Source organism: Streptomyces sp. MMBL 11-1, assembly GCF_028622875.1.
In the GTDB taxonomy this organism is placed as follows: domain Bacteria; phylum Actinomycetota; class Actinomycetes; order Streptomycetales; family Streptomycetaceae; genus Streptomyces.
Genome location: NZ_CP117709.1, coordinates 3,023,420 through 3,472,500 on the forward strand (window position 1 = coordinate 3,023,420; position 449,081 = coordinate 3,472,500).

At 71.6% G+C, this 449,081-nt stretch carries 401 protein-coding genes, 3 tRNA genes, 5 rRNA genes and 5 pseudogenes (2 of these 414 running past the window's edge); 185 read left to right on the forward strand and 229 right to left on the reverse strand.

What is annotated here, in order from left to right; genetic code table 11:
* Nucleotides 1-2: a 2-nt sliver of an SsgA family sporulation/cell division regulator gene (locus tag PSQ21_RS12970; protein ID WP_274030651.1), read on the forward strand. 463 nt of this gene lie to the left of the window's left edge; only 2 of the gene's 465 nt are visible here; its start codon lies beyond the left edge, outside the window; its stop codon straddles the left edge of the window (only 2 of its three bases are visible, at nucleotides 1-2).
* A gap of 262 nt (nucleotides 3-264) precedes the next feature.
* Here the strand turns inward: PSQ21_RS12970 and PSQ21_RS12975 are convergent, their stop codons facing one another.
* Both PSQ21_RS12975 and PSQ21_RS12980 read right to left on the reverse strand, forming a co-directional pair.
* On the reverse strand, nucleotides 265-2,484 hold the full coding sequence (locus PSQ21_RS12975) for an MMPL family transporter (RefSeq protein WP_274030652.1): 2,220 nt from the start codon (nucleotides 2,482-2,484) through the stop codon (nucleotides 265-267).
* Between the two features lie 121 nt (nucleotides 2,485-2,605).
* On the reverse strand, nucleotides 2,606-3,178 hold the full coding sequence (locus PSQ21_RS12980; RefSeq protein WP_274030653.1) for a TetR/AcrR family transcriptional regulator: 573 nt from the start codon (nucleotides 3,176-3,178) through the stop codon (nucleotides 2,606-2,608).
* 186 nt (nucleotides 3,179-3,364) lie between these two features.
* Between PSQ21_RS12980 and PSQ21_RS12985 the strand changes: the two genes are divergently transcribed.
* The gene (locus PSQ21_RS12985) at nucleotides 3,365-6,796 is read left to right on the forward strand and encodes a S41 family peptidase (RefSeq protein WP_274030654.1); all 3,432 of its coding nucleotides are present in this window, start codon (nucleotides 3,365-3,367) and stop codon (nucleotides 6,794-6,796) included.
* A gap of 221 nt (nucleotides 6,797-7,017) precedes the next feature.
* On the opposite strand, the gene PSQ21_RS12990 is transcribed toward PSQ21_RS12985, so the two are convergent.
* From PSQ21_RS12990 to PSQ21_RS13005, 4 genes are all read right to left on the reverse strand, one after another.
* A complete protein-coding gene (locus tag PSQ21_RS12990) occupies nucleotides 7,018-7,212 on the reverse strand; it encodes a hypothetical protein (protein WP_274030656.1) in 195 nt (64 codons plus the stop codon).
* A gap of 100 nt (nucleotides 7,213-7,312) precedes the next feature.
* Complete coding sequence (locus tag PSQ21_RS12995) at nucleotides 7,313-8,206, reverse strand: SDR family oxidoreductase (RefSeq protein WP_274030657.1); 894 nt, start codon at nucleotides 8,204-8,206, stop codon at nucleotides 7,313-7,315.
* Nucleotides 8,203-9,156 (reverse strand): alpha/beta fold hydrolase, encoded by a 954-nt coding sequence (locus tag PSQ21_RS13000; protein ID WP_274030659.1) that lies wholly within the window; start codon nucleotides 9,154-9,156, stop codon nucleotides 8,203-8,205. Before PSQ21_RS13000 ends, PSQ21_RS12995 begins: the two co-directional genes overlap by 4 nt.
* Nucleotides 9,153-10,754, reverse strand: a complete 1,602-nt coding sequence (locus PSQ21_RS13005) for a flavin-containing monooxygenase (protein WP_274030660.1) — start codon at nucleotides 10,752-10,754, stop codon at nucleotides 9,153-9,155. Before PSQ21_RS13005 ends, PSQ21_RS13000 begins: the two co-directional genes overlap by 4 nt.
* Before the next feature lie 168 nt (nucleotides 10,755-10,922).
* Here PSQ21_RS13005 and PSQ21_RS13010 point away from each other — a divergent pair, with 168 nt between their 5' ends.
* Entirely contained in the window at nucleotides 10,923-11,564 is a 642-nt protein-coding gene (locus PSQ21_RS13010; protein ID WP_274035736.1) for a MerR family transcriptional regulator, read from the forward strand.
* A 12-nt stretch (nucleotides 11,565-11,576) separates the two neighbouring features.
* On the opposite strand, the gene PSQ21_RS13015 is transcribed toward PSQ21_RS13010, so the two are convergent.
* A complete protein-coding gene (locus tag PSQ21_RS13015) occupies nucleotides 11,577-12,392 on the reverse strand; it encodes an exodeoxyribonuclease III (protein WP_274030661.1) in 816 nt (271 codons plus the stop codon).
* Between the two features lie 109 nt (nucleotides 12,393-12,501).
* Here PSQ21_RS13015 and PSQ21_RS13020 point away from each other — a divergent pair, with 109 nt between their 5' ends.
* Complete coding sequence (locus PSQ21_RS13020) at nucleotides 12,502-12,993, forward strand: GNAT family N-acetyltransferase (protein ID WP_274030662.1); 492 nt, start codon at nucleotides 12,502-12,504, stop codon at nucleotides 12,991-12,993.
* Nucleotides 12,994-13,045: 52 nt separating this feature from the next.
* Here the strand turns inward: PSQ21_RS13020 and PSQ21_RS13025 are convergent, their stop codons facing one another.
* On the reverse strand, nucleotides 13,046-13,507 hold the full coding sequence (locus PSQ21_RS13025) for a GNAT family N-acetyltransferase (RefSeq protein WP_274030664.1): 462 nt from the start codon (nucleotides 13,505-13,507) through the stop codon (nucleotides 13,046-13,048).
* 43 nt (nucleotides 13,508-13,550) lie between these two features.
* Nucleotides 13,551-15,095 (reverse strand): sigma-70 family RNA polymerase sigma factor, encoded by a 1,545-nt coding sequence (locus PSQ21_RS13030; protein WP_274035738.1) that lies wholly within the window; start codon nucleotides 15,093-15,095, stop codon nucleotides 13,551-13,553.
* 140 nt (nucleotides 15,096-15,235) lie between these two features.
* On the opposite strand from PSQ21_RS13030, the gene PSQ21_RS13035 reads away from it, so the two are divergent.
* The gene (locus tag PSQ21_RS13035) at nucleotides 15,236-16,309 is read left to right on the forward strand and encodes a helix-turn-helix domain-containing protein (protein ID WP_274030665.1); all 1,074 of its coding nucleotides are present in this window, start codon (nucleotides 15,236-15,238) and stop codon (nucleotides 16,307-16,309) included.
* Nucleotides 16,310-16,367: 58 nt separating this feature from the next.
* Here the strand turns inward: PSQ21_RS13035 and PSQ21_RS13040 are convergent, their stop codons facing one another.
* Nucleotides 16,368-17,588, reverse strand: coding sequence for a S1 family peptidase (locus tag PSQ21_RS13040; protein WP_274030666.1), 1,221 nt, complete (start codon nucleotides 17,586-17,588; stop codon nucleotides 16,368-16,370).
* 327 nt (nucleotides 17,589-17,915) lie between these two features.
* Between PSQ21_RS13040 and PSQ21_RS13045 the strand changes: the two genes are divergently transcribed.
* Both PSQ21_RS13045 and PSQ21_RS13050 read left to right on the forward strand, forming a co-directional pair.
* A complete protein-coding gene (locus tag PSQ21_RS13045; protein ID WP_274030667.1) occupies nucleotides 17,916-18,269 on the forward strand; it encodes a hypothetical protein in 354 nt (117 codons plus the stop codon).
* A gap of 101 nt (nucleotides 18,270-18,370) precedes the next feature.
* Nucleotides 18,371-21,682 carry a tetratricopeptide repeat protein gene (locus tag PSQ21_RS13050; RefSeq protein WP_274030668.1) on the forward strand — a complete coding sequence of 1,104 codons (3,312 nt, stop codon included), beginning with the start codon at nucleotides 18,371-18,373 and terminating at the stop codon, nucleotides 21,680-21,682.
* A 257-nt stretch (nucleotides 21,683-21,939) separates the two neighbouring features.
* Here PSQ21_RS13050 and PSQ21_RS13055 read toward each other — a convergent pair.
* The 7 genes from PSQ21_RS13055 to galU form a co-directional block, all read right to left on the reverse strand.
* A tRNA-Ala gene (locus tag PSQ21_RS13055) sits at nucleotides 21,940-22,013 on the reverse strand.
* 120 nt (nucleotides 22,014-22,133) lie between these two features.
* Complete coding sequence (gene sepX, locus PSQ21_RS13060; RefSeq protein WP_274030669.1) at nucleotides 22,134-23,345, reverse strand: divisome protein SepX/GlpR; 1,212 nt, start codon at nucleotides 23,343-23,345, stop codon at nucleotides 22,134-22,136.
* 157 nt (nucleotides 23,346-23,502) lie between these two features.
* Nucleotides 23,503-24,132: a GNAT family N-acetyltransferase gene (locus PSQ21_RS13065; RefSeq protein WP_274030670.1), complete on the reverse strand. Its 630-nt coding sequence runs from the start codon at nucleotides 24,130-24,132 to the stop codon at nucleotides 23,503-23,505.
* A gap of 17 nt (nucleotides 24,133-24,149) precedes the next feature.
* A complete protein-coding gene (locus PSQ21_RS13070) occupies nucleotides 24,150-24,719 on the reverse strand; it encodes a MogA/MoaB family molybdenum cofactor biosynthesis protein (protein ID WP_274030671.1) in 570 nt (189 codons plus the stop codon).
* Nucleotides 24,716-25,216 (reverse strand): cyclic pyranopterin monophosphate synthase MoaC, encoded by a 501-nt coding sequence (moaC, locus tag PSQ21_RS13075; RefSeq protein WP_274030672.1) that lies wholly within the window; start codon nucleotides 25,214-25,216, stop codon nucleotides 24,716-24,718. The genes PSQ21_RS13070 and moaC overlap by 4 nt, the downstream gene beginning before the upstream one ends.
* 103 nt (nucleotides 25,217-25,319) lie before the next feature.
* Complete coding sequence (gene glp, locus PSQ21_RS13080; RefSeq protein ID WP_274030674.1) at nucleotides 25,320-26,630, reverse strand: molybdotransferase-like divisome protein Glp; 1,311 nt, start codon at nucleotides 26,628-26,630, stop codon at nucleotides 25,320-25,322.
* Between the two features lie 4 nt (nucleotides 26,631-26,634).
* Entirely contained in the window at nucleotides 26,635-27,537 is a 903-nt protein-coding gene (gene galU / locus PSQ21_RS13085) for a UTP--glucose-1-phosphate uridylyltransferase GalU (protein ID WP_274030675.1), read from the reverse strand.
* A 63-nt stretch (nucleotides 27,538-27,600) separates the two neighbouring features.
* Here galU and PSQ21_RS13090 point away from each other — a divergent pair, with 63 nt between their 5' ends.
* Nucleotides 27,601-28,257, forward strand: a complete 657-nt coding sequence (locus PSQ21_RS13090; RefSeq protein ID WP_443334384.1) for a 5-formyltetrahydrofolate cyclo-ligase — start codon at nucleotides 27,601-27,603, stop codon at nucleotides 28,255-28,257.
* Between the two features lie 65 nt (nucleotides 28,258-28,322).
* Here the strand turns inward: PSQ21_RS13090 and PSQ21_RS13095 are convergent, their stop codons facing one another.
* Complete coding sequence (locus PSQ21_RS13095; protein ID WP_274030677.1) at nucleotides 28,323-31,067, reverse strand: penicillin acylase family protein; 2,745 nt, start codon at nucleotides 31,065-31,067, stop codon at nucleotides 28,323-28,325.
* A 277-nt stretch (nucleotides 31,068-31,344) separates the two neighbouring features.
* Here PSQ21_RS13095 and PSQ21_RS13100 point away from each other — a divergent pair, with 277 nt between their 5' ends.
* The 6 genes from PSQ21_RS13100 (at nucleotide 31,345) to PSQ21_RS13125 (ending at nucleotide 37,714) form a co-directional block, all read left to right on the forward strand.
* Nucleotides 31,345-32,964 carry a potassium/proton antiporter gene (locus tag PSQ21_RS13100; protein ID WP_443334385.1) on the forward strand — a complete coding sequence of 540 codons (1,620 nt, stop codon included), beginning with the start codon at nucleotides 31,345-31,347 and terminating at the stop codon, nucleotides 32,962-32,964.
* 416 nt (nucleotides 32,965-33,380) lie between these two features.
* The gene (locus PSQ21_RS13105; protein ID WP_274030678.1) at nucleotides 33,381-34,661 is read left to right on the forward strand and encodes an MFS transporter; all 1,281 of its coding nucleotides are present in this window, start codon (nucleotides 33,381-33,383) and stop codon (nucleotides 34,659-34,661) included.
* Between the two features lie 66 nt (nucleotides 34,662-34,727).
* Complete coding sequence (locus tag PSQ21_RS13110; RefSeq protein WP_274030680.1) at nucleotides 34,728-35,090, forward strand: FmdB family zinc ribbon protein; 363 nt, start codon at nucleotides 34,728-34,730, stop codon at nucleotides 35,088-35,090.
* Nucleotides 35,091-35,191: 101 nt separating this feature from the next.
* Nucleotides 35,192-36,076 carry an S-methyl-5'-thioadenosine phosphorylase gene (locus PSQ21_RS13115; RefSeq protein ID WP_274030682.1) on the forward strand — a complete coding sequence of 295 codons (885 nt, stop codon included), beginning with the start codon at nucleotides 35,192-35,194 and terminating at the stop codon, nucleotides 36,074-36,076.
* A 433-nt stretch (nucleotides 36,077-36,509) separates the two neighbouring features.
* Nucleotides 36,510-37,070, forward strand: a complete 561-nt coding sequence (locus PSQ21_RS13120) for a hypothetical protein (RefSeq protein WP_274030683.1) — start codon at nucleotides 36,510-36,512, stop codon at nucleotides 37,068-37,070.
* A 113-nt stretch (nucleotides 37,071-37,183) separates the two neighbouring features.
* A complete protein-coding gene (locus PSQ21_RS13125; protein WP_274030684.1) occupies nucleotides 37,184-37,714 on the forward strand; it encodes a large conductance mechanosensitive channel protein MscL in 531 nt (176 codons plus the stop codon).
* A gap of 16 nt (nucleotides 37,715-37,730) precedes the next feature.
* Here PSQ21_RS13125 and PSQ21_RS13130 read toward each other — a convergent pair whose 3' ends face one another.
* From PSQ21_RS13130 to PSQ21_RS13155, 6 genes are all read right to left on the reverse strand, one after another.
* Nucleotides 37,731-37,955, reverse strand: a complete 225-nt coding sequence (locus tag PSQ21_RS13130) for a hypothetical protein (protein ID WP_097865675.1) — start codon at nucleotides 37,953-37,955, stop codon at nucleotides 37,731-37,733.
* Between the two features lie 61 nt (nucleotides 37,956-38,016).
* Nucleotides 38,017-38,412, reverse strand: coding sequence for a hypothetical protein (locus PSQ21_RS13135; RefSeq protein ID WP_097865674.1), 396 nt, complete (start codon nucleotides 38,410-38,412; stop codon nucleotides 38,017-38,019).
* Nucleotides 38,409-39,224 carry a QcrA and Rieske domain-containing protein gene (locus PSQ21_RS13140; protein ID WP_274030686.1) on the reverse strand — a complete coding sequence of 272 codons (816 nt, stop codon included), beginning with the start codon at nucleotides 39,222-39,224 and terminating at the stop codon, nucleotides 38,409-38,411. Before PSQ21_RS13140 ends, PSQ21_RS13135 begins: the two co-directional genes overlap by 4 nt.
* Nucleotides 39,221-39,823 (reverse strand): 4Fe-4S dicluster domain-containing protein, encoded by a 603-nt coding sequence (locus PSQ21_RS13145; protein ID WP_007452552.1) that lies wholly within the window; start codon nucleotides 39,821-39,823, stop codon nucleotides 39,221-39,223. Before PSQ21_RS13145 ends, PSQ21_RS13140 begins: the two co-directional genes overlap by 4 nt.
* A gap of 6 nt (nucleotides 39,824-39,829) precedes the next feature.
* Complete coding sequence (locus PSQ21_RS13150) at nucleotides 39,830-42,157, reverse strand: molybdopterin oxidoreductase family protein (RefSeq protein WP_274030689.1); 2,328 nt, start codon at nucleotides 42,155-42,157, stop codon at nucleotides 39,830-39,832.
* Complete coding sequence (locus tag PSQ21_RS13155) at nucleotides 42,154-43,263, reverse strand: MFS transporter (protein ID WP_274030690.1); 1,110 nt, start codon at nucleotides 43,261-43,263, stop codon at nucleotides 42,154-42,156. Before PSQ21_RS13155 ends, PSQ21_RS13150 begins: the two co-directional genes overlap by 4 nt.
* 230 nt (nucleotides 43,264-43,493) lie before the next feature.
* Here PSQ21_RS13155 and PSQ21_RS13160 point away from each other — a divergent pair, with 230 nt between their 5' ends.
* Both PSQ21_RS13160 and PSQ21_RS13165 read left to right on the forward strand, forming a co-directional pair.
* Nucleotides 43,494-44,621 carry a P1 family peptidase gene (locus tag PSQ21_RS13160; RefSeq protein WP_443334420.1) on the forward strand — a complete coding sequence of 376 codons (1,128 nt, stop codon included), beginning with the start codon at nucleotides 43,494-43,496 and terminating at the stop codon, nucleotides 44,619-44,621.
* Between the two features lie 313 nt (nucleotides 44,622-44,934).
* The gene (locus tag PSQ21_RS13165) at nucleotides 44,935-45,690 is read left to right on the forward strand and encodes a DUF6227 family protein (protein WP_274030693.1); all 756 of its coding nucleotides are present in this window, start codon (nucleotides 44,935-44,937) and stop codon (nucleotides 45,688-45,690) included.
* 109 nt (nucleotides 45,691-45,799) lie between these two features.
* Here PSQ21_RS13165 and PSQ21_RS13170 read toward each other — a convergent pair whose 3' ends face one another.
* Nucleotides 45,800-47,362, reverse strand: a complete 1,563-nt coding sequence (locus PSQ21_RS13170) for an MFS transporter (protein WP_443334386.1) — start codon at nucleotides 47,360-47,362, stop codon at nucleotides 45,800-45,802.
* Nucleotides 47,363-47,423: 61 nt separating this feature from the next.
* On the opposite strand from PSQ21_RS13170, the gene PSQ21_RS13175 reads away from it, so the two are divergent.
* The gene (locus PSQ21_RS13175) at nucleotides 47,424-48,530 is read left to right on the forward strand and encodes a helix-turn-helix transcriptional regulator (RefSeq protein WP_274030696.1); all 1,107 of its coding nucleotides are present in this window, start codon (nucleotides 47,424-47,426) and stop codon (nucleotides 48,528-48,530) included.
* Nucleotides 48,531-48,660: 130 nt separating this feature from the next.
* Here the strand turns inward: PSQ21_RS13175 and PSQ21_RS13180 are convergent, their stop codons facing one another.
* Nucleotides 48,661-49,662: a sigma-70 family RNA polymerase sigma factor gene (locus tag PSQ21_RS13180; protein ID WP_274030698.1), complete on the reverse strand. Its 1,002-nt coding sequence runs from the start codon at nucleotides 49,660-49,662 to the stop codon at nucleotides 48,661-48,663.
* A 545-nt stretch (nucleotides 49,663-50,207) separates the two neighbouring features.
* Between PSQ21_RS13180 and PSQ21_RS13185 the strand changes: the two genes are divergently transcribed.
* Nucleotides 50,208-51,305 carry a questin oxidase family protein gene (locus tag PSQ21_RS13185; RefSeq protein WP_274030699.1) on the forward strand — a complete coding sequence of 366 codons (1,098 nt, stop codon included), beginning with the start codon at nucleotides 50,208-50,210 and terminating at the stop codon, nucleotides 51,303-51,305.
* A gap of 282 nt (nucleotides 51,306-51,587) precedes the next feature.
* Here PSQ21_RS13185 and PSQ21_RS13190 read toward each other — a convergent pair whose 3' ends face one another.
* Nucleotides 51,588-52,370, reverse strand: coding sequence for a dioxygenase family protein (locus tag PSQ21_RS13190; protein ID WP_274030700.1), 783 nt, complete (start codon nucleotides 52,368-52,370; stop codon nucleotides 51,588-51,590).
* Between the two features lie 286 nt (nucleotides 52,371-52,656).
* Here PSQ21_RS13190 and PSQ21_RS13195 point away from each other — a divergent pair, with 286 nt between their 5' ends.
* Nucleotides 52,657-53,169: a MarR family winged helix-turn-helix transcriptional regulator gene (locus PSQ21_RS13195; RefSeq protein WP_274030701.1), complete on the forward strand. Its 513-nt coding sequence runs from the start codon at nucleotides 52,657-52,659 to the stop codon at nucleotides 53,167-53,169.
* Between the two features lie 49 nt (nucleotides 53,170-53,218).
* Here the strand turns inward: PSQ21_RS13195 and PSQ21_RS13200 are convergent, their stop codons facing one another.
* Entirely contained in the window at nucleotides 53,219-54,742 is a 1,524-nt protein-coding gene (locus PSQ21_RS13200) for an MFS transporter (RefSeq protein WP_274030702.1), read from the reverse strand.
* A gap of 316 nt (nucleotides 54,743-55,058) precedes the next feature.
* Entirely contained in the window at nucleotides 55,059-55,790 is a 732-nt protein-coding gene (locus tag PSQ21_RS13205) for a TetR/AcrR family transcriptional regulator (RefSeq protein ID WP_274030703.1), read from the reverse strand.
* A 268-nt stretch (nucleotides 55,791-56,058) separates the two neighbouring features.
* Between PSQ21_RS13205 and PSQ21_RS13210 the strand changes: the two genes are divergently transcribed.
* Nucleotides 56,059-57,336 (forward strand): M6 family metalloprotease domain-containing protein, encoded by a 1,278-nt coding sequence (locus PSQ21_RS13210; protein ID WP_274030704.1) that lies wholly within the window; start codon nucleotides 56,059-56,061, stop codon nucleotides 57,334-57,336.
* Here PSQ21_RS13210 and PSQ21_RS13215 read toward each other — a convergent pair.
* Together PSQ21_RS13215 and PSQ21_RS13220 are read right to left on the reverse strand one after the other, a co-directional pair.
* Entirely contained in the window at nucleotides 57,323-59,182 is a 1,860-nt protein-coding gene (locus tag PSQ21_RS13215) for a class I adenylate-forming enzyme family protein (protein WP_274030705.1), read from the reverse strand. The genes PSQ21_RS13210 and PSQ21_RS13215 overlap by 14 nt on opposite strands.
* 368 nt (nucleotides 59,183-59,550) lie before the next feature.
* Nucleotides 59,551-59,778 (reverse strand): annotated as a pseudogene (locus PSQ21_RS13220) (RNA polymerase sigma factor); the annotation flags it as partial.
* 524 nt (nucleotides 59,779-60,302) lie between these two features.
* Between PSQ21_RS13220 and PSQ21_RS13225 the strand changes: the two are divergent.
* From PSQ21_RS13225 to PSQ21_RS13235, 3 genes are all read left to right on the forward strand, one after another.
* Nucleotides 60,303-61,751 carry an alanine/glycine:cation symporter family protein gene (locus PSQ21_RS13225; protein WP_274030706.1) on the forward strand — a complete coding sequence of 483 codons (1,449 nt, stop codon included), beginning with the start codon at nucleotides 60,303-60,305 and terminating at the stop codon, nucleotides 61,749-61,751.
* A gap of 331 nt (nucleotides 61,752-62,082) precedes the next feature.
* A tRNA-Arg gene (locus PSQ21_RS13230) sits at nucleotides 62,083-62,155 on the forward strand.
* 278 nt (nucleotides 62,156-62,433) lie between these two features.
* The gene (locus PSQ21_RS13235) at nucleotides 62,434-63,360 is read left to right on the forward strand and encodes an ATP-grasp domain-containing protein (RefSeq protein WP_274030707.1); all 927 of its coding nucleotides are present in this window, start codon (nucleotides 62,434-62,436) and stop codon (nucleotides 63,358-63,360) included.
* 19 nt (nucleotides 63,361-63,379) lie between these two features.
* On the opposite strand, the gene PSQ21_RS13240 is transcribed toward PSQ21_RS13235, so the two are convergent.
* Both PSQ21_RS13240 and PSQ21_RS13245 read right to left on the reverse strand, forming a co-directional pair.
* The gene (locus tag PSQ21_RS13240) at nucleotides 63,380-65,434 is read right to left on the reverse strand and encodes an MFS transporter (protein ID WP_274030708.1); all 2,055 of its coding nucleotides are present in this window, start codon (nucleotides 65,432-65,434) and stop codon (nucleotides 63,380-63,382) included.
* Between the two features lie 164 nt (nucleotides 65,435-65,598).
* A complete protein-coding gene (locus tag PSQ21_RS13245; protein ID WP_274030709.1) occupies nucleotides 65,599-68,226 on the reverse strand; it encodes a serine hydrolase in 2,628 nt (875 codons plus the stop codon).
* Between the two features lie 192 nt (nucleotides 68,227-68,418).
* Here PSQ21_RS13245 and PSQ21_RS13250 point away from each other — a divergent pair, with 192 nt between their 5' ends.
* The 5 genes and pseudogenes from PSQ21_RS13250 to PSQ21_RS13270 all read left to right on the forward strand — a co-directional run bounded on the left by PSQ21_RS13250 (nucleotide 68,419) and on the right by PSQ21_RS13270 (nucleotide 73,291).
* Nucleotides 68,419-69,138 (forward strand): GOLPH3/VPS74 family protein, encoded by a 720-nt coding sequence (locus PSQ21_RS13250; protein ID WP_274030710.1) that lies wholly within the window; start codon nucleotides 68,419-68,421, stop codon nucleotides 69,136-69,138.
* A gap of 256 nt (nucleotides 69,139-69,394) precedes the next feature.
* Nucleotides 69,395-70,252, forward strand: coding sequence for a helix-turn-helix domain-containing protein (locus PSQ21_RS13255; protein WP_097865652.1), 858 nt, complete (start codon nucleotides 69,395-69,397; stop codon nucleotides 70,250-70,252).
* A gap of 206 nt (nucleotides 70,253-70,458) precedes the next feature.
* A complete protein-coding gene (locus tag PSQ21_RS13260; protein WP_274030711.1) occupies nucleotides 70,459-70,665 on the forward strand; it encodes a DUF397 domain-containing protein in 207 nt (68 codons plus the stop codon).
* 308 nt (nucleotides 70,666-70,973) lie between these two features.
* Nucleotides 70,974-71,239 (forward strand): annotated as a pseudogene (locus PSQ21_RS13265) (SDR family oxidoreductase); the annotation flags it as partial.
* 474 nt (nucleotides 71,240-71,713) lie between these two features.
* The gene (locus PSQ21_RS13270) at nucleotides 71,714-73,291 is read left to right on the forward strand and encodes a sodium:solute symporter family protein (RefSeq protein ID WP_274030712.1); all 1,578 of its coding nucleotides are present in this window, start codon (nucleotides 71,714-71,716) and stop codon (nucleotides 73,289-73,291) included.
* A gap of 80 nt (nucleotides 73,292-73,371) precedes the next feature.
* On the opposite strand, the gene PSQ21_RS13275 is transcribed toward PSQ21_RS13270, so the two are convergent.
* The 8 genes from PSQ21_RS13275 to PSQ21_RS13310 form a co-directional block, all read right to left on the reverse strand.
* On the reverse strand, nucleotides 73,372-74,487 hold the full coding sequence (locus PSQ21_RS13275; protein ID WP_274030713.1) for an ADP-ribosylglycohydrolase family protein: 1,116 nt from the start codon (nucleotides 74,485-74,487) through the stop codon (nucleotides 73,372-73,374).
* A 201-nt stretch (nucleotides 74,488-74,688) separates the two neighbouring features.
* A complete protein-coding gene (locus PSQ21_RS13280) occupies nucleotides 74,689-75,477 on the reverse strand; it encodes an inositol monophosphatase family protein (RefSeq protein WP_274030714.1) in 789 nt (262 codons plus the stop codon).
* Nucleotides 75,474-76,100, reverse strand: coding sequence for a 2'-5' RNA ligase family protein (locus PSQ21_RS13285; protein ID WP_274030715.1), 627 nt, complete (start codon nucleotides 76,098-76,100; stop codon nucleotides 75,474-75,476). Before PSQ21_RS13285 ends, PSQ21_RS13280 begins: the two co-directional genes overlap by 4 nt.
* The gene (locus PSQ21_RS13290; protein WP_274030716.1) at nucleotides 76,097-76,954 is read right to left on the reverse strand and encodes a carbohydrate kinase family protein; all 858 of its coding nucleotides are present in this window, start codon (nucleotides 76,952-76,954) and stop codon (nucleotides 76,097-76,099) included. Before PSQ21_RS13290 ends, PSQ21_RS13285 begins: the two co-directional genes overlap by 4 nt.
* Nucleotides 76,955-76,956: 2 nt before the next feature.
* Entirely contained in the window at nucleotides 76,957-78,222 is a 1,266-nt protein-coding gene (locus PSQ21_RS13295; protein ID WP_274030717.1) for a DUF4145 domain-containing protein, read from the reverse strand.
* A 70-nt stretch (nucleotides 78,223-78,292) separates the two neighbouring features.
* Nucleotides 78,293-79,555, reverse strand: coding sequence for a hypothetical protein (locus PSQ21_RS13300; protein WP_274030718.1), 1,263 nt, complete (start codon nucleotides 79,553-79,555; stop codon nucleotides 78,293-78,295).
* A 293-nt stretch (nucleotides 79,556-79,848) separates the two neighbouring features.
* Nucleotides 79,849-80,466 carry an AAA family ATPase gene (locus PSQ21_RS13305; protein ID WP_274030719.1) on the reverse strand — a complete coding sequence of 206 codons (618 nt, stop codon included), beginning with the start codon at nucleotides 80,464-80,466 and terminating at the stop codon, nucleotides 79,849-79,851.
* Between the two features lie 178 nt (nucleotides 80,467-80,644).
* Nucleotides 80,645-83,056, reverse strand: coding sequence for a tetratricopeptide repeat protein (locus PSQ21_RS13310; protein ID WP_274030720.1), 2,412 nt, complete (start codon nucleotides 83,054-83,056; stop codon nucleotides 80,645-80,647).
* Between the two features lie 195 nt (nucleotides 83,057-83,251).
* Here PSQ21_RS13310 and PSQ21_RS13315 point away from each other — a divergent pair, with 195 nt between their 5' ends.
* Entirely contained in the window at nucleotides 83,252-83,851 is a 600-nt protein-coding gene (locus tag PSQ21_RS13315; protein WP_274030721.1) for a hypothetical protein, read from the forward strand.
* 56 nt (nucleotides 83,852-83,907) lie between these two features.
* Here PSQ21_RS13315 and PSQ21_RS13320 read toward each other — a convergent pair whose 3' ends face one another.
* A complete protein-coding gene (locus PSQ21_RS13320; RefSeq protein WP_274030722.1) occupies nucleotides 83,908-84,345 on the reverse strand; it encodes a hypothetical protein in 438 nt (145 codons plus the stop codon).
* A 72-nt stretch (nucleotides 84,346-84,417) separates the two neighbouring features.
* Between PSQ21_RS13320 and PSQ21_RS13325 the strand changes: the two genes are divergently transcribed.
* Complete coding sequence (locus PSQ21_RS13325; RefSeq protein ID WP_274030723.1) at nucleotides 84,418-84,981, forward strand: TetR/AcrR family transcriptional regulator; 564 nt, start codon at nucleotides 84,418-84,420, stop codon at nucleotides 84,979-84,981.
* A 15-nt stretch (nucleotides 84,982-84,996) separates the two neighbouring features.
* On the opposite strand, the gene PSQ21_RS13330 is transcribed toward PSQ21_RS13325, so the two are convergent.
* A complete protein-coding gene (locus PSQ21_RS13330) occupies nucleotides 84,997-85,890 on the reverse strand; it encodes an NPP1 family protein (protein ID WP_443334387.1) in 894 nt (297 codons plus the stop codon).
* A gap of 227 nt (nucleotides 85,891-86,117) precedes the next feature.
* On the opposite strand from PSQ21_RS13330, the gene PSQ21_RS13335 reads away from it, so the two are divergent.
* The 4 genes from PSQ21_RS13335 (at nucleotide 86,118) to PSQ21_RS13350 (ending at nucleotide 89,968) form a co-directional block, all read left to right on the forward strand.
* Complete coding sequence (locus PSQ21_RS13335; RefSeq protein WP_274030725.1) at nucleotides 86,118-86,564, forward strand: hypothetical protein; 447 nt, start codon at nucleotides 86,118-86,120, stop codon at nucleotides 86,562-86,564.
* A gap of 85 nt (nucleotides 86,565-86,649) precedes the next feature.
* The gene (locus PSQ21_RS13340) at nucleotides 86,650-88,836 is read left to right on the forward strand and encodes a DUF6571 family protein (protein WP_274030727.1); all 2,187 of its coding nucleotides are present in this window, start codon (nucleotides 86,650-86,652) and stop codon (nucleotides 88,834-88,836) included.
* On the forward strand, nucleotides 88,836-89,378 hold the full coding sequence (locus tag PSQ21_RS13345; RefSeq protein WP_274030728.1) for a hypothetical protein: 543 nt from the start codon (nucleotides 88,836-88,838) through the stop codon (nucleotides 89,376-89,378). The genes PSQ21_RS13340 and PSQ21_RS13345 overlap by 1 nt, the downstream gene beginning before the upstream one ends.
* 56 nt (nucleotides 89,379-89,434) lie before the next feature.
* Nucleotides 89,435-89,968 carry a hypothetical protein gene (locus tag PSQ21_RS13350; protein WP_274030729.1) on the forward strand — a complete coding sequence of 178 codons (534 nt, stop codon included), beginning with the start codon at nucleotides 89,435-89,437 and terminating at the stop codon, nucleotides 89,966-89,968.
* Nucleotides 89,969-90,097: 129 nt separating this feature from the next.
* Here PSQ21_RS13350 and PSQ21_RS13355 read toward each other — a convergent pair whose 3' ends face one another.
* The gene (locus PSQ21_RS13355) at nucleotides 90,098-90,763 is read right to left on the reverse strand and encodes a class I SAM-dependent methyltransferase (RefSeq protein ID WP_274030730.1); all 666 of its coding nucleotides are present in this window, start codon (nucleotides 90,761-90,763) and stop codon (nucleotides 90,098-90,100) included.
* 101 nt (nucleotides 90,764-90,864) lie between these two features.
* Nucleotides 90,865-93,447 (reverse strand): bifunctional FO biosynthesis protein CofGH, encoded by a 2,583-nt coding sequence (locus PSQ21_RS13360; RefSeq protein ID WP_274030731.1) that lies wholly within the window; start codon nucleotides 93,445-93,447, stop codon nucleotides 90,865-90,867.
* A 159-nt stretch (nucleotides 93,448-93,606) separates the two neighbouring features.
* Here PSQ21_RS13360 and PSQ21_RS13365 point away from each other — a divergent pair, with 159 nt between their 5' ends.
* Nucleotides 93,607-94,332, forward strand: a complete 726-nt coding sequence (locus PSQ21_RS13365) for an HAD family hydrolase (RefSeq protein ID WP_274035743.1) — start codon at nucleotides 93,607-93,609, stop codon at nucleotides 94,330-94,332.
* A gap of 158 nt (nucleotides 94,333-94,490) precedes the next feature.
* Here the strand turns inward: PSQ21_RS13365 and PSQ21_RS13370 are convergent, their stop codons facing one another.
* Nucleotides 94,491-95,975 carry a peptidoglycan D,D-transpeptidase FtsI family protein gene (locus tag PSQ21_RS13370; RefSeq protein WP_274030732.1) on the reverse strand — a complete coding sequence of 495 codons (1,485 nt, stop codon included), beginning with the start codon at nucleotides 95,973-95,975 and terminating at the stop codon, nucleotides 94,491-94,493.
* Between the two features lie 266 nt (nucleotides 95,976-96,241).
* Nucleotides 96,242-97,087: a TIGR03619 family F420-dependent LLM class oxidoreductase gene (locus PSQ21_RS13375; RefSeq protein ID WP_274030733.1), complete on the reverse strand. Its 846-nt coding sequence runs from the start codon at nucleotides 97,085-97,087 to the stop codon at nucleotides 96,242-96,244.
* Between the two features lie 120 nt (nucleotides 97,088-97,207).
* Between PSQ21_RS13375 and PSQ21_RS13380 the strand changes: the two genes are divergently transcribed.
* Nucleotides 97,208-97,702 carry a tetratricopeptide repeat protein gene (locus tag PSQ21_RS13380; RefSeq protein WP_274030734.1) on the forward strand — a complete coding sequence of 165 codons (495 nt, stop codon included), beginning with the start codon at nucleotides 97,208-97,210 and terminating at the stop codon, nucleotides 97,700-97,702.
* 170 nt (nucleotides 97,703-97,872) lie between these two features.
* Nucleotides 97,873-98,601 carry a siderophore-interacting protein gene (locus tag PSQ21_RS13385; RefSeq protein WP_274030735.1) on the forward strand — a complete coding sequence of 243 codons (729 nt, stop codon included), beginning with the start codon at nucleotides 97,873-97,875 and terminating at the stop codon, nucleotides 98,599-98,601.
* A 103-nt stretch (nucleotides 98,602-98,704) separates the two neighbouring features.
* Here the strand turns inward: PSQ21_RS13385 and PSQ21_RS13390 are convergent, their stop codons facing one another.
* On the reverse strand, nucleotides 98,705-99,073 hold the full coding sequence (locus PSQ21_RS13390; RefSeq protein WP_274030736.1) for a DUF6463 family protein: 369 nt from the start codon (nucleotides 99,071-99,073) through the stop codon (nucleotides 98,705-98,707).
* Nucleotides 99,074-99,108: 35 nt separating this feature from the next.
* Nucleotides 99,109-100,695, reverse strand: a complete 1,587-nt coding sequence (locus PSQ21_RS13395; RefSeq protein ID WP_274030737.1) for an APC family permease — start codon at nucleotides 100,693-100,695, stop codon at nucleotides 99,109-99,111.
* A 444-nt stretch (nucleotides 100,696-101,139) separates the two neighbouring features.
* On the opposite strand from PSQ21_RS13395, the gene PSQ21_RS13400 reads away from it, so the two are divergent.
* On the forward strand, nucleotides 101,140-101,544 hold the full coding sequence (locus tag PSQ21_RS13400) for a VOC family protein (RefSeq protein WP_274030738.1): 405 nt from the start codon (nucleotides 101,140-101,142) through the stop codon (nucleotides 101,542-101,544).
* A gap of 316 nt (nucleotides 101,545-101,860) precedes the next feature.
* Here PSQ21_RS13400 and PSQ21_RS13405 read toward each other — a convergent pair whose 3' ends face one another.
* Nucleotides 101,861-102,352: a DUF6924 domain-containing protein gene (locus PSQ21_RS13405; protein ID WP_274030739.1), complete on the reverse strand. Its 492-nt coding sequence runs from the start codon at nucleotides 102,350-102,352 to the stop codon at nucleotides 101,861-101,863.
* Between the two features lie 234 nt (nucleotides 102,353-102,586).
* Here PSQ21_RS13405 and PSQ21_RS13410 point away from each other — a divergent pair, with 234 nt between their 5' ends.
* The gene (locus PSQ21_RS13410) at nucleotides 102,587-103,147 is read left to right on the forward strand and encodes a DUF1203 domain-containing protein (protein ID WP_274030740.1); all 561 of its coding nucleotides are present in this window, start codon (nucleotides 102,587-102,589) and stop codon (nucleotides 103,145-103,147) included.
* 351 nt (nucleotides 103,148-103,498) lie between these two features.
* Nucleotides 103,499-104,538, forward strand: a pseudogene (locus tag PSQ21_RS13415) (glycoside hydrolase family 43 protein).
* Between the two features lie 238 nt (nucleotides 104,539-104,776).
* Here PSQ21_RS13415 and PSQ21_RS13420 read toward each other — a convergent pair.
* Both PSQ21_RS13420 and PSQ21_RS13425 read right to left on the reverse strand, forming a co-directional pair.
* A complete protein-coding gene (locus PSQ21_RS13420; RefSeq protein WP_274030741.1) occupies nucleotides 104,777-106,711 on the reverse strand; it encodes an AMP-dependent synthetase/ligase in 1,935 nt (644 codons plus the stop codon).
* Nucleotides 106,712-106,948: 237 nt separating this feature from the next.
* A complete protein-coding gene (locus PSQ21_RS13425) occupies nucleotides 106,949-108,244 on the reverse strand; it encodes an acetyl-CoA C-acetyltransferase (RefSeq protein WP_274030742.1) in 1,296 nt (431 codons plus the stop codon).
* A 100-nt stretch (nucleotides 108,245-108,344) separates the two neighbouring features.
* Here PSQ21_RS13425 and PSQ21_RS13430 point away from each other — a divergent pair, with 100 nt between their 5' ends.
* Together PSQ21_RS13430 and PSQ21_RS13435 are read left to right on the forward strand one after the other, a co-directional pair.
* Nucleotides 108,345-109,667: a 3-oxoacyl-ACP reductase gene (locus PSQ21_RS13430; protein ID WP_274030743.1), complete on the forward strand. Its 1,323-nt coding sequence runs from the start codon at nucleotides 108,345-108,347 to the stop codon at nucleotides 109,665-109,667.
* Between the two features lie 5 nt (nucleotides 109,668-109,672).
* The gene (locus PSQ21_RS13435; RefSeq protein ID WP_274035745.1) at nucleotides 109,673-110,581 is read left to right on the forward strand and encodes a MaoC/PaaZ C-terminal domain-containing protein; all 909 of its coding nucleotides are present in this window, start codon (nucleotides 109,673-109,675) and stop codon (nucleotides 110,579-110,581) included.
* Nucleotides 110,582-110,633: 52 nt separating this feature from the next.
* On the opposite strand, the gene PSQ21_RS13440 is transcribed toward PSQ21_RS13435, so the two are convergent.
* Complete coding sequence (locus tag PSQ21_RS13440) at nucleotides 110,634-111,275, reverse strand: TetR/AcrR family transcriptional regulator (protein ID WP_274030744.1); 642 nt, start codon at nucleotides 111,273-111,275, stop codon at nucleotides 110,634-110,636.
* A gap of 213 nt (nucleotides 111,276-111,488) precedes the next feature.
* Here PSQ21_RS13440 and PSQ21_RS13445 point away from each other — a divergent pair, with 213 nt between their 5' ends.
* Nucleotides 111,489-112,745, forward strand: coding sequence for an alpha/beta hydrolase family protein (locus PSQ21_RS13445; RefSeq protein WP_274030745.1), 1,257 nt, complete (start codon nucleotides 111,489-111,491; stop codon nucleotides 112,743-112,745).
* An 88-nt stretch (nucleotides 112,746-112,833) separates the two neighbouring features.
* Here the strand turns inward: PSQ21_RS13445 and PSQ21_RS13450 are convergent, their stop codons facing one another.
* From PSQ21_RS13450 to PSQ21_RS13470, 5 genes are all read right to left on the reverse strand, one after another.
* The gene (locus tag PSQ21_RS13450; protein ID WP_274030746.1) at nucleotides 112,834-114,204 is read right to left on the reverse strand and encodes a dicarboxylate/amino acid:cation symporter; all 1,371 of its coding nucleotides are present in this window, start codon (nucleotides 114,202-114,204) and stop codon (nucleotides 112,834-112,836) included.
* A 463-nt stretch (nucleotides 114,205-114,667) separates the two neighbouring features.
* On the reverse strand, nucleotides 114,668-114,961 hold the full coding sequence (locus tag PSQ21_RS13455) for a DUF4229 domain-containing protein (RefSeq protein ID WP_274030748.1): 294 nt from the start codon (nucleotides 114,959-114,961) through the stop codon (nucleotides 114,668-114,670).
* 75 nt (nucleotides 114,962-115,036) lie between these two features.
* Nucleotides 115,037-115,573, reverse strand: a complete 537-nt coding sequence (locus PSQ21_RS13460) for a GNAT family N-acetyltransferase (protein ID WP_274030749.1) — start codon at nucleotides 115,571-115,573, stop codon at nucleotides 115,037-115,039.
* Nucleotides 115,574-115,690: 117 nt separating this feature from the next.
* Nucleotides 115,691-116,854 (reverse strand): aminofutalosine synthase MqnE, encoded by a 1,164-nt coding sequence (gene mqnE, locus PSQ21_RS13465; protein ID WP_274035747.1) that lies wholly within the window; start codon nucleotides 116,852-116,854, stop codon nucleotides 115,691-115,693.
* A 49-nt stretch (nucleotides 116,855-116,903) separates the two neighbouring features.
* Entirely contained in the window at nucleotides 116,904-117,359 is a 456-nt protein-coding gene (locus PSQ21_RS13470; RefSeq protein ID WP_097866673.1) for an Lrp/AsnC family transcriptional regulator, read from the reverse strand.
* Nucleotides 117,360-117,480: 121 nt separating this feature from the next.
* Here PSQ21_RS13470 and PSQ21_RS13475 point away from each other — a divergent pair, with 121 nt between their 5' ends.
* Nucleotides 117,481-117,627 (forward strand): hypothetical protein, encoded by a 147-nt coding sequence (locus PSQ21_RS13475; protein WP_274036107.1) that lies wholly within the window; start codon nucleotides 117,481-117,483, stop codon nucleotides 117,625-117,627.
* Between the two features lie 22 nt (nucleotides 117,628-117,649).
* On the opposite strand, the gene PSQ21_RS13480 is transcribed toward PSQ21_RS13475, so the two are convergent.
* On the reverse strand, nucleotides 117,650-118,336 hold the full coding sequence (locus tag PSQ21_RS13480) for a UbiX family flavin prenyltransferase (RefSeq protein WP_274030750.1): 687 nt from the start codon (nucleotides 118,334-118,336) through the stop codon (nucleotides 117,650-117,652).
* A gap of 120 nt (nucleotides 118,337-118,456) precedes the next feature.
* On the opposite strand from PSQ21_RS13480, the gene PSQ21_RS13485 reads away from it, so the two are divergent.
* Nucleotides 118,457-119,083, forward strand: coding sequence for a rhomboid family intramembrane serine protease (locus PSQ21_RS13485; protein WP_274035749.1), 627 nt, complete (start codon nucleotides 118,457-118,459; stop codon nucleotides 119,081-119,083).
* 6 nt (nucleotides 119,084-119,089) lie between these two features.
* Here PSQ21_RS13485 and mqnP read toward each other — a convergent pair whose 3' ends face one another.
* Both mqnP and PSQ21_RS13495 read right to left on the reverse strand, forming a co-directional pair.
* Nucleotides 119,090-120,010, reverse strand: coding sequence for a menaquinone biosynthesis prenyltransferase MqnP (gene mqnP / locus PSQ21_RS13490; RefSeq protein WP_274030751.1), 921 nt, complete (start codon nucleotides 120,008-120,010; stop codon nucleotides 119,090-119,092).
* Nucleotides 120,007-121,464, reverse strand: coding sequence for a menaquinone biosynthesis decarboxylase (locus tag PSQ21_RS13495; RefSeq protein ID WP_274030752.1), 1,458 nt, complete (start codon nucleotides 121,462-121,464; stop codon nucleotides 120,007-120,009). The genes mqnP and PSQ21_RS13495 overlap by 4 nt, the downstream gene beginning before the upstream one ends.
* A 208-nt stretch (nucleotides 121,465-121,672) precedes the next feature.
* On the opposite strand from PSQ21_RS13495, the gene PSQ21_RS13500 reads away from it, so the two are divergent.
* On the forward strand, nucleotides 121,673-122,020 hold the full coding sequence (locus PSQ21_RS13500; RefSeq protein WP_274035750.1) for a PLD nuclease N-terminal domain-containing protein: 348 nt from the start codon (nucleotides 121,673-121,675) through the stop codon (nucleotides 122,018-122,020).
* 128 nt (nucleotides 122,021-122,148) lie between these two features.
* On the opposite strand, the gene ccsB is transcribed toward PSQ21_RS13500, so the two are convergent.
* From ccsB to hemL, 7 genes are all read right to left on the reverse strand, one after another.
* Nucleotides 122,149-123,243, reverse strand: coding sequence for a c-type cytochrome biogenesis protein CcsB (gene ccsB / locus PSQ21_RS13505; RefSeq protein ID WP_274030753.1), 1,095 nt, complete (start codon nucleotides 123,241-123,243; stop codon nucleotides 122,149-122,151).
* Nucleotides 123,240-125,087, reverse strand: coding sequence for a cytochrome c biogenesis protein ResB (gene resB, locus PSQ21_RS13510; protein ID WP_274030754.1), 1,848 nt, complete (start codon nucleotides 125,085-125,087; stop codon nucleotides 123,240-123,242). The genes ccsB and resB overlap by 4 nt, the downstream gene beginning before the upstream one ends.
* Nucleotides 125,088-125,091: 4 nt before the next feature.
* Entirely contained in the window at nucleotides 125,092-125,874 is a 783-nt protein-coding gene (locus PSQ21_RS13515; protein WP_397990302.1) for a cytochrome c biogenesis CcdA family protein, read from the reverse strand.
* 4 nt (nucleotides 125,875-125,878) lie between these two features.
* Nucleotides 125,879-126,481: a TlpA family protein disulfide reductase gene (locus PSQ21_RS13520; protein ID WP_274030755.1), complete on the reverse strand. Its 603-nt coding sequence runs from the start codon at nucleotides 126,479-126,481 to the stop codon at nucleotides 125,879-125,881.
* A gap of 67 nt (nucleotides 126,482-126,548) precedes the next feature.
* On the reverse strand, nucleotides 126,549-127,835 hold the full coding sequence (locus tag PSQ21_RS13525) for a hypothetical protein (protein WP_274030756.1): 1,287 nt from the start codon (nucleotides 127,833-127,835) through the stop codon (nucleotides 126,549-126,551).
* A 497-nt stretch (nucleotides 127,836-128,332) separates the two neighbouring features.
* A complete protein-coding gene (locus PSQ21_RS13530; RefSeq protein ID WP_274030757.1) occupies nucleotides 128,333-129,121 on the reverse strand; it encodes a histidine phosphatase family protein in 789 nt (262 codons plus the stop codon).
* Entirely contained in the window at nucleotides 129,118-130,341 is a 1,224-nt protein-coding gene (hemL, locus tag PSQ21_RS13535) for a glutamate-1-semialdehyde 2,1-aminomutase (RefSeq protein WP_399029137.1), read from the reverse strand. Before hemL ends, PSQ21_RS13530 begins: the two co-directional genes overlap by 4 nt.
* Nucleotides 130,342-130,721: 380 nt before the next feature.
* Here hemL and PSQ21_RS13540 point away from each other — a divergent pair, with 380 nt between their 5' ends.
* Complete coding sequence (locus PSQ21_RS13540; RefSeq protein ID WP_073746161.1) at nucleotides 130,722-131,306, forward strand: hypothetical protein; 585 nt, start codon at nucleotides 130,722-130,724, stop codon at nucleotides 131,304-131,306.
* 108 nt (nucleotides 131,307-131,414) lie between these two features.
* Here PSQ21_RS13540 and PSQ21_RS13545 read toward each other — a convergent pair whose 3' ends face one another.
* The 6 genes from PSQ21_RS13545 to PSQ21_RS13570 all read right to left on the reverse strand — a co-directional run bounded on the left by PSQ21_RS13545 (nucleotide 131,415) and on the right by PSQ21_RS13570 (nucleotide 140,301).
* A complete protein-coding gene (locus PSQ21_RS13545; RefSeq protein ID WP_274030758.1) occupies nucleotides 131,415-132,533 on the reverse strand; it encodes a hypothetical protein in 1,119 nt (372 codons plus the stop codon).
* An 88-nt stretch (nucleotides 132,534-132,621) separates the two neighbouring features.
* The gene (gene fxlM, locus PSQ21_RS13550; protein ID WP_274030759.1) at nucleotides 132,622-134,700 is read right to left on the reverse strand and encodes a methyltransferase, FxLD system; all 2,079 of its coding nucleotides are present in this window, start codon (nucleotides 134,698-134,700) and stop codon (nucleotides 132,622-132,624) included.
* Nucleotides 134,701-134,721: 21 nt separating this feature from the next.
* Nucleotides 134,722-136,017, reverse strand: a complete 1,296-nt coding sequence (locus PSQ21_RS13555) for a lanthionine synthetase C family protein (protein WP_443334388.1) — start codon at nucleotides 136,015-136,017, stop codon at nucleotides 134,722-134,724.
* Nucleotides 135,984-138,938, reverse strand: a complete 2,955-nt coding sequence (locus PSQ21_RS13560) for a lantibiotic dehydratase (RefSeq protein ID WP_274030761.1) — start codon at nucleotides 138,936-138,938, stop codon at nucleotides 135,984-135,986. Before PSQ21_RS13560 ends, PSQ21_RS13555 begins: the two co-directional genes overlap by 34 nt.
* A gap of 225 nt (nucleotides 138,939-139,163) precedes the next feature.
* Nucleotides 139,164-139,343, reverse strand: coding sequence for an FxLD family lanthipeptide (locus tag PSQ21_RS13565; protein WP_016825826.1), 180 nt, complete (start codon nucleotides 139,341-139,343; stop codon nucleotides 139,164-139,166).
* Nucleotides 139,344-139,854: 511 nt separating this feature from the next.
* Nucleotides 139,855-140,301, reverse strand: a complete 447-nt coding sequence (locus PSQ21_RS13570) for an ATP-binding protein (protein WP_274030762.1) — start codon at nucleotides 140,299-140,301, stop codon at nucleotides 139,855-139,857.
* Nucleotides 140,302-140,527: 226 nt separating this feature from the next.
* Between PSQ21_RS13570 and PSQ21_RS13575 the strand changes: the two genes are divergently transcribed.
* Together PSQ21_RS13575 and PSQ21_RS13580 are read left to right on the forward strand one after the other, a co-directional pair.
* Nucleotides 140,528-141,811 (forward strand): XRE family transcriptional regulator, encoded by a 1,284-nt coding sequence (locus PSQ21_RS13575; RefSeq protein ID WP_274030763.1) that lies wholly within the window; start codon nucleotides 140,528-140,530, stop codon nucleotides 141,809-141,811.
* On the forward strand, nucleotides 141,808-142,347 hold the full coding sequence (locus PSQ21_RS13580) for a GNAT family N-acetyltransferase (RefSeq protein ID WP_274030764.1): 540 nt from the start codon (nucleotides 141,808-141,810) through the stop codon (nucleotides 142,345-142,347). Before PSQ21_RS13575 ends, PSQ21_RS13580 begins: the two co-directional genes overlap by 4 nt.
* Here PSQ21_RS13580 and PSQ21_RS13585 read toward each other — a convergent pair.
* The 3 genes from PSQ21_RS13585 to PSQ21_RS13595 all read right to left on the reverse strand — a co-directional run bounded on the left by PSQ21_RS13585 (nucleotide 142,257) and on the right by PSQ21_RS13595 (nucleotide 144,248).
* Nucleotides 142,257-142,616, reverse strand: a complete 360-nt coding sequence (locus PSQ21_RS13585; RefSeq protein ID WP_337961671.1) for a helix-turn-helix domain-containing protein — start codon at nucleotides 142,614-142,616, stop codon at nucleotides 142,257-142,259. The two genes, PSQ21_RS13580 and PSQ21_RS13585, sit on opposite strands and share 91 nt — an antisense overlap.
* 88 nt (nucleotides 142,617-142,704) lie before the next feature.
* Nucleotides 142,705-143,367: an HAD-IA family hydrolase gene (locus PSQ21_RS13590; protein ID WP_274030765.1), complete on the reverse strand. Its 663-nt coding sequence runs from the start codon at nucleotides 143,365-143,367 to the stop codon at nucleotides 142,705-142,707.
* Between the two features lie 251 nt (nucleotides 143,368-143,618).
* Nucleotides 143,619-144,248 carry a TIGR03086 family metal-binding protein gene (locus tag PSQ21_RS13595; protein ID WP_274030766.1) on the reverse strand — a complete coding sequence of 210 codons (630 nt, stop codon included), beginning with the start codon at nucleotides 144,246-144,248 and terminating at the stop codon, nucleotides 143,619-143,621.
* A gap of 90 nt (nucleotides 144,249-144,338) precedes the next feature.
* Here PSQ21_RS13595 and PSQ21_RS13600 point away from each other — a divergent pair, with 90 nt between their 5' ends.
* The 4 genes from PSQ21_RS13600 (at nucleotide 144,339) to PSQ21_RS13615 (ending at nucleotide 148,034) form a co-directional block, all read left to right on the forward strand.
* Complete coding sequence (locus PSQ21_RS13600; protein ID WP_274030767.1) at nucleotides 144,339-145,160, forward strand: helix-turn-helix domain-containing protein; 822 nt, start codon at nucleotides 144,339-144,341, stop codon at nucleotides 145,158-145,160.
* 191 nt (nucleotides 145,161-145,351) lie between these two features.
* The gene (locus PSQ21_RS13605) at nucleotides 145,352-146,086 is read left to right on the forward strand and encodes a Mut7-C RNAse domain-containing protein (RefSeq protein WP_274030768.1); all 735 of its coding nucleotides are present in this window, start codon (nucleotides 145,352-145,354) and stop codon (nucleotides 146,084-146,086) included.
* Between the two features lie 211 nt (nucleotides 146,087-146,297).
* Nucleotides 146,298-147,056: an SDR family NAD(P)-dependent oxidoreductase gene (locus PSQ21_RS13610; protein WP_274030769.1), complete on the forward strand. Its 759-nt coding sequence runs from the start codon at nucleotides 146,298-146,300 to the stop codon at nucleotides 147,054-147,056.
* A 366-nt stretch (nucleotides 147,057-147,422) separates the two neighbouring features.
* Nucleotides 147,423-148,034, forward strand: coding sequence for a dihydrofolate reductase family protein (locus PSQ21_RS13615; protein WP_274030770.1), 612 nt, complete (start codon nucleotides 147,423-147,425; stop codon nucleotides 148,032-148,034).
* 6 nt (nucleotides 148,035-148,040) lie between these two features.
* Here the strand turns inward: PSQ21_RS13615 and PSQ21_RS13620 are convergent, their stop codons facing one another.
* On the reverse strand, nucleotides 148,041-149,234 hold the full coding sequence (locus tag PSQ21_RS13620; protein WP_274030771.1) for an RtcB family protein: 1,194 nt from the start codon (nucleotides 149,232-149,234) through the stop codon (nucleotides 148,041-148,043).
* A gap of 172 nt (nucleotides 149,235-149,406) precedes the next feature.
* Here PSQ21_RS13620 and PSQ21_RS13625 point away from each other — a divergent pair, with 172 nt between their 5' ends.
* The 4 genes from PSQ21_RS13625 to PSQ21_RS13640 all read left to right on the forward strand — a co-directional run bounded on the left by PSQ21_RS13625 (nucleotide 149,407) and on the right by PSQ21_RS13640 (nucleotide 154,094).
* Entirely contained in the window at nucleotides 149,407-150,276 is an 870-nt protein-coding gene (locus PSQ21_RS13625) for a DUF3558 domain-containing protein (RefSeq protein WP_274030772.1), read from the forward strand.
* 210 nt (nucleotides 150,277-150,486) lie between these two features.
* A complete protein-coding gene (locus PSQ21_RS13630) occupies nucleotides 150,487-151,350 on the forward strand; it encodes a DUF3558 domain-containing protein (RefSeq protein ID WP_274030773.1) in 864 nt (287 codons plus the stop codon).
* 240 nt (nucleotides 151,351-151,590) lie between these two features.
* Nucleotides 151,591-152,280, forward strand: a complete 690-nt coding sequence (locus PSQ21_RS13635) for a hypothetical protein (RefSeq protein ID WP_274030774.1) — start codon at nucleotides 151,591-151,593, stop codon at nucleotides 152,278-152,280.
* A gap of 374 nt (nucleotides 152,281-152,654) precedes the next feature.
* On the forward strand, nucleotides 152,655-154,094 hold the full coding sequence (locus tag PSQ21_RS13640; RefSeq protein ID WP_274030775.1) for a DUF2637 domain-containing protein: 1,440 nt from the start codon (nucleotides 152,655-152,657) through the stop codon (nucleotides 154,092-154,094).
* Nucleotides 154,095-154,175: 81 nt separating this feature from the next.
* On the opposite strand, the gene lysS is transcribed toward PSQ21_RS13640, so the two are convergent.
* Nucleotides 154,176-155,948, reverse strand: a complete 1,773-nt coding sequence (lysS, locus tag PSQ21_RS13645) for a lysine--tRNA ligase (protein ID WP_274030776.1) — start codon at nucleotides 155,946-155,948, stop codon at nucleotides 154,176-154,178.
* 157 nt (nucleotides 155,949-156,105) lie between these two features.
* Here lysS and argS point away from each other — a divergent pair, with 157 nt between their 5' ends.
* On the forward strand, nucleotides 156,106-157,878 hold the full coding sequence (gene argS / locus PSQ21_RS13650; RefSeq protein ID WP_274030777.1) for an arginine--tRNA ligase: 1,773 nt from the start codon (nucleotides 156,106-156,108) through the stop codon (nucleotides 157,876-157,878).
* 78 nt (nucleotides 157,879-157,956) lie between these two features.
* Here the strand turns inward: argS and PSQ21_RS13655 are convergent, their stop codons facing one another.
* The 4 genes from PSQ21_RS13655 to PSQ21_RS13670 form a co-directional block, all read right to left on the reverse strand.
* Nucleotides 157,957-158,313 carry an antibiotic biosynthesis monooxygenase family protein gene (locus PSQ21_RS13655; RefSeq protein WP_274030778.1) on the reverse strand — a complete coding sequence of 119 codons (357 nt, stop codon included), beginning with the start codon at nucleotides 158,311-158,313 and terminating at the stop codon, nucleotides 157,957-157,959.
* Nucleotides 158,314-158,469: 156 nt separating this feature from the next.
* Nucleotides 158,470-158,910, reverse strand: coding sequence for a hypothetical protein (locus PSQ21_RS13660; RefSeq protein ID WP_274030779.1), 441 nt, complete (start codon nucleotides 158,908-158,910; stop codon nucleotides 158,470-158,472).
* A gap of 90 nt (nucleotides 158,911-159,000) precedes the next feature.
* Nucleotides 159,001-160,209, reverse strand: a complete 1,209-nt coding sequence (locus tag PSQ21_RS13665) for a phospholipase D-like domain-containing protein (protein ID WP_274030780.1) — start codon at nucleotides 160,207-160,209, stop codon at nucleotides 159,001-159,003.
* Nucleotides 160,210-160,484: 275 nt separating this feature from the next.
* Nucleotides 160,485-161,300: a GntR family transcriptional regulator gene (locus PSQ21_RS13670; protein WP_274030781.1), complete on the reverse strand. Its 816-nt coding sequence runs from the start codon at nucleotides 161,298-161,300 to the stop codon at nucleotides 160,485-160,487.
* A 213-nt stretch (nucleotides 161,301-161,513) separates the two neighbouring features.
* Between PSQ21_RS13670 and PSQ21_RS13675 the strand changes: the two genes are divergently transcribed.
* Together PSQ21_RS13675 and PSQ21_RS13680 are read left to right on the forward strand one after the other, a co-directional pair.
* The gene (locus PSQ21_RS13675; RefSeq protein WP_274030782.1) at nucleotides 161,514-162,695 is read left to right on the forward strand and encodes an acyl-CoA dehydrogenase family protein; all 1,182 of its coding nucleotides are present in this window, start codon (nucleotides 161,514-161,516) and stop codon (nucleotides 162,693-162,695) included.
* The gene (locus tag PSQ21_RS13680; protein ID WP_274030783.1) at nucleotides 162,692-163,255 is read left to right on the forward strand and encodes a flavin reductase family protein; all 564 of its coding nucleotides are present in this window, start codon (nucleotides 162,692-162,694) and stop codon (nucleotides 163,253-163,255) included. The genes PSQ21_RS13675 and PSQ21_RS13680 overlap by 4 nt, the downstream gene beginning before the upstream one ends.
* A 20-nt stretch (nucleotides 163,256-163,275) precedes the next feature.
* Here the strand turns inward: PSQ21_RS13680 and PSQ21_RS13685 are convergent, their stop codons facing one another.
* Nucleotides 163,276-164,730 (reverse strand): helix-turn-helix domain-containing protein, encoded by a 1,455-nt coding sequence (locus tag PSQ21_RS13685; RefSeq protein ID WP_274030784.1) that lies wholly within the window; start codon nucleotides 164,728-164,730, stop codon nucleotides 163,276-163,278.
* Nucleotides 164,731-164,961: 231 nt separating this feature from the next.
* Between PSQ21_RS13685 and PSQ21_RS13690 the strand changes: the two genes are divergently transcribed.
* From PSQ21_RS13690 to PSQ21_RS13700, 3 genes are all read left to right on the forward strand, one after another.
* The gene (locus PSQ21_RS13690) at nucleotides 164,962-165,675 is read left to right on the forward strand and encodes a DUF4232 domain-containing protein (protein ID WP_274030785.1); all 714 of its coding nucleotides are present in this window, start codon (nucleotides 164,962-164,964) and stop codon (nucleotides 165,673-165,675) included.
* 157 nt (nucleotides 165,676-165,832) lie between these two features.
* Nucleotides 165,833-166,618, forward strand: coding sequence for a helix-turn-helix domain-containing protein (locus PSQ21_RS13695; protein WP_274035756.1), 786 nt, complete (start codon nucleotides 165,833-165,835; stop codon nucleotides 166,616-166,618).
* On the forward strand, nucleotides 166,615-166,917 hold the full coding sequence (locus PSQ21_RS13700; RefSeq protein WP_274030786.1) for a DUF397 domain-containing protein: 303 nt from the start codon (nucleotides 166,615-166,617) through the stop codon (nucleotides 166,915-166,917). Before PSQ21_RS13695 ends, PSQ21_RS13700 begins: the two co-directional genes overlap by 4 nt.
* 13 nt (nucleotides 166,918-166,930) lie before the next feature.
* On the opposite strand, the gene PSQ21_RS13705 is transcribed toward PSQ21_RS13700, so the two are convergent.
* Both PSQ21_RS13705 and PSQ21_RS13710 read right to left on the reverse strand, forming a co-directional pair.
* Complete coding sequence (locus tag PSQ21_RS13705) at nucleotides 166,931-167,500, reverse strand: dihydrofolate reductase family protein (protein WP_274030787.1); 570 nt, start codon at nucleotides 167,498-167,500, stop codon at nucleotides 166,931-166,933.
* Between the two features lie 351 nt (nucleotides 167,501-167,851).
* Nucleotides 167,852-168,799, reverse strand: a complete 948-nt coding sequence (locus tag PSQ21_RS13710; protein ID WP_274030788.1) for an alpha/beta fold hydrolase — start codon at nucleotides 168,797-168,799, stop codon at nucleotides 167,852-167,854.
* Between the two features lie 445 nt (nucleotides 168,800-169,244).
* Here PSQ21_RS13710 and PSQ21_RS13715 point away from each other — a divergent pair, with 445 nt between their 5' ends.
* The 8 genes from PSQ21_RS13715 to PSQ21_RS13750 all read left to right on the forward strand — a co-directional run bounded on the left by PSQ21_RS13715 (nucleotide 169,245) and on the right by PSQ21_RS13750 (nucleotide 176,869).
* Nucleotides 169,245-170,630: an MBL fold metallo-hydrolase gene (locus PSQ21_RS13715; protein WP_274030789.1), complete on the forward strand. Its 1,386-nt coding sequence runs from the start codon at nucleotides 169,245-169,247 to the stop codon at nucleotides 170,628-170,630.
* A 127-nt stretch (nucleotides 170,631-170,757) separates the two neighbouring features.
* Complete coding sequence (locus tag PSQ21_RS13720; protein WP_274030790.1) at nucleotides 170,758-171,342, forward strand: rhodanese-like domain-containing protein; 585 nt, start codon at nucleotides 170,758-170,760, stop codon at nucleotides 171,340-171,342.
* 279 nt (nucleotides 171,343-171,621) lie between these two features.
* Nucleotides 171,622-171,870, forward strand: a complete 249-nt coding sequence (locus PSQ21_RS13725; RefSeq protein WP_274030791.1) for a hypothetical protein — start codon at nucleotides 171,622-171,624, stop codon at nucleotides 171,868-171,870.
* A complete protein-coding gene (locus PSQ21_RS13730; protein ID WP_274030792.1) occupies nucleotides 171,867-172,610 on the forward strand; it encodes a sulfite exporter TauE/SafE family protein in 744 nt (247 codons plus the stop codon). Before PSQ21_RS13725 ends, PSQ21_RS13730 begins: the two co-directional genes overlap by 4 nt.
* Before the next feature lie 336 nt (nucleotides 172,611-172,946).
* A complete protein-coding gene (locus PSQ21_RS13735; RefSeq protein ID WP_274030793.1) occupies nucleotides 172,947-173,816 on the forward strand; it encodes a DUF4253 domain-containing protein in 870 nt (289 codons plus the stop codon).
* Between the two features lie 80 nt (nucleotides 173,817-173,896).
* On the forward strand, nucleotides 173,897-175,948 hold the full coding sequence (locus PSQ21_RS13740; protein WP_274030794.1) for a hypothetical protein: 2,052 nt from the start codon (nucleotides 173,897-173,899) through the stop codon (nucleotides 175,946-175,948).
* Nucleotides 175,949-175,996: 48 nt separating this feature from the next.
* On the forward strand, nucleotides 175,997-176,380 hold the full coding sequence (locus tag PSQ21_RS13745) for a hypothetical protein (protein ID WP_274030795.1): 384 nt from the start codon (nucleotides 175,997-175,999) through the stop codon (nucleotides 176,378-176,380).
* Between the two features lie 18 nt (nucleotides 176,381-176,398).
* Nucleotides 176,399-176,869: a hypothetical protein gene (locus tag PSQ21_RS13750; RefSeq protein ID WP_274030796.1), complete on the forward strand. Its 471-nt coding sequence runs from the start codon at nucleotides 176,399-176,401 to the stop codon at nucleotides 176,867-176,869.
* Between the two features lie 25 nt (nucleotides 176,870-176,894).
* Here the strand turns inward: PSQ21_RS13750 and hemB are convergent, their stop codons facing one another.
* The 6 genes from hemB to PSQ21_RS13780 form a co-directional block, all read right to left on the reverse strand.
* A complete protein-coding gene (gene hemB / locus PSQ21_RS13755) occupies nucleotides 176,895-177,902 on the reverse strand; it encodes a porphobilinogen synthase (RefSeq protein ID WP_274030797.1) in 1,008 nt (335 codons plus the stop codon).
* 207 nt (nucleotides 177,903-178,109) lie between these two features.
* Nucleotides 178,110-179,780 carry a bifunctional uroporphyrinogen-III C-methyltransferase/uroporphyrinogen-III synthase gene (locus tag PSQ21_RS13760; protein WP_274030798.1) on the reverse strand — a complete coding sequence of 557 codons (1,671 nt, stop codon included), beginning with the start codon at nucleotides 179,778-179,780 and terminating at the stop codon, nucleotides 178,110-178,112.
* Nucleotides 179,777-180,763 carry a hydroxymethylbilane synthase gene (gene hemC / locus PSQ21_RS13765; protein ID WP_274030799.1) on the reverse strand — a complete coding sequence of 329 codons (987 nt, stop codon included), beginning with the start codon at nucleotides 180,761-180,763 and terminating at the stop codon, nucleotides 179,777-179,779. The genes PSQ21_RS13760 and hemC overlap by 4 nt, the downstream gene beginning before the upstream one ends.
* Nucleotides 180,760-182,268, reverse strand: a complete 1,509-nt coding sequence (locus PSQ21_RS13770) for a glutamyl-tRNA reductase (protein WP_274030800.1) — start codon at nucleotides 182,266-182,268, stop codon at nucleotides 180,760-180,762. The genes hemC and PSQ21_RS13770 overlap by 4 nt, the downstream gene beginning before the upstream one ends.
* Nucleotides 182,265-183,026 carry a redox-sensing transcriptional repressor Rex gene (locus PSQ21_RS13775; protein WP_274030801.1) on the reverse strand — a complete coding sequence of 254 codons (762 nt, stop codon included), beginning with the start codon at nucleotides 183,024-183,026 and terminating at the stop codon, nucleotides 182,265-182,267. Before PSQ21_RS13775 ends, PSQ21_RS13770 begins: the two co-directional genes overlap by 4 nt.
* 257 nt (nucleotides 183,027-183,283) lie before the next feature.
* Nucleotides 183,284-183,574: a glutaredoxin family protein gene (locus PSQ21_RS13780; RefSeq protein WP_274030802.1), complete on the reverse strand. Its 291-nt coding sequence runs from the start codon at nucleotides 183,572-183,574 to the stop codon at nucleotides 183,284-183,286.
* Between the two features lie 223 nt (nucleotides 183,575-183,797).
* On the opposite strand from PSQ21_RS13780, the gene PSQ21_RS13785 reads away from it, so the two are divergent.
* From PSQ21_RS13785 to PSQ21_RS13795, 3 genes are all read left to right on the forward strand, one after another.
* On the forward strand, nucleotides 183,798-184,757 hold the full coding sequence (locus tag PSQ21_RS13785) for an HAD family hydrolase (RefSeq protein WP_274030803.1): 960 nt from the start codon (nucleotides 183,798-183,800) through the stop codon (nucleotides 184,755-184,757).
* A 412-nt stretch (nucleotides 184,758-185,169) separates the two neighbouring features.
* Nucleotides 185,170-185,946, forward strand: coding sequence for an ECF subfamily RNA polymerase sigma factor, BldN family (locus PSQ21_RS13790; RefSeq protein WP_097870937.1), 777 nt, complete (start codon nucleotides 185,170-185,172; stop codon nucleotides 185,944-185,946).
* A 210-nt stretch (nucleotides 185,947-186,156) separates the two neighbouring features.
* Nucleotides 186,157-187,368 carry a DUF5667 domain-containing protein gene (locus tag PSQ21_RS13795; RefSeq protein ID WP_274030804.1) on the forward strand — a complete coding sequence of 404 codons (1,212 nt, stop codon included), beginning with the start codon at nucleotides 186,157-186,159 and terminating at the stop codon, nucleotides 187,366-187,368.
* A gap of 85 nt (nucleotides 187,369-187,453) precedes the next feature.
* Here PSQ21_RS13795 and PSQ21_RS13800 read toward each other — a convergent pair whose 3' ends face one another.
* From PSQ21_RS13800 to PSQ21_RS13875, 16 genes are all read right to left on the reverse strand, one after another.
* On the reverse strand, nucleotides 187,454-188,533 hold the full coding sequence (locus tag PSQ21_RS13800; protein WP_274030805.1) for a lysophospholipid acyltransferase family protein: 1,080 nt from the start codon (nucleotides 188,531-188,533) through the stop codon (nucleotides 187,454-187,456).
* 15 nt (nucleotides 188,534-188,548) lie between these two features.
* Entirely contained in the window at nucleotides 188,549-189,637 is a 1,089-nt protein-coding gene (locus PSQ21_RS13805) for an NAD-dependent epimerase/dehydratase family protein (RefSeq protein WP_274030806.1), read from the reverse strand.
* Between the two features lie 180 nt (nucleotides 189,638-189,817).
* A complete protein-coding gene (locus PSQ21_RS13810) occupies nucleotides 189,818-189,916 on the reverse strand; it encodes a 30S ribosomal protein bS22 (protein ID WP_003948845.1) in 99 nt (32 codons plus the stop codon).
* A gap of 110 nt (nucleotides 189,917-190,026) precedes the next feature.
* Nucleotides 190,027-190,239, reverse strand: a complete 213-nt coding sequence (locus PSQ21_RS13815; protein ID WP_003968329.1) for a helix-turn-helix domain-containing protein — start codon at nucleotides 190,237-190,239, stop codon at nucleotides 190,027-190,029.
* 129 nt (nucleotides 190,240-190,368) lie between these two features.
* Nucleotides 190,369-191,184, reverse strand: a complete 816-nt coding sequence (locus PSQ21_RS13820) for a phosphatase (RefSeq protein WP_274030807.1) — start codon at nucleotides 191,182-191,184, stop codon at nucleotides 190,369-190,371.
* 101 nt (nucleotides 191,185-191,285) lie between these two features.
* Entirely contained in the window at nucleotides 191,286-192,458 is a 1,173-nt protein-coding gene (locus PSQ21_RS13825) for an acetoin utilization protein AcuC (protein WP_274030808.1), read from the reverse strand.
* Nucleotides 192,427-193,623 (reverse strand): MFS transporter, encoded by a 1,197-nt coding sequence (locus PSQ21_RS13830; RefSeq protein ID WP_274030809.1) that lies wholly within the window; start codon nucleotides 193,621-193,623, stop codon nucleotides 192,427-192,429. The genes PSQ21_RS13825 and PSQ21_RS13830 overlap by 32 nt, the downstream gene beginning before the upstream one ends.
* Before the next feature lie 50 nt (nucleotides 193,624-193,673).
* Complete coding sequence (locus tag PSQ21_RS13835) at nucleotides 193,674-194,318, reverse strand: HAD family hydrolase (protein WP_274030810.1); 645 nt, start codon at nucleotides 194,316-194,318, stop codon at nucleotides 193,674-193,676.
* 71 nt (nucleotides 194,319-194,389) lie between these two features.
* Nucleotides 194,390-194,506: ribosomal RNA gene (gene rrf / locus PSQ21_RS13840) — 5S ribosomal RNA — on the reverse strand.
* A 78-nt stretch (nucleotides 194,507-194,584) separates the two neighbouring features.
* Nucleotides 194,585-197,709, reverse strand: a 23S ribosomal RNA gene (locus tag PSQ21_RS13845).
* 304 nt (nucleotides 197,710-198,013) lie between these two features.
* A 16S ribosomal RNA gene (locus PSQ21_RS13850) occupies nucleotides 198,014-199,539 on the reverse strand.
* Together the 16S, 23S and 5S rRNA genes form the textbook arrangement of a ribosomal RNA operon.
* A 751-nt stretch (nucleotides 199,540-200,290) precedes the next feature.
* On the reverse strand, nucleotides 200,291-201,100 hold the full coding sequence (proC, locus tag PSQ21_RS13855) for a pyrroline-5-carboxylate reductase (RefSeq protein ID WP_274030811.1): 810 nt from the start codon (nucleotides 201,098-201,100) through the stop codon (nucleotides 200,291-200,293).
* Between the two features lie 108 nt (nucleotides 201,101-201,208).
* Nucleotides 201,209-201,994: an ABC transporter permease gene (locus PSQ21_RS13860; RefSeq protein ID WP_274030812.1), complete on the reverse strand. Its 786-nt coding sequence runs from the start codon at nucleotides 201,992-201,994 to the stop codon at nucleotides 201,209-201,211.
* Entirely contained in the window at nucleotides 201,991-202,845 is an 855-nt protein-coding gene (locus tag PSQ21_RS13865; protein ID WP_274030814.1) for an ABC transporter ATP-binding protein, read from the reverse strand. The genes PSQ21_RS13860 and PSQ21_RS13865 overlap by 4 nt, the downstream gene beginning before the upstream one ends.
* 127 nt (nucleotides 202,846-202,972) lie before the next feature.
* Complete coding sequence (locus PSQ21_RS13870; protein ID WP_274030815.1) at nucleotides 202,973-203,503, reverse strand: hypothetical protein; 531 nt, start codon at nucleotides 203,501-203,503, stop codon at nucleotides 202,973-202,975.
* A gap of 44 nt (nucleotides 203,504-203,547) precedes the next feature.
* Nucleotides 203,548-203,904 (reverse strand): SH3 domain-containing protein, encoded by a 357-nt coding sequence (locus tag PSQ21_RS13875; RefSeq protein WP_274030816.1) that lies wholly within the window; start codon nucleotides 203,902-203,904, stop codon nucleotides 203,548-203,550.
* Nucleotides 203,905-204,036: 132 nt separating this feature from the next.
* On the opposite strand from PSQ21_RS13875, the gene PSQ21_RS13880 reads away from it, so the two are divergent.
* Nucleotides 204,037-206,214: a protein kinase domain-containing protein gene (locus tag PSQ21_RS13880; protein ID WP_274035757.1), complete on the forward strand. Its 2,178-nt coding sequence runs from the start codon at nucleotides 204,037-204,039 to the stop codon at nucleotides 206,212-206,214.
* A 181-nt stretch (nucleotides 206,215-206,395) separates the two neighbouring features.
* On the opposite strand, the gene ilvD is transcribed toward PSQ21_RS13880, so the two are convergent.
* From ilvD to PSQ21_RS13900, 4 genes are all read right to left on the reverse strand, one after another.
* Nucleotides 206,396-208,246, reverse strand: a complete 1,851-nt coding sequence (gene ilvD / locus PSQ21_RS13885; RefSeq protein ID WP_274030817.1) for a dihydroxy-acid dehydratase — start codon at nucleotides 208,244-208,246, stop codon at nucleotides 206,396-206,398.
* Between the two features lie 148 nt (nucleotides 208,247-208,394).
* Entirely contained in the window at nucleotides 208,395-209,012 is a 618-nt protein-coding gene (locus PSQ21_RS13890; RefSeq protein ID WP_274030818.1) for a TetR/AcrR family transcriptional regulator, read from the reverse strand.
* Complete coding sequence (locus PSQ21_RS13895; protein WP_274035759.1) at nucleotides 209,009-209,842, reverse strand: sugar phosphate isomerase/epimerase family protein; 834 nt, start codon at nucleotides 209,840-209,842, stop codon at nucleotides 209,009-209,011. The genes PSQ21_RS13890 and PSQ21_RS13895 overlap by 4 nt, the downstream gene beginning before the upstream one ends.
* 213 nt (nucleotides 209,843-210,055) lie before the next feature.
* Nucleotides 210,056-211,006 carry a Ppx/GppA phosphatase family protein gene (locus tag PSQ21_RS13900; protein WP_274030819.1) on the reverse strand — a complete coding sequence of 317 codons (951 nt, stop codon included), beginning with the start codon at nucleotides 211,004-211,006 and terminating at the stop codon, nucleotides 210,056-210,058.
* 84 nt (nucleotides 211,007-211,090) lie between these two features.
* Here PSQ21_RS13900 and PSQ21_RS13905 point away from each other — a divergent pair, with 84 nt between their 5' ends.
* Nucleotides 211,091-211,948, forward strand: a complete 858-nt coding sequence (locus PSQ21_RS13905; protein ID WP_274030820.1) for a hypothetical protein — start codon at nucleotides 211,091-211,093, stop codon at nucleotides 211,946-211,948.
* Nucleotides 211,949-212,019: 71 nt separating this feature from the next.
* Here the strand turns inward: PSQ21_RS13905 and PSQ21_RS13910 are convergent, their stop codons facing one another.
* Nucleotides 212,020-213,894, reverse strand: coding sequence for a BACON domain-containing protein (locus PSQ21_RS13910; protein ID WP_274030821.1), 1,875 nt, complete (start codon nucleotides 213,892-213,894; stop codon nucleotides 212,020-212,022).
* A gap of 209 nt (nucleotides 213,895-214,103) precedes the next feature.
* Between PSQ21_RS13910 and radA the strand changes: the two genes are divergently transcribed.
* A complete protein-coding gene (gene radA / locus PSQ21_RS13915) occupies nucleotides 214,104-215,516 on the forward strand; it encodes a DNA repair protein RadA (RefSeq protein ID WP_274030822.1) in 1,413 nt (470 codons plus the stop codon).
* 79 nt (nucleotides 215,517-215,595) lie between these two features.
* The gene (disA, locus tag PSQ21_RS13920) at nucleotides 215,596-216,720 is read left to right on the forward strand and encodes a DNA integrity scanning diadenylate cyclase DisA (protein ID WP_007456913.1); all 1,125 of its coding nucleotides are present in this window, start codon (nucleotides 215,596-215,598) and stop codon (nucleotides 216,718-216,720) included.
* Between the two features lie 295 nt (nucleotides 216,721-217,015).
* Here disA and PSQ21_RS13925 read toward each other — a convergent pair whose 3' ends face one another.
* Nucleotides 217,016-217,756 carry a hypothetical protein gene (locus PSQ21_RS13925; protein ID WP_274035761.1) on the reverse strand — a complete coding sequence of 247 codons (741 nt, stop codon included), beginning with the start codon at nucleotides 217,754-217,756 and terminating at the stop codon, nucleotides 217,016-217,018.
* 312 nt (nucleotides 217,757-218,068) lie between these two features.
* Here PSQ21_RS13925 and PSQ21_RS13930 point away from each other — a divergent pair, with 312 nt between their 5' ends.
* The 5 genes from PSQ21_RS13930 to cseC all read left to right on the forward strand — a co-directional run bounded on the left by PSQ21_RS13930 (nucleotide 218,069) and on the right by cseC (nucleotide 222,959).
* Complete coding sequence (locus PSQ21_RS13930; protein ID WP_032793704.1) at nucleotides 218,069-218,974, forward strand: A/G-specific adenine glycosylase; 906 nt, start codon at nucleotides 218,069-218,071, stop codon at nucleotides 218,972-218,974.
* Nucleotides 218,975-219,220: 246 nt separating this feature from the next.
* Nucleotides 219,221-219,892: a SigE family RNA polymerase sigma factor gene (locus PSQ21_RS13935; RefSeq protein WP_274030823.1), complete on the forward strand. Its 672-nt coding sequence runs from the start codon at nucleotides 219,221-219,223 to the stop codon at nucleotides 219,890-219,892.
* A 176-nt stretch (nucleotides 219,893-220,068) separates the two neighbouring features.
* A complete protein-coding gene (locus PSQ21_RS13940) occupies nucleotides 220,069-220,746 on the forward strand; it encodes a hypothetical protein (RefSeq protein WP_274030824.1) in 678 nt (225 codons plus the stop codon).
* 124 nt (nucleotides 220,747-220,870) lie between these two features.
* Complete coding sequence (gene cseB, locus PSQ21_RS13945; RefSeq protein ID WP_274030825.1) at nucleotides 220,871-221,584, forward strand: two-component system response regulator CseB; 714 nt, start codon at nucleotides 220,871-220,873, stop codon at nucleotides 221,582-221,584.
* A 37-nt stretch (nucleotides 221,585-221,621) separates the two neighbouring features.
* Complete coding sequence (gene cseC, locus PSQ21_RS13950; RefSeq protein ID WP_274030826.1) at nucleotides 221,622-222,959, forward strand: two-component system sensor histidine kinase CseC; 1,338 nt, start codon at nucleotides 221,622-221,624, stop codon at nucleotides 222,957-222,959.
* Between the two features lie 237 nt (nucleotides 222,960-223,196).
* On the opposite strand, the gene PSQ21_RS13955 is transcribed toward cseC, so the two are convergent.
* On the reverse strand, nucleotides 223,197-223,913 hold the full coding sequence (locus tag PSQ21_RS13955) for a M23 family metallopeptidase (protein ID WP_274030827.1): 717 nt from the start codon (nucleotides 223,911-223,913) through the stop codon (nucleotides 223,197-223,199).
* 457 nt (nucleotides 223,914-224,370) lie between these two features.
* On the opposite strand from PSQ21_RS13955, the gene PSQ21_RS13960 reads away from it, so the two are divergent.
* Entirely contained in the window at nucleotides 224,371-224,727 is a 357-nt protein-coding gene (locus PSQ21_RS13960; RefSeq protein ID WP_274030828.1) for a trypco2 family protein, read from the forward strand.
* Between the two features lie 5 nt (nucleotides 224,728-224,732).
* Nucleotides 224,733-227,978 (forward strand): NACHT domain-containing protein, encoded by a 3,246-nt coding sequence (locus tag PSQ21_RS13965; protein WP_443334421.1) that lies wholly within the window; start codon nucleotides 224,733-224,735, stop codon nucleotides 227,976-227,978.
* 86 nt (nucleotides 227,979-228,064) lie between these two features.
* On the opposite strand, the gene PSQ21_RS13970 is transcribed toward PSQ21_RS13965, so the two are convergent.
* A complete protein-coding gene (locus tag PSQ21_RS13970) occupies nucleotides 228,065-230,593 on the reverse strand; it encodes an ATP-dependent Clp protease ATP-binding subunit (RefSeq protein WP_274030830.1) in 2,529 nt (842 codons plus the stop codon).
* 450 nt (nucleotides 230,594-231,043) lie between these two features.
* Here PSQ21_RS13970 and PSQ21_RS13975 point away from each other — a divergent pair, with 450 nt between their 5' ends.
* Nucleotides 231,044-231,646, forward strand: coding sequence for an SCO3374 family protein (locus PSQ21_RS13975; RefSeq protein ID WP_274030831.1), 603 nt, complete (start codon nucleotides 231,044-231,046; stop codon nucleotides 231,644-231,646).
* On the opposite strand, the gene PSQ21_RS13980 is transcribed toward PSQ21_RS13975, so the two are convergent.
* The 10 genes from PSQ21_RS13980 to PSQ21_RS14025 form a co-directional block, all read right to left on the reverse strand.
* Entirely contained in the window at nucleotides 231,625-231,960 is a 336-nt protein-coding gene (locus tag PSQ21_RS13980) for a histone-like nucleoid-structuring protein Lsr2 (RefSeq protein ID WP_097869371.1), read from the reverse strand. The genes PSQ21_RS13975 and PSQ21_RS13980 overlap by 22 nt on opposite strands.
* A 143-nt stretch (nucleotides 231,961-232,103) precedes the next feature.
* Nucleotides 232,104-232,673, reverse strand: a complete 570-nt coding sequence (locus PSQ21_RS13985; RefSeq protein WP_274030832.1) for an amino-acid N-acetyltransferase — start codon at nucleotides 232,671-232,673, stop codon at nucleotides 232,104-232,106.
* A gap of 9 nt (nucleotides 232,674-232,682) precedes the next feature.
* Nucleotides 232,683-233,102 carry a BlaI/MecI/CopY family transcriptional regulator gene (locus PSQ21_RS13990; protein ID WP_397992094.1) on the reverse strand — a complete coding sequence of 140 codons (420 nt, stop codon included), beginning with the start codon at nucleotides 233,100-233,102 and terminating at the stop codon, nucleotides 232,683-232,685.
* Between the two features lie 167 nt (nucleotides 233,103-233,269).
* Nucleotides 233,270-233,449, reverse strand: coding sequence for a hypothetical protein (locus PSQ21_RS13995; RefSeq protein ID WP_274030834.1), 180 nt, complete (start codon nucleotides 233,447-233,449; stop codon nucleotides 233,270-233,272).
* Nucleotides 233,450-233,534: 85 nt separating this feature from the next.
* The gene (locus tag PSQ21_RS14000; RefSeq protein WP_274035762.1) at nucleotides 233,535-234,122 is read right to left on the reverse strand and encodes a hypothetical protein; all 588 of its coding nucleotides are present in this window, start codon (nucleotides 234,120-234,122) and stop codon (nucleotides 233,535-233,537) included.
* Nucleotides 234,123-234,282: 160 nt separating this feature from the next.
* Nucleotides 234,283-235,080 (reverse strand): type III pantothenate kinase, encoded by a 798-nt coding sequence (locus tag PSQ21_RS14005; RefSeq protein ID WP_047177260.1) that lies wholly within the window; start codon nucleotides 235,078-235,080, stop codon nucleotides 234,283-234,285.
* Entirely contained in the window at nucleotides 235,080-236,141 is a 1,062-nt protein-coding gene (nadC, locus tag PSQ21_RS14010) for a carboxylating nicotinate-nucleotide diphosphorylase (RefSeq protein WP_274030835.1), read from the reverse strand. The genes PSQ21_RS14005 and nadC overlap by 1 nt, the downstream gene beginning before the upstream one ends.
* A gap of 134 nt (nucleotides 236,142-236,275) precedes the next feature.
* Nucleotides 236,276-237,970, reverse strand: a complete 1,695-nt coding sequence (locus tag PSQ21_RS14015; protein ID WP_274030836.1) for an L-aspartate oxidase — start codon at nucleotides 237,968-237,970, stop codon at nucleotides 236,276-236,278.
* Complete coding sequence (gene panC, locus PSQ21_RS14020; protein WP_274030837.1) at nucleotides 237,967-238,986, reverse strand: pantoate--beta-alanine ligase; 1,020 nt, start codon at nucleotides 238,984-238,986, stop codon at nucleotides 237,967-237,969. Before panC ends, PSQ21_RS14015 begins: the two co-directional genes overlap by 4 nt.
* On the reverse strand, nucleotides 238,983-239,933 hold the full coding sequence (locus PSQ21_RS14025; protein WP_274030838.1) for a Rossmann-like and DUF2520 domain-containing protein: 951 nt from the start codon (nucleotides 239,931-239,933) through the stop codon (nucleotides 238,983-238,985). The genes panC and PSQ21_RS14025 overlap by 4 nt, the downstream gene beginning before the upstream one ends.
* Before the next feature lie 190 nt (nucleotides 239,934-240,123).
* Here PSQ21_RS14025 and PSQ21_RS14030 point away from each other — a divergent pair, with 190 nt between their 5' ends.
* On the forward strand, nucleotides 240,124-241,278 hold the full coding sequence (locus tag PSQ21_RS14030) for a threonine aldolase family protein (RefSeq protein ID WP_274030839.1): 1,155 nt from the start codon (nucleotides 240,124-240,126) through the stop codon (nucleotides 241,276-241,278).
* Between the two features lie 188 nt (nucleotides 241,279-241,466).
* Here PSQ21_RS14030 and PSQ21_RS14035 read toward each other — a convergent pair whose 3' ends face one another.
* Nucleotides 241,467-241,727 carry a hypothetical protein gene (locus PSQ21_RS14035; protein ID WP_274030840.1) on the reverse strand — a complete coding sequence of 87 codons (261 nt, stop codon included), beginning with the start codon at nucleotides 241,725-241,727 and terminating at the stop codon, nucleotides 241,467-241,469.
* Between the two features lie 104 nt (nucleotides 241,728-241,831).
* Between PSQ21_RS14035 and PSQ21_RS14040 the strand changes: the two genes are divergently transcribed.
* Complete coding sequence (locus tag PSQ21_RS14040; protein ID WP_274035763.1) at nucleotides 241,832-242,944, forward strand: DUF5937 family protein; 1,113 nt, start codon at nucleotides 241,832-241,834, stop codon at nucleotides 242,942-242,944.
* Between the two features lie 43 nt (nucleotides 242,945-242,987).
* Here PSQ21_RS14040 and PSQ21_RS14045 read toward each other — a convergent pair whose 3' ends face one another.
* Both PSQ21_RS14045 and PSQ21_RS14050 read right to left on the reverse strand, forming a co-directional pair.
* On the reverse strand, nucleotides 242,988-243,668 hold the full coding sequence (locus tag PSQ21_RS14045) for a response regulator transcription factor (protein WP_274030841.1): 681 nt from the start codon (nucleotides 243,666-243,668) through the stop codon (nucleotides 242,988-242,990).
* Between the two features lie 103 nt (nucleotides 243,669-243,771).
* Nucleotides 243,772-244,974 (reverse strand): sensor histidine kinase, encoded by a 1,203-nt coding sequence (locus tag PSQ21_RS14050; RefSeq protein WP_274030842.1) that lies wholly within the window; start codon nucleotides 244,972-244,974, stop codon nucleotides 243,772-243,774.
* Between the two features lie 96 nt (nucleotides 244,975-245,070).
* Here PSQ21_RS14050 and PSQ21_RS14055 point away from each other — a divergent pair, with 96 nt between their 5' ends.
* Both PSQ21_RS14055 and PSQ21_RS14060 read left to right on the forward strand, forming a co-directional pair.
* Nucleotides 245,071-246,093, forward strand: coding sequence for an SAM-dependent methyltransferase (locus tag PSQ21_RS14055; RefSeq protein ID WP_274030843.1), 1,023 nt, complete (start codon nucleotides 245,071-245,073; stop codon nucleotides 246,091-246,093).
* Nucleotides 246,094-246,179: 86 nt separating this feature from the next.
* Complete coding sequence (locus PSQ21_RS14060; RefSeq protein ID WP_274030845.1) at nucleotides 246,180-247,322, forward strand: NADH-quinone oxidoreductase subunit D; 1,143 nt, start codon at nucleotides 246,180-246,182, stop codon at nucleotides 247,320-247,322.
* 76 nt (nucleotides 247,323-247,398) lie between these two features.
* On the opposite strand, the gene PSQ21_RS14065 is transcribed toward PSQ21_RS14060, so the two are convergent.
* The 4 genes from PSQ21_RS14065 to PSQ21_RS14080 form a co-directional block, all read right to left on the reverse strand.
* Complete coding sequence (locus tag PSQ21_RS14065; RefSeq protein WP_274030846.1) at nucleotides 247,399-248,478, reverse strand: hypothetical protein; 1,080 nt, start codon at nucleotides 248,476-248,478, stop codon at nucleotides 247,399-247,401.
* A gap of 141 nt (nucleotides 248,479-248,619) precedes the next feature.
* Complete coding sequence (locus PSQ21_RS14070; RefSeq protein WP_274030847.1) at nucleotides 248,620-249,591, reverse strand: ABC transporter substrate-binding protein; 972 nt, start codon at nucleotides 249,589-249,591, stop codon at nucleotides 248,620-248,622.
* 84 nt (nucleotides 249,592-249,675) lie between these two features.
* A complete protein-coding gene (locus PSQ21_RS14075; protein ID WP_097867746.1) occupies nucleotides 249,676-250,350 on the reverse strand; it encodes an ABC transporter permease in 675 nt (224 codons plus the stop codon).
* A 3-nt stretch (nucleotides 250,351-250,353) separates the two neighbouring features.
* Nucleotides 250,354-251,115, reverse strand: coding sequence for an ABC transporter permease (locus tag PSQ21_RS14080; RefSeq protein ID WP_274030848.1), 762 nt, complete (start codon nucleotides 251,113-251,115; stop codon nucleotides 250,354-250,356).
* Nucleotides 251,116-251,312: 197 nt separating this feature from the next.
* Here PSQ21_RS14080 and PSQ21_RS14085 point away from each other — a divergent pair, with 197 nt between their 5' ends.
* From PSQ21_RS14085 to PSQ21_RS14115, 7 genes are all read left to right on the forward strand, one after another.
* Nucleotides 251,313-252,506, forward strand: a complete 1,194-nt coding sequence (locus PSQ21_RS14085; RefSeq protein ID WP_274030849.1) for an ABC transporter ATP-binding protein — start codon at nucleotides 251,313-251,315, stop codon at nucleotides 252,504-252,506.
* Nucleotides 252,507-252,698: 192 nt separating this feature from the next.
* On the forward strand, nucleotides 252,699-254,528 hold the full coding sequence (locus PSQ21_RS14090; RefSeq protein ID WP_274030850.1) for a phosphatidylglycerol lysyltransferase domain-containing protein: 1,830 nt from the start codon (nucleotides 252,699-252,701) through the stop codon (nucleotides 254,526-254,528).
* Between the two features lie 23 nt (nucleotides 254,529-254,551).
* Nucleotides 254,552-255,412 carry a dihydropteroate synthase gene (gene folP, locus PSQ21_RS14095; RefSeq protein ID WP_443334389.1) on the forward strand — a complete coding sequence of 287 codons (861 nt, stop codon included), beginning with the start codon at nucleotides 254,552-254,554 and terminating at the stop codon, nucleotides 255,410-255,412.
* On the forward strand, nucleotides 255,409-255,882 hold the full coding sequence (locus tag PSQ21_RS14100) for a nuclear transport factor 2 family protein (protein WP_274030851.1): 474 nt from the start codon (nucleotides 255,409-255,411) through the stop codon (nucleotides 255,880-255,882). Before folP ends, PSQ21_RS14100 begins: the two co-directional genes overlap by 4 nt.
* A gap of 190 nt (nucleotides 255,883-256,072) precedes the next feature.
* Complete coding sequence (gene folB, locus PSQ21_RS14105) at nucleotides 256,073-256,432, forward strand: dihydroneopterin aldolase (RefSeq protein WP_274030852.1); 360 nt, start codon at nucleotides 256,073-256,075, stop codon at nucleotides 256,430-256,432.
* Nucleotides 256,429-257,040, forward strand: a complete 612-nt coding sequence (gene folK, locus PSQ21_RS14110) for a 2-amino-4-hydroxy-6-hydroxymethyldihydropteridine diphosphokinase (RefSeq protein ID WP_097867753.1) — start codon at nucleotides 256,429-256,431, stop codon at nucleotides 257,038-257,040. The genes folB and folK overlap by 4 nt, the downstream gene beginning before the upstream one ends.
* A gap of 73 nt (nucleotides 257,041-257,113) precedes the next feature.
* Nucleotides 257,114-257,602, forward strand: a complete 489-nt coding sequence (locus PSQ21_RS14115; protein ID WP_274030853.1) for a DUF3180 domain-containing protein — start codon at nucleotides 257,114-257,116, stop codon at nucleotides 257,600-257,602.
* 65 nt (nucleotides 257,603-257,667) lie between these two features.
* Here PSQ21_RS14115 and folE read toward each other — a convergent pair whose 3' ends face one another.
* The 6 genes from folE to dacB form a co-directional block, all read right to left on the reverse strand.
* Entirely contained in the window at nucleotides 257,668-258,273 is a 606-nt protein-coding gene (gene folE / locus PSQ21_RS14120; RefSeq protein WP_274030854.1) for a GTP cyclohydrolase I FolE, read from the reverse strand.
* Nucleotides 258,274-258,431: 158 nt separating this feature from the next.
* Nucleotides 258,432-260,489, reverse strand: a complete 2,058-nt coding sequence (ftsH, locus tag PSQ21_RS14125; RefSeq protein ID WP_274030855.1) for an ATP-dependent zinc metalloprotease FtsH — start codon at nucleotides 260,487-260,489, stop codon at nucleotides 258,432-258,434.
* A 182-nt stretch (nucleotides 260,490-260,671) separates the two neighbouring features.
* Nucleotides 260,672-261,211 carry a hypoxanthine phosphoribosyltransferase gene (gene hpt / locus PSQ21_RS14130; RefSeq protein ID WP_003968263.1) on the reverse strand — a complete coding sequence of 180 codons (540 nt, stop codon included), beginning with the start codon at nucleotides 261,209-261,211 and terminating at the stop codon, nucleotides 260,672-260,674.
* 99 nt (nucleotides 261,212-261,310) lie between these two features.
* Entirely contained in the window at nucleotides 261,311-262,435 is a 1,125-nt protein-coding gene (gene tilS, locus PSQ21_RS14135; protein ID WP_274030856.1) for a tRNA lysidine(34) synthetase TilS, read from the reverse strand.
* 186 nt (nucleotides 262,436-262,621) lie between these two features.
* Entirely contained in the window at nucleotides 262,622-263,758 is a 1,137-nt protein-coding gene (locus PSQ21_RS14140) for a zinc-dependent metalloprotease (protein ID WP_274030857.1), read from the reverse strand.
* A gap of 81 nt (nucleotides 263,759-263,839) precedes the next feature.
* Entirely contained in the window at nucleotides 263,840-265,297 is a 1,458-nt protein-coding gene (dacB, locus tag PSQ21_RS14145) for a D-alanyl-D-alanine carboxypeptidase/D-alanyl-D-alanine endopeptidase (RefSeq protein ID WP_274030858.1), read from the reverse strand.
* Nucleotides 265,298-265,410: 113 nt separating this feature from the next.
* On the opposite strand from dacB, the gene PSQ21_RS14150 reads away from it, so the two are divergent.
* The 5 genes from PSQ21_RS14150 (at nucleotide 265,411) to PSQ21_RS14170 (ending at nucleotide 271,250) form a co-directional block, all read left to right on the forward strand.
* Nucleotides 265,411-265,905: an inorganic diphosphatase gene (locus PSQ21_RS14150; protein WP_018959738.1), complete on the forward strand. Its 495-nt coding sequence runs from the start codon at nucleotides 265,411-265,413 to the stop codon at nucleotides 265,903-265,905.
* A gap of 189 nt (nucleotides 265,906-266,094) precedes the next feature.
* Complete coding sequence (locus PSQ21_RS14155; protein WP_274030860.1) at nucleotides 266,095-267,798, forward strand: threonine/serine ThrE exporter family protein; 1,704 nt, start codon at nucleotides 266,095-266,097, stop codon at nucleotides 267,796-267,798.
* A 141-nt stretch (nucleotides 267,799-267,939) separates the two neighbouring features.
* Nucleotides 267,940-268,905, forward strand: a complete 966-nt coding sequence (locus tag PSQ21_RS14160) for a DUF368 domain-containing protein (protein ID WP_274030861.1) — start codon at nucleotides 267,940-267,942, stop codon at nucleotides 268,903-268,905.
* A gap of 227 nt (nucleotides 268,906-269,132) precedes the next feature.
* Nucleotides 269,133-269,756, forward strand: coding sequence for an NAD(P)H:quinone oxidoreductase (gene wrbA / locus PSQ21_RS14165; protein WP_274030862.1), 624 nt, complete (start codon nucleotides 269,133-269,135; stop codon nucleotides 269,754-269,756).
* A gap of 66 nt (nucleotides 269,757-269,822) precedes the next feature.
* A complete protein-coding gene (locus PSQ21_RS14170) occupies nucleotides 269,823-271,250 on the forward strand; it encodes a glutamate decarboxylase (RefSeq protein ID WP_274030863.1) in 1,428 nt (475 codons plus the stop codon).
* A 30-nt stretch (nucleotides 271,251-271,280) separates the two neighbouring features.
* On the opposite strand, the gene PSQ21_RS14175 is transcribed toward PSQ21_RS14170, so the two are convergent.
* The 5 genes from PSQ21_RS14175 to PSQ21_RS14195 all read right to left on the reverse strand — a co-directional run bounded on the left by PSQ21_RS14175 (nucleotide 271,281) and on the right by PSQ21_RS14195 (nucleotide 276,308).
* A complete protein-coding gene (locus PSQ21_RS14175; RefSeq protein ID WP_274030864.1) occupies nucleotides 271,281-272,105 on the reverse strand; it encodes an ABC transporter permease in 825 nt (274 codons plus the stop codon).
* On the reverse strand, nucleotides 272,102-273,085 hold the full coding sequence (locus PSQ21_RS14180) for an ATP-binding cassette domain-containing protein (protein ID WP_274030865.1): 984 nt from the start codon (nucleotides 273,083-273,085) through the stop codon (nucleotides 272,102-272,104). Before PSQ21_RS14180 ends, PSQ21_RS14175 begins: the two co-directional genes overlap by 4 nt.
* Nucleotides 273,086-273,162: 77 nt before the next feature.
* Entirely contained in the window at nucleotides 273,163-273,804 is a 642-nt protein-coding gene (locus PSQ21_RS14185) for a PadR family transcriptional regulator (protein ID WP_274030866.1), read from the reverse strand.
* A 124-nt stretch (nucleotides 273,805-273,928) separates the two neighbouring features.
* Nucleotides 273,929-275,386, reverse strand: a complete 1,458-nt coding sequence (locus PSQ21_RS14190; protein ID WP_274030867.1) for an aldehyde dehydrogenase family protein — start codon at nucleotides 275,384-275,386, stop codon at nucleotides 273,929-273,931.
* A 58-nt stretch (nucleotides 275,387-275,444) separates the two neighbouring features.
* Nucleotides 275,445-276,308 (reverse strand): helix-turn-helix domain-containing protein, encoded by an 864-nt coding sequence (locus PSQ21_RS14195; protein WP_274030868.1) that lies wholly within the window; start codon nucleotides 276,306-276,308, stop codon nucleotides 275,445-275,447.
* 357 nt (nucleotides 276,309-276,665) lie between these two features.
* On the opposite strand from PSQ21_RS14195, the gene PSQ21_RS14200 reads away from it, so the two are divergent.
* Nucleotides 276,666-277,172 carry an ATP-binding protein gene (locus tag PSQ21_RS14200; protein WP_274030869.1) on the forward strand — a complete coding sequence of 169 codons (507 nt, stop codon included), beginning with the start codon at nucleotides 276,666-276,668 and terminating at the stop codon, nucleotides 277,170-277,172.
* A gap of 37 nt (nucleotides 277,173-277,209) precedes the next feature.
* On the opposite strand, the gene PSQ21_RS14205 is transcribed toward PSQ21_RS14200, so the two are convergent.
* Nucleotides 277,210-277,452: a DUF397 domain-containing protein gene (locus PSQ21_RS14205; RefSeq protein ID WP_003968242.1), complete on the reverse strand. Its 243-nt coding sequence runs from the start codon at nucleotides 277,450-277,452 to the stop codon at nucleotides 277,210-277,212.
* A gap of 254 nt (nucleotides 277,453-277,706) precedes the next feature.
* Here PSQ21_RS14205 and PSQ21_RS14210 point away from each other — a divergent pair, with 254 nt between their 5' ends.
* A complete protein-coding gene (locus tag PSQ21_RS14210; RefSeq protein WP_274030870.1) occupies nucleotides 277,707-278,240 on the forward strand; it encodes a hypothetical protein in 534 nt (177 codons plus the stop codon).
* A gap of 35 nt (nucleotides 278,241-278,275) precedes the next feature.
* Here PSQ21_RS14210 and PSQ21_RS14215 read toward each other — a convergent pair whose 3' ends face one another.
* Both PSQ21_RS14215 and PSQ21_RS14220 read right to left on the reverse strand, forming a co-directional pair.
* On the reverse strand, nucleotides 278,276-280,405 hold the full coding sequence (locus PSQ21_RS14215) for an FUSC family protein (RefSeq protein ID WP_274030871.1): 2,130 nt from the start codon (nucleotides 280,403-280,405) through the stop codon (nucleotides 278,276-278,278).
* Nucleotides 280,406-280,443: 38 nt separating this feature from the next.
* Nucleotides 280,444-281,625: a DUF2786 domain-containing protein gene (locus PSQ21_RS14220; RefSeq protein ID WP_274030872.1), complete on the reverse strand. Its 1,182-nt coding sequence runs from the start codon at nucleotides 281,623-281,625 to the stop codon at nucleotides 280,444-280,446.
* A 62-nt stretch (nucleotides 281,626-281,687) separates the two neighbouring features.
* Here PSQ21_RS14220 and PSQ21_RS14225 point away from each other — a divergent pair, with 62 nt between their 5' ends.
* Nucleotides 281,688-283,397, forward strand: a complete 1,710-nt coding sequence (locus tag PSQ21_RS14225) for a bifunctional 3'-5' exonuclease/DNA polymerase (RefSeq protein ID WP_274030873.1) — start codon at nucleotides 281,688-281,690, stop codon at nucleotides 283,395-283,397.
* Nucleotides 283,398-283,608: 211 nt separating this feature from the next.
* On the opposite strand, the gene PSQ21_RS14230 is transcribed toward PSQ21_RS14225, so the two are convergent.
* Nucleotides 283,609-284,469: a dioxygenase family protein gene (locus tag PSQ21_RS14230; RefSeq protein WP_274035767.1), complete on the reverse strand. Its 861-nt coding sequence runs from the start codon at nucleotides 284,467-284,469 to the stop codon at nucleotides 283,609-283,611.
* Nucleotides 284,470-284,629: 160 nt separating this feature from the next.
* On the reverse strand, nucleotides 284,630-286,006 hold the full coding sequence (locus tag PSQ21_RS14235; RefSeq protein ID WP_274030874.1) for a carbohydrate-binding protein: 1,377 nt from the start codon (nucleotides 286,004-286,006) through the stop codon (nucleotides 284,630-284,632).
* A gap of 252 nt (nucleotides 286,007-286,258) precedes the next feature.
* Here PSQ21_RS14235 and PSQ21_RS14240 point away from each other — a divergent pair, with 252 nt between their 5' ends.
* Nucleotides 286,259-286,939 (forward strand): phosphotransferase, encoded by a 681-nt coding sequence (locus tag PSQ21_RS14240; RefSeq protein ID WP_274030875.1) that lies wholly within the window; start codon nucleotides 286,259-286,261, stop codon nucleotides 286,937-286,939.
* Nucleotides 286,940-287,045: 106 nt separating this feature from the next.
* On the opposite strand, the gene PSQ21_RS14245 is transcribed toward PSQ21_RS14240, so the two are convergent.
* Both PSQ21_RS14245 and PSQ21_RS14250 read right to left on the reverse strand, forming a co-directional pair.
* Nucleotides 287,046-287,318 carry a DUF3263 domain-containing protein gene (locus tag PSQ21_RS14245; protein ID WP_274030877.1) on the reverse strand — a complete coding sequence of 91 codons (273 nt, stop codon included), beginning with the start codon at nucleotides 287,316-287,318 and terminating at the stop codon, nucleotides 287,046-287,048.
* Nucleotides 287,319-287,362: 44 nt separating this feature from the next.
* Entirely contained in the window at nucleotides 287,363-288,640 is a 1,278-nt protein-coding gene (locus tag PSQ21_RS14250) for an extracellular solute-binding protein (protein WP_274030878.1), read from the reverse strand.
* 435 nt (nucleotides 288,641-289,075) lie between these two features.
* Here PSQ21_RS14250 and PSQ21_RS14255 point away from each other — a divergent pair, with 435 nt between their 5' ends.
* The 3 genes from PSQ21_RS14255 (at nucleotide 289,076) to PSQ21_RS14265 (ending at nucleotide 292,202) form a co-directional block, all read left to right on the forward strand.
* Nucleotides 289,076-289,969 (forward strand): ROK family protein, encoded by an 894-nt coding sequence (locus PSQ21_RS14255; RefSeq protein ID WP_397992096.1) that lies wholly within the window; start codon nucleotides 289,076-289,078, stop codon nucleotides 289,967-289,969.
* Nucleotides 289,969-291,126: an N-acetylglucosamine-6-phosphate deacetylase gene (gene nagA, locus PSQ21_RS14260; RefSeq protein WP_274030880.1), complete on the forward strand. Its 1,158-nt coding sequence runs from the start codon at nucleotides 289,969-289,971 to the stop codon at nucleotides 291,124-291,126. Before PSQ21_RS14255 ends, nagA begins: the two co-directional genes overlap by 1 nt.
* Nucleotides 291,127-291,275: 149 nt before the next feature.
* Nucleotides 291,276-292,202 carry a 1-phosphofructokinase family hexose kinase gene (locus PSQ21_RS14265; protein WP_274030881.1) on the forward strand — a complete coding sequence of 309 codons (927 nt, stop codon included), beginning with the start codon at nucleotides 291,276-291,278 and terminating at the stop codon, nucleotides 292,200-292,202.
* Nucleotides 292,203-292,241: 39 nt separating this feature from the next.
* On the opposite strand, the gene PSQ21_RS14270 is transcribed toward PSQ21_RS14265, so the two are convergent.
* Nucleotides 292,242-293,246, reverse strand: coding sequence for a carbohydrate-binding protein (locus PSQ21_RS14270; RefSeq protein ID WP_274030882.1), 1,005 nt, complete (start codon nucleotides 293,244-293,246; stop codon nucleotides 292,242-292,244).
* A 144-nt stretch (nucleotides 293,247-293,390) separates the two neighbouring features.
* The gene (gene cdgB, locus PSQ21_RS14275; RefSeq protein ID WP_274030883.1) at nucleotides 293,391-295,046 is read right to left on the reverse strand and encodes a diguanylate cyclase CdgB; all 1,656 of its coding nucleotides are present in this window, start codon (nucleotides 295,044-295,046) and stop codon (nucleotides 293,391-293,393) included.
* Between the two features lie 419 nt (nucleotides 295,047-295,465).
* Between cdgB and PSQ21_RS14280 the strand changes: the two genes are divergently transcribed.
* Complete coding sequence (locus PSQ21_RS14280) at nucleotides 295,466-295,972, forward strand: flavin reductase family protein (RefSeq protein ID WP_274030884.1); 507 nt, start codon at nucleotides 295,466-295,468, stop codon at nucleotides 295,970-295,972.
* 76 nt (nucleotides 295,973-296,048) lie between these two features.
* On the opposite strand, the gene arfB is transcribed toward PSQ21_RS14280, so the two are convergent.
* Nucleotides 296,049-296,483 carry an alternative ribosome rescue aminoacyl-tRNA hydrolase ArfB gene (gene arfB, locus PSQ21_RS14285; RefSeq protein ID WP_097869985.1) on the reverse strand — a complete coding sequence of 145 codons (435 nt, stop codon included), beginning with the start codon at nucleotides 296,481-296,483 and terminating at the stop codon, nucleotides 296,049-296,051.
* 203 nt (nucleotides 296,484-296,686) lie between these two features.
* Here arfB and PSQ21_RS14290 point away from each other — a divergent pair, with 203 nt between their 5' ends.
* A complete protein-coding gene (locus PSQ21_RS14290; RefSeq protein ID WP_274030885.1) occupies nucleotides 296,687-297,262 on the forward strand; it encodes a TerD family protein in 576 nt (191 codons plus the stop codon).
* 210 nt (nucleotides 297,263-297,472) lie between these two features.
* On the opposite strand, the gene PSQ21_RS14295 is transcribed toward PSQ21_RS14290, so the two are convergent.
* The 3 genes from PSQ21_RS14295 to PSQ21_RS14305 form a co-directional block, all read right to left on the reverse strand.
* Nucleotides 297,473-298,888 carry a M1 family metallopeptidase gene (locus tag PSQ21_RS14295; RefSeq protein WP_274030886.1) on the reverse strand — a complete coding sequence of 472 codons (1,416 nt, stop codon included), beginning with the start codon at nucleotides 298,886-298,888 and terminating at the stop codon, nucleotides 297,473-297,475.
* 82 nt (nucleotides 298,889-298,970) lie between these two features.
* A complete protein-coding gene (locus PSQ21_RS14300) occupies nucleotides 298,971-300,233 on the reverse strand; it encodes a YncE family protein (protein WP_274035769.1) in 1,263 nt (420 codons plus the stop codon).
* Between the two features lie 109 nt (nucleotides 300,234-300,342).
* Nucleotides 300,343-300,900: a GlcG/HbpS family heme-binding protein gene (locus PSQ21_RS14305; RefSeq protein ID WP_274030887.1), complete on the reverse strand. Its 558-nt coding sequence runs from the start codon at nucleotides 300,898-300,900 to the stop codon at nucleotides 300,343-300,345.
* 260 nt (nucleotides 300,901-301,160) lie between these two features.
* On the opposite strand from PSQ21_RS14305, the gene PSQ21_RS14310 reads away from it, so the two are divergent.
* The 5 genes from PSQ21_RS14310 (at nucleotide 301,161) to PSQ21_RS14330 (ending at nucleotide 305,935) form a co-directional block, all read left to right on the forward strand.
* Nucleotides 301,161-302,612 carry a sensor histidine kinase gene (locus tag PSQ21_RS14310; RefSeq protein WP_274030888.1) on the forward strand — a complete coding sequence of 484 codons (1,452 nt, stop codon included), beginning with the start codon at nucleotides 301,161-301,163 and terminating at the stop codon, nucleotides 302,610-302,612.
* On the forward strand, nucleotides 302,609-303,253 hold the full coding sequence (locus PSQ21_RS14315) for a response regulator (RefSeq protein ID WP_274030889.1): 645 nt from the start codon (nucleotides 302,609-302,611) through the stop codon (nucleotides 303,251-303,253). The genes PSQ21_RS14310 and PSQ21_RS14315 overlap by 4 nt, the downstream gene beginning before the upstream one ends.
* A gap of 87 nt (nucleotides 303,254-303,340) precedes the next feature.
* A complete protein-coding gene (locus tag PSQ21_RS14320) occupies nucleotides 303,341-304,183 on the forward strand; it encodes a helix-turn-helix domain-containing protein (RefSeq protein WP_274030890.1) in 843 nt (280 codons plus the stop codon).
* A gap of 89 nt (nucleotides 304,184-304,272) precedes the next feature.
* Entirely contained in the window at nucleotides 304,273-305,331 is a 1,059-nt protein-coding gene (locus tag PSQ21_RS14325; RefSeq protein WP_274030891.1) for a methyltransferase, read from the forward strand.
* A gap of 106 nt (nucleotides 305,332-305,437) precedes the next feature.
* Nucleotides 305,438-305,935 (forward strand): hypothetical protein, encoded by a 498-nt coding sequence (locus PSQ21_RS14330; RefSeq protein WP_030590408.1) that lies wholly within the window; start codon nucleotides 305,438-305,440, stop codon nucleotides 305,933-305,935.
* Nucleotides 305,936-305,968: 33 nt separating this feature from the next.
* Here the strand turns inward: PSQ21_RS14330 and PSQ21_RS14335 are convergent, their stop codons facing one another.
* Complete coding sequence (locus PSQ21_RS14335; RefSeq protein ID WP_274030892.1) at nucleotides 305,969-306,697, reverse strand: pentapeptide repeat-containing protein; 729 nt, start codon at nucleotides 306,695-306,697, stop codon at nucleotides 305,969-305,971.
* 102 nt (nucleotides 306,698-306,799) lie between these two features.
* Between PSQ21_RS14335 and PSQ21_RS14340 the strand changes: the two genes are divergently transcribed.
* On the forward strand, nucleotides 306,800-308,008 hold the full coding sequence (locus PSQ21_RS14340; RefSeq protein ID WP_274030893.1) for an NAD(P)-binding protein: 1,209 nt from the start codon (nucleotides 306,800-306,802) through the stop codon (nucleotides 308,006-308,008).
* Between the two features lie 55 nt (nucleotides 308,009-308,063).
* Entirely contained in the window at nucleotides 308,064-309,065 is a 1,002-nt protein-coding gene (locus tag PSQ21_RS14345; RefSeq protein ID WP_274030894.1) for a zinc-binding dehydrogenase, read from the forward strand.
* A 290-nt stretch (nucleotides 309,066-309,355) separates the two neighbouring features.
* On the opposite strand, the gene PSQ21_RS14350 is transcribed toward PSQ21_RS14345, so the two are convergent.
* Both PSQ21_RS14350 and PSQ21_RS14355 read right to left on the reverse strand, forming a co-directional pair.
* On the reverse strand, nucleotides 309,356-309,838 hold the full coding sequence (locus PSQ21_RS14350; RefSeq protein ID WP_274030895.1) for a GNAT family N-acetyltransferase: 483 nt from the start codon (nucleotides 309,836-309,838) through the stop codon (nucleotides 309,356-309,358).
* A gap of 148 nt (nucleotides 309,839-309,986) precedes the next feature.
* Nucleotides 309,987-310,901 carry an aminoglycoside phosphotransferase family protein gene (locus PSQ21_RS14355; protein ID WP_274030896.1) on the reverse strand — a complete coding sequence of 305 codons (915 nt, stop codon included), beginning with the start codon at nucleotides 310,899-310,901 and terminating at the stop codon, nucleotides 309,987-309,989.
* Nucleotides 310,902-311,021: 120 nt separating this feature from the next.
* Between PSQ21_RS14355 and PSQ21_RS14360 the strand changes: the two genes are divergently transcribed.
* Complete coding sequence (locus tag PSQ21_RS14360) at nucleotides 311,022-312,422, forward strand: NAD(P)/FAD-dependent oxidoreductase (RefSeq protein ID WP_274030897.1); 1,401 nt, start codon at nucleotides 311,022-311,024, stop codon at nucleotides 312,420-312,422.
* A 64-nt stretch (nucleotides 312,423-312,486) separates the two neighbouring features.
* On the opposite strand, the gene PSQ21_RS14365 is transcribed toward PSQ21_RS14360, so the two are convergent.
* The gene (locus tag PSQ21_RS14365) at nucleotides 312,487-312,933 is read right to left on the reverse strand and encodes a MarR family winged helix-turn-helix transcriptional regulator (RefSeq protein ID WP_274030898.1); all 447 of its coding nucleotides are present in this window, start codon (nucleotides 312,931-312,933) and stop codon (nucleotides 312,487-312,489) included.
* 240 nt (nucleotides 312,934-313,173) lie between these two features.
* Here PSQ21_RS14365 and PSQ21_RS14370 point away from each other — a divergent pair, with 240 nt between their 5' ends.
* Nucleotides 313,174-314,643 carry an MFS transporter gene (locus tag PSQ21_RS14370; RefSeq protein ID WP_274030899.1) on the forward strand — a complete coding sequence of 490 codons (1,470 nt, stop codon included), beginning with the start codon at nucleotides 313,174-313,176 and terminating at the stop codon, nucleotides 314,641-314,643.
* Between the two features lie 112 nt (nucleotides 314,644-314,755).
* Here the strand turns inward: PSQ21_RS14370 and PSQ21_RS14375 are convergent, their stop codons facing one another.
* The 8 genes and pseudogenes from PSQ21_RS14375 to PSQ21_RS14410 form a co-directional block, all read right to left on the reverse strand.
* Nucleotides 314,756-316,435: an FAD-dependent oxidoreductase gene (locus tag PSQ21_RS14375; protein WP_274030900.1), complete on the reverse strand. Its 1,680-nt coding sequence runs from the start codon at nucleotides 316,433-316,435 to the stop codon at nucleotides 314,756-314,758.
* A gap of 9 nt (nucleotides 316,436-316,444) precedes the next feature.
* Nucleotides 316,445-317,359: an AurF N-oxygenase family protein gene (locus tag PSQ21_RS14380; protein ID WP_274030901.1), complete on the reverse strand. Its 915-nt coding sequence runs from the start codon at nucleotides 317,357-317,359 to the stop codon at nucleotides 316,445-316,447.
* A 337-nt stretch (nucleotides 317,360-317,696) separates the two neighbouring features.
* A pseudogene (locus PSQ21_RS14385) lies at nucleotides 317,697-317,855 on the reverse strand (cytochrome P450); the annotation flags it as partial.
* A gap of 34 nt (nucleotides 317,856-317,889) precedes the next feature.
* Nucleotides 317,890-318,681 (reverse strand): ABC transporter permease, encoded by a 792-nt coding sequence (locus PSQ21_RS14390; RefSeq protein WP_274030902.1) that lies wholly within the window; start codon nucleotides 318,679-318,681, stop codon nucleotides 317,890-317,892.
* Entirely contained in the window at nucleotides 318,678-319,679 is a 1,002-nt protein-coding gene (locus tag PSQ21_RS14395; RefSeq protein ID WP_274030903.1) for an ATP-binding cassette domain-containing protein, read from the reverse strand. Before PSQ21_RS14395 ends, PSQ21_RS14390 begins: the two co-directional genes overlap by 4 nt.
* Before the next feature lie 170 nt (nucleotides 319,680-319,849).
* The gene (locus PSQ21_RS14400) at nucleotides 319,850-320,740 is read right to left on the reverse strand and encodes a DUF4097 family beta strand repeat-containing protein (protein ID WP_274030904.1); all 891 of its coding nucleotides are present in this window, start codon (nucleotides 320,738-320,740) and stop codon (nucleotides 319,850-319,852) included.
* Between the two features lie 170 nt (nucleotides 320,741-320,910).
* Nucleotides 320,911-321,438: a toxin-antitoxin system HicB family antitoxin gene (locus PSQ21_RS14405; protein ID WP_274030905.1), complete on the reverse strand. Its 528-nt coding sequence runs from the start codon at nucleotides 321,436-321,438 to the stop codon at nucleotides 320,911-320,913.
* A gap of 288 nt (nucleotides 321,439-321,726) precedes the next feature.
* Nucleotides 321,727-321,800: transfer RNA gene (locus tag PSQ21_RS14410), tRNA-Thr, on the reverse strand.
* A 177-nt stretch (nucleotides 321,801-321,977) separates the two neighbouring features.
* Between PSQ21_RS14410 and PSQ21_RS14415 the strand changes: the two genes are divergently transcribed.
* From PSQ21_RS14415 to PSQ21_RS14425, 3 genes are all read left to right on the forward strand, one after another.
* On the forward strand, nucleotides 321,978-323,114 hold the full coding sequence (locus PSQ21_RS14415) for an ABC transporter ATP-binding protein (protein ID WP_274030906.1): 1,137 nt from the start codon (nucleotides 321,978-321,980) through the stop codon (nucleotides 323,112-323,114).
* A gap of 227 nt (nucleotides 323,115-323,341) precedes the next feature.
* The gene (locus PSQ21_RS14420; protein WP_274030907.1) at nucleotides 323,342-323,755 is read left to right on the forward strand and encodes a hypothetical protein; all 414 of its coding nucleotides are present in this window, start codon (nucleotides 323,342-323,344) and stop codon (nucleotides 323,753-323,755) included.
* A gap of 73 nt (nucleotides 323,756-323,828) precedes the next feature.
* Complete coding sequence (locus tag PSQ21_RS14425; RefSeq protein ID WP_274030908.1) at nucleotides 323,829-324,545, forward strand: nucleotidyltransferase family protein; 717 nt, start codon at nucleotides 323,829-323,831, stop codon at nucleotides 324,543-324,545.
* Between the two features lie 195 nt (nucleotides 324,546-324,740).
* Here PSQ21_RS14425 and PSQ21_RS14430 read toward each other — a convergent pair whose 3' ends face one another.
* The 11 genes from PSQ21_RS14430 to PSQ21_RS14480 form a co-directional block, all read right to left on the reverse strand.
* Nucleotides 324,741-326,396 (reverse strand): DoxX family membrane protein, encoded by a 1,656-nt coding sequence (locus PSQ21_RS14430; RefSeq protein ID WP_274030910.1) that lies wholly within the window; start codon nucleotides 326,394-326,396, stop codon nucleotides 324,741-324,743.
* Nucleotides 326,397-326,692: 296 nt separating this feature from the next.
* Nucleotides 326,693-327,649 carry a 23S rRNA (guanosine(2251)-2'-O)-methyltransferase RlmB gene (rlmB, locus tag PSQ21_RS14435; RefSeq protein WP_097867448.1) on the reverse strand — a complete coding sequence of 319 codons (957 nt, stop codon included), beginning with the start codon at nucleotides 327,647-327,649 and terminating at the stop codon, nucleotides 326,693-326,695.
* A 98-nt stretch (nucleotides 327,650-327,747) separates the two neighbouring features.
* Entirely contained in the window at nucleotides 327,748-329,148 is a 1,401-nt protein-coding gene (gene cysS, locus PSQ21_RS14440) for a cysteine--tRNA ligase (protein ID WP_274030911.1), read from the reverse strand.
* 177 nt (nucleotides 329,149-329,325) lie between these two features.
* A complete protein-coding gene (locus tag PSQ21_RS14445; RefSeq protein WP_274030912.1) occupies nucleotides 329,326-329,730 on the reverse strand; it encodes a PPOX class F420-dependent oxidoreductase in 405 nt (134 codons plus the stop codon).
* Between the two features lie 48 nt (nucleotides 329,731-329,778).
* Nucleotides 329,779-331,323, reverse strand: a complete 1,545-nt coding sequence (locus PSQ21_RS14450; RefSeq protein WP_274030913.1) for an MDR family MFS transporter — start codon at nucleotides 331,321-331,323, stop codon at nucleotides 329,779-329,781.
* Nucleotides 331,320-333,041: an ABC transporter permease subunit gene (locus PSQ21_RS14455; RefSeq protein ID WP_274030914.1), complete on the reverse strand. Its 1,722-nt coding sequence runs from the start codon at nucleotides 333,039-333,041 to the stop codon at nucleotides 331,320-331,322. Before PSQ21_RS14455 ends, PSQ21_RS14450 begins: the two co-directional genes overlap by 4 nt.
* Nucleotides 333,042-333,045: 4 nt before the next feature.
* The gene (locus PSQ21_RS14460; RefSeq protein WP_274030915.1) at nucleotides 333,046-334,578 is read right to left on the reverse strand and encodes an ABC transporter substrate-binding protein; all 1,533 of its coding nucleotides are present in this window, start codon (nucleotides 334,576-334,578) and stop codon (nucleotides 333,046-333,048) included.
* Between the two features lie 31 nt (nucleotides 334,579-334,609).
* On the reverse strand, nucleotides 334,610-335,320 hold the full coding sequence (locus tag PSQ21_RS14465) for a GNAT family N-acetyltransferase (RefSeq protein ID WP_443334390.1): 711 nt from the start codon (nucleotides 335,318-335,320) through the stop codon (nucleotides 334,610-334,612).
* An 86-nt stretch (nucleotides 335,321-335,406) separates the two neighbouring features.
* The gene (gene ispF / locus PSQ21_RS14470) at nucleotides 335,407-335,928 is read right to left on the reverse strand and encodes a 2-C-methyl-D-erythritol 2,4-cyclodiphosphate synthase (protein ID WP_274030916.1); all 522 of its coding nucleotides are present in this window, start codon (nucleotides 335,926-335,928) and stop codon (nucleotides 335,407-335,409) included.
* A complete protein-coding gene (ispD, locus tag PSQ21_RS14475) occupies nucleotides 335,918-336,685 on the reverse strand; it encodes a 2-C-methyl-D-erythritol 4-phosphate cytidylyltransferase (protein ID WP_274030917.1) in 768 nt (255 codons plus the stop codon). Before ispD ends, ispF begins: the two co-directional genes overlap by 11 nt.
* Nucleotides 336,686-337,058: 373 nt before the next feature.
* Nucleotides 337,059-337,541, reverse strand: a complete 483-nt coding sequence (locus tag PSQ21_RS14480) for a CarD family transcriptional regulator (RefSeq protein WP_003953493.1) — start codon at nucleotides 337,539-337,541, stop codon at nucleotides 337,059-337,061.
* A gap of 839 nt (nucleotides 337,542-338,380) precedes the next feature.
* On the opposite strand from PSQ21_RS14480, the gene PSQ21_RS14485 reads away from it, so the two are divergent.
* Nucleotides 338,381-339,085, forward strand: a complete 705-nt coding sequence (locus PSQ21_RS14485) for a DUF461 domain-containing protein (RefSeq protein ID WP_274030919.1) — start codon at nucleotides 338,381-338,383, stop codon at nucleotides 339,083-339,085.
* A gap of 92 nt (nucleotides 339,086-339,177) precedes the next feature.
* Here the strand turns inward: PSQ21_RS14485 and PSQ21_RS14490 are convergent, their stop codons facing one another.
* The gene (locus PSQ21_RS14490) at nucleotides 339,178-339,858 is read right to left on the reverse strand and encodes a response regulator transcription factor (RefSeq protein ID WP_189520573.1); all 681 of its coding nucleotides are present in this window, start codon (nucleotides 339,856-339,858) and stop codon (nucleotides 339,178-339,180) included.
* Complete coding sequence (locus PSQ21_RS14495) at nucleotides 339,855-341,117, reverse strand: sensor histidine kinase (RefSeq protein WP_097867538.1); 1,263 nt, start codon at nucleotides 341,115-341,117, stop codon at nucleotides 339,855-339,857. Before PSQ21_RS14495 ends, PSQ21_RS14490 begins: the two co-directional genes overlap by 4 nt.
* A 199-nt stretch (nucleotides 341,118-341,316) precedes the next feature.
* Here PSQ21_RS14495 and phoU point away from each other — a divergent pair, with 199 nt between their 5' ends.
* Together phoU and PSQ21_RS14505 are read left to right on the forward strand one after the other, a co-directional pair.
* Nucleotides 341,317-341,994, forward strand: coding sequence for a phosphate signaling complex protein PhoU (gene phoU / locus PSQ21_RS14500; RefSeq protein WP_018959812.1), 678 nt, complete (start codon nucleotides 341,317-341,319; stop codon nucleotides 341,992-341,994).
* A 242-nt stretch (nucleotides 341,995-342,236) separates the two neighbouring features.
* A complete protein-coding gene (locus tag PSQ21_RS14505; protein ID WP_274030921.1) occupies nucleotides 342,237-342,386 on the forward strand; it encodes a hypothetical protein in 150 nt (49 codons plus the stop codon).
* Between the two features lie 81 nt (nucleotides 342,387-342,467).
* Here PSQ21_RS14505 and PSQ21_RS14510 read toward each other — a convergent pair whose 3' ends face one another.
* A complete protein-coding gene (locus PSQ21_RS14510) occupies nucleotides 342,468-343,796 on the reverse strand; it encodes an MDR family MFS transporter (RefSeq protein ID WP_274035773.1) in 1,329 nt (442 codons plus the stop codon).
* Between the two features lie 275 nt (nucleotides 343,797-344,071).
* Between PSQ21_RS14510 and PSQ21_RS14515 the strand changes: the two genes are divergently transcribed.
* Entirely contained in the window at nucleotides 344,072-344,833 is a 762-nt protein-coding gene (locus PSQ21_RS14515; protein WP_018959814.1) for a phosphoglyceromutase, read from the forward strand.
* Between the two features lie 143 nt (nucleotides 344,834-344,976).
* Here PSQ21_RS14515 and PSQ21_RS14520 read toward each other — a convergent pair whose 3' ends face one another.
* Nucleotides 344,977-345,720: a class I SAM-dependent DNA methyltransferase gene (locus PSQ21_RS14520; RefSeq protein WP_274030922.1), complete on the reverse strand. Its 744-nt coding sequence runs from the start codon at nucleotides 345,718-345,720 to the stop codon at nucleotides 344,977-344,979.
* A gap of 174 nt (nucleotides 345,721-345,894) precedes the next feature.
* Here PSQ21_RS14520 and PSQ21_RS14525 point away from each other — a divergent pair, with 174 nt between their 5' ends.
* From PSQ21_RS14525 to PSQ21_RS14535, 3 genes are all read left to right on the forward strand, one after another.
* Nucleotides 345,895-346,284, forward strand: coding sequence for a YunG family protein (locus tag PSQ21_RS14525; RefSeq protein WP_274030923.1), 390 nt, complete (start codon nucleotides 345,895-345,897; stop codon nucleotides 346,282-346,284).
* Between the two features lie 310 nt (nucleotides 346,285-346,594).
* Entirely contained in the window at nucleotides 346,595-346,843 is a 249-nt protein-coding gene (locus tag PSQ21_RS14530) for a hypothetical protein (protein ID WP_097867524.1), read from the forward strand.
* Complete coding sequence (locus PSQ21_RS14535; RefSeq protein WP_274030924.1) at nucleotides 346,840-347,082, forward strand: hypothetical protein; 243 nt, start codon at nucleotides 346,840-346,842, stop codon at nucleotides 347,080-347,082. The genes PSQ21_RS14530 and PSQ21_RS14535 overlap by 4 nt, the downstream gene beginning before the upstream one ends.
* 48 nt (nucleotides 347,083-347,130) lie before the next feature.
* Here the strand turns inward: PSQ21_RS14535 and PSQ21_RS14540 are convergent, their stop codons facing one another.
* From PSQ21_RS14540 to mshA, 3 genes are all read right to left on the reverse strand, one after another.
* Entirely contained in the window at nucleotides 347,131-347,940 is an 810-nt protein-coding gene (locus PSQ21_RS14540) for a hypothetical protein (RefSeq protein ID WP_274030925.1), read from the reverse strand.
* 275 nt (nucleotides 347,941-348,215) lie between these two features.
* On the reverse strand, nucleotides 348,216-348,728 hold the full coding sequence (locus PSQ21_RS14545) for a YbjN domain-containing protein (protein WP_274030926.1): 513 nt from the start codon (nucleotides 348,726-348,728) through the stop codon (nucleotides 348,216-348,218).
* Nucleotides 348,729-348,968: 240 nt separating this feature from the next.
* Nucleotides 348,969-350,321 (reverse strand): D-inositol-3-phosphate glycosyltransferase, encoded by a 1,353-nt coding sequence (gene mshA, locus PSQ21_RS14550; RefSeq protein WP_274030927.1) that lies wholly within the window; start codon nucleotides 350,319-350,321, stop codon nucleotides 348,969-348,971.
* 212 nt (nucleotides 350,322-350,533) lie between these two features.
* On the opposite strand from mshA, the gene PSQ21_RS14555 reads away from it, so the two are divergent.
* The 3 genes from PSQ21_RS14555 to PSQ21_RS14565 all read left to right on the forward strand — a co-directional run bounded on the left by PSQ21_RS14555 (nucleotide 350,534) and on the right by PSQ21_RS14565 (nucleotide 354,827).
* On the forward strand, nucleotides 350,534-351,319 hold the full coding sequence (locus PSQ21_RS14555) for a class I SAM-dependent methyltransferase (protein WP_274030928.1): 786 nt from the start codon (nucleotides 350,534-350,536) through the stop codon (nucleotides 351,317-351,319).
* Nucleotides 351,320-351,784: 465 nt separating this feature from the next.
* The gene (locus PSQ21_RS14560; protein WP_274035775.1) at nucleotides 351,785-352,867 is read left to right on the forward strand and encodes a C40 family peptidase; all 1,083 of its coding nucleotides are present in this window, start codon (nucleotides 351,785-351,787) and stop codon (nucleotides 352,865-352,867) included.
* Nucleotides 352,868-353,375: 508 nt separating this feature from the next.
* Nucleotides 353,376-354,827 (forward strand): PP2C family protein-serine/threonine phosphatase, encoded by a 1,452-nt coding sequence (locus PSQ21_RS14565; RefSeq protein ID WP_274030929.1) that lies wholly within the window; start codon nucleotides 353,376-353,378, stop codon nucleotides 354,825-354,827.
* Here the strand turns inward: PSQ21_RS14565 and PSQ21_RS14570 are convergent.
* From PSQ21_RS14570 to PSQ21_RS14580, 3 genes are all read right to left on the reverse strand, one after another.
* Nucleotides 354,809-355,144: a DUF2516 family protein gene (locus PSQ21_RS14570; RefSeq protein WP_274030930.1), complete on the reverse strand. Its 336-nt coding sequence runs from the start codon at nucleotides 355,142-355,144 to the stop codon at nucleotides 354,809-354,811. The genes PSQ21_RS14565 and PSQ21_RS14570 overlap by 19 nt on opposite strands.
* Before the next feature lie 155 nt (nucleotides 355,145-355,299).
* Nucleotides 355,300-356,016: a hypothetical protein gene (locus PSQ21_RS14575; protein ID WP_274030931.1), complete on the reverse strand. Its 717-nt coding sequence runs from the start codon at nucleotides 356,014-356,016 to the stop codon at nucleotides 355,300-355,302.
* A gap of 35 nt (nucleotides 356,017-356,051) precedes the next feature.
* A complete protein-coding gene (locus PSQ21_RS14580; protein WP_274030932.1) occupies nucleotides 356,052-356,519 on the reverse strand; it encodes a helix-turn-helix domain-containing protein in 468 nt (155 codons plus the stop codon).
* Nucleotides 356,520-356,912: 393 nt separating this feature from the next.
* Here PSQ21_RS14580 and PSQ21_RS14585 point away from each other — a divergent pair, with 393 nt between their 5' ends.
* The 6 genes from PSQ21_RS14585 to PSQ21_RS14610 all read left to right on the forward strand — a co-directional run bounded on the left by PSQ21_RS14585 (nucleotide 356,913) and on the right by PSQ21_RS14610 (nucleotide 362,344).
* Nucleotides 356,913-357,542 (forward strand): RNA polymerase sigma factor, encoded by a 630-nt coding sequence (locus PSQ21_RS14585; RefSeq protein ID WP_274030933.1) that lies wholly within the window; start codon nucleotides 356,913-356,915, stop codon nucleotides 357,540-357,542.
* A gap of 488 nt (nucleotides 357,543-358,030) precedes the next feature.
* Entirely contained in the window at nucleotides 358,031-358,294 is a 264-nt protein-coding gene (locus tag PSQ21_RS14590; RefSeq protein ID WP_274030934.1) for a hypothetical protein, read from the forward strand.
* Nucleotides 358,295-358,507: 213 nt separating this feature from the next.
* Complete coding sequence (locus tag PSQ21_RS14595) at nucleotides 358,508-358,978, forward strand: DIP1984 family protein (RefSeq protein WP_274035776.1); 471 nt, start codon at nucleotides 358,508-358,510, stop codon at nucleotides 358,976-358,978.
* 637 nt (nucleotides 358,979-359,615) lie between these two features.
* The gene (locus PSQ21_RS14600; protein WP_443334391.1) at nucleotides 359,616-360,608 is read left to right on the forward strand and encodes a peptidoglycan-binding protein; all 993 of its coding nucleotides are present in this window, start codon (nucleotides 359,616-359,618) and stop codon (nucleotides 360,606-360,608) included.
* 195 nt (nucleotides 360,609-360,803) lie between these two features.
* Entirely contained in the window at nucleotides 360,804-361,547 is a 744-nt protein-coding gene (locus PSQ21_RS14605) for an HAD-IA family hydrolase (protein WP_274030935.1), read from the forward strand.
* The gene (locus PSQ21_RS14610) at nucleotides 361,544-362,344 is read left to right on the forward strand and encodes a phosphotransferase enzyme family protein (RefSeq protein WP_274030936.1); all 801 of its coding nucleotides are present in this window, start codon (nucleotides 361,544-361,546) and stop codon (nucleotides 362,342-362,344) included. Before PSQ21_RS14605 ends, PSQ21_RS14610 begins: the two co-directional genes overlap by 4 nt.
* Before the next feature lie 130 nt (nucleotides 362,345-362,474).
* On the opposite strand, the gene PSQ21_RS14615 is transcribed toward PSQ21_RS14610, so the two are convergent.
* Both PSQ21_RS14615 and PSQ21_RS14620 read right to left on the reverse strand, forming a co-directional pair.
* A complete protein-coding gene (locus tag PSQ21_RS14615) occupies nucleotides 362,475-363,206 on the reverse strand; it encodes a TetR family transcriptional regulator (RefSeq protein ID WP_274035779.1) in 732 nt (243 codons plus the stop codon).
* Between the two features lie 19 nt (nucleotides 363,207-363,225).
* Nucleotides 363,226-364,050: a TetR/AcrR family transcriptional regulator gene (locus PSQ21_RS14620; RefSeq protein WP_274030937.1), complete on the reverse strand. Its 825-nt coding sequence runs from the start codon at nucleotides 364,048-364,050 to the stop codon at nucleotides 363,226-363,228.
* Nucleotides 364,051-364,201: 151 nt separating this feature from the next.
* Here PSQ21_RS14620 and PSQ21_RS14625 point away from each other — a divergent pair, with 151 nt between their 5' ends.
* A complete protein-coding gene (locus PSQ21_RS14625) occupies nucleotides 364,202-365,299 on the forward strand; it encodes an ATP-binding cassette domain-containing protein (RefSeq protein ID WP_274030938.1) in 1,098 nt (365 codons plus the stop codon).
* Nucleotides 365,292-366,152, forward strand: a complete 861-nt coding sequence (locus PSQ21_RS14630) for an ABC transporter permease (RefSeq protein WP_274030939.1) — start codon at nucleotides 365,292-365,294, stop codon at nucleotides 366,150-366,152. Before PSQ21_RS14625 ends, PSQ21_RS14630 begins: the two co-directional genes overlap by 8 nt.
* 321 nt (nucleotides 366,153-366,473) lie before the next feature.
* Here the strand turns inward: PSQ21_RS14630 and PSQ21_RS14635 are convergent, their stop codons facing one another.
* From PSQ21_RS14635 to PSQ21_RS14645, 3 genes are read right to left on the reverse strand one after another with little or no spacing between them, the layout of a single operon-like run.
* Nucleotides 366,474-367,727, reverse strand: a complete 1,254-nt coding sequence (locus PSQ21_RS14635; RefSeq protein WP_274030940.1) for a GNAT family N-acetyltransferase — start codon at nucleotides 367,725-367,727, stop codon at nucleotides 366,474-366,476.
* Nucleotides 367,728-367,751: 24 nt separating this feature from the next.
* Nucleotides 367,752-368,738 carry an asparaginase gene (locus tag PSQ21_RS14640; RefSeq protein WP_274030941.1) on the reverse strand — a complete coding sequence of 329 codons (987 nt, stop codon included), beginning with the start codon at nucleotides 368,736-368,738 and terminating at the stop codon, nucleotides 367,752-367,754.
* A 50-nt stretch (nucleotides 368,739-368,788) separates the two neighbouring features.
* Nucleotides 368,789-369,445 (reverse strand): RsiG family protein, encoded by a 657-nt coding sequence (locus tag PSQ21_RS14645; protein WP_274030942.1) that lies wholly within the window; start codon nucleotides 369,443-369,445, stop codon nucleotides 368,789-368,791.
* Nucleotides 369,446-369,560: 115 nt separating this feature from the next.
* On the opposite strand from PSQ21_RS14645, the gene dtd reads away from it, so the two are divergent.
* Nucleotides 369,561-370,010: a D-aminoacyl-tRNA deacylase gene (dtd, locus tag PSQ21_RS14650; protein ID WP_274030943.1), complete on the forward strand. Its 450-nt coding sequence runs from the start codon at nucleotides 369,561-369,563 to the stop codon at nucleotides 370,008-370,010.
* A 15-nt stretch (nucleotides 370,011-370,025) separates the two neighbouring features.
* On the opposite strand, the gene ygfZ is transcribed toward dtd, so the two are convergent.
* The 6 genes from ygfZ to PSQ21_RS14680 all read right to left on the reverse strand — a co-directional run bounded on the left by ygfZ (nucleotide 370,026) and on the right by PSQ21_RS14680 (nucleotide 375,050).
* Nucleotides 370,026-370,991, reverse strand: coding sequence for a CAF17-like 4Fe-4S cluster assembly/insertion protein YgfZ (ygfZ, locus tag PSQ21_RS14655; protein WP_274030944.1), 966 nt, complete (start codon nucleotides 370,989-370,991; stop codon nucleotides 370,026-370,028).
* A gap of 9 nt (nucleotides 370,992-371,000) precedes the next feature.
* Nucleotides 371,001-371,537 carry a Fur family transcriptional regulator gene (locus tag PSQ21_RS14660; RefSeq protein ID WP_274030945.1) on the reverse strand — a complete coding sequence of 179 codons (537 nt, stop codon included), beginning with the start codon at nucleotides 371,535-371,537 and terminating at the stop codon, nucleotides 371,001-371,003.
* Between the two features lie 58 nt (nucleotides 371,538-371,595).
* On the reverse strand, nucleotides 371,596-372,168 hold the full coding sequence (locus tag PSQ21_RS14665; protein WP_047177390.1) for an FABP family protein: 573 nt from the start codon (nucleotides 372,166-372,168) through the stop codon (nucleotides 371,596-371,598).
* Between the two features lie 319 nt (nucleotides 372,169-372,487).
* Entirely contained in the window at nucleotides 372,488-373,369 is an 882-nt protein-coding gene (locus PSQ21_RS14670) for a hypothetical protein (RefSeq protein ID WP_274030946.1), read from the reverse strand.
* Complete coding sequence (locus PSQ21_RS14675) at nucleotides 373,366-374,217, reverse strand: hypothetical protein (RefSeq protein WP_274030947.1); 852 nt, start codon at nucleotides 374,215-374,217, stop codon at nucleotides 373,366-373,368. Before PSQ21_RS14675 ends, PSQ21_RS14670 begins: the two co-directional genes overlap by 4 nt.
* Nucleotides 374,214-375,050, reverse strand: coding sequence for a hypothetical protein (locus PSQ21_RS14680; protein ID WP_274030948.1), 837 nt, complete (start codon nucleotides 375,048-375,050; stop codon nucleotides 374,214-374,216). Before PSQ21_RS14680 ends, PSQ21_RS14675 begins: the two co-directional genes overlap by 4 nt.
* Before the next feature lie 105 nt (nucleotides 375,051-375,155).
* On the opposite strand from PSQ21_RS14680, the gene PSQ21_RS14685 reads away from it, so the two are divergent.
* Nucleotides 375,156-375,518 (forward strand): DsrE family protein, encoded by a 363-nt coding sequence (locus PSQ21_RS14685; protein ID WP_030590567.1) that lies wholly within the window; start codon nucleotides 375,156-375,158, stop codon nucleotides 375,516-375,518.
* Nucleotides 375,519-375,530: 12 nt separating this feature from the next.
* Here the strand turns inward: PSQ21_RS14685 and PSQ21_RS14690 are convergent, their stop codons facing one another.
* From PSQ21_RS14690 to PSQ21_RS14720, 8 genes are all read right to left on the reverse strand, one after another.
* Nucleotides 375,531-375,788, reverse strand: a complete 258-nt coding sequence (locus PSQ21_RS14690; protein ID WP_274030949.1) for a DUF3099 domain-containing protein — start codon at nucleotides 375,786-375,788, stop codon at nucleotides 375,531-375,533.
* 163 nt (nucleotides 375,789-375,951) lie between these two features.
* Nucleotides 375,952-376,239 (reverse strand): DUF1416 domain-containing protein, encoded by a 288-nt coding sequence (locus PSQ21_RS14695; protein ID WP_097868095.1) that lies wholly within the window; start codon nucleotides 376,237-376,239, stop codon nucleotides 375,952-375,954.
* Nucleotides 376,240-376,286: 47 nt separating this feature from the next.
* Complete coding sequence (locus PSQ21_RS14700; protein WP_274030950.1) at nucleotides 376,287-377,126, reverse strand: sulfurtransferase; 840 nt, start codon at nucleotides 377,124-377,126, stop codon at nucleotides 376,287-376,289.
* Nucleotides 377,127-377,291: 165 nt separating this feature from the next.
* Nucleotides 377,292-377,372, reverse strand: a complete 81-nt coding sequence (locus PSQ21_RS37870; protein WP_350310325.1) for a putative leader peptide — start codon at nucleotides 377,370-377,372, stop codon at nucleotides 377,292-377,294.
* Between the two features lie 210 nt (nucleotides 377,373-377,582).
* Nucleotides 377,583-378,272 carry an LmeA family phospholipid-binding protein gene (locus tag PSQ21_RS14705; protein ID WP_274030951.1) on the reverse strand — a complete coding sequence of 230 codons (690 nt, stop codon included), beginning with the start codon at nucleotides 378,270-378,272 and terminating at the stop codon, nucleotides 377,583-377,585.
* Between the two features lie 192 nt (nucleotides 378,273-378,464).
* Nucleotides 378,465-380,015, reverse strand: a complete 1,551-nt coding sequence (locus PSQ21_RS14710; RefSeq protein ID WP_274030952.1) for a hypothetical protein — start codon at nucleotides 380,013-380,015, stop codon at nucleotides 378,465-378,467.
* A 10-nt stretch (nucleotides 380,016-380,025) separates the two neighbouring features.
* Entirely contained in the window at nucleotides 380,026-380,280 is a 255-nt protein-coding gene (locus PSQ21_RS14715; RefSeq protein WP_274030953.1) for a MoaD/ThiS family protein, read from the reverse strand.
* A gap of 59 nt (nucleotides 380,281-380,339) precedes the next feature.
* The gene (locus tag PSQ21_RS14720; protein WP_274030954.1) at nucleotides 380,340-381,257 is read right to left on the reverse strand and encodes an alpha/beta hydrolase family protein; all 918 of its coding nucleotides are present in this window, start codon (nucleotides 381,255-381,257) and stop codon (nucleotides 380,340-380,342) included.
* A 284-nt stretch (nucleotides 381,258-381,541) separates the two neighbouring features.
* Between PSQ21_RS14720 and PSQ21_RS14725 the strand changes: the two genes are divergently transcribed.
* From PSQ21_RS14725 to PSQ21_RS14745, 5 genes are all read left to right on the forward strand, one after another.
* Complete coding sequence (locus PSQ21_RS14725) at nucleotides 381,542-382,369, forward strand: response regulator transcription factor (protein WP_274030955.1); 828 nt, start codon at nucleotides 381,542-381,544, stop codon at nucleotides 382,367-382,369.
* Between the two features lie 153 nt (nucleotides 382,370-382,522).
* Nucleotides 382,523-383,563, forward strand: coding sequence for a LacI family DNA-binding transcriptional regulator (locus PSQ21_RS14730; RefSeq protein WP_274030956.1), 1,041 nt, complete (start codon nucleotides 382,523-382,525; stop codon nucleotides 383,561-383,563).
* A 108-nt stretch (nucleotides 383,564-383,671) separates the two neighbouring features.
* Nucleotides 383,672-384,715, forward strand: a complete 1,044-nt coding sequence (locus PSQ21_RS14735) for a S1C family serine protease (RefSeq protein WP_274030957.1) — start codon at nucleotides 383,672-383,674, stop codon at nucleotides 384,713-384,715.
* Nucleotides 384,716-384,820: 105 nt separating this feature from the next.
* Nucleotides 384,821-385,555: a response regulator transcription factor gene (locus PSQ21_RS14740; RefSeq protein WP_274030958.1), complete on the forward strand. Its 735-nt coding sequence runs from the start codon at nucleotides 384,821-384,823 to the stop codon at nucleotides 385,553-385,555.
* Nucleotides 385,556-385,701: 146 nt separating this feature from the next.
* On the forward strand, nucleotides 385,702-387,057 hold the full coding sequence (locus PSQ21_RS14745) for a HAMP domain-containing sensor histidine kinase (RefSeq protein ID WP_274035781.1): 1,356 nt from the start codon (nucleotides 385,702-385,704) through the stop codon (nucleotides 387,055-387,057).
* 18 nt (nucleotides 387,058-387,075) lie between these two features.
* Here PSQ21_RS14745 and PSQ21_RS14750 read toward each other — a convergent pair whose 3' ends face one another.
* Both PSQ21_RS14750 and PSQ21_RS14755 read right to left on the reverse strand, forming a co-directional pair.
* Nucleotides 387,076-388,083: a phosphatidylinositol-specific phospholipase C gene (locus tag PSQ21_RS14750; RefSeq protein ID WP_274030959.1), complete on the reverse strand. Its 1,008-nt coding sequence runs from the start codon at nucleotides 388,081-388,083 to the stop codon at nucleotides 387,076-387,078.
* A 118-nt stretch (nucleotides 388,084-388,201) separates the two neighbouring features.
* Nucleotides 388,202-389,278 (reverse strand): alkene reductase, encoded by a 1,077-nt coding sequence (locus tag PSQ21_RS14755; protein ID WP_274030960.1) that lies wholly within the window; start codon nucleotides 389,276-389,278, stop codon nucleotides 388,202-388,204.
* 133 nt (nucleotides 389,279-389,411) lie between these two features.
* Here PSQ21_RS14755 and PSQ21_RS14760 point away from each other — a divergent pair, with 133 nt between their 5' ends.
* From PSQ21_RS14760 to PSQ21_RS14780, 5 genes are all read left to right on the forward strand, one after another.
* Nucleotides 389,412-389,822, forward strand: coding sequence for a MerR family transcriptional regulator (locus PSQ21_RS14760; RefSeq protein WP_274030961.1), 411 nt, complete (start codon nucleotides 389,412-389,414; stop codon nucleotides 389,820-389,822).
* A 228-nt stretch (nucleotides 389,823-390,050) separates the two neighbouring features.
* On the forward strand, nucleotides 390,051-390,761 hold the full coding sequence (locus tag PSQ21_RS14765) for a fascin domain-containing protein (RefSeq protein WP_274030963.1): 711 nt from the start codon (nucleotides 390,051-390,053) through the stop codon (nucleotides 390,759-390,761).
* A gap of 243 nt (nucleotides 390,762-391,004) precedes the next feature.
* Nucleotides 391,005-391,484 (forward strand): spore-associated protein A, encoded by a 480-nt coding sequence (locus tag PSQ21_RS14770; protein WP_274030964.1) that lies wholly within the window; start codon nucleotides 391,005-391,007, stop codon nucleotides 391,482-391,484.
* Between the two features lie 460 nt (nucleotides 391,485-391,944).
* Nucleotides 391,945-393,072 (forward strand): hypothetical protein, encoded by a 1,128-nt coding sequence (locus PSQ21_RS14775; protein ID WP_274030965.1) that lies wholly within the window; start codon nucleotides 391,945-391,947, stop codon nucleotides 393,070-393,072.
* A 258-nt stretch (nucleotides 393,073-393,330) separates the two neighbouring features.
* Nucleotides 393,331-394,650 (forward strand): LPXTG cell wall anchor domain-containing protein, encoded by a 1,320-nt coding sequence (locus tag PSQ21_RS14780; RefSeq protein WP_274030966.1) that lies wholly within the window; start codon nucleotides 393,331-393,333, stop codon nucleotides 394,648-394,650.
* A gap of 108 nt (nucleotides 394,651-394,758) precedes the next feature.
* Here the strand turns inward: PSQ21_RS14780 and PSQ21_RS14785 are convergent, their stop codons facing one another.
* Both PSQ21_RS14785 and PSQ21_RS14790 read right to left on the reverse strand, forming a co-directional pair.
* Complete coding sequence (locus PSQ21_RS14785) at nucleotides 394,759-395,502, reverse strand: ABC transporter ATP-binding protein (protein WP_274030967.1); 744 nt, start codon at nucleotides 395,500-395,502, stop codon at nucleotides 394,759-394,761.
* A 2-nt stretch (nucleotides 395,503-395,504) separates the two neighbouring features.
* Nucleotides 395,505-396,929: an ABC transporter permease gene (locus PSQ21_RS14790; RefSeq protein WP_274030968.1), complete on the reverse strand. Its 1,425-nt coding sequence runs from the start codon at nucleotides 396,927-396,929 to the stop codon at nucleotides 395,505-395,507.
* A gap of 278 nt (nucleotides 396,930-397,207) precedes the next feature.
* Between PSQ21_RS14790 and PSQ21_RS14795 the strand changes: the two genes are divergently transcribed.
* Together PSQ21_RS14795 and PSQ21_RS14800 are read left to right on the forward strand one after the other, a co-directional pair.
* Entirely contained in the window at nucleotides 397,208-397,873 is a 666-nt protein-coding gene (locus PSQ21_RS14795) for a response regulator transcription factor (protein WP_274030969.1), read from the forward strand.
* Nucleotides 397,870-399,237 (forward strand): sensor histidine kinase, encoded by a 1,368-nt coding sequence (locus PSQ21_RS14800; protein ID WP_274030970.1) that lies wholly within the window; start codon nucleotides 397,870-397,872, stop codon nucleotides 399,235-399,237. The genes PSQ21_RS14795 and PSQ21_RS14800 overlap by 4 nt, the downstream gene beginning before the upstream one ends.
* Nucleotides 399,238-399,266: 29 nt before the next feature.
* Here PSQ21_RS14800 and PSQ21_RS14805 read toward each other — a convergent pair whose 3' ends face one another.
* Nucleotides 399,267-400,262 (reverse strand): GlxA family transcriptional regulator, encoded by a 996-nt coding sequence (locus PSQ21_RS14805; protein WP_274030971.1) that lies wholly within the window; start codon nucleotides 400,260-400,262, stop codon nucleotides 399,267-399,269.
* Between the two features lie 173 nt (nucleotides 400,263-400,435).
* Between PSQ21_RS14805 and PSQ21_RS14810 the strand changes: the two genes are divergently transcribed.
* The 6 genes from PSQ21_RS14810 to PSQ21_RS14835 all read left to right on the forward strand — a co-directional run bounded on the left by PSQ21_RS14810 (nucleotide 400,436) and on the right by PSQ21_RS14835 (nucleotide 404,691).
* Nucleotides 400,436-401,023, forward strand: a complete 588-nt coding sequence (locus tag PSQ21_RS14810; protein ID WP_274030972.1) for an isochorismatase family protein — start codon at nucleotides 400,436-400,438, stop codon at nucleotides 401,021-401,023.
* Nucleotides 401,024-401,231: 208 nt separating this feature from the next.
* The gene (locus PSQ21_RS14815; RefSeq protein ID WP_274030974.1) at nucleotides 401,232-401,750 is read left to right on the forward strand and encodes a SigE family RNA polymerase sigma factor; all 519 of its coding nucleotides are present in this window, start codon (nucleotides 401,232-401,234) and stop codon (nucleotides 401,748-401,750) included.
* A gap of 10 nt (nucleotides 401,751-401,760) precedes the next feature.
* The gene (locus PSQ21_RS14820) at nucleotides 401,761-402,342 is read left to right on the forward strand and encodes a hypothetical protein (RefSeq protein WP_274030975.1); all 582 of its coding nucleotides are present in this window, start codon (nucleotides 401,761-401,763) and stop codon (nucleotides 402,340-402,342) included.
* A 187-nt stretch (nucleotides 402,343-402,529) separates the two neighbouring features.
* Nucleotides 402,530-403,072, forward strand: a complete 543-nt coding sequence (locus tag PSQ21_RS14825; protein WP_274030976.1) for a hypothetical protein — start codon at nucleotides 402,530-402,532, stop codon at nucleotides 403,070-403,072.
* Nucleotides 403,073-403,126: 54 nt separating this feature from the next.
* Complete coding sequence (locus PSQ21_RS14830) at nucleotides 403,127-403,723, forward strand: hypothetical protein (RefSeq protein WP_274030977.1); 597 nt, start codon at nucleotides 403,127-403,129, stop codon at nucleotides 403,721-403,723.
* A gap of 212 nt (nucleotides 403,724-403,935) precedes the next feature.
* A complete protein-coding gene (locus PSQ21_RS14835) occupies nucleotides 403,936-404,691 on the forward strand; it encodes a hypothetical protein (protein ID WP_274030978.1) in 756 nt (251 codons plus the stop codon).
* Between the two features lie 76 nt (nucleotides 404,692-404,767).
* Here the strand turns inward: PSQ21_RS14835 and PSQ21_RS14840 are convergent, their stop codons facing one another.
* On the reverse strand, nucleotides 404,768-406,597 hold the full coding sequence (locus tag PSQ21_RS14840; RefSeq protein WP_274030979.1) for a bifunctional metallophosphatase/5'-nucleotidase: 1,830 nt from the start codon (nucleotides 406,595-406,597) through the stop codon (nucleotides 404,768-404,770).
* Nucleotides 406,598-406,843: 246 nt separating this feature from the next.
* Here PSQ21_RS14840 and PSQ21_RS14845 point away from each other — a divergent pair, with 246 nt between their 5' ends.
* The 12 genes from PSQ21_RS14845 (at nucleotide 406,844) to pstB (ending at nucleotide 420,218) form a co-directional block, all read left to right on the forward strand.
* Nucleotides 406,844-407,956 carry a PDDEXK nuclease domain-containing protein gene (locus PSQ21_RS14845; RefSeq protein WP_274030980.1) on the forward strand — a complete coding sequence of 371 codons (1,113 nt, stop codon included), beginning with the start codon at nucleotides 406,844-406,846 and terminating at the stop codon, nucleotides 407,954-407,956.
* 200 nt (nucleotides 407,957-408,156) lie between these two features.
* Nucleotides 408,157-409,080: a mycothiol synthase gene (gene mshD, locus PSQ21_RS14850; protein WP_274030981.1), complete on the forward strand. Its 924-nt coding sequence runs from the start codon at nucleotides 408,157-408,159 to the stop codon at nucleotides 409,078-409,080.
* Between the two features lie 97 nt (nucleotides 409,081-409,177).
* Nucleotides 409,178-409,612 (forward strand): GntR family transcriptional regulator, encoded by a 435-nt coding sequence (locus PSQ21_RS14855; RefSeq protein WP_274030982.1) that lies wholly within the window; start codon nucleotides 409,178-409,180, stop codon nucleotides 409,610-409,612.
* Nucleotides 409,609-410,526 carry an ABC transporter ATP-binding protein gene (locus PSQ21_RS14860; RefSeq protein WP_274030984.1) on the forward strand — a complete coding sequence of 306 codons (918 nt, stop codon included), beginning with the start codon at nucleotides 409,609-409,611 and terminating at the stop codon, nucleotides 410,524-410,526. Before PSQ21_RS14855 ends, PSQ21_RS14860 begins: the two co-directional genes overlap by 4 nt.
* The gene (locus PSQ21_RS14865; RefSeq protein WP_274030985.1) at nucleotides 410,523-411,530 is read left to right on the forward strand and encodes an ABC transporter permease; all 1,008 of its coding nucleotides are present in this window, start codon (nucleotides 410,523-410,525) and stop codon (nucleotides 411,528-411,530) included. The genes PSQ21_RS14860 and PSQ21_RS14865 overlap by 4 nt, the downstream gene beginning before the upstream one ends.
* A 385-nt stretch (nucleotides 411,531-411,915) precedes the next feature.
* On the forward strand, nucleotides 411,916-414,165 hold the full coding sequence (locus PSQ21_RS14870) for an RNA degradosome polyphosphate kinase (protein WP_274030986.1): 2,250 nt from the start codon (nucleotides 411,916-411,918) through the stop codon (nucleotides 414,163-414,165).
* On the forward strand, nucleotides 414,152-415,324 hold the full coding sequence (locus PSQ21_RS14875; RefSeq protein ID WP_274030987.1) for a CHAD domain-containing protein: 1,173 nt from the start codon (nucleotides 414,152-414,154) through the stop codon (nucleotides 415,322-415,324). Before PSQ21_RS14870 ends, PSQ21_RS14875 begins: the two co-directional genes overlap by 14 nt.
* Nucleotides 415,321-415,776 (forward strand): NUDIX hydrolase, encoded by a 456-nt coding sequence (locus PSQ21_RS14880; protein WP_274030988.1) that lies wholly within the window; start codon nucleotides 415,321-415,323, stop codon nucleotides 415,774-415,776. The genes PSQ21_RS14875 and PSQ21_RS14880 overlap by 4 nt, the downstream gene beginning before the upstream one ends.
* Before the next feature lie 221 nt (nucleotides 415,777-415,997).
* On the forward strand, nucleotides 415,998-417,134 hold the full coding sequence (gene pstS, locus PSQ21_RS14885) for a phosphate ABC transporter substrate-binding protein PstS (protein WP_274030989.1): 1,137 nt from the start codon (nucleotides 415,998-416,000) through the stop codon (nucleotides 417,132-417,134).
* A gap of 196 nt (nucleotides 417,135-417,330) precedes the next feature.
* Nucleotides 417,331-418,323, forward strand: a complete 993-nt coding sequence (gene pstC / locus PSQ21_RS14890; RefSeq protein WP_274030990.1) for a phosphate ABC transporter permease subunit PstC — start codon at nucleotides 417,331-417,333, stop codon at nucleotides 418,321-418,323.
* On the forward strand, nucleotides 418,320-419,402 hold the full coding sequence (gene pstA, locus PSQ21_RS14895) for a phosphate ABC transporter permease PstA (RefSeq protein ID WP_274030991.1): 1,083 nt from the start codon (nucleotides 418,320-418,322) through the stop codon (nucleotides 419,400-419,402). The genes pstC and pstA overlap by 4 nt, the downstream gene beginning before the upstream one ends.
* Nucleotides 419,403-419,441: 39 nt before the next feature.
* Nucleotides 419,442-420,218, forward strand: a complete 777-nt coding sequence (gene pstB / locus PSQ21_RS14900; protein WP_274030992.1) for a phosphate ABC transporter ATP-binding protein PstB — start codon at nucleotides 419,442-419,444, stop codon at nucleotides 420,216-420,218.
* 179 nt (nucleotides 420,219-420,397) lie between these two features.
* Here pstB and PSQ21_RS14905 read toward each other — a convergent pair whose 3' ends face one another.
* Nucleotides 420,398-421,396 (reverse strand): inorganic phosphate transporter, encoded by a 999-nt coding sequence (locus PSQ21_RS14905; RefSeq protein WP_030582130.1) that lies wholly within the window; start codon nucleotides 421,394-421,396, stop codon nucleotides 420,398-420,400.
* Nucleotides 421,397-421,401: 5 nt separating this feature from the next.
* Entirely contained in the window at nucleotides 421,402-422,022 is a 621-nt protein-coding gene (locus tag PSQ21_RS14910) for a DUF47 domain-containing protein (protein WP_026290881.1), read from the reverse strand.
* Nucleotides 422,023-422,327: 305 nt separating this feature from the next.
* Between PSQ21_RS14910 and PSQ21_RS14915 the strand changes: the two genes are divergently transcribed.
* The gene (locus PSQ21_RS14915; protein ID WP_274030993.1) at nucleotides 422,328-422,711 is read left to right on the forward strand and encodes a metal-sensitive transcriptional regulator; all 384 of its coding nucleotides are present in this window, start codon (nucleotides 422,328-422,330) and stop codon (nucleotides 422,709-422,711) included.
* A gap of 43 nt (nucleotides 422,712-422,754) precedes the next feature.
* On the opposite strand, the gene PSQ21_RS14920 is transcribed toward PSQ21_RS14915, so the two are convergent.
* Together PSQ21_RS14920 and PSQ21_RS14925 are read right to left on the reverse strand one after the other, a co-directional pair.
* A complete protein-coding gene (locus PSQ21_RS14920) occupies nucleotides 422,755-422,961 on the reverse strand; it encodes a hypothetical protein (protein ID WP_097868867.1) in 207 nt (68 codons plus the stop codon).
* Between the two features lie 295 nt (nucleotides 422,962-423,256).
* Nucleotides 423,257-424,117, reverse strand: a complete 861-nt coding sequence (locus tag PSQ21_RS14925; protein WP_274030994.1) for a hypothetical protein — start codon at nucleotides 424,115-424,117, stop codon at nucleotides 423,257-423,259.
* Between the two features lie 218 nt (nucleotides 424,118-424,335).
* Here PSQ21_RS14925 and PSQ21_RS14930 point away from each other — a divergent pair, with 218 nt between their 5' ends.
* A complete protein-coding gene (locus tag PSQ21_RS14930) occupies nucleotides 424,336-424,539 on the forward strand; it encodes a hypothetical protein (protein ID WP_274035783.1) in 204 nt (67 codons plus the stop codon).
* A 142-nt stretch (nucleotides 424,540-424,681) separates the two neighbouring features.
* On the opposite strand, the gene PSQ21_RS14935 is transcribed toward PSQ21_RS14930, so the two are convergent.
* From PSQ21_RS14935 to PSQ21_RS14965, 7 genes and pseudogenes are all read right to left on the reverse strand, one after another.
* The gene (locus PSQ21_RS14935; protein WP_274030995.1) at nucleotides 424,682-425,413 is read right to left on the reverse strand and encodes a phosphatase PAP2 family protein; all 732 of its coding nucleotides are present in this window, start codon (nucleotides 425,411-425,413) and stop codon (nucleotides 424,682-424,684) included.
* Between the two features lie 401 nt (nucleotides 425,414-425,814).
* Complete coding sequence (locus PSQ21_RS14940) at nucleotides 425,815-426,810, reverse strand: C40 family peptidase (RefSeq protein WP_397992105.1); 996 nt, start codon at nucleotides 426,808-426,810, stop codon at nucleotides 425,815-425,817.
* Nucleotides 426,811-426,961: 151 nt separating this feature from the next.
* Nucleotides 426,962-427,546 carry a hypothetical protein gene (locus PSQ21_RS14945; RefSeq protein ID WP_274030997.1) on the reverse strand — a complete coding sequence of 195 codons (585 nt, stop codon included), beginning with the start codon at nucleotides 427,544-427,546 and terminating at the stop codon, nucleotides 426,962-426,964.
* Nucleotides 427,543-429,984: an alpha/beta hydrolase gene (locus tag PSQ21_RS14950; RefSeq protein WP_274030998.1), complete on the reverse strand. Its 2,442-nt coding sequence runs from the start codon at nucleotides 429,982-429,984 to the stop codon at nucleotides 427,543-427,545. Before PSQ21_RS14950 ends, PSQ21_RS14945 begins: the two co-directional genes overlap by 4 nt.
* Nucleotides 429,985-430,214: 230 nt before the next feature.
* Complete coding sequence (locus PSQ21_RS14955; RefSeq protein WP_274030999.1) at nucleotides 430,215-430,691, reverse strand: hypothetical protein; 477 nt, start codon at nucleotides 430,689-430,691, stop codon at nucleotides 430,215-430,217.
* Between the two features lie 80 nt (nucleotides 430,692-430,771).
* Nucleotides 430,772-432,593: pseudogene (locus tag PSQ21_RS14960) on the reverse strand (alpha/beta hydrolase).
* On the reverse strand, nucleotides 432,590-432,997 hold the full coding sequence (locus tag PSQ21_RS14965) for a hypothetical protein (protein WP_337961672.1): 408 nt from the start codon (nucleotides 432,995-432,997) through the stop codon (nucleotides 432,590-432,592). Before PSQ21_RS14965 ends, PSQ21_RS14960 begins: the two are co-directional and overlap by 4 nt.
* A gap of 582 nt (nucleotides 432,998-433,579) precedes the next feature.
* On the opposite strand from PSQ21_RS14965, the gene PSQ21_RS14970 reads away from it, so the two are divergent.
* The 6 genes from PSQ21_RS14970 to PSQ21_RS14995 all read left to right on the forward strand — a co-directional run bounded on the left by PSQ21_RS14970 (nucleotide 433,580) and on the right by PSQ21_RS14995 (nucleotide 441,129).
* Nucleotides 433,580-433,888 carry a hypothetical protein gene (locus PSQ21_RS14970; RefSeq protein WP_003968086.1) on the forward strand — a complete coding sequence of 103 codons (309 nt, stop codon included), beginning with the start codon at nucleotides 433,580-433,582 and terminating at the stop codon, nucleotides 433,886-433,888.
* A 180-nt stretch (nucleotides 433,889-434,068) separates the two neighbouring features.
* Nucleotides 434,069-434,935 (forward strand): hypothetical protein, encoded by an 867-nt coding sequence (locus tag PSQ21_RS14975; protein WP_274031002.1) that lies wholly within the window; start codon nucleotides 434,069-434,071, stop codon nucleotides 434,933-434,935.
* Nucleotides 434,925-436,280 (forward strand): hypothetical protein, encoded by a 1,356-nt coding sequence (locus tag PSQ21_RS14980; RefSeq protein ID WP_274031003.1) that lies wholly within the window; start codon nucleotides 434,925-434,927, stop codon nucleotides 436,278-436,280. The genes PSQ21_RS14975 and PSQ21_RS14980 overlap by 11 nt, the downstream gene beginning before the upstream one ends.
* Entirely contained in the window at nucleotides 436,277-437,827 is a 1,551-nt protein-coding gene (locus PSQ21_RS14985; RefSeq protein WP_274031004.1) for an SCO6880 family protein, read from the forward strand. Before PSQ21_RS14980 ends, PSQ21_RS14985 begins: the two co-directional genes overlap by 4 nt.
* 115 nt (nucleotides 437,828-437,942) lie before the next feature.
* On the forward strand, nucleotides 437,943-439,361 hold the full coding sequence (locus tag PSQ21_RS14990) for an ATP-binding protein (RefSeq protein WP_274031005.1): 1,419 nt from the start codon (nucleotides 437,943-437,945) through the stop codon (nucleotides 439,359-439,361).
* Nucleotide 439,362: 1 nt separating this feature from the next.
* A complete protein-coding gene (locus tag PSQ21_RS14995) occupies nucleotides 439,363-441,129 on the forward strand; it encodes a type IV secretory system conjugative DNA transfer family protein (protein ID WP_274031006.1) in 1,767 nt (588 codons plus the stop codon).
* A gap of 23 nt (nucleotides 441,130-441,152) precedes the next feature.
* Here the strand turns inward: PSQ21_RS14995 and PSQ21_RS15000 are convergent, their stop codons facing one another.
* Nucleotides 441,153-441,716, reverse strand: a complete 564-nt coding sequence (locus PSQ21_RS15000) for a GNAT family N-acetyltransferase (protein ID WP_274031007.1) — start codon at nucleotides 441,714-441,716, stop codon at nucleotides 441,153-441,155.
* A 180-nt stretch (nucleotides 441,717-441,896) separates the two neighbouring features.
* On the opposite strand from PSQ21_RS15000, the gene PSQ21_RS15005 reads away from it, so the two are divergent.
* The 4 genes from PSQ21_RS15005 to PSQ21_RS15020 are packed head-to-tail and all read left to right on the forward strand — an operon-like array spanning nucleotide 441,897 to nucleotide 445,799.
* Nucleotides 441,897-442,919 (forward strand): ABC transporter ATP-binding protein, encoded by a 1,023-nt coding sequence (locus PSQ21_RS15005; RefSeq protein ID WP_274031008.1) that lies wholly within the window; start codon nucleotides 441,897-441,899, stop codon nucleotides 442,917-442,919.
* Nucleotides 442,916-443,731, forward strand: coding sequence for an ABC transporter permease (locus PSQ21_RS15010; protein ID WP_274031009.1), 816 nt, complete (start codon nucleotides 442,916-442,918; stop codon nucleotides 443,729-443,731). The genes PSQ21_RS15005 and PSQ21_RS15010 overlap by 4 nt, the downstream gene beginning before the upstream one ends.
* A 20-nt stretch (nucleotides 443,732-443,751) precedes the next feature.
* On the forward strand, nucleotides 443,752-445,137 hold the full coding sequence (locus PSQ21_RS15015) for a sensor histidine kinase (RefSeq protein ID WP_274031010.1): 1,386 nt from the start codon (nucleotides 443,752-443,754) through the stop codon (nucleotides 445,135-445,137).
* The gene (locus PSQ21_RS15020) at nucleotides 445,134-445,799 is read left to right on the forward strand and encodes a response regulator (RefSeq protein WP_274031011.1); all 666 of its coding nucleotides are present in this window, start codon (nucleotides 445,134-445,136) and stop codon (nucleotides 445,797-445,799) included. Before PSQ21_RS15015 ends, PSQ21_RS15020 begins: the two co-directional genes overlap by 4 nt.
* 91 nt (nucleotides 445,800-445,890) lie before the next feature.
* On the opposite strand, the gene rrf (PSQ21_RS15025) is transcribed toward PSQ21_RS15020, so the two are convergent.
* A 5S ribosomal RNA gene (gene rrf, locus PSQ21_RS15025) occupies nucleotides 445,891-446,007 on the reverse strand.
* Between the two features lie 79 nt (nucleotides 446,008-446,086).
* A 23S ribosomal RNA gene (locus PSQ21_RS15030) occupies nucleotides 446,087-449,081 on the reverse strand (it continues 128 nt past the right edge of the window).

Consider the following 449,081-nt stretch of genomic DNA (forward strand, 5'->3'; position numbering starts at 1 on the left):
GAGGCGCCGGCCCTTCACCATCGGGACCGGGATCGCATCGGGACCGGGATCGGTCACAGCGGCTGCTCGCCGTCGGCCGGAGCGGGCCTGGTCCGGCTCCGGCCCGGACACGAGGAAAGCCCCCGTGCTGTTGAGTTCGCACGGGGGCTCTCGCTGTGCTCCGGTCCCCGTCCCCACGGGTGACCGGCGCTTCCGGGGCCACGCTCCGCCAGGACGCGGCCCCGGAGTCCGCAGGGCCTGGTCCGGCCGCACGGGTGGGTCGGTTCAGACGCGTACGAGCTCGCGCTCGTCGCTCTCCCCGCCCTCGGAGCCGGGCTCGTCCGTCAGCCGCTTCTGCAGCTTCTCGCCCTCCACGTCCACGTTGGGCAGCGCCCGGTCCAGCCAGCGCGGCAGCCACCACGCCTTCTTGCCGAGCAGGGCCAGGACGGCGGGCACGATCGCCATGCGCACCACGAAGGCGTCGAAGAAGACGGCGATGGCGAGCGAGAAGCCGATCATCTTGATCATCTGCTCGCTGGAGCCGATGAAGCCGGCGAAGACCGCCATCATGATCACCGCCGCGGCCGTGACCACGCGCGCGCCGTGCTTGAAACCGGTGACGACGGCCTGGCCCGGGCTCTCGCCGTGGACGTACGCCTCCCGCATCCGGGTGACGAGGAAGACCTCGTAGTCCATCGCGAGGCCGAAGACCACACCGACCATGAAGATCGGCATCATGCTCATGATCGGGCCGGTCTGCTCGACGCCGAAGAGCGAGCCGAGCCAGCCCCACTGGAACACCGCGACGACCGCGCCGAGGGCGGCGACCACCGAGAGCAGGAAGCCCAGGGCCGCCTTCAGCGGGACGAGGACCGAGCGGAAGACCAGCATCAGCAGCAGGAACGCGAGGCCGACGACGAGCGCCAGGTAGGGCAGCAGCGCGTCGTTCATCTTCTGCGAGAAGTCGATGTTCATCGCGGTCGCGCCGGTGACCAGGACCTCCGCGCCGGTGTCGGACGTGATGTCCGCACCCGCGTCGCGGATGGAGTGGACGACGTTCTCCGTGGCGGCCGAGGAGGGCCGGTCCTTCGGGATGACCACGATCGTCGCGGTGTCCCCGGCCTTGTTGAACTCGGCCGGAACGACGGCGCCGACGCCGATGGAGTCGATCTCCTCGGAGACCCGCGCGGCGGCGGCCTTGCCGTCGGAGCTGTTCTTCGTGTCGACGACGACCATCAGCGGGCCGTTGAACCCGGGGCCGAAGCCGTCCGAGAGCATGTCGTACGCCTGGCGCTGCGTGGTCGACTTCGGCTGGGCGCCGTCGTCGGGCAGACCCATCTCCAGCGAGGCGGCCGGTACGGCGATGACGCCGAGGCCGAGGACGCCGACGAGCATGACCCAGACCGGCTTGCGCAGCACGAACCGCGCCCAGCGGGTGCCCAGGTTCGGCTTGGCCTCGGGGCTCTGCTCCGCCTCGGCGGCCTTGCGCGCCTTGCGGCCCATGACCCGCTTGCCCGCGAAGCCCAGCAGGGCCGGGACGAGGGTGAGGGCGATGACGACGGCGATGGCGACCGTACCGGCGGCGGCGAAGCCCATCTTCGTCAGCATCGGGATGTTGACGACGGCGAGGCCCACCAGGGCGATGACCACGGTCAGGCCCGCGAAGACGACCGCGGATCCGGCCGTGCCGACCGCCCGCCCCGCGGCCTCCTCGCGCTCGCGGCCCTCGGCCAGCTCGGCGCGGTAGCGGGAGACGATGAACAGGGCGTAGTCGATGCCGACCGCGAGGCCGATCATCATGGCGAGGGTCGAGGTGGTCGAGCCGAGATCCAGGACGTTGGCCAGCGCGGTGATCGACGAGACCCCGATGCCGACCCCGATGAGGGCGGTCACCAGGGGCAGCCCGGCGGCGATGAGCGAGCCGAAGGTGATGACCAGGACGACGGCGGCGATGGCGACACCGATGATCTCGGCGGCCCCGGTGTGCGGCATGACCTGGAGCGCGTCACCACCGATCTCCACCTTCATGCCGCTGTCCTCGGCGTCCTTGCCCGCGTCCTTCAGGGCGTCGGTGGTCTTGTCGGTCAGCTCCATGGAGTTGACCTTGTAGGAGACCGAGATGTACGCCGTCGAACCGTCCTGGCTCACGGCCTGCCGCTCGAACGGGTCGGCGACCGAGGCGATCTGGTCCGAGCCGGACCGCAGCTCCTTGACGATGCCGGTGATCTCGCTCTTGTTGGCGGAGTCGGTCACCTTCTCGCCCTCGGGCGCCTTGAAGACGACGCGCGCGGTGGCGCCGTCGGCGCTGGAGCCGGGGTTGCGCTGTTCCAGCAGGTCGAAGGCGCGCTGCGCCTCCGTACCGGGTATCGAGAAGGAGCTGGAGGTGGCGGTGGACGCGGTGGCCGCACCGAATCCGGCGACCGCCAGCAACGCCACCCAGATCAGGGCGACGAAGCGGCGGCGGCGGAAGGTGAGCCGTCCGAGCTTGTAGAGGAAAGTGGCCACGGGGGCGTACTCCCGGTCAGGTCGTATGAGTGGAAATCGGGCGTGCGGAACCAGCCCGACGACGAGAGCGGCGTGTCAGGTGGAGCGTCGGGGAGAGGGCCGTACGGGTGGGACGGGGACGTCAGACACCGAGGGCGGGGAGAACCACGGAGTCCACGTAATCGACGAGGAACGCCTGGTCGACAGGGCGGTCCTCGATCAGCTGCCGGGCGGCGAGCGCGCCGACCAGCATGTGCGGGATGTACTTCAGCGCCGGATTGTCCGAACGCAGCTCACCCCGGTCCACCGCCCGTTGCAGCAGCTGGGCGAGACCGGTCATCTCCGGTTCGATCAGCAGCTCGCGCAGGGCCTGGTGCAGGTCGGGGTACTCATGGACGGCATGGCTCAGGCCCCGCATCAGCGCGGCGTCCTTCTCCATCTGGCAGTCGTCGGTCCGGCTCAGCGCGGCGTGGAAGTCCCCGCGCAGCGAGCCGGTGTCGATGTCCGCAAGGCTCCCCGGCTTGTTGTGCCGCAGCGCCTTCGCGACCAGCTCGGGCTTGGAGCCCCACTGGCGGTAGAGGGTGGCCTTGCTCGACCGGGTGCGGGAGGCGACGGCGTCCATGGTCAGGGCGTCGTAGCCGACCTCACGGAGCAGGTCGAGGACGGCGCCGTACAGCTCGCCCTCACGCTCGGGGGTCAGCCTGCTGCGTGCCATGTGCCGACCTCCTTCGCGTGCACCCTGTCCGGCGTCCCGCTCGTTCTCGCGCGGCCCCGCTCAGCATCGAACGAAACCGTTTCGTACACCTGAACCGTACTCGCACAGCTCAGCGAAACGAAATCGTTTCGCTTGTGTTCTGCACCACAAGTTGCCCCGGGCCCCGCGCACCGAAAACATTGGGGGGTGAGTGACGACGTCGCGTATCTCCGTTTCCCGCACCTCCACCAGGACTTGCTGTGCTTCGCGGCCGAGGACGACCTCTGGGTCGCCCCCCTCGCCGCCGCCGGGCACCGCCCCGGACGGGCCTGGCGGGTGACCGCCGACCGGACCCGGGTCAGCCATCCACGCTTCTCGCCCGACGGCTCCTCCATCGCCTACACGACCTGGCGCACCCTGGACCCCGAGATCCACCTGGCCCCGGTGGACGGCGGCCCGGCCCGCCGGCTCACCCACTGGGGCTCGACGGACGCCCGCGTCTGCGGCTGGAGTCCCGATCCGGGCGAGGCCTGCCAGATCCTCGCCGTGTCCTCGCACAACCAGCCGTTCTCGTACTTCTCCTGGGCCTACAGCGTCCCCACCGACGGGGGCCCCGGCGGCAGGCTCCCCTGGGGCCCGGTCTCCGACATCGCGGTCGCCGACATCGACGGCGAGCGCCGCACCCTGCTGCTCACCGGCACGCCCCCGCACGAACCGGCCGCCTGGAAGCGCTACCGGGGCGGGGCCACGGGCCGCCTGTGGCTGCACGGCGAACGGCTGCTCCCGGACATCGGCGGCCATCTCGCCAACCCCATGTTCGTCGGCCGCCGCATCGCGTTCCTCTCCGACCACGAAGGTGTCGGCAACCTCTACTCCTGCCTGATGGACGGCACCGACCTGCGCCGGCACACCGACCACGACGCCTTCTACGCCCGGAACGCCTCCAGCGACGGCCACCGGGTGATCTACCAGTGCGCGGGCGAGCTGTGGCTGGTCGAGGACCTCTCGTCGCCCGACGCCGGCCCGCGCAGGCTGGAGGTGCGCCTCGGCGGCCCGCGGACCGGCCGACGCGTCCACCAGGTGCCCGCCGCCAGCAACGTCGACTCGCTCTCCGTCGACGAGACGGGCCGGGCCAGCGCCGTCACCGTACGCGGCAGCCTCTACTGGCTCACCCACCGCGACGGCCCCGCCCGCACCATCGCCGACACCCCGGGCGTCCGGGTGCGGCTGCCGGAGATGCTCGGCAGCGGCGGCCGGGTCGCGTACGTCACCGACGCGGACGGCCCCGACGCGGTCGAGATCGCCTACCTGCCGCGCGCCAGCGGCGACCGCCCCCCGCGCAGGCTGGCCTCCGGGCAGCTCGGCCGGGTCCACGAGATGATCTCCGACCCGGAGGGCGAGCGCCTCGCCATCGCGTCGAACGACGGCCGCCTGCTGCTCCTGGACACGGGGGAGCCGGAGGCGGAAGCCCGGGAAACGGAAGGCGGGGAGACGGAAGGCGGCGATACGGAAGGCCGGGAAGCCGGGGGGAAGGCGCCCAGCGGCTCGACCCGCGCCGACCTGCACATGGCCACGGGCGCGGCGGCCCCGGACAGCGCGGCGCCGGTCGACGAGCACCCCGGGCTCACCGAGCTGATCCGCTCGGTCAACGGGCCCGTGCGCGACCTCGCCTTCTCCCCCGACGGCGACTGGCTGACCTGGTCGCACCCGGGCATCGGCCGCTCGCTGCGGCAGATCAAGCTGGCCCGGATCTCCGGCCCGGGCGCCCCCGTGATCGTCGACGTCACCAACGGCCGCTTCGAGGACGAGAACCCGGTCTTCACGGAGGACGGGCGCTATCTGGCGTTCCTGTCCTGGCGGGGCTTCGACCCCGTGTACGACGTCCACACCGGCGACCTGTCCTTCCCGCTCGGCTGCCGCCCGTACCTGGTCCCGCTCTCCTCGGCCACCCCGTCCCCCTTCGCCCTCTCGCCCGACGGCCGTCCGGCGGCGGGCGGGCTGGACCCGGTGGACGTACCGGACGGGGGTACGCCGGAGGGGTCGACCGTGATGGTGGAGTTCGAGGGCCTGGAGAGCCGGGTGACCCCGTTCCCGGTCTCCGCCTCCAAGTACTCGGCCCTCGCCCCCGTGAGCGGCGGCGGTCTCGTCTGGCTGCGCTGGCCGATCTCGGGAGCGCTGGGCGAGACGTTCGCGAACCCGGCCGACATGTCGGGGCGCCCGACCCTGGAGCACTTCAACATCGCGAAGGCCCGCAGGACCGAACTGGTCGACCACCTCGACTGGTTCGCGGTGAGCGGCGACGCGTCCCGCCTGGTCGTGATGGACGACGGCGAACTCCGCGCCGTACCCGCGGCCGAGCCGGGCGACACGGACTCCACGGTCTTCCTGGACCTGCGCCGCATCCTGCACGAGGTCGACCCGGGGGCGGAGTGGCGGCAGGCGTACGGCGAGGCGGGGAGGATCATCCGCTCCTACTTCTGGGAGCCGGACATGTGCGGCATCGACTGGGAGGGGGTGCTGGACCAGTACCGCCCCCTGGTCGAACGGGTCGCGTCGCCGGACGAGTTCGCGGATCTGCTGCGCGAGGTGCTGGGCGAGCTGGGCACCTCGCACGCGTACGTCTCCCCCGCCCGCCGCAACGAGGGCCCGCCGCACTACCAGCGGGCGATCGGCCTCCTCGGCGCCAACCTGGTCTGCCGGGACGGCGCCTGGACCGTCCAGCGCATCCTGCCCGGCGACTCCTCGGACTCCAAGGCGCGTTCGCCGCTGGCGGGCACGGGCATCCGGGAGGGCGCGGTGCTCACCCATGTCGACGGCCGCCCGGTGGACCCGGTCGCCGGCCCGTACCCCCTGCTGACGGCGGCGGGCGGCACGACGGTGGAACTGACCTTCGCCCCGGCGGGCGGCGGCCCCTCCCGCCGGGTGGCGATCATGCCCCTGGTCGACGAGCGCCCCCTGCGGTACCAGGACTGGGTGGCCAAACGCCGTGACGTCGTCCGGGAGTTGAGCGGCGGCAAGTGCGGCTACCTGCACATCCCGGACATGGGCGGCTCGGGCTGGGCCCAGTTCAACCGGGACCTGCGTCTCGAAGTCTCCCGCCCCGCCCTGATCGTGGACGTCCGGGGCAACGCGGGCGGTCACATCAGTGAGTTGGTCGTGGAGAACCTCACCCGCAAGATCCTCGGCTGGGACCTGACCCGCAACGCCCAGGCGGTGAGCTACGCCTCCAACGCGCCGCGCGGCCCGGTGGTCGCCCTGGCCGACGAGGCGACCTCCTCCGACGGCGACATGATCACCGCCGCGTTCCGGCTGCTGAAGCTGGGCCCGGTGGTGGGCCAGCGCACCTGGGGCGGCGTGGTCGGCATGACCGGCCGCCACCGCCTGGGCGACGGCACGGTGATCACCGTGCCGATGAACGCGGCCTGGTTCGACACGTACGGCTGGTCGGTGGAGAACCACGGAGTGGAACCGGACGTGGAGGCCCTGCGCACCCCGCTGGACTGGGCGGAGGGCCGGTACGCCGTGCTCGACGACGCGGTCCGGCTGGCCCTGGAACTGCTGGCCGCGCACCCGGCGGCGACGCCACCGTCGTACGAGACGGCTCCGGACCTGCGACGGCCGCCGCTGCCGCCGAGGTAGGCAAGCCCGTCCGGCGATTGAGGACATCCCCTCCGGACCGCCCGGCGATTGAGGACATCCCCTCCAGCCCGCCCGGCGTCTGAGGACATCTTTCGAGCCGGCACCCGGGGCGCGGCGACCCGCGCAAGAAGGAGGCGCACCCGGTCACCCGGATGCGCCTCCTGGAGCGACGCGTACGCACGCGCGAACCGCAGCACGCACGCGTCACACCTCAGTGACCGTCAACGGTCAAAACGCTCGCGCGCCTGGTCCGCCGCGTCCTGGGCACGGTCCTGCATGCCCGAGGAGGAGTCCGACTCCTGGTCACGGCCCTTGGAGGCCCGGTCCTTGGCCTCGTCCTTGCCCTGACCGCCCTTCTGCTTGGCCTGGTCGGCGAGCTCCTGCGCCTTGTCCTTGAACTGGTCTGCGATACCCATGCTGTTCACTCCTGTGGGATGCGTGGAGTACGTGGAAGGCGGCCCCCTGCGGGGCCTCGCCCAGCGTTACACGGCCCGACATCCCACGCATTTCGTACCGCTACGGTCGGTCAGCACGCTCCGCCCGCGCGTCCTGGTCCGCCGCTCCTCCGGCCCCCACCAGCCCCTTCGGCACGGTGTGGAGCCGCGGCTCGAAACGCCGCATCTCGCGCTGCCCGCCGATCGCGATGACGGCCGGCAGACAGCCGCGGACCGACTGCATCCCGCGCAGCCACCACTGGGCGTACACGTGCGGGGAGCGCCGCGCGATCCCGTCCACGATCCGGTCGACGGCCGGGCCGAGCGGATAGGTGCGGTTCATCGGCCACGGCAGCCGCCGGCGCAGCTCGCGCATCACGTCGTCCCGGTCCGCGCCGCGCACCATGTCGGTGTCGGTCCAGGAGAGGTAGCCGACGCCGACCTTGACGCCCTTGTAGCCGACCTCGGCGCGCAGACTGTGCGCGAAGGCCTCGACGCCCGACTTGGACGCGCAGTACGCGGTCATCATCGGGGCCGGGGTGATCGCGGCCAGCGACGCTATCTGGAGGAAGTAGCCGCGGCTCTCCATCAGCACCGGCAGGAAGGCCCGCCCGGTGACCGCACCGCCGATGAGATTCACCTCGATGACCCGCCGCCAGGCGTCCGGGTCGGAGTCGGCGAACGGGCCGCCCGCGGCGACGCCCGCGTTGGCGACCACGACGTCGACCTTGCCGAAGCGCTCCTTGACCTCGCGCGCCACCCGGGCCATCGCCTCGTGGTCGGTGACGTCGGCGAACCAGTGGTCGCTCTCGCCGTGCAGCCGCTCGGAGACGCACTTCAGCTCGTCCGGCTCCAGTCCGACCAGTGCGAGGGTCGCCCCGCGTGCCGACAGCTTGCGGGCCAGCAGCTCGCCCACGCCCCGGGCCGCGCCGGTGACGACGACGACCTGGCCCTCCAGACTCCGCTTGCCGCTCATGCGACATCCTCCTTCTCCGCCGTGGCGGCCTTCCCCGAGGCGGCCGCCCCGTCGGTGACGTACCGGGTGACCAGCTCCCTGATCTTCGCCGTGACGGCCTCCGGGGCCTCCACCGGTGTCATGTGCCCCATGCCCGCCAGCTCGGTCAGGCCGAGCCCGACCGGCAGCGCCGCCGCGATGGCCCGCGCGTGGACCGGCGGGGTCAGCCGGTCGTCCGTGCCGGCGATCACCGCGGTCGGCACCCGCAGCTCGCGCACGCCCGCCGCCAGGTCCAGCTCGCCGAGCACATGGCCCCACCCCACCCTCGCGCGGCGCGGACAGGCGTGCACGATGCGGGCGCAGGCGTCGACCCGGCCCGGAGCGGAACCCGCACCCATGGTCGCGTACTTGAGGACCTTCCTGGAAACCGGGTTGACCGGTCCGAGCGGCGCTTTCGCCCCCAGTACGGCGGTGGTGAGCCGGGTCCGCAGCGCACCCGCGCGCAGCGGCAGGACACGGGCCTCGGCGGCCAGCCGCGTGACTCCGGTGGAACAGAGCAGCACGGCGGCGGCGTGCTCGCGCAGTCCGGGGCGCGAGGCGGCGGCCATCACCGTCATCCCGCCCATGGAGTGCCCGGCGAGCACCGCCCTGCGGCCCGGGGCGAGCGTCGCACCGAGGACCGCTTCGAGGTCGTCGGCCAGCGCGTCCGTGCTGTAACCGCCGGGCCCCGGTTCGGGGGTGAGCCCGTGTCCGCGCTGGTCGTAGGCGATGACCCGGTGGTCGGCGGCCAGGTCGCGGATCTGGGCGTCCCAGAAACGGGTGTTGCAGGTCCAGCCGTGGGCCAGGACCACCGCCGGGGCGGCCTCGGGGCCGTGCAGTTCGACGTGGATCCGCGAGCCGTCGGCGGAGCGCGCGGTCAACTCGGCCACGGGCACGGGCGGTACGGTGCCTCGGTGCGGGAGGCGGCTCATCGCGCGGCCTCCTCGGCGACGGACGCTCCCGCGGGCCCCGCGGCGGTCACGGTCTCCCGATCGGTGCGGCCGGGCTGTTCCGGTACGCGTCCGGCCCCGGCGGCACGCCGCTCACCGCCCGCCGCGCCGACGCGGACGACGTCGTACTCCGCGAGGTCCACGGAACGCGTCTGCCGCCGGAACTCGCCCGTGGTGCCGGGCCAGACGGTGGTGTTGCGGCCCGCCTCGTCCAGGTACCAGCTGGTGCAGCCGCCGGTGTTCCACACCGTGCGCTTCATCCGCTGCTGGACCCGGTCGTTCCACGCGGTGACGGCGGCGGAGCGGGCGCCGAGGGCGACGCGTCCGCCGAGCACGTTCAACTGCCGCAGGTAGTCGGCCATGTAGTTCAGCTGGGACTCGATCATCAGGATCATGGAGGAGTTGCCGAGCCCGGTGTTGGGGCCGATGATCGTCATCCAGTTGGGGAACCCGGCGGCGGTCGCGCCGCGCAGCGAGTTCATCCCGTCCTTCCAGGACTCGGCGAGCGTGATGCCCTCCTCGCCGACGACCCGCTCGGCGATCGGCATGTCCGTCACATGGAAGCCCGTGCCGAAGATGATCGCGTCGACCTCCGCCTCGCTCCCGTCGGCGGCGACCACCGTGCTGCCGCGTACCTCGCTGAGCCCGGAGGCGACGACGTCCACATTGGGCTGGGCGAGGGCCGGATAGTAGGTGCTGGAGAGCAGGATCCGCTTGCAGCCGATGCGGTAGTCCGGGGTCAGTTTGGCCCGCAGGGCCGGGTCCTTGATCGCCCGCGCCATGTTGGCCTTGGCGATCTTCTCCACCAGGCCCAGCTGATCGGGGTGCTTGGTGAAGGCGCTGACCTGCAACTCCCTGATGCCCCAGAGCAGTCCGCGGCGCGCCGTGCCGGTGGCGGGGACGGCCCGGTGCAGTGCCCGCTCGGCCTTGCTGATCGTGCGGTCCACACGCGGCATGACCCACGGCGGGGTGCGCTGGAAGAGCGTGAGCTTCGCGGTTTTCGGCTGCACCGCCGGGACGATCTGGATCGCGGACGCGCCCGTTCCGACCATCGCGACGCGCTTGCCGGTCAGGTCGTAGTCGTGGTCCCAGCGCGCGGAGTGGAAGACCTTGCCGGGGAAGGAGTCGAGCCCGGGTATGTCGGGCGTCTTCGGGTCGGAGAGCGGCCCGGTGGCGGAGACGACGACATCCGCGTGGAGCACGGCCCCGTCGGCGGACTCGATCACCCAGTACAGCTTCTCCTTGTCCCAGGTCATCAGCTTCACCTCGTGGTTCAGCCTGATGTGCGGGCGGAGCCCGAAGCTGTCGGCGACACGCTCCAGGTAGGCCCGGATGTGCTTCTGACCGGAGAAGGTGCGCGGCCAGTCGGGGTTGGGGGCGAACGAGAACGAATAGAGGTGGGACGGTACGTCGCAGGCACAGCCGGGGTAGCTGTTGTCGCGCCAGGTGCCGCCCACCGAGCCGGCCCGCTCCAGGACGACGAAATCGGTGATGCCTTCGCGGCGCAGCCGTACGGCGGCCCCCAGGCCCCCGAATCCGGTTCCGATCACCGCCACACGTACGTGCTCCTGCTGGGCCATGCTGCCGCCTCCCGCGGTACGTCACACGACTCTGCCAGCAATCACTGGCATTGTTCGGAGAGTAGAGCAGGCGCGTACTGATGGGTAGGGGGCGGACCGAGGAAAGTTACCGGCGGTACAACATAGGGTGCCCCTGTGGCCGAAAGACGCGAGCACCGCGAATACCGCATGGAGGAGCTGGCCGAGGAGGCCGGGATCACCGTGCGGACCCTGCGCTTCTACCGGGAGCGCGGTCTGATCCCGCCGCCTCGCCGCGAGGGCCGCATCGCCTGGTACGACGACCACCATCTGGCCCGGCTGCGGACCATCACGGGCCTGCTGGAGCGCGGCCACACCCTCAACGGCATCGCCGACCTCGCGGCCACCTTCGACAGCGGCCGCGACGTCGCGGAGGTGCTGGGCCTGGGCGAGCCGACCGAGGAGACCCCGGTCCGGCTCACCCCGGAGCAGCTCGCGGACTACTTCGAGGGCGAGGTCACGCCCGAGAACCTCGCCACCGCACTGGACCTGGGCTACCTCGCCACCGACGGGGACGAGATCGTGCACATCAGCCGCCGCCTCCTGGAGGTCTCGGCCGAGCTGGTGCGAGAAGGGGTGCCGCTGTCCACGGTGCTCTCCTCGGGCCGCCGCGTCCGCGAGCACGCGGACGCGCTCGCCGAGATCTTCGTCCGCGTACTGCACGCCCACACCAAGGAGACCGAACCGGCCCAACTCCGCCCGCTGGCCCGCGCGGTGGTGGACGCCGAACTGTCGATGGCCCTCGACCGGAGGCTGCGCCGCGACGACGGCACGCAGCCCCCGAAGGCGTAACCCCCGCAGACGCTACCGCTCGTAGACGACCGTCACCGGCGCGTGGTCGCTCCAGCGCTCGCCGTGGGTGGCCGCCCGCTCCACCCAGGCCTTCACCGCGCGCCCGGCCAGACCCGGGGTCGCCATCTGGTAGTCGATGCGCCAGCCGCTGTCGTTGTCGAAGGCCCGCCCCCGGTACGACCACCAGCTGTACGGCCCCTCGACATCCGGGTGCAGCGCCCGCACGACGTCCACGTACGCGGCCTCCTCCAGGACCCGGGTCAGCCACGCGCGCTCCTCGGGGAGGAAGCCGGAGCTCTTGCGGTTGGCCTTCCAGTTCTTCAGGTCCGCCTCCTGGTGGGCGATGTTCCAGTCGCCGCACACCACGACCTCGCGGCCGTCCGCCGCCGCGCGCGCCTTCAGCCCCTGGAGGTAGGGCAGGAAGGCGGCCATGAAGCGCTCCTTCTCGTCCTGGCGCTCGGTGCCCACCTCGCCGGAGGGCAGGTACAGACTGGCGACGGTGACGCCGGGGAGGTCGGTCTCCACATACCGGCCGCTCGTGTCGAACTCCTCCGCCCCGGCGACCCCGAAGCCGCCGAAGCCGATCTGGGTCCGCTCGGGGGCCTGCCGCGAGTAGAGCGAGACACCGGCGCGACCCTTGGCGGCGGCGGGCGCGTGGACGGTGTGCCACCCTTCGGGGGTGCCCACCTCTGCGGGCAGCTGGGCGAGCTCGGCCCGCACTTCCTGGAGACAGACCACATCGGCGTCGGTCCCCGCGAGCCACTCGACGAAGCCCTTCTTGGCGGCGGCGCGGAGCCCATTAACATTCACGGAGGTCACTGTGAGCAAAACATGCTCCCCATCTTCACGAGCGTTCGTAGCCCACTGACCGAGGTCACTGTCAGCATCCAGAAACAGTACCTACTCCACCCCTACGCACAGATATACGATACTCAGCATGCTTATTCAGTCTCGGCCTTTCGACCACCCCGACGCCGTCAAACTCAATGACCAGGTGCAGCTCGAATACGCCGAGCGCTACGGCGACGAGGGCGATATCACACCGCTCGACCCCTCGATGTTCCTTCCGCCGCGCGGTCTGTACCTGCTCGCCTACGACGAGCAGGACCGCCCGGTGGCGACCGGCGGCTGGCGGACCCAGGACCGCAACGCCGAGGGCTACTGGGACGGCGACGCCGAGATCAAGCGGATGTTCGTGATACCCGAGGGGCGCGGCAGGGGCCTGGCCCGGCGGATGCTGGCCGCCCTGGAGGAGGACGCGCGCGCCGCCGGCCGGATCCGGATGGTTCTGGAGACCGGCGACCAGCAGCCCGAGGCCATCGCTCTGTACGCGTCGAGCGGCTACACGGTGTGCGAGAAGTTCGGCCACTACCGGGAGTACGAGAGCAGCATCTGCATGGCCAAGCCGCTCCAGCGGCCCGGAGCCTGATCCGGGCGCCCCGGGGCCCCGGCCCGACCGGCCCGCCCGGTGCGGCGGTCGCTCACGCGCCCCCGCCGAGCACCAGGACCACGTGCTCGTCCTCCCCGTGCCGCTCCGTACCGGTCGCCACGAACCCGCACTTCTCCAGCAGCCGTATCGAGGCGGTGTTCCCGGAGACGGGGTCCGCGTACAACGGGCGTACCGTCTCCCGCTCCAGGAACGCGGTCAACGCCCGGGTGCCGATGGACCGGCCCCAGTACGGACGGCCGAGCCAATAGCCGATGTAGCGCCGCTCCCCCTCCCACCAGGCCACGATGTTCCCCGCCGTCGCCCCGTCCACGACGACCGTCTGCACGAGGTTGGCGGGGTTCCCCAGCACCTTCGACGTCCAGTGCGCCAGGAACGCCTCCCGCTCCCGGGGGACGAAGCGGGATCTGCGGACCGCCTCGGGATCGTGCTCGTACGCGAGAAAGATCTCCAGGTCCGCTGGTTCGACATCCCTGAGCAGCACGTTGTTCTCCATGCCGGACGAGTCTGGCACCCGCCACTGACAACCGGCCCGCCGCTCAGCTCGGGGTGGCCAGCACCTGGGTCCAGTAGGGGCCGCGCGGGGAGTCGGCGATGCCCACGCCCACGTGGACGAACGCGCAATTGAAGATGTCGTCGTCGCGGCCCGGGCTGGTGCGCCACTCCTCGACGACCGCGGCCGGATCGCTCATGCCGGTCGCGATGGTCTCCCCGACGGCCGACCAGTCGTAGCCCGTGGCGTCGACCCGGTCGCCCGCGCCCCGGCCCGAGGAGTCGGTGTGGTCGAAGTAGTTCCGCGCGGCCATGTCCTCGGAGTGCCGCTGGGCCACCTCGGTCAGCCGGGGGTCGGTCTCCAGCTCCGGGCAGCCGTTCGCGGCGCGCAGCGTGTTGACCCGGGTGACCACACCGGCTTCCGGGCGGGGGCGCGGCTCGGCGGGCGCGGCCGGGGCGGTACGCGACGGGGCGGCGGTGGGCGGCCGGGAGGCGGCGGTACGACTCGGCGAGGGCGAGGGCGAGGGCGAGACCCTGGCGGGCGTGGAGGCGGTGGGGAGCGGCTCGGCGGCGGCGGGCGGCGGGGGCGAGGGGCTGTACGTGACCCCCCCGCCCCGGGATTCGGGCTGGGCGGGGGCGGAGGGCCAGATCAGGACGGCGAGGGCGGTCACGGCGGCCGCGCCGGCCATCAGCCCCGCCGCCTTCCCGGCCGAGAACGCGACGGAGGGCGCGCCGGCCGGGGCGGACGCGGCCGGGGCGGAGACGGAAGGGGCCGAGGCGGACGCGGCGGCCGGTGCGGCCGAGGAAGCGACGGCCACCGCCGCCTGCTGCCCGCTGTCGTAGAGCGGCACCACGAGCGCGAGCCCGGAGAGCAGGCCCTCCGGCGGAACCAGCCCCGCACTGCCGTCGGAGCAGGAGGCGCAGCCCCGTACATGGCGGGCGATCCGCTTGCGCCACAGGGGCGTCGGCGTACCGTCCCAGTCGCCCACCAGGTCCTCCAGCGCCGGGCAGCGGGGGTCGGACGCCAGGGCCCGGACGACCGCGCGGCCGACGTCGAGCTGGTTCTTCACGCGCTGGACGCGTACGGCGGCGTGCTGCGGGGAAAGGCCGAGCGCCTCGGCGAGTTCGGACCGGGTGAGGTCGCCGGTCGTCTCCAGCCACCACAGGGACAGCACGTCGCGCTCGGCGTCGTCCAGCCAGCGGGTGGCCTCGGCGGTCTCACGGCGCTGGCCGGAGAGTTCGAGGCGCAGGATCGTCAGATCGACGAAGTCGGCGGCGGGGTCGACGGGCTCCTCGGTCGCCTCCAGCGGAGCAGGGCGGTGGCCGAGACCGGACCAGCGGGTGCGGACCTGGTTCATGGCGATGGCGACGAGCCAGGACCGGAAACGGGACGGATCACGCAGCGAGGACAGACCGGACAGCGCCCGGAGCATGGTCTCCTGCACCACGTCGTCCACGTCCGGATGGCCGTTGAGGGCGCGCCCGACGACGTTGTAGACCAGCGGGAGGTACTGGGCGGCCAGCCGTTCCCCGGCGGCCCGGTCACCCTTCCTCGCCGCGATGACCAGAGCGGTGCTGTCCACGCCGTTCACGCCCTTCGTTCGGTTCGCCACCGGGATGTGGGACAGGTCACTCCTGCGGGATTTGTTATCCGTCCCCTGTCCGGTGGTCAACCAGTATGCGGGGGCCCGTAGGCCGTCCCGCGGAGAGAGTGCCGGGAAACGGGAGGGACATGTCGAGCAGAGCGGACACCGACGAGGCGCACGCCACCGGTCCGGACCCCACCGGTCCGGACCCCGCCGGATCGCGGGTCGCCGAGGCGCACGTCACCGCGGCGCGGACGGGCGAGGCCATCACCACCTCGGCCCTGCACGCGGCGGCGACCGGCGCCGACACCTTCCCCGGGGCGCTCCGCGAGGCGCTGAACCGCCGCGGGCTGTCCCTGGAACGGGTGAGCGAACGGCTCAGGGTGCGCGGCATCACCATCAGCCAGGCCACCCTCAGCAGCTGGCAGCGCGGCCGCAGCCAGCCCGAACGGGCACGCTCCCTGCGCGCGGTGGAGGTGCTGGAGGAAATCCTGGAACTGCCCGCGGGAGCCCTGCGCTCGCTGCTCGGACCGCGCCGCCCGCGCGGCCGGATCACCCCGCCCGACGCGGAGGGGGCGGCGCTCCAGATCCTCGGGGCGGACTCCGTGGTGGAGAAGGCGCTCGGCGCGCGTTTCCGCCACTTCAACCAGGAAACCAGTTCGCTGATGGTGCACGACATCGTGAAGGTCGGCGAGAGCGGCACCCTGAGCGCGATCTCCACCACGAACGTGCTGCGGGCCAGCCGGGCGGGGGCCGACCGCGCGATCTTCGTGCTCAGCTTCGACGACGAGGCGGCCGAGCCGGTCGACATCAGGGTCAGCTGCGGACGCCTCGCCGAGGCCACGTATCTGAAGGGGCTCAAATCCCTGGTACTGGAGATCCACTTCGGCCGGGAGCTGGCCAAACTGGACACCACGGTCGTGAGTTACGCGGTCGAGGTGAGCCCGTCCGAGACGCCTGCCACCCACTACGAGCGCTGGTCGCGGACGAACCTCCACGAATACCTCCAGCAGGTCTTCTTCCACCCCGGCGCGCTGCCGTCGGACTGCCACCGCTACGTCCGGGACAAGGTCGGCGCCCCGCCCCGCGCCCAACGGCGCATCCCGCTGAGCGCATCGCACGACGTCCATGTGCTCACCTCCCGGTGCAAGCCCGGCGTCCACGGGGTGGCGTGGGACTACGGGACGGGAACAGGTGGAACGGGAGACCGCCCAGGATGAGTGGACGGCCTCCCGCGTCTGGGGGGTGGCCTTCGGCCGGTCAGGAGCTGTGGTGCGGCTACTTGGTGTTGAGCGTCAGCCCGTAGTACGCGAGGGCGTCGTCGAGCGGCTGGAAGTAGGAGGAGCCGGGCGAGTTGACCTGGCCGTTGCAGCGCTGGTTGCTGGGTCCGCCGGACGTCATGCCCTGGGCCTGGTCACCGGAGATGTACGCGCCTCCGCTGTCCCCTCCCTGGGTGCAGACGCTGGAGCTCGCCAGGCCGGTCACGACGGTGTCCGGGCCGCCGTTCTGGTCGGTGTAGGTGACGCTGACGTTGTACGAGCGGACCTTGCCGCAGGTCCACTTGGTGGTCTGGCCGGACTTGCAGAGCGCCGCACCGGAGGGCGCCCGCTCGCTGCCCCTGACCGGGACGGTGCCGGCCCTGCCGTACGTGGTGACGTCGAGCCCGATCGAGTTGCCGGCGTCCACGGTCGCGATACCCATGTCGACGCTGCGGGTGCCCAGCGCGAACCGGGTGTGCGTGCCCTTGGCGAACCGGGTGCCGTTGTAGGCCAGTTCCGGCAGATCCTCGATGCAGTGCCCGGCGGTCACGAGCACCTGCTTCCCGCTGCGGTCCTTGGCGCCGTAACCGACCGAGCAGAGGTAGCCGTTGAAGGTCATCCGGCTGCCGGGCGGAACGACGGCCTGGGTCTCCAGCTTCTCCTGGCCCTTCACGACGCGTACGGCGTCGCCGTTGCTCCTCGCGGCCTTGAGGAAGCTGCGGGTCGCTGCGTCGGAGTCGCCGTTGACCTCGACGGTCACGGTGTCCGAGGCGAGGTCGACGGACCACGCGGACACCCCGGCCGGGGCGCTCTTGAGCGCCTTGGCGTCGAGCTGCGCCTTGATCCGGTCGAGCTCGCTCCCGCCGCGCTCGGGAACCCGGGCCTTGAGCCCAGCGGCCCGGACGTCCTTCGCCGCCCCGGCGTCGGCGGCGTTGACGACCAGCGAACCGTCCTCGGCGAAGAAGGCCCCGAGCGTGTCGACCCGGTCCTTCCGCAGCTCCGCGAACCGGTCCTGCTGGTCCGCCTCGCGGTCCAGCCGCTCCACGGCGGCCTTCTCGCTGACACCCAGGGTCGTGGCGAGCGCCTTCACCATCTCCGGCTGGTACGCCGGAGCCGAGGGAGCCGACGGCTCCGCCGGCGCCCCGGCGTAGGCCCCTGTGGCGACTCCGGCCGACAGGAGAGCGCCGACCGAGGCGGCGACGATGTATCTGCGCGCGTTCTTCTTCCGGCTGTGCTTCACGCGATTCCTTCCGCTACGCAGGCGAGCGTCCAGACAATGGGGGGGTGGCCACACCGCGCCTGGGGAAGCGCGATGTGTTCCATGGACACTGCCTGGCGGCGATGACATGTTCCTGTCGCCGCGCCTCGAACTCTGGCGCAGCCGGAACTGCCGCGACAAGGAGCGGAGATGGGGCTCTTTTCTACAGAACTGGCCGAGAACTGTAGAGAGATCGACGAATAGCGCTGGTGCGGACCTTTGCGTCGGGACGTGCCCCCGTTCCGGAGTCCACCCCGAGCACCATTTCCCAGCAGTAGAGTTGCCCTCCGAATGAGGGGGGACGCCGGCATGAACAGAGGCCGAAGAGCCGTACTGATGTGGACGGGCCTGGCGGTCGCCGTGCTCGCGGGAGTGCTGTCCTTCCTCAGCTGGGACCGGGCCGACCAGGTGGCCGGAGTGGTCTCCGCCGTGGTGGGCGTGGCCGCCCTGGGAGTCGGCGTGTACGGGGCGCTCGGCCCGGCCCGGGGACCCGACGTGCAGGTCTCGGGCACGGGAAGGGCGCTGTCCCGTGGCGGCGGTGAGGCCAACACCGGCTTCGTCGCTCCGTCCTCCCCCACCGCGCCCGGCTCGGTGTCCGTCAGCGACACCGGCGACGCGGAAGCCGACGGGGGCAGCGCGAACACCGGATTCCGGCAAGGGTAGGCGGAGCTGTGACCGGCGGCAGGATCGGGGCGAAGGGAACGGGCGACGCGTCGGCACAAGGGGGCGCCGCTCTCTCGAACACCGGGGTCATCATCGGCCCGGTGACCCTTTCCTCTCCCCCGCGACGGCCCGCGGTGTCGGGCTATCTGCTCCAGGTCGAGCGAGTGGCGGCGGCCGACTTCCGGGGACGTGAGGCCGAGCTTTCGGAACTGGCGTCCTTCAGTACGGAGGCGCTTACCGAGGCAGGCACGGAAGACGCCTCCGAAAGGAACTACTGGCGCTGGCTGGCCCCCGCCTGGGCCGGAAAGTCCGCTCTGCTGGCGGAGTTCGTCCTGAATCCGCCGCCCGGAATCGACGTCGTCGCGTTCTTCATCACCTCCCGTATGGCGGGCCAGAACGACGCCGCCGCCTTCTGCGAGGTCGTCCAGCGCCAGCTGTACGCCCTGTTGCGGGAGGAGGAGCCGCTGAGTACGCCGGCCACACGGGACGAACAGCTGCGGCTCGCCCTGGACCGTGCGGCGGAGCGCTGCGCGACGGAGGGCCGACGGCTCGTCCTGGTGGTGGACGGGCTGGACGAGGACCACGGCGTCACCGCCGGTCCTGGCTGCCACAGCATCGCCGCGCTGCTGCCCCGAACGCTCCCGCACGGCATGCGGATCATCGTGGCGGGACGCCCACACCCACCGGTTCCGGACGACGTGCCCGGCGACCATCCGCTGCGGACCACGGAGATCAACCACTGGCTGGCGCCCTCCCCGTACGCCCAGGCGGTCCGCTGGGACGCGGAGCAGAACCTGCTGCGACTGCTCGACGGCGGCGGACTCGGGCGTGAGCTGGTCGGTCTGACGGTGGCGGCGGGCGGTGGTCTCAGCGCGAGCGACATCGCCGAACTGACCGGAAGCCGCCCCCGCCTCGTGGAACGCGAACTGTCGGCGGTGACCGGTCGCAGCTTCCGTCGCCGCTCCGTACACTGGGCGTCCCACGGCCCCGAGGTCTACCTCCTGGCCCACGAGGAGATCCAGCGCAGCGCGGCGGAGCTGATCACGGACGCCGAACTGGCTGCCTACCGCACACGGCTGCACCGATGGGCCCAGACGTACCGGCGCGCGGGCTGGCCCGCCACGACGCCCGAGTACCTGCTGCGCGGTTACGCGCAGCTCCTGCGCGAACTGGGTGACACCGGGCGGCTGGTGGAGCTGGTGTGCGACCCCGCCCGGCACGAGCGGCTGTGGCAGGTCACCGGCGCCGACCTTGAGGCGCTCAGCGAACTGTCGACCTCGCTGGACCAGTTGCCGGCACACGGCAGGCGGACCAAGGACGTGGACGTCTCCGCCGCGCTGCGCCTGGCGGCGGCCCGCGACGGACTGCACAAGCGGGCGGCTGTCCTGCCCGCCGGTCTCATCGGCCTGTGGGCCCGGCTCGGGCACACCGGCCGGGCCATCAGCCTGGCGGAATCGCAGCAGCAGTCGTACAACCGGGTGAGCGCCCTGACCGCTGTCGCCACCTGTCTCGCCGCCACCGGTCATCAGGAGCAGGCGGACGCGCTGGCGGCGGATGCGGACAGCAGCGAGGACAAGGCCCGCTTCCTGGAGGCCATCGCGAAAGGGCTGGCCGAGGCGGGCCTCTACAGCGAGGCCTTCCGGGCGGTCGCGAGGATGGAGGGTACGGACCGGCCGGCGAAGGCTCTCGTCGCGACGGTCAGACGGGCGGCCGACGACCTCGCCGCAGGCGGGCGGGGCGGGGCGGGGACGCTCACGCCGCACCTCGCCGAGGCGGTGCGGGCCGTCGCGACGGTTCGCGGCGTCGAGCAGGGCGAGCTGTACGCCGATCTGGCCTGCGCGTTCTCCCTGTTCGGGGACGACGAACGGGCGCGGGAGACGGTGGACCTGGCCGTCCGGGACCGCTCGGACGACGAAGGGGCGTTCCGGCAGGCACAGAATCTCGGCCACATAGCCGTACGTCTCGCACCGGCACCAGGTCTGGCGCAGCGCGCCGCGAGCATCGCCCGTGACGCGGCCGAGTTGGCGCACGCGATCGACGACCCCCGCAGCGTCGAGTGGCTCTTCCCTCAAGTCGCCGAGGGCCTGGCGGCGACCGGGCAGTACGAGCGCGCGGAACAGGTCGTCCGCGTCCTGCCCGATCCGGCCGACCATGACGAAGGGCTGTGCGCCGCCGCCGAGGCGGCGGCCCACGCCGGTGCCACGGGCTGGGCGCTGGAGGTCGCGGACCGCCTCATCGATCCGATCGACCGGGCCAGTGTTCTGGTCGCCGTCGGCAGGAAACTGGCGCGGTCCGCCGACCCCGCGGAAACCGAGCAACTCGCCCGGCGGATTCTCACGGTGATCGACGACGTGTACGCCCAGGTGTGGCAGGTGGGACTCCTGACCAACACGTCGGAGTTCCTCCTCCAGGCCGGCGCGAGGGAACAGGCCGAGGCCGTGGCGGCCACGGCGACGGTTCTCGCCCGGAACCGTACGGCGCCCCGGGGCAGCGTGACCGCGCAGATCGCCGTCGCCAGGGCCCTGGTGGCGGCGGGCGCCGAGGCCGAGGCACACCGGCTCGTCGACTGGGCGACCGAGTCGGCCGAAGCGGAGGACGGGTATGCCCGGCTGCTGCGTCTGGTCGACGTGGCGGGCGGGCTGCACGCGATCGGCCAGGACGACCACATGGTGACCATGCTGTCCGCACTGCTCGAAGAAGCTCGGGAGGGAGCGCACCACTCGGAACACGCGGAATCCCAGCTGCACGTGGCCGAGGCTTTCAGCGCAACAGGCCACCCCGACCTGGCGAGGAAGGTGGCCCAGGAACTCCTGGACGGCGCGGCCGCCCTGGACAGCGCGTACCAGCAGGCGTGGAACAGGTACAGCGCGGCCGGCGCCTATCTGGCGGCCGGGGACTTCGACAAGGCCTTGGCTCTCACCGACTCCCTGCCGGACGACGTGGTGGCGGATTTCCGCTCCGGTGTCGTGGAAAAGCTGGTGGCGGCCGGCGAATACGCGTGGGCGGAGCGGCTCGCCGAGGAGTTGGCAGGCACCGTCGAAGGCGATCGCAGCCTCATGCACATCGCGGCGGGCATGGCGGGCAGAGGTGACGTCCCCGGCGCGGTCGCCCTGCTCGACGAGATCCCCGTACCCGGCCTGCGCGACAAGACCATGGAGAAGATCGTCGGCGCATCGGCCCGGACGGACGCGCCGAACGAAGCCCGCGCCCTGGCCGACGCCATCACCGACCCGGACCACCGGAGCAAGGCCCTCGCGGCCATCGCCCGCGCCCACGGCCCCACCCCGGAGGGCCGCGTCCTGCTCGTCGAAGCACTGGCGCTGGGCCCCTGGGACCAGTTGGTCGAGGCCATCGCCGGGGTGGCCCCGGAGTATCTGCTCCTGCTGGCGGACCTGTCCCGGAACAATCACTAGTCTCCTGAGTCAGGAATTCTGTTCAGATATGAGGCGAGGCGTGCCCCGGGCGCACGGGGGCTGCGCGGTGAGCCGGCGGCGGGCCCCGGCCCGTAGTCAGCCTTGAATCCGCTCGGACCGTCTGCGAGGTGGGCCGCCATGCACCCGGCGGCCCGACTCTCGCACGGGCAGGAGCCGAAACGACGAAATCCCGCCCGGTCTTTCGACCGGACGGGATCTCATGACGTTCTTGAGAGCTACTCAAGAACTGTCGTGTGTGGACCTGTGGGGATTTGAACCCCAGACCCCCTCGATGCGAACGAGGTGCGCTACCAGACTGCGCCACAGGCCCTTGCGACGTGTGAAACTCTAGCACCCTCATGGGGGTGCTTGGAAATCCGTTCCTCCGCTGGTCAGCGGTGTCGGGTTTCCCGGAGCACCGTGGGCCCCGGACCCCCGGGACCCGCCCGCCTCACTCGTTGGCCGCACGCGGCCGGTCCTCGTCGTCGTACTGGTCGAAGAGCGGGGTCCGGCCCCGGTCGCGGTTGCGGCGGGGCTGGTTCGTGCGCCGGCGTGGGGCCGGGTCGACCGCGGGGGCCGTGGGGTGCGAGGTGCCCGTCTGGGTGGGCTCGGCGGTGCTGGAGCGGGCCGCGCTCCAGGTCTCCGGGTCGCCGACCTCCACGCCGCCCGTGGCCCGGGGGGCGACGGGCGCCGTGACGTAAGTGGGCAGCGGCACGGGGACGGGCTCCCAGCTGTCGCCCTGGACGCGGTCGCGCTCGCGCTGCTGGTCCACCCACTCCGCGTGGTCCGTCTGCTCGACGAGTGCGCGGCGGCCGGCCTCCTGGGGGGAGACGGTGGGCGTCGGCTCCGGCGCCGGGTGGTGCGCTTCGGAGTCGTCGTCGGGCTCGGCGGGGGCGGGGGCCGCGGGCTGGTGCCTGCGGGGGCGGTTCTCGCGCAGTCGCTGGGCCGCGGCCTCGGCCCGGCGGCGGTCCATCGTGAAGGCGAACCGCCGGCGCTCCTGGGCGCGCAGATGCACGATGTACGTACTCAGCAGCACGGCAGGCGCGGCGGGGGCCCACAGGAAGCCGAGACCGCCGACCGCCGCGACGACCGCTCCGAGAGTGAAGGCCAGGAAGAGGACGACGGTGGTCCGCCTGCGCCGTGCCAGGACCTGGGAGCGCTGGGCGCGCCGGGCACGCTCGGCGTCGGCCGCGCCGGAGCCGGGGCGTCGCCGGGCGGGGGGCACCTGCTCCGCCGGGCGCTCACCGGACCGGCGTTCGTGCGACTGGCGGTCCGGCGGCTGGTGCCCCGCTCGCCGGTCGTGCGCCGGGCGGTCGGAGGCCTGGTGGTCCGGGGCACGCTCGGGCGCGTGCGCCGGATCGGTCAGCCGGGCTTCCGTGTGCGCCGGAGGCGCGGCAAAGGCCCGGACGTCCACGGATTCCATACGGTCCGTTTCCCGGTCCGGGTCGACGTCGGGCGCCGCCTCCTCAGCGGTGCGCTCCCGCAGCTCCTTGGCGTACCGGCGCTCCATCGCCGCCCGTCCGGACAGCAGCCGGATGGCGGTGCTGAAGCGTTCCGTCGGACGTGCTTCGTTGAGCTCGTCCTGCCTGCGGAGCCACATCGGCACCAAGTAGGCGGCCCAGGCCCCGACGATGACTGCGTAGATGAGGCCGCTGCTGCTCACGCTCACACCGTAGAGGGGTTTGCGCGGAAGGATCCGCCAATTGGCCCGGTGTGTCGCACGATCCGGCTGATATCACGGACTTTTTTTGTGATGGTTCGGCTCAACAGTCGCCGATAGCTCGACGCCATAGGGTCACCCGCCGATCAAATTCGAACACTTATTGCATTTCATCGGACACCCCGGGGCCACGCGGCGGCGCGGGGCGCGACCGGCGCCAGCGCCGGAGCATCCCCTCGGGCACTTCCTCGGCGGTGAGGGCGAAGATCAGATGATCGCGCCAGGCGCCGTCGATGTGGAGATAGCGCGGGCGTACGCCCTCGGAACGGAATCCGAGTTTCTCCACCACCCTGCGGCTGGGCCCGTTCTCCGGGCGAATGCAGACCTCGATGCGGTGCAGGCCCACGGCGCGGAAGCAGTGGTCCACCGCGAGTGCCACGGCCGTCGGCATGACCCCGCGCCCGGCGACGCCCCGGTCGACCCAGTACCCGATGTGACCGGAGCACATCGACCCCCAGGTGATCCCCGCGACCGTGAGCTGGCCGACCAGTCGGCCCTCGTACTCGATGGCGAACGGCAGCATCCGCCCCGCGTTCGCCTCGGCCCGCAGGTGGCGGACCATCTGCCGGTACGTGGGGCGCCGCGCCATCGGACCGCCGGGGGCGGGCGGCGGAACGGTCGCCTCCCAGGGGCGCAGCCAGTCGCGATTGCGCCGGTTGACCTCGCGCCACATCCGCTGGTCACGCATCTTCATCGGGCGCAGGACGATCTCGCCGTCAGTCAGCGTCACCGGCCAGGTCGCGTTGTTCAGCTCGGGCTCCCCGGTCGGGGGTGGTCGCCGCCGCGGAGCTGGTCGACGGCGTGCACCAGGAGCCGGCCGAGGACCGCGAGCCCGTCCTTCACCCCGCCGGTGGAGCCGGGGAGGTTGACGATCAGGGTGCGGGAGGCCACGCCCGCCAGGCCCCGGGAGAGGGCGGCGGTCGGGACCTTGGCCAGGCCCTCGGCCCGGATCGCCTCCGGGATGCCGGGGATCTCCCGGTCGAGGACGCGACGGGTGGCCTCGGGCGTGGCGTCGGTGGGCGAGATGCCCGTACCGCCGGTGGTGACGATCACGTCGTATCCCGCGGCGACGCCCGCGCGCAGGGCCGCCTCGACCGGGTCGCCGTCGGGGACGACCTGCGGGCCGTCGACCGTGAAGCCGAGGCCGGACAGCGCTTCGGCGATCAGCGGGCCGCCCCTGTCCGCGTACACCCCGGCGGAGGCCCGGTTGGAGGCGGTGACGACGAGAGCGGTGTACGGGGAGGGGAGGCCGGCGCCGGTGGGCTCGGCCGCCTCCTGCTCGTGGCCGCCGGGGGCGCCCGGCCCGGGGGGCGTCACGTGCCCGTTCCCTCCGGCGCGGTGCGCCGGTAGTCGCCGGACTTGCCGCCCGACTTCGTCTCGACCCGTACGTCGGTGATGACCGCGCTCTTGTCGACGGCCTTGATCATGTCGATCACCGTGAGCGCCGCGACGGAGACCGCGGTCAGGGCCTCCATCTCGACGCCGGTGCGGTCCGTCGTCTTCACGGTGGCCGTGATCTCCACCGCGTCGTCGGCCACGCTCAGGTCCACCTTCACGCCGGAGACGGCCAGCGGATGGCAGAGCGGGATCAGCTCCGGGGTGCGCTTGGCACCCATGATCCCGGCGATCCGGGCGGTGGCGAGGGCGTCGCCCTTGGGGACTCCCTCGCCGCGCAGCAGCTCGATCACGCGCGGCGAGACCAGCACCCGGCCGGAGGCGCGGGCGACGCGGGTGGTGACGTCCTTCTCCGACACGTCGACCATGCGGGCCGCGCCCGCCTCGTCGATGTGCGTCAGCCTGTTCTGCGTACTCAACTCACTCCGCCTAGCGGTAGGGGTGCCGGTCACGCCTCGGGGAACCGGAGGGGGGTCCCCCGGAAGGCACGGCGGCAGATACCGTACCGCCACCGGGCGGCGGTCAGCCGAGCAGGATCACGTCCGTCTCCGTGCCGGGCTCCACCGAGGTGACGTCCTCGCCCACCACGATCAGCGCGTCCGCCTGCGCGAGCGCGGCGATCAGATGCGAACCGGAACCGCCGACCGGGGTGACCGTGCCCGCCTCCGTGTCGTGACGGCCGCGCAGGAACTGGCGGCGTCCGCCCGGCGACGTGAGCGCCTTGTCGGCGCTCAGCCGGGCGCGGACGGTGGGGCGGTGCACGTCGGTGAGGCCCATCAGGGCACGGATGGCGGGGCGGACGAACAGCTCGAAGGAGACGTAGGCGGAGACCGGGTTGCCCGGCAGGGCCAGCAGCGGGGTGTGGTCCGGGCCGATCGAGCCGAAGCCCTGCGGCTTGCCGGGCTGCATGGCGAGCTTGCGGAACTCGACCCCGCCGCCCGCCTCGTCCTCGTCCCCGACGGAGGAGAGCGCCTCCTTGACCACGTCGTACGCGCCGACACTGACACCGCCCGTGGTGACGACCATGTCCGCGCGGATCAGCTGGTCCTCGATCGTGGCGCGCAGTGTCTCGGCGTCGTCGGCCACCGCGCCGACCCGGTAGGCGATGGCTCCGGCGTCCCGGGCGGCGGCCGTCAGCGCGAAGCTGTTGGAGTCGTAGATCTGGCCGCCGGTCAGCTGCTCGCCGGGCTGGACCAGTTCGCTGCCGGTGGACAGGACGACCACGCGGGGGCGGGGCCGTACGACCACGGTGGCGCAGCCGATCGCCGCGAGCAGCCCGATCTGCGGCGGGCCGACGACCGAGCCGGCGGCCAGGGCCAGATCGCCCGGCTTGACGTCGCTGCCGCGCTCGCGCACATGGGCGCCTGCCACAACGGGCCGGTGCACCCTGACCTCGCCGGTGGCGCCCTCGGGCGCGTCGCTGTGGGCGCGCATGGCGGCGGCCGGGCCCTCGCCCGTACCGCCGTCGGTCCACTCGACCGGGACCACGGCCTCCGCACCGGCGGGCAGCGGCGCGCCCGTCATGATGCGGGCGGCCTGTCCCGGTCCCACGACCTGGTCGTCGGCCAGCCCCGCACTGCCCGCGGCGACGTCGCCGATGACGGTGAGGACCGCGGGGAACTCCTCGCTGGCGCCCTCGACATCGGCGATCCGGACCGCGTAACCGTCCATGGAGCTGTTGTCGAACGGCGGCAGGGCCACCTCCACGACGACGTCCCTGACGAGGACGCAGCCCTGGGCGTCGGGCAGCTGCAGCTCGATGGGCTCCAGCGGCCTCACCGCGTCGAGGATGTCGTCCAGGTGCTCGTCCACCGACCAGATCGTGCTGCTCACGGCGTTACATCTCCTCAGCGACGTACTTGCGCAGCCAGGTCCGGAAGTCCGGCCCCAGGTCTTCACGTTCGCACGCCAGTCTGACAATGGTGCGCAGGTAGTCGCTGCGGTCGCCGGTGTCATAGCGGCGGCCCTTGAAGACGACGCCGTGCACGGGGCCGCCGATCTTCTCGTCCGCGGCGAGCACCTGGAGCGCGTCGGTGAGCTGGATCTCACCGCCGCGGCCCGGCTCGGTGTGCCTCAGCACGTCGAAAACGGCCGGGTCCAGGACGTACCTGCCGATGATGGCGAGGTTGCTGGGGGCGTCGGCCGGGTCCGGCTTCTCGACCAGGTCCGTGATGCGGACCACGTCGCTGTCGACCGTGGCGTCCGCGGCCGCGCAGCCGTAGAGGTGGACCTGCGAGGGGTCGACCTCCATCAGCGCGATGACGCTGCCGCCCTCACGCTCCTGGACCTCGACCATCCGGGCCAGCAGCGCGTCGCGCGGGTCGATCAGGTCGTCGCCGAGCAGCACCGCGAAGGGCTGGTCGCCCACGTGCGGGGCGGCGCACAGCACGGCATGCCCGAGGCCGCGGGGGTCGCCCTGTCGCACGTAGTGCATGGTGGCCAGGTCGCTGGACTGCTGGACCTTGGCGAGGCGGTCGGCGTCACCCTTGCGGGTGAGCGCGGACTCCAACTCGTAGTTGCGGTCGAAGTGGTCCTCAAGGGGACGCTTGTTACGGCCGGTGATCATCAGCACGTCCGAGAGACCCGCTGCCACGGCTTCTTCGACGACATACTGGATGGCCGGCTTGTCGACGACAGGCAGCATCTCTTTGGGAGTGGCCTTCGTGGCGGGCAGGAACCGGGTGCCGAGACCTGCTGCCGGGATGACAGCCTTGCTGATCCTGGGGGGCGACTGAGTCATGTGCAGACCTTAACGGCCACACACGTCCAGAAGCTGATATTCCGGTTAACTTCGTACTCAAATATGCCCATACGAGAATCGTGCGAGCCGCCATTGAATACCGACCAACCCGACAAGGCGTCCGACCAACCCGGAGAAGCGTCCGCGAAGAGCACCCTGCGGCGCGAACTGCTCGCCGCGCGCGCCCTCCTGACGGAGGAGGACGTCGCCCGGACCGCCACGGTTCTCGCCGAAGCGGCGCTGCGCCTGCCCGAACTGGCCGACGCCGGTACGGTCGCCGCGTACGTCTCCGTGGGGCGTGAACCGGGCACCCGCGCCCTCCTGGAGTCCCTGCGCGGGCGCGGCGTCCGAGTGCTGCTGCCGGTCCTCCTGGCCGACAACGACCTGGACTGGGCGGCCTACGAGGGCCCGGAGCACCTGCTCCCGGCCGGGCGGGGGCTCCTTGAGCCGGGCGGCCCGCGCCTGGGCCCCGCCGCCGTCCTGGAAGCCGACGCGGTGCTGCTGCCCGGCCTCGCGGCGGACGGGAGCGGGATGCGGCTGGGGCGGGGCGGCGGGAGCTACGACCGGGTGCTGTCCCGGCTGACGGCCGCCGGGGCGCACCCTTCGCTCGTCGTGCTGCTGTACGACGCCGAGGTGGTCGCGCGGGTCCCCTCGGAACCGCACGACCGGCCCGTGGACGCGGTGGTCACGCCGGCCGGAGTACGGCGCTTCGCTTCATGAATCGCCCTGCACACCGAAGCCCCCTTCCAGCTCACGCGTGAGCTGGAAGGGGGCTTCCGTAAGCCCTACGGTTTCAGCGTCAGCGTGTCGACGGTGGAGGCGTCGACCGCGTCCGTCCCGAAGGACCAGTCGAGCAGTTCGCCGTCGACCCACTTGTCGGTCTGGTCGGTGTAGTGCGCGTTGAACGCGTGCCCGGATGCTCCGCTGAGGTTGATCCAGCGGGACTTGTCCCAGTCCCCCACGTTGACGACCATCCGCATCGACGGCACCCAGACGACGTCGTATCCGCCCGCCGCGTTCCAGCCGGTGGCGTTGACCGCCGCCTCGCCGCCGCCGAGGTTCCAGGGGCCCCGGTTGAGCGCCCGCTGGAGCAGGCCGGGGCCTTCGACGCCGAGGGTCTGGTTCTTCAGCGTCAGCCGGTGCAGCCGGCCCCAACTCCAAGTGGAGATGTTCTTGCCGAGCTTGGCGGTCAGCTCCCAGCGGGCGTCCTCCATCGCACGGGCGAACAGGTCGTCCCGGCTCTCCAGGGCCTCCTCGCGACCCCGGGCAGGGGCCTTCCACCACGCGTTGTCCTGGTCGTCCACGATGTCGCGGACCACCTGGAACCAGCGGTCGCCGCCGTCCGGCTGCGCGGTGTCGCCGTCGCGCTGGCCGCATTCGCGGACGAGCTTCTTCTGCTGGTCGACCGGGCCGCTGTTCTTGGCCGGCGGCACGTTGAGGCAGTCGCCCTTGACCCGCATCTCCTTGGGCAGCTTGTTGCCGAAGGCGAGCTTCAGGATGTTGCGCCAGACGCCGTTGAAGTACGCGGCGGCGGCCGAGTCGGGTTCCTGGGTGTAGTCCCAGCCCTCCAGCAGCTTCTGGGCCTCGCGGACGCTCGGGTCGGAGATGTTGATCTCCTTCAGCTTGGGCACCAGCAGCGCGGCGATCTCGCTGAAGTTGTCCATCTGCATCTTCTGCATGTCATCGGTCGAGACCTTCTCGCCGCCCTTGATCTTCTGGGTGAGGAGGTCGTTGATCCGCTGGCTGCGGGCGCCGTAGCCCCAGTCCTTGGTCAGGAGGTGGGGGTACTTCTTCTCGTCGATGACAGCCTGGTTCGCGGTGACGATGAAGCCGCGGTCCGGGTTGTACTCGTACGGCAGCTCGTCGAAGGGGATGTACCCCTTCCACGCGTACTTCGGGTCCCAGCCCGGGGCCGGGGCCGTGCCGTCGTAGCCCTCGGAGCGGACCGGGATCTTGCCGGGGGCCTGGTAGCCGATGTTGCCCTCGGTGTCGGCGTAGATGAGGTTCTGCGAGGGGACCTCGAAGTTCTCGGCGGCCGCCCGGAAGGTGGTGAAGTCCTTGGCCCGGTTGAGCGCGAAGACGGCGTCCATGGACTTGCCGGGCTCCAGCGCGGTCCACTTCAGCGCCACCGCGTAGCCGTCGGCCCGGTCGGGCGCGGCGTTGCTGACGGGGGCCTTCTGCCCGACCTTGTCCAGCTCCTTGCTGCGGTCGGAGACCAGGGGCCCGTTGTTCGTCTCACGGACCGTGATCGTCCGGTCCCTGCCGCCGGCGACCTTGATGGTCTCCTCGCGGGTCTCGAACGCCTTGGTCTTGCCGTCGTACAGGTAGCCGTCGTCGGAGACCTTCTCCAGGAAGAGGTCGGTGACGTCGGCGCCCAGGTTGGTGAGACCCCAGGCGATGTCCTGGTTGTGACCGATGATCACACCGGGCATGCCGGAGAACGTGTAGCCGGCCGTGTCGTACTGGCAGGTCTTGGAGAGCTCCCGGCAGTGCAGGCCCATCTGGTACCAGAGGGAGGGCAGCATCGGCGCGAGGTGCGGGTCGTTCGCGAGCAGCGCCTTGCTGGACGTCGTGTGCTTGCCGGAGACGACCCAGGAGTTCGAGCCGATGCCGTTGCCGTTCGGGCCGAGCAGCGCCGGGATCTCGTCGAGGGTGTCGGAGAGAGCGGAGAGCTGGGTGTTCAGGCCCCCGGTGGCGCCCTCCGGGGTCGGAGAGCCGATGCTGTCCGACGGGGTGGCCTCGGGGTCGAACTTCCCGGTGACCGGGGAGATCGCTCCCTGTTCGACGATCGGCTTGTTCTTCTTGTACGGGTAGCCGGGGTACAGGTCCTCGATCTGGTCCTTGTCGAGGCGGCTGGTCAGCAGCGAACGGTCGATCTCGTCCTGCATGTTGCCGCGCAGGTCCCAGGCCATCGCCTTCAGCCAGGCCACCGAGTCGACCGGGGTCCACTCGCCGGGCTTGTAGTCGTTGGTCAGCCCCAGAGCCGCGTACTCGACCGAGATGTCCCGGCCTTCCTTGCCCTTCAGATACGCGTTGACGCCCTCCGCGTACGACTGGAGGTTCTTCTTGGTGCTCTCGTCCAGGACCTCGTCGTACTCCTTCTGCGCCACCTTCCGCCAGCCCAGCGTGCGCAGGAAGGAATCGGTCTCCACCTGTCCGGAACCGAACATCTCGGAGAGCCGGCCGGACGTCATGTGCCGCCGGACGTCCATCTCCCAGAAGCGGTCCTGGGCCTGGACGAAGCCCTGGGCGCGGAAGAGGTCGGCATCGGAGTCCGCGTAGATCTGCGGAATTCCGTAGGAGTCGCGTTTGACCTCGACGTCGCCGCCAAGACCGTCGAGCGTCATCGACCCGGTGGTCTGCGGGTACGAGGCCCGCACGGTGGACACGGACCAGTACGCCCCGTACCCGACACCCGCGACGAGCGCCAGCACCAGGACGAGCACGATCAGGCGGGCGCGTCGCCCCTTCTTCCTGCCGGGCTTCTTCGCGTCGGAAGGGCCGGAAGAGGCGGTTGTGTTGGCGGGCATCGCTGTCCTTCGAGGGGCAGGGTGGTCCTGGGAGTGCAGGAGCAACCATAGGCGCAGCGGAGAAGCCACTCGGACGCGGTATAGGGATGCATCCATTTGCGTCTTCCTCGCACGAACACTCGAACCCGTCAAGGAACCGTTAAAGATTAGGTAAGGTAACGAAGTAACTGGCTGCCGGAGGACGATCCGGCAGGCGCACGCAGGGAAGGAACGGACCCTGACTGTCCACGCTCTCAACGAACTCCTGCTCGTCTGCTCGCTCGTCCTGCTCGTCGCCGTGGTGGCGGTGCGGATCTCGTCGCGCAGCGGGCTCCCCAGCCTGCTTCTGTATCTCGGCATCGGGATCGCCCTGGGGCAGGACGGCATCTTCGACGTCAAGTTCGACAACGCCGAGCTGACGCAGGTGTTCGGCTACGCCGCACTGGTCGTCATCCTGGCCGAGGGCGGACTCGGGGCGAAGTGGAGAGAGGTCAGACCCGTCCTGCCCGCGGCCGCGGTGATCTCGACCGTCGGGGTCGGTATCAGCGTGGGCATCACCGCCGCCGCCGCGCACTACCTGGTCGGCCTGGAATGGCGCCAGGCCCTCATCATCGGCGCGGTCGTCTCCTCGACCGACGCGGCGGCCGTCTTCTCCGTGCTGCGCAAGGTGCCCCTGCCGCCCCGGATCAACGGGGTCCTGGAGGCCGAGTCAGGCTTCAACGACGCCCCCGTCGTCATCCTGGTCGTCGCGTTCTCCGCGGTCGGCCCGGTCGAGCACTGGTACATCCTGGTCGCGGAGATCGCCATGGAGCTGGCCATCGGCGCCGCGATCGGAATCGCGGTGGGCTGGCTGGGGTCCCTGGGGCTGCGGCACGTGGCGCTGCCCGCCTCCGGCCTCTACCCGATCGCCGTGATGGCCATCGCCGTCTCCGCTTACGCGGCGGGCGCCCTGGCCCACGGCAGCGGGTTCCTCGCCGTCTACCTGGCCGCGATGATCCTCGGCAACTCCAAGCTGCCGCACTGGCCCGCCACGCGCGGCTTCGCCGACGGGCTCGGCTGGCTGGCCCAGATCGGCATGTTCGTGCTGCTCGGCCTGCTGGTCACCCCGCACGACCTGGTCGACGACTTCTGGCCCGCCATCGTCGTGGGCCTGGTGCTGACCATGGTGGCGCGGCCGCTGTCGGTCTTCCTGAGCCTCGCGCCGTTCCGGCTGCCGGCCCGCGAGAAGATCCTGATGTCCTGGGCCGGGCTGCGCGGGGCGGTGCCCATCGTCCTGGCGACCATCCCGATGGTGTCCGGGGTGGAGGGCAGTACCAAAATCTTCAACATCGTCTTCGTCCTGGTCATCGTCTACACCCTGATCCAGGGCCCGACACTGCCCTGGGTCGCGAACAAGCTGAACATCGCCGACGATCCGTCCGAAGCCGACGACCTGGGCATCGAGTCGGCCCCGCTGGAACGGCTGCGGGGGCACCTGCTGTCTGTCGCCATCCCCACGAAGTCCAAGATGCACGGCGTCGAGATCGGCGAACTCCGGCTCCCGGCCGGCGCCGCGGTCACCCTGGTGGTCCGGGAGGGCAAGAGCTTCGTGCCGGCCCCGGCGACGGTGCTGCGACGCGGGGACGAGCTGCTGGTGGTGGCCACCGACCCGGTGCGCGACAGGGCGGAGGAGCGGCTGCGGGCGGTCGGCGAGGGCGGCAAGCTGGCCGGCTGGCTGGGCACGGGCAGATCCTCCGCTTCCGACGCTCCCGGCACGGCGGGACCCCATGGCGGTTCGGCCATCCCCCAGGGGATGAAGCTGGCCAAGAAGCTCGGCGGCGCCGGTGCCCGTACCAGCGCCCACGGAAGGGGAAACGGCAGCGGAAGCGGAAGCGCAAACGGCAGCGGCAGCGGCAGCGGCACGAAAGCCAGCCTCTAAGACTCCCGAGACTCCAGAGGCTTCTGCGGTCCCCGTGAGTCCCCCTGAGCGCTCTCAGATCTCACTCTGAGCGCTCTCTGAGCGCTCTCTGAGGCGACGACCCAGGCGTGGGTCAGCGGGGCGTCGTAAATCACAGGCTGCTACGGAAGCCCTGTGCGCAATCACAGGCATACAGGGCTTTCCTGCCTGTACCATGAAGACAAACCTGATCGACCAACTCTGTCTGAAGCAGAGCTGGCGCGACCGTATGGCGGTCGTGGTGTCTCTTCGCCCGGCGTTTCTTCGCCGATTGCAGCGAGTCGCCCGGCATCTACCGCAGTTCAGCGCGAAGAGGACAGCTCTCGGCCGCTTCCGTCCGGCCCGCCCCACAAGGGCGCCGGGAAGCAGGGCTACCAGGCGGCAGAAAGGCAAGGACCGTGGCGACCACGGTCTCCGACCGCCCCGGATACGGGCAACTGCTGCGCACCCCCGGTGCGTGGACCTTCCTCCTCCCGGGCTTCGCCGCACGGCAGCCGTTCGCGATGCTCACCATCGGCATCGTCCTCCTCGTGCAGCACACGACCGGTTCGTACGGCAGCGCGGGAGCCGTCGCGGCGGTCTCCGGCGTCTCCATGGCGCTGTTCGCGCCGCAGAGCGGCAAGCTCGCCGACCGCTTCGGTCAGCGCGCCGTCCTGCTGCCCGGGGTCCTCCTCCACACCGCCTCCGTGAGCGCCCTGACCGTGCTGGCGCTGGCGGACGCACCCCTGTGGGCGCTGTTCGCCGCCGCCGTGCCGACCGGCGCCTCGATCCCGCAGATCGGCCCCATGGTGCGGGCCCGCTGGGCGGCGATGCTGGGGGCGGGCCCCGACCGGCCCGCCTCTCCGCTGATGTCCACCGCGGCCGCGTTCGAGTCGGTGACGGACGAGTTCACGTTCGTCCTCGGCCCGGTGATCGCCACCGCGCTGTGCACCGGCGTGCACCCGGCGGCCGGACTCATCACGGAAGCCGCTCTGACCCTGGTCGGCGGCCTGCTCTTCGCCGCGCAGCGCGCCACCCAGCCCGCGCCTCGCAACGCGGCCACCACGGCCGAACCGCACACCTCGGCGCTCTCCGTACCGGGCGTGCGCGTCCTGGCCGTCGTCTTCCTGGGCATCGGCGCGGTCTTCGGTGGGATGCAGGTCTCGCTGACCGCGTTCTCCGAGGAGATCGGTCACCCCGGGGTGAACGGCGTCCTCTACGGGATCTTCGCAGCGGGCAACATGCTGGCCGGCATCGCCTGCGGCGCCATCGCCTGGAAGAGCAGCCCGCGCCGTCGGCTGATCGTCGGATACGTGGCGCTGACCCTGACCGCGTCCGGCCTGTGGGCCGTGCACTCGGTGCCGCTGCTGGCCGGGCTCGGCCTGCTGGTCGGCCTCTGCATCGCTCCGGCGCTGATCAGCGGCTACACCCTGGTCGAAGCGCTGGTGCCCGCCACCGCCCGCACCGAGGCCTTCACCTGGCTGACGGGCGCCGTGGCGCTCGGGCAGGCGGCGGCCGTGACCGTGGCGGGGCAACTCGCCGACGCCCATGGCGCGAGCACCGGTTTCCTGGTGCCTCTGGCCGGAACAGCGCTGGCCCTGTTGACCCTGCTGGCCCTGCGTTCGCGGCTGTCTCCGAAGCCCTCGGGACGCACCGTGGCACGTGGGATCGGTCACCGCGAGCCGGTCACGGTGGACTGATTCAACGGAATACGTCAGTATGGAGCGTCGTTAGCACTCATTGAGTGAGAGTGCCAGGAGGAGCAAGTGCCGACCTACCAGTACCAGTGCACCGAATGCGGCGAGGGCCTCGAGGCGGTGCAGAAGTTCACCGATGATGCCCTGACCGTGTGCCCGAGCTGCGACGGACGCCTCAAGAAGGTGTTCTCCGCGGTCGGCATCGTCTTCAAGGGTTCCGGTTTCTACCGGAACGACAGCCGCGGCTCCTCGTCGAGCAGCACAGCGGCGTCGACGCCCTCGAAGTCGTCCGACTCCACGTCGTCCTCGTCGTCGGGTTCGGACACGAAGACGAGCGCGACATCGTCGTCCTCTTCGTCTTCGTCTTCGTCCGGCTCCTCCTCGTCGTCGGCGTCCGCGCCGGCCACGTCGAGCAGTACGTCGGCCGCCTGAGCCCGCGTACGCCCCACCTGCTTTTCACGGACCCCGCCGAGGCCACTCGGCGGGGTCCGGGCGTTCGCCCCGGAAAACGCTCCTGCCGATACGGTGACCGCATGGCGAACGCACTTGACGAAACGGGCTCCGGTACGGGTACGGCGGGTACCGGGAGCTCCGCGGAGATCGGTGTCATCGGCGGCTCGGGCTTCTACTCCTTCCTGGAGGACGTCACCGAGGTCACCGTGGACACCCCTTACGGGAAACCGAGCGACTCGGTCTTCCTCGGCGAGCTCGGCGGCCGGCGGGTGGCCTTCCTGCCCCGTCACGGACGCGGCCACCACCTGCCGCCTCACCGCATCAACTACCGGGCCAACCTGTGGGCTCTGCGCTCCGTCGGGGTCCGGCAGGTCCTCGGCCCGTGCGCGGTGGGCGGGCTGCGGCCGGAGTACGGACCGGGCACCCTGCTCGTCCCCGACCAACTGGTGGACCGCACCAAGGCCCGCGTGCAGACTTTTTACGACGGTGAGACCCGGGCCGACGGGACCGTACCGAACGTCGTCCACCTGGGCTTCGCCGACCCGTACTGCCCCGAGGGGCGCAAGGCCGCGCTCGCCGCTGCTCGCGGACGCGACTGGGAGCCGGTGGACGGTGGCACCCTGGTGGTCGTCGAGGGTCCTCGCTTCTCGACCCGTGCGGAATCGCGCTGGCACGCGGCGATGGGCTGGTCGGTCGTGGGCATGACCGGACACCCCGAAGCGGTCCTCGCCCGGGAGCTGGGCCTCTGCTACACGACGATGACCCTGGTGACCGACCTGGACGCGGGGGCCGAGGCGGGCGAGGGCGTCTCGCACGAAGAGGTGCTCCAGGTGTTCGCGGCCAACGTGGACCGGCTGCGCTCGGTGCTGTTCGACGCGGTGGCCGGGCTGCCGAAGAGCGAGAACCGCAACTGCACGTGCGCCCATGCCCTGGACGGGATCGACACGGGGATCGCCCTGCCGTAGCGGGGATCGCCGGCGCTTCGGCAGGGCGGGCGTCGCCGGAACGGGTGACGGAGTTATCCCCAGTGCGGGGACTGTCCACAGGCCTCAGCGGGATCTGCGCGGACGGTGGAGAGTGAGGGGGGTTCGGCCGGAACAACCGGTCCGGACCCCCCTTCACCGTTCCCTCCCCTCTCTCTCCCTTGCCCTCCTCCGCCGGAATCCAGGTGATGCCATGTCCACGCCCATGCCCCCGCCCATGCCCCCGCCCATGTCCACGCCCCCTTTCCCGTCTCGACCCCCTTCCCTGCCCTCCTCCCTCCCCTCCTCGCCAACTCGTTCCCCGTCCCGGTCCCCGTCCCCGTGCCCGCCTCCGGCGCCGGTGCCCCCGCCATGCGGGGTGAGGCCGTTCGGACCCCTGCGTGTGCGGGGTGGTGGTGCGGACCGGCTGCGCCGGATGCTGCGTCGACAGCGGCGCGCGGCGGCTGCGGGGCTCGCGCTGGCGGGTGCCGCGCTGGCCACCACGGGCCTGAGCAGTACCGACGGGGAGTCCGGCCCACCGGGTGCTCCGCAGGGGGCCGGCCGGCCGGCCGTGCGGCTGGTCTCCGCGCCGGTCCGGATCGCGGACCCGGAGACAGTACGACTGCTGCGCCCGGGGGACCAGGTCGATGTGATCGCGGTCGGTGACGCCGACGACGAAGCACGCGTGGTGGCGCGAGGAGTGCGCGTGGCGAGGGTGCCGTACGCGGCCGCAGGGCCCGGCGGCCATGCGGCCGACATGTCCAGCGCCGGAGCGGACGGCGCGGGACGAAGGGACAGTCCGGGAGGGCTGGACGGTCCGGGACGAGCGCATGGTTCGGGAGGAGCGGGTGGCATCGGTGAAGCGGATGGCATCGGAGGCACGGGGGTGGAGGGCGGGGCGCTGGTGGTGCTGTCCGTGGAGCGGTCGACGGCCACGGCGCTGCTGGGCGCGAGCGCTTCGGGGCGGCTGGCCGTGGCGGTGTCCGATGCGAACTGACGCCCGTTCACCTCACCCATGGGGCGTAGCGGGTTGGACAGTGCCGCCTTCTCCCGCCTTAGGTGGCGGAGCAGTTCGCTCCCCTCACCACCCATGCGAAAGAAGGCTCACCTGTGAGCGAGAAGAAGGTCAGTCTGCTGGAGGGCTTCAAAGCCTTCCTGACACGCGGCAATGTGATCGACCTCGCGGTGGCTGTCGTCATCGGCGCCGCGTTCACCAACATCGTGAACGCTGTCGTCAAGGGCGTGATCAACCCCCTGGTCGGCGCGTTCGGCACCCAGGACCTGGACAACTACAGCTCCTGCCTCCGGGGCCCCTGCACCACGGACCCGAGGACCGGGGAGATGGACGGGATCGAGATCCTGTGGGGCTCGGTGCTCAGCGCCGCCCTCAGCTTCCTCATCACCGCTGCCGTCGTGTACTTCCTGATGGTGCTGCCGATGGCCAAGTACCTGGCCAGGCGGGCGGCGGCGCAGGCCGCCAAGGAAGGCGTGCGGGAGACGATGGAGGTGAGCGAGCTGGAGGTGCTGAAAGAGATCCGCGACGCCCTCGTGGCGCAGCGCACCGGTGGCGCGCCCGGCTCTCACGGGCCGGGCTCGGGCGGGACGGACGGGGCGGCGGCGGGCCCGCGCGAGGACGGGTAGCCTTCCGGGCCACCGCTCAGATGTGGTGGGGCGGCTTCTCGTCCAGGAAGCGCGCGAGGTCGGCGGCGCTGCCGCCGGAGAGAGGCCGCTCGCCCCACCCCTGGTCCGTATCGTCCGCGGACTGCCGGTCCAGCGGATCGTCGAAGTCCAGAACCGGCTTGGGCTTCGGTTCCTCGTGCGGCTGCTCCTGTGGCTGCTGCTGCTTCGCATCGCGCGGGCTGGGGGCGGGGGCGGCGCTCATGTCTCCAGGGTACGGCGGGGCACCACCGGATGTGAGCCGCCGTGGAGCCGGGCGGTGGGCGTCAGCGGTCCTTCGGGTCGATGAGCCACAGGCCGAGCACGACGAGGAACGACAGGCAGAGGAAGCCCGCACCCCACCAGGCGGTGCCGGTATTGCCCTCCATCCACTCGTCGATCAGGACCGTCAGCCCCCAGAGCTGACCGATGACGACGGTCATGGCCAGGGTGAGCCGGGCGGTCAGCTTCGAGGAGCGCTCGGGGTCCTGGTCGGTGCCCGCTCCGGGCCCGGGGCCGGTGTGCCGGACGCGAGGGTCCCCGTATCCGCTGGTGGGACGGATCTGCGGATACCGCTCGTGGACGGGCCGGTTCAGTTCGGGGTCGGCGCTGCCGGGGTGGTACGTGGGGAAGTGGCTGCCGGGGGGCGGCAGCGGCTGCTCGGGGTGCGGGGTGTCGCTCATGCCCGCCTGCCCGTGTTCCCGGCGGTGGCGGGGGTCTCGCCGGCTCCCGGCCCGGGGCCGGGTGCGGGGCCGGTGGCCCGGCGGGCGGTTTCCGTTCCGCCGTCGGCCCGGGTCGGGGGCCGCTCGCCGGTGTTCCGGCGGCCGGGTCGTGCGCCGGCTGCCCGGGGCGGGGATTCGGCTCCGCCGCCGATGTCGGGGCACCCGATGCGGGAGGCGAGGTCGGGGCGGTCGCCGCCGAGCTGGCGGCAGAGGCCTTCCTCGATGCTCTCGCCGGAGCGGGTGGTCCCCACGGCCCAGATACTGCCGTCGTCCTGCTCGATGACCACGACCTTGGGCAGCCCGCGCGGCGGCGGTCCCGCCGTGACCTCGCCGGACCTGGCGTCGAAGACTCCTTCGTGGCAGGGGCAGTACAGCTCGCCCTCGGTGCCCCGGTCCTTGCGCCAGAGCACGGCGCAGGCGAGGTGGGTGCAGACGGCGGAGTAGCCGACGAGCGTGCCGTCGTCGAGGCGGACGGCGACGGCCCGGTCCTCCTCGCCCGGGTAGCGGAAGGCGATCGACTCGCCGGGCTGGAGTCGCCCGGCGATGCGCTTCGCCTCGGGGGCCTTGCCCTCCTCGCCGTCGCCGTGGCGGTGGAGCATGCCCGCGGCCACCCCGATGCCGCCGACGGCGAGCCCTCCGGAGACGGTGGTGACGATCCGGAGGTAGTCCCGCCGAGTGGTGAGGGAGTCGGCGGCGATCCGGTCCTGGAGCGCCTCGCGCGGGTCTCCCCCGGCGGGGTGGTCGCCGCCCGGCTGGTGATCGGTGACGCTCATCGGCGGACGTCCTTCCCGTTGATCTCGACGACGGGGAGCCCGCCGGGGACCGGCCACTGGACCCGTTCGGCGGGGACGACCATGGCCACGCCGGTGCGGACCTCGGTCTCGCCGAAGACGAAGGTGTCGGCGACCTGTACGCCGGGGCGCTCCGCCTGGAGTTCCTCGACGGTTCCGTAGAAGAGCGCTCCGGTCGGGCAGACGGTGGCGCACATGGGGGCGAGGCCGTAGGCGGTGCGGTCGTAGCAGAGGTTGCACTTCATCTGCAGCTTCGCCTGCAGGTCGATCTTCGGTACGCCGAAGGGGCAGGCGTTGACGCAGTTGGAGCAGCCGATGCAGCGGGTGGTGTCGGCCTGCTGCACCACGCCGTCGGCGGTCACCAGGATCGCGTCGGCGGGGCAGACCTCGGCGCACGGGGCGACCGGGTCCTCGCAGTGCATGCAGACAGTGGGAAGGGAGGCGACCGAGTGGCCCTCGTCGGTGTAGTCGAGGTGGATCATCGACTTGCCGCGGTGCGAGTCGCATTCGCGGCAGGCGGAGACACAGGCCTGGCACCCGATGCAGCGCCCCGGGTCGATGAAGATCGTTCTGCCCATCATGGGGCCTCAGCTCCTCTCCGAGGTGCCACGGCCCTGGGGGGCCGTGGGAGGCAGCGGGTCGGTACGGGAGACCTGGGTCTCCGGGTAGGCGACATGACCGGGAGCGACCGGTGGGGCGGGGACCTCGTCGATCCGCTCGGCGTGCTCGACGCGGCAGGCGCACACCTTGTACTCGGGGATCTTGGACCGGGGGTCGAGGGCGTCGATGGTGAGGGCGTTGGCCGCGGTGGGGACGGGCCAGTGGTAGGGGACGAACACGGTGTCGGGGCGGATCGCCTCGGTGACCAGGGCGGGGAAGACCTCGCTGCCGCGCCGGGTGACGACGCGGACGGGCTCACCGTTGCGGAAGCCGTGGGAGGGGTGGATCTCGGCCCAGGGGCGCGGGGTCTGTTCGACGAGGGCGCCGAGCCTGCGGGTCTGGTTGCCGGAGAGGAAGTGGGCGACGGTGCGGCCGGTGGTGAGCGACATGGGGTAGGCGTCGTCGTACGGGTCCATCGGGGGGTGCCATTCGACGACCTGGAGGTGGATCTTGCCGTCGGGGTGGTAGGTCTTCCCGTCCTCGAAGAGCCGGGGGGTGCCGGGGTGGTCGGTGGTGGGGCAGGGCCAGGCGATGCCGCCGGTCTCCTCCAGACGTTCGTAGGTGATGCCGTAGTAGTCGTTGACGGTGCCGGCGGAGGCGACGCGCAGCTCGTCGAAGACCGACCGGGAGTCGGGGAAGTCGAATTTGTCGCCGGCGCCGAGCCGTCGGGCGAGTTCGCACATCGCCCAGGTGTCGGTGCGGACGCCGGGCGGCGGGTCCTGGGCCTTGTTGTGCTTGACCACGCGGGCTTCCGCGTTGGCCATCACCCCTTCGTCCTCGGCCCAGGTGGTGACAGGGAGGACGACATGGGCGTTGGCGGCGGTCTCGGAGAGGAAGAAGTCGAATTGCGCGTGGAACTCGGTGGCGTCGTACCCCTCCTTGACCACCCGGTAGTTGGGCAGGGAGACGAAGGGGTTGTTGCAGATGCCGATGAGGCCGCGGATCTCGCGGCGCTGCATCTGCCAGACCATTTCCATCATGGAGGTCCCGGCGGGCGGGAGTTCGGACTCCTCGATGCCCCAGATCTCGCAGATCTGGCGGCGGTGCTCCTCGTTCATGATGGAGCGTCCGCCGGGGAGGAGGTCGGCCTTCTGGCCGTGCTCGCGGCCGCCCTGTCCGTTGCCCTGGCCGGTGATCGTGCCGTAGCCGGCGCCGGGTTTGCCGATGTGGCCGGTGGCGGTGCAGAGGTTGATCACGGTGAGGCAGTTCTCGACGCCCTGCGAGTGGTGCTCGATGCCCCGGGCGTGCCAGGCCATGGCCTTGGGGGCGCGGGCGAAGGTCCGGGCGACCTGGACGATCTGCTCGGCGGGGATCCCGCAGATCGCGGCGGCACGGGAGGGCGGGTATTCGGCGGCCTTGGCCTTGACCTCCTCCCAGCCGGTGGCGTGGGCGGCGAGGTAGTCCTCGTCGGTGAGCCCTTCCTCGATGACGACGTGCAGGACGGAGGTGAAGAAAGCGGAGTCGGTGCCGGGCTTGAGGGCGACGTGGATGTCGGCGGTCCGGGCGATGGCGGTCTCGCGCGGGTCGATGACGATGAGGCTGGCTCCCCGGTCCCGGGCCCCCCAGACGTACTGGGTCATCACGGGGAAGCACTCGCCGACGTTGGAGCCCGCGATGAGCAGACAGTCGGTGAGCAGGATGTCGGAGAAGGGGTTGCCGGCCCGGTCGATGCCGAAGGCCAGCTTGTTGGCGCCCGCGGCGCTGACCATGCAGAGGCGCCCGTTGTAGTCCACGTGCCGGGTCTTGAGCGCGACCCGGGCGAACTTGCCCACCAGATAGGTCTTCTCGGAGAACAGACTGGCCCCGCCGAGGAGCCCGAAGGCGTCGTTGCCGTGGGTCTGCTGGATGCGCTTGATCTCGGAGACGGTGAAGTCGAGCGCCTCCTCCCAGGAGACCTCGCGGAACTCCTCGTCGCGGGAGCGGCGCATCAGCGGGGCGGTGAGCCGGTCGGGGTGGTTGACCTGCTGGTAGGCGTTGATGCCCTTGGGGCAGAGCCGCATCCGGTTGATGTCGTGGTTGCGGGGTTCGACGCCGAAGACCTTGCCGCGGCGGTCCACGCGCAGATACATCCCGCACTGGACACCGCAGAAGCAGCAGTGGGTCGGCACGAGCGTCTCGCCGTTCTGGTCGGCGTGCCACTGGTCGGCCGGGATGCCGCCCGCGTCCCGGAAGGCGCGGGTGCCGGGAGGGGCGAGGGAGGGGTCCAGGGGGATGAACGTCCGGCGGTCGGCTGCAGCTCGCGGATCCGCGGTCACTTGAAGCCCTTCTTCACATGGGAGAGGTAGGCGCTGCCGCGCAGCACCCGCTTGCAGCGCGGGCAGTATGCGGCCCAGGAGTCGAAGTCGAGCCGGAGGTCGCGCATGGTGCCGCGCAGGTTCTCGACATAGGGGCCGGTGTCGATGGGCTCCTCGCAGCGGCGGCAGGCGAACACCTCGTCGTCCTTGCGGCCGGTGTACTTGAACAGCTGCATGCCGACCGCGGCCGGGCGCTGGACGATGTGGAAGAACTTGCCGAACGGGATGTAGATGAGGGTGAAGACGACCGACACCATGTGCAGGATCGCGAGGAACTGGTAGCCGCCGCCGTGCAGGAAGATCGAGGAGAAGGTGAGCAGCAGCCCCGTCACGGAGATGACGATGAGCGCGATCAGCGGCACCAGGTCGTAGGCGAAGCGCTGACCGGTGGCGGCGCCGCGGTCCTTCATCCGGCGCCACAGGAAGTACGAGGCACCGGGGATGACGAGGACGGCGGCGATGTCCAGGCCGTGGAACATGAGCCAGCCGAGCACGTTGAGCGAATCGAACCCGAGGATCTTGAAGCCCCAGATCCTCATCTCGTAACCGGGTCCCGCACCGCTGCCGGAGGTGAAGGTGAACCAGCCCCAGGTAAGCGGGAAGGTGATCAGCGCGGCGAGGACGCAGCCCCAGAAGATCAGCTGATGGGCGGCCCAGCGGGCGTGGGAGCGGGCGCCGAGGAACTTCTGGAAGCCCAGATAGGTGGCGATCATCTTCGGCAGGGCGGTAGGGGCCCTGCGGAAGTTGTCCAGGGAGAAGAGGCTGCGCAGGCCCTGTTTGAAGAGGCGCCGGGCACCGGGGGCGGAGACCCAGACGGTGTACCGGTAGGCGACGCCGAAAGCGAGGAAGACCGTGGCCACGGCATAGGGGAGGAGAGCCGAGTCGAAGTTGCGGAGCATGCGGCTGCCGAGCACGATCGCGAGGATCAGCAGGGCGGAGACAGCCACGCCGGCGAGCGTCGCCCGGGTGGTGACGGACCGGGGGCCGGTAGCGGCGGAAGGCGTGCCCGCGGGGCCGCCGGGGGCCTGGGGCTCGGCGGCTGCGGTGGCTTCTGAGGGCTCGGTCACCCGGCCACCGTAGGACTGTTTGAGCCGATTGAACCCGTTTTGTGGCGTGAGAGGGTGACGGGGTCGCCCGGACAGTCGCACGGGCCCCTTGTCCGGGCGGGTGGCTTGCTCGTCGCGCCGCTCCCGCCGGTACGTTCGCAAGGCGTCGCCCGCACTCCCCTGCGGGCCCCGACCCCGACCGGAGGAGCCACGCGATGACCCCCAGGGACCGCAGGGACCCCAAGGACCCCATGGACCGCGTCGGACCCGAGGCCCGTGCGGCATCCGGGGACCGCGTGGAGCCGGAGGGCGGGGCTTCCGGGCGCTCGCCCCTGCTGGACGCGCTGACCGATGTGGCCGGAATCCGCGTCGGCCACGCCGAGGTCGCCGGGGCGGGTGCGTTGAGCGGCACGACCGTCGTCCTGGCCCCCGAGGGCGGGGCCGTGGCCGCCGTGGACGTGCGGGGCGGCGGGCCGGGCACGCGGGAGACGGACGCGCTGGACCCGCGCAATCTGGTGCAGCGGGTCGACGCCGTCGTCCTCACGGGAGGCAGTGCGTACGGGCTCGACGCCGCGTCCGGCGTGATGGCCTGGCTGGAGGAGCAGGGCCGGGGCGTCCGGGTCGGCGCCGGACCCACCCAGGTGGTGCCGGTCGTTCCGGCCGCCGCCCTCTTCGACCTCGGCCGGGGCGGCGACTGGCGGGCCCGCCCCGACGCGTCGACCGGCCGCACCGCGGTGGAGGCCGCGGCAGCCACGGGGGCCGGGGAGCCCGTCACCGAGGGCGGCGTGGGCGCGGGCGCCGGCGCGATGGCCGGGCAGCTCAAGGGCGGCATCGGCACGGCGAGCACCCGCCTCGCCTCCGGGGTCACGGTGGCCGCCCTCGTCGCGGTGAACGCGGCGGGTTCGGTGGTCGACCCCCGGACCGGGGTGCTGTTCGGGGAGTACGGGACGGGGGAGCCGCCGGTCCACCCTCCGGCCGAGGTCCACGCGGCGGCGGCGCGGCGTCTCGCGCGGGAGCGGGAGGCGACGGAGGCGGCCGGGGCCGGAGCCCCGCCGTTCAACACGACGATCGCGGTCGTCGCCACGGACGCGGACCTGACCCGGGCTCAGGCCCAGAAGCTGGCGGGCACCGCACACGACGGGCTGGCCCGCGCGGTGCGCCCTGTCCATCTCCTGACCGACGGGGACACCGTGTTCACGCTGGCCACCGGGCAGATACGGGTGCCGCCCGGGGACCCGGCCGCCGTCAACGAGATCCTGGCGGCGGGCGCGGACGTCCTGGCGCGGGCCATCGTGAAGGCCGCGCGCGCGGCCCGGAGCATCGAGGGACCGGGCGGCAGGCTCCTCTCGTACACGGAGCTGTACGGCGCCTGGTCCTAGCACCACGGAGCCGTACGGCGAACAGCACCACGAGGCCGTACGGCGGTCAGCGCCACGTGGTCGCGCGGCGCCTGGCGGCCGGTCCGGTCGGCGGCCCCCGGGGGGGCGCGCGGCGTGGGCGAGGGGCGCGCGGGCGCCCGACTCGTCGTCTGCGCAAGGGAGTTCGCCCCAACCGCCCGAAATGCACCGGGAACAGGCGGGGAACTTTCTGCGCGCGCCCCACGTTTTTACCAACCCCGGTCACGATGTCGGACCCAGGGACTACGTTAAGCACGCACCAAGTAACACGCGGCGACGGCCTGGAGACACCACCTTGAGCGATCCGTACGAGACAACCGAGCACCACCTCGACCGACTCCTGCGACGCGCCCTCAACTCCTTCGACCTTCCCGACAGCACGGTCGACCGCCTCGGCACCGCGCTCACCCACAGCAGTTCGCTGCACTCGTCGCACCACAGCTCCGTGCTGCACCGCGAGACCTACCGTCACACGTATCTCCTCGCCGACGGCTCCACCCTCACCCTGTGGGAGCTGGTGCACAGCGGAGGCCGGGACGTGCGGATACCGCGTCGGCACGAGCTGTACGACGACGAGGGCGACGCCCGCATCGCCGCTTCCCGCCTCGCCGGGAGCTTCTCCGACTCCCCGGCCTTCGGCGACGAGGGGGTGCGGGAGACCCCGGGCGATCTGGAGATGCTGACGCTGCTGATGTCGGCCCCGCCGGCCCCGCTCCCCCGGACGTACGCCCCCGACAATTCCGCGGACCACGCCCGCCGGGTGCTGCGCCGCGCGGAGAACGCCGACCGGCCGGGCGAGCGGAAGACACGGCTGCTCCGGTCCGCGTTCGCCCACCACATCACCCAGATCTTCGGACGTCAGTGCCGCGTCGACGGCCGCCCGGCCGGATTCACGCTCTACGAGCACGCGTTCCTGCTGCTGGACGGCAGCGAGACGAGCCTGTGGGAGGTCGAGCACACGGCGACGCCCGACGGCCGCCACATGTGCGAGGTGTACGAGGACGAGCACGCCGCCCGTGCGGCGATGGAGAACCGCATCCGGATCTGCTGACCGCTGACCCGGACCGCCGTGACCGGCCCGGCCAGCTCGCCGCACCAGCCGGCCGCGGCCGGGCCGGTCACGCCTCCCACACGGGGGGCGGCCCTGCCGCCCGCACGGATCAGCTCGCGCCGCCCTCCGCGTGGGCGTCGCCCTCGACGTGGGCGCGCGGCCGGGCGGGCAGCGCGAACATCACCAGGAAGATCACCGAGAACACCCCGGCCACCCACCACAGCGCCTGCTGGAACGCGTCGACGAACGCCGGGCCGACCGCCTCGGGGGCCAGCCGGTCGCCGATCGCCCCGTAGAAGACGACGGACACCAGGCCGAGGCCGAGCGCCGTCCCCATCTGCTGCACGGTGTTGATCAGCCCGGACGCCGATCCGGCGTGCTCCTTGGGCACTTCGGAGAGCACGGCGTTGGTCAGCGGAGCCACGACCAGCCCCATCCCCCCGCCCATGACCACCAGCGGGACGGCCATCTGCCAGGACGTGATGGCCATGCCGTACTGCTCGCTCTCCCAGAGGTAGACCAGCAGTCCGGCGATCATGAGGAGCGCACCGGCCTGGAGCACCTTGCGGCCGAAGCGGGGCACCAGCTTCTGCACGGAGATCCCGGCGGCCACCGAGACGGCGACGGAGAACGGGATGCCCGTCGTGCCGGCGCGCAGAACGCTCCAGCCGAGACCCATCTGCATGTACAGGGTCCAGACCAGGAAGAAGATGCCGAGGCCGACACCGAAGGTCAGCTGCACGGCGATGCCGGCGGCGAAGCTCTTGACCCGGAACAGGGAAAGTTCGATCAGCGGCGAGCCGTCCGTCCGCGCCCTGTGCCGCTGGTACAGGACCAGCGCCCCGAAGACGAACAGGCTGCCCACCATCGACAGATGACCCCAGAGCGGCCAGCCCAGCTCATGTCCCCGGGTGAGCGGGTAGATGAGCATCAGCATCGCCAGAGTGATCAGGGCGACGCCGAGCAGGTCGAGGCGGACCGCCCTGGGGGCCTTCGACTCGGTGATGAACTTCGCGCCGAGAAGCAGTCCGGCGATGCCCACGGGCAGGTTGATCAGGAAGATCGGCCGCCAGCCGAGCCCGAAGAGGTCCCATTCGGTGAGCAGCGCGCCCAGCAGCGGCCCGGAGACCGCGCCGAGCCCGACGATCGCGCCGAAGAGCCCGAAGACCTTGCCACGCTCGTGCGCGGGGAAGGTGGCGTGCACGATCGACAGCACCTGAGGCACCATCAGTGCGGCGGTGGCGCCCTGGAGGACCCGCGCGGCGACCAGTATCTCGGGGCTGCCCGCGAATCCGCACAGGGCGGAGGCGAGCGTGAATCCGCCGATGCCGATGAGGAAGAGCCGCTTGCGCCCGTAGATGTCGCCGAGCCGGCCGCCCGTGATCAGCCCGGCCGCGAACGCGAGCGCGTAACCGGCGGTGATCCACTGGATCGCGGAGACCGAGGCTCCGGTCTCGCGTTGGATGCTGGGGATCGCGATGTTGACGATCGTGACGTCGACCAGGTCCATGAAGGCGGCGGTCATCACGATGGCGAGCGCGAACCAGCGACGCCGGTCGGCCGGGGCGGGGGCCGCGGCTGCTTCCTCTGCGGTCCGTGGGGCGGGGGTGGCAGGTGTGGTGGGTGGTGCGAGGTGCGACGCCGTGGGCGGCGGAGGTGCGGAAGTAGGCATGGGAGGAACCTAGGCATCCATCAGGTCAGATGCTGACCTGATGGTCCGGCATCCTGGAGCCATGTCCGACACCCCCGCACGACTGCTGAAACTGCTGTCGCTCCTCCAGACCCCACGCGAGTGGCCGGGCGGCGAGTTGGCCGAGCGGCTCGATGTCAGTCCGCGCACGATCCGCCGGGACATCGACCGGCTGCGTGACCTGGGCTACCCGGTCGAGGCGTCACGCGGCTCGGTCGGCGGCTATCGCCTGGTGGCGGGCGCTGCCATGCCACCCCTCCTGCTGGACGACGAGGAGGCGGTGGCCATCGCGGTGGGGCTGCGGGCCGGGGCGGGGCATGCGATCGAGGGCGTCGACGAGGCCTCCGTACGGGCGCTGGCGAAGTTGGAACAGGTGCTCCCCTCCCGGTTGCGGCACCGGGTCTCCGCGCTCCAGAACGCCACGGTGCCGCTGACCCGGGGCGACGGCTCCACCATCGACCCGCGGACCCTGACGACGCTGGCCTCGGCGGCCACCGGGCGGGAGCGGCTGAGGTTCGCGTACCGCAGCGGCGACGGCACCCGGACGAAACGGCAGGTCGAGCCGTACCGGCTGGTGAGCACCGGGCAGCGCTGGTACCTGGTCGCGTACGACCTCGACCGGGAGGACTGGCGTACGTTCCGGGTGGACCGGGTCGGCGAGCCGCACGCGACGGGGGCCAGGTTCGCGCCGAGGCCGCTGCCCGTCGAGGGCGCGGGGGGTGACGCCGGGGGCGGGGACGCGGCGAAGTACCTGGCCCGGTCGATGAGGCGGATGAAGCCGGAGCTGTGCCTCGATGTGTGGTTCGGGGCGCCGGCGGAGTTCGTGGCGGCGCGGCTGCCCGCGCATCTCGGGACGCCGGAGCCCGACGGGGAGGGCGCTTGCCGGCTGCGGACCTCGTGCACCGATTCGCTGGAGTGGGTGGCGCTGCGGCTGGCTCTGGTGGACTGCGAGTTCTCCGCGCACGGGCCGCCGCAACTGGTGGCGTACCTGGAGAGCCTCGGCGCCCGGCTGACCCGCGCCGCCCTCGCCCCGGCCCCGGCCTCAGCCTCGGAGGGAGGGCGGCGCGGAACAGGGCGGGCCCCGGGCCAGGACCGGCCCCGCGCCACCCCGGAACGGGTGCGTCCGGTGGCGGACCCGGAACAGGGATGAGCCCCGACGCCGGGGGGGGTGGGCGCCGGGGCTCAGCTCAGGGACCGGTGAAAACCGGTCGGGTGACCGGAATGACCCGGTCGGTCGGCCGGTGCGAACCGGCTTGATGGGGAGATTACGGGTTATTGGCTCACGCCGCAGCGTCAAAGCCCGTGTCGTGAGCCATTCGCTTCAATTCGAGCAGTGCGTGCTTCTCTATCTGGCGGATCCGCTCCCGTGTGAGGCCGTGCTGCTTGCCCACTTCGGTCAGCGTCCGCTCCCGGCCGTCCTCGATGCCGTACCTCATCTTGATGATCGAGGCAGTCCTGTTGTCGAGCTTGCCGATCAGGTCCTCCAGCTCCTCACTGCGGAGCAGGGTCATCACGGACTGCTCGGGCGAGACGGCGGAGGTGTCCTCCAGCAGGTCGCCGAACTGGGTGTCGCCGTCGTCGTCCACGGACATGTTGAGACTGACCGGGTCGCGGGCCCAGTCCAGGACGTTGCCCACGCGCTCGGCGTTGGAGTCGAGCTCGGCGGCGATCTCCGCGTGCTCCGGGTCACGCCCGTGCTCTCGGTTGAACTCGCGCTGGACCCGGCGGATCCGGCCGAGCTCCTCCACCAGGTGGACGGGGAGCCGGATCGTGCGGGACTGGTCGGCGATGGACCGGGTGATGGCCTGCCGGATCCACCAGGTGGCGTACGTGGAGAACTTGAAGCCCTTGGCGTAGTCGAACTTCTCGACCGCGCGCACCAGGCCCGCGTTGCCCTCCTGGATGAGGTCGAGCAGAGGGAGCCCGGCGCGCGGGTAACGGCGGGCCACAGCCACGACGAGCCGGAGGTTGGAACGGATGAATATGTCCTTGGCGCGCTCGCCCTCGGCGACCAGCGCCTCCAGCTCCTCACGCTTCGCGTCACCGGCGGCGCTCTCCACCGCGCCGTCGAGGATCTGCTGGGCGAAGACGCCCGCCTCGATGGTCTGGGAGAGGTCGACTTCCTTGGCGGCGTCGAGCAGCGGTGTGCGGGCGATCTCGTCCAGGTACATGCCGACCAGGTCGCGATCGGCGATCTCTCCGCCCACGGCGCGAACACTGCCTGCCCGGCCGGACCCACCGGAAGTGGTGGACGTACGACGGGCGACGGCACGGGTTGCCATGCGTGCTCCCTTGCTGAGTAGGTCGCGACACCCTTTCGAGGTGCCCTGCATCCGTTGGAAACAACGACTGGAATCCGGACAGAATTCCCATGCCGCACATTCACTTTCGCGATCATGCAGTACCCTGTCCGGCTCCGACCGCTGCATTCCGCTTCCGGACTCCGCCGGACGCGCAGGTCAGAGCCGGTAGCGGGGGCGCTCGGCCCCTTCGCGGCTCTCCGACCGGGTACCCGGAATCGGCGCGGGCATGAGACCGCACTCACCCGCACGTCGCACTGCGCCCCACCCGGACCACCCGGCCCCGGCCCTCCCGGCGCCGGGAGGGCCGCGCTCGCATCCCGGAAGACGGCCGGGGCGGCGTTCGGGTTGCTCAGGGCGTCCACGACGCGCCGGAGCGCAGGACCCCGGCCCCTGGGCCCCGGGACGTACGACCGCCGACCGATCCGGCCGGTAACCGGGGCCCGGAGTACCTGGGACCCCGGTCCGAGAACGACCGGGACCGTGGCCCGATCCGTTCCGGCCCGCCCGCGCCTAGCGTGCTCGGCATGGACGACACCACAGGCACCCTCGACGAGGCGCTGGAGCGCATCCATGTCTCGGGACCGGAGCGCGACGGCTGGCTGAGCAATCACGCGCCGATGGCCGTGGAGGCCCTGGTGCGGCACGGCCAGGCGCCGGCGGTGCACCGCTGGCTGGACCGGTACGGCCCGAAGCTGGAGGAGATGCCGGACGGCACCGGCTCCCCCGTGACCGCGCGGAACTGGCACGAGGCGCTGGGCGACCCGCGCCGCATCGCCGACTGGACGGCGTTCTTCGAGCAGGAAACGGCCGAGAAACCCTGGCGCGACGTGCTCGCCGAGTGGTGGCCCCGGCTGCTGCCGGGCATCGCCGCGGGCGCCACGCATCCGGCGATCCGGGTGGGACATTCCGTACGGACCCTGCTGGCGGGCGAGGAGAGCGTCCCGCGCGTCCGGGAGCTGGCCCACGCCCTCGGCTACTGGGCCGCCCGGCACCAGCCGCTGCCCGCCCTGACGCCGCTCGGCCCGGCCCCGAGTGCGGCGGCGGCGCTGTACCGGGTCCCGCTGGTGCCCGACCCGAACGGCGGCATCCGGGAGCGGTTCGCGCAGCTGACCGGCTTCCCGACCTGGCCGGAGCCGGAGCGGGACTCCGCCGCGGAGCCGGAGCGAGACCCTGCCCCGGGGCGGGGAGGAGGCACCGGTCCGGGGCGGGGGCCCGGCGGCCCGGAGGCGGCCCGGTCCGCGCTCCGGGAGCTCGTACGGGCCTCGACGCACCGGTACGCGACCCACGCGCACGGCGATCCGATCATGCTGGTCCACGCGGCGACCGCACCCAACGCGGTCCTGCGTACCCTGCCGGCCCTGCCGGGCGAACTGTGGGTGCCGAGTCTGCGGGCCGCCTGGGCTGCGAGCGCTGCGGTCACCGCCGCCTACGCACCCCGTGAGGCGGCCCCCGTCCCGGCCCCGGAGTCCGGCGCCCCGGACGCTGGGGAGCTGTTCGCCCGGGCGGCGGCGCATGGCGACGACCACACCATCAAGTTCGCCGACACGGCACTGGACGTGGGCGACGCGCTCGCGTTCACCGCCGCCCGGCGCGCGATCGAGCTGAACCCGCCGGTCTTTTAGAACGTTCCGGGGCGGTCGGACCTGTTGGGGGGGCGGCTGGGTGGGGCGGTTAGGGGGCGGTTGGGGTCGACTGGGGCGGTCCGGAGCGGTCTCGGGGCGCGCCGGGACCGCTCCGTAGCGACCATGGAGCCCTTCGTAGCCGCCCTGGAAGCCCCCGTCGCGGCCCTGGGCCCATCCGCCGCGTTCCTGGGCCCTTCCGCAGGCGGACCTGGGACCTTCCGACGGCGGCCCTGGGGCCCCTCCGTAGCGGCCCTGGGGCCCTCCGACGCGACCAAAGCCCCCTCAGCCGAACTGCACCGAGCGCTTCGCCAGCCCCATCCAGAAGCCGTCGATGACGCTGCGCCCCCGGTCCAGCTCGCCCTCGGCCGCGCCCAGCGTCACGAACAGCGGCGCGAAGTGCTCGGTGCGCGGGTGGGCCAGCTTCCCGGCCGGGGACGCGTGCTCGAAGTCGATCAGCGCGTCGACGTCCTGGGCCCGCAGCGCCCGGTCGCCCCAGTCGTCGAACTCCGCCGACCAGCCGGGAACGCCGCCGCCCCGGTGCCGCAGAGCGGCCAGGTTGTGGGTGAAGAAGCCGCTGCCGACGATGAGAACGCCCTCGTCACGCAGGGGTGCGAGTTTGCGCCCGATGCCCATCAGCTTCTGGGGGTCGAGGGTCGGCAGCGAGATCTGGAGGACGGGGATGTCGGCGTCCGGGAACATCTCCACCAGCGGTACGTACGCGCCGTGGTCGAGGCCGCGGTCCGGAATGTCCTGGACCGGCGTACCGGCTCCGCGCAGCAGCTTGCGGACGCTGTCGGCGAGTTCGGGCGCGCCCGGGGCTCCGTAACGCACCCCGTAATAGTGCTCGGGAAAGCCCCAGAAGTCGTACACGAGCGGCACGGTCCCGGTGGCGCCGAGCGCGAGCGGGGCCTCCTCCCAGTGGGCGGAGACCATCAGGATCGCGCGGGGGCGGGGCAGCCCCGCGGACCAGGCGGCGAGTTCACCGGGCCAGACGGGATCGTCGGCCAGCGGCGGCGCGCCGTGCGAGAGGTAGAGGGCGGGCATCCGCTCCGCGGTGACTGTCATGGCACTCCCATCCACTGGACGCGGCGCCAGGGCGACGGGCGCCGCGCTGGGCGCACAGGGCACTGGTTCCGGTCACGCATTCGGCCGAGCAGAAGTTCCCCGAGGTCATATGAGGGATCGTTGTGCAGGGGCCCTGCACAACCCGGGGGCCCTGCGCCCCTTCTGGATCCTCTGCGGGGACCCGCCGGCGGGCAGGCTTCTTGAAACTTCAAGTTCCTAATTCCGGAGACCTTAGCTCCGGAGACCTTAACCCTATCTAGTTAAACTTTCAAGAAAAGGTCGTACAGTGGAGTACATGACCACGGCATCCACCAGCGCCCCGCGCTGGCTCACCGACGAGGAGCAGCACGCCTGGCGCGCCTATCTGCAGGCCACCACACTGCTGGAGGATCACCTCGACCGCCAGTTGCAGCGCGACGCGGGCATGCCGCACATCTATTACGGGCTGCTCGTCCAGCTCGCGCAGGCCCCCCGCCGCCGGATGCGGATGACGGAGCTGGCCCGGAACGCGAAGATCACCCGGTCCCGGCTCTCGCACGCCATCGCCCGGCTGGAGAAGAACGGGTGGGTACGCCGCGAGGAATGCCCCTCCGACAAGCGCGGCCAGAACGCGGTGCTCACCGACGACGGGTACGCGATGCTCCGCCGCTCGGCGCCGGGCCACGTCGAGGCCGTACGGCAGGCGATGTTCGACCGGCTCACGCCCGAGCAGGTGAGGAGCCTCGGGGAGATCATGCGGGCGATCGCCACCGGCCTGGAGCCGGAGGACACGGACGCGGATCTGCCCTGGCTCCGCTGAGCGGAACCAGGGCAGAAGAACGACCGGGCGGGGAAAGGTGCCGCCGTCGTCAGTGGGCGACCACCGGGATCCTGAACTCCTCCTCGGCACCCGCGCCGGCCGCGTCGTCCGCCCCGCCGGACCCCATTCCGGGGCGGCCGGTGTTGATGAGGGTGAGCGCGATGGCCGCGGCGGCGACGAGGATGCCGACAGCCCACCAGATCGCGGCGGCGAAACCGCTCACCATGGCCTGGAGCTCCAGGAGCTGCGGGTCCGTGGCGCGGGCCGCGTGATCGGCGACGTACGCGGTGGTGGCGCTCGCGGCGATGGTGTTCAGCAGTGCGGTGCCGATGGCGCCGCCGACCTGCTGCGAGGTGTTGACCATCGCGGAGGCCACACCCGCGTCACGCGGCTCGATGCCGTGCGTGGCCAGGGACATCGCCGGCATGAACGCCGTACCCATGCCGAGGCCGAGAAGCAGCATGCCGGGCAGGATGACGGCGGCGTAGCTGGTGTTCAGGTCCAGCTGGGTCAGGAGCAGCATGCCGACCGCGGCGACCAGGAAGCCGGGGCCCATCAGCAGGCGCGGCGGGACCCGGGTCATCAGCCGGGTGCCGATCTGGGTGGACCCGGTGATCATGCCGACGATCATGGGCATGAACGCGAAGCCGGTCTTCACCGGGGAGTAGCCCTTCACGACCTGGAGGTAGTAGGTCAGGAAGAGGAACAGCCCGAACATCGCGATGATGGCGAGCCCCAGCGAGAGGTAGACCCCGCCGCGGTTGCGCTCGGTGAGGACGCGCAGCGGCAGCAGCGGCGACTTCACGTGCGCCTCGGTCACGACGAAGGCGATCAGCAGCACGGCGGCGGCGACGAACATGGAGACGGTCACCGCGTCCGACCAGCCGGCGGACTCGGCGCGGGTGAAGCCGTACACCAGGGCGACCAGGCCGAGCGTGGAGAGCACGACGCCGGGGATGTCCAGCGGTGCACGGTTGCGGGCGCCGGACGGCTCGCGGATCACGAAGTACGCGCCCGCGGCGGCGACGATGGCGAACGGGATGTTGACGAAGAACGTCCAGCGCCAGTTCAGGTACTCGGTGAGGAAACCGCCGAGGATCAGCCCGACCGCGCCACCGCCACCGGCGATGGCCCCGTAGATGCCGAACGCCTTGGCGCGCTCCTTGGCGTCGGTGAACATCACGGCGAGCAGGGAGAGGGCGGCCGGGGCGAGCAGGGCGCCGAAGACACCCTGGAGGGCCCGGGAGCCGAACATCATCGCCTCGTTCTGGGCGGCGCCGCCGAGCGCGGAGGCCAGCGCGAAGCCGATCAGACCGACGACGAAGGTGCGCTTGCGTCCCCAGAGGTCGGCGATCCGGCCGCCGAAGAGGAGAAGCCCGCCGAAGGCGAGGGCGTAGGCGGTGATGACCCACTGCTTGTTGCCGTCGGATATACCGAGGTCGGTCTGGGCGGAGGGCAGCGCGATGTTCACGATGGTCGCGTCGAGGACGACCATCAGCTGGGCGAGCGCGATGAAGGCCAGGGCCTTCCAGCGACTTGGATCGGGAAGGGCGGTATCAGCCGTTTTTGACATGGGTGTAGTCACCTAAGTGCGTGCGAGGACGCCGGGGCGTCGCGAAGTGGGCGAAGTGGGTGAAGTGGGCGCGCGCCGGAGTACGTGCTGATGTACGCGCGACGGGATGACATGAGCTCGTGGGACGCCTACGTGGACACACAGCTGTCCTCGTAGGCGGAAAGGACGTACGCGGGAGGGCGCTCCCGGTGACAGTGACAGTGACAGTGACGGACTGGCGTCGGCGTCGGCGTCGGACGGCCGGGGACACGCACACGCCGACGGGCGTCACCGGTGAGGGCGGGACAGGTCCGGAAGGTTCAGGTCGTCGCGGGCGTCAGGGGCGCCGCAGATCCTCCAAGGTCGCCGCCGATCCGGGCAGTTCGGAGCGGGCCGGGGTCTCCAGTCCGTCCAGGAACAACTGCAGATGACGGTGGGTGAACCGGTCGATTCCCTGGCAGGCGATGCCGGGAAGCGGCCGGGTGAGCTGGGAGAGGGCGACGAGTACGTCACCGACGGCGATGTCGGTACGCAGCCGCCCCGCGGACATGGCGCGCGCCACAAGCCCTTCGACGGCCTCTTCGAGGCGCCGGCGCTCGGCGAGCAGTTCGGGGTGGTCCTTGTCGAAGACGCCGGAGAGCATCGGGCACAGGGCGCCGATCCGTTCGTCGGCGGCCGCGTGCACGAAGCGGCTGAGCGCGGCGAACGGGTCGGACTCCGTGGCGGCGGCCTCTTCGGCCCGGAGGGTGGTGCGGGAGGTGACCGCGAGGACGACCTCGTGGGTGAGGGCGGCGCGGTCGGGGAAGTTCCGGTAGAGCGTGGCGTTGCCGACGCCCGCTCGCCGTGCGACATCGTCCAGCGCCACGTCCGGCCCGAACTCGACGAACAGCTCGCGGGCCGCCGTGACGATCCGCTCACGGTTGCGGAGCGCGTCGGCGCGCGGGCGGGGCGTCCGGCAGGGCGCTGCCGGTGCGGTGCTCTCGGCGGCCGGCGGCGCGGTGTGCTTCGCGGCCCTCTCGGCGACGGTCTCCGTCTCCGTCTGGGTCTCCGTCTCCGTCTCCGTCTCCACGATGACGCTCCCCCCTTCCCTCTGTGTAGCCGGTCAGCCCCCTTGGGTAACCGGGGACCATCTCCCCGTTTAGCGGGGACACGTATGCAAACGGGGAGAGGGTCCCCGCTTATTTCCCGCCAGAACGTGACCTGAACCACACCGCTTTCTTGGCGGAAAACCCTCCGATCGGCGCACCCAGCGAGCGGCCCCGGACCACCCGGCACAGGCTGATCGCCAGAGCGCAGTCAGGGGTCGGCCGACTGCCGCGGACCCCGAAGGCGCCCCGATGCAGCAGCCCCGCCACCGGATACGCAGACACCGCCGCCCGGTCGCCCTGGCCGGAGCGACCGCGCTGGTCATAGCGGCCATGGCCTCGGCCAGCACCACAGTGCCGACCACCGGCCGCGCCTCGGCGGGCCCGGCGGCCACCAGCCAGGACTCCGCCCTCGCCCCGTGCCGGATCTCCGCCACCATGGGCGTGCAGATGTCCGAGGGCCTGCCGACCCCGCCCGGCTACGCCCGGTCGACCGGCGAGATCAAGGCGCTCAACCTGATGATCGACTTCCCCGACGCGGAGGGAACGGAACCCGCCACCGACCGGTACGCGGAGTTCTTCCCGCAGACCTCCGAGTGGTTCCGGGCCAGCTCCTACGGCCGCCTCGTCTACCGGCCCGAGGCCCCCGTCAAGGACTGGCTGCGGATGCCGATGCCGTTCACGGAGTACGGAATAGAGCGCGGCTCACCCTTCGAGCCGGGCTACCGCCAGCTGGTGAATGACATCGTCGCGGCTGCCGACCCCCGGGTCGACTTCTCCGCGTACGACCTGGTCAACGTCCTGGTCAGCCCGAACGCCGGCCCTTCCGCGCTGGACACCGTGCTCTCGGTGACCTTCTCCGGCAACGACGAGGCCCCGACGGCGGACGGTGTCCCGCTCTCCAACACGTCGTTCGTCTACAGCCGCCAGGACGACGGATCGGGGTCGTACGCCGAGACCGGCTACCGCGTCCTGCCGCACGAGAACGGCCATGTCTTCGGACTGCCCGATCTCTACACGATGGAGGGCGGCGGCTCGGTCGGGCACTGGGACATCATGTCCGAGGACTGGGGCGCCAACAACGACTTCCTGGCCTGGCACAAGTGGAAGCTCGGCTGGCTCGACAACGAGCAGATCAGCTGCGCCTCGCAGCCCGGCGTCAGCGAGCACACGCTCGGCCCGCTGGCCACCGAGGGCGGCACCAAGCTCGCCTTCGTCCCGCTGAGCGACCGGTCCGGCTACGCCGTGGAGGTCCGTACGGAGGCGGGCAACGACGAGGCGGTCTGCCGGCCAGGGGTGCTGATCTACAAGGTCAGCTCCGACGTGGACACCGGCCAGGGCCCGGTCTCCGTCGCCGACGCCACCGAGGACAGCGGCGGCTGCACCCGCCGCCCCAACGTGCACGCGGAACTGTCCGACGCCCCCTTCCGCCCCGGCCAGACCTTCACGGACCGGGCCAACGGCGTACGGATATCCGTGCTGGACGAGGACGAGGAGGGCGCCTACCGGGTGCGGGTCACCCGCCCGTGAGCGGCTCGGCGCCCGGAGCGCACGCCCCGTCGGACTCCACGAAGACCCGGAGCCGGTGCTTGAGGAGCTTCCCGGTGGCGTTGCGCGGGAGCGGCCCGTCGGTGAACAGCACCCGGGCGGGCACCTTGAAGGCGGCGAGCCTCCCGCCGACGTGCTCGCGCAGGGCCCCGGCGGTGACCCCGGCCCCGGGGCGCGGCCGGACGACGGCCGCCACTTCCTCCCCCAGCACCGGGTGCGGGACGCCGAGGACGGCGGCGTCGGCCACGTCGGGGTGGTCGTGCAGGACGCCCTCGACCTCGACGCAGTACACGTTCTCGCCGCCCCGGATCACGATGTCCTTGAGCCGGTCGACGATGGCGACCCGCCCCTCGCGGCGTACGGCGAGGTCCCCCGTACGGAACCAGCCGCCTTCGCCGAAGGCCTCCCCGGTCGCCGCCGCGTCGCGCCAGTAGCCGCGGAACAGCGACTGGCCGCGCAGCCACAGCTCCCCCGGCTCCCCGTCGGGCAGCTCCTCGCCCGCCGGCCCGGCGACCCTCACCTCCGTGACCGGGGTGGGCCGTCCCACGCCGCCCGGCTCCGCCCGGTACTCGTCCCCGAAGTGCGCGAGGACCCCGCCGCTGGTCTCGGTGAGCCCGTAGCCGTTGCGGGGCTCGACGCGTTCGCCGTACCGGGAGGTGAGGCGGGCGACCAGGGCGGGCGGGGCGGGGGCTCCCCCGGTGCTGAACAGCGTGAGGCTCTCCAGCCCGTCCCCGGCCCGCTCCGCGGCCTCCAGCAGCTGGAGGCCGGTGGCGGGGACCCCGGCGAAGTGCGTGACGCCATGCGCACGGATCAGCCGCAGCGCCTCGTCCGCGTCCCATTTGTGCATCAGGACGAGGGTTCCGCCGACCGCCATCGCCCCGTAGAAGCCGGTGAACGCGGCGACGTGGAAGAACGGGAACGTCATGAGGGAGACGGGGGCGGGCCCCTGCCCCGGAATGACACCGCGCGCCAGCGCGGAGGCCGCCGCGTGGTAGCGGGGGTTGAGCGCGGCCCCGGCCTGGGCGAGGTGGGTGGCCACCGCGCCCTTGGGACGGCCGGTGGTGCCGGAGGTGTAGAGGATCGTGGCGTCGTCCTCGGGCCGGGGTTCCACGTCGGGCGGCCCGGCCAGCGGATCGGGGGCGGGGAACTCCTCGTACCGCTCGACGCGCAGCCCGGTCGCGAGCCCGGTGCCGTCCGCCTTGCCGTGGCCCCCGTGGTCCCCGCGGCCCCCGTGGCTTTCGTGGCTTTCGTCGTCCCCGTGACTTCCGTGGTCCCCGTGGAAGAGGACGACGCGCGTCCCGGTCCGCCGGGCCCAGCCGGCGACCCGCCCCAGCCGCTCCCCGTCCACGAGGAGCACCCGGGGCTCGCAGTCCTCCAGTACGTGGGCGAACTCGCCCGCAGTCCACCAGGCGTTGAGCGGTACGGCGACGAGACCGGCCAACTGGACGGCCCAGAAGGAGATCTGCCACTCGGGGTGGTTGCGCATCGCGATCACGGCCCGGTCGCCGGATTCCAGCCCGTACCGCTCTCGCAGGCGTACGGCGAGGGCGGAGGCGGCGGCGAAGAACTCGGCGTAGGAGTACCGCTGTTCACCGGCGACGAGGAACGGCGCGTCCCGGTAGGCCCAGGTGGTCTCCACGAACTCCCGCAGCGTACGGGGCCCGTCGGCGTACTCCGGCGTCCCCTGCTCGCCGACGACCACGGCGAAGGGCGCGCCGGGCGCGGTGAGGGAGGCCTCGATGCGCGCGGCGCGCCGGGCGCGTTCCGCGGCGACCCCGGCGTCTTCGGGGGCCGGGGGCGGGGGCGGGGACGGATGGGTGTGCGGCACGGACGGCCTCTCTCGCGCTGACGCTGGCTGCTACGCGAGACGCTATGCGGACGGGGGCGCGGGGCCAAGGCCGGGCGGCGACGGGTCCAACGAGCCGACCGGGGGGCGCGGTCACCCTCGCGCGCACCGGCGGGCGGGACATCGGGCGCGGCACCGAGGACGGTGTGGGGTGAGGTGCCGGGCGAGATGCCGGATGAGGTGCCAGGCGCGGCACCGGGCGAGGTGTCGGGTGTCTGGTTGCGGATCTCGGTCGTCAGGTGCTCCTCAAGGCCGCTCAGGCGGTTGGGAGAGTTCCGGATCACGGCCAGTTCCGCATGGTCGAGCGGCTCTTCGCGCCGCCAGGGGGTGGGTCCGCGCGCGGTACAGCCGGGTAGGGCGTCCCATAACGGCATCCTGGCCGGCGCCCGTTCATGGCGGCGGGCCGAACGCCTCGTGTTGCGCAGCACGTTGACGGCGATGCCCATCAGCCACGGCCCCGGGCTCTCCCCCTCGTCCCGCAGCTTCCCGCGCAGCCGCCACGCCTCCAGACACGTCAGCGACACGACGTCCTCGGCCGCGCTCCGGTCTCCGGTGGCCCGGACGGCATGCCGGAAGACGAAGGACTGTCCCGCAATTCCCGGTGACGCACATCACAGCAGGCCCGCCCGGGCCGTCGCGGCGAACCCGCGAAGAGCACACAGCCAGCACAACCAGCACAGAGGCGGCACAGAGTCGACACAGAGCGACCGACGCGGGGGCACGCTCGCACGCTCAACCAACCCGAGGAGCGGCGCCCACTCCGCCCGCCGGCACTGCCGACGGCGACCCTGTCTTCACGACGTCTTCACGAAGGAACCTCGGGCTTCGTGGTATCGACGTGGCATCGATCGACGGAGCGGGCGCCAGGGACCCGCCCTGACGACGGCCGCAGCCGGGGATTTCCCACCGATATCGGGCTTATATGAGATAGACCACTTTCGGGGGCCATAGGCAGGGGCGGTCACCCCGGCCTACAGTCCTGTGGTTTGCGGAGTATTCGGCTCCGCGTCGTCCGGGCCAACCCTCCGCTCCGTACACGACCTGTACGCACACGCAGAGGCCGAGCCGATTCCCCGACTCACAAGGAACCGGGTACATCCACATGGGCACGTTGGAAACCTGGGTCGTCGAGTTCAACGACGTCTTCTGGACATACCTGCTGATTCCGCTGGTCGCTGTCGCCGGCGCCTGGTTCACGCTGCGCTCCAAGGGCGTGCAGATCCGCCTGATTCCGGAAATGCTGCGGGTCGTCAGGGACAAGCCGAAGTCCGGCGTCAGCCCCTTCGGTGCCTTCACCATCTCCGCCGCCGCGCGGATCGGCACCGGCAACATCGCCGGTGTGGCCACCGCGATCACCATGGGCGGCCCCGGAGCCGTCTTCTGGATGTGGATGATGGCCCTGGTGGGCGGAGCCTCGGCGTTCGTCGAGTCGGTCCTGGCCCAGCTGTACAAGGTGCGCGACACCGAGCCCGGTACGTACCGGGGCGGCCCGGCCTACTACATGCAGAAGGCTCTCGGAATGCGCTGGCTCGGCGTGGTCTTCGCCGTGCTGATCACGCTGACGTTCGGGTTCGTGCTGACCGCGGTGCAGTCCAACACGATCACGTTGGCCACGAAGGGCTCCTTCGGCTCGGACTCCTCCTGGTTCAATCCCGTCCTCGGCGTCGTGCTCGCCGTGCTGCTCGCACTCGCGGTGTTCTTCGGCGTGAAGCGCCTGACGGCCGTCACCAAGGTCATCATCCCGGTGATGGCCGCGCTCTACCTGCTGACCGGCCTGGTCATCGTGCTCCTCAACCTCGGCAACGTGCCGAGCATGCTCGGCGACATCATCGGCGGCGCCTTCGGCTTCCGCGAGGTCGCGGGCGGCGCCGTGGGCACGGCGATCCTGCAGGGTGTGCGGCGCGGCATGTTCTCCAACGAGGCGGGCATGGGTTCCGCCCCGAACGCCGCCGCGGCCGCGGAGACCACGCACCCGGTCAAGCAGGGCCTGGTCCAGGCCCTCGGCGTCTACTTCGACACCTTGGTCATCTGCACCATGACCGCCTTCGTGATCCTCTCCGCCAACCCGACCCTCGGTGAGCGCGGCGGCGCGGACGTCACGCAGGCCGCCTTCACCAGCGCGCTCGGCGACTGGGCCGGCCACCTGCTGACCCTGGTGGTCTTCATGGTCGCCTTCAGCTCCATGATCGGTAACTACTACTACGGCGAGTCCAACATCCAGTTCATCACCCGCAGCAAGGGCGTGATGAGCACGTACCGTGCGGTGGTCATCGCCTGCGCCGTCCTCGGCGCGATCGGCTCCGTCCCGCTGGTCTGGAGCCTCGCGGACGTCACGATGGGCGCGATGGCCCTGGTCAACCTGATCGCGATCATCCCCCTCAGCGCGGTCGCCTTCCGCCTCCTCGACGACTACCTGGCCCAGCGCCGCCAAGGGCTCGACCCGGTCTTCCGCAAGGACCAGGTCCAGGGCCTGCGCGGCGAGGTGGAATGCTGGGGCCCGTCGGACCAGGACGCCACACCGCAGGGGCGGATGCCGGTCGGCTCGCACTGACACGGACGCGCCCCGCGCGACCGTACGCATCGAAGGGCGGCATTCCGGGAGGGGTGCCGCCCTCTGGTGTTTCGAGGTCGGGCCCGCATCCCAGGTACCGCATCCAGCCGCGGCGCGAACGTCTCGCGGCGCACAGCGGGAACGGGGGCGACCTCCGCAATCCCTATCCGCTAGGCTGTCAGCGGTCAGTCGACCTCCAGCGCGCCTGCTCGGGAAAGTGTCCTTCCGGACCCCTACCGCGCACCGCCACAGGGTCGCATGACCAGGGCGCTTGCCTCACTCCGCCCGGCATTCCCCTCGGGGTTTCCGGCAAGGTTTTCGGCAAGCTCCGGCCTTCGTAGCTCAGGGGATAGAGCACCGCTCTCCTAAAGCGGGTGTCGCAGGTTCGAATCCTGCCGGGGGCACAACGCGCTACCGCTCCGACCTGGGGTTCCCCCAGGGAGGGCTTCTGCTCGGCCTCGGACTCCTCGTCCGGGGCCGTTTGCGTGAGGGGGGTGCGAGGGGGGATGTGAGGGGGCGTGTGAGCTACGCGGGAGACCGCAGGCGTCGGCTTCCGTCAGCCCCGGGCCTAACGTGGCTCCCCCGCCCCTCCGGCCCCGCGTTCCCGCCGGTCCCGTCCCAGCCCTGCCGTGGCGGAAAAACCGGTGCGGCGCGGCGCTCCCGTGCGGGAGGATCTGCGGCCATGACCTGCCCGCCGCGCATCCTCGTCCTCCCGCCCCGGCTCACCGCCTCCGCCCGCGCGTTGCGTGCAACCGCGCTGCGGCGCGGTCTGCGGATCGTGGAGGCAACGGCCTCCGCGGTACCGGAAGGGCTGGGAAGCCCGGGGTGGGCGAGGTGGGCGGAGGAAGCGGGGTGGCTGGAGGAGGCGGGGCTGACCGCAGGCACCGGGAGGACCGGCAGCACCGAGGACACCGGCAGCACCATGAGCACCGGAAGCACCGAGGGCACCAGGGGCACCGAAGGTGAAGGTGAAGGTGAAGGTCATGCCGTGCATCTGCACGCCGGTCCCTCCTTCGCCGACGTCGTGGCCCCCGCGCTCGGGATCGCGCTCCTGGAGGCCCCCGCCGACTGGCTCGCGCGGCTCCCACGGGCGCTCACCCGGCGGGAGATCCGGGCGATGCCCATCGGCGAGGCGTACCGGCTGCGACGCCCCGCCTTCGTCAAGTCACCCAACGACAAGAGCATTCCGGCGCTCGTGTACGCGGACGGGTCCCGGCTCCCCGGACCGGACGCCGTGGATCCGGCGACCCCGGTGCTGGTGAGCGACGTGATGACGTTCGCCGTCGAGTACCGGCTCCATCTGCTCGACGGGGCCGTCCACACGGCCGGGCAGTACGCCGAGGCCGGCCGGTTGCGGCTCGGGCCGCCGGACGGCGGCGCGCTGGCCTTCGGGCGGGACGTCCTCGCGGCCGCCGCGGAGACCCTGCCGTCCGCGATCGTCGTCGACGTCGGCCGGGACGACGAGGGCCGATGGGCCGTCATCGAAGCCAACGCCGCCTGGGCGAGCGGATGTTATTCGGCCGACCCGGGCCGGGCCCTCGACACGGTCCTCCGCGCCGCCGGACCCGCCACGGACCTGTCATCGCACGACCGCGGCTTCGTGCGGTAGAGCCGCGGCCGGAAGACCGTCAGCTCAGCTCTTCGGGGCAGGGCGTGCCCGGCTGGAGCTGGTACGGGGCCGCCAGCCGGTACACGCCCGGTCGCGGCGCGAGCAGTTCGGTCCACTCGTCGCCGTACGGGCCCTCCTCGACCTTGTTCAGGCAGCCGTGGGTGTTGAGATACGTCTTCGGCGCGGTGTCGTCCAGCTGCGACCGCTCCTTCGACTCCTCGGTCTCCACCGGGCGCTCCACGCTCTTGCCCTCTTCGTCGACGAGGGCAAGCCAGCGGGTGTACGGGATCCGGATCAGCACCCGGCCCGCCGACTTCACCGTGATCGTCAGCTCGTCCGCGCCCGCCCGCTCCACCGTCGCCGGCGGGTCGGCCAGCGGCACGGGGTCCAGCACGCGGAAAAGCTTCCAGTTCGCGTCGCCCCAGATCTCGCGCAGGTAGGGCTGCCCCTGCTCGACCAGCTCCGCCTCCTGGATCGCCCCGTTGTCCGGCCGGTCCTTGGGCAGCACCACGTAGTGCACGGCCCAGCGGTCCAGCCACTCCCGGTAGTTCACCGGGTCGAGCGTGTCGTCGTAGAAGAGCGGGTTGCGCTTCATGTCCGCCTGGCGGTTCCAGCCGCGCGCCAGGTTGACGTACGGGGCGAGCGCCGATGACTCGCGGTGACTGCTCGCGGGCACCACCTCGACCCGGCCGCGCTCCGCCTCCACCTGCTGGAGCTGGTTGATCAGCGGGGCCAGTTCGCGGTTCCAGGACGCGGCGGGCGCGGTACGGACGATGTCGTCGACGCCCTTGAAGCCGATCCAGAAGTTGAGCCCCACGAAGGCCAGGACCAGGGCGTACCAGCGGCGGCTGCGCGGCACCGCGTACGGCAGGGCGGCGAGCAGCACCACCCCGGCGAACAGCATCGCCATGCGCGTGATGTTCGACCCGATCTGCGAGTCGATGACGTACGTGAGCAGCGTGCCGAGCCCGTAGACGGCGGCGGCGGTGCGGACCGTGCTCCAGTCGCGCGGTACGAGGACGTACACGAGGACCGCGAAGATGAACGGCAGCGACAGCGTCCCGAGAGACATCGGCTGCGTACCCGAGAACGGGAACAGCCAGGCGGACAGCCCCACCACGGCCACCGGGGCGAGCCCGATCGCGTACGCGCCGGGGCGCCGTCTGTGGAGGAACAACGCTGCCGCGACGACGCCCAGGAAGAGTCCGGCGACGGGGCTGGACGCGGTGGCGAGCGCGGCGAGCGGGGCGGCGACGGCGGCCTTGGCCCACCGCTTGTACCGCCACCGGTAGGGCCAGCAGAACACCGCGGCCACCGCGCCGACGGCGAACATCATGCCCAGCCCGAAGGTCACCCGGCCCGACAGCGCGTTGCACAGGAACGCGAAGACCCCGGCGAGCGAGCAGGCCAGCGGATTGCGGACGGCCGGGACCCGCACAAGGATCAGCGCGGTCAGCGCGGAGGAGACCGTGCCGACGATCATCATCGTCGTACGGACGCCGAGCAGCGACATCAGGTAGGGCGAGACCACGCTGTACGAGACGGGGTGCATGCCCCCGTACCAGGCCAGGTTGTACGCCGTGCCGGGGTGCCGGCCCACGAACTCGGCCCACGCGTCCTGCGCGGCGATGTCGCCGCCCGTGTTGGCGAAGAAGAAGAACCAGAGCAGGTGGGCGACGGCGGCGGCGGCTGTCGCGATGGTGACGGGGTGCCGCAGCAGTCGGCGGGCCCTGGCGGAAGACGGCCCGGGAGCGGCGCTCGCGGCCCCGGAGGGCTCCGCGTCCACGGAGGAACAAGACCGATCAGGGGTCACGGTGGCATCAGGTTCGGGAGACCCGGGAGCCCCGGGGGAATCGGAAGGATCGGAGCAACCAGGAGAGTCGAGGGAGACCGGAGACCTCACGGGATCCGCGGCATCCGCAGAATCCGCAGAATCCGGGGAATCCAGGCAAACCGGGGAATCAGTGGACTCCGGGACACGGGGGGACGGCACGCGAGCGTGCACGGCGTCGCTCCCGGCCACCCCTGTGGTCTCGTCCGCCTCGCGGCCGGGCTTCGGCTCCGCGGTGGTCACTACGGCTCTCCCCGTCCTCCGCCGGCCCCGTACCTCGTCAAGGACGCGTCCCAGCATCCCTGAGTTGTCCGGGGACGCTAACACGTACCCCCTGCACGTATCTCTGTCATATACGGGGAGGGGCGGCCCACGGCGTCGCCCCTCCCCATCCCCGATCGGGTGTCTCAGCCGATCCGCGTCAGCTTGTCGCCGAAGGCCGGCTCGGTCAGATCGCTCTGCAGCGCCACCGGGGCCGTGACCTTTCCGGTGCCGGTCCCCACGGTCACCATGCCGACCTCGCTCCCGGCCTTCGCGGCCTGGTCGATGCCCTTGCCGTTCTCCGTGACCTCCAGCTCGACCTCCAGGCCGGACCAGCCGACCGCCTTGAGGTTCTTGGTGGCGATCACCGGGGTCTGTCCGCCGAACCCGTTGTCCACGTACCCGACGACATCGCCCTTCTTCACCACCGTCGCCGAGGTGGCGGCCTCCTGCGCGTCCTTGATCAGCTTCAGGCTGTTCTGGAGGGACAGCTCCAGGCTGTCGTAGACCCGGCCGGTACCGGCCTGCTGGCCCATGACCGCTCCGTAGATCCACAGCATCTTGCCGTCGACCTTGGTGTTCGCGGACCAGAGCAGGTTGCCGCCCGCAGGGGTGGAGGACCCGGTCTTGATGCCGCTCACGCCCGGCTGCAGCAAGAGGTTGTTGTTGTTGTAGATCTTGCCGTCTATGCCCTCGATCTCGATCTCGGGCATGTCCACGATCTTCCTGAAGACCTCGTTGCGCATGACCGCCTGCGCCAGCTTCAGCTGGTCGGTGGCGGTGGAGACCGTGGTCTTCTCCAGCCCGCTCGGGTCCGTGTACGTCGACCCGGTCATCCCGAGCTTCTTGGCCTCGGCGTTCATCTTGTCGATGAACGCTTCCTCGGACCCCGCGTCCCAGCGGGCGAGCAGCCGCGCCGCGTTGTTCCCCGAGGGGATCATCAGCAGCTGGAGCATCTGCCGCTGGGTGAGCTTCTGCCCCTTGGTCAGCGGGGCCGTCGACTCGTCGGGCCGCTTGGACTCGTCCTCGGCCTTCTGGTCAACGGTGATCGTCTCACCCTCCTCGTCACCCTTGAGGGGGTGCTCCTGAAGGATCACGTGAGCGGTCATGACCTTCGCGACGCTGGCGATCGGGGCCGGCTTCTGCGCGCCCTCGGAACCGAGCGACCCGACGCCGTCGATCATCACGGCCGACTGCCCCTGGCCCGGCCAGGACAGCTTCGTCTCCCCGCCCTCGAAGGTGTACGTCGGCTTCGCCGTGAGCTCGAGCGAGGGCTCCGGCAGCGGGCGCATCACCTGCACGATCGCAAAGACGATCAACAGGAGGAGTACCAGCGGGGTCCAGATCTTGACCCGTCGGACGGCGGTCCGGACCGGGGTCTCCGGGGGCGGCGGGGTGTTCGTCAGCTCGGCGAGCAGGTCGAGCGGCGGCCTCGGCGGCAGCGGCTGCTGCCGGGTCCGCTCGGCCGCCGCCCAGGACGGGGCGGCGGGCGGCGGGGAGGCCGGAGAGCCGGCATCCGGACGGGGCTCGGCCCCGGGCTCCGGCTTGCGGGGCGCGGGGGCCGGCCGTACGTCGTCGGAACGCAGTGGCACGAACGTGCTCGTGCGCTCGGCCTCGCTCTCGGGCTTGTCCCCGCTCCCGGGCTTGTCCCCGCTCCCGGGCTTGTCCCCGCTACGGGGCTCGCTCCCGGACTTGCTCTCGGACGGGCTCCCGGGCTTGCTCTCGGGCTTGTCCTCGCGCGGCGGGAGCTTCAGCGCGGTCGTCGCCTGATCGACCCGGTCGGCCGCCACAACCGGCTCAACCGGCTCGACCGGCTTGATCGCCTTGAAGATGGCGGTGGGCTGATCGACTCCACGCGGCTCGGAGGTGTCGTCGGCGTCCGGCTCAGGGGTGGAATCCGGTTCGGCCCCGGACCCGGACCCGGGCCCTCGGGCGGTGTCGGACGTCGCGCTGTCCGGGTCGGCGTCGGGCTTCGGCTTGTCGTCGGGCTCACCCTCCGGCTCCGGACCCACGTCCGCCCCGCGCTCCGCTTCCGGCTCCGCTGTCGCGGAAGGCTCGTCCTTGGCGTCGGTCCCGGACTCCGCACCGGACTCCGCACCGGACGTCGTACCGGAGTCCGCACCGGACGTCGTACCGGAGTCCGCACCGGACGTCGTACCGGAGTCCGCGTCGTCCTCGGTGGCCGCCGTCGGCTTGTCCTCGGCCGCGGCGTCGACCCACGCGGCCACCACGTCACGCAGCCGGCCGTCCCCGGCCTCGGGGCCGGGGCCGGAGTCGTCAGCCGTCTCCGCGCCAGGCGCCTCCGCGTCCGTCTCCGGGCTCGTACGGCCCTCGACGGCTCCCGCGCCCGCCGCGGGCGTGGCGGGCTCCCCGGAGGCCGTGGAGGCCTCCACGGGCGCGCTCTGCGGCTCGGACGCGGTCTCCGTCCCGGACTCTGCGCCGGAGCCGGGCTCCGGCTCGGAGGCAGCCGTCGGCCCGGCCTCCGGCTCACGCGCCGCGGAGGAGGATTCCGCCTCGGGCTCACGCGGGGCGGCATCCCCCGGAAGCCGGGGGCGGAACACAGCGGTCGCCGTGTCGGAGGCGGCTCCCGCGTCCACGTCCGTATCGGCGCCCGAGTCCGAGTCCGTGTGCGTGTCCGTCTCCGTGCGCCTGTTCTTGTCCGCGTCCCTGTCGGCGCCAGGGGCACGGAACACGGCGAAGCGCGGGTCGCGTTCCTCCGCAGCCGTCCCCGACGACTTCTGCTGCTCCGTTTTGTCGGGGGACTCGCCCGCCACCGATGCCTCCTCATGCGCTGCGGGGCCACCCCGCGCTGTCCGAACCATCTACCAGTGTCCTGTGTGAACCCCTGGCCGAGCTGCTAGACGAGAACGACATACCTACTGGTTCCCTTACAAAGCAGGCAGGCGCTCTCGACAGACCAATGTGAGAGGGGTCACCCTGTCAGACATCCACGCGGGGAGGCATGGATGGGCAGGAGCCGCAGAACAATCCCGGAGGAGCTTTTGCTGCTCGCTCTGGACCCGGCCACGGGTACCACAGCGCAGCCGCAGTCGCTCGACCTCGGCCTGGCCGGGGCACAGCTAGTGGAGCTGGCTCTGGCAGGACGGATAGCCCCTGACGGGGATCGTATCGCCGTGGTGATGCCACGGCCGACAGGAGATCCGACTCTGGACTCCGCACTGGAGCTGCTGCGCCGTCGTGGCAGCCCGGTTCGGGCGGTCCACTGGATCGGCGGGCCCCGGCTGGGGCTGCGCCAGATCTATCTCGCGCATCTGGAGCGGTGCGGCATGGTTCATGCCGTGGCGGGCCAGATGTGCGGAGTGCTGCCGACGACTCGCTACCAGGCGACGGAGACGGCGATCAGCCGGGACATCAGGACCCGGCTGGACAGTGCGATCCGCACCGGCGTACCGCCGGACCCGCGGACCGCGGCGCTCGCCGCACTGGCCCACGCGGTCGGACTCGGCAAGCACCTGTACCCCGGGAACGAGGGGCGCTCATCGCGCTCCCGGCTCCGGGACCTGATCAGGCACGACCCGATGGGCGGACTCGTGGCGCACGCCGTGATGGACGTCCAGAACGGCGTGGCCGTCCAGCCACGCCGTACGCAGCAGGCAGCGGGTGTTCCGTTGCAGCCGCAAGCACAGGCCCGTCGCGGCAGCATGGCGCACACCGCCGCGAGCTGACCGCACGGACCTGAGAACAGCACACCGCCGTACCGTCGTCAGTCGTCACAGGACACGGTCCGGGAGCCGCACCACGCACGGGGCAGCCGGTAGTCACCATCACCGGCTGCCCCGTGCGCTTGTGCGCCCTCCCGCGCACCGGTGCGTACGCCCCCCGCGCCCCGCGTGTGGCCGTTTCCCAGCGCGGCCGGGGCAAGGGGTGGCAATCTGCTGAGCAGTAGATACGCACAGCTACATAGCCGGAGGTGCCGTTTCCGTGCCGTCCAACGTCAATCCCACTGTCAGGCGACGCAGGTTGGGCCAGGAATTGCGCCGCCTGCGCGAACTCAAAGGTATGACAGCCGAGGAAGTGGCGGAGCGGCTGCTGGTATCGCAGTCGAAGATCAGCCGCCTGGAGAACGGCCGCCGCTCCATCAGCCAGCGCGATGTGCGCGACCTCTGCGGGGTGTACGAGGTCGAGGACCACCGCATCGTCGACTCGCTCATGCAGATGGCGAAGGACTCCCGCCAGCAGGGCTGGTGGCACGCCTTCGGCGACATCCCGTACAGCGTCTACATCGGTCTGGAGACCGACGCGGAGTCGCTGCGGGTGTACGAGCCCCAGATGGTCCCGGGCCTGCTCCAGACCCGCGCGTACGCCGAGGCGTTGATCAGCGGCGCGCTTCCCGAAGCCCCTCCGTCGGACATCGAGAAGCGGGTCAACGTACGGTCGCGGCGGCAGGACCGGGTCAACGCGGCGGAGAACCCGCTGCGGCTCTGGGCCGTGATCGACGAGTCGGCGCTGCGCCGGGTGGTCGGCGACAAGCAGGTGATGATCGACCAGCTGGAACACCTCGTCGAGCAGTCCCACCTGCCGCACGTGACCGTGCAGGTCCTGCCGTTCGACATGGGCGCGCACCCGGGCATCAACGGCCAGTACGCGATCCTGGAGTTCCCCGACGCCGCTGACTCCAGCGTCGTCTACATCGAGGGCGTCACGAGCGATCTCTATCTGGAGAAGGCGAACGACGTGCAGCGCTACAGCGTGATGTACGAGCACCTGCGGGCGCAGGCGCTGAACGTGGAGCAGACCCGGGAGTTCATCAGCAAGATCGCGAAGTCGTACACGAGCTGACGACCCCGCGACGGAACCCAGGGAGCGTTGAGTGGGCGGCGGCGGGATGGTACACCGCCACCCACTCACCACGGAAGGCTTACCAGGGAAAGACCACCTGGTCGAGTGAACGGCCATCTCATGGACGGGGCTTGGCGAGTAGCGTCGATCACGCCAATCGGAATCAGGTTGGTGCGACTCACCCAACTCTCTGAACCGGAGTGAACATGGCAATTCTTCAGGGTGCTACGGACAAGTGGACGAAGTCGTCGTACTCCGGGGGCAACGGCGCGTGCGTCGAGGTCAAGTCCCCGGTCGCTCTGTCCATCGCCGTCCGTGACTCGAAGGCGCCCCAGGGCCCCTCGCTCACCTTCGTCCCCGGTGCGTGGAACGCGTTCGTGCGCGACGTCGCCTCGGGCACGATCAACTCCTGATCACCACATAACCGCTGATCATGCATCATTTCTGATCACGCAGCGCTGATCGCGCATCAGCGACCATGCATGGCAGCACCACCGCACCACCGCACCACCTGATGGGGCCCTCTCGACCGGTTCGCCGTCCTGGCCGAGGGGGCTCGACACGATCCGGCACCACCTCCGGCGTCCCCGCAGCCGATCGACGTACCAGTCCATGCCCGGCACGGTCGGCACGAACGGCGCGACCAGTTCCACCCGCCCGACACCGGTCTCCGCGACCGCAGCGTCCAGGCCACCGAAGCGCTCCTCCCAACAGGCCCGCGGGTCCTCACCGGATCCGGGTGAACACGGCGCTGCCGGGCTGGATATGGGGGGCCGCCGGCGCAGGCGTAGGTACGCCCGGTTCGCCGCGCACTCCGAGGGCGTACCGGAGTCCGAGGTGCTCACCCGGCTCCCCGAGCGGATGGCGCTGCCGGAGCTGGCCACGGACGGGGATGTGACGGAGGCCGTCGCCCTCCTTGCCTCCGACCGGGCCCGGTCGATCACCGGCCCGCCGCTGCTGGTCAGCGCGGGCGAGCTGTTGCGCTGACGCAGAGCCCCGCATGATGCGCCGACACCCACGCCCTGCTCGCAACCGCTCGCACCACCCGCACGGCCAGCAACTCCTCGCGCTACCCGCACTGTTAGCACCGCTCGCCACCACTTGCCACTACTCGCGCACGAGGCGTCCTCCCTCCCGACTTCTCAGCCGCACGGGACCCGCATCCCGTGCGGCCTTCGCGTGTTGCCGCGTACTCCCTGACGTCTCTGCACAGCCTGACGAAGTGCTCGCCCATCGTGTGGTCGCGGTCACGTTCGCGACAACGCCCCACAAGGTCAAGAACAAGCAAAATCGTTCGCCGTGATGACCTCCGTTCACATGCATGACCGTCAGGCTGCCTTGACCGAGGACACGCGCAAGGGGTTCAATCCCCGAAGTCCCCGCTCCCGCACGGGGATGCCGCTGAACGGCCGTACCGGCGAAGTGCGATCCCGTTCACAAGGCGGACCCCTGGAGGGGGACATGAACAGTCTCGACTGGGCTGTACTCATCGGCTACTTCGGCGTGATGGTCGCGATCGGACTCTGGTCGCACAAGCGCGTGGACAACGTCAGCGACTTCTTCACGGCCGGCGGCAAGATGCCGTGGTGGCTGTCGGGCATCTCGCACCACATGTCCGGCTACAGCGCGGTGATGTTCACCGGCTACGCCGGCATCGCGTACCAGTACGGGGTCACGTCCTTCGTGACCTGGTCGCTGCCCATCGCCATCGGCATCTTCATCGGGGCGAAGCTCTTCGCACCCCGGCTGAACCGGCTGCGCTCACGGCTCCACGTCGCCTCGCCACTGGAGTACCTCAAGAACCGCTACAACCTCCAGACCCAGCAGGCGCTCGCCTGGTCGGGACTGCTGCTGAAGATCGTGGACGTCGGCGCCAAATGGGCGGCCATCGCCACCCTGCTGTCCGTGTTCACCGGCCTTTCCATCACCGAGGGCATCCTGATCACCGGCGTCGTCACCGGGATCTACTGCACGGTCGGCGGGTTGTGGGCGGACGCCCTCACCGAACTGGGCCAGTTCATCATCCAGTTGTTCGCCGGACTGGCGATGCTGCTCGCCGTGATGAGCAAGCTCGACGGCTTCTCCACCCTGTGGACGGTCTGGGACAAGCTCCCGGACGGGCACGCGGACCCGACCGCCGGCCCCTACACGGTGACGTTCCTGATGGCGTTCCTGTTCATCAAGACCTTCGAGTACAACGGCGGCATGTGGAACCAGGCCCAGCGGTACATGGCGACCGACTCGGCCGCCTCCGCGACCCGGTCCGCCCGGCTGTCGGCGGTCCTGTGGTTCGTCTGGCCCCTGGTGCTGTTCTTCCCGATGTGGTGCGCCCCGCTGCTGGTCGACGCGCAGAAGCCGGACGCCTCCGACAGCTACGCGCTGATGACCGAACAGCTGTTGCCGCACGGCCTGCTGGGCCTGGTCATCGTCGGTTTCTTCTCCCACACGATGGCCATGTGCTCCTCGGACGCCAACGCCATCGCGGCCGTCTTCACCCGGGACATCGCTCCGGCGCTCTCGAAGGCGGCGCGCGGCTGGAACGAACGCGCCGGACTGATCGCGGCCCGCTGGACCACCGTGGCCTTCCTCGCGCTGTCGATGGCGATCGCGACGCAGATCAACTCCCCCGCGTTCAAGGACATCATCACTGTCGTGATCAAGTGGGTCGCCGGGCTGATGGGCCCGATCGCGATCCCGTTCATGCTGGGTCTGCTGCGCCCGTTCCGGAAGTCCGGGCCGACGGCCGCGCTGGTCAGCTGGGCCTCGGGGCTGTTCGCCTTCTGGCTGGTCAACTACCCGGTCCACTGGGCCGTCGAGGGCGGGGTGCCGCTCCAGTACCAGGTGTCCGTGCCGCTCGCCGTCTCGCTCGTGCTCTACATCCTGATCGGCTTCGTCAAGCCGGAGGACACCCCGGAGCGCGACGCGCTGCTGACCCGGATCAACGAGGGCGACGGGGACGACGGGGACGGTACGGCGACGGCCGCCGTGATCCCCGCCCAGGACGGAGGCCCGGCCCCCGCCCCCCAGCCGCGCGGGTAACCGGCCTGCCCGCCCCCGGCCGCGCGGGTAACCGGCCTGCCCGCCCCCCGGCCGCGCGGCCGGCCGGCCGGCCCTGCCCCTCAGCCGCGCGGGTAGCGGGCCAGCCAGCCCGGGGCGACGGCCGTCGGGCTGTGCAGGGCGGGGCCCTGGGTCATCTCCATCGCGAAGTCGTCGGCCAGTTCGAGGAGCGTGCCCCGCCCCTCCAGCTCCGCGAGCCAGGCCGGCGGCAGCGCGGTCTCGCCGTGCAACACCCCGAGCAGCGCCCCGCAGACCGCCCCGGTGGCACGGGAGGGGCCGCTGTGGTTCACCGCGAGCCGCAGCCCGTGCCGGACGTCCTCGCTGACCAGCGCGCAGTACACGGCCACGGCGAGGACCTCCTCGGCAGCGTCGCTCGCACCCAGCGCCTCGATCAGGGCCGGCCCGGGAATGCCCTGCCGCACCGAGCCGAGGGCCTGCCGCAGGGCCTCGGTCACCGGCTCGTGGCCGGGGCGTTCGGCGAGCAGCGCCAGCACGTTCTGTACGGCCCCGTCCAGGCTCTCGCCCCGCGCCAGCCCGTGCACGAGTACGGCGAAGGCTCCGGCGGCCAGCTGAGCGGCGGGGTGGCCGTGGGACTGGGCCGCGCACTCGACGGCCAGCTGGAGCACGAGCCCCGGCTCCCAGCCCACGAGAAGCCCGAACGGCGCGGACCGGGTGAGCGCGCCCGCGTCCCGGGCGGTGGGGTTCTTCGGCCGGTCGAGGGTGCCCATGACGGGGTCGCCGAAACCGCCCAGGCATTCCCGGGCCGGGGCGCGGCGGGCGTAGAGCCACTCCTCGGCGGCCAGCCAGCCGTTGTCCTCGCGCCGTTCGTCCGGCCCCCAGTCGTGCTGGGTGGCGGCCCAGCGCAGATGGGCCCGGTGCACATCGGTGGGCGGGTGCCAGGCCCCGGTGTCACGGCGGACCTGGGCGCGGATCAGCCCGTCGACGGTGAACAGGGTGAGCTGGGTGAGGGCGGTGACGGCACCGCGCCTGCCGTGCGCGGGGACGTAGTCGGTGACTCCCTCGACCCCGTGGGCGGCGCGGATCTCCTCCAGCACGAGCCCGCTGACCCCGGCCCCGAGCGCGTCCCCGACAGCCCCGCCGAGCAGCGCCCCGCGGACCCGGCTGCGGAAGTCCTGCTGTTCGGCCCGGCCCCAGACCGCCGTGGTCCCTGTGCTCACCCCGCCCCTCCCCGTCACCGCTTGCTCGCCGCGCGGGGCCTCTGCGGGCGACCGCGCAAGCACTGTAATCGAACGGGAACGGGCGGTAGAGGGGGCCGACCCGGGTACGTACGGGTATGACGACGGACGTCCCGCAGGTCGTTTTTGGGCCGGACTGGTACGCCGCGCCTCACCTGTTCCGCAGCCCGTGGGGGGGCGTCGTCAGCTGTCGAGAGACTCCCAGAGCGCAATGAGCTCACGGGCGACCGGATCGGCGCCCGCAGCCAGGATCGGGGACTGCGTGGTGTAGGCGCCCCCGCCCGCTCCCAGCACCGCGCCGCCCCTCTCCCGCACCAGGGCGACGCCCGCCGCCACGTCCCAGGGGCCCGGGCCGAGGCAGACGCAGGCGTCCAGCCAGCCCTCCGCCACCCCCACCAGATCCAGGCTCATCGCACCTTGCAGTCTGATCCGGTGGGCCATGTCGTACAGCCGGCCGATGAGCCGGGCGGAGCGTGGACGGCCGGACCCCGTTCCCGACAGGCCGACCACCGCCGCGGAGAGACTGCGGCTGCCCCGCGTACCTTCGGCCTTCGCTCCACCGGCGCCCGTAGTCCAGCGTCGGCCGAGAGCGGGGGCGTGCACCACACCGAGCACCGGCGTCCCGTCCACCACACAGGCGAGCGACACGGCGTACCCGGGGGCTCCTCGGGTGAAGTTCATCGTGCCGTCGATGGGGTCCAGCAGCCAGCACGTACCGGGTACCGGGCCCGGGCTTGCCGATTCCTCCCCGACGACGGGGATATCCGGAGTGCGGTCCACGAGAACGCGGGTCATCCGCCGCTCCACCTCGATGTCGGCATCGGTGACCTCCTCCCCCGAAGACTTGAACCGCCTGTGCGTCCAGAGCCCGCCCGACCCCTCCCCGGCCAGCCACTCCACCCCGGCGTCCACGGCATCCTCGGCGAAGCGGTGGAGGGTGGCCGCGTCATACAGCGTGTGCCGGGGACTCACAGGGCGGCGACCGGTCGCTCTGCCAACTTCTCCGCATGGGCGCCGTGCTCTCCCATCGTGTAGAAGCTGAGCCGGTCGAAGGTCCACTCCTCGGGCACGCGGGTGCGCTCCGGTGCGGTCCGTACGAGTTCGAGCGCGGTGGCCTCGTCGGTCCGCCCGAGGGTGATGTGGGGTGCGTAGGCGTCGCCGGTGTAGCGGTAGCCGTACCGGGCGAAGCTGACACGTTCGGACTCCGTGAACCTGGAGGTGTCCTTCGAGGTGTCGAACGCCTGCCGGTCGAGGCGGGGGGCAAGTCCGTCGAGGACGACTTCCTGGACCTTCTCCAGCAGCGCGGGCCGTTCGACGGCCATGAACAGCCAGCCGGTCGGCTGGTACACGATGCCGACGGACGCGAGCGACAGCTGCCCGGGCAGGCTCACGGACGCTCCGATCCTCGCCAGTTCCCGCTCGGGGTCCAGATCGTCTTCGAAAGGTCCCTGGAAAACGGTCAGATGGGGCAGGTTGCCGTCCTCGCTCAGTGGCGGTTGCAGCGGGACGTCACCGCCCAGACTCTCTTGCAGCAGGATGGCAGCGCGTGTGTGGTCCGCGCGGGGAAGCAGGGCGACGCCGAGCCACCTGGTCATGGATGAGCTCCTATCTTTGTGATCACGTGCAACGCGGCATCAAGGCCTCTGCGCATGCATACGGACGGCGGCTCGCCGAACAGCCAGCCGGCGATGACCCCGGCGTTGAAGGCGTCACCGCCCCCGGTACGGTCCACGGGCTCCACGGCCGTCGTCGGTTCGCGCACCAGCGCACCGGATGGTGCGGCCCAGAGGGCGCCCTCGGCACCCTGCGTCAGAATCACCTCTCCCGACAGCCGCTCCGCGTAGCGCAGGGCGGTACCGGCGGCGTCCCCCGGCAGGGCACGGGGAAGCCGGCCCGCCTCGTCGGTGTTCATCAGGTTCAGCCCCGGCCCCTCCGCCAGTTCGCTCATGTCCCTGCCGTTCCATTCGACGGAGACGGTACGGCCGGTCCGGCGTGCGAGACCCACGACACGGCCGAGCTCGGGCGTGGGCACTCCAACGACGTGGACATGGTCCACGCCCACCACGTCCGCCTCCGTCACTGCTCGGAACGCCTGCTCGCGGTCGGCACCGGCAAACGTCATCATCCGTTTTCCGGTCCCGGACGAGATCACGATGGCCATACTTGTCCGCAAGGAGGTGTCCACGCGCATCAGCGCCGTGTCCACTCCTCCGTCCCGCAGATCGTCCAGGCACAGGCGGCCCAGCGCATCGTCCCCCACCGCTGACGCCAGCCTCACCTCGCAGCCCTGACGGGCCAGCCCCAGCGCCGTGTTCGCCGCCGACCCACCGGGACGCGCCGCGCAGGCCTCGCCCCGGACCTTCTCGTGCTCCTGAGGGAAGTCCTCCGCCTGCACGATGATGTCGAAATTGGTCCCGCCCAGTACCAGGACACGTTTCTCGCCGGTCACGGTCACGGGTCTCCCAGACGGTAGCTCTCGAACAGGACGTGGCGCACCAGCCGCTCCCGGCTGGCCCGGGTGCTCTGGAGAGGGAAGGAGGCGTGTGCGATCAACTCATCGACGGTGGCCTCCAAGCGGTCGGCGTCGGCACCCATGTCGTGGAAACGGCGCATCAGTTCACGGAAAAGGTCGTTCGGCCGGAAACCGATCGACGACAGCCAGGCGCGGTTCGCGATGAGTACATTGGCGGCGGCCGACCGTAACCGTGCCTGGACCGGGGCCGGAAGCATGTCGGAGTTCAGCAGCTCGAAGTAGTCGTCCTCGTCCCGGGCATGCATCCGGAGGTTCTGTCCGCCGACGGCCAGGACGTCCCGGTTCAGATGGAAGAGTTCAAGACCGAGGTGATGCGGCACGTCGAGGATCCGTACCCCTCTCTCCCGTAGCCCGGCCTCGTCCGTGGAGAAGGCGGTGAGGACGTTGGCGAACATGTCGCTGTACCTGGGTACGGCGATGACCGCGCCTGCCGGGTCGGCACGGAATTCCTCCGCTGTCACGCCGCCCCAGCGTCCACCTCGCGCAGCGAGAAGATAGAAGTTCCGGCCCCCCATCGAGTGGCCGAGGCGGCCCACGGAGGCCACCCGGTGCCCCAGCTCCCCATCCTCCTCGATCATGCTCAGGAGCCGTTGCTCGTTGTAGATCGCCAGGTCCAGTCGCCCCTCCGCGACCTCCCTGACCAACTGGTCCGACCACGGAAGCTGTACACACACCAGGCGGTGGTTGCGTCGGGCCAGCACCTCGTCGAAGCCACATCCCAGAATCAGCGCCTTCACCACGATCAGCGTGGAATCGGCCAGGCGGCTCGTCCCGGCCGTGTTCTGCACGGCGGCCAGCGCCTCATGCCCCTCGCTCTCGGCGAACGACGAACTGGTCCGCCCGTACCAGGCCGCCAGTTGCGTCAGGGCGTTGAGACAGGGCTGTACGTCCTCGGCGGAGATCTCGTCGCCCGAGCCGTCGAGGGCGTGGCTGGCGAAGTTGCCGTAATTCTGGATCGTGCGGATGGCGAGCACCATCTTGGCCGGTACGACCCCTTTGGCCGTGAGGACCGTGAGCAGGGATTCGAGCGTCGGCTTGGATCCGATGGCTTCCCTCATGGCCAGGTCCAGGAGGATCGCCTCCGCCGCACGCCGTGCCGTGCTGAGGAAAACCTCGGGATCCGATTCGGCATAGCGCAGGGCCTTCTTGTAGAGCCGGAGAGACTCGCCCTCGTTGACCGTCACGTCGACCGTGTCCTGTTCGGCAGTTTGTACCTGATGTTAACGACTGGGCTCGCGGGCACATCTGTTGATCTCAATCGCCGGAGGTGCGGCTCCCGCGCAGCGAGGCGAGGACGAGGCGGCCGTACCGAGTGGTGAAAGCGGCTGCCGTGGCGACGAAAGCAAGCGCCAGGGCGAGCAGGAGGTGGCGGGGGTCCTCGTCGCCGAGCACCTGCAGGATGCTCAGTGCGGTGCCGAGCGGCAGGCCGAGAATCGTCAGCACACCGAGGGCTCCGGCGATCTGCTGTCCGTCCTGCGTCTGGACGAGCCGGGAGTAGTCGGCGGCCTCGGCGAGGATCTCCTCGAACCGGGCGGGCAGCCGGTACTGCTCGTGATAGGCGAGCAACAGCTCGTTGGCCGGGCCGTGGGCGGTCAGGTGTTGACGCCAGTAGGTACTCCGGAACCCTGCGATGTCCCGTTCGAGTTCAGTGACGCGGCGGGCGAGCCCGGGGCCGTCGAAGACCCCGGAGAGCCCGTCGGTCAGCTCGTCGATGTGGTCGCGCTGCGCGATACCGAGAAGGAGGGCGTCCAGGTAGACGGAACGGACGTGCAGGGCGGCGAAATCGTAGAAGTCTCCGTCGCCCTCGTCGGGCCGGTGGCCGAGGAACGCGGCACCGTGGCGGAGCACGAGAGCACTCCAGTCGGCCGAGATCCGCACCGCACGCTCGGTCTGGCTGGGCAGCTGCTCCGGGGCGGTGGGAAAGTCCGCCTCGTTGGAGCGGGAGGCCAGCGCCCAGAGCCAGCGGTCGGCCGTCTCCGGAAGCTCACCGCCGGAGCGCAGCGCGGCGGTCGCGGTGGGGCCGGGGGTCAGGAACGCAACGGTGTACGGGTGCGTGGCGGCACCCGGAGCCATCGGCGAGGCGACGCCTGCGAGAAGGACGTCAGGAGCGAGCGGGCCATCCATCGGGTCGGGCCCGGCGCCCGCCCGGCCTCCCAGCGCCCGGAGGACATCCAGCAACCCCGCCGAGGGGACGCTGAGATGCAGGACGGCCTGTGCGTGGTGCGGATGCAGCTCCGTAGGGGTGCGCAGGATCTCCAGGCCGTGCAGATGGAGGGGGCCGTGGGCGACGTCGACGAACAGGTGCCAGCGGCGCGGCCGTTGCGGCGCCCCGTAGAGCGCGCGCCCCGCAGCCGGGGTGAAATACGTCTGGCGCGAGCCCACATCCGTCCGGTGGCCGCCGGCCTCGAAGGGAATGGGCCCCTCGGCCCACGCGCCCGGGTCGGCGTGGAGCCGGACCGGAATGATGAGGCTGACCGACTGCCGTAAGCCGACGCCGGAGCCCACATCGGCGGTCATCCGCGCCCCGCCCGGTACGTTCGGCCTCCGTGCCTACGGTGTTCGCGCACCGACACCCCCGTCTGGTGTTCGCGCACCGACACCCCCGTCTTCAGTGTTCGCTGTACGAAGCAGAGAAAGGTTACCGGTTTCCTCTCCACCCGTGCCAAGGATTCCGTGGCCGCTCGGACATCGCCACGCCCCCTCCGTCGCGGTTGCCACCATGCGCCCGGACCGGGCCGACCCGGGTACGTACGGGTATGACGACGGACGTCCCGCAGGTCGTTTTTGGGCCGGTGCGCAGGGTGCTCAGGTCAGCGGCCGGGGCGTGCCTGGGCCGCCGCGACGGTGAGCACGGCGTCCGCCAGCTCCGCGGCCGTGCGTCCGCCGCCCGTGTCGACCCTGGCCGGCCCAAGCGCGTCCACGGCGTTCAGCATCAGCGCCTGATAGCGGACGGTCCGGGCCAGGAACCGGTCCATGAGGTGCCGTTCCGCGTCCGTCGCCTGCTTGTAGCGCCCCGCCGCCCGCACCCGGTCGCGTACGACCGTGTCGTCGGCGGTGAGCCATACGGCGGCCGTACGGGGGACCGTCAGGCGGGCGACCCACGTGGGCCAGAGCGCCGAGCCCTCCAGGACCAGTCCGGGAGCCCCGGCCCCCGCACGGTCGGTGATCAGCTTTTCGATACGCGGCCGGAGCCGTTCGTAGTGGTCGAGGACGGAGGCGAGGAGTTCGTCGGTGGTCAACGTGCCGTAGTGCTCCGCGACATGCGGCGGCACCTCGTGCTCCGGGGTCCGCCAGGGCCGTCCCGGGTGCCGGGCCAGGCCGTCCGTGGAGCGGTGCTCGAAGCCGAGCCGCTCCGCCACCGCCTCGGCGACCGTCGACTTCCCGGTGTTCGAGGTCCCGCCGATCAGCACCACCCGCACATCCCGCATGTCCCCGACCCTAAAGCGTGCCGCGAAAGGAGCGCCGTCCGCGCGGAGGGCCACCCCGGTACTGGATGTACCGGGGTGATCCCGGTAACGCGGCGAGCGTGCGTGCCGGGCGTCGCCGAGCAGGCGGGACTCGCGAAACGCGCCCCGTACCCGGGCGGCACGCGGTTCGACGGCAGCCTCACGGTCCTCCCGCCGCCCCCAACCGCTCCCGCTGTGCCCGCGCCCACGCGTAGTCCGGGTCCAGGGCCAGCGCCCGGTCGAGGTCCGCCAGCGCCTCCGGGATGCGGCCGAGCGCCTCCAGCGCGAGGGCCCTGCTGCCGTGCGCCCAGGCGTAGTCGGGGTCCAGCGCCAGGGCACGGCCGTAGCAGGCGACGGCCTCCTCGGGCCGGCCCGTCGCCCGGTACACCTCGCCCCGCTCCCCCTCCGTTCCGGCCAGACCGGGGGACAGCTCCTCGGCCCGGTCCAGGTCGGCGAGGGCACCCACCGGGTCGCCCAGGGCGGTGCGGACCCGGGCCCGTCTCACCAGCGCCCAGGCGTACTCCGGCCACAGCGCGATGGCCCGGTCGAAGTCGTCGTGCGCCTCCTCGTGCCGGCCCAGCGCATGGCGGACCAGGCCCCGGCTGCCCAGGGGCACAGCGTCGGACGGGTCGAGGGCGTGTGCCCGGTCCAGGACGGTCAGGGCCTCCTCCAGGCGGCCCATCCGGCGGTAGGTCTCCCCGCGTTCACGCACCGCCCAGGCCCAGGCGGGCGCGATCTCCTCGGCCCGGTCCAGGTCGGCGAGGGCCTCCTCGTAGCGGCCGAGCGAGCGCAGGATGACCGCCCTGCCCTGGTGGGCGCGTTCGCTGCGCGGGTCCACGGCGATAGCCCGCCCGTGGTCGGACAGCGCGGCGTCGAGCTCCCCGGCGCGGAACCGGTGCCAGGCGCGCACCACGAGGGCGGCGGCCCGGTCGGTGTCGGTCAGCTCGGCCCGGGTCAGGAGGAGGCCGAGGGCGGCGGTGGGGCGGGGACCGTGGTCCGTTATGGCGGCCAGCAGGTCCCGGCCCCACTCGCGCAGTACGGCGCTGTCGGCGTCCTCGCCCGCCTCCGCGAGGGTCAGGGCCCAGTAGCGGGCGCGGGACGGGGCCTGCCCGCACAGCTCGATCCCGGCGCGCAGGGCCTCGGGCAGCGCGGTGCGGGGGCGGGCGCAGAGCCGGTGGTAGAGCACGTCCAGGGCGGCCCGGCGCCAGGGCTGCTCGGCCCAGAGGCGTTCCGGGTCGATGCCCTCCGCCGCCGCGTCCCGCCTGGCCGCGAAGGCGTCGGCCAGCCGGTCATGGGCCGCCTTCCACCGTCGCGGCGACCCGGTGCGCTGGAGCCGGAGCATCGGGGCCCGGACGACGGCGTGGTAGCGGGAGTGGCCGGAGTGCCGCTCGGCGACGAACGGCAGCTCGTGCAGCCAGTCGTAGAGATCAGGCACGGCGTGCTGCCCGTTCCTCGGTGCGGCCACGGCGACGGCGACCAGGTCCTCGTCGAACCGGCGCGGCAGCGCGCAGGCCAGCGCCGCCGCCCGGCGGGCCGGGTCGCTCTCCCCCGCCAGGAACCGTTCGACGGCGGTGGCGTTCGCCTCGCCGGCCGCCCCCGGGTTGGCGGCGAGCGTGGAGACCAGGACGGGCAGACCGCCGGAGAGCCGCAGCACCTCCCGTACGACGGACTCCGTCACCACCCCTCGACCGTGCAGGAGTTGGCGCGACTCCGCCTCCGTGAACGGCCCGAGCGGCACGTCGGCGACCAGCCGGCTCCGGTCGCCCCAGTGGACGGGGTCGAGGCGACGCTGACCGGCCAGGGTGAGGACGAGGTTGGCGGGCAGGTCGCCGTACCGACCACGGGTCAGCAAGTCCGCCAGCCATCGGTCCAGTTGGGGCGCGGTGCGCTCGTAGGTGTCCAGGAAGAGGGCGATCCAGGGCACGGTGTCCGCGACCCGGTCCAGCTCGGCGACGAAGACCGGGGTGAGGACCCGTACCGGTTCCGCCAGCAGCAGAGCCTCCTCCTGCTGCCGGGCCCGGCCCCCGAAGACCGCCCGCAGTCCGCCCGCGCCCCGCGCCACGACCGCCGGGTCGATGCCCCCGGCGAGCGCTCCGACGACGGGTATCGTCCCGGCCGCGATCAGCCCGGCCTGCGCGGCGGCGAGCGCCCCGGGGGAAGGGGCACCGCCCGGCGTCTCGCTGTCCGCCGCGAGCCGGCCGGCCGCGTCGTGGCGCGCGCGCCGGTAGGTGACGAGCAGCCGGTCCAGCGCCTTGAGCGGGTACCCCTGCTCGGCGAACTGTGCGGCGAAGTCCGCGAGTACGTCCGGGACGGAGTCCGTGCTCTCGTCGACCGAAGCGGTCAGCGCCCCGAACTCCCCCGCGACCTCGCGCCATTCCCGTACGAGCGAGGTCTTGCCGACCCCGGCGTTCCCCCGCACATGGAAGACGAACCGGTGCCGGGGGTCCTCGGGCGGCAGCGCGAAATTGCCCCGGTAGAGGCCTAGTTCGGCCTTCCGCCCGACGAAGGCGGCACGGCGCTGCCCTTCGACGATCTGCTGGAGGGAGAGACGGCGGGGGCTGGGCGGATGCATGGGGCCAGTCTGTCAGCGGGGCCGTCCGTCCGGGAGCCGCGCCTCCGCGAAGCCGCGCTTCCGCGAGCCGCGCGGACGGGAGCCAGCCGGTCGCCAGGGCGAGAAGCGAGCGGCGCGGGCCCTCGCGCCTACTCAACCGCCCCCTGAGTACCGGCGCCCATGTTCCCGCTCCGGCCGCTGCCTAGCGTGGCGCGCATGGACACGGAAGCGACCGCAGCAGACACGTCAGCCACGGACACACCACCCGCCGACAGCTCGCGGTGGTTCTACGGCTGCGCGATTGCCGTGATTGCCTTCTTCGTACTGATCATGCTGGGAGCTGCCGCGGTCACGGAGTTCGAGAAGAGCCTCGACGGCGACGGTCAGATGGAGCAGCCCGGCCTCTCGGGCAGCGTGTCCCAGCCGCTCGGCCCCGGCATGACGGCCCGGTACGAGGACGGCTTGTCGGTCACCGTCAGCCGTCCGCAGCCCCATGACGACGGCACTTACAGCCTCACCGTGACCTTCAAGAACGGCACCGACGAGCAACTGCGCCTCGACGGCGACTCGTTTCCCCCGGCCCTCGTCGTCCGGGCCGGCGAGTCCGGCGACGACTATGCCAGCGGCTACAGCGTGAGCTGGCTGAACTCGGAGAAGTCCCGCGCCGCCCTCGTACCGCCGCTCGCCGAGGGCAAGGAGCGCAGCGTCGCGGTCCGTATGAAGCCGACCCGCACGGGCGTTCCGGTCACGGTGGAGGTCACCCCTCCGGACGCCGGTTACCGGGAGACGGCCCACTTCCAGCTCACCCTGGGCTGAGCCTCCCGGTCATATCGGGCCGAGCCTCCACGCCCCCTTCGGCCGGGCCGGCCCCGTCAGCCCATGGCCCGCGCCTCGGCCCAGGTGCGGGCGGCCGTCACGTCCTGCGTGGCCATCGTCGGGCAGCCCCAGAGTTGCTCGCTGCTGTGGATCGCCTCGGCGCGCTCCGCCGGGAGGTCCGGCGGGGCCACGAAGGCGAGGCCCCGGCAGTGCGCCGTGAGGCCGGGCCGGATCAGCTTGAGGGTCCGGACGCGGTCGGCGGTGGAGGTGCCGGGCGCCGATGCCGACGCCGGTGCCTGCGCCTGTGCCGGTGCCGGTGCCGCCGGAGCGCGGCCCTGTGGCGGCGGTGCGGGCATCAGGAGGATCGCCGCGAAGGGCTCGGCGCGCTCCGTCAGAACGCGCAGCTCATCAAGGACGAGCGCCTGGGCCTGATCCATCGGCAGCCCCGAGGCGTCGATCTCGCGTGGTGTCCGTGCCATTTCCCGAAGGTCCATCAGCCGACCCTAACAGCATTAGCGACCACTGGTCACTAATAAGCGCAGCCCTCCCCGCATACGCTTGCCCCGATGAACAGCACCGGAAGGAACGGGCCCGGGCGGCCGCCGCGGCTGAGCCGGGAGCGGATCGCCGAGGCGGCCCTGCAAGGGGACGTGGCGACGCTCACCATGCGGGAGCTCGCGACGAGGCTCGGGGTCTCGCACTCGTCGCTGTACCGGTGGGTGCCCGACCGCGACGGCGTACTGGACCTCGTCAGCGAGGTCATGGTCGACCGGGTGCTCCCCGGGGACGAGCCCGACGCCGGGAACTGGCTCGACTGGCTGGAGCGGCTGGCGTGGGCGATGCACGACGAGTTCCTGGCGGTACCCGGATACGCCGCACATGTGGCCCGCCCGCACCGCCACCACCTCGCGTCCTTCGAGCGGCTGCACGACAGGGCCGTCGCCGCGTTCCGCGCGGGCGGAGCGGGCACACGACAAGCCGAGGAGAACTGGTCCGTCTTCGGCCTCGGCGTGGTCCGTTGGCTGGCGGCGACGGGCAGTGCCCCGGCGGAGCCGCCGTTCGCCCTCTACCTCGGCACGCTGCTGCGCGGCCTGCCCCGCCACGACGACGAGCACCGCCCGCACGCATGACCTTCTCCGTAGCCGTCAGGCCCAGGGGTCGAAGGGGATTCCGGCCGGCTTGGAGCTGTTGAGCAGGTTGCGGAAGCGGTCGTCCTTGTCGGTGACCTTGATGGTCGCGGCTCCGAAGTCGGCGTTCATGAGCCTGTCGCGCAACTCCGTGCTGGGGAAGCCGTTCCAGTCGACGACCGGCGGGTAGCGCCAGTTGCCGTAGTGGTTCTCGGGCGGCTCGTCGTTGCCGTTGGCGAGCCGGAAGAAGTGCGTGCTCGGCCCGTCCTTGTGGTAGACGGCCTTGGGGTGCGAACCGTCGAACCGCACCTGCGAGCGCGGGTAGGTCCTGACGGTGCTGTGCTGCGTCGTCGAGACGTGATCCACCTGGTTGGAGCTCTGGTTGACCCAGGAGATCACGTGCTCGAAGTCGTGCCGGTGCCCGCCGAGCCCACTGCCGTGAACGGCCTGGTCCTTCTCGAAGTAGCTCGCGTAGACGATGCCGCACCAGCCGTTGTTGCACTTCGAGCGGGCGTACGTCTGGGAGTTGTCCAGGTCCCACCGGTCCCGGCAACTGCCGTTGATCGCACCGGTCGTCCTCAGCCCGGGCGCGAGGGTGCCGTCCGGGCCGATGGCGGGGGTGGCGTAGCAGCCGTCGCCGTCGTAGTCGAAGGCGGGCGAGAACGCCTGCTCGTAACCGCCCGCGTTCTGGGGCAGGTTGCCGGGCGGGTCGGCGTGGGCGGCGGAGGCGGTGCCCAGCACGAGGAGACCGGCGGCGGCGAGTACGGCGGCGGTGCGGGTGGTGCGCCTGCGGGCGGCACCGTCGTGGGCACGGGCGACGAACCCGTTGCGGACGGAAAGCAGGGCTCCTACGGCGACGGATGCGGTACCGCGGGTTCCGGTCGGCATTGCCGGTTTCGGCAGAGTTCGCATGGTTTCTCGCTCCTGACTCATCGGGCACATCAGCACGTTGCGACGGGGATCGACCCCCGCAAGAGTTGCCCTGTTCATGACAGATAGAAACGGAAGGCCTCCTCCCACCTGCCCGCCGGCACTCGGCCGCCGCCCACCCAGCAAACGATCAAGAAGCGAAGATAACGTGGGGGAACAGGCAGCCTCGGGGCGGAAGAAGAATCGACGTACGGCTTCACGGAGGACCTATGACTTGGGACGAGTGGGAGCAGGCGAAGGCACGGGTCCAGCAGGACGCGGCCATGCGGCTGAATCAGGTTGCCCCCGAAAGCGGCGGTGGCGGCGGCGACGGAGACCTGGTCGTGCACGACAACGTCCTCGGCGCGCTCGGCAACGCGGCTCACAGCCTGCGGCAGCACTTCTCCACCGCGTCCGACCACGCACGGCAGAACACCTTCGACGCCTCCATCCAGCTGTTCAACGACGGGCTGGACATGGGCTCCGCCCTCACCGAACTCCACGACGCCTGGAACACGAAGGCGGGAACGCTCAAGGAGGCGTGCGCGCACATCTCCAACCACCTCGACTACACCCGCGCCGAGCACGCGAAGGACACGGTCAAGATCGCGACGGACATGCGCACGGTCGGCGGGGACGAGCTGTCCGTGTCGCGCATCAACGACTACTACAAGTAGCCGGCACGCAGGCACGCGGCACGCAGGCACGCAGGCACGCAGGCACGCAGGCACGCAGGCACGCAGAACTACGGGGGCACGCATCATGGTCACCTTCCAAGAACTCAACGATCTGCGTCTGGGAAAGCTCCAGGCGGCGGTCGCGGACTGGCAGGCGATGGTCGACAAGCTGGTCAAGGTCGCCGACGGCGGCAATGGCGAGGTCAGCGCGGCGGATCTGGGCAGCAAGGCCAGAGCGGCCGACTGGAAGGGCCAGAACGCGACCGTGACCAAGGACTTCGTCACGGTCACGGCGCGGGAGTTCGATGACGTCGTCACCGTCGCCCGGAGCGTGCACACGATCCTGAGCGGCGCGCACAGCAAGCTGACGAAGCACAAGAGCGACTTGGCCGACGCGGTGGGACGCGCGGCCAAGAAGAACATCTATGTGAACGACAAGGGCATGGTCAACGCCGCCGTCCCCTCACCGCAGGCGGCCGGCGACGCGAAGATCGAACCGCCGACCCAGGCGGAGATCGACGCGGTGGCCAAGGAGATCAGCACCATCCTGACCGCGGCGGGCGAGACGGACAGCACGGCCGCCACGGCGCTGCGTTTCCACGCGAAGGACAAGCACGGGTTCGAGTCGAGCGGATTCAACAGCTTCGACTCGGCGCAGAAGAGCATCGAGGACTCCGACGAGCTCATCGCCCTGGGCAAGAAGGACCCCAGCGAGCTCACCAACGACCAGCTGGCACGCTTCAACGCCCTGATGAAAGCCCACCCCAACGACCCCGTCTTCGCCGAGCGCGTGGCCCTGGGCCTCGGCCCGGAGGGGACGCTGAAGTTCTTCGCCGGGGCGGTGGACCTGGACAGCTGGGAGAACCGGGAAGGCGGCGGAACAGGCACCCGGGAGGCGCGCGAGGAGCGCATGCAGCTGCTCGGCACGCTGGAGAAGCAGCTGGGCACCACGCTGGCCACCGCATCGCACTCCAACAGCGAGGGCATGGAGGCCTGGAAGGACCGGGTGGTCGCGCTCGGCGGCGAGAACGTCGGCAGCGGCCAGGGCGGGAGTCAGACCCGCGTACACGGCTTCCAGGCCATGAGCAACCTCATGCGCCACGGGAAGTACGAGGGCGAGTTCCTCAACGACTACGGCAACGCGCTCGTCAAGTACGAGAAGGAGAACACCGGGGACGTCAAGGACCCGGGCCCCGGCGGCAAGAACCGGGAGGACGTACTGCCCTGGGACAGGCTCCCGTCGTACGCGAAGATCGACCAGCTCCACTACGGCGACGAGGCCGACGCGGGTACGGACCCGATGACCGGGTTCATGAAGGCCCTGTCCCACAACCCCGACGCGGCCACCGACTTCTTCAGCTCGACGGACCCCCAGGACAACGCGCAGTACGTTCTCAAGGACCGCGAGCCCTTCAACGACGTGGTGCCCGACTCGATGGGATACGGAAAGTCGGCCGGCGACTACGACGGCCCGAAGGCGAGTTACGAGGCGACCGGCGACGCCCTCGTCGCGGCGGCGACCGGGGTCGACCCGAACGACAGCTCCGCGCGGCCCCCCGAGCACACCGGACAGCACCGGGAGGTGCTCGACAGCTCGCTGAAGTACCTCGCCGCGCGTGGCGACGACTTCCCCGCCGAGATGCGGGACGACATGGCGATCGTGCTGACGAACCACGGCGACACGGTTCACCACTCCGCCAGCGCACTGGCCGACGACCCCAAGGACCCGAAGCTGCTGGACAGGGACCAACTGCTGGAAGTCTCCAAGCAGATCTCCCGCGACCAGAACGCGTACGGGATGCTCAACGAGGGCCTGAACCGGGAGATCGTCCGGGACATTCACGAGGACAACCCGAAGGACCCCAAGGAGACCCTGCAGCGGGCCGGCGCCACGGTCGGCTTCCTGGAACAGGCCCGCTACCAGGCCCTGGTGACCGACAAGGACGACCCCTCGTGGGACGCGAAGTGGCTGTACCACGGCTTCGGCAGCATCGCGAACTTCGTTCCCGGGGTGGGTGACATCGCCCAGCGCGGTATCGACGCTGCGGCGTACGAGTGGCAGACGCAGGAGCAGGAGCGGATCGACGCGATCCAAGTTCAGGACAACAGAGAAACGTTCAAGGGGAGGGAGCAGCAGTTGCAGGCACTGGCTGACGAGTGGGAGAAGGCGAACCCAGGCCATTCCAACACCCGATACACCATCACCAGGGAAATCGGCAGTGCTGCGTACGACGGCAACGACCGCGCCAGCGGGCTGGCGGGCGGAGGGTGATGAAGCCGGCGAAGAAGAGCATCCCCCGTCCGACAGGCCGTGCCGTACTTCTTGCCGCGCTACTCGTTGGGGCCGTCGGCTGCGGCGGACCCGACGCGTTCAAGGTCTCGGAGGCCTGTGGCACGAAGGTTGACCCCGACCTGATCGGCCAACTGCTGCCCAGAGGCGAGGAGCTGAAGACCAAGGACACCTTCTCGGAACCCAAACAGCCCCGCTGCGAGTTCGAGATCGATGGACAGGAACGGGTGGGACTGCGGGGCGACGTCGTCGAACCGTTCATCAAGCCACTGAAGGTCAACGAACGGACCATGCGGCGCTTGGGCAACCCGAAGCCCGCCGACGTCGGCGACGGCGCCACCATTTCGGACCACGCGGCCATGGCCGTACAGGCGTGCACGTACAAGGGAGAGAAGAGCCAGTACGTTCTGGTCATCGATGGCGTGGAGGACCCGGAGGACACCGCCGAGCGCCGTCGCATCCTGGAGCAGTTCCTGCGCTCCCAACTCCCCGTCGCGATGGAGGCGGAGGGCTGCCGACCGTAGGGCCGGGCCGGGGGCAGAAGATACGTGGGAGGGCCGGAGGACGTAGTGAGGGGCGCATGCGAAGAAACGTTCTGCGGCAAGGGGGCGGAATTGCGCTGCTCGCCGCCCTACTTCTGGGGGCTACCGGCTGCGGCAGCCCCGCAGCATTCAAGGTCTCGGAGGCCTGCGGCACGAAGGTTGACCCCGACCTGATCGGCCAACTTCTGCCCAGAGGCGAGGAGCTGAAGACCAAGGACACCTTCTCGGAACCCAAGCAGCCCCGCTGCGAGTTCGAGATCGATGGACAGGAACGGGTGGGACTGCGGGGCGACGTCGTCGAACCGTTCGTCAAGCCACTGGAGGTCAAGGAATCGGTCATGCTCCGCCTAGGCAACCCGGCGCCCGCCGACATCGGTGACGGTGCCACCATCGCGGACCACGGAGGGATGGCTCTCCGGGCCTGCACGTACCAGGGCGAGAGAATGCAGTTCGTGCTGGCCATCGATGGCGTGGAGGACCCCGAGGACACCGCCGAGCGCCGTCGCGTCCTGGAGCAGTTCCTGCGCTCCCAACTCCCCGTCGCGATGGAGGCGGAGGGCTGCCGACCGTAGGGGGCCGGGCCACCGGGCACACCCGCATCGCGGGCAGCGCAATGCTGCGAAGGCCCTGTCCCGGAACGCACTCGACGTCCTGCCGTGCGGCAGGTCCGGCCCCCGCTCACCCCACCCACCAGGGCAGTGCTACGCCTGCCTGGCTTCCGGCTTGTGGGCCATGAAACCGGCGACCGGCCGCTTCGCGCCTTCCTCGGGCGCCTGCAACGTCCGCCCCGTGACCACGAACCCCGCTCGTTCCAGCAGTTCGGCGATCCGGTCCGCGGGCAGCCGGTAACTGTCGAAGGGGACGGGAGGGCCGCCGTAGCCGTGCGTCAGACGCTGGTGCCCGTCGTCACCGACCCGGGTGACGAGCAGCAGGTGCCCGCCGGGAGCCAGAGTCCGGTGGAACTCGGCGAATACGCCGGGGAGCGACTCCGGTGGCAGGTGGTGCGTCGAGTAGTACGCCAGGATGCCACCGAGTTCGTCGTCACCCGCCTCCAACGCGGTCATCGAGCCGACCTCGAAGCGCAGTTCCGGATAGGCCGCACGCGCCAGCGCGACCATCCTCGGTGACAGGTCGATCCCGAAGGCGGAAACGCCCAGCGAGGTCAGGTACGCGGTCACCTTCCCCGGCCCGCAGCCGACATCGGCCGTCGGCCCGAGGTCCGCCGTCGTGACGAGCTCGGCGAATGCGGCCAGCACGGCACGCGACAGCGGGTCCAGCTCGCCGGGGTCCTTGACGGACCGGGCGTAGTCGGCGGCGGCGACGGCATCGTACGACTGCCGGATCGGTTCCAGGTGCGCGGGTTTCATCCCGACCACGCTATGTCCCCAGCAGCCTCGAAGGCCATGGGTCTGCTGAGCGACGCGAGGGGCGGGGATCGCTCCCCGCCCCGCCCCGGCCGCCCCCGCTCTCAGCTGGGCAGCACCGGAAGCAGCTCCGGCAGATGGCCGTCCGAGGCGGTGGCCGCCGCGACGCGTTCGGCCGGGACCTCGCCGTACAGGGTCGTACGGGGGCGGGACGGGCGGCCCGCGAGTTCGGCGATGGCCTCCAGGCCCTGGATCGAGCGGTACGAGCCGTAACCCGACCCCGCCATCCGGGAGATGGTCTCCTCCATCAGCGTGCCTCCCAGGTCGTTCGCGCCCGAGCGCAGCATCTCCGCCGCGCCCTCCGTGCCGAGCTTCACCCAGCTCGTCTGGATGTTGGTGATGTGCGGGTGGAGCAGGAGCCTCGCCATGGCGGTGACGGCCCTGTTGTCGCGGTCCGTCGGGCCCGGGCGGGCGATGCCGGCCAGGTAGACCGGGGCGTTGGTGTGGATGAAGGGGAGCGTCACGAACTCCGTCAGGCCGCCGGTCTCCTGCTGGAGTCGGGCAAGGGTGCGGAAGTGGCCGAGCCAGTGGCGGGGCTGGTCCACATGCCCGTACATCATCGTCGAGGACGAGCGCAGGCCCACCTCGTGCGCCGTCCTGATGACCTCCAGCCAGGTGGCCGTGGGCAGTTTGCCCTTGGTGAGGACCCAGCGGACCTCGTCGTCCAGGATCTCCGCCGCCGTACCGGGGATCGAGTCGAGCCCGGCCTCCTTGGCAGCCGTCAGCCAGTCGCGAATCGACAGGCCGGTGCGGGTCGCCCCGTTGACGACCTCCATGGGGGAGAACGCGTGGACGTGCATGCCGGGTACGCGTTCCTTCACCGCCCGCGCGATGTCGAAGTACGCCGTCCCGGGCAGGTCCGGGTGGATGCCGCCCTGCATGCAGACCTCGACCGCGCCGACGTCCCACGCCTGCGCCGCCCGGTCCGCGACCTGGTCGAGGGAGAGCGTGTACGCGTCGGCGTCCGTGCGGCGCTGGGCGAAGGCGCAGAAGCGGCAGCCGGTGTAGCAGACGTTGGTGAAGTTGATGTTCCGCGTGACGATGTACGTGACCTCGTCGCCGACCACGTCCCGGCGCAGCGCGTCCGCGATCCGGCACAGCTCGTCCAGCGCCGGGCCGTCCGCGTGGAGCAGGGCGAGCGCCTGGTCGTCGGTGAGCTTCGTCGGGTCGTCGGCGGCCTGGCTCAGCGCCTGGCGTACGTCGGTGTCGATGCGGGACGGGACCATGCCGGGGGCCGCCGCCTCGCGGAGCGCCTCCCAGTCCCCGTACACCTCGTCGAAGTCGTTACGGCGGTCGCCGGTGCGGCCTTCGGTGTCGATGGTGGCGTGCAGGTCGGTGCGGCCGGAGGAGGTGAAGCCCTCGTCCGGCTCCTGCCAGGGCAGACCGGCCGGGATCGCGCCCTCGCGGGCCAGGCCCGTCTCCGGGTCGGCGAGCGCGCGGACGTGCGGGAGGAGACGGGGGTCGAGCCAGGGCTCGCCGCGCTGGATGAACTCGGGGTAGATCGTGAGGCGTTCACGGAGCTGGAAGCCGGACTCCGCCGTCCTCCGCGCCAGTTCGTCGATGTGCGGCCAGGGGCGCTCGGGGTTCACGTGGTCGGGGGTGAGCGGCGAGACCCCGCCCCAGTCGTCGATGCCCGCGCCGATGAGGAGCGCGTACTCGGCGTCCACCAGGTTCGGCGGGGCCTGGATCCGGGCGGACGGGCCGAGGATGTGCCGGGCCACCGCGATGGCGGCGGCCAGCTCCTCCAGCTCCGCGTCGGGCATCTTGCGCATCGCCGTGTCCGGCTTGGCGCGGAAGTTCTGCACGATGACTTCCTGGATGCCGTGGTAGGCGCGGGCCGTCTTCCGCAGCTCGAAGAGGGAGTCGGCGCGCTCCTCGTAGGACTCGCCGATCCCGATCAGGATGCCGGTGGTGAAGGGGACGTTGGAGCGGCCCGCGTCTTCGAGGACGCGCAGCCGTACGGCCGGTTCCTTGTCCGGGGAGCCGTGGTGCGGGCCGCCCGGCTCGGACCACAGGCGGGTCGCCGTCGTCTCCAGCATCATCCCCATCGAGGGGGCCACGGGCTTGAGGCGCTGGAGGTCGGTCCAGGTCAGCACGCCCGGGTTGAGGTGGGGCAGCAGACCCGTCTCCTCCAGGACCCGGATCGCCATCGCCCGTACGTACGCGAGCGTGTCGTCGTACCCCTCAGCCTCCAGCCACTCCCGCGCCTCGGGCCACCGGTCCTCGGGCCGGTCCCCCAGCGTGAACAGCGCTTCCTTGCAGCCCATCGCCGCGCCCTCGCGGGCGATGGCCAGCACCTCGTCGGGCGACAGGAACATGCCGTGGCCGGCCCGGCGGAGCTTGCCGGGGACGGTGACGAAGGTGCAGTAGTGGCACTTGTCGCGGCAGAGGCGGGTGAGCGGGATGAAGACCTTGCGCGAGTACGTGATCACGCCCGGCCGGCCCACCGCCTCCAGACCCGCGTCCCGGACGCGGGCGGCGGACGCCGCGAGGTCCGTCAGATCGTCGCCGCGCGCCTGGAGCAGGACGGCGGCCTCGGTCACGTCGAGGGCGACACCGTCGCGGGCGCGTTTGAGCGCGCGCCGCATGGCGTTGGAGGTGGGGCGTCCGCTCTGAGCATCGGTCATGAAACGAGCATACGAGCGAGGTGTGTACGCCGGACCAGGGCATCGGGGCGGCTTGTCGAGGTCGCGCCGGCCGCGAGGCGCCCGTGGTCACTCGTGCGGGCCGACTCACCCGGATGAGACCCCCTCGGCGGCGCCCTCCCGCTTAGTGTCGGAACGGTGATGAAAACGATCGTCCTCGACATCGGCGAAACCCTCGTACGCGACGACCGGCACTGGGCGTCCTGGGCCAACTGGCTCGGCGTGCCGCCGCACACGCTCAGTGCGCTGGTGGGCGCGGCCGTCGCCCAGGGCCGCGAGGCCACGGACGCGCTGCGCGTCCTGCGGCCGGACATGGACGTCGAGGAGGCGTACCGCGCGCGGGCCGCCGCCGGGCGCGGAGAACACCTCGACGAGTCGGACCTCTACCAGGACGTCCGGCCCGCCCTGGGCGAGCTGCGGGCCGCGGGCATCCGGGTCGTGGTGGCGGGGAACGGCTCCGTCCGGGCCGCGGAGCTGCTGCGGGGCCTGGACCTGCCCGCCGACCTGGTGGTCACCTCGGACGAGTGGGGCGCCCGGAAGCCGGACCCGGCGTTCTTCGCGCGGGTGGCGGAGGTGGCGGGCGCGGCCCCGGAGGCGACGCTGTACGTGGGCGACCACCCGGCCGAGGACCTCTTCCCGGCCGCGGCGGCGGGGATGCGGACGGCGCATCTGCGGCGGGGGCCGTACGGGCACTGGTGGGCGGAGCATCCGGACGTGGTGGGGACGGCGGACTTCCGCATCGACGCGCTGACGGAGCTGGTGGGGTTGGTGGGGTTGGTGGGGTCCGCGGCCCGGGACGCGCCGGATACTCCGCCCGGCGAGGAGGACAAGGTGGTGCGGCGGGGCGGGTTGAGGTCGGTCCGGTGAGCGCGCCCAGCCCGTCCGGCGTGCGCCCTTCCAGCCCGTCCGGCGTGCGCCCTCCCAGCCCGTCCGGCGTTTGAGGACGGAACCGTCCGGGCGGCCCGGACGGGCTGGAGTAGGCGCCCCCCGGACGCCGGGCCCTGGGTCCTGTCGTCAAACTGGCCCTAGTCGCCCAGCACCGCCTGCATCACGCTCTTCGCGATCGGGGCGCCGAGCCGGCCGCCCGAGATGTCGGAGCGGGAGATGTCCATGTCGGTCGGGTCGATGAACACGGCGACCGCGACCGAACGGCCGTCGTCCTTCTTGCCGTAGCTGACGAACCAGCCGTACGGGACCTTGTCGCGGACGTCCACGCCGCGCTGGGCGGTGCCCGTCTTGCCGCCGACCGTCACACCGTCGATCAGGGCGCGCTGGGCGCTGCCCTCCTTCGCGGTGTGCTCCATCATCTCCTGGACCTTCTTCGCCGTCTCCGGCGAGACCGCCTGGCTCATCTCCATCGGCTCGTTCTTCTCCAGCGTGGAGAGGTCCGGGCCGCGCAGCTCGTCGACGATGTAGGGCTGCATCAGCTTGCCGTCGTTGGCGAGGGCGGCGGTGACCATCGCCATCTGCATCGGGGTGCTGGTGAGGCTGCCCTGGCCCATGCCGGTGAGGGCCGTGCCGGGCTTGTCGAGCTTCGGCGGGTAGAGGCTCTTCGTGGCGAGCATGTCGCCGAACTCCTCCGCGTACACGTCCTCGTTGAAGCCGAACTTCTCCGCCGTCTCCCGCATCCGGTCCTCGCCCAGTTCGGACGCCGCGTCGAGGAAGACGTTGTTGCAGGAGTACTGCATGGCGGTCTTCATCGACGCCTTGTTGCACACCGCGTCGCCCGCCTCGCTGCCGATCTTGTTGCTGGAGAGCGGCAGGGGGTACGGGGACACCGCGTCCGTCTTGGCGTCCACGTCCGTGACCACGCCGTGCTCCAGCGCCGCCGCGGCGGTGAGGATCTTGAAGGTGGAGCCGGGCGGGTAGGTCTCGCGCAGCGGGCGGTTGGCCAGCGGCTTGCCCTTCTTCTTCTCCAGCGCCGTGAAGCGGTCGCTCTCCTTGAACGAGATCCCGGCGAAGGTCTCGGGGTCGTACGAGGGCGTGGAGACCAAGGACAGCACCTTGCCGGTGCGCGGGTCCAGGGCGACCACCGCGCCCCGGGCGCCCAGGTCCGTCAGCCCCTTGTAGGCCGCCTTCTGCGCCTTGGCGTCGATCGTGGTGATCACGTCGCCGCCGCGCCGGGGCTGCCCCGTCAGGATGTCCTTGGCGTGCCGGAAGGCGAACCGGTCGTCCTGGCCGCTGAGGACACTGTCGTAGGTCCGCTCCAGCAGCGAGGTGCCCCGGGACTGGGAGGCGTACCCGGTGACGGGCGCGTACATCGGGCCGTCCTTGTTGGTCCGCAGGAACGCGTAGTCGCGGCTCTCGGTCTCCTTCGACCCGGTGATCGCCTTGCCGCCGACGATGATGTCGCCGCGCGGGGTGGAGAACCGTTCGAACCTCACCCGGGCGTTGTTCTCGTGCTGGGCCAGCTCCTGGCGGTCGACGTGCTGGAGCCAGTTGGCCCGCAGCAGCAGGGCCAGCACCAGCAGCCCGCAGAAGATGGCTATGTGCCGCAACGGCCTGTTCATTCCACTCCCCACCCGGGCGGGCTCCGGTCCGTACGACGGGGGGCCCGCCGACCGGGCCCGCGTATGCGTTCCCCGGTGAACAAGGATGCCTTGTGGGCGTGTGCGGTTGCACCGGCGGCCCCGGTCGCCCCTCATCAGGGGGACGGGGCGTAGGCGTCAGGGGTACGCGGCGTGAGCGCCGGAGATACGCGACGTAGTCGTCAGAGGTACGCGGCGTAGCCGTCAGAGGTACGCGGCGTAGGCGTCAGAGGTACGCGGCGTAGGCGTCAGAGGTACGCGGCGTAGTCGTCCAGCGTCCGCAGGACCTCCGGTTCGTCCGCCGGGGGCAGCTGGAGCACGACCTCCTCGATGCCCAGATCCGCGTAGTGGGCGAGCTTCCCGGGGCTGGGCAGGACCGCGTACGGCACCACCCGGAGGTCCTTCGGGTCGCGCCCGGCCTCCTCCCAGACCGTCCGGAGCTTCGGCAGGGACGCGGTGAGGCCCCCGCCGCCGATGGGCAGCCAGCCGTCCGCGTACTCCGCGATGTGCGCGAACAGCTTCGGGCCCGCCCCGCCGCCGATCAGGGTGCGCGGGCCGTTGACCGGGCCGCGCGGCCGCCGGGCCGGCTTGGGGTGCGCCTCGCTCGCCCGCACCGACCCGAAGGCGCCCTCGTACGCGGTCGGCTCGTCCGCCCACAGGGCCCGCATGAGCGCCATCCGGTCCCGGACCAGGTCCCGGCGCGTCGGCCACTCCACCCCGTGGTCGGCCGCCTCCTCGACGTTCCAGCCGTAGCCGATGCCGAGGGTGAACCGGCCGCCGGAGAGGTGGTCCAGGGTGGCCGCCTGTTTGGCGAGGCCGATCGGGTCGTGCTGGGCGACCAGGGTGATGCCGGTGCCCAGGGCGAGGCGCTCGGTGACGGCGGCGGCCTGGCCGAGGGCGACGAAGGGGTCCAGGGTGCGGCCGTACTCCCGGGGCAGCTCACCGCCCATCGGGGACGGCGTGCTGCGGATCACCGGAATGTGCGTGTGCTCGGGCAGATACAGTCCGCCGAACCCCCGCTGCTCCAGTTCGCGGGCGAGCCTGACCGGGGTCACCGTCTCGTCGGTGAGGAAGATCGTTGTGGAGATCCGCATCGAGAACACCTCCGTCGTCCGTCAGCGCGTCATGCGTGCGAAGGGCCAAGGTATGCCGTACGACAAGGAAATCCGAGACCGTCGCCCGTGTGCGACGGAAGCGGAGGGAGAGGAGCTGCGATGGGGCCGGGACTGGGACCGGGAAGGGGAACGGGGCCGGGGCTGGGGTACTTCCTGCTGCCGGCGGGCGGCGCGCTGAGCCTGACCGGGGTCGCCACCGGCAACGGCACGCTGATCAGCCTGAGCTGGATCATGTGGGTGCTCGGGATCCTGCTGCTGTTCCGGAACCGTTCCCGCCGCCCCGTCGATCCGCGGAAGCTCGCGGCGGCTGCCGCCGCCGGGGACGCCCGGGCCGTACGGGGGCTGCGGGCGCTCGGCCTGGCCGCGCGGGCCGAGGGGCGTCCCGACGCGGCCGAGCGGCTGCTGCGGCAGGCGGTGGAGGCCGGTGACGTGGAGTCGATGTGGGAGCTGGGCCGCCTGGTCGAGCAGCGCGAGGGCCTGGCGGCGGCGGAGCCGTGGTTCCGGATGGCGGCCCAGGGCGGGCACGCGGTGGCCAGGCGGCTGTTCCGGCCGGGCGGCGCGCTGCACCCGGACGGGTCGGACCCGGCCCCGTGACTCCCTCCGCGCCACGCGGGCCGCGGCGCGGCCACCCCGCGTCGTCGCCTCGCCCCTCGCCCGAGCCAGGTGGTTCCCGGCCACTCCCCACCCCTCGCGCTTTAGGTTAGCCTTACCTAAAGTGACCTTCCGGGTATGGGCCGGGGCACCGGGGCGAGGCAGGAGACACCGTGGGGCATGGCTGGGAAGGCGTCGTTCTCAAACTGTTCCGGGGGCGTGACTTCACCTTCACGGTGACCGGCTCGGAACGGGTCACCGACCGCTTCCACCGGGTGCGCGTGACCGATGGCGGGCTGCTCGCCGCGACCGGCGGGGCCCACCCGACGATGTGGGTGCGGCTGTGGTTCGAGAAGGACGGCAAGCCGCATCAGCGCGCCTACACCCTGGTGGACCCCGACCCGGAGACGGGGACGTTCGCCCTGGAATTCGCCCTGCACGCGGGACCCGCCTGCGACTGGGCGACGACCGTCGAGATCGGCGGGACGATCGACGCGACGCTCCAGGGCAGCGGCTTCACGCTGCCCGATCCGGCGCCCACGCGGCTCTTCGTGATCGGTGACGCGGCGGCGCTGCCCGCGATCAACTCCCTGCTGGACGCGGTCCCGTCGACCCCGGCGACGATCTGGTTCGAGACCGCGCACGAGGAGGACCGGAAGCTGCCGTTCCGCCTGGACGAGGCCCACCACACCCTGCACCACGTGGAGCGCGCCGAGGCGGGCGGGCGGCTCGTCTCCGAGGTGAGGGCGGCCCTGCCGGAGCTGCTGGGCGAGGACCACACGGACGCGTACGTCTGGGTCGCCTGCGACACGGCGACCACCCGGACCCTGTCGGCGTACCTCCGCAAGGAGCTGGGCCTGCCCAAGGACCGGGTGAACGCGCTGGGTTACTGGCGGCCGTAGGGTCCAGCAGCTGCGGCACCGGGGCGGTACCGGGGGTTCCGGCCGGCCCGACGCCGGGGCGGTACCGGGTTCCGGCCGGCCCCGGCGCTCGCCGTGCGCGAGCCTACGCACCGCCCCTGGACCGCAGTGCCCTGCGCAGCAGGACGCCGCCGATTCCCACCAGGCTCGGGAACCCGCTCTTCGGCATGGCCACCGTGCCCACCACGCCGACGGCGGCCAGGGCGATGCCCGCCGCGCGCTGGGCCGGGATGTCGTCGTGCTCCTCCGCCGAGCTCAGCAGGCGGCCGCCCAGCCACAGGGTGGGGGCGGCGGCCATGAACCAGAAGGCGGCGGCACGGTCGCCCCGGTCGGGCACGGAGTCGACCACGTCCCGCCCCAGTTCGGCGAGCACGTCGCGGTAGATCACCGCCCCGACCGCACCGTGGGCGATACCGACCACCTGGAGCCAGCGCCCCATCGAACGTCGCGTCATGGCCTCATCGTAGGAGGCGTCGCGCGGGCCAGGGGTCAGTCCTCGACCACGAGGGCCGGGGTCTCCTTCGTCAGGACCTCGCCCCGGAAGAACGCCGGACTGCGGCGTTCCATCGCGACCATGAGCACCACGCCGAGGAGCAGCAGCCCGACCCCGATGACGAACACCGACCCGACGCCGAGGACGGAGGATCCGGAGCCGTACGCCGGGTCCCACATGTCGTAGAGGGTCTTGGCGAAGACGGCGGCGAGCAGGACGCCGCCGAGCAGCGGGAAGAGGCCCTTGAAGACCAGGTCCCGGGCGGAGCGGGCCAGTTCGGCGCGGAAGTACCAGACGCAGGCGAAGGCGGTCAGCGCGTAGTAGAAGCAGATCATGAGGCCGAGCGCGTAGATGGTGTCGACCAGGACGTGCTCGCTGACCAGGGTCATCACGGTGTAGAAGACGCCGGTGCCGATGCCCGCCGTGATCGTCGCCCGGCCAGGGGTCCTGAAGCGGGGGTGGACCTTGGCGTACGAGGCCGGCATCGCCTCGTACGCGGACATCGCGAGCACCGTGCGGGCGACCGGGATGAACGTGGTCTGGAGGCTGGCGGCGGCCGAGGCGAGGACGGCGACGAAGAGCAGCACGCCGAGGCCGGGGCCCATCACCGGTCCGGCGAGGGCGGCGAAGACGTTGTCGGAGGTCTCCGGGTTGGCGAGGCCGAGCCCGGAGGTGCCGGAGCCGACGGCCATCTGCGCGGCGATGCCGGTGGCGAGGTAGGAGCCGACCAGGACGACCATCGCGATGAGGGCCGCGCGGCCGGGGGTCTTCTCGCTGCCGGTGGTCTCCTCGTTGGCGGTCAGACAGGCGTCCCAGCCCCAGAACATGAAGATCGAGAGGGAGAGCCCGGCGGTGAAGGCCGCGAAGGACTGGACGGCGAAGGGGTTCAGCCAGGACCAGGAGAAGTCGAGCGAGGAGGCGAACTCCGGCGCGCCGCTGCCCGCCCTGCTCAGGGCCATCACCACGAACACGGCGAGGACGGCCAACTGGAGCCCGACCAGGGCGTACTGGATGCCCTTGGTGGCGGTCATCCCCCGGTAGCTGATGGCGGTGGCGACGGCGATGAGGACGAGGCACGTGAGGATGTGGACCGGCTTGCTGTCGTCCAGGGCGGCGACCGACGCGCTGCCGGTGATCTCCCCCGCGAGCAGCCAGAAGTACGAGGTGGCGACGCCCGCCAGGTTGGACAACACGATGATCGTCGCGATGACCAGGCCCCAGCCGCACATCCAGCCGACGCGGGGGCCGAACGCCTTCACCGTCCAGGTGAAGGACGTACCGCAGTCCGGCATCGCCCGGTTCAGCTCGCGGTAGGCGAAGGCCACGAGCAGCATCGGCAGGAATCCGGCCAGGAAGACGGCGGGCATCTGCACGCCGACCTCTCCGGCGGTGGAGCCGAGGGTGGAGGTCAGGCAGTAGACGGGGGCGACGGTGGAGACGCCGATGACGGCGCTGCCCATGAGGCCGACGGAGTTCCCGCCGAGCCCCTTGCCGCGTACGCCGCCCCGGCCGTCACCGCCGTCGGCCGGGGCGCTTCCCCGTACCGTGTCTCCGGCCCGTGGCCGCGCGTCCAGCTGAGTCATGAGGAGGACGCTATGCGCTGCGATATCCACATCCGGAGCGCGAGACTCCAACGTCTCACCCTTGGATATATCAGCCAACTCCCCATGAACACTTCATCAATTCAAGGTCATATTCACATGGGACCTTGCATTGCATGCCGCTCGGCCGAGCCTGACGGCGTACGGTAATCGCAGCCCAGTCCGTTTTGTGGCGGTTCAAAATTTTCCCGTGCCCCGGGGAAACGACCTCGGCCGGGCCGGACGATCGCCCGACCGCGCTGACGCCTACCCCGCCGGGGCGGCGGGTGCCGATGAGTTTCACGGCCGCCGGAGGTCAGAAGTGGTAGCCAGGCCGGATCGACCGACGCGGGGGCGATCCGGCCGGCACACGGCACACGCCACCCGCACCCGGCACCCGGCACCCGGCACCCGGCACGAACGATCGACTGAGCGAGGAGAACGACCATGACGGCTTCCACCGACGACAGCACCGACACCACCAGCACCGGGGGCATCACAGGCCTCGGGATCATCATCGGCAGCACCGACTCCGCCGCCCTGATCGCCTGGTACCGGGCCGCCCTGGAGCCCCTGGGCGCCCGCTGGGCGGAGCACCTCCTGATCGTCGGCCCCGGGGCGATCATCGGATTCGACGAACGGGACGACGTGGCGGACAAGGCCGCCGAGCCGGGTCGGCAGCTGATCAACCTCACCGTGCGCGACATCCGGGCGGCCGAGAAGCATCTCAACACGCTCGGGGTGACCTGGGCGCGGCCCGTCGAGGACACCGGGGACGGCTGGTTCTTCTCCACGATCGTGGACCCGGTGGGCAATTACGTCCAGATCCTCCAGGGCCCGGGAACACCCTGAATCCCGTCCTCCGCACGGCACGGGCGGTTACGTTGTCGAGGCCATCCGACCAAGGGGATTCCAGCACACGCGCCGAACGCGCCGAACGCGCCGAACATCCGGAAAAGGTCGGCGTCGCCCGCTCCGCCGGGAACGGGCCTCGTCGCCCTCTGCGACCTCACCGAACGGGAAGTGCTCTGTTCCGGCACGCCCGGACCGTACAAGAACAACTCACCACCGAGGGAGAGCAACCGAAGCACCGGCCCCGTGGTCTGCTGCTGGCTGCCACAGCGGAACAGGCGGGCCTGCGGCAGCCGCCGCCCGGCCGGCCCACACCTCACAGGTCCCGTACGACCCCGTCCGGATCGGCGGCGGCCTCCTCGGCGAACTCCGGGAAGTCCACGTTCGCGAGCTGGAGATTCCCGTGGACCATGTGGGCGGCGGCAGGAACCACACGCGCCTCGCGGGGCGGCGGCGCGTCGATGAGCTCCTGGTAGTACATCGGATCCAGGTCCTCGTCGTCATCGGCGCCGAGGTCGAGCGCGAGCAGCGGACGCAGGGGCGAGCGCATGGTGACGCCGTCCGCGAGGAACACCACACTCAGCTCCTCGTCCCGCGCCGCCACGACCAGAGCATCCTCGCTGGTCGCCCCGTCCCACCGCCGGTCCTCGACCAGGTGTGCCGACGACTCCGATCGCCCCTCGTCCCCCGCGACACGGTCGAACTCGGCGACGACTTCCCGCCACGCGGCGTCATCGGTCCAGTCGGTCCGGATGACGAGAGGCGCCCACTCATCGGCCCTGACGATCTCCGACAACTCTTTCACCATCTGCTCCCCGGCCCGTACGGTCAACTCACGGAACCCTCCCACGCACTGCTGACAGCCACCCGCGCGCGTGGGTGATCGATACCCAAGAGGGGCGGCGGTGCCGCAGGCGGCCGGCGGTCAGCGGTCAACGTTCAGCGGGCGGGACGTTCTCGGCCCGCCTTCCGCATGGCTGCGCACCAACGTGGCGTCCGTTTCCTGCCAGCAACAGCCCGTGGGCCGATCCAGCATGGGCGCATGACCGCATACACCGTGCTCCCCATCGCCCCGGCCGCCCTGAAGGAACTGCGCGCCGTCGACGACGCGGGCCGTCCCTGCGCCTCGTACATCGCGACCGGCGACGACGCGGGCTCGCCGCTGCGCTGCTGCCTGCGCGCGATCACGCTCGGCGAGCGGATTGCCCTGGTCTCGTACGCCCCGCTGCGTCGCTGGGCCGCCACGAGCGGTGCGGATCCGGGCGCGTACGACGAACAGGGCCCCGTCTTCATCCACGCCGATGACTGCGGCGGGTTCGCCCCCGGCGAGAGCTACCCCTCCGCCCGGCCGGGCGCACTGCGTACCGTGCGCCGCTATGACGCCCGGGGCCATATCGCGGGTGGCCGGCTTCTGGAGATTCCGGCCGACGCCGCGACGGCCTTCGACGCGGCCTTCGACGAAGCGTTCAGCGATCCGAACGTGGTGCTCCTGCACGTCAGGGCACTGGAATACGGATGCTTCCACTTCGAGGTGCGACGGCCCCCGGCCCATGAGCATGCCGTTCCGTACGGCCGCGACGAAGACCGGCCACTGCTCGGCTGATCAGTTCAGGGCAGGCAGGTCTGCTGCCACGCGATCGAGGTCACGGTGAGAGCGGCACCGGCCAGGCTCTGCCCTGAGACCGTCCGGCTCCCGAGGCAGTACGCCTGGGAGTCGGCCGCACGGGACCACGGCCGGCCTCGCCGAGGCCCAGCGCCTCCTGTGCCCGCGATTCTGAACGCCCCCTCCACGCCTTGCCGTTGACAGGGACGAGCCCGGGCGGGATTCTGCGAGAGCGCGCTTCTATCGATGTAAATCGTCATGGCAGTCGGTCATCGCACTGCCACTGCCCCCGTCACCGACACCGCCGCCCCCGTTGCCGTCATCGCATCCCCCCACCCCAGGAGCGACCCGATGCGCAAGCTCAGGAATGCTTTCCGCCGCTCGTCCGGCCTCGGCGCGCTCGCGCTGGCCGGTGCCCTCGCCGCGACGCTCCTCCTCTCGCCTCCCGGCACCGCCCAGGGCGCGCAGCCCCCCACCGAGGCCGCACCGCAGGGGCAGACCAGCCTCCGTGCGGCCGACCCCAGCGTGTTGCGGGTGGGCAGTACGTACGTCGGCGTCCAGTCGACCGGCGGCGGCATCGTCGTACGGCAGGCGTCGTCCACGGACGGGCTGGCCACCGCGCCCGCCCGGCAGGTGTGGTCCGACACCCGGGGCCGCGGGGAGGTCTGGGCCCCGGCCATCAGCTCCGCCTCCCCGGACACCGGGTACGGGCCGGAGACCCAACTCGCCCTCCCCGACGACAAGTGGGCCATCGACGGCACCCTGTTCACGTTCGAGGGACAGCGCTGGTTCGTCTGGTCCGGGTGGGCCGGCGACACCAACGTCGAGCAGAACCTCTACATCGCCCGGATGAGCAGCCCGACCCGGCCCACCGGCGCGCGGTACGTCATCTCGCAGCCGCGCGAGAGCTGGGAGCGGGTGGTCGGCAACCCGTTCATCAACGAGAGCCCGGAGGCCATCAAGGACCCGAACGGGCAGCTGCACCTCACGTACTCCGCCAACGGCAGTTGGAGCGACCAGTACTGCCTGGCCGACCTGCGGCTGCGCAAGGGCGGCGACCCCACGTACGTATGGGACTGGTACAAGTCGAACGGTTGCCTCTTCGGCTCCAACCGGGCGACGATGATGGCCGGTTGGGACCCGACGCTGTATGTGAACGGCCCCGGTCACCACACCTTCGTCCGCTCCACGGGGACATCAACACCAGCCCGCCCGCAGGTCCGAGGTTCCCGTCGATGTACCACGCGGTCGCGAAGGGCACCCCCTACTCCTGGGCCAACCGCCACTGGTACACCGGCACCTTCGTCTGGTGGGGCGAGACCACCTACTCCCGCGCCAACGTCCCCGGCCCCACCTCCGACAAGGGATGGAGCCTGAAGTTCTTCGAGTGATGGGCCGGGGGCGGGGGCACGGGCGTCGCGGCCGGGGTGGCGGTCTGCGTCAGGGCGGCCTGACCACCCCGCCCGGCCCGGGCGGGGAGCCCGGCTCCCCGCCCGGGCCGGGCCAGGGCTCCCGCCCGGGCCGGGCTCGGGCTCCCCGCGCGGGCCCGGCCCGGCGTGGCGAACCTGTGCACGAAGAGTTGAGCACCGCTCTCCTAAAGCGGTGCTCACGGTCGGCCCGCCCCGCCCCTCACTTGCGGTACAGCGCCTCGATCTCCCCCGCGAAATCCCGCGCGATCGCGTCCCGCTTCAGCTTCAGCGACGGCGTCAGGTGGCCCGCCTCCTCCGTGAAGTCCACCGGCAGGACAGTGAACCTACGGATCGACTCCGCGCGGGAGACCAGGCGGTTGGCCTCGTCGACCGCCTTCTGGAGCGACGTGCGCAGGTCCTCGTCGTGGACCAGGTCCCGCGTCGGGATGTCCTGCTTCTTGGTCATCCGGCGCCAGTGCTGGAGGCCGTCCGGCTCCAGGGTGATCAGGGCGGTGATGAACGGGCGGTTGTCGCCGACGACCATGCACTGGCTGACCAGGGGGTGGGCGCGCAGCCAGTCCTCCAGCGGGGCCGGGGTGACGTTCTTGCCGCCCGACGTGATGATGATGTCCTTCTTGCGGCCCGTGATCGTCAGGTAGCCGTCCTCGTCCAGTGCGCCCAGGTCGCCCGTGGGGAACCAGTCGTCCGGCAGGAGCGCCGGGGTCGCCTCCGCCCGTCCGCCGTCCCAGTAGCCCCTGAAGACCTGGCCGCCCCGCAGAAGCACCTCGCCGTCGTCCGCGATGCGCACCGACGTACCGGGCAGTGGCCAGCCGACCGTGCCCAGCCGGGGTTTGAGGGGCGGGGTCACCGTGTGGGCGGCCGTGGTCTCCGTCAGGCCGTATCCCTCGAAGATGCCGATGCCCGCGCCCTCGTAGAACGCGGCGAGCCGGCGGCCCAGCGGGGAGCCGCCGCAGATCACGTACCGGACCCGGCCGCCGAGCGCCGCCCGGATACGGCGGTAGACCAGCGGGTCGTACAGGGCGCGGGCGGCGCGCAGGCCCAGGCCGGGGCCCGGTCCTGTGCCGTGTTCGGCGGCCTCGACCGCCTGGCCGTAGCGCTGGGCGATGCGTGCCGCGCGGTCGAACGAGGAGGCCCGGCCCATCTGTTCGGCCGTCGCCCGGCCCGTGTTGTAGACCTTCTCCAGGACGTACGGGATGGCGAGGAGGAAGGTGGGACGGAAGCCGGCCAGGTCGGCGAGAAGGTCCTCCGTCCGGATGGAGGGGGCGTGGCCCAGGCGCACCCTGGCCCGCATGCAGCCGATCGCCACCATGCGGCCGAACACATGGGAGAGGGGGAGGAAGAGGAGCGTGGAAGCCGGGTCCTTCGAGACCGACTTGAAGACCGGGTGGAGGAGTTCGATCGCGTTGTCGACCTCGGCGAAGAAGTTGCCGTGGGTCAGGACGCAGCCCTTCGGGCGGCCCGTGGTGCCCGAGGTGTAGATCAGGGTGGCGGGGGTGTCCGGTTCCAGGGAGGCCCGGCGGGCCGTGACCGCCGCGTCCGGGATGTCCGCGCCGAGAGCCTTCAGCCGGCCGATCGCCCCGGTGTCGAACTGCCACAGATGCGCCAGGCCGTCGAGCTGCTTGCGCTCCTGGCTGATCAAGCGGCCTTGTTCCCTCGTCTCCACCGCGCACGCCACCGCACCCGAGTTCTGGAGGATCCAGCGGACCTGGAACGCGGAGGAGGTCGGGTAGATGGGGACCGTCACCAGGCCGGCCGCCCACGACGCGAAGTCCAGCAGCGTCCACTCGTACGTCGTCCGGGCCATGATCGCGACCCGGTCTCCCGCCCGCAGCCCTTCCGCCATCAGGCCCTTGGCCACCGCCAGCACCTCTGCGGCGAACTCTGCGGCCGTCACGTCCTGCCACGTGCCCTCGGCGTCCTTGCGGCTGAGCACCGGGTCCGACGGTGCCTGGAGGGCGTTGTCGAACGGGATCTCGGCGAGCGAGCCGCGCTCCACGGCCGGTGCGAACTTCGGTACGGAGACCTCCTGGACCCTCCCGTCGGGGCCTCGCTTCTTCGTCGGCTCGACCAGAACGGGCGTGGCTGCGGGTGCGGTCGCGGGTGCGGTCGCGGCAGCGGAAGGTGGCGTTGACACGTGCGGCTCCTCGGTTCGGGGGTCGGGCGGGTCGGTTCGCCGGGTCGTCCGTCCGGCAGGGGAAATGCGGAGGTGGCGGGCGGGTCGGTTCGCCGTCCGTCCGTCCGGCGGAGGGGTACGGAGGTGGCGGGCAGGTCGGCTCGCCGGGTCTTCCCTCCGGCGGAGGGGCGCGGAGGTGGCGGGCAGATCGGGTCACCGGGCGTCCGTCCGGCAGGGATGCGGCGCGAGGCAAGCAGGTCAGGGGCGTTCCAGGATGGCGGTCACCCCCTGGCCGCCCGCCGCGCAGATCGAGATCAGGCCCCGGCCCGGCGCGTCCCGCTCCGCGAGCAGCTTGGCCAGGGTGGCGACGATCCGGGCGCCCGTCGCGGCGAACGGGTGGCCGGTGGCCAGGGAGGATCCGGCCACGTTCAGGCGGGTCCGGTCCACCGGGGCCAGGCCCTGCTTCTCCCAGGCGGCGAGGGTGGCCAGCACCTGGGAGGCGAAGGCCTCGTGGATCTCGTACAGGTCGAAGTCCTCGATGCCCAGCCCGGCCCGCTCCAGCAGGCGCGGCACCGCGTACGCCGGGGCCATGAGGAGGCCGTCGTCGCCGTCGACGTGGTCGACGGCCGCCGTCTCGTACAGGGAGAGGTAGGCGAGCGGTTCCAGGCCCCGCTCCCGCGCCCACTCCTCGCTCGCCAGCAGGACCGTCGCCGCCCCGTCCGTCAGCGGGGTCGAATTGCCCGCCGTCATAGTGGGGTTGGGGCCGTCCACTCCGAACACCGGCTTCAGGCCTGCCAGTTTCTCGGCCGTCGACCCCGGGCGGAGGTTCTGGTCGCGGCCCAGGCCCCGGTACGGAACCACCAGGTCGTCCAGGAAGCCTCGTTCGTACGCGGCTGCCAGGCGCTGGTGGCTCGTGGCGGCCAGCAGGTCCTGCTCCTCCCGGCTCACCTGCCAGCGGCGGGCGGTGACTGCGGCGTGCTCGCCCATCGACAGGCCGGTGCGGGGTTCGGCGTTGCGCGGGATGTCCGGCACGAGGTGGCGGGGGCGGACGGCGGCCAGCGCCTTGAGGCGGGCGCCCGTCGTCCTGGCGCGGCGGGCGGCGAGCAGGATGCGGCGCAGTTCGTCGTTGACGCCGAGCGGGGCGTCGCTGGTGGTGTCGGAGCCGCCCGCGATCGCCGAGTCGACGGACCCGAGCGCGATCGTGTTCGCGGCGGCGATCACCGCCTGGAGGCCCGTGCCGCAGGCCTGTTGGATGTCGTACGCCGGGGTGCGCGGGTCGAGCGCGGAGCCGAGGACCGTCTCCCTCGCCAGGTTGAAGTCACGGCTGTGCTTGAGGACCGCGCCCGCGACGAACACCCCGAGCCGGTCCCCGGCCAGGTTGTATCGGTCCACGAGGCCGTCGAGCGCGGCCGTGAGCAGGTCCTGGTTGGAGGCGGTGGCGTACGGGCCGTCGGATCGGGCGAAGGGGGTACGGCTCCCGCCGATGACCGCCACGCGGCGCGGCTGCGGCAGGGCGAGGGGAAGGGACGGTCGCGGGCTCGTCACCGTGACCATCTCGTCTCGGTCGGTCCGGGATTGTTCATCTCGACCAGCTCCTGACTCTTAAGTAACCTTACTCCAGAGTAAATCTACGACCGAGCAGGGAGTCAGGACAATGGCCGATCGCTATCTGCACCTCACCGGCACAGCACCCGGTCGCTTCCTCACCCGGCGGCTCGGCCTGCCGCAGCCCGCCCCCCTGCGCCGCTGGACCCTGGAGACACCGCGTCTGGACGGGCCCCTGCTGCATCTGACCGCCGGGACCTCGGCGATCCGGGACGGGCTGGCCAAGGTGCTGGCCACGACCGGGCTCGCCATCGAGGAGCGGCCGACGCGGCCGGCCGGGATCGTCCTGGACGCCACCGGGGTTGCCTCCGCCCGGGGCCTCGCCGAGGTGCACGCCGCCCTCCACCCCGTCGTACGGTCGCTGGCTCCCGGTGGCCGGATCGTCGTCGTCGGCACGCCGCCGACCGTGGAGGACCACCATCAGGCCGCTGCCCAGCAGGCGTTGGAGGGTTTCGTCCGGTCACTGGGCAAGGAGGTCCGGCGCGGTTCCACGGTCCAGCTCCTGCGGCTCTCGGCCGACGCGACGCCGGGAGCCGCCGAGTCCACCCTCCGTTTCCTCCTCTCCCCCCGGTCCGCGTACGTCAGCGGCCAGGTGATCGAGCTGACCGCCGCCGCCCCGGGCTCCATGCCCGACTGGGCCGCCCCGCTCGCCGGCCGTACCGCCCTGGTCACGGGCGCGGCCCGGGGCATCGGCGCGTCCGTCGCCTCGGTCCTCGCCCGCGACGGGGCCCAGGTGATCGTGCTGGACGTCCCCGGCGCCCAGGACGACCTGGTGCGCACCGCCGACCGGCTCGGGGCCACCGCGCTGCCGCTGGACATCACCGCGCCCGACGCCGCGGCCCGCATCGCCGCCGCCGCACCGGACGGGCTCGACGTCCTCGTCCACAACGCGGGCATCACCCGCGACCGCCGCCTCGCCAACATGCCCGCCGAGCGCTGGGCCCAGGTCATCGAGGTCAACCTCGACAGCGTGCTCCGCACCACCGACGAGCTCCTGGCCTCGGGCGCCCTGAACCGGGGCGGCCGGATCGTCGCCACCGCCTCCATCGCGGGCATCGCGGGCAACGACGGCCAGACCAACTACGCGGCCAGCAAGGCGGGCGTCATCGGCCTCGTCCGCTCGCTCGGGCCGCGCGCCGCCGCCGAGCACGGTGTCACCGTCAACGCGGTGGCCCCCGGCTTCATCGAGACGAGGATGACCGCCGCCGTGCCCTTCCTCATCCGTGAGGCGGGCCGCCGGATGAACTCCCTCTCCCAGGGCGGGCTTCCCGCCGATGTCGCCGAGGCCGTCGCCTGGTTCGCCCAGCCCGCCTCCGGGGCCGTCAACGGCCAGGTGCTGCGCGTCTGCGGCCAGAGCCTTCTGGGGGCGTGAGTCCGGTGACCTCGCTCAGCGCCTCGCTCGCGCGCGGGGCCCTCACCTCGCCGTTCAAGCGCGCCGGACGGCCGGGCGCCACCCTGCCGCCCGACCGCCTCACCCGCCCGGCCGCACCCGTCGCGCCCGGGCCCCTCGCCGCGTACCGGAGCATCTGCGGGTTCCCGGAATCCGGGCCGCTGCCGCTCACGTACCCGCATGTACTGGCCTTCCCGCTCACCATGCGGCTGATGACCGGCCGCGCCTTCCCGCTGCCGGTGCTCGGGCTCGTCCACACCTGGATCGAGATCACCCCGCACCGGGCCGTGGGGCCCGCTGAACCGCTTGAACTGGCCGTTTACGCAGCCGGGTTGAGCCCGCACCGGCGCGGCGCCGAGGTCACGATGGCGACCGAGGCGCGGGTGGGCGGGGAGCTGGTGTGGGAGTCCCGCAGCGGCTATCTGTCCCGGCACCGGCAGGCCACGCCGGACCGCACAACCCCGGACCGCACGACCCCGGGCCGGGCGACCCCGGGCCGGGCGGCAGCCGCGCAGGGGGCCGGCTCCGTCACCGCCGCCGCTCCGGCCGCCGGGAGCCTGCCCGCCCGGGCCGCGTGGCGGCTGCCCGGTGACCTCGGGCGGCGGTACGGAGCCGTCTCCGGGGACCGCAACCCGATCCACCTCCATCCGCTGACCGCCCGGCTGTTCGGCTTTCCCCGGGCCATCGCGCACGGCATGTGGACGGTCGCCCGCTGCCTGGCCGAGGCCGGCGATCCGGCCGCGATCCGTTCCGTACGGGCCGGCTTCAGGGCCCCCGTCCTGCTCCCCGCCACCGTGACGTACGCGGCCGACGCCGCCGGGAACGCCTTCGAACTGCGCGGCCCCGACGGGCGCGTGCACCTCGTGGGATCGGTGGGCCGGACACCCCCTGGCTAGGCCCTGTCGTCAAACTGCCGTCTGCCTCGCGAGGGCAGTTTGACGAAAGGACCTAGACCGGAGGCTGCCAGGGCCGGGCGTGCATCAGGTTCCCCAAGCCCGCCCAGGCGAAGTTCATGAGGGTCGCCGCGGCCTCCTTCGCCGAGACGTCCGGGGTGTCGTTGGCCCAGCCCGCCAGCGACTCCGCGGCCCCCACCAGCGCCTGCGCGAGCCCTGCCACGTCCCGGTCCGCGAGTGCGGGGTCGCTGTGGGCCTCGCGGGCGGCGGCCCCGATCAGGCCCGTCACGAACGCGACGATCTCGTTCCGCATGGAGCCGAGCTCGCTGACGAACGGCTCCCCGTGCGAACGCGCCTGGCGGTGCAGGACCGACCAGCCGTCCGGGTTCTCGGCGGTGTGGAGGAAGAACGCCCGCAGCCCCGCCCACAGTTGGCCGTCGGCGGGCAGCCCCGGCTCCACGCCCGCCCGCACCGCCTCCAGCAGGGCGTTCGCCTCGCGGCGGATGCAGGCGGAGAACAGCTCTTCCTTGGAGTTCAGGTACAGGTAGACCAACGGCTTGGACACGCCCGCCAGCTCCGCGATCTCGTCCATCGAGGCGGCCCGGTAGCCGCGCTGCCCGAAGGTCCGCACCGCGGCGTCCATCATCTGCTGCTCGCGCACGGCGCGCGGCATCCGTTTGCTCTTCACTGCACCCATGTCGGTCCTCCCCGCCCCCACTGCCCTGCTCCCGCCCCAGGGTACGGCGGCGCGCGGCCCGGCGTCGTGGAGGAGCGTCGTGGAGGAGCGATCACGTGCGGGGCGGGCGGCCTGTTCGTGACCTGCGAAGGAGCGTGGTCATCCCCCGGTCCCACACGGTCTCCACCCTGCGTCCGATGCGGGCCGTCCGGGCCGCCGCCTAGCTTTACGGCCATGACGATCTTTCTTCGCAACGGGCCGGCCGGGGTCGCCGCGACCGCCGCGGCGCTCGCCCTGACCGCTCTGGCCGCACTGGCCACGGCCGCGCCCGCCTCGGCGTCCGGCCCGGCGCCGGCCACCGCCTTACCTCCCGCCTCCGCCGCCTCCGCCGCCCCCGGCGGCGACCTCGCCGAGCCGGGCCTTCATCTCCCCCGGCCCACCGGCCGGTACGCCACCGGCCGCGACACCCTGTTCCTGACCGACCACGCGCGCACCGACCCCTGGGTGCCGGCCGCCGGGCCGCGCCAGTTGCTGGTGTCGCTGAACTATCCGGCCCGCCCCGGCACCGGCGGCGACCCCGCCCCGTACATGACGGAGGAAGAGGCGCGGCTGATGCTCGCGCAACGCGGTCTCGAGGACGTCGTGGAGCCCGGACTGGTCGGCGCCACCCGCACCCATGCCCGTACGGCGGCCCGCCCGGCCCCGGGCCGCTTCCCGCTGGTCCTGCTCTCCCCCGGCTTCGGCACGCCCCGGGCCACGCTGACCGGGCTCGCGGAGGAGCTGGCGAGCCGGGGTTACGTCGTGGCGACCGCGGACCATCCGTACGAGTCGACCGGTACGCAACTGCCCGACGGGCGGGTCCTCACCTGTGCGGCCTGCGACAAGGTGGACGCGCAGCCCGACCTGGCCGCGCGGCGGGCGGTCCTGGCCACCGTCTCCGCCGGGCGGGCCGACGACTTCTCGTTCCTGCTGGACCGGCTGACCGGCCCGGACCCGGCATGGCGGCACGCCCGGACGATCGACCCCCGGCGAGTGGGCATGGCCGGCCATTCCATCGGGGGCAACGCGGCCTCCTCCACGATGGCCGCGGACCGCCGGGTGGACGCGGGGGTCAACATGGACGGCACGTTCTTCGACCCGGCCCCCGTCCGGGGACTGGGCGGGCGGCCGTTCCTGATGCTGGGCACCGACCCCGGGCACGGTCCCGGCGGCGGCGACGCGTCCTGGGACGACGCCTGGGACCGGCTGGACGGCTGGAAGCGGTGGCTGACGGTGCGGGACGCCGGGCACTTCACCTTCACGGACACCCCGGAGATCGGTGAGCAGCTCGGCATCGAGGACCCGGACGCGCCGCTGTCCGCCGCCCGCTCGACCACGATCACCAGGAGCTATGTGACGGCCTTCTTCGACCGGAGCCTGCGCGGCCGGCCGGCCCGGCTGCTGGACGGCCCGACCCCGGCCAACCCCGAGGTCCTCTTCCAGCGCCCCTGACGTACGCGGAGACGACCGCGCCCCCGGCCCACGTACGGAACGTGGGCCGGGGGCGCGGTCGGGCGGGGGGCGGGTGCCGCCCGCGACGTCAGGCGGGGGCCGGCAGGGTCACCTTCCGCTCGGCCTCGCGGACCTCGTCCTGACCGAAGGCCTCCAGCGGGGAGGCCGAGGCCGAGTCGTACGCGTCGTGGTCGAGGATCTTCTCCCGGGCCGAGACGATCACCGGGACCAGCGCCTGGCCGGCCACGTTGGTGGCGGTGCGCATCATGTCGAGGATCGGGTCGATGGCCATCAGCAGGCCGACGCCCTCCAGCGGGAGGCCCAGCGTGGAGAGGGTGAGGGTCAGCATGACCGTCGCGCCGGTGAGTCCGGCGGTGGCCGCCGAGCCGATCACCGAGACGAAGGCAATCAGGAGGTAGTCGCCGATGCCCAGCTGCACGTCGAAGATCTGCGCGATGAAGATCGCGGCCAGCGCCGGGTAGATCGCGGCGCAGCCGTCCATCTTGGTGGTCGCGCCGAACGGTACGGCGAAGGAGGCGTACTCCTTCGGAACGCCGAGGCGCTCGGTGACCTTCTGGGTGACCGGCATGGTGCCGACCGAGGAGCGGGAGACGAAGGCGAGCTGGATCGCGGGCCAGGCGCCCTTGTAGAACTGGAGCGGGCTGACCTTGGCGGCGGTGGCCAGGAGCAGCGGGTAGATGCCGAACATCACCAGGGCGCAGCCGATGTAGACGTCGGCGGTGAACGTCGCGTACTTGCCGATGAGGTCCCAGCCGTAGTCGGCGATGGCGTAGCCGATGAGGCCGACGGTGCCGATCGGGGCGAGGCGGATGACCCACCACAGGGCCTTCTGGAGCAGCTCCAGGACCGACTGGCTGAGGGTGAGGATCGGCTTGGCCTTCTCGCCGAGCTTGAGGGCGGCGATGCCGGCGACGGCGGCCATGAACACGATCTGGAGCACGTTCAGCTCGGTGAACGGCGTGATCACGTTGTCCGGGACGATGCCGGTGAGGAAGTCGATCCAGCTGCCCTTGGTCTCGGAGAGCGCGCCGTCCTTCGGCGTGAGGCCGGTGCCGGAGCCCGGGTTGGTGATCAGGCCGATCGCGAGGCCGATGGCGACCGCGATCAGTGAGGTGATCATGAACCAGAGCAGGGTGCGGGTCGCGAGCCGGGCGGCGTTGTTGACCTGGCGCAGGTTGGTGATCGACACGAGGATCGCGAAAAAGACCAGCGGGGCGACGGCCAGCTTCAGCAGCTGGACGAAGAGCGAGCCGATCTCGTCGAGGGTGGTGACGAGCCAGCCGAGGTCCTGGCTGCGGGCCAGCCAGCCGAGCAGTACGCCGAGGACCAGACCGGCGACGATCTGGGCCCAGAACGGGACCCTGGGTATACGGAAGCCGGGGCCGGAGCCGGTGGGCTGATCGGCCTCGGGGGTGGTGGGCGCGGGGTTCGCGGACACGGACACACTCCAACGGGGGACGCATCGGGACGCACGGATCCATCCGTGCGGTCGTGCGGTGGAACGGGGACGGGGTCGCGGCGCCCGCGTCGAGGGGCGGTGCCGCTGCATGATGCCGTATCAGACCTCGCGGCAACAGACCGCGGACATACAGCGGCAGAGATCGACATGCAGGCGCGCCACGAGCGGGATACTCGCGGCATGGCGGAGGCGCACAGCTGTCTTCACGTCGAATACGTTAACACTTGAACTTTGAGAACCTCAAAGCCTTTCTTTGGCTTCCGAGTGCGGCCCCGTCGTACGGAGAAGGCCGGAAAGCGCCGGAACAGGGCGCGGAACGCCGCGGACCCCGGCGCTGGAGCCTGTCGGCTCCGGCCCGGGGTCCGGCGGAGAAGGGGGCGCACGGCGTGCGCGTGTGAGGAAGCTTACGTGGCGTCTACAGGTGTCGCGGGCGTCGCGGGCGCTACTGGACCGCGTCCTCGCGGGTGCGGTTGGCGTCGAGGCGCGCCTTGGTGCGGTCGACGGTGGAGACGATCTGCTCGGACATCTCGTCGCGCTGCCTGCGCAGCAGCACATAGCTGAGCGGGGCGGAGAGGAGGAGGCCGAGGAGCATCACCCAGATGACGTTGGAGCCCCCGAGCCCTGCGGGCACCAGCCCGAAGTGGACGGCGACACCGGCGGCGAGGAAGCAGCCGACGAAGATCAGCAGGCGCAACGCCGTGTAACGGATCAAGGCGCTCGGCTTGGCAGCGGACACGGCTGGCCCTCTCTTCCCATGGACTCTCGACACGCTTCTGCCCGTCCAGTGAAGCATGGCCCGAATTCTCTCGGTTCAGGGGGTTGCCGGGCCCAGCGGGAGGAGCATGACGATGTCGTCGCGGTCGTCGCCGGGGGCGACTCGGATCGCGTCCGGCACCCGGCCGACCTCCTTGTAGCCGCAGGCGGCGTAGAAGCGGTCGGCGCCGGTACCGCCCCGGCAGGTGAGGCGGATCGCCTCGATGCCCTCGACGGACCGGGCGGCCTCGGCGACGGCGGCCATGAGGTCGCGGCCGTACCCCTTGCCCTGGTGGCGGGGGTGGACCATGACGGTGTAGAGCCACAGCCAGTGCTTCATGAGCCGGTGGGTGTTCAGGGCGAGGAAGGCGGTGGCGGCGACGGCCCCGTCCTCGTCCCGGCCGACCACCAGCCGGGTGCGGCCCTCCTCGATGGCGACCAGGTGCTTCAGCAGTTCGGGCCGGATCTCCTCGGCCGTGACGGGCGGGACGAAGCCGACGGCGCCGCCCGCGTTGCTGACGTCGGCCCACAGGGCGGTGATGCCGTCGCGCAGGTCGGGGGTGAACGAGGGATCCAGCTCGAAAGTAAGTGCCATAAGTGCAGACTAACCATTACACCCTGTCCGGCTCAACTCTGTCCGGACCGCGAGAAAGCCCCGGCCGGGGACGGCGGCCGGGGCTTTCGTTCGGTGTGGGGTCGGGCAGCGCGGGCGTCAGACGCGCATCGGCTGCGGCGACTCGCGGCGGTCCGCCTCCGGACCCGGGTACTCGCGCAGGATCTCGTACCGGGTGTTCCGCTCGACCGGCCGGAAACCGGCGTCGCGGATCAGGTCCAGCAGATCCTCGCGGCCGAGCTTGTTCGGCGTGCCGAAGTCGTCGGCGTCGTGCGTGATCTTGTACTCGACGACCGAGCCGTCCATGTCGTCGGCTCCGTGCTGCAGCGCGAGCTGGGCGGTCTGCACACCGTGCATCACCCAGAACACCTTGACGTGCGGCACGTTGTCGAAGAGCAGCCGGGAGACCGCGAAGGTCTTCAGCGCCTCGGCGCCGGTCGCCATCGTGGTGCGCGCCTGGAGCTTGTTGCGGATCTTGCCGTCCTTCATGTCCACGAAGTCGTGCTGGTAGCGCAGCGGGATGAAGACCTGGAAGCCGCCGGTCTCGTCCTGCATCTCCCGCAGCCTCAGCACGTGGTCGACGCGGTGACGGGGCTCCTCGATGTGCCCGTACAGCATCGTCGCGGGGGTCTTGAGCCCCTTCTCGTGCGCGAGGCGGTGGATGCGCGACCAGTCCTCCCAGTGGGTGCGGTGGTCGACGATGTGCTGGCGGACCTCCCAGTCGAAGATCTCCGCGCCGCCGCCGGTCAGCGATTCGAGACCGGCCTCGATCAGCTCGTCGAGGATCTCGGAGGCCGAGAGGCCGGAGATCGTCTCGAAGTGGTGGATCTCCGTCGCCGTGAACGCCTTCAGCGCGACCTCGGGCAGGGCTTCCTTCAGCGCGCTGAGCGAGCGCGGGTAGTAGCGCCACGGCAGCGTCGGGTGGAGGCCGTTGACGATGTGCAGCTCGGTGAGGTTCTCGCCCTGCATCGCCTTGGCGAGGCGGACGGCCTCCTCGATGCGCATCGTGTACGCGTCCTTCTCGCCCGGCTTGCGCTGGAACGAGCAGTACGCGCACGAGGCGGTGCACACGTTGGTCATGTTGAGGTGACGGTTGACGTTGAAGTGCACCACGTCGCCGTTCTTGCGCGTGCGCACCTCGTGCGCCAGCCCGCCCAGCCACGCCAGGTCGTCGGACGCGTAGAGGGCGATCCCGTCCTCGCGGGTCAGCCGCTCGCCGGCCCGGACCTTCTCCTCCAGCTCGCGCTTGAGTCCCGCGTCCACCAGTCCGCCTCCCATATCTCCGTGTATCAGACTCCGACCAACCGTACGCCTACGCCTCTTCGGGGAGTTCTCCGACCCGGTTCTCCCACTTGGTGGAGAGCACGATCGTGGTGCGGGTCCGGGAGACGCCCTTCGTGCCGCTGAGGCGGCGGATCGTCTTCTCCAGTCCGTCCACGTCGCCGACCCGGACCTTGAGCATGTACGAGTCGTCGCCCGCGATGAACCAGGCGTCCTCGATCTCCGCGAGGTCCTTCAGCCGGTGCGCCACGTCCTCGTGGTCGGCCGCGTCCGAGAGCGAGATCCCGATCAGCGCGGTCACGCCGAGCCCCAGCGACGCGGAGTCGACGGTGGCGCGGTAGCCGGTGATGACCCCGGCGGTTTCCAGCCGGTTGATGCGGTCGGTGACGCTGGGCCCGGAGAGCCCCACGAGCCGTCCCAGCTCGGCGTACGAGGCCCTGCCGTTCTCCCTGAGGGCCTGGATGAGCTGCCTGTCCACCGCGTCCATATGACTGAAACCTTCCATTGTTCAGCAGTACCGCGAGTTTACGTGTAGAATCTAAGGCATGCAGGGCTGACGCCCTGTAAATCTTCTAGAACATCCAAGAAACGCTTTCGAATCTTCAGGAGTGAACCTCACCGTGTACACGATCGAGATGGCCTACGCCCGGATGCGCGAGCTGCAGGACCTGGCCAACCGCTCGCGTGCCCACCAGCCCGCCGCCGCGCACCGCGTCGACAAGACCCGCACCCCGCGCGCGCACAAGAAGCGCTGACCAGGGCGCGACCGACCAGGGCCTATCGGCCCCGGGTGCCTCGGGAACCGCCACCGAGCTCTCCTTCCCAACGGCGGTACAGCCGGTGCGGCACGCCTCCCGCGTCCAGCACCCGGCCCGCGACGAAATCCACCAGATCCTGGATGTGCGTCGCACCCGCGTAGAACGCCGGAGAGGCGGGCAGCACGACCGCGCCCGCCTCGTCCAGGGCCACCATCTGCTTCAGCGTCTGGCCGCTCAGCGGCGTCTCGCGCACCGCGACGACGAGCGGGCGGCGCTCCTTGAGCGTCACGCTCGCGGCCCGCTGGAGCAGATCCTTCGACAGACCGAGCGCCACTCCGGCCACACAGGCCGTCGAGGCCGGCACGATGAGCATCCCCTTCGCCGGGTACGACCCGGAGGACGGCCCGGCCGCCAGATCACCGGCCGACCAGTGGCGTACGCGCTCCAGCTCCGCGTCCCCGACCACGAACGCGTCCGGCTTCCCGTCGGCCCCCCGCTCCAGCCAGCTCCGCAGATCCTCGCGCCAGTGCCCGTCCCGGAACGCGATGCCGGTCTCGTCCAGCAGCGTGAGCCGCGAGGCCCGGCTCACCACCAGGTCCACGCTCTCGCCCGCCGTCAGCAGCCCGCGCAGCACGGAGGCCGCGAACGGGGTACCCGAAGCGCCCGACACCCCGACAATCCAAGGCCGCCGCTGCTGATGAGTCACTGAAGTCCTGGATTCCACACCCGCGAGCCTATCCGCCACGCCGTCCCGCCCGGCACCCGGAACCGGGCGGGCGCCGCAGACGTTCACCGGGTGACGGGCCATTCGGGGCAGGGGCAGACCATGGGCGACTACTGGACCACCGACCGCACCGCGGGCAACGGCACCACCGGCGGTGCGCGGGCCCTGACCGCCGGGATCCTGATGGCGGGCTGGGTGGCCCTGCTGTGGGTCCTCGAAGGGATCGACACGGCCACGGGCCACGCCCTCGACACCTACGGCATCAGCCCGCGCGAAACGGCGGAGCTGCGGGACGTGGTGCCCGCCGCGTTCCTGCACAGCGGCTGGGAGCACCTGGCCTCCAACAGCGTCCCGCTGCTGGTCCTCGGCTTCATCGCCGCCCTCGCGGGGCTGCGCCGGTTCGCCGCCGTCGTCGTGACGATCATCCTGGTCAGCGGCCTCGGCGTCTGGCTGACCGCCCCGCCGAACACGGTGACGCTCGGCGCGTCCGGCGTGGTCTTCGGGCTGTTCGGCTATCTGCTGGTCCGCGGCTTCGTGGACCGCCGCCCCTGGGACGTCCTCATAGGCATCGGCGTCGCCGTGGTCTACGGCTCGCTGCTGTGGGGCGTCCTGCCGACCGACTCGGGCGTCAGCTGGCAGGGCCACCTGTTCGGGCTGGCCGGCGGGGTGGCGGCGGCCTTCTTCTTCCGCCGCCCGCGCCGCGCGCCGGACAACCTGGTCACGGTCTGAGGGGCCTCACGGCGTGAGGCCGCGCATCAGCAGGTCGAGCAGCGCGCAGGCGAACAGCGCGATGCCGATGAAGCCGTTCACGGTGAAGAACGCCCGGTTCAGCCGGGACAGGTCGTGCGGCCGCACCACCCGGTGCTCGTAGACGAACGCCACCGCGACGACGGCCATGCCGATCCAGTAGAAGGCCTCGGCGCCCGTGGCCAGTCCGAACCACACCAGCAGCCCGGTGGTGACCGCGTGGCACACCCGCGCACCCCACAGCGCGGCCGGGATCCCGAAGCGCGCCGGGAAGGAGAGCACCCCCTGGGCCCGGTCGGCCCGGACGTCCTGGCAGGCGAAGATCAGGTCGAAGCCGCCGATCCAGATGCCGACGGCGAGCCCGAGGATCACCGCGTCCCACGACCAGCTGCCGGTCACCGCGAGCCAGGCGCCGACCGGCCCGATGGCCTGCGCGAGGCCCAGGATGGCGTGCGGGAAGTTCGTGAACCGCTTGCCGTACGGGTAGACCACCATCGGCACGACGGCCAGCGGCGCGAGCGCCAGGCACAACGGGTTGAGCAGGGCCGCCGCGCCCAGGAAGACGACCAGCGCGACGAGCGCGCCGGTCCACGCGGACTTCACGGACACCGCGCCGGTCACCAGCTCACGGCCGGCGGTCCGCGGATTCCGGGCGTCGATCTCCCGGTCGATGATCCGGTTGGCGGCCATCGCGAACGTCCGCAGTCCCACCATCGCCAGCGTGACGAGCAGCAGCGTGCCCCAGTGGACGGTGCCGTCCATCAGGAACATCGCGGTCAGCGCGGCGATGTACGCGAAGGGCAGCGCGAAGACGGAGTGCTCGATCATCACGAGCCGCAGGAAGGCCTTCACCTTGCTGTCCGAGGGCGCGGGCCCGGGAACGGACGCCGCTTCCGCCGTACTGCTCACAGCCCGTATTCCTTCCAGCGACGGTCGACCTTCGCCGCCGTCTCCGGGTCGGAGACGACCATCTCCGGCCATCCGCCGTCCCGGGTGTAGCCCTCGGTGGGCAGCTTCCGGGTGGCGTCGATGCCCGCCTTGCCGCCCCAGAACTGCTGGTACGAGGCGTGGTCCAGGTGGTCCACCGGCCCCTCGGTGACCGTGAGGTCGCGGGCGTAGTCGGTGTTGCCGAGCGCCCGCCAGGCGACCTCGTGCAGATCGTGGACGTCGCAGTCGGCGTCCACCACCACGATCAGCTTGGTCAGCGACATCATGTGCGCGCCCCAGATCGCGCTCATGACCTTCTGGGCGTGCTTCGGGTACTTCTTGTCGATCGAGACGATCGCGCAGTTGTGGAAACCGCCCGCCTCGGGGAGGTGGTAGTCCACGATGTCCGGCACGATGATCTTCAGCAGCGGCAGGAAGAAACGTTCCGTGGCCCGGCCCAGCGGCCCGTCCTCGGTCGGCGGGCGCCCCACCACGATGGACTGGAGCAGCGGCCGCTTCCGCATGGTGACGCAGTCGATGGTCAGTGCGGGGAACGGTTCCTGCGGGGTGTAGAAGCCGGTGTGGTCCCCGAACGGGCCCTCGGGGAGCATCTCGCCCGGCTCCAGCCAGCCCTCGATGACGACCTCCGCCTGCGCGGGGACCTGGAGCGGCACGGTCTTGCAGTCGACCATCTCGATCCGCTTGCCCTGGAGGAACCCGGCGAAGAGGTACTCGTCGATGTCCCCGGGCAGCGGCGCGGTGGAGGCGTACGTCACGGCCGGCGGGCAGCCGAAGGCGATGGCGACGGGCAGCCGCTCACCGCGCCTCGCGGCGACCTGGTAGTGGTTGGCGCTGTCCTTGTGGATCTGCCAGTGCATCCCGATGGTGCGCTTGTCGTGCCGCTGGAGCCGGTAGAGGCCCAGGTTCCGGACGCCGTTCTCGGGGTGCTTGGTGTGGGTGAGGCCGAGGTTGAAGAACGAGCCGCCGTCCTCGGGCCAGGTGAACAGCGCGGGCAGCTTGTCCAGGTCGACGTCGTCGCCGGTCAGCACCACGTCCTGGACGGGCGCGTCGCCGGACTTCACCTTCTTCGGCGGCACGTGCACCATCGAGCCGAGCTTCCCGAAGGCCTCCCGCACCCCGACGAAGCCCTGCGGCAGCTCCGGCTTCAGGAGGCCGCCGATCTTGTCGCTGATGTCGCTGTACGACGTGAGGCCCAGGGCCTTCAGGAGCCGCCGGTCGGTACCGAAGACGTTCATGGCCAGGGGCATCGAGGACCCCTTGACGTTTTCGAACAGCAGGGCCGGACCGCCCGCCTTGTTGACCCGGTCGACGATCTCGCCGACCTCCAGGTGGGGGTCGACCTCGACCTTGACGCGCTTGAGATCACCATCGCGCTCGAGAGCCCGGAGCAGGGAGCGAAGATCGTCGTAAGCCATGCGGTCCAGTTTGTCATCCCCGCCCCCGCGGCCCCGCCGGGGCTCCCCCGGCCACGCGCGCCGAAAGTCCGCCGACCGTCCGCGCACGCGCCCGGCGCGTACGGCTCCGGGCCCCGGCTCCTTCATCCCGAGCCGGTACCCTGGCCGCGATACCGGGCAATCATCCCGCCCGCCGCCGCTTCCTGGGGGACGCACCATGAGAGCCCTGATGATCATCGTCCCGCTGGCTCTGACGATCTACGCGTTCATCGACTGCCTGCACACCTCCGAGGAGGACACCAAGCATCTGCCGAAGATCGCCTGGGTCTTCATCATCCTGCTGTTCTGGGTCGTCGGGCCGGTCGTGTGGCTCGTCGCCGGCAAGAACCGCCACAACAGCGCCGGAGGCACGGGTCCCGCCTGGCAGCGGCGCGGGCGGCAGCAGTGGGTGGCCCCGGACGACAACCCGGACTTCCTCAAGTCGCTCAAGGACGAGAAGGACGCCGAGGCCGAGGAGGAGCGGGGCCGCCGCGACGGCGGTACGGGCCCCGACGACAGGACTCCGCCCACGTCCTGACGGGCCTCTCCCGCCGCCGGGGGTGACGCCTCGCCCCCCACCTGCGCTCGCACGAGGACGCCCCGGACGGAGAACCGTCCGGGGCGTTCTGTGTCCGTGCCGTGTGCGGTAGGCCGCGTGACGCGGTCTCACACCCCCGCGTAGGAGTGCAGGCCGGAGACGAAGATGTTCACGCCGTAGTAGTTGAACAGCCAGCAGGCGAAGGCGACGAGCGCCAGGTAGGCGGCCTTGCGGCCCTTCCAGCCGGCGGTGGCACGGGCGTGCAGATAGGCGGCGTAGGCGACCCAGGTGATGAAGGACCAGACCTCCTTGGGGTCCCAGCCCCAGTACCGGCCCCAGGCGTCGCCCGCCCAGATCGCGCCGGCGATGATCGTGAACGTCCACAGCGGGAAGACGGCCGCGTTGACCCGGTACGAGAACTTGTCCAGCGAGGACGCCGAGGGCAGCCGCTCCATGACCGAGGAGGCGAACTTCCCGGGCGTGCCGCCGGAGGCGAGCTTGGTCTCGTAGCTGTCGCGGAAGAGGTAGAGGACCGTGCCGACCGCGCCGAGGTAGAAGACGGCGCCGCAGATGATCGCGGTCGAGACGTGGATCCACAGCCAGTACGAGTGCAGGGCGGGCACCAGCTGGTCGCTGTCGGTGTAGAGCGTCGTGACCGCGATGCCGAGGTCCAGCAGGACGGTGGTGACCAGCGGAAGGCCGATCCAGCGGACGTTCTTCTTCAGGGCGAGCAGCACCAGGTAGGAGCCGACCGCCACCGTGGAGAAGGTGATGGAGAACTCGTACATGTTGGCCCAGGGGGCCCGCTGCACCGACAGGGCGCGGGTGGCGACGCCGCTCGCCTCGACGAGGAACGCCACCACGGTCAGCGAGACCGCGATCCGGCCCCACAGGTCGCCCTTGAACGTGCCGCCGGCCGCGCCCGGGCCGTCGGGCACGTCGCGCGTCCCGGTGGCGGAGCGGGTGATGACCTCGGGGCGGTCCAGCACGGCCGTGCCGCCGGCCCGTGCCTTCCCCGCGGTGGCGGCGGAGGCGGCGGAGACGGGAGCACCGGCTCCGGGGGCGGACAGCGCGGCGGCCGTGCGGCCGACCTTGCTGCGGCTGCCGAGGACCCACTCCGCGATATGCGCGAAGAAGGCCAGGGTGTAGACGGCCATCGACGAATAGATCAGCACATTGCTGGTGTTCGCCAGAGTCTCGTTGGTTGCGGCGGCGAGATTCACTTCTCAGCCCCTTCGACAGGTGCTTCGGCAGGATGTACGGGCCGGCTCCCGGCCTCGTTCGTGGCATCGGTCGTGGCGTCGGTCGTGCCGGGCCCGTCCGTCGTGTCCGGATCCTTCGGTGTGTCCGGAGCCTTCGGTGTCTCCGGCTCCTTCGGTGTGTCCGGGGCCTCCGCGGCGACGGGGGCGGTGGCGACCACGGCGGCCGACAGGTCGCCCAGCTCCTCGGGGAGCCTCGCGGACTCGCTACGGCCCAGGCCCGCCATCTCCACGACCGTGACGCCGTCGGCGCCCCGGACCGCCCGCACCCACACGCGGCGGCGCTGGATGAAGAGCGAGCCGGCGAGGCCGGCGATGGCGGCGACGGATCCGCCGAGCGCCCAGCCGTTGCCGGGCTGCTGCGAGATCTGGAAGCTGGCCCACTCCTCGACGCCGTCGAAGGTGATGGATCCGCCGCCGTCGGGCAGGTCCAGCTTCTCGCCCGGCATCATCATCTTCTTGAGGAGCTCGCCGTCCTCGCCCTTGAACTCCTTCATCTTGGACGTGTCGAGCTGGTAGACGTTCTGCGCCAGCCCGGAGTCGACGCCGAGGGAGCCGTGGTAGGCGCTGAGCGCCAGTACGGGGAAGTCCAGGGCGGGGAACTGCGAGAACATCTGGCCCTTGCCCTCGCCGGCGAAGGTCGGCACGAAGAAGGCCTTGAATCCCAGCTGGGTCTTCTTGCCGTTCTTGTCCTTGTAGCCGTCCATCACCTTGATGGCGCCGGACGAGGTGATGTTGTTGTCGATCGGCAGCAGCGGGACCGCGGACCGCGAGACGACCTTCCCCCTGCCGTCCCGGACGGTGACCACGGGGGCGTAGCCGTGGGCGATCAGATAGATCTTGGTGCCGTCCACGACGAGCGGCTCGTTGACCTTGATGACGTCCTTGCGCTCCGCGCCCTCGGCCCCCTCGGTGTACGTCACCCGGGCCTCGAAGGTCCGCGGGGTGCCGCGCTGGGGGCCGCTCTTCTCGTACGTACCGACGAACTCGTCGAGCACGAAGCTGAACGGGGCCAGCGAGTCGGAGTCGTAGAGCGAGCCGGACTTGAAGTCGTCGTACTGGGTGAGCGTGTTGGAGAAGCCGTCGCCCTCGACGATCAGCTTGCCGCCCTCGGACTTGAAGAGCTCCCCGGAGGCGAAGGCCACCAGCATCACGATCAGGGCGATGTGGAAGACCAGGTTCCCGGCCTCGCGGAGGTAGCCCTTCTCGGCGGCGACCGCGTCGCCCGTCTCGTGCGCCCGGAAGCGCCGCTTGCGCAGGACCGCGAGGGCCGCCTCGCGGACCTCCTCGGGCTCGGCCTCCGTGCGCCAGGTGGTGTACGCGGGCAGCCGGGTCAGCCGCTTCGGCGCGCCCGGCGGGCGGCTGCGCAGCTGGCCGACGAACTGGCCGGTGCGCGGCACGATGCAGCCGATGAGCGAGACGAACAGCAGGATGTAGATCGCGGAGAACCACACCGAGCTGTAGACGTCGAAGAGCTGGAGCTTCTCGTAGATCGGGGTCAGGGTGGTGTGCTGGTCCTTGAAGGCCTGCACCTTCATGTCGTCGACGCTGGTCTGCGGGATCAGCGACCCCGGGATCGCGCCGAGGGAGAGCAGGAAGAGCAGGATCAGGGCCACCCGCATCGAGGTGAGCTGACGCCAGAACCAGCGCGCCCAGCCGATCACGCTCATCGCGGGTACGCCCGCCCCGGTGTCGGCGCGCTCCTCGCGGGGCGCGGTGGAGAGCCGTTCGCCCGCCGCGCCGTGGGCGGAGCCCTGGGCGCGCTCGTCCTCGCGCTGCCGCGTCTCCGTGCCGTTCGACTTGCTCATGAACTCAGATCCCTACAACGAAGCCGCTGGACCAGCTCTGCATGTGCTGCATCAGCGTGGCCCACACACCGGTCAGCAGCAGGATTCCGGTCACGATCATCATGCCGCCGCCGATCCGCATCACCCATGCGTAGTGGCGTTTGACCCAGCCGAACGCGCCGAGCGCCTTGCGGAAGGCGACCGCGGCGAGGACGAACGGGACACCGAGACCGAGACAGTACGCGACGGTCAGTATCGCGCCGCGTCCGGCGGTGCCCTCGGTGAACGCGAGCGTGCTCACGGCGGCGAAGGTCGGACCGATACAGGGGGTCCAGCCGATCCCGAAGAGCGCGCCCAGCAGCGGTGCGCCGGCCAGACCGGTCACCGGCCGCTTGTGGAACCGGAACTCGCGCTGCGTCACCCCCGGCAGGAGCCCCATGAAGAAGACCCCCATGAGGATCATCAGGACGCCGAGGATTCTGTTGAACAGCTCGGCGTGTACCTGGAGCTCCCGGCCGAAGTAGCCGAAGAGGGCCCCGCCCGAGACGAAGACGGCGGTGAAGCCGAGCACGAAGAGGATGGCGCCCGCCACGACGCGGCCACGGCGCGCCTCGGCGAGGTCGGTGCCGCTGACCCCGGTGACGTAACTCAGATAGCCGGGCACGAGGGGCAGCACGCACGGGGAGAAGAACGAGATGAGGCCGGCCAGCAGGGCGATGGGCAGGGACAGCAGAAGGGTCCCGCTCATGACGGTCTCGTTGTACGCGGCCAGCGTGACGGCCCCGTGGTGGGCGGCGAGCGTGGTCACCGGATCACTTCTCCGCGATGATCGGGTCGATCATCTCGCGCAGCTCGTCCGCGTCGAGCGCCTGGAGCGTGCGGGCCGCGATCTTCCCGTCCCGGTCGATGACCACGGTGGACGGGATGGCCTGCGGGTTCAGGGTGCCCTTGGGGAAGCGGAGGATGAGCTTGCCGATCGGGTCGTAGAAGCTCGGGTACTCGACCCCGTAGTCCTTCTCGAAGTTGATCGCGGCGTCACGCTGGGCGTCACGGGTGTTTATCCCGAGGAACTGGACGCCCTGGTCCGCCGTCTCCTTCGAGACCTTCGCGAAGTACTTCGCCTCCAGGCGGCAGGGACCGCACCAGGAGCCCCAGACGTTGAGCACGACGACCTTGCCCCGGTAGTCCGCGAGGTCGAGCGGCTTGCCGTCCAGACCGTTGCCGTCGAGCTTCGGCGCCGCCACCCGGTCGCCCTTGGCGACGGTGGAGATACCGCCGCTGCCGGTGACGAAGTTGGTGTTGCCCCCGCCTCCGGTCGTGTTGCCGTCACCACACGCGGACAGCGTCAGGGCACCGGCCACTGCGGTGGCGGCGAGCAGGGTGAAGCGGCGTCGGGATGCGCGGCCAAAGCTCATGTGAAAAGTTTCGCATGGCAGTTTCCGGGTTCCCCCGCGCCCCCCTCGGTGCCCGTAAAGCCCCTTGTCAAGCCTGTTTAAAGAAGGAGTTCCAACCGCCGGCGGGCGCCTGTCCGACGTCCAGCGTCCGGAGCTTGGCAAGCACGGCGGGATCCTGGACGTCGAGCCAGTCGACGTACTGCCGGAACGAGACGAGACGCACGTCGTCCTTGTCCGCCACCTTCTTGATCACTTCTTCCACGGCGTCCATATAGATGCCGCCGTTCCACTCCTCGAAGTGGTTGCCGATGAAGAACGGCGCACGATTCGACTCGTACGCGCGCCGGAAACCGGCGAGATACGCCCCGGTGGCCTGCGTGCGCCAGCCCGGATAACGCGAGGGCATGCCCTTCGTCGAATTCTTCGACTGATTGGCGAGGATGTTGTAGTCCATCGAGAGCACCTCGAAGGAGTGCCCGGGGAACGGCATCGCCTGCAGCGGCAGATCCCAGACGCCGCCGCGCTTCACGGGCCAGATCTGACGGCCGCCGGGCGAGCTGGCGTCGTAGCGCCAGCCCAGCTTGCGGGCGGTCGGCAGGAGATTGTCCTGGCCGAGCAGGCAGGGGGTACGGCCGCCGATCAGTTCCTTGCGGTAGTCGAACGGCAGCGGGTCCTCGTTCTCCCAGCCGGTGTTCGTCCGCCATTCCGTGACGAACGACACAGCCTGATTGATCTCGCTGTGCCATTGGGCGGGCGTCCAGCGCTCCACGGATCCGGAACCGCCGCAGAAATGCCCGTTGAAGTGGGTGCCGATCTCGTGGCCGTCCAGCCACGCCTGACGCACGTACGTCAGCGTGTCCTTGACGTGATCGTCGGTGAGATAGCCGATGTCGGAGGCGCCGCGGCGGTTGTTCGGCGGGCGGTAGAGGGATTTCTTCGACTCGGGCAGCAGATAGATCCCGGAGAGGAAGAACGTCATGGCCGCGTCGTGTTCCTTGGCCAGTTCGAGAAAGCGCGGGAAGAGCCCGTTGCCGACCTCGCCCGCGCCGTCCCAGGAAAAGATCACGAACTGCGGCGGCTTCTGGCCGGGTTCCAGCGGGACGGGCGCCTGGGGCTGGTTGGGCTGTTTGCCGGTGTCGGCGGTCGAACCGTCACCGATCAGCCGGACCTTGCTCTTCGGCGCGCTGTTTCCGCTGCCGCTGCCGTTGCCGCTGCCGTTGCCGTTGCCGTTGCCGTTGCCGCCGGTGTCGCCCTTGCCGCCCGGGCCGGACCCTCCGTCGCCGGAGGAGCCCGAGGCGCCACAGCCGGCGAGTCCGATCGCGGCCGCGGCGCCGAGCCCCGCCCCGAGCAGGCCCCTTCGATTCATGTCGCGCATACCGTCCCCATCTGCGGTCGTTTTATCTCATGCCCATACAAACTGCTGAAGGGTTAGATGAGGCGCGTAACACGTCGGTTCCGTGCATTTGGGGACTTTCTTCACGCTTCACCTTGCCGACCGTCCAACCGTCCGGCCGATCATGACGCGACGCCCGTACGACACCCGTACACCCTTGCGGGCAGCTCTGATGGGGGGACGCAGGGGTGGCCGTCCGCAGTTCTCCCGTGGGCCGACAGGCGGCGGCTTCCCTGGAAAGTCGAACTCATGCGCGGACGCGGAGGCGCGCCCGGCTGCGCCTCACGGTGGACGGTGTGGGTGAAGCCGCGTACCGGGCGGGGGAAGGGGACGAAACGGGGACGGGACCGGCCGCCCGTTGCTCAGGCGACCGGTCCCGTCATGTCCCGGGGATCCGTATGTCCCGCAGATACCGCATATCCCGCATGTCCGCTTGCCCGCTCGCCTTACGGAGGCTGCGGCTGCGGCTTTGCCTTCGGCTACGCGCCGAACGCCTTGGACTGCCCCGGCTTCCCCTTCACCGGCTTGGCGCCGGCCAGCAGGTGCACGGGCACCAGATCCCGGGCCGGCTCCGAATAGCCGACCGAGACGATCCGGTCACCCCGGTAGGTGAAGCTCGTCAGTGAGGCCAGCGTGCACTGCCGCTTGCGCGGGTCGTGCCACAGCCTGCGGCGCTCGACGAAGGAGCGCAGGATCCAGATCGGCAGCTGGTGGCTGACGCAGACCGCCTCGTGCCCGCGCGCCGCGTCCCGGGCGGCGTCGAGCGCGCCCATCATCCGGACGACCTGCTCGATGTACGGCTCGCCCCAGGACGGCTTGAACGGATTGGTGAGGTGCTTCCAGTTGTCCGGCTTGCGCAGCGCGCCGTCGCCGACGCCGAAGGTCTTGCCCTCGAAGACGTTGGCCGCCTCGATCAGCCGGACGTCGGTGGCGAGGTCCAGGCCGTGCGCCTTGGCGACAGGCGCGGCCGTCTCCTGGGCACGCTCCAGGGGGGAGGCGACGACATGGGTGATGTCGCGCTTCTCCAGATGCCCGGCGACCCGGTCGGCCATCTGCCGGCCCAGGTCGGAGAGGTGGTAGCCGGGGCGGCGCCCGTAGAGCACGCCGTCCGGGTTGTGCACCTCGCCGTGCCGGACCACGTGCACCACGGTCAGCTGCTCGTCGCGGTTCACGTGGCCGCGGCTCGCGATGCCTCTCGCGTCCTCGCCGTTCTCGCCGTTCTCACCGTTCTCGCCGTTCGTGACGTCGCCGTTCGTGATGTCGCTCATGCGGTGGCCTCCGCCGCGGCGCGGGCGGCGGCGGGCAGGGCGGCGGCGATGCGCTCGACCGCCCGCTCGTCGTGGGCCGTGGAGACGAACCAGGACTCGAACGCCGAGGGCGGCAGGTAGACGCCCTGCTCCAGCATCGCGTGGAAGAACGCGGTGAAGCGGAAGACGTCCTGCTTCTTGGCGTCGTCGTAGTCGCGGACGGGCTCGTCGGTGAAGAAGACGGAGAACATGTTGCTCGCGGCGGACACGGTGTGCGCGACGCCCGCCTTGGTGAGCGCGTCGCCCACCAGGGAGCGCAGCTCGGCGGAGACCGCGTCGATCTTCGCGTACGCCGCGTCGTCCAGCAGCCGCAACTGGGCGAGCCCGGCGGCGGTGGCGACCGGGTTCCCGGAGAGGGTGCCCGCCTGGTAGACCGGGCCGGCCGGGGCCAGGTGCGCCATCACGTCGCCGCGACCGCCGAAGGCCGCGGCGGGGAAGCCGCCGCCCATCACCTTGCCGAAGGTCATCAGGTCGGGCCGGACGCCGTCGACGCCGTACCAGCCGGCCTTCGACGTACGGAAGCCCGTCATGACCTCGTCGGAGATGTACAGCGCGCCGTTCGCCGCGCACAGCTCCTTGAGCCCGGCGTTGAAGCCCTCCGCCGGCGGGACGACGCCCATGTTGCCGGGCGAGGCCTCGGTGATCACGCAGGCGATCTCACCCGGGTGCGCGGCGAATGCGGCGCGCACCGCGTCCAGGTCGTTGTACGGCAGCACGACGGTGTCCCCGGCCGTGGCGCCCGTGACCCCCGGCGTGTCGGGCAGCCCGAAGGTGGCCACGCCCGACCCGGCGGCGGCGAGCAGCGCGTCCACGTGCCCGTGGTAGCAGCCGGCGAACTTCACGACCTTGGCCCGGCCCGTGAAACCGCGGGCCAGCCGGATCGCCGACATGGTCGCCTCGGTGCCGGAGGAGACCAGGCGCACCTGCTCGACGGGGTCGATCCGCGCCACGATTTCCTCGGCGAGCGCGACCTCGCCCTCCCCCGGCGTACCGAAGGAGGTGCCCCGGGAGACCGCCTCCTGGACTGCGGCGATGACCTCGGGGTGAGAGTGGCCGAGAATCATCGGCCCCCACGAGCACACGAGGTCGACGTACTCGCGGCCGTCGGCGTCGGTGAGGTACGGACCGGTGCCGGACACCATGAACCGGGGCGTACCGCCCACGGCCCGGAAGGCACGCACGGGAGAGTTCACGCCGCCGGGCGTCACGAGGGACGCCCGGTCGAACAGCGACTGCGAAACTGGGGCTTCGTATGAATACGCCACTTTGGTCCTGATCTGCGATTCGGGTATCGGGAGGCCGGGCCGGGAAATGCCTATGAATCTCGGCCACCGGTGAGCAGGGAGCGCGCTCCCCTCGTATCACGAAAGAGCGTCAGTCCCCTCGCGTCTGCGAAACTGGGCCGACATAGGGAAAGCTCACACATGCCATGGTGTCAGAGGCACGCGCGGTCTTTGCGGACAGGTGTTTCACCGCACGCCCGCGGGGGAGGTCACTGACACGATGATCGGGTTGCGCGGCGGGGGCTGTGTCTCCTAAGAAGTAGTCGGGTGGATGAGATATGCATCGCGGTGGCGGAGTGGGCGAAGGGACCGACGACCTGGGGCCCGAGCCTGCCCGGCGAGGGCGGCACCGGCGCAGGGCCGAGCGCGCCCAGAGCAGGGGCGCGGACAGCACGCCGCCCCCCGGGACCAGGAGCGGGGGCGGGATGGGGGTGACGTACAAATACTTCGGCGCCCCGGACGGCGCCACCGCCGCACGCGTGCCCATCTCGATGCGCCCGGAGGAGCTCGGCGGTGACGAGCTGGGCATGGGCGGCATGTTCACCAAGATCAAGCCGGAGACCGTGGCCGCCATGGTCCTGACCGGAATCCAGGGCATACCCCTGCACAAGGTCCCCCCGCTCGAACTTGTCGTTCTCCACCCCGACTACGCGGTGGTCAAGCTCCCGATGACCGTCGTCGACCCGCTGCGCGGCGTCGGTGAGGAGTCCGTCGGCGCGGCGGCCTTCATCTGGTCCACGGTCCCCGACCGCGGCGGCCCGCGCGACGCCTTCAACGTCTACCAACTGCTCCACGAGTGGCAGGACTTCTCCCACCGCCTGCACGACGCGGGGCATCAGGCGTACTGCCTGGTGTGGCCGTGACCTGGGGTTTCCCCGGATTCGGGCGGGGCTTCCGGGCCCCGCTCCTGCAGCTCAGCACAGCGCTCCGTCCCCTCGCCCCACGTGGCAGCCACCGTCCAGGCTTCGCGCTCACCGCGGGGACAGAGTCGTTGATGGCACGAGACTCTTCCGGATGACGCTGTCGGCAGCACGCAGAGCTGCTGACAGCGCTCCTTGCATCTGGTCCGGGAGGGCCTCTGCCCCGAGGGCGCAAGCCCGCACCAGGGTGCGGCAGTCCTGCTCCTGCCGGTTCGTAGCAAGCTCGATGAACAGAGAGTTCGCCAAGTTCTCACGTGCCGCGTAGCCGTCCTCGGCCTCCGTCGCCCTCCGGTGCAAGTCCTCGGCGATGCGGTACGCGGTCGGAAGATCGGGGGACCCGACCATGTCGAGGACGGTCAGGCCCAGCCGGATATCGAAGACGGTCATCCCCGGCTCGGCCTTCCGCTCAAGGTAGGCGTCTGCCAAGTCCGCCAGGTGAACGCCGGCTGGTCGTCCCGCGTCGCGGCGCCACTGGGCGGTCAGGCATGCTGTGACCGTCTGCTCCCACGGCTCGCCGGGCACCGTAGCGGCGAGGAGCGTCGCGGCGTGTGCCGTGTCTTTCGCAGCGAGCGAGGCGAGTACCGCTACTTGACGCCCATCGAGCATTCGCCTGCCCACACCTCGATGGGTCTCCATGTGCGCCAGGGCCTCGGACCAGCGTCCCTCGGCAGTAAGAGCGCGCGTCCCATCGGCGAGCAGCACACGCCACAGCCACGCCACGACTTCATGGCGGTCCTTGTCTGTGGCGGTGAGGTCCGCCGGAATCGCAACGCCTCCAAATCTGGCTGGTGTGCCCGCCTCGACAGCCGCGTACAGGTCGAGCAGCCGCTGACGACCCGCATCGGCGTGACCGCCACGGATCTGGAGGCGGGCGAGATTGACGACGGGCTCCAAGCCGCGAATCGCGCTCATTGCAGGCAGGGGGCAGGCATGGAGATACGCGGCGGCGTGCTCGCGGCACATCTCGCGCGCGAGGTCGGGAAGGCCGAGATCGGAGGCAATGAGCGCGGTCTGGTTGTAGACGGAGGACGCCACCCCCTGATCGGTCTCCACCATCGCGGTGTCGGCCAGGTCGACGAGCGCGCGCACGCGCTTCGGCAGGGGAAGGCAGGCGGGCCGGAATCGGGCGACGAGCGGAAAGCGCTGAGCTGTGGATCCGTGCGGGTCCATGGACTCCCCCAGGTATGTGTGAAGACGGGTACGGCCACGGTGGCCGCCGGTCGCACGCCGGCGGCCACCGCCCACTACGCGTGGGGTGTCAACTCCAGTCGACGATGATGCGGTTCAGCGGGGTGTCAAGCGCGAAGAGGCCGGCTCGCTGCTCGATCGAGGGGGCGTCGAGAGGCTGGATCTCGAACGTGGCTTCACGGCCTCGGTACTCCAGGTCCCACGCGCGGATGGCCGCAGCGACCCTTGCGGCCAGTTCATCGCTGCCGGGGCCGTGGCCGATGACCCCGAACTCCCACAGCTTGCCGCCCTCGGAGGTCTTCTTCTCCGACAGACGCCGTGCGAGGTAGGTGACGGCGCCTTTGTCGACGGTTGCGGTCGAGGAGGGGTAGGGGTCCTCGGTGAGCAAAGTGCCCTTGGCGGCTTGCGGAAAGAGCATCCGGATCAGGCCGGAGGGAAGGGAGCAGGTGAGGAACAGTTCCATCCACTCCGGCGACTCCATGGCGCGGACGGTCATGCCCGTCCACTCCTCGGTGCGCGGCTCGTGCAGGACGCCGTCGAGGGCCTCGGCGTCGATTGTCTGCCCGGCGGGGGCCTGGAGCCGTACGGTTCCGTCCGTGCTGAGCGGGATGACCCGGCGGTCGTCGTCGGCGATGCCCCGCCTGAGCGGCATGAAGGTGTTCATCTCGCTACCGAGGGACATCCACCGGCCATCGCGCTGCTCATAGGCGATGGAGCGGGACACCGTGCCCTTGAGGCGCTGCGGGACGAGAAGTCGGCCCCCGGGAGCAAGCTGCTGCAACCAGGCGTGCGGCACGCCGTGCGCGCCCACGGTGGCAATGATTCGGTCGTACGGCGCGCCTTCCGCGTAGCCGAGGGCCCCGTCTCGGGTGACCGCCTCAACGTTGGTGGTTCCGGCGGCGGACAGATGCGCACGGGCGCCCTCTACGAGGTCGTCGTCGACATCGAGCGTGGTGACGTGCCCACTCTCACCGACCAGATGGGCGAGCAGACCGGCGTTGTAACCGGTGCCTGCGCCAAGTTCGAGGACGCGCTCGCCTTGCCGGGCGTCGAGCTGGTCCAGCATGAGGGCGACCACGCCTGGCTGGGAGGCGCAGGAGATCGAGCTGCCGTCGGTGTCGTACTTGATGTGCACCGGCGCGTTGGCGTATGCGTCTTCGAGCGGCACATCGGGCACGAAAACATGACGGGGCACGGTCCGCAACGCGCTCTCCACGGCGGGAGTCCGGGCGTTTCCGTCAGCGCGGAGCTGGTCCACCAGGACGTTACGGAGGCGCTCGGCATCGGACGTCGGGGTGGTGACCATGTCGGTGCCCACCCTCTTCACGCTATCGGCGTTGGTCGTCGGCCCGGTCGGCGACGCGGTGTGGTCACTCGTTCCCATGACTGCCTCTCGTGCGATGTTGTACAGAGTGCTCTGGTCGTCCCTGAGAAGACCGGCGCGGTTGGCGTGGAAGATGATGTGGTGGGTGATGACGGCTCGCAGGCCGCGTGTGAGAGCACCCCTTTTGTCGAGGCCAGCGAGGGTGTCCCCCGCCCTCTCGAAAGCGGACACCCATGCTCCGTACCCATGGAGTGGGCCGTCCCGGAGGGACAGGCCGTGGGCATCAGCGCTCATGAGCTTCCGTACGAACGGGATCAGTTCGGCGACTCGTGCATGTGACAGAGCGCTGGTGACCGGCCGGAGGGTAGCGGCCTTCGCCCATACGTCGCCCTGCTCGAACCAGTCGAGTCCGGCGCCGCGCATCATGGCGCTCGCCAGCAGGACCGTAGTCTCCCTGCGCCCCAGGTGGTCCGGGCTCGGCTGGTAGGTGAGCAGGTGGCGGGAGTCGCTGTGGAACAGTCCATGGGCGGTGTCCATGGCGTCCGGGCCGCCAAATGCCTCGGACTCGGGTTCGTAGACAGCGGGCAGCCATGACACGACCGCCCCGTCACCCACGAGATCGCTCAACAGCGACTCAATGATCGGGGAGGGCTCGTCGGCGAGGTACCGCAGCGGCCAGGGCTGCTTGTTCATGAACCACCAGCCGGTGAGCTGCCCCGCGGTCTCGGCTGTGATCAGGGCGGGCCCGAGGCGTTCGTCGATGGTGTGCCGGGCGCTCTCGCGGTCGATGAAGGTGATGTTGTGCTGCTGCCAGTCAGGGGGCATCGAGGTCCTTCGGTCGGTGAATCAAGCAATGAGCAGGCAGGAATCCCAGGCGGACTGGGGCGGTGCGGCGGTATCGGCAGCGAGAAGAGCCAGTGCTACTCCGGCGGCTCCATCGAGCAGGCCGGGCCCCGCTCCGGTGCCGCTGACAAGGGCCGTGGCCGCGCGTTCGAGGTCCCTGTCCACCGGACAGACAGCGGCCAGAAGTCCCGGGATCGCGGCTCGGAGTCGACCGGCGGTTGAAGGGTGGGCGTCTGCGGCCGTGCGGCCGGCGATGTGGGCAAGGCCGGCGAAGCCGTGGCACAGGCCGTGGTCCGTCGTGGCTCCGAGCTGGTCCGGGTCGGTGAGAGCGGCGGCAAGCACGCTTTCCGCCGTGATCTGGCGTTCGATGTCGCTGGTAGCGAGCGCAGCAAGTTGCTGGGCGCGGGCGAGGCCGGCGGTGCCGTAACACCATGACGGCCGCCGGAGCTTGGAAGCAGCGCGGCGACCGGTACGTAGCTCGCTCCGGGTAACCCAGTACGGCCAGGTTGATCCTCGGCCTGTCTCCTGCTGCCAGCAGTCGAGCCACGTCAGGATGGTGCGCAGCGCTCTGAGGTGCCCATCCGTGACGGTGCCCTTCCGGGCGGCGAGGGCCAGAAGGGCGAGCACTCCGGCGATGCCGTGGGCCGTGCCGGTGTTGGCATGCCCACCGGGGAATCGTTCGTCCGGGCTTCCCGAGGGCCCGGTCGCAGTCCACCAACCCGGGAGGTCCTCGCCGGCTTGCCTGATCGGTTCGGTGAGGCGTACGCAGTAGTCGAGGACAGCGCGCACCACAGGGCTGCCTGAGTTCCGGCGCAGAAGGTAGGCGCCGTATCCGGTCAGGCCGCGGATGGTGTCGTACTCGGCCAGCTGCGGTAGGCATCTGGAATCGATGCGGCGATGCGCTGCGTCGAGACGGCGCCTGACGTCGATCTCGATCTGCCGGTCCATCGCGCCCAAGGCGCGTTGGTAGGAGTCAGGAAGATGGTCGGCGGCGCAGGCAAGGGCGTGGGCGAAGGCGGGCACCCCGTAGAACGGGTGGCTGTCAGGTCCGCTCGTGAGGAACCCGTGAGACGCGGCAGCGAGCCAGCCGTGCGCATGCTGCCACGGTCCGAGGCCGTTCGCGGCCCGTTCGATGTGGAGAAGCGCGATTCCGGGCGGGCCGTAGGCGAGATGTTGCCGACGTGTCTGAAGAACGGAAGGCGCCGTGCCGGGGTTGGCGAGCCGCGCAGCAACGGCACCGACCAGGCCGAGCGTCGGGAGCACGGTCACGCCGACCTCCTGCTGGTGCGGGCAGTCCACGCCAGAGCAGCAGCGCGCGCCAGGTAGAGGCACACCTCCTCCTCGGGGAAGTTCACCGCGACGTGCCGCACGAAGTGGACGTGCAGAAGGGAGGCCAGGACGTCATCGACGGCGATGCCCTGGGCGTCCGGGCCGGGAAGGTGCAGCCGGTACGCGGCGAGTGCCGCATCGCGCTCTGCCCAACCCGACACGATGGCGTCTCCACCCTGCACCTCGCGCAGGGCGGCCCAGTCGTCGGCTGGGTTCGCGAGCCGTACGGCCTCGCTGAATTGCGGGCGGGGAACGGACGCAGGCGCCGTAGGCGAGACGTGGTCGGCCAGCCAGCGCATCGCGGCTTCGGCGCTGCCGAGGAACGCAGAGGCGATGGCGACGGAATGGGCCGCCACCAGTGCGCGTTGCGCCGGTCTCTGTGGCTCTGCGAGCTGGGCAAGGACGCTGCGCGAGTCTGCCCGGAACACCTGCTCGGCCGCCTCCCAAGCGGCGCCGGAGCCCCAACGGCCCATTTCCCGATAGGAGGTGGGGTAGCGCAGATCTGCCAGTAGGCCGGCACTGCGCAGGTCGTCGGCCCACGCGCTCACGGTGCGCGCCGTCTGAGCGAAGGTTCTGCGGTCGGGAAGGGCGATACGTACGCGGAGGTGCTGCTCCGGGTCGCGGAAGCGGATGAACCACCATGGCGGGTTGCCCAGTCGTTCGAGGAGGCCGGGGAGGTGCTGGGAGAGCAAGGTGTCCTGGCGGCGAGGGTCTCCGTACAAGGCTGCGAGCAGCACCGACGAAGCGGCGGGAGTCTGCAGCTGATCCGACGAGAGGACGCGAGCCTGAGTGGGAACGGGCAGGGGCGGCCAGGACGGCGATCGGGTCGCTCTGAGCGGCACCACGATCTCGTGGGCTCGCCCGCCGCACCAGCCGTACGTTTCTGGTTCCGGGGCCTCCATGAGCACGGCCTGGTGCGAGCGGTCGAGGTGTCGGAGCAGGAGCGTCCGGTGGCCGGCTTCGTCGAGGTCGAGGAAGAGACGTCGGTCGTCCTCCACGAGGAGCACGCGGCGAGGCGATCCCCGCTGCGCCCGCCATTCGGAGAGCGCGGTGTCCCACTCAGTACGAGGGCGAGCACGACCGGGTAATTCGGACGCCTCCAGACGCCAGCGCGCCGGGCTCAGCACCGTACGCCCGTACCGCAGGCGCGGCAGGAACGGCATCGCTGCTGCGACGCCCCAGTCGAAGGCGGTGACCTGCGCGCACTGGGCGCGGGACACTTCGGTGAGGAACCGTGCCAACGGCGGAGCGTGGGTGTGCAGGTTCAGCGCGTTCATGCCGACGGCCTCCACGCGGTGCCCCCGTTCCGGAGCGGCCAGGTACATGCGGCGGCCGTCGCACCCCACGGCCAGGTCCTTCGGGGTGAGAACGGTGTCTTTCGGCGCGCGGTGCTCCTGGAGACTGATCACGGTAGGCAGCATCTGCGGGGAGCGGGTGACGTGAGTGCTCTCCGGGAGCAGCGGCGGGAAGGAGAGCTGGGCGGGCACGGTATCGCTGTCCGCGGCCGGAAGATCGGCCAGCTCTGCGGCCAGGGCCTGACGCGCGGAGGGCGCCAGTACGTCGAGGAACCGGCCTGTCGAGACGCCGGCCCCGCGCGACACGCTCACGACCTCCAGTCGGAATCGTCCGCGCTGCAGGTCCTCCGGACTGGCGGCGTGCACGCGCACCCCCACCTCCAGATGCGGTGGCAGTCGTGGCTCGTCGGGGCCCGCCTCCAAGAGGTCGATCTGTTCGTCGGTGAGCACGACCTCGTCGCAGCCGTCGAGCGCGGCACCCTGGGCCAGGCGTACGAGGGCGTCGTCGCGAGCGGAGACGCGAGGCCGACCTGGACCGGCAGGACTGCCCGGGTAGCCGTCCGGGTAGCCGGTCCCGCTGTCCGCGACGACCTCCGCGAGAGGGACCATCGTGCCGATGCCGTACCGCTCGTAGAAGCGCTGGTGGTAGGCGTTCCACTCGGCCGCCCCGTACGGGCGGGTGCTCACCCGGGTCAGGACGAAGGCGACGCGTTCGACCTCCCGGGCCACTTCCTCGGGTAGGACGAGCCGCGCATCCAACCGCAGGTCAACCGCGGCAGGGTGCCGACGCAGGCCGGGCGCGAGGGCCCGCATGCGCGCTGCGGTGCTGTCCCGGCCGCAGCGCGTGGCGTACGCCTCCAAGCCCATTCGGACCGCGTGCATCTCACGTGCCGTATCCGCTACCGACGCAAGGTCGTCGACGCCGATCGCGTCGAGTTGGCCGAGCAGGTACCCGAGGGCGTCGGTCTCGGTGCTTGGCGCGTGCAGGCTCGTGATGAGCACTCGCCTCCGTACCAGCTCCACCAGTAGACAGTGCACCTTCTCCGTACCGGCCTCGGGGAACTCCGCCCGGAGCTTTTCCGTGAGATCTCCGCAGCGAATCGGCGTCCGGGCCTCGGCGAGGACCGCACGCACCGGCTCTGTCAGGGCCAGGGATGCCTCGACCGCGCGCATCCGGTCGTCATTGGCGTCGGGTTGGAACGGCACGATGAGCCGGTCTCCCCGGCTCGTCACGGTGTTGTTGACGACGACGGGAAGTCGGTCGAGGAGTTCCGGGCAGAACTCCAGCCGTTCGACCACAGCGGCGAGCCACTCGGCCCCCGCACGGCCGACGGCCACGTGCTCCTCGCCCCAGGCCACATGCACCCGAGGGCCGAACGCTGCAGTGGTCACTCCGGCGAACAGGCCGAAGGGTGTCGCCCGGTGCTGAGCCCGCAACAGATAGCGGGCTACCGACAGCGCCGCGCGCCGAGCGTCTCGATGGGGAGGATTCTCGGCCGTACATACGGCCCGCACCTGCATGGCCAAGGCTGGGCTGGAGTGCTCCACCGCGTCGGCGATGTGCTGGTCCGCCCAAACCGCGCGAAGCCACGTCACGCAAGCAGAGGAGCCGTCGGAAGAGTGGTCATCCGGGTCAGGGCACGGAGGAACCGACAGAGACCGTCGGGCCACGGCACGCACGAGAGCGGTGGAACCGGCGCGGAAAACTGCGGGCCGAGCAACCACCGATGACCTCCATGGGCGAGGGGATGGGCGGCTGGTGCCGCCGCGCGGAGACGCGACGGCACCAGACCGAAGGTGACCTGGGGTTCGAGTCAGGCGTCAGGCGACATTGGTGGTGCAGGCGCCGCAGGTGGAACCGCAGTTGTCGTCGGTCAGGTTGACCAGACCTGCCGGGTCAGCGATCTCCACGAGCGAGACATCCAGGTCGAAGCCGTCTGATGCACCCGGAATCTGCGGGCGTACTTCGGTACGGCTGGGCACTACGGTGCTGCGCGTCATGCTGCACTCCTCTTCATCGTTGGTTGTTGCTGAGCTGGGCTGGAATGCCCACCAGGAGCCGCCAGAGGAGCTATGCCGGACGGCTGGCCCTCGGACCATCTCCTGGCCGCCCGGCACGAGGGGGCGCGGCCCGCACAGAAAGCTCTGGCCGGACCGCCCGCTCACGCCGGGAAGTCGTGTACGAGGGGCTGATCGAGCGGAGGCCGATCAATGCCCCATGAGGTAGGTGAGGGCCTGTGCCTTGAGACGATCAAGGCACAGCTCACATGCGTAGAAGGGGGCGTACTGCCCGTCCCACTGAACCGGGCCGAGCCAGATCACCCGCACTCCGGTCCGTTCGCAGCCGAGCCAGCAGTCACCGGTGATCCATGATGAATTCATCGAGGAACGGCCCTTCCCCCAGCTGGCCGAGACGGCCGATCCGGCAGCCTGGTATCTGGCGGTGCCGGCCCAGAGCTGAAACGGCGGACGGGCAGGGCCCAGAAGAAGCGAGGGCATCGCATCCGAGCTCTCACTCGTCGCCCTCGGTATGGAGTTCGGCCCAGACCTCTTTGCCCCGCAGACGTCCGCCTGCACTCTGAAGGTCACAGCCCCAGCGGTCGGCCACAGCCTCTACGAGGAACAGCCCGCGACCCGATTCGTCCTCCTCGCCCGCGTGGCTCAGCTCCGGCAGACGCGACGGTTCCTCGTCCACGATCCCGACGCGTACCCGTGTCGCAGTTGGCCGCCCGACAACGAAACAGACCTCGGGGCAAGGGGTATGCCTGGCGGCATTCGCGATCAACTCAGTGACGATCAGCTCGGCGCGGTCAGCGAGGACATCGAGGTGCCACATCCCGAGAACCCCCCGGACGAGTCTGCGTCCGGTCTCGGCCGTGGACGGCACGCACGGGAAGACTTCGCTGTAGGTGGGGTGGCTGGTGAGGACCGTCTCAACTGTCTTCTTCGGAACCGGCATGGGATGGAGCCTTCGTGTCATCTCGGCGCTCGCTCCACCCCTTGTGGCTTTTCAGGGGCGGACCGAGCCGTCAACAGCCGCTCGCGGGAAGTGGCCGACACCCAGATAACTCCGTTGTCCGGGGGGCTGGTTAGGGCGTTCAGGTGCTCGACCGACGGGCTCACCTAGGACGTTTTGACCTGCTCTTTACCTGGTGGGCAGGGAGCGTGCGGGCTACCGTGCCCGCATGGACGCGATCCGCAACACCGTCCTTGAGGCGTGGATGATCGAGCACGGATACAGCTCAAACAGCCTGGCCGACGCCGTGAACAGGGCTGTTGAAAAGCTGACGGGACACGTAGGCGGGCTCGACGGGTCATCGGTCCGGGCGTGGAAAGCGGGCCGAGTCACCTGGCCAAAGTCAGCAACACGTACCGCACTTGAGGTCGTCACCGGATTACCCGCCGTCGCCTTAGGGTTCGTGCCACGGGGCCGGCCTTCGCCCACCCCAGCGCCATCGCAGCAGGAGGAGCCCGAAATGAAGCGCCGTGCCCTCGTCGGCGGCATCGCAGCTGCGGCTGCCGCAGCAGCGTCCCCAGGGACCGCGTCACCGCGCCGAATCGGTATGAGCGACGTCAGCCGGCTGAACAAGCGCTTCGCTGAGATCATCGCCAGCGACCACCGCCACGGCGGGCAACCTGGCATCGAGGAGCGGGCCGCCGCGCTCGCCGACGAGGCGCTCAACCTCCAGAACGCAGGCAGTGCCACGCAGCGGGTTCGCAGCAGTCTCTACGCCTCCGGAGCGGCATTCCGCTCGTCTGCGATGTGGGCCGCCATCGACGGCCGGCGCTACGACGTCGCGAAGGCGCACATGCGCGAGGCCCAAGCCCTCGCGGAGATGTCGGGGGACCAGGCAATCAAGTTCCGCATCTGGAGTCACGCGGGCACCATGTACCGCCACATGGGCCGCCCCGCCGACGCGTGCGCTGCCAACGATGTCGCCCGCAATCTGCACCTCACCCGCCGTGACCCGCTGTTCGCGTCTCTCGGCCTGGCCCGCCAAGGCGCCATCCACGGTACGGCCCAGAACCGGACCGATACACGTCGCGCGTTCGAGCAGGCGCAGGACGCCATGCTGCGCGCCGATCCAGCCGACCACCGGCCGGTCTGGTTGCTCGCCTTCTACGACCAGGCCGAACTGGACTCCTTGGCCCTCTCCGCGTACCTGGCGCTCGGCGACTATCCAACCGCCGAGTACCACGCCCACCGCTGCCTGTCCTCGCTCCGGCCACACATGGCCAGGTCCCGGGCCATCACCACGACCCGTCTCGCACACGCCCTACTCGCCCAAGGCGCCGCCGAGGCCGCAACAACCACCGCGATGAAAGTCCCCGTAGACGCCGCCACCCGCCACGCCCGCGTGTCGCGCATGCTCCAAGAGTTCGGGGCCGCGCTCCGCGCCACCACCCCGCGCAGCACCACCGTCCAGAATTGGACCGAGCACACCACCACCTGGAAGACGGCCGCATGACCACGGCACTCGCCCCCGAGCTGCGCACTTTCACCAACCTGGACACCGCTCGCGGCGACCTCCTCGACGTGTACGCCGAGGTACGCGCCCCGCTGCTGCACCTGCCGAACTACGCGGTGACCGCGTTCGGCGAACGCATCGACCGGCATTCCACAGAACCAGGCTTTACGGCTGTCCTCGCATACGCGGCCGGCCAACCGGTCGGCTACGCGTACAGCAACACCATCGAGCACGGGGACCGCTACTGGCAGCGCACCAGCCCGACGCCGGCGGAGAAGTACACGAAGCGCCCGGCCGCGGCTTTGAAGGAGATCGGCGTGCACCCGGCCTGGCGCAAGACCGGCACGGCCCGCCGCATCCACGACGCCCTCCTCGCCACACGTGACGAGCCGCACGTCACGCTCATGGTCAACTCGGCCGCTGGGGACGGAAAGGTCCACTCGCTCTACAAGTCGTGGGGGTACGAGGACATAGGGCAGAGCCAGCCGTCACCAGCCTCACCTGTGCTTACCGTCATGATCCACACCAACCGTTGACCACCACGGAGGTTGGGAATGGCGGAGCAGGTGCGTGTACGCGCGCAGCGTGAAGCCGGGGCCGGAGTGGCCCAGAGAGCGCCTTGCACCTCAGCAGCCCACGGCGCGTTGGCGATCGAAAGTAAAGAGGAGAGCGATGTCCTCCCTCCGCGTTCGAGCTTGCGGACCACACCGACGGACACAGCGGCGGCCTCGGCTAACTGCTCCTGGGTCATGGCGCCGCGGAGCGCCTTCATGCGCTCCGCGGTGGTGTACTCAGACCACTGCATGATCTAGAACCTCCGCGTAATGGGCTCCACACGGACAGTACTGGGTGAGCAGTGGTGCCGACAGGTTTTGGCTGGACTGCAGTTGGGCTTACGTGACGGACGCCGCCGTCAAGCCGAGAAGTGCCTCCAGCTCGGCCACCGCGGTGTCCTCGTCCGTCGCGTGGACGGTGGCGATGCCCAGCTCGGCGGCCGGCGGGAGGTTGATCGCGTGATCATCCACGAAAACGCACCGCTCGGCCGGGAGGCCGATGAGATCGAGGGCGAGCTGATAGATGGACGGGTCGGGCTTGGCCAGCCCTACCAGCTCGGACACGACGTGTACGTCGAACACGTCCCAGACGCCGACATGTTCGTACGGGTTGAATGGGTCGAGGCCGAAGCTGTTGGACAGCAATGCGAGCCGATGGCCGGCCGCACGCGCGGAGCGGGCGAGCGCGTCCATCCGGCGAGAGACGGGCACCTCCGCCCAGGCCCGCCCCATCAGGTTCACCGGATCCACGTGCTCCCCGAGAAGAGCGGCCGTGCCCTGGTTCCACTCGGTCTGCCCTATCTCGCCGATCTCCAACGCCGTGTAGAGGCGGCGCCCTTCGGGGTGATCGTTGAGGGTGCTGCGCCACGCCCCGGGCGCCAGCCCTTCGGATACGCACCAGGCGCGGTGGACGTCGACCGGGCTGGCGGTGAGCACTCCGGCGAAGTCGAGGATCAGGCCACGCTCCTCACGCCCGCTGGCGACCCCTCTGCTGTGCGACATCCGGCGATTCTCCCCTTCCGCAGGTGGTCTCCAAGGGACGCTACCGCGCGGCGTTGCGGCCGCGTGCAGAGCCCACCACTGTCACCGCTCCCGGGTAGTCAGCAGAGTGTGTTCACGCTCCAGTCCTTGCTCTCATTCGATGCGCTGCGTCCAGTGCACCGAGCCAGGATCGCTGGCGCTGTCGCACGCACGCCGCGTTCGGCCCCTCTACGAGGCCCGCGCCCCGCCGGGCCCCACCACCACCGGCAGCCTCAGCTCCGGACAGCCCCGGCCGCCCCGGCCGTCCCCGTCGCCCCAGTCACCCCGCCGGCCCCTCCCGGACGCCACCCCGGATCGCGCCCCGTCACCGCCAGCAGGCGCTCGAAAGCGGTAGCCCCCTCCTCCACCGGGAACGGCTCACCGAACACCTTCATCTCCCGGGCCTGCGGAGCCAGCGCCGCCAGCCCCGGCCCCAGTTCGTCGAGCACGCGCTCCTCCGGCACGAAGTCCGCGCCCGTCGCCCGCGCCAGGTCCCAGGCGTGCACGGTCAGGTCGCCGAGCACCATGAGCCCCACCGTCCGGGCCGGCAGCCCCATCTGCCCGGTCGTGCCCTCCTCGACGCCCGGCACGCTCCACGCCTCCACCAGCCGGGCCGTCTCGGCACCGAACCTGGCCCGCCAGTCACCCGCCACGAACTCCGGCACCTGGCCGAAATCCACCTTCTCGCGGGCCGCGAGGGCCTGGAAGTTCACCACCACCTGGAACAGGTGGTTCACCAGCGCCCGCACGTCGTACTCGGCGCAGGGCGTACCACCGCCCAGCTGCCCGTCGTCGATCCCCCGCACGACGGGCAGGGCCCGGTCCGCGGCGGCTTCCAGCAGTTCACCGATCGTCTGTGTCATGCCTCCACCCTGCGCCCGCGCACCGCCCGACGTCTTGAAGAAACACGACACACGACAGGCGTGTGGAGGACGCGGGACTAAAATCAGGCCATGGCCGCAGGACCCCGCCGCGACACCCGGGGCATCGTCGACGCCCCGGACCTGTTCGCGCACGTGCGCTTCCGCCGCCGCGAGCCCGCCGCCGGGCTGCGCCCGTATCTGGAGCACTACTGGCTGATCGACTGGGACCTCACCGAGCCGTACGCCGCCCATGTCGTCCCGCATCCGTCGGTGAACCTGGTCTTCCAGCGGTACGAGGCCGGGGACGGCGCCCGGGAGCGGTCCGGGTACGCCGAGGTCGCGGGCGTCGACCCCGGGCTGTTCGCCCGGAAGCTGGCCGGGCGCGGCCGGGTCTGCGGGGTGCAGTTCCGGCCCGGCGGGTTCCGCCCGTTCGCACCCGGGCACCCGGTGTCCGCGTGGACCGGGCTGCGGTCCGACGCCGCCGGGGCGCTACGGCTGCCGCCGCCTGTCCGGGCCGTCCTGGACCCGGACGACGAGGACGCGCGGGTCGCGGCGCTGGACGCCTTCCTGCTGGCCCTGGAGCCCCGCCCCGATCCTCGGGCGACGCTGGCCATGGCCGTCGTCGACCGGGTGCGCACGGACCGCACGGTGCTCCGGGCCGACCATCTCGCCCGGGACGCGGGGCTCTCCGCCCGCGCCCTGCAACGGCTCTTCGCCGCGTATGTCGGCGTCGGCCCCAAGTGGGTCATCCTCCGCTACCGCGTCCACGAGGCGCTGGAACGCGCCGGGTCCGACCCGGCCGTCGACTGGGCGCGGCTCGCGGCGGACCTCGGCTACAGCGACCAGGCCCATCTGGTGCGGGACTTCACCGCGACGGTGGGCGTGCCCCCGACCGCGTACGCTCCGCGCTGACGGCGCGCGGGCGTCCGCACGCCCCGCGCGAAGCCCGGAGCATCCCCCGTACACCTCGCACGCCCCGTATGCCCCGTGCACCTCGTGCCCGACAGCCCCCACAGCCCTCGCGGCCCCCGCCTGCCCCGCAGCCCCGCCGGACCCCGCCAAATCCCTGGCAGGCCGTCCCGCCCCGGTGGCATCCTGACCGGGTGAACGGACCCGAGATCACTCTCGAAGTAGCCCCTGAGCTGCGACTCTTCGCCCCGCACGACCGCCGCGGCGGGCCCACACCCCTCGTCACGGACGGCTCCTCGACCCTCGGCCATGTCATCGAGTCCCTCGGCGTCCCGCTCACCGAAGCCGGAACGCTCCTGGTGAACGGCGCCCCGGTGGCCCGCTCGCATGTGCCCGGCCCCGGCGAGCACGTCGACGTACGCGCAGTGGAACGCCCCCAGCAGGTCCCCGGCGCACCCCTGCGCTTCCTGCTCGACGTCCATCTCGGCACGCTGGCCCGCCGGTTGCGGCTCCTGGGCGTCGACGCGGCGTACGAGAGCGAGGACATCGGCGACCCCGCCCTGGCCGCCCTCTCCGCACGGGAGCGGCGGGTCCTGCTCTCCCGGGACCGCGGGCTGCTGCGCCGCCGCGAGATCTGGGCCGGGGCGTACGTCTACAGCGACCGCCCCCCGGAGCAGCTCCGCGACGTCCTCGGCCGCTTCGCTCCGGCCCTGGCCCCGTGGACCCGCTGCACCGCGTGCAACGGCACGCTGGCCGGGGCGGCGAAGGACTCCGTGAGCGGACTGCTCGAACACGGCACCCAGGAGGCGTACGACGTGTTCGCCCAGTGCACCGCGTGCTCCCGGGTGTACTGGCGCGGCGCCCATCACGGCCACCTGGAGACGATCGTTTCCGAGGCGATGGCCGAGTTCGGGGGCGCGCCGGCCTGAGAGCTTTCCCGCGCGGCCTTCCCGCACAGCTCTCCCGCAGGGGCTTCCCGCACGGCTTCCCGCAGCGGCTTCCGGACGGATCGTGCCGACCGGGCGCGTGAGCCGCGGGCCTCGCGCGCTCTGCCGGTCGTGCCCTCCCGCGCACGGGGTGCGCCGCGCCGCCTGCCTATCCTTCTCCCCGTACCCGATGAGCAGTCCGAGGGAGATCGTCATGGCCGCCACCCCCATCGCCGTCGTCACCGGCGCGAGCAGCGGCATCGGCGCCGCCACCGCCCGTACGCTGGCCGCCGCGGGCTTCCGGGTCGTGCTGACCGCCCGCCGCAAGGACCGCGTCGAGGCGCTGGCCGCCGAGATCACCGAGGCCGGTCACCAGGCGACGGCCTACCCCCTGGACGTCACCGACCGCGCGGCGGTCGACGAGTTCGCCACCGCGTTCCGCTCCCTCGCCGTCCTCGTCAACAACGCGGGCGGGGCGCTCGGGGCCGACCCCGTCGCGACCGGCGACCCCGCCGACTGGCGCCAGATGTACGAGACCAACGTGATCGGCACGCTCAACGTCACCCAGGCCCTGCTGCCCGCCCTCACCGCGAGCGGCGACGGCACGATCGTGATCCTCTCCTCCACCGCGGCGCTGTCCGCGTACGAGGGCGGCGGCGGTTACGTGGCGGCCAAGCACGGCGAGCACGTCCTGGCCGAGACCCTGCGGCTGGAGATCGTCGGCACCCCGGTCCGCGTCATCGAGGTGGCCCCCGGCATGGTCAGGACCGAGGAGTTCGCCACCACCCGCTTCCGCGGCGACACGGAGAAGGCCGCCAAGGTCTACGCGGGCGTCGACGCACCGCTCACCGCCGAGGACGTGGCCGACACGATCGGCTGGGCCGTCACCCGCCCCAGCCACGTCAACATCGACCTCCTGGTGGTCCGCCCCCGCGCCCAGGCCTCCAACACGAAGGTCCACCGCACCGGGTGAAGCCGAATCGCCCCTTCGGGGGCGGGGTGACGCCCCGCTCGGCGACGAGCACCGGGGGGGGGCGTGCGGGGTGGTCGTGCGGGGTGATCGCGCAGCGCGCTCCGGGCGTCAGCGCCGCCACCTCCCAGCTGGGCAGGTCGGCCTCGCGGGCGGTTCCGTAGTCCGTGGTGAGGCGCAGCCGGGTCGTGAGGCCGAGGAAGGTCGCCACCCGTACAGAGCCGGCGCGGGAGCCTCCCGCCGGCCGGCGCGCGCCGGGCGCCCCCGGCGCGCGGGCCCTCGTCCCGGGCGCCCCCGGCCGCGTCGTGTTAGGAAGGAAGCGCCCCCGGCCGCCGTACCGGCCGAAAGCCCACGAGGGAGCGGTGCGCGATGAAGCTGGTGGTGCAGGAGTTCCTGACGCTCGACGGCGTCTCCCAGGGCCCCGGGTCCCCCGACGAGGACACCAGCGACGGGTTCACCCGGGGCGGCTGGTTCGTGCCGCATTTGGACGAGGAGTTCGAGCGGCAGGCGGGCGAGTGGCTCGGCGAGGCGGACGCCTTCCTGTTCGGCCGGCGCACCTACGAGAACTTCGCCCGGGACTGGCCGCGCATGACCGACCACCCCTTCGCCGGCATCCTGAACGGCCTGCCGAAGTACGTGGCCTCGAACACGCTGACCGAGGCCACGTGGGACCCGACCACAATCCTCTCCGGCGACATCCCCGCCCAGGTGGCCGAGGTGAAGCGGCGCCCCGGCCGGGACCTCCAGATCCACGGCAGCGCCCGCCTGGCGCAGTCGCTGCTGGCCGCGGGCCTGGTCGACGAACTGCGCCTGGCCATCGCCCCGGTCGTGGTGGGCGAGGGCCGCAGACTGTTCCCGGACGGCGGCGCCCCGGCCGGCCTGCGGCTCCTCAGCCACCGGACGACCCCGGCCGGGGTCTCCGTACACGTCTTCACGGCCACGGGACCACCGGACTACGCGACGTACGGGGGCGGGGCGTAGCCGGACTCAGCCCTTCACGCACACCAGCTGCTTGAGCTTCGCGACGACCTGGACCAGGTCCCGCTGCTGATCGATGACCTGCTCGATCGGCTTGTACGCTCCGGGGATCTCGTCCACGACACCGGAGTCCTTACGGCACTCCACGCCCTGCGTCTGCTCCTCCAGGTCCTTGGTGGAGAAGCGCTTCTTCGCCGCGTTCCGGCTCATCCGGCGCCCCGCGCCGTGCGACGCCGAGTTGAAGGACTTCTCGTTGCCGAGGCCCTTCACGATGTACGAACCGGTGCCCATGGACCCCGGGATGATCCCGAAGTCGCCGGACCCCGCCCGGATCGCGCCCTTGCGGGTGACCAGCAGGTCCATGCCCTCGTACCGCTCCTCCGCCACGTAGTTGTGGTGGCAGGAGATGACCTGCTCGAAGGTGACCCGGGCCTTCTTGAACTCCTTGCGGACCACGTCCTGGAAGAGTCCCATCATGATCGCCCGGTTGAACTTCGCGTACTCCTGCGCCCAGAAGAGGTCGTTGCGGTACGCGGCCATCTGCGGGGTGTCCGCGATGAAGACCGCCAGGTCGCGGTCGATCAGGCCCTGGTTGTGCGGCAGCTTCTGTGCCTGGCCGATGTGGAAGTCGGCCAGCTCCTTGCCGATGTTCCGCGAGCCGGAGTGCAGCATCAACCAGACAAAACCGGTCTCATCGAGACAGAACTCGATGAAATGATTACCTGATCCGAGCGTTCCCATCTGCTTCGTGGCACGCTCCTGACGGAATTTGACCGCATCGGCGATCCCCCCGAACCGCCCCCAGAAGTCGTCCCATCCCGACGTCGGGAACCCGTGCAGCTTCCCCGGGTCCACCACGTCGTCGTGCATCCCCCGGCCGACCGGAATGGCCTGCTCGATCTTGGAACGCAGCCGCGACAGGTCGCCGGGAAGGTCGTTCGCGGTGAGGGACGTCCGGACGGCCGACATCCCGCAGCCGATGTCCACCCCGACCGCCGCCGGGCACACAGCGCCCTGCATCGCGATCACCGACCCGACCGTCGCCCCCTTGCCGAAGTGGACGTCCGGCATGACGGCGAGGCCCTTGATCCACGGCAGCGTGGAGACGTTGCGCAGCTGCTGCATCGCCACGTCCTCGACCGACGCGGGGTCCGCCCACATCCGGATGGGAACCTTCGCTCCGGGCACCTCTACGTACGACATAACTCCTCGATTCCCCCGAAAAGACTGAAAGCGCAAAACCGGTGCCAAGATCGGCAAACCTGTCGGCCGACCGGCATTCACAGCGGCGCGTGCGATACACATTGTGTCCATCGGCCGCCTTCGGGCGGCAACCCGTTTTCCGTACCGAAGGGAGCCTGAAACGGTGCGAGACATGGCGTACGTACCCGGCGTCGCGCTTCTGGCAGCGCTCGTCGTCGGCTGCAGCGCCGGCTCCGACAGCAACGCGAACGGCGCCGACAGCAAGGCGGGCAGCCCGACGGTCACCCCCGCACCCCCGGGCAAGTACGAGACCCTGCCCGCCCCCTGCCGCGCCGTGCCGCGCGGCACGCTGAAGGACCTGCTGCCGGGCGCCGCGGAACTGCCCGGGGACCAGCAGGAGAAGGTGTTCCGGGGATCGGCGTCCGTCACGTACGACACCGACCGCAAGGTCGGCTGCAGCTGGAAGTCCGACGCGCCGAACGCCACCCGGAGCCTCTCCATCGACTTCGAGCGCGTCGTCTCGTACGACCCCGCGGTCAGCGACGACGACCGCGCCGACACGGTCTACGCGAAGAAGGCGAAGGCCGCCGGCCTGTCGTCGTCGACGGCCCCCGGGCCGGACGCGGAGAAGAACACCGGGGCCACGGGCGAAAAGGAGAAGGGCAAGGGCGCCGACGCGGAGAAGACGGAGGGCGTCACGGCCTCGGCGGCCCCCTCCTCCTCGTCCTCACCCTCCGGAGACGGCGGCGGAGACGGCAGCGGGGGCGGCGACGGGGGTGGCGGCACCGGCCCGGAGGGCGCCCTTCCCTCCCGCGTCCTCGACAACCTCGGAGATGCCGCGTTTCTGCACAATCTGCCCACACGGGCAGGTTCCACCGCACAGCGCCGCACGGTGAGCGTGGTATTCCGCACATCGAACGTGGTCGTGACCGTCCGGTACGCCGAGCAGCCGGCCCTCGTCACCCAGGTGCCCGACACCAGGGAACTCCAGGAGAAGGCCCAGGCACTGGCCCGGAAGCTGGCCGAGACGCTCAGCGAATAGACCCCGCCCGACGGGCCCCCACCGGCCGGATGCCGGTCCCAGGGGGCCCTCGGCGGCGACACGGGACGGCCTCCGGCCGTCGTACGGTGGCTGTCCTAAAGACGCACCGACCCGCTGAAGACGCACCGACCCGCTACCGAGCCCACCCGTACACCGCACGAACCGAGACCTCCAGCACCGAGAGCTCCGTGCCATCCGAGTGAAGGAACCATGCACCGATCAGCCCCGCGCCTGTCCCGCATCCTCGCCTGCGCCGCCGTTCCGGTGATGCTCGTAGCCGTCGGCTGCTCGTCGGACTCCGGCTCCGACAGCAAGAAGAACGCGGGCTCCTCGTCGTCCGGCACCGCCAGCGCCAAGCCCACGGAGCCCACCGTCGAAGCGGCGAGGTTCGCCGATCTGCCCGACCCGTGCGCCTCGATCGACAAAAAGACGATCAAGGACCTGGTGCCCGGGGCGAAGAAGAAGAACGGGACGGCAGGCCGGTCCAACGACCTGGCGGCCCGCGGCAGTTGCTCCTGGAACGGCCTGGACGACAAGGGCGTCGACGGCTCGCAGTACCGCTGGCTGGACGTCGGCTTCACCCGCTTCGATTCGGACCAGTCGCTGGGCAGCGGCGCCAAGCGCGCCACCGCCGAGTACGCGAAGCAGGTCACCAAGGCGAAGGCCTCCGAGGGGGCCGAGAAGGTCGCCGCCGAGCCCACCGCCGGCATCGGCGAGGAGGCCACCACCGTGACCTACGGCCTCAGCAAGACGGACGAGGACTTCGCGTACGCCACCGTCGTGGCCCGCACGGGCAATGTCGTCGTCACTCTGACGTACAACGGCGCGGGTTACGCGGGCGCCAAGACGCCGTCGTCCGCGAGCATCGTCAAGGGCGCCCACAAGGCGGCGAAGGAAGCGGTCGCCGCTGTCGCCGAAACCGACGACGCCAAGGTCACGCCCCCGGCGAAGGGCGGCTCCGACGACAGCAAGAAGGACAGCACGAAGGACAGCACGAAGGACGCGGCCAAGGGCAGCGACAGCGACAGCGACGACCCCAAGTCGACGGCGAAGCCGAAGGCGAAGTCGAGCTGACGCCCCGCCCCGGCGTCCGGACGCACCACGTGACCTGAGCGGCCCACCCCGCCGGCCGGACGCACCCCCTCCCACCACCGCTTTTCCCGCGCCCGGCCCCCCTTGGGGCCGGGTTTCGCACGTTGGGGCACGCTCCGGAATATGCGGCTGTCACCTTCATGCCAACTCTCTCCCCGTTCCGTTCGGATCGCGGTGGGCGCGGTTACGCTCCACGGCGAACCTCGAGGAAAGGCAAGGGAATTGCGCCATCGAATCGCACTCGCCGCCGCACTCACGACCGGCCTTCTCGCGCTCACGGCCGCCTCCGCCACCGCGGCGCCGAGCGAGGTGGGGAAGACGGCGTCCGGCGACGCCCGAGCCTGCGCGGACGTGAAGCTGTCCGGCGCCCTGCCCGTACCGCCCGCGGGCATGTCCGTGCGGCAGGACGTCTCCATCGGCCCCGACTGCACTCCGGTGCTCGGCCCCGCACGGCTGGTGCCGAAGGCCGGCCCGGCGGTGAACGCGCAGGCGGCTCCGGCCGCCGCCGCCCTGGTCGACCGGCAGGTCCGGAGCTGGTCGGAGATGTACGACTGCTGCAACATCCGGATGACGGGCCTCTACACGACGTCCGACTGGAGCTCCGACGGCACCGTGGTCACCGCCTCCTCCACCGACGCGACCCAGCAGTGGAACCGTGAACCGTGGAACGCGGGCTGGTCGCTGAAGTCCTCGGGCAAGTCCGCCGACTGCGTCGCGAACTGCGCGGTCTCCACCAACGTGGCCAACGCCTCGTTCTCCTACCAGGGGATTTTCGACCCGACGGGCACCGTCTACGCCAACACACACCGTTCCACCGTGGCGCTCAAGGCCGACGGGACCGCGTCCTGCACCTTCGAGGTCGACCTGAAGAACACCTTCGTCGGCTGGAACTGGCAGCGCGGCTGCGAGTGACTCTTCGGCGGTGGCGACCCCCCATGCCGCCACCGCCGAAGCCCCCGCCCCCACGGAAGCCCGGCCCCGCCCAAGCCCGGCCCCACTGAAGCCCGGTCGCCGCCGGAACCACGGCCCCCGCCGAAGCCACGGCCCCCGCCGAAGCTCCCGCCGCCCCCCGAAGTCCCGGTCTTTCAGGCCGGTTTACTCCGCTCTCCGCCGGATCGCCCCGAGCCCGCCCGACCCCGAGAACAGCCTGACGGCTCCTCCCCGCGCAACGCGACTCGCACACATGTGCCAGGCTGTGCCATCGCCGGGCGTCCGATGTCCGGCCGAAAAACAACGCCGGCCGCCGAAGCCGGGTCCGGGTACAGAGGTCGGGGAGGGGATCGCGCGTGGCCGCGATGCAGCTGACACGCACGCACCGCATACTCATCGGGGTCGTCATCGCCGGTGCGGTGCTCATCGCCGCGATCGGTTTCGCGGGTTCCTACGCCGCCGTGCGCGAACTCGCGGAGGACAAGGGCTTCGGGTCGTTCTCCCTGGTCTTCCCCATCGGCATCGACGCGGGCATCTGCGTCCTGCTCGCCCTGGACCTCCTGCTCACCTGGATGCGGATCCCGTTCCCGCTGCTGCGCCAGACGGCGTGGCTGCTGACCGCCGCGACGATCGCGTTCAACGGCGCCGCCTCCTGGCCCGACCCGCTGGGCACCGCGATGCACGCGGTGATCCCGGTGCTGTTCGTCGTCTCCGTCGAGGCCGCCCGGCACGCGGTCGGCCGGATCGCGGACATCACGGCCGACAAGCACATGGAGGGCGTGCGCCTCACGCGCTGGCTGCTCTCCCCCGTCCCCACGTTCAAGCTGTGGCGGCGGATGAAGCTGTGGGAGCTGCGCAGTTACGAGCAGGTCATCAAGCTCGAACAGGACCGGCTGATCTACCAGGCCCGGCTCCAGGCCCGTTTCGGCCGCAGTTGGCGGCGCAAGGCCCCGGTCGAGGCGATGATGCCGCTGCGCCTGGCGAAGTACGGCGTCCCGCTCGCCGAGACCGCCCCGGCCGGGCTCGCCGCCGCCGGCATCGAACCGGCTCTGCTGCCGCCGGTGCCCGTCGAGGCCGACCGCCCGAAGGCCGAACTGCGCCCCGCCGGGCCGGACCGGGCCGCCGAGCCCGTTCACGCCGAGTTGCCGTACGGACCGCAGCCCGGCACCGAGCACGGGCAGCAGGACGGCCAGGAGCACGGCCAGCAGGACGGCCACGGGCACGGCCGGCACGACCAGGGCCGGCACCCGGAGGACGCCCAGCCCCAGCCCCAGCCCCAGCCCCAAGAGCCCCACCCCGCCTCGCTCCAGAAGCAGGACCCGCCCGTCCCGCCCACCCACGACAGCCCCTGGTTCGCCGCGCAGAAGCTGCCGGACAACGGCCACGAGAGCGCGTACGACCCGCAGCACGTCGAGGGCCCGGAGCCGGGCCCGGTCCAGATCCCCGCGGGCCCCGGCCGCACCCGGCCGCTCGGTGACGTCGGCACGATCGGCGCGCTCCCGCACCCCCGCCAGGAGGAGCAGGCCCCCGAGCCGCCGGAGGTCCCCGATCCGGAGGAGGCCCCGCAGGTGGAGCAGTGGCCCATGGAGGACACCGACTTCGCCCGGGAGGCGTACGAGGTGTTCAGCGAGTACACCGACGCGCAGGGGCAGTACCCGTCCGTGGAGGTCCTGGACATCCACCTCGCCGACACGCGCAACGTCCGCCACCCGCGCTCGACGGAGCTGCTCCAGCAGCTGATGCCGCAGTTCAGGGACGCCTACGCGCAGCGGCCGACCGCCGAGCAGCCCGCCTGAGGCACCGGCGTACGACAGACGGCGGAGGGCCGCCGCCCGGGAGTGGTTCCCGGGCGGCGGCCCTCCGCCGTTGTCAGGGTGTTACGCGCCCAGCAGCCTGCGCACCCGGTCCGCCCCCACCGCGAGCAGCAGCGTGGGCAGGCGGGGCCCCGTGTCGCGGCTGACGAGCAGCCGGTAGAGCAGCGCGAAGAAGGACCGCTGCGCGGCCTTCAGCTCGGGCGTCGGCCTGGCGTCCGGCTCCAGGCCCGCCAGCACCTTCGGCACCCCGTAGACGAGCGTGGTGAGCCCGTCCAGCGACCAGTGCGAGTCCAGCCCCTCCAGGAGGAGGCGCAGCGACTCCCGGCCCTGGTCGTCGAGCGAGCCGAGCAGCTCCTTGTCGGGCTCGTCCCGGACGATGGTGCGGGCCTCGGCCGGGACCTGGGTGGTGATCCAGTTCTCGGCGCGGTCGAGGCGGGGGCGGGCCTCGTCCAGCGAGGTCAGCGGGTTGTCCGGGTCCAGCTCGCCGAGGATGCGCAGCGTCTGGTCCTCGGCGCCGGCGGTGATGTCGGCGACCGAGGCGAGCGTCCGGTACGGCAGCGGGCGCGGGGTGCTCGGGAGCTCCCCGGCCGCCGTGCGGACGGCACGGGAGTACGCGGCGGCGTCGGCGGGCAGCACCGTGCCGTCGGCGACCTTGCGGCCCAGCGAGTCCCACTCGTCGTACAGCCGCTGGATCTCCTGGTCGAAGGCGATCTTGAACGACTGGTTGGGCTTGCGGCGGGCGTAGAGCCAGCGCAGCAGCGGCGCCTCCATGATCTTCAGCGCGTCGGCCGGGGTGGGCACCCCGCCCTTGCTGGAGGACATCTTGGCCATGCCGGAGATGCCGACGAAGGCGTACATGGGCCCGATGGGCTGGACGCCGTCGAAGACCTCGCGGACGATCTGGCCGCCGACGACGAAGGAGGAGCCGGGCGAGGAGTGGTCGACGCCGCTGGGCTCGAAGATCACGCCCTCGTAGGCCCAGCGCATCGGCCAGTCGACCTTCCACACGAGCTTGCCGCGGTTGAACTCGCTGAGGCGGACCGTCTCGGCGTAGCCGCAGGCCGAGCAGGTGTAGTTCAGCTCGGTCGTGTCGTCGTCGTAGGAGGTGACGACGGTGAGGTCCTTCTCGCAGTTGCCGCAGTAGGGCTTGTACGGGAAGTAGCCGGCGGTGTTGCCGCTGCCGTCGTCCTCGTCGGCGGCGCCGGAGCCCTCGGCGGCCTCCAGCTCGGCCTCGTCGACCTTCTTCTGCTGCTGCGGCTTCTTGCCGCCCTTGTTCTGCGGGCCGCCGGCCGGGTCCTTCTTGGTGCGGTAGCGGTCCAGGACGGCGTCGATGTCGGCGCGGTGCTTCATCGCGTGCAGGATCTGCTCGCGGTAGGTCCCGGCGGTGTACTGCTCCGTCTGGCTGATGCCGTCGTACTCGACGCCCAGCTCGTCCAGGGCCGCCGTCATGGCGGCCTTGAAGTGCTCGGCCCAGTTCGGGTGCGCGGAGCCGGGCGGGGCGGGCACCGAGGTCAGCGGCTTGCCGATGTGTTCGCCCCAGGTCGCCTGGTCGACCCCGGGGATGCCCTCCGGGACCTTGCGGTAGCGGTCGTAGTCGTCCCAGGAGATCAGGTGGCGCACGGTGTGCCCGCGGCGGCGGATCTCGTCGGCGACCAGGTGCGGGGTCATGACCTCGCGGAGGTTGCCGAGGTGGATCGGGCCCGACGGGGACAGGCCGGAGGCGACGACGACCGGTTTGCCAGGCGCACGACGCTCCGATTCGGCGATGACATCGTCCGCGAAGCGGGAGACCCAGTCGGTCTCGGTGCTGGTCTGACTCTCGGCCACGGTCGGCACGTCCTTCTCTCGTCTGTCGTTTCCCGATGGGGTACGGACCATTCTCCCAGCTACACCCAGCAGCGCGAAAACGGCTTTACGCCCCGTGGGATACTGGGGAGATCCCTTGGACACCCAAGAGAGCCCCTCGTACCCCCTACGGAAACGGCAGCCAGACATGGCCTCGGTCCCTTCCCTCGCTTCCACGCTCCAGCAGCAGCTGGCGGACGCCCTGACGGCAGCGCTGCCGGATGCCGGCGCCGCGGACCCGCTGCTGCGACGTAGCGACCGGGCCGACTTCCAGGCCAACGGCATCCTGGCGCTCGCCAAGAAGCTCAAGGGCAATCCGCGGGAGCTGGCCGCCCAGGTCACCGACGCCCTCCCGGCGGGCGGGCCGATCAAGGACATCGAGGTCTCCGGGCCCGGCTTCCTCAACATCACGCTCACCGACCGGGCGATCGTCGAGACGCTGGCCGCCCGGGCGGCGGACGGCGAGGGCCGGCTCGGCGTGCCGCTGAAGGACGACGCCGGGACGACCGTCATCGACTACGCCCAGCCGAACGTGGCCAAGGAGATGCACGTCGGCCACCTGCGGTCGGCGGTCATCGGCGACGCCGTGGTCAGGATCCTGGAGTTCACCGGCGAGAACGTGGTGCGGCGCCACCACATCGGCGACTGGGGCACCCAGTTCGGCATGCTCATCCAGTATCTGATCGAGCACCCCGGCGCGCTGAAGCACGAGGGCGGCGCGAGCGACGGTGAGGCGGCGATGTCGACGCTGAACCGGGTCTACAAGGAGTCGCGGGCCCTGTTCGACTCCGACGAGGAGTTCAAGGCCCGGTCCCGGGACCGGGTGGTGGCCCTCCAGGCCGGGGATCCCGAGACGCTGGAGCTGTGGCACCGCTTCGTCGACGAGTCGAAGATCTACTTCCACTCGGTGTTCGACAAGCTCGACATGGAGATCCACGACCCGGACATCGTCGGTGAGTCCGGCTACAACGACATGCTGGAGGAGACCTGCCGCATCCTGGAGGAGACGGGCGTCGCCGTCCGCTCCGAGGGTGCGCTGTGCGTGTTCTTCGACGATGTGCTGGGCCCGGACGGCAACAAGGTCCCGCTCATCGTGAAGAAGACGAACGGCGGCTACGGCTACGCGGCGACCGACCTCTCCGCGGTCCGGAACCGGGTGCGGGACCTCAAGGCGGACACCCTGCTGTACGTGGTGGACGCACGGCAGTCGCTGCACTTCCGGATGGTCTTCGAGACGGCCCGCCGGGCGGGCTGGCTGAACGACGACGTCAAGGCCGTGCAGCTCGCGTTCGGCACGGTCCTCGGCAAGGACGGCAAGCCGTTCAAGACCCGTGAGGGCGAGACCGTGCGGCTGGAGGACCTCCTCGACGAGGCGGTCACCCGGGCCACGGCGGTCGTCCGGGACAAGGCCGACAAGGTGGGCCTGTCCGAGGAGGAGATCGTCGAGAACGGCCGGTACGTCGGCATCGGCGCCGTGAAGTACGCGGACCTGTCGACCTCCGCCGTGCGGGACTACAAGTTCGACCTGGACCAGATGGTGGCGCTGCACGGCGACACGTCGGTGTACCTCCAGTACGCGTACGCCCGGATCCAGTCGATCCTGCGCAAGGCGGGGGACGCGGTCCCGGCCGCCCACCCGGAGCTGGAGCTGGCCCCGGCGGAGCGGGCGCTCGGTCTGCACCTGGACCAGTTCGGCGAGGTCCTCGCCGAGGTCGGGGCTGGCTACGAGCCGCACAAGCTGGCCGCGTATCTCTACCAGCTGGCGTCGCACCTGACCACGTTCTACGACCAGTGCCAGGTGCTCAGCCCGGACAACGCCCCGGAGGTCGTCGAGAACCGGCTCTTCCTCGTCGAGCTGACCGCCCGGACCCTGCACCAGGGGATGGCGCTGCTGGGCATCCGGACGCCCGAGCGGCTCTGATCCCGCACCCGGCTGTACGTACGTCGGCCCCGGTCACCGTCACAGGTGCCGGGGCCGACGCGCGCGGTCCGGCCCGGGTCAGGGGGCGGTGAGTTCCACGACGACGTCGTAGACCGCCGGGTTCGGGGTGACCGGCCGCACGGTCTGCTCGCGCGCGGCCTGGGTACGGGAGGCGAAGTCGGGGTCGGCGGTGGCGGCCTCCCACGCCTCCTGGCTCTCCCAGTGGGAGACGTTGACGAGCTGGAAGCGGGAGTCCGAGGAGCGGGCCCGGTGCATCCGCGAGTCGATGAAGCCCGGCTTCTCCCGCATGAGGCGGGCTCGCTCCTCCCACTTCCCGACGAACGCGTCGAGCTCGTCGGCGGAAATCTCGAAGACGTTGATGAAGGTGACGGCCGAGTCCGGCGTGCCGTCGGCCGGGAGGTTCTCTGTGGTCATACCCAAAGCCTAAGCAACGGGCCGGAGTTGAGCGTCGCCGCCCGCTGCGGGGCGGTCGCGTCACCGCCTGCTGCGGCGCGGTCGCGGCACCGCCCGCTGCGGCGCGGTCGCAGAACTTCCTGCCGCGGCGCTGCGGCGCTGCGGTTGCGGGGCCGCCTACTGCGGGCGGCCCAGCGCCCACCCCGACACGTCGGCGAGGCGTCCGCGCCACAGCGGCAGGGAGACCGGGCTCATCGCCCCGCCGGCGAGGGTGACGTCCCGCAGATGGATCCAACGGGGCAGCCGGGACGCCCCCGTCTCGTCCTCCTCGGCACGCAGTTCCCGTACGCCCTGGTCGACCGTCTCGGGGAACTCGGCGAGCAGATTGGCCCCCTCCCCCTCGACCTGGCGCAGGCTCCTCGCCCACTCGGCCTTCCACTGTTCGTGCCCGATGACGTCCCCGTGCAGCAGGCCGCCGGGGTGCGTGAGGGTGAGGGGCAGGCTGGAGCGGGGGTCCTGGTCGAGGAGCTGGATGAGCAGCTGGAGCTGGAGGTCGGGCAGGGGTTCGGTGATCACCGCGGCGGACGGGGCCGGTGAGGTGTCGGCGGTGGTGCTCATGGGGCCCTTCCCTTCACATGGCGGACGACGGTCGTCCTCCCCGCCTGCCCGGCGAGCGCGGGACCACGCCCCCGCCGGAGGGACCGGGCCTCAGAGGAAACGGCGGATGGGCAGGACGGCCGCTTCCCGGGCCCGCTGGAGGAGGTCGCGGCGCTTCCACCGGCCGCGCTCGATCAGCACGCTCTTCTCCCGGTCCTCGTCGAAGTGGCCGTCGAGGGTGGCGGTGAAGTCCCGGTCGAGGACGGCGAGCATGACTTCCTCGTCGTGGTCGAGCGAGCGCCGGTTGAAGTTGGTGGAGCCGATGAGGCTCGCGACCCGGTCCACGGTGAGGACCTTGGCGTGCAGCATCGTCGGCTGGTACTGGTAAATCTTCACGCCGCACGCGGTCAGCTCCTCGTAGAAGCGCTGGCCGGCGAGCTGGCAGACCCGCTTGTCGGTGTGCGGTCCTGGCAGCAGGATCTCGACCTCCACCCCGCGCCGGGCGGCGTCGCAGAGGAGCCCGGTGAAGTAGGCGTCGGGGGCGAAGTAGGCGGTGGTGAGGCGGACGCGTTCCTCGGCGGACTCCAGGACGACCCGGATCAGGGTCTGCATGTCCTGCCAGCCGAAGGACGCGGAGCCGCGTACGACCTGGACGACGGCGTCCCCGTGGTGCTCACCGACGACGAACCGGTCGCGCTCGTCGAAGAGCTCCTCGTGGCACTCGGCCCAGTTCTGCGCGAACGCGGCGGCCAGGCCGTCGACGGCGGGGCCGGTGACCTTGACGTGGGTGTCGCGCCACTCGTGCTCGTTGCGGGCGTCGCCGCACCATTCCTCGGCGATCCCGACGCCCCCGGTGAACGCGGTGCGCTCGTCGACGACGAGGACCTTGCGGTGGCAGCGGTGGTTCTGCTTCAGCGGCGAGAGGTGCAGCGGCTTGCGGAACCAGGTCACGGTGACCCCCGCCCGGTCCATCAGCTCCAGCTGGTCCTTCTCGATGAGCCGGCAGCCGAACCCGTCGAGCATGAGCCGTACCCGGACCCCGGCCCGGGCCCGCTCGGCCAGCGCCTCGGCGAACCGGAGGGCGATGTCACCGCGCCAGTAGACGAACGTCATCAGGTCCACGGTGTGCTCCGCGCCCCGGATGGCCTCCAGCATCGCGCCGAATATCTCGTCGCCGTTACGGAGCGGAAGGAGGGCGTTCCCCTCGGTGGCGGCGATGCCGATCAGCCGCTCCAGCCTGCGTCTGAGCCGCAGGGACCGCTCCTCGCAGGTACGGGCGTCCAGAGCCGTCGGGTCGGAGGCTTCGGCAGTCACGGACATGGGTCACCTGAAGGGGAGGCGGCTGGGGCGGCAGACCGGCCGGAACCGGACGGACCGCGAGGACCCGGCGACTGTACTCCTGTACGAATCCGGACGGATTCCGCCTCCACCCCTGACGCCTGTCCGCCGGCTGCCGCGTGCTTCCGGCCGGCGCGGGCCGTTTCCCCGGCCGGGCGCGGGTGGTGTTCCCGACCGGGCGCGGATCGTGGCCCCGACCGGGCGCGGATCGTGGCCCCGACCGGGCGCGGATCGTGGCCCCGACCGGGCGCAGGTGGTTATCGGCCAGATGCCGGCCGGGCCGGGGGCGGGGTGGTTCCGCCGTCGTCCGCGTCCCGTCCGCCGAGCTTGAGCGCCTTGATCCGGTGGCTCGCGGGGCGTCGGCCGCCTTTGCGTCCGGCGGCCCGGTCCATCGCGGAGGGCACCACGTTGCCGGGACGCCGCAACGCGTCCAGCACCTCGGCCAGGTGGCGGCCCATCTCGGCCGACGCGGCCGCCCCGTCCCGGGCCGCCACCGCATCGCGGACCACCCGGTGGGAGGCCCACCCCTCGGGCTCCGCTGTCATCACGATGGACACGAACGCCAGCATGGTCCGGTACTGGAGGGGCTCCAGCACCTCGATCAGCGTCGCGTGACCCGACATCAGGGTCAGCACCCGCAGGAACTCACTGTGCGCCCGGTTGGCGTCCGGCCGCGCCCCGCGCGCCAGCGCGTCGAAGCCCTGTTCCAGGGCCCGGTCCAGCGCCGCCAGTTGGTCGGCGTCGTGGCGGTCGGCGGCGCGCTCGGCAGCCCAGGGTTCCAGCCTGGCCCGTGCCTCCACGGTCTCCACGATCCGGTCCAGGTCTTCAGGCCCGAGACGGGGGATGAACGCCCCCCGGTGCGGCTGCATGTCGATCAGCCCCCGCCCCGCCAGGCTGCGCAAGGCCTCGCGCACCGGCAGCCGGGAGACCCCGAGCGCCTCCGCCACGGCCTCGGTGACGATGTGCTCGCCGGGGCCGAGGCGCAGGCCGAGGATCTCCGCGTTGAGCAGGTCGAAGACGCGTCTCTCCAGCGTGGCGGCCACGCGAGGGCGGGCGGGACGGCTAGGCGGCATGGTCCTCAGTATCCGGCACGGGCCCACTCTCGTCCCACCCCCGCCCCACCCCCCACCCCCTCCCAGCCCTCGCCCCGCCGCGTTCTCGCGGTGCGCGGCACCGCGGCACCGCGTACGGCCCTTGACGCGACGCTCCAAATCGGATCCAATTTAACTATGGGTACCCTAACTCAGAGGGATTCTCCTGACCGAAGCAACGGAAACAGGTGCCGCATGACCACCACCGCTCCGCTCCCTTCCGCGCCGGCCGACGGCCCCCGCCCACCGCGGACCCACGAAGAGGCCGTCGCCGCCGCCCACGCGCTGGCCCCCCGGCTGAGGGAGCACGCCCCCGAGGCCGACCGGCTGCGCACCCTTCCCGACGCGGCCGTCCGCCTCCTCGACGAGGCCCGCCTCTTCGACCTCCTGACCCCCCGCGCCTGGGGCGGCAGCGGACTCGGCTTCGACACCGCTCTCCTGGTCACCGAGGAGCTGTCCCGGGGCTGCGCGTCGGCGGGCTGGGTGCGCGCCGTGCTGGGCGGCAACACCTGGGTGGTCGCCCAGATGCCCGCCCCGGCGCGCCAGGAGGTCTTCTCCGCGCCCTCCACCCGCGTCGCCCTCCAGCTGCGACTCGACGGCCCACCCGCCGAACGGACCGCCGAGGGCTGTCTGTTGCCCGCCCAGCGCGGGCGCTTCTGCTCCGGCGTCGACCACGCCGAGTGGATCCTCGCCGGGGTGAGCGCCCCGGCCGTGCCAGGGGGCGAACCGGAACCGCACGTCGTGCTTCTCCCCCGGCGGCGCACCGAGGGCATCGACGACTGGCACACCGGGGGGCTGCGCGGAACGGGCAGCCGCTCCTTCACCACCCCCACGCTCCTCGTCCCGGAACACCGCGTCCTGCCCCTGAGCGCCCTCGACCCGGTCAACGTCTCCCCCCACGAACGTCCGGAGACCGCCCCGTACCGGATGGCGTTCGCCACCATCGGCACGACGGCCCTCGCGGGGGTCCTGCTGGGCACGGCACGTGCGGCCCTGGACGCCCACGCGGAGCTCGGCGGCCGTGGCTCCGCAGTGGACGCGCCGGCGCTCACCGCCACGGTCGACGCCGCCCGCGCCCTGCTCCTCGCCGACCTGGCGGCCCTCGCCGCCTCGGACACCCCCGGCGGAAGTCCGCAGGAGCGGGCCCGCACACGCCGGGACATCGCCTACGCCGGTACGCGCTGCCGCGAAGTCGTCAACGCCGTGTACGAGGCATCGGGCGCGGGCGCGATCTACGACACCGCACCCGTCCAGCGGATCTGGCGGGACGCCAACGCGGCCGCCCAGCACCCCGCGTTCGATCTCCGCCGCTGGGGCCCGGCCCACGGGGAAGCGCTGTCCACCGCCGTCACCACACCCCTGGAGGTATCCGCGTGAACACGGCAGACACCACCGAGACCGCCACGGCGAGCACCACCGCCCCGCAGGGTTCCGAGGCCGCCGCCCTGCTGCGTCGCACCCTGCGCGGACACGCGTCGGGCGTCACCGTCATCACCGTGCCCGGCCCCGCCGGCTTCACCGCGTCCTCGTTCACCTCGGTGTCCCTGGAACCGGCACTGGTCTCGTTCTACCTGGACGCCGAGACCTCAGCCGCCCCCTCGGTCCTGCGCGCCGAGCACTTCGCGGTGCATCTGCTGGGCGCCCGGCACACCGCCCTGGCGCGTACGTTCGCCCGCTGGAGCCCCGACCGCTTCGCCGCCCCCGGCTGGACGGCCCACCGCCTCGGACCCCCGCTGTTCCTCGCGGCGACGGGCTGGCTGGTGGCCCGGGTGACGCTGCGACAGCGCGTCGGGGACCACTGGCTGATCGTCGGCGAGCTGGCGGACGCGGCACCTCCGGCCGCCTCTTCCCCGGGCCACCACGCTCCCCCGGCCGCCACCCCCCTGATCCACCACAACGGTTCTTTCGCCTCAGCCGCCCCTCTGCCCCCGGAGTAAGGGGCCCGCCCGAGCACGCGTCAGGTCACGGGCTCCCACCCGGTCTCCTCGTTGCCGTACACGTACTCCGGCCGCCCCTTCATCCCGCTGGTGCGGAACGGCTTCCCGTGGTCGTCGATCCGCAGGGCCCCTTCCTTCCCGCCGCTGCTCCACTCCAGCTCCAGGTACCAGACGACGTCGTAACCGACGGCCTTCATGTCGAGGTTGAAGACCTCCACGTCCTCGGACGTCACCTTGTACGGGAAGTCCACGGCCGGAACCACCGTGTCCCCCTGCCTCCCCGGCACCGGCCGGAGGGTGGGATGCCCGGCGTCGAGGTGGGAGGCGAAGGTCTGGGGCATGATCCCGCTGCCGCAGCCGTTGCCCATCAGGTACGCCGACCAGGGCAACGGGGCCTTGCGGGAGACGACGCGGACGTTCATGCCCTTGAGGACGACCGCCTCGCGCGAGGTGCCCTGCACGGTGAGCTGGAGCAGCATGTTCCCGGCGTCGACCCCGCCGTACGACTCCGCCCAGCCGCGCCGGTCCCGCGGCGCGGGCGGCGGGTCGAGCTCGTCGGGCCCCCGGTTGACCAGATAGTGCTGGCCGCAGGGCTCGTCCCAGTTGTACGAGGAGATGCTGACGGTCGGCGGAGCCCCGAGGCCCGTACCGCTGCCACCACCGCTTCCACTGCCGCCACCGCTCTGCGGCCGCTCCGGGCCGGAGCCCGCCGAGGGCTTGGCGGACGACGGCCCCGAGGGGGACGCGGAGGCGCTCGCCGAAGGACCGGCCGAACTCGGGCTCGCGGAGGGGCGGGGCGTAACCGAAGGGGAGCCTTCCACCGCCGGCCCGCGGTCTCCGCCCGCGTCCTCCACCCGGTCCGCGGCGCTCCCGCCGTCCTCCTTGCCCGACCCGACGAGGTCGGCGGCGACGACGGTGGTGGGCACGAGGAGTGCGGCGACCCCGGCGGCGGCGATGAGCACCCGCGTACGCCGGGAGAGCCGGGACCACCGGGAGCCCGCCGCGGGCCGAGCGCCGCCGGACACAACAGACGGCTCGAACGACTCGGACGGCTCGGACAGCTCGGCGGCCTCAGCGACTTCGACGCCCTCGGGAACAACACCAGGCACAGGACCGGAAGCAGAAGCAGGAACGGGGCCAGAGGCAGGGACAGGAACGGGGCCAGGCGCAGGGGCAGGGGCAGCCGCGCCCGGTGCCGCCCCCTGGCCCGCACCCGCCGGAGGCCGCCGCCGGGCCGCGTCCGCCACGATCCACCGCCGGTGCACCTCCACCAGCTCGTCGCCGGACGCCCCGCACACCCGCGCGAACCGCTCCACCGGGGCGAACTCGTTCGGCACGGCGTCCCCGTTGCAGTACCGGTGCAGGGTCGACGTGCTGACGTGCAGCTTTCCCGCCAGCACACCGTAGCTGCGCCCCGAACGGTCCTTCAGATCCTTCAGCAGAGCCGCGAACTCCACGGCCTCCGGCGTCGCCACGACGGCGTTCCCCTTCCTCGTACGTCCCGGAACGGCGTTCCAGGGACGCGGAATTCCCGCAGGTCACCGTACGCGTAGACGTTCCAGCATCCCCAATGGTTCGGCAGGCGTTGCGGCCGGAATCCGCCGTCCCACAAGCTCGGACCAGACCACAGCAGCACCCAGCAGGACCACGGGCCGGCCGTTCGAACCGGACCACCACGTCCACCGATCACGGGGAGTACCACCGCCATGCGCACCAACCGCGTCCGCACCACCGCCCTCGCCGCCACCGCCCTCGTCGCCGCCCTCTCCCTCACCGCCTGTGGCGGCGAGGACAAGGCCATGGGGACGAAGGCAGCCGGCTCGGCGGCACCGACGGCGACGAGCACCGACACCACCGCCACCGCCACCGAAGGCACGGCCCAGCCGGACGCTCCGAAGGCCGGCACGCCCGACACCCAGACCGTCCCCGCCGAGGGGAAGCACGCGGGCGGCAACGGCGAGGGCAAGAAGCCGGAGACCGCGCCGAACGAGAAGGCCGCACCGTCGATCCCGGCCTGCACGCCCAAGAACTCCAAGGTCAAGGTCTCCTCGGTGAGCCGCCCGATCAACCACCTGCTGCTCACGGTGACCAACACCGGCTCCACCAACTGCGCCGCCTACTACGCCCCGTTCCTCCGCTTCGACGGCGCGCAGGCGGTGTACCCGATCCTCGACGACAGCAAGCCGCAGGCGGTCGTCACGCTCTCCCCCGGCGAGGAGGCGTACGCGGGCATCGCGCTGCTCGGAGAGCCCGGCCAGAACGAGCCGGTCCCGAGCGACAACGTCGGCGTGATCATGGTCGACAGGAACAACCAGTCGAAGGGCGAGGCCACGCTGAAGCTCCCGGCGGACACCGCCACGGACGGCCTGGGCTTCGTCACCTACTGGCAGTCGGACGTCGAGAACGCCCTGATGTTCTGAGCCTCGCGGGACACCGCAGGCCAGCGCCTGACGTGCGGTAACTGTGCGCGACCCGTACATATTTCTTGTACGGGTCGCGCATGCGTGAACCGGGTTCCGGGGTGGGAGTGGGAACCGTATGCACCCCAGAAAGCGACAGCGCAAGAACGCGTCGACGATGAAGCTCGTGGGCAAGCTCCTGGCCCGGTTCCGCACCGAGGCGGGCATGACCCAGGTCGAACTCGCCCAGGCCGCAGGCGTACAGGAGGACACGATCGCCTCCGTCGAGCAGGGCAGACGCTCACTCGTCCCGGATCTGGCGGAGACGATCGACGATCTGCTGGACACCAAGGGCGCGCTGGCGACGGCGGTCGACAACATGCCGGAAGTCGACCTGATCCCGTTGTGGGCCGAGGACTACATCGACATGGAGGGGGACGCGCTGGCGCTGTCCTGGTACGACAACCAGGTCATCCCGGGCCTCCTCCAGACGAAGGCGTACGCGGAGGCGCTGTTCCGCAACAGGATCCCGGTCTACAGCCCGGAGGAGATCGAGACGCAGACGGCGACGCGGCTGCAACGCCAGCAGATCCTGGACCGGAAGAAGCCGCCGACCACCAGCATCGTGATCTGGGAACCGGTCCTGATGATGAAGCTGACCTCGGACGAGGACCACCGGGAACAGCTCCGCCACCTCTACGCGACGGCCCAACTCCCCGGCGTCTGCCTCCAGGTGCTGCCGCTCGACAGCAGGGTCCACGCGGGCCTCGCCGGCCCCTTCATTCTCCTGGAAACACCGGATCATCAACACGCCGCGTACACCGAGACCCAGCGCGGCAGCCAGCTGATCTCCGACCGGAATGAGATCAGCATCCTCGCCCAGAAATATGCGATGCTGCGAGCCCAGGCGCTCAGCCCTGTGGAGACCCTGCGCCTGCTGGCACGCTTACTGGGAGAGACATGAGCACCGCACTGAACTGGTTCAAGTCGAGCTTCAGCAGCGACGAAGGCGGCGCGTGCCTCGAAGTCGCCTACGACTGGCGCAAGTCGAGCCACAGCGGCAGCGAGGGCGGGGCGTGCCTCGAAGTCGCTTACGACTGGCAGAAGTCGAGCCACAGCTCCGACGAAGGCGGCCAGTGCGTCGAGATCGCCGCCCACCCCGCCGCCGTCCACGTCCGTGACTCCAAGGACATCGAGGGCCCGACCTTCACCGTCGCGCCCACCGCCTGGACGGCGTTCGCCGCCTACGCGGCCACCGCCTGACTCCGCGCCGCCGCTACCCCTCCCGGACCGTCTCGTAACGGAGCATCGCGACCCCGTTCCCGAAGGTCCGGGTCTCCACCAGCCGGAGCAGCTGCCGCTCCTCCGTGTCCCGGAAGAAGCGGCGGCCCCGGCCGAGGATGACCGGGTGGACGTAGATCCGGTACTCGTCGATCAGATCGGCGCGCCGGAACGACTCCAGCAGATCCGCCCCGCCGACCGCCAGGTCCCCCGACGCGGCGTCCCGCAGACCGCGCACCTGCTCGGGGTCGACCTCGTGCAGCAGGGTCGCGTTCGGCCCCACGCTCTCCAGCGTGCGCGAGAAGACGAACTTCGGCATGGACCGCCAGATCCCCGCGAACTCGGCCATCGGGCCCTCGTTGGCCGGGTCCTGATCGGCCGTCGGCCAGAACTCCTCCATCAGCTCGTAGGTGACACGCCCCTCGACGAAGCCGCCCATCGTCCGGAAGTAGTCGTTGAAGTGCTGGTGCACCTCCTCGTCGACGGTGTGCCAGTCGATGTCGTGGTCGGGCCCCTCGAAGAATCCGTCGAGGGAGAGGGAGATGGACGTGACGATCCTGTTCACCGGGGCTCCTGTCGGATCGGCCCGGTCGACGGGAACGACGGCCGGGCGGCGCGCAACCGGCTTTCGACGATAGACCCGGGCACTGACAGCGGCGCCCGGCCGCGCCCGCGCCCCCGTGCGGCCACCGGCCGTCTCCCCCGTACGGCCCCCCGCCCGCGCCCGGCCGCGCCCGGCCGCGCCCGTTCCCCCCCGTACGGTCACCGGCCGTCTCCCCCGTACGGTCCCCCGCCCGCGCCCGGCCGCGCCCGCGCCCCCGTACGGTCACCGGCCGTCTCCCCCGTACGGTCCCCCGCCCGCGCCCGGCCGCCCGCCGTCCCGGGCCCGGCCGGCCGGGTCCGGGACACGCCCGCGCTATCCCCGCCCGCTCCCCCGTACCGCCCTCCGCCGCGCCTGCTCCTCGCGCCAGTCCCGCTCGGCCGGCTCGTCCGGCCGTACGGTCTCCGCCAGCGACGCGAGGATCGGCTCGGCCGTGGCCCAGAGCAGCGCGCCGCCGACCCCCGGCACGACCGTGCGCCGCGCCCCGGGGATACGGGAGACGAGCCGGCGGCCGAGGTCGGGCGAGTGGGAGACGTCCTCCTCGCCGTACCAGATCTCGACCGGGACGGTGATCGCCCCGAGGTCGATGGGCCAGCGCCCCATCGCGAGCACGGTGTCCCGGGCGTACCCGGCCGCTGCCCCCTGGGAGAACGCCTCGTCGAGCGCCCGGCCGTACGCGGCGGCGAAACCGGGGTCCCCGTACACGACGAGGTCGCACGCCGGGCTTCCGGCCAGGACCATCCGCCGCATCGTGTCCGCGTCGAACCCGGCGAACAGCTTCTCCGCCCCGACCGGATCCTCCGCCACCCGCGCGACCAGGCCCCGCAGATCGTCCGGCAGCGCGGCGGCGACCTCCGGGGCGGCGACCTCGTCGGCGGGCGAGACGAGCGCGAGCGCGGAGACGACGCCCGCCGCCGCGCAGGCGAGGGCGAAGGGCGCGCCCTGGGAGTTCCCGAGCATGGCCGGAAGCGGGCCCAGTCCGAGCAGCCCGGTCAGCTCCGAGACATCGTCGACGAAGTCGCCGAAGGTCCGGTCGGGCGCGGGCGTGGAGACCCCGAGCCCGGGCCGGTCCACCGAGACCAGCCGGACGCCCTCGTTCTCGACGGCCCCGGCCCCGATCCCGAGCCAGCGGCTGGTCGCGGCCCCGGGCGAGAGCAGGACGGGCAGCCCGTCCCGCGGCCCCCACTCCGCCCAGCCGAGCACCCTCCCGTCGGAGAGGCGGGTGGTTCCGAGGCGGGCGGGATCATCGACGTACAAACTCATGCCCGACATCATTATCCAGCCACCCCCGCACCGCACCGGCTTTCAGCCTCCGGGCCCGTCGCGGCGCTCAAGATGACTGCCGCGTACCGCCCGTCCGCGGGTACGTCGAGCACGCGGGCGAGCGCCTCGATGACGGGTTCGGCGCGGTCGGGCAGGTGCGGGCGGGCTCCCTCACCTGGCGGGCCCGGGCGCGCCCACCGGCGGCCCCCTCGCGAGCTCGATACCCCCCCGGGTATTTGACAGGACGATCGAGGATCCGTACGGTCGAAAATGTCATACCCCATGGGGTATTTCCGTGGGCCGGGATCCACCGTCGTCGCCGAACAGGCCGGACCGGATCCCGCGAGCCCCCACCCCGCCCTGCGCACCCCCTCGCGCCGGGCCGCCGTCTGGCCCGATTAATACCCCCCTGGGTATTGGGGCCCTGTCCGCTCCGGAGGTTTCCGTGTTCTTCTCGCAGTACTACCTGGAGTGCCTGTCCCAGGCGTCGTACATGATCGCCGACGAGGGCACGGGCCAGGCCGTGGTCGTGGACCCGCGCCGGGACGTGTCGGAGTACCTGAGCGATGCCGAGTCCCGCGGGTTCACCGTCGTGGGTGTCATCAACACGCACTTCCACGCGGACTTCGTCGCCGGTCACCTGGAGATGGCCTCCCGCACCGGCGCGTGGATCGGCTACGGGCAGCGGGCCGAGACCGAGTACGAGATCCGCAAGCTGGCCGAGGGCGACACCATCAGCCTCGGCGAGGTGACGCTGAAGATCATGGAGACCCCGGGGCACACCCCCGAGTCGATCAGCGTGCTGGTCCACGAGCGCGCCGAGGACACGGTCCCGTACGGGGTGCTGACCGGTGACGCGCTGTTCATCGGCGACGTCGGCCGCCCCGACCTCCTGGCCTCCGTGGGCGTGACCGCCGAAGAGCTGGGCGCGATGCTGCACGACAGCGTGCAGCACAAGCTGATGGGCCTGCCCGACGGGGTGCGCGTGTTCCCCGCGCACGGCGCCGGCTCCTCCTGCGGCAAGAACCTGTCCACCGAGCGGCAGTCGACGATCGGCGAGCAGCGGGCGACGAACTACGCCTGTGCGCCGATGAGCGAGGAGGACTTCGTCGCGATCGTCACCGCTGGACAGTCGGCGGCTCCCGGGTACTTCGCCTACGACGCGGACCTCAACCGCCGGGAGCGCGCGCTGTTCGACCCGGCGAGCGCGCCGAAGGCGCTGGACGCGCGGGACTTCCTGGCCCGCCGTGCCGCGGGCGCCGTGGTCGTCGACGCGCGTGACCCGCAGGAGTTCGCCGCCGGTCATGTGCGCGGAGCGGTCAACGTCCCGGCCGACGGCCGGTTCGCCGAGCAAGCGGGCACCGTCCTGCCGGTCGACGCCGATCTGCTGGTCGTGGCGCCCGAGGAGCGCGAGGAGGAGATCGTCACCCGGCTCGCCCGGATCGGCTTCGACCGTGCGGCCGGATACCTGGCTTCTCCCGACACGGCCATGGCCGCCATGGCCGAGGAGGTCGCCCCGGCCAGCCGCCTGACCGCCGCACAGCTGCGCGCCGCGCTGGACGGAGAGAACCCGCCCGTCGTCGTCGACGTCCGTAACTGCGGCGAGCGTGGTGACGCCGGCTTCATCGAGGGCGCCCTGCACATCTCCCTCGGAGAACTGCCCGGCCGACTGGACGAGATCCCGCGCGGCGAACCGCTGGTCCTGCACTGCGCGGGCGGTCACCGCTCCTCCATCGCCGCAAGCCTGCTGCGCCACCAGGGCTTCGAGGACGTCTCCGACATCCTGGGCGGCTACACCGCCTGGGCCCTGCTGAACGCCCCCGCCGTCTGACGCGGCACCGCCGGCTTCCTTCAGCTGCCGAGGCCCCGTACGGGGCCCGCGCCCCGGCCCCCTCGCTCATGGACGCCGCCCCTCCCCTTCCCACCCCTGACCGTCCTCTCTTCATGGAGCAGTCCTCATGACCACCGACGCTTCCCGCCCCTCCGCCTTCACACCCGCCACCCTCCAGCACCTGCTCACGACCGGCGACGGCCCCCGTCTGCTCGATGTGCGCACACCCAGTGAGTTCGAGACCGGTCACATCCCCGGCGCCTACAACGTGCCCCTGGACACCCTGCGCGAGCACCGCATGGAGCTGGGCCGGCACCTGGACGAGGACGTGGTGCTGGTCTGCCGGTCCGGCGCCCGCGCCACACGGGCCGAGGAGGCGCTCGCCGAAGCGGGCCTGCCCAATTTGCGCGTCCTCGACGGCGGCATGATGGCCTGGGAGGCGTCCGGCGCACCGGTCAACCGCGGCGAGCAGCGCTGGGAGATGGAACGCCAGGTCCGTCTCATCGCCGGCTCGATCGTGCTCGTCAGCGGCGTCGTGGGCTTCTTCGTCCCCGGCGTGCACCTGATCGGCACCGCGGTCGGCGCCGGACTGACCTTCGCCGCGCTCAGCAATACCTGTGCCATGGGCATGATGCTGGCCAAGCTGCCCTACAACCGCGGCCCGCGCACCGACATCCGCTCCGTCATCGCCTCCCTCCGGAACCGGTCGTGAGCGTCGTGCACTCGGCCCGGCCGGCGATCCTCCGATGAGAGCCGCCGCGGCACCCCGCTCCCGGCGACCGCGATGAACCCCTCCCCCGGCCCCACCGGCCTCCCGCCCGGCGAGGCCCGGGCCCGGCGACCGTACGGCGAGGTCCGGGCCCGGCGACCGTACGGCGAGGTCCGGGCCCGGCGACGTCGCGTCGGGGAACGCCCGGGAACGCCCGGGATCCGGTGGCCGCCCCGGTACCTGCGACAACTTCCTGCACGACTGCGTTCGAAAGGTCCTGTGATGTCCCTGTTCTCCCGAGACAAGAAACGGGTCACCGTCGAGGAGACCCATCGGCACACCCAGGGTGCCCCCGCCCCGGCCGTCCCGCTGGACGTACGGGAGCGCAGCGGGAACCGCTCGCAGCAGGCCGTCGGGCCGCTCCGTGCGCGTGGCATGGACGCGGTGGACGTCGAGGGCGGCACGCGGCAGTGGGCCGCAGCCGCGTACTCGGTGGTCGGCTCGGGTGGCGACGAGAGCTCGAAGACATGACTGCCCTGATCCTCGCGGTCATCGCCGGAGCCGTGGTCGGCCTGGCGCTCGGCGGCCTCGGCGGTGGCGGCAGCGTCCTGGCCGTCCCCGCCCTGACCTACCTGATCGGCATGGAACCGGCAGCCGCGATCACCGCCAGTCTGATCATCGTCGCCCTCACGTCGATCACCGCGCTCACCGGACACGCGCGGGACGGCAACGTGGCCTGGCGGACCGGGCTGCTCTTCGCGGCGGCGGGAATCATCCCCGCCATGCTCGTCGGCACGGCCGCCGGCCATCTCCCCCAGGCCGGCCTCACCCTCGCCTTCGCCGCCGTCGCGGGACTCGCCGCACTGCGCATGCTGCGACCCGCACCCGCCCCGGCCACGGGCGAGGTACGCCCCGTCAAGGCCGGTGCGGCCGGAGCCGGCCTCGGCGCCATGACCGGACTGCTGGGCGTGGGCGGCGGCTTCCTCGCCGTACCGGCCCTGACACGCGTGCTGAACCTCCCCGTGCGCCGGGCCATCGGCACCAGCCTGCTGGTCATCACCATCAACTCGCTCGCCGCGCTCGGTGCCCGGGCCGGTGTCGGAACACCTCTGGACTGGTCCGTCATCGCGCCCTTCACCGCCGCCGCCATCCTCGGCGCCTGGGACGGCAAACGCTACGCACAACGGCTCAGCGGCAACACGCTGCAGCGCCTCTTCGCCTACGCCCTGCTCGCGGTGGCGGCCTTCATGCTCGCCGACGCCTTCGTCTGACCTCTCCGAGCCGTTCCCTTCCCGCCTCCCCCGGCCGGTTTCCGGCCGAGCCCGCCACCCGCTGGGAGTGGAACGCCACGGATGACGAAGACCGCCACGCCCCAGGGGCCCGGCAGGCCCGCCGTGACCTCGCCACCGGAGCGCTCACCGCACGCTTCCGCCGACGCCGACTCCTGCTCATCGGCAGGCTGTTCGGCGTCCCCCGGCCCCTGGGCCGCAACGGCACCCGTGACGCCCGTGACGCCCGTGACGCCCGTGACGCCCGTGACAAGGGTGCTGCCCGTGGCAAGGGTGCTGCCGGGGACGTTGTCAGTGGCCCCGCTTAGGCTCCCCGTCATGGCGACGCTCCCCAATCCCCTGCCCTCACTGGCCTCCTCCGGCCTGGACCTCCCGCCCGGCTCCCTGGTGGACGCCACACTGGACGGCCCCTGGCACGAGCCGCTGCTCTGGTACGCGGACGGCCCGGCCGAACTGCGCGACTGGCCGAGGCTGCGGGCGGCCGGGCGACCGCTCGGGCTGCTGCCGGTCCTGGTCACCGGCGGCCGACGCGACCAGTGGCCCGAGGAGTGGGACCTCTGCCCGGACGACACGTCGTACCCCGGCGACCACGACGCCGAGGAGGTGCTCGCGGGCTACTGGACGGACCACGCGGCCGACGAAGTGGCCCCGGAGAACGCCGGATCGGACACGGACGGGACCGGACCGGACGCGGACGGGACCGGGCCGCACACGGACGGCTCCGCGGGCCCCGGCTCCTGGCCCGGCCTCGCGCCCGTCCCCGCCCGTGAGGCGGCCGAGGACGCCGACGTCGCGGCGGCGGGACTCGCGGGCGTGATCGCCGCCGACCCGGACGCATGGCTCGGCGGGGCCCGGATGGCTCTCGTCCCGGCCCGCCGCAGCGCCGACATACCGGCGGCGATCGGCTGGTCGGGCCCGATGAACCACGAGAACGACGTGGCCCGGCTCTGCGCGGTCCTCCGCTCCTGGGAGGACCGCTACGACGCCCGGGTCGTGGTGCTCGGCTTCGACACGATGATCGTCTCCGTGGGCCGCCCGCCCGCCACCGCCGAGGAGGCCCGCGCCCTGGCCGCCGAGCACTACGCGTTCTGTCCGGACAACATCGACCAGTCCCCGCCGTACGACCTCGACGCCTACGCCGAGAAGGCCGTGCTCAACCAGGAAGCGTGGTCGTTCTGGTGGGACTGACCCAGCCGGGGCCGGAGGCAGCGGGACCAGCGGCAGCGGGACCGGGGACAGCAGGACCAGGCACGACGGGACGGGACACGATGGCACCGGACAAGGGCCGCCCGGCCGGGCGGCGCTCCGACCTCAGCAGCGTCAAGAAGTGGTGGCGCACGCTCGGCGGCGACGGCTTCGCCGTCCTCCCGCCGCCGACCCGGAGCCGCTACACCCAGTCCGACGGCCACGAGGACGCGGCCGAGATGTTCGCGGCCCGATCCCTCCCCACCAGCACCTCCTTCTCCTACTGGCACTGGCAGTCCCACTCCGCCTTCGACCGCTCCGGCGGCCTGGAGCGCGAGCTGTACATCCACTGGGGCGGCGACCACGCCACCGTCGCCGCCGGCCTCGGCGACGGCCCGGCCGGCTACCGGGTCATCGACAACGGCCCGCAGGGCGCGTTCGGGCTCGACAAGGTCACGGAGAAGGACGACGACGGACTGCCCGACCCCGAAGACACCGCGGGGGTGCGCCAGTTCCTCGCCCGCCTCGGCACACCCCGCGCCCGGACCGCCCGTGCCGTGGAGCACGCCCCGCTGACCGCCGCCGAGGAGAGCTGGCTGCACGACCGGCTGCGCGATCCGGTGGAGCTGTCCGGGGCGGCGGGGTTCGTCACCGCGCTGGAGGCCCGGCAGGCGCTGACCGCCGAGGAGACGTCACGGCTGCTGCCGGCCTGGCGGGAGGAGTACGCCGGGCGGCTCACCGCATGGCCCGCCTGGGCGGCCCTGCTGGACGCGCTGCTCCGCCACGACCACGAGGCGGTCTGGGACACGGTGGCGAGCCTCGGCCCCCTGGCGTCCGACACCCTCGGCGCGGCCCCCTCCCCCCGGGCCCTGGACATCCTGCGCGGGTGGTCGCTCACCGGCCGGCCCGACGCGATCCGCGCCTGGCTCGCCGTGCACGGGGCGGTCCACGGAACCGATCCGGTACGGACCGCCGGCGTGCTCGCCGGGGAGCTGACCGCACACGAGGCCCCCGAGACATCCCTGAGCAGACTGTTCGGCGCGCTCAGCGCCACCGTCACCGACGACTGGCGTGCGGCCCGGCCCACGGAGGACCACACGGCCGCCAAGGCGTTCGCGGCCCTCACCGCCGTCCGCCTCGCCACCGACGAGAACCTGCCGCGCCCCCTGCGCGAGGCCGCCGCGCTCAGTGCGTACGACCAGGTCGCCCACGTACGGGAGCGGGCGGCCCTGTATGCCGGCGTCACCGAGGCCGAGGTGCTCGCCGCCGCCGACCGCTACGAGGCCGCCCGCGACGGCCTCCTCGCGGGCACCGGCCCCGAACTCACCGGCTACGAGGGCCGCCTGGGCGACATCTACCACCGCTACCGCGTCCTCACCCCCGCCGACGTCCAGTGGCTGCGCGCCCGGGTGGCCGACCCGTCCACCGGCGTCCAGGGCATCGCGTTCTGCCTCGAACTGCTCCACGCCCACGGCGAGGCGGGCGAAGCCGAGCTGACAGCGCTCCTGCCGCGCTGGAAGAAGGAGCTGACCAAGCAGTACCGCACCACCTACACCGAGTGGCGACACCCGCTGGTCACCCTGACCTGCCTCGCCCAGGATCTGGGCCACCCGGCCGCCGAAGCGCTGCTGGCCTGGTGGGCGAAGCCCAAGCCGCTCTGGAAGAACCCGGTCCGGCTGCTGACCCACCTCGGCGCACCGGACGAGGCGAAAGCCGCCGAGCTCTGGGACTTCGTGGTCTCCGGCGCCCACGACACCGGGCACCTGATGACCTGGGTGCTGCTCCGTGCCCGGCTCGACGGCACCCACCCCCTGCTCGTCGCCGAGCGGCTGATCGGACAGCGCGGCGTCCGCGCGTACGTCCTGCACCGGGTCCTGATCGGAGTGGCCGATCCCGCCCAGCCGCTCTGGCACTACGACATCGACCCGCGCAGTCACAGCTGGCTGCTGCGCGCCCAGGAGGTCGCCGACGACCCCCGCCTCACCGACGCGGCCCGTGCCATCGGCCTGAAGACCGCCCGCGAGCACTACGTGTTCCGCTACCCGGACCAGGTCAGCCCGCCCCTCACGGACGGGCAGCTGGCGGCGGCACACGCCTGGGCGGAGGCCCGCGCCGACAGGACCGCCGCGGACTGAGCCCTCGTACTCATGCGGGCGGCAGGCCCCGGGGGTTGACTCGGCCCCATGAGCGAGAACCACCACGACGGCGACAGCACACCGGTGACCGGCCCCGCGCACGCCCCCGACCCCCGCGCGTGGGTCGCCCCGCTGATCTCCACGATCGTGACACTGCCGATGGGGCTCGTCGCGCTGTTCATCGGCGGTCTCACCCCGATGGCGTGCGACTCCTGCAACGGGGCGGCGGCCGACCGCTTCGACGCGAGCTTCACCACCGCGTGGACCGTCCTGTGCACCGGCCTGGTCCTCGCCCTGATCGTGCTGATCGCCGCCTGGGCCACCCCCCACCAGCTCCGCCACGCCGCCCGCCGCGTGGGCCTGGCCCTCACCGCCCCCACCGTCGTCGGGGTCACTTTCGTAGCATTCATGGCACTGGTCGACTGGCCCTGACAGAAAGTGTCCACCCCCATGAACGACACGAACCTCACGACCACGACGGAAACGGCCGAAGCCGCAGAACGTCTGATAGCCGAGTTCCGCGCCCTGCCCGCCACCAGCGACCGCAAGCCCGAGATCATCACCGAGCTGGACGCCAACGCCCACGCGCTGCCGTTCCTCGTCTCGGTCGTCGCCGACGCCGGCGAATACGGCCTCGCACGCGTCGAGAGCGCCACCGTCCTGCGCCTGTGGCCCCCGGCCGATCCCGCTCTCCGCCACGAAGCGGGCCGCGCCCTGCTCACGGCCCTGCGGGACCCGCGGGAGGACCTGGTCCGCCAGTACGCGGCGATGTCGCTGGCGCCCTACACCGGCGACCCGGTCGTCGCCACGGTCCTGGACACCACCGCACGGGCCGACGAGGACCCGCTCGTACGGGACAGCGCCCGCTTCTCCATCGAGGAGGCCCACCGGCTCCAGGAGACCGGAGCGGGTGGGCCGTGAAACACGCCGGGTGGAGCGGACCGGCTCAGCGCCGCCCGTCCCGCCCGAGCCACTGGGCCGCCTCGGTCGCCCAGTAGGTGAGGATCATCTGCCCCCCGGCCCGCCGGATCCCGGTCAGACTCTCCAGGATCGCCTTGTCGCGGTCGATCCAGCCCCGCTCGGCGGCGGCCTCGATCATCGCGTACTCGCCGCTGATCTGGTACGCCGCGACCGGCACGTCCACGGACTGGGCGACCTTGGCGAGGATGTCCAGATACGGTCCGGCGGGCTTCACCATGACCATGTCCGCGCCCTCCTCCAGGTCCAGCGCCAGCTCCCGCAGCGACTCACGCGCGTTGGCCGGGTCCTGCTGGTAGGTCTTGCGGTCACCGGTGAGCGAGGAGCCGACGGCCTCACGGAAGGGGCCGTAGAACGCCGAGCTGTACTTCGCGGTGTAGGCGAGGACCGACACGTCCTCGTACCCGGTCTGGTCCAGGGCGTCGCGGACCACGCCGACCTGGCCGTCCATCATCCCGCTGGGGCCCACCACATGGGCCCCGGCGTCCGCCTGGACCTGGGCCATCTCCGCGTACCGCTCCAGCGTCGCGTCGTTGTCCACCCGTCCGGCGTCGTCGAGGACCCCGCAGTGGCCGTGGTCGGTGTACTCGTCCAGGCACAGGTCCGACATCACGACCAGGTCGTCACCGACCTCCTCGCGGACCGCGCGCAGGCCGGCCTGGAGGATGCCGTCCGGGTCCGTGCCCGCCGTGCCCCGGGCGTCCTTCTTCGCGTCCTCCGGCACACCGAAGAGCATGATCCCCGAGACCCCGGCCGAGACCGCCTCGACGGCCGCCTTCCGCAGGGTGTCCAGGGTGTGCTGGTACACACCGGGCATCGACGAGATGGCGACCGGGGCGTCGATGCCCTCCCGCACGAACGCGGGAAGGATCAGGTTCGCGGGGTCGAGCCGTGTCTCGGCGACCATCCGCCGCATCGCCGGGGTCGTCCGCAGCCGCCGGGGGCGGGAGCCGGGGAAGTTTCCGTACGCAGTCATCCTTCGACGATAGACCCGTACACCGTCAGGTCTTACCGACACCCGCGCCGGGAAAGACCCACGGACAGACCCACGGACAGGGCCGCGAACAGGGCCGCGAACGGGCCCACGTATCGGCCCGCGTATCGGCCCGCGTATCGGCCCGGAGAACGGCAGCGGGCCCGGCCGCCGAAGCGACCGGGCCCGCTCACCCCCGTACCCCTGTCACTACGTCGTCGTCCGGCGCCTGCGCGCACCCGGGCGCCGCTCGCTCGGCCGGGTCACCGGGTCACCGGCCTCCTTCGCCGCGTCCCGGCGCTGCGCGCCGAAGGCGGCGAGCGCCTCGGCGAGCTTGTGCACGGACGGCTCCGGCGACAGCACGTCGACCCGCAGGCCGTGCTCCTCGGCGGTCTTCGCGGTGGCGGGGCCGATACACGCGATCACGGTCACGTTGTGCGGCTTGCCCGCGATGCCGACCAGGTTGCGCACCGTCGAGGACGAGGTGAACAGGACCGCGTCGAAGCCGCCGCCCTTGATCGCCTCGCGGGTGTCGGCCGGCGGCGGCGAGGCGCGGACCGTGCGGTACGCGGTGACGTCGTCGACCTCCCAGCCCAGCTCGATGAGCCCGGCCACCAGGGTCTCGGTGGCGATGTCCGCACGCGGCAGGAACACCCGGTCGATCGGGTCGAAGACCGGGTCGTAGGGCGGCCAGTCCTCCAGCAGCCCGGCGGCGGACTGCTCGCCGGACGGCACCAGGTCCGGCTTCACGCCGAAGTCGATCAGCGCGGCGGCGGTCTGCTCGCCGACGGCGGCGACCTTGATGCCGGCGAAGGCGCGGGCGTCGAGCCCGTACTCCTCGAACTTCTCCCGGACCGCCTTGACGGCGTTCACGCTGGTGAAGGCGATCCACTCGTAGCGCCCGGTGACCAGGCCCTTGACCGCGCGCTCCATCTGCTGGGGCGTACGCGGCGGCTCGACGGCGATCGTCGGGACCTCGTGCGGCACCGCACCGTAGGAACGCAGCTGGTCGGAGAGTGACGCGGCCTGCTCCTTCGTACGCGGGACGAGCACCTTCCAGCCGAACATCGGCTTCGACTCGAACCACGAGAGCTGGTCGCGCTGGGCGGCGGAGCTGCGCTCTCCGACCACGGCTATGACCGGCCGGTGGCCCTCGGGCGAGGGCAGCACCTTGGCCTGCTTGAGGACCTGGGCGATCGTCCCGAGGGTCGCCGTCCAGGTGCGCTGGCGGGTGGTGGTGCCCGCGATCGTCACGGTGAGCGGGGTGTCGGGCTTGCGGCCGGCGGAGACCAGCTCACCGGCGGCGGCGGCCACCGAGTCCAGCGTGGTGGAGACGACGGCGGTCGCGTCGCTCGCGCCGACCTCGCTCCAGCACCGGTCGGAGGCGGTACGGGCGTCGACGAAGCGGACGTCCGCGCCCTGCGCGTCCCGCAGCGGCACCCCGGCGTACGCGGAGACGCCGACGGCGTTCGCGACGCCCGGGACGACCTCGAAGGGCACCCCGGCGGCGGCGCAGGCGAGCATCTCCGCCCCCGCGTTCCCGTCCAGGCCCGGGTCGCCCGCGACAGCACGGACCACCCGCCTGCCGCCCTTCGCGGCCTCCATGACAAGATTGGCCGCATCCCTGAGAACGGGTACACCGACGGTTGTTGACGGGGTGTCAACGACGGTCAGCTCAGGCGTGCTCACGCCTGCCCGCGCATGGCTGCGGACCACGTCCAGCACATCGGGCTCGGCGACAAGGACGTCCGCGCTCGCGAGCGCCTCGACGGCGCGCAGGGTCAGCAGTCCCGGGTCGCCGGGACCGGCGCCGAGGAAGGTGACCTGACCCTGTGCGGACAGGACCGGAAAGTCGGATGCGGCGGGGCCGGTGGGGCTCAAAGTGCTCGCTCCCCCATAAGACCGGCCGCACCCTTGGCGAGCATCTCGGCCGCGAGTTCGCGACCGAGGGCCGCCGCGTCGTCGTGCGACGTGGGGACGGGACCGGTGGTGGACAGCTGTACGAGCGAGGAACCGTCGGTGGTACCGACGACTCCGCGCAGGCGCAGTTCGTTGACAACCTGTCCGTCGACCAGGAGGTCGGCCAGCGCACCCACAGGTGCGGAGCAGCCGGCCTCCAGGGCGGCGAGCAGGGCACGCTCGGCGGTCACGGCGGCCCGGGTGTACGGGTCGTCGAGCTCGGCGAGCGCGGCGGCGAGGTCGGCGCTGGACGCGGCGCACTCGATCGCCAGTGCTCCCTGGCCGGGAGCGGGCAGGACGGTGTCGACCGACAGGAACTCGGTCACCTCACCGCTCCGGCCGAGACGGCTGAGCCCGGCGGCGGCGAGAACCACCGCGTCGAGCTCCCCGTCGCGCACGAACCCGATCCGCGTGTCGACGTTGCCCCGGATGGGGACGGTCTCGATCCGCAGTCCGTGGGACCGGGCGTACGCGTTGAGCTGCGCCATGCGGCGCGGCGAACCGGTGCCGATGCGGGCGCCGTCGGGCAGCTGCGCGAAGGTCAGCCCGTCCCGGGCGACCATCGCGTCGCGCGGGTCCTCGCGCTGCGGCACGGCCGCCAGCACGAGGTCGTCGGGCTGGCTGGTCGGCAGGTCCTTGAGCGAGTGGACGGCGAAGTCCACCTCGCCCCGCAGCAGCGCCTCGCGCAGGGCCGCGACGAACACGCCGGTCCCGCCGATCTGTGCCAGGTGCTCGCGGGAGGTGTCCCCGTACGTGGTGATCTCGACGAGCTCGACGGCGCGCCCGGTCACCTCGCGAACCGCCTCGGCGACGAGTCCGGACTGGGCCATGGCGAGCTTGCTGCGCCGGGTTCCCAGCCGGAGCGGCGCGGAGTTCCGCGCGCCCGGGGATGAGTTGTGGGTCATGACCGCCCTCTATTCGGGTCGTTCAGGTCTGCCCGGGAGACGGCGGCCACCGTCTGCGGGTCGAGGTCGAAGAGTTCTCGCAGCGCGTCCGCGTACCCGGCTCCGCCGGGCTCGCTGGCGAGCTGCTTGACCCGCACGGTGGGCGCGTGCAGGAGTTTGTCGACGACGCGGCGCACGGTCTGGGTGATCTCGGCGCGCTGCTTCTCGTCCAGGTCGGGAAGGCGGCCGTCCAGCCGGGCGATCTCGCCGGCGACCACGCCGGCGGCCATGGTGCGCAGGGCGACCACGGTCGGGGCGACGTGCGCGGCGCGCTGGGCGGCGCCGAAGGCGGCCACCTCGTCGGAGACGATGGTGCGGACCCGGTCCACATCGGCGGCCATCGGGGCGTCGGCGGACGCCTCGGCGAGCGACTCGATGTCGACGAGGCGCACACCGTCGATGCGGTGGGCGGCGCCGTCGATGTCCCGCGGCATGGCGAGGTCGAGCAGGGCCAGCCGGACCGGGCCGGTCGACTGGGCGGGCACGGTGACCCGGCGCGGCGCGCTCGCCGGGCCGGCCTGTGCGGCGGAGACCGCGGAACCGTTCTCCACCCAGGCGGCGTGCTGGTCGACGTCGGCCGGGGCCGGGGTGACGGTGACCGCCGGCCGCTCGGGCGCGGCGCCCAGGGTCACGCCCAGGGCGTCGGCGAGTGCGTCGGCGGTGAGCACGAGGCCCGTGGAACCGGTGCAGGAGACGACGATGTCGGCACGTGTCAGTTCGTCACCGACCGCGGACATCTCGACGGCCCGGGCGCGCACCGCGGTGTCGTCGCCCTGCTGGAGGATCTCCACCAGGCGGTCCGCGCGGGAGCGGGTCCGGTTGGCGACGACGATGTCGGCGACACCGGTGCGCGCGAGGGTCGCGGCGGCCAGCGAGGACATGGACCCGGCGCCGATGACCAGGGCCCGCTTGCCGGCGGCCCAGCGCCCGGGGTCGGCCCCGGCGGCGAGCTGCTGGAGTCCGAACGTGACGAGCGACTGCCCGGCCCGGTCGATCCCGGTCTCGCTGTGGGCGCGCTTGCCGACCCGCAGGGCCTGCTGGAAGAGGTCGTTCAGCAGCCGTCCGGCGGTGTGCAGCTCCTGGCCGCGCGCGAGCGCGTCCTTGATCTGGCCGAGGATCTGTCCCTCGCCGACGACCATCGAGTCGAGGCCGCAGGCCACCGAGAAGAGGTGGTGGACGGCCCGGTCCTCGTAGTGCACATAGAGATACGGAGTGAGCTCTTCCAGACCGACGCCGCTGTGCTGGGCGAGCAGGGTGGACAGCTCGGCGACGCCCGCGTGGAACTTGTCCACGTCGGCGTACAGCTCGATGCGGTTGCAGGTGGCCAGCACGGCGGCCTCGGTCGCGGGTTCCGCGGCGAGGGTGTCCTGGAGCAGCTTGGCCTGGGTCTCGGCAGCGAGGGAGGCCCGCTCCAGGACGGAGACGGGGGCGCTGCGGTGGCTCAGCCCGACGACGAGGAGACTCATGCCGGCATCACGGCGGGCATGTCCCCGTCAGGTCCCTTCCGGCTGGCGGGCGTGGAGCGCATCGGGGGCGCGCCCTCGTCCTCGGCGGCGGCGTCCTCGCCGGCCTTGCGCTGCTCGTGGAACGCGAGGATCTGGAGCTCGATGGAGAGGTCGACCTTGCGCACGTCGACGCCCTCGGGCACCGACAGCACGGTCGGCGCGAAGTTCAGGATGGAGGTCACACCGGCGGCGACGAGCCGGTCACAGACCTGCTGGGCCGCGCCGGGCGGGGTGGTGATCACACCGATGGACACACCGTTGTCGCTGATGATCCGGTCCAGGTCGTCCGTGTGCTGGACGGCGATCCCGGCCACCGGCGTACCGGCCATGGCGGGGTCCGCGTCGATCAGCGCCGCCACGCGGAAGCCGCGGGAGGCGAACCCGCCGTAGTTGGCGAGGGCCGCGCCGAGGTTTCCGATGCCGACGATGGCGACCGGCCAGTCCTGGGTGAGCCCGAGCTCGCGCGAGATCTGGTAGACGAGATACTCGACGTCGTACCCGACACCGCGGGTGCCGTAGGAACCCAGATAGCTGAAGTCCTTGCGCAGCTTCGCCGAGTTGACGCCGGCCGCCGTGGCCAGCTCCTCGGAGGAGACCGTGGGCACCGATCGCTCGGAGAGCGCGGTCAGGGCGCGCAGGTACAACGGAAGTCGGGCGACGGTGGCCTCGGGAATTCCTCGGCTACGGGTCGCCGGTCGGTGAGTTCGGCCAGTTGCCACGGTGCTCCTGCGGGATGAGCGGGGCTGCAGGCGGCCGTATGTCCCAGGACCGCCCCGTCGAATGCAGGCTATGTCTTTGTGAACGCGTGCACAAAGATAGTGTCCGTTTTGTCTGGTCAAAGTGACCGGGGTCACGCACATTCCCCGCGCGATCCCGGAACCGGGGACCGCATCAACCCGTTGCAGCCTCGAAGGGGGCAAAGCAGTACACACTCCTCACAGCCAAGCCCCCGAGGCCACCCAAAACGCCCACAATGTTAACCGGGTTTCGCGTCCGCACCCAGCGCCTTGCGCAGTCTCGCCGGGTCCACGCGCCAGAACGTGTGCTGTTCGTCATCGATCAGCACCACCGGAATCTGCTCCCAGTACTTCTGGTACAGCTCCTCGTCCTCGGTGATGTCCTTCTCCACCCACGACGCACCGGTCTCCTCGCACACCGCGCCCACCACCGCCCGCGCGTCCTCGCACAGATGACATCCGGGCTTCCCCACCAGCGTGACCACCCGCTCGGCGGGCTTCTTCCTCTTACGTCGCAACAGAGCACTCATGCCTTCATTCTGCGCCCGTCACGCCCGCCCCCCGGGCCCGCGACGCCTTCCTCCCGAGCCCGTGGTGCCCTCTTCCCGAGCGCGCGACGCCCGTGTTCCGCGCCTGTCGGCCACCACCCCGGGCCGCCCGGAATCAACCGATTCACCATTCCGACCCGCAGCGTTCACGCTCACGCATCGCGGCAGGTCGGGCAGGTGCGGACGGACTGGCTATGCTCACCGCATGGCCGCTCTTGGATGGCTCACACCCCGTAGGCGTTCCGCTACCGCACGGAGCGTCCTGGCAGGCGAGGCCGCCGCCGAGGCCGCGCGCAGGACCTCGGCCGCCGAGGACGAATCCGCCCTCCTGGTCAAGGCCCCGGAAGAAGCGGACGCGACGCCTCCCGAGGAGCCCGCGTTCCCGGTCGCCGGGGACGACCGCGCCGCCGCCTTCTTCGACCTCGACAACACCGTCATGCAGGGCGCCGCGATCTTCCACTTCGGCCGCGGCCTCTACAAGCGGAAGTTCTTCGAGCGCCGCGAACTCACCCGGTTCGCCTGGCAGCAGGCCTGGTTCCGGCTGGCCGGCGTCGAGGACCCCGAACACATGCAGGACGCCCGCGACAGCGCCCTGTCCATCGTCAAGGGCCACCGCGTCTCCGAGCTGATGTCCATCGGCGAGGAGATCTACGACGAGTACATGGCCGACCGCATCTGGCCCGGCACCCGGGCCCTGGCCCAGGCCCACCTGGACGCCGGACAGAAGGTGTGGCTGGTCACCGCCGCCCCCGTGGAGACCGCCACCATCATCGCCCGCCGCCTCGGCCTGACCGGCGCGCTCGGCACCGTCGCCGAATCGGTCGACGGCGTCTACACCGGCCGCCTGGTCGGCGAACCCCTCCACGGCCCCGCCAAGGCCGAGGCCGTCCGCGCCCTCGCCATCGCGGAGGGCCTGGACCTGGAGCGCTGCGCCGCCTACAGCGACTCGCACAACGACATCCCGATGCTCTCCCTGGTCGGCCACCCCTACGCGATCAACCCGGACACCAAGCTCCGCAAGTACGCGCGCGCCCGCGACTGGCGGCTGCGCGACTACCGCACCGGCCGCAAGGCGGCCAAGGTCGGCATCCCGGCCGCCGCCGGGGTCGGCGCGCTCGCGGGCGGCACCGCCGCGGCCGTCGCCCTGCACCGCCGCCGCCGCTGACCCACGCCCGCACCCCCTCCGTAACCCCTCCCGCACCCTCCCCGCCCCGTGCCGCCCACCGCGAACGGCCACGGGGCGCAGCCACGCCCGGGGCCGGACGGCCGATCGCGAGCCGGTCCGCCGGAGCGGGCGACGCCCCCTCCGGCCTGCCGGATCGCCCGGGCCCTGCCACAACCCGTCGCCCCCGTAGACAGATCACGAAGTAATCCGATCAATAAACGGTCACCATGTGCTACTTGATACGTCACTTGGCGATAAGAGAAGCGACGGAACCGGTGATTTAGACAACTGGGTGTAGCGCTGCCTGCACGAAGCGTTATTCTCCTCAGACGCATCACGGAGACCGCCACTCGCCACCACGGGTGACGTTTTTCGAACTGCTCGTGATGGAAGCTCTGCCTCTGGGAGTCCCGTGTACCCACACGTCGGGGTTGACGCCTCGGGCCTGGCTACGCTGCGTGCATCGGTCATTGACCGCTTGCGCGGCTTCGTCCCCACCGCGTACGCCGTCCCCGCATTTGCCACCCCTGCACCTGCCGGCCCTTGCTACGCCCTGGCCGAACGCGGTGCGGCGGTCGGAAGACGCAGCACCCGCGCGGCCTCGACCACGTCGACCGTCCGCCGTCCCACCGCCGACAGCGACAGCGCGCGCATGATGGATCTCGTCGAGCGCGCGCAGGCCGGTGAGGCGGACGCCTTCGGCCGCCTGTACGACCAGTACAGCGACACCGTGTACCGGTACATCTACTACCGCGTGGGCGGCAAGGCGACCGCGGAGGACCTCACCAGCGAGACCTTCCTCCGCGCGCTGCGCCGCATCTCCACGTTCACCTGGCAGGGCCGCGATTTCGGCGCCTGGCTGGTCACGATCGCTCGCAACCTGGTCGCCGACCACTTCAAATCCAGTCGTTTCCGACTGGAAGTGACCACCGGCGAAATGCTCGACGCCAACGAGGTGGCGCGCAGCCCCGAGGACTCCGTCCTGGAGTCCCTCTCCAACGCCGCACTGCTCCAGGCCGTGCGGCGACTCAACCCCCAGCAGCAGGAGTGCGTGACCCTGCGGTTCCTCCAAGGCCTCTCGGTCGCCGAGACCGCGCGGGTGATGGGCAAGAACGAGGGCGCGATCAAGACCCTCCAGTACCGGGCCGTACGGACGCTCGCCCGGCTCCTGCCGGACGACGCCCGCTGATCGACCTCTGCGTGACCGTCCCGTCACGCACTGGTCCGATCATCTTTCGTGCGTAACCCAAGTGCCGAGCGCCTCGTTGTGCCGGTTGCAGGCCCCCTGTCGTCGCCCCCTGTCCGTCTCCACTCACTCCATCGAGTGGAAACGCTCAAGGTGTGCAACCTTCCGGACCGCCAGGGGAGTCGACCGTCATGACGAGAGGAGGTGCCGCCAGTGATCGCAAACGTTTCGGCACACCGGCGGGCGAACGCCTTCGCCCAGGCCCTGGAAGAGCAGACCCTCCAGGGTGCGGCGGCCGTACAGCCCGCGGAACCGGCCGACCAGGCCGACCGCGGACCGCTGTTGGCCCTGGCGAACGGCCTCGGTGAGCTACCGAAGCCGCAGTTGGACCCCGAGGTCAAAGTGGCGCAGCGAGCCCAGCTCGTCGCGGCCATGGAAACCATGTTCGCCGAGGGCGGCGCGTCCACGGGCCCTACGGTGCCCGTGCAACGGGGCAAGGGGGCCCACCGGGCCTCACCACTGCGGAGACTGCGACCCCGCTCACGCTGGGCGAAGGGGCTCACTGCCGGCGGGCTCACCGTCGGCGTGGCCGCGGGAGCGTTCGGCGGCGTGGCCGCCGCCAGCTCCGACGCCCTCCCCGGTGATTCGCTCTACGGACTGAAGCGCGGGATGGAGGACATCAGCCTCGGCATGGCCAAGGGCGACGCCGACCGCGGCGAGGTCTATCTCGACCAGGCCTCCACCCGGCTCAGCGAGGCCCGCAGACTGATGGAGCGCGGCCGGTCCGGCGCACTCGACCACGAATCCCTCGGCGCCGTCAGACGCGCGCTCAACGGCATGTCCCACGACGCCTCCGAGGGCCACCGCCTGCTCCACTCCGCCTACCGGCGCGACGGAGCGATCGGCCCCATCCAGGCCCTCGACACCTTCTCCCGCTCGCACCGCGACGCCTGGAGCAGCCTCCGCGACCGGCTGCCCGTCCAGCTCACCGACGTCCGCGACGAGGTCAGCTCCGTCTTCGAGGCCATAGAGGACGAAGTCGCACCGCTCCAGTCCCTCCTCCCCCGCCCCCCGGGCACGAGTAAGGGCACCGGACGCTCCGACGCCACCACACCGGACACCGGCTCGCCCCGGACCGACGCCCCCGCACCCTCCACCGCACCCGGGGAGCCCGGGGGCCGGGCCGACGGCAGCACCACCCCCGAGCCCTCCGGCTCGTCGGGCTCCGCCGACGCCACGCCGGAGGACGGTCTGCTGGGCGGCGGTACGGACGGCCTGCTGGACGACCTCCCGGCGGACGGCCTCACCCCGTCCTCCCCCGAAGACCGGCCCAGCGCACCCGCCGCTCCGGACATCACCCTGCCCCCGCTCCTCCCGGGGCTCCTGCCCGGCCTCGGCATCGACGGCGAGAACCTCAAGCCGTAGACCGACGGGCCCGACGCACACGAAGCAACAGGGGGGCCGGTACGCGATCCGCGTACCGGCCCCCCTCTCGTCGCGGCTCAGCAGGTCAGAAGAACACCGACCGCCGCTGCACCAACAGCTTGTACAGCGTGTGCTGGATCTGCTCACGCACCTGGTCCGTCAGGTTGAACATCAGCATCGGGTCCTCCGCCGCCTCCGGCGGATACCCGTCCGTCGGAATCGGCTCCCCGAACTGGATCGTCCACTTCGTCGGCAGCGGCAGCGCGCCCAGCGGCCCCAGCCACGGGAACGTCGGCGTGATCGGGAAGTACGGGAAACCCAGCAGCCGGGCCAGCGTCTTCGCGTTCCCGATCATCGGGTAGATCTCCTCCGCCCCCACGATCGAGCACGGCACGATCGGCGCACCCGCCCGCAGCGCCGTCGACACGAACCCGCCGCGGCCGAAGCGCTGAAGCTTGTAACGCTCGCCGAACGGCTTGCCGATGCCCTTGAAACCCTCCGGCATCACCCCGACGATCTCGCCCATCTCCAGCAGCCGCTGCGCGTCCTCGGCACAGGCCAGCGTGTGCCCCGCCTTGCGCGCCAGCTCGTTGACGACCGGCAGATGGAAGACCAGATCGGCGGCGAGCAGCCGCAGATGCCGGTCCGCCGGATGGTTGTCGTGCACCGCGACCTGGAGCATGAGCCCGTCCAGCGGCAGCGTCCCGGAGTGGTTGGCCACGATGAGGGCCCCGCCGTCCGACGGGATGTTCTCGATGCCCTTCACCTCGACCCGGAAGTACGTGTCGGCCAGCGGCCGCAGCACCGACATCAGGACCTGGTCGGTGAGTTCCCGGTCGTAACCGAACTCGTCGACGTCGTAATCACCGGTGACCCGCCGCCGCAGGAACGCGAGCCCGCCCGCGATCCGCCGCTCCCAGCCGCCCGTCGGTGAGCCGCCCGCGTCCACGTCCACCGCGTCCCTACCGGGCTGCCCGGGCTCCTGGCCCCCCTCTTCCCCCGCCTCGGGGACCTGCGCCCCCGGCAGGGCGCTCACCGGAGCCGCGGAGCCGTCGCCCCGGCCGCCGCCGGGACCGCCCGCCCCGGTCCGGCGCCGCGCCGGACGCGACGCGCCACCGGACCGCGAACGGTCGTCGTCGAACGGAATGACCTTGGCGTCCGCCATCGTCGGTGCGCTCCTCTACCTGGCGCCGTGAGTCGTCTGTACCGCACCGGACCCGCGCTCCCGCGGCCCGGCGCCTCCCGGAAGCGGCAGCGCCGCCAGCCGGTCCACCGCCCTGCCCACCGTCTCCGGCGGCAGCAGCCCCGGCCCCCGGCCCCGCGCGAACTCCGCGAACGTCTCCGCCGTGGTGAACCCCGGCCGGAAACCGAGGGTCTCGCGCATCTGCACCGTCGAGACCACCCTGCCATGGGTGAGCAGCCGGATCTGTTCCGGCGAGAAGTCGGTCATGCCGATCGTACGGAGCGCCGAGCCGACCCATGTGACGGCGGGCAGCAGCACCGGCACCGTCGGCTTCCCCAGCCGCCGCGAGCACTGCGACAGCAGCAGCACCCCGTCGCCGGCGATGTTGAACGTGCCGCTGTTCAGCGTCCCGCGCCGGGGCTCGTTCGCCGCGACCCCCAGGACGTCGATCACATCGTCCTCGTGCACGAACTGGAGCCGGGGGTCGTAGCCGAAGACGGTCGGCAGGACGGGCAGCGACAGATAGTCGGCGAGCGGCGAGTCCGGCCGGGGCCCCAGGATGTTGGCGAACCGCAGCACGCACACCGCCACGTCCGGCCGGCGGCGGGCGAAGCCCCGTACGTACCCCTCGACCTCCACCGCGTCCTTCGCGAATCCGCCGCTGGGCAGTGACTTGGGCGGGGTGGTCTCGGTGAACACGGCGGGATCACGGGGCGCCGACCCGTACACGCTCGTACTGGACTTCACCACGAGCCGCCGCACCGCCGGGGACTTCTGGCAGGCGCCGAGCAGCTGCATGGTGCCGATGACGTTGGTCTCCTTGATCGCCGTCCGGCCGCCGGCGCCCAGCGCCTTGCCGGAGACGTCCAGGTGCACGACCGTGTCGACGGCGTGTTCGGCGAGGATCCGCGCCAGGGCGGACTGCCGGATGTCCGCGCGCACGAACTCCGCGTCGCCCAGCTCGTGGGCCGGCGCGACCGCGTCGACGGCGATCACCCGGTCCACCCCGGGCTCACGCTGGACACGCCGGACGAAGCGGCCCCCCAGCTGCCTGGCCGCTCCTGTGACGAGCACGACCTTTCCCAAGACCAGCGCCTTCCGTCGGCCCGGGAAGCCTGGCCCGGCTCCCCTGCTTCCCGCGGTAACTTCCCTGGCCGTCACCGTAGCGGGTGGACGCCGCCCTGTGACGACCTCGTGCTCCGAAACGCACCGCAGCCCCTCCACCGGAACGGCGGAGAGGCTGCGGATCTCACGAACTGCGTTCGCTTACTTCTTGTTGCGACGCTGAACGCGCGTGCGCTTGAGCAGCTTGCGGTGCTTCTTCTTGGCCATCCGCTTGCGCCGCTTCTTGATAACAGAGCCCACGACTACCCTCGCTCACTTCATTTTCACTGGTGCGGGGCGTCTGGGCCCACACGACCTACGTCGGCCTAGCCTACCCGCCACTGTCCGAGGGACGTAATCCGCAGGCAGGCTCAGGCTGATTCCACCCCCACGAAGGACTCGCGGAGATACGCGTGAACCGCTTGCTCCGGCACCCGGAAGGACCTGCCCACCCGGATCGCCGGCAGATGACCGCTGTGCACCAAGCGGTACACGGTCATCTTCGACACTCGCATGACCGAGGCGACTTCCGCCACGGTCAGAAACTTGACCTCGTTAAGAGGCCTCTCGCTGCCAGCAGCCATGACCCACCTGTACCTTCCGCACCGGACGCGCACCGGCTTCCCCTCCGGTGACTCTTCGTCGCTGTGCGCTCACTCCACAGATTAGGGGCGCGTGATGCGAGTGGGGAAGAGGAGAGACAGCCGACGGGCCTACGGCGACAGACGGGCCCGATGGAGCACATAGCGCGTCAACGGCCGGTAGAACGGCGCCCGTACGCCGTCGTCGAGCGGAACGACGACGGACACCCGCCCCTCGGCCTCCCCCACGAACAGCGCCGGATCATCCGTGTCCGCCGGCCCGATCGCCTCGATACCCAGCTGACCTGCGCCGCAGACCCAGCCGTGATCCCCGATCACCAACTCCGGCAGCACCCCGAGCCGCTCCACAGCGTCCTGGAGCGCGAGCCGCACCGGAAGCGGCGAATGCGTGTGCGCGCCGATCTCACCCCCCGTGGGCCGTCCCCCCGGCTCGCGCACGAGGGCGACACCCCGTACGTAGTCGAGGTTGTACGTGCGTACGCCAAACCGGGTCGTTATGTCGACACATCTCCCCTGCGCGGGGGTGAGAACGGGACAGCCCGCCGCCGACAGAGCGTCTGCCAGCCCGGCGTAGAAACCGAGCAGCCGGTGTGGATGACCGGTCCCCAGCAGCACCGGAGCCCTTCGCCCGGCCACCACCGCCAGCCGCTCGGCGAACGCGTCCAGCGCGGCCACCGTCCGCTCGGGATCGATCGCGTCGGGACCGCTCACGTGCGCGGGATCCGCCGAGACCCCACAGCGGTCCGCCATCAGCCGCAACAGCTCGCCCTCGCCCCAGGCCCGGTCGGGCGCGAGCCCCAGCATCACCCGCGGATCCCGCGCCGCGAACAGCCGGTAGCTCCGCAGACTGGTCTCGCGCGAAGTGGCCACGGGCCCGGCCAGCCGGGCCGCCAGCAGATGGGCGCGCAGCGCCCCGGTGCTCAACACCCCTGGGATGCTGCCGTACCGCGGAGTCCCGGCGGGCGGGAATCCCGTTACACACCACCGTTGGCGTAACGCACGGCACAATGCCCCGCGCCGCCCGGAGCTCAGGTCAGCAGCCCCCGCAGCGGGAACGCCGCCTTCCGGGACGCCAGCACCGCCTGGTCCAGCCGGTCCGCCGGGTCGTACCCGTCCTCCCAGCTCTTCCACGACGGCGTACGCCCGTCCGTCATCCTGCCCGGCCCCAACTGCCGTGTACGGGCGTAGACGAGATCGCGCCAGGACGGCGGCACCACCGACTCCGGATCGACGGGAGCGTGCGCCGCGATCCCGACGAGATGCGTCCACGACCGGGGCACCACATCCACCACCGCGTACCCGCCGCCGCCGAGCGCCACCCACCGCCCGCCGTCCGTGTACCGGTGCGCCAGCTCGTGGCAGGACTCCATGACCGACCGCTGCGCGTCCAGGGACACCGCGAGGTGGGCGAGCGGATCCTCGAAGTGCGTGTCGGCCCCGTGCTGGGTGACGAGCACCTGGGGGCGGAAGTCGGCCAGCAGCTCGGGCACCACCGCGTGGAACGCCCGCAGCCATCCGGCGTCCCCGGTCCCGGCCGGCAGCGCCACGTTGACCGCGGCCCCCTCCCCCGCCCCGGAACCGGTCTCCTCCGGCCACCCGGTCTGCGGAAAGAGGGTCCTCGGGTGCTCGTGCAGCGAGATCGTCAGCACCCGCGGGTCCTCCCAGAACGCGGCCTGCACCCCGTCCCCGTGGTGGACGTCCACATCGACGTACGCCACCCGCTCGGCGCCCAGCTCCAGCAGCCGGGCGATGGCGAGGGCGGGGTCGTTGTAGACGCAGAACCCGGCGGCCGCCCCGGGCATGGCGTGGTGCAGCCCGCCGGTGAAGTTCACCGCGTGCTCGCACGCACCCCGCCACACAGCCTCGGCCGCGCCCACCGACAGCCCGGCGATCAGCGCGGACGCCTCGTGCATCCCCGCGAACGCCGGATCGTCCACGGTCCCGAGCCCGTACTCCTGGTCGGCGGCGCGCGGGTCCGCGGAGGCGGCCCGCACCGCGGCCACGTAGTCCTCGCGGTGCACGAGCCGCAGGGTCGAGTCCCCGGCGGCCTTCGCCGACCGCAGATCCACCGCCCCGTCGAGCCCGAACGCCCGCACCAGCCCCATCGTCAGGGCCAGCCGGACCGGGTCCATGGGGTGCGTCTCCCCGAAGTCGTATCCCGTGACTGCGTCATCCCACATCAGCTGTGTGCGGCCGCTCATGCCCGCCACCGTATCGGGCGGGCCCCGGCCCGAACGCGCGGGCATACACGAGCGTCGTCAGCACCAGGACCATCGGTACGAGCATGGCCCCGCGATAGCTCCACGCATCCCCCAGAGCTCCCACGAGCGGCGAACCCACCAGGAACCCGACATAGTTGAAGATGTTCAGCCGGGCCACGGCCGCGTCGCTGTTCCCCGGGAACATCCGCCCGGCCGCCGCGAAGGTCTGCGGCACGATCACGCAGAGCCCGAACCCGAGCATCGTGAAGCCGAGCATCCCCACCCCGGGCCCGGGCGCCGCCGCCACGACCGCGAACCCGCCGGCCGCCAGCAGGCTCCCGCCCCGCACGACGGCGACCGCCCCGAACCGCCGCACCCCGAGGTCCCCCACGGCCCGCCCCAGCAGGGTCGTCACCATGTAGACGTTGTACGGGACCGTCGCGAGCTGCTCCGAACCGCCGAGCACGTCCTGGAGGTACTTGGCACTCCAGTTGGAGACGGTCGAGTCCCCGATGTACGCGAAGCTCATGACGAGGCACAGCGGCAGCAACAGCCGGAACGACACGGCCCCGCCGGCGGGGCCCGGCTCCGTCTCCTTCGCCCCCCTGCCCTCCGTGTACCACCGGCTCCCGACCAGCGCTGCGGGCAACAGCACCACGACGACGGACAGGTAGGACACGAGCAACGACAGATCCCACCGCGCCCCGACCCACGCCAGGGACGCCCCCGCGATCCCGCCGAGGCTGTAGGCGGCGTGGAAGCCGAGCATGATGCTGCGCCCGTACGCCCGTTGGAGGCTGACGCCCAGCATGTTCATCGAGGCGTCCAGCGCCCCGACGGCCAGCCCGAAGACGCCGAGCGCGACGGCGACGTGCCACACCTCCCGCCCCGCGCCCACCCCGAGCAGGGCGAGCAGGACCAGGGGCTGGGCCCACCGCAGAACGGCACCGGGCCGCACCCGCGCGACCACCTTCTCGGTGGCCACGCTGCCGGCCCCCGCCAGGATCGGGACAGCGGCGAGGAAGACGGGCAGCAGCCCGTCGGATATCCCGTACTGGTCCTGAACGGCGGGGATACGCGTCACCAGAAGGGCGAAGGCCACCCCTTGAACGCCGAAGCTCAACCCCAGGGAAGCCCTGCCGTGCCGCAAGCCCGCATCCGTCATGGCCGCGAGCGTAGAGCCGGGCTCCCCCCAGGGGTAGACGGATCAACGGATCAGGCGAGCAGTCCGGGAAGCTGAGCCATGTCGGAGAAGTGCCCGGTCACTCCGACGAGCCGGTCGGCGGGCATCATCGACGTGAACCCGTACACGTCCATCCCCGCGGCGCGGGCCGCCTCGACACCGAGCGGGCTGTCCTCGATGACGACGCACCTCTCCGGAGCGACGCCCATCCGCTCGGCGGCGTACAGGAACAGGTCCGGTGCCGGCTTGCCCCGCCCGACATCCTCCGAGCTGAAGATCCACTCCTCCTCGAACCACTGGTCGATCCCCGTCCTGCGGTGCGCGACACGGATCCGCTCGTGGCCCCCGGAGGAGGCGACGCAGTAGTCCACCCCGTCAGCGACAAGCTTCCCGAGCAGTTCCTCGACCCCGTCGACCATGACGAGCTCCCGCTGGAACGCGGCGAACGTACGGGTGTTGAGCGTGGAGTCGAAGTCCTCGGGCAGCTTCTGCCCCGTCCTCTCCTCGACGAGATCGTGGACCCGGTGCACGGCGGACCCCATGTAGTCACGGAGCGATTCGTCGTACGAGGTGGGGTGACCGAGTTCGGTCAGGTAGCCGGCGAGGACGGTGTTGGCGAGCGGCTCACTGTCGACGAGCACACCATCGTTGTCGAAGATGACCAGTTCGTAGCGCATGGTTCGACCCTAGACGCTCAGAACGCAGAAAAGCCCCGTGCCACAAGGCACGGGGCTTTCCCGGAAAAATTGTTCGGCGGCGTCCTACTCTCCCACAGGGTCCCCCCTGCAGTACCATCGGCGCTGAAAGGCTTAGCTTCCGGGTTCGGAATGTAACCGGGCGTTTCCCTAACGCAATGACCACCGAAACACTATGAAATTAACCAACACCGGAGAAAACACGGCCGTTCGTTATTTCAGAACTAACACAGTGGACGCGAGCAACTGAGGACAAGCCCTCGGCCTATTAGTACCAGTCAGCTCCACCCGTTACCGGGCTTCCACATCTGGCCTATCAACCCAGTCGTCTACTGGGAGCCTTAACCCTTCAAGAGGGTGGGAATACTCATCTCGAAGCAGGCTTCCCGCTTAGATGCTTTCAGCGGTTATCCTTTCCGAACGTAGCCAACCAGCCATGCCCTTGGCAGGACAACTGGCACACCAGAGGTTCGTCCGTCCCGGTCCTCTCGTACTAGGGACAGCCCTTCTCAATATTCCTACGCGCGCAGCGGATAGGGACCGAACTGTCTCACGACGTTCTAAACCCAGCTCGCGTACCGCTTTAATGGGCGAACAGCCCAACCCTTGGGACCGACTCCAGCCCCAGGATGCGACGAGCCGACATCGAGGTGCCAAACCATCCCGTCGATATGGACTCTTGGGGAAGATCAGCCTGTTATCCCCGGGGTACCTTTTATCCGTTGAGCGACAGCGCTTCCACAAGCCACTGCCGGATCACTAGTCCCGACTTTCGTCCCTGCTCGACCCGTCGGTCTCACAGTCAAGCTCCCTTGTGCACTTACACTCAACACCTGATTGCCAACCAGGCTGAGGGAACCTTTGGGCGCCTCCGTTACTCTTTAGGAGGCAACCGCCCCAGTTAAACTACCCATCAGACACTGTCCCTGATCCGGATCACGGACCCAGGTTAGACATCCAGCACGACCAGAGTGGTATTTCAACGACGACTCCACAACCACTGGCGTGGCCGCTTCACAGTCTCCCACCTATCCTACACAAGCCGAACCGAACACCAATATCAAACTATAGTAAAGGTCCCGGGGTCTTTCCGTCCTGCTGCGCGAAACGAGCATCTTTACTCGTAGTGCAATTTCACCGGGCCTATGGTTGAGACAGTCGAGAAGTCGTTACGCCATTCGTGCAGGTCGGAACTTACCCGACAAGGAATTTCGCTACCTTAGGATGGTTATAGTTACCACCGCCGTTTACTGGCGCTTAAGTTCTCAGCTTCGCCGCTCCGAAAAGCAGCTAACCGGTCCCCTTAACGTTCCAGCACCGGGCAGGCGTCAGTCCGTATACATCGCCTTACGGCTTCGCACGGACCTGTGTTTTTAGTAAACAGTCGCTTCTCGCTGGTCTCTGCGGCCACCCCCAGCTCAAGCAGCAAGTGCTATCACCAGTGATGGCCCCCCTTCTCCCGAAGTTACGGGGGCATTTTGCCGAGTTCCTTAACCATAGTTCACCCGAACGCCTCGGTATTCTCTACCTGACCACCTGAGTCGGTTTAGGGTACGGGCCGCCATGAAACTCGCTAGAGGCTTTTCTCGACAGCATAGGATCATCCACTTCACCACAATCGGCTCGGCATCAGGTCTCACCCTTAACGTGTGACGGATTTACCTACCACACGGGCTACACCCTTACCCCGGGACAACCACCGCCCGGGCTGGACTACCTTCCTGCGTCACCCCATCGCTTACCTACTACAAGTCTGGTTCATCGGCTCCACCACTACCCTCAACTCCGAAGAGATCGGGCCGGCTTCACGGACTTAGCATCGCCTGATTCAGTACTGGGCGTTTCAAAGCGGGTACCGGAATATCAACCGGTTGTCCATCGACTACGCCTGTCGGCCTCGCCTTAGGTCCCGACTTACCCTGGGCAGATCAGCTTGACCCAGGAACCCTTAGTCAATCGGCGCACACGTTTCTCACGTGTGTATCGCTACTCATGCCTGCATTCTCACTCGTGAACCGTCCACAACTCGCTTCCGCGGCTGCTTCACCCGGCACACGACGCTCCCCTACCCATCCATACGGGCGTTGACCCTATGTGTATGAATGACACGACTTCGGCGGTACGCTTGAGCCCCGCTACATTGTCGGCGCGGAATCACTTGACCAGTGAGCTATTACGCACTCTTTCAAGGGTGGCTGCTTCTAAGCCAACCTCCTGGTTGTCTCTGCGACTCCACATCCTTTCCCACTTAGCGTACGCTTAGGGGCCTTAGTCGATGCTCTGGGCTGTTTCCCTCTCGACCATGGAGCTTATCCCCCACAGTCTCACTGCCGTGCTCTCACTTACCGGCATTCGGAGTTTGGCTAAGGTCAGTAACCCGGTAGGGCCCATCGCCTATCCAGTGCTCTACCTCCGGCAAGAAACACACGACGCTGCACCTAAATGCATTTCGGGGAGAACCAGCTATCACGGAGTTTGATTGGCCTTTCACCCCTAACCACAGGTCATCCCCCAGGTTTTCAACCCTGGTGGGTTCGGTCCTCCACGAAGTCTTACCTCCGCTTCAACCTGCCCATGGCTAGATCACTCCGCTTCGGGTCTAGAGCGTGCAACTCAAACGCCCTGTTCGGACTCGCTTTCGCTACGGCTTCCCCACACGGGTTAACCTCGCTACACACCGCTAACTCGCAGGCTCATTCTTCAAAAGGCACGCAGTCACGACTGACAGCACAAGTGCTGCCAGCGACGCTCCCACGGCTTGTAGGCACACGGTTTCAGGTACTATTTCACTCCGCTCCCGCGGTACTTTTCACCATTCCCTCACGGTACTATCCGCTATCGGTCACCAGGGAATATTTAGGCTTAGCGGGTGGTCCCGCCAGATTCACACGGGATTTCTCGGGCCCCGTGCTACTTGGGTGTCTCTCAAACGAGCCGTTGATGTTTCAGCTACGGGGGTCTTACCCTCTACGCCGGACCTTTCGCATGTCCTTCGCCTACACCAACGGTTTCTGACTCGTCTCACAGCCGGCAGACTATGAAAGAGAGATCCCACAACCCCGCATGCGCAACCCCTGCCGGGTATCACACGCATACGGTTTGGCCTCATCCAGTTTCGCTCGCCACTACTCCCGGAATCACGGTTGTTTTCTCTTCCTGAGGGTACTGAGATGTTTCACTTCCCCTCGTTCCCTCCACACTGCCTATGTGTTCAGCAGCGGGTGACAGCCCATGACGACTGCCGGGTTTCCCCATTCGGAAACCCCCGGATCAAAGCTTGGTTGACAGCTCCCCGGGGACTATCGTGGCCTCCCACGTCCTTCATCGGTTCCTGGTGCCAAGGCATCCACCGTGCGCCCTTAAAAACTTGGCCACAGATGCTCGCGTCCACTGTGCAGTTCTCAAACAACGACCAGCCACCCATCACCCCACCCAAACAGGGCGAGTTCACTGGGGCCGGCAACCGAAGGCAGCCTTTACGGCCATACCCTCAGACACCCAACAACGTGCCCGGCACAACCGATCTCTCACCACGTTCCACGCCCCGAAGAGCAGTACTAGCTGTGATCAACCTGTCGTGCCGAATAGTCAACGTTCCACCCATGAGCAACCAGCACCGAACATTCGCCGGTGTACTGGCCTCTGACCAAGCGGACTTGGTAAGAAGTGCTCCTTAGAAAGGAGGTGATCCAGCCGCACCTTCCGGTACGGCTACCTTGTTACGACTTCGTCCCAATCGCCAGTCCCACCTTCGACAGCTCCCTCCCACAAGGGGTTGGGCCACCGGCTTCGGGTGTTACCGACTTTCGTGACGTGACGGGCGGTGTGTACAAGGCCCGGGAACGTATTCACCGCAGCAATGCTGATCTGCGATTACTAGCAACTCCGACTTCATGGGGTCGAGTTGCAGACCCCAATCCGAACTGAGACCGGCTTTTTGAGATTCGCTCCGCCTCGCGGCATCGCAGCTCATTGTACCGGCCATTGTAGCACGTGTGCAGCCCAAGACATAAGGGGCATGATGACTTGACGTCGTCCCCACCTTCCTCCGAGTTGACCCCGGCAGTCTCCTGTGAGTCCCCATCACCCCGAAGGGCATGCTGGCAACACAGAACAAGGGTTGCGCTCGTTGCGGGACTTAACCCAACATCTCACGACACGAGCTGACGACAGCCATGCACCACCTGTATACCGACCACAAGGGGGGCACCATCTCTGATGCTTTCCGGTATATGTCAAGCCTTGGTAAGGTTCTTCGCGTTGCGTCGAATTAAGCCACATGCTCCGCTGCTTGTGCGGGCCCCCGTCAATTCCTTTGAGTTTTAGCCTTGCGGCCGTACTCCCCAGGCGGGGAACTTAATGCGTTAGCTGCGGCACCGACGACGTGGAATGTCGCCAACACCTAGTTCCCAACGTTTACGGCGTGGACTACCAGGGTATCTAATCCTGTTCGCTCCCCACGCTTTCGCTCCTCAGCGTCAGTAATGGCCCAGAGATCCGCCTTCGCCACCGGTGTTCCTCCTGATATCTGCGCATTTCACCGCTACACCAGGAATTCCGATCTCCCCTACCACACTCTAGCTAGCCCGTATCGAATGCAGACCCGGGGTTAAGCCCCGGGCTTTCACATCCGACGTGACAAGCCGCCTACGAGCTCTTTACGCCCAATAATTCCGGACAACGCTTGCGCCCTACGTATTACCGCGGCTGCTGGCACGTAGTTAGCCGGCGCTTCTTCTGCAGGTACCGTCACTTTCGCTTCTTCCCTGCTGAAAGAGGTTTACAACCCGAAGGCCGTCATCCCTCACGCGGCGTCGCTGCATCAGGCTTTCGCCCATTGTGCAATATTCCCCACTGCTGCCTCCCGTAGGAGTCTGGGCCGTGTCTCAGTCCCAGTGTGGCCGGTCGCCCTCTCAGGCCGGCTACCCGTCGTCGCCTTGGTAGGCCATTACCCCACCAACAAGCTGATAGGCCGCGGGCTCATCCTTCACCGCCGGAGCTTTTAACCCCGTCCCATGCGGGACAGAGTGTTATCCGGTATTAGACCCCGTTTCCAGGGCTTGTCCCAGAGTGAAGGGCAGATTGCCCACGTGTTACTCACCCGTTCGCCACTAATCCACCCCGAAGGGCTTCATCGTTCGACTTGCATGTGTTAAGCACGCCGCCAGCGTTCGTCCTGAGCCAGGATCAAACTCTCCGTGAATGTTTACCCGTGATCGGGTGCACACATCACGAGAGCGGAACAACCGGTCGGAATAAGACCCGTTGTTCTCAGCGTCCTCGCTGTGTTCTTGCCTGCCGCCACCCACAAGGGGTGGAACGACAGGGCTTTCAAAGGAACCACCAACCTGCCGTAGCAGGCCGGGGTATCAACATATCTGGCGTTGACTTTTGGCACGCTGTTGAGTTCTCAAGGAACGGACGCTTCCTTCGGTCCCGTATCACCGGGGCCCTCCGGGCGCTTCCCTTCGTTTACTGCTTTGTCTTGCTGTCTTGCGTTTCCGACTCTATCAGACTCTTTCGTGTCCGATTCCCGGTCGAAGCGGGCCTTGCGTTTCGCATCTCGCCTTCCGGTTCTTCGCTTTCGCGTTTTCCCTTTCGGCGAGTCCGACTCTATCAGATCCTTTCGGGCCTGATTCCCAGTCAGCGGGGTTTGTCTTCCCGGCTGTTGGGCCGTTCCGACGAGTGAGACTTTAGCGGATTCCTGCCCCCCGACGCTAATCGGGGTGCGTTCCTTCGAACGCGGATTCCTCATTTCGCGCAGGCACACGAAAAGGCATGCGACACGAGGTCGCGTCCTGTCGTGGTTACTGCGGAATGGCTGTCCGGGGACCGACCGGGGTCGGCGCTCACGTCGGACAACTCGGAGCACACTACGGATGTGTCCGGAGTGTGTCAACCCCCGGCCGGTGGTGCCGGAGGGCCGGGGGCGGGCGGTGGGCCTGGGCTGATCGTCAGCCGTTGCCGGCGGCCAGTTCGCGGCTGCGGTCCCGGGCTGCCTCCAGGGCGGCGATGAGGGCCGCGCGCACCCCGTGGTTCTCCAGTTCACGGATGGCGCTGATGGTCGTGCCGGCCGGGCTGGTGACGGCCTCGCGGAGCTTGACCGGGTGTTCGCCACTGTCCCGGAGCATCACGGCCGCACCGATCGCGGCCTGGACGATGAGGTCGTGGGCCTGGGCGCGGGGCAGGCCGAGCAGGATGCCCGCGTCGGTCATGGCCTCGACCAGGAAGTAGAAGTACGCGGGGCCGGAGCCGGAGAGGGCGGTCGCCGCGTCCTGCTGGGACTCCGGGACGCGCAGGGTCTTGCCGACACCGCCGAAGATCTCCTCGGCGGTGGCGAGATGCGCGCCGGTGGCGTGGCTGCCGCCCGAGATGACGGACATGCCCTCGTCGACGAGGACCGGGGTGTTGGGCATGACCCGCACGACCGGGGTGTCCGGGGTGAGCCGGTCCTCGATGAACGCGGTGGTGATGCCGGCCGCGGCGCTGATGACCAGACGGTCGGCGGTGACGTGCGGTGCGAGTTCGTCCAGGAGCTTGCCCATGTCCTGCGGCTTGACCGCGAGGATGAGGATGTCGGCGTGTCCGGCCGCCTCCGCGTTGGTGACGGAGTCGACCCCGTACCGCGTGTGCAGTTCCTGGGCACGGTCGCCGCGGCGGGTGGTCACCAGGAGGTCGGCCGGTCGCCAGCCCGCCCGGATCATCCCGCTGAGCAGGGCCTCGCCGATCTTGCCGGTGCCGAGGACTGCGACTGTCTGGGTCATGCGTTCACCCTCCGGGCGGTGCTGGGCTGTGCTCCGTGCGGTGCTCTGTGCCGTGCGCTGTGGTCTGGTTCGGGCCTTCTTCGCTCCGTCATCCTCGCATCGGGGTTCTCACGGCGTACGGCGGCGGAGGGTGATCGCGCCGAGGCAGAGGACCAGGACGGCGGTGCCGGCGACCACGGCGATGTCGCGGACGAAGTCGCCGGTGATGTCGGGGTGGTGGAGGACCTGGTTCATGCCGTCGACCGCGTACGACATGGGCAGGACGTTCGAGATCGCCTCCAGGACGGGGTGCATCGCCTCGCGCGGGGTGAACAGGCCGCACAGCAGGAGCTGGGGGAAGATCACCGCCGGCATGAACTGGACCGCCTGGAACTCCGACGCGGCGAACGCGGAGACGAACAGGCCGAGCGCGGTGCCGAGCAGTGCGTCGAGCAGGGCGACCAGGAGCAGCAGCCAGGGCGAGCCGGTGACGTCCAGGCCGAGCAGCCAGATGGAGACGGCCGTGGCGAGCGCCGACTGGAGAACCGCGACCGCGCCGAAGGCGAGGGCGTAGCCCGCGATCAGGTCGCCCTTGCCGAGCGGGAGCGCGAGGAGGCGCTCCAGGGTGCCCGAGGTGCGTTCGCGCAGGGTGGCGATCGAGGTCACCAGGAACATCGTGATCAGCGGGAAGATGCCGAGGAGGGAGGCGCCGGTCGCGTCGAAGGTCCCGGCCGCGCCGTCGAAGACGTAACGGAGCAGGGTGATCAGCAGGACCGGGACGATCACGAGGAGCGCGATCGTGCGGGGGTCGTGGGTCAGCTGGCGCAGGACGCGGCCGGCGGTGGCGGTCGTGCGTGACGGGGTGAGCGGGCGGGCGGGAGCGCCCTCGGTCGCGGGCGGGGCGGTGGCCGTCATCGGGAGGCCTCCTCCTGGGTGGGGGGCGAGGTGGGGGGCGTGGCCGTGTCGGCCGGGTGCCTGGCGGGCTGGTGCTCGTCGACTAGGTGGAGGAACGCGTCCTCGACGGTCTCCGTGCCGGTGCGGCGGCGCAGTGCGTCGGGGGTGTCCTCGGCCAGGATCCGGCCGTCCCGCATCAGGAGGAGGCGGTGGCAGCGCTCGGCCTCGTCCATGACGTGGGAGGAGATGAGGAGTGCGGTGGAGCGGTCGGCGGCCAGGCGGTGGAAGAGGTCCCAGAGGTCGCGGCGGAGTACGGGGTCGAGCCCGACGGTCGGTTCGTCCAGGACCAGCAGCTCCGGGGTGCCGAGGAGGGCGACGGCCAGTGAGACGCGGCTGCGCTGGCCGCCGGAGAGCGCACCGGCGAGGGCGTCGGCGTGGCTGGTGAGGTCGACGTCCCCGATGGCGCGGGTGACGGCGTCGCGGCGGGCGGCGCGGTGGGCGCGGCCGGGGTACAGGACGGCGGCGAAGTAGTCGAGGTTCTGCCGGACGGTGAGGTCGGTGTAGACGGAGGGCGCCTGGGTGACGTAGCCGACGCGGCTGCGGAGTGCGGGGTCGCCCGCCGGGCGGCCGAGGACGTCGAGGCTGCCGGTGGCCCTGGCCTGGGTGCCGACCACGGTGCGCATGAGGGTGGTCTTGCCGCAGCCCGAGGGGCCGAGGAGGCCGGTGATGCTGCCGGGGCGGACGGTGAAGTCGAGGGCGCGCAGGACGGTGCGGTCGCCGCGGACGACGGTGAGGCCGCGGGCTTCGATCGCCGGGGGCGGTGGGTGTGCCGGGGGCTCGGCCGGCGCCGCCCCGGGTTCGTAATTCATCATGTGATGAATTCTTCGCCCGGTCGGGCCGCCCGTCAAGGGGTGGGGGCGTCAGGGAACGACTCAGCCCGCCGACGGGGCGTCGGCGGGCTGGTGAGTCCTCGGTCGTGCGTCGGGCGGGCGGCGGCCCTCAGCCGCGCTTCGGCCGCTTGCGGCCGGAGGTCCTGCGGGCCGCCGGGTTGCCGGTGCGGCTCGATCGGCGCTTCTCGAACTGGACGAGGGCCTTCTCGTACTCGGTGCGGCGCAGCTTCTCGCCCGGGGCCTCGGTGAGCGAGCGGACGAAGTAGGCGAGGAGCGAGCCGATGAAGCCGATCGACTTCAGTCCGCGCAGGGAGTCCTCGCGCGCCGGGTCCTTCGGGCGGGCGGCGAAGCCCTCCCAGGTCTTGCGGAACGCGATGGCGCTGCAGATGGAGAACATCGCGATCACCAGCACCCCGACGAGACTCCCGACCTCCGCGATCTCCAGCCCCTGGTAGGCGAAGCGCAGGAGGAAGCAGGCGGCCACGGCGGCGGCCAGCGAGCCGACGGCGACGCCGACGCGCCGGAGGCCGTAACCGCCGTCGTGGTCGACCCACGTCGTGCCGAAGAAGCGGATGGGCTCGGGCCGCGGGCCCGGGGCCGTGGCGGGCGGGGTGCCGGGGGCTGCGCTGTTCTCGCTCACGGGGTCGATTATCCCCGTAGCCCCCGGTCGCCCCTGCGGACGCGTCAGTCGCAGCGCGGTGCGATGTAGCCGTCACGCCCCGTATAGACGTAGGCGTCCGCGACGAACTGGCCGTTGGCGATGTTGTCCCAGAGGTTCGACGTGCCGTACGGACCGGTGACCCGCTCCCCCGGCTTCTGGCAGTAGATCGGGATCTTCTGTCCGTACGGCAGGGTCCTGACGATGCGGTAACTGGTACCGGGACCGGTCCGGACGTTCACCCGGTAGCCCGGGGCGATCGGATAGCGGGTGCCGGTCGCGGTGGTCTCCACCGTCACCTCGGCTTCCGCCGTGGCCGTCGCCCCCTCCGGCCCGTCCACCTCGTTCCGCGTGTGCTCCGCGGTGTGCTCTTCAACGTCCATATGTGCCTCCCCCGTTGAGAAACGCGTACGCGCGACGCGCATGACGCGCAGGCTAGCAAGCCCCGTGCCTCTCGCACGCACCATCGACTAGGCTCCGTGCGTCGCATGCGCACGAACACACGGGGGTGGGCGATGCCGCCGCTGCGAGAGCCCGGAGCGCATCCGGAAGCGGAGTTTCCGCGTTACGCCGGCACCTACCGTCTTGAGGCCCGTCTCGGCTCGGGCGGCATGGGGGTCGTGCATCTGGCGCGCTCGGCTTCGGGGATGCAGCTCGCGGTGAAGGTGGTGCACGCGCCGTACGCGGCGGATCCCGATTTCAGGGCGCGGTTCCGGCAGGAAGTGGCGGCCGCGCGGCGGGTGAGCGGGGCGTTCACGGCGCCCGTCGTCGACGCCGACCCGGAGGCCGGGCGGCCCTGGATGGCCACTCTCTACATTCCCGGGCCCACGCTCGCCGAGCAGGTGAGGCGGAGCGGCCCGATGGCCCCCGCCGAGCTGCGCAGGCTGACCGCCGGGCTGGCCGAGGCGCTGCGGGACATCCATCGGGCGGGCGTGGTGCACCGCGATCTGAAGCCGAGCAACGTGCTGCTGACCGACGGCGGCCCCAAGGTCATCGACTTCGGGATCTCCCGGCCGTACGACAGTGATCTGCGCACCGAGACCGGCAAGCTGATCGGCTCACCGCCCTATATGGCTCCGGAGCAGTTCCAGCGGCCGCGTGAGGTCGGGCCGCCGGTCGACGTGTTCGCGCTGGGGGCCGTGATCGTCCACGCGGCGACGGGCCGGGGCCCGTTCGACTCGGACAGTCCGTACATCGTGGCGTACCAGGTGGTGCACGACCAGCCGGACCTCGGCGGGGTGCCGGAGGACCTCGCGCCGCTGGTCGCCCGGTGCCTGGCGAAGGACCCGGCCGACCGGCCCACGCCGGGCGAGGTGATGGAGGCGCTGCTGCCGCCGTCGTACGAGGCCGAGGCGTTCGTACCGGCGCAGCGGCGGCGGGCGGTGGTCGCGGCGGCGGTGCCGGCGGCGGGGGAGCGGGACGGTTCGGAGGCGGACACGCATGTGCGCCCGGCGCCCGTGGTGCGTCGTCGGCGGCTGCCGCGCGTGCGGCGACTCGTGGCGGCGGCGCTGCTTCTGCTGGTGGCGGGGGCAGGCGCGGGGGCGTACGCGGTGTGGGGCGGCGGCGGTACGGACGCGAGCCGCCCGGAGTCGGAACGCGCGGGCGCCGGGGGTGGGGAGGGCGACGCCGCCGTCACCCCGTGGCGTACGGCGTTGCGGACCTCCGGCAACGCCACGCCCGTCTGTTCCAGCGCCGGGGCGGGGGGTGCGCTGTACTGCTCGGCGGCCGGGGCCGGCACGGCCAGGATCGATCCGGCGGACGGGCGCGTGCTGTGGTCGGCCCCGTCCTCCTCGTCGCGGGCGGCCGCCCACGCTCCGATCGTCTCGGGCGGGGTCGTGCTCGCCGCCGGCCCGGACGGGAAGCTGCGCGCGTTCGATCCGGTGAAGGGCACCGCCGTCCGGGACCCCGCGCTGTCCGCCCGTCCCGGTGGCGCGTTCCCGGCGGGCGACACCCTGCTGGCCGTCGCCGACGACGGCACGGTGACGGCGCTGGACGGTGCGAGCGGGGCGCCCCGGTGGAAGGGTCCGCTGGCGAAGCACACCCGGCCCGACTTCGCCCTGTACGACGGGACTTCCGGACTCGCCTACGCCTTCGAGCACGCGCCCTCCGGGGCGTCGACCCTGGTCACGGCGGTGGACGCCGTGAGCGGGCGGGTGTCCTGGCAGCGGCGGCTGGACGGCGTCCTCACTCCGGTCGGCACGGCCGGGGCGGGGGAGCTGGTGCTGACGGCGATGGACGAGAACTCGGACACGGCCGAGCTGGTCCGGTACGCGCCCGGGACCGGCGGGTCCGCCCGGGTGCCGCTGCCGTTCACCTTGGACGGGCCGCAGGTGGTCATGGCCGGCGACGTCGCGTATCTGCTGGCGCGGGGCGGGTCGCTGCTCGCCGTCGACACCGCGGCGGGCGGTGCGGAGGCCGAGCTGTGGCGGTTGGAGACCGGGGTGGGGCGGACTTCCGCTCCGGTGCTCGGGGAGGGCGGGCACCTGTACTTCTCCGCCGCGGACGGGCGGCTGCTGGCCGTCGACACGGGCCGGGGTGCGCTGCTGGGGCAGACCCGGGCGCGGCTGAGCGGCGGGAAGCTGTCGTACGCGTCCGGCCTGCCCGCCCCGGTGGCGGCGGGGCGGACGGTCGTGGGGACGGCGCCGGACGGGTCGGTCTTCGCGGTGGACGGGGCGGATCCGGGGAGCTGGTGAGGGCCCGGTTCCACCGTCGGGGCCGGGGGCTCTGTCCCGGACCCCGCTCCTCGATCGCCGGAGGGGCGGGAGTGGGCCGTCCGGAGCCCCGGGCGTTACCCAAGGGCTCCGGGGCGGCCGGCCCGGAGCCCCTGAGCAGGAACGTCAGCCCAGCTTCGAGCCGAGCCCCTGCGCGGGAACGTCAGCCCAGCTTCGAGACGTCCCTGACCGCGCCGCGGTCCGCGCTCGTGGCCATCGCCGCGTAGGCGCGCAGCGCGGCCGAGACCTTGCGGTCGCGGTTCTTCGGGGCGTACACGCCGTTCAGCGCCTCGCGGCGGGTGGCCAGTACGGCGTCGTCGACGAGGAGTTCGATGGAGCGGTTCGGGATGTCGATGCGGATCCGGTCGCCGTTCTCGACGAGCGCGATGGTGCCGCCGGAGGCCGCCTCGGGCGAGGCGTGGCCGATGGAGAGGCCCGACGTACCGCCGGAGAAGCGGCCGTCGGTGACCAGGGCGCAGACCTTGCCCAGGCCCCGGCCCTTGAGGAAGGAGGTGGGGTAGAGCATCTCCTGCATGCCGGGGCCGCCGCGCGGGCCCTCGTAGCGGATGACGACGACGTCGCCCGGCTCGATCTCCTTGCGGAGGATCTTGTCGACGGCCTCGTCCTGCGACTCGCAGACGACGGCCGGGCCCTCGAAGGTCCAGATCGACTCGTCGACGCCGGCCGTCTTCACGACACAGCCGTCCACGGCGAGGTTGCCCTTGAGGACGGCGAGGCCGCCGTCCTTGGAGTAGGCGTGCTCGACGTCGCGGATGCAGCCGCCCGCCGCGTCCAGGTCGAGGGTGTCCCACCGCTCGGACTGGGAGAAGGCGGTCGCGGAGCGGACGCAGCCGGGGGCGGCGTGCCACAGCTCGATGGCCTCGGGGGACGGGGAGCCGCCGCGCACGTCCCAGTTCTTCAGCCACTCGGCGAGGGTGTCGGAGTGCACGGAGTGGACGTCCTCGTTGAGCAGGCCGCCGCGGTGGAGCTCGCCGAGGAGGGCGGGGATGCCGCCGGCCCGGTGGACGTCCTCCATGTAGTACGTGCCGCCGGGGGCGACGTTGGGGGCGACCTTGGAGAGGCAGGGGACCCGGCGCGAGACCTCGTTGATGTCGTCGAGGTCGTACGCCAGCTCCGCTTCCTCGGCGGCGGCCAGCAGGTGCAGGATCGTGTTGGTCGAGCCGCCCATGGCGATGTCCAGCGCCATGGCGTTGTCGAACGCGGCGCGGGTGCCGATGGCGCGCGGCAGGACCGTCTCGTCGTCCTGCTCGTAGTAGCGCCTGGTGATCTCGACGACCGTGCGGCCGGCCGCCTCGTACAGCCCCTTGCGGGCGGTGTGCGTGGCGAGGACCGAGCCGTTGCCGGGGAGGGAGAGGCCGAGGACCTCGGTCAGGCAGTTCATCGAGTTGGCGGTGAACATGCCGGAACAGCTGCCGCAGGTGGGGCAGGCGTTCTCCTCGATGCGGAGGATGTCCTCGTCCGAGACGGACTCGTCGACCGCGTCGCTGATCGCGTTGACCAGGTCGAGTTTGCGGACCGTGCCGTCGACGAGGGTGGCCTTGCCGGCCTCCATCGGGCCGCCGGAGACGAAGACGGTCGGGATGTTGAGGCGCATGGCGGCCATCAGCATGCCCGGGGTGATCTTGTCGCAGTTGGAGATGCAGATCAGCGCGTCCGCGCAGTGCGCCTCGACCATGTACTCCACGGAGTCGGCGATCAGGTCGCGGGAGGGCAGGCTGTAGAGCATGCCGCCGTGGCCCATCGCGATGCCGTCGTCCACGGCGATGGTGTTGAACTCGCGCGGCACCGCGCCCGCCGCCAGGATCGCCTCGGAGACGATCCGGCCGACCGGGGCGAGGTGGGTGTGGCCGGGGACGAACTCGGTGAACGAGTTGGCGACCGCGATGATCGGCTTGCCGATGTCCGCGCTCGCTACGCCCGACGCGCGCATAAGGGCGCGCGCGCCCGCCATGTTGCGTCCGTGGGTGACCGTGCGGGACCTCAGCTGCGGCATCGTCGCTCGCTCCTTCGGCAGAGAAGACTGCCTTGCGCGTTCGGGCGGGAAAGACTGCCTTCGAGCGTACGCCCCGGATCCAAGATCTGGACAGCCTGTCCGGAATGCGGGACATGGTGGTCGGTGGGTGGGTGGCCCTCGCCGGGGTTCAGCGCTCGCCCAAGTATCGCTGGAGCGCGGGGGCGACCATCGCCACGATGTCCTCCGGGTCGGCGGAGGCGAGCGGCTCGGCGCGGATCATGTACCGGAGCATCGCGATGCCGATCATGTGCGAGGCGGCCAGCTCGGCGCGGAACGTCGCGTCCGGAACGTCCAGTTCCGCCGCGATCCGCTCCAGCAGCCGGCGCAGGACGAATTCGCCCAGCACCTTCGCCGCCGCCTCGTGGGTCAGCGCGGAGCGGAGGATCGCGAGCAGGGGGGAGCGGGTGGCCGGGTCCTCCCACACGGAGAGGAAGAAGCGCGCCAGCCGCTCCCCCAGGCCCTCCGGCGGACCGCCGAGAACGGTGTGGACGACCAGGGCGGGTTCGAAGGTGACCTCGACGGCGGCGGCGAAGACCTCGTCCTTCGTACCGAAGTAGTGGTGGACGAGGGCGGCGTCGACCCCGGCGGACTTGGCGATGCCCCGGATCGAGGTCCTGTCGTAGCCGCGCTCGGCGAACTCCGTACGGGCCGCCTCCAGGATGCGCGTACGGGCGTCGGGGCCCCCGGACGCGGCCTCCCGGGAGGGGCGGCCCCGGCGGCGCGGGGCGGGAGCGGCCTCGGTCACGGGCGGTGGATCTTCGGGAGCGGGTCGTCGGCGGTGGTCGTGGTCGCCAGGTGGAGGCGGGTGAAGGCCAGCGCCTCCGCGAGGTCGGCCTCGCGTTCGGCGGAGGACATCGCGCGGCGGGTGTTGACCTCGATGACGACGTGGCCGTCGAAGCCCGTACGGGCGAGGCGCTCCAGCAGTTCCGCGCACGGCTGGTCGCCCCGGCCGGGCACCAGGTGCTCGTCCTTGGCCGAACCCTTGCCGTCGGCGAGGTGGACGTGGGCGAGCCGGTCGCCCATCCGGTCCACCATGGCGAGCGCCTCGGTGCGGGCGGTCGCGGTGTGCGAGAGGTCGACCGTGAAGTGCCGGTAGTCGTCGTTGGTGACGTCCCAGTCGGGGGCGTACGCGAGCATCTCGCGGTCCCGGTAGCGCCAGGGGTACATGTTCTCGACGGCGAACCGGACGTCCGTCTCCTGAGCCATCCGCCAGATCCCGGTCACGAAGTCCCGGGCGTAGTTGCGCTGCCACCGGAACGGCGGGTGCACCACGACGGTGGAGGCCCCGAGCTTCTCGGCGGCGGCCCTGGCCCGCTGGAGCTTGACCCAGGGGTCGGTGGACCAGACGCGCTGGGTGATCAGGAGGCAGGGGGCGTGCACCGCGAGGATCGGGACCCGGTGGTAGTCGGAGAGCCGGCGCAGGGCTTCGATGTCCTGGCTGACGGGGTCGGTCCAGACCATGACCTCGACGCCGTCGTAGCCCAGGCGCGCGGCGATCTCGAAGGCCGTCGCGGTGGACTCGGGGTAGACCGAGGCCGTTGACAGGGCGACCTTCGCATCGGGGATGCGCACCACTGGTTCTGCCACCTGGACAGCCTACGGGCACCGGTGCGCCACGCCGAGGGCTCCTGGCGGAAAGTGAGCAGGACCATGGGCTTGTGACCGTACGTCACCGGGGCGGCGCGGTCCGTCCGCCGTACGTCACCGGGGCGATGCGGCCCGGAGCCCACCGCCGTACGTCACCGGGGCGGCGCGACCCGGAATCCACCGCCGTACGGCCGCCGTACGTCACCGGGGCAGGGCGGCGCGTTCCACGGGGAGGTGATCCAGGCGGCGCAGGATGACGCCCTCGCGCAGGGCCCAGGGGCAGATCTCCAGCTCCTCGACGCCGAAGAGGTCCATCGCGCCCTCGGCCACCAGGGCCCCGGCGAGCAGCTGGGCTGCCCGGCCCTCGGAGACCCCGGGGAGCCGGCCGCGCTCCTCGACCGTCATCGCCGCCAGCTTGGGCACCCAGTCCTCCAGCGCCTTGCGGCTCAGCGAGCGCTGGACGTACAGGCCCTCGGTGGAGCGGGCGGCGCCGGCGATGCGGGCGAGCTGCTTGAAGGTCTTGGAGGTGGCGACGACGTGGTCGGGGCGGCCGGCCCGGCTGAACTCGCCCACCGTCCGCGCGATGCTGGCCCGGACGTGCCGGCGCAACGCCCTGACCTGATCGGGGCCGGCCGGGTCGTCCGGCAGCCAGGCGCCGGTGAGGCGGCCCGCGCCGAGCGGCAGGGAGACGGCGGTGTCCGGTTCCTCGTCGATGCCGAAGGCGATCTCCAGGGAGCCGCCGCCGATGTCGAGGACGAGCAGCTTCCCCGCCGACCAGCCGAACCAGCGGCGGGCGGCCAGGAAGGTCAGCCGGGCCTCCTCCTCGCCGCTGAGGACCGCGAGGTCGACGCCGGTCTCGACCCGTACGCGCTCCAGGACGAGGTCCGCGTTGGTCGCCTCGCGCACGGCGGAGGTGGCGAAGGCCAGCACGTCCTCGCACCCCTTGTCCTCGGCGGCCTGGACCGCGCCGGCGATCGTCGCGACGAGCCGGTCCACGCCGAGGGGGCCGATGGCGCCGCCCTCGTCGAGGAGTTCGGCGAGCCGCAGCTCCGCCTTGTGCGAGTGCGCGGGCAGCGGGCGGGCGCCGGGGTGGGCGTCGACCACCAGCAGATGAACCGTGTTCGATCCCACGTCGAGGACTCCGAGTCTCATGGGGGAACGCTACTGCGCCATCGGACGAGTCCGACCGGCGCATGGGGGCGCCCCCCATGCGCCGGTCGGACTTACGCTGTCCGCGTGCCAAAGACGAAAAAGGCTAAGCAGGACAAAGCCACGAAGAAGCAGAAGTCGAACAAGCAGACCGCACAGGCGGGGGCGGTCGGACCGGTCCCGTCCGACGAGAAGGGCATCGACTTCGCGCGGGCCTGGGTGGAGTTCCCCGACCCGGCCGACGAGGAGCAGGTCTTCCGCTGCGACCTGACCTGGCTGACCTCCCGGTGGACCTGCATCTTCGGCAGCGGCTGCCAGGGCATCCAGGCGGGCCGCGCGGACGACGGCTGCTGCACGCTGGGCGCGCACTTCTCCGACGAGGACGACGAGAAGCGGGTCGCCGGGCACGTGGCGCGGCTCACTCCCGAGCTGTGGCAGTTCCACGACGTCGGCGCGGAGTCGGGCTGGGTCGGCGTCGACGAGGACGGCGAACGCCAGACGCGCCGCTGGGAAGGCTCCTGCATCTTCCAGAACCGGCCCGGCTTCCCCGCCGGGGCGGGCTGCTCGCTGCACATCCTGGCGCTGCGGGAGGGCAAGGAGCCCCTGGAGACCAAGCCGGACGTGTGCTGGCAGCTGCCGGTGCGGCGGACGTACGACTGGATCGACCGGCCCGACGACACGCGGGTGCTCCAGGTGACGATCGGTGAGTACGACCGGCGGGGCTGGGGCCCGGGCGGTCACGACCTGCACTGGTGGTGCACCTCGGCCACCTCGGCGCACGGGGCCGGCGACCCGGTGTACGTGACCTACCGCCCGGAGCTGATCGAGCTGATGGGCAAGGAGGGGTACGACCGGCTGGTCGAACTCTGCGAGGAACGGCTGTCCTCGCTGCTGCCGATGGCCCCCCACCCGGCGGACCCGCTCCCCGCGTCGAAGAAGAGCTGAGGCGCGGGTCGAAGAAGCGCTGAGGCGCACCGGGGCGGCGAGACCGGCTTACGGGACCGGCCGGCGGACCCTCAGCCCGCCGGTTCCGGGGCGGAGGGGCCCGGGTCGGTCGGGGCCGGTTCCGTGGGGCTCGGGCCGGTCGGGCTCGGTGTCGGTCCGGGTGGCTCCGTGGGTTCGGGCGGATCGGTGGGCTCCGGCGGATCGGTGGGGTCGGTCGGGCCCGGTCCGGGGCCGGTGGGGCCAGGGTCGGTCGGGCCCGGATCGGTGGGGCCCGGATCTGTCGGGCCGGGATCCGTGGCGCCGGGGTCCGTGGGGCGGGGGAAGTCTGTCCCGGGGCGCGTGGGGCGCGGGCCGCCCGTCGTGGGGGCGGTGACCCCGTGACCGTCGATGAGCACGGCGGAACCCGAGGGCGTCAGCGTGATCCGGGCCCGCCACGGGCCGCCCGGCTGGGCGTCCCGGATCACCGAGACCGCGATGGTGGTGCTCTGCCCGGCCGCGAGCGTGCCGGACGTACGGCTGAGGCGCAGCCACGGGGCGTCCGTCGCCGCCGACCACCTGACCGGCCCGCGGCCGGCGGCGGTCAGGGTGAGCGTCGTGACGGCCCCGGAGGTCCGGGCCGTCACCGCGAGCCGGGCGTCGCCGTGCCGCGTGCCGCCGGTGCTGACGACCTCGGCGGTGACGTCCGGGACGCGGGCCCCGAAGCGGTTGCCGGGGCGGCCGTCGCCGGTGTTCTCGTAGGGGGTGTGGGGGGCGCCGCTCGTACCGCCCGCGCCGTCCATCTCCGTGGCGCTGACCGAGGAGCCTTCGTGGCCCTCGCCGGTCTGGGGCGCTCCCCGGTACGCGGCCCACAGGGCGATCACGGGGGCGGCGACCACCGTCGCGACGACCGTGGTCGTGACGACCCGGGCGCGCAGCCGGTCCCGGCGGGCGGCCTGGTCCTTGGGGTCGAGCGGATACCCGGCCCGGTCGAGACGCGGGCCCACGGTGCGGGAACGCCGGGCCTGGGCCAGCGCGACGTACACGGAGGGGCGGGGGGCCTCGACGACGGCCAGGGCGGCGACCGGGGCCAGGGCCGCTCCGGGCCAGGGCCCCGCGGCATCGGCCCGCTCCGCGGCGCGGCGGCAGCGGGGGCAGTCGTCGACGTGCCGGACGAGATCGCGGCGCAGGGCGGCGGAGAGCAGCACCCGGTGGTCGCCGGTGAGCCGGGCGACGGTGGGACAGTCGCCGGTCTCGACGACGGCGAGCGCCGCGCGGGTGCGCTCCACCTCGCAGGCAGCACCGGCCAGCAGCTCCCGGGCGTTGGCCGGTTCCAGGCCGAGCACGGCGGCGACGGCGCGCGGGGCGAGCCGGTGGCGTACGGCCAGTTCGAGGGCTTCGCGCTGCTCCGGGGTGGTGCCCGCGGCCTCGGGCCAGGCGAGCGTGGCGAGCTCCCGGCGGCGGGCTTCGGCGGCCGGCGACTCGAAGGGGGCGGGCGTGACGGCGTCCTCGGGGGTGGCGGGCAAGGCGTGCTCCGGCGTGCGCCGGGCGGTGTGCGCCCCCTGGTGCCGGGGCGAGGCGGAGGCCCCGGAGCCCTTCCGCGTGGCGGACGCCTTGGCCGTGCGGGGCGGCTTGACCGTCTCGGAGGGGCGGCGGTGGGCCTGGTGCCCGCGCCGCCGCTCGGCGAGCCTGCGCAGGCAGGTCCAGCGGGCCAGCGCGTACAGCCAGGATGTACGTTCCTCCTCGCCCGTGGGCCCCCGGGCGTCCTGCCGGTCCGCGACCGCCAGGACGGCGCCGAGCGCCTCGACGGCCGCGTCGTGGTCGCAGAGCACGGAGAGGCAGTAAGTGAAGAGTCCGTCGAGATACGGCTCGTACCGTGCGGGCGGCCGCTGTGCCGGGGCGTGGGGTGTTCGGCGGTGCGCCCGGTGTGCGCCGGTGGTGTGCGTCGGGGTCTCCAGCCTGCTGCTCATCACCCGGCGACCGTAGGCAAAGGAGCACATGCCCCAAGTACCCCTGGAGCACATTTAATCCTTACGGGTGAACGTATCCCTCGAAAGAGGACAGGGATCATGAATTTCGCACGAAGTGCTCCGGAGTGCTTCCGTGCGCCCTGCGCGCGGCAGGGCCCGCACGCCGCCGCCCGGGAGGCGTTGTCGTACCCCACCTATACGGTGGCGCCATGGCTGCCCGTACGAAATCCGCGAAGGACCGGCCGTCCTACCGCTGTACCGAATGCGGCTGGACCACCGCCAAGTGGCTCGGCCGTTGTCCCGAGTGCCAGGCGTGGGGGACGGTCGAGGAGTTCGGCGGCGCCCCCGCCGTGCGCACGACGGCGGCGGGCCGGGTATCCACCGCCGCCCTGCCGATCGGCCAGGTCGACAGCCGGACGGCCACGGCCCGCTCCACCGGTGTCGGCGAGCTGGACCGGGTGCTGGGCGGGGGGCTCGTGCCGGGCGCGGTCGTGCTGCTGGCGGGCGAGCCGGGGGTCGGCAAGTCGACGCTGCTGCTGGACGTGGCGGCCAAGGCGGCGAGCGACGACCACCGCACGCTCTATGTGACCGCCGAGGAGTCCGCCAGCCAGGTCCGGCTGCGGGCCGACCGGATCAAGGCGATCAACGACCACCTCTACCTCGCGGCGGAGACCGATCTGTCGGCGGTGCTCGCGCATCTGGACGAGGTCAAGCCGTCGCTGCTGGTCCTGGACTCGGTGCAGACGGTCGCCTCGCCCGAGATCGACGGCGCGCCCGGCGGGATGGCCCAGGTCCGGGAGGTCGCCGGGGCGCTGATCCGGGCCTCCAAGGAGCGCGGGATGGCCACGCTGCTCGTCGGCCACGTCACGAAGGACGGCGCGATCGCCGGGCCCCGGCTGCTGGAGCACCTGGTGGACGTCGTGCTGTCCTTCGAGGGCGACCGCCATGCCCGGCTGCGTCTGGTGCGCGGCGTCAAGAACCGTTACGGGGCGACCGACGAGGTCGGCTGCTTCGAGCTGCACGACGAGGGCATCACCGGCCTCGCCGACCCCTCGGGACTCTTCCTGACCCGCCGCGACGTGGCCGTGCCGGGCACCTGCCTGACGGTGACGCTGGAGGGCAAGCGACCGCTGGTCGCCGAGGTGCAGGCGCTCACCGTCGACTCGCAGATCCCCTCGCCCCGGCGCACGACCTCCGGTCTGGAGACCTCCCGGGTCTCGATGATGCTCGCCGTGCTGGAGCAGCGCGGCCGGATCAGCGCGCTCGGCAAGCGGGACATCTACAGCGCGACGGTGGGCGGCGTGAAGCTCACCGAGCCCGCCGCTGACCTGGCGATCGCGCTCGCGCTGGCCAGCGCGGCCAGCGACACCCCGCTCCCGAAGAACCTGGTCGCGATCGGTGAGGTGGGGCTCGCGGGCGAGGTCAGGAGGGTCACCGGGGTGCAGCGCAGACTGGCCGAGGCACACCGTCTGGGCTTCACCCACGCACTCGTTCCGACCGACCCGGGGAGAGTCCCGGCCGGTATGAAGGTCACCGAAGTCGCCGACATGGGCGACGCTCTGCGGGTCCTCCCGCGCCGGTCTCGTCAGGAGGCACCACAGGAGGAGAGCGCACGCCGGTAGACTTTGCCCTGGTCTCGCCCGCCCGTGGACACGGCATGGGGGACGCAAGGGCACCGCAACCTGTGACCGGAGGAGTGCAGTGGCAGCCAACGACCGGGCGACAACGCCCGGAAAGTCCGGCCAAGGCACCGGTAACGAGGCGCTGATGCGCGCCTCGTTGAGCGCGGTCGCGCCCGGAATGGCCCTGCGGGACGGCCTGGAGCGCATTCTCCGCGGCAATACCGGTGGGCTGATCGTGCTGGGCATGGACAAGACCGTCGAGTCCATGTGCACCGGCGGATTCGTCCTGGACGTGGAGTTCACGGCGACGCGCCTGCGCGAGCTGTGCAAGCTCGACGGGGCGCTGATCCTCGACAAGGACATGACCAAGATCCTGAGGGCCGGTGTGCAGCTGGTCCCCGACGCCTCGATCCACACGGAGGAGACGGGCACCCGGCACCGTACGGCGGACCGGGTCTCCAAGGCGTGCGGCTTCCCCGTCGTCTCGGTCTCCCAGTCGATGCGTCTGATCGCGCTGTACGTGGACGGGGAGCGCCGGGTCCTGGAGGAGTCCTCCGCGATCCTGTCCCGGGCCAATCAGGCGCTCGCCACGCTGGAGCGGTACAAACTGCGCCTCGACGAGGTGGCGGGCACGCTGTCCGCGCTGGAGATCGAGGACCTGGTCACCGTCCGGGACGTGACGGCGGTGGCGCAGCGGCTGGAGATGGTGCGGCGGATCGCCACGGAGATCGCGGAGTACGTGGTCGAGCTCGGCACCGACGGACGGCTGCTCTCGCTCCAGCTGGACGAGCTGATCGCCGGGGTGGAGCCGGAGCGGGAGCTGGTCGTCCGGGACTATGTCCCCGAGCCGACGGCGAAGCGGTCGCGCACGGTGGCCGAGGCGCTGACCGAGCTGGACGCGCTGAGCCACACGGAGCTGCTGGAACTGGCGGTGGTGGCGCGGGCGCTGGGCTACAGCGGTTCGCCCGAGACGCTGGACTCGGCGGTGTCGCCGCGGGGCTTCCGGCTGCTGGCGAAGGTGCCGCGGCTGCCGGGGGCGATCATCGAGCGGCTGGTGGAGCACTTCGGCGGTCTGCAGAAGCTGCTGGCGGCGAGCGTGGACGACCTCCAGACGGTGGACGGCGTCGGCGAGGCGCGGGCGCGCAGCGTGCGGGAGGGGCTTTCGCGGCTGGCGGAGTCGTCGATCCTGGAGCGGTACGTCTGAGGTCGGCCGCGGGTGAGGGCGTCCGGGTGGGCGCCCTCTTTTGCGTGCCGCCCGGCCCGTCCGGCGTTTGAGGACGGAACCCTGCGCAGCGTCCAGCCCGCCAGGCGCTTGAGGGCTGAGCCCGGACCACCTCCAGCCCGTCCGGCGTTTGAGGACGGAACCCTGCTGCCCGGTGGGCGGTGCTCGTACGGGCTGGCCCGGACCCATGAGTGCCCTCGCTCGTCCACGTGGACGGTTCCGTCCTCGAACGCCGGACGGGCTCAAGTGGTCGCCGGACGGGCTGAGCGCGGGTCCGTCAGTCCTTGGCCAGGACGAACGAGGCTCGCTGGACCGGTTCGCCGGGGACCTTCGCCTCCAGGAGGTACGTTCCCGGGCCGGCCTTGCCCGCCGGAGGGGTCGCGCAGCCGGGGGCGGACAGCGTGCGGTTCCAGTCGACCGTGTGGATCACCGTCGCACCCGCCGGGACCTTCAGGAACAGCGGGCCGGTCGCGGCCGGGCAGTCCTTCGAGGACCAGACCGGGTCGTCGTCCTCGCCACCCGCCTCGGTGACCGTGAGCACCGCGCTCTTCGGCCCGAAGTCGGCCTTGCACGTGGCCGACGAGGTGTTCTTCGCGATCAGTTCGAACTTCGGCTTGTCGTCGGGGCCGTAACTGACCTTCGTCCGCAGGCTCAACCGCACCGCGGCGGGCTCGCACTCCGGGAGCGGGGAGCCGGCCGGGACCTGCCGGCCCGCCGTGCCTCCGCCGCCGGCGTCCGAACCGGTCGTGCCCGCACCGCCTGTTGACGCCCCGTCGGACGAACCGCCGTCACTCGCGCCCCCGTCGGAGCCGCCCGACCCGGCCGAACCGGCCGAGCCCCCGGAGCCGCCGTCCTCACCCGAGCCCGACTCGTCACGGCCGCCCGGCTGTTGGCTGATCGCGGGGCCCGAGCCCGACGGCCCGGGAGTGATCGACTCGACCGGGTCGGAGCCGCCGGACTTGCCGTCGTCCCGGCTCTCCCCACCGCCCGTCGAGGTCACACCCCAGGCGATCAGCACGGCGAGCAGCGCAACCAGAAGTCCCGCTACCGCCCTTCGTCGCCAGTAGATGCTGGAGGGAAGCGGACCGACCGGATTGCGCATAGATCCCACGGCCCGAACTCTACGAGAGATCCGGGCCGTCTCAGGCCCCACCCGCCGCTCCGGCCGCAAGTTTTGCCGATCATCATCACGGGGATCCGGTCACCACCACAGGTATCCGGCCACAAGGGACAGAACGGGTGGCGTTGTCACCCCCTGGGCCGCCGTGTGGGCCGACACTCTCGCGCCCGTGACCGCCGCTCCCTCTTCCGTGCCAGGATCGTCGGTGCGATGACTGCCATGACTTCGACACAGACGCCCCCCGCCGCCTCCCTCCACACCCCCGTCATCGGGTGGTTCGAGCAGCATGCCCGCGATCTGCCCTGGCGCCGCCCCGAAGCGGGCGCCTGGGGTGTGATGGTCAGCGAGTTCATGCTGCAGCAGACCCCGGTGAGCCGGGTCCTCCCGGTGTACGAACAGTGGCTCGCCCGCTGGCCCCGCCCCGCCGACCTCGCCGCCGAGGCGCCCGGGGAGGCGGTCCGCGCCTGGGGCCGGCTCGGCTACCCGCGCCGCGCGCTGCGCCTGCACGGGGCCGCGCAGGCGATAACGGAACGGCACGGCGGCGATGTGCCGAGCGAGCACGCCCAGCTGCTGGCGTTGCCCGGGATCGGCGAGTACACGGCGGCGGCCGTGGCCTCGTTCGCGTACGGACAGCGGCACGCGGTGCTCGACACGAACGTCCGCCGGGTGTTCGCCCGCGCCGCGTCCGGGGTCCAGTACCCGCCGAACGCGACCACGGCCGCCGAGCGCAAGCTCGCGCGGGCGCTGCTGCCCGAGGAGGACGAGCGGGCGGCGCGCTGGGCGGCGGCCACGATGGAGCTGGGCGCCCTCGTGTGCACCGCGCGCAACGAGGACTGCGACCGGTGCCCCATCGCCTCGCGGTGTGCCTGGCGGCTGGCCGGGAAGCCCGCGCACCAGGGGCCGCCGCGCAAGGGCCAGACGTACGCCGGAACCGACCGCCAGGTACGCGGGCGGCTGCTGGCGGTGTTGCGGGACTCGGTGAGCCCCGTGGCCCAGGCCGCGCTGGACGCGGTGTGGGAGGAGCCGGTGCAGCGGGCCCGTGCGCTGGACGGGCTGGTGGCCGACGGGCTGGTCGAGCCGCTGGCCGACGGCCGGTACCGGCTGCCGCTGACCTGACGCCCCGCCCCATCCCGACTCGCCCCGCCCGGCCCGCCCCGAATCCGCAGCCCCGGCCCCGGTCCTCGGGAAACGTCTTCTCCCGCACTGTTACACAACCGATGGACAGCCGTGCACCGGCCTACGGCTGCTCCGCACATCGCCGTGACAACGCCTCCGTAGCGTCTCCGACAGCAGGACGGCCGGACCGCGGAACACCCGCGGCCCGGCAGCGGCACGGGGATTTCGGGGACGGAGGCGGTTGTCATGGCGCAGGGCGAGGTGCTCGCGTTCGAGGACTACGTACGCACACGACAGGAGGCGCTGCTGCGCAGCGCGCGCCGTCTGGTTCCCGACCCGGTGGATGCCCAGGACCTGCTGCAGACCGCCCTGGCGCGCACCTACGGCCGCTGGGACGGCATCGCCGACAAGTCCCTGGCCGACGCCTATCTGCGCCGCGTCATGATCAACACCCGTACGGAGTGGTGGCGGGCGCGCAAGCTCGAAGAGGTCCCGACCGAGCAGCTGCCCGACGCGAGTGTCGAGGACGGCAGCGAGCAGCACGCCGACCGCGCCCTGCTGATGGACATCCTGGGCATTCTGGCTCCCAAGCAGCGCAGCGTCGTCGTGCTGCGACACTGGGAGCAGATGAGCACGGAGGAGACGGCCGCGGCGCTCGGCATGTCGGCCGGTACGGTCAAGAGCACGCTGCACCGGGCCCTGGCACGACTGCGCCAGGAGCTGGAGAGCCGTGAGCTGGTCAGCCGCGAGGCGGTCGCCCGGGAGACCGGGAGCCACCGGGGCGCGGCGCCGGCCACCTCCACCCGTGTCCCCGCACAGCGGTCGCCCGTGACGACGGTGCCGGGGGCGAGGGCACACACACCGGCGCAGCGGAACGGGCGTCACGACGAGCGGGGGATGGAGCGGTGCGCGGCCTGAGCGGCAGCAGCGGCGGCGGGGGCGGCTTCGGGGACGTGTCCCCGGGCGGCCCTTCCGGGAGCGGCCCTGCCTCAAGTGATCCCTCCTTGAGCGGCCGCTCCCCGAGGGGTTCCGGGGGCTCGGACGACGGGGACGCCCCGGGCAGATCAGGCCGGGGCCGGGGGCTCCGGAGCGGTATGGCGGCGAGTGGCACGGCCTTGGCCGGACTCGTCGCCTTCGGGCTGTTCGGCGTCGGCTGCACCACCGGCGGCACCGGCACCCGGGACGAGGGCCCCGCCGGCAGTCAGCCGGTCGCCCAGATCACCCCCCATGCCAGCCCTTCCGGCACGACCCCGCCCGTCAGGCGGGTCGACGCCGTGCGGCTCCTCAAGGGCGACCCCAAGGTGGGCGAGCAGGTCAGGGACGGGCTCAAGCCCTGCGCGGGCAAGGCCTATCCGGTCGACACCTCCTACGGGTCGATGACGGGCGGCCGGACCGCCGACGTGGTGGTCAACGTGATGAGCTGCGCCGACTCGGTGGGCGTCGGAACGTACGTGTACCGGGCGGACGACGACGGCTCGTACGAGAACGTCTTCGTGGCCGAGGTCCCCGCCGTCTACGGAACGATCGACCGGGGCGACCTGGTGGTGACGACCCAGGTCTACGGGTCGAAGGATCCGCTGGCGTACCCGTCGGGCTCGGAGGTGGTCACCTACCGTTGGGCGAGCGACCGGTTCACCGAGCACGACCGGGTGCACAACGACTTCAGCCGTGCCGTCGAGGGCACGGACGGCGATCTGCCGGTGCAGTCCGAGCCGGTGGAGCCGGTGGAACCGGTTCCGTCGGACACGCCGGTGGAGCAGGGCAGGAATTGAGACCGGACAGGAACGACGTCGACCGGTGGAACAGGACAGGAACGACGTCGTACCGGTGGATCCGGGGCAGGAACGAAGCCGTGCCGGTGGAACCGGGCAGGAACCGAAAGCGAGAAGCAGCCCCATGGCCGAGACCCACGTCCTCTTCGTCGAGGACGACGACGTCATCCGCGAGGCCACCCAGCTGGCTCTGGAGCGGGTCGGCTTCACGGTCACCGCGATGCCCGACGGACTCTCCGGTCTGGAGGCGTTCCGGGCCGACCGGCCGGACATCGCCCTGCTCGACGTGATGGTGCCGGGCCTGGACGGGGTGAGCCTGTGCCGCCGTATCCGGGACGAGTCGACCGTCCCGGTGATCATGCTCTCCGCGCGGGCCGACTCGATCGATGTGGTGCTGGGCCTGGAGGCCGGGGCGGACGACTACGTCACCAAACCCTTCGACGGCGCGGTCCTGGTCGCCCGCATCCGGGCGGTGCTGCGCCGCTTCGGTCACGCGGCCGGGCCGGACGGGCCGGGCCAGGGCGGGGCGGACGGGGACGCCGAGGCGTTCGGCGGGGTGCTGGTCTTCGGCGATCTCGAGGTCGACACGGACGGTATGGAGGTGCGGCGCGCCGGTGAGCAGGTGGCGCTGACGCCCACCGAGATGCGGCTGCTGCTGGAGTTCTCGTCCGCGCCGGGCACCGTCCTGTCCCGCGACAAGCTCCTGGAGCGGGTCTGGGACTACGGCTGGGGCGGCGACACCCGGGTCGTGGACGTCCACGTCCAGCGGCTGCGCACCAAGATCGGGCAGGACCGGATCGACACGGTCCGCGGCTTCGGCTACAAGCTGCGCGGATGAGGCGGCCCGCGAGGACGGATCGGCCGGTGGGACGCGCGTGAAGCGACTGGCCCTGCGGACCGGAGTCCGCTGGAAGATCAGCATCGCCATCGCGGCGGTCGGCGCGCTCGTCGCGGTGGCGCTGAGCCTCGTGGTGCACAACGCGGCCCGCGTCTCGATGATCGAGAACGCCCGCGAGGTGCAGCTGGAGCGGCTGCTGGGCGCCCAACGCTTCTACGAGGCGACGAACATGCAGAAGGGCGGGCCGAAGTTCGGGGCGAAGCTCAACGACCCGACGATCCCGCCGAGCCTGCGCGACGAGGTCCGCAAGAACCGGCGGGCCACCCATGTGACGCAGCGCCCCGACGGGGTCCCCGAGGTCTGGGCGGCGGTACCCCTGGCGGGCGGGGACGTGCTCTCGCTGCACTCCCGGTTCGCGGACCGCTCCGCCACGATCATGGACGATCTGGACCGGGCCCTGCTCATCGGCTCGGTCTCGGTGGTCTTCGGCGGCTGCGCGCTCGGGGTCCTCATCGGCGGCCAGCTCTCGCGCCGGCTGCGCAAGGCGGCGGCAGCAGCGGGCCGGGTCGCCGAGGGGCAGACGGATGTGCGGGTCAGGGAGGCCGTCGGCGGGGTCGTCCGCGACGAGACCGACGAACTGGCGCGGGCGGTCGACGCGCTGACCGACGCGCTGAACGAGCGGATCGAGGCGGAGCGCCGGGTCACCGCGGACATCGCCCATGAGCTGCGTACGCCGGTGACCGGGCTGCTCACGGCGGCCGAGCTGCTGCCGCCGGGCCGCCCCACCGAGCTGGTACGGGACCGGGCGCAGGCGATGCGGACGCTGGTCGAGGACGTGCTGGAGGTGGCCCGCCTGGACAGCGCCTCGGAGCGGGCGGAGCTCCAGGAGCTGCCGCTCGGCGAGTTCGTCAGCCGTCGGATCGGGCTGCTGAACCCCGAGGTGACCGTGCGGGTGGTGCACGAGTCGTGGGTCTCCACCGATCCGCGCCGGCTGGAGCGCATCCTCGGCAATCTGCTGGGGAACGCGGCCAAGCACGGCTCGACCCCGGTGGAGGTCACGGTCGAGGGCCGGGTGGTGCGGGTCCGGGACCACGGTCCGGGGTTCCCGGAGGAGCTGCTGCGGGACGGGCCGAGCCGGTTCCGTACCGGAAGCATGGACCGGGCCGGGCACGGGCACGGTCTCGGCCTGACGATCGCGGCGGGCCAGGCGAGGGTGCTGGGGGCCCGGCTGACCTTCCGCAACGCGGCGCCCTCGGGCGCGGCGGAGGGCACGGGCGGGGCGATCGCGGTGCTGTGGCTGCCGGAGCACGCGCCGACGGTCACCGGGAGCTTCCCGGTGCTGCGGATGGTGGACCAGCGGCACACGTCGGAGTGAGCCGAGGGCCTGCCGGGCGGGGCAACGCCGACGGCGACCCCGAGGAGTGAGCCGTGAGGCTGTCCTCGACGTCGCCGTCGGTCGGGTGACCCGGGCGCACGCCCCGGGTACCGGGGTGTAGCGGGTCCACTGAACGCTCTTCGGTTGTGCCGCGCGGCTGCCGGGCTCCGGCCGCTGCCATGCTCCGGCCACTGCCGGGTTACGGCGGGACCGCGCGGTCAGGGGGTGTCCGGTGGATCAGATGGAGACGTGCACCGAGCGGAGGAACGCGGCCGGGTTCAGCGCCGAGCCGTAGTTCGGGGTGGTGCGGATCTCGAAGTGCAGGTGCGGGCCGCTGGAGTTTCCGGTGTTGCCGGACAGGGCGATCTTCTGGCCCGTCTTCACGGTCTGGCCGACCTTCACGTTGACCTTCGACAGGTGCGCGTACTGCGAGTACTTGCCGTTGGCGTGCTTGACCACGACGGCGTTGCCGTACGCGGGGCCGTCGCCGGCGCCGTTCGGGCCGGCCTTCACGACGGTGCCCTTGTGGACAGCCACGACGTCGGTGCCGACCGGCACGGCGAAGTCCTGGCCGGAGTGCTTGGCGGCCCAGCGGGCGCCGCCGGTGCCGTAGCTGGCGCTCAGCGTGTACTTCTTGACCGGGGACTTCCAGGAGGCGGCGTTCTTCTTCGCGGCCTTCTTCTTGTCCTCGGCCTTCTTCTTCGCGTCGGAGGCCTTCTTCGCGGACGCCTTCTTGGCTGCCTCGGCGGCCTTGCCCTGCGCGGTCGCCTGCTGGGCGACCGAGTCGGCGGCCGCGGCGGCGGCGAGGGGAGCGGCAGCGGCTTCACCGCCGCTGGACGCGAACGCCGATCCGGCACCCAGCACCACGGACGCCCCCAGGCCGGCGGCCAGGACGGCGCCACGGACGCGGAAGGCGGACGGGCGGATGGAGTGCTGGTTCGTTGCGCGCTTCATACGAGGAAGTCCTCCGAAGGTGAGTGGACCCGGCGTGCTGTCCGGGCTTGCTCCACCTTGGTAACCCGCACCCCCGCCGGTGCTCAAACACCCCATCTACGAAGAAAAGCCGTAGAGGGGGCCGGGGGAATTCATCGCGCTTGCCCCCGGCGGAGGAGCCGGCCCGGGCCGCGAAATCCTTCGGACGGAAGACGTTTAACGCCTGCTCCATGGGCGCTTTTCCGGACATGGCACCGCGAAAGGGCCGTATCGCCCATGGCCTCGGAACGACCCGCAGCCGCAGGGCCTTAGGTCCCGCGGCCGATCACGGCCCCCTCCCCTAGCCCGGGTAGTAGGCCTGTTTCGGCCTGTGCGCCTTGTCACCGCCGGTGGGACCCAGGTCCGTCCGATTCGGGACCTTCGGCCCGCTGCTTCACTACGCTGACGGGAAAGCGGCATCGCACCCCCGGGGGACCCCATGACGGCCGAGAACACCCACGCGCTGGACGGCATCGAGCTCGCCGATGCCGTCGCGTCCATCCGCGACCAGCTCATCGAAGCGGCGACCCGGGCCACGGACCACCCGGTCTCCTTCGCGGTCGGCGACATCCAGATGGAGTTCACCCTCGAACTGCGCCGGGAGGCCAAGGCGGGCGGCAAGGTGAAGGCCTGGGTGGTCGAGGCGGGCGCGGACGCGGCCCGCGCCACGGGCCGCACGCACAAGGTGGCCTTCACCCTGACCCCGCGCAACGCCGCGACGGGCGAGGCGTGGGAGATCGGGACGGAGGACGACGGGTCGACGGCGGGGTTCGGTGACGGGGCGGCGCGGCCGTGAGCACGGTGGCGCCGGGCGACCGCACGGTGGTCGTCTCCGGAATCCAGCAGGGCAGCGGCGTGCTGCTCACCGACCGGCTGGTCCTGACCTGCGCCCATGTGGTCAAGTCCGGGGCCGTCCTGATCGCCCACCCCGCCCTCCCGGACCGCGTACGGGCCACCGTCGCCTGGATCGACTACCGCCTGGACGTGGCGCTCCTCCAGGCCATCGAGCCGGTGTGGCCCGTTCCTCCCGTACGGCTCGGCGTGGTCGACACCCGCCAGGCGATACCGGGGTGCGAGATCACCGGCTTCCCGCGCGTCCAGCGCTACGGCCGCGACCAGCGTCTGGAGGCGGACCAGTACACGGCGACGGTGCTGCCCCTGGCGGGCCGGGTCCGCGACCTGCTGGTCTGCGATCTGGACGGGCCGCCCGCCCCGCACCCGGACGACCAGCCGGCCGCGCTGTCCGGGCTCTCCGGCGGCCCCGTCTTCATGGGGGACGTGCTCCTGGGCGTCGCCCGGCAGGTCCCGCGGCAGCGCGACGGCCGCCGGGTCGAGTGCGTCCCGCTCGCCCCCGTCCTGGCGGCCAGACCCTTCCGCCTCGTCTACCGGCGGACCGGAATCGACCTGCGCCAGGAACGCGTCCACGGCAGCTTCCCGCGCGACCTGCGCTACGAGGCGGAGTACGCGCAGGCGCTCGGCGTCGCCTACCGCCGTACGAAGATCTTCGGCCTGGACGAGCTGAGCCGGCACGACGCCGAGTGGGACCTGGACACCGCCTACCTCAGCCTGGAGGCCCAGGCGCAGGACCGCGCCGTTCCCGGCCCGCCCGCCGCCCACGCCCCGCCCCTCCCCCAGCGCGTCGACGCCCTCCTCGCCGACCGGCCCCGGGTCCTGCTGCGCGGCGAGGCGGGCGCCGGCAAGACGACGCTGCTGTGGTGGCTGGCCGCCCACGCCTCGGCCCGGACCCTGGCCGACGCGCTGGCCCCGCTGAACGGCCTGATCCCCTTCGTGGTGCCCCTGCGCACGCTGCGCGCCCGCGGCGGTACGTTCCCGGGCCCGGCGGAGCTGTCGGGTGCGGCGGGTCTGGTGATCGACGCGGCCCCGGAGGGCTGGGCGGGCCGGGTCCTGGAGTCCGGGCGGGCGCTCCTGCTGGTGGACGGCCTGGACGAGGTGCCGCCGGAGGACCGCGAGCAGGCGCACACCTGGCTCGCGCAGCTGCTGGCCCGCTACCCGGACACCCGGTGCGTCGCGACCGTACGCCCGCTCGCCGTCGAGCCGGACTGGCTGCGCTCCGAAGGCTTCGCGGAGTTACGTCTGCTGCCGATGCGGAACGAGGACATCCAGGCGTTCGTGGCCTCCTGGCACCGGGCCGCCCTGCTGTCGGAGCCGGACGACCGCGCCCGGCTGGACGAACTCGAGCACGGCCTGTCCCGCCAGTTCGACCAGAACGCCACGCTCCGGGACCTGGCCCGTACGCCGTTGCTCTGCGCGGTGGTCTGCGCCCTGCACCGCAGCCGCGACGGATTCCTCCCGGAGACCCGCTGGCAGCTGTACCGCTCGGCGCTGGAGATGCTGCTGGGCCACCGCGACCGCCGCCGCCGGATCGGTGAACCGGAGGGCATCGAGCTGGACGTCGAGGAATCCACCCAGCTCCTCCAGCGGATCGCGGTGTGGCTGGTCCGGGAGGGCCAGTCGGAGTTCACCCGCGAGCAGGCGCTGCGCCAACTCGGCCGTGCGCTGGCGGGGATGGAACGGGTGCGGGCCCAGGGCCCGCCGGAGAGGATCCTGACCCACCTGCTCAACCGCAGCGGTCTGCTTCAGGAACGCACCGACGACACCTACCAGTTCATCCACCGCACCTTCCAGGACTACCTGGCCGCGAAGGAACTCGTCGAGGACGAGCACCTCAACGAGCTGCTGCGGCACGCGGACGAGGAGTCCTGGCAGGACGTGATCCTGCTGGCGGCGGGGCATTGCGGCAGGCGCGAACTCGCGCTGCTGGTGGACGGGTTGCTGGACGCGGGGCTGAAGCAAGCGGAGGTCTCCGTCGAGCGGAGCACCCTCCATGTCCTCGCGGCGCTGTGCGAGCAACACGCGACCTGGCTGGACGGCGCGGTACGGGACCGGGTCCACCACAGTACGGCGGCGCTTTTCCCGCCCGCCGACGCGGACCAGGCGGCCGTCCTGTCCCGGCTCGGGGCGGCGGCCCTGGACCACCTGCCGGACCCGGAGAGCGTGCCGGCGGACAGCCCGGGCGCCCATCACGTATTCCGCCTGCTCCGCCACATCGGCGGCGCCGAGGCCATCCGGCACGTCCGCGCGTGGCTCACCGCGCACCCCGCGCTGTTCAGCGACTGCGCCGCCCTGTGGAGCACCTTTCCACCGGAGGCCTACGCCCGTGAGGTCCTCGCCCGTCACGACCTCTCGAAACGCTTCGTGCTCGTCGACCGGGGCCGACTCGACGCCCTGCCCCACCTGCCGTCCGTGGAACAACTCGTCCTGTTCGGTGATCTGACCGATGAGGAGGTGCGCCCCGCCCTGGCCGGGACCCGTCTGAGGCGTCTGCGTCTCCACGCGAACTCCCTGTTCGCGGACGTCTCCCTGGTGGGCTCCCAGGCGGACACGCTCCGCTACCTCGGTCTCATCCAATGTCCCGCGGTCGAGGACCTGACGCCGCTCGGCGCGTTGCCCTCCCTCACCGATCTCGCGGTGGACCTGGTACATCGATCGGCCGGTCTGCTCGCTCCCGTGGCGGACGTGCCCGGCCTCACCTACCTGAACGTCGCCGGATTCGACCCGGCCGAGTGGGACGAGCTGCCGGTCCTCCCGGGCCTGGCGCAGCTCTGCGTCAGCAGTGACCAGCCCCTGTCCGTGCGGGGGCTCGGGGCCTGGAAGTCGCTCACCGCGCTGCGTGTCACGGAGGTCGCGTCACTCGGCGACATGCTGGCGGAACTCCGTGCGAACCCCCACATCACCCTGTTCGAGCTCCGGCCGTTCCCCTTCCCGGCATCGGCCGCCCTCGAACCGGTCCTCTCGGTCAAGGAGCTCGAGATCGATACGTTCCGGGACGCCGAGCAGGCGGACCTGCTGCACCGGCTCTTTCCCGGACTCACCACGCTGACGCTGAACGCTCCGGCGGGCACGGCGGAACTGGACCTCACGCCCCTGCTCTCCTGGACCGGTCTCCGGGTGAACGTCTACAGACGCGTCGGCACGCGTCTGGTGGGCGGCGAGGCGCTGGGAGACCGGCTCCGCATCCGTATCTGACGCAAAGGGGCTGCCCCGGACCGGTACGGATACCGGTTCCGGGGCAGCCCCTTCACACACGCTCGGGCTCACGCCCTACACGCGCGTCACGCGTCCTTCGTGAGGTTCGGGCCGGCGCCGCCTGCCGCCTGCTCGATCGGCGGGACGTCGGGCAGAGCCGACTTCTCCTCGCCGCGGAAGGTGAACGTCTTGTCGTCACCCTCGCCCTCGGTGCCCACGACCACGATGTGACCGGGACGCAGCTCACCGAAGAGGATCTTCTCGGAGAGGACGTCCTCGATCTGCCGCTGGATCGTCCGGCGCAGCGGCCGGGCGCCCATCACGGGGTCGTAGCCCTTCTTCGCGAGCAGCGTCTTGGCCTCGCCGCTGAGCTCGATGCCCATGTCGCGGTCCCTGAGACGCTCGTCGACCTTGGCGAGCATGAGGTCGACGATCTGGATGATGTCTTCCTCGGTCAGCTGGTGGAAGACGACCGTGTCGTCGACACGGTTGAGGAATTCCGGCCGGAAGTGCTGCTTCAGCTCTTCGTTGACCTTGGTCTTCATCCGCTCGTAGTTCGTCTTGACGTCGCCCTGGGCGGCGAAGCCCAGGTTGAAGCCCTTCGAGATGTCCCGGGTCCCGAGGTTGGTCGTCATGATGATGACCGTGTTCTTGAAGTCCACGACCCGGCCCTGGGAGTCGGTCAGGCGACCGTCCTCCAGAATCTGGAGCAGGGAATTGAAGATATCGGGGTGGGCCTTCTCGACCTCGTCGAAGAGGACGACGGAGAACGGCTTGCGACGGACCTTCTCGGTGAGCTGGCCGCCCTCCTCGTAGCCCACGTAGCCGGGGGGCGAGCCGAAGAGACGCGAGACCGTGTGCTTCTCGCTGAACTCCGACATGTCGAGGGAGATCAGCGCGTCCTCGTCGCCGAAGAGGAATTCGGCGAGCGTCTTGGAGAGCTCGGTCTTACCGACACCGGACGGGCCGGCGAAGATGAACGAGCCACCGGGGCGCTTCGGGTCCTTCAGACCAGCTCGCGTACGGCGGATCGCCTGCGAAAGGGCCTTGATGGCGTCCTTCTGCCCGATGACGCGCTTGTGGAGCTCGTCCTCCATGCGCAGCAGACGGGAGGACTCCTCCTCCGTCAGCTTGAAGACCGGGATTCCGGTGGCCGTGGCCAGGACCTCGGCGATCAGCTCGCCGTCGACCTCGGCGACGACATCCATGTCGCCGGCCTTCCACTCCTTCTCCCGCTTGGCCTTCGCCGCCAGCAGCTGCTTCTCCTTGTCACGGAGGGAAGCCGCCTTCTCGAAGTCCTGGGAGTCGATGGCCGACTCCTTGTCGCGGCGGACGCCCGCGATCTTCTCGTCGAACTCGCGGAGGTCCGGCGGCGCGGTCATCCGGCGGATACGCATGCGCGATCCGGCCTCGTCGATCAGGTCGATCGCCTTGTCCGGCAGGAAGCGGTCCGAGATGTACCGGTCGGCCAGGGTCGCGGCCTGGACCAGCGCCTCGTCCGTGATGGAGACCCGGTGGTGGGCCTCGTAACGGTCGCGCAGGCCCTTGAGGATCTCGATGGTGTGCGGCAGCGACGGCTCCGCGACCTGGATGGGCTGGAAGCGGCGCTCGAGAGCGGCGTCCTTCTCCAGGTGCTTGCGGTACTCGTCGAGCGTGGTGGCGCCGATGGTCTGGAGCTCACCGCGCGCCAGCATGGGCTTCAGGATCGAAGCCGCGTCGATGGCGCCCTCCGCGGCACCCGCACCGACCAGCGTGTGGAGCTCGTCGATGAACAGGATGATGTCGCCGCGGGTGCGGATCTCCTTGAGGACCTTCTTCAGACGCTCCTCGAAGTCACCCCGGTACCGGGAGCCGGCGACCAGGGCGCCGAGGTCCAGGGTGTAGAGGTGCTTGTCCTTGAGGGTCTCGGGCACCTCGCCCTTGACGATCGCCTGGGCCAGGCCCTCGACGACCGCCGTCTTGCCGACGCCGGGCTCGCCGATGAGGACCGGGTTGTTCTTGGTCCGGCGGGACAGCACCTGCATGACCCGCTCGATCTCCTTCTCGCGCCCGATGACCGGGTCGAGCTTGGACTCACGAGCGGCCTGGGTGAGATTCCGGCCGAACTGGTCGAGCACCAGGGACGTGGAGGGGGTGCCCTCGGCGGGACCGCCTGCGGTGGCCGCCTCCTTGCCGCCCGAATACCCGGAAAGCAGCTGGATGACCTGCTGCCGGACCCGGTTCAGGTCGGCGCCCAGCTTCACGAGGACCTGGGCGGCGACGCCCTCGCCCTCGCGGATCAGGCCGAGCAGGATGTGCTCGGTGCCGATGTAGTTGTGGCCCAGCTGAAGAGCCTCGCGGAGCGACAGCTCCAGGACCTTCTTGGCTCGCGGCGTGAAGGGGATGTGCCCGGAAGGAGCCTGCTGCCCCTGCCCGATGATCTCCTCCACCTGCTGGCGGACCGCCTCGAGCGAAATCCCGAGGCTCTCCAGGGCCTTAGCGGCGACACCCTCACCCTCATGGATCAGGCCCAGGAGGATGTGCTCGGTGCCGATGTAGTTGTGGTTGAGCATCCGGGCTTCTTCCTGAGCCAGGACGACAACCCGCCGCGCGCGGTCGGTGAACCTCTCGAACATCGTTAATCGCTCCTCAGAGCGGTCGGTCAGTGAGGGGTCGGTCCCCTCCCAGTCCTTCCGCATGCTAGTCCCGCAGGACGGGACAGCTCATTCCAACTGCCGACATCCGTCCGGATCACCCCGCGCCGGGCGGGGTTTCTTACTGCCGAACAGCTGACAACTGCTCCAACCCGATGGTGCGAGACGATGTTCCCGCAGGCCAGGCAGATACCCCTGTCGCCAGTACGCCGATGGCGAACGTGAGACGCCTCGGCGAGCGTGTCGCCCCTTCCCACTAGGAAAGTCTTACCCGCAATCACTGACAGTCCATGCGGCGCGCCCCGGTTCCCTCCGCTACGGGCGAACATCCTTGCGCCGCTGAACGCTCTCGCGCGCCCTCCCCGCAAGGACGGAACGTGATCGCTTCCGGACCCTGCGTAACTCCGGCGGTGGTTCGGCGGTTCATCGGGCATGACCCCCACCGTCCCTCAGCCCCGATCGTCACCCGATGCCGCCCCGGGTTCCGCCGATGCCGCACTCGCCCGGCGGTACGCGAGGGAGCTGGGCTGGACCACCGCGGGACGGACTCCGCTGCGACTGCTCACCGGGGCGCTCTTCGACGTTCTGGAGCTGCCCGCCGAGGCCGGTCACGCCGTCCTGCGGCGCGGTGTGCGCACCGGTCCCGTGCTGCTGTCGGGTACGCGGATGGGGCTGCTGGTCGCCGCGGGCGGCGCCGATGAGCTGCCGGGGCTGCTCGACTGGCTGGAGTGGGGCCCGGTCGCGCTGGACCTGACCGCCGTGGGCGCGGGGGGCCATGTCACGGCCCCGCCTCTCCCGGGCGCCCCGGGGGACTCGCCGGGGGCCGCTGTGTGGCTGCGGCCCCCAGAGCCGAGGCGTGTGCCCGGGCCGGGGCTGCCGGCCCTCGCGGGCTTCGGGAGCAGCGGTGGGGATGCCCCCGATCTCGTACGCCTGGTGGACGCCGCGGCCACCGAATGCCATCGGGTCCGGTTGTCACGCGCCCGTTCCGGGGCGCCGGCAAGGGGTGGAGCGGATCAGCCGTTGGCCTTCTCGTAAGCCTCGCGGATCTCGGCGGGAACGCGGCCGCGGTCATTCACGTTGTGGCCGTTCTCCCGCGCCCACCGGCGGATTTCCGCGGTGTCCTTGTTACCGCCGGTCACGGCGCGGCCCTTGCCACGGCCCGTGGCGGCACGGCCACCGGTGCGACGTCCGCCCTTGGTGTAGGGCTCGAGAAGGCCGCGAAGCTTGTCCGCGTTGGCCGTGGTGAGGTCGATCTCGTACGTCTTGCCGTCAAGAGCGAACGTGACGGTCTCATCGGCCTCGACGCCGTCGAGGTCATCGACAAGAAGGACCTGAACCTTCTGTGCCACGGGATTTCCTTTCATCGAAAATGGAGTACGCGGAAAGGAAACCGCTTTTCCCTCGAAAACACAAACCCTCTGGAGAGGTTCAGCGGCCCGAGAAGCCGGGAAACGTGCGCGATTCGGACATAGGGTTGCAGGTCCTTCTGCAGTCACAGGTGCAGAAGCATCCGGCTGTTGCCCAAGGTGTTCGGCTTCACTCGTTCGAGACCGAGGAACTCCGCGACGCCCTCGTCGTAGGAACGCAGCAGCTCACTGTAGACATCGGTGTCGACGGGCGTCTCTCCGATCTCGACGAAGCCGTGCTTCGCGAAGAAGTCCACTTCGAAGGTGAGACAGAAAACCCTGCGGACACCGAGCCATCGCGCGGTCCGCAAGAGCTTGTCCAGTACGTGATGCCCGACCCCCGCGCCCTTGAGGCGGGGATCGACCGCCAGGGTCCGCACTTCCGCCAGGTCTTCCCACATGACATGAAGTGCGCCGCAGCCGATGACCGTCGCGTCCTCGTCGCGTTCCGCGACCCAGAACTCCTGGATGTCCTCGTAAAGGGTGACGGTCGCTTTGTCGAGCAGGATGCCCCCGGACACGTACCCGTCGAGGAGTCGTCGCACGGCGGCGACATCACTCGTCCTGGCCCGCCGGACGGTGATGGCGGGCTTATTTACCGACGGGTCGGTATGGAGTTCGGTATCCGGATCGCTTTGCGGCTGCTCTGGGGACATGCCCCGACGCTATCGCCCGCTCTCCGGCGTCGCGCCATCGGCCGGGGGGTCATCTCCGGCGGCGTCGGCGGTCGGTTCCGCGGGGCCGCCGGAGGTTTCGGCGAGGTTGGGGGAAACCATGCGAACAGCGTCCTGCAGCGCTTCGCGCTGTTCGGCGGACATCATGCCGAAGAACGCGACAAGCGCGGCGGCGGGGTTGTCACTGCGTGACCAGGCTTCGTTCATCAGTGCGGCCGAGTAGGCGGCCCTGGTGGAGACGGCCGTATATCGATAGGCCCGGCCGTCGACTTCCCTGCGCACCCAGCCCTTCTGATGGAGATTGTCCATAACCGTCATCACGGTCGTGTAGGCGATGGACCGTTCCTGCTGAAGGTCCTCAAGGACTTCCCGCACCGTGACCGGTCGGTTCCATTGCCAGACGCGTGTCATCACGGCGTCTTCGAGGTCTCCCAATTGGCGGGGCACGGGATCACTTTAGTGCCAGATGTCCCTGATGTTCTGGTATCTACACAGCAAAAGAGCGCACGGCTCTGATGAGTCGTGCGCTCCGGGGGCGCGCTGCGGGGAGACGCGGGGCGGGCGGACCGCTGCCGCGATCAGACATTCTCCGGATGAGCGGTCTGCTTCACGGATTCCGCGCGGGCGAGCGCCGCGTCCACCGCGCCGTCCTCCTTGGTCTTGTTCGGACCGCCCTGGCTCTTGACGATGATCACGATCAGGGCGATGAAGAAGACGGCCATCACCACGGGGGGCACGAGCGCGGATACGTAGTCCATGCCGTCCAGAGTAACGAGCCCGGGACGGCCCGACGCGGCGACCTCCCGGTGGAAGGCCGCCGCGTCGGGCCGGCGCTGTCGGGGGTCAGCCGGCCGCCCGCTCCTCGGACGGGGACGGTGGCGCGGGCCTGCGACGCGGCGGGAAGACCTCGGAGGGTTTGGGCATCGGGCGGTCGCCGGGCTGCCGCGGGCGGTCCGGGACGGCCGGCCCCCCGGGCCGGTCCGGTTCCCGGCCGGCGGCACGGCCACCGGGCAGGGCGAGCAGCCGGCTGCGGGGCCCGGGAGCCGTGAGCCCGGCGGAGCGGCCGGCGAGCCGGGCCCGTACGGAGCGCTCGGCGAGCGTCTGGCAGCGCTCCAGCAGGGCCGCCGCGAGCCGCCCTCCGCGCAGGGCGCGCAGGGCGGCCAGATCGTCCGGGCGGGGGTCGTATCCGGCCGCCAGGGCGTCCTGGAGCAGCTCCAGGTAGCCGGTGGCGGAGCCGGGGAGGGCGTTGCGGTAGCGGGCGAGGTCGGCGAGGAGGAACGCTCGCAGCCGACCCGCCTCGCCGGCCGCCTCGTCCACGGAGCCGGCGAGCCGCAGGCAGTCCTGGACGTCCTCGTCGGACAGGGGCATGGGGTGGAGGGCGATGGCGAGGGCACGTCGGAGCACCCGCAGCTCGTCCGCGCTGAACGCCATGCCGCCTCGTGAACCGTAGGGCGTGGGCATAACGCGACAATACGTGCTAAAGGGACAAAATCCTCTTAACTGGTCGTCGGTGGCGCGGCGTAGCCCGACGGTGTCCCCGGCCCCCGCCCCGGCCGTCGCCGCAGGTGCCGCCGGTTCCGGGAGACGCCCGCTACGACCGGGAGGCGTTCCGCTCGTACACCAGGCGCAGCCCGATGAGCGTCAGCCACGGCTCGTGCTCGTCGATGGCCGAGGACTCCCCCAACACCATCGGAGCAAGGCCGCCCGTCGCGATGACGGTGACGTCGTCCGGGTCGGCGGCCAGCTCCTTCTTCATCCGGGCCACCACCCCGTCGACCTGGCCCGCGAAGCCGTAGACGATGCCGGACTGCATGGCCTCCACGGTGTTCTTGCCGATCACGCTGCGCGGCCGGGCCAGCTCGATCTTGCGGAGCTGGGCGCCCTTGACGCCGAGGGCCTCGACGGAGATCTCGATGCCGGGGGCGATCACCCCGCCCGCGTACTCGCCGCGCGGGGAGACCGCGTCGAAGGTGGTGGCGGTGCCGAAGTCGACGACGATCGCCGGGCCCCCGTACAGCTCGACGGCGGCGACCGCGTTGATGATGCGGTCCGCGCCGACCTCCTTGGGGTTGTCCATCAGGATCGGCACGCCCGTCTTGACGCCGGGCTCGACCAGGACGGCGGGGACGTCGCCGTAGTACCGGCGGGTGACCTCGCGCAGCTCGTGCAGGACCGAGGGGACGGTGGCGCAGATCGCGATGCCCTCGATGCCGTCGCCCAGCTCCATGCCGAGCAGCGGGTGCATGCCCATCAGGCCCTGGAGCAGGACGGCCAGCTCGTCGGCGGTGCGGCGGGCGTCCGTGGAGATCCGCCAGTGCTCGACGATCTCCTCGCCGTCGAAGAGGCCGAGGACCGTGTGCGTGTTGCCGACGTCGATGGTGAGCAGCATCAGGCGTCGGCCCCGTCGGTGGCGTCGGCGTCGCGGAAGTCCAGGCCGATGTCGAGGATCGGCGAGGAGTGGGTGAGCGCCCCGACCGCGAGGTAGTCGACGCCCGCGTCCGCGTAGGCGCGGGCCGAGTCGAGGGTGAGGCGGCCGGAGGACTCCAGGACCGCCCGGCCGTCGACCAGGGCGACGGCCTCGGCGGTCTCGGCCGGGGTGAAGTTGTCCAGCAGGATCAGGTCGACGCCCGCGTCCAGCACCTCGCGGACCTGGTCCATCGTGTCCACCTCGACCTCGATGGGCAGCTCGGGGAACGCGGCGCGGACCCGCTTGAAGGCCTCGGCGACGCCGCCCGCGGCGATCACGTGGTTGTCCTTGACCAGGGCCGCGTCGGAGAGCGACATCCGGTGGTTGACGCCGCCGCCGCAGCGCACCGCGTACTTCTCCAGGGCGCGCAGGCCCGCCGTCGTCTTGCGGGTGTCGCGGACCCTGGCCCTGCTGCCCTCCAGCACGTCCGCCCAGGCGCGGGTGGCGGTCGCGATGCCCGAGAGGCGGCAGAGCAGGTTCAGCGCGCTGCGCTCGCCGGTCAGCAGGTCGCGGGTGCGGGTGGTGACGGTCAGCAGCTTCTGGCCGGGGGCGACCCGGTCGCCGTCCTCGACGTGCCGCTCGACCTCGAACGCCTCGGAGCAGACGATCGACAGGACCGCCTCGGCGACCCGGAGCCCGGCGACCACGCCCGCCTCGCGGGCGGTGAAGTCACCGGTGACCACGGCGTCCTCGGGGACGGTCGCCACGGTCGTGACGTCCACCCCGCCGTCGAGGTCCTCCTCGATCGCCACATGGGCGACGTCCTCGACCTGGACGGGGTCGAGCCCCGCCCGGGCCAGCAGCAGGGCGAGCGCGGGATCCAGGCCGCACTCCAGGGCTTCGGGGTCGATCCCGTCGTCACCGCCGCAGCCGCAGGCGTCGCCGCAGCCGCCTTCCGCCGGTGCGGACGATGCGGGCGCGCCGACGCTGATCAGCGGTACGTCCACGGGTGTGGGGCGCGGATTCTCTTCGGGCGTGCTCACGGTGACGGCTCCTCGGGGGCGTGGCGGGTGGTGCGGGGCGGGCGGGTGCTTCTGCTGCTGCCGGTGCCGGTGCCGCCCTGTGGTGTCCGGTGGTCCTGTGGTGTCCGGCGGCGCGGCTGCTCCCAGCAGTCTGCTCAATCCGACGGGCGTACGGGCGGGAATGCGGCGGTCTCCGTGCGGTGGACGACCGGGGTGCGGTCCGGCGCGATACGGACGACCAGGTGGCGGCGGCCGTGGGCGTCGTCGCGGTCGGGCCGGTCCTCGCGCCAGTGGCAGCCGCGGGTCTCCTCGCGTTCCCGCGCGGCGGCGACCAGGACCCGGGAGACCAGGAGCAGGTTGGTGGCCTCCCAGGCGTCGACCCCGGGGACGACCGCCTTGGGGCCGGCGGGCCCGTCGGCGGCGGCGTCGCGGTGCAGGGCCTCCAGCTCCTCGGCGGCGGCGGCCAGGCTGTCGGCGGAACGCAGGACTCCGGCGCCCCGGGTCATGGTGCGCTGGATCGCCGTACGGGCCTCGGGGGCCAGGAGCGGGTCGGTCGCGGTGTCGCCCGCGGCCCCGGGAGCGTCCGCCGGTTCGTTGCGGGGCGGGCGGGCCTCGGCGATGTCGGCGGCGATGCGCTCGGCGAAGACCAGGCCCTCCAGGAGGGAGTTGGACGCGAGGCGGTTGGCCCCGTGCACCCCGGTGCAGGCGACCTCGCCGCAGGCGTACAGGCCGGGGACGGTGGTGCGGCCGCGCAGGTCGGTGCGGACGCCGCCGGAGGCGTAGTGCGCGGCCGGGGCGACCGGGACCGGCTCGGTCACCGGGTCGATGCCGTGGGACCGGCAGGCGGCCAGGATGGTGGGGAAGCGCTGCTCCCACATGGCCGCCCCGAAGTGCCGGGCGTCCAGATACATGTGCTCGGCGCCGTGTTCGTGCATCCGGCGGGTGATGGCCTTGGCGACGATGTCGCGGGGGGCCAGCTCGGCCAGCTCGTGCCGGCCGAGCATGAAGCGGACGCCGTCGCCGTCGACGAGATGCGCCCCCTCGCCCCGTACGGCCTCGGAGACCAGCGGCTGCTGGCCCTCGGAGTCCGCGCCGAGGAACAGGACGGTCGGGTGGAACTGGACGAACTCCAGGTCGGAGACCTCCGCCCCGGCGCGCAGCGCGAGCGCCACCCCGTCGCCGGTGGAGACGGGGGGATTGGTGGTGGCGGAGAAGACCTGGCCCATGCCGCCGGTGGCCAGGACGACCGAGGGGGCCCGGACCGCGCCGACGCCGTCGTGCTGGCCCTCGCCCATGACGTGCAGCGAGACGCCCGCCGTACGGCCTTCGGCGTCCGTGAGCAGGTCCAGGACCAGGGCGTTCTCGATGGTGTGCAGGGCGGCCTCGCGGACCGCCCCGACCAGGGCGCGGGAGATCTCCGCGCCGGTCGCGTCGCCGCCCGCGTGCGCGATGCGGCGGCGGTGGTGGCCGCCCTCGCGGGTCAGCGCGATGTCGCCGCTGTCGGTGGTGTCGAAGTGCGCGCCGGTGTCGATCAGCCGGCGTACGGCGTCGGGGCCCTCGGTGACCAGGGTCCGCACGGCCTCCTCGTCGCAGAGGCCCGCGCCCGCGACGAGGGTGTCGTCGAGGTGCTGCTCGGGGGTGTCGCCCTCGCCGAGTGCGGCGGCGATGCCGCCCTGGGCCCAGCGGGTCGATCCGTCGTCGAGGCGGGCCTTGGTGACGACGACGGTGTCCAGGCCGGCGGCGGCGCAGCGCAGCGCCGTGGTGAGCCCGGCGACGCCGGAGCCGACCACCACGACGTCCGCGTCGATGGCCCAGCCGGGGGCGGGGGCGGTCAGCCGTATTCCGGTCACGTCAGGGCTCCGAAGGTGAGGGGGATGTTGTCGATGAGGCGGGTGTCCCCGACCCGGGCCGCGACGGCGAGGATCGCCTCCCCGTTCTCGCGGTCGTCCGGGATCTCGGTGAAGTCCGCCGGGTCCACCAGAGCCAGGTAGTCGATGTCGAGCGGCAGCCGGCCCCGGGCGGCGGCCTCGTCCAGCACGGTCCACGCGGCGGCCCGGACGGCGGCGGGCGCCCCGCCCGGCCGGACCAGGGCCACGGCCTGGGCGTCGGCGGCGGCCCGGGCCTCGCCGAGCCTGTTGAGCCCGGTGGCCCGGTCGCCGCCGGGTGCGGTGGCCCGGGCCCGCTCGTGCAGGGCCTGCTGGGCGGCGAGCCGGTCGCGGGCCGCGAACAGGGCGCGGGGCAGGGCGAGCGCGGTCCGCCGCTCCTCGGCGGTCAGGAAGCGGTTGCGGCTGGAGAGCGCGAGGCCGTCCGCGTCCCGGACGGTGGGGACACCGGTGACGCGGACGCCGAAGTTCAGGTCGCGGACCATGCGGCGGATCAGGGCGAGCTGCTGGGCGTCCTTCTGCCCGTAGAACGCCTCGTCGGGGCGGGTGAGGTGGAGGAGCTTGGCGACGACGGTGAGCATCCCGTCGAAGTGCCCGGGGCGGGCCGCGCCTTCGAGCCGCTCGCCCATGGGTCCCGCGGTGATCCGGACCTGGGGTTCGCCGCCGGGGTAGACCTCGTCCACACCGGGGGCGAAGACCGCGTCGGCCCCCGCCGCCGCGGCGATCTCCAGGTCGGCGTCCAGGGTGCGCGGATAGCGGTCCAGGTCGGCGGCCTCGCCGAACTGCAGCGGGTTCACGAAGACGGTGACCACGACCTGGCCGTCCGCACCCGCGGCTTCGCGTGCGGCGCGGACCAGGGCGGCGTGGCCCTCGTGGAGAGCGCCCATCGTCATGACGACGGCCCGCTCGGCCCCGGCGGGGCGGGGCAGCGCGTCGAGCTCGGCGGCGGTGCGCAGGAGGGCGGGCCGGTCCGTGCGCGTCATCGGGTCTCCCCCGGTCCGGGGGAGCCGGGGCGGCGCTCCTGGTCGGCCAGGACGACGAGGAGGTCCTCGGCCAGCTCGGCCTTGAGCAGGCCGTGGGCGAGGGCCCGGTCGGCCGTGGCACGGGCCATCGCGATGTATCCGGCCACCGTCTGCGGGGCGTGCTCGCGCAGTTCGCCGATGTGGGCGGCGACCGTGTTCGCGTCCCCCCGGGCGACCGGGCCGGTCAGCGCGGCGTCGCCGGAGCGCAGGGCGTTGTCCAGGGCCGCGCCGAGCAGCGGGCCGAGCATCCGGTCCGGGGCGGTGACTCCGGCCTTGGCCAGCAGCTCCGTCGACTGGGCGACCAGGGTGACCAGGTGGTTCGCGCCGAGCGCGAGGGCCGCGTGGTAGAGCGGGCGGGACTCCTCGGCGATCCACTCGGGCTCGCCGCCCATCTCGATGACCAGGGCCTCGGCGGCGAGCCGCAGCTCCTCGGGGGCGGTGACGCCGAAGGAGCAGCCCGCGAGCCTCTGGACGTCGACGGCGGTGCCGGTGAACGTCATCGCGGGGTGCAGCGCGAGCGGCAGGGCCCCGGCCCGCAGCGCGGGATCCAGCACCCGCGCCCCGTACCGCCCGGAGGTGTGGACGAGCAGCTGACCGGGGCGTACGGCACCGGTCTCGGCGAGGCCCTCGACCAGCGTGGGCAGCACGTCGTCGGGGACCGTCAGCAGCACCAGCTCCGCGCGGGCCAGCACCTCGGCGGGCTCCACCAGGGGCACGCCGGGGAGCAGCTCGGCGGCGCGGCGCCGGGAGGCGTCGGAGACGCCCGACACGGCGACCGGGCGGTGCCCGGCGAGCTGGAGGGCGGCGGCGAGGGCGGGCCCGACCCGGCCCGCGCCGACGACGCCGACCGTGAGCCGGGCGGGGCGGTCCCTCGCGTCGAGGGGGTCCTTCGAAACTGATGCGTTCACGGGGCGATGGCCTTCCGTTCCAGTCCGCGGGGGGTACCGGACGATTTCTCTGCATGCTACGCCAGCGTTTCGGCGAAGCCCTCCGGCCGCCCACAGCCTGTGGATAACTTTCCGGGCGGAAGTCGGCCCTGACTCCGGGAGGGCGGAGATCGGCGGGCGCGCGGTCGGCGGCCCGGGTGATGATCGTCCCATGGTGACCATGGATGAGCAGGAGCGGCGGCGGCGCAGGCTGAGCGCGTGGCGGGCGTCGCGGCGGACGCTGGCCCGGGTGGGCGCGGACGGCACGCTGGGCGAGCGGCTGGCGGTGCTGGCCGCCGGCGCCGCCTCCGTACACGATCCGCAGGACTGGACCGATGTGTACGGGGGCGGGGTCGTCGCCGAGCTGGAGCGGCGGGTGGCCGGGCTGCTGGGCATGGAGGCGGCGGCGTTCTTCCCGACCGGGACGATGGCCCAGCAGATCGCGCTGCGCTGCTGGGCGGGGCGTACCGGCGACGCGACGGTGGCGCTGCACCCCCTGTCCCACCCGGAGCTGCACGAGGGCGGGGCGCTGGGCGCGGTGAGCGGGCTGCGCACGGTGCATCCGACGTCGGAGCCGAGGCTGCCGGACGCCGAGGAGGTCCGGGGGTTCCCCGAGCCGTTCGGGACGCTGATGCTGGAGCTGCCGTTGCGGGACGCCGGGTTCGTGCTGCCGTCCTGGGAGGAGCTGACGGCGGTGGTGGAGGCGGCCCGGGAGCGGGACGCCGTGGTCCACTTCGACGGGGCGCGGCTGTGGGAGTGCGGCCCGCACTTCGGGCGCGGGCTGTCGGAGATCGCCGCCCTCGCCGACAGCGTGTACGTGTCGTTCTACAAGTCCCTGGACGGGCTGTCGGGCGCGGTGCTGGCGGGCCCGGAGACCCTGGTGGAGGAGGCGCGCGTGTGGCGCCACCGGTACGGGGGCCAGCTCTTCCAGCAGTATCCGGCGGCGCTGTCCGCGCTGCTGGGCCTGGAGCGGGAGCTGCCGCGCCTGCCGTCGTACGTCGCCCACGCGAAGGTGGTGGCCGGGGCGCTGGCGGAGGGGTTCGCGGCGTCGGGGGTGCCGTGGTTCCGGGTGCGTCCGGAGCCGCCGCACACGCATCAGTTCCAGGTCTGGCTGCCGTACGGGGCCGAGGTGCTGGACGAGGCGTCGGTGCGGCAGGCCGAGGAGACGGGCGTGACGCTGTTCCGGCGCTGGTTCGCGGGGGCGGGCGGGGCGGGGCTGCCGCCCGGGGTCTCGTGCACCGAGGTGACGGTGGCGGGGGCGGGTCTTGAGTGGTCGGCCGAGGACGTGCGCGACGCGGTGGCGGGGTTCGTGGGGTACCTGGAGTAGGGCCCGGGGGGGCTGGGTGGCCTCATGGCCTTGCCCGTGGCCGGGCCCGCCTCGGGGTCAGGCCTTACGGCTTTGCCCCGTGTGCCGGACCCGCCTCGGGGTCAGGCCTTACGGCTTTGCCCCGTGTGCCGGGCCCGCCCCGGGGTCAGGCCTTACGGCTTTGCCCCGTGGCCGGGCCCGCCTCGGGGTCAGGTCTTACGGCTTTGCCCCGTGGCCGGGCCCGCCTCGGGGCTCCGCCCTCGGACGCCGGACGGGCTGGGCGTGCCGGGCCCGCCGGCTGTGCCGGGCCCTCCCGGATCGCCGGACCGGCGCGTCGGCGGGCGGGACGGCCGGTGCCGGTACAGGTCGCGCAGGACCGAGCGGTCGTGGCGGCCCGGGGCCGGGGGCGCGGGGCGCGACAGGCGGGCCGCGCGGTGGAGGTCGAACAGGTACTGCTGGGTGACGTTCATACGGCCCAGCCTGCGCAGGTCACAGCGGCGCCGCGCGTTGATTGACGGCCCCCGTCAAATGGCACGACGGCCCGTCCGCGTACCCCCACTATGGAGGGGTGAGCGTGCACATAGACATCGCGGGCCTGCCCGCCGACCGCGTGGTTTTCGCGACCTCTCCCCTGGCCGAGCTGGGCCTCGCCCTGCACGCGCTCTCCGAGCCCGGACACCATCCGGGGCTGCACGGCTGGGCCACCGCGACCGCGACGGCCCTGGAGCCCGACCTCGCGGACCGGCTGCTGGAGGCGGAGTTCCTCTGGCGGAACACCTTCTCCGATGTGTTCATGCCGTTCTCCGGGATCCGGGGCGGCGACGGCAGGACCGGGGCGACGCTCGCCGAGGACCTGGACCTGCTGGACAAGCTGGACGACGAGCGGTTCGTCGCCGCCGCCCTGGAGTTCACCTGCGCCAGCCACTACGGGGCCGGGGCGCCGTCCCCGCTGAGCGACGCGGGGATGCGGGGCCGCGCCCTGGACCTGGCGGCGGCGCGCGGCCCGCAGCAGATGGACTTCACCCGGCGGCTGCTCGCCGACCCCGCCTCCGTACGCGGCTGGGTCCGGCGGCTCTTCGAGGACTGCGACCAGGCGTTCTTCGCCGACACCTGGCGCCGGGTCTCCGTCCAGCTGGTCGCCGACGCCCGGCACAAGACGGAGCTGCTGCGGCGCAAGGGGCTGGCCGACGCGGTCGGGGCGGTGTCGTCCGCCGTGACGCTGGACGAGGACGCGGGCCGGATCAACGTCGACAAACTGTCCGAGGGCCGGACCACCGCCCTCGACCCGGGCGTCGGCCGGGGCCTGACGCTCATCCCGACGAGCTTCGGCTGGCCGCATCTGATGGTGCTGCACGCCCCGGGCTGGCGGCCGGTGATCCACTACCCGGTCCACCTGCCCGACCTGCCGGCGCCCGCCTCGGTGGAGCTGCTCCAGCTGCGCCTGGAGGCGCTGGCCCACCCGATGCGGATGCGGCTCTGCCGCAACCTGGCCCGCTCCCCGTACACCACCGGCGAGCTGGCCGACTCCAACGGCATCACCTCCCCCGAGGTCTCCCGCCACCTCTCCGTGCTCAAGAAGGCCGGGCTGGTCACGACGCGCCGCCGCGGCCGCTACGTCCTGCACCAGCTGGACCTGACGGTCGTCGCCCGGCTCGGCAGCGACTTCCTGGAGGGCGTCCTGCGCTGAGCGGGCCCCGGAGCCTGTGGATGGCCTCCGGCCGCCGAGCCCCTCAGCCCGCGCCGCCGCCGGCCCGGACCAGACCGGTCTCGTAGGCGAGGACGACGACCTGGACCCGGTCGCGGAGGCTCAGCTTGGTGAGGATGCGGCCGACGTGCGTCTTGACCGTGGCCTCGGAGAGCACGAGCCGGGCCGCGATCTCCCCGTTCGACAGGCCCTGGGCGACCAGGAGCATGACTTCCCTTTCGCGCTCGGTGAGCCTGCTGATGTGCTTGTTCTTCGGCTCCTTCTCGCCGCTGGGCAGCATCGGCGAGAAGCGGTCGAGCAGCCGGCGGGTGGTGGACGGGGCGACGACCGCGTCGCCGCTGTGCACCGAACGGATCGCGGCGAGCAGCTCGGCGGGCGGCACGTCCTTGAGCATGAAGCCGCTGGCCCCCGCCTTCAGGCCGGAGAAGGCGTACTCGTCGAGGTCGAAGGTGGTCAGGATGAGCACCTTCGGCGGGTCCTGCCGCGCGCAGATGCGGCGGGTCGCCTCGACGCCGTCCAGCCGGGGCATGCGGACGTCCATCAGCACCACGTCGACGGCGGTGGACCGCAGGATCTCGATCGCCTCCGCCCCGTCCCCGGCCTCGGCCACGACCTCCATGTCGGGCTGGGCCGCGAGCACCATCCGGAAGCCGGTCCGCAGCAGCACCTGGTCGTCGACGAGCATCACGCGGATGGCCGTGGTCATGGGGATCGTGTCCTGTCCTGGGGTCGGTCGTGTCCTGGGGTCGGTCATGGTGGCCGTAGCGGTCGCCGTGGTCGTGAGGGCGGGTCGACGACCGGGCGCCGGGTCAGCCCGGGGGCTTGAGCGGCAGCAGGGCGCTGATCCGGAATCCGCCGCCGGGCCGGGGCCCCGCGTCCAGGGTGCCGCCGACCATGCCGATCCGCTCCCGCATCCCGATCATCCCGTGCCCGGCGCCGTCCGCGCCGCCGTCCTCGTACAGCTCGTGCGCCGCGCCCCGGCCGTCGTCCTCGATCAGCAGCCCGAGCCCGTCGTCGAAGTAGACCAGCCGGACACTGGCCCCGGCGTCGGGCCCGCCGTGCTTGCGGGTGTTCGTCAGGGCCTCCTGCACGACGCGGTACGCGGTCAGCTCCACGCCGCTGGGCAGCGGGCGGGGCGTGCCCTCGACCTTGAAGTCGACCACCAGGCCGGTCTGCCGCACCTGCGCGACCAGGTCCTCGATCTGTTCCACGTCGGGCTGGGGGACGTACTCCCCGCTCTCCGGGGCGTCACCGGTCCGCAGCACCCCGAGCAGCCGCCGCATCTCCGCCAGTGCCTGGCGGCCGGTGCTGGAGATGGTCTCCAGGGCCTGCTTGGCCTGGTCGGGGGCGGCGTCCATGACATAGGCGGCGCCGTCGGCCTGGACGACCATCACGGACACGTTGTGGGCGACGACGTCGTGCAGCTCGCGGGCGATCCGGGCCCGCTCGGCGGCGACCGCGACCTTGGACTGCGCCTCCCGTTCCCGCTCCAGGCGGGCGGCACGCTCCTCCAGCTGGTCGAAGTAGGCGCGCCGGGTCCGCAGCGAGTCCCCGAGCACCCAGGCCAGCACGAACGGCACGGTCATGATGATCGTCACGAAGACCACCTGCGCCCAGGATCCGCCCGGCTCGGCCTCCCACCGCAGCTGGGACAGGGCCGCCGCGCCCAGGCTGCAGACCAGGGCGAGCCGGGACGCCCAGCGCTCCCCGACCGTCGCCACGGTGTACGTGATCACCAGCATCGCGAAGTTCCCGATGCCGGGCCGGACGTCGAACACCAGCTGCGCGACGCCCACCAGGACGGCGAGCAGCAGCATCTTCTCCGGGGCCCTGCGGCGCAGCGCCACCACCGTGGAGAAACCCAGCGCCACCGGTACGGCGACGATCTCCTCGCGCCCCTCGTCGTACATGCCCGACGCCATCGACATGCCGGAGAGCCCGAGGAGGAAGACGGCCCAGAAGACGTCGACGCCCGTCGGGTGTCTGCGGATGAAATCGTAGAGGCGCTGCACGTAACCCAGCGTAGGGACAGGGGATCGGTGCCCGGGTCAGCCGAAGGGCCGATCCGGGTCCTGGGACCGTACTCCCCAAGGTGGAGACTTGCCTGTGTGACGGTCGAGTGGTGTGGGTGGCGGGAGGCGGCTCAGGCCGCTCTGTACGGAGATGAGGGCTTTTACCGCAGCCCTCTGCGGAGTCCGGAGGGGCCGGCGGGCCATTTCCGTACGTCGGTCCACGCCTCGCCCCTCTTCGCGGCGGCGGTGGCCCGGCTGCTGGCCGTAACCGCCCGGGAGCTGGGCACCGGCACGGTCGCGCTGGTCGACGTCGGGGCGGGGCGGGGCGAGCTGCTGACCGGGGTGCTGGCCGCACTGCCGCGAGGGCTGGACGTGACCCCGTACGCCGTCGAGGTCGCGGACCGGCCCCCGGGTCTGGACCCCCGGATCGAGTGGTGCGCGGAGCCGCCCCCGGGCGTCACCGGGCTGCTGTTCGCCAACGAGTGGCTGGACAACGTCCCGGCCGAGGTGGCGGAGGCGGACGCGGACGGCGTCCCCCGCTATGTCCAGGTGCGGACCTCGGACGGCGCGGAGCGGCTCGGCGGTCCGGTGACCGGGGCGGACGCGGCGTGGCTGGAGCGCTGGTGGCCGCTGACCGCGCCGGGCGAGCGGGCGGAGATCGGCCGCCCCCGGGACGCGGCCTGGGCGCGGGCGGCGGGCTCGCTCGCCGCCGGTCTCGCGGTGGCGGTGGACTACGCCCATGTACGGGGCGCCCGGCCGCCCTTCGGGACGCTGACCGGATTCCGGGGCGGGCGCGAGGTGCGTCCGGTGCCGGACGGCTCCTGCGACCTGACCGCGCATGTGGCGCTGGACGCCTGCGCGGCGGCGGCCGGGCACACGGGCGCGGAGCTGACCGACCAGCGGACGGCGCTGCACCGGCTGGGCGTCGGCGGCGACCGGCCGCCGCTGAGCCTGGCCGCCACCGATCCGGCGGGCTATGTACGGGCGCTGGCGGCGGCGGGCGAGGCGGCGGAGCTGACCGCGCGCGGCGGCCTCGGCGACTTCGGGTGGCTGGTGCACCGGGTGGGGCCGGAACGCGGGGACCGCCCCGGCGCGGTGGGGGCGGTCAATCGCGGGTGACCGCCCCGGTGTGGTGACGTCAGGGAATCCCGACGTGGTGACGTCAGGGAATCCCGACGTGGTGACGTCAGGGAATACTGTCCCGCATGACGGAGACGACGATCGGCATCGGCGGAGCGGCGGAGAGCACCGACATGGTGCTGAACATCGGTCCCCAGCATCCCTCGACGCACGGGGTCCTCCGGCTGCGGATCGTGCTGGACGGCGAGCGTGTGCGGCACGCGGAGCCGGTCATCGGCTATATGCACCGGGGCGCGGAGAAGCTCTTCGAGGCGCGTGACTACCGGCAGATCGTCATGCTCGCCAACCGTCACGACTGGCTGTCGGCGTTCTCGAACGAGCTGGGCGTGGTGATGGCCGTCGAGCGGATGCTCGGCATGGAGGTCCCCGAGCGCGCGGTGTGGGCGCGGACGCTGCTCGCCGAGCTGAACCGGGTCCTCAACCACCTGATGTTCCTCGGCTCCTACCCCCTCGAACTCGGCGGCATCACCCCGGTCTTCCACGCCTTCCGGGAGCGCGAGGAGCTCCAGGCGGTGATGGAGGAGGTCTCCGGCGGGCGGATGCACTACATGTTCAACCGGGTCGGCGGGCTCAAGGAGGACGTCCCGGCGGGCTGGGCCGGCCGGGTCCGCGACGCCGTCGCCTCCGTCCGCTCCCGCATGGACGTGTACGAGAACCTCGTCCTCGGCAACGAGATCTTCCGGGGCCGTACGCGCGACGTGGGCGTGCTGTCCGCCGGGGCGGTGCACGCGTACGGGGTGTCGGGGCCGATCGCCCGAGCCTCGGGCGTCGACTTCGACCTGCGGCGCGACGAACCGTATCTCGCGTACGGGGAGCTTCAGGACACCCTGAAGGTCGTCACCCGGACCGAGGGCGACTGCCTGGCCCGCTTCGAGTGCCTGCTGGAGCAGACCCTCAACTCCCTGGACCTGGCGGACGCCTGCCTGGACCGGATGGCCCACCTGGCGCCGGGGCCGATCAACCAGCGGCTGCCCAAGGTGCTCAAGGCGCCGGAGGGCCACACCTACGCCTGGACGGAGAACCCGCTCGGCGTCAACGGCTACTACCTGGTGTCCAAGGGTGAGAAGACGCCCTACCGGCTGAAGCTGCGCTCCGCCTCGTTCAACAACATCCAGGCGCTCACCGAGCTGCTGCCGGGCACCCTGGTCGCCGACATGGTGGCGATCCTGGGCTCGCTGTTCTTCGTCGTCGGCGACATCGACAAGTAGGCGTCGGCGACACCGGCAGGCCAAGGGCCCCTGTGCCTTCTCCTGAGAGGGCGTCCCCTCCGGAGGCCGCGCCCTCTCAGGAGACCGCGCCGCGCAGTTCCGCCACCTCGATCTGCTCGGTCTCGTCGTGCGCCGTGAGGTCGATGACCTTGCCGACGGCCCGGGTGTCCACAACTCCCGTGCGGTGGGCGGCGAGCGCCTCCTCACCGACGACGTCCGCGAGGTCCTCGTTCTGCACGGACTCGATCACGGCGTCCGCCTTCTCGGCATTCCGAGGGTGCTGGGCGTGCTGGGCGCCGAAGAAGTCGAAGTTGCCCTGGGGGGCCAGATGGCGGCGCGCGGCGTACGGGACGACGGCCGAGGCGGCCTCGATCGCGCGCGGCGGGGACACCGGCGCGACGGAGGCCGGGGCCTCCACGCTCGGGAGCGCCGGGGCGGGCGGGGTGGTGGAGGGGCGGCGGTGCTGGTGGTCCCGGTGCTCGCCCGTCCCGGGGGCCGCCGCGTGCTTCCCCCGCGGGCCCTCCGTCTCCGCGTCCCGGTGCCGGCCGTCGACGGCCGCCTGACGCCGGCGGACCGCCTCCACCGTCCGGCGGGTCTCCTGGAGCGCCGCGTTGCGCGTGAGGTTCATCAGGGCCTCGTTCGCGCGCCGGTACGACTCGGGGGTCGGTGTGGACCGCGCGGGCAGCAGCTCCTTGGGGGCCGCGGCCTCGATGGCGAGCTGCCGGCGGCCCTCCAGCGCACTGGCCCGCTCGGTCTCGGCGTTGGCGTAGCGGCGCAGCAGTCCGGCGTGCTCCCCGCGCAGCCCCGCGAGCTCGACGCGCTTGCGGCGGAGCTTGGTCTCCAGACGGGTGCGCAGCGCGCGCGACTCCTCCAGGTCCTGCTCCAGCTCGGCTATCCGCTCCTCGGCCCGCCATTCGTCACTGGCGCGGGCCCGGGTCAGCTCGGCGACCCGCAGCCCCGCCGCCCGGTCCCAGCTGCGCATCAGATACGCGCCCGTGACGGCGGCGGCCGCCACGGCGGCCACCAGGGCGCGCAGGGCCAGGGGTTCGGCCAGGAGCCAGGCGCCGGCGGCACCGACGACCGACACTCCCGCCACCACGGAGGGGGGCAGGATTTTGTGGAGGGGCGGCGAATGGCGGTGGCGTCCACGTGGCATGGCCTGAAATTTACCGTGTGTACGGGCCGCTTGGGGGGCCGCCCGGCAATCTGTTCCCCGCCGGTTACCTCGCGGCCCCCCAAAGGTCCTCCGCCCGGCCCTTTACCCGGTGTTCGAGCACCACTGCTCCGGGATCGAGCACTACTTCTCGATCAGGTCCTTCGACTCCAGATACGCCTTGGCCACATCGGCCGGCTTGGCGCGCTCGGCGTCGACCTTCCGGTTCAGCTCCGCGAGATCTTCCGTGGTGAGCGTGGAAGTGAGCTTGCCGAGGGCGTCGGCGATCTCCGGCGCACCCGCGTCCTCGGCATTCAGAACGGGAAGGACGTTGTCCGCGTTCTGGAGCTTCTTGTCGTCCTCCAGGAACACCAGTCCGTCCAGCACCGCGTCGGTGGTGGTCGTCAGGACCAGCTGGACCTTGCCGTCGCGAACGGCCTGCTTGGACTGCGGAGTGCCGACGCCCTTGGGGTCGATACCGGTGACGTCGATGCCGTACGTCTCCTTCAGACCGGGTGCGCAGAACGGCCGCACCTCGCACTCGTCGCCCGCCGCGATCTTGACCTTGATCTTCGACTTCCCCAGATCGGAAAGTGTCGTGAGGTTGTTCTTCTCGGCGAATTCCTTGGAGACCGCGAAGGCGTTCTGGTCGACGGCCTTCCCCGCCGGAAGGACCTTGAGCCCCAGCGGCTCGGCGAGCTTTTCCAGCGCGGCCACCGTGGCGGCGGCGTCACCGGAGGCCACGGGCTCTGCCTGGGCCTTCTTGGCCCCGTTGACCTTGGCGTTGAGGAATTCGGCGATGGTGGCGGCGTACTCCGGTACGACGTCGATCTCGCCCTTCTCCAGCGACGGCTCGTACAGCTCACGGTTCTTCACCGTGGTGACCGAGGTGCTGTATCCGGCGTCGCCCAGGATCTGCGCGTACAGCTCGGCGAGCACCTTGGACTCGGTGAACGAGGCCGAGCCGACGACCAGGGAGCCCTTCTCGCCGCCGCCGGCCGAGGAGCCCGAGCCGCCCTTCTCCTTCTCCAGGCTGTCGCCGCCGCAGGCCGCGAGCGACCCGGCCAGCGCCACCATGCCGACGACCGCTCCGGCTATCCGCGATGTCCTGCTCATATGCGTTGTTCTCCGTCCGAACAGAAGAAAAGTGACCAGAAGTAGAGTGACCAGCTGAAAGTTGGCCGGAAGACAGGCGCGCCCTCACGCGGGGCGGCGACGGCGCAGCGGCGACAGCAGCCGGTCCAGGCCCACCAGCGCCCCTTCCACCAGCAGGGCGAGGCCGGCGACCAGGACGGCGCCCGCGAAGACCTGGGCGGTGTCGTAGGTGTTGAAGCCGGCGGTGATGATCCGGCCGAGACCGCCGAGGCCGACCATCGCGGCGATCGACGCGGTGGCCACGACCTGGACGGCGGCGGACCGCAGCCCGGTCATGATCATCGGATAGGCGAGCGGCAGCTCGACCCGGACGAAGAGCTGCCCGCCCGACATCCCCATGCCGCGCGCGGCCTCCACCACGGCCCGGTCCACCTCCCGCATCCCGACGTAGGCGTTGGTCAGCAACGGCGGCACCGCGAACAGCACCAACGCGATGATGGTGGGCCAGTAACCCGAGTTGCGCAGGGGCGTGACCATGAACAGGGCCAGCACCGCGAAGACCGGGACGGCCCGCCCCACGTTGGAGATGTTCACCGCGAGCGCACCGCCCCTGCCGATGTGCCCCAGATACAGGGCCAGCGGCAGGGCTATCGCGCAGGCCACCGCGAGGGCGACCCCGCTCACGTACAGATGCTCGCCGAGCCGGTGCGCGGCCCCGCCGTCGCCCGACCAGTTGGCCCCTGTGGTCAGCCAGGTCCAGGCATCGCCGATGACTCCCACGGGTCAGCCCGCCTCCACCTTCGCCGGGGCGGGCAGGCCCGCCGGTCCGCCCGGGCCCGCCCGCCTGCCCCCGGCCGCCTTGGGTGTCCGGGACGGCCGGGATATCCGGGTCCACGGCGTCAGCACCCGCTGGAGGCCGAGCAGCAGCAGGTCCGCCGCCACCGCGAGCAGGACGCACAGGACCGAGGCGGCGAGCACCTGGGCCTTGAAGAAGCTGGGCAGCGCGTCCTCGATGAGATTGCCGAGGCCCCCCTTGCCGACGAGCGAGCCGACCGTGGTCAGCGCGACCGTCGACACGGTGGCTATCCGCAGCCCCGCCATCACCGCGGGCAGCGCCAGCGGGAGCTCCACCTCCCACAGCAGCCGCGCCGGCCCGTACCCCATGCCCCGGGCCGCGTCCCGGGCCTCCTGCGGCACCGCTTCGAGCCCGGCCAGGATGTTGCGTACGAGGATGGTCAGCGAATAGAGCACCAGGCCCGTGACGACGAGCGCGGCCGACAGTCCGAACAGGGGCAGCAGCAACGAGAACATCGCCAGCGAGGGCACGGTGTAGAGCACGGTCGTCAGCCCGAGCACGGGTCCGGCGAACCGCCGGCCCCGACGGGCGAGCAACGCCAGCGGAAAGGCCACCGCGAGCCCGATCAGCACCGAGACCACCGTGATCCCGATGTGCTGCACGGTCGCATCGGTCAACTCCTGGCTGCGGGAGCGCAGATACTCCCCGCAGATCCAGTCGTTCGTCACCAGGCAGTTCTGCTCGGCCATCCGCCCCCCACCTCCTGCTTTCGCCCGTAGTCCCGGATTCCGTCGTTCCGGACCTCGTCGTTCCGGACCGCGGCGGCCCGGATCACCGCCGGATCGAACTGACGACTGGCGAGCCTATCCTCGACCACTGACAATCGCGGAGGCTGTCGTATTCCGGCAACATGCCCTTCACAGAACGCCCTCCACAATGGGGAACCATGATCCGTTTCGAGCATGTCACCAAGCGGTACGCCGACGGCACCACCGCCGTCGACGACCTTTCCTTCGAGGTCGCCGAGGGTGAACTGGTCACGCTCGTCGGACCTTCCGGTTGCGGCAAGACGACCACGATGAAGATGGTGAACCGGCTGATCGAACCGACCGAGGGCGGGATATTCCTCGACGGGGACGACATATCCACCATCGATCCCGTCCGGCTGCGCCGCCGCATCGGCTATGTGATCCAGCAGGTGGGGCTCTTCCCGCACAAGACGGTGCTGGAGAACACCGCGACCGTTCCCCATCTGCTGGGCTGGAAGCGCGGAAAGGGACGCGAACGCGCCGCCGAACTCCTCGACCTCGTCGGACTCGACCCTTCCGTTCACGGCGACCGCTATCCGGAACAGCTTTCCGGCGGTCAGCGTCAACGCGTGGGCGTGGCTCGCGCCTTGGCCGCCGATCCCCCCGTTCTCCTGATGGACGAGCCATTCGGCGCGGTCGATCCGGTCGTCCGCGAACACCTGCAGAACGAATTCCTGAAACTCCAGGCCCAGGTGCGCAAGACCGTGCTGTTCGTCACGCACGACATCGAGGAGGCCGTCCGTCTCGGCGACCGGATCGCCGTCTACGGGCAGGGCCGCATCGAGCAGTTCGACTCCCCCGCCACCGTGCTCGGAGCCCCCGCGACCCCGTACGTGGCCGATTTCGTCGGCGCGGACCGCGGGCTCAAGCGGCTCTCGGTGACGCCCATCGAGGAGAGCGACCTCGACCAGCCGCCGGTCGTCCACCTCGACGACCCGCTGGCCACGGCCACCGAACGGCTCAGGTCCCAGGGGGCGCGCTGGGCGGTCGTCCTGGACAGCCGGGACAACCTCCACGGCTGGATCCCCGCCGACGCGGCAGCCGGCGGCGCGCCGGGCACCGCCAAGGGCGCCGTCCGCGCACACGCCCGCCGGATGGAGGCCTGGCTCCCGCTCGGAGCCCCCCTCAAGCAGGCCTTCGCCACCATGCTCCAGCACGACGCGGGCTGGATCGCCGTCATCGACAAGGAGAGCGAGGGCCGCTTCCTCGGCGTGCTGACCCCCGCCCGGCTGCACGAGGCGCTGCGCCGCTCCATCGACGCCGACGCCCAGGACGTACCGCGCGCCGAGGTCGCCGTGGAGACGGTCGCGACGGTCACCCGGACCACCTGACCAGACCCCTGTGCGGGTGGCGCGTCCGGCCCGGCCCGGGAGATTCCGCAGGTCCCGTACCGGGCCCGATGCGGGAAATTTCCGGAATGTGGGTGAACCCGCGCTCCGCAACCCACGTCCTAGAGGGCGCACATCGTCCGCGGGGCTCCGGCCGGCGGACTCAGGGAATCTCTCGCGAAGCCACGGGAAGCGATGTCTGTCACGCCAGATGGGGATGGTCCGGTGTCGGTTCCGCGGCGCGTCCGCCGGTTGCTCCGCGGACCGCGCCCCGAATCGGTACCGGCGCTCGTCGGTACCGCCTGCACCGCCGTCGGCCTGATCGACATCGCCGCCGGGGTCTTCCCCCGCTTCCGGCACAGCCGGATGCACACCCTCGCCGAGGTGCTCCCCGGGGCGCTCGGCCCGTTCGCCGCCGCACTGTCGCTCAGCGCGGGCATGCTGCTGCTCCTGCTCGCGCACGGGCTGAAGCGGCACAAGCGGCGGGCCTGGCGCGCGGCGGTGATCCTGCTGCCCGCGGGGGCCGTGGCCCAGTTCACGTACCGCCACTCGATCGTCGGGGTGCTCGTCTCCCTGGCCCTCTGCTGGCTGCTGGTACGCCACCGGGACCAGTTCCGGGCGCTGCCCGACCCCCGCAGCCGCTGGCGCGCGCTCGCCAACTTCGTCCTGCTCGGAGCCGGTTCGCTGGGACTCGGGCTGATCATCGTGAGCGTCCACCCCGGCCGGATCCTCGGCGACCCGTCCATCGCCGACCGCCTCCAGCACGTGCTGTACGGCCTGTTCGGCGTCGAGGGGCCCGTCGGCTACGCCGGGCGGACCGGCTGGACCGTGGCCTACTCGCTGGGCGCGCTCGGTCTGCTCACCGCCGTCACCACCATCTACCTCGCCCTCCGCCCCGAACACCCGGCCGCCCGCCTCACCGAGGACGACGAGAGCCGGCTGCGGGCCCTGCTGGAGCGGCACGGCGGCCGGGACTCCCTCGGCCACTTCGCGCTCCGCCGCGACAAGGGCGTCGTCTTCTCCCCCAGCGGCAAGGCCGCCGTCTGCTACCGGGTCGTCTCCGGGGTGATGCTGGCCGGCGGCGACCCCATCGGCGACGTGGAGGCCTGGCCGGGCGCGATCGAGCGGTTCATGGACGAGGCACAGGCGCACTCCTGGGCCCCCGCCGTGATGGGCTGCAGCGAGACCGGCGGTCAGGTCTGGACCCGGGAGACCGGACTCACCGCCCTGGAGCTGGGCGACGAGGCGGTGGTGGACGCGGCGGGCTTCTCCCTCGCCGGACGGGCCATGCGGAACGTACGCCAGATGGTCAAGCGCATCGAGCGCGGCGGATACGAGACCCGGGTCCGGCGGGCGCGTGACATCGGCGAGACCGAACTGGACCGGATCCGCCGCGCCGCCGCCGACTGGCGCGGCACCGACACCGAGCGCGGCTTCTCCATGGCGCTGGGCCGGATCGGCGACCCGGCCGACGGCGACTGCGTGATCGCCACCGCCCACCTGCCCGGCTCCGGTACGGAGGACTCCCCTCACGGCGACCTGAAGGCGGTCCTCCACTTCGTCCCCTGGGGGCGCGACGGCCTGTCCCTGGAGCTGATGCGCCGTGACCGTTCGGCCGACCCCGGCATGAACGAGCTGCTGATCGTCGCCTCCCTCCAGGCCGCGGAGAAGCTCGGCGTCGCCCGGGTGTCGCTGAACTTCGCCATGTTCCGCTCCGCGCTGGCCCGCGGCGAGCGGCTCGGCGCGGGACCGGTGCTGCGACGCTGGCGCGGGCTGCTGATCTTCCTGTCGCGCTGGTTCCAGATCGAGTCGCTGTACAAGTTCAACGCCAAGTTCGAGCCCCGCTGGGAGCCCCGCTTCGTGGTCTTCCGCACCAGCCGCGACCTGCCCCGCATCGGGATCGCGGCGATGCGGGCGGAGGGCTTCGTGAACCTCTCGCTGCCCCGCCCGTTCCGCCCCCGCCGCCCGCGCCCGTGCGGCCACACGCTCCAGGGCGCCCAGGAGCACGACGTACGCGCGGCCTGACGGACACCGCCTAGGCTGGTGGTATGAGTACGTCACGCACGCGGGGCACGGTCCGAGGACTGCCGGAGTGGGACCGCTGCGCGGTCATGGGGGTCGTCAACGTGACGCCCGACTCCTTCTCCGACGGCGGCCGCTGGTTCGACACCACGGCCGCGGTCAAGCACGGCCTGCACCTGGTGTCCGAGGGCGCGGACCTGGTGGACGTGGGCGGTGAGTCGACCCGCCCCGGCGCCAGCCGGGTGGACGAGGCCGAGGAGCTGCGCCGGGTCGTCCCCGTCGTGCGGGGACTGGCCTCCGAGGGCGTCACCGTCTCCGTGGACACCATGCGCGCCCGCGTCGCCGAGCAGGCCGTCGCCGCCGGGGCCGCCCTGGTCAACGACGTCAGCGGCGGCCTCGCCGACCCGGACATGATCCCGGCGGTCGCCGCCGCGCGGGTCCCGTTCGTCGTGATGCACTGGCGCGGCTTCAGCGAGTCGATGAACAGCCGCGCGGTGTACGAGGACGTGGTCGCCGAGGTCCTCGACGAGCTGCGGCAGCGGATGGACGCGGTGGTCGCCGGCGGCGTCGACCCCGAGCGCGTCGTGATCGACCCCGGCCTCGGCTTCGCGAAGGACGCCTCCCACGACCTGTCGCTCGTCGCGCACCTGGCCGGCCTGCACACGCTGGGCCGTCCGCTGCTGGTGGCCGCCTCCCGCAAACGTTTCCTCGGGCACGTCCTGGCCGGGCCGGGCTCGGCCCCGCCGCCCGCCCGCGAACGCGACGCGGCGACCGCCGCCGTCTCCGCGCTGGCCGCGTCGGCGGGAGCCTGGGCGGTCCGGGTCCACGAGGTACGGGCCACCGCCGACGCCGTCCGCGTCGCCCGCGCGGTCGAGGGAGCCGCGTGAACGAGGAACACGCACAGGCCGCCGCCGACATCGCGGAGGTCGAGGCGGCCAACACCGCCTTCTACGAGGCGCTGGAGCGCGGCGACCACGACGCGCTCGCCGAGCGCTGGCTGCCGGGCGAGGACCTCACCGTCTCCTGCGTCCACCCCGGCTGGCCGGTGCTCACGGGCCGCGGCGACGTGCTGCGCAGCTACGCCCTGATCATGGCGAACACCGAGTACATCCAGTTCTTCCTCACCGACGTCAACGTCTCGATGAGCGGCGACACCGCCCTGGTCACCTGCACCGAGAACATCCTCAGCGGCGGACCGGCCGAGGAGGGCGACGCGCTGGGCCCGCTCGTGGGCCAGCTGGTCGTCGCCACGAACGTGTTCCGGCGCACCGCCGACGGCTGGAGACTCTGGTCCCACCACGGATCGCCCGTCCTGACCGAATCCGATGAGGACGACGACAAGGAAGCACCCTCCTGAGTGGGTACGGGACCGGGAGGGGTTGGAACCGGTGACCACCGGGTATGGGCGGCTACCAGCCCGGTGAGGCGCGGTCCCCGGCCCCCGCGGGCGAGCACCGCCGGTGCTCGCAGGTAGATTCGGAAGAAGGCACCTCGTCGCCCGCACGCGGCCGGGTGCCTCTCGACCAACGACAGCAGGAGTGATTCGCGTGGATCGTGTCGCGCTGCGCGGCCTCAAGGCCCGTGGGCACCACGGTGTCTTCCCCCGGGAACGGGAAGAGGGCCAGACCTTCATCGTCGACCTGGTGCTCGGCCTCGACACCCGCCCCGCGGCAGCCACCGACGACCTGTCCCGCACCGTGCACTACGGCGTGGTGGCCGAAGAGGTCGTCGACGTGGTGACCGGCGAACCGGTCGATCTGATCGAGACGCTCGCCGAGCGCATCGCCCAGCAGTGCCTCAAGCACGAAGGCGTCCAGGAGGTCGAGGTCGTGGTGCACAAGCCGGACGCTCCGATCACCGTCCCCTTCGACGACGTGACCATCACCATCACCCGGAGCCGATCATGACCGCATTTTCCACCGAAGGGCAGAGCGACCCGACCGTACAGCCGGTCCCGACCGCCGTCGTCCGGCAGGTGGACGCCGCCGACGTCACGCTCTCCAACCCCAAGATGGCCGTGATCTCCCTCGGCTCCAACCTGGGCAACCGGCTGGAGACCCTCCAGGGGGCCGTCGACGCCCTGGAGGACACCCCGGGCCTGAGGGTCAAGGCCGTCTCCCCGGTGTACGAGACGGAGCCGTGGGGCGTCGAGGCGAACTCCCAGCCCTCGTACTTCAACGCCGTCATCCTCGTGAAGACGACGCTGCCCCCCGCCTCCCTGCTGGAGCGCGGCCAGGCCGTCGAGGAGGCCTTCGACCGGGTCCGCGAGGAGCGCTGGGGCCCGCGCACCATCGACGTCGACATCGTGGCGTACGCCGACGTCCTCTCCGACGACCCGGTGCTCACGCTCCCCCACCCGCGCGCCCACGAGCGGGCCTTCGTCCTCGCCCCCTGGCACGACATCGACCCCGAGGCCCAGCTGCCCGGCGCCGGCCCGGTGGCCCAGCTCCTCACCGAGGTCGGGCGGGAAAGCGTCCTGCCCCGCGCCGACCTGGAACTGCGCCTGCCGGAGTAATCGTTAGGCTCGACGACGGTGGTCCGGCGCACGGCCGGACCGGGCACAGGCGGCGCGAAGGGCGGCTCACTCGGTGAAGCAACTACGGCTCGGGGTACTGGCGGGCCTCTTCGCCGCCGCCGGTGTCCTCTCCTGGGGCGGGGCCCGCCTGTGGGACTCCTTCGGCACCCTGCCGAGCGTCCCGCTGGCCGCGTCGATCGTGCTCGCCGTGATCGCGGCGATCCTCCTCGCGACCGCCCTCTCCACCCGCGCCCGCCTCCGCGCCCAGCGCGAGCGCCGCCCCGGCGCCAAGGGCGTCGAGCCCCTGTTCGCGGCGCGCGCGGTCGTCTTCGGCCAGGCGAGCGCCCTGGTGACCGCCCTGGTCGCCGGAGTGTACGGCGGCACCGGCGTCTTCCTCCTGGGCCACCTCGACATCCCGCCCCGCCGCGACCAGGCCATCTACGCCGGCGCGGCGGTGGTGGCCGGCATCGCGGTCATCGCGGCCGCCCTCTTCCTGGAACGCGTCTGCCGCCTCCCGGAGGACGGCAACGACCACGACGGCACGGGCGCGGCAGCGGCGTAGGCGAACACGGGCGCGGCAGCCGCTCCCCGCTGCTGCCGCGCCCGTTTCGCGCGTTCGGGAGAGCGTCAGCGCGCCATGATGAGGCTCATCGCCTCGGCACGGGTCGCGGGGTCCCGGAGCTGGCCGCGCACCGCAGAGGTGAGAGTCTTCGCCCCGGGCTTGCGGATGCCCCGCATGGACATGCACATGTGCTCGCACTCGACGACGACGATGACTCCGCGCGGCTCCAGGATCGACATGAGGGACTCGGCGATCTGGGTCGTCAGCCGCTCCTGGACCTGCGGGCGTCGGGCGTAGACATCCACCAGCCGCGCCAGCTTCGACAGGCCGGTGATCTTGCCGGTGGAAGCGGGGATGTAGCCGACGTGCGCGACACCCCTGAACGGCACCAGGTGGTGTTCACACGTGCTGAACACCTCGATGTCCTTGACCAGGACCATCTCGTCGTGGCCCAGGTCGAACGTGGTCGTCAGGACGTCCTCGGGCTCCTGGTAGAGGCCCGCGAATATCTCCTTGTACGCCCGCGCCACCCGCCCCGGCGTCTCCCGCAGGCCCTCGCGGTCGGGGTTCTCCCCGACGGCGATCAGCAGTTCGCGTACGGCCGCCTCGGCACGCTTCTCGTCGAATTCGCCGATCGAACCCTGGCCGTCCAGCGTCACCGGGTCGGTCATCTGTGCCTCGTTCCTCTGTGCTGTCCCGTGCGCGGGTTCGCGCTCAGACCTCGCAGGCATACGGAAAAGCCGCGCCCCCACAGGCTAAAACCTGGGGGGCGCGGCATCCATTCCGGGTCCGGTCCGGCCTCCGTGACGGAGGTCTCACCGGCCGCCGGTCAACTCTCGGGACGCTCCTCGGGGATCGCCTCGGTGGACGGGGCGATGTCCTTCGTCAGGTCCGTCGGGGCGATCTCCGGCGGGGTGGCCGAACCGTTGGCGACCGAGGCGCCGTTGGTGAGGGCCAGCTCCTTGGGAGAGAGCACCGGGGGCCGCGTCGACGGGGTGCGCCGGGCGGATCCGGTCCATGCCGGGCGAGCGGGACGCCTGACGAGCGGGGCGAAGATCTCCGCGATCTCGTCCTTGCCCAGCGTCTCCTTCTCCAGCAGTTCGAGCACCAGGGCGTCGAGGATGTCGCGGTTCTCGACGAGGATCTCCCACGCGTCGTTGTGGGCGGTCTCGATGAGCTTCTTGACCTCCTCGTCGACCAGTGCCGCGACCTCTTCCGAGTAGTCGCGCTGGTGGCCCATCTCGCGGCCCAGGAAGGGCTCCGAGTTGTCGCCGCCGAACTTGATCGCGCCGAGGCGCTCCGTCATGCCGTACTGCGTGACCATCGCGCGGGCCGTCGCCGTGGCCTTCTCGATGTCGTTCGCGGCGCCGGTGGTCGGGTCGTGGAAGACCAGCTCCTCGGCCGCACGCCCGCCCAGCATGTACGCCAGCTGGTCGAGCATCTCGTTGCGGGTCGTGGAGTACTTGTCCTCTTCCGGGAGCACCATCGTGTAACCGAGGGCGCGGCCGCGGGAGAGGATCGTGATCTTGTGGACCGGGTCCGACTGGGGAGAGGCCGCCGCGACCAGGGCGTGTCCGCCCTCGTGGTACGCGGTGATCTTCTTCTCCTTCTCGGACATGATCCGGGTCCGCTTCTGCGGGCCCGCCACGACGCGGTCGATGGCCTCGTCGAGGCTCTCGTTGTCGATGAGCTTCTTGTCGCTGCGCGCCGTCAGGAGCGCGGCCTCGTTGAGCACGTTCGACAGGTCGGCGCCGGTGAAGCCGGGCGTGCGCCGGGCGACGGCGCCGAGATCGACACCCTCCGCCACGGGCTTGCCCTTCTGGTGCACCTTGAGGATCTCCAGGCGGCCCTGCATGTCCGGGCGGTCGACCGCGATCTGCCGGTCGAAGCGTCCCGGGCGCAGCAGCGCCGGGTCGAGGATGTCCGGGCGGTTCGTGGCGGCGATCAGGATGACGCCGCCCTTCACGTCGAACCCGTCCATCTCGACGAGCAGCTGGTTGAGCGTCTGCTCGCGCTCGTCGTGACCGCCGCCCATGCCGGCGCCGCGGTGGCGGCCGACGGCGTCGATCTCGTCGACGAAGACGATCGCCGGAGCGTTCGCCTTCGCCTGCTCGAAGAGGTCGCGCACACGGGAGGCGCCGACGCCGACGAACATCTCGACGAAGTCGGAACCGGAGATCGAGTAGAACGGCACGCCCGCTTCGCCGGCGACGGCGCGTGCGAGCAGCGTCTTGCCCGTACCGGGCGGCCCGTAGAGCAGGACGCCCTTGGGGATCTTGGCGCCGACGGCCTGGAACTTCGCCGGCTCCTGGAGGAACTCCTTGATCTCGTGGAGCTCCTCTACCGCCTCGTCGGACCCCGCCACATCGGAGAAGGTCGTCTTGGGGGTGTCCTTGGTGATCAGCTTGGCCTTGGACTTGCCGAACTGCATGACCTTGGAACCGCCGCCCTGCATCTGATTCATCAGAAACAGGAAGACGACCACGATGAGGACGAAGGGCAGCAGCGAGAGGAGGATCGAGATGAACGGGGACTGCTTGGACGGCGAGACGGTGTAACCCTTCTCGATGTCACCCGCCTCGAACTTCTGCTGCAGCGTGTCGGCGAGCTCGACGCCCTGGTTGCCGATGTAGCTCGCCTGGAACTTGCTGCCGGACTCGCCTTCGAGCTTCTGGCCGTCCTTCAGTTCGATCTTGAGGATTTGTTCGTCACCGGTGGTGAGCTTGGCCTCGTCCACCTGGTTCTTGCTGATCGCCTGGATCACCTTGCCGGTGTCCACCGTCTTGTGGCCGCCGGACGAGCCGACGACCTGCATCAACACGACCACGGCGAGGACGGCCAGCACGATCCACATGACCGGCCCACGGAAGTATCGCTTCACGTCCATCCATACGGAGCGAAGACGCCCCGTCCCTCCTGCCCGTAGGTAAATGCTGCTGTTTGAAAAGACTGTTCTTCGGACGGTACCCCAGCATCGTCACCCGCGACTGCCGGGTACGACGGAGAAACCTGCTTTCGAAGCTTCAACGGCCCGAGGGCGGTGAGGGTTCCCCGGCGGGTCGGCCGAGGTCAGCCGCCGTAGACGTGCGGGGCGAGCGTGCCGACGAAGGGCAGGTTGCGGTACTTCTCCGCGTAGTCCAGCCCATAGCCGACGACGAACTCGTTGGGGATGTCGAAACCGATCCACTTCACATCGATCGCGACCTTTGCGGCATCCGGCTTGCGCAGCAGGGTGCAGACCTCCAGCGAGGCCGGCTCCCGGGAGCCCAGGTTGGACAGCAGCCAGGACAGCGTCAGGCCGGAGTCGATGATGTCCTCGACGATCAGGACGTGCTTGCCCTTGATGTCGGTGTCGAGGTCCTTGAGGATCCGGACGACGCCGGACGACTGGGTGCCGGCCCCGTACGAGGAGACGGCCATCCAGTCCATCGTGACGGGGGTGGACAGCGCGCGCGCCAGGTCCGCCATGACCATCACCGCGCCCTTGAGGACGCCGACGATGAGCAGGTCCTTGCCCGCGTACTCCGCGTCGATCTTCGCGGCCAGCTCGACGAGCTTCGCGTCGATCTCTTCCTTGGTGAGGAGCACCGACTGAAGGTCGGTACCCATGTCCTTCTCGTTCACCCACGTCTCTTTCTCTGCCTGCCGGCCCGGGAAAAGCGCCCCGGGCCGGGCCGGCTGTTCGCCTGCACTTCAGCCGCTCGCGCGTCAGCTCTGCCGAATGACCAGTCTGCCACCCTGCCGCGTCGCCTCGACGCGGCCGGGCAGGTTGATGGCCCGCTGGCCGCGCCAGCCGGTGATCAGGCGGTCGACTTCTTCGAGGTGCCGGGCGAAGAGGGAGCCGGCGGGCGCCCCGGCCTCGATCAGCGCGCGGCGCAGCACCCGGCGGCGTACCGCGGGCGGCAGGACGTAGAGCTTGGCGCACTCCAGCCGGCCGGTCTCGTCGCGTACGGACAGCTCGGCCTCGGCGGCCCAGGTGTCCAGGGCGTCGGCGTCGTCGCGGGAGAGCTGGGCGGTGCGGGCGAGGGCTTCGACGACGCCCTTGCCGAGCGCTTTCTCCAGGGCGGGCAGGCCTTCGTGGCGGAGCCGGGAGCGGGTGTAGGCGGGGTCGATGTTGTGCGGGTCGTCCCAGACGGGCAGGGACTGGACCAGGCAGGCCTTGCGGGCGGTCTGCCGGTCGAGGTGGAGGAAGGGCCGGCGGTAGCGGCCGGACGGCCCGGAGGCGGCGGCCATGCCGGAGAGCGAGCGGATGCCGGAGCCGCGGGCCAGGCCGAGGAGGACCGTCTCGGCCTGGTCGTCGCGGGTGTGGCCGAGCAGGACGGCGGCGGCGCCGTGGCGTTCGGCGGCGGCGTCCAGTGCGGCGTAGCGGGCGTCGCGGGCGGCGGCCTCGGGGCCGCCCTCGCGTCCGACGTGCACGGCGACGGCCTCGACGGGGTCGAGGTCCATGGCGGTGAGCCGGGTGACGACCTCTGCGGCGCGGAGAGCGGATCCCGGCTGGAGGTTGTGGTCGACGGTGATGCCGCCGGCCCGGACGCCGAGCTTGCGGGCCTCGAACGCGAGCGCGGAGGCGAGCGCCATGGAGTCGGCGCCACCGGAGCAGGCGACGAGGACGAGTGGGGTGTCGGGCCGGTCGGCGAGAGCGGGCCGGTCGGCGAGTGCGGACCTGCCCGCGGCTCCGGCCTCGGCGAAGCGGGGGCCGGCGGCGTGCGCGGGGCGCCTCGCCGCGTCGGCGGGCCGGTCGGGGCCGGCGTGCCGGTGGAATTCGGTGGTGACGTCGTGGAGTACGCGGCGGACCGCCAGGCGTATCGCCGCGACCGCAGGATGGGGACCCATGTCCGGTGCCCTTCGTGGAGTTCGGGAGGAGCGTCGAGCGCCGGAACGCGTGAGTCCCGTCACTCAGAGTGCGTCGATGGTGACAGAGGCAAGCTGTTCATCGAGCATTGCACGCCCTCCCGTGCCCCTACGGTCCCTCGGATGGGTGATTGGCGGGCCAATATCGGCCCCCGGGCCGTCCGATGGTCAGGATTCGGCCTTACGGTGCACCCGCGCGACCCAGTCGGCGGGCCGGGCGATCTCGGCTTTGGTCGGAAGGGTGTTCGGTGAGGTCCAGACGCGGTTGAAGCCGTCCATGCCGACCTCTTCGACGACCGATCGTACGAACTTCTCGCCGTCCTTGTACTGCCGGAGCTTGGCGTCCAGGCCGAGGAGCTTGCGCAGCGCCTGGTCGAGACGGCCGGCGCCCTGGGCCCGGCGCCGCTGGAACTTCTCCCGGATCTCGGAGACGGAGCCGACGACCTCGGGGCCCACGCCGTCCATCACGTAGTCCGCGTGTCCTTCGAGGAGGGACATGACGGCGGTGAGGCGGCCGAGCACTTCGCGCTGGGCGGGGGTCTGGACGATGTCGACGAGGCTCCGGCCGCCTTCCTCGCCCTGTTCGCCCTCGGGCCGTCCGGCGCCGGAGAGGGACTGGGCGGCTTCGCGGAGGCGCTCCAGGAAGGTCATCGGGTCGACGTCGGTCTCGTCGAGGAACGTCTGGATCTCGCCCCGGAGGTGGTCGCGGAGCCAGGGCACGCCGGTGAACTGGGTGCGGTGGGTCTCCTCGTGGAGGGCGACCCAGAGCCGGAAGTCGTGCGGGTCGACGTCCAGCTCGCGCTCGACGTGGACGATGTTGGGGGCGACGAGGAGCAGGCGTCCGCCGCCGTCGGCGGAGGCGGGCAGGTCCCTGGTGGCCGGGGCGAACGTCTCGTACTGGCCGAGCACGCGGGAGGCGAGGAAGGAGAGCAGCATCCCGAGCTCGACGCCGGTGACCTTGCCGCCGACCGCGCCGAGGACGGCGCCGCCGGGTCCGCCGGAGCGGCGCTTCTCCATCTTGGCGAGCAGGGGGTGCAGCAGTTCGCGGAAGCCGGCGACGTTGGCCTTGATCCAGCCGGCCCGGTCGACGACGAGGACGGGGGTGTCCTCGGGTTCGGTCCCCTCGGGGATCATCCGGGTGAAGAGCCGGACGTGTTCCTCCGACGCCCGGGCATGCCGCCGCAGCTCCGCGACGACGGCGCGGGCCTCCTCGCGGCTGATGTCGGGGCCGGGCCGGACCAGTCGGGTCGCGGTCGCGACCGCGAGATTCCAGTCGACCATCTGGGCATTACCGATGCTCGTCATGCGTCAACCGTACGTGAGCCCGTCGCCCGGTGGTGGGGTCTTGGCGCCCCCTTGCGCGGCTCTTCGGGTGCTGGGGGCCGCTCAGCGGGCCGGGAGGGCGAGTGCGGTGGCCAGGGCGTCGAGGGCGGGTTCGGCTTCGGCCGCGGAGAGGCTGCCGGAGGCGAGGAAGGCGAAGGCGAGCAGGCGGCCCCGGGGGTCGACGACCGTTCCGGCGAGGGAGTTGACGCCGCTGAGGGTGCCGGTCTTGGCGCGGATCAGGCCGGTGCCCTCGGAGGCTTCCTGGTAGCGGCCGCCGAGGGTGCCGCTGAACCCGGCGATCGGGAGGCCCGTGAGGACCGGGCGCAGTCCGGGGCGGTCGGGGTCGGCGGCGCGGGCGAGGAGGGCGGTGAGGAGGGCGGGGGTGACCCGGTCCTCGCGGTCCAGGCCGCTGCCGTCGGCGAGGTGGGCGCCGGCCACCGGGACCCCCAGCTTCTTCAGTTCGTTGGTGACGGCGCGGCGGGCTCCGGCGAACGAGGCGCTCTCGCCCTTGGCGATGGCGGTCTGCCGGGCGAGGGCCTCGGCGATGTCGTTGTCGCTGTTGGTGAGGGTGCGCTCGACGAGGGCGGCGAGCGGGGCCGAGTGGTGGGTGGCGACGGTGCGGGACTCACGCGCGGGGCGGGCCTCGCGGGGGGCGCCGGTGACCTTGACGCCGGCCTTTCTCAGCTGTGCGGCGAAGGAGCGGGCCGCGTCGCCGGCGGGGTCCTCGCTGCGTTTGGCGGGGCCGCGGTCCGTGTCGTTCAGGCGGCCCTCGTCGACCATCAGGGCGGTGACGGGGGCGATGTTCTCGTTGGGGCTGATCGGGTGGAGCACGGGGCCGGTGTAGCGGGAGGTGTCGTAGGTGAGCCGTACCGGGCCCGCGGGTTCCTCGCCGTCCTCGCGCAGGGCGTCGGCGGCCTCGGCGGCCATCGAGCGCAGGGCCGCCTCGCTCAGCGTGGGGTCGCCGCCGCCGACGAGGGTGAGGGTGCGGGAGTCGGGGGACAGCGCGGCGGTGGTGGCGATGCGGTGGTCGGGGCCCAGGACGGAGAGCGCGGCGGCGGTGGTGGCGATCTTGATGGTGGAGGCCGGGGTCATCGGGGCGGTGGCGCCGGTTCCGTACAGCTGCTCGCCGGTGGCGGTGTCGATGACGGACGCGGCGACCGTGTCGCCGAGTCCGGGCACGCCGATGAGCGGGGCGAGGGTGTCGCGGAGCGCGGCGGCGTCCCTCGGGGCGTGGTGGGTGGCGGTGCCGAGAGCCGGGAGGACGGCCGGGGCGCTGGGGGCCGGGCGGGGGCCTTCGGGCGTCGGGCGGCCGTGATGTGCGCCACCTGTGCGGTCCGCGGCGACTGCCAGTGCCCGCTCGGCCTTACGCTGACCGTTGTCCCAGGGGCCGGCGGCGAGGACGGCGCCGGCGGCGACGACCAGGCCGAGCGCCGCGGAGCCCGCGACGACCTGCCAGGTGTACGCCCCGTTGTGTCTGTTCTTCAGGACCTTCAGCCCGCCCCACCGGTCCGACGGGCGCATCGACGGTCTTTCCACCGGCTCGGCCACCGTTGACCAGCCCCTTTCGCGAGCACTCTTCTGCGTGGGGGACACTTAATCACCAGTCGTATGTGTTGATCATGGAGGAGCCACCCGTGGAGTTCGACGTCACCATCGAGATCCCGAAGGGTTCGCGGAACAAGTACGAGGTGGACCACGAGACCGGTCGGATCCGCCTGGACCGTCGACTCTTCACCTCGACCAGCTACCCGGCCGACTACGGCTTCGTCGAGAACACCCTCGGCGAGGACGGCGACCCGCTGGACGCGCTGGTCATTCTGGACGAGCCGACCTTCCCCGGTTGCCTCATCAAGTGCCGCGCCATCGGCATGTTCCGGATGACCGACGAGGCGGGCGGCGACGACAAGCTGCTCTGCGTCCCGGCGTCCGACCCGCGGGTGGAGCACCTGCGCGACATCCACCACGTGTCGGAGTTCGACCGTCTGGAGATCCAGCACTTCTTCGAGGTCTACAAGGACCTGGAGCCGGGCAAGTCCGTCGAGGGCGCCGACTGGGTCGGCCGTACCGAGGCGGAGGCCGAGATCGAGGCCTCGTACAAGCGTCTTGAGGCGCAGGGCGGCGCGCACTGACGTCCCTCTTCCGGTTCCGTTTGTGAGCCGGACGGCCGTCTCGGAACGGGCGGTGCACCCTCACGGGTGTGCCGCCCGTTTCGTTGTCCGCACTTCCGCGCGTGCGGTGCCCATGCCGGTGGCCATACTGGGCACACGTGCGGCGGGACACCCGCCCAGGGGTGTGCGGTCGAGGAGGAACGAGGTCGAGTGGTGGCGGAATCGGGCGGTCCTGAGGACCAGAAGCCCCAGTCCGACGAGGCGCGGAGCGCTTTCGCCCCGCCCGCGGGGACGAGTCAGCCGGCGTCGCCGCCCGAGGAGGACCATCCGACGTCGGAGTTCGCGCTGCCGACCGGTGTGCACCAGGACCAGGGCGGTCCGGCCGCTTCCGGCGGGGGCTCCGGGGGCGGTTCGAACCACGACACGCTGAGTTCCGCTTTCACCCCGCCGAGCACGTACAGAGCCCAGCAGTCGCCGCCCGCGTTCACCCCGGCGCAGGGCATTCCGATGGTCAGGCTGACCAAGGAGGCGCCCTGGCAGGACCGGATGCGCACGATGCTGCGGATGCCGGTGACCGAGCGCCCGGCCGCGGAGTCCATCCAGCGCACGGACGACGACACGGGCCCCGCGGTGCCGCGCGTGCTCGACCTGACGCTGCGTATCGGGGAGCTGCTGCTGGCGGGCGGCGAGGGCGCCGAGGACGTCGAGGCGGCGATGTTCGCGGTGACCCGGTCCTACGGTCTCGACCGCAGCGAACCGACGGTCACGTTCACCCTGCTGTCGATCTCGCACCAGCCGTCGCTGGTCGACGACCCGGTGACCGCGAGCCGTACCGTACGCCGCCGGGGCACCGACTACACCCGGCTGGCAGCCGTGTTCCGGCTGGTCGACGACATCACCAGCACGGACACCGAGATCTCGCTGGAGGAGGCCTACCGGCGGCTCGCGGAGATCCGCCGTAATCGCCACCCCTATCCGGGCTGGGTGCTGACGGCGGCCGCGGGGCTGCTGGCCGGTTCGGCCTCCGTGCTGGTCGGCGGCGGCTTCCTGGTGTTCGTCGTGGCGGCGGCGGGCGCGATGCTCGGCGACCGTCTCGCGTGGCTGTGCGCCGGGCGCGGGCTGCCGGAGTTCTACCAGTTCACGGTGGCCGCGATGCCGCCCGCCGCGATGGGGGTGGCGCTGACGCTGACCCATTCGACGGACGTCCGGCCGTCCGCGGTGATCACCGGTGGGCTGTTCGCGCTGCTGCCCGGGCGGGCGCTGGTGGCGGGGGTGCAGGACGGGCTGACCGGTTACTACATCACCGCCTCGGCCCGGCTGCTGGAGGTCATGTACTTCTTCATCGGGATCGTCGCGGGCGTGCTGATCATCCTGTACCTGGGGGTGCAGCTGGGGGCCCAGCTCAATCCCGAGGCCGAGTTCATCCCCAACGACCGCCCGGCGCTGCAGATCCTGGTGTCGATGACGCTGAGCCTGGCCTTCGCGATCCTGCTCCAGCAGGAGCGGTCCACCGTGCTGGCGGTCACCCTCAACGGGGGTGTGGCCTGGATCATCTTCGGGGCGATGGCCCGGACCGGAGACATCTCGCCGGTCGCGGCGACGGCGGTGGCCGCCGGTCTGGTGGGGCTGTTCGGCCAGTTGTTCTCGCGCTACCGCTTCACGTCCTCGCTGCCGTACATCACGGCGGCGATCGGGCCGCTGCTGCCCGGTTCGGCGACGTACTTCGGTCTGCTGGGCGTGGCGCAGAACGAGGTGAACCGGGGGCTGACCTCGCTGTCGACGGCCGTCGCGACGGCCCTGGCCATCGCGATCGGGGTGAACCTGGGGAGCGAGATCTCGCGGCTGTTCATGGGGGTGCCGGGCGCGGTCGGCGGGGCGAACCGGCGGGCGGCGAAGCGGACCCGCGGGTTCTGAGCCCGCGGCGACCTGCCCGTTCCCGTTACCGACCCCTCCGTATCCCGAGCCCCGCGGCACGCCGCCTAGGATGGCGCCTACTCCCCTTCAACGGCCGAGAGCCGAACCGCGGCCGAGAGCCGCCAGCCGAAACAGGAGATCATGGCGAAGCCGTCCGGTCACCACCTCTTCAACGCCTTCCGTGGCGCGCTCATCGGCACCGCGGAGGCCGTACCCGGCGTCAGCGGTGGCACCGTCGCACTGATCACCGGCGTGTACGAGAAGCTGATCGGCGGCGCCGGTCACGTCACCAGCGCGCTGCGGATGGCCGTGTCCGACCTGCCGCGCGGCCGGGGCGCCGCGCGCGCCAGGGCCGAGCTGAGGAACGTCGACTGGATGGTCGTGGTTCCGCTGCTGATCGGCATGGCGGCGGCGCTGGTGCTCTCGGCCAAGCTGATCGCGCCGGTGGTCGAGGAGCACCCCCAGTTCGCGTACGCCCTGTTCTTCGGGCTGGTGCTGGCCTCGCTGTGGGTGCCCTACTCGGGCTCCGGACAGCGCTGGACCGGCGGGAACTACGTACTCTGCCTGGTCGTCGCCGTGGCCGCCTTCGCCCTGACCGGGCTGCCGCCGGGCGAGATGCCGACCCATCCGGTGGTGGTCGCGCTGGCGGGCTCGGTCGCGATCTGCGCCCTGGTGCTGCCGGGGGTCTCCGGTTCGTTCCTGCTGCTGACGCTGGGCCTGTACGAGCCGACGATCGACGCCGTCAACGAGCGCGACTTCGGCTACCTCGCCGCCTTCGCGCTGGGCTGCGTGGTGGGGCTGGCGCTCTTCGTGAAGCTGCTGAAGTGGCTGCTGGAGAACTACCACCACGTGACGCTGGTCGTGATGACCGGTCTGATGGCGGGGTCGCTGCGCGCGCTGTGGCCCTGGCAGGACGACGACCGCGGTCTGCTCGCCCCCAGCGGTTCGGTGGGCCTGACCTGCGCTCTGATCGTGCTCGGCGCGCTCGTGGTGATCGCCGTCCTGGTGGTCGAGCACCGGGCGCGCGACAAGCAGCCCAAGGAGCCCGCCGCCGCGCCCAGGCGCGGCCGGCACGCGCGCGTGGGCTCGGGCTCCGGGCGCGACTGAGCCCCGCGTACGGGGACGGGCGACAGCAGTACGGGTGAGGGCGTTCCGCCGGGCCGACACGGCCCCGCGAGGCGCCCTCACCCCTGTGCCCTCCCGTGCGGCGCCCGCCTGCCGCGTCCGCCACCCGGGTACCCGGGACCCCCGGGTGCGCCACCCGGGCTGCCGGGTCCGATATATCCCCCTACGGTGAGGCGCGTGGCATCAGGCACGACAGAAGGAGCCCCCGCATGCTCACGCCCGTCAACGTCGCCGTCATCTACTACTCCTCCACCGGCACCGTCGCCACGATCGCGAAGGCCATCGCCGGGGACGCGGAGCGGGCCGGGGCGCGGGTGCGGCTGCGCCGGGCGGCGGAGCTCGCCCCGCAGGCGGCCATCGACTCCAACCCGGCGTGGGCCGAGAACGTGACCGCGACCGCGGACATCCCCGAGGTCTCGCAGGACGACATGGCGTGGGCGGACGCGGTGATCTTCGGTTCGCCGACCCGGTACGGGAACGTCACCGCCCAGCTGAAGCAGTTCATCGACACGCTCGGCGGGATGTGGCAGGCGGGGCAGCTCGCCGACAAGGTCTACAGCGGCTTCACCTCCAGCTCCACCACCCACGGCGGCCAGGAGTCCACGCTGCTCGCGCTCTACAACACGATCCACCACTTCGGCGGCATTCTCGTCGCCCCCGGGTACACCGATCCCTCGAAGTTCGTGGACGGCAACCCGTACGGCACCTCGCACGTCTCCGGGCAGGGCGACCTCCCGGTCGGCGAGCAGACCCTGACGGCCGCCCGGGTGCAGGCCGAGCGGGTCGTGAAGTTCACCCGGGCGATCAAGGCGGGCCTGGCCGCGGAGAGCTGACGCCGCGCCGAGAGCCGACCCCGCACCCCGGCCCCCGACCGCTTCGGCCGAGAGAAGGGCTCCACCATGCCGCTGCACCGCGGTGCCCACCCGGAACAGGACGAACCCTCCGAGGAGCGGCGCAGACTCGCCCTGAACCCGTTCTTCGGCGAGACGGACCCGACGGCCGCGATGAACACCGCGCCGCCCCGGCACCGGCTGCCCGACGGGCCGCTGCCTCCGCGCACCGCGTACCGGCTGGTCCACGACGAGCTGATGCTCGACGGCAACTCCCGGCTCAACCTGGCCACGTTCGTCACCACCTGGATGGAACCGCAGGCCGACGTCCTGATGGGTGAGTGCCGGGACAAGAACATGATCGACAAGGACGAGTACCCGCGCACCGCCGAGCTGGAGCGGCGCTGTGTGGCGATGCTCGCCGACCTGTGGAACGCGCCCGATCCGAGGGCGGCCGTGGGGTGTTCGACCACCGGGTCGAGCGAGGCGTGCATGCTCGCGGGGCTCGCCCTGAAGCGGCGCTGGGCGAAGCGGAACGCGGACCGCTATCCGGCCACGGCGCGGCCCAATCTGGTGATGGGCGTCAACGTGCAGGTCTGCTGGGAGAAGTTCTGCGCCTTCTGGGAGGTGGAGGCCCGGCTCGTCCCGATGGAGGGCGAGCGGTTCCACCTCGACCCGGCGGCCGCCGCCGAGCTGTGCGACGAGAACACCATCGGGGTCGTCGGCGTCCTCGGCTCCACCTTCGACGGGTCCTACGAGCCGGTCGCGGAGCTGTGCGCGGCCCTGGACGCCCTCCAGGAGCGGACCGGCCTCGATATCCCGGTCCATGTGGACGGGGCGTCCGGCGCGATGGTGGCGCCCTTCCTCGACCCGGACCTGGTGTGGGACTTCCGGCTGCCGAGGGTGGCGTCGATCAACACCTCGGGCCACAAGTACGGCCTCGTCTACCCGGGGGTCGGCTGGGCGCTGTGGCGTACGGCGGACGCGCTGCCGGAGGAGCTGGTCTTCCGGGTCAACTACCTGGGCGGGGAGATGCCGACGTTCGCGCTGAACTTCTCCCGGCCCGGGGCGCAGGTGGTCGCGCAGTACTACACGTTCCTGCGCCTCGGGCACGAGGGTTACCGCGCGGTCCAGCAGGCCTCCCGGGACGTGGCCCGCGGCCTGGCCCGCGCGGTGGAGGAGCTGGGCGACTTCCGGCTGCTCACCCGGGGCGACGAGCTGCCGGTGTTCGCGTTCACGACGAACGCGGACGTCCACGCGTACGACGTGTTCGACGTGTCCCGCCGGCTGCGGGAGCACGGCTGGCTGGTGCCCGCGTACACCTTCCCGGCCAACCGGCAGGACCTGTCGGTGCTGCGCGTGGTGTGCCGCAACGGGTTCTCCTCGGACCTGGCCGAACTGCTGGTCGAGGACCTGAAGCTGCTGCTTCCCGAACTCCGCTCCCAGAAGCACCCGTTGAGCCATGACCGGGCGGCCCCGGCGGCCTTCCACCACTGAGCGCGGCTTCCGGCGCCACCCGGAGCACGGCTACCGGCTGAGGCGCGCGAACCTGACCACCGCCAGCGGGAAGAACACCGCGATGATGGCCACCGGCCAGAGCACGGCCAGGAGCCCGGCGTGCTCGGCCGCCCAGGAGCCGGTCGCGCCGCCCGGATTGCCGAACAACTCCCGTACGGCGGTGGCCGTGGCGGACATCGGGTTCCACTCGACCACCGCGCCCAGCCAGCCCGGCATCGACTCGGGGGCGGCGAAGACGTTGGAGAGGAAGCCGACCGGCCAGACCAGGATCTGGACCGCCGAGACCATCTCGGGCCGCCCCGCCACCATGGCCAGCAGGATGCCGACCCAGAGCATCGCGAACCGCAGCAGGAGCAGCAGCCCGAACGCCCCCAGCGCGGCGGCGGCCCCGTGGTGCCAGCGCCAGCCGACCGCGTACCCGACCCCGGTCATCACCGCGAGCGCGGCCGTCGACTGGAGCATGTCCGCGGCGCTGCGGCCGACCAGGACGGCGCCGGGGACCATCGGCATCGAGCGGAAGCGGTCGATGACGCCCTTGCCGAGGTCCTGGGTGACCGCGAGCATCGTGCTCTCCAGGCCGAAGGCCATGGTCAGCGCGAGCATCCCGGGGACCAGGTACTCGGTGGGGTCGCCGTCCACGCCCCGGCCGCCGCCGACCAGATACGTGAACATCAGCAGCAGCATCACCGGGAAGACCAGGTTGACCAGGACCGCGACGGGCTGCCGGGCCCAGTGCGCCAGTTCGCGGCGGGTCATCGTCCAGGAGTCGGCCAGGGCCCAGCCGAGCAGCCCGGACGCCCCGCCCGGTCCGGGCGCCGTCGTCGTCGCGCTCATCCCGCCACCTCCGCCTTCTCGGCATTCGCCGTCTTCTCCGGACGCCGTACGTCGTCGGGCCGCCCGGTCAGCGACAGGAACACCTCGTCCAGGGTGGGGCGGCGCACCGCGATGTCCTCCGCCTCGATGCCCGCCTCCTCCAGCACCCGCACCGTCCGCGCCAGGGCCGCCATCCGGTCCGGGGCGGGCGCGCCGATCCGCCGCCGGTCGGCGTCCAGCACCAGGTCCGCGCCGCCGAGCAGGGCGCCCGTCTCCACCAGGCGGGACGCGTCGCGCAGGACGATGTCGATCCGGTCGCCGCCGACGAGGGCCTTCAGCTCGTCGGGGGTGCCCTCGGCGACCGCCCGGCCGCCGTCGATCAGGGAGATCCGGTCGGCCAGCTGGTCCGCCTCCTCCAGATACTGCGTGGTCAGCAGCACCGTGGTGCCGCCGCCCACCAGGGACCGCACCGCCTCCCACACCTCGGTCCGGCCTCGCGGGTCGAGGCCGGTCGTCGGCTCGTCGAGGAACAGCACGTCCGGATCGGTGATCAGCGAGGCTGCCAGGTCGAGGCGCCTGCGCATGCCGCCGCTGTACTGCTTGACGGCCTTGCGCCCGGTGTCCGCGAGGCCGAACCGTTCCAGCAGCTCGTCCGCCCGGCTGCCCGCCCGGCGTGCGCCCAGGTGGTACAGCCGCCCGAACATCTCCAGGTTCTGCCGGCCGCCGAGCTGCTCGTCCACCGCCGCGTGCTGGCCGAGCAGCCCGATCCTGCGCCGCACCTCGCCCGCCCGCTCGGTGACGTCGAGGCCGGCCACGGTCACCCGGCCCGTGTCGTGGCGCAGCAGCGTCGACAGGATCCGTACGGCGGTGGTCTTGCCCGCGCCGTTGGGGCCGAGCACGCCGTGCACGGTGCCGCTGCCGACGGCCAGGTCCAGTCCGTCCAGGGCGCGCTTCTCCCCGTACCGCTTGTGCACGCCGTCCATGACGATCGCGTCGGTCACGATTCCCGCACCCTCCTGTAGTCAAACTTGACTAGAAGGTCGAAGATAAACCCCGCTCGGTCATTCGTCAAACTTGATTAGTCGCGGTCCCCGGGATCGGGCACCCCGGTGGCGTAGGGGTTCTCCTCGCCATCGGCGAGCACCCCGACGAACGGGTCGCCCTCGCCCGCGAAGGTGTACGCGCCGCCCTCGACGCGGGCGATCAGCCCCCGGGTCCACTCCACGCCGGCGTCGGCCGAGTGCACCCACAGGTTCATGATCTCGCCGATGTGGCCGAGGGATTCGGGGCCGTCCTCGGGCGTGTAGTACTCGGTGACCGAGGTCCGCCACTCCTTCATGGCCTCCACGCGCTCCTTGAGCAGCGCGACGGCCTCCTCCCGGGGCAGGTCGACGATGAACCCGACCGCCGCCGAGAGGACGTCCATCTGCTGGTCGTAGGAGCGGATGGCGTCACGCAGCAGGGCGCGGTACTCCGCCAGCCCCTCGTCCGTGACCTCGTACTCGGTGCGCGGCGGTCCGCCGACCGTGGAGGGGGCCGTCTCGTGCGCGAGGAGCAGTCCCTGCTTCGCCATCTGCTTCAGGGCGTGGTAGATCGACCCGGGCTTGGCGTTGGACCACTCGTGGGCGCCCCAGTACTCCAGGTCGTTGCGGACCTGATAGCCGTGTGCGCGGCCGTGCATGCGCACGGCGCCGAGGACCAGCAGCCGGATCGCGGACATGACACCCTTTCCTATTCAACTTTGACTAGGGTATCCCGCCCCGAGGACGGAGGGTCAGGCCAGGTCGAGTCAGGTCGAGTCGGGTCGGGTCGGGTCGGGTCGGGTCGGGTCGGGTCGGGTCGGGTCAGAACGGGAAGACCGAGCGGCCGTGCTGGATCGACATCCACCTCTGCGTGGTGAACGCCTCGACCACGGCCTCGCCGTTCAGCCGCCCCACCCCGGACGTCTTCTCGCCGCCGAACGCGGCCGGCGGATCGTCCTGCACAGTGGAGTCGTTGACGTGGAACATCCCGCTGACGATGCGCTGCGCGAACTTCACCCCGCGCTCCGCGTCCCGGGTGTGCACCGCGCCGCTGAGACCGTACGGGCCCTCGTTGACGATCCGCGCGGCCTCCTCCTCGCCGTCGAACGTCATCAGCAGGGCCACCGGGCCGAGGATCTCCTGGTGAAGCAGCGGGGAGTCCTCCGCGAGGCCGGTGAGGACGGTCGGGCCGACGACGTTGCCGACGGTCCGGCCGCGCACGAGCGCCGTCGCGCCGTCCGCGAGCGCCCGTTCGACGAGGGTGTCCAGCGCGTCGGCCTGGAAGGCGTTGATGACCGGTCCGATCCGGGTCTCCGGGTCTCTCGGGTCCCCGGTCCTCAGGGCCGCCACCTCGGCGGTGAACCGCTCGGTGAACTCCGCCGCCACCGACCGGTCCACCAGGATCCGGTTGGCCGCCATGCTGACCTGCCCCTGGTGCAGGAAGCGGCTGAAGACGGCCGCCCTGACCGCGTAGTCGACGTCGGCGTCCTCCAGCACCACCAGGGCGCTGTTCCCGCTCAGTTCGAGGATGGTCCGCTTGAAGGCGCCCGCCGCGGTGGCGGCGATGTGCCGGCCGACCCGGTCGGAGCCGGTGAACGAGATCACCTTGGGCACGGGGTGCTCGATGAACGCGTCACCGATCTCGGCGCTGTCGGTGATCACCACGTTGAGCAGCCCGGCCGGCAGCCCCGCGTCCTCGAATATCTTCGCGATCAGGCCGCCGCCCACGACGGGCGCGTTCTGATGGGGCTTCACGACGACCGCGTTGCCGAGCGCCAGGGCGGGCGCGACGGACTTCATCGTCACCAGGAAGGGGAAGTTGAAGGCGCTGATGACGCCCACGACGCCGACGGGGAGCCGGTAGAGCCGGTTCTCGCGGCCGTCCCCCACGGCGGGCAGCAGCCGCCCCGTGGGCCGCAGGGCCTGGCGGATCGCCTCGCGCAGGAACTCCGTCGCGCCCCGGATCTCGTACTGGGCCCGCAGCCGGGTGCCGCCCAGCTCGTCGATGATCGCCTCGACGATCTCCTCCGTACGCTCACCGGTGACACGGAGCGCGCGTTCGAGGACGGCGCGACGCTCGTACGGATTGACGGCGGCCCATTCCTGCTGCGCGCGCTCGGCGGCCCGGTAGGCCCGGTCGACCTCCAGCGCGGTGGCCACGGTGACGGCGGCGAGTTTCTCACCGTTGTAGGGATTGAAATCGATGATGTCCCACGAGCCGCTGCCGGTCAGCCACTCGCCGTCGATGTACTGGTGGGCCAGTTCATGGAAGAAGGACATGCAATCCCTTACTGCAGGCGTTCGCAGACTCCTGATGTGACGTCATCGTACTGAGAAATTACGCCAGTTGGAGTAGGCCGCGCAGAAGATCCCGACTGTCTTCCGGGGTGGGGCTGTCCTGGGTGAGACCCGTCATGGCCTTTTCGTACTGGGCGACTTCCTCGGGCTTGTCCAGATAGAGCGCGCTCGTCAACTGCTCCAAATAGACAATGTCCGACAGATCGGATTCCGGGAAGCGCAGCATCGTGAACGATCCGCTCTCGCCGGCATGACCGCCATGACTGAAGGGCATGACCTGGAGCGTGATGTTCGGTTGCTCCGACATATCGATCAGATGCCGCAATTGGGCACGCATGACGTCGCGATCGCCGTACGGGCGGCGCAGCGCCGCCTCGTCGAGAACGGCGTGGAACGTCGGGGCGCGCTCCGAGACGAGGGCCTTCTGGCGCTCCAGCCGGAGGGCCACCCGGCGGTCGACCTCGGCGGGCGAGGCTCCGCGCATCCCGCGCGAGACGACGGCGTGGGCATACGCCTCGGTCTGCAACAGCCCGTGCACGAACTGCACTTCATAGATACGAATGAGGGAGGCCGCACCCTCCAGACCGATGTACGTCTGGAACCAGCCGGGCAGGACGTCTCCGTAACTGTGCCACCAGCCGGCCACGTTGGCCTCACGGGCCAGACCGAGGAGGGAGTCGCGCTCCGCCTCGTCCGCGACTCCGTAGAGCGTGAGCAGGTCTTCGACGTCCCTGGCCTTGAAGCTCACCCGTCCCAACTCCATGCGGCTGATCTTCGATTCGGAGGCCCGGATCGAGTAGCCGGCCGCCTCACGGGTGATTCCGCGCGACTCCCGCAGCCTCCTGAGCTGAGAGCCCAGAAGGATGCGCCGCACCACCGATCCACTCGACTCGCCTGCCGACACTGGTCCGATCCTCCCCATCGCTTCCCCTGGCATCCGGAGCCCCCCAACCCCGACTGCCGGATTCTGCCACCAAACGCTTCAGCCCGTACTCATTCGATTACGGAAATGGGAAGACGTTTAGGAAGCTCCCGAAACTGGCCTCGGGAAGAAATACCCCGGAACCACCACGGTATCGGGCAGGTCCGGCACGTGCACGTGCATCTGCCCTTGCATCTGCCCTGCGCATTCGGAACCATGGTCCTCGCGCACCTGCGTGCTCGTGTTGTGCCGCTGTACCCCCCGCAGTACCGCTTACAGGCAGTGCCGCTACAGCCGCGAATCCCGGGAGTGCCTCGTATGGGGACGAATGGATCGACGATGCTCGAGCCGTTACGGCAGGGGCTTCCCCCCACCGACCCCTCAGGGGTTGCCGGATCGGCGTCCTGCGCTCTGCCCGCACGCTACGAAGCGGTCGGCGGCGCACGGAAGTTCACCCGGTCGACGCTGGAGCGATGGGAGTTGGGCGACCGCTTCGACGATGTCGCCCTGGTGGTGTCGGAGCTCGTCACCAACGCCCTGCGCCACGCGCTGCCCGGCGATCCGCCCCGGGAATTCCAGGATCCGCCGGTGCGGCTGCACCTGATGCGCTGGACCTCGCGACTGGTGTGCGCCGTGCGCGATCCCAGCCGGGAAAGCCCGGTGGCGGGCGAGGCGGCGGATTCGGCCGAATCCGGCCGCGGCCTGTTCCTGGTGGAATGCGTCAGCGACAGCTGGGGCTGGCACCCCTCTCCCGTACAGCTCGGAGAACTGCCTTCGGGCCCGCTGTACGGCAAGGTCGTCTGGGCCCTTTTCCGGCTCCAGGAGAACGCGAAGCCGGGTTCGTGAACGCCTCGGTCCGGCCCGTCACGGGCCGGGCCCGGCGTCAGGCGCCGGCGGCGAGATGGTCGAACTCGCCGTCCTTGACGCCGAGCAGCAGCGCCTCGATCTCCGCGGGCGTATAGACAAGGGCGGGCCCGTCGGGGTGACGGGAGTTCCGCATCGCCACATTCCCTCCGGGCAGCCGCGCGAACTCCACACAGGAACCCTGGGAGTTGCTGTGCCTGCTCTTCTGCCAGACGACTCCGCGAAGCTCTGTGGCCGCCATGCCGTTGTACACGTGGTGCACGGACGCTCCCCGAGTTGCAAGGTGCAAGTGTCAACTAGCTCGGATCATAGCTCTGTTCATATGCCAATGCATGAGCAGATGCACGTGCACGCGGGGTGCTCCTTTGATTACAGACTTTTCCGCCCCGGTCGCACCCTCCGGGAAGAGAGACGAACGGCACGCCTATTTTGCTCCCGCTCAAGGGAGTTGATCCTTGCGGGCCTTGGTAACGTGACGCGGTCTTTCGACCGGAAAACAGCAAGGGGGAACTTTACGTGACCAGGTCTCTACGCACCGGCGCCGTCGCGGTCGCCGCTCTGGCCGCCTCACTGGCACTGACCGCGTGCGGCGGCGACGACGCGAGCAAGGATTCCGGCGCGGATTCCTCGGCGAGCGCGACGCCCGGCAGCGGCGGCAACGGCTCCGGGGAGTCCGCCGGAGGCGGCGCGGCGGACCCCGCGGCGCTGGAGGGCACCTGGGTCGGGCTGACGGACGCGAAGAACGTCACCGTGTCCATCAGCGCCCGCAAGGTCGCCCTCGTCGCCGACCAGTCCGTGTGCCAGGGGGACGTGAAGGACATGGGCGGCGAACCGATGCTGGCCCTGAAGTGCACCGGCGGCTCCACCGACCGCACGATGGGTGCGATCGACTCCGTGGACGGCACGAAGCTGGTCCTCTCGTGGGACGGCGGCGTCAAGGACACCCTCACCAAGGCCGACCCCGCCAAGCTGCCGAGCGGCATGCCCTCGCTCCCCGGCATGCCGGACCTGCCCGAGGTCCCGGACCTGCCCGAGATCCCCGCGCCGTGACGACCGCCGCGGCCTGACGCCCGCCCGTCGGCCGCTCAGCCGCCCTCGGCCAGCGTGCTGCTGACCCGGGTGGAGCCGCCCCGCTCGTCCAGGGCACGGGTGAACTCCTCCAGCGCGTCCAGCAGCAGCGCCGCGCCCCGGCGCACGACCGGGTCGCCGGCCGGCGTCGTACCGTCGTCCGCCGGGGTGGGCATGTCCCAGTGGGCCACCGCGTCCACCACCGGCTGCCAGTCGGGCAGCCGCCGCTCCCGTACCGCCTTGGCGCCCTTCTCCGTGGCCCGGCGCAACGCCTCGGCCAGCTGGGCGGCGCCGGGCACCGGGTCGGCCGACCTGGCCGGCAGATGGGCCTCCAGGACCATCGCGGACCGGCCCAGCTGGGCCAGCGCGTGCTGGGCGTCGGTGGCGGCGGCCCGGGAGATGCCCCGGTGGCGTACCGGCTCGTGCTGGGCGGTCGCCAGCGCCTCCTGCCAGGCCACCCGGGCCTCCCGGGTGGCGATCAGCGCGTCCCGGACGTCCTCGGCGTCCCGGGAGGCGGGGTCCGCGTACCGGTCGACGACCGTGGCCGCGTACCGCCCGTCCGCCACCAGCCACTCGGCCAGCCGGTCCCGCAGCCGCGGGGTCTCCCAGGCCGGGTAGACGGCGTACGAGACCATCGCGAGGAGCCCGCCGACGAGCGTCAGCACGATGCGCTCGGTGACGGTCTGGGACCAGTCGTCGCCGGCCATGCCGAGCAGGAAGACGACGTACGCGGCGACGCAGACCTGGCCGACCGCGTAGCCGGTGCGCATCAGCAGGTACATCAGCCCGGCGCAGACCACCGCGAGGAGCGCGGCGAGCCGGGCGTCGGGGCCGACGGTCTGCACGACGGCGGTGGCGAGCCCGACGCCGACCAGGGTGCCGCCGAAGCGTCCCGCCGCGCGGGCGTACGTCTGGGAGAACTCGGGCCGCATCACCATGACGGCGGTCATCGGGGCCCAGTAGCCGTGGCCCAGCGGCACGGCCTCGCCGATGAAGTACCCGCAGACGGCGACCACCGCGACCCGGATGGCGTGGCGCAGGATCGGCGAGCTGTGGTGCAGCTCGCGGCGCATCGCGGCCAGCACCACCGGGACCAGTTTCAGCAGCGTGGGCCGGTGGCGGGTGTCCGGGGCGAGGCCGGTGGGGATCCCGCTGTCGGTCCCGGTGCCCTCCGCGATCTCCAGGACGTCGTCGAGCAGGGCCGCGAGCCGGTCGGCGGCGCGGCGGGCGGGGCCGACGAGGATCACGTCGTTGTCGGGGGTCTTCAGGACGCCCAGGTCGGTGGCGGAGAGATGGACGGGTTCGCCGTGCCGGACGGCCCGCGCGGCGGCGTCCAGGACCGATCCGGCCGCGCCGAGGAGCTCGTTCACCCAGAGCCGCTCCAGACCGTCGCCGGGCACCCCCATCGCCGGGTCCGCGAGCGAGGCGAGCACCGGGCGCAGCCGCTCGGCGACCCCCCGGGCCCCGTGCAGCTCGGCCGGGCGGCGGCGGGCCTGGCGCGGGGTGACGGCGGCGGCGCTGCGGGCGGTCATCAGGGGCAGCGGGTCGAAGGGGGCGACCGGGTCGTGCCGCAGCCGCCGGGCGTAGTCGGCCTCGGCGGCCAGGGCGTCGGCGAGCGCGTCGCGCTGGGCGCCCCATCTGCGGACCGGGAAGAGGACGATGAGCGCGGCCTGCACGATGCCGCCGACGACGATCATCACGGCGTGGGCGGCGGCGTCCACGACCGAGGTGGGCAGGGTGATCGTCACCAGCATGATCGCGACGTTGGACGCGGCGATGATGCCGCCCGTGGGGCCCGCCGCCCAGGCGAGACCGGCGAGGAAGGTCCAGACGCCGAGGAGACACAGGAAGAGCACGACCTGCGCGCCGCTCACGTAACCGACGAACGTCGAGACGGCGAGGCTGACGCCGGAGACGAGGGCGAGGACGGGGCGGGGCCGCCAGCTGCGCTGGAAGGTGGCGAGGGCCGCCTGGAACGCGCCGAACGCCGAGCTCGCCGCGATCTCCGGCCCGAACAGCACCAGGCCGCCCCCGACGACGAGGGCGAGACCGGCCGCACCGCGCAGGGCGATGAGGGGTTCCAGCCTCTGCCGCTCGATCTCCAGCCCCGAGCGGGCGGTCTCCTTCAGCGCCCGGAGCCAGCTCATGGACCGAGCCTAACGGTGCAATCCATGCCAAGCCCGACTTACGGCGTGATTTCCCCGTCGGGTCGGGGGGACGCGCCGCCCGTCCGGGCCCGGTCGGCGGCCTCGGTGCCGTGCGTCCACCCCGCCAGGTCCACGGCCCCGCGCAGACGGGTGGTCGTGGTCCTCGGGAACATCCGCTCGGCGGTGTCGGCGACCGCGACGTCCCGGGCGGCGAGGACGGGAAGCAGTCCGCCGCCCCCGCCGCCCGCCGCGCCGGTACCGGTGTCCGCTTCCGCCGTGACCCGCTCGGCGTCGGCGGCCAGCCGCCGCCCGAGGCGCTGGGCGTACCCCATCCAGAACGCCTGCCGGAAGGTCTTGGTCCGCTTGCGGCCCCCGGCGCGCTGTCCGGCCTCCGACCGGGTCATCGCGGTGGTCCCCTGGACGAGCAGCGAGGTGAACAGCAGCTCGACGGCCTCCAGGTCCGGCTCGAAACCGACGACCGTGGTGAAGCCGAGGCCGTCGTTCCACACGGCCCGGCACCGGTTCGCGGAGGCGACGGCGTCGAGCAGGATCGCCTTGGCGCTCTCGTACGGGGGCTCCACCCCGATCCGGCAGGCTCCCGGCGTGTCGGGGCTCCGCGTCCGGGCGGCGAGGAGTGCCTCGTCGATGGTGTGCCGGGCCATCAGCTCCTGCGCCTTGGCGGTCAGCGCCTCGGCCTCCTCCGGGAAGCCGGTCGCCTCGGCCTTCGCCAGCAGGGCCCGGATCCGGGTGAGCATCCGGGGCTCGCCGGCGGCGGGCGGCAGGTGCGGCCGGTCGGCGGAGGCGCCGGGCGGGGGTCCCACGGGCTCGATGGCGGGCAGCCGCAGCAGCACCCGGTACAGCTCCAGCAGATCGGCGGCGTACGAGAAGCGGTCGGGCCGGTTGCGCTCCACGGGCCCCGGCAACCCGGCGAGCTGCCGGTCCCACCGGGGCGGCAGCTCCTCGTACCGGGCGGTCTCGGCGGCGATCAGGGTCCCGGCCAGCGCCGCCCGCCGCTCGTCCAGCTCCCGGCGGACGAACCGGACCAGGTCGGCGGGGTGCCAGCCCCGCGTCCACGCCCGGCGCACGAACTCCTCGCCGCGCCGGTGCGCCTCGTCGTCGGCGTCCGGGGCGGCGGCGAGCAGGGACGCGCCGGTGTCCAGGGCGGCGTCGCCCTCCGCGTAGAGGGCCGCCGCGCAGGCCCGGTCGATCACCGATTCCATCCGGCCAAGGGTAGGCGCGCGGTCTCCGGGCGTTGTCAGTGGCGGGTGGCAGACTCGCGTCCATGACCGAACGGTGGGCGGTGGCGGCCACGGACGGGGGCGGGGCGCTGCTCGCGCCGCTGGCCCGGGACGGCATGCCCGCCGGGCCGGTCCTCGCCGAGCCCGACCTCGTCGAGGCGGTCCGCTCCCGGCCCGGAGTGGTGCGCTGGGTGTGGCGGTCGACCGCCGAGATCTACCCCCGCCTGCTGGCCGCCGGGGTCCGGGTCGAGCGGTGCTACGACATCGAGTGCGCCGAGCTGCTGCTGCTCGGGCACGCCGGGCGGCTCGGCGAGCCCCGTTCCGCCGCCGCCGCGCTGGCCCGGCTGGACAACGCGCCGGTGCCTCCGGACCCGCCCGCCCGGTCCGCCGAACCGGGCGCGCAGTCCTCTCTGTTCGAGCCGTCGTCGGGCCCCGGGGTGCCGTTCGAGGGGCTGCTGCGGGTCTACGCGGACCAGACGCGCCGCCACGGCACGGCGGAGCACCCGGACCGGATGCGGCTGCTGACCGCGTCGGAGTCGGCCGGGATGCTCGTGGCCGCCGAGATGCACCGGGCCGGGCTGCCCTGGCGCGCCGACGTCCACCGGGAGCTGCTGAACGAACTGCTGGGCGAGCGGTACGCGGGCGGCGGCGAGCCCCGCAGGCTCGCCGAGCTGGCGGACGAGGTGTCGGCGGCGTTCGGCCACGGGGCCTCCCCCGGCTCTTCAGGAGCCAGGGGAAGGGTCCGCCCCGACCTGCCGGCCGATGTGGTGAAGGCGTTCGCGCAGGCGGGGATCGCGGTGAAGTCGACCCGGCGCTGGGAGCTGGAGGCGCTGGACCATCCGGCGGTCGAGCCGCTGATCGCGTACAAGAAGCTGTACCGGATCTGGACGGCGCACGGCTGGTCCTGGCTCCAGGACTGGGTGCGCGAGGGCCGCTTCCGCCCGGAGTACCAGCCGGGCGGCACGGTCAGCGGCCGCTGGACGACCAACGGCGGTGGGGCCCTCCAGATCCCCAAGGTGATCCGGCAGGCCGTCGTCGCCGACGAGGGGTGGCGCCTCGTCGTCGCGGACGCCGACCAGATGGAGCCCCGGGTGCTGGCGGCGATCTCCCGCGACCGGGGTCTGATGGAGGTGGCCGGTCATGACGGCGACCTCTACAAGGCGCTGTCCGACCGGGCGTTCCGGGGTGACCGTGAGCACGCCAAGCTGGCGCTGCTCGGTGCGATCTACGGCCAGACGTCCGGGGACGGGCTGAAGAACCTGGCCGCCCTGCGCCGCCGCTTCCCTCTCGCCGTCGCCTATGTCGACGACGCGGCACGGGCGGGTGAGGAGGGGCGTGTGGTGCGGACCTGGCTGGGCCGGACCAGCCCGCCGGTCGCGCCGACGGGCCAGGACGAGGAGGCGGGCCTTCCCCAGGAGGGCCCCGAGGGGTCCGGGGCCGCGTCCGACGGCGGTCAGGCGCGGGCCCGTGGGCGCTTCACCCGTAACTTCGTGGTGCAGGGCAGCGCGGCCGACTGGGCGCTGCTGCTGCTGGCCGCGCTGCGCCGGGCCCTCCATGAGCAGGGGCTGCGGGCGCAGCTGGTGTTCTTCCAGCACGACGAGGTGATCGTGCACTGCCCGGCCGGGGAGAGCGCCGCCGTCGCCGAGGCGATCCGCGCGGCGGGCGAGCTGGCCGGACGGACCGCCTTCGGGGAGACGCCGGTGCGGTTCCCCTTCACGACGGCGGTGGTGGAGCGGTACGCGGACGCCAAGTGACTGCTGACGGCAGGTGGTTGACGGGCTCACGGCCTCACGGGCTGACGTTCGGCGGGCTGATGGTCGGCGGGCTGATGGTGCGGGCGATCCGCGAGGACGGCTCGGGGCGGCCCGGGGTCCGAACAGCGCGCGGGGAGGCGAGAAGCGCCCCGTTCACGCGCCGGACGGCGTGAACGGGGCGCGGGCGGTGGTGCGCTCGCTGTGTCCTCGTCTACCCGCGTTCCCACAACGCGGGGACGTTCGGCGGCTCCCAGCCCGACACGGCCTGGTGCGCCTGCAGACAGCGGTAGGCGACCCCGCCGTAGGTCACGCGGTCACCCGCGCGGTAGGAGGTGCCGGGCGACCAGGTGGTCCCCGGCTCGGTGGGCGGATCGGTGGGCGGATCGGTCGGGCCGGGCGTCTGGGCGACGTCCAGGACGAAGTCGAAGGTGCCCTGGCGGCCGTTGCCGACGCTGCGGACGTTCATCAGCAGCTCCGGGTCGAACAGGGCGTCGGTGTTGTTGCGCGGCTCGTTCGGGAAGTACAGCTGGGTGGTGAGGATGCGGCCGCCGGGCGCCTGCGCCTTCACGTGGATGTGCCGCGTACGGCCCGGGTAGAGGCCCGGCACGATGGTGGTGAGGCTGAACGACCCGTCCGTACCGGTGAACTGATGTCCCCGGAAGGCGAACCGGGCCATGTCGTACGACCCGTTGGTGTCGGCCTGCCAGAAGTCGAGCAGGGCCCCGGGGATGGGGCGGCAGGCCCGGCCGAAGACGTAGCCGCTCACGGTGAGCGGCACGCCGGGGGTGCCCGGGGTCACCAGGCTGGTGCGGCGCGGGGAGTTGGGCTTGAAGTACGGCCCCTCCATCTGCGGCGGCGTCGTGTCGTCTCCGTCGTCGCACTCCGGGGTGGGGGCCAGGGGCCCGTTCCCGGTGGAGGCGGCGTCCCGGGCGAGCGCGACGCCCCCTCCGGCGAGCAGGGGCGCGGCGCTCGCGACGAGAGCGGCCTTCAGGAGACCTTTGCGGCTGATCCGCCGCCGGTCCCCCGTCGTCCCGTCGGACGCGTTCGGTTCGTGAGGGGTCGTGTTGTCCATGTGTGGGGTCATGACTGTTTCCTCGGAGTCCTCGGGGGGCCTCGGCGCGGGGAGGCGGGAGGCGGGAGGTTTCAGGAGGTTCGGTGGTGCCGGACCGGTCCCGGGCAGCCTGGCCCGGGACTGGCCCCGGGCGGTCGGACCCGGGACCGGTTCCGGGTGGTCAGACCCGCTGCCAGAGCGCCGGGACGGCCGCGGGGGTCCAGCCGGGCTGGGCCGTGTGTCCCTGGAGGCAGCGGTAGGTCGCTCCGCCGTACGTCACCGTGGCTCCGGCGGCGTACACGGTGCCGGCCGCCCAGGTGCCGCCCGGCGGGTCGGTGGGCGGGTCGGTCGGCGGCGTGGTGGGCGGGTCCGTCGGCGTACCGCTGGTGACCAGGGTCAGCCCGTACGTCTGGAGCAGCGGGTTGATCGGCTGGAAGTACGTCGTACCGCCGGAGGAGCAGTTGCCCGAGCCGCCGGAAGTGACGCCCTGGGCCTGGCTGCCGGAGATGTAGGAGCCGCCGGAGTCGCCCGGTTCGGCGCAGACGCTGGTGCGGGTCACCCCGGAGATGGTGCCCTCCGGGTAGGTGACGCTGGTGTTCAGCTGCTGGATGGTGCCGCAGTGCCAGCCCGTGGTCGAGCCGGAACGGCAGACCGAGGCGCCGACGACCGAGGCGGTGGAACCGGCGACGGTGACGTCGCCCCGCCCGTAGCCGTTCACCAGCGGACGCGGGGTCCAGTTGGCGTTGGTGGCGACCCAGGCCATGTCCCGGCCCGGGAAGGTCGAGCCCTGGAAGGAGCCCTGGGCCTGCTGGTTGACGCCGTTGGTGGTGGTGCCGACGCGCCCGCAGTGACCCGCGGTGGCGAAGCCGCCCTGGGTGCCGCGCGTCACCGAGAAGCCGACGGAACAGCGGCCGGAGCCGTTCATGTAGTACGCGTCGCCACCCCGGATGTCGGCGAGGGCGCGGGGCTGCTCGGCGGACCTGGCGACGGTGACGAGGCCGCTGTCGACCCCGGCCGACTTGAGGAACGCCTGTCCGGCGGCGGTGCTGGCGGCGTTCACGACGACCTTGTTGGCCGCGACGTCGACGTACCAGACGGGCACGTTCTTGGGCGCCTTGTCCAGCGCGGCCTTGTCGAGCGCCTTCTTGACGCCTTCGAGCCGGTCCAGGCTGTTGCCGACGACCTCGGCGCGCGCTCCGGCGTCGGTGATCCGGGCTGCCTCGGAGGCGTCGGTGGTGGCGACGGTCAGGGCCGCCTTCGCACCGCTGACCCGGGCTCCGGCGAAGCTGGCGCCGAGCGACTTCTCCAGCCCCGCGGCGACGGCGGCGGCGCGGTACTCGTTGGCTATCCGGCTCCGGGCGTCGTCGGCGTCCAGGCCGAGGTCGCGCTCCATGGCGGCCAGCATGCCGGGCGACAGGCTGTCGGCGGAGACCGCCGGGGCGACGGCCGCGGGGCCGGCGGACGCCACGCCGGTCAGCCCGGCGAGGGCGAGTGCGCCCACGGCCACCGTGGCGGTGCCGGCGACGAGGGCGCGTCTGCGGAGCGTGGTTCTCTCCACGTAACTCTCCTTGGTTCAGGGGGTGTCCGGGCCCGGCGGGGGTTGGTCCGGACCAGGGAATTGCCGAAACCGTAACGGCGGTGGCGCCCGGCGCAGGAGATCCCGTTCGCCCCCCTCCCTCCGCGTTATGGGGCCGCGCGGCGCGCGCTCCGGCGCACCGCGCCGAGGGGTACGGAGCCGGTCTCACGGCCCGGCCGGGCGAAGCGGGAGCGCGTCTCCCCTTCGGCGGGGCGCCCGGGTAGGTTCGGCCCCATGCACACAGGCCAACTTCTGGGCTCGGGACGCACCGCCGACGTGTACGCACTCGACGGCTCCTGGGTCCTTCGCCGCTACCGGGACCGCACCGACACCACGGAGGAGCTGGCCGTGATGAGTTACGTCGGCGCCTTCGGCTTTCCGGTGCCGCGCATCGGCCCGCCCGCCGAAGGGGCCCGCCCCACGGACCTGGTGCTCCAGCGGCTGACCGGCCCGACCCTGGCCGAGGCCCTGCCGGCGGGGCGGCTGGGGGCTGCCGAGGCGGGCGCGCTGCTCGCCCGTCTGCTGCGTGAGCTCCACGCCATACCGGCCCGGGTCTCGGCGGACCCGGGCGACCGCGTGCTCCATATGGAACTGCGCCCGGAGAACGTGATGCTGACGGAGGGGGGCGCGGTGGTGATCGACTGGTCCGGCGCGGCGGAGGGTCCGCCCGGTCTCGACCGGGCGATGTCGGCCCTGGCCCTGGCCCGGACCGCGCTCGCCGCGGGGCCCCCGGCCGGGGCGGACGTCCGGCCGCTGCTGTCGGCGCTCCTCGCGGAACTCGCCGACGACGGCGGCGCGTCCGCCGGTGATCTGGCCCTCGCGCGCGACCGTCAGCGGGCGGACCCGTATCTGACCGATCGCGAACGGGGCTGCCTGGACCGGGCGGTGGAGCTGGTGATGGGCTGCGCACCCTGAAGGCGGCCGGCCCCTTCGAACCTCTGCGGCGCCGCCCGGCATCGACAGCCCGGCCAGGGAGCGGAGCCCCCGGCGGCCCGGAGCCGGAGCCTTCGGCAGGTGGCGCTCAGCGCCGCCCGCGCTTCGCGTCGCGCACGCGCCGCAGCCGGTTCACCGTGACCGGGTCCTCGCGCAGCGCCCGCTCGTCGTCGATCAGCGCGTTCAGCAGCTGGTAGTAGCGGACCGGCGAGATTCCGAGCTCCTCGCGGATCGCCCGTTCCTTCGCCCCGGGCCCCGCCCAGGACCGCCGCTCCAGGGCGAGCAGTGCCCGGTCCCGTACGGACAGCTCGTCGGCGCCGGGGGCGGGCCGGGCCCGGGGGTCGTGGTCGGGGGCGGTCATATCAGCCAACCTAACGCCCGCCCCCGACACCGCGCCCGCGGCCGCTACTCGGCGGCCTCCGCGCGGGACGCCTCGGTCGCCACCTCTCCGAGGATGCTCTCGGGGTTGCTGCCCGGCGCGACCGCGCTGCCGATCTTCTTCTTGATCGTGTCGCTGACCGTGGCCCAGGACGTCTTGGCGTAGGGGGTGAGCGTCGAGTTCGGCAGGGCCGCCAGGAACGGGCGCAGCTTCTTGTGCTTCGTGTCGGTCTCCATCGCGGCGGAGGCGCTGCCGGTCACCGGGAGCAGGTCGTACTGGTCGGCGAACTCCAGCACGTTCTCGTCGGAGTAGGCGTAGTCGAGGAACTTGCCTATCTCCTGGCGGTGCCCGTTCTCCTTGAAGCCCATCATCCAGTCGGCGACGCCCATGGAGCCCTTGGCCGGGCCGTCGACGCCGGGCAGCGGCACCATGCCGACCTTGATGCCCTTGGCCTCGGCCTTGTCCATCAGGGTGGGGTGGCCGTTGAGCATGCCGACCTTGCCGTTGGCGAACGCCTCGAACGCCTTCGCCCGGTCCAGCTTGCCGGGCGCGACCGGGCCGGTGAGGCCCTCGCCGACGAGGTTGTCCCGCAGCCAGCGGAACGTGGCGATGTTCTCGGCCGAGTCGATGTCGTACGCGCCGACGTCGTCCGTGTAGCCGCCGCCACCGCTGAGGAGCCACATCAGGGTCTCGGCCTGGGCCTCCTCCTGGCCGAGCGGCAGGGCGAAGGGGTAGTCGACGCCCTTCGCCTTGAGCGCGGCGGCGTCGCTCCGGATGTCGTCCCAGGTCTCGGGGGCGTTCAGGCCCGCCTGGTCGAAGAGCTTCTCGTTGTAGAAGAGCAGCCGGGTGCTGGCGACGAAGGGCAGGCCGTACAGCGTGCCGTTGATCTTGCCCGCGTCGGCGAGCCTCGGCAGGAAGTTCGCGGTGGTGCGGATGGCGAGCGTCTCGTCGGCCGTGTAGAGCTTGCCCGCCTTGGCGTAGTCCGCGTACGCGCCGATCTGGGCGATGTCCGGGGCGTCACCGGCCTTGACCATCGCGGCGACCTCGCGGTCGACGTCCTTCCAGTGGAGGACGGTGACGTCGACCTTGATGCCGGGGTGCTCCTTCTCGAAGCCCGCCGCGACCCCGCTCCAGTACTTCTCGGAGCTGTTCTCCGGACTGGTGCCGTAGTCGGCGGCGACCAGCTTGAGCGTGACATCGCCGGATTCGGCGTCACCGCCGCAGCCCGACAAGGTTGCCGCCATTCCCAGCGCGGCCACCACCGCGGTCAGACCCAAAAAGCGCCGCTGCACAGCCTCGCCCATCCTCGTTGATCGCCTGGCTCACGGACGGTGCGCACGGCGTCGGCCCCACGGCCTCCGAACCGGCCGCGGCAAGGCCGCCCTGTCCTGGGCACCATCCGGATGAACCGCGATTTTCCCCCATTGCCGACGCGGAGGTCTACACCACCGGCATATCGCTTCAGCAACGTATACGGGTCCTGGGGGCCACAACTGGCTTGCGCGCTCTGGCAGTCGGGAGCCGCGAGCCGTATCTTGGTCCAGACCTTTGCTCCGGTTTCCCCCGGGTCCAGGCCCCCCATGCGTGACTTTTCGGCAGAAAAAGGCCGGTCTTCACTCGTTCATCATTTTGTATGGGTGCGCAACAAACCTCGCTAGTGGACTAGACCTTTTGGGGGTCGGCGGGCGAAACTGTCTCCCGTGAGACATGTCATCGCCCTCGATGTGGGCGGCACCGGAATGAAGGCCGCACTGGTCGGGACCGACGGCACCCTCCTCCACGAGGCGCGTCGAGCCACCGGCCGGGAGCGCGGCGCCGACGCGGTCGTCGAGTCGATCCTCGCGTTCGCGGCGGATCTGCGGGCCCACGGCGAGGAGCACCTCGGCGAGAGCGCCGTCGCGGCCGGGGTCGCCGTGCCCGGCATCGTCGACGCCGAGAAGGGCGTCGCGGTGTACGCCGCGAACCTGGGCTGGCGCGACGTACCGCTGCGCACCCTGCTCGCCGAGCGCCTCGGTTCCATCCCGGTCGCCCTCGGCCACGACGTCCGCACCGGCGGGCTCGCCGAGGGCCGGATCGGGGCCGGGCGCGGGGCGGACCGCTTCCTGTTCGTGCCCCTGGGCACCGGGATCGCCGGGGCCATCGGCATCGCGGGCGCCATCGAGGCAGGCGCCCACGGCTACGCGGGCGAGATCGGCCACATCGTGGTCCGCCCCGACGGCCCCGACTGCGGCTGCGGCCAGCGCGGCTGTCTGGAGACGCTGGCCTCCGCCGCCGCGGTGACCCGGGCCTGGGCCGCCGCCTCCGGGGACCCCGGGGCGGACGCCGCGGACTGCGCGAAGGCCGTCGAGTCGGGCGACCCGGCGGCGGTCCGGGTGTGGCAGGACGCGGTCGACGCGCTCGCCGCCGGCCTCGTCACCGCGCTCACCCTCCTCGACCCCGCCACGCTCATCATCGGTGGCGGACTCGCCGAAGCCGGGGAAACCTTGTTCACACCACTGCGTGCGGCCGTCGAGGAACGCGTCACGTTCCAGAAGCTGCCCCACATCGTCCCGGCGGCCCTCGGGGACACCGCCGGATGCCTGGGCGCGGGGCTGCTCGCCTGGGATCTACTCTCCACGGAGGTTTCCGCCTGATGGCCGGACGCGCAGCAGACAGCACCGTTCTCGCCGGCGCCCGGGTGGTGCTCCCCACCGGCACCGTCGAGGACGGCCGGGTGACCGTCGAGGGCACCCGGATCTCCGGCACCGCACCGGAGGGCGCCCGGACCATCGACCTCGCGGGCCACTGGGTGGTCCCCGGCTTCGTGGACATGCACAACCACGGCGGCGGCGGGGCCTCCTTCACCTCCGGCACCGTCGACGAGGTCCTCACCGGCATCCGTACGCACCGCGAGCACGGCACCACCACCATGGTCGCCTCCACGGTCACCGGCGAGATGGACTTCCTCGCCCGGCGCGCGGGCGTCCTGTCCGAGCTGGTCGAGCAGGGCGACCTGGCCGGGATCCACTTCGAGGGCCCCTTCATCTCGCCGTGCCGCAAGGGCGCCCACAGCGAGGAGCTGCTGCGCGACCCGGACCCGGCCGACGTCCGCAAGCTGCTGGACGCCGCGCGCGGCACCGCCCGGATGTTCACCCTCGCCACCGAGCTGCCCGGCGGCATCGACTCCGTACGGCTCCTCGCGGAGCACGGGGTCATCGCCGCGATCGGCCACACGGACGCGACGTACGAGCAGACCGTCGAGGCCATCGAGGCGGGCGCGACCGTCGCCACGCACCTGTTCAACGCGATGCCGCCGCTCGCCCACCGCGACCCCGGCCCGATCGCCGCTCTCCTGGAGGACGACCGGATCACCGTCGAGCTGATCAACGACGGCACGCACCTGCACCCGGCCGTCCTGGAGGTGGCCTACCGCCACAAGGGCGCCGGCCGCGTCGCGCTGATCACCGACGCGATGGACGCCGCCGGATTCGGCGACGGGGAGTACCAGCTCGGCCCGCTCGCGGTCGAGGTCACCGACGGGGTGGCCCGGCTGGTGGAGGGCGGCTCGATCGCCGGCTCCACGCTCACCCTGGACACCGCGTTCCGCCGGGCCGTCACCCTCGACCGGATCCCCGTCGAGGACGTCGTCCGGTCCATCTCCGCCAACCCCGCCCGGCTGCTCGGCGTCCACGACCGGGTCGGCTCGCTGGAGGCGGGCAAGGACGCCGACCTGGTCGTCCTCGACGAGGACTTCGTCCTCAAGGGCGTCATGCGCCGTGGCGAGTGGATCATCGAACCGAAGACCGCCTGACCGCTGTCCCGCAGGGCACGTAACGAAGCGATGGCGGTCGGCCCCCGGGGCTGGGCCGACCGCTCTCCCTTTGACATGATCATCGGACTGGCGCGCCGCGGACGGGTGCGCGCACCGCTGGGGTTACGCACCGAGGGAGGGGCCGACAGGTGATCCTGACCGTCACTCTGAACACCGCGCTCGACGTGACGTACACCGTCGACGCGCTCGTCCCGCACCGCACCCACCGGGTCGGCGAGGTCATCGAACGCCCCGGCGGCAAGGGCCTCAACGTCGCCCGGGTCCTCGGCGCGCTGGGCCACGAAAGCGTGGTGACCGGCTTCGTCGGCGGGGCCACCGGGGGCGTCCTGCGCGACCTCCTCGCCCCGCTCCCGCCGCGCGACGCCCTCGTGCCCGTCGCCGGGAACACCCGCCGCACCCTGGCGGTCACCGACCGCGCGACCGGCGACACCACGCAGCTCAACGAGCCCGGACCGCAGGTGAGCCCCGCCGAATGGGCCGCCCTCCTGCGGACGTACGAGGACCTGGTCGCCGGTGCCGACGCCGTCGCGCTCTGCGGCAGCCTGCCGCCCGGGATCCATGTCGGGGCCTACGCGGAACTGGTCCGGATCGCTCGCGCCGCCGCCGTGCCCGTGCTCCTGGACACCAGCGGCGAACCGCTGCGCCGGGGCATCGCCGCCCGCCCCGACCTGGTCAAGCCGAACGCCGAGGAGCTGGCCCAGCTGACCGGCTCCCGCGAACCGCTGCGCGCCGCCCGCGACGCCCGCCGCCGCGGGGCCCACTCCGTGATCGCGTCCCTGGGCCCCGAGGGCGTGCTCGCGCTCACCCCGGACGGCGCCTGGGGGGCCGCCCCGCCAGCCCCCGTGCGCGGCAACCCGACGGGCGCGGGCGACTCCGCGGTGGCCGGGCTGCTGTCCGCCCTGGCCGAGGGTCTCGACTGGCCGGAGCGCCTCGCCCGGGCGGTGGCCCTGTCGACGGCGACCGTGCTGGCCCCGACGGCCGGCGAGTTCGACGCGGCGGCCTACGCGGAGCTGCTGCCCCGCGTCACCGTGGAGCCGCACACACCGACGCCCTGACCACCTCGGGGGCGGTCAGGGCGTCGGCGCTCACAGCCGTCAGCTCTTGATGTGGCCGGCCTTCAGCTCCAGCTGGTCGAGATTGGCGTCGCACTCGTCGCCCGTCTCGCACGACAGCTTGAGGGTGTTGGAACCCTTGTCGAGCTGGACGTACGCGTACGTGTTCGTCCAGCCCTTCTCCAGGTCGCCCTCGGGGGCCTGCGCGAAGTTCTTCATGTTGATGGAGCGCGGCTCCTGCTCGTTGACCGTCAGGGTCGTCTTCGCGTCCTTGCCGGGCACGCCGTAGGTCACGTACAGGGTGTACGCGCCGGCCTCGGGAACCTCGACCGTCCAGGTGGCCGACCGGCCGACCTCGTTCAGGTTGATGTAGTTGCCGTTCGCGCCCTTGGCGCCCTTGACCGTGGAGTCCAGGGCCGCCGTGCCGCCCAGCGTCAGCGTCGCCGCGTCCTGCTTCGGCAGCTCGACCGGCTTCGGGGACTCCTTGGGCTTCTTCTCCGGCTTCTTCGATTCCTCGACCTCGCCGGCGGGCCCCTGCGAGGAGGACGCCTCGTCCGTCTTGTCGTCCTTGTCGCCGTCGTCGCCCGTGAGCAGGGCGGCGCCGATGCCGATGAGGACGACCGCGACCACGGCGACCGCCGCGATCAGGAGCGCCCTGGTGTTCGGGCCGCTCCGGCCCGGACCGCCGCCATGGCCGCCCTGCGCCGGCGGCTGCCCGCCCACCCCGCCGGGGTAGGTCTCGGGGGCCGCGTACTGCGGGTTCGGCCGGTTGTACTGCTGCGGGGGCTGCTGGCCGTAGCTCTGCTGGGGCGGGTAGCCGTACCCGCCCTGCTGCTGCGGCACCTGCTGCTGGCCGTACTGGCGCTCGCCGACGGCCCGCACCTGGTTGTAGGACGTTCTGGGCACGCCCGGCTGCGCGGCCGGCCCCGGGTAGCCGTAGCCGCCCTGGCCGGGCGGCTGGGCGCCTGCCGCCTGTCCGTCCGCGTACAGATAGCCGAACGGATCGTCGTCCTCGGGCTTGCTCGCGCCGTTGTTTCCGGCCGTCATCCCTGGGTCACTCCTCACCATGTCGCCAGCCGTCGCCGACCGGCCGAGCCTACCTCGAACGGAGCAGGCCCCGAATTGTGCTGAGCGGCCCGGACGGCCGTCGGGGAACGGGTACGGGGTAGGGGGAGAAACGGGTCGTGAACGTCATCCGGCCCTGCGGTGAACCTTCGACCGGGACCGCTTTTCCACGTACATCCGCTGGTCGGCGGAGCGCAGGACCTCTTCGACGGTCATTCCGCACTCGGCCCAGCCGATGCCGAAACTCGCCCCGACCCGGACCGCGCGACCGTCGACCCTTATGGGCGGAATGATGGCATTTCTCAGGCGAACGGCCAGGTCAGCGGCGTCCGCCGCCCCGAGGCCGTCGGCGAGAACGACGAATTCGTCACCTCCGAGCCGGGCGACGGTGTCACCGTCCCGCACGCACGTGCTCAGCCGCCGGGCGACCTCGATGAGCACGGCGTCGCCGGTGTGGTGCCCGAAGCGGTCGTTGATGGACTTGAAGCCGTCGAGGTCGCAGAAGAGGACCGCGAGCCCCTTCGTCCCGTCGTCGTGCTCCGGATCCGGGGCCACCGCGTGCACATGGTGGTCGAAGGGCCCGCCGCCGGGAATCGCCTCGCCCTCGTACCCGTCGGCCTGGTAGCCGTGGGTCAGGGACGACTCGACGTCCCCGTACGCCGCGTCCAGCGCCTCGATCGCGGTCGTGGCCGGGGAGTGCGGGCGCTCGCAGATCCGGGCGCTCAGCCGCGACTTCAGCTCGGCGCTGTTGGGCAGCCCGGTCAGCGCGTCGTGCGAGGCGCGGTGGGCGAGGTTCAGCTCGTGCCGCTTGCGCTCCTCTATGTCCTCGACATGGGTGAGCAGGAAGCGCGGCCCGTCGGCGGTGTCGGCGACGACCGAGTTGCGCAGCGAGACCCACAGATAGGTGCCGTCCCGGCGGCTCAGGCGCAGCTCCGCCCGGCCACCCTCGGCGGAGGTCCGCAGCAGGGTGCCGATGTCCTCGGGGTGGACCAGGTCGGCGAAGGAGTAGCGGCGGAGCACCGAGGCGGGGCGGCCGAGCAGCCGGCACAGGGCGTCGTTGGTGCGCAGCAGCCGGCCGTGCTGGTCGCCGCCCATCTCGGCGATGGCCATGCCGCTGGGCGCGTACTCGAAGGCCTGCCGGAAGGACTCCTCGCTGGCCCGCAGCGCCTGCTGTTCCCGCTCCAGGCGGACCAGGGCGCGCTGCATGTTGGCCCGCAGCCGGGCGTTGCTGATCGCGATGGCGGCCTGGGAGGCGTACATCTGGAGCGCCTCACGCCCCCACGCTCCGGGGCGGCGCCCGTTGCGCGGCCGGTCGACGGATATGACGCCGAGGAGGTCCCGCCCGCTCCCGGAGGCGTACATCGGGGCGTAGAGCCGGTCCAGCGGGTGCCACTCGTCCTCGAAACGGGGTTCGGGCCCCTCGGTGTGCCACTGGGGTACGTCGTCGTCGAGGAGGACCCAGCCCTCGGTGTGCGGAATGAACCGGAGGTCGTCCCAGGCCTCGCCCATGGAGAGCCGGCGTTCCCAGGAGGAGCGGGAGCCGACGCGCCCGGTGATGAGGGCTTCGGCCGCGGCGTTGCCCGCGAAGGCGGCGATGACGAGGTCGCCGTCCGGCCGGACCAGGTTCACGCAGCCCAGCTCGTAGCCGAGGCCCGCGACGATCCCGTCGGCCACGGTCTGCAGCGTGTCCGCCAGACTCCGTGCCGTATTGAGATCAGCGACGGCCTGATGCAGCTGCCGCATGGTCGCAAGGCGGACGTACGGTTCCGACTCGGCCTCCATCGCTCGCACTCCCCGAGACCTCGACAGCAACTCCAGGTTTCATATCGACGTACTTGTTGCAGTGTCACGGCCACTGAATCACAGTGAGCTGTGCACCCGGTACACAGGGTCAGCAGAAAATGGACTCTGTGACTCAAGTCACAACAGATGCCCGAGTGGTGTCGGTGACTCAGGGCGACGACTCTCGTTCGGTGCGTGCCGGGAAGGGCTGGTTCCTGTTGTGTGCGCCCGCCCGTCGCACCGCCCGAACCCCGCTCGTCCCGCCCGTGTGCGCCCGCGTACGCGGCCCTTCAGGGGTCCTAGGACCGGCTTGGTCCCCCGGCCCGATGCGACCGCCCGGCCCTCGCGGTTAGCGTCTTCGTGTGCTGCAGACGAAACCTCCCACCCCGCGCCCCGAGCCCATCCCCCATGCTGAGGGAGTGAGCAACGACGAGTTCCGTGCCGCCCTCGCGCGGCTGGCCGCCGGGGTGGTGCTGGTCACCGCCCAGGAGCCGCCCCTCGACGAGGACGGCCGGGGCGAGGACGTGGGCATGACGGCGACCGCCTTCATGTCCGTGTCCCTGGAACCGCCCCTGGTGATGGTGAGCCTGCGCAACGGCTCCCGGATGGACGACCTGCTGGACGAGCAGCCGCTGTGGGCGGTCTCCGTCCTGGCCGCGAGCCAGCGGCACATCGCGGGGCGGTTCGCCATGAAGGGCCGGATCAGCGACCGGCTGCTGTTCGCGGACGTGCCGTACGTACGGGGCGAGGTGACGCGCGCGCCGCTGATCGGCGGGGCGCTGGCGACGCTGGAGTGCCGCACCGAGCAGCGCGTGGCGGCCGGGGACCACACCCTGGTGATCGGGCGGGTGCTCACGGCGGAGCTGCCGAGCCCGGAGGGCGACCCGCTGACGTACTTCAAGGGGCGCTACCGCCAGTTGGGCTGACGGCGCACGGCCTTCGACATCACGTCGGCCAGGCCAGTTGGGCTGACGGCGCACGACCCTCGACGTCACGTCGAAGTCACCAGTCGCGGCCCGAGCGCCCGCGCTTGGTGTCGCCGCGCTGCTTCTTCTCGCGCAGCCTGCGCTCGTTGATGCCGCGCGGGATCTTCCGCTTGATCCGGGGCTTGGGCGGCGGCGCCGTGGCCTCGGCCAGGAGCGCGGCGAGCCGGACGGCGGCCGTCTCACGGTTGCGCCACTGGGAGCGGTGCTCGGAGGCCCGTACGGAGACCACCCCGCCCACCAGCCTGCTCGCCAGCCGCTCCAGCGCCCGCGCCTTCCACACCTCGGGGAGCGCGTCGGTGGCCGCCAGGTCGAAGCGCAGCTCCACCTGGGAGTCGCTGGTGTTGACGTGCTGGCCGCCGGGCCCGGAGGACCGCGAGAAACGCCACATGAGCTCGGCCTCCGGGAGGGAGACCGAGCCGCGGATGACATAGGGCCCGGACATGACACCCATGGTCCCTGCCCCGCGCCCCGTTCGTCACCTTCTTTTGCGCACCCGGTCCGCACGGGGCCCCGACCGGGTCCCACTGGGGGACGAAGTTCGGCAAAGAAAGTAAAGCGACCAGGAACCTCGTGGTCCGCTGCTTGCGTTATGACGGGTGACGGTAGCTTTCGTGATGGCACGAAGCCCGCACACGACGAGGAAAGGGACTTCCCATGGCAGTAAGCCTGTCCAAGGGCGGCAACGTCTCGCTCACCAAGGAGGCACCGGGCCTTACCGCCGTCACGGTCGGTCTCGGCTGGGACGTCCGCACCACCACCGGCACCGACTTCGACCTCGACGCCTCGGCGATCGCGGTCAACTCGGCGGGGAAGGTCGTCTCGGACGGCCACTTCGTCTTCTTCAACAACAAGTCGACGCCGGACCAGACCATCGTGCACACCGGTGACAACGTCACGGGTGAGGGCGAGGGCGACGACGAGCAGATCAACGTCAACCTGGCGGGTCTGCCGGCCGACGTGGACAAGATCGTCTTCCCGGTCTCCATCTACGACGCCGAGAACCGCAGCCAGAACTTCGGCCAGGTTCGCAACGCGTACATCCGCATCCTCAACCAGGCCGGCGGCGCCGAGATCGCCCGCTACGACCTGAGCGAGGACGCCGCCACCGAGACCGCCATGGTCTTCGGCGAGCTCTACCGCAACGGCGCCGAGTGGAAGTTCCGCGCGGTCGGCCAGGGGTACGCCTCCGGCCTGCGCGGCATCGCCCAGGACTTCGGCGTCAACCTCTGACCCGAGCGCACCACCGCTTCACCGGAGCCCCCGGCCGCCTTCGCGGCCGGGGGCTCCGGCTTCGGCGCGGGCTAGGGGATCCGGCTGCGGCGCGGGCAGCGAGGAGCTGAAGGCGGCCCCGGCGGTCGTGGAGCCGGTCACGATCCGCCGGGCGCCCCGGCCCGGGCCCGACGTCGAGCAACGCGGTAGGTCAGCGCGTACGGGAGCGGGTCAGCCCCGCACGGGCGGCCGGCTCCTGCCGTACAGCCAGGCGTCCCACAGCTCCGTCAGGTCCCGCCCCGTCTCCTTCTCCACGTACGCGGTGAAGTCGTCGGTCGAGGCGTTGGCGTGCCGGTGGGCCTCCGTCCACCCCCGGAGCAGGGCGAAGAACGCCCGGTCGTCGTCCATGGCGAGCCGGACGCGGTGCACAGCCATCGCCCCGCGCCCGTAGACCGGCGGCTCGGACAGCTCGGCGGCGGTCGGCGGATCCGCCGGCGGGAACGCCCAGTTCGCGTCGGACTCGTACGCCGCGTCGAAACTCTCCTGGACCGGTACGTCCTCGTGGTCGGCGGCCCAGAGCCACTCCGCGTAGGTCGCGAAGCCCTCGTTCAGCCACATGTCCCGCCAGGTCGCGGGGGTGACGGAGTTCCCGAACCACTGGTGGGCCAGTTCGTGGACGAGGAGCGCGGTGTCCGGCGGGCCGGGGTAGACGGGCCGGTTCTGGGTCTCCAGGGCGTAGGCCGAGTCCCCCGTCCGCTCGACGATCGCCCCGGCGGAGGAGAAGGGATACGGGCCGAACTTCCCCGCCGACCACGTCAGCACGGCCGGGATCCGCGCCAGCACGTCCTCGCTGGCCGCCGCCGACTCCGGGTCCACGGCGGTGAACAGCCGGATGCCGTCGGGGGTCACCGACTCCTCGGTGACGAACCGCCCCACGGCGACGGTCGCCAGATAGCTCGCCATCGGTTCGGCGGTCCGCCAGCGGTAGGCGGTGCGCCCGTTCGCCGTACGCCGGGACACCAGCTCCCCGTTGGAGATCCCCGCGAGCCCTTCGGGGACGGTGACCGCGATGTCGTAGGCGGCCTTGTCGCTCGGGTGGTGGTTGCCGGGGAACCAGGCCATGGACCCGGCCGGTTCGCCGAGTGCGACCGCGCCGTCCGCCGTCCGCAGCCACCCCTCCTTCGAGCCGTCCGGATCGGTGATCGTCTCCGGGGAACCGGAGTAGCGCACGACGGCGGTGAACGTACGCCCCTTGCGCAGCCGGTGCTCGGCGTCGGCCGCCGGACGCAGCGTCAGCTCCTTGCCCGCCCGGTTCACTGCCGCCGGGAGGCCCTCGACGGTGGCACCGTCCACGTCGAGCCCGGCGAGGTCGAGGTGGAAGGCGCTCAGGTCCTGGGTGGCGCGGGCGGTGATCGTCGCGGTGCCGCGCAGCCGGTCTCCGGCCGGGTCGACGTCGAGCTCCAGGCCGTAGTGGGTGACGTCGTAGCCGCCGTTGCCGAGCCCGGGGAAATAGGGGTCGCGCAGCCCGGCCGCGCCCGGGGTTCCCTCGACGCCGCCCGTGCAGCCGCTGCCGAGGAGGACCAGGGCGAGGGCCGGCAGGAGAGGGGCGCGGGCGGTGCGCCGCCGGGCGGGATGCGGGTGATTCACCCGATGGATCCTAGATGTCGGGGCACCGGTGCCCGGACCGGAAGGGGCCGCCCGCCTCGGGGGAGTAGCGGGCGGCCCCAGCTCAGAGGATGACGATTCCGAGCGGTCGGTTGCCTGCCTCCAGGCGGACCGGCTCGCTCTCCTCGTCGTCCAGGTCGACGACCGTGATGCCGTTCCAGTACCCGTCGCGGGTGAAGCCGCCGGTGACGTACGCCGTTCGGCCGTCCTTGGACACGGCCACATCCTCGTGCGGCCCGTCCAGCGGGACGACCCGCTCCTCCCCGTCGGAGGAGCGGACGGTGAGCGAGGGGTCCTCGTCTTCCGGCCCGATCGGGCCGGTGCCGACCACGAGGAGGGTCCCGTCGGGGGCGAGGGCCGCGCCGTGCTGGTGGGTGTCGGCGGTCATCGGCTCGATGGCCACCTCTCCGGTGCGCGGGTCGAGGACGGCGAGCCGCTCCCCCTCGAACGGCAGCAGCAGCGTGCCGTCCTCGGGGCGCACGACGGCGTAGTGCGGCTTCAGCCAGGAGCCGAGACCGCCCTCCGTGCCGTACGGGGCGACTTCCATGCGCCGGGTCTCCAGCGACGCGACGTCCACCGCCGTCACGTCGAAGGAGTCGTGACCGGTGGCGTACACCTCGCGGCCGTCCGGGGACACGTCCACGTCGAAGGGGCGCAGGCCGACGGGGGCGGTGCCGGTGACCTCGTGGGTCGCGGTGTCGACGACCTCGACCACGCCGTCGCCGCCGGGCACGTTGACCCCGACGTAGACGTGCTTCCCGTCCGGGGCCAGGGCGATGCCCATGCCGCCTCCCCGGTACTCGCCGGTGGTCACCGGGCCGGACTCCGTCTCGTACGGGACGAGCGCGAGCCGGGTCCGCTCCCGTGTGTCGACGACCGCGACGCCCTCGGCGGTGGCGACCCAGGCCCGCCCGTCCTCGCCGACGACGAGGCCGTAGGGCGCGGTGCCGACCTCCACCGAGGCGATGGGGGCACCGCCCTTCCCGGACCCGTCCCGGCCGGGGTCGACGAAGGTCACGGTGTCGCCGCCGAAGTCGGCGAGGAGCAGCGTGCCCTCGGGGGTGCGGCCGGTGGGGGCGCGGGAGGGGTCGGGGGTCGCCACGGAGCCGGCCGGGGCGGACGGGCCCGGGGCGTCCGGGGCGTCCGGGGCCGCCTCCGTCGGGCCGGCCGAGCACCCGGCGAGCAGGGCGGCGGCGGCCAGCCGGAGGGAGAGGCGACGGGCGCGGGGCCCGGGCAGCCGGAGGGCGGCGCGGGGGCCGGAGGCCGGGGGGCCCTCGCCACGGCCCGGGGCCCGGGGGGCGTTGCGGGGGCCGGGGTCCCCGGTCACGCGACGTCCCTCGGCGGGGCGGCCGGCCGGGTCGTGATCGAAGGCGTTCATCGGTACTCCGTTCCCTGCTGTGCCCTGCTGTGCCCTGCTGTGCCCGTGCGGACGGCGACTACCGGGCGAGGGCCGCGACGCCCGCCCGGGCGAACTTCTCGTCGAGGTCGCCGCTGGGCGCGCCGGCCACGCCGATGCCCGCCACCGGGGCGCCCTTGGCCTGCACCGGGGCGCCGCCCCCGAGGAACAGGGTGCCAGGGATGTCCTTCAGGTTGGGGGCCTGCTCCAGGCGCTTGACCAGCTCGGAGGTGGGGGCGTTCCAGGAGACGGCGGTGTACGCCTTCTTCACCGCGGACTCGGGGGACTGCGGGCCCGCGCCGTCACCGCGCAGGGAGACGATGGTGTTGCCGTTGCGGTCGACGACCGCGACGGAGATCCGCTGGTTCTCCTTCTTCGCCGCGTCCAGCGTGGCCTGCGCGGCCTTGGTGGCGGCGGCCACGGTCAGGTGCGTCGTCTGCTGGAGGTTCCGGTTGCCCGTGTCGGCCTTGACGGCGGCGGCGGGGGCGGCGGCCGGGGAGGAGGCGCTCGCGGACATCGCACCGAACGTGCCGGCCCCGAGGGCGGCGACGACGACGGCGCCGGTGACGACACGGGTGCGCGGCGACAGCTTCTTCATGGAGGCTCCTTGGTGATCCGGGGGCGGCCCGGTGGTGGGGTGTGCGGAGCGGCCCGGCAGTGGTCCTGCCGTTTCGCTCCGGTATCGATCCTCCCGGCGGATCCGGCCCCGTACGGTCGGCGTACCGGCTGGAAGCGGCGCGCGGGTCGGCCGACGCCCCCGTCAGCCGATCGGTTGATGCGGGGGTGGCCGGATCGGGTCACCATGGAAGATCCGCGCAGGTCAGCAGGGGCCGGGCGAGACGGAACACGAGGTACGAGGTGGACGACCGGAGCGGTCCGCGGGGCGCGGGGAGGAACGGCCCCGCGGGCGCAGGCCCCGGCTCGGGGCGGGGCTCCGGGCGGCGCTCGGAGCGGGGCACGGATTCCGGCTCGGGCCCTGGCGCCAACCCCCGGCCGACCTTCGGCACCGACCCCAGCTCGGGTCCTGGCGCCGACCCCAGCTCGGGACCCGGCGCCGGACCCGGGCAGGGTTTCGGCGCCGACCCCGATGCCCGCTGGCTCGCGCTCCTCATGCACGCCGCGTTCTTCCTGCTGCTCGGCGCCTCGCTGACCCGGTTCCTGATGCGGCACCCCGGGGAGGCCCGCACCCCGTGGATCATCGCTCTGTCGATCACCCTGGCGGTGCTGTACCTCCTGGGGCCCGTCCTGGGCTCGCGCCCCACCCCGCGCCGGCTCACCTGGCTGGGCGTGCTCGTCCTCGTCTGGATGGTGCTGGTGGTCCTCGCGCCGAGCTTCGCGTGGTGCGCCGTGCCGTTGTTCTACACCGGGCTGCGCATCCTGCCGCCGCGAGCGGCCCTCGCCCTGGTCGCCCTGCTCACCGCGTTCGTCGTGGCCGCGCAGCTGCGCCTGGCCGAGGGGTTCGACCCGAACCTGGTCCTCGCCCCGCCCGCCGTCGCCGCCGTGGCGACCGCCGTCTTCGTCCATATGCGGCGCCAGGCGGTACGCCAGCGGGAGTTGGCCGGACGCCAGCGCGAGCTGATCGACGACCTGCTGCGCACCCGGCGCGAACTGGCCGCCACCGAGCGACGCGAGGGGACCCTCGCCGAGCGCCAGCGCCTCTCCATGGAGATCCACGACACCCTGGCGCAGGGCCTGTCCAGCCAGCAGATGCTGCTCCAGGCGGCCGACCGCACCTGGACCTCCGATCCGGACGCGGCCCGCCGCCATGTCCGTACGGCCACCGGCATCGCGGAACGCAACCTCGCCGAGGCCCGCCGTTTCGTCCACGACCTGGCCCCGGCCGACCTGGCGGAGGGCGGCAGCCTGGAGGCGGCCCTGCACGCGCTGGCGGCCCGGGAGAGCGCCCAGGCGGAGGGCGCGCTCACCGTCCACTGCCATGTGGAGGGCGCCCCGCACGCCCCGCTGCCGGACCGGGTACGGTCCGCCCTGCTGCGTATCGCCCAGGGGGCCCTGGCCAATGTGCGGGAGCACTCCGGGGCGACCGCCGCCGGGCTGACCCTGACCCACCTCGACGACCGGGTCGTCCTCGACGTCGGCGACAACGGCCGCGGCTTCACCGTGGAGCAGGCGGGCGTCCGCGGCCCCGGCACCGACACCGTGCGCGGCCACGGCCTTCCCGCCATCCGGGCCCGCGTGCACCAGCTCGGCGGAACGCTCACCATCGAGTCGGCCCCGGGCGAGGGCACCGTGCTCTCGGCCGCGATCCCGCTCGCGCCCGCCCCCCTCACCGTTCCGGAGGACCCCGCATGACCGGCCGAGGCCCGCAGACACCCCCCGTACGGATCCTCCTCTGCGACGACCACGCGGTCGTCCGCGCCGGGCTGCTCGCCCTCCTCGGCAGCGAACCGGACATCGAGGTCGTCGGTGAGGCCGGCAGCGGCGAGGAGGCCGTCGTGCTCGCCGCCCGGCTCACCCCGGACGTCGTCCTCATGGACCTCCAGCTCGGCGAGGGCATCGACGGCGTCGAGGCGACCCGTCGCATCGCGGCCGGCGGCACGGCCCACGTCCTGGTGCTGACCACGTACGACACCGACGCCGACATCACCCGGGCCATCGAGGCGGGGGCGACCGGCTATCTGCTGAAGGCGGAGCGCCCCGAGGAACTGTTCGCCGCGATCCGGTCCGCCGCCCGGGGCCGCACCACGCTCTCGGCACCCGTCGCCAGCCGGGTCATGGCCCGGATGCGCAGCCCCCGCCCCACCCTCACCGACCGCGAACGCGACATCCTGGCCCAGCTCTCCCAGGGCCTCGGCAACCGCGACATCGCCCGTGCCCTGTTCATCAGCGAGGCCACGGTCAAGACCCACCTGGGCCGGATCTACGACAAGCTCGGCGTCGACACGCGTGCGGGCGCGGTGTCGGTGGCCAAGGAGCAGCGCCTGCTGCCGTGAGCCGGGCGCGGTACCCGCGTGACCCGTCCGACGGAGCCCGTAACTTTCGTACAAGACAAGCGCCCCGGAGTCGGCGACGGTAGAGGCATGCGCGGACATCACGGGGGCCCGGGGCCCGGGGACCACGATTCTGAGAACGGCTGGGAGGTCGCCCGCCTCCTCGGCGGCCCAACGATCGACGGTGTGCGGATGGCCGGCTTCCGTGACCGGGCGTCGGCCGGGCTGGACATGCGGGTGCTGCCGCAGCCCGTCGTGGTCCTCGTCATCGGGCTCGGGGAGAGCCCCCTCACGGTGGAGAGCGCCACGGCGCGCCGGCCTCTGCGGAGCTTCGTCGCCTCGTTGTCGCCCGGCCGGGCGAGTGTCCGGGGCGAGAACGTCGAGTGCGTCGAGGTGTGTCTGCCGCCCCTGGCCGCCCGTGCGGTGCTGGGCGTCTCCCCCCGCGAACTGGACGGGGCGGTCAACGGTCTGGAGGACCTGTGGGGGCGACCCGCCCGCTGCCTCCGCGAGCGGATGACCGACGCCACGTCGTGGCAGGAACGCCTGGCGCTGACGGACGCGTTCCTCGCGGAGCGGGCTGCCGGCGCACCGTCGGTGTCGCCCGAGGTCACCGCCGCCTGGGACACCATCGTGGCCCGCCGGGGCCGCGTCCGGGTCGCCGGTCTCGCCGCGTCCTTCGGATGGAGCCGCAAGCGGCTGTGGTCCAGGTTCACCGACCAGGTCGGCCTCACGCCGAAACGCGCCGCCATGCTGGTCCGCTTCGACCACGCCGCCCGGGCCCTCTGCGCGGGCGAGAGCGCCGACACCGTCGCCTTCGCGTGCGGATACGCCGACCAGTCCCACCTCCACCGCGACGTCACGGCTCTGGCCGGGTGCACGCCGCGCGCCCTGGCCGGCAGGTCCACGTCCGCCGGCCGGCCTTCACGCGCGTAACCCCCGCACGCCCCCCGCACGCCCACCGCCCGCCCCACCGCACCTCCTCCACCGCACATCCCACCGCACACAGTCGAGAGGAAACACCCATGACGAACACCGATGTCACGGCCGCCGAAGCGGCCGGCCGCGATCTGATCGTCCGGCTCGCGTTCGGGAGCATGGCCGCGCAGACCCTGCGTGCGGCGACCCGGTTGAGGGTGGTGGAACTGCTGGGCGACGCACCGCGCCGGGCTGTCGAGGTGGCCGCCGACGCCGGAGCGGAACCCCAGCCCATGGAGCGGCTGCTGCGCGCCCTGACCGGGCTCGGCATGCTGCGGGAGCCCGTCCCCGGGTCGTTCGCGGTGACCCCCGAGGGCGCGCTGCTGCACCCCGGCCGCCCCGACTCGCTCGCTTCGTTCGTCAGGATGTTCACCGAGCCGACGATCATCCGGGCCTGGGAGCACCTGGACGACAGCGTCCGTACCGGCGAGGTCGCGTTCGACGGCGTGTTCGGAACGGACTTCTTCAGCCACCTGGCTCAGCACCCCGAGCTGTCCGCGGAGTTCAACGCGGCGATGGGCCAAGCCTCCTCGGAGACCGCCGCCGCCCTGCCGCACGCCTTCGACTTCGGCCGGTTCACCTCGGTCACGGACGTCGGCGGGGGCGACGGGACCCTCCTGGCCGGTGTGCTCGCCGCGCATCCCGGCCTCACGGGTGTCGTCCTCGACACGGTGGAGGGCCTGGCCGGGGCGCCGGACACGATGGCACGGCACGGACTTCAGGACCGGTGCTCCCTGGTCGTCGGAGACTTCTTCGACTCGGTCCCCGGTGGCTCGGACCTCTACCTGATGAAGAGCGTCCTGCACGACTGGGCGGACGACCAGGTGGTGACCATCCTGAGCCACTGCCGTGAGGTGCTGCCGCCCGGCGGCCTCGTCCTGATCGTGGAGCCCGTGCTTCCCGACGCGGTCGACATCCAGGCCGGCGCCGCCAACCGCGGGGTCACCTACCTGAGCGACCTCAACATGCTGGTGAACGTGGGCGGCCGCGAGCGCACCCGCGAGGACTTCGCGGACGTGTGCCGCCGCGCGGGCCTGACCCTCACGACGGTCACCCCGCTCACGGAGGCCGCGCCGTTCGCCGTCATCGAGGCCGTGGCCGACTGACCGTTCACCGGAGGCCAGCGAGCCTTCGGCAAACGCGTCCGGCGCACCCGCGCCGCTTCACCCGATCGTGTCGGGCCGCGCCGGACGGGCATGACACCATCGGTCCGTGCTCGACATCGGCTACTCCCTCTCCCGCCGCTTCCCCGATCCCCCGCAGACCGACTACCGCCGCGCGGACGTCCGCGCGCTGCGGCACGATCTGTTCTCCGGCGACGTCTACCTCGCGGACACCAAGGCGGACCGCGAGGTTTCCACAGCCTGGGGATGGGTGCCGGTGCTCGACTTCGCGTGGGCGCTGTGCGACATCGTCGAGCAGATCGACCAGGACCCGCGCGGCAACCGCTCGCACCGGCAGCAGTACGCGGAGCTGGACTTCACCGAGTCCTCGGACCGGATGCTGTTCGAGCGGCGCTTCGGCTGGGTCGATGTCGAGGCGGACTGGATGCCCGGCGACGAGCCCCCGCTCACCTTCAGCCACTCCCTCCTGCGCCGCGAGGCCCGCGACTTCCTGCACGACCTGATCGCCGACCTGGCCGACATGCACGAGGGCCTCGCCGACAACCCCGTGATCTGGGACCTCCAGGCCCGCTTCCCCCGTCTGTGAGGCCCCCGGGGCCCCCGGGGCCTCCCGGGCCCTTCACGCCTCCACCCGCACCCCGATCTGCGCCGCCAACGCCGGGGCCAGCTCCATCAGCTGCGACGGGCTGATCACCGCGCCCGCCAGCCGGTCCACTCCCCGTGCGATGTCCAGCTCGGCCACCGCGCGCAGGTCCACCGACTCCATCCGGGCCCCGCTGAAGTCCGCCCGCTTCAGCACACAGTCCCGGAACTCGACGCGCACCAGGTGCGCGCCCCCGAAATCCGGCTCGGAGAGCACGCAGCCCTCGAAGACGACGTCCTTCAGCCGGGCCTCGCGCAGATTCAGGTAGTCGATCTTGCCGCCCCGCACCACCACCCGCTCCAGCACCGCACCGTGCAGCTGCACCCCGCCCAGGCGCGCGTCCACCACCTCCACGTCCCGCAGCGAGGCCTCCGCGAGATCGGTGCCCACCCCTCGTACGCCCGTCAGCACCGCGTCGACGAAGCGGGCCCGCGCCAGCTCCGCACGGTCCAGGGAGCAGCCGTCCAGGGCGCAGTCCATGAACCGGGCCCCCCGGCCCGACGCGTCCGCCAGGTCCACCCCGTCGAACCGCACCCCGTCGTAGTCCCCGTCCGGCTCCAGGCCCTCGCCGTCGTAGGGAACGAGCGGCGGCAGCCGCACCTCCGGACGCCGCGCCGCCGAGACGGCACCCTTCCTGCCCTTGTTCGCCCTGTTCGCCCTGTTCGACCCGGTCGACCCGGTCGCCCTGCCCGCGCTCACTGCCATCCCCCCATCGTGACGCACCCCACTGACAACGCCCCGGCGGACGTGTCACGAGCCGCCGCCCCCGATCCGTCGCATCATCAAAGATGCGAAGGAGATCCAGCCATGGAACACATCCACGTCATCGGCGGCGGCCTCGCCGGCCTCACCGCCGCGATCACCGCGGCCGAGTCCGGTGCGCGCGTCACCCTGCACGAGGGCCACCGGACGCTCGGCGGCCGGGCCAGGACCGCGGAAGGGCCGTACCGCACCAACGAGGGGCCGCACGCCCTGTACCGGCGCGGGCCGCACTGGACCTGGCTGGCCCGGCGCGGTCTTCTCGGCGCCGTCGCCTCCGTACCGCCCCTCGAAGGCCTCCGCTTCCGTTTCCGCCGCGCGGGAGCGGCCCGCCGGACCCCGCCCGCGGCGCTGCTGCGGCTCGCCCGCCGGGCCCCCCGCACCGCCCCGGTGGACGACGCCTTCCTGGCGTGGGCCACCGGACAGGTCGGCGAGGAGGCCGCCCGCGCCGCCGCGAACTTCGCCGCCACCGCGCTGTTCCACCACGATCCCGGGTCGCTCTCCGCCCGGTTCGTCCAGGAGCGCCTGCACCGCCTGGCCTCGTTCCCGCCCGAGGCCCACTACCCGGTCGGCGGCTGGGCGCCCCTCGTCGAGCGGCTGGCCGGCCACGCCAGGGGGCTCGGGGTCGGCATCGAGACCGCCGCCCGCGTCGACACCCGGACGCTCGGCGAACTGGCCCGTACCGGGCCGGTCGTCGTCGCCACCTCCCTCGATTCCGCCCGCGTCCTCCTCGACGACGCGTCCCTCACCTGGGAGAGCGGCCGCACCGTCCTGCTGGACCTGGCGGTGCGCACCCGGCGCGGCGACGCGTTCGCCGTGTCGGACCTGGACGCGCCCGGCTGGCTGGAGCGGTTCACCGCCCAGGACCCCGGCCTCGCCCCGGCCGGCGAGCAACTGCTCCAGGGCCAGTTCCCGATCGGCCCCGACGCGCGCAGGGCGGAAGGGACCGCGCGGGCCGAGGAACTCCTCGACCTCGGCTTCCCGGGCTGGCGCGAGCGCACCACCTGGCGCGTCGAGGCACTCGCCGACGGCCGCACCGGAGCCGTCGACCGCCCCGGCACCACCTGGCGGGACCGGCCCTCCGTCGTCCGGGGCGACGGCATCTTCCTGGCGGGCGACCAGGTCGCCGCCCCGGGACTCCTCAGCGAGGTCTCCTTCACCAGCGGCCTCGAAGCCGCGCTGCTCGCCGTGAAGGCCGCCGGGCCGCGCACCCGGACGGGGCCCGGGACCGGACTGAACGGGGTTGACCTCAAGTAAACGTGAGGTACGAGAGTGGGGGCACAGCCCGCCCCGCGACCCCAGGGAGCCCGTCATGCACGCCGTACGCCTTCACGCCTTCGGCCCCGCCGAGAACCTCGTGTACGAGAGGACCGAGGACCCCGTCCCCGGCCCCGGCCAGGTCCGTATCGCCGTGGCCGCGGCCGGGGTGCACCTCCTGGACACCGCTCTGCGGGAAGGGGAGCGCGGCCCCTACCCGGAGCCCGTCGGCCTCCCCACCGTCCCCGGCCGCGAGGTCGCCGGAACCGTCGATGCGGTGGGCGAGGGCGCCGACGCGGCCTGGCTCGGCAAGCGCGTCGTCGCCCACATCGGCATGGCGCCCGGCGGGTACGCCGAGCTCACCGTCACCGAGGCCGACCGGCTCCACGAGATCCCCGAGGGGCTCGACGCGGCCGGGGCCGTCGCCATGATCGGCACCGGGCGCACCGCCCTCGGCATCCTCGGGTTCACCCCGCTCGGCCCGGATTCGGTGGTCGTCGTCACCGCGGCGGCGGGCGGGATCGGCACCCTCCTCGTCCAGTACGCGAAGAACGCGGGGGCCACCGTGATCGCCCTGGCCGGAGGCCCGGCGAAGGTGGCCAGATCCAAGGCCGAGGGCGCCGACCTCGCCCTCGACTACACCCGCCCCGACTGGCCGCGCACGGCCCGTGAACACCTCGACGCGGCGGGGCTGCGGGCCACCGTCGTCTACGACGCCGTCGGCGGGACCACCGCCCGCGCCGCCGTGGACCTCCTCGGCCCCGGCGGGCGGCACGTGGTCTACGGCTGGTCGGGCGAGGGGCTCCTCGGCGGGGGCCCGCTCACCTTCCCCGCCGAGGAGCTGGCCGAACGCGCCATCACGTCCGAGTCCGTCCTCGGGCCGCGGATGGCCGAGAGGGGCGGCGGTCTGCGCGCGCTGGAGACCCGCGCCCTGGCCGAGGCGGCGGCCGGCCGACTGCGGCCCGCCGTTCAGCGCTTCCCGCTCGCCGAGGCCGCCGCCGCGCACCGCGCGCTGGAGACCCGGGGCACCATGGGCAAGGTGGTCCTGGAGCCGTAGTCAGTCCCTGTGCCGGTCGGCCCCCGGACGGGGCGGCGGCCCGGGGAGCCGCCCCGTCCGGGGGCCGGTGGGGCGGCTCCCGGGCCGCCGCCCCGTCACGTTCCTCCCGGCCGGTTTCCTGACGGACCACGTCCTGACCGGCCTGGAGGCCACGGAGCCCGATGACCCCGTGCTGAAGGCGGTAGAACGCCGCTGGCTGACGACGTACGCGCCGGAGTACGAGGCGGAGACGTCCCATCCGGTTCGCCCGGGGCGCGCGCCCGTCGGGGCGTCATGCGACCCCGTGAGCTTTACCCGCCCGTCCCCAGCCCGTGGAGGGCGTCGTCCGTCAGCCGGTACACCGTCCACTCGTCCTGCGGGCGCGCGCCCAGCGACTCGTAGAACGCGATGGACGGGGCGTTCCAGTCCAGCACGGACCACTCCAGCCGCTGGTAGCCGCGCTCCACGCAGATCCGTGCCAGCTCCGTCAGCAGCGCCCTTCCGTGGCCGCCGCCGCGCCGGTCGGGTCGGACGTACAGGTCCTCCAGGTAGATGCCGTGCACTCCGCGCCAGGTCGAGAAGTTCAGGAACCAGAGGGCGAAGCCGATCACCTCGCCGCTGTCGTCGTCGGCCGTCGCCACGTGCGCGTAGGCGGCGGGCCGGTCGCCGAACAACGCCTCGTTCAGCTGCTCCTCGGTGACGACGACCTCGTCGAGGGCCTTCTCGTACGCGGCGAGATCCCGCACCAGTGAATGCAGGACGGGGACGTCTTCAGGTGTGGCGGTACGAATCATGGGCGCAGCGTAAGCAACCCGCGGCCCCGGCCACACCTTGATTCCCCGGCCCCCCGCCCGCCGGTCCCGTCGCCCCCGAACCAGGGCGCCTGACTCCGGCCACCGGCACCGGCACTGGCCCCGGTACCGACACCCGCCCCGCCCGCCCTCACCTTCCCAGCAACCGCCGCGCGATCTCCGCGTGGTCGGGGGAGATCCGGCCCTCCCCGCTCTCCGCCGCCCACAGCCCGTTCTGGAGCACTCGCCCCAACGTCCAGGCCCGCGCCCGCTCCCGGTCCCGTTCCAGGCCCAGCGCCTCCGTCAGCGCGTCGAACCGCCACAGCACCTCGTCCGCGTCGAAGAGGTTGTCCAGCGCCGGGAACAGCTCGAAGCCCGGGTCCCCCGCGAGTGGTTTCGGGTCGAGCGCCACCCACTCCCCGGCCCGCCCCGCGTCCGCGCGCCCGGCCAGGATGTTGTCGTAGTGCAGGTCCCAGTGCAGCAGCCGGCCCCCCGGCTCCCCCGCGACCTCCCGCACCGCCGCCGCGCAGTCCGCGACGAGCCGCCGGTCATCGGCGGCGGCCAGCAGACCCACCCTCTCCGGCACCGCCGCGAGCATCCGCTCCGCCACCTCGCCCAGCGTGCGCAGCCCCTCCGGCGCGGGTACCGCCACCAGCCGGGCCAGCACCGCGCCGAGTACCGTCACCGCCTCCCGCACATCGGCCTCGCCGGACAACGGCCGCCGCTCGTCGAGCCGTTCCAGCAGCATCGCCCCGGTCTCCGGGTCATGGCCGAGCAGTTCCACCGCTCCGGCCCCCGCGTCGGTCCACGCCCGCAGCGCGATCGGTTCGCCCGCCGTCTCCTCGTCCACCGCCTGGAGTTTCAGCGCGGCGGGCCGCCCGTCGGCCTCCCGCACCACCGGCAGGACCAGGGCGCACATCCCGTACATCGACGGGCCGTCCGGCCGCAGCCCCCACCGCTCCAGGCACCGCTCGGCAAGGCCGGGCAGGGCGGCGACGAAGGCCCGCCCGGCCGCTCCGTTGTACCGGGACTGCGCGGCGATCAGTTCGTCAGGGATGTCGTCCACCCCGCCGATCCTAGGGACCCGCGTCGGCCGGGCCCTGACGGAACGACCCCGCGCGCAGTAACGTCCCGCCACACGTACGCTCGGCATCTCATCGGACCGGGCAGGGACACCAGGGGCATCATGAGCACCGTCAGTACCGTCGTCGGCGGCATATCGTTCTGGTACGCGCGAGAGGGCACTCCCGCCCCGCGCGAACCCCTCCCCGGCGACACGAGCGTCGACGTCTGCATCGTCGGCGGCGGCTACACCGGCCTCTGGACGGCGTACTACCTGAAGAAGGCCGTCCCCTTCCTCAACATCACCGTCCTGGAAGCCAAGTTCTGCGGCTACGGGGCCTCCGGCCGTAACGGCGGCTGGCTGTACAACGGCATCGCGGGCCGCGACCGGTACGCCAAGCTGCACGGCCACGACGCCGCCGTACGGCTCCAGAAGGCCATGAACGACACCGTCGGCGAGGTCGTGAGGACCGCCGCCGAGGAGAAGATCGACGCCGACATCCACCAGGGCGGCGTCCTGGAGGTGGCCCACACGCCCTCCCAGCTCGCCCGTCTCAAGGACTTCCACAGCGTCGAGATCGCCTTCGGGGAGAGCGACCGGGTCCTGCGCGGCGCCCGCGAGACCGCCGAGCGCGTCCATGTGACCGGGGCCATCGGCTCGACCTGGACCCCGCACGGCGCCCGGCTGCACCCGGTCAAGCTGGTCAAGGGCCTCGCCGACGCGGTGGAGGCGCTCGGCGTCACCATCCACGAGTCGACCCCCGTCACCGAGATCAAGCCCAAGCACGCCGTGACGCCCTACGGCACGGTCCGCGCCCCGTACGTCCTGCGCTGCACCGAGGGCTTCACCGCGAGCCTCAAGGGACAGAAGCGCACCTGGCTCCCGATGAACTCCTCCATGATCGTCACCGATCCGCTGCCCGCCCGGATCTGGGACACGATCGGGTGGGAGGGCCGCGAGACCCTCGGCGACCTGGCCCACGCCTACTTCTACGCCCAGCGCACCGCCGACGACCGCATCGCGCTCGGCGGCCGGGGCCACCCGTACCGCTTCGGCTCCGCCACCGACAACGACGGCCGCACCCGGCCCGCCACCGTGGCCGCCCTGCGCGAGCTGATGGTCCGGCTCTTCCCCACCACGGCGGGCGTCCACATCGACCACGCCTGGTCCGGCGTCCTCGGCGTCCCGCGCGACTGGTGCGCCACGGTCACCCTGGACCGCTCCACGGGGCTGGGCTGGGCGGGCGGTTACGTCGGCTCGGGCGTCGCCACCGCCAACCTCGCCGCCCGCACCCTGCGCGACCTGATCCAGCAGGACTCCGGGCAGGCGGGCCCGACGGAACTGACCACCCTGCCGTGGGTGAACCACAAGGTCCGCCGCTGGGAGCCGGAGCCCTTCCGCTGGCTCGGCGTCCACGGCATGTACGCGGCCTACCGCGCGGCCGACCGCCGTGAGAGCACCTCGCCGCGCCCCGGCACGGACCCCGTCGCCAGGGTGGCGGACCGCATCGCGGGCCGTCACTGAGCCACCGGCCCCCGGCCCCCAGCCCCCGGCCTTCAGCCCCCGGCCACCAGCCCCTGGCCGCGCTTCAGTCGCGCGGCCAGGGCCGTCCGTCGAGACGCTCGATGGAGAGGTTCAGGCGACCGAGGGAGTCGGCGAGCTGCCGGGCCTCCTCCGGGGTCCAGTCCGTGAGGACCTTCGCGAGGCCCGCCAGATTCCGGCTCCGGTCGTTGTCGAGGCGGCGTTCGCCCTCCTCGGTGATGGCGAACTTGCGGGCGATGCCGCCGTCGGGGTCCGGGATGCGCTCGACGACCCCGGCCCGCAGCATCGCGGCGGTCTGCCGGTTGAGCGTGGAGGCGTCCAGACGGAAGGCGTCGCCGAGCTGGCCGATGGACATGGGCCCCTCCACCTGGATCCGGCTGAGCAGGATGTAGGCGGACCGGTCGAGCTGCCAGTCCACGCGCGGGGTGACCATGTGCATGTACCGGCCGAGCAGCATCGTCTCGCGTTCGATCCGGTCGATGTGCTTGTCCACGCGCTGCTTCCTTCGTCGAACAGGTCTCTCACGATAGATGTGCATGATGCACACGCTATGCATCATGCACAATCAATGTATCTTGCATAGTCGAACGCCGGGAACGCGGCCCGACAGGGCGGTCCGGGAACACGTACGCGAGAGCGAACGATCCGAACAAACGTCCCGAACGAACGATCGACCCGAACGATCGACCCGAACGAACAAACCGGCCCGGAAGGGCAAGAGGGAGCAGTACCCGTGGAGAGTTCACCCCCCGCAGCCCGCCCGGGAGGCGTGGTCGGCATCCTGGCCTTCGCCGGCATCGTGGCGGCACTCACCCAGACCCTGGTGGTGCCGCTGATCGCGGAGCTGCCGAAGATGTTCGACACCTCCGCGTCGAACGCCTCCTGGGTGATCACCGCCACCCTGCTGGCCGCCGCCGTGGCCACGCCCGTCGCCGGCCGGCTCGGCGACATGTACGGCAAGCGGCGCATGCTGCTCGTCTCGCTCCTCCCGCTGATCCTCGGCTCGGTGGTCTGTGCCCTGTCCTCGTCGGTGGTCCCGATGATCGCCGGGCGGGGGCTCCAGGGCCTGGGCATGGGCGTGGTCCCGCTCGGCATCAGCCTGCTGCGTGACGTGGTGCCGGCCGAGAAGCTCGGCCCGTCCATCGCGATCATGAGCGCCTCGATGGGCGTGGGCGGCGCGCTGGGCCTGCCGTTCGCCGCCGCCATCGCGGAGAACACCAGCTGGCGGGTGCTGTTCTGGGTGGTCGCCGTGCTGGCCGTCGCGGTCGGCGCGCTGATCCTGGCCCTGGTTCCCGGGGACCGCCCGGCCACCAGGTCCACCCGCTTCGACCTGCTCGGGGCCGTCGGCCTCGGCACCGCCCTGATCTGTCTGCTGCTCGCCGTCTCCAAGGGCGCCGACTGGGGCTGGGGCAGCGCCACCACGCTCGCCCTCTTCGCCGCCGTGCTCGTGCTGCTGCCCGCCTGGGGCTGGTGGGAACTGCGCCTCAGCGAACCGCTGGTCGACCTGCGCGTCACCGCCCGCCCCCAGGTCCTGATGACGAACGCGGCCTCGATCCTGGTCGGCTTCGCGATGTACGCGCAGTCCCTCGTCGTGCCCCAGCTGCTCCAGCTGCCCGAGGCCACCGGCTACGGCCTGGGACAGTCGATGCTGGCGATGGGCCTGTGGATGGCCCCGGCGGGCCTGATGATGATGGCGATGTCCCCGGTCGGCGCGAAGCTGTCCGCCGCCAAGGGCCCGAAGGTCACTCTGGCCGTCGGCAGCCTCCTCATCGCCGCCGGCTACGGCCTGTCCGTCCCGCTGATCGGCGCGGACTCCCCGTGGAGCCTGTTGCTCATCACCCTCGTCTGCAACTCGGGCGTCGGCTTCGCGTACGGGGCGATGCCCGCGCTCATCATGAGTGCGGTGCCCCCGTCCGAGACCGCGTCGGCGAACAGCTTCAACGCCCTGATGCGCTCGATCGGCACGTCCTTCGCGGCGGCGGTGATCGGCGTGGTCCTGGCCCGGATGACCACGGACTTCGGCGGCTTCCCACTGGCTTCCCAGAACGGCTTCCGCGTCGCGATGCTGATCGGCTGCGGCGTGGGCCTCGCGGCGGCGGTCGTCGCCGCCCTCATCCCCGTACGCCCGGCGACCGCGCCCCTGCGGCCGGCCGCCGCGAGCGGTCCCGCGGGGGTGCCGGAGGCCTCGGAGTCCAAGGCCTGACCGCCCGTCGCCCGTCGCCCGTACGGAGCGCGGCCCGGGGCAGGACGGTTCGAACCGCCTTGCCCCGGGCCGGACTTCGTAACCTCGTGCGAGCGACGATCGCGGCGACCGGTCAGCGCGACAGCCGCGGCAGCCGCCCGGCTCTCGCCGTCGCGACCAGCTCCTCGACGGTGGCGAGCTTCACCCGGGGCCGCCCGTCGCGCCGTCCCCGGTCCCGTTCGGCACGGTCGATCGCGGCCAGGCCGCGGGCGTCCACGACCCGGCGGTTGCGCCGCCGGGCCAGGCGCCGGAACGCCTTGGCGTCGCCCGTTGGCGTGGGCAGCGTCCCGGCGACCGCGTCGGCCAGGAGCGTGCCGACCGTCTCGGCCGCGCAGGTGCGGTTGGCGCCGATCCCGCCGGAGGGCCCCCGCTTGATCCAGCCGACCACATAGCCGCCGGGCAGCCCCGCGACCCGGCCGCCCTCGTGCGGGACGGTGCCCGAGGTTTCGTCGAACGGCAGCCCGGGGACCGGCAGCCCCCGGTATCCGATGGCCCGCAGCAGCATTCCGGCCGCCAGGTCGGCCGTGCCCTCGCCACCGCCGTCGGTGACCCGTACGGTGCGCGCGCCCGCGTCGTCCAGGATCTCCACCGGTTCGGAGTGGAAGCGGAGCACGATGCGCCGGTCCGCCGCCCCCGAACCGGGCCCGGGTGACGCGGCGTTCGTCCGCACCCGCGCGAGCCCCCGGAGCATCCCGGCCCGGTCGCCCGCCCCGGCCGCGTCGATCGCCGCCCCCGCACGCGGGTCATGGTCGTCCACGACCAGCTCCACGCCCGGCAGATGCTTCAGCGCGAGCAGTTCGGAGCGGGTGTACGCGGCGTCCTCGGGCCCCCGCCGCCCCAGCACCACCACCTCGCGGACCCGGCTCGCCCGCAGGGCCTTGAGCGCGTGGGCGGCGATGTCGGTGCCCGCGAGCGCCTCCGGGTCGGCGACCAGGATCCGGGCGACGTCGAGGGCCACGTTGCCGTTGCCCACCACGACGACCCGCTCGGCGGACAGGTCGACCCCCTGCGCGACGGCCTCCGGGTGGGCGTTGTACCAGGCGACGAACGAGGTGGCCGACAGACACCCGGGGCCGTCCTCGCCCGGGATGCCCAGCCGCCGGTCCGCCGAGGCGCCGACCGCGTAGATCACCGCGTCGTGGTGGGCGGCCAGCTCCTCCGCGGTGACGTCCCGGCCCACCTCGATGCCCAGGTGCATCCGGACCCGGGGGTGGGAGTGGAAGCGGGAGAAGGCGTCGCCGACCTTCTTCGTCGCGGGGTGGTCGGGCGCCACGCCGTACCGGACGAGGCCGCCGGCGACCGGCAGCCGGTCGATCAGGGTCACCTCGGCGGCGGTGTGCAGCAGCAGGTCCTGCGCCGCGTACATCCCGGCGGGCCCGGTGCCGACGACGGCCACCCGCAGCGGCGCGAAGTCGGACGGCAGGCTGCGCCCGAAGACCGGCTCGCCCCAGACGTGGAAGTTGGGCCCGTCGACGGCGGCCCCCGCGGGCGGGGCCTCCTCCCCCTCGTAATAGGCGGCGTTGATGTCCGCGTACTCCCGCTGCCCGGCGGACAGCGAGTCCACCGGGAAGATCGCGTCCACCGGGCAGGCGTCCGCGCAGGCCCCGCAGTCGATGCACGCCCGGGGGTCGATGTGCAGCATCTCCGTGGAGCCGAAGGCGCGTTCCTCCGGCGTCGGGTGGATGCAGTTGACCGGGCAGACGGCCACACAGGTGGCGTCGTTGCAGCAGGTCTGGGTGATGGCGTAGGTCATGGCCCCGGCTCAGATCAGGTTCGCGCGCTTGTAGAACGCGAGGGCGGGCTTGGTGAGGAGACGGGCGGAGGCCAGGAAGTCCATCAGCCCCGAACAGCTCGACCGCATCATCGACTTGTGGTGCTCGTTGACCTTGGCGGCGGCCAGCGCGCGCCGCTTGTCCAGCCCGGCCTTCCGGTAGACCTCAGGGTTCACCATGCTGGTGACGATGAAGTACGAGGCGACGGCGACGACGAAGGCGTTGAGCTGCCGCCGCGCCCACCCGGCGCCCTCCAGGCGCTTGAGGGTCTCGTCCCGGGCGAACTTCATGTGCCGGGACTCCTCCACCACATGGATGTTGTTGATGGTGCGGACGAACGGCACGACGCGCTCGTCGCGCATCCAGTCCCGCTGCATCACGTCGAGCACCTCCTCCGCGACCAGGATCGCCGCGTACGCCGCCTCGCCGAACGCCAGCGTCTTGAAGGCCCTGCCCAGCTCCATCACCGCGCGGCGGGGCCGGTAGTGGGGCGCACCGAGCTTCTGCGCGCCGCGCGCGAACATGATCGAGTGGCGGCACTCCTCGGCTATCTCGGTGAGCGCCCACTGGAACTCCGCGCCCGCCGGGTCCTTCATGTAGATGTCGCGCAGCACCATCTGCTGGAGGATCATCTCGAACCAGATCCCGGTGCTGGCGACCGAGGCCGCCTCCTGCCGGGTGAGTTCCTTGCGCTGCGCCTCGGTCAACTCGCCCCAGTACGGGGTCCCGTAGAGGCTGCACCACTCCGGGCTCGCGCCGTGGAACTCCTTGTCCAGCGGCGTCTGCCAGTCCACCTCGGTGGCCGGGTCGTACGCCAGCTGCGCGGCCGAGTCGAGCAACCGCCGCGCGACGTCGTCGCCCTCGGGGCTCTCCTGGACCTTCGACGGAACGGTGCTGCCGGCCATGCTGCGGCTCCTTGGGTCGAGTGCGGTGATCCTCGATCGTGGTGAGGTACGTACGTCGGCCGACCGTCGCGTACGGAGTCGACTCGCGCTGTACGGAATCGGCTCGCGCTGTACGGGGCCGGGGTCGTGCCGTGTGCTGTGTGTGCCGTGTGCAGTGTGTGCTTTACGGGATCACCGGAGCCGGGGGCGGCGGCCCTCGCCGGACCGGACACCGGCCGACCCGGGACCCTTGTTAGACGCAAGGTATAACAAGGATCTCGGGTCGCCTACCCCTCGGTAGAAATCGGCACGGACGCACACCACATCTCCTCGCCCGGCGGGCTGTTCGGCGCTGTTCCTCCCCCCGGGCGACCGGCAGGGAGACCACGCCGTAGATGCTGGAGCGTTCACGCAGCGGCACGTCCCCCGGCGGTACCGCGAGGCGCAGCCCGGGGAAGCGGGCGAAGAGCGCCGGGAGCGCGACGGTCATCTCGACCCGGGCGAACCGCCGGCCGAGGTTCCTCGTCGGTGAGGCCGGGGGCGGGACCGAGTCACCGGGGGTCCTGGCCGAACTTCGAGGTCGCCCAGATGTAGCCGAGCACCACGAGCCCGATACTCCAGCCGACGGCCAGCCAGCCGTTGTGACCGATCTCGCTGCCGAGCAGCAGGCCGCGCAGCGTCTCGATGGCCGGGGTGAAGGGCTGGTACTCGGCGATCGGCCGGAACCAGCCCGGCATCGTCTCCACCGGGATGAAGGCGCTGGACAGCAGCGGGAGCAGGACCATCGGCAGGGCGTTGTTGCTGGCGGCCTCGACGTTCGGGCTGATCAGGCCCATGCCGACCGCGACCCAGGTGAGGGCGGTGGCGAAGAGAACGAGCAGCCCGAACGCCGCCAGCCACTCCAGGACCGTGGCGTCCGTGGACCTGAAGCCGATGGCCACGGCGACGGCGCCCACCAGGACCACGCTCAGCACGCTCTGCAGCACGCTGCCGACGACGTGCCCGACGATCACGGAACCGCGATGGATCGCCATGGTGCGGAAGCGGGCGATGATGCCCTCGGACATGTCGGTGGAGACGGACACCGCGGTCCCGACCACGGTGGACCCGACGGTCATCAGCAGGATGCCCGGGACGATGTAGGCGATGTACGCGGAACGGCCGCCCCCTCCCCCGCCGATGCCCGCACTCATCACGTCGCCGAAGATGTAGACGAAAAGCAGCAGGAGCATGACAGGCGTGAGGAGCAGGTTCAGGGTGAGCGAGGGGTAGCGCCGGGCGTGCAGCAGATTGCGGCGCAGCATGGTGTTCGAGTCGCGGACGGCGAGGGAGAGGGAGCTCATCGGACAGCCTCCTTCGGCTGGTTGTTCCGGACCGGCGCACCGGAGCCGGTGAGGGCGAAGAACACGTCGTCGAGGTCGGGGGTGTGCACGGTCAGCTCGTCGGCCTCGATGCCGGCCGAGTCCAGCCAGTCGAGGATGGAGCGCAGTTCGCGCTGGCTGCCGTCGCTGGGGATCTGGAGCGACAGCGCCTCCTCGTCGCGGGCGACCTCGCGCAGCGCGGAGGCCGCCGACCGGTAGGCGTCCGGGTCGGTGAAGCGGAGCCTGATGTGGCCGCCGGGGACGATCCGCTTGAGCTCCTCGGCGGTGCCCTCCGCTGCGATCTTCCCGTCGTTGAGGACGGCGATACGGTCGGCCAGCTCGTCGGCCTCCTCCAGGTACTGCGTGGTGAGGAAGACGGTGACGCCACCGGAGACCAGCTCGCGGATGATGCCCCACATGGTGTGGCGGGAACGCGGGTCGAGGCCGGTGGTCGGCTCGTCGAGGAAGATGATCCGCGGGGAGCCGACCAGCGTCATCGCGATGTCGAGACGCCGCTTCATACCGCCGGAGTAGCCCGCGGCGGGCTTTCTCGCCGCCTCCACCAGGTCGAAGCGCTCCAGCAGTTCGGCGGCGACCCGCCGCCCCTCGCGCCTGGACAGATGATGGAGGTCCGCCATCAGCAGCATGTTCTCCTCGCCGGTGATCAGTCCGTCGACGGCGGAGAACTGCCCCGTGACGCCGATCGCGGCGCGCACGGCCTGCGGGTCGACGGCCGGATCATGGCCACCGACGCTCAGTTCACCGGCGTCGGCGGTGACGAGGGTGGAGAGGATCTTCACGGCGGTGGTCTTGCCCGCGCCGTTCGGGCCGAGCAGGGAGAAGACGGTGCCCTCGGGCACCGACAGGTCGATGCCGTCGAGGACGAGCTTGTCGCCGTAGGACTTGCGCAGTCCGGTGGCGGTGATCGCCTGCGCCGCGGCCTGGGCGGCAGGCGGCGCGGAGACCCGGGTGACAGTCATGCTGGTTCCCTTTCACGAGCGGTGGTTCGGGCGGGGCGAAGCGGTGGACGGGGTCGACGGAGGTCGGGCGCGACCGGAGGCGGGCGCGGCGGAGATCAGGCACGACCGGAGGAAGCCAGGCACAGCGCGGAGATCAGGCACGACCGGACGAGGCCAGGCACGGCACAGAGTCAGGCGCGGCGGACGATGATGTCGCCGGCCCCGCTCCGGGCGTGCACCTCGACGGTCTCGTCGGATCCCTCCGGCCCGGCGGCGGCGCCGAGCGAGTTGCGTACGGTGCCGAACTTGGGGTTCAGGTCGAGCCAGGCGGCGGTGCCCTCATGGATGCCCACCTCGACGTCGCCGACGGAGGTACGCAGGGCGATGCGGCCGCGGGTCACGTCTCCGACACGGATGCGGCCGTTGGAGGAGGTCGCGTCGACCCCGGCGTGGGCCACGCCGACCTCGATCCGCCCGTTGGCGGACTTGGCGACGACGCTGCCGTGCGCGACGCCCACGGAGATGTCGCCGTTGGCCGCGTTGGCCTTCAGCTCCCCGCCCACCTCGTCGATCAGGGTCGCGCCGTTGCCGTTCTTGACGACTGCCGCCCCGGCGACGGCGCCGACCTCGACCCGGCCCGAGCCGATGACCTCGGCGTCCCCGGTGGAGCGGGCCAGCCGGATGTCGCCGTGGTCGGTCCGGAGCTCGGCACCGGCCGCCTCGTCCACCTGGAGGTCGCCGAGCGAGGTCCTGAGCCGCACCTCGCCGAGAGGCCCTTCACAGAAGAAGCCGCCCAGCGCGGAGGTGCCGCGCACATCGGACCCCGCGGGCAGTTCGACGCTCACCACGACGGAGCCCGGCTTGCCGAACAAGGTCCGCTTCTTGGGGGTCCTGATGGTGAGACGGCCACCCGAGCAGGAGACCTGGGTCTGCTGCACGGCACGCACGTCGTCCTCGTCGGATCCGTTGCCCGGCAGCACCTCGACGACCGTGTCGGTGCGCTTGCCCGCGGTGATGCGGGCGGTGCCGGCGTCCAGCTCGATGACGGCGGAGACCGGCTCGGGGGTATCGAAAGAAGGCATGGCTGTCCCGTCCTCTTGGCTCGGTGAGTGATGAGTGATCAGTGACGTCGGCCGGATCGGCGATCCGCCGGTGAAGTGGTGCCGCCTACAAACGGAGCAGGTCTACGGATCCAGGGGGCCCAGGGGCCCCAGGGGCCCCTGCAGGCCTACGGGTCTACGGGTCTACGGATCTAGCGGACCCAGCCGGTGAAGCCGCCGCGCCCGCCCGGTTCCTTGCCCCGGCCCGGCGCACCCGCACGCCCCCCGCCGTCCAGGGCCACGGACACGGCCCGCACGAGCCAGGCGTTGACCGACAGCCCCTCCGCCGCCGCGGCGCTCTCGGCGCGGCCCTTGAGGTGGGCGGGGAGACGGAGGTTGATCCGCACCATGGTGCCCTCGTCGGCCTCCCCGGCCGGAGACGCGGCCACGACGGGAGCCACGACCGCCTCCGGCTCCTCCCGCACCGACTCGGGCACCGGGGGCGGCGTCACCACGAACTCCGGATCAAGCCCGCGCAGCCGTACGTCGACCGAACCGGGAGCCAGCTCCCGGGTGACGTCGCCCATGGCCGCGGACAGCACGTTGAGCAGGGTCAGCCGGACGGCGGACTCCAGAGGAGCACTGAGCCGCTCGGCCAGGGCGCGGGCTTCGTCGCCGCTGGCATCCGCGGCGACGGCGAGTTCCCGCCGGAGATTGTCGACGTAGGGGTTGAGGTCCATGACGCCATCATGGCACACGAATGGCACCACGTCGAGCCACATTGGCGCATCACCCCGGAGCGCGCCCCTGAACTGCAACAACGCCATCAAAGCAACGAAGTTGGCACCACAGGGGCGCACGGAGCAACCAAGGATGGCACCACAGCGCCACCACGTGGCACCAACTGGCACCGCCTGGCACTCCCGCGACACCCCTTGGCACCACCTGGCACCGCCCGGCACCACGGAAAGGGCGAAGGAAACAGAAAAGCCCGGGTCGGAAGTACATCCGACCCGGGCTTCACGCCGAGCCCCCTGTCGGATTCGAACCGACGACCTACGCATTACAAGTGCGTTGCTCTGGCCAGCTGAGCTAAGGAGGCGTGCCGGAGCAGTCTAACCAACCCCGCACCCCGCTCGTCCGCGTTTTCCGTGTGCCTCGGACTACTGACAGATCGGGAAACGCCAGGTAGCGTCACGGCAGGTTCGCGTCTGTGGACCAGACCACTCCCTACTCGGATCGTCCGGCACGTTCCTGCCGGTTGAGGAGAAGATTCAGCATGGCCAGTGTCACGTTCGACAAGGCTTCTCGCGTCTACCCCGGCTCCACGAAGCCGGCCGTGGACCAGCTCGAGATCGACATCGCGGACGGTGAGTTCCTCGTCCTCGTCGGTCCCTCCGGTTGTGGCAAGTCGACCTCCCTGCGCATGCTCGCGGGTCTTGAGGACGTCAACGGCGGTGCGATCCGCATCGGTGACCGCGACGTCACGCACCTGCCGCCGAAGGACCGGGACATCGCCATGGTGTTCCAGAACTACGCGCTCTACCCGCACATGTCCGTCGCGGACAACATGGGCTTCGCGCTGAAGATCGCCGGTATCAACAAGACCGAGATCCGGGCGAAGGTCGAAGAGGCCGCCAAGATGCTGGACCTCACCGACTACCTGGACCGCAAGCCGAAGGCGCTCTCCGGTGGTCAGCGTCAGCGTGTGGCGATGGGCCGGGCCATCGTGCGTGAGCCGCAGGTCTTCCTCATGGACGAGCCGCTGTCGAACCTCGACGCCAAGCTCCGTGTCTCGACCCGTACGCAGATCGCCTCGCTGCAGCGCCGCCTCGGCATCACCACCGTGTACGTCACCCACGACCAGGTCGAGGCCCTCACCATGGGCGACCGGGTCGCGGTGCTGAAGGACGGGCTGCTCCAGCAGGTCGACTCGCCGCGCAACATGTACGACCGCCCCGCGAACCTCTTCGTCGCCGGCTTCATCGGCTCCCCCGCGATGAACCTCGTCGAGGTCCCGATCACCGACGGCGGCGTGAAGTTCGGCAACAGCGTCGTCCCGGTCTCCCGCGAGGCGCTCACCGCCGCCGCGGACCGCGGTGACACCACCGTCACGGTCGGCATCCGCCCCGAGCACTTCGACATCGTCGAGCACGGGGGCGCCGCCGCGAAGTCGCTGACCAAGGACGCCTCGGACGCGCCGGCCGGTCTGGCCGTCTCCGTCAACGTGGTCGAGGAGCTCGGCGCCGACGGCTTCGTCTACGGTGGCGCGCAGGTCGCCGGCGAGCACAAGGACCTGGTCGTCCGCGTCGGCGGCCGTGCCGTTCCGGAGAAGGGCACGGAGCTGCACGTCGTCCCGCGCCCGGACGAGCTGCACGTCTTCGCGACCTCCACCGGCGAGCGTCTCACCAACTGACGCCCCGTCCGCCGTACGCCCGGCCCCGCACTTCCCGCAAGGGAGTGCGGGGCCGATTGCGTGGTCCCGGCGGGTTTGGGTTTCGGTGCCGGCCGGCAGCAAATACCCCGGCACACAGGGCATTTCGCCCGTGTTCGTCAAGCCCGTATTCGAAAGGGCGCGTCGAACCATCCCCCGCAAGGGTGACGAATTGTCGCCGAGTCATCACTGGCCGCTACGCTCGCTGCGTGACCCACACCGCGCGCCGCATCGGCCGATCCCTCGCTCTCGTCCTGCCCGTCGTCATGGTTCTGTCCGGGACCCTCGCGGTCACCAGCGTCCAGTGGGCGGAGTCGGACACCGACTCCCAGCTGCTGGCCGCCTCCTCGGAGACCGTGTCCAAGCCCGCGAAGCCGCACGCCCCGCAGCACGTCCTGCGCGAGAAGCTGCTCGTGGAGCTGCGGGAGAAGGACCCGGGCGCCGCTCTCACGGGCCTCCAGCGCGCCGTCGAGCAGCGTCCCTCGCTCGCCCGCCACTGCATGTCGATCGCGAAGGCCCTCGGCAAGGCGGCCGTCGAGCAGTACGGCCCGACCCGTGCGCACCGCTTCTCCCGGCCCGTCTGTGACACCTCGTTCGCCTCCGGCGTCGCGCAGTTCAGCTAGGAACTCCCACGCCGGGAGGCGGTCACACGGAGCATCGCCGCTCCGTCGGCGGGCACCGCATATCGTGCCTGCCATGCATACATTTCCGACGCAGGCCGTGATCCTTGCCGGTGGCCAGGGGTCGCGGCTGCGGCCGTACACCGACGACCGCCCCAAGCCGATGGTCGAGATCCCCGGAACCGGGACTCCGATCATCGGCCATCAGCTGTCCTGGCTGGCCGCCGAAGGCGTCACCGACGCCGTGGTCTCCTGCGGGCACCTCGCCGAGGTGCTCCAGGAGTGGCTGGACGCCGCCGTTCTGCCGCTCCGGGTCACCACCGTCGTGGAGACCGAGCCGCTGGGCCGTGGCGGCGGCCTGAAGTACGCGGCCGGGCGGCTGCCCGATCCGGAGCAGCCCTGGTACGCCACCAACGGCGACATCTGGACCCGCTTCTCCCTGCGGGAGATGGCCGCCTTCCACGCGGAGCGCGACGCGACCGCCACCCTGGCCCTCGCCCGGCCCCGGATCCCGTGGGGGGCCGTGGAGACGGACGCGTTCGGGCACATCACCGACTTCATCGAGTCGCCGCCCTCCCCGTATCTGATCAACGCGGGGGTGTACGTGTTCTCGCCCGCGTTCACGAAGCTGCTGCCGGACCGCGGCGACCATGAGCGGACCACGTTCCCGCGGCTCGCCCGCGAGCGCCGGCTGGCCGGGTATCCGCTGCCGAACGGGGCGTACTGGCGGGCCATCGACACCGCGAAGGACCTGACCGAGGCGGCCCGCGAGCTCGGCGCCCACAACGGCTGACACCACCGTCACCTTCACCACCGTCACCTTCACCGCCGTCACCTCCACAGCTGCGGCCTTCGCAGCGGTGGCCTTCACCGCCGTCACCCTCGCAGCCGTCGCCCTCGCCCCTGGGGACCCGCCCGCACATGAAGGGGCGGCCCCCGCCCGGTGGTTCCGCCGGGTGGGGGCCGCCCCTTCGTGCTGTCGTACGGGTCAGCCGAGGAGACCGCCGATCGGGTTCCGGCCGCCGCCCGTGGTCGATCCCTCACCGCCGGAGGAGGTCGAGCCGCCGGTGGGCGCCGGTTCGTCGCCGGTGGACCCGGAGGAGGCGTCGCCGGCGGACCCGGAGGAGGTGGGTCCGGCGCTGGTGGCCGCCGGGGGCTCCTGCGGGGTGGACTGCTGCGGGGGCTCCTGGCCTGTGCCCTGGGTCTGGCTGGGCTGGGTGTCCGAACCGGTGCTCTGGCCGCCGGATTCGCGCACCGCGCCCTGTGTCGTCCCGCCGTCGGCGGGGGTGGTGGCCGCGCCGGAGCGGCTGGGCTCCGGCTGCCGCTCCTGCTCCGGCGTACGGGATGCCTGGCGCTCGCCGGTGGACTCCTGGGGCAGCGGCATGCCGGGGAGGCGGTTGGTGGGGTTGTCGTTGCGGCCGGGGACGGTGACGACCTCGCTGGAGCGGACCGCGCCGCCGAGGATGGAGCCGATGAGCAGGGTGAGGCCGACGACGACCGTCGCGACGACGGTGCCCCGGCGCAGGACCCGGCGGCGCAGGTCCCAGATCTCCGAGCGCGGGCCGAGCTTGCGCCAGGCCTCCCCGGCCAGGCGGCCGTCCACGGAGTAGACCGGCGCGCCCGCGATGATCAGCGGGCTCCAGGCGGCCAGCAGGATGATGTCGGGGGCGTCGTACACCGCGACCGAACGCCAGCTCACCGTCACCAGCAGCGCGGCGGAGAGCAGCGCGCCGAACACGGCGGCGACCCGCTGCCAGAGGCCGAGGACGGTGAGCACACCGACCACGACCTGGAGGAAGGCGACGGTCAGTCCGGCGCCGACCGGGTGGGAGAGCGCGAAGTCGCGCAGCGGCTCGGCCATCGCCCACGGATGCAGGGAGGTCAGCCACTTCACCATCGAGCCGCGCTCGCCGCCGTCGAAGTACACGGGGTCGCACAGCTTGCCCATGCCGGCGTAGATGGAGATGAAGCCGAGGAGCACCCGCATGGGGAGCAGGACGACGCCCAGGTTCATCCGGTGGCCGGGGTAGTAGGCGTGCCGGACGGGGTCGCCCGTGCCACGCCGGGAACGGGACTCGGCGGCCTCGGCGGATTCGTCGGCCTCGTCGTAGCCGTCGGCGTCGCCGGAAGCTCCGGGGGCTCCGGGCCGGTCGAAGTCGTCGGGCCCGTCGACCGGGTCGTACGCGCCGACGGCCTGCCGCATGGGCGGCAGCAGCGGACCGGTGCGTCCCGGCTGTTGAGGGGCGGTCAGTACGGGGTTGGGCTGCGTCTCCTCCAGGAGCGGGATGACCTGCGTCGCGCCCGCTCCGTGCCCGTCCCCGGACGCCGCGCCGAGTCCGGCGTCGAGGTGTCCGGCGGTGGAGTTGCGCACGGCCTGGAGCAGGCCCGTCGCGCCGGGGTCGCCGGGAGCGGACTTGCCGCTCCAGACGACGGGTGCCCGCCTGCGGCCTCCGCCGGCACCGCTCATGGCGGGGATGCGGGCCGTTACCGCGGGGGCACCGCGCAGCCGTGCGCGCTGGCCCGGGGCGAGCTGCACCCGGAAGCTGGCGTGGTTGACGATGACCTGCGCGGGGTCGCTGTCCACCTTGGTCATGCTCAGGGCGGGTTGCTCGTCGAACCGAGGCGTTCTGGTGTCCACACGCATCTAACCGCGCGATGTGTGTTTAGGACACTGCCTCGGCCGCCCGGATATGTCCGAGACCCGTCAAGATCAGGCCAAACTCGGGCAACTGGAACTGTGTTCGGCGTTCGCGCGTCAACTCGCCCGGCGGGCGAGCCCGTTACCGCGCACGGCCCGCGCGGCGCCACGCACGCGCAATGACACGCACACAGTGCCCCGCGCGGTGCCACGCACACGCAGCGCCACGCGCGGCCGCGCACACGCGGTGCCGCACGCGGCGCCACGCGAGAACGCCGCGGCCCCGGCGGCCCGGCGGACGGCTATCCGCGGCGGCGCGCCACCTCGTACAGCACGATGCCCGCCGCGACACCGGCGTTGAGCGACTCCGCGCCGCCCGGCATCGAGATCCGCACCCGGTAGTCGCAGGTCTCGCCGACGAGACGGCCGAGCCCCTTGCCCTCGCTGCCGATGACGATGACGACCGGGCCCGCCAGCTGCTCCAGGTCCTCCACCGTGTGCTCGCCGTCGGCGGCCAGGCCGACGACCGTGAGGCCCGCCTTCTGGTAGCCCTCCAGCGCGCGGGTGAGGTTGGTGACCCGGGAGACGGGCGTGCGGGCCGCCGTGCCGGCCGAGGACTTCCACGCGCCGGCGGTCATGCCGGCCGCGCGGCGCTCGGGTACGACGACGCCGTGGCCGCCGAACGCGGAGACCGAGCGGACGATCGCGCCGAGGTTGCGCGGGTCGGTCACCCCGTCGAGGGCGACGATCAGCGGGTCCTCGTTGTTGTCGTACGCGGCGGCGGTGAGGTCCTCCGGGTGCGCGTACTCGTACGGCGGGACCTGGAGGACGAGGCCCTGGTGGTTCAGGCCGTTCGTCATCCGGTCCAGCTCGGGGCGCGGGGCCTCCATCAGGTTGATGTTGCCGCGCTCGCTCGCGAGCTTGAGGGCGTCGCGGACGCGCTCGTCGTTGTCGATGTACTGCTGGACGTAGAGGGTGACGGCGGGCACGCCGTCGCGCAGGGCCTCGTAGACCGGGTTACGGCCGACGACCATCTCCGAGGTGCCCTTCACCCCGCCGCGCCGGGGCGCGGGGCGGCGGGCCGCGGCCTGCTTGGCCTGGGCGCCGGCGATCCGGTTCTTCTTGTGTCCCTTACGGGCGGAGGCGGGCGGCGTCGGCCCCTTGCCTTCGAGGCCACGGCGTCGCTGGCCACCGCTGCCGACCTGCATGCCCTTCTTGTTGGACGTGCGGCGGTTCCTGCGCTGGCTGTTCCCGGCCATGATCTACCTGTTTCGTTGCTTTCAGACGTACGTATGTATAGGGAAAGTGTGCCGCCCGGATCGCCGGGCGGCACATCTGCACTGCTCGGCGGGGGCGCTCAGCGCGGTCCCAGCGTCCACCGGGGGCCGGTGGGGCTGTCCTCGATGACGAGGCCGGACTGGCCCAGCTGGTCGCGGATGGCGTCGGCGGCGGCCCAGTCCTTGCGGTCGCGGGCCGACTGCCGCTGGTCGAGGACGAGGCGCACGAGGGTGTCGACGACGCCGTGCAGGTCCTCGCCCCGGTCGCTCTCGCCCGCCCAGTGCGGGTCGAGCGGGTCCAGGCCGAGGACGCCGAGCATGGCCCGGACCTCGGCGAGGCGGGCGGCCGCGGCTTCCTTGTCGTCGGCGGCCAGTGCGCTGTTGCCCTGGCGGACGGTGGTGTGGATGATCGCCAGCGCCTGCGGGACGCCCAGGTCCTCGTCCATCGCGGCGGCGAAGGCGGGCGGCACCTCGGCGGCGGGGGCGACGGCCTCCCCGGCCTTCTCGGTGACGCGCTGGATGAAGCCCTCGATCCGTGCGAACGCGGACTCGGCCTCGCGCAGGGCCTCCTCGCTGTACTCGATCATCGACCGGTAGTGCGGGGTGCCGAGGTAGTAGCGCAGGACGATCGGGCGCCACTGCTTGACCATCTCGCTGACGAGGACGGAGTTGCCCAGCGACTTGGACATCTTCTCGCCGGACATGGTGACCCAGGCGTTGTGCACCCAGTACGTGGCGAATGCGTCGCCGTACGCCTTGGCCTGGGCGATCTCGTTCTCGTGGTGCGGGAAGATCAGGTCGAGGCCGCCGCCGTGGATGTCGAAGGCGGAGCCCAGGTACTTGTGGGCCATCGCGGAGCACTCCAGGTGCCAGCCGGGCCGGCCGCGCCCCCAGGGCGTCTCCCAGCTGGGCTCGCCCGGCTTGGTCGCCTTCCACATGGCGAAGTCGCGCTGGTCGCGCTTGCCGGTCTCGCCGTCGCCGGAGGGCTGGCGCAGATCGTCCAGCTCCTGGTTGGAGAGCTCCAGATAGCTGGGCAGGGAGCGCACGTCGAAGTAGACGTTGCCGTCGGCCTCGTAGGCGTGACCTCGCTCGATCAGACCGCGCATCATCTCGATCATCTCGGGAACGTGGCCGGTGGCCCGGGGCTCGTACGTGGGCGGCAGGCAGCCCAGCGCGTCGTAGCCGTCGTTGAACGCGCGCTCGTTCTCGTAGCCGATCGACCACCAGGGCCGGCCCTGTTCGGCGGACTTCGTGATGATCTTGTCGTCGATGTCGGTGACGTTCCGGATGAACGTGACGTCGTAGCCGCGGTAGGTGAACCAGCGGCGCATGATGTCGAAGTTCAGGCCCGAGCGGATGTGGCCGATGTGCGGTGCTGCCTGGACAGTGGCGCCACAGAGGTAGATCGAGACACAGCCCGCCGTGAGCGGGACGAAGTCGCGGATCTGCCGGGCGTTGGTGTCGTGCAGGCGAATAGTCACGCCTCAAGGGTAGTAGGCCCGCACCAGTGCCCCGCGACCCTTGGGGATCGCGGGGACAACTTTCTGGTACCGGGATGCCCCGGAACGGCCCGGGAAGGGCCCGGAGAGCGTTCTCACACCCTCCGTGGGGCCCGGTCCGGGGCCTAGTCACACCCTCCGTGGGGCCCGGCCCGGGGCCTAGATACGGCCGACGACCTTGCGCGGGGAGACGCGGACGACGACACGGGGGTCGTCGCGGTCGGAGTCCGGGTTGAACTCCGCGTACGGCTTGCCGGTGTACTTCATCGAGAGCTCGTCGATCAGTTCCTGCCCGCCGTCCGTCGTCAGCGTCGCCTCGCCGCGGATCTCCGCGTAGGTGTACGGGGCGTCGAAGGGCTGGACGACCACGGTGACGCGCGGGTCGCGGCGGAGGTTCTTCTCCTTGCGGCGGCCGACGGTGGTGGAGATCAGGACGTCGTCGCCGTCGCGCTTGACCCAGACCGGGGAGACCTGGGGGCTGCCGTCGGGCTGGATGGTGGCGATGTTGACGAAGACGGGACTGTCGAGCAGGTTCTTGAGCTCGGCGGAGAGGGTGGCGGTCATGCGTACGTCCTCCTGGGGTGCGGTTCGGTACTTCGTCCGGTGCTGCTCCTACCCCGCGACCGCGCGCGTTCCCTGATCCTTCCCGCCCCGGCCCACCGGAAGAGTGAACGCCAGTGCCGCCCCCGCCAGGGGGACCGCGGCGAGCGCCGCCCACCGCACGGGCGCGGGCGCGTCGAGCAGCGCGCCGGTCGCCGCGCTCCCCCCGAGGACGGCGATCCCGGAGACGGAGGACAGCGCCCCCGTGGCCAGCCCGAGCTGCCGGTCCTCGACCAGGTCGGGCACCAGGCCCCGGGCTGCGGGGACCAGCAGCATCTGGCCCAGGGTCAGCAGGACGACGAGCGCCGCGCCGGGCAGCAGTCCGCCGGGGCCGGCGGGGGTCAGCGGTACGGCGGCGAACCCGGCGGCGACGACCACCAGGCCGGTGACCAGTGCGGTACGCGGGGCGATCCGGTGGGCGGAGAAGCGGGTCAGCGGCATTTGGGCGACGACGACGAGCAGCGAGGACAGCGCGAAGAGCCAGCCGAGCGCGGCCCCCGATCCGGTGGCCCGCTCCACCTCGACGGGCAGCGAGAGATAGAGCTGGTTGTAGGCGACAAGGTAGGTGCTGTACGCGAGGCAGAGCAGCAGGAACGGCCGGTTGGTGAACACCGCGCGCCAGGACGACCGCCCCGGTCGGGCCGTACGGGTGACGGCGCCCGGGGCCTGTGCCCCGCCCCCTCCCTGTCCCTGTACCCCTTCCCGTTTCCGTTCCCGTTTCCGTGTCCGTACGGGGTCGGCGCGTGGCATCAGACGGGCGTGCCCGGCCAGTACGGCGACGAAGACGACGGCCCCGGCGAGGCAGGCGGCCCGGAAGCCGCCGCCGAGCAGCAGGAGCAGGGAGCCGAGCAGCGGCCCGATGAACGCCCCGGCCTGCCCGGCGGCGGAGAACAGGGCGAGGACGTGGGCGCGCGGGGCGCCGGTGTCCCGTTCGTGCCGGACGGCCTCGCGGGCGGCCTCGGACTCGACGGCCGGGGAGAACAACGCGGCGGCGAAGCCGATGAGGAGCACCGCGGCGATGACAGTGGCCGTGGACCCGGCGAAGGCGAGCCAGCCGAACCCGGCGATCCGCAGGGCGCAGCCCGCCAGCACGACGGGGCGTGGTCCGTACCGGTCGGTGAGCGCGCCACCGACGACGAACAGCCCCTGCTGGCTGAAGGTGCGCAGCCCGAGGACGAGGCCGACGAGCCAGCCCGCCATGCCGAGGCCGCTGCCGAGGTGGGTGGCCAGGTAGGGCAGGACGGCATAGAAGCCGGTGTTGAAGGCGAACTGGGTGGCGGTGAGGAGCCGGAGGTACGGCGTGGGCGCGCTCGCGAACCGGGGCCGGCGGCGGCTCTTCCCCTCGGCAAGGGCTCCTGCGGGCCCGCCGGCGTGCGCGGGTTCCGGCTCGGGCGCGCCGGTGCGGGTGGGCGCGGGCTCGGGCGCGTCGGTGCGGGCGGGCGCGGGCGCGGGTTCGCCGGTGCGGGTGGGCGCGGGCGCGACGGTGCGGGTGGGCGCGGGCGCGACGGTGCGGGTGGGCGCGGGCGCGTCGGCGGGCTCCGGTTCGTGTCGGGTCACTTCAGGCCCGCCGGAGTGCGCCCGCGCACGGCGGCCGAGGTGAGGACGGCCAGTGCGCCGAGGACGGCGAGCGCGGCGGCGGGAGCGAGGACGGCCCACGGGGCGCGTTCCGCGTACGGCATGTTCTCCGACAGCATCCGGCCCCACTCCGGCGCCGGGGCCTGCGTGCCGAGGCCGAGGAAGCCGAGGGAGGCGAGGGCCAGCGCGATGGCCGGGATGCGGAGCAGGGCGTGGCGCACCACCGGCGGCAGGACCCCGGGCAGGACGTGGCGGCGCAGGAGGTGGGCCCGGTCCGCGCCGAGGGCGACGGCGGCGGCGAGGTGCGGGGCCGCCTTCTCCTGGGCGTACAGGGCGGCGGTGTGGGCGGCGAGCGGGGCCCAGGCGACGGCGGCCACCGCCGCCGCGGCGCCCCAGGGGCCCGGACCGGCGATGCCCGCGACGACGAGGCCGGCGAGCACGGCGGGGAGCGCGTTCGCCGTCTCGGTGAGCGCCCCGGCGCGGGCGGCCCCGAGGAGCAGCCCGAGCACGAGGGTGACGGCTCCGACCGCCACGGCGGCCAGCGCGGTGCGGGCCGCACCGTGGCCGAGGCGGGCGAGGACGTCGCGGCCGAGGTTGTCGGTGCCGAAGGGGTGCGCGGCGGAGGGGCCGGCGAGGCGCGCGGCCGTGTCGACGTGGAGCGGATCGCGCAGGAGGCCCGCGACGGTGACGGCGATCAGGAGGCCGCCGAGGGCGACGGCGGCGACGGCGAGCGCGCGGCGGCCGGGCAGCCGGGGCGCGACGAGGGCGGGCAGCGCGCGGTCGGTGAGGGCGGGGCCGAGCAGCGTGCGGACGGCGAGGCGGGAGAGCAGGCCCGCGGCGACGCCGAGGAGGAGCAGGACCAGCACGGCCGCCTGGAGGACGGGCAGGTCCTGGGCGAGGGCGGCGGCCAGGGCCGTACCGCCGAGGCCGGGGATCGCGTACAGCGTCTCGACGGCGACCGCCCCGCCGGTCAGCCCGACCGTGACCAGGCCGAGCTGGGGCAGCAGCCCAGGCAGCGCCCGGCGCAGGGCGTGCCGGGCGACGATGCGGCCGGGCAGGCCGTTCGCGGCGGCGGCGCGGGCCCAGGGTTCGGCGAACGCGCCGGGCAGGGCGTCGTCCAGCAGCCGGCCGAGCAGCGCCCCGGCGGGGACGCCCATGGCGAGCGCGGGCAGCACGAGCTGGTCGGGGGCGCCCCAGCCGAGCGCCGGGAACCACCCGAGGTGCACGGCGAGGACCGTGGCCAGTACGGCGGCGAGCAGGAACTCCGGCAGCGCGGCGAGCACCGCCGCCCCCGCTCCGGCGCGCACCCGGACGATCCGGCGCGCGGCCCCGCGCCGGAGGGTGGCGGCGCTCAGCGCGAGGGCGAGGAGCACGGCGACGGCGAGGGAGGCGGCCATCAGGGTGAGGGAGGTGCCGAGGGCGGCGGTCACGTCGGGTCCGACGGGCTGCCCGGAGACCCAGGACGTGCCGAGGTCGCCGCGTACGAGCCCGCCGAGCCAGCCGCCCAGGACGTGCCGGGGTCCGCCGTCGAGCCCGGTCTCGGCGCGGATCGCGGCGAGGGTCTCGGGTGTCGGGGCCCGGTCGGCGTACCGGGCGTGCAGGATCGTGCGGGCCGGGTCGGTCCGGGTCAGCCAGGGCAGCAGCCCGATCACCGCGACGACGGCGAGCAGCGTGCCGAGCCGTCCCGCGAGGTACTTCACGCGGTCACCCGACGCGGGTGTCGGCGGTGATGAGGGTGCGCTCCATGGGGTCGAGGGCGACGCCCCGGACGCGGGTGTCGTCGTAGCCCTGCACGAAGCGCTCGTGGACGAGCGGGACGAGGGCGTCGGAGCCGAGGATCGCGGCCTCGGCGGCCATCTCGGCCCGGTGGCGGGCGTCGGTGTCGGCGAGGGCGGCGGCCTTGTCGACGGCGGCGTCGACGGGGGTCGCGCAGAGCTGCGTGATGTTGAAGCTGCCGTCGCAGGTGAAGTCGGAGGCGAGGTAGGAGACCGGGTCGGCGGTGTCCAGGAGGGTGTTGCGGGCCTGGATGAACGCGTCGTACTTCCCGGCGAGCGCGTCGGCCTCCATCTGCGCGTAGTCGCGGACGACCTGCTTGACGGTGAAGCCGCGCTTCTCCAGCTGCTGCTGGACGACGGTGGCGACCTCGGGCAGCTCGGGCCGGTTGGTGTAGGTGGCGAGCACGATCTGCCGCGTCCCGGCGACCTCGGCGGGGGCGGCGGCCTTCGCGCGGCCGGTGGGGGCGGTGCGCAGGTCGGCGGCCCACGGGACGCCGGGGCCCAGCAGCCCCCGCGCGGTGTCGGCACGCCCTTCGTAGACGCCGTCGACGAGGGCCTGGGAGTCGATGGCCTCGCGGGCGGCGGCGCGCATCGCCGGGTCGGCGAAGACGCCGCGTCCGGTGTTCAGGGAAAGGCCGTTGGTGCGGGCGGAGGGGAACTCGTGGACCAGGCCGTCGCCGAGCAGCGAGGCCTGGGAGATCGGTACGTACTCGGCGACGTCGACGTCCTTCGTCCGCAGCGCGTTGGCGCGGGCGGTGCCGTCGGCGACGAACTTCACGTCGGCGCCGGGGGCCTTGGCCCTGCCGCCCCAGTAGGTGTCGTTGCGCTCCAGGGTGGCGCTGACCGCGCCGTTGACCTCGGCGAGGGTGAAGGGGCCGGTGGCGTGCCCGGCGGGGTTCACCCGGGCCGCGTCCTTGTACGCGGCGGCGGACAGGATGCTCAGGGAGGGGTTGGCGAGCCGCTGGGGCAGCAGCGGCTCGGCGTCCTTCGTGGTGATCCGTACGGTCCGGGCGTCCTCGGCCGTGGCGGTGAGCGTGGTGTCGGACAGCACCCGGGGCTTGGGGGACGCCTTCTGCGCGGCGGTCAGCGAGCGGACCACGGCGGCGGCGTCGAGCTTCGTCCCGTCCTGGAAGACGGTGTCCTCGCGGACCGTGAACTCCCAGACCCGGTCGCCGTCGCGCTTCCAGGAGGCGGCGAGAGCCGGCTCGGCCTCCCCGTTCCGGTCGAGCCGGGTGAGTCCTTCGACGACGGCGAGCCGGCTCAGGGTGACGGCGTCGTCGCCGTACGGGGACATGGCCTGGGCGGGCGGGAAGGCCATGGCCACCTTCAGCCGCTGGTCGCCGCCGGAGCCGCCGGAATCCGTGGAGGAGGTGCAGGCGGTGGCGACGGGCACGAGGAGCGCGGCGGCGGCCAGGGGCAGCGCGACGCGGCGGCGGTGAGGGCGGGGACGGGGGGTGGGCATCGCAACGACCTTATATGAAAATGATTGTCGTCTAACTGGCGGGGGCGGTCCGGGTGAAGCCGCCGACGGAGGCCGGGCCGGCCCCGGGCATCGGCAGTTCGAAGTGGACGATTCCCTGCCCGCCCCCGGGCAGCGTCCGCTCGTCGCACACCTCGCGGGCCAGCGAACGCCAGAAGGGCTCGGCGCCCGGCACGGCCGGGTCGGTGTGCAAGTACAGCGCCTCGTACCCCCCGGCCCTGGCGGCGAACTCCCCCAGCTCGCGCACCAGCCGCCGGGCCAGTCCGTGCCTGCGGTGCTCGGGGCGCACATAGATCCGGCAGAGCTGCGCGGTGGTCCCGGAGGGGAAGCGCTCGGCGACCCACGGGGGGTTGGGCGGCGCCTGCGGCCCCCGGTCGCGTACGGCCCCGGTGGCGACGATCTCGCCGCCGTGCTCGACGACGAGCAGGGTGCAGCGCTCCGGGCGCAGGTAGGCGGCCTGGGGGTCGATGATGTCGGCGTGCCAGCGGGGTACGTAGCCGGACTTCAGGTCGCGGTAGACGGTGTCGAGCATCACGGCCCGCGCTCCGCCGAGGTCGTCGGCGGTGGCGGTGCGCAGGACGTATCCGGCGGCGCCGTCGCCTCCGTCACCTGCGTGGCCCCCGTGATCCCCGTGGTCCCTGTAGGTCCCGTGGCCCCCGTGGGCGGTCCGGTCATCGGTCCGGTCGGTCGCCGTCACCGTGGTCGCGCTGGTCACCGGTGCCACTCCCGCCTCCTGCCTCACATCGCTTGCACCTTCAGCGTACGTGCAAGCGATGTGCAGCAGGCGCGGGGCCGGGCGCCGACCGGGCGTCAGGCGGTCCGGTACACCAGGGCGGTCGCGATACCGGCGATGCCCTCGCCCCGGCCGGTGAAGCCGAGCCCGTCGGAGGTGGCGGCGGAGAGCGAGACCGGGGCGCCGACGGCGGCGGACAGCACCTCCTGCGCCTCCTCGCGCCGCTTGCCGATCTTCGGGCGGAGGCCGACGACCTGGACGGCGACGTTCCCGATCTCGAAGCCCTCGGCGCGGACGATCCGGGCGGCTTCGGTGAGCAGCGTGATGCCAGCGGCCCCGGACCACTCGGGGCGGCCGGTGCCGAAGTGCTGCCCGAGGTCGCCGAGGCCGGCGGCGGAGAAGAGCGCGTTGCAGGCGGCGTGCGCGACGACGTCGGCGTCCGAATGGCCGGCCAGACCGGGGCCCTCCCCCTCCCACTTCAGGCCGGCGCACCACAGCTCACGGCCCTCTTCGAAGGCGTGGATGTCGGTGCCGATGCCGACGAGCGGGATGACGGGGGCGGGGACGGGGGCTCCCGCTCCGGGGTTCTCAGAAACCATCGTTGGCCCTCCTGCGGGCGAGTACCGCCTCGGCCAGCACCAGATCGAGCGGCCGGGTCACCTTGAACGCCTCCTCGTGGCCGGGGACGACGACCACGGGCGCGCCGAGCCGTTCCACCATGCCCGCGTCGTCCGTGGCGCCCTCGCCGTCGACCGCGACCTCGGCGTGCGCCCGCGCCAGCGTCTCGCGGTCGAAGCCCTGCGGCGTCTGCACCGCGCGCAGCCTGGCCCGTGCGGGGGTGGAGAGCACCGGCTCGGGCTCCCCGGGCGTCCCGGCGGGCTCGACCTCCTTGACGGTGTCCGCGAGGGGCAGCGCGGGAACGACGGCGGGCGCTCCGTCGCGTACGGCCGAGGCGACCGCGTCGACCGTGTCGACCGGCACCAGGGGGCGGGCGGCGTCGTGGACCAGGACGACGGCGACGTCGTCGGGCAGCGCGTCGAGGCCCAGGCGCACGGACTCCTGGCGGGTCTCACCGCCCGGCACCACCGAGTAGTCGGTGTGCTCGGGCAGCGCGTGCTCGTCGAGGAGGTGCTTCACCTCGGGCGCGCCGTCCGGCGGGGCGACGACCACGACGAGGGAGACGGCCCGGGACGCGGCCATGGCGCGAACGGCGTGGATCAGCATGGGCGTCCCGCCGAGCACCCGAAGGGCCTTGGGCGCGCCCGGCCCGAGCCGCACGCCCCGTCCGGCCGCGGGGATCACCGCGGCGGTACGGGGAGGGCGCGGCCGGTCGGTCGGGGGTGGTGTCGATGACATCGAGTGCACTCCGAAGGTCCGAGAAGGTCCGAAGGTTCGGCAGGTTTGTTTCCACGACCGACATGGGTAGGGGCCTCACCGAGCCGGGCGTGACGCCCTGGGCTCGCACCGGGCCCCTTCCGTGACCCCCGGTCGAGCACAGGTCGCATCGGGCGCTCACGCGACACGGGGGCCGCCCTTCACCGGCGGCCACCGCACACGCGGATCACACCGCGGGCACGGGGCCTACCGGCAGTCGGGCACCGGATGCGGTCGGGGTCCGAACATGCCGCAGCGCCCGACGACGCAGCGCGAAAGCGACTGGTCAGCGGGCACCGCAGCACATTCATACGACCGGCGCGATCCGGCATGCCGAGCCGGATCCGTCCGATTCTCAGGAGGCGAGGACCTCGTCGAGCAGAGCCTCGGCCTTGTCCTCGTTCGTGTTCTCCGCGAGGGCGAGCTCGCTCACCAGGATCTGGCGGGCCTTGGCGAGCATGCGCTTCTCTCCGGCGGAGAGACCGCGCTCGCGCTCCCGACGCCACAGGTCACGCACTACTTCCGCGACCTTGATGACATCGCCGGAGGCGAGCTTTTCGAGATTTGCCTTGTAGCGCCGGGACCAGTTCGTCGGCTCTTCCGCATACGGTGCGCGCAGCACCTCGAAGACCCGGTCCAGCCCGTCCTGCCCGACCACGTCGCGCACGCCCACGAACTCCGCATTGTCCGCCGGCACACGAACCGTCAAGTCGCCCTGGGCGACCTTGAGCACCAAGTAGGTCTTGTCCACGCCTTTGATCTGGCGAGTTTCGATAGCCTCGATCAGCGCGGCCCCGTGATGGGGATAGACCACGGTGTCGCCAACCTTGAACGTCATGTGACAGGTACCCCTTCCGTGGCTATCCAGAGTAACACGAGAACCGCATCTCCTGAATGGCGTTTTCGCAGGTCAGGGCATATCTCGGGGCTTGACAACAGCAACACGAACGTGCTGCGGAAGGCTTCCGGAAGACGGTATTCGCAGGTCGGAGCCACTGTGCGCCGGGGATGAAACACCCACGCCACATGGTCCGGAAGCCCTACAGAAGAGGACGAAAGTCCCGTTTTGTCTGGTTCGGGAAGGTCGTCATTCCGTACTCCGTTCGATGATCGCTCACCCGTACGGGCGTAACTGTCCGACCGCAATGAAATTGATCAAGCCACATGGCGCCCGGCGCCTTTCCGCCGCGAAGCCGGGAATGGCGAAGAAGCCACGACGAAGCCACGACGAACCCGCGACACGGGCAGAAGAATTGATCACACGGATTATGTGAACGGCACATGGCTTACCCGCCGGTAGAACAACACCCGGAGGCGCCCCGCCGGGCCTGCCGAGCCGCCCGGCCCGTCCACGGCCGCCCCCGGGGAACATTCCTCGCCGCCCCGAGGGGGCCAGGCCCCCGCCACCCGGGGAACCCCTCGCGGGAACCAGGCCTCCGCCACCCCCGGGGAACACCCTCGCCGCGCCCGAAGACGCCGCTCACCGCCCTCCGGGGAAGGCCCCTCACCACCCTCGACGAAGAGGCGAAGCGCGTAGAGGCGGGTCGGGTGCGGGGCGGGCACGGCGGCTCGGTAGCCTAAGGCCGCTGACACACCCTTAGGGCGGCTTTACACCACCGCTCGACGACTGACCGCCCGAAGTCCGCAGTCCGACTCGTTCAAGGAGTTGCCGCCGCCGTGAGCCGCAGCCTTCGACACGGCGCCCTCGCCGCCACCGCCACCGTGTTCTCGATCGTCTCCCTGTCCGCCTGCGCGGCGGGCAACAACGCGGAGACACTCAAGATCAGGCCGGACAACCCGGCCACCACGGTGGGCGACATCAAGATCCAGAACGTGAACGTGCTCACCCAGCCCGAGGGCGGCGCGGACGGCCCCGCCGTCGTCGCCGCGACGCTGTTCAACGAAGGTACCGAGCGCGAGGTGCTGGAGGCGGTCACGCTGCCCGGCACCGACGTCGAGGTGAAGCTCCGGTCCGCCAAGGGCGACGGTCCCGTCGTGGTCCCGGCCGGCGGCCAGGTCACCATCGGCGGGAAGGGCAACGCCGCCGCCACGATCGAGAACAGCGGCGAGGCGGCGCGCAACGGCGACGTCCAGCAGGTCGTCTTCAAGCTCAGCCGGACCGGCGATGTCGGCCTCGGTGCCAGTGTCTTCCCGGCCGAGGGCTTCTTCAAGGACTTCGGCCCCAGCCCGAAGGCGGAGGCGCCCGCGCAGAAGCCGAGCCCCACGCCGTCGGGCGAGGCGTCCGGCGACGCGGAGACCCCCGGCGCGTCCGAGGGCGAGACGTCCGGCACGCCGGCGAACGGCGCGAGCACCGAGGGCGCCCAGGGCGAGACCGGCACGCAGGGCACGGGCGACGCCGCCTCGGTGCCCCCGGCCAACTGACGCGGGACCCCGCCCCGTAAACGGGCGTACGGCATGCCGAAGGGGCGCTTCCCGGCCGGGAAGCGCCCCTTCGGCATGCGCGGCCCCGCGGTCTACGGCTCGAACTTGTACCCCAGGCCCCGCACGGTGACGAGGTAGCGCGGGGCGCCCGGGTCGGGCTCGATCTTGGCGCGCAGGCGCTTCACGTGGACGTCGAGGGTCTTGGTGTCGCCGACGTAGTCCGCGCCCCAGACGCGGTCGATGAGCTGCATCCGGGTCAGCACGCGGCCCGCGTTGCGCAGGAGCATCTCCAGCAGGTCGAACTCCTTGAGCGGGAGGTCGACCTTGCCGCCGGAGACCGTGACCACGTGCCGGTCCACGTCCATCCGGACCGGGCCCGCCTCCAGGGCGGCCGGGGTGACCTCCTCCGGCTCCCCGCGGCGGCGCAGGACGGCCCGGATGCGGGCGACGAGCTCCCGGGAGGAGAAGGGCTTCGTGACGTAGTCGTCGGCTCCTATTTCCAGCCCGACGACCTTGTCGATCTCGCTGTCCTTGGCGGTGACCATGATCACCGGAACGTTGGAGCGGCTGCGGAGCTGGCGGCACACCTCGGTGCCGGGCAGGCCGGGCAGCATCAGGTCGAGCAGGACCAGGTCGGCACCGTTGCGCTCGAACTCGTCCAGCCCCTCGGGGCCGGTCGCCGCGATGGCGACCTCGAAACCTTCCTTGCGCAGCATGTAGGACAGGGCGTCGCTGAAGGATTCCTCATCCTCGACGACAAGCACTCGGGTCACGGAAGAGCCTCCGGGGCAGGGAAGGGGTCAAAGGTGTCGGTCTCGTACGGCCCCTCGTCGTCGCCGTTGACGATAAGCGGTCCGCCGGTGGTGCGCTCCCTCGCGGCGCCCGATTCGGGCAGCCGGAGGGTGAAGGTGGAGCCCTGGCCCTCGGAGCTCCAGACGGTGACCTCCCCGCCGTGCGAGGCGGCCACGTGTTTGACGATGGCGAGGCCGAGACCGGTGCCACCGGTGGCCCGTGAACGGGCCGGGTCGACGCGGTAGAACCGCTCGAAGACCCGTTCGCGGTCCTTCTCGGAGATGCCGATCCCCTGGTCAGTGACGGCTATCTCGATGAGGTCCCCGCCCGGGGAGGTCATGCGGCGTGCGGCGATGCCGACGCGGGTGTGGGCGGGGCTGTAGTTGACGGCGTTCTCGACGAGATTGCCGAGCGCGCCGACCAGCTGGCCGCGGTTGCCCCAGACAGTGAGGCCCTCGGCTCCCGCGGACGCCATGGTGATCTGCTTCGAGCCGGCCTGCTGGCGGCAGCGGTCGATCGCCTCGGCGACCAGCGTCTCCACCTTGACGGGCTCGGCGTCCTCCAGCGGGTCGTCGTTCTGCACCCGGGAGAGGTCGATGAGCTCCTGGACGAGGTTGGTCAGCCGGGTGGCCTCGATCTGCATCCGCCCGGCGAACCGCTCCACCGCCTCCGGGTCGTCGGAGGCGTCCATGACCGCTTCGGAGAGCAGGGAGAGCGCTCCGGTCGGCGTCTTCAGCTCGTGGCTGACGTTGGCGACGAAGTCGCGCCGTACCGCTTCTATCCGGCGGGCCTCGGTGAGGTCCTCGACCAGCAGCAGCACCAGCCGCGAGCCCAGTGGGGCGACCCGGGCGGAGACCGCGAGGGTGTCCCCCCGGCCCGTGCCGCGCCGTGGCAGATCCAGCTCGCCCTGTCGTATCTCTCCGTCCCGCCGGGTGTCCCTGGCCATGTTGAGCATCGGCTCGACGGCCAGCCGGCCGCCTCGGACCAGGCCCAGGGCATACGCCGCCGAGCTGGCCTTCACCACTCCGTCGCTCTCGTCGAGGACGACGGCGGAGGAGCTGAGTACGGAGAGGACGGTGTCCACTCCGGGGGGCAGGGCCGCGTTGCCGTCCGGCCGGAGCGACGTACGCGTGGGCCGTTTCAGGTCGCGCTCGCTCCAGCGGAACGCCAGCATGGCGATCACACCGGTCAACAGCCCGGCGATCGCTGCAGCCGCGGCGACCGCCGCGTTCACGTCCATGCTTCAAGGTTATGCGGGTGCGACGACTCCCTCCCAGCCGTCCGAGTGCCATCTCGAACACTCGTCGCCCAGAGTTCATCGAGGGGTAGGAGCCGGTTCACTTAGGGGGTTGGATCCGGACGCGTTCCGGCCCCACCGTGTAACCGTGGGGGTCGGTCCGAGACCCCGGCCTCAGTTCGGAACTGGAGAGGGACTTCCCATGCGCGACGCTTACCACGAGGAACTCGATTCGATCGGAGAAGGCCTGGTCGAGATGGCCCGGCTGGTCGGCTCGGCGATCGGGCGGGCGACCACGTCCATGCTCGACGCCGACCTGGCGCTGGCGGAGACCGTGATCGCCGGCGACCAGAAGGTCGACGACCTCCAGCACGACCTGGAGGCCCGCGCCATCGCGCTCCTCGCCCGCCAGCAGCCGGTGGCGACCGACCTGCGCATCGTGGTGACCTCGCTGCGGATGAGCGCCGACCTGGAGCGCTCGGGCGACCTCGCCCAGCACGTGGCGAAGCTGGCCCGGCTGCGCTTCCCGCAGGCGGCGGTCCCGAACGACCTGCACGCCACCATTCTGGAGATGGGCCAGCTCGCCCAGCGCCTGATGGCCAAGGCGGCCGAGGTCATCATCACCAAGGACGTCGATCTGGCGCTCCAGCTGGAGCAGGACGACGACGAGATGGACCTGCTGCACCGCACGTTGTTCCAGCACCTGATGGACGACCGCTGGAAGCACGGCATCGAGACGGCCGTCGACGTGACCCTGCTGGGCCGCTACTACGAGCGCTTCGCCGACCACGCGGTGTCGGTCGCCAAGCGGGTCGTCTACCTGGTGACGGGCGAGCACGCGGACGAGATCCAGGCGGCGGCCCCGGTCGAGGGCGCCTGACGGCCACTCCGGCGGTCCCGGCGGTTCCCGCCGCCCCGGCAGTCACTGACGTACCGGAGTATCAACGGCGCACGCGGGTCGCACTCATGTTCCCGCACGTGTGCGCTGTTGATGCGCCCGCCGGGATGGGCATGCAATGGGGCGGGGGCGGTGCCATGGCCGTGAGCGGTGGGTCATGCCGTACGTCCCCGGCGGCGGCGCACCGGCGTCCGCCGCCCAGCCGTATGCCCTGAGGAGGAACCATGGCCGATTCCCCCACGACCGAACCCCAGCGGGAGACCCCGACCGAAGTGGTGCGCGGAGCCGCGCTCGGCGCCTGCGGCTGCGGACCGGGCTGCGGGTGCGGCTGCCAGTCCGGTGCCCCGTGCCAGTGCGGCGGCTGCTCCGGCTGACCCGCGCCGCGTACGTACGTACGGTGCCCGCCCGGCTTCTCCTCCGGGCGGGCACCGTACGCGCGATCCCGCTCCCCCGGATCAGCCCGCCCGCTCCACCGCCGCGGCGGGTACGGCCTCCGGCTCTGCCTGGTCCGGCCGGGCCCCGGCCGGTACGGGCGCGGGCCCGGGCAGGACGTCCGCCACCGTGTGCTCCTCGCGCGGCAGATTGCGCATCAGCAGCCAGTAGCCGAGGCCGGCGACCGTGCCGATCACGGCGCAGGCGGCCCAGAGCCAGGCGGCGCCGTAGTGGTCGATCACGAAGCCGGACATCAGCGGGGCGACGAGCGCGGCCACCGACCAGGACATCGTGTACATGCCCTGGTAGCGGCCCCGGCCCCGGACGGGCGACAACTGCACGACCAGGCTCGTCTGCGTGGGCGCGTTCACGATCTCGGCCAGGGTCCACACGCACACCGTCAGGGCGTACGCCGCGACGGACCCGGCGAAGGCCGTCAGCCCGAAGCCGTACCCGGCGAGCAGCGAGGAGATGATCAGCAGCCGGCGCGGGTCGCGGTGCTGGATGTAGCGGGTGACGGGGATCTGGAGGACCACGATCAGCACGCCGTTGACGGCGATGGCGGTACCGAAGTCGGAGCTGGAGAGCCCGTCCGTACCCATCGCCACCGGCAGCCCCACGTACCCCTGCTGGAAGATGAGCGCCACCAGGAACGACAGCCCCACGACACCCATGTAGCGCCCGTCGCGCAGGACGGTGGTCAGCCGCACCTCGTCCTTGGGCCGCTTGCCGCCGACGGTCTTCACGGCCGCTTCCTCGGGCCGTGACTCCGGCACCTTCAGGAAGACGAGAACGGCGCACACGAGCGTCATCAGGGCCTCGCCGATGAAGCCGGCGAGGTAGCTGTACTCGGCGATGAAGCCGGCCCCGGCGGAGGAGATCGCGAAGCCGAGGTTGATGGCCCAGTAGTTGAGCGAGAAGGCACGCACGCGGTCCTTCGGGGGCACGATGTCCGCCATCATCGCCTGGACGGCGGGGCGGGAGGCGTTGCTCGCCATGCCGACGAAGAACGCCACGGCGCCGATGGCGAAGGGGTGCACCATGAACCCGAGCACCGCCACCGACACCGCGGTGGAGAGCTGCGCGATCAGCATGGTGGGCCGCCGCCCGAGCCGGTCGGTCATCACGCCCGCGCCGAGCGAGGAGATGACCCCGCCGAGGCCGTGGAGGGCGGCGACGAGACCGGCGTACGACGCGGAGTAGCCCCGGTCCAGGGTCAGGTACAGGGCCATGAAGGTCGCGACGAACGCGCCGAGGCGGTTGACGAGGGTGCTGGTCCACAGCCACCAGAACTCGCGGGGCATCCCGGAGACGGTCTCGCGGGCGGCTGTGCGCAGACCGGCGACGGACATAAGGATTCCCCCCACGGGACGTACGGAACGAGGCCTCGGGTAACACCCCCGACAACGTCCGAGACATTACGAAGGCCGGCTCCCCGCCCGCCACTGGATTGACGTCCCCCGTCAATCGTCCGCCCGGCGGGCCCTCCGGCCCGGGCCCTGTCCGCGTTACGGGCGGGCCCCCGGCCCGGGCCCTGTCCGCGTCACGGGCGGGCCCCCGGCCCGGGCCCTGTCCGCGTTACGGGCGGGCGCGCGGACCCCGCAAGGGTTCGATTACGCTCGGACTCATGGCCGACGCACCGTACAAGCTGATCCTCCTCCGCCACGGCGAGAGCGAATGGAACGCGAAGAACCTGTTCACCGGTTGGGTGGACGTCAACCTCACCGAAAAGGGCGAGAAGGAAGCAGTCCGCGGCGGTGAGCTGCTCAAGGACGCCGGTCTGCTCCCCGACGTCCTGCACACCTCCCTCCAGCGCCGCGCGATCCGGACCGCCCAGCTGGCCCTGGAGTCCGCCGACCGCCTCTGGATCCCGGTCCGCCGCTCCTGGCGCCTCAACGAGCGCCACTACGGCGCGCTCCAGGGCAAGGACAAGGCGCAGACGCTCGCCGAGTTCGGCGAGGAGCAGTTCATGCTGTGGCGCCGCTCGTACGACACCCCGCCGCCGCCGCTGGACCGCGACGCCGAGTACAGCCAGTTCGACGACCCGCGCTACGCGACGCTCCCCCCGGAGCTGCGCCCGGACACGGAGTGCCTGAAGGACGTCGTCGTCCGCATGCTCCCGTACTGGTTCGACAGCATCGTCCCGGACCTCCTCACGGGCCGCACGGTCCTGGTCGCCGCCCATGGCAACAGCCTCCGCGGTCTGGTGAAGCACCTGGACGGCATCTCGGACGAGGAGATCTCGGGCCTCAACATCCCGACGGGCATCCCTCTCTCCTACGAGCTCGACGCCGACTTCAAGCCGCTGAAGCCGGGCGGCACGTACCTGGACCCGGACGCGGCGAAGGCCGCCATCGAGGCCGTGAAGAACCAGGGCAAGAAGAAGTAGCCCTCGTCTCCTCCGGCTCAGCCGAGCCCCCCACCTGCGGTTTTCCGCCTGGTGGGGGGCTCGTTCGTGCGGTCGTTCAGCCGATGCCACTCACGTCCGGTCGGGCGCCCCGAGGCGGCTGGGCCGCGCCCGGCCCCGCTGTCTCAGGTCGCCGGCTTGCGCCAGACCGAGATGTGCTTGGCGGAGTCCTGGCCGAACGGCGTCCCGCCCCAGTCCTCGACCCGCTGTTCCAGCTCCAGCCCGGCGATGCGGGCCATCAGGTCCAGCTCCGCCGGCCAGGCGTAGCGGTGCCGGGAGTTGGCGCGGCGGTAGTGGCCGTCCTCGCCGTCGCGGGTGAAGTGGTGCGAGACGAGGATCTGCTCGACCAGGTCGAAGGTGTCGAAGCCGAGATGCCGCTCGGACACGTCGAACGGCACCGCGACCTGGCCCGGGGGCAGGAACCGCAGGGGCGGAACGCCCAGTTCGATGACGAACCGGCCGCCGGGCGCGAGATGGCGGGCCGCGTTGCGGAAGCACTCGACCTGCTCGTCCTGGGTGAGGAGGTTCGAGATGGTGTTGTAGACGAGGTACACCAGGGTGAACTCGCCGGGGACGACCGTGGTGGCCATGTCCCCGATGGTCACCGGGAGGGTGTTCGCGTCGACCTTGCGGCGGAGTACCGCCGCCATCGGTTCGGACAGTTCGATACCCGCCACCGGCACGCCGCGCTCCCGGAGCGGCACGCCCACGCGGCCGGTCCCGATGGCGAACTCCAGGGCCCTGCCGGATCCGGCGAGCCGGGCGAGGAAGTCAAGGGTCGGTTCGAGGGCGGCGGCCGAGGAGTTCTCGGCCTCCTCGGCGTCGTAGCGGTCGGCGGTCTCTCGGCTCCACAGTTCGCTGCTCGTCACGGGCGACCACTCTGCCGGGTGGCCGGGGGCTCTGTCGACGCGATTGATGGCGGCCGGCTCCCCGTGCGTGAGCTACGGATACGCGTCCCATGTACGGGTGTTGGCGGAGGAGTCCGGGCAAGTCCGCAGTTCCGGGAGGACGCGTTGTCAGTGCCCCCTGCCACCATAATCATTATGGCGACCTACCTGCTCACCGACATCGAACAGGCGCTCCGCGACAGTTGGAGCGCCGAGACCTGCACCCCGGAGTACCGGGACCGCTGGACGCCGGACAATCCGGCGCGGGACCAGTGCGGGGTGACCGCCATGGTGCTCAACGACCTGCTCGGCGGGGAGCTGATCCGGGGCGAGGTCCATGTCGACGGGGTGCGCACCGACTTCCACTGGTGGAACCGCCTGGGCCCGGGCGTGGAAATAGACCTGACCCGGGAGCAGTTCGGGCCGGAGGAGGTCGTCGTCGGTGGTGACGTCATCGTCAGGCCGCCCGTCAGCGAGTGGCGGCGGCTTCAGGAGGAATACGCGATCCTGCGCGACCGGGTCGCGGAGCGGCTCGGGCGGGACTGAGAGCCCGGTGGCGGTCCGTGCGGTGCCGCGCCGCCGTCGGGCCATGGGGCCGGGCCGGGGCGCAGCTTCGGCGCACCCCGTCCGGCCGCCGCGTGGTTGCCGGGTCCCGCAGCGAGGTCGCCTCGTCGTATCCCGTTCCGTCGCCGTGTAGTTGCGGCGTACCCGGCCCGCCGCCGCACGGCTGCGGCGCGCCCCCGGTCCGTGCCCGATCCGTGACCCCGCCGGGGCCGCCGAAGTGCCCCTCGCACGCACTACGGTGGGCCCATGCCGTCCGTGTGCTTCCAGGGCAAGGAGATCGAGGAGAGCGATCATGGGTGAGTCTCTGAAGACCTTCGTCGGCGGTGCCGAGGTCGAGGTGCCCAACAGCATCCCGGCCATCCGGGCCGCGCTGCCCAAGGAGAGACGCGAGGAGTTCGATTCCGCGATCAACGAGGCCGGGGTGCACGAGATTCAGGCCGTCATGCGGCACTGGATGCTGGAGGCCGTCCCCGACCCCGAGGCCGAGAAGATCCTGGACCGGCTGGCGCAGGACGAGGCCGAGAGGCGGAGCGTCGCTTGAGCTTCCGCATCTCCTACGCACCGCCCGCCGACGACACCCTGGCCAAGATGCGCGGCGGCCAGGTCTTCCGCGACGAGATGGCCCGCACCCTCGGTGAGGAGCCGTACGGCCACGCGTCCTCCGCCGTCAAGAGCGAACAGGACCGGCGTGAGGCGACCGTCTCCGGGGCCATCGTCCTCTACTACGTCTCCCGGTCCGTCCTGACCGTCACCGTCGTCCGCCTCGTCCCCCTGCCCTGACCCCACCCGAGGGGCGGGCGGGGAGGGCAGGGGCGCGGCCTCCGTACGTCAGGCGAGCTTCTTGTCCTGTGCCGCCACGACCTCGACCGGTACCTCGAACTTCACGTCGCCGCCCGCCGCCGCCAGGTTGAAGGAGAAGAACGTCGCCACGGTGGCCTCCTTGCGCAGCGCCACCAGCTTGAACGGGGCCGTGTCGCCGTCGTCCTCGGAGGTGACCGTCCAGGCCGCGGCCTCGTCGCCGCCGGTGACCTTCTCCTCGGCGATCGAGGCGACCTTCGTCGGCGTACCCGCGACCGTGGCGGTGAAGCCGCCCGCGCAGTCGGCCGCGGCCTTCTTCAGCGCGGCGAACGCGTCCGGGCCCGCCGTCCCCTCGTACGAGTGCAGGGCGACGAACGTGGACGTCAGGTCGAAGGCGTCCTTGAACGCCTCCCCGGCTTCGCCTTCCGCCATGTCCTCCAGCGACTTCTTCTTGCCGTCGGTCTTCGGCTCGTCGATCACCTTGCGCTTCGTGGTGGCCACCGAACCCTTCTGCGCCACGCCGAACATGGCGTGGGCGACCGGCAGACAGCCTTCCTTGTCGACCGTGACGCCGTCCGCCGGGACCTCGTCGGCCGGGCCGGCCTTGGTGACCTTGCGGCCCTCCACGTCGCCCTGGGCGAGGGTGGCCTTCTCCAGCTCGGCGGCGGTGAGCGCCTCGGCCGGGGCCTTCGGGGCCGAACTGCTGCCGCTCGACGCGCCCTTGTCGTCCTTCCCGTCCTTCTTGTCGGCGTCCGACGTGGAGCCGCAGGCGGTGGCCAGCAGGGTGAGGGCTGCCGCGGAGGCGGCGAGGGCGGTACGGCGTACGGCAGTGGCGCGCATGGTTCTACTTCCTGCAATCTCCGGATCGGGGGCAACCGCCCTCCCCGATGCGGCACTTCGACACCGTCTGGGACGGGCCGTCGCAGTGATCCACACCTTACGATCGAACCTGTGAGCGATGCCCGGCCCAGTGGCACCCTCCGGTGATCGTGATTCTGCTGTGACCACCCTGTGAACACACTGTGGGGCGGCTCCGTACAACCCCGCCGCGCAGGCCGTCGGCCCGCGTCGCCTGTTCACAGAGAGCCGCCGGGGCGATCGGCAGAAGACGGGCGTCAGCTGTCGGACGAACCCCGGGTCAGATGACTGAACGCGTCCAGGTTCCGGGTGGACTCGCCGCGCGACACCCGCCACGCGTACTCCTTGCGGATCGAGCTCGCGAAACCGAGCTCCAGGAGGGTGTTGAACGCCCCGTCGGCCGCTTCGAGCACCACGCCGAGCAGCCGGTCCAGCTCCTCGGGGGTGACCACCGACAGCGGCAGCTTGCCGACCAGGTAGACGTCGCCGAGCGAGTCGATCGCGTAACTCACCCCGAACAGGCGGAGGTTGCGCTCCAGCAGCCAGCGGTGCACCTCGGCGTCGTTCTCGTCGGGGTGCCGGACGACGAACGCGTTGAGGGAGAGGGAGTGCTTGCCGACGATCAGCGAGCAGGTTGTCGACAACTTGCGGGTGCCGGGCAGGGTCACGACGTAGTTGCCGTGCTCCGGGCTCTCCCATACGAGCCCGGCGTCGTTCAGCGTCGCCTCGATGACCTGGGCCGCTGCGGTTTCGTCCGGTACGTCAGCCATGCAGCGAGCGTACGACAGGAGTGCCCCGCGCACGCCACGGGACCGAGCGCACGACAGGGGTGCCCCCGCACGGCACGGGACCGAGCGCACGACAGGGGTACCCCCCGCACGCCACGGGACCGCGCGTACGACAGGGGTGCCCCCCGCACGGCACGGGACCGCGCGTACGACAGGGGTGCCCCCCGCACGGCACGGGACCGGCGACGCCCGCCCCACGAACGGGGGCAGCCCCGACCGTGCTCAGCCGTGGTGCACCCGGGCCCGGCGGCGGTGGTCGCAGAGCGCGGCCGTGTACACGTCGGCGGTCGCCGAGGCGGCCGTGTCCCAGCCGAAGGACTCGGCGTGCGCCGCGGCGGCCGCCCCCATCCGCTCGACCAGCTCCGGTGCGTCCGCGAACCGCCCGAGCGCGCGGGCGTACGCCTCCGGTTCGTGCCCCTGCACCAGGAAGCCGCCGACCCCGTCGCGCACCGCCACCGGCAGCCCGCCCACGGCGGCGGCGACCACCGGGGTGCCGGTCGCCTGCGCCTCTATGGCGACCAGCCCGAAGGACTCGCTGTACGACGGCATGACCAGCACCGACGCGGCCCGGAACCAGTCGGCGAGCCGGTCCTGGCCCACCGGCGGATGGAACCGCACGACGTCGGCGATGCCGAGGCGGGCGGCCAGCTTCTGGAGGCCCTCGGGCTTGGCGAGTCCGCTGCCGCTCGGGCCACCGACCACCGGCACGACGATGCGGGACCGCAGGGACGGTTCCCGGTCCAGCAGCACCGCCACGGCGCGCAGCAGCACGTCCGGGGCCTTCAGCGGCTGGATACGGCCCGCGAAGAGCGGGATCAGCGCGTCCTGCGGCAGACCGAGCCTGGCCCGCGCGGCGGCGCGGCCGTCGGCCGGGCGGAAGCGGTCCAGGTTGACGCCGGGGTGCACGACGGCGACCGCGGCGGGATCCGCGTCGTAGAAGCGGACGAGCTCGTCGGCCTCCTCGGTGGTGTTGGCGATCAGCCGGTCGGAGGCGTTCACGATCTGGGTCTCGCCGATGACCCGGGCGGCCGGCTCGGGGGCGTCGCCCTCGGCGAGCGCGGCGTTCTTGACCTTGGCCATGGTGTGCATGGCGTGCACGAGCGGGACGCCCCAGCGCTGGGCGGCGAGCCAGCCGACCTGGCCGGAGAGCCAGTAGTGGGAGTGCACGAGGTCGTAGTAGCCGGGGCGCTGGCCGGCCCAGGCCTGCATCACGCCGTGCGTGAAGGCGCAGAGCTGGGCGGGCAGCTCCTCCTTGGCGAGCCCCTCGTACGGGCCGGCGTCGACGTGCCGGACCAGGACACCGGGCGCCAGCTCGACCGCGGGGGCCAGCGAGCCGGTGGTGGCCCGGGTGAATATCTCGACCTCGATGTTGATCGCGGCGAGACGCTTGGCCAGTTCGACGATGTAGACGTTCATCCCGCCCGCGTCGCCCGTGCCGGGCTGGTGGAGCGGGGACGTGTGCACGGAGAGCATCGCGACGCGGCGTGGCTTGCGGGAGGTCCCGGAGAGGCCTCCGGGAAACCTGAGGCGCGCGGCCGTGCGGGTGGAGCCGAGCCGGGAGACGTACTGGCTCACCTCGTCGGTCCTCCTCGATCGGGGCATGCTGACCGGAGGGCACGGGGGTCCTCCGAAGGGCGAGAACAGTGGAATCCCGCCTTTCATTTCCGCTTTGCCAAATCATTACGTTGTCGGGCGGCGCGTCGCACGGCGACGGCGGGGCCTGCGGGCATCGGCCCCGGCCCGGAGGCCCCACCGGGCCGACCCGCCCCGTCGCATACGCTCGACCCATGCGCCAGCGCCCCATCGGCACCGCCACCCGCGGGACCACCAACCCGAACCGGCTGCGCCGCATGGACCGCTGGATCGCCGACGCGCACGGCCCCGCCCTGCGCCGCGCCGGTACGCCGGTCGCCGTCGACCTCGGGTACGGGGCGGCCCCCTGGACCGCGGTCGAGCTGCTCGACCGCCTGCGCACCGCCGAGCCGCGCACCGTGGTGGCGGGCATCGAGATCGACCCGGAGCGGGTCGCCGCCGCGCAGCCGTACGCCCGGGAGGGCCTCACCTTCGTGCACGGCGGCTTCGAGGTCCCGCTGGACACCCGGCCCCTGCTCATCCGGGCGGCGAACGTGCTGCGCCAGTACGACGAGGACCAGGTCGCCGAGGTCTGGGCACGGCTGTGCTCCCGCCTCGCCCCGGACGGGCTCCTGGTGGAGGGGACCTGTGACGAGATCGGGCGGCGGCACGTCTGGGTGGCCCTGGGGCCCGGGGGCCCGCGCACGGTCACCTTCGCGACCCGTCTCGGCTCGCTGGAGCGCCCGTCGGACCTCGCGGAACGCCTGCCGAAGGCGCTGATCCACCGCAACGTGCCGGGCGAGCCGGTCCACGCGTTCCTGCGGGACTTCGACCGGGCCTGGGCGACGGCCTCCCCGTACGCCTCGCTCGGCGCGCGACAGCGCTGGATCGCGGCGGTGCGGGCGGTGTCGGCGGACTGGCCGGTGGCGGACGGGGTACGGCGGTGGCGGCAGGGCGAGATCACCGTGCCGTGGGACGCACTCCGGCCCAACAGCCACTGAGCCGTGGCCCGGAAGGGCAGAAATCCTCCGCTCCGGGAACGCCTCGGGGGCATCGTTCGTCCCAGTGAGGGGAGAAGGCGCAGGTCGAGGCGGAGAGCGAGCCGGGCAGGCCCGGGGGGAATCATGACGAAGCAGCCCTGCGGGGGCGATATGTGACGCGGCAGGTGCCGTCGGCCTCTGTTGCTTTACGGGGCGACATGGCACGATCGCGACGTTGCCGAAAAGTTACTGACGGTAAGTCAGATGCACGGTATCCGCATTCTGTTGCTTCCCGGATGCACGGCATTCCTGGCCTTCGTCACCTCTATTGCTTTCATCATCTTCGCCACCTTCGCCGTCTTCGCCACCTTCGCCGTCTTCGTCACCTTCGCCGTCTTCATCATCCTCATCGCCTTCATCGCCTTCATCAACTTTGCCGCCTTCGTCCGGAGGCGGGCCCGGAGTAACCACCCGGAGGGGGAGCTCGTGAACCGACGCCACTGCGCCACTGCCGCCATCACGCTGGTCTGTGCGCTGGCCCTGCTGACGTCCACGGGACAGGCCGTGGCCGCCCCGGTGCCGGAGCCTTCGCCCGCCCCGTCCTCCTCCACCGGCTCGCCGCCGCGCTACTCCAACGCGGACCTGGAAAAGGTCCGCGAGCAGATCGACACGCTGTACCGGAAGGCGGGTGCGGCGACGGACGCGTACAACCTCGCCGAGGAGCAGACGAAGAAGCAGTCCGGCGAGATCGTGAAGCTGGCCAAGGCGATCGTCGACGGCCAGGCGAGCATCGCCGCCCTGAAGGACCGGGCCGGGGCCCAGGCCCGCGAGCAGTACCGCAACGGCGGCCTGCCGCCCGGCGCGCAGCTGGCCCTGAGCAACGACCCGAAGCTCTTCCTGGACGGGCTCAACAAGGTCCGCCAGAGCCAGCAGGCCTCCAAGTCGCTCATGACCGAGCTGACCCAGACGCAGGAGGACCTGGAGACGTACACCCAGGACGCCAGCGCGAACTGGGAGAAGCTGGAGACGATCCGGGTCAAGCAGGCCAAGGCCAAGAAGAAGATCAACGCCCAGATCAAGGCGGCGGAGAAGCTCGAATCGCAGCTGGAGGAGAAGGAGCGCGACCGGCTCCGCCAGCTGGAGCGGAACGCCGCCGACAAGGCGCAGACCGCCTGGCTCTCCTCCGGCACCGTCAAGGACGTCAGCGGCGAGGCGAGCGAGAGCGGAGCGGTGGCGGTGGCCTTCGCGACGGCCCAGATAGGCAAGCCTTACGTCTGGGGAGCCGAGGGCCCCGGTTCGTACGACTGCTCCGGGCTGACCTCGCAGGCGTGGCTGGCGGCGAAGCGCCCGATCCCGCGCACCTCGCAGGAGCAGTGGCGGCTGCTGCCGCGCATCGACATCCGGGACATGCGCCCCGGCGACCTGATCATTTACCACGCCGACGCCAGCCATGTCGGGATGTACGTCGGCGACGGCTCGATCGTCCACGCGCCGCGCCCCGGCCGTAACGTCACGCTGGCGGGCGCGGGCACGATGAAGATCCTCGGCGTGGTCCGCCCGGACAAGTAGGGCCGACCGCGCACGCGGGGCCGGGGCGTGTGTGCGGGACCGGGGCGTGTGCGGAGGGCCGGGGCGCGTACGGAGGACTGGGGCGCGTACGGAGGGCCGGGGCGCGTACGCAGGACCGACCGCGTACGCGGAACCGGGGCGCGTACGCGGGACCGAGGCACGTGCGCAGGACCGGACCGCTACGCAGGCCCGGGGCGCGTCGTAGGCAGGACCGGGGCGGCCCGGGCGGCGGGGACGCGACCCTGCGGCCCCGTGAGCGGGGCCACGTGACCGGGGCCACGCCCCCACTCGTGGGCGCGTGATGTTTGTCATGTGCGCTTCCCCGCCGTCAGGGTGGCCCGTCGCGCCGGATCCGTGCCGGGACGCGGCTTATGGCGGCACACACGGCGGGGGCCGGCCCCGTTGCGCCATTCCGTTCCCCCGTCGCGGACCGCTATCGTCCCCGACTGGCGGATCGTCGATCGTCGACCCGCCGCGCCCTCGGGGGGAGGGAAGGAAACTCGAACCGATGCCCGTACCCGTACCTCAGCAGCGATCCGTTCCCGCTGCGGAGACCTCGCACAGCGACCTCACCCTGCTGGTGATCGAGGACGACCCGGCGGGCACCACCATCACCGTCCCCGAACTCTCGGCAGCCGCCGGGACCCGGGTCCGTGTCCGTACCGCCCGCAACCTCACCGAGGCCGCGCGGCTGCTCACCGACGACGTCGACTGCATCCTGCTGGACCTGGCGCTGCCCCTCACGGGCGGCGGGACCGGCCCCGGCACGCCCCCCGTCGGCACAGGGACGGCCGACGCCGGGACGTCCGGCCACGGGATGTCCACCACCGGCGCGGCCGGCCGCGGTTCCCTGCCCGAGCCCGTCTCCGGGCGGGCCGACGAGCTGGCGGCCCTCACCCACGTACTCCGCATCGCACCGCTGCACGCGGTCCTCGCGCTGACCGCGCAGGACGACACGGAGCTGGCGGCCGAGGCGGTCCGGGTCGGGGCGCAGGACTACCTCTTCCGGGGCGAGCTGGACGCGCGCGTCCTCAGCCGCGCCATCCGGTATGCCGTGGAGCGCAAGCGCGCCGACATCGCCCAGCACCAGCTGACCGAGTCCCGGCTGCGCGCCCAGGAGAACGCGCGCCTGGAACGCGGCCTGCTCCCCACCCCGCTGCTGGACGGCTCCGGCCTGAGCTTCGCCGCCCGCTACCGCCCCGGCCGCAGCCGTGCCCTCCTCGGCGGCGACTTCTACGACGTCGTCCGCACCCCGGACGGCACGGTGCACGCGATGATCGGCGACGTCTGCGGGCACGGCCCGGACGAGGCGGCGCTCGGTGTCGAGCTGCGGATCGCCTGGCGGGCGCTGACCCTGGCCGGGCTGTGCGGGGACGAGCTGCTCTCCACGCTCCAGCAGGTGCTGGAGCACGAACGCCAGAGCGAGGAGATCTTCGCGACGCTCTGCACGGTGGACATCACGCCCGACGGGCGACGGGCCGGCCTCTGCCTGGCCGGGCATCCCGCACCGCTGCTCGCCCGCCACGGCCTGCCCGCCCGGCTGCTCCCGTACGAGGACGGCGGCCCGGCGCTGGGGCTGCTGCCGCGGGCCCGGTGGCCGCGCCGTCAGGTCGAGCTGGGCGGCGCCTGGAGCCTGATGCTGTACACGGACGGGCTCATCGAGGGGCGCGTGGGGACCGGCGGCAGCGAGCGGCTCGGCCAGGACGGCATGGTCGCGATGGTCAACAGCCGGCTGGAACAGGGGCTGGCGGGCGAGGAGCTGCTGGAGGCGGCGGTCGCCGAGGTGCGGGAGCTGAACGGCGGCGAACTGACCGACGACGTGGCGGTCCTGCTGCTGGGCCGCGATCCGGAGCGGATACGACGATGGGGCGGCAGCGCACCGCGCTCCCACCCCGCGTCCGTCGGCCGGCCGCCGTGCCCGCCCCCGAGGGCGGCGAGGGCTCAGCGCCCGCCGTTGTAGGGACCGTACGGGCCGTCGCTGCTGGAGCCGCCGCTGCGGCCACCGCCGCCGGAGACCGCCTTGAGCGCGGGACGCACGTCGACCATGAACACGATCGACGCGACCACGCCCGCGAGCTGCAGGAACAGCATCGGGATGAGCAGGTTCACGGCGACGGCGACGCCGAGGATCACCAGCCAGAAGGACTTCTTCTTCTTGTCGGCGGCACGGTAGGCGTCCTCACGGGCGGTCGCCGCGAAGACGAACGCGACCACGGCCAGCACCAGCATCGCCAGGTAGAGCAGCTGGAGGAGCGAGCCGAACGCTGAGAGCAACATGGTGTGTACCGCCTAGTAAGTGGAGGAGCGCCCTGCGGCCGGAAGGGCCAAGGTACCGGGACAACGAGCCGGCCACCCGTAAAGGTGCCCGCCCCGCGTCCCGGTCACGCGTCCCGCGTACCTCGGCCGGGAAGAACCCGTGGAACCCGTGGGGGTCACTTGTCGGCGGGCGGCGGGGTCTTCCTGGCCGCGGGCTTGCGCGGCGCGGGGGTCTTCTTCGCGGGCGCGGCCTTGGCATCGGCGGACTTCACCGGGGCGACGGGCTTGGCCTCGGCGGGAGCGGACTTCGACGCGGCGGGAGAGGCCTTCGTGGCGGCGGGCTTGGCGGCGGGCGCGGCCTTGGCCTCGGTCTTCGGCTCCGCGGTCTTGGGCTCCGCGGTCTTGGGCTCCGTGGTCTTGGGCTCCGTGGTCTTGGGCTCCGCCTCGATGACGGTGGCGATCTCGACGATCTCCTCCGCCGTCTCGCCGCGCCAGGTCCGTACGGTCTGCTCGCCGTGCTCGGCGACCTTCTCGTACGTCTCCCGGGCCCTGATCGCGTACTCGGCGGCGACGCCCACACTGCGGAGCGCCAGGTCCTGAGCGGTCTCGCCCAGCTTCTTCAGGTCGGCGGCGTCGAACGAGCCGAACACCTCGGTGACCTTCGCCTGCACGGTGGCCTGGGCCTCCTTGGCCTGCGTGGTCACCTTCTCCTGCACGGCCTTGGGGTCGGTGTTGCGTACGGCGTCGATCCGCTCGGGCGCCTCGGCCCGCAGCTGCTCGATCAGCGCCGGGACCTTGCGCGCCTGCTGCACGGCCAGGTCGGCCGTGCCGGCGGCGAAGTAGAGGGGGGTGGGGTCGGTGAGGGTCTTGCGCAGGTCATCGGTGATGGCCATGACTGTGGTCCTCCCGGATCATCAGAACCAGCTGTTCAGCTGTGAGGGTCTTGGTCGTCGGTGGCGCCCGCACCGGCGTCGTCGCCGTTACGGGGCCCGGCATCGCCGCCCGTGCCGGCGCCGGCATCCGTTTTCCCGTCCGCGTCGGGGCCGGGGACGAATCCGTTCTCGCGGCGGAAGGAGTCGTAGATCTGCAGCAGCACGTTCTTCTGCCGCTCGTTGATCGACGGATCGGCCAGAATGACCGCCCGCGTCTCCAGCTCCTCCCGCTCCCGCTCGTCGAGGATCCCCGCACGGACGTACAGGGTCTCGGCCGAGATCCGCAGCGCCTTGGCGACCTGCTGGAGCACGTCCGCACTGGGCTTGCGCAGACCGCGCTCGATCTGACTGAGATACGGGTTCGACACCCCGGTCGCATCGGCGAGCTGCCGCAGCGAGAGCTGCGCCGCACGGCGCTGTTCCCGCAGGTACTCACCGAGATTGCCGACGTTGAGTGATGCCATGACCCGATAGTGCAACACCCTTGCTAACTTTTGCAAGCACATGCTTGCAAAAGTGTCGCGCGCCACTGCCGGAGCAGAAGGGTCCTCGGCTACGGGGGCTGTTCGGTCTCTGCCGACCTGTGCATGCCCGCTGTGGACGGCGGGCTGCACGCCGGTCGTCTCGGTGATCTTGGCGAAGGCGGCGAACGCCGTGCGCGACGGCGCGACAGCGTGGAGATGTACGCGCGCGGCGCGCTCGTCGCGGATCTCGTCAGCGAGGAAGTCGACCCTCGGATTCGCGTGATGCGCATCACGCGAACACTCGGAGGGGCCAGGCACCTGAAGGTGATGTTAGAGCGCTCTGGTGTCCCTCTGCCCCTCGGGCAGAGGTCTCGATCGTGAAGGACAACCGCAGTGAGCAAACCCAAGCGCTGGCGAAAGGCTGACCAGGAGCCGCACACCCTGGGTGAGCCCTCGGCCTCGCTGTCCCCGCTGGCTCAGGAGCAGTGGGAGGAAGTCAGGCGTAACGAGAAGTCCCTCCGCCGGTACACCCGCGCGTGGGCTACGGCCGAACACGAGACCGGGGTCTTCGTGAAAGCCGAGGAGAGCCTGCACAGGAAGCTGGAGAACAGCGGTCCCGTCGAGGGCAGCGTGCTCGCCTATATGAAGACGATCTGCAAGCGCGAGGCGGGCCAGCACCGCAAGAAGATCGCGGAGCAGCACAAGCGCGCGCTCCTCGTCGGGGACGACACCTACCTCTTGGACACCGAGGACTCGGCCACCGCCGAGGACATCGTGGTGCTGAAGGAGATCCGGGAGTCGCTGAACAAGAAGCTGCCGCTCCTCAGAAAGGTGCTCAGCGACCAGCAGTACGTGGTCTTCCTGCTCGCCGAGGCCGAAGGCATGAACTCCGTCGAGATCAGCGAGGCGTTGGACGGCACGGTGTCGCCGGGCGCGGTCCGCCAGTCGTTGAAGGCGGCCCGGGACAAGCTGAAGCGCCCCGCGATCCGGGCGCGTCTGGGGGTGTCGCCCCTGGCGGAGTAACCGTTCCCTCGGGTGCACGGGACGGTCAGCCGGCCGACGTTCCGCGCACACCGAGGGTGGGTTGCTTCACCCGCCGCTCGTGAAGGAGAGAACGAGAGATGGAAATGACGAAACGCCGCCCCAGGGCGAGCTTCACGCTATGGGTCGGATCACATGTGGCCCTCGCCTGGGCCAGGGTCGTGCACCTGATCGACCGAGTCCTGCTGTTCTTGACGCCGACGCCGACGCCGACGCCGCGGAAGCGGCCGGAGCGTCACTCAGTGATGACCTTGGTCGCGCTCACGGCACTGTTCACCTCGCGGGGGACGCCGGAGGCGGCACACAGGAACAGCTGAGCCGCTGAATCGGGCCGGGGTTCTCCTCACACGGGAGGGCCCCGGCCCGCTGATGTATGTGCCGGCACGCAACGTGCGGGGCCGGGCTCGTGGTGGGCCCGGGTAGAGGGGCCGCTCGGGTAGCGGGCGCCCTGGACTGAGGGGCCAGTACCAGTGCACGTCACGTTCGACTTCGGCACCGTCGTTTGGACGGTCATGGGGACGCTCGCCGGGTTCATCGTCTTCCAGTGGACCCGGCCGGCCGTCTCCACCACGCCGACGGCTCAGCCCGCGGGTATGACCAGGGGCGAGCGGCTGGTCCTTGCGCTCACCGCGGCCATGGCGGTCATCACGATCGGCAGCTACCTTACGGGCGGCGTCGAGAAGGTCGAGATCGACAGGCCCAAGCCGTCGGTCAGCGTGACCACCCGGGTCTGAGGAGGCGCTGGCCCGCGAGTTGGACCGTTTCCGCCCCCCCCTTGCTTCCTATGGATTCAGGGCAGCCAAGGGGTTGGTAAGACGATCGGCCCAGAAGCAGTGCCGACGGCGGCGAGCAGCCCAAAGTCCGGGGCCCCGTGCCAAATCCACGTGCGTATGAGCTGGTTCGCATTCCTATACTGGTGCGAGCTCATGGAGGGGGAGGTGGAGACGGTGAAGCTTGCTGAGGCACTGGCGGAGCGCGCGGAAGCGACGCGCCGTGCGGAACAGTTGCGAGCGCGCGTCGTCAGCAGTGCGCGGTACCAGGAGGGGGAGACGCCCGCCGAGGATGCCGCCCAGTTGCTGGCCGAGGCCGGTGAGGTGCTGAGCGCTCTGGAAACGTTGATCCGGCGGATCAACCGGACCAATGCCACCGTGGAGATGGGTTCGGACGGCACGCTCACCGATGCCCTCGCGCGCCGGGATGTCCTGCGGTTGCGTCACTCCCTGGTCACCGCGGCGGCGGACGCGGCGGCGGGTAACGGCGAGCGGGGATACGGCCGGCAGCTTCGGTCCGAGCTGGTGATGCTGGCCGCGCTTCCGGTGGCGGAACTGCGCGGTCAGGCGGATGCTCTCGCGAGGGAGATCCGCGAGGTCGATACACGGATCCAGCGTACGAACTGGGAGGCGGATCTGCTGGACTGAGCAGTCCAGCAGGCGGGGCGATGTGGAGCAGGTAGCAGCTTCGGAGGCGTGCACACACCGAGGGTCGGCGGTTTTCCGGCCCACTCCTGGCGCGTGAAGAGCAACGCGGGGGTTCGACTCCCCATCAACAGTGCAGCTCAGCACGGCGTACAGGTAAAGGTGCACATCGCACAGCACATCACCACGTGCAGATCCGAAGCGGTGAGGGCGGGTTCGGGGCTTTCCACATCGCAACACCCTGGACGACGGCGGTCCGAGCACGACGGGGCGTGCGCATGGCTGATCCGTGCATCACTCTCCACGAGCTCGCCCAGGAGCTTCCGCCGATGCCACAGGGCGATCGCCGGTCGCACCCCGCACGACGAGCGCATCATCAAGTCATTCCGTCTGCTGATCGCGGTGTCGGCCGTCGCTGACGAGAGCGCTTCCACTCGGCATGCCGGGCGCGGACGACGAATGCGCGCGGGCACCGATGACGACGGCGCGCGTTGGGCCCGGCCGTGGGCCCGCCGTGGGCCCGTGGACCCCTGACAGGAGGGTCGGCCGGACCTACCGTCTATGCGGGTAGACCCCCGCATCCCGTCGCCCCGCTCACCCACTCACCCCGTGCGCCCCGACCCCCTTCGAGGGAGACATCATGTGCCGATCCTGTGCGACCACCACCGCGCCGACCGAAACGCCCGTGGACACGGAGGGCCTGAACCACGGGCTCTCTCGTCGAAGGCTGCTGGGCGGCCTGGGCCTGGGCGTGCTCACCATGAGCCTGTCGGCCGGGACATCCACAGCCACGGCGGCAACGACAACGGCAACGGCCAAGAACGGGGCGTGGGCCAATCCCGCCCTGGGCAGGTTCCCGGCCGGCGGCCACTACGGCGCGCCCAGAGGCAGCGCGTCCCACGCCGGTCAGGACGTCAGCAACTCCACGGGTACCGCGGTCTACGCAGCGGCCGCGGGCACGGTCGTCCGCAGGTCGTGGGGCGGAGGGCTGCCGGGCCGGACCGGCAACGCCCTGGTGATCTCGCACGGCAACGGCCAGTACACGTATTACGGGCACCTCAACGCCTACCGGGTCGCGCTCAACGCCAGGGTCTCGGCCGGGCAGCGCATCGCCGACATGGGCGCCACCGGCAATGTGACCGGCCCCCACCTGCACTTCGAGACCCACTCGGGTCGCCTCGGCACCACGGTGAACCCGGTCGCCTTCCTCGCCGCCCGGGGTGTGGACCTGTCCGGCGGCTGGTCGAGGATCGACCCGGGTGCGAGCGGCGCCACGGTCGTCGTGATCCAGCACCTGATGAACCAGCGCGGCCATGGGCTCGCCGTCGACGGGCAGTACGGCTCCGTGTCCGTCGAGGCGGTCAAGCGGTTCCAGCGCTCCAAGGGGCTGGTGGCCGACGGCCAGGTCGGACCGGCCACCTGGCCCGCGCTCGTGTACACGCTGCGGCAGGGGGCGAGCGGGTCCCACGTCCGGGCCCTGCAGACCGCGCTCAACAAGCGCAGCGCCCGGCTGGCGGTCGACGGTGGGTTCGGTTCCGTCACGACGAGCGCCGTACGCGCCTACCAGAGCGTCAACCGCCTGGTGGTCGACGGCGAGGCGGGCCCGGTGACCTGGCGCGCCCTGACCGGCTGACCGCCTCCGATCGTGGGGCACACGGTGACGCGTGATGTCCCGCGGCCGCCCGAACGAGCGGCTGTGGTCGGCCATGAACGGTCCGGCGGCCGTTTATGGTCGACCACGCACCACCGCACTGCCCGCACCGCCGCACTGCCCGCTCCACCGCACTGCCCGCACCGCCGTGCCGCAAGCCGCCGTAGGAGACCAGCCATGAGCACGCGACACGCGCCCGCCCCTGCCCCTGGCGACGGCCTCGGCCGCGCCCCGGCCTCCCTCGGCCGCGCCTTCGACGCCGTGCTCTGCGATCTCGACAACGTCGTCCGCTTCTACGACACGGCTCCGCTCGCCGCCCTGGAGCGGGCCGCCGGACTTCCGGAGGGCACCACGACGGACATCGCCTACGCACCCGAGGTCGACCTCCCGCTGCTCCTGGGCCGCATCACCCCGGACGCCTGGGTGGAGTCCATCGCCGCCGGGCTCGCGGAGCGGGTGGGCGCGGACCGGGCCCGCGCGCTGGGCCGGGCACTCGCCAACGCACCGTTCCGGGCCGACGAGGAGGTGGTGGCGCTGCTGCGCCGGGCCAGGACCCATGTCCCCCTGGTGCTCGTCACCAACGCGACTCTCCAACTTGACGCCGATCTGGCCCTGTTGGGCCTGTCCGACCTGGCCGACGCGGTCGCGAGCAGCGCGGTGGAGCAGGTGGCCAAGCCCGACCCGGCCATCTACCGCATCGCGGCCGACCGGGCGGGCGTACCGCCGTCCCGGTGCCTGTTCGTGGACGACCGACAGGAGAACGTCGACGCGGCCGACACTCTCGGCATGACCGGTGTCCTCTACCGCGAACCGGCGGACCTGCGGAGGGCGTTGGGGTCTTGCGCCGAGGAGGCGGGGAGCGCGGCGGCGGTTGACGGGGCGACCGACGGGGTGCGGCAGTCCGTCGCGCGGACGCGTTGAGCCCGGTGGACCGGGGCCCGCAGGTGCTGTCCGGCGGACTGGCCAACGCCGGAGCCGTCCTCCGTCACGGCGACACCGTCGAACGCCCCGCCCCACCGCACGCCGCCCTCCTGCACGCCCACCTCCGGGCCCTTCGGGAGCAGGGGTTCGCCGGCGTACCCGTCCCTCTGGGGGTCTCGGCCTCCGAACGCCGCGAGCGGCTCTCGTACGTCCCCGGCGAGGTCGCCGTCGCCCCGCACCCCCCGTGGGCCTGGACGGACGAGGCCCTGCGCTCCGTGGGGGCGCTGCTCCGGCGCATGCACGACGCGGCGGCGGCCGTCCCGTCCGGCCGGGCGGCCGGCTGGCCCGGCGACCTGGCCGACCCGGAGGGGGCGACGGCTCCCGGCTCGGTGGTCTGCCACAACGACGTGTGTCTGGAGAACGTGGTGTTCCGCGACGGCCGCGCCGTCGCGCTCATCGACTTCGATCTGGCCGCGCCCGGCCGCCCTGTGTGGGACGTGGCCATGGCGGCGCGCTACTGGGCGCCGATGCGGGGCCGCGCAGGCCTCGACCCGCCGCACCGGCTGCGTGTCCTGGCCGACGGTTACGGACTCGGGCGCGCGGACCGGGCCGCCCTGCCCCGGGTGATCGAGCAGGCCACCGCGGTGTGCCGGGCGTTCGTCGAGTCGCGGGTGAAGCGGGGAGACGCGGCGTACGCGACGGCGTACGCGGAGAGCGGGCGCGCGGTGTGGGACCGGCACCAGACCTGGCTGGCCGACCACCGCCACGCGCTGACAGCGGCCCTGCTCGCCGACTGACCATCGCCGCCCACCGCCAACGGCCCTGCTCGTGCCGACCGACCATCGCGAACCTGCCCACGCCCTCAAGGCATCGGCCTCGTACCGTGCGCCGTCGGGCCCGGCCCCGGTCCCGGCCCCCGGCTCCGGTTCAGCCCGGCTCCAGCCCCGTCCGCAGCTGGGCGAACGCCTGCTCGGCCGCCCGCACCGCCGACGCGTGAACCCCGTCCGCGCTCTCCCCCGCGTCGATCCGCCGCCAGTTCTCCAGGGCCAGGATGCGCAGGACGGCGATGATCTGTCCGGCCGCGAGCCGTGCGGGCAGTCCGCCGCCGAGGGCGCGGGCGAGCGCCGCCTCGGCGCGGCCCTGGTAGGCGTACATGCGGGCGACCAGCGACGGCGTTCCGTACAACAGGCGGTGGAACTCCAGCACTTCGGGTACGTCGCAGAGGCCGGTCACCGGGTCGCGCCGGTCGAGGCCGTCGAGGAAGTGGCGGCGCAGGGCGTCCAGCGGGCCCTCGCCCGGGGGCCGTTCGGCGACCACCCGGGCGGACTCGTCCTCATGGTCGGCGAACCGGTGCAGCACCAGGTCCTCCTTGGCGGGGAAGTACCGGAAGAGCGTCGGTTTGGAGATGTCCGCCGCGGCCGCCACCTCCGCCACGGACACCTTGTCGAAGCCGCGTTCCAGGAACATCGCGATGGCCGCGTCGGAGACCGCCTGATAGGTCAGCCGCTTCTTGCGCTCCCGCAGACCGGCCGGCGCCGGGGGCCGCTCCGGGGCCCGGCCGCGGGCCCACACACCGGCCCCGCCGCTGGCCCCGCCCCCGGGCCGGCTCCCGGACCCGCTCCCGGGCTCGCCGCCGGCCTTCTCTCCGCTCATGACCATGAAGCGTACGCCCCCGACCTCAAGCGGACTTGACATCCCCGCCGGAACCGCCTGAACCGTCAGAGCCGCCGGAGCCGTCTCCCGCCCTGCGGATCAGCGCCTCCACCCCGTCCAGCAGCACGCCCATGCCGAAGGTGAACTCGTAGTCCGCCTCGTCCGGCCCGCTCATGACCCCGGTCTCCAGCTGCCGGGTGATCCCGGGGTGCCGCTCGGGGTCGACGAGCCGCTTGAGGGTGCGTTCGTGGGAGGCCGCCAGTTCCTCGGGCGTGATCCCGCGCGCGGTGACGGCGGCCGTCAGGTCGCTCATCATCAGCGCCTCGCTGCGCACGAAGTTGGATACCAGCAGGATCACCGAGGTCTTGTCGCCCTCCCCGAGACCGCTGCCCCTCAGCGCCTGGAGCCCCTGCTCCCACCACGCGATCGAGTTCGGCGTCGCGGGCGGGCCGCCGATGGGGATCCGGAGCGCCCAGAGGTGGCCGTGGTAGCGCTCGCGCTGCGCGGCCGCCCATTCGGTGAGCGCGGCCCGCCAGCCCGCGCCGGTCTCCAGGGCGGCCAGGGGCTCCGGCGGGCCGACGGCCGCCTCCTGCATCAGGACGTACAGCTCGTCCTTGGCGGAGACGTACCGGTACAGGGACATCGTGGACGCGCCGAGCTCCTGCGCGACCCGGCCCATCGACACGGCGGCGAGCCCGTCGGTGGCCGCGACGCCCACCGCCGCGGCCACGATCCGCTCCAGGCTCAGGCCGGGCTTCGGCCCCTTGGCCGGGCGGTCCCGCAGCCCCCAGGCCGCCTCCAGACTGGCCGGCAGATCGCCGCCGCCCGAGCCGCCGTTCTTCTCCGTCACCGCAATCCCCTTCGCCCGGCACCCCGGCCACGCCGCCGCCCTGCTGCCCTGCCGCCGTCACGCCCCGCACCCCCGGACGCCTTGACCCCATCCTAGAGATGCGTAATGCTTACGCAATAACGCGTATGTCATACGCAGAAGGAGCCCGACCATGAGCGGTCCGACCAGAACGACCGGGAACGGCGGCGGCGACACCGCCGACGCCCGCTCCCGCGATCACGCCCACGCCCGTGATCACGCCCACGTCCGCGATCACGCCATCGAGGCGTACGGCCTCACCAAGTCCTACGGAAAACCCGCCGTCCGGGTCCTCGACGGCATCGACCTCCAAGTCGGGCGCGGCACCGTCTTCGCCCTGCTCGGGCCGAACGGGGCCGGCAAGACCACCACCGTGCGGATCCTCGCGACGCTGACCGAGGCCGATTCCGGCTCCGCCCGCGTCGCGGGGTACGACGTGGTCGCCGAGCGGAGCGCGGTGCGCCGGTCGATCAGCCTCACCGGCCAGTTCGCCGCCGTCGACGAGACCCAGACCGGCGAGGAGAACCTGCGGATGATGGCCCGGCTCACCGGGCTCTCCCGGGCCCATGCCCGGCGCCGCGCCGGGGAGTTGCTGGAACGTTTCGACCTCACCGCGGCGGCCCGCCGCCCCGTCCGGACCTACTCCGGGGGCATGCGCCGCCGTCTCGACCTGGCCGCCGGGCTCGTCGGGTCACCGGAGCCCGGGGTGTTCTTCCTGGACGAGCCGACCACCGGCCTCGATCCGCGCAGCCGCCAGGAACTCTGGGAGGTCGTCCGGCAGTTGGCCGCGAGCGGGGCGACCATCCTGCTCACCACCCAGTACCTGGAGGAGGCCGACCGCCTCGCCGGCCGGATCGCCCTGCTGAACCAGGGCCGGATCGCCGCCGAGGGCACCGCCGCCGATCTCAAGTCCCGTGTCGGCGGACACCGTCTCGACCTGGTCCTGGCCAGCAGCGAGGCGTACCTCCGGCTGGCCGGGCGGGCCGTCCACCACTCCCCCGAGACCCTGACACTCGGCATCCCCACCGACGGCTCGGCGGCCCAGGTGCGTGCCCTGCTCGACGAGATCGACCCGACAGGCCGCGAGATCGAGCGCTTCAGCCTGCACAGCGCGACCCTTGACGACGTCTTCCTGGAACTGACCTCGAAGGCCTCCAGGGTTTCCACGGCCCCGGAGGTTTCCCCGACCTCCGAGGCGCCCACCACTCCGGAGGCATCCGCCCATGTCTGACACCGCCGTTCGACGCGGAACCCCGGCCCGGCACGCCGACGGGGCCGCGCGGCGCCCCGGACCCGGTCCCGGACCCGGTCCCGGACCCGGACCCGGTCCGGTCACCCACACCGTCGTCATGGCCGCACGCGCCCTGCGCATCAGCAGCCGTAACACCGACGCGCTGATCACGTCCCTGGCCCTGCCGATCATGCTGATGCTGATCTTCGTCTACTTCTTCGGCGGCGCGATCGACACCGGCACGGACTACGACTCGTACGTCATGTACGTCGTTCCGGGCGTCCTGCTCCTGTCCGCCGGGTTCGGTGCCGCGACCACCGCCACCGCCGTCAGCGAGGACATGAAGGGCGGCATCATCGACCGCTTCCGCTCCGTGGACGTGGGCGGTACGCCGGTGCTCGCCGGGCATGTGGCGGCCAGCACCGTCCGCAATCTCTGCGCCACGGCCCTGGTCTTCGGCGTCGCGCTGCTGATCGGTTTCCGCCCCGCCGCCGCCTGGAGCGGCTGGCTCCTGGTGGCCGTCGTGCTGGTGGCCTACATCGTGGCCCTGTCCTGGATCTCGGCGGCGATCGGCCTGCTGGCCCGGACCCCGGAGGCGGCGAGCGGCTTCACGTTCTTCATGTCGTTCCTGCCCTACCCGAGCAGCGCGTTTGTCCCGACCGAGAACATGCCGGACTGGCTGCACGGCTTCGCCGACCACCAGCCGATCACCCCGGCCATCGAGTCCCTGCGCGGGCTGCTGCTCGGCCAGGAGGTGGGCAACACCCCCTGGATCGCGCTCGCCTGGGCCGCCGGGTTGCTCGCCCTGGCGATCGGCGCCTCGGGGACGCTGTTCCGGATCCGGACGCGCTGACCGTCGCGCGGGAATGCCCGCCGGGCCGTACCGGAGGCGCCTGGCGCGGCCGTACCGGAGGCGCATGGCGGGGGCCGTACCGGAGGCGCATGGCGGGGGCCGTACCGGAGGCGCATGGCGCGGCCGTACCGGAGAGGCGTGGCGGGGGCCGTACCGGAGGCGCCTGGCGCGGCCGTACCGGAGAGGCATGGCGCGGGCCTTACCGGAGGCGCCTGACCACTCGTACCGGGACCGCGCCGACCGCCCGCCCCGGTCGCCCCGAACGCCCCGAACGCCCCCGGTCGCCGACCGACCGTCCCCCGTCGGCGCTCCCCGGACCGCTCAGAACACGTCCGGGCACCACGGCCGCCGGCCCGTACGGAACACGGCGTCCGCCGTCGTCACCGCACCCGCCCGCAGCTCCTCGGCCCGGCCCAGGTCCGCCAGCCGCCGCACGGACTCGTCGCCCAGATACAGCGTCGCCAACTCGGACACGTCCAGGGCCAGATCGGCGCTGCGGGTGGTCGGGGCGCACCGGGCGCCGGACGTCGAGGCGTCCAGCAGGAAGCGGCCCCCGGCCAGCCCCGCGTCGTCCCGGACCTCCAGGACGAGCGACGCCTCGGTGCCGTAGGTCCGGGCCTCCAGGGCGCGCGGCACGTCCAGCATCCGCAGCCACAGCCAGTCCATCTTCGTGATCACCCGGGCCGCGCGGGGGTCGGGAAGCAGCAGAGGGAGCAGGTCGTCGGAGGCCCGCCTGCCGGAGCGGACCGCGGTGACCCAGTCGAGCGAGCAGACGTAGTGCCACAGGGCCCGCTCGGCCGCCGGGTTCAGCGCGATCATGTCCCGTACGGTGACGGTGTTCTGCGGCTGCCCGGAGTCGCCCCACGTGCCGTCCGTGCCGTACACCATCAGGCCGTCGACCGTGCCGTCGGCGGCACGGTGCACCACATAGAAGGGCTCGGTCCACTTCTCGTGGTCATGGCGGGGCCCGACCCCCGTCTGCAGCCGCCACCAGCGCTCCCCGCGCGTGACGACGCCGGGCTGCCGGGCCGCCAGCCCGGCGTGCACCTCGGGACCGGTCTTGCGGATGTCCGCGCCGTCCACCATCTCGATCCGGCCACCGTTCGCCGGCTGCCCGGAGCGGCGCGGGTCGAGGCCGGCCCGGAGGAGGGAGACCTCCCACTCGGTGTTCCAGGCGGCGGGGCCGAAGCCGTACCGCCCGTAGATCGGGTACTCGGCGGCGATCAGCGAGGCGACCGGCTCGCCGCGCTCCTTGGCCGCCGCCAGGTCCGTCGCCATCATCCGGCTGAGCAGTCCGCGCCGGCGGTGCGTGGGCGTCACCGTGACCGCGGTGATCGCGTCGGCCGCCACGGTGGCCCCGCCGACGACGGTCAGCTCCTGGGCGAACGAGCGGAACGTCGCCACGCAGCGCCCGGCGTCGAAGACGCCCTGCGCGCGGGAGAGGTCGACATCGGCGAGCCGGTCCGCGACGAGCTCCTCACTCGGCCCCTCGTTGGGGGTCAGGAAGCCGGTGCCCACCGACCTCATCCACTCGGGGAACTCGGACGCGGCGACGGTACGGACATCGAGGCTCATCCCTCCACGCTAGGCAGGCGCCCCTCAGAATGTCGCGCGAATTTCCCCGACCTCCGCCGCCCCGCCCAGCAGCGGCGAGCGTCCGATCCGGGCGACCACCGGGGCGTCCACGCCCCACAGCTCCAGGACGCGGGCCAGCACCGGTCCGAGTACCCGGACCGACCCGTCGTCGATCTTGAAGGCGAGGGACCGGCCGTCGGCCAGCGCCACCGCCTGGACCGCCTCGGCTCCCATCTTGGAGAGCGTCCCCGGCACCTCGCGCATCAGCCAGGTGTCCGGACGCCGGGTGCCCGCGACGTACTCCGGGTGGGCGCGCATCGCGTCCGCGACCCGGCGTTCGGCGCTCCCGGGCTCCGCGAGCACGAAGGACCGGAAGGCACGGGCCAGGCCCGTCAGCCCGATCGCCATCAGCGGGGCCCCGCAGCCGTCCGTACCGAGCGCCGCGACGGGCTCGCCCGCCGCCTCGGCGACGACCTCGCCGACGAGCCGCTGGAGCGGGTGGGCGGGGTCGAGGTAGGTCGCGGTGTCCCAGCCGTTGCGGACGCAGACGGCGAGCATGGCCGCGTGCTTGCCGGAGCAGTTCATCGTGACCCGATCGCGCACGTGTCCGGCGGCGAGGTAGGCCTCCGCCTCCACCGGGTCCAGCGGCAGGTCCGGCGGGGTCTGGAGGTCGGCCGGGCTCAGGCCGTGCTCGGCGAGCATCTTCCGCGCGAGGTCGAGGTGGAAGGGCTCCCCGGAGTGGCTCGCGGCGGCCAGCGCCAGCCGTTCGCCCGAGAGGACGAGGCCGGCCCGCAGGATCGCGGCGGCCTGCATCGGCTTGTTGGAGGACCGGGGGAAGACCGGCGCCGCCGGGTCCCCGATCGCCCGCTCCACGCTGCCGTCGGCGGCCAGCAGGACGAGCGACCCCCGGTGGTGCCCCTCCGTGAACCCGGAGCGCACGACCTCGGCCAGGACGGGCGGGGCGGGGGCCGGGGCGGAGGATATGGCGGACGGAACGTCGGTGGACGTCATGGTGGCCTTCCGGGGACGGGGGTGCGGGACCCGCGCCCGGAAGGATCGCTTCAGGCGAGCAGGTCGTCTACTTGTGCTTCACCGTCACGGTACCTGCGGGCGATCTCCGCGCCACAATCGTCGGCGGTGCGCTGGAGCTCGTGACGGCGGCGGGAGACCTGCTGTTCGTAGCGGACGAGCCGCCCCATCGCGGTGTGCAGTTCCTCGTCCGTCCGGGCGTCCAGATCGGACAGCTCGACCTCGGCGAGGTTCTCGGCGGCGAGCTGCCGGAACTCGTCGCCGCGCGGCGTCGTCAGCGTGACGTGCCGCACGGAGGTGCGGTGCCGGGACGGGGTGTCGGCCAGGATCTCCGAGAGCCGGCTCACCACCGCCGCGTCCTCCACCGGGGCCGCCGGGCCCCGGCGGCGGGCCAGCTCGGCGCGCAGGATGTCGATCCGGCCCTGCACCAGCCGGCGTACGTAGCTGAGATCGGCCTCGTCGCGCTGGGCGTCCCGGCGCAGCGTCCGCAGCTCCGGCAGCCGCAGCCCGCCGAAACCCGCCTCGGCACCGGTCTGCTCGGGCACGGTGGCGGCCACCGCGGGCGTCGCGGGCGGCAGCACCGGACCCTGCCCCGGCAGACTGCGCTGTACGGGTGACCGCAGGGTGCTGGTGCGGTGACGTGCGCCCGGTACGGCACCGGGAGATCGTCCGGTTCCATATGTACTCATGCTGTTCCGTCCCCTCGACCGGTGCGTCGGCACACCGACATCGTGCATCGTGCCACTCCGCACGGTGCCGATGCAGGTGCTCTGTACCCGTTCAGCCCAAGATAGGTTGGTCTGTATGCGTGCAGTGGTGCAGAGAGTGGACGGCGCGAGCGTCTCCGTCGCCGGTGCGACGGACGACCCCTCGGCCCACGGGACCGTCGGGGAGATCATCGGTGAGGGCCTGTGTGTGCTGGTCGGGGTCACCCATGACGACACCCCGGAGAAGGCGGCGCAGCTGGCCCGCAAGCTCTGGTCGGTGCGCATCCTGGAGGGCGAGAAGTCCTGTTCGGATGTGAACGCCCCTCTCCTGGTGATTTCTCAGTTCACTCTCTACGGGGACGCGCGCAAGGGCCGCCGCCCCACCTGGAATGCCGCCGCGCCCGGCGAGGTGGCCGAACCGCTGGTGGACGAGGTCGTGAAGCAGCTGCGGGCGCTGGGGGCGCAGGTGGAGACGGGCCGGTTCGGAGCGGACATGCGGGTCTCGCTCACGAACCACGGCCCGTTCACGGTGATCATCGAGGTGTAGCCGTACGCGGAGGGCCTACGGCTCGACGACCGTCTCCTGGGCGGCCGCCGTGTCCCCGGCGAGCAGCTCCGCGTCGACGGCCACGTTCCGCTTGACCAGGGCGAGGGCGATCGGGCCCAGCTCGTGGTGGCGGGCCGAGGTGGTGACGAAGCCGAGCTGGCGGCCCTCCTGGCCGTCGGCGGCCAGCCGCACGGGTGTCCCGTGTCCGGGCAGGTGCACCTCGCTGCCGTCCAGGTGCAGGAAGACGAGCCGGCGCGGCGGCTTCCCCAGGTTGTGGACGCGGGCCACCGTCTCCTGGCCCCGGTAGCAGCCCTTCTGGAGGTGGACGGCACTGCCGATCCAGCCCAGCTCGTGCGGGATGGTGCGGTGGTCGGTCTCGAAGCCGACGCGCGGCCGGTGCCCCTCCACGCGCAGCGCCTCGTACGCCAGGATCCCGGCGGCGGGGCCGTGGGCGGCGGCGTACGCCTCCAGGTCGGCGCGCGGCAGGAACAGGTCCCGGCCCTGCGGGGTCTCCCGTACGGCCGCCCCGTCCGGGGTCTCCGCGATGGAGCCGGCCGGGAGGTGGACGACCGCGATGTCGCCGGTGCGGTCGGCGACCTCGACCCGGTAGAAGAACTTCATCGACTCCAGGTAGGCGATCAGGTCGCCCTGGGTGTCCGGCTCGACGTGCATCCACACCGTCGTACCGTCGTCCACCAGGTACATCGCGTGCTCGATGTGCCCGTTGGCGGAGAGGATGAGCGCCTCGGTGGCCTGGTGCGGGGCGAGGTCGCTGACGTGCTGGGTGATCAGCAGGTGCAGCCAGCTCAGCCGGTCGTCGCCGGTGACGGTGATGACGCCCCGGTGGGAGAGGTCGACGAAACCGTTGCCGTCGGCCAGGGCGCGTTGCTCGCGGAACAGGTCGCCGTAATGCGCGGCGACACCTTCGTCGCGGCCTTCGGCGGGAACGGCACCGGGCAGGGACAGCAAGGGGCTCTTCATGCGCCCAGCCTACGACTTGGCGGAGGCGTCCTTCGCGGGCGTGTTCGCACCCGCTTCGGGGGCCCCGCCGGAGGTCCCGCCTGCGGTCCCGTCGGAGACTCCGCCCGCGGTCCCGTCCGCCGCCGCTTTCGTGGCCGTGCACTCCGCACAGCGGCCGAAGATCGCGAAGTGCTTCATGTCCGTCTCGAAGCCGAATTCGGCGCGCAGCTTCTCTGTGAAGTCGGCGACGACGGAAAGATCCGCCTCGATGACGTCCGCACAGTCCCGGCAGACCAGGTGGATGTGGTGGTGCCGGTCGGCCAGGTGGTAGGTCGGGGCGCCGTGCCCCAGATGGGCGTGGCTCACCAGCCCGAGCTCCTCCAGGAGCTCCAGGGTCCGGTACACCGTGGAGATGTTCACGCCGGACGCGGTCCTGCGCACCTCGCACAGGATGTCGTCCGGAGTCGCGTGCTCCAGGGCGTCGACCGCCTCCAGGACGAGCTGGCGCTGGGGCGTCAGCCGGTAGCCGCGCTGCCGAAGGTCGGTCTTCCAGTCGGTGCTCACCACACGCCCAGTGTAGGGCGGGGTGAGCACCGGGCAGCAGCCCCAGTTCGGGGCGGGCTCCCTACTTGAAGAACGCGATGCCGTCGTCGGGCATGTCCTCGAGGTTCCGCGCCATCTCGGCGACCTCCTCGGGGGTGACGACCTTCTTCAGGTGCGCCGACATGTACGGACGCAGCTCGACCTCGGGGGTGGCCTTCTCGCCGACCCACATGAGGTCGCTCTTGACGTACCCGTAGAGCCGCTTGCCGCCGCTGTACGGGCCGGAGGCCGCCGTGCGGGCCACCGCGTCGGTGACCAGGTCGATCTGCGGCTTCTGGTCGGCCAGCTCGCCGTACCAGATCTCGATGACTCCCTGGTCGCGGGCCATGACGACCTCGACCTTGCGGTCCTTGTCGATGCGCCAGTAGCCGGTCTCGGTCTCCAGCGGCCGGACCTGCTTGCCCTCGTCGTCCAGGACCCAGGTGTGGGAGACGTACTCCAGGAAGTCGCGGCCGTCGTGGCTGAAGGTGACTTCCTGGCCGAAGTTGCACTTCTCGGCGCCGGGGAAGTCGGACACGCCCGCGCCCGCCCAGTTGCCGAGGAGGAAGGCCAGCGGGACGAGGTCCGGATGGAGGTCGGACGGAATCTCGATCATGAGCGGCTCAGACGATCTGTGAGGGAGGGGCGGGACGATCGGGTGCCGGTCCGGTGCGGGGTCGTGCCCGGACCGGGTGCGACGAGGGTCAGCGCTGGCCCTGGTACAGCTTCTTCACGGTGATCGCGGCGAAGGCGGTGACGCCCACGCAGACCAGGATCAGCAGGGCGGAGAAGAATGCCTCAAGCACAGGGGGCTCCTCGTGACGAACGGGTGGCGGCAGGTGACAGGGCCGGGCCCCCAGCCTAATGGGTGGGGGCCCGGCCCTCTCGTTCAGGTGTCGGCCTCAGGTGTCGGCCGACGGCCGCCGCGACGGCTCTCAGGCGAGCAGCTGGTTCTGCAGGATCAGCGTCTGCTGGAAGGGGATCCGGTCCGACTCCCGTTTCCCGGGGCGCTCGTGCACGACGAGGGCCAGCGTGTCCCCCGCCAGGGTGTACGCCTGCCGGACGTGTTCGGCCCCGAAGGGCGCCTGCTCGGCGAAGACGAACGACGAGGTGTTCTCGAAGTCGTTCTGCGAGCTCCAGGAGCCGTCGATCTCGGTGGTGTCCGTGCGGTCCAGCGGCGTACCGGCCGAGGAGCCCACGTTCAGGTCGTCGAGCATGCCGCTCGCGAACGCCGTCGAGTTGAACCGCACCAGGTAGATCCGGGACACCGTGCCGTCCGGCATGGTCCAGCCACGGGCCGCGATGTGCCGCGCCGGGGCGTCCTTCAGGAGCTGGGCCACCGACTGCCGGTCCTGCTGCCGGTACGCGTCCAGGAACGTCCGGGTGGAGATCCAGCCGCCGGGCAGCTTCTTGTCCGGCACCGCTCCGGCGGGGGCCGGCAGCAGCAGGTCGCGCAGGTCGGCGTGGTGGATCTCGGCCGGGTTGCCGGCCCCGAACGGCCGGGGCGAACCGGCCGGGAGCGCGGGCAGGGACAGCTCCGGATAGTCCCAGCGGCCGTCGCCCTCGGTGGCGAGCCCGGGAACGTCGGTCCGCTCCAGGGAGGCGATCCCGAAGGCCGTACCGGTGCCGAGCACCCCGAACGCCAGGGCGGCGGCGGTCCACCGGGCCACGGCGCGCAGGACCCGCCGGGGCGGCTTCGGCGACGCGTCGGGCGCTTCGGGCGGGAGGACGGGCGGCGCGAACACGTTCACCGGCGGCGGTGCTTCGGGCATCGCGGGCGTCCCGGTGGCCCCGGGGGTTACCGTCTGCTCGCTCATATGTACTCCCCCGGGGACGCGATGTGGTCGAGCTGGTCCTTCACCAGGTCCGCGACGTCGGACGGGCTGAACGGCTTGCTGCCGTTCGCGTCGACGGTGACCGAGACCTCTCCCTCGTACGCGATGCAGCTGATGCCGTCGAGGGTGTCCTTGTCGCCCTTGGGCTGCCGGTAGCAGGTGGCCTTCTTGTGGCCGTCGATCGACGGCCCCTTGCGGAAGACGTCGAAGGAGTCCAGCAGCTCCTTGCGGTTCACGTACGACGTGCGGACCGCCCGCTTGTCCCGCATCTTCATGACCTGGACGTTCACGACGAGGTCGTTGCCGTCCGAGGTGTACGAGCGCTGCGCGACGCCCCGGATACGGAGCCTCTCGACGTACTTGTTCAGTTCGCGGCGGTCCTTCCCCGCCAGACCGCGCCCCATCTCCTTCATCGCGGCGGCGGCCTTGGCCCCGCTCGTCTCGCTGTCGTTGCCGAGTTCGCCGATGTCCGGGCCGAGCCGGTAGCCCTTGGGCACCGGGAGCAGGAGCTTGGTCAGCTCGGTGTCGTGGCGGCCCCGGGCCGGACCGCCCGCCGGGTCCTCGTCCGAGGGCGCGTGGTCCACGTCCAGGACGGTCGTGGTGACCGTCCGGTCCGCGGTGTCCACGGTGTTCTTCGTGTAGACGGCCGCGCCGCCGACCGCCCCGAGCACCAGGACGACGGGCAGCGCGGTCAGCACCACCCGGCGCACCCGACGGGCGGGGGCGGGCACGGGCGCGGGGGCGGGCACGGGCGCGGGGGCCTCGGCCGATTCGGTCGGGCCGGTCGGGCCGGTCGGCTCGTTGACGGGGTTCGTGTCGTCGTCGTTCACAGCCGCTCCAGCTGTCGCTCGGCCAGCGTCCGGATGTCCTTCTTGCGGATCGGGGCGGTGTCGAAGATGTTGATGTCGAGGACGATGTCACCGCGTACGGCCAGTGCCCTGGCCCGGTAGGACGGGAGGTATCCCGCCTTCCGCTCGACCGGGTAGAGGAAGTAGCGGCCCTCGCGGCTGCCCTTGACCGGGTCCCCCGGGTTGCCCGCGCCGTCCTTGTCCCACGGCATGTACATCAGCTGGTCGCCGAAGTGCTCCGCCGCGCCGTTCCGGTCACCGGACCGGAACTGGAGCAGTTGGACACCGGTCTCCCGGTGCTCCCCCTGCCGCCACGCGGCCGAGGCGACCCGACGCAGATCGAGCTCGGAGAACGACTCGAACATGAAGTGCGGGTCGTCGTAGTACGTCTCGGCATACTGATCGAGCGGCTGCCAGCCGTCGTCGAGGCCCAGCTCGTCGGCGATCGTCTTCTTCGCGCCCTTGGGCCGGTCGACGAGCAGCTTGCGCAGGTCTCCGTCCGTCTTGACCCGCCGGTCCTGGGCCACGGGCAGCGGGGCCGGAGCCCGGTCGGCGGACAGCGGCTTCGCCGGGTAGCCGAGGCCGGGCTGCGACAGGGCGGCCAGGGGCGTCGGCGCCCGCTCGGCCTGGATGCCGTAGCCCACGGCCACTCCGCCCGAGATCCCGAGCAGCGCCGCCGCCGCGATGATCAGCGTCGTACGTCCGCGCGGCCGGCGGCGTACCGGCGCGTCGGCGGCGGCAGGCGGCTCCGTCGGCACGGGCGGCACCGGTGCGGGCTCTTCCGGTTCGGCAGGAATGGTGTCGTTCGGTTCCAAAAGGGTCCCCCCAAGAGACCTGAAGCGCGGGTTCCCTTACCCGCGCGCACAAGTGACCCCCAGGTCAGCAAGGAGGTTGCGTACTGGACGATTACAGTTCGGCATATGCCGAAGAAGCTTGTGATCAAGGTGACCGCCGGGCCCGAGGCCGCCGAGCGCTGCTCCCAGGCCTTCACCGTGGCGGCCGTGGGTGTCGCCAGCGGTGTGGAGGTCTCGCTCTGGCTGACCGGGGAGTCCTCGTGGTTCGCGCTGCCGGGCCGGGCGGCGGAGTTCGAACTGCCGCACGCCGCGCCGCTGCCCGATCTGCTGGACTCGATCCTGGCGGGCGGCCGGATCACCCTGTGCACCCAGTGCGCGGCCCGGCGCGACATCACCGAGAAGGACGTGCTGGAGGGCGTACGCATCGCGGGGGCGCAGGTCTTCGTGCAGGAGGCCATGGCGGACGGCACCCAGGCGCTCGTCTACTGACCCGGCAGGCTCTCAGCGGCGCTTCTTGCCGTCCAGCTCGTCCCACCACGCGTCGGACTCCGGATCACCGGAGGGGTCGTCCCACCAACGGTCGTCCGGGCCCCGCCGGTTGGCGATCATCGCGGCGACGGGCGGGATCACCATGGCGACCAGGCACATGCCGACGGCCACGGGCATGGACCACAGGCGCACCACGGCCCAGGCGGACACGAAGAGGACGACGCATCCGCCCATCATGAGGAAGTAGTTCCGCCTGCGCCGGGCGTACATGCTTCCAGCGTAGGACTGCCCGGGCCGCCCGCCCACCCGGTGGCGGCCCACGGAAGGCACGAAGGGCCGCGCCCCGCGTCGGGTGGCGTCCAACCCCCTGGGGTGCGGCCCTCCGGCCGTTCTGCGTGCCGTACGGAACGGCGAGCCGTGGATCCAGACGGGATCAGACGGCGATGGCGACCTCGGCGAGTCCGCCGGTCTGCGCGACGACGGTGCGGTCGGCGCTGCCGCCGGGGACCAGGGCGCGGAGCGTCCAGGTGCCCTCGGCGGCGTAGAACCGGAACTGTCCGGTCGCCGAGGTCGGGACCTCGGCGGTGAACTCGCCGGTCGAGTCCAGCAGCCGCACGTAACCGGTGACGGGCTCGCCGTCGCGGGTCACGCTGCCCTGGATGGTGGTCTCACCGGGCTTGATCGTCGAAGCGTCGGGGCCACCGGCCTGTGCTCCACACATGGTTCTGTCCTTCTGGTCGGGTCGTGCGGGTCGGTCGGTCGGACGGACTACTTGGCGGGGCCGAGCTCGATCGGCACGCCGACGAGGGAGCCGTACTCGGTCCAGGAACCGTCGTAGTTCTTGACGTTCTCCTGGCCGAGCAGCTCGTGGAGCACGAACCAGGTGAGCGCGGAACGCTCACCGATGCGGCAGTAGGCGATGGTGTCCTTCGCCAGGTCGACCTGCTCGGCCTCGTAGAGGGCCTTGAGCTCGTCGTCCGACTTGAAGGTGCCGTCGTCGTTGGCGTTCTTCGACCACGGGATGTTGCGGGCGCTCGGCACGTGGCCGGGGCGCTGCGACTGCTCCTGGGGGAGGTGGGCCGGGGCGAGCAGCTTGCCGCTGAACTCGTCGGGCGAGCGCACGTCGACCAGGTTCTGGCTGCCGATGGCCTTGATGACGTCGTCGCGGTAGGCGCGGATCGACTCGTCCTGCGGCTTGGCCGTGTACTGGGTGGCCGGGCGCGTCGGGACGACGTCGGTCAGGTCGCGGGAGTCGAGCTCCCACTTCTTGCGGCCGCCGTCGAGGAGCTTCACGTTCTCGTGGCCGTACAGCTTGAAGTACCAGTAGGCGTAGGAGGCGAACCAGTTGTTGTTGCCGCCGTAGAGGACGACCAGCGTGTCGTTGCCGATGCCCTTCTCGCCGAGCAGCTTCTCGAAGCCGGCCTGATCGACGAAGTCCCGGCGGACCGGGTCCTGGAGGTCCTTGGTCCAGTCGATCCGGATCGCGTTCGTGATGTGGTTCTTCTCGTACGCCGAGGTGTCCTCGTCCACCTCGACGATGGCGACCTGCGGGTCGTCGATGTGGGCCTCGACCCAGTCGGCGTCTACCAGGACGTCGCTGCGGCTCATGTTGTTCTCCTCCGGGGCAGTCTGCGGCGGGGTGGTGCGAGATGCGGAGTTGCTGGGTGCGGGTGTACGCGCGGAGGGCACGGAACGCGGCGCGTACGGGGCACGGGGGCCGGCCCTGACGACGGTCGAAGGGCCGGGGGAAACGGGACGGTGCGAACGCCTCGATCAGAAGGTGCGACAGAGCATGGCGGCGACGCGGCACAGGTCTACTGCCCGCCGCTTCGTGAGATCCGCCTGTCGCTTCATGGGTCCGATCGTAGGGAGGTACGTACGGAGATGTCACCGTCGTGTCGCATGATGAGACACGATCATCCGTGATGCGAGACGGAGAGCGGGCGAGCAGGCCCCGGATCCCGCGCGGGGTTCTCGCGGGCCTTCCTCGCATCTGCGGACCGGACGCGAACGTCTCACTATCCGGATCGGCCGGTTGGGGCGGTCAGCCGGCCGGCAGGGCGGTCAGCCCGTCAGGGAGACGTCCGCGCCGGTCACCGAGATCTCCAGGCCCTTCTCGGTCACCTTGACCTCCTGGAGCTCCAGGCCCTTCGGCAGCCCGTCGATGTCGCCCTGGAAGTCGGTCTTCTTGCGGACCAGTTCCTCGACGCCGGGAAGCCCCTCGCCCGGCACCTCGTCCGCGCGCACCCTGATCGTGTGACCGTCGGCGCGGGTCACGGTGGACAGCACGCTGCGCGAGATCGGCCGGCCGAGGATCTCGACCGTGCCGGTGACCTTCGCCTTGCCGTTGCCGCCGTACTCCACGATGACGCCGTCGCTGGCCGCCGCCGTCAGGTCCTCGTAGCCGACGAGCGCGGTGCCGGTGGCGCGGGTGGCCGTGGCGCTCCGGTAGCCGGAGCCGAGCTTCACGTCGCGCAGCTCGGCCCGGACCTCGCTGACCCGTATCGCGCGGCCGGCGGCGCTGGTCTCCATGCCGGTGAGGCTGACGTCGACCCGGTCGAGCCGCGAGGCGGCGAGCTGGGTGAGGAAGGGGAAACCCTTGATCGAGATCTCCGTCGTGGCGGGCCCGCCCTCGCTGATCGTGACGCGGTCCTCGGCCTCGGACTCGGCGAACCAGACGGCGGCGCGGTCGACGGCGAGGAAGAGGCCGCCGAGCACCACCACCAGGACCAGCAGTATTCGCAGTGCGCGCATGTGTCGTTCCCCCACCCTGAGCCGATCGGTCCCCCTGGCGGCCGTGAGCCTGCTGCCGCAGGAGGGACGCCCTGGATGATCGACGAGCGACGGCCCCCCATCGGTTCCCGGGGGGCCGTCAGCAACGGTGGCCGTCAGCGCCGATGGCCGTCAGCGCCGGGTGGCCGTCAGCGCCGGGTGGCCGTGCGTCGGTCAGAGGAGGGCGCGGCCGATCAGGTAGACGGCCGGGGCCGCCGCGGTCAGCGGCAGCGCCACCCCGGCGGTCATGTGCACGAACCGGGACGGGTAGTCGTAGCTCGCCACCCGCAGCCCGACGAGCGCGCACCCGCCCGCCGCGAGGCCGAGCAGTACGCCCTTCGTCCCGAGGTCGGTCAGGGCGCCGGCCGCGAGGCCCGCACCCGCACCCGCGAGCAGGGCCACCGCGAGGGAGACCGCCCCGGGCAGCCGAAGGGACCGGACGAGCGTGGCCGCCGCGACGGCCACCCCGCCGACCGTCACCGCGTCCGGGGCCGCCGCGAGGTGTCCGCCCGCGAGCACCGCGAGGGAGGCCGAGACGACCGTGGCCATCAGGCCGTACATCCGCTCGTCGGCCCCCGCGTGGCTGCGGAGCTGGAGGACCACCGTGAGCAGCACCCAGACACCCAGGGTGCCCAGCAGCGCGGCGGGACCGTGCTCCCGGCCCGCCGCGAGCAGGGCGACATCGGCGACCAGGCCCCCGGCGAAGGCGAGCGCGATGCCCTGGCGGGCGGGCCACATGCCGTTGAGCCGGAACCATCCGGCGGCCGTCACCGCCTGGAGGAGCACCACCGGGACGAGCAGGGCGTACGGCCCGACCGCCGCGCCCCCCGCGAGCAGCAGGCCGAGTACGGCGGTGAGCACCGCGGGCTGCGTCCCCGGCGCGATGATCGGCGAGCGCCCTTCCGCGCGGGCCCGCTGCGCCTCGGTGAGCCGGGCGTTGCCCAGCGTCGTGGGCGCGCCGTAACCCGTGTCGCCGGCCTCCGGCCGCGCGGGCTCGGGCCCAGTCGCGGTCGCGGGCCCGGTCGCGTGCGCGGGTGTGGGTGTGGCGGGCGCGACGGGTGTGGCGGACGCGGCCGGGACCTCGGGCGGCAGCGGGAAGGAACCCGATGCCCCCTGGGGCGGCAGGGAGGCGGTGTCGGCGGCCGAGGGCCGGTAGGGCTGGTAGGGCTGCTGCGGCTGGTCCTGCACGCGCGGCTGCTGCGGTTCCTGGTACTGCGGCTGGTGCTGCCGCGGCTCCTGATACTGCGGCTCGTACTGCCGCGGCTCCTGGTACTGCGGCTGGTGCTGCCGCGGCTCCTGATACTGCGGCTGGTGCTGCCGCGGCTCCTGATACTGCGGCTCGTACTGCCGCGGCTCCTGGTACTGCGGCTGCTGGTACGGAGCGTGCGGCTCCGGTGTTCCGTACGGGTCGGGCTGCCGCTGCCCGTACAGCTCCGGCTGCGGCTCCGGTTGCGGCGTCCCGTACGGGTCGGGCTGCCGCTGCCCGTACCCCTGGGCCTGCCCCTGCGCCCGGTGCGGTTCCCCGTCCGGGCGGATCGTCGGCTGGTACTGCGTGTCCCAGGTCGGCGCCTGCCACGTCTGCGTCGCGCCCTGGTCGAAGGCAGCCGGATCCCGGGGCGCGGTGGCGGACTGCCCGGCCGTCCCGTCGGGCCAGTGCGGCGCCGCCGGCCGCTGCCGCCCCTCGGGGTCGTACGGATACGGGTACTGCTGATCGCTGCTGCTCATGGCCTGCGGTTCACCCTCCTGCGAACGGCGGGAGCACCTCGACCGTGCCGCCCTCGGCAAGGCGTACGGTCTCATGCCCGCGGGTCCCGACGGGGGTCCCGTCGATGAGGAACGAGCACCGCCGGAGCACCTGGCCCAGCTCGCCCGGGTGCCGTTCGCGCACCGCGTCGAGCGCCTCGGCGAGGGTCTCCGCCGCGTACGGTTCCTCCGCGGTGCCCGCGGCGGCCTTGGCCGCGGCCCAGTAGCGGATCGTCCCCGCTGCCATGGCGCCACTCCTTCGGGTCGGTTCGTCGGACGCCTCGTGCGTCAGCTCTCCATGATGGGTCACGCGGACGGCACGGCCGTCGCCCAGTCGGCGATACGGGCCAGGAGAGCGTCGTCCGCCGCGTTCTCGGCGTGGCCCATGCCCCTTTCCAGCCACAGTTCCGCGCCGCTCGGGCCGGCCGCCTCCGCCAGCATCCTCGGGTGGTCCAGCGGGAAGTAGGGGTCCCGGTCGCCGTGCACGAGCAGCAGCGGGGCCGGGGCGATGAGCGGGACCGCGGCGACCGGGGAGAGCGGGACGGGGTCCCAGTCCTCCGTGGCGATGCGGGTACGGAGTCCGTAGCGCCCGACGAGGCGGCCCGAGGGGCGCGTCACCACCCAGTGCAGCCGGCGCATCGGGGCCGTCCCCCGGTAGAACCAGCGGGCGGGAGCGCTCACGGAGACCACCGCGTCCGAGTGCGCCCCCTCACTCCCCGTGCGCCCCTCGCGCGCCGGTACCCGAACGGGCGTATGCCCCGCGGCGGTTTCCGCCGTATACAGAGCGCCGTGCCGGAGCACCACCGAACCGCCCATCGAGAACCCGACCGTCACCACCCGGTGGTGCCCCAGCTCCCGCGCCCAGGCCACCGCCGCGGCCAGGTCCAGCACCTCCCGGTCGCCCACCGTGGAGCGCCCGCCGGACCGCCCGTGGCCCCGGAACGAGAACGTGATCACGGCCGCACGCTGGGCGAAGACCCGTGCTGCGCGCCGTACGGCGGGGCGGTCGGCCGAGCCGGTGAACCCGTGCGCGACGACGATCGCGGGGGCAGCCGCGGGCCCCTCGGCCACGTCGTTCCCCGGCGTCCCGGCGCCCGCCGTGCACGGTGCGTACACCGCCTCGACCGGCACGCCGTCATCGGTCAGCAAGGTGGCGCGCCGCGAGGGAGGCGTGAGCAAGGGAACAGGGGAACCCGGGAATCGCCCCTCGGACACGGAAGTCATGTGGGCTATTCTGCTGCGATGAGGATCCGGGCAATGCAGCCCCCGGGTCCTTTTGTGCTTTACCGGCGTTGTTTCGGCGACGTTTCCACAAGCTCAGCGGTCCCCGGGGCGCGGGACCGCACCGCAGGACCCGCAGGACGCATGACGCATGACGTACGAAGCAGTGCCGCATACTCCCCCGGGTCCGGCCCGGGAGTGCCCCTCTCGCAGGGAACGAGGAGGACCGACGTAATGGGCGAGCGAACCGTGCAACACGATCGACCGAACCAGGCAGGTGGACGGCGATGAGTTCACTGCTGCTTCTGACGAACGCACTCCAGCCGTCGACGGAGGTGCTCCCCGCCCTCGGGCTTCTGCTCCACAGCGTGCGGGTGGCGCCCGCCGCGGGCCCGGCCCTCGTGGACACCCCGGGCGCCGACGTGATCCTCATCGACGGGCGGCGCGACCTTCCGCAGGTCCGCTCGCTCTGTCAGCTGCTGCGGTCCACGGGACCCGGCTGTCCGCTGATCCTCGTCGTCACCGAGGGCGGTCTCGCGGCCGTCACCGCCGACTGGGGCGTCGACGACGTCCTGCTGGACACGGCGGGGCCGGCCGAGGTCGAGGCCCGGCTGCGGCTCGCCATGGGCCGCAGCCAGATCACCTCCGACGACTCCCCGATGGAGATCCGCAACGGTGATCTCTCCGTCGACGAGGCGACGTACAGCGCGAAACTCAAGGGCCGGGTCCTGGACCTGACCTTCAAGGAATTCGAACTGCTGAAATACCTCGCCCAGCACCCGGGCCGCGTGTTCACCCGCGCCCAGCTCCTCCAGGAGGTCTGGGGCTACGACTACTTCGGCGGTACGCGGACGGTCGACGTCCACGTGCGGCGGCTGCGCGCCAAGCTCGGCCCCGAGCACGAGTCGCTGATCGGCACCGTGCGCAACGTCGGCTACCGCTTCGTCACGCCGGAGAAGGTCGAGCGCGCGGCGGAGGACGCGAAGGAGCGGGCCGCCGCCCAGCGGGAGCGCCGGTCGCGGGAGACGGAAACCGTCACCCGTTCGGAGCCGTCACCGCAGTCACCGGCCGCGGGAGGGACGGACGAAGCCCCGGTGAAGGCTGCCAAGAGGTAGAGGGCTGTCCGGTGGGGTGCCCGACGCCGGAACGCCCTCGTCGCGGAACGATTCGGGCGTTTCGGCAACGCCGTCAGGTGCCGTGCCGGACGTCCTGACAACGCTCCTGATCCACCGGACACCCCCTGGGTCCATCCGCGTAGACTGCGGCGCGTGGCCAAGGTGACGCGGGACGATGTGGCGAGACTGGCGGGGACGTCGACCGCGGTCGTCAGCTATGTCATCAACAACGGACCCCGGCCGGTCGCCCCGGCCACACGTGAGCGGGTGCTCGCCGCGATCAAGCAGTTGGGCTACCGGCCCGACCGGGTCGCCCAGGCCATGGCCTCGCGCCGCACGGACCTCATAGGCATGATCGTGCCGGACGCCCGGCAGCCGTTCTTCGCGGAGATGGCGCACGCGGTCGAACAGGCCGCCGCCGAGCGCGGGAAAATGGTGCTCGTCGGCAACTCCGACTACCGCGACGAGCGCGAGGTCCACTATCTGCGGGCCTTCCTCGGTATGCGCGTCTCCGGGCTGATCCTGGTCAGCCAGGGCCCCAGCGAGCGCGCCGCCGCCGAGATCGAGGCCTGGGACGCCCGGGTCGTCCTGCTGCACGAGCGCCCCGAGGCGATCGACGACGTCGCCGTCGTCACCGACGACGTGGGCGGCGCCCAGCTCGCCACCCGGCATCTGCTGGAGCACGGCCACGCGTACGTGGCCTGCCTCGGCGGCACGGAGGAGACGCCGGTGGTGGGCGACCCGGTCGCCGACCACGTCGAGGGGTGGCGCCGGGCGATGCACGAGTCGGGCCGCTCCACGGAGGGCCGGCTGTTCCAGGCCCCGTACAACCGCTATGACGCCTATCAGGTGGCCCTCGGGCTGCTGGCGGGCCCGGACCGGCCCCCGGCGATCTTCTGCGCCACGGACGACCAGGCCTTCGGCGTGCTGCGGGCCGCCCGTGAGCTGCGCATCGACGTACCGGGCGAGCTGGCGGTGGCGGGCTTCGACGACGTCAAGGAAGCCGGCCTCACCGATCCGCCGCTGACCACGGTCCACTCCGACCGCCCGGCGATGGCGCGGGCGGCGGTGGACCTGGTGCTGGACGACTCGCTCCGGGTCTCGGGGTCGCGGCGCGAGCGGCTGAAGCAGTTCCCCTCCGCGCTGGTGGTCCGGCGCTCGTGCGGCTGCGGGGAGCCCCCCGCCTCCGCCTGACCGCCCGCGCTTCGCGCCGTCGGCCCTTACAGCGGGCATACACGGTTCTTCCGGGCTTCTCAGGACGTACTCAGGCCCTTCTCATCTTCGCTGACCAGCCTGGTGGACATGACGGAGAACCTTCGCCCCAGCGGCGCGTACACGACGGACCAGGACCCGACCCCGTACGGCCACGGCACGGCGTACGACGGCACCCCGGGCGGCTACCCGCCGCCGCCCCCGTACGCCCCCACCGCCCCCACCACCAGGCGCCGGGCGAAGCGGCCGGTCGCGCTGCTGACGGCGGTGGCGCTCGCGGCGGGCGTGATCGGCGGCGGCACCGCGACCCTCGTCGGCCGGCTGGACGACGGTGGCCCCGGAGCCACCGGCTCGGGCGGCGCGGTCAACGGCACCACCGTCTCGCAGAGCAGCAAGGGCACCGTGGCGGGCGTGGCCGAGGCGGTCTCGCCCGCGATCGTGGAGATCGGCGCGGCCTCGTCGGCGGGCAGGTCGACCGGGTCCGGGGTCGTGATCACCGGGGACGGCGAGATCGTCACCAACAACCACGTCATCTCGGGCGCGCGGCAGATCCAGGTCACGCTCCCGGCCGGCAAGACGTACACGGCCGACGTCGTGGGCACCGACCCCGGCAAGGATCTCGCGCTCATCAAGCTCCGGGGCGCGAGCGGCCTGAAGACGGCCACGCTCGGCGACTCCTCGCAGGTCAAGGTCGGCGACCAGGTCGTGGCGATCGGCTCGCCGGAGGGCCTGACCGGCACCGTCACCAGCGGCATCGTCTCGGCGCTCGACCGGGACGTCACGGTCGCCAAGGACGACTCCGGCAGCTCCGGGCAGGGCCAGGGCGGGCAGGGCGGCGGCGACGGGCAGTGGCCGTTCGAGTTCGGTGGGCGGCAGTTCAACGGCGACACGGGCGAGGAGACGACCACGTACAAGGCGCTCCAGACGGACGCCTCGCTCAACCCCGGCAACTCCGGCGGTGCGCTGATCAACATGGACGGTGAGATCATCGGCATCAACTCCGCGATGTACGCGCCGAGTTCCTCGGCGGCCGGCAGCGGTTCCGCGGCGGGCAGCGTGGGCCTCGGCTTCGCGATCCCGGTGGACACCCTCAAGGCCGACCTGGACACCCTGCGCGCGGGCGGCGGTTCCTGATCCCGCGCGGCGCCCCGGCCGTGCGAGGCTCCGTGCGAGGCTGAGACACCCCCGTGGACCGGGCGGACCGGGCCGGGACAGAACACGAGAAGAGGACCAGCTGCGATGAGCCCCGCCGAAGACGATCCCCAGCGCATCCTGATCGTCGACGACGAGCCGGCCGTGCGCGAGGCGCTCCAGCGCAGCCTCGCCTTCGAGGGATACGGGACCCAGGTCGCGGTCGACGGGTACGACGCCCTGGCGATGACCGACGCCTACGCCCCCGACCTCATCGTCCTGGACATCCAGATGCCCCGGATGGACGGCCTCACCGCCGCCCGCCGCATCCGGGCCACCGGCTCGACCACGCCCATCCTGATGCTCACCGCCCGCGACACCGTCGGGGACCGGGTCACCGGCCTCGACGCCGGGGCGGACGACTACCTGGTCAAACCGTTCGAGCTGGACGAGCTGTTCGCCCGCATCCGGGCCCTGCTGCGCCGCAGCTCCTACGCCTCGGCGGCGGGCACGGACGCCCCCGACGACGACGTCCTCTCCTTCGCCGACCTGCGGATGGACCTGGCGACCCGCGAGGTCACCCGGGGCGGGCGGCGGGTCGAGCTGACCCGCACCGAGTTCACGCTGCTGGAGATGTTCCTGTCCCACCCGCGCCAGGTGCTGACCCGGGAACAGATCCTCAAGGCCGTCTGGGGCTTCGACTTCGAGCCGAGCTCCAACTCCCTGGACGTGTACGTGATGTATCTGCGCCGCAAGACGGAGGCGGGCGGCGAGCCGCGCCTCGTCCACACCGTGCGCGGGGTGGGGTACGCGCTGCGTGCGGGCGGGAGCGGGGAGGCGTGAGCGGGCCGGTACCCACCGGGGAGAACGGGCGGGGGCCGCGGGGAACGGGGGGTGGGCCGGTACCCACCGGGAAGAGCGGGCCCGAGCTGCGAGGGGTGAGCCCGGTACGCCGCTTCCGGGCCCTGCCGCTGCGCTCCCGGCTCGCGATGCTGGTCGCGACGGCGGTCGCGGTGGCGGTCGCCGCGGTGGCCGCCGCCTGCTGGCTGACCACCCGCGACCGGCTGACCGAGCAGCTCGACACGACGCTGTCCCGGGTGAGGCCGGACGCGGACGCGATCGGGCTGCTGGCGACGTCCTGTACGAGGGGGCTGGCCGGCGACTTCCAGATCGTGGGCCCGTACACGATCCAGTTGGTGCCGGCCACGGGCGCGGCGCCCTGCACGGTGCCCGGCAAGTCCGCCATCCCGATCGAGCCGGCCGACCGGGCCGTCGCCGCCGGGCTGCGCGAGGACACCACCCACACCACGACGGCCGAGGACGGCACGGCGATGCGGGTCTACACCTCGCCCGCCGGACCGGGCCGGCCCGGCGTCGCCGTGTCCGTCGCCGTCTCCATGAAGCAGGTCACCGACCCGCTGACCCAGCTCGCCTGGGTTCTGCTCATCGTCTCCGGCATCGGCGTCCTCGGCGCGGGCGCGGCCGGCCTGTGGATCGCGCGCGCCGGCCTCCGGCCGGTCGACGAGCTGACCGAGGCCGTCGAGCACGTGGCCCGTACCGAGGACCTGACCGTACGCATCCCGGTGTCCGGCGAGGACGAGATCGCCCGGCTGTCCAGCTCCTTCAACTCGATGACGGCCCAGCTCGCCTCCTCCCGCGACCGCCAGGCCCAGCTGATCGCGGACGCGGGCCACGAGCTGCGCACCCCGCTGACCTCGCTCCGGACGAACGTGGAGTTGCTGGCCCGCAGCGACGAGACGGGCCGGGTGATCCCGCCGGAGGACCGCAAGGCGCTGATGGCCTCGGTGAAGGCCCAGATGACGGAGCTGGCCGCGCTGATCGGCGACCTCCAGGAACTGGCCCGCCCCGACGCGGCGGAGCCCGGCCCGCTCCAGGTGGTGGCCCTGCACGAGATCACCCGTACCGCCCTGCGCCGCGCCCGCCTGCGCGGCCCCGAGCTGACGATCACCCAGGACCTGGCCCCCTGGTACGTACGCGCGGAACCGGCCGCCCTGGAGCGGGCGATCGTCAACGTCCTGGACAACGCGGTGAAGTTCAGCCCGCCGGGCGGCACGGTCGACGTGCGGCTGCACCGGGGCGAGCTGACGGTCCGGGACCGGGGCCCCGGCATCCCCGCCGAGGATCTCCCGCACGTCTTCGAACGCTTCTGGCGCTCCCCGACCGCCCGCCAGCTCCCCGGCTCGGGCCTGGGTCTGTCCATCGTGGCCCGTACGGTGCACCAGGCGGGCGGCACGATCGCCCTGCGCCCGGCCCCGGACGACGGCCCCGGCACCGTGGCGGTGCTCACGCTGCCGGGGGCGCCGACGCCGCCGCCGGGGATGTGATTCCGGGCCGACCGCCCCTCACCCCGTCGGGTTGTGCCGGATCAGCGACTCCACCAGGCCGGAACGCTGGTTCGGGTAGTCCAGCGGGACGATGCCGAGCCCCGTCCACCCGGCGGTCTCCGCACGGTCGAGGAAGGAGTGCACCTGCGGGTTGAGCCGGTCGGCGTTCCAGCGGGGCGGCATCAGCGCGGCGGTGGAGACGTAATTCATGAAGAACTTGCCCGGCTGCTGGGCCGCCTTGCGGAACTGGGCCTCGATCTTGGGGTACTTGGCGAACGGCTCCGCCATGTAGTCGTCCTGGATGTCGAAGAGAGCCTGGTCTCCGTACCGCACCCCGGGCAGCCCGCCGTTGTCCGCGAGCAGCACCACCTTGCCCCGGGCTCCGCCGAGGTCGGGCAGGGTGGCGTCGAGGCGGAACAGGGACCGCCAGCCCCGTGTGTCGAGATAGTCGTCGAAGACCGCCCGGAACGCGGCGTCGCTCTCCTCGGAATACTCCTGCTTGACCCGCATCAGCACGGTCTCGGTCGGCCGCGCCGCCAGGAACTCCCGGCAGGCGACGAGGACGTCGCCGAACATCAGGTTCTGGAAGGCGGCCCCGTGGTGGATCGCGAACGAGCCCCCGGTGATCCGGCACCGTACGTCGAGGAAGCGGATGCCACCGGCCAACTGCTGGGCGATCGTGGTGTTCTGGCACTCCGCCCAAGGGCCACCGAACCGGGCCCCCGAGTCGTGCGTGCCCGGGATCGTGAGCCGCCGGAGCTCGGTGGCGTCGGGCAGGGCGGCCATCCAGTCCCGCGTTCCGCGCACCGCCTCCCGCGTGGCGGCGACGGCCGGGGCCGCGCCGACGATCGCGGTGGCGGAGACGGCGAGGGCACCGGCCAGGAAGCTTCTGCGGGAGGGCCGGGAGAGAGGACCCGCCAGGAAGCTTCTGCGGGAGGGCCGGGACAGGGGGCCGGGCACGGGACCGGGCTCGGGACTGGGCCTGGGCACGGGACCGGGCATGCGCGCGGGGCTGGGGCTGGACATGCGGGGTGCCTCCAAGGGCCGTGGGGGGGCAGGGGGTGTCGGACCCCCTGGGCTCTTGGATTCTGACGGGCTCACGTCACCTCCGGAAGAGGGTGGCCGCCCCGCCCTCGTTCCCGGCTCAGCTCGCGTGCTGGTACGAGGCGTAGGTGACGTACCCCGCGTCACCCCCCTGGAAGTACGTCGCCTCGTCCTCCGGAGCGATCGGCAGCCCGGCGCGCATCCGCTCGACCAGGTCCGGGTTGGCGATGAACGCCCGGCCGAAGCTGATGAGATCGGCGCCCAGCCCGAGCCAGCGGTCGGCGTCCGGGCGCGCGGCACGCTTGGGCCCCATCGGCAGCACCGGGTTCATGATCAGCGTTCCGGGCCACGCCCGGCGCAGGGCGACCAGCACGTCCTCGTCGGCCGTCGCCTCCAGGTGCACGTAGGCCGGCTCCAGGCGCGCCAACTCCCGGAGCAGCACGGTGTAGAGCTCGGGTACGTCCCGCTCCTCGACGCCCCAGAACGCCCCGCCCGGCGAGAGCCGGATGCCGGTCCTGGCCGCGCCCACCGCGTCGACGGTCGCCGCCGTCGCGTCCACGGCGAACCGCACCCGGTTGGCGAGGGAACCGCCGTACCGGTCGGTCCGGAGGTTGGCGTTCGAGGAGAGGAACTGGGAGATCAAGTAGCCGTTGGCGCCGTGGAGTTCGACACCGTCGAACCCGGCGTCGACGGCCCGGCGGGCGGCCGACGCGTACGACTCGACGTGTTCGGGCACCTCGGCCGTCTCCAGGGCGCGCGGCACCGGCACGGGCTGCGGGCCCGTCGGGGTGAACACCTCGCCGGTCGCCGCGACGGCGGAGGGTCCGACCGGCCGCAGGCCGGTGGTGTCCGGGTGCGAGACCCGGCCGCCGTGCATGATCTGGGCGAAGATCCGGCCTCCGTTGGCGTGCACCGCAGCGGTCACCGGCCGCCACGAGGCGACCTGCTCATCGGTGTGGAGACCCGGCGTACCGGGGTTCGACTGCCCGACCAGGCTCGGCTGCACCCCCTCGCTCACGATGAGCCCGGCGGTCGCCCGCTGCGCGTAGTACGTGGCCATCGAGGGCGTCGCCAGCCCCCCGGCGGCGGCCCTGACGCGGGACATCGGCGCCATCACCACCCGGTTGGGCAGCCGCAGGTCACCGAGGCGGTAACGGTCGAAAAGGCTCTGGCTCATAGCGCGAATCCCCTGACTCCATCAGCTCCGTAGCACCCGTGAACCGGGCACGGCGCTACGCTAAAACCTGACATCAATGTGAGGGGCAAGCCCGTCCGGCGACCCCCTCGGCGGGGAGCGGAGGGGCCACACCATGCGCATCGGAGAGCTCGCGGCCACCACGGGGGCCAGCGTCCGGTCCCTGCGCTACTACGAGGAGCAGCGGCTCCTCACCAGCAGCCGCAGCCCGAGCGGCCAGCGGCATTACACGCATGCCGAGGTCGAGCGGGTCCGTTTCATCCAGCGGCTCTACGCCGCCGGCCTGTCCAGCCGCACCATCATGGAGCTGCTGCCCTGCGTCGAGGCTCCCAGCGAGGAGACCTCCGACGCGGCGATGGAGCGGATGGAGCTGGAGCGGGAGCGGCTCTCCGCGCACATCGACGACCTCCGCTCCACCCGGGACGCCCTGGACGCCCTGATGGCCGTCAACCGGGCCCACCGCTCCACGCTGCGGCCGGGGGCGCAAAGTGTCCGTGACAAAGACGGAGCGGGTCGGCTTTCTTAACGGATAACAGCGGAAGAACATATTCAGCGCGACCGTTCCCGGAATTCCCGGGGCGCCCTGAAAACCTTTGCCGGGGATCTCGAAATACCTTTAACCTGAGGCCACTTCGGGGACCCGGGCGCGTGAGCGAGCAAGCGACGACCGGACCCTTTCTCTCCACTCCACTCTCCACGCATTCCGGACTCCGGGATACGTGGCAATGAAAAGCGAGGAAGACCTGTGCGACGCATGACCTCCGCTCTCCTTTCCCTGAGCGCCCTGCTGACCGCCTCCGCCCTGGCCGCCCCGGCGGCCGGAGCCGCCCCGCACAGCGACCGCGCGGCCGGGGCCTCCGCGAGCGGAGCCTTCGCGGACGGCGTCCCCGCAGGCTGGGAGAAGGTGGACGAGGCCGACCTGGCGCGTATCACCGGTGCCTCCGACAGGCAGAAGTCCCTGTCCGCCTCCGGCAGAAGCACCTCCGGGCCAAGCGCCTCCGCCCCGGCCGACGAGTCCGGCCCCGTGGCCATCAAGTCGGTGCGCAACGGGAAGTTCACGGCCACCGAGGTGAATTACTCCGCGCCCCACACCGGTGCTCTGCGCGCCCGTTCCACGCAGGTCCTCGGCGCGTGGGAGAGCTTCGCATTCGAGTGGGACGAGGCCGGCGACACCTTCGCCATCAAGTCCCTCGCGAACAACCGTTACGTGGCGGTCGAAAAGAACTTCACCGGCCAGGCGCAGAACGTTCTGCGGGCCCGCTCGACGACAGCGGGCGGCTGGGAGCGGTTCGTCATCTACCACAACGAGGACCTGAACCTCTACGCGCTCCGGTCCACCCTGAACAATCTCTTCGTCGCGATGGAGAACAGCTACACGGGTCCGCTCCAGTACACGCTGCGCGCTCGCTCCGCCGACGTCACCGGCTCCTGGGAGCAGTTCGACCTGTACAGCATCGTCGGCTGACCTCGCCTGGCCGGGGGTGGGCCGAGCGGGGGGCGGGCCGAGCGGGGGGCGGGCCGAGCGGGGGCGGGCCGGAAAAGGTGATCTTGTCCGCCTTGTCATGACTTCATAACAGGCGGCCCCGAGTACAACTGCCGTGCGGTGCGGCCGGTCTGACGTGGTGTGACTCACACCACTTCGACCGGTGAGGATCCGGGCGCCCGACCAGGCGTCGCGCAGTGACCATTCGAGAAATCGGGGAACGACATGACCATCATCCGACGCGTGTCAGCCATCGGCGCCGCTGTCACCGCCACCGCCTGCGCCGCGATCGCCCTCGCCCCGGCCGCCGTCGCGGCGGAGCCGACGGCCCAGCGGACCACCGCGGCACCGAAGGCCGCCGCGGCCGCGACGTACAACGGCGCCTGCGGCGGCGGCTACTCCGTGGTGAACTCGGCGCAGATCGGCACCAAGGGCACGGTATTCCTCACCTACAGCTCCGCCACCGGCAAGAACTGTGTGGTGACCGTCCGCACCACGCCCGGGACCGCCGTGCACATGACGGCCTCACTCGGGTTCGCCTCGCCCACCACGACGGTCTCGGACACGGGGTACTACACCACGTACGCGGGACCGGTCTATCTCGACGCACGCGGCCTGTGCGTGACGTGGCGCGGCGAGATCTCCGGTGAGGTGGCGGGCAAGAACGGCACCAACTGCGGTTCCCTGGCCGCGAACCGTCGATGAGCCGACGCTGAACGAAAGCGGCCCGGCGCGTGGTGTGCGCACACCACGCGCCGGGCCGATCCCGTTTCGGCAGGCTGGCCGCATTGGCCGACAGTCGTCGACGGTCGCTGACGGTTGTTGACGGTCGTTGCTCCGACCAGGTCGTGCGCTGCCGCGACCTGGTGCGTGCCGACGTACCCCGACCGGATCGTGCGCCACCGCGACGTGGTGAGGCGCGACGCCAACTACCTAAAGAACCAGGAGAAACAACCCCACCCGACCCACCCCGGCGACCACCTGACGCATCCCAGGAGCTTGTCACCCGCACGGGTGAGGTTTGCCAACTCGGCTCGCTTTTGCACCCGTTGTCCGGCATATGCTCACGCCAGCAGCCAACACCCCACCAGACATACGTCGGCCCCCGACCGGGACTGCAATCCCAACCGAGGGCCTGGCCACCAAGGAAGAAGACGCTTCCCCGATGGATACCCAGCAGAATACTGCGCTCACGCGCGCCCTGGCGGAGATTCCCGGGCCCCTCCCGGCCCGAGGCGTGATCCACATCGCCATTCCGCACACCGACCGCTTCACCGTCGTCGGCAACCACCTCGCCCAGCACCCCGACCTCAGCTGCACCGCCGTCGGCATCGCCGTACGCATCCAGTCGCTGCCCCAAGGATTCGAGGTCGGCGTCAAAGCCCTCGCCGCCCGCTGCCGGGAAGGCGAGAAGCGCATCGCCGCCGCCCTGCGCGAACTCGAAGCCTTCGGCTACCTGCAGCGCGTCCGCGACCGACTGCCCAGCGGCCGGACCATCACCCGCACGGTCTTCTGCAACCAGCCCACAGCGCTACTGCGCCCCCGCCCAGCAGCGATCGCGCGACAACCCGCCGCAACAGCCACACCCCAGGCACCAGCAGCGGCAGCGGCAGCCCCTCCCGGACCGGCACCCGCACCCGCACCCGCACCGGCACCGGCACCGGCCGAAGTGCCCACGGCAGCCGTTCCCGCCCCGGCACACGTTCCCGCCCCGGCCCCGGCACCCGCGCCCGCGCCGGACATGCCCGCATCCCCGCCCGTACCGCCGCCGCCCTCCTTCGTGGATCCCCCGCCCCCACTCTTCGTACCGCTGATCCCGCCCCCGACCGCACCGAAGCCACCACCCCCGCCTCTCCCCCAGCCGGACGAGCCCACCCCCGAACTCGACCGCGCCGCCACCGCACTCCTCAGCGACCTACGCCGTCACGCGCCGGAGTTCACCCTCTCCGAGACCGACATCCGTCAGCTGGTGCCCGGCGTCGCGGCCTGGCTCGAACGGGCCGCCCACCCCGACGCCATCCGCCGTGCCCTCACCACCGACCTGCCCCACCCTCTCCGGCGTCCCGCGCTGCTCCTCAAACACCGGCTCACCGCCCTCCTGCCCCCACCGCTCCCCGGCGTTCTCGACCTGACCGCCCCCACCCGTCCCCGCCCCCGTATCACCATCACGCCTTTCCAGACCTGCGACGACTGCGACCGGGCCTTCCGCTCCCCCACCCCCGGCCACTGCCGCGACTGCCGCGAACAGCGCACGCACCGAAGCGAAGAAAACGCACGGACTGCCGCCGCCTGACCGGGCGGAGCGCAGCGGCGCGGACAGCGCGTCCGCATGGCTTTCGTCACAGCGAAAAGACGGAATCCGAGGGCAACTGCGCACTTTGGTGACGTCTGTCCGCCGTGTGTGCCGCCGCCCCGCCCCGCAACCCGGAATAATCCCCCGGCCCTCTCACAGGACCCCCATACCATCGGCACAGGTCGCCCGCGTGATTGTTCCGCCGTGGCAACCGCCCCTCAGCATTTCCCGCCGTTCGGACCCGACCCAAGGGATCATGTGAAGATTCGCCGCGCTCTCGCCACCGCCGTCGCCGCCGCCGTGACCGCCCCCGCCGTGCTGCTCTCCGTCACCCCCGCGTTCGCCGACACCAAGCCGGCGGCGCAGACGCAGAACAAGCAGAACAAGCCGACCATCAAGGAGCTGGAGAAGGCTGCCGCCGAGGCCCGGAAGGCGTACGACAAGGCCGTCGAGGCGAAGGCCGACGCCGTCCTGGAGCTGGAGAAGACGCTCGCCGCCCTCGACAGCACCCACCCCCTGGCGGTCGCCGCCAAGGCCGCCAAGCAGGCCGCCAAGGACGCCGCCGCCGCCAAGACCACCGCCGACCAGGCCGTGACCGCCGCGAAGGCGGCCATCGCCGAGCTGCCCGAGGACGCCACCGAGGAGCAGAAGACCGCCGCCGAGACCGCGCTCTCCGAGGCCGAGGCGGCCGCTGCGACGGCTGCCACCGCCGAGACCGACGCCGTCGCCAAGGCCGCCGAGGCCGGCGAGGCACTCGACGACGCCCGGGTCGCGGCGGTCCGCGCCTACAGCGTGGTCGACAAGGCCCTGGACGACGCGCTCGCCGCGAAGATCGCGGCCGACGCGGCGCTGGCCCAGGCCAAGAAGGAGGCGGAGGAGGAGGGCCAGGACTGCGAGCCCGAGCACGACCTCACCGCCAAGGTGACCGGCCTGCCGACCAAGCTCGTCGCCGGGACGACCACCGCCTTCTCCGTCCGGGTGACCAACGGCTCCGACCGGCACATGGACGAGGTCATCGCCTACGCCGGAGTCCACGCGACCGACAAGACCGGTCTCAAGGACACGGGCAAGTTCTTCCGCCTCCAGTGGTCCACCAAGTCGTCCCCGAAGTGGCAGGACGTCAACGAGGACAACTACATCGACGGTGTCGGCGCGCTGAAGCCCGGCGCCCGGACCGACGTGAAGCTGCGCCTCACGCTCGACAAGGCCACCCCGGCCGGTAACGGTGTCGCGTTCATCGCGGCCGACTTCTTCAACGAGGACGGCTCCTGCGGCGGGGCGCCCGGCGCGGACATGTACGAGTTCGACGTCAAGGCCGCCGGCAGCAAGCCCGGCAAGACCGAGGACGCCAAGCCCAAGCCCGCCAAGACCACGAAGCCCGGCGGCAACGGCTCCGGCCACACGCCGCAGGGTTCGACGTCGGGCACCCCGGCGAAGACCGGCACGGACGGCACCCTCGCCGCCACGGGTTCGTCCTCCGCCACCACCTCGATCGCCCTCGCGGGCGGTGCGGCCGTGGTGCTCGGCGCGGCGGCGGTACTCGTCGTGCGTCGCCGGAAGGCCGGTTCCAACGCCTGACGGTGAAGCCGTGCAGCGGTGAGAGGGCGGAGACCTGTACGGGTCTCCGCCCTCTCGCGTCGCCTCTGTCATCTCTGTCATCTCTGTCGTCTCAGGGCATCGTCGCGCTCAACTCCGCGACAGCCTGCCCCGCTTGAGGTGCAGCACCTCGTCCGACGCCTGGGCCACCTGCACGGAGTGGGTCACCACGATGACGCACTTGCCGTCGTCGTGGGCCAGCTTGCGCAGCACCTCGACGATGCCGTCGGCGGTGTCCTGGTCGAGGCTTCCGGTGGGTTCGTCGGCGAAGAGGACGTCCACCTCGCAGGCCAGCGCGCGGGCGATCGCCACCCGCTGCTGCTGTCCGCCGGAGAGCTGCCCGATCCTGCGGTGGCGGTCCTCCTCCGCGATGCCGAGGAGCGCGAGGAGTTCGTTCGCGCGGTCCTTGCGGCCACGCCGGGCCGCGCCGGTGATCTCCATGGCCGAGGTGACGTTCTGCACGGCGGTCAGGTAGCCGAGAAGGTTGAAGGACTGGAACACCGTGGCCGCGTGCCGCCTGCGGTAGGTGTCCAGGCCCAGCCGGCCCAGTTCCTCGCCCCGGAAGAGGACCGTGCCCCCACTGGGCGCGTCGAGGCCGCTGGCCAGCGAGAGCAGGGTGGTCTTGCCACTGCCGGAGGGGCCGACGACCGCGTACATGCGGCCCTGCTCGAAGTCCTGGCTGACGCTTTTGAGGACCGTGCGCTCCCGGGCACGGTTGCCGACGGGGTAACTCTTCATGACGTCGACAAGTTGAAGAACCGGGGGCGGGCCGCCGGTCGTCGGGCCGGCTGTCGGGCCGGTCGTCAGGCCGGTCGTCGCATCGGTTCGCGGCATGGTCAGTCGCCCTTCGTGAGGATCTGGCGGGGCTTCAGGCGCAGGACGCGGTAGCCGGGTACGAGGGTGGCCGCGGCGGCGATACCGAGGCCGGCCGCGCCGACCTGCCCGATGTCGCCCGCGGTGAGCCGGACGTCCAGCTCGTCGATGGGCTCGGCCGCCGGCTGCTCCTCCTGCGGTGCTCCGCCCATGGAGTCGGCGTAGTCGTTCCGTTTCCCGGCGTCGGCGTCCTCGGCGGCCTCGGCCACCTCACCGGCCAGCAGCCCGCTTCCCACGGTTCCGGCCAGCGCCTGGCTGGCGGGCACGGCGAGGCCGATGGCGATCAGCGCGCAGGCGGCGATCTCCACCAGGTGCTGGCCGAGCAGCCGCGGCTTGCGCTCCCCCATGGCCAGCAGGATGCCGAGCTCCTGACGGCGCTCGCGCAGCGAACCGGCCACGACCAGCGACACGACCGCCAGACCGGCCAGCGAGACCAGCCACACCGTGAGCGTCGCGAACCCCGCGGTCCGGGCGATGGGGCCGACGATCTGCTGGTACTGCTTGTCGTTCACCGCGAGCGGATAGATCTCCGGATCGAGGCCGAGCGCCTCGGCCTCCTCCCGCAGCTTCGGCAGATCGCCCGGGCCGCGCAGGGTGAAGGTGGCCTCATGGATGTCCGGGCCCTCGCTGGTCGGAGCGACGGCCGACAGCGAACCTGCCGCGTCCGGCGAGGCGTAGAGCAGGTTGGCCGGGTCGGCGAGCGCGGGCACGTACTGGCTGCTGGAGGCGGTGTCGCTGACGTAGACGCCGCCGACCGTGAACTCCTTCGGCGGCTGCGTGCTGCCGTCGCCGAGGAAGGGACGCACGGTGACCTTGTCGCCCACCTCCAGCTTGTTGGCCTCCGCGAGGCGCTTCTCCAGGACGAGGACTCCACCCTTGGTGTCCGGTCCGATGCCCCGGCCGGCGACGATCTTCGAGGTGCCGTTGCGGAAGGCGGGCGTCGCGAGCAGGTCCCGTACGCCGTCGATCTTGAAGTAGTCGCCCGACTCGGTGTCGGTGGCGGGGGGCGGCGGTACGGCGCGGTAGAGCTTCAGCCGGTCCGTGGGCTGGCCCGCCGCCTCCACCTTGTAGCTGAACCCGGTGACGACCGGCGACGCGCCGAGGCGGTCGGCCTGTCCGCTGCGCAGCCGGTCGGAATCGTCGATCCGGACACCGCTCGCGCCGCCGTTCTCCGCCTTCCCCGACTTCATGAGCGCGTTGATGTCCAGGGACAGCGTGGCCACCGCGCCCACCGTGCGCTTCGCGTCCGTCGCGGCGCGGTCGGCCGCCGACCGGATGAGGAAGCCGGAGAGGACCAGGGCGCAGATCACGAAGAACAGGCCGGTCAGCATCAGTGCCTTGCCGGGCGTGGCGCTCAGACGCCACCAGGCCCGTTTGTACAGGTTCATGGGATCTTTTTCTCTTTGCAGTCGGTTCCGGACAGCCAGACAGCCAGCCGGACAGACGGACAGACGGGCGGACGGACGAATGGACTGACGGCTCACGCTAGGAAGCGGGCGTTATCGGGGGCGTTCGGCGGCGGGCCGGGCCGGACGGCCTCTCATACGTCGTCCACATGCGGGCTCTGGTAGTCATGGGGGCGCGCCCGCCCCGGGACGTATGCAGAGAAGTGGCGCCACCCGCCCCGCCGGCCCGCCACCCCGCGCGAGGAGAGGCGAGACCGGCGATGCGTGTGCTGATCGTCGAGGACGAGGAGTTCATGGCCGAGATCATCGGCCTCGGCCTGCGCCGCGAAGGCATCTCGTCCGACGCCGTCCACGACGGTGAGGCGGCCCTGGAGAAGCTCGCGGTCAACGACTACGACATCGTGATCCTCGACCGCGATCTGCCGGGCGTCCACGGCGACGAGGTCTGCCGCCGTACGGTCGCGGAGCACCCCGGCTGCCGGATCCTGATGCTGACCGCCGCGGGCCGCCTCGGCGACAAGGTGACGGGCCTGGGCCTCGGCGCCGACGACTATCTCCCCAAGCCCTTCGACTTCCCGGAGCTGGTGGCACGGCTCCGCGCCCTCTACCGCCGGGCCGCTCCCGCGCACGCCCCGACCCTGGCCGTCGCCGGCCTGACGCTGGACACCCACCGCCGGCGGGCCGAGCGGGCGGGCCGGGAGATCCGGCTGACGCCGAAGGAACTGGCCGTCCTGGAGCTGCTGATGCGGGCGGAGGGCGGTGTGCTCAGCGCGGAGTATCTGCTGGAGAAGGCGTGGGACGAGGCGGCCGACCCGTTCACCAACGCGGTGCGCCTGGTCATCCACACCCTGCGGCGCAAGCTGGGCGTGCCGCCGCTGCTGCACACCTCGGTCGGCGCCGGCTACTACCTGGCGGAGCGCCCATGACCGGGGAGTGCCGTGCCCCGGTCTCCGGGGAGCGTCGGGTCCTGGTGGCCAGGAAGCGCGTCCTGGTGGCCGGCAAGCGGCGGGTCCTGGTGGTCGGCCAGCGGTGGACCTCCGCCGCCGGAGAACGCAGGACCCCCGCCCCCGGAGAGCGCCGGACCCCCGTGGCCGGGAAGCGCCGGGTCAGCATCCACACCCGGCTCTTCCTCGGCTTCGCGCTCGTCCTGGTGGTCTCCGGGGCCCTGATGGTGGCCGCGGTCTACCTCGGTACGCGGTTCCTGCCCTCCTACGACCTGGGCAGCACGCCCCCGGGAACCACCGGGTACGTCCCCGGCCGGACAGCGGACCCGGGGTCCGGCCCGGCCCCGTACGCCGTCCCCGGCCCGGCCCCGTCCGCCGTCCCCGGCCCGTACGCCGAAACGCGGGTGGTCCGCTCGAAGGAGGACGTGTGGTCCACCGTGCTGACCGTCTCCGTGGTGGGCGCCTCGCTCGTGGCCGCGCTGGGCCTGGCCGCCGGATGGCTGCTCTCCCGCCGTCTGCTGGCCCCGCTGCACACCATCGGCCGGGCCGCGGCCCGTGCGGGCGAGGGTGACCTCTCCTACCGGATCCACGCCACCGGCCCGAACGACGAACTCCGCGCGCTCGCCGACACCTTCGACGACACCCTGGACCGGCTGGAACGCTCCTTCGCCGCCCATCAGCGCTTCGCCGCCAACGCCTCCCACGAGCTGCTCACCCCGCTGGCCACCACCCGTACCGCCCTGCAACTGGCGGCGTCCGACGACTCCGGCCGCGAACTGCTGCGGCTCGCCCCGCGGCTGGCCGCCGTCAACGAACGCAGTATCGAGATCGTGCACGGCCTGCTCCAGCTGGCCGGGGCCGAACACGCGCGCCCGGACACCGAGCCCGCCGACCTCGCCGAGATCGCCGCGGAGGCCTGCGGAGAACTGGCCGGGCGGGCGCGGTCCGCCGGAATCACCCTGGAGACCGACCTGGAGCCGGGACACCTGTTCGCCGGCAACACCGCGCTGCTGCGCCGGCTGGTGCACAACCTCGTCGACAACGCGCTCACGCACAACGTCCCGGCGGCGGACCCGGGCGGCTGGGTGCACGTGGCCGTCTTCGGCGACGTGCCGGTCTCCCTGGAGGTCGCCAACTCCGGCCCCGCGCTGGACCCCGAGCACACCGACCGCCTCTTCGAACCGTTCCACCGGGCCGCTCCCCGGGTACGCAGCGACCGCACCGGCCACGGCCTCGGCCTCGCCATCGCCCACGCGGTGGTGCGCGCCCACCACGGCACGATCACCGCCGTCGCCAACCCCGACGGGGGTCTGACGGTACGGGCCGACTTCCCCGGAGACAGCTGAGCCGGCCGCCGCCCACCGGGCCCCGGCGCTCAGACCGTGTGCGAGGATCGGAACCTCAGCCGGTACTCCGTCGGCGTCGCGTTCAGCCGCCGCCGGAAGGCGCGTACCAGGGTGTCCACCGTGCCGAACCCGCAGACGGACGCGATGCGTTCGAGAGTGGCATCGGAGGTCTCCAGCTCGTTACGGGCCTTCTCGACCCGTACGGACTCGATGTAGGCGTACGGGGTCGTACCGAGCTCGGTCTTGAAGATCCGGGTCAGGTGACGGTCGCTGACATGGGCGTACGCCGCGAGGTCCGCGACGGTGAGCCGGCGGCCGAGGTTGCGCAGGATGTGGTGGCGGAGGTCCTCGACCCGTCGCGTCGCCGAGATCTGCTCCAGCGGAACGCTGAACTGGCTCTGCCCGCTCTGCCGCTTCAGGTACATCACGAGCTGACGGGCGACACGCAGGGCGACGGCCTCGCCGAGGTCGTCCGCGACCAGGGCGAGGGACAGATCGAGGCAGGCGCTGATCCCGGCCCCGGTCCAGACGTCGCCCTCGCGGATGAAGATCGGGTCGGCGTCGACCTCGATCTCCGGGTGTTCGGCGGCGAGTTGGCGCGCGGTCGACCAGTGGGTGGTGGCGCGCTTGCCGTCGAGCAGCCCGGCGGCGGCCAGCAGATGCGCTCCGACGCAGACGGAGGTGACCCGCCGGGTGCGGGCGGCGAGTTCCCTGACCCGCTCCACCAGCCCGGGGTCGACGAGGGCGTGCACCCGGCGCTCGCTGTCGATCTCCACCGAGCCAGGGACGATGAGGGTGTCGATGCTCCGCCCGGCCACCTCGTCGAAGGTGAGATCGGGGAGGATGCGGACCCCGGCCCCGGTGGTGACGGGGTCCCTGGACCCGGCGGCCAGGACGACCTCGTATCCGGCCGCGTCGTCGGACTCGCGGCGGGCGAGCGAGAACACCTCCGGGGGCCCGGTGACGTCGAGCAGGTCGACGCCCTCGAAGAGGACGATGACGACGAGCCGTCCGGCGATGCCCATGCCCGGCCACTCCCTGATCAGCGGTATCCCGGCAGCGGCCGCCACCGGAGACGTATGTCGGTATCTGCATGTTAGACGTCATTGCGGACACCCCTGGCCGGGCCCTAGCGTCGGAAACGGCTCGGCACCCGAGCGCATCCCTCCCCGACGCATAACACCGAGGCGGTACACCCATGTCCCGAACCACCCTGCGCGAGCTCAACGGCTTCGACGCGACCCCGGCCGTGCTCACCGGCTCCACGCTGATCCTGGTCGACTACCAGAACACCTACACCCGCGGCGTGATGGAACTCGACGGGTGGCAGGACTCGCTGGATGCCGCCGCGCGCCTGCTGGCCCGGGCCCGCGAGGCGGGGACGAAGGTCGTGCATGTCATCAACGACGGCGACGAGGGAACCCCGTACGACATCCGGGCCGAGATCGGACAGATCCACCCCGCCCTCACCCCGGCCGACGGCGAGACCGTCGTCGTCAAGCAGGCCCCGGACTCCTTCCACGGCACCGACCTGGGCGAGCACGTCCCCGAGGGCCAGGACGTGATCATCGCCGGCTGGATGACCCACATGTGCGTGGCGTTCACGGCACAGGGCGCGTTCCTGCGCGGCAACCGCCCCACGGTCGTCGCCGACGCCTGCGCGACCCGGTCCCTGCCCGTCGCCGGGACCGACCTCGACGCCCGTCAGGTGCACCACGGCGCGCTGGCCACCATCGGCGACCTGTACGGGGTCGTCGTCGCCTCCCCGGAGGAGATCACGCGATAGCGCGGCCGGAGAAGGCCGGACAGGTCCCGGCCACGCCACGTCAGGTCCGCACAGCACATCCATCACCCCGGCTCCTTGCGTCGCACGAGTGCCGGGTGGCAGGGTTCGCATGGCCGAAACTGTGTGCGGCTCAACTGTGTGCGGCCTCAACTGTATGCGCCCTCACGTGCGCGACCTCACGTGTGCGACCTCCAAAGACCAGGTGGGGATGGACGAGCAGGCGTTCGATGCCTTTTACGCCGGAAGCGTGGGACGGCTCATCGGCCAGCTGTACGCCATGATCGGTGACCGTGCCGAGGCGCAGGACGTGGTCCAGGAAGCCTTCGTACGGGCCTGGGAGCGCCGGACCGCACTGGACAAGGACGGTGCGCCGGAGGCGTGGGTGCGTACGGTGGCCTACCGCCTGGCGGTCAGCCGGTGGCGGCGGGTGCGTACCTCCCTCACCTTCGCGAAGCGGCAGGGTCCGCCCCCGGACGTGCCGCCGCCGGACGATCACCATGTGCTGCTGGTCGCGGCGTTGAAGCAGATCCCCGCGGCGCAGCGACGGGTCATCGTGCTCCATCACCTGTGCGATCTCGAAGTGAAGCAGGTCGCCGAGGAGACCAACGCGCCTGTCGGTACGGTCAAGGCGCAGCTGAGCCGGGGGCGTGCCGCGCTGGCGAGGATTCTGGCCGATACTGAGCTGGATCCGCGAGCGGCCCGGGTTTCGGAGGTGGAACGTGGTTGAGGAGTCCGGCTTGCACGAGCGGCTCGCCGACCTCGCCGACGACGGACGGCAGGGCGCCATGCCGCTGGCCGCCGAGCAGATCCGGGCACGCGGGGACCGGCGTCGGCGTCGCAAGCGGGCGGCCCGGGCCTCGGGCGGCGTGCTGCTGGCCGCCGCCGTGGTCGTGGGGGGCCTCACGCTGGTCCGGGCCGGGCTGCCGGATTCGGCGCCGCCCGCCGCGGCTCCGAGCCCGTCCGCGAGCGCTCCGCGGTTCGTGGCCCCGACGCCCGCACCGGGCGAGGAGTACGCCAGCGAACTCGGTTACGTGTACGACGCGGTGGAGCTGGACGGGGGCAGGGTCCGGGTCACCGTCCAGCAGCTTCGCGACGAGGAGGGGGCCGCCGTGCCCACCGGCGTGGTGCACGAGCTGACCCTGCCGGCGGTGACACCGGTCGAGGTGGAGCGCCTGACCGGAGGGGAACCCGGGGACAAGCGGCTGGAAGATGTCGTGGGCCGGCTGCGGGCCGGGCCGCAGTGGGTCTTCGCCCTCGACTACGACGCCGAAGGCCGGGTCCAGTCGCTGCGGGAAGCACACTGGCTGTCCGTGGAGTGACATCAGTGGGTGACGTCCGAGGGGTGACGTCCATGGGGCGACGTCCGTGGAGTGACCTTCGTGCCGGTCCGGACGGCGTTCAGCTCCGGTCGGGAAAATAGTTCCGGCCCGGATGCAACCCGGGGTGCGGTGTGGGGCGTAGAGACCGTGTAACCCGCCCACGCCGGCCTTCAGGAGTACGTCGACCATGCACGCTGCACGCCTCCAGGCAACGTCGCGCCTGCTCACCGCTGTCGTCCTCGGCGCCCTGGTCCTGACCGGCTGCGGCGGGACGACCGAGGACTCCGCCTCCCCCTCCCCCGTGGGAGCGACGGCCACCGAGTCGGCCGCCGCACCGGCCACCGAGCCGGCGGCCGAGGCCCCGTTCGCCGGTACCAAGCAGTTCGTGACGATCGACAGGGCCTGGGCCGAGGACGGGCTGACCAAGCTGTCGGTACGGCTCGCCGAGAAGAAGGTGAACACCCAGTTCGACACGTGGGAGATCATTCCCGGTACGGGGAAACACACCACGGTGACCCTGGCGAAGGATGCCCGGGTGATGCTGACCGTGCCGGTGCGCGGCGACCGCACCCCGGAGGTCGGGGGCGGTGAACCCGTGTCGACCTCCCAGGCCGAACTCGTCGACCTGATCACGCAGTTGGAGCCCCGCATCCGTGAGGGCGCCGGGTTCGACCTGAGCTTCGACGGAGAGGGCCGGGTCACCAAGTTGCTGTCGCTGTACAAGCCGTGAGCCGGGCGCGCCCGCCACGCCGGAATCTGCCGGGGACCGCGGCGGAGGTGCGGCATGGCCGATGAAACCGACCTGGAGGTCCGGCTCGCCGGCCTCGCCGCCTCGGGCCGGCGCCACGCCGCACCGCAGGCCGCGGAGCAGGTCCGAGCGCGCGGCGATCGGCGCCGTCGGCGCAAGCGGGCGGCTCGGGCGTCGGGCGGTGTGGTGATGGCCGCGGCTCTGGTCGTGGGGGGCCTGTCGGCGGCCCGGCTCGGACCGGAGGCGGCACCGTCCGCCGCGAAGCCGACAGCAGCGGCGAGCGCCTCCCCGTTCGTGGCCCCGACGCCCGCACCGGGGGAGGAATACGCCAGTGAACTCGGTTTCGTTTACGACGCGGTGGCACTGGAGGGTCATGCGGTTCGGGTCACCGTGGCGCAGGTCCGCTCCGGAAGGGGTTCTGTCACACGCACTGGAGTGGTGCATAGAACGACCCTGAAACCGGAGACTCCGGTCGAAGTCAAACATGTGAACGGCGGAGAAGCGGGGGACATGAGGGTAAACGAATTGGTGGACCGGCTCAGCACCGGTCCGCAGTGGGTGTTCGCCATCGATTACGACAGCGAAGGCCGCGTGGTGTCGCTTCGGGAAGCTTATTGGCTGACCGCCAAGTGAGCCCCTGACCAGGCTTAACAGCCACCCAGAAACCCAGACACCCCCACGAGACCCGTCAGCCTTCTCGGCTGCCGGGATATTCGCCATTCGGTGGCGGCACGCGCGTGAAATGCAGAAGAAAAAAATAATCTGATGCGAGTGCAACCCGGGGAGACAGGTGGGGCGTAGAGAGTGTGTAACCGCAACACACTGACCAATAGGAGCAGTTGACCATGAACGCTTTTCGCCGTCACTCCGCCAGAGGCTGGCTCACCGCTATCGCTCTCAGCACCCTTGTTCTGACCGGCTGCGGTCAGAAGTCCGCCGACCAGATGGCCCCCTCCGCAGCCGCCAAGCCGGCTTCGTCCTCTGCGGCCGACGACACGACGGACACGACGGACGCGGCGGAGGACGCTCGGCCCGGGGCCGGCGACAAGCCCGCTCCTCCCGCCGCGAGCGACGAGAAGAGCACACCGCCCTCGCGAGCCGACAAGACCGGCTTCCGCACGGACGCCGACAGGAAGTCCACCGACGCCGCCGCCCCGTCCTCCGCACCGGCAGCCCCGGCAGCCCCGGCAGCCCCGGCAGCCTCCAAGGACACCTCGGCGGCGGCCGGCACCGCCCCCTTCGCCGGCACCGAGCCGTTCGTCAACATCAGCAAGGCCTGGATCAGCGACGGACGCGCCTATCTGTCCGTGCGAACCGCCGAAAAGAAGATCAACACCCAGTTCGACACCTGGGAGATCACCCCGGGCACGGGCCCCTTCACGACGGTGCCCATGGCCGGGAACAGCCGGGTACTGCTGGCGGTCCCGGTCCGCGACGAGGTCGCCGGCACCAGCCGCGCCGAGCTGCTCCCGTACTCCCCCGCCGAGCTGGTCACCCTGATCAACCGGCTCGACCCCGCGTTCTCCGACGGCGTCGGGTACGACCTGGTCGTCGACGACGCGGGCCAGGTGACCGGCCTGACGTCGCTGTTCAGGCCCTGACGTGCCCCCAGGCCTCCGCCGAGGGGACCGGCGGCGGGCCCGCAGGCCCGCCGCCCCTCCCCCCGTCACAAGACGACTACCGGATGACCGTGATCCGGTCCGTCGCCGGCGGGGCCAGCGGGGTGGAAGCCGTGGAGTGGGCCGCCAGGTAGGCGTTGAACAGGTCCAGATCGGACGCGCCGACCAGCTTGTTCGTGCCCTGGCCGAGGGCCGGGAAGCCGTCGCCGCCGCCCGCGAGGAACTCGTTCATCGCCACGCGGTAGGTGCGCGCCGGGTCGATCGCCTCACCGTTCAGCTTGATGCTGTCGGCGACCACGCGGTCCGCGCCGGACTTCGTCAGGTCGAGGGTGTACGTGAGGCCCCTGGAGACCTGGAGGATCTTCGGGCCGGCCTCGTTGGCGCCGCTGACCTGCTGCTGGAGGGCGGTGACCAGCTGCGCGCCGGTCAGGTCGACGACGTTCATCATGTTGGTGAACGGCTGCACGGTGAACGCCTCGCCGTAGGTGACGACCCCGTCGCCCTCACTGCCGGAGGCCTTGTGCACCAGGTCCGCGCGGATGCCGCCCGGGTTCATGAACGCGACTTCCGCGCCGCCCTTGTCGGCCGGGGCGAGGCCTTCGAGCTGGGCGTCGGCGATGAGGTTGCCGAGCGGCTTCTCGGGGGCGGTGGAGCCGCGGCCGTTGATGTCGGCGCTGATCCAGCCCTGCGGCCTGCCCGCGATCGGGGCGGCCAGCTTGTTCCAGCGGTCGATCAGGCGCGTCATGTCGGCGGCCTTGGGCTGGTCCCGGGTCACGACGTGGTTCGCCGACTTCACCGACGTACGGACGATGTCCTTGGTGCGGCGGTCGTAGGTGAGCGTGGTGTCCGTGTACAGCTTGCCGAACGACGAGGCCGAGGTGACCGTGCGCGGCTTGCCCGACGGGTCCGGGACCGTGCACACGTACGCCTGGTGGGTGTGGCCCGTGACCAGGGCGTCCACCTTCGGCGTGATGCCCTTGGCGATGTCGACGATCGGGCCGGAGATGCCGTCGCCCGCGCCGGGGCTGTCGCAGTCGTAGTTGTACGAGGTGGAGGCCGGGGCCCCGCCCTCGTGGATCAGCGCGACGATGGACTTGACGCCCTTGCGGTCCAGCTCGCGGGCGTACTTGTTGATCGTCTCGACCTCGTCGTGAAAAGCGAGGCCCTTGACGCCGTTGGCCGTGACGATGTCCGGCGTGCCCTCCAGGGTCACCCCGATAAAGCCGATCTTGACGCCGTTCTTCTTCCAGACCGTGTACGGCTTCAGCAGCGGCTTGCCGGTCTTCTCCTCGGTCACGTTGGCCGCGAGGTAGGGGAAGTCCGCCCCCTCGAACTCCTTGCCCGGCTCGTAGCAGCCCTCGACCGGGTGGCAGCCGCCGTTCTGGAGACGGGCCAGCTCGGTCGCGCCCTCGTCGAACTCGTGGTTGCCGACCGCCGAGACGTCCAGGTCGAGGCCGTTCAGCGCCTCGACCGTCGGCTCGTCGTGGAAGAGACCCGACAGCAGCGGGCTCGCGCCGACCATGTCGCCGCCGGCCGCCGTGACGGAGTACGGGTTGCCCTTGCGCGCGGTGCGCAGCGAGGTCGCCAGGTACTCGACGCCCCCGGCCGGGATCGCCTCGACCGTGCCATCGGGGTGGGTCTTGGTGACGTTGCCCGCCGAGCCCGCCGGGGGCTCCAGGTTGCCGTGCAGGTCGTTGAACGACAGCAACTGCACGTCGACGGTCCGGGACGCGTGGCCGTGACCGTGGCCGTGGCCGTTCCCGTGCCCGTTGCCCCGGTCATGGGCGCCGGCCGGCATCGCGGCGACGAGCGCGCCCACGGTGGCCAGACCGGCCGCGGCGGCGAGCACCCGCCGGGCCGCACGGTTCTTCTGCGGAGTCGCTGACATCGGTCCCCTTGTGTGTCAGTGCTGTCGGTGGTGGCAGTCGTGTCGCTGGTGTCACGTCTGGGATCCTGCGTGCCGCAGCCTAGAGTCAACGCGCGTAGCGCAACAGATGTTCGGGGTTACGGACTGGTTGCCATCCGGCCAAATGGCTTGTCAGGAACGTTCGCTCAGGCGCTCAGTACACCCGTACGGCTTACATATGCGGGCAGAAACGTCACAGCACACATCTCTGCCGGAAACCTGTACGCCATGGAGAACGAACTCACGACCACGGCGAAGGTGCCGGGCCAACAGCAACAGCATCCGTCGGCCGACCTCCCCGCCGACCTCCCCGCCGGACTTCCCGACGGCTTCCTCGACATGGTCGACGACCTCAAGACGATCGTCCGCGGCTCCCATGTCCGGGCGCAGCTCAAGGTCAACACCGAGATGCTCCGGATGTACTGGGAGATCGGGCGGACCATCCTGGAGCGCCAGCGCGGGGAGCGGTGGGGCACGAAGGTCATCGAGCGGATCGCCACCGAGCTGCGGACGGAGTTCCCGCAGCAACGGGGATTCAGCACGCGCAACCTTCAGTACATGCAGCAGATGGCCAGGATCTGGCCCGACTCAATTGCGCAACAGACCGTTGCGCAATTGCCCTGGGGCCACGTCGTCCTCATCATGGGCAAGTGCGCGACCCGTTTCGAGCGGGACTTCTACGCCCAGCACGCCGTCCACCACGGCTGGTCGCGCACCCATCTGGAATCGGTGATCCACCGGCAGCTGCACCTCGCCGAAGGCGCCGCCGCGAACAACTTCGACGTCAGCCTGCCCGGGAAGTCCGACGCCGTGCGGCAGATCCTCAAGGACCCCTACCGCCTCGACTTCACCGAACTCACGGGCCGGCCGGCGGAGCGCGACCTGGAGGACGCGCTCGTCGACAACCTCGTGCGGTTCCTGACCGAACTGGGCGTCGGGTTCGCCTTCGTCGGGCGTCAGTACCCGATCGTGGTCGGCGACTCCGAGTACCGCGTCGATCTCCTCTTCTACCACTGCAAGCTCCACTGCTACGTCGTGCTGGAACTGAAGACCCGTAAGGCGCGGGCCGAGCACTTCGGGCAGCTCGGGTTCTACGTCTCGGTGGTGGACGACCTGGTCAGGGACAAGGAGCGGGACGGGCCCACGCTCGGCATCCTGATCGCCGAGAGCCGGGACCGGGCCATGGTGGAGTACGCCCTGCGCGGGTACAACACCCCGCTGGCCGTCAGCACGTACGCCGGGCTCCCCGAAGGCGTACGAGAACTGCTGCCCAGCGCGGAGGACCTCTCCCGCATCGCGGACCACGTCCTCAACGCCACGCCTCCGCCCGAGGACGCCTGACCGCCCCCGCCCGAGGACGCCTGACCTCCGCCCTCCGCCCTCCGCCCAAGGACGCCTGACCGCCCTCCGCCCGCCCCCGCCCGAGGGTGCCTGGCCTCCCGCCGCCCGGGCCCGCGCACGGCCCGGCTTCCGCCCGGTCCGCAGCACCGCCACCCCGTCGCGCCCCCGCCGGGCACGCCCGTCGCCGTACGCTCGGAGGCATGACGACTGACGCACCCCTCCCCGCTCCCGGACGCGAGGTCCACGCCCTCGACGCACTCGACTCCGCGCAGGCCGACGCCGTCCTCGCCCTGCTCGCCGAGGCCGCCCGGTCGGACGGCCGGCAGGCGGTCTCCGAGCAGGGCAGGCTACGGATCCGGGGCGGCCACCGCGACGGCGTACGGCACTTCCTCCTCACCGTCGACGGCACGCTCACCGGGTACGCCCAACTCGAGGACACCGACCCGGTCGAGGCCCCGGCCGCCGAGCTGGTCGTCCACCCCGACCGACGCGGCACCGGGCACGGCCGGGCGCTCGGCGCGGCTCTCCTCGCCGCGACCGGCAAGCGGCTGCGGGTCTGGGCGCACGGCGGCAGCTCCGCCGCCCGCCACCTGGCCCAGGTCCTCGGCCTCTCCCTCTTCCGCGAACTGCGCCAGCTCCGGCGGAGCCTGGTCCCGCTCGACCTCGCGGAGCCGGTGCTGCCCGAAGGCGTCACCGTACGGACCTTCGAGCCGGGCCGTGACGACGCCGCCTGGCTCGCCGTGAACCGCGCCGCCTTCGCCCACCACCCCGAGCAGGGGTCCCTGACCCAGCAGGACCTGGACGACCGCAAGGCGGAGCCCTGGTTCGACCCGAAGGGCTTCTTCCTGGCCGAGCGGGACGGGGAGATCGTCGGCTTCCACTGGACGAAGGTGCACGCCGAGGAACGGCTCGGCGAGGTGTACGTGGTCGGCGTCCTGCCCGAGGCCCAGGGCGGCGGCCTCGGCAAGGCGCTGACCTCGATCGGCCTGCACCACCTGGCCGCCGAGGCGCTGCCCACCGCGATGCTCTACGTGGACGCGGACAACACGGCGGCCGTGACGGTGTACGAGCGCATGGGCTTCACCACGCACGAGGTGGACCTGATGTACCGCACGGAGTCCTGAACCCTCCGTCAGACATGGCCGGGGCGGCGTCACTTGACGCCGCCCCTTCTTTGCACCACCCTTTCACTACTCAATTAGTGAAAGGGTGGTGCAGCGCATGACATCCGAATCCGCAGCGGTCGAGTTCCGCATCGACCGGCGCAGCGGCGTCGCCACCTACCTCCAGATCGTCCAGCAGACGAAGCAGGCCCTGCGTCTGGGCGTGCTCGAACCTGGCGACCGGCTGCCGACCGCCCGCGAGGTCGTGGAGGCCACCGCGATCAACCCGAACACGGTCCTCAAGGCCTACCGCGAGCTGGAGCGCGAAGGCCTCGTCGAGGCCCGCCGCGGGCTCGGCACCTTCGTCCGCAGGACGCTGGGCACGCTGGGCGGCGCGGCCGACGCGACCGCAGCCGACGCGCCGCTGCGCACCGAACTCGCCGACTGGGCCCGCCGGGCGCGGGCGGCCGGCCTGGAGAAGGACGACGTCGGCGCGCTCTTCACCGCCGTACTGGACAGCACGTACGAGCACAAGGGGGACGAGGAACGATGACCGGCGTCGCGATCGAGGCACACGGCCTCGGAAGGACCTACGGGCGCGGGGACGGCGGCCACCGCGCCCTGCACGACTGCTCGTTCCGGCTGCCCGCCGGCCGCGTCTGCGCCCTCGTCGGGCCCAACGGCGCGGGCAAGTCGACCCTGCTGAACCTGGCGGCCGGGCTGGACCGCCCCAGCGCCGGGTCCCTCACCGTCGTCGGCTCCACCGCCCCCGGCGACGTACGCGACCGCGTCGCCTTCGTCTCCCAGGACAAGCCGCTGTACCCGCAGCTCACCGTCGCCGACACGCTGTGGGCCGGGTCCGAGCTGAACCCCGGGCGCTGGGACCGCGCCACCGCTGACCGGATCGCCGGACCGCTGCCGCGCGAGGCCCGTGTCCGCACCCTCTCCGGCGGGCAGCGCACCCGCCTCGCCCTGGCGCTCGCACTCGGCAAGCGGCCCGAACTGATGCTGCTGGACGAGCCGATGGCCGATCTCGACCCCCTCGCCCGGCACGAGCTGATGGGCGTCCTGATGGCGGAGACCGCCGAGCACGGCACCAGCATCGTGATGTCCTCGCACATCCTCACCGAGCTGGAGGGCGCCTGCGACTACCTCCTGTTCGTCGACGGCGGGCGCGTCCGGCTCGGCGGCGAGGCCGAGGACATCGTCTCCGCCCACGCCCTCCTCACCGGCCGGACGCAGGACCTCTCCCCGCACACCGTCGTCGAATCCCGCACGACGGGACGTCAGCTCACCGCGCTCGTCAGGAAGGAGGGCCCCGTGGACACCACCGCCTGGGCCGTCACGGAACCGTCCCTGGAGGAGCTGCTGCTCGCCCACCTCCGCTCCCCGGACGCCCCGCCGCTGCTGACGCCGAGCGCGAGCGTCGGCCCGGGCGCAGCCCGTACGGAGGTGGCGGCCGCATGAGCACGCTGACACCTCCGAAGCCCGACGCGGTCACGGCCGCTCCCGCCCGGGCCACCCTGCGGGGGCCCGTGCGGGTGGTGCTGCGGGTGCACCGCAAGGCCCTCTGGGCGGCAGCCGCCCTGCTGGTCGTCGGCGTCGGCATCGTCGTCGCCCTCCGCATCTGGATGGCCTCCGCGAAGGAGCTGTGCGCGGACGGCGACATCACGCCGTGCGGCGGCTCCGTCTATCAGCCCAGCTACGCCCGTACGTCCACCGAGGTATTCCTTTCCGAAGGCGGCACGGTGCTGCTCCTGCTGGCGGGGCTCATCGGCGTCTTCGTCGCCGGCCCGCTGATCGCCCGCGAACTGGAGAGCGGCACCTTCCGGCTGGCCTGGGCGCAGTCGGTCTCCCCCGCACACTGGCTCGCCGCCCGGCTGGCCGTGCCCACCGCACTGGCCGTCGTCGGCCTGACGGCGCTGATCGCCGTCTACCGCTGGGGGCTGTGGGCGCTGCGGGGATACCCGTACGTGCACCTGACCAACTGGTACGGCCCCGGAGTCTTCCCCGGAACCGGGCCCGCCATCCTCGGCTACGCGCTGCTGGCCGTGGCGGTCGGGGCGCTGTGCGCGGTGCTCGTCCGCCGCACCCTGCTGTCCATGTCCCTGGCCGCGCTCGTGCTCGCGGCGGTGGGCGTCGGCCTCGGCACACGGCGGTACCTGCTGTGGCCCGCCGTCCTACGCCAGGGCGAGGGGCCCGGGGTGCTGCGTGACGGCGACTGGCACCTGGAAGGCGGCAAGCTCACGGCGTCGGGCACCAAGGTGTACTGGCGGGACTGCTACCACGACGGGTCGGCGAAGGGCTTCGACACCTGCATGCGCGACCGGGGCGGGGTGACCCCGTTCGCCGAGGTTCACCCCGCCTCCCACTACTGGCCCCTCCAGCTCGTCGAGACCGGCATCCTGCTCGCCCTCGCCGCCCTCGCCGTGTTCGCCGCCTTCCGGGTCCTGCGCCGCCTGCACGGCTGACCGCGCCCGCCCGAGGACCGCCGTCCGGGCCCCGCGAGGGGTGGGCCCGGACGGCGAACGCGTACGCGGCCCCGGGGGCGTACCCCGCGCACACGAACGCCCGCCCCGCTCGGCAGCCCGGCCGCACCGAACACGTACAGTGACGGCGAGGCTCACCCGCAGGCACACCGCTTCCTGTACGTCATGTCTCCGTTACCGGCCATTCAGACGCCCTTGCGACCCTCACGGGATGCAGCCAGCTGTGCCCGCCCCCCGCCGCAACGGGAGAGCCCGGGGAGACGCCACTCACGGCTCCCTGGGCCCTGACCCGGGGTTTCCCGGGCCTTCCGCGATCTTTCCGGGCTCCGACGCGCCTGAGAAGCGCTCCGCGCGGAACAATAGGTCCATGAGCCAGCAGCCCAGCTCCGAGGTCCCGGTCCAGCCCGCCGCCCAGCCGTCCGTCGGCTCACTCGCCGCGCACCGGCCGCACGCCACCCCCGCGCCCAACGGGGTCGGCTTCTCCACCGCCGCCGATCTGGATCCCGATCTCGACTCCGACGCGGACGCCTACGAGCCCGACCGGGACGGCGACGAGCTGCCCCAGGGCCGCTTCCTGGACCGCGAGCGCAGCTGGCTCGCGTTCAACGAAAGGGTCCTGGAACTGGCCGAGGACCCGGCCACGCCCATCCTGGAACGGGCCAACTTCCTCGCCATCTTCGCGTCGAACCTGGACGAGTTCTTCATGGTCCGGGTGGCCGGCCTCAAGCGCCGCATCGCCACCGGCGTCGCCACCCGCTCCGCCTCCGGCCTCCAGCCCCGCGAGGTCCTGGACCTCATCTGGACCCGCTCGCGGGAACTCATGGCCCGGCACGCCGCCTGCTACCAGCAGGACATCGCCCCGGACCTGTCCGACGAGGGCATCCAGCTGATCCGCTGGCCGGACCTGACCGAGAAGGAGCAGGCCCGCCTGTTCACCTTCTTCCGGCAGCGCGTCTTCCCGGTCCTGACCCCGCTGGCCGTCGACCCCGCGCACCCCTTCCCGTACATCTCCGGGCTCTCCCTCAACCTCGCCGTCGTCGTCCGCAACCCCGTCAGCGGCCACCGGCACTTCGCCCGGGTCAAGGTCCCGCCGCTGCTGACCCGCTTCCTGGAGGCCTCGCCCCAGCGGTACGTGCCCATCGAGGACGTCATCGCGGCGCACCTGGAGGAGCTGTTCCCGGGCATGGAGGTGCTGGCGCACCACATGTTCCGGGTCACCAGGAACGAGGACCTGGAGGTCGAGGAGGACGACACGGAGAACCTCCTCCAGGCCCTGGAGAAGGAGCTCATGCGCCGGCGGTTCGGCCCGCCGGTGCGCCTGGAGGTCGAGGAGTCCATCGACCCGTACGTCCTGGACCTGCTGGTCCGCGAGCTGAAGGTGTCCGACGCGGAGGTCTACCCGCTGCCCGGACCGCTCGACCTGACCGGGCTCTTCGCCATCGCCTCCCTGGACCGGCCGGAGCTGAAGTTCCCCAAGTTCATCGCGGGCACCCACCGGGACCTGGCCGAGGTGGAGTCCGCCTCCGCGCCCGACATCTTCGCCGCCCTGCGCGAACGGGACGTGCTGCTCCACCACCCGTACGACTCGTTCTCCACCTCCGTCCAGGCGTTCCTGGAACAGGCGGCGGGCGACCCGGACGTCCTGGCCATCAAGCAGACGCTGTACCGCACCTCCGGCGACTCCCCGATAGTGGACGCCCTCATCGACGCGGCCGAGTCCGGCAAGCAGGTCCTCGTCCTCGTCGAGATCAAGGCACGCTTCGACGAGCAGGCCAACATCAAGTGGGCCCGCAAGCTGGAGGAGTCCGGCTGCCACGTCGTGTACGGACTCGTCGGGCTGAAAACCCACTGCAAGCTCTCGCTCGTCGTCCGCCAGGAGGGCGACACGCTGCGCCGCTACTCCCACGTCGGCACCGGCAACTACCACCCCAAGACGGCCCGGCTGTACGAGGACCTCGGGCTGCTCACGGCGGACCCGCAGGTCGGGGCGGACCTCTCCGACCTGTTCAACCGGCTCTCCGGCTACTCCCGCCGCGAGACCTACCGCCGCCTCCTGGTCGCCCCGAAGTCCCTGCGCGACGGGCTGATCGCCCGGATCAACAAGGAGATCGCCCACCACCGGGCGGGCCGCCCCGCCTACGTGCGGATCAAGGTCAACTCGATGGTCGACGAAGCGATCATCGACGCCTGCTACCGGGCGGGCCAGGCGGGCGTCCCCGTCGACATCTGGGTGCGCGGGATCTGCGCGATCCGCCCCGGTGTCGCCGGGCTCTCCGAGAACATCCGGGTCCGCTCCATACTCGGCCGCTTCCTCGAACACTCCCGGGTCTTCTCCTTCGGCAACGGCGGCGAGCCCGAGGTGTGGTTCGGCAGCGCCGACATGATGCACCGCAACCTCGACCGCCGGATCGAAGCACTGGTCCGGGTCACCGACCCCGCCCACCGCGCCGCACTCAGCCGACTCCTGGAGACCGGTATGGCCGACACCACCGCCTCCTGGCACCTGGGCCCCGACGGGAACTGGACCCGGCACGCCACGGACGCGGACGGCCAGCCGCTGCGGCACGTCCAGGAAATGCTCATCGACGCCCGGAGGCGCAGGCGTGCGACGCCCTGACCAGCAGACGACGACCCGGCCGACGCCGGACGCGGCCCCCGGCACCACTCCGGGCGCGCCGCCCGCCGAGGCCACGGAACCGGGGACGCGACGCCTCCCCGAGGCCACCGGGCCGGGGACCAGGCGCCTCACCGACGCCACCGGCGCGGCTCGCCCCCCGGACTCCGCCGCCGGATCCCGCCCCGCCGGGGGCCTGACCACGGAGGCGGTCCTCGCGCCCTACCTGCGGGAACAGGCCGCCGAGTTCCTGCGCAGCCTGCGGCTGCACCACGAGCACAGCGCCCCCGCGGACCCCGGTGGCCACGACGCCGCGGCCGCCACCCGCGCACTGCGCCGCTCGGCCCGCCGGATCAGCGGCTGTCTGCACACCTTCCGGGCCGCGCTCGACCCGCTCTGGGCCGATCAGCTCCGCGCCGAACTGGCCTGGCTCTCCGGCCTCCTCGCCCGCGAACACGCCTACGCGAACCGCCTCACCCGGCTCGTCGAGGCCCTGCACCAGCTCTCCGGCCCCGCCCTCCCCGCCGCCCGGGGCGTCCGGGCCGCCGGGGAGAGCGCCGCCTCCGACGCCCAGGGCCGCGCCGCCCTCGGGGTCGGGGCAGCGCGGGCCGGGGCGCTGCTGGACCGCCGCCTCACCCTCGCCCGGACCCGGTCCCACTCCGCGGCCCTCCAGGCGCTCGGCTCCTCCCGCTTCCACGCGGTCGCCGACGCCGTCGCGCTCCTGGCCTCCGACGTGCCCCTGGCCCCCGGCGCCGCGGGCCGGCCCGCCGAGGCCCTCCTGGAGCCCGCCGAACGGGCCGAGCAACGCCTCCTCACCGCCGTGGCCGCCCTGCCGCCCGACGGCACGGAGCCGTACAACGAGGCCCAGGACGCGGCGTGGCACCAGGCCCGGCTGCTGCTGCGGCTGCACCGGTACGCCCACGAGGTCGTCCGCGGCGCCGCCGACCCGGCCCTGACCGGCGCGGGCCACGCCCTCGACCTGCACCGGGACGCCGTGGAGGCGGCCGGAGCCGCAGCGGCGGCGGCCCGCACCCCCCGGATCGCCCCGGCCACGGCGTACGCGCTGGGCGTGCTCCACGCGGACCAGCGCCACGAGGTGGAGGCGGCGCGGGCGGTGTTCCGGGAGAGCTGGCCGTACGCCGCGGTCCTGAGCGCCCCATGAGCGGGGACCCGGGGGCCACCGGGCCCGTGAAGAACCGCACCGGCACCGTCCGGGCCGCGGGCTGCGTGCTGTGGCGCCGCGCCCCGGGCGGGGACGGGAACGACGTGGAGGTCTGCCTGGTCCACCGGCCCCGCTACGACGACTGGTCCTTCCCCAAGGGCAAGCTGAAGCGCGGCGAGGACCCGCTGGCCGCCGCCGTACGGGAGGTGCTGGAGGAGACCGGCCACCACTGCGCCCCCGGGGACCGGCTGCCGACCTCCCGCTACCCGGTGGACGGCCGGCCCAAGGAGGTCGCCTACTGGGCGGCCGAGGCGACGGGGGGCTCCTTCACCCCCAGCGACGAGGTGGACCGCATCCTGTGGCTGGCCCCCGCCGCCGCCCGCGCCCAGCTCACCCAGCCCCGCGACGTCCAGCAGCTGACCGCCCTGCTGGACGCCCTCGCCACACCCTGACCCGCGCCCCGGCCCGCGTTCCGGCCACCGCCCCGGCCCGGATCGCACCCACCTGCCCGACACGGTTCACCTGCCGTTCACTCTCCCCCGTCGGCGGCTTCACCTGTTCTGCCTAATTTCGGACGTACACGGTGCGCGGCGGCAAGCCACCGCACCGCTCCTCATCGCACGCCGTCGTAGAACGAACTGACCACGGCGGCTCCTGGAAGGAACACCCGAAAGTGAAGCTTCAGCGCAAGAACCGGCTTCGTGCCACCGCGCTCGGTGCCCTCGCCGTCTCCGGCGCCCTGGTCCTCACGGCGTGCGGTTCGGACGACAACACCGGCGGCGGTACGGCCGGGACGGGCGAGAAGACGACCGCCGCGTCGAACATCGACTGCGGCAAGGCCAAGGGCCAGCTGCGCGCCTCCGGCTCCAGCGCCCAGAAGAACGCCATGGACCTCTGGGTCAAGAACTACATGGCCGCCTGTGACGGTGTGGAGATCAACTACAACTCCTCCTCCTCCGGCGAGGGCATCGTCGCCTTCAACCAGGGCACCGTCGGCTTCGCCGGCTCCGACTCGGCGCTGAAGCCCGAAGAGGTCGCCGACTCCAAGAAGATGTGCAAGACCGGCCAGGGCATCAACCTCCCGATGGTCGGCGGCCCGGTCGCGATCGGCTTCAAGCTGGAGGGCGTCGACAGCCTCACGCTGGACGCCCCGACCCTCGCCAAGATCTTCGACAGCAAGATCAAGAAGTGGAACGACCCGGCGATCGCCAAGCTGAACGACGGCGTCGAGCTGCCGGACAAGGCGATCCAGGCCTTCCACCGCTCCGAGGACTCCGGCACCACGCAGAACCTCGGCAAGTACCTCGGCGCCGCGGCCCCGAACGACTGGAAGTACGAGGCCGAGAAGAAGTGGCCGGCCCCCGGTGGCCAGGCCGCCTCCGGCTCCTCCGGTGTCGCCGCCCAGGTCAAGCAGGTCGACGGCGCGATCGGCTACTTCGAGCTCTCCTACGCCAAGTCCCAGTCCATCCCGACCGTGGACATCAACACCGGTGGCGCCTCCCCGGTGAAGGCCACCTCGGAGAACGCCTCCAAGGCCATCGCCGCCGCCAAGGTCAAGGGCACCGGCAAGGACCTGGCGCTCGACCTCGACTACACCACCAAGGCCGAGGGCGCCTACCCGCTGGTCCTGGTGACGTACGAGGTCGTCTGCGACAGCGGCAACAAGCCCGAGACGCTCGACACCGTCAAGTCCTTCCTCTCCTACGCCGCCTCCGACGACGGCCAGAAGATCCTGACCGACGCCGGCTACGCCCCGATCCCGGCCGAGATCAACGCCAAGGTCCGCGAGACCATCGGCTCCCTCTCGTAACACCCGGGCGGCCGGGCCCACGCGGCCCGGCCGCCCACCGGCGTGACCCGTCACCGGCGCCCCGCGCCACCGGCGCGAACGCCACCGGCAGGCCGGCCCGGCGCACCCCTCCGGACCGGCCCGCCTCCCGCCCACTCTCCATCCGGTGCACCGCCGCCAGGGGAGCAACCGCTCCCCCACACAGACCGGAAAGACCATGGCTTCCACCACACCGATAGACACGCCACCGGCACCGCCGGTCACGCGGCCCAGCCCCCGGTCCACCGGGCGCATGGGCGACAAGATCTTCCTGGGCCTCTCCCGCGGCTCGGGCATCCTGCTGCTCGTGATCATGGCGTCGATCGCCGTGTTCCTCACCTACCGCTCCGTCATCGCCATCTCGAAGAACGAGGGCAACTTCCTCACCACCTTCGACTGGAACCCGGCCGGCGACCCGCCGGTCTTCGGCATCGCGGTCCTGCTCTTCGGCACCGTCGTCAGCTCGATCATCGCGATGGTCATCGCGGTTCCGATCGCTGTCGGCATCGCCCTGTTCATCTCGCACTACGCGCCGCGCAAGCTGGCCGCCCCCATCGCGTACGTGGTCGACCTGCTGGCCGCCGTGCCGAGCATCGTCTACGGCATCTGGGGCGCACTCGTCCTGGTGCCGTACCTGGAGGGCCTGAACCTCTGGCTCGACCAGTTCTTCGGCTGGACGTACATCTTCGAGAAGACCGAGGTCGGCGTCGCCCGCTCGCTCTTCACCGTCGGCATCCTCCTCGCGATCATGATCCTGCCGATCGTGACCAGCGTCAGCCGCGAGGTCTTCCTCCAGGTCCCGAAGATGAACGAGGAGGCCGCGCTCGCGCTCGGCGCCACCCGCTGGGAGGTCATCCGCCTCTCGGTGCTGCCCTTCGGCCGCTCCGGCATCATCTCCGCCTCGATGCTCGGCCTCGGCCGCGCGCTCGGCGAGACGATGGCCGTCGCCACGGTCCTCTCCCCGAGCTTCCTCATCTCGCTGCACGTGCTCAACCCGGGCGGCGGGACGTTCGCCCAGAACATCGCGGCGAAGTTCGGCGAGGCCGACGCGTTCGGGCGGGACGCCCTGATCGCCTCCGGCCTCGTCCTCTTCGTCCTCACCCTGCTGGTCAACGGCGCGGCCCGGCTCATCATCGCCCGCCGCAAGGAGTACTCGGGGGCCAACGCATGAGCCACGCACCCACCGGCGTCATCGAGCGCCCGACGCCCGCATCGCCCACCCCGAAGAGCAGCCTCGGCAGCCGCTCCCTGCCCCGCCTCGCGCCGCTCGGCTTCGCCGCCGTCTCGGTCGCGCTCGGCATCGGCGTCTCGCTGGCCGCGGGCTGGGAGAGCCGCATCCAGTGGGGCCTGATCTCGGCCCTGCTCTTCCTGGCCATCTCCTACGTCGCCACGACGATCGTCGAGAACCAGCGCCAGGCCCGCGACCGCCTCGCCACCAGCGTGATGTGGGTCTGCTTCCTGGTCGCCGTCGTCCCGCTGGCCTCGCTGCTGTGGACGACGCTCGTCCGCGGCGCGGAGCGCCTGGACGGCTACTTCCTCACCCACTCGATGGCCGGCGTGCTCGGCTCCGAGGCCAGCGGCGGCGTCTACCACGCGCTGGTCGGCACCCTGCAGCAGGTCGGCATCGCCACGGTGATCTCCGCCCCGCTCGGCCTGCTGACCGCCGTGTACCTCGTCGAGTACGGCAAGGGCGCGCTGGCCAAGGCCGTCACGTTCTTCGTCGACGTGATGACGGGCATCCCGTCCATCGTGGCCGGTCTCTTCATCCTGTCGATCATGCTGATCGCCAACCTGGAGCCCTCCGGCCTGATGGGCGCGCTGGCCCTGACGATCCTGATGATCCCCGTCGTGGTCCGCTCCACCGAGGAGATGCTCAAGCTCGTCCCCAACGAGCTGCGCGAGGCCTCCCTCGCCCTCGGCATCCCGAAGTGGCGCACCATCCTGAAGGTGGTCCTGCCGACCGCGATCGGCGGCATCACCACGGGCGTCATGCTCGCCATCGCCCGTATCGCCGGTGAGACCGCGCCGATCATCCTGCTGGTCTTCGGCAGCCAGCTGATCAACACGAACCCCTTCGAAGGCGCCCAGTCCTCGCTGCCGTTCTACATCTACGAGCAGTACAAGATCGGCGAGGCCGCGTCCTACGACCGGGCCTGGGCCGCCGCCCTGGTCCTGATCGCCTTCGTCATGATCCTGAATCTGGTGGCCCGCGGCATCGCCCGCTGGAAGGCCCCGAAGACCGGTCGCTGACGCGGCCACAGCGACCTCCCGAAAGAAGCAGTGATTTCCATGGCCAAGCGCATCGACATCAGCGGCCTCAACGCCTTCTACGGCAGCCACAAGGCCATCGAGGACATCTCGATGACCGTGGAGCCCCGCTCCGTGACCGCCTTCATCGGCCCGTCCGGCTGCGGCAAGTCCACCTTCCTCCGCACCCTGAACCGGATGCACGAGGTGACCCCCGGCGGCCGCGTCGAGGGCAAGGTGCTGCTGGACGACGAGAACCTCTACGACGCCGGCGTCGACCCGGTCACCGTGCGCCGCACGGTCGGCATGGTCTTCCAGCGCCCCAACCCCTTCCCCACCATGTCGATCTTCGACAACGTGGCGGCCGGGCTGCGGCTGAACGGCAGCTACCGCAAGAGCGAGCTCACGGACATCGTCGAGAGGTCCCTGCGCGGCGCGAACCTCTGGAACGAGGTCAAGGACCGCCTCAACAAGCCCGGCTCCGGACTCTCCGGCGGCCAGCAGCAGCGCCTGTGCATCGCCCGCGCCATCGCGGTCGAGCCGCAGGTCCTGCTGATGGACGAGCCGTGCTCGGCGCTGGACCCGATCTCGACGCTCGCCATCGAGGACCTGATCGGCGAGCTGAAGGAGCGCTTCACGATCGTCATCGTGACGCACAACATGCAGCAGGCGGCCCGCGTCTCGGACCGCACCGCGTTCTTCAACCTCGCGGCGGTCGGCAAGCCCGGCCGGCTCATCGAGATCGACGAGACCGAGCGGATCTTCTCCAACCCGTCGGTCCAGGCCACGGAGGACTACATCTCCGGCCGCTTCGGCTGAGCCGCCCGGAGGGCCGGCCCCCGGTCCTCCGGCACACGCTGTCCCACCCCACAGACGGCCTTGCGGTGCTGCATGGCGGTGCCACCACAAGGCAGAAGGGTCCGCCCCCGTTCAGTTACGAGAACGGGGGCGGACCCACACGTGTCAGCAGCCCGGCCGGATCACCGCGCACCGGCGGCTCAGCCGAAGAGCAGGAGAACCGCTCCGTAGCTCAGCGCGGCGACCAGGGCAGCGGCCGGCATGGTGATGAACCAGCCCAGGATGATGTTCTTCGCGACGCCCCAGCGCACGGCGTTGACCCGCTTGGTGGCGCCGACGCCCATGATCGCGGAGGTGATGACGTGCGTCGTCGAGATCGGCGCGTGGAACAGGAACGCCGAACCGAACATGATCGAGGCGCCGGTCGTCTCCGCCGCGAAGCCCTGCGGCGGGTCCAGCTCGATGATCTTGCGGCCGAGGGTCCGCATGATGCGCCAGCCACCGGCGTACGTACCCAGCGAGAGCATCACCGCACAGGCGATCTTGACCCAGACCGGGATCTCGTCGTTCGGACCCTCGATGTCGGCGATGACCAGGGCCATCACCACGATGCCCATCGTCTTCTGCGCGTCCTGGAGGCCGTGGCCGAGCGCCATGCCCGCCGCCGAGACCGTCTGGGCGATCCGGAAGCCGCGCTTGGCCTTGTGCGGGTTGGCGTTGCGGAACATCCACATGATGCCGACCATCACCAGATAGCCGACGATCAGGCCGACGAACGGCGAGATGAACATCGGGATGACGATCTTCTCCAGCACGCCGGACCAGATGACGTCCGTGCCGCCGGCCAGCGCCGCCCCGACCATGCCGCCGAACAGGGCGTGCGAGGACGAGGAGGGGAGGCCGTAGTACCAGGTGATGAGGTTCCAGATGATCGCGCCGACCAGCGCCGCGAACAGGATGCCCATCCCCTTCTGCCCCACGGGCGTCGCGATCAGGCCCTCGCTGACGGTCTTGGCGACCCCCTGGCCCAGGAAGGCGCCGGCGAGGTTCATCACCGCCGCCATCGCCAGAGCCGCACGCGGGGTCAGCGCCCGGGTGGAGACCGAGGTGGCGATGGCGTTCGCGGAGTCGTGGAAGCCGTTCGTATACGTGAAGCCGAGCGCGACACCGATGGTCACGATCAGCGCAAAGGTGTCCACGAGGTTCAGGACTCCTTGACCGCGATGGTCTCCACGGTGTTGGCGACGTGCTCGAACGCGTCAGCCGCCTCTTCCAGCACATCCACGATCTGCTTCAGCTTCAGCACCTCCATGGCGTCGTACTTGCCGTTGAAGAGCTGGGCCAGCAGCTTGCGGTGGACCTGGTCGGCCTGGTTCTCCAGGCGGTTGATCTCGATCCAGTACTCGGTGAGGTTGTCCATGGTCCGCAGCCCCGGCATGGCCTCGGCGGTCAGCTCCGCCGCCCGGGCCAGCACCTCGATCTGCTTCTCGACGCCCTTGGGGAGCTCCTGGACCTGGTAGAGGACGACCAGGTCGACGGCCTCCTCCATGAAGTCCATGATGTCGTCGAGCGAGGACGCCAGCTTGTAGATGTCCTCGCGGTCGAACGGCGTGATGAAGGAGGAGTTCAGCTGGTGGAAGATCGCGTGGGTGGCGTCGTCCCCGGCGTGCTCCGCTGCCCGCATACGCTCCGCGATCTCGACCCGGGAGGCGGAATCCGCCCCGAGCAGTTCCATCAGGAGCTTCGAGCCCGTGACAATGTTGTCCGCGGACGCGGAGAACATGTCGTAGAAGCTCGTCTCCCTGGGGGTCAGACGAAAGCGCACGTGGGGTCCTCGGGGTGCTCTGGATTCGGTCAGGCTGATGCTAGGCGCATCATCCGGCCACGGCTAACCGGCGTTCTTCAGTGTCGCCCATCGGACACGGCGATCAGCACGGCCCCCCGGTCACGTTTCGGCGGAATTCGCTACGATATACCCATCAGGGGTATAAGGACGGGTGCGGGCGGGCCCGGCGGGACGGGACGGCGGAACCGTCCGGCACCGGCCCCCACCGCACGACAGCAGGCCCGCGATTCCGCATTTCCGCGTTCCGGCAGGGACACTCAGAGGACAACAACGGGAGGACGCAGATGACCACGACCGGGACCACAGGGGCGGAATCAACGGGCGTGGCGGCCCCGGACGCGGGGGCGGCCGCCCCGGTGGACATCGTCACCGACCACGACCGCGGCATTCACGGCTACCACCACCAGAAGGACGAACACCTCAAGCGGCTCCGCCGGATCGAGGGCCAGATCCGCGGCCTCCAGCGGATGGTCGACGAGGACGTCTACTGCATCGACATACTCACCCAGGTCTCGGCGTCCACCAAGGCGCTCCAGTCCTTCGCCCTCCAGCTGCTGGAGGAGCATCTGCGCCACTGTGTCGCCGACGCGGCCGTCAAGGGCGGCGAGGAGATCGACGCGAAGGTCGAGGAGGCCACGAAGGCCATCGCCCGCCTGCTCCGCACCTGAGGCGCGACCCCGTGAACGGCGGCGGTGCGGGCGCCACCTGGCATCACCCCCGGCGAGCGGCCTGCCGGGGGACCGTCGCCCAGGCGGCCTTCGCACCGCGTACGTCGAGCACTTCGTCGATCCGGTCGGGGCTGAGGCGTTCCTCACCCGCCGCCGACGCGGCGATCATCAGCTCGCCGCACAGCTCGATCTCGGCGAGAGCCACACAGTCCTGAGCGTTCGGAGCGCTGAGCATCACCACCTGCGTCACCTCTCTCTGCCGTCTCCCGGCCGTCCCCGGCCCCTGGCGCACCGGCTTCCCAGCCTAGGGAGCGCGATGCGCGCCGCGCATGGCACGGACGGACCATTTTGCGCCTCCTCACAACCGACCCCACCGCCCGGCCCGTCCCGGCCGCCACCCCTCCCCCACAGCCGCAGCCGGTGCCGGAGAGGCAGCCGGAGCCGGAGCCGGTGCCGGAGCCGGTGCCGGAGCCGGTGCCGGAGCCGGTGCCGGAGGGGCAGCCGGAGCCGGAGGGGCATCGACCGGCCGGCCGCCCGCCGACGCCTCACCCCTGCCGGATCTCGCCGGTGTAGAGGGCGTCCTCGTCCGGCAGCGTCACCGTGACCGGCAGCCCGAACCCGTACAGCAGCAGCGTCGAGACCACCGACACCTCCGGGCCCTCGGAGGAGAAGGTGAACCGGTGCCGGATCTTCCGCAGCCGGCCGTCCTCGTCCAGGTAGGCGTCGAACGGGACGGCGTCCTTGCTGAACCCTTTCGCCGCCGCACCGAGCGCCCCTCGCGACTGCGGCGACGCCGCCCGGGCCGCCCGGCCCAGATCCGCGACGCCCCGGTAGTGATGCACCGTCACCCCGGCCAGCTCGGACTCTCCCGCATAGGACACGTCGGCCGCGCCGCGCAGCAGTTCGGCCGCCGCCATCGGGTCGGTGACCCCGCCGGTGAGGAGGTTGCCGTCCTTCAGCGTGGTCGTGTCGATCCTGACCCACTTGTCGTCGGGCACCCCGGCACCGCGGTTCTTCATGTACAGCGCCCCGGGGGCGAGCAGTTCGGTGATCGGCCGGTGGCCGTCCGCACCCGCGGCGTCCTCGGGAAGCACCACCTTGAGCCGCCCCATCTGCCTGCGGAAGTCGTACACGCCCTGCCCCCGGATCGTCACCCGCGTCCCGCCGGCCGCGGTCTCCATCGACGTACGGGTCTCCGCACCGCCCGCCTCGACGAGGACGTCCGCCGCCTGCCCGAGCAGATCGAGCGGACGCTCGGCGGCCACGGAGCGCCGCCCGGAACCGTCGCCCGTGCCGCTCCCCCCGTCCCCGCCGAAGCACCCGGCGGTGACCGCGATCACCCCGGCCACGGCGAGGGCGCGAACAGCACGGGCCCCGCCTCCGTCCCTGTACTGCTGCACCACCATCGCCTGCCAACCCCCAACGACTACCGCCCGGCCGAGCCCTCACCCGCCCCGCATAACGACCGCCGCCGCCCCCCGTCACGCCGCCCGGACGCGGCCCCCCGTTCGCCGGCCGGGGCCAGTACCGTGGTCGGGTGCATGAGGATCCCCCCGCCCCGGCCCGCACCACCGCCCCCCGCTCCCACGTGAGGGCAGCCCCGACCCTCTCGGCGGCCCCCGTCGTGGCCCCGCCCCGTACCGCCCCGGGGCCGCCGCCCGCCTCCACGTCGGCTCCCCCGCCCGGCCCGCCGGCCGGGCACAGCGCCACGACGATCGAGCGCGGCTCGTTCTGCCTGGCCCGCTGCACCTGCGGCTGGTCGGGCCCGGCGCGCAGGTCCCGCGACCTGGCCCGCACCGACGCCGCGGAGCACCTCGCCACGGCCTGATCCGCCGCAGGACCTGGTGAAGCACGATTCCCCCGGACGCCCGGAGGCGCCTGGGGGAATCGGGAGAACCGGTCGGTCACGGGAGAACCGGTCGGTCAGCTGGAGGGAAGTGCGGAAGGACGCAGGGGCAGGACGGAGACCGTCAGGCGGCCAGGTCCTTCTCCCCCGGATCGCCCCGCCCGGAACCGGGACGCGGCTCGGGGATGCCCCCCGCGTCACCGTGTCCGTCCGCGTACGCGACGGGCGCGTTCTTCGACCGGACGAACCACCCCACACGCGGCGAGCGGGCGACCGCCGCCATCAGCGGGGTCAGCAGCGCCATGGCGAGCGGGGCCAGCAGCAGGGTGACGGCCGTACCGAGGGCGAACCCGCCGATCACGTCGGTCGGGTAGTGCACCCCCATGTAGATCCGGCTGAATCCGGCGAAGAGCGCGAGGCCGATCGCGACGAACCCGAACTTCCGGTTCGCCACGAAGATGCCGACGGCGATGCCCATCGCCAGGGTGGAATGGTCGCTGACGAACGAGAAGTCCGTCTTGCCGTGGATCAGGACCTCAAGGCCGTCGTGGTCGTTGAACGGACGTGGCCGTTCGACGAAGCCGCGGATCGGGACGTTGACGAGGATCGCGATGGCGGCGGCGAGCGGCGCCCAGACGATGGCGGCGGCAGCCGCCACCGAGTCCTCGGCCGTCCCGCGCTTGCGCATGCTCCACCAGCACCACAGGCCCACCAGAACCAGGCCGAACATGATCCCGTACTCGCCGACGAACTCCATGACCCGGTCGAACCAGGTCGGAGCGGCCTTCGCGAGACCGTTGATGTCGTAGAGCAGACTGACGTCCGGGTTCGACCCGTCGAGTTCGAGTCCAGCCATCTGCTGCGGCCCCTTGCCTTGTCTGCTTCTTCTGCTGCGACGCGCGTCCTTGCACGCCGCCGTGGTCGAACCCCCGTGTCCGGTGCTGTCCGCTACCGCACTGCCCAGCATCGCTGTACCGCATCACCGCGACGCATGGTCGGCGCGCATGCCGTTCCCGTCCTCTTCCCAGGGAACGGCCCGGCCGTCGTGTGCGTTCCACTCTCCACCGAATGATCACCATGACGTTATCGAAGAGTGACTCGTCATCGCAGCTCAGGGCCCAGGCTTCACAGAGAGTTCCGTCCACGGCCGACTGCCCGTCAGCGCGGTCCGCCGCTCCGGAAACCCTGGCCGGAACCCCGGCCGGGAGGCCCGTACGGGAATCCCCCGGGAGACACGTGAGACACAAGAGACCTCCGTCACCCCGTCGGCAGATCCGTCGGAAGGGCGGCGGCGCCGTCCTTGGTGACCCGTGTCGCACCGAAGTAATCCGGCGTATCGATCTTGTCGAACCGGATGACCGACCCGGTGAACGGCGCGTTGATCATATAGCCGCCCCCGACGTACAGCCCGACGTGCCGGATCGCACGTGAGTTGGTGAGGTCGTCGGAGAAGAACACCAGATCCCCCGGGAGCAGCTCGTCCCGCGAGGGATGCGGGCCCGCGTTGTACTGGTCGTTGGCGACGCGCGGCAGTTCGATGTCGACGGTCCGGTAAGCCGCCTGGGTCAGCCCCGAGCAGTCGAACCGGCCCTGCTGCTCCGGCGTCCCGTTGCCGCCCCACAGATACGGCGTGCCGAGCTTCTTCTGGGCGAAGTAGATGGCCCCTGCCGCCTGCTTGGAGGGCGCGACACGGCCGACGGGCCGGGCGAAGCTCTTCTCCAGCGAACGGATGATCTTGACGTAGTTCTGCGTCTCCCTGTACGGCGGGACGCCACCGTACTTGATCACCGCGTAGGCGCCGGCGTTGTACGCGGCGAGCATGTTGCTTGTCGGGTCGCCCGGCACCTTCTTCACGTACCCGGCGAGCTCGCAGTCGTACGAGGCGGCCGAGGGGATCGCGTCGGCGGGGTCCCACACGTCCCGCTTGCCGTCGCCGTTGCCGTCGATCCCGTGCGTGGCCCACGTACCGGGGATGAACTGGGCGATGCCCTGCGCGGCGGCGTGGCTCTGCGCCCGCGGGTTCCAGCCGCTCTCCTGGTACAACTGCGCGGCCAGCAGCGCCGGGTTGATGGCGGGACAGAGGTCGCCCCACTTCTGCACCAGCGGCTGGAACCGCGCCGGGACCGCCCCCTTGGCCAGCGCGACGGCACCGCCGCCCCCCGATCCGGCGAGCCCGGCGGCGGCGGAGTACGTACCGACGACGAGCAGCGCCAGGAAGCACATGACCATGCCGACGCCGATGCCACCGAACACCCAGAATTTCCGCACCCCTCAACCATCCCCCATCGGGGCGCGCTTCAGAGCCGTTTTCGACGGTGTGTACGAGTCATCCGCAGCACACCACCGGCGCACCCGCAGCACACGGGGGCGCCGACGGCTCACCGGCACCAGGGGTGACGCGGCCTCAGCCGCCCTCCCCCGACCAGAAGTCCGACCGGACGTTGGGGCGAGGCAGCGGATAGACGTCCTTGTACGCCGGGCCGTTCGGCTCGGTGGTGGGTGCGGCGACCTTCGACTCCTTCACGCACGGGCTGTCGGCCTCCAGGAAGGCCTGCCCCTTCCCCCGGAAGGAGACGCTGACACCGAATCCGCTCTTCGTGACCGCGTAGACCGCCGGGAACTTCTCGTCCTTGTTGACCGCCTTGATCCGGTAGTCGTTCTTCCGCCAGAACGACTCCGCGCGGTCCAGGAACGTCTGACGGAGTCCGGGGGAGATGACCGTCATGACGGCCCGCCGACGGGTCACCCCGCAGGCCCGGGTGGTGGTCGGCCCGTGCGCCCACCGCACATCGGGGTCGATGCCCTTCAGGACCGCGTCCAGCATCGCGTCGGACTGCTCCGCAGCCTCCTGCATGTCCATCCCGCGCTCCTTTCCGGTGCTCACGCCGCCCTCGTGCGCGCTTCCGTCCTCGCTCCCGCACCCGGACAGCACCACCCCCAGGGCGAGGACGACCGCGCCGAGGGGCAGGGCCCGCTTCGCTCGACTCACTTCGGTTCCTCCATCTTGAGCCGGTCGGCGTTGCCCGACACGATCAGGGCGATGCTGTCCGCGGACACGGCGTCGCGTTCCGGGCTGAAGTAGTTCGAGTGCGAGTCCAGACTGATACCGCTCCCGCTGACGAGCGGCGGACCGTCGGCCACCGGGAAGCGCCGCGCCCCGAACGCCTTGCTCGCCGGATCCTTCCCGAACCACAGGTCGTCGTCACCCGGATCGGCCAGATCGCCGGCCAGATAGGCCCCACCGGGGCCGCCCAGGGCGAGCCCGATGCCACCGACCACCACCTGGGTCTTGGAGGGCAGCTTGGTCACCGGGTCGTTGGCGGCGGCCCCCACGAAGACGTGCTCGCTGCCGACGCCGAGGTCCACGGCGTGGTCGACGCCGACCCCCGGACTGCCGACCAGGATGATGTCGTCGACCCCGGGAATCCCGCCGGGCCGGGCCGCCGCCGCGCCCACGGTCCGGGACCCGTAGGAGTGCCCGATGGCCGTCATGTGCGGGTCCGTGTTCTGGTTGGTCACGGAGATCCCGCCCATGAAGTCGCGGTAGGCCGCTCCGCCCTTCTCGGCGCGCCCCGTGCCCATGACGGCGAAGTAGCCCGCCGCCCCGTCCTTGTCCGGCAGCTGCGGCGCGTCGTACCCGAGCCAGACGATGGACGCCGTGGAGTCGTCGTACCCCTGCGCCCCGATCGCGGTGTCCCGGGCGCGCCCGATGTCGTTCTTGGCGAACTCCTCGTCGAGCGAGGTGTTGAGCCCCGGTACGTACGCCGACACGTGCTGGGAGGCGTCCGGGTTGCCGAACGAGACGATGGCCCGCCCGTTGCCCTCGTCACCGATCCCGATGAGATACATCGGCGGCTTGCCGTCCTCCTTGAGCTGCCGGTCGATCTCCCGCAGCCCGGCCAGCTGGTCACGCGCCTTGTCGGTGTCGACCCCCTCCAACTTGTCGATCAGCGCGGGGAGATTCCTGCGGTTGGCGGCGTCGCGCGCGAGGACCGGGATGCCGTCGAGGTTGCCGATCCGTTCCGGCACCAGCTCGATGTACCGACCGCGCTCCTCCGGCGAGAGCCCGTCCCACCAGGCCTTGTTCCCGGCCGGCGTGGCGTTCTGCGGAATCCGCCCGCTCAGGTGCGCGCGCTCGGCGTCCCGCACCTCGGCGTCGACCCGCGCACCGGAGCCGGGTATCGCCAGCCCGGCTCCGCCGACCGCCTTGTTCCAGTCCCAGGCGGCGCCGACGTAGTCACCGCGCTTCCACTTCTCACCCGCGCCCCGGGTGTCGCGCCCCCACTGGTCGACGATGCGCTGACCGCTCTCACCGGGCCGCAGGACCGCGTCGACGACCCCTTGGAGGTCACCGCCCAGCCCGTCCCCGAGGAACCCGTCGAGGAAACCGCCGCCGTTGGGGCCAGGGGGTCTACCCGCGTCGACCGGCACGATGACGTCGGCCGGGGGGAAGGCGTCGCCGCCGTGGTTGCTGTCCTGGTCGCCGCTCTGGCCGCTGTCCTGGTCGCCGCTCTGGTCGCGGCCCTGGGGGGACGAGGCGTTGCCCTGGGGGCCGGCGGTGTCACCGGAGCCGTTGCTGCCGTTCGCGGCGGTGCCGCCGGTGCCGCCAGTGCTTCCGGAGGTCGCGGCCCCTTCGGTGCCACCGGTGGCACCGCTGGCACCGCTGGTACCGGTGCTGCCGGTGCTGCCGGTGCTGCCGGTGCCACCGGTGAGGCCGGACTCATCACCACCGCCACCACCGCCACCATCGGCACCAGCACCGCCGTCCGTACCGGCGCCCGAAGCATCATCGTGACCACTGCCGTTGCCGCTGCCGTCGGCGCTTCCGCCACCGGCCACGACGTCATGCCCAGGCGCTGGGCACGAGCCACCGGTCAGCTCGCAGATCGCACTACGGATCTCCGCGGTGAGCTGCCTGCCGGTTCCCGTGGCCATCAGCCCGCCGACGAGCGCGACGACCACGAGGACGAGGCCCAGATACTCCAGCGCGGTCTGCCCACCGTCGCGGCGGAGCTTCATCATCCGGGCGAAGCTGAACAACCGTTGCTCGACCCGCTGCTCCCGGCCGCTCCGGAACCACCGGCGGCTCCCCGGCCGGCACAGCAGCACGATGGCGGCCGTCGGTATCGCCAGCCGGGCGACACCCCCCGCCCCGGCCCCGCCGCTCAACTCCGCGAGGGCACCGAGAACGATCCACGCCTGAACGGCGAGGAGCCCGTACCAGACTCGGACGCCGCCCTTACGGACGTACAGCGACAGCACGAAGGCGCCGATGCCGGGTAACGACGCGTAGAGCAACAACCCGAGGAAGTACCCGTCGACCGCGTCCACCGAGGACGCCGTCGACAGGGCCCTGATGCCGCCCACCAGGGTGGCCACGAAGAGAACGTGAAGGAGGATCAGCACCGCTTGCAACGGCCGGGGCATCAACCGCCCTGGATCCGCTGCGGCAGCGCTTACATCGACGCCGACAGGGACCGCGCTTCTTCGTATGCCGGACAAGAGCAGTCCCCTACCTCGTGAGTGGGCGGAACGGGCGACAGATCAGTCACTCCGCGTATGCGACCACACAGGCAGGGGGCACGACATGGGCCCCAGGGCCCAATGCAGGGCTCAAAGCCCGTACACACTCAACCAGTTGAGCCAACCTGCCCTGATCACGACCTTCTCGCCGCCACCTCGGGGGCGCCTGCCGACCAGAAGTCTGAGTGGATGTTGGGGCGGGGGATGAGCCGCGCTTCCGGATCGAGGAACGCTGTGGCACGACTGGTGGAGTCGGCGACTTCGGAGCGGCGGACGCAGGGGCTGTCCACGTCAAAGTGGAATTGACCCTTGTCAGCGACAGTCAAGCTCACTTGGAACCCGTCCTGCGTCCTCACATAGATCGCGGGGGCATCAACGTGGCTGTTGATGGCCGTCACGCGATAGCCGCTCTTCCGCCAGAACCGATCTACTAAACCCAGGAGGCTCCCCCTTCGCTGAGCAGATACGACCGTCATGACCGTCCGTCTCCGAGTGACCGTGCAACTCCCCGTCGTCGTCGGACCGTGCACCCAAAGCACGCTCGGCTCGATCTCATCGAGAACGCTGTCGAGCATGCCATCAGCGCGCTCAGCCGCATCCTGCATATTCATATCTTCACCCCGACCTCCCGCACACCCTGACAACAACGCCCCCAAGAGAATTACGATGATGATCGATCGAGGCCTGCCCATTAACGCGTCTCTTCTCTTTGAATCCTGTTCGCGCGCCCCGCAGCGATCAATGCCATATTTTCGACCGACGTTCTATCGAGCTCGGGATCGAAGTATTCCGAGTGGGCATCGATCGTTACCCTCCCCTCCCCAACCAGGGGCGGCCCATCCCCTACCTCGAATCGCTGCGCCCCGAAAGCCTCGCTGGCCGGATCCTTGCCGAACCAGACATCGTCGTCCCCTCGGTCGGCTAAACTGCCGAAGATATAAGCTGCAGCCGGTCCGCCGACCAGTGCCTCTGCCGCCCCTACGGCGAATTCGCCCTTCGAGGGAAGTTTGGTCACAACATCATTGGTGGCCGCTCCGACGAACACATGATCCCGGCCCACTCCGAGTTCGTCCGCACTGTCGACCCCAACGCCTGGGCTTCCGACGAACACGATGTCATCAACACCAGGAATTCCGCCCGGATACTGTGTAGCAGAGCCAACAGTCCGTGAGCCGTACGAGTGGCCGATCGCCGTCATGTGCGGGTCTTCATTCTCGTTCGCCGCCTCGATTCCGCCCATGAATTCGCGGAAGGCTAATCCGCCACCCTCCGCTCTGCCATCTGCAATGACAGAGAGAGAACTGAGCCCGTCAGGCGACTGCGGTGCGTCATATCCGAGCCACGTGATTGCAGCGGCAGGCTCTCCGTGACGATTCGAAACGATGGACAGGTCACGGGCGCGCTTTAGGTCGTTCGTGGCAAACTCCTCATCCAACGAGGTGTTCAACCCCGGAACATAAGCCGCCACATTCCGCGCCGTATCAGGATTCCCGTAGGACACGATCGCCCGACCATTTCCCTGATCCCCGATCCCGAGCAGGTACATCGGCGGCTCCCCCGCCCCCGGCACCGCCCTCAGCTGCCGGTCGATCTCGCGCAGCGCCGCAAGCTTGGTCGCCGAGTCCTCGTCGTTCCGCCCCTCCAGCTTCCCCATCAGCAACTGCAGGTTGTCCCGGTTCGCCGCGTCCCGTACGAGGGCCGGAATCCCGTCCAGGTTGCCGATCTGATCCGGGTACACCGCGAGGTACTCCTCACGCTGTTCGTCCGTCAGTCCGGCCCACCACGCCTTGCGCTCCGCCGGGCCCTCATCGTGCGGGATCGCGTTCTTCAGGTAGCTGCCCGCCGCCTGCCGCACGGCCGCCGCATCGGCCGCGGCGTCCTGCCACGTCGCGGCCGGGACGCCCAGGCCCTCCCGCGCCTTCAGCGACCGCAGGATCCTGGCGTACCGCCAGTCCGCGTCGGCCGCCGTCCGTACGGCCTGCGCCACCCGGTCCGCGATGTCCTGGGCCTTGCCGGCGTTCGGGTTGGGCGCCACGAGCCCCGAAGGGGGGGTCCATGCCCGGGTTCGGAACCCCGGACGCCGTCCCACCCGCCAGCGGCTTTCCGTCGATCAGGCCCTCGCCCCCCGCCGGATACGTCACCGAACCATCCGCGTGCACCGTGAACCTCAGCGCCGCCGCATCGTCAAGCGCCCCCTGCAGCACCCGCTGCTGGGCCTTGATCTCGTGGGCCAGGCTGTTCAACGTGGTCCGCAGCAGCCCGCACTCGGTGTAGATGTACTGGAAGTTCGTCCCCAGCCCGCGCAACCGCCTGACGGCCGCGTCCACCGCCTCCCCCTTCTGCGTATCGTGCAGGCCGGGCAGGAGCTGGCCCTCGATACGGTCCCGGGCCGCGTCGGCACGGTTGCTCACCCGTCCCCAGCCGTCCGCCGCCTCCTCCAGTTCGGCGCACCTCACCTCGCGTAACGCGGTCCAGGTCAGGGCGGAACCCGCACCACTGCTCCGCCCGCTCACCCCGCGCCGCCACAGGGCGGCGTCTTCACCCCGTCGAAGCCGCTCTTCACCGCCTCGTTCGCCCGTGCCTGGCCCCGGACGACCGCCCGCAGCTTCCCGGCGAGCCTCCCGCACTCGCCGCGCGCGCCCTCGATCCGGCGCTCCCACGAGGCGCGCACGACGCTCAGTTCGGCCAGCGCGTCCAGTGCTCCGGCCCCTGTGGTCAAGCCCCGGTGCGCCGCCTCCAACTCGCTCTTCACCGGGCCGAGGTGTGTGACCAGCTGGTCGGCCCCCGCGGCGGCCCGCAGCCACGGACCGCCGCTGTGCCGAAGATCTCCGCACCCGTCCGCCCCCGCCGGTCCGGCCGGCGTCCCCCGCCGCTCCCCGCCCCCGTTCTGCGACCCGACCACGGTTACTCCGCCCACACCGCTCACCCCGTTCCTCTTGATCGTGGAGCGGCACTGTGCCAAATCCGCGGTACGCGACATGCCGTACGCCAGCCCGCTGGGTCCCGGCTCTGTGCGCCCCCCTGCCCCGTGGATCCCGGCCGGGCAGAGCGGGGGCGCCGCCCCCCGCAGAGCCGCTCGGTTCACCCGAACGAAGGGGGAGCCGAGCACAGACGACCTCACCAGCCCCGCCCCGCGCCCCGCGTGCTGTTCCCCAAGCACGCCTGACGAAGCATCGAACAGGCAGCCGACCGGCGCACCGACGGCTCTCGAACGGCGCATACGAACACACCGTGCCCCGCGAACGCTGCAACCGCCTCAGGAACCCATGGCCATCGTCGTTGCTCCTGGTCACACCCCGTGATACACAGAGTAACCAGACGTATACATGAAGGGCCGGACGAGCCGCAGGTCAGGGCGACCGCCCCGGTCAAACGTGCGAGATCCGGGTAAAGAGACGCGGGAAGGCGTCGTGCGAGCGCGGTTTCATCAGCGAAGATAGAAGGCGACCCGTGCCGGACGGTACGGGCAGCGAACTACCCAATAGGGGCGGTGACTTACATGATCCTGGCAGCAGAGAAGGGCGACATCACCACCATCATCGGCGGAATCGCCCCGGACTGGGGGCCGTTCGGGACGCTGGGCAACGAGGCGCGCATCATGATCGAGGTGGTGATGGCCATCGCCATTCTGCTCTGCCTCGGCATCGCGATCTGGGGCGCGGCGAAGCAGCGCATCGGAGCGACGGCACTCCGCGACACGTTCAGTGCGGAGCAGGGCAAGGGGCTGATCGTGGCAGGACTGACAGGGGTCTTCATCATCGGATCCCTGGGGACCTTGTTCACCATCGTGTACGGAATGGCTGTCTGACCCACCATCGGCCGCTCCCCTCCGGGCCGTCCCAGCCCGTTCCCCCCATCCGCCCGTCGTGCCCACCGGCTGAGGTTGCGTTTCCCTGATGTCGAGTCACCACACCGCGCTCAAGCGGCAACCAGCACAGCTACCGTCGTCCTGCGCGGATCTGCACACGACCGAGGGAGCGAACGCGGCATGAGTCCCGGTGACGAGCACGACTACCGCGGCAAGGACCAGGGGGGCCGCCCGGAGGACCCGTACAGCACCCTCGGCGGCACCCGTCAGACCCGTACCCGTCTCCCCGACGGTGACACGGGGCTCCCTCACGCGCGCCGCCCGGTCCGCAACTCCCGCTCCCTCGTGACGGTCACCGGCGTCGTGGTGCTCCTCGTCGCTGCCATCGCCTTCGCCAACCGAGGCGGTGGCAGCGACGACGCCTCCCCGGGCGCCAAGAAGCCCGGAACCACAGGAAGCGCCCCCACCGCCGCCACCGGCACCAAGCCCGTCCAGGGCAAGAACGGCACGATCGCCTCCGGCTTCGCCCACGACGAGCAGGGGGCGCAGAGCGCTGCGGCGAACTACGCGGTGGCACTGGGGTCTGCGGAGATGTTCATGAAGGAGAGCCGCCGCAGCATCATTCAGGCCACGCATGATCCAGCGGTGGCCTCGGATCTCCAGGACAGCCTGGACAGTGCCTATTCGCCGACGTTCTACAAGAACGTCGGCCTCAACGACGACGGCAGCACGCCCACCGGGCTGACTTTCGTCTCACGGACCGTCCCGGTCGGCACGAAGGTCGTCAAGATGGAAGCCGACGTCGCCACGGTGGAGGTCTGGTGCACCGGCCTCGTCGGGCTGGCCGGGCAAGGCTCCACCAAGCCTGTGACCGAGACCTGGTTCACCATCTCGCAGGAACTCAAGTGGGTCGGGGGCGACTGGAAGATCTCGTCGTCGACCCAGACGGAGGGACCGACACCGGTCAACGGTGACAACCGTGCCTCCACGGCCGACGAGATGGCCACTGCGGTTGATGCGTACGGAGGCTTCACCTATGCCCGATAGCCGCCGATCGCGTCTCTCATCACTGGCAGGCGCTGCAGGTCTCGCGCCTGCCGCACTGGTCTTCATGGCACCAGGCGCCTCCGCGGCTCCTACACCGACCCCGACGCCATCTCCCAGCGAGAGCGACAACCCCTGCGACCTCATTGTCGGGCTCGCCCGGGATTACTGCGAGGACGGCGAAAACGCTCGCAGCGGGTCACGCGCACCCACTGACCTCGACAATCCCACCGACCCCCTCTCCTCCCTCGCCCGAGGCTGCGCCGACGCCGCCTCCTGGATCGTCGGCAAGCTCAGCGAGGCCGTCGAGTCCACGGCCAACGTCGACTTCACCAACCCCAAGTTCCTCCAGCAGTACGCCGTCATCTTCGCGGCTTCCACCATCCTCACCCTCGTCCTCTGGCTCCTCGCCGTGGCCAAGCGGGCCATCCGCGGCGTCCCCCTCACCACCGCGATCTCCGAGGCCGTCGGCTTCCTCTGGCTGACCGTCCTCGCCTCCGCCTTCACCCCTCTGATCCTCTACACGATCGTCTCCGCCACCGACGGCGTCACCGAGGTCATCTCCTCCGCCACCGGCGGCCAGACCGACGTCTTCTTCGGCTCGTTCGCCGAAGCCCTCAAGAAGGGCGAGGACATCGGCGGCGGACCGATCATGCTGATCGTCGTCTCGCTCGTCTCGATCCTCGCCGCCGGCATCCTGTGGCTGGAGCTCGTCATCCGCGCCGCCCTGCTCTACGTCGGCGCGCTCCTCGGGATCGTCGTCTACGCCGGCCTCGTCGACAAGAACATGTGGGGCCACGTCCGCCGCTGGGCCGGCATCATGATCGCGGTGATCATGGTCAAGCCGGTCATCGTCATCGTCCTCGGCCTCGCCGGAGCGCTCTCCACGGGCGACGGCCCCGACGCCTTCTCCGCCGTCGTCTCCGGCCTCTCCATCATCCTGCTGGCCATCTTCGCCTCCGCCATGATCTACCGCTTCGTCCCCGGCTTCGGCGACGAGATCCAGGGCGCCCGCACCAACCGCAAGCAGGCCACCGACGGCTCCCAGGCCGCCGCCCTGATCAGCTCCCCGGCCGCTCTCGTCTCCCAGGGCATCAAGACCCACAGCGGCCGTAACGACCAGAACAGCGGCGGAGGCGGAGGCGCCCGCCCCGCCAACCCGGCCAGCGGTGGCGTCGCCGCCCACAGCTCCCGTACCACCGGCGGAGGCGGCGGCGGGGGTTCCGCCCCCTCGCCCCGCAGTGGATCCGCACCCACCTCCGGAACCCCCCACAGCAGCCGCTCCTCCCGAGGCGGAGGCGGCTTCGGCACCACAGGTAACTCGAACACAGGAGGTGGAGGGCGTTGACGACCCAGTCCCACACGATGACGCCCCGCCGCACGTATCTCATCGGCCGCGCCCGGCCGAACGCGATCGTCGGCAAGAACCGTGAGACGGGCGAGATCGCCCTCATCATCGCCGGCGCGTTCCTCGGCATGATGAGTGGACTCCTCGTCCCGGTCCTCTCCCTCCGCATCGTCTGCCTCGTGGGCTTCCCCATGCTGGCCCTCGCCATCGTGTACGTCCCCTACAGGGGGCGGACCTTCTACAAGTGGTTCGAGATCAACCGCAGCTTCAAGCGCTCCCTGCGCCGCGGCACCGCCTACCGCTCCGCCGCCATGGAAGCGGGCGTCAGCGCCGACGGCCGTGAGGTCGAGATCGGCCCGCCCCCGGGCATCGGCCGGATCAGCTGGCTCGCCGCCCCCTTCGGCCCCGACGAGATCGCCGTGCTCCTCCACGCCGACCGCCGCACCGTCACCGCGGCCATCGAGATCGAGGGCCCCGGCGTCGGCCTCCGCGACAGCGAGGACCAGGAGGCGCTCGTCGACCGTTTCGGCACCCTCCTCAAGCACGTGGCCAACGGCGACGGCTTCGTCACCCGCCTCCAGATGCTCGCCCGCACCCTCCCCGCCGACCCCGACGCCCATGCCAAGGACGTCGCCCAGCGAGGCGACAAGGCGTCCCCGGGCTGGCTCCAGGAGTCCTACGACCAACTCCAGTCCATGGTCTCCACCTCCAGCGAGCAGCACCGCGCCTACCTCGTCGCCTGCATGCACTACAGCCGCGAACTGGCCGCCGAGGCCAACGCCATGGCCCGCGCCGCCCGCCCCCACGGCGGCCGCAAGCTCGACCGCGACGCCGGCCTCGCCGTCGTCATGGCCCGCGAGCTCACCGACATCTGCGCCCGCCTCGCCGAGGCCGACATCCGGGTACGCCAACCGCTCGGCCAGAGCCGCGTGGCCTCCCTCGTGCACTCCATGTACGACCCCGACCACCCCATCGACCACATCCAGGCCATGACCAAGCGCAACGCCTGGCCCGCCGAGCTGGACGCGGTCGAACCGACCTTCCTCCAGGCCAAGACCCGCGAGTCCACCACCCGCGCCCCCTGGTGCCACGCCACGGCCTGGGTGAAGGAATGGCCGATGACCCCCGTCGGCGTCAACTTCCTCGCCCCGCTCCTCGTCCACACCCCCGACGTCATCCGTACCGTCGCCGTCTGCATGGACCTCGAACCCACCGAGGTCGCCATCGAACGCATGCTGACCGAGAAGACCAACGACGACGCCGAGGCCAGCCGGCAGGCCAAGATGAACCGCACCGTCGACCCCCGCGACATCGCCGCCCACGGCCGGCTCGACCAGCGGGGTGAAGATCTCGCCAGCGGCGCGGCCGGAGTGAACCTGGTGGGGTACATCACGGTGTCGTCCCGCTCCCCCGAGGCCCTCGCCCGCGACAAGCGCACGATCCGCGCCTCGGCCGGCAAGTCGTATCTCAAGCTGGAATGGTGCGACCGCGAGCACCACCGGGCCTTCGTGAACACGCTGCCGTTCGCCACGGGCATCCGCCGCTGACAAGGCATCACCCCCACCGCGACCACCCGCAGAAGACCCACAACCGCCCCACCACCCCAACCACTCCAACAACCGCGACAACCGCGACAACCGCAACCAGAGAGGGCACCCCACCATGCGAGACCCCCTGTCCGCATTGTCGGATGCCTTCACCTCGTTCCTCTTCGGCAAGGTGGAGACGACCCGCCTCCCCGTCCGTACGTCGACGGGCCAGGCCCAGGCCGTCTACCTCCCCACCGCCGCCCCCGGCCTCGGCGACTCCGGCGTGATCATCGGCCGCGAGGTCTACAGCGGGAAGGGCTACATCTACGACCCCTTCCAGCTGTACGGGCAACAGCTCCCCGCCCCCCACTGGCTCGTCCTCGGCGAGTCCGGCAACGGCAAGTCCGCACTGGAGAAGACCTACGTCCTGCGCCAACTCCGCTTCCGTGACCGGCAGGTCGTCGTCCTCGACGCCCAGGGCGAGGACGGCGTCGGCGAATGGAACCTCATCGCCCAGGAGCTGGGCATAACCCCCATCCGGCTGGACCCCACCGCAGCGCTCAACGGCGGCATCCGGCTCAACCCCCTCGACCCCTCCATCACCACCACCGGCCAGCTCGCCCTGCTCCGTACGATCATCGAAGTCGCGATGGGCCACGGGCTCGACGAGCGTTCCGGCTTCGCGCTGAAGGTGGCCCACGCCTACGTCACCGCGACCATCACCGAGCGCCAGCCGGTCCTGATGGACATCGTGGAGCAGCTGCGCCATCCGGAGCCCGAGTCCGCCGAGGCGATGAACGTCGACATAGACGATGTACGGGCCTGGGGCCTGGACGTCGCCCTGGTCCTGGACCGCCTGGTCGACGGTGACCTGCGCGGCATGTTCGACGGCCCCACGGCCGCCGGCATCGACCTCGACGCGCCCCTCATCGTCTTCGACCTCTCGCACATCGACCGCAACTCGATCGCGATGCCGATCCTGATGGCGATCGTCGGCGTCTGGCTGGAGCACACCTGGATCAGGCCGGACCGCAAGAAGCGCATCTTCCTGGTCGAAGAGGCGTGGCACATCATCAACTCCCCGTTCGTCGCCCAGCTCTTCCAGCGCCTGCTGAAGTTCGGACGCCGGCTCGGCCTCTCGTTCGTCGCCGTCGTCCACCACCTCAGCGACGTGGTGGACGGAGCAGCGGCGAAGGAAGCGGCGGCCATCCTCAAAATGGCCTCCACCCGCACGATCTACGCCCAGAAATCGGACGAGGCCAGAGCGACCGGCCGGGTCATCGGCCTACCCCGCTGGGCCGTCGAGATCATCCCGACCCTCACCCCCGGCATCGCCGTCTGGGACGTCAACGGCAACGTCCAGGTCGTCAAACACCTGATCACCGAAGCCGAACGCCCCCTGGTCTTCACCGACCGCGCCATGACCGAGGGATCGGCGGACGACATGCTCCCCGACGACATCCGCGCCGCCGAACTGGAGGCGGAGCAACGGGCGGCCCGGATCGAACACCAGCAACGGATGAACGAGTCGTCAGAGTCAACGGTGGCCTGACATGGCACGTCAGCCGGCGCGGGGCCGGGACAACGGGCCCGCCCACCACGACGGTTACGCCGGCCGCCCCCAGGGCGGCGGCATCCCGGACGGCCTGCTGATCGGTCTCCTGGGCCTCCTCCTCGCCGCCACCCTGGTCGCCTGGACGGCCGCCGGCCTGGCCGGGCTCCTCGCCCACGGGGCCTGGCCGGACGGCGTGACGTTCACCCGGTCCCCGCTCGCCCTGCGCGAACTGGCCACCGCCCCCCAGGACCTCGCCGCGGCCTGGCCGGGGACGCCCCCGGCGCAGCTCTCCGGATACGGCCTGTTCTGGGGCCTGTTCATCGGCGAACTGATGGTGCTGCTGGTCCTCGCGGTGTTCACGCTCGGAGTCGTGGCCCGTGGCCGTGCCGTACGGGAGCGGCGCCGCGAGGAACGAGCCTTCGGAACGCACGGGAAGCAGCCCCCCGCCGTAAGAGCGTCACCGGCCACAGAGCCGACACCGGCACCCGGCCACACAGCCGAGAACACCCCCGCGGCCGAACGCACGCCCGCTCCCGCCAGGGGAGACGCACGACACTTCACCCCCGAGGCACCGGAGGCACCGGAGGCACAGGCACCCGAGGCACCCGGAGCACCGGCGGCCCCCAGTCCCTCTGCAACATTCGGGTCCCCAGGGACCCCAGCAGCCCCTGAGACCCCAGGAACCCTCAAGACTCCAGGAACGCCCGAGACCCCCAGGCCCTCGGAGTTCCCCAGGCCCTCGGAGCTCCCCGGGACCTCTGAGATGCCCCCCGAAGTCGCCCCCTCCGCCCTCCTCCTCCCCTCCCCCCGCACCCCCCTCCTCGTGTACGCCCCCGCCCCCGCCCGGCGCCCCACCGTCGTCCGGGCCGTCCTCGACGCCGAAGGCCCCGTCCTCGTCGTCACCTCGGACCCCACCGTCTGGGCCGAGACGAAGGACGCCCGCGCCAAGCTCGGCCCGGTCCTCGTCTACGACCCGGGCCACCTCTGCGACACCCCGGCCCGCCTCCACTGGTCGCCCACCACGGGCTGCGAGCTCCCCGACGTCGCCGCCGCGCGCGCCGCCGCCCTGCTCGCCCCGGTACGCCCGCAGGCCCGGATCGACGCGGCGGTGGCCGACACGGCGCAGACGCTCCTCCAGTGCTGGCTGCACGCCGCCGCGGTCGACGGCCGCCCCTTCCGCCAGGTCCTCCGCTGGGCCTCCGGATCCGGCGCCCACGAACCGGTACGCCTCCTCCGTACGCACCCCAAGGCCGCGTCCGGACTCGCCGGGCTGCTGGAGTCCGCCCTCACCGCCTATCCCGAACGGCGCGAGGTGGCCCAGGAACTGACGGTACGGGCGTTCGCCGCCCTGTCCACGGTGCACATCCGCGAGGCCTGCACGGCGAACCGAGCGGATTCCCTCGTGCTGGAATCTTTTGCGCACGAAGGGGGAACGCTCTATCTGGTGGGCGAACCCATCGAGGATCCCCGCTCCCGCCCCGGCGCGATGCCCCTCCTCACCGCGCTCGCCGCAGACGTGGTCGAGCACGGCCGCCGCATGGCCGCACGGTCATCCGACGGTCGGCTCGACCCACCAATGACGCTCGTCCTCGACGACGTCGCGGCGGTGGCACCCCTCCCCCAGCTCCCTGAGCTGCTGGCGACCGGCCAGAACCGGGGCATGCCCACACTGGTGCTGCTCCGTTCCCGGGAACAGGGGCGGGCCCGCTGGCAGGAACGCCTGCACGTTCCGGCCCCGGGCGCCGGTCAGCCGGAAGGCGCTTAGGCCGTGAGGCCCCCGGAGCACCGCTACCGCTCGCCCCGCCCGAGGACGTACTCCAGCTCCAGCTCGCCCCGGCCACCCGGGGCCGGAATCCGCTGCCCGGAGGGGACGAATCCGAACCGCCGGTAGAAAGCGGCGGCGCGCGCGTTCTTCTCGTGGACGTAGAGGCGCACCCGCTCCAGCCGGGGCGAGGACAGCGACCACGCCCACGCGACGGCCTCCTGGAACAGCGCGTCCGTCACCCCGGTACCCCGCACCTCGGGACGGACGAACACACCGACCAGGTGCGCCTGTTCCACCGCGGGCGCCTCCCCGAAGCGCACATCGTCCTCCGGGCTCTCGACGAGCACGGTGACCGAACCCACCCACACCCCTTCGGGCGACTCCGCGACGAACTGCCGGACACGACCGCCCCCGCCCTCGGCGGCATCAGCCGCGCGCTCCTGCCAGAAGGCGTCCGGTTTCGCCACCGCTTCCTCGTACGACTCCAGAAACGCCACCGGGGCCGCCGGGTCCCGCAGAGCGTCCAGCCGCAACTGTCTGACCTGCGGCCATTCGTCAGCCCGCACCGCACGCATCACATAATCCATGCTCCGATCCTCACCCCCGCCCGCCCCACGTTCAACCGACTAACCCCACCGCGACCGCGACCACCGCCACCCCCAGAGCGACCGCGCCCACACCCCGTCGTACCCCGGTACTACGCCCCAGGCCCACGTCCAGCCCCCGGTCGGACGACCGTGCCGCGCCGTCTCCGTAGCGTCGACCGCATGATCAAGGCACACGGCCTCACCAAGCGGTACGGCGACAGAACCGTCGTCCAGGACCTCGACTTCACCGTCCGCCCCGGCACGGTGACCGGCTTCCTCGGCCCCAACGGCGCCGGGAAGTCCACGACGATGCGCATACTCCTCGGCCTCGACGCCCCGACGCACGGCCGCTCCACCGTCAACGGCCGCTCCTACGCCGCCCACCCCGCGCCCCTCACCCAGGTCGGCGCCCTGCTGGAGGCCCGGTCCGCCCACCCGGGCCGGTCCGCCCTCAACCACCTGATGGCCCTCGCCCACACCCACGGCATCCCGCGCCGCCGCGTCGAGGAAGTCATCGACCTCGCCGGGCTCACCGACGCCGCCCACCGGAGGGTCAAGGGCTTCTCCCTCGGCATGGGCCAGCGACTCGGCATCGCCGCCGCCCTCCTCGGCGACCCCGCCACCGTCATCCTGGACGAACCGGTCAACGGTCTGGACCCCGAAGGCGTCCTGTGGATCCGCACCCTCCTCACCTCTCTCGCAGCCGAAGGCCGTACGGTCCTCGTCTCCTCCCACCTGATGAGCGAGATGGCCCTCACCGCCGACCACCTGATCGTCATCGGCCGAGGCAGGCTCCTCGCCGACACCACGGTGGCCGAGCTGATCCGCTCGGCGGGCGGGGCATCCGTCAGGGTCGTCACCCCCCAGCCGGACGAACTGAGCGCACACCTGGCGAACCCGGGCGTGACCATCACCACCACGCACGTCCCCACCACGCACGTCCCCACCACGCGCGTCCCCACCACGCACGTCCCCACCGCCGACGCCCCGGCTCACGAACTCCGGATCCGAGGCGTGGACGCGGCGCACATCGGAGGCGTGGCCGCCGCGCACGCGATCACCCTGCACGAACTCACGCCGCAGACCGTGTCGCTGGAGCAGGCGTTCATGGACCTCACCCAGGAATCGGTCGACCACCGGCCACAGCGGGAGACCCCGTCCCCGCTTCCCGGCCCCTCCCCTCGCACCGGAGCAGCAGCATGACCACAACCCATCCCACCCCCGCGCTCTCACACCCCGCAGGACCATCGCGGTACGGCATCACCGGGCCCCGGATCCTGCGCTCGGAATGGCACAAACTCCACTCCCTGCGCTCCACCTGGATCACCGTCGTCTCCGCGGTCGTCATGGTCCTGGGCGTCGGTCTGATCATGGGCGGGACCTACACCTCCGGCGGCGGGGACTCCGACGTCGACACGGTCGTCCTGACCCTGTACGGCAGCATGCTCGGCCAGTTGTGCCTGGTCGTCCTGGGCATTCTGATGACCGCCGGCGAGTACGCGACCGGCATGATCCGCTCCTCGCTCACCGCCGTACCCGCCCGGCTCCCCGTCCTGTGGGCCAAGGCCGCGGTGTTCGCCGCCACCGTCTTCACGGTCATGTTCGCGACGGCCCTGGTCACGTTCGCGGCGGCCCAGGCCTTCCTCCACGACACCGACCAGGCCGCCTCGTTCACCGACCCGGGCATCCTGCGCGCCCTGGCGGGGAACGCGGCCGCTCTCACCCTGATGGGCCTGCTCGCCCTCGGCCTCGGCGCACTGCTGCGCTCCGTGCCCGGTGCGATCGGCGCGTTCATCGGCGGCGTCATGATCCTGCCGGAGATCCTCGGGATGCTCCCGTACGACGCCGTCGAGCGCGCCATCATGTACTTTCCCACCCAAGCCGCCGGTGCCCTGGGCTCCGCCACCCCCATCCCGGGGACCGCCTCCCCCGGCCCCGCCCTGCTCGCCCTCACCGTATGGGCGGGCACGACACTGGCCGCGGCAGCGCTGGGGCTCCGACGCCGCGACGTCTGACCCACGAGGAGAGCGACCAGGTGACGGACCACCCCCAGGCCGCGGGCACGCTCCCGGCGACGCCCGACGCCGCCACAGCCCCACCACCCCCGCCCGCCGGCACCGCAGGCGCCACCCACCCCGCCGAGACGGCCCCCCTCACCAGGATCATCCGCGGCGCCCTGGACCGCCTCCGCGCCTTCGACCGACGTCGGCCACGGGTCTGGGACGCGGCGGTGACCGCGTTCTGGACCGTGGCGGCGGTGCTCGACTACACCTCAGGCGGCTGGCGGACCGTCGCACACGACGACGTGACGGCGCCCGAAGCGCTGGTGCTCCTGATGAGCCTCTGCTTCTCGCTGCCGCTCCTGTGGCGCCGCACGCACCCCATGGCCGTCCTGCTGCTGATGGCACCGGCGTCCCTGGTGAACGTCTGGACGGGCGCCGTGGTCCAGGCCGCACTCCTCCAGCTGATCCCGGTGTTCCAGCTCGTCCTGCGCTCCTCCTTCCGTACGGTCGGGGCCGCGGCAGCGCTGTTCGTCGCCCCGGTCCTGGCCATCGGCGTCCGCATCCCCTCCACCTGGGGGCAGGAAGTGGTCTCGTACGTCTGGGGCCTGGTCTTCGTCGTCCTCCTGGGGATCGCGGTCCGCACGCGTCGCGAGTACACCGAGGCCCTGGTCGAGCGCGCCCACCGGCTGGAGCGCGAACGCGACCAGCAGGCCCGGCTCGCCGCAGCCGCCGAACGCACGCGCATCGCGCGGGAGATGCACGACATCATCGGCCACAACCTGTCCGTCATCACGGGCCTGGCGGACGGCGGGGCGTACGCGGCCCGGAAGAACCCGGAACGCGCGGGCCAGGCGCTGGAAGCCATCGGCGCCACCAGCAGGCAGGCCCTGTCCGAGCTGCGCCGTCTCCTGGGTGTCCTGCGCGACGACCACCCCGAGGCCGAACGCACCCCGCAGCCCACGCTCGACGAACTGGCCCCTCTCATCGAACGCGTACGCCGGGCAGGACTGCCCGTCCACCTGGAGTTCCACGGCGAACCCCGCCCGCGGTCACTCACTCCGGGCCGCCAACTCACCGTGTACCGAGTGGTCCAGGAAGCCCTGACCAACACCCTCAAGCACGCCACCCCGCCCGCTACGGGCCCGCGCCCCCCGCTGGAGCCCCACCAGGCGCCCCTGTCCGCGACGGTCACCCTCACGTACACCCGCACACACCTGGACGCCCGCATCACCGACACGGGCAACGGAGCCGGTCAGACCCCCGGCACCGACGAAACACCACCACCGCCGGCCCAGGGCATCATGGGCATGCGGGAACGCGCCGCACTGTACGACGGCACCCTCGAAGCGGGCCCGCTGCCGGACCACGGCGGATGGCAGATACGGCTCCGCCTTCCCCTGGAGGACACGCACCAGTGACGACCGTACTCATCGCCGACGACCAGCCGATGCAGCGCTTCGGCTTCCGCATGCTGCTGGAGAGCCAGGACGACATGACGGTCGTCGGCGAGGCCGGCAACGGCGACGAGGCCGTCCGGCTGGTCGCCCGCCACCACCCCGACGTCGTGCTGATGGACATCCGTATGCCGGGCCAGGACGGCATCGAGGTGACCCGGCGCATCATCGCCTCGGGCGCCCGCACCCGCATCCTGATCGTCACGACGTTCGACCTGGACGAGTACGCCTACGACGGCCTGCGCGCCGGCGCCAGCGGCTTCCTGGTCAAGGACGCCCTGCCCGAAGAACTCCTCGCCGGCATCCGCGCGGTGGCCGCCGGTGACGCGGTGGTGGCCCCGACCCTGACCCGCCGTCTTCTCGACGCCTACGTGCACCACCTTCCAGCGGTACCAGGCGCACCCGCCGCGTCGGACCCGCGCATCACCGCGCTGACGGAACGGGAACGGGAGGTCCTCACCGTCATCGGCCAGGGCTGGTCGAACACGGAGATAGCCACCCGTCTCCACCTCGCCGAATCCACGGTGAAGACGCACGTGACCCGCATCCTCGCCAAGACCGGCGCGAGGGACCGCGTCCAGGCGGTCATCCTGGCGTACGACACCCGCCTGGTCACACCGTCGTAGACCGGGTCGGGCGGCGATACACCACCGCCACAAGGGCCGTGAACGCAGGAAAGCCCCGCACCAAATGGTGCGGGGCTTTCCCGGAAAAATTGTTCGGCGGCGTCCTACTCTCCCACAGGGTCCCCCCTGCAGTACCATCGGCGCTGAAAGGCTTAGCTTCCGGGTTCGGAATGTAACCGGGCGTTTCCCTAACGCAATGACCACCGAAACACTATGAAATTAACCAACACCGGAGAAAAACACGGCCGTTCGTTATTTCAGAACTAACACAGTGGACGCGAGCAACTGAGGACAAGCCCTCGGCCTATTAGTACCAGTCAGCTCCACCCGTTACCGGGCTTCCACATCTGGCCTATCAACCCAGTCGTCTACTGGGAGCCTTAACCCTTCAAGAGGGTGGGAATACTCATCTCGAAGCAGGCTTCCCGCTTAGATGCTTTCAGCGGTTATCCTTTCCGAACGTAGCCAACCAGCCATGCCCTTGGCAGGACAACTGGCACACCAGAGGTTCGTCCGTCCCGGTCCTCTCGTACTAGGGACAGCCCTTCTCAATATTCCTACGCGCGCAGCGGATAGGGACCGAACTGTCTCACGACGTTCTAAACCCAGCTCGCGTACCGCTTTAATGGGCGAACAGCCCAACCCTTGGGACCGACTCCAGCCCCAGGATGCGACGAGCCGACATCGAGGTGCCAAACCATCCCGTCGATATGGACTCTTGGGGAAGATCAGCCTGTTATCCCCGGGGTACCTTTTATCCGTTGAGCGACAGCGCTTCCACAAGCCACTGCCGGATCACTAGTCCCGACTTTCGTCCCTGCTCGACCCGTCGGTCTCACAGTCAAGCTCCCTTGTGCACTTACACTCAACACCTGATTGCCAACCAGGCTGAGGGAACCTTTGGGCGCCTCCGTTACTCTTTAGGAGGCAACCGCCCCAGTTAAACTACCCATCAGACACTGTCCCTGATCCGGATCACGGACCCAGGTTAGACATCCAGCACGACCAGAGTGGTATTTCAACGACGACTCCACAACCACTGGCGTGGCCGCTTCACAGTCTCCCACCTATCCTACACAAGCCGAACCGAACACCAATATCAAACTATAGTAAAGGTCCCGGGGTCTTTCCGTCCTGCTGCGCGAAACGAGCATCTTTACTCGTAGTGCAATTTCACCGGGCCTATGGTTGAGACAGTCGAGAAGTCGTTACGCCATTCGTGCAGGTCGGAACTTACCCGACAAGGAATTTCGCTACCTTAGGATGGTTATAGTTACCACCGCCGTTTACTGGCGCTTAAGTTCTCAGCTTCGCCGCTCCGAAAAGCAGCTAACCGGTCCCCTTAACGTTCCAGCACCGGGCAGGCGTCAGTCCGTATACATCGCCTTACGGCTTCGCACGGACCTGTGTTTTTAGTAAACAGTCGCTTCTCGCTGGTCTCTGCGGCCACCCCCAGCTCAAGCAGCAAGTGCTATCACCAGTGATGGCCCCCCTTCTCCCGAAGTTACGGGGGCATTTTGCCGAGTTCCTTAACCATAGTTCACCCGAACGCCTCGGTATTCTCTACCTGACCACCTGAGTCGGTTTAGGGTACGGGCCGCCATGAAACTCGCTAGAGGCTTTTCTCGACAGCATAGGATCATCCACTTCACCACAATCGGCTCGGCATCAGGTCTCACCCTTAACGTGTGACGGATTTACCTACCACACGGGCTACACCCTTACCCCGGGACAACCACCGCCCGGGCTGGACTACCTTCCTGCGTCACCCCATCGCTTACCTACTACAAGTCTGGTTCATCGGCTCCACCACTACCCTCAACTCCGAAGAGATCGGGCCGGCTTCACGGACTTAGCATCGCCTGATTCAGTACTGGGCGTTTCAAAGCGGGTACCGGAATATCAACCGGTTGTCCATCGACTACGCCTGTCGGCCTCGCCTTAGGTCCCGACTTACCCTGGGCAGATCAGCTTGACCCAGGAACCCTTAGTCAATCGGCGCACACGTTTCTCACGTGTGTATCGCTACTCATGCCTGCATTCTCACTCGTGAACCGTCCACAACTCGCTTCCGCGGCTGCTTCACCCGGCACACGACGCTCCCCTACCCATCCATACGGGCGTTGACCCTATGTGTATGAATGACACGACTTCGGCGGTACGCTTGAGCCCCGCTACATTGTCGGCGCGGAATCACTTGACCAGTGAGCTATTACGCACTCTTTCAAGGGTGGCTGCTTCTAAGCCAACCTCCTGGTTGTCTCTGCGACTCCACATCCTTTCCCACTTAGCGTACGCTTAGGGGCCTTAGTCGATGCTCTGGGCTGTTTCCCTCTCGACCATGGAGCTTATCCCCCACAGTCTCACTGCCGTGCTCTCACTTACCGGCATTCGGAGTTTGGCTAAGGTCAGTAACCCGGTAGGGCCCATCGCCTATCCAGTGCTCTACCTCCGGCAAGAAACACACGACGCTGCACCTAAATGCATTTCGGGGAGAACCAGCTATCACGGAGTTTGATTGGCCTTTCACCCCTAACCACAGGTCATCCCCCAGGTTTTCAACCCTGGTGGGTTCGGTCCTCCACGAAGTCTTACCTCCGCTTCAACCTGCCCATGGCTAGATCACTCCGCTTCGGGTCTAGAGCGTGCAACTCAAACGCCCTGTTCGGACTCGCTTTCGCTACGGCTTCCCCACACGGGTTAACCTCGCTACACACCGCTAACTCGCAGGCTCATTCTTCAAAAGGCACGCAGTCACGACACAAGGACAAGTCCTTGTGCGACGCTCCCACGGCTTGTAGGCACACGGTTTCAGGTACTATTTCACTCCGCTCCCGCGGTACTTTTCACCATTCCCTCACGGTACTATCCGCTATCGGTCACCAGGGAATATTTAGGCTTAGCGGGTGGTCCCGCCAGATTCACACGGGATTTCTCGGGCCCCGTGCTACTTGGGTGTCTCTCAAACGAGCCGTTGATGTTTCAGCTACGGGGGTCTTACCCTCTACGCCGGACCTTTCGCATGTCCTTCGCCTACACCAACGGTTTCTGACTCGTCTCACAGCCGGCAGACTATGAAAGAGAGATCCCACAACCCCGCATGCGCAACCCCTGCCGGGTATCACACGCATACGGTTTGGCCTCATCCAGTTTCGCTCGCCACTACTCCCGGAATCACGGTTGTTTTCTCTTCCTGAGGGTACTGAGATGTTTCACTTCCCCTCGTTCCCTCCACACTGCCTATGTGTTCAGCAGCGGGTGACAGCCCATGACGACTGCCGG

Excerpts from the sequence above, each read along its gene's own strand:
- PSQ21_RS13460 (WP_274030749.1), bottom strand. The coding sequence starts at position 115,573 with ATGGCACTTACTTTCGAGCTGGATCCCTCGTTCACCCCCGACCTGCGC.
- PSQ21_RS13780 (WP_274030802.1), bottom strand. The coding sequence starts at position 183,574 with ATGAGTGCTCTGTTGCGACGTAAGAGGAAGAAGCCCGCCGAGCGGGTG.
- PSQ21_RS14990 (WP_274031005.1), top strand. The coding sequence starts at position 437,943 with ATGCGAGACCCCCTGTCCGCATTGTCGGATGCCTTCACCTCGTTCCTC.
- PSQ21_RS14700 (WP_274030950.1), bottom strand. The coding sequence starts at position 377,126 with ATGAGCCGCAGCGACGTCCTGGTAGACGCCGACTGGGTCGAGGCCCAC.
- PSQ21_RS14605 (WP_274030935.1), top strand. The coding sequence starts at position 360,804 with ATGAGCACGCGACACGCGCCCGCCCCTGCCCCTGGCGACGGCCTCGGC.
- PSQ21_RS13140 (WP_274030686.1), bottom strand. The coding sequence starts at position 39,224 with ATGAGCGTCACCGATCACCAGCCGGGCGGCGACCACCCCGCCGGGGGA.
- PSQ21_RS13740 (WP_274030794.1), top strand. The coding sequence starts at position 173,897 with ATGGCACCGGACAAGGGCCGCCCGGCCGGGCGGCGCTCCGACCTCAGC.
- PSQ21_RS14740 (WP_274030958.1), top strand. The coding sequence starts at position 384,821 with ATGAGCCCCGCCGAAGACGATCCCCAGCGCATCCTGATCGTCGACGAC.
- PSQ21_RS13935 (WP_274030823.1), top strand. The coding sequence starts at position 219,221 with ATGGCGCAGGGCGAGGTGCTCGCGTTCGAGGACTACGTACGCACACGA.
- PSQ21_RS14250 (WP_274030878.1), bottom strand. The coding sequence starts at position 288,640 with ATGGGCGAGGCTGTGCAGCGGCGCTTTTTGGGTCTGACCGCGGTGGTG.
- PSQ21_RS14640 (WP_274030941.1), bottom strand. The coding sequence starts at position 368,738 with ATGACGTCCACCGACGTTCCGTCCGCCATATCCTCCGCCCCGGCCCCC.
- PSQ21_RS13570 (WP_274030762.1), bottom strand. The coding sequence starts at position 140,301 with ATGCCGGTTCCGAAGAAGACAGTTGAGACGGTCCTCACCAGCCACCCC.
- PSQ21_RS13655 (WP_274030778.1), bottom strand. The coding sequence starts at position 158,313 with ATGACCACAGAGAACCTCCCGGCCGACGGCACGCCGGACTCGGCCGTC.
- PSQ21_RS14505 (WP_274030921.1), top strand. The coding sequence starts at position 342,237 with ATGGCCGATTCCCCCACGACCGAACCCCAGCGGGAGACCCCGACCGAA.
- PSQ21_RS13575 (WP_274030763.1), top strand. The coding sequence starts at position 140,528 with ATGGACGCGATCCGCAACACCGTCCTTGAGGCGTGGATGATCGAGCAC.
- PSQ21_RS13530 (WP_274030757.1), bottom strand. The coding sequence starts at position 129,121 with ATGAGCGACATCACGAACGGCGACGTCACGAACGGCGAGAACGGTGAG.
- PSQ21_RS14795 (WP_274030969.1), top strand. The coding sequence starts at position 397,208 with ATGCGTGTGCTGATCGTCGAGGACGAGGAGTTCATGGCCGAGATCATC.
- PSQ21_RS14085 (WP_274030849.1), top strand. The coding sequence starts at position 251,313 with ATGATCCGTTTCGAGCATGTCACCAAGCGGTACGCCGACGGCACCACC.
- PSQ21_RS13190 (WP_274030700.1), bottom strand. The coding sequence starts at position 52,370 with ATGACAGTCACCGCGGAGCGGATGCCCGCCCTCTACCTCTCGCACGGC.
- mshD (WP_274030981.1), top strand. The coding sequence starts at position 408,157 with ATGACGACTGACGCACCCCTCCCCGCTCCCGGACGCGAGGTCCACGCC.
- PSQ21_RS13875 (WP_274030816.1), bottom strand. The coding sequence starts at position 203,904 with ATGGACGTTGAAGAGCACACCGCGGAGCACACGCGGAACGAGGTGGAC.
- PSQ21_RS14720 (WP_274030954.1), bottom strand. The coding sequence starts at position 381,257 with ATGACTTCCGTGTCCGAGGGGCGATTCCCGGGTTCCCCTGTTCCCTTG.
- PSQ21_RS14545 (WP_274030926.1), bottom strand. The coding sequence starts at position 348,728 with ATGGCTGACGTACCGGACGAAACCGCAGCGGCCCAGGTCATCGAGGCG.
- PSQ21_RS13340 (WP_274030727.1), top strand. The coding sequence starts at position 86,650 with ATGGTCACCTTCCAAGAACTCAACGATCTGCGTCTGGGAAAGCTCCAG.
- PSQ21_RS13520 (WP_274030755.1), bottom strand. The coding sequence starts at position 126,481 with ATGAGCTTTGGCCGCGCATCCCGACGCCGCTTCACCCTGCTCGCCGCC.
- PSQ21_RS14325 (WP_274030891.1), top strand. The coding sequence starts at position 304,273 with ATGACGAACACCGATGTCACGGCCGCCGAAGCGGCCGGCCGCGATCTG.
- PSQ21_RS14445 (WP_274030912.1), bottom strand. The coding sequence starts at position 329,730 with ATGACCGCCACCCTCTCCGCCGAGCTCAAGAACCTGCTCGACAGTCCC.
- fxlM (WP_274030759.1), bottom strand. The coding sequence starts at position 134,700 with ATGCCCCCTGACTGGCAGCAGCACAACATCACCTTCATCGACCGCGAG.
- PSQ21_RS14865 (WP_274030985.1), top strand. The coding sequence starts at position 410,523 with ATGAGCACGCTGACACCTCCGAAGCCCGACGCGGTCACGGCCGCTCCC.
- PSQ21_RS14570 (WP_274030930.1), bottom strand. The coding sequence starts at position 355,144 with ATGTTGCTCTCAGCGTTCGGCTCGCTCCTCCAGCTGCTCTACCTGGCG.
- PSQ21_RS13735 (WP_274030793.1), top strand. The coding sequence starts at position 172,947 with ATGGCGACGCTCCCCAATCCCCTGCCCTCACTGGCCTCCTCCGGCCTG.
- PSQ21_RS13880 (WP_274035757.1), top strand. The coding sequence starts at position 204,037 with ATGCCGCCGCTGCGAGAGCCCGGAGCGCATCCGGAAGCGGAGTTTCCG.
- PSQ21_RS13470 (WP_097866673.1), bottom strand. The coding sequence starts at position 117,359 with ATGGACGCGGTGGACAGGCAGCTCATCCAGGCCCTCAGGGAGAACGGC.
- PSQ21_RS14880 (WP_274030988.1), top strand. The coding sequence starts at position 415,321 with ATGAGCGGGGACCCGGGGGCCACCGGGCCCGTGAAGAACCGCACCGGC.
- PSQ21_RS13260 (WP_274030711.1), top strand. The coding sequence starts at position 70,459 with ATGGCAATTCTTCAGGGTGCTACGGACAAGTGGACGAAGTCGTCGTAC.
- PSQ21_RS13300 (WP_274030718.1), bottom strand. The coding sequence starts at position 79,555 with ATGACCGCCGATGTGGGCTCCGGCGTCGGCTTACGGCAGTCGGTCAGC.
- PSQ21_RS13955 (WP_274030827.1), bottom strand. The coding sequence starts at position 223,913 with ATGAAGCGCGCAACGAACCAGCACTCCATCCGCCCGTCCGCCTTCCGC.
- PSQ21_RS13750 (WP_274030796.1), top strand. The coding sequence starts at position 176,399 with ATGAACGACACGAACCTCACGACCACGACGGAAACGGCCGAAGCCGCA.
- PSQ21_RS13800 (WP_274030805.1), bottom strand. The coding sequence starts at position 188,533 with ATGGCGGACGCCAAGGTCATTCCGTTCGACGACGACCGTTCGCGGTCC.
- PSQ21_RS13440 (WP_274030744.1), bottom strand. The coding sequence starts at position 111,275 with ATGGGTGCAGTGAAGAGCAAACGGATGCCGCGCGCCGTGCGCGAGCAG.
- PSQ21_RS13285 (WP_274030715.1), bottom strand. The coding sequence starts at position 76,100 with ATGACCAGGTGGCTCGGCGTCGCCCTGCTTCCCCGCGCGGACCACACA.
- PSQ21_RS13580 (WP_274030764.1), top strand. The coding sequence starts at position 141,808 with ATGACCACGGCACTCGCCCCCGAGCTGCGCACTTTCACCAACCTGGAC.
- nagA (WP_274030880.1), top strand. The coding sequence starts at position 289,969 with ATGGCCGGACGCGCAGCAGACAGCACCGTTCTCGCCGGCGCCCGGGTG.
- PSQ21_RS14975 (WP_274031002.1), top strand. The coding sequence starts at position 434,069 with ATGAGTCCCGGTGACGAGCACGACTACCGCGGCAAGGACCAGGGGGGC.
- PSQ21_RS14340 (WP_274030893.1), top strand. The coding sequence starts at position 306,800 with ATGGAACACATCCACGTCATCGGCGGCGGCCTCGCCGGCCTCACCGCC.
- PSQ21_RS14140 (WP_274030857.1), bottom strand. The coding sequence starts at position 263,758 with ATGACGAGCATCGGTAATGCCCAGATGGTCGACTGGAATCTCGCGGTC.
- PSQ21_RS13595 (WP_274030766.1), bottom strand. The coding sequence starts at position 144,248 with ATGACACAGACGATCGGTGAACTGCTGGAAGCCGCCGCGGACCGGGCC.
- PSQ21_RS14830 (WP_274030977.1), top strand. The coding sequence starts at position 403,127 with ATGGCCGATGAAACCGACCTGGAGGTCCGGCTCGCCGGCCTCGCCGCC.
- PSQ21_RS13770 (WP_274030800.1), bottom strand. The coding sequence starts at position 182,268 with ATGAGTCTCCTCGTCGTCGGGCTGAGCCACCGCAGCGCCCCCGTCTCC.
- PSQ21_RS14495 (WP_097867538.1), bottom strand. The coding sequence starts at position 341,117 with ATGGACGTGAACGCGGCGGTCGCCGCGGCTGCAGCGATCGCCGGGCTG.
- galU (WP_274030675.1), bottom strand. The coding sequence starts at position 27,537 with ATGACTCAGTCGCCCCCCAGGATCAGCAAGGCTGTCATCCCGGCAGCA.
- PSQ21_RS14185 (WP_274030866.1), bottom strand. The coding sequence starts at position 273,804 with ATGTCCGCGATCCGGCTGCTGGTCCTCGGCGCCGTGCGCATGCACGGC.
- PSQ21_RS13000 (WP_274030659.1), bottom strand. The coding sequence starts at position 9,156 with ATGAGCCGCCTCCCGCACCGAGGCACCGTACCGCCCGTGCCCGTGGCC.
- hemB (WP_274030797.1), bottom strand. The coding sequence starts at position 177,902 with ATGACTGCGTACGGAAACTTCCCCGGCTCCCGCCCCCGGCGGCTGCGG.
- ispF (WP_274030916.1), bottom strand. The coding sequence starts at position 335,928 with ATGGTTTCTGAGAACCCCGGAGCGGGAGCCCCCGTCCCCGCCCCCGTC.
- PSQ21_RS14345 (WP_274030894.1), top strand. The coding sequence starts at position 308,064 with ATGCACGCCGTACGCCTTCACGCCTTCGGCCCCGCCGAGAACCTCGTG.
- PSQ21_RS14815 (WP_274030974.1), top strand. The coding sequence starts at position 401,232 with ATGGACGAGCAGGCGTTCGATGCCTTTTACGCCGGAAGCGTGGGACGG.
- PSQ21_RS14160 (WP_274030861.1), top strand. The coding sequence starts at position 267,940 with ATGGCGAAGCCGTCCGGTCACCACCTCTTCAACGCCTTCCGTGGCGCG.
- PSQ21_RS14030 (WP_274030839.1), top strand. The coding sequence starts at position 240,124 with ATGGTGACCATGGATGAGCAGGAGCGGCGGCGGCGCAGGCTGAGCGCG.
- rlmB (WP_097867448.1), bottom strand. The coding sequence starts at position 327,649 with ATGGCCGGGAACAGCCAGCGCAGGAACCGCCGCACGTCCAACAAGAAG.
- PSQ21_RS14625 (WP_274030938.1), top strand. The coding sequence starts at position 364,202 with ATGAGCGGTCCGACCAGAACGACCGGGAACGGCGGCGGCGACACCGCC.
- PSQ21_RS14080 (WP_274030848.1), bottom strand. The coding sequence starts at position 251,115 with ATGGCCGAGCAGAACTGCCTGGTGACGAACGACTGGATCTGCGGGGAG.
- PSQ21_RS13990 (WP_397992094.1), bottom strand. The coding sequence starts at position 233,102 with ATGACACGCGTCTGGCAATGGAACCGACCGGTCACGGTGCGGGAAGTC.
- PSQ21_RS14695 (WP_097868095.1), bottom strand. The coding sequence starts at position 376,239 with ATGTGTGGAGCACAGGCCGGTGGCCCCGACGCTTCGACGATCAAGCCC.
- PSQ21_RS14870 (WP_274030986.1), top strand. The coding sequence starts at position 411,916 with ATGAGCCAGCAGCCCAGCTCCGAGGTCCCGGTCCAGCCCGCCGCCCAG.
- PSQ21_RS13785 (WP_274030803.1), top strand. The coding sequence starts at position 183,798 with ATGGCCGCTCTTGGATGGCTCACACCCCGTAGGCGTTCCGCTACCGCA.
- dtd (WP_274030943.1), top strand. The coding sequence starts at position 369,561 with ATGCGTGCAGTGGTGCAGAGAGTGGACGGCGCGAGCGTCTCCGTCGCC.
- cdgB (WP_274030883.1), bottom strand. The coding sequence starts at position 295,046 with ATGGAGGCCGAGTCGGAACCGTACGTCCGCCTTGCGACCATGCGGCAG.
- PSQ21_RS13485 (WP_274035749.1), top strand. The coding sequence starts at position 118,457 with ATGGGCGACTACTGGACCACCGACCGCACCGCGGGCAACGGCACCACC.
- arfB (WP_097869985.1), bottom strand. The coding sequence starts at position 296,483 with ATGGGTGTCATGTCCGGGCCCTATGTCATCCGCGGCTCGGTCTCCCTC.
- PSQ21_RS13250 (WP_274030710.1), top strand. The coding sequence starts at position 68,419 with ATGGGCAGGAGCCGCAGAACAATCCCGGAGGAGCTTTTGCTGCTCGCT.
- PSQ21_RS14915 (WP_274030993.1), top strand. The coding sequence starts at position 422,328 with ATGACCACGACCGGGACCACAGGGGCGGAATCAACGGGCGTGGCGGCC.
- PSQ21_RS14460 (WP_274030915.1), bottom strand. The coding sequence starts at position 334,578 with ATGCCCACCCCCCGTCCCCGCCCTCACCGCCGCCGCGTCGCGCTGCCC.
- resB (WP_274030754.1), bottom strand. The coding sequence starts at position 125,087 with ATGAGCAAGTCGAACGGCACGGAGACGCGGCAGCGCGAGGACGAGCGC.
- pstA (WP_274030991.1), top strand. The coding sequence starts at position 418,320 with ATGAGCCACGCACCCACCGGCGTCATCGAGCGCCCGACGCCCGCATCG.
- pstB (WP_274030992.1), top strand. The coding sequence starts at position 419,442 with ATGGCCAAGCGCATCGACATCAGCGGCCTCAACGCCTTCTACGGCAGC.
- PSQ21_RS14685 (WP_030590567.1), top strand. The coding sequence starts at position 375,156 with ATGCCGAAGAAGCTTGTGATCAAGGTGACCGCCGGGCCCGAGGCCGCC.
- PSQ21_RS14925 (WP_274030994.1), bottom strand. The coding sequence starts at position 424,117 with ATGGTGGTGCAGCAGTACAGGGACGGAGGCGGGGCCCGTGCTGTTCGC.
- PSQ21_RS14565 (WP_274030929.1), top strand. The coding sequence starts at position 353,376 with ATGCCCGTACCCGTACCTCAGCAGCGATCCGTTCCCGCTGCGGAGACC.
- dacB (WP_274030858.1), bottom strand. The coding sequence starts at position 265,297 with ATGCGCCCGTCGGACCGGTGGGGCGGGCTGAAGGTCCTGAAGAACAGA.
- PSQ21_RS14855 (WP_274030982.1), top strand. The coding sequence starts at position 409,178 with ATGACATCCGAATCCGCAGCGGTCGAGTTCCGCATCGACCGGCGCAGC.
- PSQ21_RS13675 (WP_274030782.1), top strand. The coding sequence starts at position 161,514 with ATGACCACCACCGCTCCGCTCCCTTCCGCGCCGGCCGACGGCCCCCGC.
- ispD (WP_274030917.1), bottom strand. The coding sequence starts at position 336,685 with ATGTCATCGACACCACCCCCGACCGACCGGCCGCGCCCTCCCCGTACC.
- PSQ21_RS13940 (WP_274030824.1), top strand. The coding sequence starts at position 220,069 with ATGGCGGCGAGTGGCACGGCCTTGGCCGGACTCGTCGCCTTCGGGCTG.
- PSQ21_RS14600 (WP_443334391.1), top strand. The coding sequence starts at position 359,616 with ATGTGCCGATCCTGTGCGACCACCACCGCGCCGACCGAAACGCCCGTG.
- PSQ21_RS14530 (WP_097867524.1), top strand. The coding sequence starts at position 346,595 with ATGGGTGAGTCTCTGAAGACCTTCGTCGGCGGTGCCGAGGTCGAGGTG.
- PSQ21_RS13035 (WP_274030665.1), top strand. The coding sequence starts at position 15,236 with ATGTCGAGCAGAGCGGACACCGACGAGGCGCACGCCACCGGTCCGGAC.
- PSQ21_RS14390 (WP_274030902.1), bottom strand. The coding sequence starts at position 318,681 with ATGAGCTCCCTCTCCCTCGCCGTCCGCGACTCGAACACCATGCTGCGC.
- PSQ21_RS13590 (WP_274030765.1), bottom strand. The coding sequence starts at position 143,367 with ATGTCGCACAGCAGAGGGGTCGCCAGCGGGCGTGAGGAGCGTGGCCTG.
- PSQ21_RS14215 (WP_274030871.1), bottom strand. The coding sequence starts at position 280,405 with ATGAGCTGGCTCCGGGCGCTGAAGGAGACCGCCCGCTCGGGGCTGGAG.
- PSQ21_RS14995 (WP_274031006.1), top strand. The coding sequence starts at position 439,363 with ATGGCACGTCAGCCGGCGCGGGGCCGGGACAACGGGCCCGCCCACCAC.
- PSQ21_RS14170 (WP_274030863.1), top strand. The coding sequence starts at position 269,823 with ATGCCGCTGCACCGCGGTGCCCACCCGGAACAGGACGAACCCTCCGAG.
- PSQ21_RS13310 (WP_274030720.1), bottom strand. The coding sequence starts at position 83,056 with ATGCATCCGCCCAGCCCCCGCCGTCTCTCCCTCCAGCAGATCGTCGAA.
- PSQ21_RS13025 (WP_274030664.1), bottom strand. The coding sequence starts at position 13,507 with ATGGAGAACAACGTGCTGCTCAGGGATGTCGAACCAGCGGACCTGGAG.
- PSQ21_RS13585 (WP_337961671.1), bottom strand. The coding sequence starts at position 142,616 with ATGCAGTGGTCTGAGTACACCACCGCGGAGCGCATGAAGGCGCTCCGC.
- PSQ21_RS14480 (WP_003953493.1), bottom strand. The coding sequence starts at position 337,541 with ATGACGTTCAAGGTTGGCGACACCGTGGTCTATCCCCATCACGGGGCC.
- PSQ21_RS14515 (WP_018959814.1), top strand. The coding sequence starts at position 344,072 with ATGGCCGACGCACCGTACAAGCTGATCCTCCTCCGCCACGGCGAGAGC.
- PSQ21_RS14425 (WP_274030908.1), top strand. The coding sequence starts at position 323,829 with ATGCATACATTTCCGACGCAGGCCGTGATCCTTGCCGGTGGCCAGGGG.
- PSQ21_RS13225 (WP_274030706.1), top strand. The coding sequence starts at position 60,303 with ATGGGCACGTTGGAAACCTGGGTCGTCGAGTTCAACGACGTCTTCTGG.
- argS (WP_274030777.1), top strand. The coding sequence starts at position 156,106 with ATGGCCTCGGTCCCTTCCCTCGCTTCCACGCTCCAGCAGCAGCTGGCG.
- PSQ21_RS14245 (WP_274030877.1), bottom strand. The coding sequence starts at position 287,318 with ATGACCGCCCCCGACCACGACCCCCGGGCCCGGCCCGCCCCCGGCGCC.
- PSQ21_RS14270 (WP_274030882.1), bottom strand. The coding sequence starts at position 293,246 with ATGACGGCCGGAAACAACGGCGCGAGCAAGCCCGAGGACGACGATCCG.
- PSQ21_RS13540 (WP_073746161.1), top strand. The coding sequence starts at position 130,722 with ATGCATCGCGGTGGCGGAGTGGGCGAAGGGACCGACGACCTGGGGCCC.
- PSQ21_RS14670 (WP_274030946.1), bottom strand. The coding sequence starts at position 373,369 with ATGAGCGAGCAGACGGTAACCCCCGGGGCCACCGGGACGCCCGCGATG.
- PSQ21_RS14400 (WP_274030904.1), bottom strand. The coding sequence starts at position 320,740 with ATGCCTTCTTTCGATACCCCCGAGCCGGTCTCCGCCGTCATCGAGCTG.
- PSQ21_RS13565 (WP_016825826.1), bottom strand. The coding sequence starts at position 139,343 with ATGACGCGCAGCACCGTAGTGCCCAGCCGTACCGAAGTACGCCCGCAG.
- PSQ21_RS13930 (WP_032793704.1), top strand. The coding sequence starts at position 218,069 with ATGACTGCCATGACTTCGACACAGACGCCCCCCGCCGCCTCCCTCCAC.
- PSQ21_RS14395 (WP_274030903.1), bottom strand. The coding sequence starts at position 319,679 with ATGACTGTCACCCGGGTCTCCGCGCCGCCTGCCGCCCAGGCCGCGGCG.
- PSQ21_RS13320 (WP_274030722.1), bottom strand. The coding sequence starts at position 84,345 with ATGGACCTTCGGGAAATGGCACGGACACCACGCGAGATCGACGCCTCG.
- PSQ21_RS12980 (WP_274030653.1), bottom strand. The coding sequence starts at position 3,178 with ATGGCACGCAGCAGGCTGACCCCCGAGCGTGAGGGCGAGCTGTACGGC.
- PSQ21_RS14380 (WP_274030901.1), bottom strand. The coding sequence starts at position 317,359 with ATGGCCGGCAGCACCGTTCCGTCGAAGGTCCAGGAGAGCCCCGAGGGC.
- PSQ21_RS13985 (WP_274030832.1), bottom strand. The coding sequence starts at position 232,673 with ATGTCCCCAGAGCAGCCGCAAAGCGATCCGGATACCGAACTCCATACC.
- PSQ21_RS14200 (WP_274030869.1), top strand. The coding sequence starts at position 276,666 with ATGCTCGAGCCGTTACGGCAGGGGCTTCCCCCCACCGACCCCTCAGGG.
- PSQ21_RS13690 (WP_274030785.1), top strand. The coding sequence starts at position 164,962 with ATGCGCACCAACCGCGTCCGCACCACCGCCCTCGCCGCCACCGCCCTC.
- PSQ21_RS14835 (WP_274030978.1), top strand. The coding sequence starts at position 403,936 with ATGAACGCTTTTCGCCGTCACTCCGCCAGAGGCTGGCTCACCGCTATC.
- PSQ21_RS13545 (WP_274030758.1), bottom strand. The coding sequence starts at position 132,533 with ATGGACCCGCACGGATCCACAGCTCAGCGCTTTCCGCTCGTCGCCCGA.
- PSQ21_RS14035 (WP_274030840.1), bottom strand. The coding sequence starts at position 241,727 with ATGAACGTCACCCAGCAGTACCTGTTCGACCTCCACCGCGCGGCCCGC.
- PSQ21_RS13355 (WP_274030730.1), bottom strand. The coding sequence starts at position 90,763 with ATGAAACCCGCGCACCTGGAACCGATCCGGCAGTCGTACGATGCCGTC.
- wrbA (WP_274030862.1), top strand. The coding sequence starts at position 269,133 with ATGCTCACGCCCGTCAACGTCGCCGTCATCTACTACTCCTCCACCGGC.
- PSQ21_RS13210 (WP_274030704.1), top strand. The coding sequence starts at position 56,059 with ATGCAGCAGCCCCGCCACCGGATACGCAGACACCGCCGCCCGGTCGCC.
- PSQ21_RS14005 (WP_047177260.1), bottom strand. The coding sequence starts at position 235,080 with ATGCTGCTCACCATCGACGTCGGCAACACGCACACGGTCCTCGGCCTC.
- ilvD (WP_274030817.1), bottom strand. The coding sequence starts at position 208,246 with ATGCCGCAGCTGAGGTCCCGCACGGTCACCCACGGACGCAACATGGCG.
- PSQ21_RS13695 (WP_274035756.1), top strand. The coding sequence starts at position 165,833 with ATGAAGCTCGTGGGCAAGCTCCTGGCCCGGTTCCGCACCGAGGCGGGC.
- PSQ21_RS14955 (WP_274030999.1), bottom strand. The coding sequence starts at position 430,691 with ATGAATATGCAGGATGCGGCTGAGCGCGCTGATGGCATGCTCGACAGC.
- hemC (WP_274030799.1), bottom strand. The coding sequence starts at position 180,763 with ATGACCCACAACTCATCCCCGGGCGCGCGGAACTCCGCGCCGCTCCGG.
- PSQ21_RS14630 (WP_274030939.1), top strand. The coding sequence starts at position 365,292 with ATGTCTGACACCGCCGTTCGACGCGGAACCCCGGCCCGGCACGCCGAC.
- proC (WP_274030811.1), bottom strand. The coding sequence starts at position 201,100 with ATGACCCAGACAGTCGCAGTCCTCGGCACCGGCAAGATCGGCGAGGCC.
- PSQ21_RS13115 (WP_274030682.1), top strand. The coding sequence starts at position 35,192 with ATGGCGAACGCACTTGACGAAACGGGCTCCGGTACGGGTACGGCGGGT.
- PSQ21_RS13615 (WP_274030770.1), top strand. The coding sequence starts at position 147,423 with ATGAAGCTGGTGGTGCAGGAGTTCCTGACGCTCGACGGCGTCTCCCAG.
- PSQ21_RS13345 (WP_274030728.1), top strand. The coding sequence starts at position 88,836 with ATGAAGCCGGCGAAGAAGAGCATCCCCCGTCCGACAGGCCGTGCCGTA.
- PSQ21_RS13145 (WP_007452552.1), bottom strand. The coding sequence starts at position 39,823 with ATGATGGGCAGAACGATCTTCATCGACCCGGGGCGCTGCATCGGGTGC.
- PSQ21_RS13525 (WP_274030756.1), bottom strand. The coding sequence starts at position 127,835 with ATGCGCGACATGAATCGAAGGGGCCTGCTCGGGGCGGGGCTCGGCGCC.
- PSQ21_RS14255 (WP_397992096.1), top strand. The coding sequence starts at position 289,076 with ATGAAGGCCGCACTGGTCGGGACCGACGGCACCCTCCTCCACGAGGCG.
- PSQ21_RS14725 (WP_274030955.1), top strand. The coding sequence starts at position 381,542 with ATGAGTTCACTGCTGCTTCTGACGAACGCACTCCAGCCGTCGACGGAG.
- PSQ21_RS13160 (WP_443334420.1), top strand. The coding sequence starts at position 43,494 with ATGGACCGCGTCGGACCCGAGGCCCGTGCGGCATCCGGGGACCGCGTG.
- PSQ21_RS14405 (WP_274030905.1), bottom strand. The coding sequence starts at position 321,438 with ATGGACCTCAACCCCTACGTCGACAATCTCCGGCGGGAACTCGCCGTC.
- PSQ21_RS14540 (WP_274030925.1), bottom strand. The coding sequence starts at position 347,940 with ATGCGCGCCACTGCCGTACGCCGTACCGCCCTCGCCGCCTCCGCGGCA.
- PSQ21_RS13900 (WP_274030819.1), bottom strand. The coding sequence starts at position 211,006 with ATGAGACTCGGAGTCCTCGACGTGGGATCGAACACGGTTCATCTGCTG.
- radA (WP_274030822.1), top strand. The coding sequence starts at position 214,104 with ATGGCTGCCCGTACGAAATCCGCGAAGGACCGGCCGTCCTACCGCTGT.
- PSQ21_RS13445 (WP_274030745.1), top strand. The coding sequence starts at position 111,489 with ATGACGATCTTTCTTCGCAACGGGCCGGCCGGGGTCGCCGCGACCGCC.
- PSQ21_RS14430 (WP_274030910.1), bottom strand. The coding sequence starts at position 326,396 with ATGCGTGTGGACACCAGAACGCCTCGGTTCGACGAGCAACCCGCCCTG.
- PSQ21_RS14750 (WP_274030959.1), bottom strand. The coding sequence starts at position 388,083 with ATGTCCAGCCCCAGCCCCGCGCGCATGCCCGGTCCCGTGCCCAGGCCC.
- PSQ21_RS13185 (WP_274030699.1), top strand. The coding sequence starts at position 50,208 with ATGGACGACACCACAGGCACCCTCGACGAGGCGCTGGAGCGCATCCAT.
- PSQ21_RS13625 (WP_274030772.1), top strand. The coding sequence starts at position 149,407 with ATGGCGTACGTACCCGGCGTCGCGCTTCTGGCAGCGCTCGTCGTCGGC.
- PSQ21_RS13910 (WP_274030821.1), bottom strand. The coding sequence starts at position 213,894 with ATGAGCAGCAGGCTGGAGACCCCGACGCACACCACCGGCGCACACCGG.
- PSQ21_RS14690 (WP_274030949.1), bottom strand. The coding sequence starts at position 375,788 with ATGTACGCCCGGCGCAGGCGGAACTACTTCCTCATGATGGGCGGATGC.
- PSQ21_RS14065 (WP_274030846.1), bottom strand. The coding sequence starts at position 248,478 with ATGCCACGTGGACGCCACCGCCATTCGCCGCCCCTCCACAAAATCCTG.
- PSQ21_RS13865 (WP_274030814.1), bottom strand. The coding sequence starts at position 202,845 with ATGATGAATTACGAACCCGGGGCGGCGCCGGCCGAGCCCCCGGCACAC.
- PSQ21_RS13005 (WP_274030660.1), bottom strand. The coding sequence starts at position 10,754 with ATGGCCCAGCAGGAGCACGTACGTGTGGCGGTGATCGGAACCGGATTC.
- PSQ21_RS14935 (WP_274030995.1), bottom strand. The coding sequence starts at position 425,413 with ATGGCTGGACTCGAACTCGACGGGTCGAACCCGGACGTCAGTCTGCTC.
- PSQ21_RS14765 (WP_274030963.1), top strand. The coding sequence starts at position 390,051 with ATGACCTCCGCTCTCCTTTCCCTGAGCGCCCTGCTGACCGCCTCCGCC.
- PSQ21_RS13370 (WP_274030732.1), bottom strand. The coding sequence starts at position 95,975 with ATGAACAGGCCGTTGCGGCACATAGCCATCTTCTGCGGGCTGCTGGTG.
- PSQ21_RS13630 (WP_274030773.1), top strand. The coding sequence starts at position 150,487 with ATGCACCGATCAGCCCCGCGCCTGTCCCGCATCCTCGCCTGCGCCGCC.
- PSQ21_RS14575 (WP_274030931.1), bottom strand. The coding sequence starts at position 356,016 with ATGGCCATCACCGATGACCTGCGCAAGACCCTCACCGACCCCACCCCC.
- PSQ21_RS13725 (WP_274030791.1), top strand. The coding sequence starts at position 171,622 with ATGTCCCTGTTCTCCCGAGACAAGAAACGGGTCACCGTCGAGGAGACC.
- PSQ21_RS13010 (WP_274035736.1), top strand. The coding sequence starts at position 10,923 with ATGGAGGAGCTGGCCGAGGAGGCCGGGATCACCGTGCGGACCCTGCGC.
- PSQ21_RS14980 (WP_274031003.1), top strand. The coding sequence starts at position 434,925 with ATGCCCGATAGCCGCCGATCGCGTCTCTCATCACTGGCAGGCGCTGCA.
- PSQ21_RS13660 (WP_274030779.1), bottom strand. The coding sequence starts at position 158,910 with ATGAGCACCACCGCCGACACCTCACCGGCCCCGTCCGCCGCGGTGATC.
- PSQ21_RS13305 (WP_274030719.1), bottom strand. The coding sequence starts at position 80,466 with ATGCGGGATGTGCGGGTGGTGCTGATCGGCGGGACCTCGAACACCGGG.
- PSQ21_RS13325 (WP_274030723.1), top strand. The coding sequence starts at position 84,418 with ATGAACAGCACCGGAAGGAACGGGCCCGGGCGGCCGCCGCGGCTGAGC.
- PSQ21_RS14635 (WP_274030940.1), bottom strand. The coding sequence starts at position 367,727 with ATGAGCCTCGATGTCCGTACCGTCGCCGCGTCCGAGTTCCCCGAGTGG.
- PSQ21_RS14315 (WP_274030889.1), top strand. The coding sequence starts at position 302,609 with ATGACCGGCCGAGGCCCGCAGACACCCCCCGTACGGATCCTCCTCTGC.
- hpt (WP_003968263.1), bottom strand. The coding sequence starts at position 261,211 with ATGGGTACCGACCTTCAGTCGGTGCTCCTCACCAAGGAAGAGATCGAC.
- PSQ21_RS13825 (WP_274030808.1), bottom strand. The coding sequence starts at position 192,458 with ATGAGCGGCCGCACACAGCTGATGTGGGATGACGCAGTCACGGGATAC.
- PSQ21_RS14070 (WP_274030847.1), bottom strand. The coding sequence starts at position 249,591 with ATGAGCAGGACATCGCGGATAGCCGGAGCGGTCGTCGGCATGGTGGCG.
- PSQ21_RS14775 (WP_274030965.1), top strand. The coding sequence starts at position 391,945 with ATGGATACCCAGCAGAATACTGCGCTCACGCGCGCCCTGGCGGAGATT.
- PSQ21_RS13180 (WP_274030698.1), bottom strand. The coding sequence starts at position 49,662 with ATGGCAACCCGTGCCGTCGCCCGTCGTACGTCCACCACTTCCGGTGGG.
- PSQ21_RS14950 (WP_274030998.1), bottom strand. The coding sequence starts at position 429,984 with ATGCCCCGGCCGTTGCAAGCGGTGCTGATCCTCCTTCACGTTCTCTTC.
- PSQ21_RS13120 (WP_274030683.1), top strand. The coding sequence starts at position 36,510 with ATGCTGCGTCGACAGCGGCGCGCGGCGGCTGCGGGGCTCGCGCTGGCG.
- PSQ21_RS13500 (WP_274035750.1), top strand. The coding sequence starts at position 121,673 with ATGATCATCGTCCCGCTGGCTCTGACGATCTACGCGTTCATCGACTGC.
- PSQ21_RS13390 (WP_274030736.1), bottom strand. The coding sequence starts at position 99,073 with ATGACGCGACGTTCGATGGGGCGCTGGCTCCAGGTGGTCGGTATCGCC.
- PSQ21_RS13600 (WP_274030767.1), top strand. The coding sequence starts at position 144,339 with ATGGCCGCAGGACCCCGCCGCGACACCCGGGGCATCGTCGACGCCCCG.
- ftsH (WP_274030855.1), bottom strand. The coding sequence starts at position 260,489 with ATGGACGTGAAGCGATACTTCCGTGGGCCGGTCATGTGGATCGTGCTG.
- ygfZ (WP_274030944.1), bottom strand. The coding sequence starts at position 370,991 with ATGAAGAGCCCCTTGCTGTCCCTGCCCGGTGCCGTTCCCGCCGAAGGC.
- PSQ21_RS14705 (WP_274030951.1), bottom strand. The coding sequence starts at position 378,272 with ATGCGCGCACTGCGAATACTGCTGGTCCTGGTGGTGGTGCTCGGCGGC.
- PSQ21_RS13960 (WP_274030828.1), top strand. The coding sequence starts at position 224,371 with ATGACGGCCGAGAACACCCACGCGCTGGACGGCATCGAGCTCGCCGAT.
- PSQ21_RS14860 (WP_274030984.1), top strand. The coding sequence starts at position 409,609 with ATGACCGGCGTCGCGATCGAGGCACACGGCCTCGGAAGGACCTACGGG.
- PSQ21_RS14045 (WP_274030841.1), bottom strand. The coding sequence starts at position 243,668 with ATGACCACGGCCATCCGCGTGATGCTCGTCGACGACCAGGTGCTGCTG.
- PSQ21_RS13395 (WP_274030737.1), bottom strand. The coding sequence starts at position 100,695 with ATGACTCAGCTGGACGCGCGGCCACGGGCCGGAGACACGGTACGGGGA.
- PSQ21_RS14715 (WP_274030953.1), bottom strand. The coding sequence starts at position 380,280 with ATGGCAGCGGGGACGATCCGCTACTGGGCCGCGGCCAAGGCCGCCGCG.
- PSQ21_RS14810 (WP_274030972.1), top strand. The coding sequence starts at position 400,436 with ATGTCCCGAACCACCCTGCGCGAGCTCAACGGCTTCGACGCGACCCCG.
- PSQ21_RS13830 (WP_274030809.1), bottom strand. The coding sequence starts at position 193,623 with ATGACGGATGCGGGCTTGCGGCACGGCAGGGCTTCCCTGGGGTTGAGC.
- PSQ21_RS15010 (WP_274031009.1), top strand. The coding sequence starts at position 442,916 with ATGACCACAACCCATCCCACCCCCGCGCTCTCACACCCCGCAGGACCA.
- PSQ21_RS14375 (WP_274030900.1), bottom strand. The coding sequence starts at position 316,435 with ATGACCTACGCCATCACCCAGACCTGCTGCAACGACGCCACCTGTGTG.
- PSQ21_RS13430 (WP_274030743.1), top strand. The coding sequence starts at position 108,345 with ATGGCCGATCGCTATCTGCACCTCACCGGCACAGCACCCGGTCGCTTC.
- PSQ21_RS14555 (WP_274030928.1), top strand. The coding sequence starts at position 350,534 with ATGCGCCAGCGCCCCATCGGCACCGCCACCCGCGGGACCACCAACCCG.
- PSQ21_RS14735 (WP_274030957.1), top strand. The coding sequence starts at position 383,672 with ATGACGGAGAACCTTCGCCCCAGCGGCGCGTACACGACGGACCAGGAC.
- PSQ21_RS13835 (WP_274030810.1), bottom strand. The coding sequence starts at position 194,318 with ATGCGCTACGAACTGGTCATCTTCGACAACGATGGTGTGCTCGTCGAC.
- tilS (WP_274030856.1), bottom strand. The coding sequence starts at position 262,435 with ATGGGTCCCCATCCTGCGGTCGCGGCGATACGCCTGGCGGTCCGCCGC.
- PSQ21_RS13090 (WP_443334384.1), top strand. The coding sequence starts at position 27,601 with ATGCCCATACGAGAATCGTGCGAGCCGCCATTGAATACCGACCAACCC.
- PSQ21_RS14805 (WP_274030971.1), bottom strand. The coding sequence starts at position 400,262 with ATGGGCATCGCCGGACGGCTCGTCGTCATCGTCCTCTTCGAGGGCGTC.
- PSQ21_RS13670 (WP_274030781.1), bottom strand. The coding sequence starts at position 161,300 with ATGCCGCCTAGCCGTCCCGCCCGCCCTCGCGTGGCCGCCACGCTGGAG.
- PSQ21_RS13350 (WP_274030729.1), top strand. The coding sequence starts at position 89,435 with ATGCGAAGAAACGTTCTGCGGCAAGGGGGCGGAATTGCGCTGCTCGCC.
- PSQ21_RS13365 (WP_274035743.1), top strand. The coding sequence starts at position 93,607 with ATGAAAACGATCGTCCTCGACATCGGCGAAACCCTCGTACGCGACGAC.
- folK (WP_097867753.1), top strand. The coding sequence starts at position 256,429 with ATGACCGCATTTTCCACCGAAGGGCAGAGCGACCCGACCGTACAGCCG.
- PSQ21_RS13130 (WP_097865675.1), bottom strand. The coding sequence starts at position 37,955 with ATGAGCGCCGCCCCCGCCCCCAGCCCGCGCGATGCGAAGCAGCAGCAG.
- PSQ21_RS14510 (WP_274035773.1), bottom strand. The coding sequence starts at position 343,796 with ATGTCCGTCGCCGGTCTGCGCACAGCCGCCCGCGAGACCGTCTCCGGG.
- PSQ21_RS13700 (WP_274030786.1), top strand. The coding sequence starts at position 166,615 with ATGAGCACCGCACTGAACTGGTTCAAGTCGAGCTTCAGCAGCGACGAA.
- PSQ21_RS14090 (WP_274030850.1), top strand. The coding sequence starts at position 252,699 with ATGTCTGTCACGCCAGATGGGGATGGTCCGGTGTCGGTTCCGCGGCGC.
- pstC (WP_274030990.1), top strand. The coding sequence starts at position 417,331 with ATGGCTTCCACCACACCGATAGACACGCCACCGGCACCGCCGGTCACG.
- PSQ21_RS14800 (WP_274030970.1), top strand. The coding sequence starts at position 397,870 with ATGACCGGGGAGTGCCGTGCCCCGGTCTCCGGGGAGCGTCGGGTCCTG.
- PSQ21_RS14770 (WP_274030964.1), top strand. The coding sequence starts at position 391,005 with ATGACCATCATCCGACGCGTGTCAGCCATCGGCGCCGCTGTCACCGCC.
- folP (WP_443334389.1), top strand. The coding sequence starts at position 254,552 with ATGAGTACGTCACGCACGCGGGGCACGGTCCGAGGACTGCCGGAGTGG.
- PSQ21_RS13135 (WP_097865674.1), bottom strand. The coding sequence starts at position 38,412 with ATGAGCGACACCCCGCACCCCGAGCAGCCGCTGCCGCCCCCCGGCAGC.
- PSQ21_RS12990 (WP_274030656.1), bottom strand. The coding sequence starts at position 7,212 with ATGGGTATCGCAGACCAGTTCAAGGACAAGGCGCAGGAGCTCGCCGAC.
- PSQ21_RS13620 (WP_274030771.1), bottom strand. The coding sequence starts at position 149,234 with ATGTCGTACGTAGAGGTGCCCGGAGCGAAGGTTCCCATCCGGATGTGG.
- PSQ21_RS14290 (WP_274030885.1), top strand. The coding sequence starts at position 296,687 with ATGGCAGTAAGCCTGTCCAAGGGCGGCAACGTCTCGCTCACCAAGGAG.
- PSQ21_RS13170 (WP_443334386.1), bottom strand. The coding sequence starts at position 47,362 with ATGCCTACTTCCGCACCTCCGCCGCCCACGGCGTCGCACCTCGCACCA.
- PSQ21_RS14220 (WP_274030872.1), bottom strand. The coding sequence starts at position 281,625 with ATGGAATCGGTGATCGACCGGGCCTGCGCGGCGGCCCTCTACGCGGAG.
- PSQ21_RS13175 (WP_274030696.1), top strand. The coding sequence starts at position 47,424 with ATGTCCGACACCCCCGCACGACTGCTGAAACTGCTGTCGCTCCTCCAG.
- PSQ21_RS15005 (WP_274031008.1), top strand. The coding sequence starts at position 441,897 with ATGATCAAGGCACACGGCCTCACCAAGCGGTACGGCGACAGAACCGTC.
- PSQ21_RS14615 (WP_274035779.1), bottom strand. The coding sequence starts at position 363,206 with ATGGTCATGAGCGGAGAGAAGGCCGGCGGCGAGCCCGGGAGCGGGTCC.
- PSQ21_RS14415 (WP_274030906.1), top strand. The coding sequence starts at position 321,978 with ATGGCCAGTGTCACGTTCGACAAGGCTTCTCGCGTCTACCCCGGCTCC.
- PSQ21_RS13020 (WP_274030662.1), top strand. The coding sequence starts at position 12,502 with ATGCTTATTCAGTCTCGGCCTTTCGACCACCCCGACGCCGTCAAACTC.
- PSQ21_RS15000 (WP_274031007.1), bottom strand. The coding sequence starts at position 441,716 with ATGGATTATGTGATGCGTGCGGTGCGGGCTGACGAATGGCCGCAGGTC.
- PSQ21_RS13730 (WP_274030792.1), top strand. The coding sequence starts at position 171,867 with ATGACTGCCCTGATCCTCGCGGTCATCGCCGGAGCCGTGGTCGGCCTG.
- PSQ21_RS13315 (WP_274030721.1), top strand. The coding sequence starts at position 83,252 with ATGGACACGGAAGCGACCGCAGCAGACACGTCAGCCACGGACACACCA.
- PSQ21_RS14350 (WP_274030895.1), bottom strand. The coding sequence starts at position 309,838 with ATGATTCGTACCGCCACACCTGAAGACGTCCCCGTCCTGCATTCACTG.
- PSQ21_RS13330 (WP_443334387.1), bottom strand. The coding sequence starts at position 85,890 with ATGCGAACTCTGCCGAAACCGGCAATGCCGACCGGAACCCGCGGTACC.
- PSQ21_RS14785 (WP_274030967.1), bottom strand. The coding sequence starts at position 395,502 with ATGCCGCGAACCGATGCGACGACCGGCCTGACGACCGGCCCGACAGCC.
- PSQ21_RS13610 (WP_274030769.1), top strand. The coding sequence starts at position 146,298 with ATGGCCGCCACCCCCATCGCCGTCGTCACCGGCGCGAGCAGCGGCATC.
- PSQ21_RS14000 (WP_274035762.1), bottom strand. The coding sequence starts at position 234,122 with ATGGCGTTCAGCGCGGACGAGCTGCGGGTGCTCCGACGTGCCCTCGCC.
- PSQ21_RS14845 (WP_274030980.1), top strand. The coding sequence starts at position 406,844 with ATGGAGAACGAACTCACGACCACGGCGAAGGTGCCGGGCCAACAGCAA.
- PSQ21_RS13045 (WP_274030667.1), top strand. The coding sequence starts at position 17,916 with ATGAACAGAGGCCGAAGAGCCGTACTGATGTGGACGGGCCTGGCGGTC.
- PSQ21_RS13720 (WP_274030790.1), top strand. The coding sequence starts at position 170,758 with ATGACCACCGACGCTTCCCGCCCCTCCGCCTTCACACCCGCCACCCTC.
- PSQ21_RS13745 (WP_274030795.1), top strand. The coding sequence starts at position 175,997 with ATGAGCGAGAACCACCACGACGGCGACAGCACACCGGTGACCGGCCCC.
- folE (WP_274030854.1), bottom strand. The coding sequence starts at position 258,273 with ATGACCGACCCGGTGACGCTGGACGGCCAGGGTTCGATCGGCGAATTC.
- PSQ21_RS14190 (WP_274030867.1), bottom strand. The coding sequence starts at position 275,386 with ATGTCCTTCTTCCATGAACTGGCCCACCAGTACATCGACGGCGAGTGG.
- PSQ21_RS13970 (WP_274030830.1), bottom strand. The coding sequence starts at position 230,593 with ATGTTCGAGAGGTTCACCGACCGCGCGCGGCGGGTTGTCGTCCTGGCT.
- PSQ21_RS13200 (WP_274030702.1), bottom strand. The coding sequence starts at position 54,742 with ATGTCAAAAACGGCTGATACCGCCCTTCCCGATCCAAGTCGCTGGAAG.
- PSQ21_RS14790 (WP_274030968.1), bottom strand. The coding sequence starts at position 396,929 with ATGAACCTGTACAAACGGGCCTGGTGGCGTCTGAGCGCCACGCCCGGC.
- panC (WP_274030837.1), bottom strand. The coding sequence starts at position 238,986 with ATGACGCGCACGGACCGGCCCGCCCTCCTGCGCACCGCCGCCGAGCTC.
- PSQ21_RS14665 (WP_047177390.1), bottom strand. The coding sequence starts at position 372,168 with ATGATCGAGATTCCGTCCGACCTCCATCCGGACCTCGTCCCGCTGGCC.
- PSQ21_RS13860 (WP_274030812.1), bottom strand. The coding sequence starts at position 201,994 with ATGACGGCCACCGCCCCGCCCGCGACCGAGGGCGCTCCCGCCCGCCCG.
- PSQ21_RS12995 (WP_274030657.1), bottom strand. The coding sequence starts at position 8,206 with ATGAGCGGCAAGCGGAGTCTGGAGGGCCAGGTCGTCGTCGTCACCGGC.
- PSQ21_RS14360 (WP_274030897.1), top strand. The coding sequence starts at position 311,022 with ATGAGCACCGTCAGTACCGTCGTCGGCGGCATATCGTTCTGGTACGCG.
- PSQ21_RS14335 (WP_274030892.1), bottom strand. The coding sequence starts at position 306,697 with ATGGCAGTGAGCGCGGGCAGGGCGACCGGGTCGACCGGGTCGAACAGG.
- PSQ21_RS14175 (WP_274030864.1), bottom strand. The coding sequence starts at position 272,105 with ATGAGCGCGACGACGACGGCGCCCGGACCGGGCGGGGCGTCCGGGCTG.
- PSQ21_RS13995 (WP_274030834.1), bottom strand. The coding sequence starts at position 233,449 with ATGGACTACGTATCCGCGCTCGTGCCCCCCGTGGTGATGGCCGTCTTC.
- PSQ21_RS14760 (WP_274030961.1), top strand. The coding sequence starts at position 389,412 with ATGCGCATCGGAGAGCTCGCGGCCACCACGGGGGCCAGCGTCCGGTCC.
- PSQ21_RS14305 (WP_274030887.1), bottom strand. The coding sequence starts at position 300,900 with ATGAAGAAGCTGTCGCCGCGCACCCGTGTCGTCACCGGCGCCGTCGTC.
- PSQ21_RS13360 (WP_274030731.1), bottom strand. The coding sequence starts at position 93,447 with ATGACCGATGCTCAGAGCGGACGCCCCACCTCCAACGCCATGCGGCGC.
- PSQ21_RS14840 (WP_274030979.1), bottom strand. The coding sequence starts at position 406,597 with ATGTCAGCGACTCCGCAGAAGAACCGTGCGGCCCGGCGGGTGCTCGCC.
- PSQ21_RS14645 (WP_274030942.1), bottom strand. The coding sequence starts at position 369,445 with ATGAGTACATATGGAACCGGACGATCTCCCGGTGCCGTACCGGGCGCA.
- PSQ21_RS14710 (WP_274030952.1), bottom strand. The coding sequence starts at position 380,015 with ATGAGCAGCAGCGATCAGCAGTACCCGTATCCGTACGACCCCGAGGGG.
- PSQ21_RS13975 (WP_274030831.1), top strand. The coding sequence starts at position 231,044 with ATGACCCCCACCGTCCCTCAGCCCCGATCGTCACCCGATGCCGCCCCG.
- PSQ21_RS14745 (WP_274035781.1), top strand. The coding sequence starts at position 385,702 with ATGCTGGTCGCGACGGCGGTCGCGGTGGCGGTCGCCGCGGTGGCCGCC.
- PSQ21_RS13405 (WP_274030739.1), bottom strand. The coding sequence starts at position 102,352 with ATGGTGAAAGAGTTGTCGGAGATCGTCAGGGCCGATGAGTGGGCGCCT.
- PSQ21_RS13380 (WP_274030734.1), top strand. The coding sequence starts at position 97,208 with ATGGGGCCGGGACTGGGACCGGGAAGGGGAACGGGGCCGGGGCTGGGG.
- PSQ21_RS37870 (WP_350310325.1), bottom strand. The coding sequence starts at position 377,372 with ATGAAGCGACAGGCGGATCTCACGAAGCGGCGGGCAGTAGACCTGTGC.
- PSQ21_RS14225 (WP_274030873.1), top strand. The coding sequence starts at position 281,688 with ATGACCGAACGGTGGGCGGTGGCGGCCACGGACGGGGGCGGGGCGCTG.
- PSQ21_RS13235 (WP_274030707.1), top strand. The coding sequence starts at position 62,434 with ATGACCTGCCCGCCGCGCATCCTCGTCCTCCCGCCCCGGCTCACCGCC.
- PSQ21_RS13665 (WP_274030780.1), bottom strand. The coding sequence starts at position 160,209 with ATGTCCGTGACTGCCGAAGCCTCCGACCCGACGGCTCTGGACGCCCGT.
- PSQ21_RS13400 (WP_274030738.1), top strand. The coding sequence starts at position 101,140 with ATGACGGCTTCCACCGACGACAGCACCGACACCACCAGCACCGGGGGC.
- PSQ21_RS14755 (WP_274030960.1), bottom strand. The coding sequence starts at position 389,278 with ATGAGCCAGAGCCTTTTCGACCGTTACCGCCTCGGTGACCTGCGGCTG.
- PSQ21_RS13335 (WP_274030725.1), top strand. The coding sequence starts at position 86,118 with ATGACTTGGGACGAGTGGGAGCAGGCGAAGGCACGGGTCCAGCAGGAC.
- PSQ21_RS14525 (WP_274030923.1), top strand. The coding sequence starts at position 345,895 with ATGGCGACCTACCTGCTCACCGACATCGAACAGGCGCTCCGCGACAGT.
- PSQ21_RS14580 (WP_274030932.1), bottom strand. The coding sequence starts at position 356,519 with ATGGCATCACTCAACGTCGGCAATCTCGGTGAGTACCTGCGGGAACAG.
- PSQ21_RS13815 (WP_003968329.1), bottom strand. The coding sequence starts at position 190,239 with ATGGCTGCTGGCAGCGAGAGGCCTCTTAACGAGGTCAAGTTTCTGACC.
- PSQ21_RS13410 (WP_274030740.1), top strand. The coding sequence starts at position 102,587 with ATGACCGCATACACCGTGCTCCCCATCGCCCCGGCCGCCCTGAAGGAA.
- PSQ21_RS13710 (WP_274030788.1), bottom strand. The coding sequence starts at position 168,799 with ATGAGTTTGTACGTCGATGATCCCGCCCGCCTCGGAACCACCCGCCTC.
- PSQ21_RS13095 (WP_274030677.1), bottom strand. The coding sequence starts at position 31,067 with ATGCCCGCCAACACAACCGCCTCTTCCGGCCCTTCCGACGCGAAGAAG.
- PSQ21_RS14320 (WP_274030890.1), top strand. The coding sequence starts at position 303,341 with ATGCGCGGACATCACGGGGGCCCGGGGCCCGGGGACCACGATTCTGAG.
- phoU (WP_018959812.1), top strand. The coding sequence starts at position 341,317 with ATGCGCGACGCTTACCACGAGGAACTCGATTCGATCGGAGAAGGCCTG.
- PSQ21_RS13270 (WP_274030712.1), top strand. The coding sequence starts at position 71,714 with ATGAACAGTCTCGACTGGGCTGTACTCATCGGCTACTTCGGCGTGATG.
- cseB (WP_274030825.1), top strand. The coding sequence starts at position 220,871 with ATGGCCGAGACCCACGTCCTCTTCGTCGAGGACGACGACGTCATCCGC.
- PSQ21_RS14970 (WP_003968086.1), top strand. The coding sequence starts at position 433,580 with ATGATCCTGGCAGCAGAGAAGGGCGACATCACCACCATCATCGGCGGA.
- PSQ21_RS13375 (WP_274030733.1), bottom strand. The coding sequence starts at position 97,087 with ATGCGGATCTCCACAACGATCTTCCTCACCGACGAGACGGTGACCCCG.
- PSQ21_RS14230 (WP_274035767.1), bottom strand. The coding sequence starts at position 284,469 with ATGGACAACACGACCCCTCACGAACCGAACGCGTCCGACGGGACGACG.
- PSQ21_RS13425 (WP_274030742.1), bottom strand. The coding sequence starts at position 108,244 with ATGGTCACGGTGACGAGCCCGCGACCGTCCCTTCCCCTCGCCCTGCCG.
- PSQ21_RS13495 (WP_274030752.1), bottom strand. The coding sequence starts at position 121,464 with ATGGCTTACGACGATCTTCGCTCCCTGCTCCGGGCTCTCGAGCGCGAT.
- PSQ21_RS14240 (WP_274030875.1), top strand. The coding sequence starts at position 286,259 with ATGCACACAGGCCAACTTCTGGGCTCGGGACGCACCGCCGACGTGTAC.
- PSQ21_RS14825 (WP_274030976.1), top strand. The coding sequence starts at position 402,530 with ATGCACGCTGCACGCCTCCAGGCAACGTCGCGCCTGCTCACCGCTGTC.
- PSQ21_RS14060 (WP_274030845.1), top strand. The coding sequence starts at position 246,180 with ATGACGGAGACGACGATCGGCATCGGCGGAGCGGCGGAGAGCACCGAC.